Origin of the sequence: Hoeflea sp. AS16 (assembly GCF_038900095.1) — a bacterium.
In the GTDB taxonomy this organism is placed as follows: domain Bacteria; phylum Pseudomonadota; class Alphaproteobacteria; order Rhizobiales; family Rhizobiaceae; genus Hoeflea.
Window position 1 is genome coordinate 1 of the sequence record NZ_JBBMQQ010000003.1, and the last position, 461373, is coordinate 461373.

General features: G+C 61.0%; 388 protein-coding genes, 3 tRNA genes, 1 other RNA gene and 4 pseudogenes (1 of these 396 only partly in view). 131 read left to right on the forward strand and 265 right to left on the reverse strand.

What is annotated here, in order from left to right; genetic code table 11:
* The 7 genes and pseudogenes from WNY80_RS08570 to WNY80_RS08600 form a co-directional block, all read left to right on the forward strand.
* A pseudogene (locus tag WNY80_RS08570) lies at positions 1-600 on the forward strand (hypothetical protein); the annotation flags it as partial.
* Positions 601-825: 225 nt separating this feature from the next.
* A complete protein-coding gene (locus tag WNY80_RS08575) occupies positions 826-1866 on the forward strand; it encodes a zinc-dependent alcohol dehydrogenase family protein (protein ID WP_342886954.1) in 1041 nt (346 codons plus the stop codon).
* A gap of 95 nt (positions 1867-1961) precedes the next feature.
* A complete protein-coding gene (locus tag WNY80_RS08580; protein WP_342886955.1) occupies positions 1962-2192 on the forward strand; it encodes a hypothetical protein in 231 nt (76 codons plus the stop codon).
* A 171-nt stretch (positions 2193-2363) separates the two neighbouring features.
* Positions 2364-2663, forward strand: coding sequence for a metalloregulator ArsR/SmtB family transcription factor (locus WNY80_RS08585; RefSeq protein ID WP_342886956.1), 300 nt, complete (start codon positions 2364-2366; stop codon positions 2661-2663).
* Positions 2660-3694 carry a permease gene (locus tag WNY80_RS08590; protein ID WP_342886957.1) on the forward strand — a complete coding sequence of 345 codons (1035 nt, stop codon included), beginning with the start codon at positions 2660-2662 and terminating at the stop codon, positions 3692-3694. Before WNY80_RS08585 ends, WNY80_RS08590 begins: the two co-directional genes overlap by 4 nt.
* 85 nt (positions 3695-3779) lie before the next feature.
* Entirely contained in the window at positions 3780-4328 is a 549-nt protein-coding gene (locus WNY80_RS08595) for a helix-turn-helix domain-containing protein (protein WP_342886958.1), read from the forward strand.
* A 6-nt stretch (positions 4329-4334) separates the two neighbouring features.
* A complete protein-coding gene (locus tag WNY80_RS08600) occupies positions 4335-4862 on the forward strand; it encodes a GNAT family N-acetyltransferase (protein ID WP_342886959.1) in 528 nt (175 codons plus the stop codon).
* A 182-nt stretch (positions 4863-5044) separates the two neighbouring features.
* Here the strand turns inward: WNY80_RS08600 and WNY80_RS08605 are convergent, their stop codons facing one another.
* Complete coding sequence (locus WNY80_RS08605; RefSeq protein ID WP_342886960.1) at positions 5045-6034, reverse strand: Gfo/Idh/MocA family oxidoreductase; 990 nt, start codon at positions 6032-6034, stop codon at positions 5045-5047.
* A gap of 199 nt (positions 6035-6233) precedes the next feature.
* Between WNY80_RS08605 and WNY80_RS08610 the strand changes: the two genes are divergently transcribed.
* Entirely contained in the window at positions 6234-7145 is a 912-nt protein-coding gene (locus WNY80_RS08610) for a DMT family transporter (RefSeq protein ID WP_342886961.1), read from the forward strand.
* Here WNY80_RS08610 and WNY80_RS08615 read toward each other — a convergent pair.
* From WNY80_RS08615 to WNY80_RS08645, 7 genes are all read right to left on the reverse strand, one after another.
* Positions 7142-7609: a MarR family transcriptional regulator gene (locus WNY80_RS08615; protein ID WP_342886962.1), complete on the reverse strand. Its 468-nt coding sequence runs from the start codon at positions 7607-7609 to the stop codon at positions 7142-7144. The two genes, WNY80_RS08610 and WNY80_RS08615, sit on opposite strands and share 4 nt — an antisense overlap.
* A 206-nt stretch (positions 7610-7815) precedes the next feature.
* A complete protein-coding gene (locus tag WNY80_RS08620) occupies positions 7816-8277 on the reverse strand; it encodes a MarR family transcriptional regulator (protein ID WP_342886963.1) in 462 nt (153 codons plus the stop codon).
* 295 nt (positions 8278-8572) lie between these two features.
* Positions 8573-9052 (reverse strand): MarR family transcriptional regulator, encoded by a 480-nt coding sequence (locus tag WNY80_RS08625; protein WP_342886964.1) that lies wholly within the window; start codon positions 9050-9052, stop codon positions 8573-8575.
* 211 nt (positions 9053-9263) lie between these two features.
* Complete coding sequence (locus WNY80_RS08630; RefSeq protein WP_342886965.1) at positions 9264-9884, reverse strand: hypothetical protein; 621 nt, start codon at positions 9882-9884, stop codon at positions 9264-9266.
* Between the two features lie 150 nt (positions 9885-10034).
* Positions 10035-10472 (reverse strand): SRPBCC domain-containing protein, encoded by a 438-nt coding sequence (locus WNY80_RS08635; RefSeq protein ID WP_342886966.1) that lies wholly within the window; start codon positions 10470-10472, stop codon positions 10035-10037.
* Positions 10465-10800: a metalloregulator ArsR/SmtB family transcription factor gene (locus WNY80_RS08640; RefSeq protein ID WP_342886967.1), complete on the reverse strand. Its 336-nt coding sequence runs from the start codon at positions 10798-10800 to the stop codon at positions 10465-10467. The genes WNY80_RS08635 and WNY80_RS08640 overlap by 8 nt, the downstream gene beginning before the upstream one ends.
* A gap of 181 nt (positions 10801-10981) precedes the next feature.
* Positions 10982-11893, reverse strand: coding sequence for a pirin family protein (locus tag WNY80_RS08645; protein ID WP_342886968.1), 912 nt, complete (start codon positions 11891-11893; stop codon positions 10982-10984).
* A 185-nt stretch (positions 11894-12078) separates the two neighbouring features.
* Between WNY80_RS08645 and WNY80_RS08650 the strand changes: the two genes are divergently transcribed.
* The gene (locus WNY80_RS08650) at positions 12079-12294 is read left to right on the forward strand and encodes a hypothetical protein (protein ID WP_342886969.1); all 216 of its coding nucleotides are present in this window, start codon (positions 12079-12081) and stop codon (positions 12292-12294) included.
* Between the two features lie 61 nt (positions 12295-12355).
* Here the strand turns inward: WNY80_RS08650 and WNY80_RS08655 are convergent, their stop codons facing one another.
* Entirely contained in the window at positions 12356-12841 is a 486-nt protein-coding gene (locus tag WNY80_RS08655) for an Lrp/AsnC family transcriptional regulator (protein WP_342886970.1), read from the reverse strand.
* A gap of 108 nt (positions 12842-12949) precedes the next feature.
* On the opposite strand from WNY80_RS08655, the gene WNY80_RS08660 reads away from it, so the two are divergent.
* The 3 genes from WNY80_RS08660 (at position 12950) to WNY80_RS08670 (ending at position 14874) form a co-directional block, all read left to right on the forward strand.
* Positions 12950-13165 (forward strand): DUF6356 family protein, encoded by a 216-nt coding sequence (locus WNY80_RS08660; protein WP_342886971.1) that lies wholly within the window; start codon positions 12950-12952, stop codon positions 13163-13165.
* A gap of 5 nt (positions 13166-13170) precedes the next feature.
* Entirely contained in the window at positions 13171-13980 is an 810-nt protein-coding gene (locus tag WNY80_RS08665) for a class II glutamine amidotransferase (protein WP_342887473.1), read from the forward strand.
* Between the two features lie 453 nt (positions 13981-14433).
* On the forward strand, positions 14434-14874 hold the full coding sequence (locus tag WNY80_RS08670) for a hypothetical protein (protein ID WP_342886972.1): 441 nt from the start codon (positions 14434-14436) through the stop codon (positions 14872-14874).
* A 335-nt stretch (positions 14875-15209) separates the two neighbouring features.
* Here the strand turns inward: WNY80_RS08670 and WNY80_RS08675 are convergent, their stop codons facing one another.
* Positions 15210-15494 (reverse strand): hypothetical protein, encoded by a 285-nt coding sequence (locus WNY80_RS08675; RefSeq protein WP_342886973.1) that lies wholly within the window; start codon positions 15492-15494, stop codon positions 15210-15212.
* A gap of 162 nt (positions 15495-15656) precedes the next feature.
* Here WNY80_RS08675 and WNY80_RS08680 point away from each other — a divergent pair, with 162 nt between their 5' ends.
* Positions 15657-15980, forward strand: a complete 324-nt coding sequence (locus tag WNY80_RS08680) for a helix-turn-helix domain-containing protein (RefSeq protein ID WP_342886974.1) — start codon at positions 15657-15659, stop codon at positions 15978-15980.
* Between the two features lie 42 nt (positions 15981-16022).
* On the opposite strand, the gene coaBC is transcribed toward WNY80_RS08680, so the two are convergent.
* The 5 genes from coaBC to ubiE all read right to left on the reverse strand — a co-directional run bounded on the left by coaBC (position 16023) and on the right by ubiE (position 21202).
* Entirely contained in the window at positions 16023-17444 is a 1422-nt protein-coding gene (gene coaBC, locus WNY80_RS08685; protein WP_342886975.1) for a bifunctional phosphopantothenoylcysteine decarboxylase/phosphopantothenate--cysteine ligase CoaBC, read from the reverse strand.
* Positions 17445-17734: 290 nt separating this feature from the next.
* Positions 17735-18172 carry a peptidylprolyl isomerase gene (locus WNY80_RS08690; protein WP_342886976.1) on the reverse strand — a complete coding sequence of 146 codons (438 nt, stop codon included), beginning with the start codon at positions 18170-18172 and terminating at the stop codon, positions 17735-17737.
* Between the two features lie 230 nt (positions 18173-18402).
* On the reverse strand, positions 18403-18843 hold the full coding sequence (locus tag WNY80_RS08695; protein ID WP_342886977.1) for a GNAT family N-acetyltransferase: 441 nt from the start codon (positions 18841-18843) through the stop codon (positions 18403-18405).
* Positions 18837-20420 carry a 2-polyprenylphenol 6-hydroxylase gene (ubiB, locus tag WNY80_RS08700; protein ID WP_342886978.1) on the reverse strand — a complete coding sequence of 528 codons (1584 nt, stop codon included), beginning with the start codon at positions 20418-20420 and terminating at the stop codon, positions 18837-18839. The genes WNY80_RS08695 and ubiB overlap by 7 nt, the downstream gene beginning before the upstream one ends.
* A gap of 5 nt (positions 20421-20425) precedes the next feature.
* Positions 20426-21202, reverse strand: coding sequence for a bifunctional demethylmenaquinone methyltransferase/2-methoxy-6-polyprenyl-1,4-benzoquinol methylase UbiE (ubiE, locus tag WNY80_RS08705; RefSeq protein WP_342886979.1), 777 nt, complete (start codon positions 21200-21202; stop codon positions 20426-20428).
* A gap of 191 nt (positions 21203-21393) precedes the next feature.
* Between ubiE and mutM the strand changes: the two genes are divergently transcribed.
* The 7 genes from mutM (at position 21394) to WNY80_RS08740 (ending at position 29295) form a co-directional block, all read left to right on the forward strand.
* On the forward strand, positions 21394-22290 hold the full coding sequence (gene mutM / locus WNY80_RS08710) for a bifunctional DNA-formamidopyrimidine glycosylase/DNA-(apurinic or apyrimidinic site) lyase (protein WP_342886980.1): 897 nt from the start codon (positions 21394-21396) through the stop codon (positions 22288-22290).
* 63 nt (positions 22291-22353) lie between these two features.
* Complete coding sequence (locus WNY80_RS08715) at positions 22354-23127, forward strand: enoyl-CoA hydratase (protein ID WP_342886981.1); 774 nt, start codon at positions 22354-22356, stop codon at positions 23125-23127.
* Between the two features lie 195 nt (positions 23128-23322).
* The gene (gene rpsT, locus WNY80_RS08720) at positions 23323-23589 is read left to right on the forward strand and encodes a 30S ribosomal protein S20 (RefSeq protein ID WP_342886982.1); all 267 of its coding nucleotides are present in this window, start codon (positions 23323-23325) and stop codon (positions 23587-23589) included.
* Positions 23590-24481: 892 nt separating this feature from the next.
* Entirely contained in the window at positions 24482-25939 is a 1458-nt protein-coding gene (dnaA, locus tag WNY80_RS08725; protein WP_342886983.1) for a chromosomal replication initiator protein DnaA, read from the forward strand.
* A 219-nt stretch (positions 25940-26158) separates the two neighbouring features.
* A complete protein-coding gene (gene dnaN / locus WNY80_RS08730; protein WP_342886984.1) occupies positions 26159-27277 on the forward strand; it encodes a DNA polymerase III subunit beta in 1119 nt (372 codons plus the stop codon).
* A gap of 63 nt (positions 27278-27340) precedes the next feature.
* Complete coding sequence (recF, locus tag WNY80_RS08735; RefSeq protein ID WP_342886985.1) at positions 27341-28492, forward strand: DNA replication/repair protein RecF; 1152 nt, start codon at positions 27341-27343, stop codon at positions 28490-28492.
* Positions 28493-28536: 44 nt separating this feature from the next.
* Complete coding sequence (locus tag WNY80_RS08740) at positions 28537-29295, forward strand: molybdopterin-synthase adenylyltransferase MoeB (protein ID WP_342886986.1); 759 nt, start codon at positions 28537-28539, stop codon at positions 29293-29295.
* 7 nt (positions 29296-29302) lie between these two features.
* On the opposite strand, the gene WNY80_RS08745 is transcribed toward WNY80_RS08740, so the two are convergent.
* Positions 29303-30307 (reverse strand): D-glycerate dehydrogenase, encoded by a 1005-nt coding sequence (locus WNY80_RS08745; RefSeq protein WP_342886987.1) that lies wholly within the window; start codon positions 30305-30307, stop codon positions 29303-29305.
* A 269-nt stretch (positions 30308-30576) separates the two neighbouring features.
* Between WNY80_RS08745 and WNY80_RS08750 the strand changes: the two genes are divergently transcribed.
* A complete protein-coding gene (locus WNY80_RS08750; protein ID WP_342886988.1) occupies positions 30577-31140 on the forward strand; it encodes an SH3 domain-containing protein in 564 nt (187 codons plus the stop codon).
* A gap of 140 nt (positions 31141-31280) precedes the next feature.
* Here WNY80_RS08750 and ilvD read toward each other — a convergent pair whose 3' ends face one another.
* Both ilvD and irrA read right to left on the reverse strand, forming a co-directional pair.
* Positions 31281-33113: a dihydroxy-acid dehydratase gene (gene ilvD / locus WNY80_RS08755; protein WP_342886989.1), complete on the reverse strand. Its 1833-nt coding sequence runs from the start codon at positions 33111-33113 to the stop codon at positions 31281-31283.
* 191 nt (positions 33114-33304) lie between these two features.
* Positions 33305-33736, reverse strand: coding sequence for an iron response transcriptional regulator IrrA (gene irrA / locus WNY80_RS08760; RefSeq protein WP_342887474.1), 432 nt, complete (start codon positions 33734-33736; stop codon positions 33305-33307).
* A 235-nt stretch (positions 33737-33971) separates the two neighbouring features.
* Here irrA and fabA point away from each other — a divergent pair, with 235 nt between their 5' ends.
* The 4 genes from fabA to WNY80_RS08780 all read left to right on the forward strand — a co-directional run bounded on the left by fabA (position 33972) and on the right by WNY80_RS08780 (position 37724).
* A complete protein-coding gene (gene fabA / locus WNY80_RS08765) occupies positions 33972-34487 on the forward strand; it encodes a 3-hydroxyacyl-[acyl-carrier-protein] dehydratase FabA (RefSeq protein ID WP_342886990.1) in 516 nt (171 codons plus the stop codon).
* 69 nt (positions 34488-34556) lie between these two features.
* On the forward strand, positions 34557-35780 hold the full coding sequence (gene fabB, locus WNY80_RS08770) for a beta-ketoacyl-ACP synthase I (protein WP_342886991.1): 1224 nt from the start codon (positions 34557-34559) through the stop codon (positions 35778-35780).
* Between the two features lie 5 nt (positions 35781-35785).
* Positions 35786-36595, forward strand: a complete 810-nt coding sequence (gene fabI / locus WNY80_RS08775; protein ID WP_342886992.1) for an enoyl-ACP reductase FabI — start codon at positions 35786-35788, stop codon at positions 36593-36595.
* Positions 36596-36809: 214 nt separating this feature from the next.
* A complete protein-coding gene (locus WNY80_RS08780) occupies positions 36810-37724 on the forward strand; it encodes an amidohydrolase family protein (protein ID WP_342886993.1) in 915 nt (304 codons plus the stop codon).
* A gap of 16 nt (positions 37725-37740) precedes the next feature.
* On the opposite strand, the gene WNY80_RS08785 is transcribed toward WNY80_RS08780, so the two are convergent.
* The 32 genes from WNY80_RS08785 to WNY80_RS08940 all read right to left on the reverse strand — a co-directional run bounded on the left by WNY80_RS08785 (position 37741) and on the right by WNY80_RS08940 (position 75989).
* On the reverse strand, positions 37741-38406 hold the full coding sequence (locus WNY80_RS08785; RefSeq protein WP_342886994.1) for a flavodoxin reductase: 666 nt from the start codon (positions 38404-38406) through the stop codon (positions 37741-37743).
* A gap of 85 nt (positions 38407-38491) precedes the next feature.
* Positions 38492-41200, reverse strand: coding sequence for an autotransporter domain-containing protein (locus WNY80_RS08790; RefSeq protein ID WP_342886995.1), 2709 nt, complete (start codon positions 41198-41200; stop codon positions 38492-38494).
* A 268-nt stretch (positions 41201-41468) separates the two neighbouring features.
* Entirely contained in the window at positions 41469-42527 is a 1059-nt protein-coding gene (locus WNY80_RS08795) for a helix-turn-helix domain-containing protein (protein ID WP_342886996.1), read from the reverse strand.
* A 137-nt stretch (positions 42528-42664) separates the two neighbouring features.
* Positions 42665-43663, reverse strand: a complete 999-nt coding sequence (locus tag WNY80_RS08800) for a helix-turn-helix domain-containing protein (protein WP_342886997.1) — start codon at positions 43661-43663, stop codon at positions 42665-42667.
* A 367-nt stretch (positions 43664-44030) separates the two neighbouring features.
* On the reverse strand, positions 44031-46151 hold the full coding sequence (gene pnp / locus WNY80_RS08805; RefSeq protein WP_342886998.1) for a polyribonucleotide nucleotidyltransferase: 2121 nt from the start codon (positions 46149-46151) through the stop codon (positions 44031-44033).
* A 344-nt stretch (positions 46152-46495) separates the two neighbouring features.
* Entirely contained in the window at positions 46496-46765 is a 270-nt protein-coding gene (rpsO, locus tag WNY80_RS08810) for a 30S ribosomal protein S15 (protein ID WP_152010753.1), read from the reverse strand.
* Positions 46766-46986: 221 nt separating this feature from the next.
* A complete protein-coding gene (locus WNY80_RS08815; RefSeq protein WP_342886999.1) occupies positions 46987-47340 on the reverse strand; it encodes a hypothetical protein in 354 nt (117 codons plus the stop codon).
* 101 nt (positions 47341-47441) lie between these two features.
* Positions 47442-48377 carry a tRNA pseudouridine(55) synthase TruB gene (gene truB, locus WNY80_RS08820; RefSeq protein ID WP_342887000.1) on the reverse strand — a complete coding sequence of 312 codons (936 nt, stop codon included), beginning with the start codon at positions 48375-48377 and terminating at the stop codon, positions 47442-47444.
* Between the two features lies 1 nt (position 48378).
* Complete coding sequence (gene rbfA / locus WNY80_RS08825; RefSeq protein WP_342887001.1) at positions 48379-48825, reverse strand: 30S ribosome-binding factor RbfA; 447 nt, start codon at positions 48823-48825, stop codon at positions 48379-48381.
* A gap of 89 nt (positions 48826-48914) precedes the next feature.
* A complete protein-coding gene (infB, locus tag WNY80_RS08830) occupies positions 48915-51581 on the reverse strand; it encodes a translation initiation factor IF-2 (protein ID WP_342887002.1) in 2667 nt (888 codons plus the stop codon).
* A gap of 93 nt (positions 51582-51674) precedes the next feature.
* Positions 51675-52289: an RNA-binding protein gene (locus tag WNY80_RS08835; protein ID WP_342887475.1), complete on the reverse strand. Its 615-nt coding sequence runs from the start codon at positions 52287-52289 to the stop codon at positions 51675-51677.
* A 38-nt stretch (positions 52290-52327) separates the two neighbouring features.
* Positions 52328-53974, reverse strand: a complete 1647-nt coding sequence (gene nusA / locus WNY80_RS08840) for a transcription termination factor NusA (protein WP_342887003.1) — start codon at positions 53972-53974, stop codon at positions 52328-52330.
* A gap of 113 nt (positions 53975-54087) precedes the next feature.
* Complete coding sequence (rimP, locus tag WNY80_RS08845; RefSeq protein WP_342887004.1) at positions 54088-54717, reverse strand: ribosome maturation factor RimP; 630 nt, start codon at positions 54715-54717, stop codon at positions 54088-54090.
* Between the two features lie 301 nt (positions 54718-55018).
* Positions 55019-55723, reverse strand: coding sequence for a tRNA (guanosine(46)-N7)-methyltransferase TrmB (gene trmB / locus WNY80_RS08850; RefSeq protein ID WP_342887005.1), 705 nt, complete (start codon positions 55721-55723; stop codon positions 55019-55021).
* Between the two features lie 26 nt (positions 55724-55749).
* Positions 55750-56991 (reverse strand): methionine adenosyltransferase, encoded by a 1242-nt coding sequence (gene metK / locus WNY80_RS08855; RefSeq protein ID WP_342887006.1) that lies wholly within the window; start codon positions 56989-56991, stop codon positions 55750-55752.
* A gap of 247 nt (positions 56992-57238) precedes the next feature.
* Complete coding sequence (locus WNY80_RS08860) at positions 57239-57658, reverse strand: helix-turn-helix domain-containing protein (protein WP_342887007.1); 420 nt, start codon at positions 57656-57658, stop codon at positions 57239-57241.
* Positions 57659-57810: 152 nt separating this feature from the next.
* A complete protein-coding gene (gene lnt, locus WNY80_RS08865) occupies positions 57811-59406 on the reverse strand; it encodes an apolipoprotein N-acyltransferase (protein WP_342887008.1) in 1596 nt (531 codons plus the stop codon).
* A 204-nt stretch (positions 59407-59610) separates the two neighbouring features.
* A complete protein-coding gene (locus WNY80_RS08870; RefSeq protein ID WP_342887009.1) occupies positions 59611-60753 on the reverse strand; it encodes a hemolysin family protein in 1143 nt (380 codons plus the stop codon).
* Between the two features lie 13 nt (positions 60754-60766).
* Positions 60767-61282: an rRNA maturation RNase YbeY gene (ybeY, locus tag WNY80_RS08875; protein WP_342887010.1), complete on the reverse strand. Its 516-nt coding sequence runs from the start codon at positions 61280-61282 to the stop codon at positions 60767-60769.
* The gene (locus tag WNY80_RS08880; RefSeq protein WP_342887011.1) at positions 61279-62325 is read right to left on the reverse strand and encodes a PhoH family protein; all 1047 of its coding nucleotides are present in this window, start codon (positions 62323-62325) and stop codon (positions 61279-61281) included. The genes ybeY and WNY80_RS08880 overlap by 4 nt, the downstream gene beginning before the upstream one ends.
* Before the next feature lie 30 nt (positions 62326-62355).
* Positions 62356-63765: a tRNA (N6-isopentenyl adenosine(37)-C2)-methylthiotransferase MiaB gene (gene miaB / locus WNY80_RS08885; RefSeq protein ID WP_342887012.1), complete on the reverse strand. Its 1410-nt coding sequence runs from the start codon at positions 63763-63765 to the stop codon at positions 62356-62358.
* Positions 63766-63807: 42 nt separating this feature from the next.
* Entirely contained in the window at positions 63808-64605 is a 798-nt protein-coding gene (locus WNY80_RS08890) for a lysophospholipid acyltransferase family protein (protein ID WP_342887013.1), read from the reverse strand.
* 48 nt (positions 64606-64653) lie between these two features.
* Positions 64654-65079: a Fur family transcriptional regulator gene (locus WNY80_RS08895; protein WP_342887014.1), complete on the reverse strand. Its 426-nt coding sequence runs from the start codon at positions 65077-65079 to the stop codon at positions 64654-64656.
* A 67-nt stretch (positions 65080-65146) separates the two neighbouring features.
* Positions 65147-65638, reverse strand: a complete 492-nt coding sequence (locus WNY80_RS08900; RefSeq protein WP_342887015.1) for a GNAT family N-acetyltransferase — start codon at positions 65636-65638, stop codon at positions 65147-65149.
* A complete protein-coding gene (gene tsaB, locus WNY80_RS08905) occupies positions 65638-66321 on the reverse strand; it encodes a tRNA (adenosine(37)-N6)-threonylcarbamoyltransferase complex dimerization subunit type 1 TsaB (protein WP_342887016.1) in 684 nt (227 codons plus the stop codon). Before tsaB ends, WNY80_RS08900 begins: the two co-directional genes overlap by 1 nt.
* Positions 66322-66417: 96 nt before the next feature.
* The gene (locus WNY80_RS08910; protein WP_342887017.1) at positions 66418-66981 is read right to left on the reverse strand and encodes a NifU family protein; all 564 of its coding nucleotides are present in this window, start codon (positions 66979-66981) and stop codon (positions 66418-66420) included.
* Positions 66982-67076: 95 nt separating this feature from the next.
* Positions 67077-67568: a universal stress protein gene (locus tag WNY80_RS08915; protein ID WP_342887018.1), complete on the reverse strand. Its 492-nt coding sequence runs from the start codon at positions 67566-67568 to the stop codon at positions 67077-67079.
* A 123-nt stretch (positions 67569-67691) separates the two neighbouring features.
* Positions 67692-68756: a tryptophan--tRNA ligase gene (gene trpS / locus WNY80_RS08920; RefSeq protein WP_342887019.1), complete on the reverse strand. Its 1065-nt coding sequence runs from the start codon at positions 68754-68756 to the stop codon at positions 67692-67694.
* A 108-nt stretch (positions 68757-68864) separates the two neighbouring features.
* Complete coding sequence (murJ, locus tag WNY80_RS08925) at positions 68865-70430, reverse strand: murein biosynthesis integral membrane protein MurJ (RefSeq protein WP_342887020.1); 1566 nt, start codon at positions 70428-70430, stop codon at positions 68865-68867.
* A 24-nt stretch (positions 70431-70454) separates the two neighbouring features.
* Positions 70455-73295 carry a [protein-PII] uridylyltransferase gene (locus tag WNY80_RS08930; RefSeq protein WP_342887021.1) on the reverse strand — a complete coding sequence of 947 codons (2841 nt, stop codon included), beginning with the start codon at positions 73293-73295 and terminating at the stop codon, positions 70455-70457.
* Between the two features lie 131 nt (positions 73296-73426).
* Entirely contained in the window at positions 73427-74884 is a 1458-nt protein-coding gene (locus WNY80_RS08935) for a RimK family protein (protein WP_342887022.1), read from the reverse strand.
* A complete protein-coding gene (locus WNY80_RS08940; protein WP_342887023.1) occupies positions 74877-75989 on the reverse strand; it encodes a GNAT family N-acetyltransferase/peptidase C39 family protein in 1113 nt (370 codons plus the stop codon). Before WNY80_RS08940 ends, WNY80_RS08935 begins: the two co-directional genes overlap by 8 nt.
* 257 nt (positions 75990-76246) lie before the next feature.
* Here WNY80_RS08940 and WNY80_RS08945 point away from each other — a divergent pair, with 257 nt between their 5' ends.
* A complete protein-coding gene (locus tag WNY80_RS08945) occupies positions 76247-76972 on the forward strand; it encodes a sulfate transporter family protein (RefSeq protein WP_342887024.1) in 726 nt (241 codons plus the stop codon).
* Positions 76973-77130: 158 nt separating this feature from the next.
* Here the strand turns inward: WNY80_RS08945 and WNY80_RS08950 are convergent, their stop codons facing one another.
* The 4 genes from WNY80_RS08950 to WNY80_RS08965 all read right to left on the reverse strand — a co-directional run bounded on the left by WNY80_RS08950 (position 77131) and on the right by WNY80_RS08965 (position 79734).
* On the reverse strand, positions 77131-77997 hold the full coding sequence (locus WNY80_RS08950; protein WP_342887025.1) for a hypothetical protein: 867 nt from the start codon (positions 77995-77997) through the stop codon (positions 77131-77133).
* Complete coding sequence (locus WNY80_RS08955) at positions 77969-78460, reverse strand: nuclear transport factor 2 family protein (protein WP_342887026.1); 492 nt, start codon at positions 78458-78460, stop codon at positions 77969-77971. The genes WNY80_RS08950 and WNY80_RS08955 overlap by 29 nt, the downstream gene beginning before the upstream one ends.
* A 50-nt stretch (positions 78461-78510) precedes the next feature.
* Positions 78511-79356 (reverse strand): nuclear transport factor 2 family protein, encoded by an 846-nt coding sequence (locus tag WNY80_RS08960; protein ID WP_342887027.1) that lies wholly within the window; start codon positions 79354-79356, stop codon positions 78511-78513.
* 93 nt (positions 79357-79449) lie between these two features.
* A complete protein-coding gene (locus WNY80_RS08965) occupies positions 79450-79734 on the reverse strand; it encodes a DUF2218 domain-containing protein (protein ID WP_342887028.1) in 285 nt (94 codons plus the stop codon).
* 95 nt (positions 79735-79829) lie between these two features.
* On the opposite strand from WNY80_RS08965, the gene WNY80_RS08970 reads away from it, so the two are divergent.
* Entirely contained in the window at positions 79830-80714 is an 885-nt protein-coding gene (locus tag WNY80_RS08970; RefSeq protein WP_342887029.1) for a LysR family transcriptional regulator, read from the forward strand.
* 211 nt (positions 80715-80925) lie between these two features.
* On the opposite strand, the gene nth is transcribed toward WNY80_RS08970, so the two are convergent.
* The gene (nth, locus tag WNY80_RS08975; protein WP_342887030.1) at positions 80926-81675 is read right to left on the reverse strand and encodes an endonuclease III; all 750 of its coding nucleotides are present in this window, start codon (positions 81673-81675) and stop codon (positions 80926-80928) included.
* A 115-nt stretch (positions 81676-81790) separates the two neighbouring features.
* Between nth and WNY80_RS08980 the strand changes: the two genes are divergently transcribed.
* Together WNY80_RS08980 and WNY80_RS08985 are read left to right on the forward strand one after the other, a co-directional pair.
* Positions 81791-82261, forward strand: a complete 471-nt coding sequence (locus WNY80_RS08980; protein WP_342887031.1) for a DUF2244 domain-containing protein — start codon at positions 81791-81793, stop codon at positions 82259-82261.
* A 117-nt stretch (positions 82262-82378) separates the two neighbouring features.
* Positions 82379-83266, forward strand: coding sequence for a bifunctional helix-turn-helix domain-containing protein/methylated-DNA--[protein]-cysteine S-methyltransferase (locus tag WNY80_RS08985; RefSeq protein ID WP_342887032.1), 888 nt, complete (start codon positions 82379-82381; stop codon positions 83264-83266).
* 92 nt (positions 83267-83358) lie between these two features.
* Here the strand turns inward: WNY80_RS08985 and WNY80_RS08990 are convergent, their stop codons facing one another.
* The 7 genes from WNY80_RS08990 to WNY80_RS09020 all read right to left on the reverse strand — a co-directional run bounded on the left by WNY80_RS08990 (position 83359) and on the right by WNY80_RS09020 (position 91430).
* Entirely contained in the window at positions 83359-83994 is a 636-nt protein-coding gene (locus WNY80_RS08990) for a 2,3-bisphosphoglycerate-dependent phosphoglycerate mutase (protein WP_342887033.1), read from the reverse strand.
* Between the two features lie 29 nt (positions 83995-84023).
* A complete protein-coding gene (gene dapB, locus WNY80_RS08995; RefSeq protein ID WP_342887476.1) occupies positions 84024-84833 on the reverse strand; it encodes a 4-hydroxy-tetrahydrodipicolinate reductase in 810 nt (269 codons plus the stop codon).
* A gap of 17 nt (positions 84834-84850) precedes the next feature.
* Positions 84851-86632 carry an ABC transporter ATP-binding protein gene (locus WNY80_RS09000; RefSeq protein ID WP_342887477.1) on the reverse strand — a complete coding sequence of 594 codons (1782 nt, stop codon included), beginning with the start codon at positions 86630-86632 and terminating at the stop codon, positions 84851-84853.
* A 150-nt stretch (positions 86633-86782) separates the two neighbouring features.
* On the reverse strand, positions 86783-87808 hold the full coding sequence (locus tag WNY80_RS09005) for a glucokinase (RefSeq protein ID WP_342887034.1): 1026 nt from the start codon (positions 87806-87808) through the stop codon (positions 86783-86785).
* A gap of 72 nt (positions 87809-87880) precedes the next feature.
* Positions 87881-88258 (reverse strand): methylglyoxal synthase, encoded by a 378-nt coding sequence (locus WNY80_RS09010; protein WP_342887035.1) that lies wholly within the window; start codon positions 88256-88258, stop codon positions 87881-87883.
* A gap of 145 nt (positions 88259-88403) precedes the next feature.
* Positions 88404-89414, reverse strand: coding sequence for a penicillin-insensitive murein endopeptidase (gene mepA, locus WNY80_RS09015; protein ID WP_342887478.1), 1011 nt, complete (start codon positions 89412-89414; stop codon positions 88404-88406).
* A 162-nt stretch (positions 89415-89576) separates the two neighbouring features.
* Positions 89577-91430: a hypothetical protein gene (locus WNY80_RS09020; protein ID WP_342887036.1), complete on the reverse strand. Its 1854-nt coding sequence runs from the start codon at positions 91428-91430 to the stop codon at positions 89577-89579.
* A 106-nt stretch (positions 91431-91536) separates the two neighbouring features.
* On the opposite strand from WNY80_RS09020, the gene WNY80_RS09025 reads away from it, so the two are divergent.
* The gene (locus tag WNY80_RS09025) at positions 91537-92547 is read left to right on the forward strand and encodes a glycosyltransferase (RefSeq protein ID WP_342887037.1); all 1011 of its coding nucleotides are present in this window, start codon (positions 91537-91539) and stop codon (positions 92545-92547) included.
* A 14-nt stretch (positions 92548-92561) separates the two neighbouring features.
* Here WNY80_RS09025 and WNY80_RS09030 read toward each other — a convergent pair whose 3' ends face one another.
* The 3 genes from WNY80_RS09030 to WNY80_RS09040 form a co-directional block, all read right to left on the reverse strand.
* A complete protein-coding gene (locus tag WNY80_RS09030) occupies positions 92562-92918 on the reverse strand; it encodes an EamA family transporter (protein WP_342887038.1) in 357 nt (118 codons plus the stop codon).
* Positions 92915-93622 (reverse strand): class I SAM-dependent methyltransferase, encoded by a 708-nt coding sequence (locus WNY80_RS09035; protein WP_342887039.1) that lies wholly within the window; start codon positions 93620-93622, stop codon positions 92915-92917. The genes WNY80_RS09030 and WNY80_RS09035 overlap by 4 nt, the downstream gene beginning before the upstream one ends.
* Before the next feature lie 197 nt (positions 93623-93819).
* Positions 93820-94806, reverse strand: a complete 987-nt coding sequence (locus WNY80_RS09040; RefSeq protein WP_342887040.1) for a Gfo/Idh/MocA family oxidoreductase — start codon at positions 94804-94806, stop codon at positions 93820-93822.
* Between the two features lie 258 nt (positions 94807-95064).
* On the opposite strand from WNY80_RS09040, the gene WNY80_RS09045 reads away from it, so the two are divergent.
* Positions 95065-95457 carry a GtrA family protein gene (locus WNY80_RS09045; protein WP_342887041.1) on the forward strand — a complete coding sequence of 131 codons (393 nt, stop codon included), beginning with the start codon at positions 95065-95067 and terminating at the stop codon, positions 95455-95457.
* A gap of 49 nt (positions 95458-95506) precedes the next feature.
* Here WNY80_RS09045 and WNY80_RS09050 read toward each other — a convergent pair whose 3' ends face one another.
* Positions 95507-96892, reverse strand: a complete 1386-nt coding sequence (locus WNY80_RS09050) for a nicotinate phosphoribosyltransferase (RefSeq protein ID WP_342887042.1) — start codon at positions 96890-96892, stop codon at positions 95507-95509.
* Positions 96893-97130: 238 nt separating this feature from the next.
* On the opposite strand from WNY80_RS09050, the gene WNY80_RS09055 reads away from it, so the two are divergent.
* Entirely contained in the window at positions 97131-97808 is a 678-nt protein-coding gene (locus WNY80_RS09055) for a metal-binding protein ZinT (protein ID WP_342887043.1), read from the forward strand.
* A 302-nt stretch (positions 97809-98110) separates the two neighbouring features.
* Here the strand turns inward: WNY80_RS09055 and WNY80_RS09060 are convergent, their stop codons facing one another.
* The 7 genes from WNY80_RS09060 to infC all read right to left on the reverse strand — a co-directional run bounded on the left by WNY80_RS09060 (position 98111) and on the right by infC (position 104970).
* Positions 98111-99025: a hypothetical protein gene (locus WNY80_RS09060; RefSeq protein WP_342887044.1), complete on the reverse strand. Its 915-nt coding sequence runs from the start codon at positions 99023-99025 to the stop codon at positions 98111-98113.
* A 276-nt stretch (positions 99026-99301) separates the two neighbouring features.
* Positions 99302-101713, reverse strand: a complete 2412-nt coding sequence (gene pheT, locus WNY80_RS09065; RefSeq protein WP_342887045.1) for a phenylalanine--tRNA ligase subunit beta — start codon at positions 101711-101713, stop codon at positions 99302-99304.
* Between the two features lie 18 nt (positions 101714-101731).
* Positions 101732-102253 (reverse strand): hypothetical protein, encoded by a 522-nt coding sequence (locus WNY80_RS09070; RefSeq protein ID WP_342887046.1) that lies wholly within the window; start codon positions 102251-102253, stop codon positions 101732-101734.
* A 28-nt stretch (positions 102254-102281) separates the two neighbouring features.
* A complete protein-coding gene (pheS, locus tag WNY80_RS09075) occupies positions 102282-103367 on the reverse strand; it encodes a phenylalanine--tRNA ligase subunit alpha (protein ID WP_342887047.1) in 1086 nt (361 codons plus the stop codon).
* 164 nt (positions 103368-103531) lie between these two features.
* Positions 103532-103933, reverse strand: coding sequence for a 50S ribosomal protein L20 (gene rplT, locus WNY80_RS09080; RefSeq protein ID WP_342887048.1), 402 nt, complete (start codon positions 103931-103933; stop codon positions 103532-103534).
* A gap of 37 nt (positions 103934-103970) precedes the next feature.
* Positions 103971-104171 (reverse strand): 50S ribosomal protein L35, encoded by a 201-nt coding sequence (gene rpmI, locus WNY80_RS09085; protein ID WP_152010794.1) that lies wholly within the window; start codon positions 104169-104171, stop codon positions 103971-103973.
* Positions 104172-104433: 262 nt separating this feature from the next.
* Positions 104434-104970 carry a translation initiation factor IF-3 gene (gene infC, locus WNY80_RS09090; RefSeq protein ID WP_342887479.1) on the reverse strand — a complete coding sequence of 179 codons (537 nt, stop codon included), beginning with the start codon at positions 104968-104970 and terminating at the stop codon, positions 104434-104436.
* A 194-nt stretch (positions 104971-105164) separates the two neighbouring features.
* Between infC and WNY80_RS09095 the strand changes: the two genes are divergently transcribed.
* Positions 105165-105962 (forward strand): alpha/beta hydrolase, encoded by a 798-nt coding sequence (locus WNY80_RS09095; RefSeq protein WP_342887049.1) that lies wholly within the window; start codon positions 105165-105167, stop codon positions 105960-105962.
* Between the two features lie 329 nt (positions 105963-106291).
* Entirely contained in the window at positions 106292-106825 is a 534-nt protein-coding gene (locus WNY80_RS09100; RefSeq protein ID WP_342887480.1) for a transglutaminase-like cysteine peptidase, read from the forward strand.
* 30 nt (positions 106826-106855) lie between these two features.
* On the opposite strand, the gene WNY80_RS09105 is transcribed toward WNY80_RS09100, so the two are convergent.
* From WNY80_RS09105 to mbfA, 3 genes are all read right to left on the reverse strand, one after another.
* Positions 106856-108088 carry an MFS transporter gene (locus WNY80_RS09105; protein WP_342887050.1) on the reverse strand — a complete coding sequence of 411 codons (1233 nt, stop codon included), beginning with the start codon at positions 108086-108088 and terminating at the stop codon, positions 106856-106858.
* A gap of 55 nt (positions 108089-108143) precedes the next feature.
* On the reverse strand, positions 108144-110048 hold the full coding sequence (locus tag WNY80_RS09110) for a nucleoside-diphosphate sugar epimerase/dehydratase (protein WP_342887051.1): 1905 nt from the start codon (positions 110046-110048) through the stop codon (positions 108144-108146).
* A 260-nt stretch (positions 110049-110308) separates the two neighbouring features.
* Positions 110309-111292: an iron exporter MbfA gene (gene mbfA, locus WNY80_RS09115; RefSeq protein WP_342887052.1), complete on the reverse strand. Its 984-nt coding sequence runs from the start codon at positions 111290-111292 to the stop codon at positions 110309-110311.
* Between the two features lie 124 nt (positions 111293-111416).
* On the opposite strand from mbfA, the gene WNY80_RS09120 reads away from it, so the two are divergent.
* The 3 genes from WNY80_RS09120 to WNY80_RS09130 all read left to right on the forward strand — a co-directional run bounded on the left by WNY80_RS09120 (position 111417) and on the right by WNY80_RS09130 (position 114067).
* Positions 111417-112253 (forward strand): YiiX/YebB-like N1pC/P60 family cysteine hydrolase, encoded by an 837-nt coding sequence (locus WNY80_RS09120; RefSeq protein ID WP_342887053.1) that lies wholly within the window; start codon positions 111417-111419, stop codon positions 112251-112253.
* A gap of 164 nt (positions 112254-112417) precedes the next feature.
* On the forward strand, positions 112418-112678 hold the full coding sequence (locus tag WNY80_RS09125) for a helix-turn-helix transcriptional regulator (protein WP_342887054.1): 261 nt from the start codon (positions 112418-112420) through the stop codon (positions 112676-112678).
* Positions 112679-112801: 123 nt separating this feature from the next.
* On the forward strand, positions 112802-114067 hold the full coding sequence (locus tag WNY80_RS09130; RefSeq protein ID WP_342887055.1) for a SulP family inorganic anion transporter: 1266 nt from the start codon (positions 112802-112804) through the stop codon (positions 114065-114067).
* 14 nt (positions 114068-114081) lie between these two features.
* Here WNY80_RS09130 and WNY80_RS09135 read toward each other — a convergent pair whose 3' ends face one another.
* Together WNY80_RS09135 and WNY80_RS09140 are read right to left on the reverse strand one after the other, a co-directional pair.
* Positions 114082-115236, reverse strand: a complete 1155-nt coding sequence (locus tag WNY80_RS09135) for a hybrid nucleoside-diphosphate sugar epimerase/sugar transferase (protein ID WP_342887056.1) — start codon at positions 115234-115236, stop codon at positions 114082-114084.
* A 129-nt stretch (positions 115237-115365) separates the two neighbouring features.
* The gene (locus WNY80_RS09140) at positions 115366-116628 is read right to left on the reverse strand and encodes an O-antigen ligase family protein (RefSeq protein ID WP_342887057.1); all 1263 of its coding nucleotides are present in this window, start codon (positions 116626-116628) and stop codon (positions 115366-115368) included.
* A gap of 530 nt (positions 116629-117158) precedes the next feature.
* Between WNY80_RS09140 and WNY80_RS09145 the strand changes: the two genes are divergently transcribed.
* The 5 genes from WNY80_RS09145 to WNY80_RS09165 all read left to right on the forward strand — a co-directional run bounded on the left by WNY80_RS09145 (position 117159) and on the right by WNY80_RS09165 (position 122877).
* Complete coding sequence (locus WNY80_RS09145; protein WP_342887058.1) at positions 117159-118157, forward strand: NAD-dependent epimerase/dehydratase family protein; 999 nt, start codon at positions 117159-117161, stop codon at positions 118155-118157.
* A gap of 405 nt (positions 118158-118562) precedes the next feature.
* Positions 118563-119801: a class I SAM-dependent methyltransferase gene (locus tag WNY80_RS09150; protein WP_342887059.1), complete on the forward strand. Its 1239-nt coding sequence runs from the start codon at positions 118563-118565 to the stop codon at positions 119799-119801.
* A gap of 228 nt (positions 119802-120029) precedes the next feature.
* On the forward strand, positions 120030-121139 hold the full coding sequence (locus tag WNY80_RS09155) for a DegT/DnrJ/EryC1/StrS family aminotransferase (protein ID WP_342887060.1): 1110 nt from the start codon (positions 120030-120032) through the stop codon (positions 121137-121139).
* On the forward strand, positions 121136-121909 hold the full coding sequence (locus tag WNY80_RS09160; protein WP_342887061.1) for a glycosyltransferase: 774 nt from the start codon (positions 121136-121138) through the stop codon (positions 121907-121909). Before WNY80_RS09155 ends, WNY80_RS09160 begins: the two co-directional genes overlap by 4 nt.
* Positions 121906-122877: a lysylphosphatidylglycerol synthase transmembrane domain-containing protein gene (locus WNY80_RS09165; RefSeq protein WP_342887062.1), complete on the forward strand. Its 972-nt coding sequence runs from the start codon at positions 121906-121908 to the stop codon at positions 122875-122877. Before WNY80_RS09160 ends, WNY80_RS09165 begins: the two co-directional genes overlap by 4 nt.
* Here WNY80_RS09165 and WNY80_RS09170 read toward each other — a convergent pair.
* Genes WNY80_RS09170 through gmd form a run of 3 tightly spaced genes read right to left on the reverse strand, consistent with a single transcriptional unit; the run spans position 122855 to position 126604 of the window.
* Positions 122855-123661, reverse strand: a complete 807-nt coding sequence (locus WNY80_RS09170; protein WP_342887063.1) for a class I SAM-dependent methyltransferase — start codon at positions 123659-123661, stop codon at positions 122855-122857. The genes WNY80_RS09165 and WNY80_RS09170 overlap by 23 nt on opposite strands.
* Positions 123645-125504: a hypothetical protein gene (locus WNY80_RS09175; protein ID WP_342887064.1), complete on the reverse strand. Its 1860-nt coding sequence runs from the start codon at positions 125502-125504 to the stop codon at positions 123645-123647. The genes WNY80_RS09170 and WNY80_RS09175 overlap by 17 nt, the downstream gene beginning before the upstream one ends.
* 26 nt (positions 125505-125530) lie before the next feature.
* On the reverse strand, positions 125531-126604 hold the full coding sequence (gene gmd, locus WNY80_RS09180) for a GDP-mannose 4,6-dehydratase (RefSeq protein ID WP_342887065.1): 1074 nt from the start codon (positions 126602-126604) through the stop codon (positions 125531-125533).
* Between the two features lie 316 nt (positions 126605-126920).
* Here gmd and WNY80_RS09185 point away from each other — a divergent pair, with 316 nt between their 5' ends.
* The 3 genes from WNY80_RS09185 to WNY80_RS09195 all read left to right on the forward strand — a co-directional run bounded on the left by WNY80_RS09185 (position 126921) and on the right by WNY80_RS09195 (position 129499).
* Positions 126921-127391, forward strand: a complete 471-nt coding sequence (locus WNY80_RS09185) for an SxtJ family membrane protein (protein WP_342887066.1) — start codon at positions 126921-126923, stop codon at positions 127389-127391.
* 17 nt (positions 127392-127408) lie between these two features.
* On the forward strand, positions 127409-127561 hold the full coding sequence (locus WNY80_RS09190; protein ID WP_342887067.1) for a DUF5989 family protein: 153 nt from the start codon (positions 127409-127411) through the stop codon (positions 127559-127561).
* A gap of 96 nt (positions 127562-127657) precedes the next feature.
* Positions 127658-129499: a carbamoyltransferase gene (locus WNY80_RS09195; RefSeq protein ID WP_342887068.1), complete on the forward strand. Its 1842-nt coding sequence runs from the start codon at positions 127658-127660 to the stop codon at positions 129497-129499.
* Between the two features lie 193 nt (positions 129500-129692).
* On the opposite strand, the gene WNY80_RS09200 is transcribed toward WNY80_RS09195, so the two are convergent.
* From WNY80_RS09200 to WNY80_RS09300, 21 genes are all read right to left on the reverse strand, one after another.
* The gene (locus WNY80_RS09200; protein WP_342887069.1) at positions 129693-130982 is read right to left on the reverse strand and encodes a hypothetical protein; all 1290 of its coding nucleotides are present in this window, start codon (positions 130980-130982) and stop codon (positions 129693-129695) included.
* A gap of 94 nt (positions 130983-131076) precedes the next feature.
* Positions 131077-131994 carry a glycosyltransferase family protein gene (locus tag WNY80_RS09205; protein ID WP_342887070.1) on the reverse strand — a complete coding sequence of 306 codons (918 nt, stop codon included), beginning with the start codon at positions 131992-131994 and terminating at the stop codon, positions 131077-131079.
* A gap of 30 nt (positions 131995-132024) precedes the next feature.
* Positions 132025-132999, reverse strand: a complete 975-nt coding sequence (locus WNY80_RS09210) for a Gfo/Idh/MocA family oxidoreductase (protein ID WP_342887071.1) — start codon at positions 132997-132999, stop codon at positions 132025-132027.
* Positions 133000-133002: 3 nt separating this feature from the next.
* Positions 133003-133878 carry an aldo/keto reductase gene (locus WNY80_RS09215; RefSeq protein ID WP_342887072.1) on the reverse strand — a complete coding sequence of 292 codons (876 nt, stop codon included), beginning with the start codon at positions 133876-133878 and terminating at the stop codon, positions 133003-133005.
* Between the two features lie 45 nt (positions 133879-133923).
* Positions 133924-134937, reverse strand: coding sequence for a UDP-N-acetylglucosamine 4,6-dehydratase (inverting) (gene pseB, locus WNY80_RS09220; RefSeq protein ID WP_342887073.1), 1014 nt, complete (start codon positions 134935-134937; stop codon positions 133924-133926).
* Positions 134938-135025: 88 nt separating this feature from the next.
* Positions 135026-136699 (reverse strand): ATP-binding cassette domain-containing protein, encoded by a 1674-nt coding sequence (locus tag WNY80_RS09225; RefSeq protein ID WP_342887074.1) that lies wholly within the window; start codon positions 136697-136699, stop codon positions 135026-135028.
* Between the two features lie 15 nt (positions 136700-136714).
* A complete protein-coding gene (locus WNY80_RS09230; RefSeq protein ID WP_342887075.1) occupies positions 136715-137554 on the reverse strand; it encodes an ABC transporter permease in 840 nt (279 codons plus the stop codon).
* Positions 137555-137718: 164 nt separating this feature from the next.
* Positions 137719-138762, reverse strand: coding sequence for a hypothetical protein (locus tag WNY80_RS09235; protein WP_342887076.1), 1044 nt, complete (start codon positions 138760-138762; stop codon positions 137719-137721).
* Positions 138755-139765, reverse strand: a complete 1011-nt coding sequence (locus WNY80_RS09240) for a Gfo/Idh/MocA family oxidoreductase (RefSeq protein ID WP_342887077.1) — start codon at positions 139763-139765, stop codon at positions 138755-138757. Before WNY80_RS09240 ends, WNY80_RS09235 begins: the two co-directional genes overlap by 8 nt.
* Complete coding sequence (locus WNY80_RS09245) at positions 139762-140619, reverse strand: Gfo/Idh/MocA family oxidoreductase (RefSeq protein WP_342887078.1); 858 nt, start codon at positions 140617-140619, stop codon at positions 139762-139764. Before WNY80_RS09245 ends, WNY80_RS09240 begins: the two co-directional genes overlap by 4 nt.
* Positions 140616-141746, reverse strand: a complete 1131-nt coding sequence (locus WNY80_RS09250; protein WP_342887079.1) for a sialidase family protein — start codon at positions 141744-141746, stop codon at positions 140616-140618. The genes WNY80_RS09245 and WNY80_RS09250 overlap by 4 nt, the downstream gene beginning before the upstream one ends.
* 143 nt (positions 141747-141889) lie before the next feature.
* Positions 141890-144055, reverse strand: a complete 2166-nt coding sequence (locus tag WNY80_RS09255; RefSeq protein ID WP_342887080.1) for a hypothetical protein — start codon at positions 144053-144055, stop codon at positions 141890-141892.
* A 146-nt stretch (positions 144056-144201) separates the two neighbouring features.
* Positions 144202-145074 (reverse strand): glycosyltransferase family 2 protein, encoded by an 873-nt coding sequence (locus WNY80_RS09260; protein ID WP_342887081.1) that lies wholly within the window; start codon positions 145072-145074, stop codon positions 144202-144204.
* A gap of 40 nt (positions 145075-145114) precedes the next feature.
* On the reverse strand, positions 145115-146863 hold the full coding sequence (locus WNY80_RS09265) for a UDP-N-acetylglucosamine 2-epimerase (RefSeq protein WP_342887082.1): 1749 nt from the start codon (positions 146861-146863) through the stop codon (positions 145115-145117).
* A 6-nt stretch (positions 146864-146869) separates the two neighbouring features.
* Positions 146870-147523, reverse strand: coding sequence for a glycosyltransferase family 2 protein (locus WNY80_RS09270; protein WP_342887083.1), 654 nt, complete (start codon positions 147521-147523; stop codon positions 146870-146872).
* On the reverse strand, positions 147505-148587 hold the full coding sequence (locus tag WNY80_RS09275) for an N-acetylneuraminate synthase family protein (protein ID WP_342887084.1): 1083 nt from the start codon (positions 148585-148587) through the stop codon (positions 147505-147507). The genes WNY80_RS09270 and WNY80_RS09275 overlap by 19 nt, the downstream gene beginning before the upstream one ends.
* A gap of 41 nt (positions 148588-148628) precedes the next feature.
* Entirely contained in the window at positions 148629-149483 is an 855-nt protein-coding gene (locus WNY80_RS09280) for an SDR family oxidoreductase (RefSeq protein ID WP_342887085.1), read from the reverse strand.
* Between the two features lie 16 nt (positions 149484-149499).
* Positions 149500-150696 (reverse strand): DegT/DnrJ/EryC1/StrS family aminotransferase, encoded by a 1197-nt coding sequence (locus WNY80_RS09285; RefSeq protein ID WP_342887086.1) that lies wholly within the window; start codon positions 150694-150696, stop codon positions 149500-149502.
* Positions 150693-151436, reverse strand: coding sequence for a glycosyltransferase family protein (locus WNY80_RS09290; protein WP_342887087.1), 744 nt, complete (start codon positions 151434-151436; stop codon positions 150693-150695). Before WNY80_RS09290 ends, WNY80_RS09285 begins: the two co-directional genes overlap by 4 nt.
* 20 nt (positions 151437-151456) lie before the next feature.
* On the reverse strand, positions 151457-153313 hold the full coding sequence (locus WNY80_RS09295; protein ID WP_342887088.1) for a hypothetical protein: 1857 nt from the start codon (positions 153311-153313) through the stop codon (positions 151457-151459).
* Positions 153306-154292 (reverse strand): Gfo/Idh/MocA family oxidoreductase, encoded by a 987-nt coding sequence (locus tag WNY80_RS09300; RefSeq protein ID WP_342887089.1) that lies wholly within the window; start codon positions 154290-154292, stop codon positions 153306-153308. The genes WNY80_RS09295 and WNY80_RS09300 overlap by 8 nt, the downstream gene beginning before the upstream one ends.
* A gap of 43 nt (positions 154293-154335) precedes the next feature.
* Here WNY80_RS09300 and WNY80_RS09305 point away from each other — a divergent pair, with 43 nt between their 5' ends.
* Together WNY80_RS09305 and WNY80_RS09310 are read left to right on the forward strand one after the other, a co-directional pair.
* Positions 154336-154728, forward strand: a complete 393-nt coding sequence (locus WNY80_RS09305) for a hypothetical protein (protein WP_342887090.1) — start codon at positions 154336-154338, stop codon at positions 154726-154728.
* Positions 154625-155455: a hypothetical protein gene (locus WNY80_RS09310; RefSeq protein WP_342887091.1), complete on the forward strand. Its 831-nt coding sequence runs from the start codon at positions 154625-154627 to the stop codon at positions 155453-155455. The genes WNY80_RS09305 and WNY80_RS09310 overlap by 104 nt, the downstream gene beginning before the upstream one ends.
* On the opposite strand, the gene WNY80_RS09315 is transcribed toward WNY80_RS09310, so the two are convergent.
* Both WNY80_RS09315 and WNY80_RS09320 read right to left on the reverse strand, forming a co-directional pair.
* Positions 155375-156343 carry a hypothetical protein gene (locus tag WNY80_RS09315; protein WP_342887092.1) on the reverse strand — a complete coding sequence of 323 codons (969 nt, stop codon included), beginning with the start codon at positions 156341-156343 and terminating at the stop codon, positions 155375-155377. The two genes, WNY80_RS09310 and WNY80_RS09315, sit on opposite strands and share 81 nt — an antisense overlap.
* 87 nt (positions 156344-156430) lie before the next feature.
* Positions 156431-157729 (reverse strand): DUF2793 domain-containing protein, encoded by a 1299-nt coding sequence (locus WNY80_RS09320; RefSeq protein ID WP_342887093.1) that lies wholly within the window; start codon positions 157727-157729, stop codon positions 156431-156433.
* A gap of 166 nt (positions 157730-157895) precedes the next feature.
* Between WNY80_RS09320 and WNY80_RS09325 the strand changes: the two genes are divergently transcribed.
* Positions 157896-159458 (forward strand): hypothetical protein, encoded by a 1563-nt coding sequence (locus WNY80_RS09325; RefSeq protein WP_342887094.1) that lies wholly within the window; start codon positions 157896-157898, stop codon positions 159456-159458.
* A gap of 52 nt (positions 159459-159510) precedes the next feature.
* Here the strand turns inward: WNY80_RS09325 and WNY80_RS09330 are convergent, their stop codons facing one another.
* Positions 159511-160629, reverse strand: a complete 1119-nt coding sequence (locus tag WNY80_RS09330; RefSeq protein WP_342887095.1) for a glycosyltransferase family 4 protein — start codon at positions 160627-160629, stop codon at positions 159511-159513.
* A 495-nt stretch (positions 160630-161124) separates the two neighbouring features.
* Here WNY80_RS09330 and lepA point away from each other — a divergent pair, with 495 nt between their 5' ends.
* Positions 161125-162933 carry a translation elongation factor 4 gene (gene lepA, locus WNY80_RS09335; protein WP_342887096.1) on the forward strand — a complete coding sequence of 603 codons (1809 nt, stop codon included), beginning with the start codon at positions 161125-161127 and terminating at the stop codon, positions 162931-162933.
* A 118-nt stretch (positions 162934-163051) separates the two neighbouring features.
* On the opposite strand, the gene WNY80_RS09340 is transcribed toward lepA, so the two are convergent.
* Complete coding sequence (locus WNY80_RS09340; protein WP_342887097.1) at positions 163052-163981, reverse strand: DMT family transporter; 930 nt, start codon at positions 163979-163981, stop codon at positions 163052-163054.
* 295 nt (positions 163982-164276) lie between these two features.
* Here WNY80_RS09340 and WNY80_RS09345 point away from each other — a divergent pair.
* Positions 164277-164363 (forward strand) — tRNA-Leu (locus tag WNY80_RS09345).
* 472 nt (positions 164364-164835) lie between these two features.
* On the opposite strand, the gene WNY80_RS09350 is transcribed toward WNY80_RS09345, so the two are convergent.
* From WNY80_RS09350 to WNY80_RS09375, 6 genes are all read right to left on the reverse strand, one after another.
* The gene (locus WNY80_RS09350) at positions 164836-165753 is read right to left on the reverse strand and encodes an ABC transporter permease (RefSeq protein WP_342887098.1); all 918 of its coding nucleotides are present in this window, start codon (positions 165751-165753) and stop codon (positions 164836-164838) included.
* A 2-nt stretch (positions 165754-165755) separates the two neighbouring features.
* Entirely contained in the window at positions 165756-166691 is a 936-nt protein-coding gene (locus WNY80_RS09355) for an ABC transporter permease (RefSeq protein ID WP_342887099.1), read from the reverse strand.
* A 5-nt stretch (positions 166692-166696) separates the two neighbouring features.
* Complete coding sequence (locus WNY80_RS09360; RefSeq protein ID WP_342887100.1) at positions 166697-167698, reverse strand: oligopeptide/dipeptide ABC transporter ATP-binding protein; 1002 nt, start codon at positions 167696-167698, stop codon at positions 166697-166699.
* Positions 167695-168720, reverse strand: a complete 1026-nt coding sequence (locus WNY80_RS09365; protein WP_342887101.1) for an ABC transporter ATP-binding protein — start codon at positions 168718-168720, stop codon at positions 167695-167697. Before WNY80_RS09365 ends, WNY80_RS09360 begins: the two co-directional genes overlap by 4 nt.
* Positions 168721-168781: 61 nt before the next feature.
* Complete coding sequence (locus tag WNY80_RS09370) at positions 168782-170386, reverse strand: ABC transporter substrate-binding protein (RefSeq protein WP_342887481.1); 1605 nt, start codon at positions 170384-170386, stop codon at positions 168782-168784.
* Positions 170387-170647: 261 nt separating this feature from the next.
* Entirely contained in the window at positions 170648-172096 is a 1449-nt protein-coding gene (locus WNY80_RS09375; RefSeq protein ID WP_342887102.1) for an alkaline phosphatase family protein, read from the reverse strand.
* A gap of 232 nt (positions 172097-172328) precedes the next feature.
* Between WNY80_RS09375 and WNY80_RS09380 the strand changes: the two genes are divergently transcribed.
* Positions 172329-173147, forward strand: a complete 819-nt coding sequence (locus tag WNY80_RS09380; protein WP_342887103.1) for a sugar phosphate isomerase/epimerase family protein — start codon at positions 172329-172331, stop codon at positions 173145-173147.
* Positions 173148-173440: 293 nt separating this feature from the next.
* Here the strand turns inward: WNY80_RS09380 and WNY80_RS09385 are convergent, their stop codons facing one another.
* The 4 genes from WNY80_RS09385 to WNY80_RS09400 form a co-directional block, all read right to left on the reverse strand.
* The gene (locus WNY80_RS09385; RefSeq protein WP_342887104.1) at positions 173441-175741 is read right to left on the reverse strand and encodes a RyR domain-containing protein; all 2301 of its coding nucleotides are present in this window, start codon (positions 175739-175741) and stop codon (positions 173441-173443) included.
* Between the two features lie 268 nt (positions 175742-176009).
* On the reverse strand, positions 176010-180926 hold the full coding sequence (locus WNY80_RS09390) for a tetratricopeptide repeat protein (RefSeq protein WP_342887105.1): 4917 nt from the start codon (positions 180924-180926) through the stop codon (positions 176010-176012).
* A complete protein-coding gene (locus WNY80_RS09395; protein ID WP_342887106.1) occupies positions 180923-182341 on the reverse strand; it encodes a toll/interleukin-1 receptor domain-containing protein in 1419 nt (472 codons plus the stop codon). Before WNY80_RS09395 ends, WNY80_RS09390 begins: the two co-directional genes overlap by 4 nt.
* A 311-nt stretch (positions 182342-182652) precedes the next feature.
* The gene (locus tag WNY80_RS09400) at positions 182653-185202 is read right to left on the reverse strand and encodes a hypothetical protein (protein WP_342887107.1); all 2550 of its coding nucleotides are present in this window, start codon (positions 185200-185202) and stop codon (positions 182653-182655) included.
* A gap of 148 nt (positions 185203-185350) precedes the next feature.
* Between WNY80_RS09400 and WNY80_RS09405 the strand changes: the two genes are divergently transcribed.
* The gene (locus tag WNY80_RS09405; protein WP_342887108.1) at positions 185351-186310 is read left to right on the forward strand and encodes a hypothetical protein; all 960 of its coding nucleotides are present in this window, start codon (positions 185351-185353) and stop codon (positions 186308-186310) included.
* Between the two features lie 129 nt (positions 186311-186439).
* Here the strand turns inward: WNY80_RS09405 and WNY80_RS09410 are convergent, their stop codons facing one another.
* From WNY80_RS09410 to WNY80_RS09450, 9 genes are all read right to left on the reverse strand, one after another.
* Positions 186440-188677, reverse strand: a complete 2238-nt coding sequence (locus WNY80_RS09410; RefSeq protein WP_342887109.1) for a hypothetical protein — start codon at positions 188675-188677, stop codon at positions 186440-186442.
* A 38-nt stretch (positions 188678-188715) separates the two neighbouring features.
* Entirely contained in the window at positions 188716-192111 is a 3396-nt protein-coding gene (locus WNY80_RS09415) for an FtsW/RodA/SpoVE family cell cycle protein (RefSeq protein WP_342887110.1), read from the reverse strand.
* Entirely contained in the window at positions 192108-194948 is a 2841-nt protein-coding gene (locus WNY80_RS09420) for a penicillin-binding transpeptidase domain-containing protein (RefSeq protein ID WP_342887111.1), read from the reverse strand. The genes WNY80_RS09415 and WNY80_RS09420 overlap by 4 nt, the downstream gene beginning before the upstream one ends.
* A gap of 5 nt (positions 194949-194953) precedes the next feature.
* Positions 194954-196465 (reverse strand): hypothetical protein, encoded by a 1512-nt coding sequence (locus tag WNY80_RS09425; RefSeq protein WP_342887112.1) that lies wholly within the window; start codon positions 196463-196465, stop codon positions 194954-194956.
* 15 nt (positions 196466-196480) lie between these two features.
* Complete coding sequence (locus WNY80_RS09430; protein WP_342887113.1) at positions 196481-197299, reverse strand: hypothetical protein; 819 nt, start codon at positions 197297-197299, stop codon at positions 196481-196483.
* A gap of 12 nt (positions 197300-197311) precedes the next feature.
* Entirely contained in the window at positions 197312-200419 is a 3108-nt protein-coding gene (locus WNY80_RS09435) for a hypothetical protein (RefSeq protein ID WP_342887114.1), read from the reverse strand.
* Positions 200420-200844: 425 nt separating this feature from the next.
* Positions 200845-201768: a hypothetical protein gene (locus WNY80_RS09440; RefSeq protein WP_342887115.1), complete on the reverse strand. Its 924-nt coding sequence runs from the start codon at positions 201766-201768 to the stop codon at positions 200845-200847.
* Positions 201769-201955: 187 nt separating this feature from the next.
* The gene (locus WNY80_RS09445; protein WP_342887116.1) at positions 201956-202789 is read right to left on the reverse strand and encodes a shikimate dehydrogenase; all 834 of its coding nucleotides are present in this window, start codon (positions 202787-202789) and stop codon (positions 201956-201958) included.
* A gap of 43 nt (positions 202790-202832) precedes the next feature.
* Positions 202833-203870 carry a Gfo/Idh/MocA family oxidoreductase gene (locus tag WNY80_RS09450; RefSeq protein ID WP_342887117.1) on the reverse strand — a complete coding sequence of 346 codons (1038 nt, stop codon included), beginning with the start codon at positions 203868-203870 and terminating at the stop codon, positions 202833-202835.
* Positions 203871-204108: 238 nt separating this feature from the next.
* On the opposite strand from WNY80_RS09450, the gene WNY80_RS09455 reads away from it, so the two are divergent.
* The 4 genes from WNY80_RS09455 (at position 204109) to WNY80_RS09470 (ending at position 207819) form a co-directional block, all read left to right on the forward strand.
* Entirely contained in the window at positions 204109-204777 is a 669-nt protein-coding gene (locus tag WNY80_RS09455) for an FCD domain-containing protein (protein ID WP_342887118.1), read from the forward strand.
* Positions 204778-204921: 144 nt separating this feature from the next.
* Positions 204922-205926, forward strand: coding sequence for a TRAP transporter substrate-binding protein DctP (gene dctP / locus WNY80_RS09460; RefSeq protein WP_342887119.1), 1005 nt, complete (start codon positions 204922-204924; stop codon positions 205924-205926).
* 37 nt (positions 205927-205963) lie between these two features.
* On the forward strand, positions 205964-206527 hold the full coding sequence (locus tag WNY80_RS09465) for a TRAP transporter small permease subunit (protein ID WP_342887120.1): 564 nt from the start codon (positions 205964-205966) through the stop codon (positions 206525-206527).
* Positions 206524-207819 (forward strand): TRAP transporter large permease, encoded by a 1296-nt coding sequence (locus tag WNY80_RS09470; RefSeq protein ID WP_342887121.1) that lies wholly within the window; start codon positions 206524-206526, stop codon positions 207817-207819. The genes WNY80_RS09465 and WNY80_RS09470 overlap by 4 nt, the downstream gene beginning before the upstream one ends.
* Positions 207820-207864: 45 nt before the next feature.
* Here the strand turns inward: WNY80_RS09470 and WNY80_RS09475 are convergent, their stop codons facing one another.
* The 7 genes from WNY80_RS09475 to WNY80_RS09505 all read right to left on the reverse strand — a co-directional run bounded on the left by WNY80_RS09475 (position 207865) and on the right by WNY80_RS09505 (position 216523).
* Positions 207865-209283, reverse strand: coding sequence for a phosphomannomutase (locus WNY80_RS09475; protein WP_342887122.1), 1419 nt, complete (start codon positions 209281-209283; stop codon positions 207865-207867).
* Positions 209284-209372: 89 nt separating this feature from the next.
* Positions 209373-211619, reverse strand: a complete 2247-nt coding sequence (locus WNY80_RS09480) for an AGE family epimerase/isomerase (RefSeq protein WP_342887123.1) — start codon at positions 211617-211619, stop codon at positions 209373-209375.
* A 138-nt stretch (positions 211620-211757) separates the two neighbouring features.
* A complete protein-coding gene (locus WNY80_RS09485; protein WP_342887124.1) occupies positions 211758-212750 on the reverse strand; it encodes an NAD(P)H-dependent glycerol-3-phosphate dehydrogenase in 993 nt (330 codons plus the stop codon).
* Positions 212751-212854: 104 nt separating this feature from the next.
* Complete coding sequence (locus tag WNY80_RS09490; RefSeq protein WP_342887125.1) at positions 212855-214192, reverse strand: FAD-binding oxidoreductase; 1338 nt, start codon at positions 214190-214192, stop codon at positions 212855-212857.
* Positions 214193-214197: 5 nt separating this feature from the next.
* Entirely contained in the window at positions 214198-215637 is a 1440-nt protein-coding gene (locus WNY80_RS09495) for a UbiA family prenyltransferase (RefSeq protein WP_342887126.1), read from the reverse strand.
* A gap of 240 nt (positions 215638-215877) precedes the next feature.
* Positions 215878-215953: transfer RNA gene (locus tag WNY80_RS09500), tRNA-Ala, on the reverse strand.
* A 177-nt stretch (positions 215954-216130) separates the two neighbouring features.
* The gene (locus WNY80_RS09505; RefSeq protein ID WP_342887127.1) at positions 216131-216523 is read right to left on the reverse strand and encodes a TIGR02300 family protein; all 393 of its coding nucleotides are present in this window, start codon (positions 216521-216523) and stop codon (positions 216131-216133) included.
* Between the two features lie 219 nt (positions 216524-216742).
* On the opposite strand from WNY80_RS09505, the gene aroA reads away from it, so the two are divergent.
* The 7 genes from aroA (at position 216743) to WNY80_RS09540 (ending at position 222742) form a co-directional block, all read left to right on the forward strand.
* Positions 216743-218101, forward strand: coding sequence for a 3-phosphoshikimate 1-carboxyvinyltransferase (gene aroA / locus WNY80_RS09510; protein WP_342887128.1), 1359 nt, complete (start codon positions 216743-216745; stop codon positions 218099-218101).
* Positions 218098-218736: a 2-hydroxychromene-2-carboxylate isomerase gene (locus WNY80_RS09515; RefSeq protein WP_342887129.1), complete on the forward strand. Its 639-nt coding sequence runs from the start codon at positions 218098-218100 to the stop codon at positions 218734-218736. Before aroA ends, WNY80_RS09515 begins: the two co-directional genes overlap by 4 nt.
* Positions 218737-218821: 85 nt before the next feature.
* Positions 218822-219469 (forward strand): FMN-binding negative transcriptional regulator, encoded by a 648-nt coding sequence (locus WNY80_RS09520; RefSeq protein WP_342887130.1) that lies wholly within the window; start codon positions 218822-218824, stop codon positions 219467-219469.
* Positions 219466-220113, forward strand: coding sequence for a (d)CMP kinase (cmk, locus tag WNY80_RS09525; protein ID WP_342887131.1), 648 nt, complete (start codon positions 219466-219468; stop codon positions 220111-220113). Before WNY80_RS09520 ends, cmk begins: the two co-directional genes overlap by 4 nt.
* 139 nt (positions 220114-220252) lie before the next feature.
* Positions 220253-221959, forward strand: a complete 1707-nt coding sequence (rpsA, locus tag WNY80_RS09530) for a 30S ribosomal protein S1 (protein WP_342887132.1) — start codon at positions 220253-220255, stop codon at positions 221957-221959.
* A 198-nt stretch (positions 221960-222157) separates the two neighbouring features.
* Entirely contained in the window at positions 222158-222439 is a 282-nt protein-coding gene (locus WNY80_RS09535) for a type II toxin-antitoxin system RelE/ParE family toxin (protein WP_342887133.1), read from the forward strand.
* A gap of 12 nt (positions 222440-222451) precedes the next feature.
* Positions 222452-222742 carry a HigA family addiction module antitoxin gene (locus WNY80_RS09540; RefSeq protein ID WP_342887134.1) on the forward strand — a complete coding sequence of 97 codons (291 nt, stop codon included), beginning with the start codon at positions 222452-222454 and terminating at the stop codon, positions 222740-222742.
* 764 nt (positions 222743-223506) lie between these two features.
* Here WNY80_RS09540 and WNY80_RS09545 read toward each other — a convergent pair.
* The 4 genes from WNY80_RS09545 to WNY80_RS09560 form a co-directional block, all read right to left on the reverse strand.
* Positions 223507-224130, reverse strand: coding sequence for a ribonuclease D (locus tag WNY80_RS09545; protein ID WP_342887135.1), 624 nt, complete (start codon positions 224128-224130; stop codon positions 223507-223509).
* Between the two features lie 129 nt (positions 224131-224259).
* The gene (locus WNY80_RS09550; RefSeq protein WP_342887136.1) at positions 224260-225252 is read right to left on the reverse strand and encodes a BMP family ABC transporter substrate-binding protein; all 993 of its coding nucleotides are present in this window, start codon (positions 225250-225252) and stop codon (positions 224260-224262) included.
* 208 nt (positions 225253-225460) lie between these two features.
* Positions 225461-226114, reverse strand: a complete 654-nt coding sequence (gene msrA / locus WNY80_RS09555) for a peptide-methionine (S)-S-oxide reductase MsrA (protein ID WP_342887137.1) — start codon at positions 226112-226114, stop codon at positions 225461-225463.
* 173 nt (positions 226115-226287) lie between these two features.
* Complete coding sequence (locus WNY80_RS09560) at positions 226288-226605, reverse strand: hypothetical protein (RefSeq protein WP_342887138.1); 318 nt, start codon at positions 226603-226605, stop codon at positions 226288-226290.
* Between the two features lie 299 nt (positions 226606-226904).
* Between WNY80_RS09560 and WNY80_RS09565 the strand changes: the two genes are divergently transcribed.
* Both WNY80_RS09565 and WNY80_RS09570 read left to right on the forward strand, forming a co-directional pair.
* Positions 226905-226994 (forward strand) — tRNA-Ser (locus WNY80_RS09565).
* Positions 226995-227634: 640 nt separating this feature from the next.
* Positions 227635-229251, forward strand: a complete 1617-nt coding sequence (locus tag WNY80_RS09570) for a tyrosine-type recombinase/integrase (protein WP_342887139.1) — start codon at positions 227635-227637, stop codon at positions 229249-229251.
* Positions 229252-229399: 148 nt separating this feature from the next.
* Here WNY80_RS09570 and WNY80_RS09575 read toward each other — a convergent pair whose 3' ends face one another.
* The 11 genes and pseudogenes from WNY80_RS09575 to WNY80_RS09625 form a co-directional block, all read right to left on the reverse strand.
* Positions 229400-230116 carry a hypothetical protein gene (locus WNY80_RS09575; protein WP_342887140.1) on the reverse strand — a complete coding sequence of 239 codons (717 nt, stop codon included), beginning with the start codon at positions 230114-230116 and terminating at the stop codon, positions 229400-229402.
* A complete protein-coding gene (gene pglZ / locus WNY80_RS09580) occupies positions 230113-232113 on the reverse strand; it encodes a BREX-3 system phosphatase PglZ (protein ID WP_342887141.1) in 2001 nt (666 codons plus the stop codon). Before pglZ ends, WNY80_RS09575 begins: the two co-directional genes overlap by 4 nt.
* Positions 232110-234938, reverse strand: a complete 2829-nt coding sequence (locus tag WNY80_RS09585; RefSeq protein WP_342887142.1) for a helicase-related protein — start codon at positions 234936-234938, stop codon at positions 232110-232112. Before WNY80_RS09585 ends, pglZ begins: the two co-directional genes overlap by 4 nt.
* Positions 234935-237706, reverse strand: coding sequence for a DNA methyltransferase (locus tag WNY80_RS09590; protein ID WP_342887143.1), 2772 nt, complete (start codon positions 237704-237706; stop codon positions 234935-234937). The genes WNY80_RS09585 and WNY80_RS09590 overlap by 4 nt, the downstream gene beginning before the upstream one ends.
* Entirely contained in the window at positions 237703-239571 is a 1869-nt protein-coding gene (locus WNY80_RS09595; RefSeq protein WP_342887144.1) for an RNA-binding domain-containing protein, read from the reverse strand. The genes WNY80_RS09590 and WNY80_RS09595 overlap by 4 nt, the downstream gene beginning before the upstream one ends.
* Positions 239572-239574: 3 nt before the next feature.
* Positions 239575-243306, reverse strand: a complete 3732-nt coding sequence (locus WNY80_RS09600) for a DUF6079 family protein (RefSeq protein ID WP_342887145.1) — start codon at positions 243304-243306, stop codon at positions 239575-239577.
* A 14-nt stretch (positions 243307-243320) separates the two neighbouring features.
* Positions 243321-243779 (reverse strand): BREX-3 system P-loop-containing protein BrxF, encoded by a 459-nt coding sequence (gene brxF, locus WNY80_RS09605; protein WP_342887146.1) that lies wholly within the window; start codon positions 243777-243779, stop codon positions 243321-243323.
* A 586-nt stretch (positions 243780-244365) separates the two neighbouring features.
* A pseudogene (locus WNY80_RS09610) lies at positions 244366-245532 on the reverse strand (IS3 family transposase).
* 84 nt (positions 245533-245616) lie between these two features.
* Positions 245617-249438 (reverse strand): ATP-dependent RecD-like DNA helicase, encoded by a 3822-nt coding sequence (locus WNY80_RS09615; protein ID WP_342887147.1) that lies wholly within the window; start codon positions 249436-249438, stop codon positions 245617-245619.
* Positions 249439-249473: 35 nt separating this feature from the next.
* Positions 249474-254180 carry a DEAD/DEAH box helicase family protein gene (locus WNY80_RS09620; RefSeq protein WP_342887148.1) on the reverse strand — a complete coding sequence of 1569 codons (4707 nt, stop codon included), beginning with the start codon at positions 254178-254180 and terminating at the stop codon, positions 249474-249476.
* Positions 254181-254362: 182 nt separating this feature from the next.
* Positions 254363-255562 (reverse strand): tyrosine-type recombinase/integrase, encoded by a 1200-nt coding sequence (locus tag WNY80_RS09625; RefSeq protein WP_342887149.1) that lies wholly within the window; start codon positions 255560-255562, stop codon positions 254363-254365.
* Positions 255563-256042: 480 nt separating this feature from the next.
* On the opposite strand from WNY80_RS09625, the pseudogene WNY80_RS09630 reads away from it, so the two are divergent.
* Positions 256043-256276, forward strand: a pseudogene (locus tag WNY80_RS09630) (IS3 family transposase); the annotation flags it as partial.
* A 137-nt stretch (positions 256277-256413) separates the two neighbouring features.
* Here WNY80_RS09630 and WNY80_RS09635 read toward each other — a convergent pair.
* Together WNY80_RS09635 and WNY80_RS09640 are read right to left on the reverse strand one after the other, a co-directional pair.
* Entirely contained in the window at positions 256414-257307 is an 894-nt protein-coding gene (locus WNY80_RS09635) for a hypothetical protein (RefSeq protein WP_342887150.1), read from the reverse strand.
* Positions 257308-257322: 15 nt separating this feature from the next.
* Entirely contained in the window at positions 257323-258099 is a 777-nt protein-coding gene (locus WNY80_RS09640) for an aldolase/citrate lyase family protein (protein WP_342887151.1), read from the reverse strand.
* A 170-nt stretch (positions 258100-258269) separates the two neighbouring features.
* On the opposite strand from WNY80_RS09640, the gene WNY80_RS09645 reads away from it, so the two are divergent.
* The 3 genes from WNY80_RS09645 to WNY80_RS09655 are packed head-to-tail and all read left to right on the forward strand — an operon-like array spanning position 258270 to position 260917.
* A complete protein-coding gene (locus WNY80_RS09645) occupies positions 258270-259139 on the forward strand; it encodes a fumarate hydratase (protein ID WP_342887152.1) in 870 nt (289 codons plus the stop codon).
* Positions 259129-259788 carry a fumarate hydratase C-terminal domain-containing protein gene (locus WNY80_RS09650; protein WP_342887153.1) on the forward strand — a complete coding sequence of 220 codons (660 nt, stop codon included), beginning with the start codon at positions 259129-259131 and terminating at the stop codon, positions 259786-259788. Before WNY80_RS09645 ends, WNY80_RS09650 begins: the two co-directional genes overlap by 11 nt.
* A 13-nt stretch (positions 259789-259801) precedes the next feature.
* Positions 259802-260917: a TAXI family TRAP transporter solute-binding subunit gene (locus WNY80_RS09655; protein WP_342887154.1), complete on the forward strand. Its 1116-nt coding sequence runs from the start codon at positions 259802-259804 to the stop codon at positions 260915-260917.
* Between the two features lie 126 nt (positions 260918-261043).
* Here the strand turns inward: WNY80_RS09655 and WNY80_RS09660 are convergent, their stop codons facing one another.
* Genes WNY80_RS09660 through WNY80_RS09670 form a run of 3 tightly spaced genes read right to left on the reverse strand, consistent with a single transcriptional unit; the run spans position 261044 to position 265032 of the window.
* On the reverse strand, positions 261044-262063 hold the full coding sequence (locus WNY80_RS09660) for an NAD(P)H-quinone oxidoreductase (RefSeq protein WP_342887155.1): 1020 nt from the start codon (positions 262061-262063) through the stop codon (positions 261044-261046).
* Between the two features lie 10 nt (positions 262064-262073).
* Positions 262074-264059 carry a TRAP transporter permease gene (locus tag WNY80_RS09665; RefSeq protein WP_342887156.1) on the reverse strand — a complete coding sequence of 662 codons (1986 nt, stop codon included), beginning with the start codon at positions 264057-264059 and terminating at the stop codon, positions 262074-262076.
* Between the two features lie 28 nt (positions 264060-264087).
* The gene (locus WNY80_RS09670) at positions 264088-265032 is read right to left on the reverse strand and encodes a DUF6282 family protein (RefSeq protein WP_342887157.1); all 945 of its coding nucleotides are present in this window, start codon (positions 265030-265032) and stop codon (positions 264088-264090) included.
* Positions 265033-265144: 112 nt separating this feature from the next.
* Here WNY80_RS09670 and WNY80_RS09675 point away from each other — a divergent pair, with 112 nt between their 5' ends.
* The 8 genes from WNY80_RS09675 to WNY80_RS09710 all read left to right on the forward strand — a co-directional run bounded on the left by WNY80_RS09675 (position 265145) and on the right by WNY80_RS09710 (position 274145).
* Positions 265145-265933, forward strand: coding sequence for a DNA-binding transcriptional regulator (locus WNY80_RS09675; protein ID WP_342887158.1), 789 nt, complete (start codon positions 265145-265147; stop codon positions 265931-265933).
* Between the two features lie 115 nt (positions 265934-266048).
* The gene (locus WNY80_RS09680) at positions 266049-267122 is read left to right on the forward strand and encodes an Ldh family oxidoreductase (protein ID WP_342887159.1); all 1074 of its coding nucleotides are present in this window, start codon (positions 266049-266051) and stop codon (positions 267120-267122) included.
* A 205-nt stretch (positions 267123-267327) separates the two neighbouring features.
* Positions 267328-268251, forward strand: coding sequence for an SMP-30/gluconolactonase/LRE family protein (locus tag WNY80_RS09685; RefSeq protein WP_342887160.1), 924 nt, complete (start codon positions 267328-267330; stop codon positions 268249-268251).
* 307 nt (positions 268252-268558) lie between these two features.
* Positions 268559-269458, forward strand: a complete 900-nt coding sequence (locus tag WNY80_RS09690) for an amidohydrolase family protein (RefSeq protein ID WP_342887161.1) — start codon at positions 268559-268561, stop codon at positions 269456-269458.
* Positions 269459-269726: 268 nt separating this feature from the next.
* Entirely contained in the window at positions 269727-270515 is a 789-nt protein-coding gene (locus WNY80_RS09695) for a helix-turn-helix domain-containing protein (protein WP_342887162.1), read from the forward strand.
* Between the two features lie 457 nt (positions 270516-270972).
* Positions 270973-271734: a glucose 1-dehydrogenase gene (locus WNY80_RS09700; protein ID WP_342887163.1), complete on the forward strand. Its 762-nt coding sequence runs from the start codon at positions 270973-270975 to the stop codon at positions 271732-271734.
* An 87-nt stretch (positions 271735-271821) separates the two neighbouring features.
* Entirely contained in the window at positions 271822-273054 is a 1233-nt protein-coding gene (locus WNY80_RS09705) for an ABC transporter substrate-binding protein (protein ID WP_342887164.1), read from the forward strand.
* Positions 273055-273392: 338 nt separating this feature from the next.
* Positions 273393-274145, forward strand: coding sequence for an IclR family transcriptional regulator (locus tag WNY80_RS09710; protein WP_342887165.1), 753 nt, complete (start codon positions 273393-273395; stop codon positions 274143-274145).
* Here WNY80_RS09710 and WNY80_RS09715 read toward each other — a convergent pair.
* Genes WNY80_RS09715 through WNY80_RS09725 form a run of 3 tightly spaced genes read right to left on the reverse strand, consistent with a single transcriptional unit; the run spans position 274132 to position 277549 of the window.
* The gene (locus WNY80_RS09715; protein WP_342887166.1) at positions 274132-275037 is read right to left on the reverse strand and encodes a DMT family transporter; all 906 of its coding nucleotides are present in this window, start codon (positions 275035-275037) and stop codon (positions 274132-274134) included. The genes WNY80_RS09710 and WNY80_RS09715 overlap by 14 nt on opposite strands.
* Positions 275038-275066: 29 nt before the next feature.
* A complete protein-coding gene (locus WNY80_RS09720) occupies positions 275067-276767 on the reverse strand; it encodes an FAD-dependent oxidoreductase (protein ID WP_342887167.1) in 1701 nt (566 codons plus the stop codon).
* Between the two features lie 29 nt (positions 276768-276796).
* Positions 276797-277549, reverse strand: coding sequence for an SDR family oxidoreductase (locus WNY80_RS09725; protein ID WP_342887168.1), 753 nt, complete (start codon positions 277547-277549; stop codon positions 276797-276799).
* Positions 277550-277703: 154 nt separating this feature from the next.
* On the opposite strand from WNY80_RS09725, the gene WNY80_RS09730 reads away from it, so the two are divergent.
* The 3 genes from WNY80_RS09730 (at position 277704) to WNY80_RS09740 (ending at position 280787) form a co-directional block, all read left to right on the forward strand.
* On the forward strand, positions 277704-278738 hold the full coding sequence (locus WNY80_RS09730) for a TRAP transporter substrate-binding protein (RefSeq protein WP_342887169.1): 1035 nt from the start codon (positions 277704-277706) through the stop codon (positions 278736-278738).
* Positions 278739-278875: 137 nt separating this feature from the next.
* Positions 278876-279448 (forward strand): TRAP transporter small permease subunit, encoded by a 573-nt coding sequence (locus tag WNY80_RS09735; RefSeq protein WP_342887170.1) that lies wholly within the window; start codon positions 278876-278878, stop codon positions 279446-279448.
* Positions 279441-280787: a TRAP transporter large permease subunit gene (locus WNY80_RS09740; RefSeq protein WP_342887171.1), complete on the forward strand. Its 1347-nt coding sequence runs from the start codon at positions 279441-279443 to the stop codon at positions 280785-280787. The genes WNY80_RS09735 and WNY80_RS09740 overlap by 8 nt, the downstream gene beginning before the upstream one ends.
* 57 nt (positions 280788-280844) lie before the next feature.
* Here WNY80_RS09740 and doeB read toward each other — a convergent pair whose 3' ends face one another.
* The 10 genes from doeB to WNY80_RS09790 all read right to left on the reverse strand — a co-directional run bounded on the left by doeB (position 280845) and on the right by WNY80_RS09790 (position 291040).
* Complete coding sequence (doeB, locus tag WNY80_RS09745) at positions 280845-281849, reverse strand: N(2)-acetyl-L-2,4-diaminobutanoate deacetylase DoeB (protein ID WP_342887172.1); 1005 nt, start codon at positions 281847-281849, stop codon at positions 280845-280847.
* A gap of 3 nt (positions 281850-281852) precedes the next feature.
* On the reverse strand, positions 281853-283040 hold the full coding sequence (gene doeA, locus WNY80_RS09750; RefSeq protein WP_342887173.1) for an ectoine hydrolase DoeA: 1188 nt from the start codon (positions 283038-283040) through the stop codon (positions 281853-281855).
* Positions 283041-283070: 30 nt separating this feature from the next.
* On the reverse strand, positions 283071-284063 hold the full coding sequence (gene eutC / locus WNY80_RS09755) for an ectoine utilization protein EutC (RefSeq protein WP_342887174.1): 993 nt from the start codon (positions 284061-284063) through the stop codon (positions 283071-283073).
* 1 nt (position 284064) lies between these two features.
* Positions 284065-285069, reverse strand: a complete 1005-nt coding sequence (gene eutB, locus WNY80_RS09760) for a hydroxyectoine utilization dehydratase EutB (RefSeq protein WP_342887482.1) — start codon at positions 285067-285069, stop codon at positions 284065-284067.
* A 2-nt stretch (positions 285070-285071) separates the two neighbouring features.
* Complete coding sequence (locus WNY80_RS09765; RefSeq protein ID WP_342887175.1) at positions 285072-285869, reverse strand: aspartate/glutamate racemase family protein; 798 nt, start codon at positions 285867-285869, stop codon at positions 285072-285074.
* 54 nt (positions 285870-285923) lie between these two features.
* Positions 285924-286361: a universal stress protein gene (locus WNY80_RS09770; protein ID WP_342887176.1), complete on the reverse strand. Its 438-nt coding sequence runs from the start codon at positions 286359-286361 to the stop codon at positions 285924-285926.
* A gap of 15 nt (positions 286362-286376) precedes the next feature.
* Complete coding sequence (locus WNY80_RS09775; RefSeq protein WP_342887177.1) at positions 286377-287660, reverse strand: TRAP transporter large permease; 1284 nt, start codon at positions 287658-287660, stop codon at positions 286377-286379.
* A 13-nt stretch (positions 287661-287673) separates the two neighbouring features.
* Positions 287674-288252, reverse strand: a complete 579-nt coding sequence (locus WNY80_RS09780) for a TRAP transporter small permease (protein WP_342887178.1) — start codon at positions 288250-288252, stop codon at positions 287674-287676.
* Between the two features lie 87 nt (positions 288253-288339).
* Complete coding sequence (gene dctP / locus WNY80_RS09785; RefSeq protein WP_342887179.1) at positions 288340-289359, reverse strand: TRAP transporter substrate-binding protein DctP; 1020 nt, start codon at positions 289357-289359, stop codon at positions 288340-288342.
* A gap of 292 nt (positions 289360-289651) precedes the next feature.
* Positions 289652-291040: a PLP-dependent aminotransferase family protein gene (locus WNY80_RS09790; RefSeq protein WP_342887180.1), complete on the reverse strand. Its 1389-nt coding sequence runs from the start codon at positions 291038-291040 to the stop codon at positions 289652-289654.
* 65 nt (positions 291041-291105) lie between these two features.
* Here WNY80_RS09790 and WNY80_RS09795 point away from each other — a divergent pair, with 65 nt between their 5' ends.
* The 3 genes from WNY80_RS09795 (at position 291106) to WNY80_RS09805 (ending at position 294602) form a co-directional block, all read left to right on the forward strand.
* Positions 291106-291606 carry an Lrp/AsnC family transcriptional regulator gene (locus WNY80_RS09795; RefSeq protein ID WP_342887181.1) on the forward strand — a complete coding sequence of 167 codons (501 nt, stop codon included), beginning with the start codon at positions 291106-291108 and terminating at the stop codon, positions 291604-291606.
* A 115-nt stretch (positions 291607-291721) separates the two neighbouring features.
* Positions 291722-293206, forward strand: coding sequence for an NAD-dependent succinate-semialdehyde dehydrogenase (locus WNY80_RS09800; protein ID WP_342887182.1), 1485 nt, complete (start codon positions 291722-291724; stop codon positions 293204-293206).
* A 25-nt stretch (positions 293207-293231) separates the two neighbouring features.
* Positions 293232-294602, forward strand: coding sequence for an aspartate aminotransferase family protein (locus WNY80_RS09805; RefSeq protein ID WP_342887183.1), 1371 nt, complete (start codon positions 293232-293234; stop codon positions 294600-294602).
* Between the two features lie 120 nt (positions 294603-294722).
* On the opposite strand, the gene WNY80_RS09810 is transcribed toward WNY80_RS09805, so the two are convergent.
* Both WNY80_RS09810 and can read right to left on the reverse strand, forming a co-directional pair.
* Positions 294723-295334: a DUF2478 domain-containing protein gene (locus WNY80_RS09810; protein ID WP_342887184.1), complete on the reverse strand. Its 612-nt coding sequence runs from the start codon at positions 295332-295334 to the stop codon at positions 294723-294725.
* Positions 295327-295986, reverse strand: a complete 660-nt coding sequence (gene can, locus WNY80_RS09815) for a carbonate dehydratase (RefSeq protein WP_342887185.1) — start codon at positions 295984-295986, stop codon at positions 295327-295329. The genes WNY80_RS09810 and can overlap by 8 nt, the downstream gene beginning before the upstream one ends.
* 251 nt (positions 295987-296237) lie before the next feature.
* Between can and WNY80_RS09820 the strand changes: the two genes are divergently transcribed.
* The gene (locus WNY80_RS09820) at positions 296238-296939 is read left to right on the forward strand and encodes a cyclic nucleotide-binding domain-containing protein (RefSeq protein ID WP_342887186.1); all 702 of its coding nucleotides are present in this window, start codon (positions 296238-296240) and stop codon (positions 296937-296939) included.
* Between the two features lie 48 nt (positions 296940-296987).
* Here the strand turns inward: WNY80_RS09820 and WNY80_RS09825 are convergent, their stop codons facing one another.
* The 10 genes from WNY80_RS09825 to WNY80_RS09870 all read right to left on the reverse strand — a co-directional run bounded on the left by WNY80_RS09825 (position 296988) and on the right by WNY80_RS09870 (position 311017).
* Positions 296988-297386: a hypothetical protein gene (locus WNY80_RS09825; protein ID WP_342887187.1), complete on the reverse strand. Its 399-nt coding sequence runs from the start codon at positions 297384-297386 to the stop codon at positions 296988-296990.
* 40 nt (positions 297387-297426) lie between these two features.
* Positions 297427-298221 carry a peptidylprolyl isomerase gene (locus WNY80_RS09830; protein ID WP_342887188.1) on the reverse strand — a complete coding sequence of 265 codons (795 nt, stop codon included), beginning with the start codon at positions 298219-298221 and terminating at the stop codon, positions 297427-297429.
* A gap of 5 nt (positions 298222-298226) precedes the next feature.
* Positions 298227-298937: a respiratory nitrate reductase subunit gamma gene (narI, locus tag WNY80_RS09835; protein WP_342887189.1), complete on the reverse strand. Its 711-nt coding sequence runs from the start codon at positions 298935-298937 to the stop codon at positions 298227-298229.
* Entirely contained in the window at positions 298937-299653 is a 717-nt protein-coding gene (gene narJ / locus WNY80_RS09840) for a nitrate reductase molybdenum cofactor assembly chaperone (RefSeq protein WP_342887190.1), read from the reverse strand. The genes narI and narJ overlap by 1 nt, the downstream gene beginning before the upstream one ends.
* The gene (gene narH / locus WNY80_RS09845; protein WP_342887191.1) at positions 299650-301170 is read right to left on the reverse strand and encodes a nitrate reductase subunit beta; all 1521 of its coding nucleotides are present in this window, start codon (positions 301168-301170) and stop codon (positions 299650-299652) included. Before narH ends, narJ begins: the two co-directional genes overlap by 4 nt.
* Complete coding sequence (locus WNY80_RS09850; protein WP_342887192.1) at positions 301167-304904, reverse strand: nitrate reductase subunit alpha; 3738 nt, start codon at positions 304902-304904, stop codon at positions 301167-301169. The genes narH and WNY80_RS09850 overlap by 4 nt, the downstream gene beginning before the upstream one ends.
* A gap of 17 nt (positions 304905-304921) precedes the next feature.
* Positions 304922-307651 carry an MFS transporter gene (locus tag WNY80_RS09855; RefSeq protein ID WP_342887193.1) on the reverse strand — a complete coding sequence of 910 codons (2730 nt, stop codon included), beginning with the start codon at positions 307649-307651 and terminating at the stop codon, positions 304922-304924.
* Between the two features lie 838 nt (positions 307652-308489).
* Positions 308490-308984, reverse strand: a complete 495-nt coding sequence (locus WNY80_RS09860) for a flavin reductase family protein (RefSeq protein ID WP_342887194.1) — start codon at positions 308982-308984, stop codon at positions 308490-308492.
* A 1-nt stretch (position 308985) separates the two neighbouring features.
* Complete coding sequence (locus tag WNY80_RS09865) at positions 308986-310218, reverse strand: styrene monooxygenase/indole monooxygenase family protein (RefSeq protein ID WP_342887195.1); 1233 nt, start codon at positions 310216-310218, stop codon at positions 308986-308988.
* A gap of 22 nt (positions 310219-310240) precedes the next feature.
* On the reverse strand, positions 310241-311017 hold the full coding sequence (locus WNY80_RS09870; RefSeq protein ID WP_342887196.1) for an SDR family oxidoreductase: 777 nt from the start codon (positions 311015-311017) through the stop codon (positions 310241-310243).
* A 163-nt stretch (positions 311018-311180) separates the two neighbouring features.
* Between WNY80_RS09870 and WNY80_RS09875 the strand changes: the two genes are divergently transcribed.
* On the forward strand, positions 311181-312191 hold the full coding sequence (locus WNY80_RS09875) for an AraC family transcriptional regulator (RefSeq protein ID WP_342887197.1): 1011 nt from the start codon (positions 311181-311183) through the stop codon (positions 312189-312191).
* 560 nt (positions 312192-312751) lie between these two features.
* Positions 312752-313951 carry a mandelate racemase/muconate lactonizing enzyme family protein gene (locus WNY80_RS09880; protein WP_342887198.1) on the forward strand — a complete coding sequence of 400 codons (1200 nt, stop codon included), beginning with the start codon at positions 312752-312754 and terminating at the stop codon, positions 313949-313951.
* A gap of 155 nt (positions 313952-314106) precedes the next feature.
* On the opposite strand, the gene WNY80_RS09885 is transcribed toward WNY80_RS09880, so the two are convergent.
* The 7 genes from WNY80_RS09885 to ffs all read right to left on the reverse strand — a co-directional run bounded on the left by WNY80_RS09885 (position 314107) and on the right by ffs (position 320595).
* Positions 314107-315552 (reverse strand): aldehyde dehydrogenase family protein, encoded by a 1446-nt coding sequence (locus tag WNY80_RS09885; protein ID WP_342887199.1) that lies wholly within the window; start codon positions 315550-315552, stop codon positions 314107-314109.
* Between the two features lie 173 nt (positions 315553-315725).
* Complete coding sequence (locus WNY80_RS09890; RefSeq protein WP_342887200.1) at positions 315726-316976, reverse strand: lytic murein transglycosylase; 1251 nt, start codon at positions 316974-316976, stop codon at positions 315726-315728.
* A gap of 56 nt (positions 316977-317032) precedes the next feature.
* On the reverse strand, positions 317033-317422 hold the full coding sequence (locus WNY80_RS09895; RefSeq protein ID WP_342887201.1) for a Rid family hydrolase: 390 nt from the start codon (positions 317420-317422) through the stop codon (positions 317033-317035).
* Positions 317423-317433: 11 nt separating this feature from the next.
* Positions 317434-318039: a recombination mediator RecR gene (gene recR, locus WNY80_RS09900; RefSeq protein ID WP_342887202.1), complete on the reverse strand. Its 606-nt coding sequence runs from the start codon at positions 318037-318039 to the stop codon at positions 317434-317436.
* A 43-nt stretch (positions 318040-318082) separates the two neighbouring features.
* Entirely contained in the window at positions 318083-318406 is a 324-nt protein-coding gene (locus WNY80_RS09905) for a YbaB/EbfC family nucleoid-associated protein (RefSeq protein WP_342887203.1), read from the reverse strand.
* 62 nt (positions 318407-318468) lie between these two features.
* The gene (locus tag WNY80_RS09910) at positions 318469-320322 is read right to left on the reverse strand and encodes a DNA polymerase III subunit gamma/tau (protein ID WP_342887204.1); all 1854 of its coding nucleotides are present in this window, start codon (positions 320320-320322) and stop codon (positions 318469-318471) included.
* Positions 320323-320498: 176 nt separating this feature from the next.
* Positions 320499-320595: signal recognition particle sRNA small type (gene ffs, locus WNY80_RS09915), an RNA gene on the reverse strand.
* Between the two features lie 94 nt (positions 320596-320689).
* Between ffs and WNY80_RS09920 the strand changes: the two genes are divergently transcribed.
* Complete coding sequence (locus WNY80_RS09920; protein ID WP_342887205.1) at positions 320690-321094, forward strand: HIT family protein; 405 nt, start codon at positions 320690-320692, stop codon at positions 321092-321094.
* 3 nt (positions 321095-321097) lie between these two features.
* Positions 321098-322060: an NAD(+) diphosphatase gene (gene nudC / locus WNY80_RS09925; RefSeq protein WP_342887206.1), complete on the forward strand. Its 963-nt coding sequence runs from the start codon at positions 321098-321100 to the stop codon at positions 322058-322060.
* A gap of 7 nt (positions 322061-322067) precedes the next feature.
* On the opposite strand, the gene WNY80_RS09930 is transcribed toward nudC, so the two are convergent.
* Positions 322068-322952 carry a prephenate dehydratase gene (locus WNY80_RS09930; RefSeq protein ID WP_342887207.1) on the reverse strand — a complete coding sequence of 295 codons (885 nt, stop codon included), beginning with the start codon at positions 322950-322952 and terminating at the stop codon, positions 322068-322070.
* Between the two features lie 29 nt (positions 322953-322981).
* Positions 322982-323728, reverse strand: coding sequence for a 3-deoxy-manno-octulosonate cytidylyltransferase (locus WNY80_RS09935; protein ID WP_342887208.1), 747 nt, complete (start codon positions 323726-323728; stop codon positions 322982-322984).
* A gap of 172 nt (positions 323729-323900) precedes the next feature.
* Between WNY80_RS09935 and WNY80_RS09940 the strand changes: the two are divergent.
* The 6 genes and pseudogenes from WNY80_RS09940 to WNY80_RS09965 form a co-directional block, all read left to right on the forward strand.
* Positions 323901-324446 (forward strand): annotated as a pseudogene (locus WNY80_RS09940) (cytochrome c family protein); the annotation flags it as partial.
* A gap of 154 nt (positions 324447-324600) precedes the next feature.
* Positions 324601-326457 (forward strand): extracellular solute-binding protein, encoded by a 1857-nt coding sequence (locus tag WNY80_RS09945; RefSeq protein ID WP_342887209.1) that lies wholly within the window; start codon positions 324601-324603, stop codon positions 326455-326457.
* Between the two features lie 159 nt (positions 326458-326616).
* The gene (locus WNY80_RS09950) at positions 326617-327720 is read left to right on the forward strand and encodes a microcin C ABC transporter permease YejB (protein WP_342887210.1); all 1104 of its coding nucleotides are present in this window, start codon (positions 326617-326619) and stop codon (positions 327718-327720) included.
* Positions 327717-328868: an ABC transporter permease gene (locus WNY80_RS09955; RefSeq protein WP_342887211.1), complete on the forward strand. Its 1152-nt coding sequence runs from the start codon at positions 327717-327719 to the stop codon at positions 328866-328868. Before WNY80_RS09950 ends, WNY80_RS09955 begins: the two co-directional genes overlap by 4 nt.
* Positions 328865-330517, forward strand: a complete 1653-nt coding sequence (locus tag WNY80_RS09960) for an ABC transporter ATP-binding protein (protein WP_342887212.1) — start codon at positions 328865-328867, stop codon at positions 330515-330517. The genes WNY80_RS09955 and WNY80_RS09960 overlap by 4 nt, the downstream gene beginning before the upstream one ends.
* Positions 330518-330525: 8 nt before the next feature.
* Positions 330526-331491: a glyoxylate/hydroxypyruvate reductase A gene (locus tag WNY80_RS09965; protein ID WP_342887213.1), complete on the forward strand. Its 966-nt coding sequence runs from the start codon at positions 330526-330528 to the stop codon at positions 331489-331491.
* 6 nt (positions 331492-331497) lie between these two features.
* Here the strand turns inward: WNY80_RS09965 and WNY80_RS09970 are convergent, their stop codons facing one another.
* The 3 genes from WNY80_RS09970 to WNY80_RS09980 form a co-directional block, all read right to left on the reverse strand.
* A complete protein-coding gene (locus WNY80_RS09970; RefSeq protein ID WP_342887214.1) occupies positions 331498-332358 on the reverse strand; it encodes an NlpC/P60 family protein in 861 nt (286 codons plus the stop codon).
* A complete protein-coding gene (locus tag WNY80_RS09975) occupies positions 332355-332723 on the reverse strand; it encodes a MarR family winged helix-turn-helix transcriptional regulator (RefSeq protein ID WP_342887215.1) in 369 nt (122 codons plus the stop codon). Before WNY80_RS09975 ends, WNY80_RS09970 begins: the two co-directional genes overlap by 4 nt.
* A 77-nt stretch (positions 332724-332800) precedes the next feature.
* Complete coding sequence (locus WNY80_RS09980; RefSeq protein ID WP_342887216.1) at positions 332801-334195, reverse strand: leucyl aminopeptidase family protein; 1395 nt, start codon at positions 334193-334195, stop codon at positions 332801-332803.
* Between the two features lie 142 nt (positions 334196-334337).
* On the opposite strand from WNY80_RS09980, the gene WNY80_RS09985 reads away from it, so the two are divergent.
* A complete protein-coding gene (locus WNY80_RS09985) occupies positions 334338-335153 on the forward strand; it encodes a tetratricopeptide repeat protein (RefSeq protein ID WP_342887217.1) in 816 nt (271 codons plus the stop codon).
* A 332-nt stretch (positions 335154-335485) separates the two neighbouring features.
* Here the strand turns inward: WNY80_RS09985 and WNY80_RS09990 are convergent, their stop codons facing one another.
* From WNY80_RS09990 to WNY80_RS10030, 9 genes are all read right to left on the reverse strand, one after another.
* A complete protein-coding gene (locus WNY80_RS09990) occupies positions 335486-336499 on the reverse strand; it encodes a type II secretion system F family protein (protein WP_342887218.1) in 1014 nt (337 codons plus the stop codon).
* A gap of 12 nt (positions 336500-336511) precedes the next feature.
* Complete coding sequence (locus WNY80_RS09995; protein WP_342887219.1) at positions 336512-337522, reverse strand: type II secretion system F family protein; 1011 nt, start codon at positions 337520-337522, stop codon at positions 336512-336514.
* A 12-nt stretch (positions 337523-337534) separates the two neighbouring features.
* Positions 337535-339043: a CpaF family protein gene (locus WNY80_RS10000; protein ID WP_342887220.1), complete on the reverse strand. Its 1509-nt coding sequence runs from the start codon at positions 339041-339043 to the stop codon at positions 337535-337537.
* A gap of 26 nt (positions 339044-339069) precedes the next feature.
* Entirely contained in the window at positions 339070-340356 is a 1287-nt protein-coding gene (locus WNY80_RS10005) for a CpaE family protein (RefSeq protein WP_342887221.1), read from the reverse strand.
* A gap of 46 nt (positions 340357-340402) precedes the next feature.
* A complete protein-coding gene (locus WNY80_RS10010; protein WP_342887222.1) occupies positions 340403-341101 on the reverse strand; it encodes a CpaD family pilus assembly lipoprotein in 699 nt (232 codons plus the stop codon).
* 14 nt (positions 341102-341115) lie between these two features.
* Positions 341116-342657 (reverse strand): type II and III secretion system protein family protein, encoded by a 1542-nt coding sequence (locus WNY80_RS10015; RefSeq protein ID WP_342887223.1) that lies wholly within the window; start codon positions 342655-342657, stop codon positions 341116-341118.
* 14 nt (positions 342658-342671) lie between these two features.
* A complete protein-coding gene (gene cpaB / locus WNY80_RS10020) occupies positions 342672-343481 on the reverse strand; it encodes a Flp pilus assembly protein CpaB (RefSeq protein ID WP_342887224.1) in 810 nt (269 codons plus the stop codon).
* A gap of 286 nt (positions 343482-343767) precedes the next feature.
* Entirely contained in the window at positions 343768-344283 is a 516-nt protein-coding gene (locus WNY80_RS10025; RefSeq protein WP_342887225.1) for a prepilin peptidase, read from the reverse strand.
* Positions 344284-344403: 120 nt separating this feature from the next.
* The gene (locus WNY80_RS10030) at positions 344404-344589 is read right to left on the reverse strand and encodes a Flp family type IVb pilin (protein WP_342887226.1); all 186 of its coding nucleotides are present in this window, start codon (positions 344587-344589) and stop codon (positions 344404-344406) included.
* A gap of 419 nt (positions 344590-345008) precedes the next feature.
* Here WNY80_RS10030 and WNY80_RS10035 point away from each other — a divergent pair, with 419 nt between their 5' ends.
* From WNY80_RS10035 to WNY80_RS10045, 3 genes are all read left to right on the forward strand, one after another.
* Positions 345009-345422 (forward strand): pilus assembly protein N-terminal domain-containing protein, encoded by a 414-nt coding sequence (locus tag WNY80_RS10035; protein ID WP_342887227.1) that lies wholly within the window; start codon positions 345009-345011, stop codon positions 345420-345422.
* A gap of 132 nt (positions 345423-345554) precedes the next feature.
* Positions 345555-346163, forward strand: coding sequence for a TadE/TadG family type IV pilus assembly protein (locus WNY80_RS10040; protein ID WP_342887228.1), 609 nt, complete (start codon positions 345555-345557; stop codon positions 346161-346163).
* A 49-nt stretch (positions 346164-346212) separates the two neighbouring features.
* Entirely contained in the window at positions 346213-346785 is a 573-nt protein-coding gene (locus WNY80_RS10045) for a TadE/TadG family type IV pilus assembly protein (protein ID WP_342887229.1), read from the forward strand.
* A 95-nt stretch (positions 346786-346880) separates the two neighbouring features.
* On the opposite strand, the gene WNY80_RS10050 is transcribed toward WNY80_RS10045, so the two are convergent.
* Entirely contained in the window at positions 346881-347822 is a 942-nt protein-coding gene (locus WNY80_RS10050; protein WP_342887230.1) for a PhnD/SsuA/transferrin family substrate-binding protein, read from the reverse strand.
* A 132-nt stretch (positions 347823-347954) separates the two neighbouring features.
* Here WNY80_RS10050 and WNY80_RS10055 point away from each other — a divergent pair, with 132 nt between their 5' ends.
* From WNY80_RS10055 to WNY80_RS10070, 4 genes are all read left to right on the forward strand, one after another.
* Positions 347955-349175 (forward strand): phosphopentomutase, encoded by a 1221-nt coding sequence (locus tag WNY80_RS10055; protein WP_342887231.1) that lies wholly within the window; start codon positions 347955-347957, stop codon positions 349173-349175.
* Positions 349172-350143: an adenosine deaminase gene (locus WNY80_RS10060; RefSeq protein ID WP_342887232.1), complete on the forward strand. Its 972-nt coding sequence runs from the start codon at positions 349172-349174 to the stop codon at positions 350141-350143. The genes WNY80_RS10055 and WNY80_RS10060 overlap by 4 nt, the downstream gene beginning before the upstream one ends.
* Before the next feature lie 181 nt (positions 350144-350324).
* Positions 350325-350954, forward strand: a complete 630-nt coding sequence (upp, locus tag WNY80_RS10065; protein ID WP_342887233.1) for a uracil phosphoribosyltransferase — start codon at positions 350325-350327, stop codon at positions 350952-350954.
* A gap of 124 nt (positions 350955-351078) precedes the next feature.
* Positions 351079-351633 carry a TIGR02281 family clan AA aspartic protease gene (locus WNY80_RS10070; protein ID WP_342887234.1) on the forward strand — a complete coding sequence of 185 codons (555 nt, stop codon included), beginning with the start codon at positions 351079-351081 and terminating at the stop codon, positions 351631-351633.
* A gap of 16 nt (positions 351634-351649) precedes the next feature.
* On the opposite strand, the gene deoA is transcribed toward WNY80_RS10070, so the two are convergent.
* From deoA to WNY80_RS10105, 7 genes are read right to left on the reverse strand one after another with little or no spacing between them, the layout of a single operon-like run.
* Positions 351650-352966, reverse strand: a complete 1317-nt coding sequence (gene deoA, locus WNY80_RS10075) for a thymidine phosphorylase (protein ID WP_342887235.1) — start codon at positions 352964-352966, stop codon at positions 351650-351652.
* Entirely contained in the window at positions 352963-353751 is a 789-nt protein-coding gene (deoC, locus tag WNY80_RS10080) for a deoxyribose-phosphate aldolase (RefSeq protein WP_342887236.1), read from the reverse strand. Before deoC ends, deoA begins: the two co-directional genes overlap by 4 nt.
* The gene (locus tag WNY80_RS10085; protein ID WP_342887237.1) at positions 353744-354553 is read right to left on the reverse strand and encodes a purine-nucleoside phosphorylase; all 810 of its coding nucleotides are present in this window, start codon (positions 354551-354553) and stop codon (positions 353744-353746) included. Before WNY80_RS10085 ends, deoC begins: the two co-directional genes overlap by 8 nt.
* Positions 354550-354942 (reverse strand): cytidine deaminase, encoded by a 393-nt coding sequence (locus WNY80_RS10090; RefSeq protein WP_342887238.1) that lies wholly within the window; start codon positions 354940-354942, stop codon positions 354550-354552. The genes WNY80_RS10085 and WNY80_RS10090 overlap by 4 nt, the downstream gene beginning before the upstream one ends.
* Positions 354943-354944: 2 nt before the next feature.
* Entirely contained in the window at positions 354945-355916 is a 972-nt protein-coding gene (locus WNY80_RS10095) for an ABC transporter permease (RefSeq protein WP_342887239.1), read from the reverse strand.
* A gap of 5 nt (positions 355917-355921) precedes the next feature.
* Complete coding sequence (locus WNY80_RS10100) at positions 355922-357055, reverse strand: ABC transporter permease (RefSeq protein WP_342887240.1); 1134 nt, start codon at positions 357053-357055, stop codon at positions 355922-355924.
* On the reverse strand, positions 357052-358587 hold the full coding sequence (locus WNY80_RS10105; protein WP_342887241.1) for an ABC transporter ATP-binding protein: 1536 nt from the start codon (positions 358585-358587) through the stop codon (positions 357052-357054). The genes WNY80_RS10100 and WNY80_RS10105 overlap by 4 nt, the downstream gene beginning before the upstream one ends.
* A gap of 291 nt (positions 358588-358878) precedes the next feature.
* Between WNY80_RS10105 and WNY80_RS10110 the strand changes: the two genes are divergently transcribed.
* Both WNY80_RS10110 and WNY80_RS10115 read left to right on the forward strand, forming a co-directional pair.
* Positions 358879-359313: a thioesterase family protein gene (locus WNY80_RS10110; RefSeq protein ID WP_342887242.1), complete on the forward strand. Its 435-nt coding sequence runs from the start codon at positions 358879-358881 to the stop codon at positions 359311-359313.
* Positions 359310-359540, forward strand: coding sequence for a SlyX family protein (locus tag WNY80_RS10115; protein ID WP_342887243.1), 231 nt, complete (start codon positions 359310-359312; stop codon positions 359538-359540). The genes WNY80_RS10110 and WNY80_RS10115 overlap by 4 nt, the downstream gene beginning before the upstream one ends.
* 39 nt (positions 359541-359579) lie before the next feature.
* Here the strand turns inward: WNY80_RS10115 and WNY80_RS10120 are convergent, their stop codons facing one another.
* The 9 genes from WNY80_RS10120 to WNY80_RS10160 form a co-directional block, all read right to left on the reverse strand.
* Positions 359580-360410, reverse strand: a complete 831-nt coding sequence (locus WNY80_RS10120; protein ID WP_342887244.1) for a hypothetical protein — start codon at positions 360408-360410, stop codon at positions 359580-359582.
* The gene (locus tag WNY80_RS10125; RefSeq protein WP_342887245.1) at positions 360410-362020 is read right to left on the reverse strand and encodes a glycoside hydrolase family 43 protein; all 1611 of its coding nucleotides are present in this window, start codon (positions 362018-362020) and stop codon (positions 360410-360412) included. The genes WNY80_RS10120 and WNY80_RS10125 overlap by 1 nt, the downstream gene beginning before the upstream one ends.
* Positions 362017-363060: an L-glyceraldehyde 3-phosphate reductase gene (mgrA, locus tag WNY80_RS10130; RefSeq protein ID WP_342887246.1), complete on the reverse strand. Its 1044-nt coding sequence runs from the start codon at positions 363058-363060 to the stop codon at positions 362017-362019. Before mgrA ends, WNY80_RS10125 begins: the two co-directional genes overlap by 4 nt.
* 2 nt (positions 363061-363062) lie before the next feature.
* Complete coding sequence (locus WNY80_RS10135; RefSeq protein WP_342887247.1) at positions 363063-364208, reverse strand: Gfo/Idh/MocA family oxidoreductase; 1146 nt, start codon at positions 364206-364208, stop codon at positions 363063-363065.
* A gap of 5 nt (positions 364209-364213) precedes the next feature.
* Complete coding sequence (locus WNY80_RS10140; protein WP_342887248.1) at positions 364214-364966, reverse strand: sugar phosphate isomerase/epimerase; 753 nt, start codon at positions 364964-364966, stop codon at positions 364214-364216.
* A gap of 129 nt (positions 364967-365095) precedes the next feature.
* On the reverse strand, positions 365096-366178 hold the full coding sequence (locus WNY80_RS10145) for an ABC transporter ATP-binding protein (protein ID WP_342887249.1): 1083 nt from the start codon (positions 366176-366178) through the stop codon (positions 365096-365098).
* A gap of 5 nt (positions 366179-366183) precedes the next feature.
* Positions 366184-367068, reverse strand: a complete 885-nt coding sequence (locus WNY80_RS10150) for a carbohydrate ABC transporter permease (protein ID WP_342887483.1) — start codon at positions 367066-367068, stop codon at positions 366184-366186.
* Positions 367069-367108: 40 nt separating this feature from the next.
* Positions 367109-368020 (reverse strand): sugar ABC transporter permease, encoded by a 912-nt coding sequence (locus WNY80_RS10155; RefSeq protein WP_342887250.1) that lies wholly within the window; start codon positions 368018-368020, stop codon positions 367109-367111.
* A gap of 69 nt (positions 368021-368089) precedes the next feature.
* Positions 368090-369322, reverse strand: coding sequence for an ABC transporter substrate-binding protein (locus WNY80_RS10160; protein ID WP_342887251.1), 1233 nt, complete (start codon positions 369320-369322; stop codon positions 368090-368092).
* 222 nt (positions 369323-369544) lie between these two features.
* On the opposite strand from WNY80_RS10160, the gene WNY80_RS10165 reads away from it, so the two are divergent.
* The 5 genes from WNY80_RS10165 (at position 369545) to WNY80_RS10185 (ending at position 375763) form a co-directional block, all read left to right on the forward strand.
* Complete coding sequence (locus tag WNY80_RS10165) at positions 369545-370570, forward strand: LacI family DNA-binding transcriptional regulator (RefSeq protein WP_342887252.1); 1026 nt, start codon at positions 369545-369547, stop codon at positions 370568-370570.
* Between the two features lie 61 nt (positions 370571-370631).
* Positions 370632-370958 (forward strand): metalloregulator ArsR/SmtB family transcription factor, encoded by a 327-nt coding sequence (locus WNY80_RS10170; protein WP_342887253.1) that lies wholly within the window; start codon positions 370632-370634, stop codon positions 370956-370958.
* Positions 370959-371263: 305 nt separating this feature from the next.
* Positions 371264-374104, forward strand: coding sequence for a molybdopterin oxidoreductase family protein (locus WNY80_RS10175; protein ID WP_342887254.1), 2841 nt, complete (start codon positions 371264-371266; stop codon positions 374102-374104).
* Entirely contained in the window at positions 374101-374847 is a 747-nt protein-coding gene (locus WNY80_RS10180; protein WP_342887255.1) for a 4Fe-4S dicluster domain-containing protein, read from the forward strand. Before WNY80_RS10175 ends, WNY80_RS10180 begins: the two co-directional genes overlap by 4 nt.
* A gap of 4 nt (positions 374848-374851) precedes the next feature.
* Positions 374852-375763, forward strand: coding sequence for a DmsC/YnfH family molybdoenzyme membrane anchor subunit (locus tag WNY80_RS10185; protein ID WP_342887256.1), 912 nt, complete (start codon positions 374852-374854; stop codon positions 375761-375763).
* A gap of 39 nt (positions 375764-375802) precedes the next feature.
* On the opposite strand, the gene WNY80_RS10190 is transcribed toward WNY80_RS10185, so the two are convergent.
* The 4 genes from WNY80_RS10190 to WNY80_RS10205 form a co-directional block, all read right to left on the reverse strand.
* Positions 375803-376825, reverse strand: a complete 1023-nt coding sequence (locus WNY80_RS10190; RefSeq protein ID WP_342887257.1) for a TAXI family TRAP transporter solute-binding subunit — start codon at positions 376823-376825, stop codon at positions 375803-375805.
* A 142-nt stretch (positions 376826-376967) separates the two neighbouring features.
* The gene (locus WNY80_RS10195) at positions 376968-378026 is read right to left on the reverse strand and encodes a succinylglutamate desuccinylase/aspartoacylase family protein (protein WP_342887258.1); all 1059 of its coding nucleotides are present in this window, start codon (positions 378024-378026) and stop codon (positions 376968-376970) included.
* Between the two features lie 50 nt (positions 378027-378076).
* Positions 378077-379684: an NAD(P)/FAD-dependent oxidoreductase gene (locus tag WNY80_RS10200; protein ID WP_342887259.1), complete on the reverse strand. Its 1608-nt coding sequence runs from the start codon at positions 379682-379684 to the stop codon at positions 378077-378079.
* Between the two features lie 101 nt (positions 379685-379785).
* The gene (locus WNY80_RS10205; protein ID WP_342887260.1) at positions 379786-380136 is read right to left on the reverse strand and encodes a PilZ domain-containing protein; all 351 of its coding nucleotides are present in this window, start codon (positions 380134-380136) and stop codon (positions 379786-379788) included.
* A 218-nt stretch (positions 380137-380354) separates the two neighbouring features.
* Here WNY80_RS10205 and xseA point away from each other — a divergent pair, with 218 nt between their 5' ends.
* Positions 380355-381941, forward strand: a complete 1587-nt coding sequence (xseA, locus tag WNY80_RS10210; protein WP_342887261.1) for an exodeoxyribonuclease VII large subunit — start codon at positions 380355-380357, stop codon at positions 381939-381941.
* Between the two features lie 56 nt (positions 381942-381997).
* On the opposite strand, the gene ybaK is transcribed toward xseA, so the two are convergent.
* The 19 genes from ybaK to WNY80_RS10305 form a co-directional block, all read right to left on the reverse strand.
* The gene (gene ybaK, locus WNY80_RS10215) at positions 381998-382471 is read right to left on the reverse strand and encodes a Cys-tRNA(Pro) deacylase (RefSeq protein ID WP_342887262.1); all 474 of its coding nucleotides are present in this window, start codon (positions 382469-382471) and stop codon (positions 381998-382000) included.
* An 11-nt stretch (positions 382472-382482) separates the two neighbouring features.
* Positions 382483-382830, reverse strand: a complete 348-nt coding sequence (locus tag WNY80_RS10220) for an ArsC family reductase (RefSeq protein WP_342887263.1) — start codon at positions 382828-382830, stop codon at positions 382483-382485.
* Positions 382831-382840: 10 nt separating this feature from the next.
* The gene (locus WNY80_RS10225) at positions 382841-384805 is read right to left on the reverse strand and encodes an acyltransferase family protein (protein ID WP_342887264.1); all 1965 of its coding nucleotides are present in this window, start codon (positions 384803-384805) and stop codon (positions 382841-382843) included.
* A gap of 18 nt (positions 384806-384823) precedes the next feature.
* The gene (guaA, locus tag WNY80_RS10230) at positions 384824-386386 is read right to left on the reverse strand and encodes a glutamine-hydrolyzing GMP synthase (RefSeq protein WP_342887484.1); all 1563 of its coding nucleotides are present in this window, start codon (positions 386384-386386) and stop codon (positions 384824-384826) included.
* An 18-nt stretch (positions 386387-386404) separates the two neighbouring features.
* Positions 386405-387037 carry a 5'-methylthioadenosine/S-adenosylhomocysteine nucleosidase gene (locus tag WNY80_RS10235; RefSeq protein ID WP_342887265.1) on the reverse strand — a complete coding sequence of 211 codons (633 nt, stop codon included), beginning with the start codon at positions 387035-387037 and terminating at the stop codon, positions 386405-386407.
* The gene (locus tag WNY80_RS10240; protein WP_342887266.1) at positions 387034-387483 is read right to left on the reverse strand and encodes a PaaI family thioesterase; all 450 of its coding nucleotides are present in this window, start codon (positions 387481-387483) and stop codon (positions 387034-387036) included. Before WNY80_RS10240 ends, WNY80_RS10235 begins: the two co-directional genes overlap by 4 nt.
* 76 nt (positions 387484-387559) lie before the next feature.
* Entirely contained in the window at positions 387560-388024 is a 465-nt protein-coding gene (locus tag WNY80_RS10245) for a TspO/MBR family protein (protein ID WP_342887267.1), read from the reverse strand.
* 44 nt (positions 388025-388068) lie between these two features.
* A complete protein-coding gene (locus tag WNY80_RS10250) occupies positions 388069-389364 on the reverse strand; it encodes an RsmB/NOP family class I SAM-dependent RNA methyltransferase (RefSeq protein ID WP_342887268.1) in 1296 nt (431 codons plus the stop codon).
* A gap of 190 nt (positions 389365-389554) precedes the next feature.
* Positions 389555-390301 (reverse strand): SDR family oxidoreductase, encoded by a 747-nt coding sequence (locus WNY80_RS10255; protein WP_342887485.1) that lies wholly within the window; start codon positions 390299-390301, stop codon positions 389555-389557.
* A 22-nt stretch (positions 390302-390323) separates the two neighbouring features.
* Positions 390324-391790 (reverse strand): aldehyde dehydrogenase family protein, encoded by a 1467-nt coding sequence (locus WNY80_RS10260; protein WP_342887269.1) that lies wholly within the window; start codon positions 391788-391790, stop codon positions 390324-390326.
* A 20-nt stretch (positions 391791-391810) separates the two neighbouring features.
* Complete coding sequence (locus WNY80_RS10265) at positions 391811-393421, reverse strand: dipeptide ABC transporter ATP-binding protein (RefSeq protein WP_342887270.1); 1611 nt, start codon at positions 393419-393421, stop codon at positions 391811-391813.
* Complete coding sequence (locus WNY80_RS10270; protein WP_342887271.1) at positions 393421-394278, reverse strand: ABC transporter permease; 858 nt, start codon at positions 394276-394278, stop codon at positions 393421-393423. The genes WNY80_RS10265 and WNY80_RS10270 overlap by 1 nt, the downstream gene beginning before the upstream one ends.
* Positions 394275-395225, reverse strand: a complete 951-nt coding sequence (locus WNY80_RS10275; RefSeq protein WP_342887272.1) for an ABC transporter permease — start codon at positions 395223-395225, stop codon at positions 394275-394277. The genes WNY80_RS10270 and WNY80_RS10275 overlap by 4 nt, the downstream gene beginning before the upstream one ends.
* 74 nt (positions 395226-395299) lie before the next feature.
* A complete protein-coding gene (locus WNY80_RS10280) occupies positions 395300-396790 on the reverse strand; it encodes an ABC transporter substrate-binding protein (protein ID WP_342887273.1) in 1491 nt (496 codons plus the stop codon).
* Positions 396791-396827: 37 nt separating this feature from the next.
* On the reverse strand, positions 396828-398135 hold the full coding sequence (locus WNY80_RS10285; RefSeq protein WP_342887274.1) for an acetylornithine deacetylase/succinyl-diaminopimelate desuccinylase family protein: 1308 nt from the start codon (positions 398133-398135) through the stop codon (positions 396828-396830).
* A 117-nt stretch (positions 398136-398252) separates the two neighbouring features.
* Positions 398253-398582, reverse strand: coding sequence for a septal ring lytic transglycosylase RlpA family protein (locus WNY80_RS10290; protein ID WP_342887486.1), 330 nt, complete (start codon positions 398580-398582; stop codon positions 398253-398255).
* Positions 398583-398740: 158 nt separating this feature from the next.
* Positions 398741-399613, reverse strand: a complete 873-nt coding sequence (locus WNY80_RS10295; RefSeq protein WP_342887275.1) for an SDR family oxidoreductase — start codon at positions 399611-399613, stop codon at positions 398741-398743.
* A gap of 4 nt (positions 399614-399617) precedes the next feature.
* A complete protein-coding gene (gene queG, locus WNY80_RS10300; RefSeq protein WP_342887276.1) occupies positions 399618-400838 on the reverse strand; it encodes a tRNA epoxyqueuosine(34) reductase QueG in 1221 nt (406 codons plus the stop codon).
* Between the two features lie 4 nt (positions 400839-400842).
* A complete protein-coding gene (locus tag WNY80_RS10305; protein WP_342887277.1) occupies positions 400843-401535 on the reverse strand; it encodes a glutathione S-transferase family protein in 693 nt (230 codons plus the stop codon).
* A 188-nt stretch (positions 401536-401723) separates the two neighbouring features.
* Between WNY80_RS10305 and WNY80_RS10310 the strand changes: the two genes are divergently transcribed.
* Entirely contained in the window at positions 401724-402527 is an 804-nt protein-coding gene (locus WNY80_RS10310) for an undecaprenyl-diphosphate phosphatase (RefSeq protein ID WP_342887278.1), read from the forward strand.
* Positions 402528-402537: 10 nt separating this feature from the next.
* On the opposite strand, the gene WNY80_RS10315 is transcribed toward WNY80_RS10310, so the two are convergent.
* The 13 genes from WNY80_RS10315 to WNY80_RS10375 all read right to left on the reverse strand — a co-directional run bounded on the left by WNY80_RS10315 (position 402538) and on the right by WNY80_RS10375 (position 416109).
* Positions 402538-402690, reverse strand: a complete 153-nt coding sequence (locus tag WNY80_RS10315; protein ID WP_342887279.1) for a hypothetical protein — start codon at positions 402688-402690, stop codon at positions 402538-402540.
* A 251-nt stretch (positions 402691-402941) separates the two neighbouring features.
* Complete coding sequence (locus WNY80_RS10320) at positions 402942-403718, reverse strand: sulfite exporter TauE/SafE family protein (protein WP_342887487.1); 777 nt, start codon at positions 403716-403718, stop codon at positions 402942-402944.
* Positions 403715-404695 carry a complex I NDUFA9 subunit family protein gene (locus tag WNY80_RS10325; protein WP_342887280.1) on the reverse strand — a complete coding sequence of 327 codons (981 nt, stop codon included), beginning with the start codon at positions 404693-404695 and terminating at the stop codon, positions 403715-403717. The genes WNY80_RS10320 and WNY80_RS10325 overlap by 4 nt, the downstream gene beginning before the upstream one ends.
* A 149-nt stretch (positions 404696-404844) precedes the next feature.
* Positions 404845-405138 carry a DUF1330 domain-containing protein gene (locus WNY80_RS10330; RefSeq protein WP_342887281.1) on the reverse strand — a complete coding sequence of 98 codons (294 nt, stop codon included), beginning with the start codon at positions 405136-405138 and terminating at the stop codon, positions 404845-404847.
* Positions 405139-405155: 17 nt separating this feature from the next.
* The gene (gene pyrF / locus WNY80_RS10335) at positions 405156-405884 is read right to left on the reverse strand and encodes an orotidine-5'-phosphate decarboxylase (RefSeq protein WP_342887282.1); all 729 of its coding nucleotides are present in this window, start codon (positions 405882-405884) and stop codon (positions 405156-405158) included.
* Between the two features lie 80 nt (positions 405885-405964).
* The gene (locus WNY80_RS10340) at positions 405965-406546 is read right to left on the reverse strand and encodes an NAD(P)H-dependent oxidoreductase (RefSeq protein ID WP_342887283.1); all 582 of its coding nucleotides are present in this window, start codon (positions 406544-406546) and stop codon (positions 405965-405967) included.
* Between the two features lie 168 nt (positions 406547-406714).
* The gene (gene pmtA / locus WNY80_RS10345) at positions 406715-407314 is read right to left on the reverse strand and encodes a phospholipid N-methyltransferase PmtA (RefSeq protein WP_342887488.1); all 600 of its coding nucleotides are present in this window, start codon (positions 407312-407314) and stop codon (positions 406715-406717) included.
* A gap of 110 nt (positions 407315-407424) precedes the next feature.
* Positions 407425-408564: a molecular chaperone DnaJ gene (gene dnaJ, locus WNY80_RS10350; protein WP_342887284.1), complete on the reverse strand. Its 1140-nt coding sequence runs from the start codon at positions 408562-408564 to the stop codon at positions 407425-407427.
* A complete protein-coding gene (locus tag WNY80_RS10355; protein WP_342887285.1) occupies positions 408551-408736 on the reverse strand; it encodes a hypothetical protein in 186 nt (61 codons plus the stop codon). The genes dnaJ and WNY80_RS10355 overlap by 14 nt, the downstream gene beginning before the upstream one ends.
* Before the next feature lie 65 nt (positions 408737-408801).
* Positions 408802-410715 carry a molecular chaperone DnaK gene (dnaK, locus tag WNY80_RS10360; protein ID WP_342887286.1) on the reverse strand — a complete coding sequence of 638 codons (1914 nt, stop codon included), beginning with the start codon at positions 410713-410715 and terminating at the stop codon, positions 408802-408804.
* Between the two features lie 254 nt (positions 410716-410969).
* Entirely contained in the window at positions 410970-413174 is a 2205-nt protein-coding gene (locus WNY80_RS10365; protein ID WP_342887287.1) for a transglycosylase domain-containing protein, read from the reverse strand.
* 221 nt (positions 413175-413395) lie between these two features.
* Positions 413396-414787 carry a M20/M25/M40 family metallo-hydrolase gene (locus WNY80_RS10370; protein ID WP_342887288.1) on the reverse strand — a complete coding sequence of 464 codons (1392 nt, stop codon included), beginning with the start codon at positions 414785-414787 and terminating at the stop codon, positions 413396-413398.
* 389 nt (positions 414788-415176) lie between these two features.
* Positions 415177-416109, reverse strand: a complete 933-nt coding sequence (locus tag WNY80_RS10375; protein ID WP_342887289.1) for an AraC family transcriptional regulator — start codon at positions 416107-416109, stop codon at positions 415177-415179.
* Positions 416110-416285: 176 nt separating this feature from the next.
* Between WNY80_RS10375 and WNY80_RS10380 the strand changes: the two genes are divergently transcribed.
* The 11 genes from WNY80_RS10380 (at position 416286) to WNY80_RS10430 (ending at position 431787) form a co-directional block, all read left to right on the forward strand.
* On the forward strand, positions 416286-417017 hold the full coding sequence (locus WNY80_RS10380) for an SDR family NAD(P)-dependent oxidoreductase (RefSeq protein ID WP_342887290.1): 732 nt from the start codon (positions 416286-416288) through the stop codon (positions 417015-417017).
* Positions 417018-417086: 69 nt separating this feature from the next.
* The gene (gene polA, locus WNY80_RS10385; protein ID WP_342887291.1) at positions 417087-420035 is read left to right on the forward strand and encodes a DNA polymerase I; all 2949 of its coding nucleotides are present in this window, start codon (positions 417087-417089) and stop codon (positions 420033-420035) included.
* A 121-nt stretch (positions 420036-420156) separates the two neighbouring features.
* On the forward strand, positions 420157-421179 hold the full coding sequence (locus tag WNY80_RS10390) for an AraC family transcriptional regulator (RefSeq protein ID WP_342887292.1): 1023 nt from the start codon (positions 420157-420159) through the stop codon (positions 421177-421179).
* 92 nt (positions 421180-421271) lie between these two features.
* Positions 421272-422015, forward strand: coding sequence for an alpha/beta hydrolase (locus tag WNY80_RS10395; RefSeq protein ID WP_342887293.1), 744 nt, complete (start codon positions 421272-421274; stop codon positions 422013-422015).
* Between the two features lie 3 nt (positions 422016-422018).
* The gene (locus WNY80_RS10400; protein WP_342887294.1) at positions 422019-423467 is read left to right on the forward strand and encodes an amidase; all 1449 of its coding nucleotides are present in this window, start codon (positions 422019-422021) and stop codon (positions 423465-423467) included.
* A 227-nt stretch (positions 423468-423694) separates the two neighbouring features.
* Entirely contained in the window at positions 423695-424915 is a 1221-nt protein-coding gene (locus WNY80_RS10405) for an ABC transporter substrate-binding protein (protein ID WP_342887489.1), read from the forward strand.
* A 33-nt stretch (positions 424916-424948) separates the two neighbouring features.
* Positions 424949-426643 (forward strand): ABC transporter permease, encoded by a 1695-nt coding sequence (locus WNY80_RS10410; protein WP_342887295.1) that lies wholly within the window; start codon positions 424949-424951, stop codon positions 426641-426643.
* Positions 426644-426654: 11 nt separating this feature from the next.
* Positions 426655-427302, forward strand: coding sequence for an ATP-binding cassette domain-containing protein (locus WNY80_RS10415; protein ID WP_342887296.1), 648 nt, complete (start codon positions 426655-426657; stop codon positions 427300-427302).
* A complete protein-coding gene (hrpB, locus tag WNY80_RS10420) occupies positions 427299-429758 on the forward strand; it encodes an ATP-dependent helicase HrpB (protein WP_342887297.1) in 2460 nt (819 codons plus the stop codon). Before WNY80_RS10415 ends, hrpB begins: the two co-directional genes overlap by 4 nt.
* A 56-nt stretch (positions 429759-429814) precedes the next feature.
* Positions 429815-431134 (forward strand): ActS/PrrB/RegB family redox-sensitive histidine kinase, encoded by a 1320-nt coding sequence (locus WNY80_RS10425; protein WP_342887298.1) that lies wholly within the window; start codon positions 429815-429817, stop codon positions 431132-431134.
* Between the two features lie 83 nt (positions 431135-431217).
* Positions 431218-431787: an ActR/PrrA/RegA family redox response regulator transcription factor gene (locus tag WNY80_RS10430; RefSeq protein WP_342887299.1), complete on the forward strand. Its 570-nt coding sequence runs from the start codon at positions 431218-431220 to the stop codon at positions 431785-431787.
* Positions 431788-431820: 33 nt separating this feature from the next.
* Here the strand turns inward: WNY80_RS10430 and WNY80_RS10435 are convergent, their stop codons facing one another.
* Positions 431821-432291, reverse strand: a complete 471-nt coding sequence (locus WNY80_RS10435) for an MmcB family DNA repair protein (protein ID WP_342887300.1) — start codon at positions 432289-432291, stop codon at positions 431821-431823.
* Positions 432292-432498: 207 nt separating this feature from the next.
* On the opposite strand from WNY80_RS10435, the gene WNY80_RS10440 reads away from it, so the two are divergent.
* The gene (locus tag WNY80_RS10440; protein WP_342887301.1) at positions 432499-433155 is read left to right on the forward strand and encodes a L,D-transpeptidase; all 657 of its coding nucleotides are present in this window, start codon (positions 432499-432501) and stop codon (positions 433153-433155) included.
* A 101-nt stretch (positions 433156-433256) separates the two neighbouring features.
* Here WNY80_RS10440 and WNY80_RS10445 read toward each other — a convergent pair whose 3' ends face one another.
* The 3 genes from WNY80_RS10445 to WNY80_RS10455 all read right to left on the reverse strand — a co-directional run bounded on the left by WNY80_RS10445 (position 433257) and on the right by WNY80_RS10455 (position 439108).
* On the reverse strand, positions 433257-435413 hold the full coding sequence (locus WNY80_RS10445) for a malate synthase G (protein WP_342887302.1): 2157 nt from the start codon (positions 435411-435413) through the stop codon (positions 433257-433259).
* Positions 435414-435534: 121 nt separating this feature from the next.
* Positions 435535-437538 carry a hydantoinase/oxoprolinase family protein gene (locus WNY80_RS10450; protein WP_342887303.1) on the reverse strand — a complete coding sequence of 668 codons (2004 nt, stop codon included), beginning with the start codon at positions 437536-437538 and terminating at the stop codon, positions 435535-435537.
* Positions 437539-437713: 175 nt separating this feature from the next.
* Positions 437714-439108 carry a cytochrome P450 gene (locus tag WNY80_RS10455; protein ID WP_342887304.1) on the reverse strand — a complete coding sequence of 465 codons (1395 nt, stop codon included), beginning with the start codon at positions 439106-439108 and terminating at the stop codon, positions 437714-437716.
* A 258-nt stretch (positions 439109-439366) separates the two neighbouring features.
* Between WNY80_RS10455 and gyrB the strand changes: the two genes are divergently transcribed.
* A complete protein-coding gene (gyrB, locus tag WNY80_RS10460) occupies positions 439367-441802 on the forward strand; it encodes a DNA topoisomerase (ATP-hydrolyzing) subunit B (RefSeq protein ID WP_342887490.1) in 2436 nt (811 codons plus the stop codon).
* Positions 441803-441893: 91 nt separating this feature from the next.
* Here gyrB and WNY80_RS10465 read toward each other — a convergent pair whose 3' ends face one another.
* The 3 genes from WNY80_RS10465 to WNY80_RS10475 form a co-directional block, all read right to left on the reverse strand.
* A complete protein-coding gene (locus tag WNY80_RS10465) occupies positions 441894-443162 on the reverse strand; it encodes an ABC transporter permease subunit (protein ID WP_342887305.1) in 1269 nt (422 codons plus the stop codon).
* Positions 443159-443965, reverse strand: a complete 807-nt coding sequence (locus tag WNY80_RS10470) for an ABC transporter ATP-binding protein (RefSeq protein ID WP_342887306.1) — start codon at positions 443963-443965, stop codon at positions 443159-443161. Before WNY80_RS10470 ends, WNY80_RS10465 begins: the two co-directional genes overlap by 4 nt.
* An 86-nt stretch (positions 443966-444051) precedes the next feature.
* The gene (locus WNY80_RS10475; protein WP_342887307.1) at positions 444052-445044 is read right to left on the reverse strand and encodes an ABC transporter substrate-binding protein; all 993 of its coding nucleotides are present in this window, start codon (positions 445042-445044) and stop codon (positions 444052-444054) included.
* Positions 445045-445388: 344 nt separating this feature from the next.
* Between WNY80_RS10475 and WNY80_RS10480 the strand changes: the two genes are divergently transcribed.
* Positions 445389-446771: an aminotransferase class III-fold pyridoxal phosphate-dependent enzyme gene (locus WNY80_RS10480; protein WP_342887308.1), complete on the forward strand. Its 1383-nt coding sequence runs from the start codon at positions 445389-445391 to the stop codon at positions 446769-446771.
* A 115-nt stretch (positions 446772-446886) separates the two neighbouring features.
* On the forward strand, positions 446887-448359 hold the full coding sequence (locus tag WNY80_RS10485) for a PLP-dependent aminotransferase family protein (protein WP_342887309.1): 1473 nt from the start codon (positions 446887-446889) through the stop codon (positions 448357-448359).
* Positions 448360-448409: 50 nt separating this feature from the next.
* Here WNY80_RS10485 and xsc read toward each other — a convergent pair whose 3' ends face one another.
* The 6 genes from xsc to WNY80_RS10515 form a co-directional block, all read right to left on the reverse strand.
* Positions 448410-450194, reverse strand: a complete 1785-nt coding sequence (gene xsc / locus WNY80_RS10490) for a sulfoacetaldehyde acetyltransferase (RefSeq protein WP_342887310.1) — start codon at positions 450192-450194, stop codon at positions 448410-448412.
* Positions 450195-450311: 117 nt separating this feature from the next.
* Entirely contained in the window at positions 450312-451649 is a 1338-nt protein-coding gene (locus tag WNY80_RS10495; protein ID WP_342887311.1) for a TRAP transporter large permease subunit, read from the reverse strand.
* Complete coding sequence (locus WNY80_RS10500; protein ID WP_342887312.1) at positions 451646-452260, reverse strand: TRAP transporter small permease subunit; 615 nt, start codon at positions 452258-452260, stop codon at positions 451646-451648. Before WNY80_RS10500 ends, WNY80_RS10495 begins: the two co-directional genes overlap by 4 nt.
* A gap of 88 nt (positions 452261-452348) precedes the next feature.
* Entirely contained in the window at positions 452349-453467 is a 1119-nt protein-coding gene (locus WNY80_RS10505; RefSeq protein WP_342887313.1) for a TRAP transporter substrate-binding protein, read from the reverse strand.
* 109 nt (positions 453468-453576) lie between these two features.
* On the reverse strand, positions 453577-454224 hold the full coding sequence (locus tag WNY80_RS10510; RefSeq protein WP_342887314.1) for a YjbE family putative metal transport protein: 648 nt from the start codon (positions 454222-454224) through the stop codon (positions 453577-453579).
* Positions 454225-454261: 37 nt separating this feature from the next.
* Positions 454262-455860, reverse strand: coding sequence for a GMC family oxidoreductase N-terminal domain-containing protein (locus tag WNY80_RS10515; protein ID WP_342887315.1), 1599 nt, complete (start codon positions 455858-455860; stop codon positions 454262-454264).
* Between the two features lie 125 nt (positions 455861-455985).
* On the opposite strand from WNY80_RS10515, the gene WNY80_RS10520 reads away from it, so the two are divergent.
* Positions 455986-456747 carry an IclR family transcriptional regulator gene (locus tag WNY80_RS10520; protein ID WP_342887316.1) on the forward strand — a complete coding sequence of 254 codons (762 nt, stop codon included), beginning with the start codon at positions 455986-455988 and terminating at the stop codon, positions 456745-456747.
* 43 nt (positions 456748-456790) lie between these two features.
* Here WNY80_RS10520 and WNY80_RS10525 read toward each other — a convergent pair whose 3' ends face one another.
* Positions 456791-457987, reverse strand: coding sequence for a DegT/DnrJ/EryC1/StrS aminotransferase family protein (locus WNY80_RS10525; protein ID WP_342887317.1), 1197 nt, complete (start codon positions 457985-457987; stop codon positions 456791-456793).
* A 379-nt stretch (positions 457988-458366) separates the two neighbouring features.
* Between WNY80_RS10525 and WNY80_RS10530 the strand changes: the two genes are divergently transcribed.
* The 4 genes from WNY80_RS10530 to WNY80_RS10545 all read left to right on the forward strand — a co-directional run.
* A complete protein-coding gene (locus tag WNY80_RS10530; protein ID WP_342887318.1) occupies positions 458367-459650 on the forward strand; it encodes a polyhydroxyalkanoate depolymerase in 1284 nt (427 codons plus the stop codon).
* A gap of 161 nt (positions 459651-459811) precedes the next feature.
* Positions 459812-460252: a DUF2852 domain-containing protein gene (locus tag WNY80_RS10535; protein WP_342887319.1), complete on the forward strand. Its 441-nt coding sequence runs from the start codon at positions 459812-459814 to the stop codon at positions 460250-460252.
* A gap of 127 nt (positions 460253-460379) precedes the next feature.
* Positions 460380-461126: a M48 family metallopeptidase gene (locus WNY80_RS10540; RefSeq protein ID WP_342887320.1), complete on the forward strand. Its 747-nt coding sequence runs from the start codon at positions 460380-460382 to the stop codon at positions 461124-461126.
* Positions 461127-461208: 82 nt separating this feature from the next.
* Positions 461209-461373, forward strand: the 5' portion of a protein-coding gene (locus tag WNY80_RS10545; protein ID WP_342887321.1) for a phosphoribosylanthranilate isomerase. The gene runs 516 nt beyond the window's last position; only the first 165 of its 681 coding nucleotides appear in the window; the start codon lies at positions 461209-461211; its stop codon lies off the right edge, out of view.

Consider the following 461373-nt stretch of genomic DNA (forward strand, 5'->3'; position numbering starts at 1 on the left):
CTGTTTCCGGCATCTAAGCCAAACTCAGGCAGAAATTCCACTTATCCCTGCTGTGCAGTTTTCCCGAGCCACCTCTGCCACCTCTACAAATACGGAGAGTACCCCGCGTTCGGTATTCCCGTACCAAATCGCGTTTTGCGCCTATTTGGCAAGGCGGATTCGGACCTATTTATGAAAGGAAGGCAGTGCGAAAATCTTGGTTTCGGAATAGCCGCTTTTGCATACTATCGCCGTGTTGTCGAAAACCACAGAAGCGACTTGCTCAACGAGATCATGAAGGTCTGCCAGACGGTGGGCGCGCCTGCAGAGTTGCTTGAAGAGCTTGATGCTGCGAAGACGCAAATCTCGTTTTCCAAGTCCATGGAACAAATTAAGACGGCCCTTCCGCAGGGCTTGCTTATCGATGGACACAACCCACTCAACGCTTTGCACGGTGCTTTGAGTGTAGGGCTTCATGGTGAGAGCGATGAAGACTGCCTCGACAATGCACAAGCGGTTAGACTCGTTTTGAGTGATCTCGTAGACCGGATCGCGCTATTGAAACAAGATAATAAGCAGCTCAGTGTGGCTGTCCAGCGTCTTTTGGCAAAAAAAGTATGAGCCCAAAATGTAAGTGACCTCCTATTCGATAATATGAAAAGTGGAAACCGCGACATCATTGGAGCTCATCGGCAACCCTAACCTAAACAGCAAGGGTGAGGGCCACAACAAGCTATGGCCGACACTCTCTCACGCCAGAGACGGAAGCCCAGCCCCCTCCCCAACCCCCTTCCCCCGGTGTAAACCTCTCCCCCTGCCCTCCCTTCACATTTCCGGGATCCCGTCATGAAAGCCATTCTCTACGAAGCCTTTTCCGCGCCGCCGAAGCTGGTCAATCTGCCGGATCCCACGCCTGAGCCGCATGGGGTGGTGGTTGAGGTGCGGGCGACGGGGGTTTGCAGGTCGGACTGGCATGGCTGGGTGGGGCATGACACGGATATTGTGCTGCCACATGTGCCCGGGCACGAGCTGGCAGGCGTGATTGCCGCGGTGGGGCGGGATGTGACGCGGTGGCGGGTTGGCGACCGGGTGACAGTGCCGTTTGTTGGCGGCTGCGGGCATTGCGCTGAGTGCCATGCCGGGCATCAGCAGGTGTGCGACAACCAGTTTCAGCCCGGGTTCACGCATTGGGGCTCGTTTGCCGAGTATGTGTCGATCCACCGCGCCGACCTCAATCTGGTGGGTTTGCCCGAAAGCCTGGATTTTGCCACCGCCGCGAGTCTCGGCTGCCGGTTCGTCACCTCGTTTCGCGCGGTGGTGGACCAGGGCCGGGTGTCGGCGGGGCAGTGGGTGGCGGTGCATGGCTGCGGCGGGGTCGGGCTGTCGGCGATCATGATTGCGGTGGCGGCGGGCGCGCAGGTGGTGGCGGTGGACATTTCGGAGGAGAAACTTGCGCTGGCCCGCGCGCTGGGCGCGGTGGCGACGGTGAATGCGCGCGAGGTCGACGATGTGGCGGGGGCTGTGCGCGATCTCAGCCATGGCGGGGCGCATGTGTCGCTCGATGCGCTTGGTGCTGTGGCGACCTGCGTCAACTCGATCAACTCTCTGCGCAAGCGCGGCCGGCACATCCAGGTGGGGCTGATGGCGGGGGCGGAGAGTTTTCCGCCGGTGCCGATGGGGCGGGTGATTTCCCACGAGCTGGAAATTCTTGGCAGCCACGGCATGCAGGCGCACCGCTATGACGCGATGTTTGCAATGATTGCGGCGGGGAAGCTGAGCCCGGAGAAGCTGGTGGGGCGCGAGATCTCGCTTGAGCAATCAATCGACGCGCTGATGGGGATGGACCGGTTCGAGGGTGTGGGCGTGACGGTGGTGACGGAGTTTTAGGGCGGGCTTGCGCGCAGGCGGCGGGAGGACACCGGCCGGCGGCGGAACCAAGCGGTGACTGCGGCGTTTTTTCCCTTTGAGAGAAGGAGAGCGTCATGCGCACCAGAACATCCATTGCCCTGCTGATCGCCCTGCCCGTCAACGCGGTGCTGTTTGGTGCGGGCGCCATTGCCGTGCTTTCGGTCCCCGAGCTGGCCGAGCATGCCAAGTCCCTGCTGCCGGCGGTGATCGTCGCCGGCTTTGCCGCAACGGCGCCGATCGCCTGGATGCTGGCGCCGCGGCTGAGAGTGCGGCAACGCCGCGATACGGCCCGGCTGCACGCCTGAGCGGACGGCCAGGATTTCGCCGCCGTCGAGGAACAGGCGCCGAGGTGCCCGGCGTTGGACCGTGGCCCGTCCCGGTTGCCTGTCATCCATGAGGGCTTGTCATTCATGGGGACTTGTCAGGGCCAATAATTCGATATAACTAGTTTTATCGAATTAAATGGAGTGACAGGCATGGACACGACGGAAGCTGCACAGGGATTTTCCGCCATGGGGTCGGAATCGCGGCTCGAGGTGCTGCAGGCGCTGGTCCGGGCCGGCAATGCAGGCCTGCGGGTCGGCGACATCCAGGAGCGCACCGGGATTGCCGCCTCGACGCTGGCGCACCACCTGAAATTTCTCAGCGCCGCCAACCTGATCGTCCAGCGCAAGGACGGGCGCACCATCATGAACACGGCGAACTACGCGTACCTGGGGGCGTTGGCGACCTTCATTCTTGAACACTGCTGCACGGAAGCGGAGGCGAGGCCATGACCGATCTCACAGAGACAGGCCGGCCCGCCGGCAGGGCGGTGAAGGACTGGCTGATGACGCCCTGGGCGGTGATCGCGCTGGCGCTGCTGGCGGTGGCAGTTGCCGATGCGGGGCAGTTCGGCGCGATTGTCAGCTTCGCGGTGCGGGCGTTTTTGAGCACCCTGCCCTACATTGTCTTCGCTGTTCTGCTGATTGCCGGGCTGAAGGCCGCGGGCGCGGAATCGGTGATCGCCGAGGCGTTCAAGGGCCGCGAGACAAAGATGATCGCGATGGCGGCGCTGTTTGGCGGGCTGGCACCGTTCTGCTCGTGCGAGGTGATTCCGTTTGTCGCCGGACTGCTGGCGCTGGGCGCGCCGCTGTCGGCGGTGATGGCGTTCTGGCTGTCGTCGCCGCTGATCGATCCGCCGACGCTGCTGATCACGGTGGCGGCGCTGGGCTGGCCGTTTGCCATCGGCAAGGCGGTGATCGCGGTGGCGCTCGGGCTGTCGGGCGGCTTTGCCATCAAGGCGGCGATGGGCGCGGGCCGGTTCCGGGATCCGCTGAGACAGATCAGGCAGTCGCGCTGCGGCTGCGGCCCGGATCCGTTTACCGGCAAGCCGGTGTGGCGGTTCTGGCAGGCGAGCGAACGCCGCGAGACATTCCGCAGCGAGCTGATCGCCAATGGCGTGTTCCTGGCCAAGTGGCTGGCGCTGGCCTATGTGCTGGAAGCGCTGCTGGTGACCTACGTTCCGGCGACGATGATTGCCGGGCTGGTCGGCGGCGAGGGCGTGGTGCCGATCGCGATCGCGGCGCTGGTGGGCATGCCGGCCTATCTCAACTCCTACGTGGCGCCGCCGCTGCTGGCCGGGCTGATGGAGCAGGGCATGAGCAACGGGGCTGCGATGGCGTTCATGATCGCCGGTGCGGTCAGCTCGGTGCCGGCAATGGCGGCGGTCTGGTCGCTGGTCCGCAAGCCGGTGTTCGCCGCCTATATCGGACTCGGAGTCTCAGGCGCGATCATCTCGGGGATCGTCTTCCAGATGGTGGTGTGAGCGAACGCCCCGCGGCGGCTTGACGGCATTCCGTATTTCTTATAATCCCATATTCAGGATTATTTCCTGATTATGGGATATACGCATGAATTCTCTCAATGACCGGCTGGCGGAGCGGCTCAGGCAGATCCGCACGGAGCGCGGCTGGTCGCTGCAGCAGCTGTCGGATGCCAGCGGGATCAGCCGCTCGACGCTGTCACGGGTGGAGAATGCCGAGGTCAGCCCGACGGCGGACACGCTGGGGGCGCTGTCGGCCACCTACCAGATGAGCATCTCGCAGCTGCTGGCGCCGGTCGAGGCACCGTTCACGCCGCTGGTGCGGCGGGCAGAGCAGAGCGTCTGGGAGGATACCGACAACGGGTTTTCGCGCAGGGTGGTGTCGCCGCCAAGTGGCGGACTGTCGGCGGAAGTGGTGCGCTGCGAGCTCGATGCCTACCAGATGATTTCCTATGCAGCGCCCTCGGTGCCGGGACATGAACACCATCTGGTGATGCTGTCGGGCTCGCTCAACGTGACGGCCGGCGGCGAGGAGCACCAACTCGAGGCCGGCGACTGCCTGCGCTACAAGCTTTACGGCCCGTCGCGGTTCCAGACCGGCGTTGATCCCGCATCCTATTTCATCGTTCTTGTGTGAGGCCCCATGACCATGATCAGCATTCATTCGCTTGCGCCCGGCGAGCTTGACGCCCACGCCGAAGCGCTTGCCGGGATCATGGCGCAGACCGTCAATGACGGGGCCGCGATCGGGTTCATCCACCCCTTCTCCGAGGCTGACGCGCTGGCGTTCTTTACCGGACAGGTTTTCCCGGAAGTCCGAGCCGGGCGGCGCAAGCTGCTGACCGCCAAGCGGGATGGCGAGACTGTCGGCACGGTGCAGCTGATCACCGCGTTGCCGCCCAACCAGCCGCACCGCTGCGAGGTGGCCAAGATGATGGTCAGCCCGAAGGCGCGGCGCCAGGGCATCGGCCGGGCGCTGATGCAGGCGCTCGACGTGGAGGCGCGGGCGGCAGGCAAGACCCTGATCACGCTCGACACCAGGACCGGCGACAAGGCCGAGCCGCTTTACCGGGCGGCCGGGTTCCGGACTGCCGGCGTGATCCCCGGCTTCGCGGTCAACCCCGATGGCGCGGCGCTGCACGCGACGACCTACATGTACAAAAACCTCTAAGCAGCGGCCCGGGCCGACACGCCATGCCCCGGCTCACATTCGGTTGCCACCTGAAGGATCTATGCCAGCGCGGGGAGAGAATTCAGGATTGGGCCCAAAACGGCCCTTGCCGGAATTTCACCTCAGCGAAGGCTGAGCCTGCAAGGCTGTGGCTTTCACCGGTACGTCAAGCCGGGCTGGTGTCACCTGACCAGGCACTGCCGTTCCCATTCGGTCAGGAATGACATTATCTCGAGGGAATCCTCGAGGCGCGGCGAGGGGCGGGCCGCCTCCTTGCGTCCGGCGGCGAGCGATGCCTCGACCATCTTGACCTGGTAATAGAAGGCATCGTGATCGGCATCGACATAGATGTCTTCGGGATCGCCGTCATAGGGCGTCCAGCGAAGATGGTTGCGGCCGGCAACGGGGAACCAGGGGTTGGTCATGAACCGCAGCGTGCCTTTGTCGCCGGAAATCATGAAGGCGTTGTCCATGCCGTAGCTGTCTGTCGATTGCAGTGTTGCCAAAACCCCATTTCCAAACCGCGCTGTCACGGCCGCATCACAGATGGTGCCGTCATGCGCCGATACATTGCCCATGCCCGCCAGCCGGCCTGTTGCAAACATGTCTTCGCCACACAGGGTCTGCACCACCAGGTGCATCAGCGATACCGGGTAGCAGCCCAGATTGTAGAGCGTGCCGCGGCCGAGCGGATTGGTGACCTTCCAGATATCGGCAGAATAGAACCCGGTGATTGCCCGCAAGCGACCCAGACGGCCCTCGGCGAGGATATCCATCAGGCGCAGGTAGAGCGGGTGCGACAGATACATGAACCCTTCGACAAAAAAGGTGGCGTTGGCGCGAACGGCAGCAGCCAGGGCGTGCGCCTCTTCCATGGTCGTGGTCAGGGATTTTTCGGACAGAACCGCCTTGCCCTTTTGGGCCGCAGCAATGGTCAGCGTGTGATGAACGTGATTGGGCAGACCGATATAAACGACATCGATCTGAGGATCGTCCAGAACGTCATCATAGCCAACGGAAATCTCCGGAATGGCGTATTTTCGCTGAAAATCCGCCAGGCTCTCGGGCTTGCGCCCGGCAATTGTACGGATCACAGACCCGTCTGACGCGCCGATCGCCATTGCAGTCTTGTGGGTAATAAACCCTGTTCCAAGCAGTCCCCAGTGAAGCATATGGTGTCCTTTGATTGACCGGAGCGCGATCCTAACCGCGCGGCGTCTGGTGACAAGGCGCCGTAGAGGCATTGGCGGGGAATGCCACCCGATCCGGAGGTCCGTCCGCAGTTTATGTGCTGCAAAACCAATGTCTGCTGACATACTGCTGTCAGCAGGTGAGCGGTATAGGCTGGGCGCCGCAACAGGACACACCACCATGACGCTGAAAGCCGACCCTGCCACCCACGCCACAGGCGTCACACTGGTTGCCGTTTCAGTGCTGTTTTTCAGTCTTGCCGGGATTTTTACCCGCTCGGTCGAGGCCGGAGCCTGGGAAGTGATCTTTTGGCGGGGCATTGCCGCGGCGGGGTTCGCGCTTGTCTTCATGATCCTGCGTGGCACGCTTATGAGCGAAATCCGCGGATTTGGCCGGGCCGAAATGCTGGTGGCACTGCTCGGCGCAAGCGGAACGGCAGCGTTCATCCCGGCACTGAAACTCTCCAGCGTTGCCAATGTGGCCCTGATCTACGCGGCGGCACCGTTTCTCGCTGCAGGCCTGGCATGGCTGATCATGTCCGAGATGCCGGCGCGGCGGACAGTGATCGCCAGCGCGATTGCCTTCATCGGCGTATTGGTGACCATTTCAGGTTCGCTTCAATCGGCCGGACTGCTGACCACCGGGCTTCTGGGCGACACGCTGGCATTGTGGATGACACTGATGATGGCCGCAATGATGGTGGTCTACCGCAAGCGGCCCGAGACCAAAGTCATGCTGCCTGCGGTGATGTCGTCCGTGCTGCTTTTGCCGCTGGGACTGGTGTTCGGAGATGTCATGGAAACACAATTCAGCGACATGCCGCTTCTGATCCTGTTTGGCGCTTCCTTTGCCGTTGCCGCGGTGCTGCTGCCCGAAGGCGCACGGCGCTTGCCCGCTGCCGAGACCGCCTTGCTGTCGATGCTGGAAACGCCGCTGGCGCCAGTGCTGGCCTGGCTGATCCTGTTCGAATTGCCAACGCTGCAGGCCGTTGCCGGCGGAATGCTCATTCTTGGTGCGGCGGCCTGGTCGCAGACACCCGGGCAGTTTTGGCCGGGACAGCGCCGGAAAGGCGGTCAGGGCACCCCGCTCTAGTCCTCTCCGGGCACCGGCTCGCGGTTCTTGTCGAGCAGCTTGCGGATCGCGGCAAGCGCCGGCAGGGTGCCGGCCATGAGCTGACGATGCTCATCGTCCAAGAAATTGCCGAAGGTCCGTGCCGAAGCGGCAATTGCCTGGTTGTGAAATTCCCTACCCGCCTCGGTGAGATAGACCAGTTTTGAGCGGGCGTCCTTTTCGCAGGGCCGGATCTGGATGAAGCCACGCTTTTCCAGCACTTTCAGGGAGTGACTCATGGTCGCCTTGCTCACCTGCATGGCACTGGCCAGGCTGTGAGGCGTTTTGCCGTCGCCCAGCCGGGAAAGATAAAGAATGATGGCAAAATGGGACGGATGGACACCGTCGGGCAATATCTTGGCGATCAACGTCTTGCAGAGCAGGTCAATGACATTGATTTCTATGAAAAAGGCGTAAGCATCGCCTGGCTTTTTCCCGGATTTCATTCCGCTCAATCTTCCCTCGAATTCACCTCCACCGGTTAAGGCGGACCGACCGGAACATTTGTAATCATATTCGAGACGCGCAGTCTTGTGAACTCCGGAGCGCCTCAAGCGCCGTTCGGGAACGATGTTTATTCATGATAGGGAATTTTACCGTCACCTGTTCCGGCTCTGGCTCTGGCTGTGGTCATGCAGCGCAGCGGTATCTGTCAGTCGAGCACCGGATTGCGGTTTTCATCGAGCAGCTTGCGGATCATGACGAGACCCGGCAGCAGCTCGGCAACAGTGTCCACATGCGTTGCGCGCATGAACTGGCTGAATGCCCGGGCTGCGGCAACGATCGCTTCCGCCTGGAAAGCGCGGCCGGCATCGGTGAGGAAGACGTTCTTCGACCGGGCGTCGAGATCATTGGGCCGGACTTCGATAAACCCGTGGCCTTCCAGCACCTTGAGCGAGTGGCTCATGGTTGCCTTGGTAACCTGCATGGCGTTGGCGAGGCCGCCTGGCGTTTTGCCGTTTCCCCCTCGAGCGAGATGAACGACGATGGCAAAATGGGATGGGTGAACACCGTCGGGCAATACTTTTCCAAGCAGCGTCGTACTCAACTGATCAATGATGGCTATTTCATTGAAGAAAGTGAAAACCTGACGTGCTTTGTCCCCAGCATCCATTCTGTTCAGAGTTCCTTTCCTCAATCTTCATCAGCCTTCGGGGACTGACCGTAATATGAATCAACTACACAATCATATAAAAACTGGCATATGGGGCAGACTGTCGCTGGACGTCAACGCCCATCCCCCCAACATGGGTTATCCTGGCTTCAAGGCATTCCTGCTTTGCAGGCAAAGTTACCGTTCGAAGACGGTCGCCGCCTCATGCGGGTGCCCCTGAATATGCGGGCCGGGGCCGGGCTCCGTATCATCGAGGCATACGCCGGAAGAGGCGCATACCCTTATTCGTGTGCCTTCACTCAGGCATGGCGCCGCTGTTTTTTTCCAGCAGCTTGCGCACAGACACCAGGCTCGGGAGCGCATCGCCCATGGTGCGGTAGTCTTCTTCCCGGAGAAAGGAGCCGTACAACCCTGTCAGGGCGGTGACGGCGCGTTTTTGAAAATCACGACCGGCCTCGGTGACGAACACCTGCTTGGAACGTGCGTCCGAAGGGCTGGGCCGGGTCTGGATGAATCCCCGCGCCTCGAGCACGGCGAGAGAATGGCTGATGGTGGTCTTGGTCACCTGCATGGCTTCAGTGATCTGCAAGGGAGTTTCGCCATCCCCTCCCCTGACCAGATGATTGATGATGTAAAAATGTGACCGGTGCAGATCGTCAGGCAGACACTTGTCCAACAATGCTTCGGACAATTGGGCTGTCTGGCAGGCTTCACTGAAATAGGCGAACACCTCCGCCGGGCCGTAGCTGACATTCCTCAGGTGGTCGAAATTCATCGTCTTCACACCTCTCGCAATTCCGCCTGAGCCACCGCGAACCGGGTGACCGGACCTTTGAGGCCTTACACGGTCTCGCCCAACAATTGCATTGTGCCGATATGGGTTGCAAGCCACGATCCACCCATGTGGTAAACCAGATATGTCCGATTTTGGTTCAACTGCGACTGGAATCGAGTCCCCCGGCCTGCATGTGTGTGTCGCATTTGTCTCATTTTGCAGCATCAGTGCCGGGATCGGCGGCCCTGACCTTGCGGCCACCGGCCAGCCAGTCGCGGTAGGTCTGGGCATCGCCGAACTCCATGAAGCTGGCAAAGGAAGCGTGCGGATCGGCAACCCGGCGGGCATGCTTGATCGGGCACCAGTAGGCTTCGGTGCGGCCGGCGATCTCGCGCGCATAGGCGATGACGCCATTGCCGTAGCCGCAATAGACGCAGTTGAACTTCTCGATCAGGTTGAGATAGGCGAGCATGTGGCGGTCGATGACAACGTAGTCGGAGCGCCGGACCCGCTCGATGCCGTAGACCCGGAAACAGATGTGCTGGTAGATCGTCACCGACAGATCGAGCAGGGCAAGCGGGATGGCCACGCCATATATGACCGGGGCGGTGAGCAGGATGGCGATGCGGGCGCCGGTGATGTAGGGCCACAGCCCGACGCGGTAGGCTTTCTGCAGGCCCTTCATCTCGCGGTCGAAGCGCACCTTGCCGCGGCTCAGCCGGTAACGGAACTGCTCACGGCCGGCTTCCATCTGCCGGTCACGCTCCTGCTCCAGCTCCGCGCGGGTGGCGCGAAGCCGGTCTTCGATTTCCTCAAGTACGGATTTGCTCATGGCACGGTCCCTCAGATTGCGAGGATGCGACTTTAACCCGGTGCCAGGGCTGCCGACATGCGGCAGATCAAACCGCGCCGCGGACGGCGGAGCAGGCCTTGCGCGCTACCGGGCGGGACCGGCTGGTCTCCGCCCGGTAAGCCGGCCGGTTCAGCCGAGCGTTTTTTCCAGCGCGGTGAGTATGGCGGTCCATCCGCCGATATGGCCATCGCGGGCTTCCTCGCTGCGGAACTTGACCTGGTGCAGCGTGATTTCGGTGACGCCCGGTTCGACTTCCGTGAAATCGATGGTGACCACGCTGTCATCGAGCGAGTGCGGCGATTCCCAGGTGAAGGCCAGACGCGAATGCGGATCGATTTCCAGATAGGTGCCGGCGTGGGGGATTTCCTTTTCCGCCGTCTTCATGAGGATGGAGAAACGGCCACCCCTGACCGGGTCATTGGTAACTTTCGAGGTCATGTCGCTGCCGCCAGGCAACATGAATTTCTCCATCATGCGCGGCGACAGCCAGGCGTCGAACACCTTCTGGCGCGGGGCAGGAATTTTGCGGCTTACGGTCAGTTCAAGTTCATTGATTGCATCAACCATTGTCATCGTCCTTTGAAACAAGTGCCTCTTCAAGCGCCGCAAGGCGCAACTCCCAGATGGACTTGAGTTGCCTGAACCAGCTCTCGGTCAGCTGCAAAGGCTCAAGCTCGGCCGCAATGAAATGCTCGCGGCCCACAGTCCGGCGGGTGACAAGCCCTGCTTCCTCGAGCACCTTGATGTGCTTGGAAACGGAATTCAGGGACATGTCGAAATGAGCAGAGAGCGCAGTCACCCTCAACGCGCCTTCCTGAACAAGGAGCGTCAGGATCTTCCGCCGGGTGGTGTCCCCGGCGGCCTTGAGAATTAGTGACAGTGCATCTTCGTTCATTTATTCACCCTTATGGTTGAATATTCTCGTCCGCAATAATAGTCAACCATATAGGTGAATATTGTTGCGGACGCGATGAGATCCCGGCTTTTCTCCCTGCATAAACGGGGAGACCTGTGAACACAAAAATGCCGGGACGATGCCCGGCATTTTCCAAACAGTGCGCATTGAACAGGCGGGCCTAGTGCGCCGGCTTGATGAAGGTTCCGTTCTGCAGCTCGGTCACGGCCTGGATCAGCTCGGAGCGCGTGTTCATGACGATCGGGCCGTGCCAGGCAACAGGTTCCTGGATCGGCTGGCCGGAGACCAGCAGGAAGCGGATGCCTTCGTCGCCGGCCTGGACCGTGATCTCGTCACCGGTGTCGAAGACCACAAGCGTGCGGTCACCCGACATGTCGCGGATCTGGATCTCCTCGCCCTCTACTTCCTTCTCGACCAGCACGCCGAACGGCCTGGAGGCATCGCGGAACGAGCCGGAGCCTGCGAAGATATAGGCGAAGGCCGAGCGGTAGGCATCGACCTTAAAGGTCTTGCGCTTGCCCGGCGGCACCGAGATATCGACATAGGACGGCTCGGCGGCAATGCCGTCGACCGGGCCGCGCTTGCCCCAGAACTCGCCGCAGATGATGCGCGCGGCGGTGCCGTCATCATCGACCTCGACGGGAATGTCGGCGGCGGTGACGTCCTGGTAGCGCGGTGCGGTCATCTTCATCGACGACGGCAGGTTGGCCCAGAGCTGGAAGCCGTGCATCTTGCCGGAGAGATCGCCCTTGGGCATTTCCTGGTGCATGATGCCGCTGCCGGCGGTCATCCATTGCACGTCGCCTGCGCCGAGCGTGCCGGTGTTGCCAAGGCTGTCACCGTGCTCGACGGTGCCGGCCAGCACATAGGTGATGGTCTCTATGCCGCGGTGCGGATGCCAGGGAAAGCCCTTGAGATAGTTCTCGGGCCGCTCGTTGCGGAAATCGTCAAACAGCAGGAACGGGTCGGTCAGCGACGGATCGTCAAAACCGAAGGCACGCTGAAGCTGCACGCCGGCACCTTCGAGATGCGGCACGGCGGTGGATTGATGTCGGACTGGTCTGATGGACATGGCAGTCTCCTTTGGATCGGAACCGGCAAAATCGGCCGGCACTTTTTGCGTTGGGCGAAATGTAGCGGGCCGGGGCGCGGCTTATAAGAGGCGACATGGAAACGCATTGTTCAACTTCCCGCGCCGTTGCAGGAACTCCGGAAGGCCGGGCGCGTTGGTCAGGCATCACCATCAAGGAGATGCAAATGACGCTGAAGATCGATTCAAAACTCGAGACCGAGCTGACACCGGAACAGGTGTCGGAGCACCAAACCCTGACGCGTGATGAAAAGCTGGAGCGGATCAGGGAGATGAAATTCGAGCTGGAACGGCAGACCGGGCGCGGCACAGCCGATCTTGAGCAGGTCGAGGCGCGCATGGCCGCGATCAAGCTGGCGATGGCGCGGGCGAAAAACAGGTAAATCGTGCGAGCGGGGCCGGAGCGTGGCCATCACCATCACCGGCATCGCCACCGGCGGCGGCTCACATGGTGGCGCCGCTGCCGAGTGCCGAGAGCGGGATCGCCGTGGTTTCCTTGATCTCCTCCATGACGAAGGAGGCGGAGACATCGGCAAGCTTCACCCTGGCGATCAGCCGCTGATAGAGCCGGTCGTAAGCCTTGACGTCGGAGACGCGGGCGCGGAGCACGTAGTCGAGATCGCCGGAGGTTCGGTAGACGCCGACAATCTCCGGGAACGCGCCGACGGCCTCGCGGAACTGCTTCAGCCAGTCCGCATCATGGCTGGCGGCGCGGACGAAGATGAAGACCGAGAGGCCGCAACCGGCGGCTTCCGCATCGAGGATGGCAACGCGGTCCCTGATCAGCCCGCGTTCCTCCATCAGCTTGACCCGGCGCCAGCAGGCGTTGCGTGACAGGTTGACCCGTTCGGACAGCGCGTCGACCGACAGGGTGCCGTCGCGCTGCAACTGGCTCAGGATTCGGATATCCATATCGTCAATCTGGTGCATGGCGGGATATATATCCCAATATTTAATTCATTCAAAGGACATTCGGGACAAATCTCCCTGCAGAGCGGGTTATCCTCACACACTCATAACACACGAGGGAAGCACGCCATGTCCAACCAGATCGCCCGCCTTTTCACCGAACACCCGCAATCGGTCGACGAAACCTATTTCGAGCATCTCAGGTTTGCAGGCGCATTTTCCGGCAAGCTGCTGCTGGCCAGCCTGGCGGCGCTGGTGCATGCGGTGCTGCCATTTACCTTTGAGAAAACTGCAAGCCGTATGATCAACGACATGCATCACCGGATGCACAACCGGAGCAAATGAAGCGCATGTGCCGATGGGCCGCCTACCGAGGAACCCCGATTCCGCTGGCGCAGATTGTCTCCGCCCCCGGCCATTCGCTGATCGAGCAATCGCATCACGCCACCGAGGCCAAGACGGCGACCAATGGCGACGGCTTCGGCATCGCCTGGTATGGCGAGCACAGGGAGCCAGGCCTGTACCGCGACGTGCTGCCGGCCTGGTCGGACTGCAACCTGAAATCGCTGGCGCGGCAGATCCGCTCGCCGCTGTTCCTGGCGCATGTGCGGGCCTCGACCGGCGGGGCAACCAGCCGCGACAATTGCCACCCCTTCGTGCACGGCAACTGGTCGTTCATGCACAATGGCCAGATCGCGGGCTTCGAGAAAATCCGCCGGCCGATGGAAGCCGCCCTCTCGGACCGGCTGTACCAGGCCCGGCACGGCACCACGGATTCGGAACTGCTGTTCCTGCTGGCGATCGAATTCGGGCTTGAGACAGATCCTGCAGCCGCCTTTGCCGAAGCGATCCGCTTTGCGCTCGCCGAGAGTGCCCGCGCGGGCGTGCGCGAGCTGGTGCGGTTTACCGCCGCCTTCTCCGACGGCCAAGCGCTTCACGCCATCCGCTATTCCAATGACGCGTTCGCCCCGACGCTCTACTCGGCGCCGACCTGCAACAACCAGGGCCATTGCCTGGTCTCCGAACCGTTCAAGGACACCGACACCAAATGGCACGAAATCCCGGCAGGCAGCATCGTCACGCTGACCAAGGGCGGGATTTCCTCGGCGCGGTTCTCGCCGCTGCAGGCGGAAGCGGTGAAAGTTGCGGAAGTGGCGTAAGGGGTAGCTGCAGACAGGAAGCAGCGTTCAATCCTGTTTATAGCACCTATTGGGCGGCGCCTAGCGTGAGGACTAACTTCTCAAGTAACGGCTTGGAAAGCCTGTCAACGTATTGTCTATACTCAGGTGAATTCTCCCGCCAAGAGGGAACACTTGCCAATCTAAGCGAGTCTTCCTAGATACCCTTTAGTACTGCTGGAATAACAAATTTCGAAAAGAACGCGATTTCTGAACGGAGAAGCAGAGCTGAACCAATATAGCTGAGTAAAAACAGGCAAAAAGTAGTTATTTTACTTCGACATTTTGTGAAAAATTCGCCAGAACAAAATCGACGATCCGGGCAATCTGATTTTAGGACAATGATGATTTTTTGTGCAAGCTACGTGATTGACGCTGCCACTGAAGACCGGCAGTTAGTATACGCTTGACGAAAACGCCCTAGGAGACGATCCAATGTCCAAGCTACTTCCTCATCAAAAGATGGCGATAATAGTGCAACGCCGAGCGGAAGAAGCCGCAGCGGCTAAGGCTTCACCTCGTCGCAATGCTCATCGGAAAAGTGAAAAATCTGACGGCACTCGCACTGCGCGTATCAGCTGGTATATCGAAATAAACCTTCCGGCACTCAACTTAATCGGGACCATTGAACGGTACACCGGCCAAACCGCAGGCGTTGGCGACAAGTATTTGGAAATCAAGCTGCCAAACGGTGAATACCTTGAGGCAAGCGTTGACGGCGGCAAGAAGGGATGGATGAAGCGAGTGTCCATTGCCCTCGGGATGCCTGACAGAGACGAGACATTAGTCACTACCCATGAATTCGCCGAATTGGTTCGCGAGCATGTAGAAGCGTCTCCTCAGGGCGGCACCGCTATCCTTCACTACGCCGCCTGAATCGAAGCCGATGACCATGCTCAGCTAAGACAAACAAGACAGATACGCTGTTGAAGCTAGCCCCCTTGGCCACGGTCTACCCATTCTGCGGTCGCCGCCCATGATGACGGTGGCGGGGAGACATCGTTGGCGACGATAAAACGGCCGCTGCGCACCCAGCCGGCGGCATGTCCTCGACGCGGTTCTCGCCGGTGCAGGTGGATGCGATGAAGGTTGCGGAAGTGGCGTGAGGCCGGGACCGAAACCGGAAAATTGTCAGGCAGCCTGCGTGGCCGACACAAGCCATCAACCCCACCAGTCTCAGCAAATATTGGCGCTGAATACCGCTCTGATGCTCATTTTGCGAGATGCGCCAATTCAGGGGCAGTACGCTTCACATCGATCTGGTGAACTTCCACGGTGACGACATTGTTCTCTACGAAGGGATCTTCATTGACTCTCTTCAGGACGCCGCTGCTCTCTTCACCATGAGCGAGTATGAACCCTCCACCTACATCGAGTGAGCCTACACACTGAAAAACTCCATCATTCATGCCCTTTGCAATCCATGCATTGTGCCCCTCCATGAATTGCGCGGCGGCTGATTTATTGTCTCCCAGTTTCAAAAGTATGATGTGCATGTGCCTTATACCTTTCATTTTTAACCGGCAGGCGAACTTCCCGTATTCAAACGCTTGCTTCCAACGAGATCGTGAAGACCAACAATTGCAACTATTCTCCGGATTGAAAAGTAGGCACTTTTTTCGTACTAAACTCACAAAACCGTACTATTGGAATTTTCTATGGTTGACGGCGAACAAGACACCCTCTGTCCGGCTCCGATTGTTTTCACAATGATCGGCGGCAAGTGGAAACTGGCGATTCTCAAAACCCTGATTTTCCATGGAACCAAACGCTTTGGCGAACTGCGTCGTGAGGTGGATGGCGTCACGCAAACCATGCTGACCAAGCAACTCCGCACACTCGAAGCTGATGGATTGATACGTCGTGAGATATTCGCCGAGGTGCCACCTCGTGTGGAGTATAGCGTGACTGAAGACGGACTATCCCTCAAACCGGTTTTCGAGGCCATGCATTGTTGGTGGCTGGCACGGAAGCAACACTGAAAAATCACCCAGCCAGCACTGCCACCACCCACCCTCCCGGGATCACCGAGAGCTGAGCGAAACCTTGCCGGTCAGCAATTCGGCAATCCGCGCCGCCAGCCGGTCAGCCACCTCGCTCTTGCTCAGATCGGGCCAGTCCTCGACGCCATCTTTTGAGACAATGCGGACGCAGTTGCGGTCGCCTCCCATGATGCCGGTGGCGGGGGAGACGTCGTTGGCGACGATGAAATCGGCGCCCTTGCGGGCAAGCTTGGCCTGGGCGTTGGAGATCACGTCGGCGGTTTCGGCGGCAAAGCCGACAACGAGGTGCGGACGGTTCGCATGGTGGCCGATGGTCTTGAGAATGTCGGGATTTTCGGTGAGCTCAAGCGGCGCCGGGCCCTCGCCCGGCTTCTTCTTGATCTTTTCGCCCGAGGCCGCAGCCACCCGCCAGTCGGCAACGGCGGCGACGAAGACGGCGATGTCGGCGGGCAAGGCCGTGGTCACAGCCGCGAGCATGTTGGCAGCACTTTCAACGCGGATGACCGTGACGCCGGCGGGATCGGGGATGGTGACCGGGCCGGAGACCAGCGTCACCTCGGCGCCGAGGCGGGCGAGTGCGCCAGCGATGGCGTGGCCCTGCTTGCCCGACGAGCGGTTGGCGATGTAGCGCACCGGGTCGATCGGCTCATGCGTCGGGCCGGAGGTGACGATGGCGGTTTTGCCTGCGAGCGGCCTGGGTGCGCCATCGAGCACCGCCTCGATTGCAGCAACGATCTGCAGCGGCTCGGCCATGCGACCTTCTCCGGCCTCGCCGGATTCGGCCATTTCGCCGGCCATCGGGCCGATGAAACCGATGCCGTCACTGCGCAAGGTCGCGACATTGCGGCGGGTTGCCCTGTGCGCCCACATGGCAGGGTTCATCGCCGGGGCGATCAGCACGGGCTGGTTGGTGGCGAGCAACACGGTGGAGGCGAGATCGTTGGCGAGCCCATTCGCCATCCTGGCCATCAGGTCGGCGGTGGCGGGCGCGACGCAGATCAGATCACAATCCCGTGCCAGCCTTATATGGCCTACATCCTGCTCGTCCTCGCGGGAAAACAGGTCGGTGTAGACATGATCGGCAGCGAGCGCGCCAACCGCCAGCGGGGTGACGAATTCCTGCGCGGCGGCAGTCATCAGCGGACTGACTTCGGCACCGCGTTCGCGCAGGCGGCGGATCAGGTCGAGCGATTTGTAAGCCGCAATGCCGCCGGAGATAATCAGCAGGATGCGCTTGCCGGCAAGGCTCTCGTGGACGGGCTCACTTGGCGCAAGCAAAACCGGCGCCACGACGGGCGGCGCTGCCGGCGTGTCGGCAACGCTATCCAGGCCGGCAAGGATGAAGCGCATTTCCTCTTCCATCGAGCGACCGTTCCTGGCGGCACGCTCGCGCAAAGCCTGCTTGGCAGTGTCGTCAAGATTGCGGATGGTCAGTGTCGCCACGGGCGCCTCCTGGGCACGGAGATCTATGCTTGCCGCGACAATGTAGGCATTGCATGCATTGCAGTCAAACCGATGCATGTTGCGTTCAAGGGTTTTCGCTTGAACGCAGCGCACATGCAGCATTTCGATGGGCCAAAGCGACCCTTGCGCATGCAACCCGTGCCTGGCGCCCGAGGCCGTAACCAACAGATTCAAGCGTCTGCCCGGGCGACGGTCAGAGGCCCGAGGGGGCGCATCGCGCAGACAAACGGCAACCCGGCGCCGGGCCGGGTTGCCGGTAACTCGTGCGATCAGGCCGCCTTGAGGATCTCGACCATCTCGATTTCGAAGATCAGGTCCTTGCCAGCCAGCGGATGGTTGGCGTCGACGGTGATTTCCTGTTCGCCGACGGTGGTGACGATGAGCGTCACCTGCCCGCCCTGCGGCGTCTGGGCCTGCAGCTGCATGCCTTCCTGCGGCTCGAGCTCGGGCGGCAGGGCGTCGCGCGGAACCTGCTGAACCTTCGCCGGGTCGTGGGGGCCGTAGGCCTCTTCGGCCGGAACGGTGACGGTCTGCTTGTCACCGACCTTCATGCCCTCGACCTCGCGGTCAAGACCGGGGATGATCTGTCCGGACCCGACCTGGAATTCCAAAGGCTCGCGACCCTCGGAACTGTCGAACCGGGTGCCGTCTGTCAGTGTGCCGGTATAGTTTATCCGCACGGTGTCGCCGGATTTGGCCTCGCTCATATGTCTATCCAATGCTTGTGTATTTCCCGGCGTGTCCGTGTGTGGGATCTCGTGCGCGGTGCGCTGCCGGGTTTCCTGCCCTGACGGCGTCTATTTTGCCGTCGGCGAATGTTGGCTCGGCCCTCAATGGCCCATCCAATGTCCCCAGTTTGCGTGAAATGGGCTGGAATTGCAAATCCGGCGGTGGACTTTTGGAGCCGCACCCTTTCCAGCCGGGGATGGCGGAAAGCTTACCGCAACCGCATCGAATGCGTCGCCTCGTTCTCCTCCACCGGCTCGAAGCCGAGCAGTTCGTAGAAGCTGCGCGAGGCGGGGGTGGCGCGCAGGCGGATGCGGGGGAACCGGATGGAGGCGCTGTCGAGCGTCCGGGAGACAAGGGCGCGGGCGATGCCGATATGGCGGTGGTCGAGGCTGACATAGAGATGGCGGATGCGGCCGGCATTTTCGCTCAGATAGGGATCGCGGTTGAGGCCGCAGAAACCGATCAGCCTGCCATCGTCGAAAGCACCGATCAGGCGCTCGCCGGGACGATCGAAGCGGTTGTCGCCCGAACTCCAGTCATGCAGCATCCGCTCGACGAAGGGATAGCCGTCGGACCATGCTTCATCCGAGAGCGGCTGGACATCGATGTCATCGAGCGAAAAGGGCCGGTAGGCGAGCGCCCCTACCATAGGGGGTGGATCGCCAACGCTCCCCAGACCGCTGCAGCGGCAATGATCCACAGCGCCACACGGCCCGAACGGGTGTGACGGGCCTCGGCCTTGCCGATGGCTTCGGAGGTGGCGGCATCAAAGCGCAGGCCGTGCTCGGCCATGTCGCCGACCTCGTTGGCAAAGCGTTCGGTGCGGGCGGCGAGATCGGGCAGTTGCTCGGCCAGCCTGAGGGCTGCGATGGCACCGGCCTTGACGTCAACGGCGATGCGTTTGGGGCCGAGATTGCCGCGGATCCAGTCGCCGACCACCGGTTCGGCGGCCTTCCACATGTTGAATTTCGGGTTGAGCGTGCGGGCCACACCCTCGACCACGACCATGGTCTTTTGCAGCATGACCAGCTCGGGCCGGGTTTCCATGTCGAACAGCTCGGTGACCTCGAACAGCAGCGTCAGCAGCCGCGCCATCGAGATGGTTTCGGCCGGCTGGCCGTGGATCGGCTCGCCGATGGCGCGGATGGCCTGGGCGAAGCTCGCCGGATCATGCCGGGCCGGCACATAGCCCGCCTCGAAATGCACGTCTGCGACACGGCGGTAATCGCGGGTGATGAAGCCGTAGAGGATTTCGGCGAGGAAGCGGCGTTCCTTTTTGCCGAGACGGCTGACAATGCCCATGTCGACGGCGACAACCATGCCTGCCGGATCGACGAAGAGATTGCCCTGGTGCATGTCGGCATGGAAAAAACCATCGCGCAGGGTGTGGCGCAGGAACGACTGGATCAGCGTGTCGGCCAGCGCATCGAGATCGTGCCCGGCTGCCTTCAGACCGGCGACATCGCTCATCTTGATGCCGTCGATCCATTCCATGGTCACGACATCACGGCCGGTGCGTTCCCAGTCGACCTTTGGCACGCGGAAGCCCGGATCATCGCGGGTGTTGTCGGCCATCTCCGACAGGGCGGCGGCCTCGAGCCGCAGATCCATCTCGATGCGGGTGGTCTGTTCGAGCGTTTTGGTGATTTCGACCGGGCGCAAGCGGCGCGAGGACGGGATGAACCTCTCCTGCAGCTCGGAGACCAGGTAGAACGCCTCGAGATCCTGCCTGAAGCGCTGGCGCACGCCGGGCCGGACGACCTTGACGGCGACCTGGCGCGGCCCGTTTTCGTCGGTGACCTCGGCCGGATGCACCTGGGCGATGGAGGCGGCCGCAATCGGCGGATCGAAGCGCGAGTAGAGTTCGCTGACCGGCCGGCCGAGCGAGCCTTCGATGGCCGCCCGCGCCTGGGCCTCGGGGAAGGTCGCCATCCGGTCCTGCAGGCCGGAAAGGTCATCGGCGATCTCGGCGCCGACCACATCGGGCCGCGTGGCGAGGAACTGTCCGAGCTTGACCCAGGAAGGGCCCAGCCGTTCGACCGCGCGGGCCAGCCTGTCGGTGCGCTCGATGCTCTTGACCTGGCGCTTGGCCAGCAGGCCCGCGACCCGGTGGCCGAACTGCAGCGGCGCGGGAAGCTCGTCGGCGGGCAGCGAGGAGACCACGCCCTCGCGCACGAGGATGAAGCCTGCCCGCATCAGGCGCAGATAGGTGCCGATGCTTGCCATGCCGCTCAGATCTTCCAGGCTGAATGAAGGGCTGCGATGCCGCCGGTGTAATTGGTGTAGCCGACGCGGGAGAAACCGGCGCGCTCGATCATGGCGGCGAAATCGGCCTGGCGCGGGAACTTGCGGATCGATTCGACCAGGTACTGGTAAGGCTCTGCCTCGCCGGCGATGACCTTGCCCATGGCGGGGATGCCGTTGAACGACCAGGCGTCGTAAATCCTGTCGAGGATCGGCATCTCGACCTCGGAGAATTCGAGACAGAGGAAGCGGCCGCCGCGGCGGAGCACCCGGTAGGCTTCGCGCAATGCCTTGTCGATGTCGGGCACGTTGCGGATGCCGAAAGCAATTGTATAGGCGTCGAAACTGTTGTCCTCGAACGGCAGTTCCTCGGCATTGGCCTCGACAAATTCGAGATTGCCGGCATAGCCCTTCTTTTCGGCACGTTCCGCGCCGACGCCGAGCATCGAGCCGTTGATGTCGAGCACGGTGCCCTGGGCCTGGGCGTCCGAGGCTGCGACAATGCGGAAGGCGATGTCGCCGGTGCCGCCGGCCACGTCGAGAAAGCGGAAGCCGGGACGGCGCGGCGGGTTGAGGCTCGCAACCATGGCGTCTTTCCAGACCCGGTGCAGCCCGCCCGACATCACGTCATTCATGATGTCGTAGCGCTTGGCGACCTTGTGAAAGACGTCGTTGACCAATTCCTGCTTTTCACCATCGGACACGGTGCGGAAGCCGTAGCTGGTCTGCATTCCGCCATCTGTGGAAACGCGCTGTTCTGACATCTCTTATTCCCGTGATTCTTCCATATAGCGTCAACTCAGCCTGCGGCCGTTGCCGGATCAGACTTAATTGCCGCGACCATAGCGGATCGCTCCGCTCCACGCTATCTAGGCAGGACAGACCAGCCTGCGGCATAGCGTTTCGCCTTATAGGCCAGCAGTCCGCATATTGCCACCAGCCCGGGGAGGCGCATTTGCCCGAATTGCCAGAAGTCGAAACGGTTCGCCGGGGCCTCGCGCCGGTGATGGAAGGGGCCGGCATTGTCCGCGTCGAGCAACGGCGCGGGGATCTCCGGTTCGCGTTTCCGGAAAATTTCGCGGCCCGGCTCGAAGGACGGCGTGTAACCTCGCTTGGCCGGCGGGCGAAATACCTGATCGCCGATCTTGATGACGGCATGGTGCTGGTCAGCCATCTGGGCATGTCCGGGTCGTTCAGGATCGAGGCAGATGGTGACGGCGAGCTCGAACCCGGGGTGTTTCATCACGCGCGCTCGAAAGACGACAAGCACGACCATGTGGTGTTTCACGTCGACGGGCCGGCGGGCCAGGCGCGCATTATTTATAATGACCCGCGCCGCTTCGGCTACATGGACCTGATGGCCCGGTCCGCGCTTGCCGAGCACCCCTGGTTCAAAAGCCTAGGTGTGGAGCCGACCGGCAACAGCCTCGATGCCAATGAACTGGCCGGACGGCTTGCAGGAAAGAAGACACCGTTGAAGGCGGCGCTGCTGGATCAGCGGATCATCGCCGGCCTGGGCAATATATATGTGTGCGAAGCGATGTGGCGGGCGCGGCTGTCGCCGCTCAAGCCGGCGGGGGCGCTGGTGACAGGGACCGGGCGGCCGCGCAAGGACCTCGAGGTGCTGACAAGCGCGATCCGCGACGTGATCGACGAGGCAATCGCCGCAGGTGGCTCGTCACTCAGGGACCATATCCGCACCGACGGCACACTGGGTTACTTCCAGCACGGATTTTCCGTTTATGACCGTGAGGGAAAGGCTTGCCCCCGGCCCGGCTGTGGCGATACGGTCCGCCGCATCGTGCAGAGCGGACGATCGACGTTTTATTGCCCGCGCTGCCAGAAAAGCTGACCCCGGTCAGGGAACCTGCCCCAGAGAGGCCAGCCCCATCAGACCGCAACAAGGAGAGATGCGATGGCGCTCAAGACTTTGAAGACTGAAACACGTGGCCGGGTGGCCATCATCACGCTCAACCGGCCCGACGCACTCAATGCGCTCAATTCGGAACTGCTGGGTGAGTTGCGCGAGACGCTGGCGCAGTACGGCGCGGATGAAAAGATCGGCGCCATCGTGCTGACCGGCTCGGAAAAGGCCTTCGCCGCCGGCGCCGACATCAAGGAAATGCAGTCCAAGGATTACATCAGCGCCTATATGGAAGACTTCTTCGAAGGCTGGAGCGCGGTTTCGGCGACCCGCAAGCCGGTGATTGCAGCCGTTTCGGGCTATGCGCTGGGCGGCGGCTGCGAGCTTGCGATGATGTGTGATTTCATCATTGCCGCAGACACCGCCAAGTTCGGCCAGCCGGAAATTACCCTTGGCGTGATCCCGGGCATGGGCGGCAGCCAGCGCATGGCCCGCGCCATCGGCAAGGCCAAGACGATGGACCTGTGCCTGACCGGCCGGATGATGGATGCCGAGGAAGCCGAGCGCTCCGGCCTGGTGGCACGAGTGGTGCCGGCGGACGAGCTGATGGCGACAACGCTCAAGGCGGCCGAGAAGATCGCAGGGTTCTCGCTGCCGGTGGCAATGATGGTGAAGGAATCGGTCAACCGCGCCGACGAAGTCACGCTGGCCGAGGGCCTGCGCTTCGAACGGCGGCTGTTTCACTCGCTGTTTGCCAGCGAAGACCAGAAGGAAGGCATGGCCGCGTTCATCGACAAGCGCAAGGCACAGTTCAAACACCGGTGAGCAAATACGGCGGCTGAAGGCGGGTATTGCGGATTTTCGCGTTGACGAAAGCCGCGATACCCGGTATAGGCCCGCCATCGAATGGCAGCTTTCGGGCTCGCCGTGGTTTTCTCGCATTCCGCATGTCGAAGCGACAAACCTCGCAAGAGGCGCTTTCCGGTCGGAATAGAGCATGTGACACTTTGAGAGGCATTCATGGCCAATACAACTTCGGCGAAAAAGGCGACCCGCAAGATTGCTCGCCGCACTGACGTAAACAAGGCACGCCGTTCGCGTGTCCGTGGTTTCCTCCGCACTGTCGAGGAAGCCATCAGCTCTGGCGACCAGGCCGCTGCTGCCGCTGCACTGAAGGCTGCCCAGCCTGAACTGATGCGGGCTGCCAGCAAGGGCGTGGTTCACGCCAATACCGCATCGCGGAAGATCTCCCGGCTGTCGAACCGGGTGAAGGCGCTGAGCGCCTAATCAAGCAAAAACTGTTTTGTCGACTAAGGGTCCGGCTTGTCCGGGCCTTTTTCGTTTTGCCCCAATGACTTGCGCAAAACCATTTCAGGCGGCCAATTCCACGCTGTCACGCCCCTGTTACAGTGGCATCAAATTTCCTTTATTTTCAATGATTTACGAGAGGTGCCAGATTCGACCTTGGTTAACCAAAGCGGATTCGGCCCATATCCTGTCAAGCCCTGAAATTTTGTATCCAAGGCTTCCTGCGGCATGCAAAAATAACTGAGCCGGTGAAAAGGCAATGAATCCAATCGCCTGTTCGAAGGGCTCGCCGGAAGCTTTTTTCTACCTTTGCGAGTCAATCCCTAAAGTGTGAATGAAACGTAAATAAGCCGCTTGATCTGGCCATCCCATCCTGCCTAAATAGCCCTCGACAAGGGGCACGGAGCCGGGCGGTTCCAAGGATAGTTTGCTTTATTTCAGGTAAGTGTTTTCCAACCTGCTCCTTGTTGCACGGACCTTGTGCCGGGCGAACCCAAACAAAACCATCGGTTGCATTTGCTATCTCCTTAGCTGTGCGGTGGAACTTTGACCCTGTCGGAACTTCGGTTTCGACGGAACGATGAAGATTTGTCCAATCCGGCGATACGAGGTCGCAGGAAGGGACACAACAGGAGAGACGGACCAACGAGGGCGGGGGGCACCCGCAGCAGTAATGGACATGACGATCTGGAAATGTCCGAGCCGGGCCATGACGGTCTGAACGGCTCACCTAAATGTGGCAAAAGGGAATACAGCGGCGATGCAAACACAAACGACACCAGCGCGTAAAGCGGCACAATGGGGCGCACAGGAAACCGGCGCCCAACCGCTTGGCGGAGATGTTTGCCCGACGACTGACAAAGGGGCGGACATGAACAAGAATACCAAGGCCTTCGATCGGGTTATGGCGCGGTTGAAAGCGCAGGTGGGACCGGAAGTTTTCACAAGCTGGTTTGGACGGCTCAAGCTGCAATCGGCATCCAAAAGCGTCGTACGGCTGTCAGTCCCGACCGCATTCCTCAAATCCTGGATCAACAACAAGTATCTCGATCAGATCAGCGCGCTGTTCAGCGAAGAAGACCCGGATATCCTGAAGGTCGAGATCGTCGTCCGCTCGGCGACCCGGGCCAGCCGCCAGGCGCCGGCAACAGAGACAGAGACACCCGCCAACGCCTCCTCCGGCCAGCAGGCACCTGCTGCCGCACGCAAGGACATGCATCTGTCGGTCAAGGGCGTGAGTGCACATCTTCCTGCCTTCTCGAAGGGGCAGCAGGCCGCCAACACCGTCATCGGATCGCCGCTCGACCCGCGCTACACCTTTGAGAGCTATGTCGAAGGCTCATCCAACCGGGTGGCATTGGCTGCCGCCAAGACCATCGCCGAAGCGGGAACCGGAGCGGTTCGCTTCAACCCGCTGTTCATTCACTCCAATGTCGGCCTGGGCAAAACCCACCTGCTGCAGGCAATTGCCGCCGCGGCCAGCCGTCATGCGCGCAACCCGCGCGTGGTCTACCTGACCGCCGAATATTTCATGTGGCGCTTCGCCACCGCGATCCGCGACAATGACGCCCTGTCGTTCAAGGAATCGCTGCGCAATATCGACCTGCTGGTCATCGACGACATGCAGTTCCTGCAGGGCAAGTCGATCCAGCACGAATTCTGCCATCTGCTCAACATGCTGCTCGATTCCGCCCGCCAGGTGGTGGTCGCAGCCGACCGCGCGCCTTGGGAGCTGGAATCGCTTGATCCCCGCGTCCGGTCGCGGCTGCAGGGCGGCGTCGCCATCGAAATCGAGGCACCCGACTTCGACATGCGCCTGGAAATGCTGCGCCAGCGGCTGGCCATCGCCCAGATCGAGGACGGCACGCTTGATATCGGCGAGGACATTCTCGCCCATGTCGCACAGAACATCACTTCGAGCGGCCGGGAACTGGAAGGCGCATTCAACCAGCTTCTGTTCCGCCGCAGCTTCGAGCCCAACCTGACGCTCGAGCGGGTGGACCAGCTGCTGGGTCACCTGGTCAATGCGGGCGAGCCCAAGCGGGTGCGCATCGAAGACATCCAGCGGGTGGTTTCACGGCACTACAATGTTTCGCGGCAGGAACTGGTGTCCGACCGGCGCACGCGCGTTATCGTCAAGCCACGGCAGATTGCCATGTATCTGGCCAAGACCATGACGCCACGTTCGTTCCCGGAAATTGGCCGCAGATTCGGCGGACGCGACCACACGACAGTGCTGCATGCGGTCCGCAAGATCGAAGAATTGATCAATTCGGACACCAAGCTCGGCCACGAGATTGAACTGCTGAAGCGGCTGATTATCGAATAGACCGCAAGCCGGGACGCTTATCCCCAGAATCCCGGTCCGGGCCGAAAGGTCCGGGCCGGTTTTTGTTGCATGTCAGGTGCATAATCTGCCATTTTGCTCGCCCGGGCCCGGTGCGGCAAGCACCACCTTGCGGCCCAGGCCGGACAAGAGCCGGACAAGACAGAATTTGAAAGGCCGGCGCAGCCACGCGCGGACCTCCAGCCAAGCGGTAGCCAGATCATGCGTGTCACCCTCGAGCGTTCCAATCTCCTCAAGTCGCTGAACCACGTGCATCGCGTGGTCGAGCGCCGCAACACCATTCCGATCCTGTCGAATGTGCTGCTGAAGGCCGAGGGGGCAACGCTCGACATGAAGGCGACCGACCTCGATCTGGAAATCACCGAGGCGACCCCGGCGATGATCGAACAGGCAGGCTCCACCACCGTGCCGGCGCACCTGCTCTATGACATCGTGCGCAAGCTCTCCGATGGCTCGGAAGTGCTGCTGTCGACCGATGCCGACGGTGCGACCATGACGGTGGCTTCCGGCCGGTCGAAGTTCTCGCTGCAGTGCCTGCCGGAATCGGATTTTCCCGACCTGACCGCCGGCGCCTTCAGCCACACGTTCCGGCTGCCCGCAACACAGCTGAAGATGCTGATCGACCGGACCCAGTTTGCCATCTCGACCGAAGAGACCCGGTATTATCTCAACGGCATCTTCATGCATTCGATCGAGAGCGACGGTGCGCTGAAGCTGCGCGCGGTTGCCACCGACGGCCACCGGCTGGCGCGCGCCGATGTCGATGCGCCTTCGGGCTCTGAGGGAATGCCGGGCATCATCATTCCGCGCAAGACCGTGGGCGAGTTACAGAAGCTTGTCGACAATCCGGATGTCACCGTGACCGTCGAGCTGTCGGACGCCAAGATCCGTTTCACCATCGGCTCGGTGGTGCTGACCTCGAAGCTGATCGACGGCACCTTCCCGGATTACCAGCGGGTGATCCCGACCGGCAACGACAAGGAACTGACCGTCGATTGCCAGACGTTTGCGCAGGCCGTGGACCGGGTGTCGACGATCTCGTCGGAGCGTGGCCGTGCGGTCAAGCTGGCGATTTCCGACGGGCAGCTGACGCTGACCGTCAACAACCCGGATTCGGGCAGCGCAACGGAAGAACTGGCCGTTGGCTATGACCGCGATCCGCTGGAAATCGGCTTCAACGCCAAGTATCTTCTCGACATCACCAACCAGCTGTCGGGGTCCGATGCCGTGTTCATGCTGGCCGATCCCGGCTCGCCGACACTGGTGCGTGACACCGACGGCGATGACGCGCTGTATGTGCTGATGCCGATGCGGGTGTAGAGGCGCTTGCCCTCACGCACCGAAACGGGCTGCCCGCCGCGATGCGGCTGAGCGGGGAATTGCATGGCCGCCAAGGTGCATATCCAGAAACTCAAGCTCGCCGGGTTTCGCAATTATGCGAACCTGTCGCTGGATCTCGATGAGCGCCATGTGGTGCTTGCTGGCGACAATGGCGCGGGCAAAACCAACCTGATGGAAGCGGTTTCGCTGCTGACCCCCGGACGGGGCATGCGGCGCGCACCCTATGGCGACCTGATCAAGGCCGGCCCGGAGACAGCGCCAGGCTTCAGCATCTTTGCCGGTCTTGAAGGCATGGCAGGGCCGGTCGAGATCGGCACCGGGGTCGATGGCGGAGAGGAAAGCGGATCGCGCCGGGTGCGGATCAACGGCGCCCCGGCACGCACGACCGATGGACTTCTCGAACATCTGCGGCTGTTGTGGCTGACGCCGGCGATGGACGGGCTGTTTACCGGATCGGCGGGGGACCGGCGGCGCTTTCTCGACCGGCTGGTGCTGTCAGTGGATCCGGCACATGGCGGCCGGGCACTGAACTACGAACGCGCCATGCGCAGCCGCAACCGGCTCTTGTCGGAGGGACGGGCAGACCCTGCCTGGCTTGACGGGCTGGAAGGCCAGATGGCGGAACTCGGGGTGGCCATGGCAATGGCGCGCAACGAGGTGGTCAGCCTGTTGTCGGACCTGATCGAAAGCAATGCGGAGCACAGCGTGTTTCCGGCCGCAACGGTGCGGCTCGAAGGGTTTCTCGAAGATCAGGCGCTGGCATCGGCAAGCGACATGGAGATGGCTTTCGCCAACATGCTTGAAACCGGCAGGCGGCGGGACGCGGCTGCCGGGCGGACGCTTTCGGGCCCGCACCGGTCCGATCTGATCGTACATCACCGCGCCAAGGCGATGCCGGCAGCACTGTCGTCGACCGGCGAGCAGAAGGCTTTGCTGATCGGGCTGGTGCTGGGACACGCCCAACTGGTACGGGCGATGACCGGCCATGCACCGGTTCTGCTGCTCGACGAGATTGCGGCCCATCTTGACGAAGGCCGCCGGGCGGCGTTGTTTGACCTGATCGAAGCGCTCGAATGCCAGGCTTTCATGACCGGGACCGACGTTTCGATGTTTAGTAGCCTGGGGTCGCGCGGGCAGATCTTCTCGGTGGCGAGCGGCCGGGTGACGCCGCACCCCGGCGGTTCTGCCGACTGACCCGAAAAAACAAGCTGGCGCCCGGTGGCGCCCGGAGACTGGCGATGGACAATTCACACCTCAATGACGACGAAGTGGCACGCTATGCCCGTCATATCGTGCTGGCCGAGATCGGCGGCGCGGGGCAGCAGCGGCTCAAGGCTGCGCGGGTGCTGGTGCTTGGTGCCGGCGGGCTGGGTTCGCCGGTGCTGAGCTATCTCGCTGCCGCCGGTGTCGGGTTGCTTGGCGTGATCGACGACGACACGGTGTCGCTGTCCAACCTGCAACGGCAGATCCTGCACGACACTGCCAATGTCGGCATGGCCAAGACCGAGAGCGCCCAGCGTACGCTCAAACGGCTCAACCCGCACACGCGGGTGGTGACGCATGAGATGCGGCTGACAAAGGACAATGCGGTCGACCTGCTGACCGGCTACGACATGGTGGTGGACGGGTCGGACAGTTTCGAGACCCGCTACCTGCTGGCCGATACGTGCGAAGCGCTGAAGATTCCGCTGGTCACCGCCGCGGTCGGGCGCTTCGACGGCTCGGTCACGGTGCTGACGCCTTACGAAACAGGGGCCGACGGCAAGCAATGTCCGGGCTTCCGGGACCTGTTTCCCGAAGCGCCGCCGCCGGGATTGGTGCCCAGTTGTGCCGAAGCCGGCGTCATCGGCGCGCTGACCGGGGTGATCGGCACGCTGGAAGCGATGGAAGCGATCAAGCTGATTACCGGGGCCGGCGAACCACTGATCGGCCGGTTACTGCTCTATGACGGACTCAATGCCAGTTTCCAGACCATACGCTACGGGCGGAAGGACTGAACCGGCCTCAGTTCTTGAGCGGCAGCACGCGGTCGGGCGGGCGGTGGCCGTCGAAGAAGGTGCGGATGTTGATGATCACCTTGTCGCCCATGTCGATGCGGCCCTCGACGGTGGCCGATCCCATGTGCGGCAACAGCACCACCTTGCCTTCGGCGGCGAGCTTGACCAGCCGCTTGTCGACCGCCGGCTCGTGTTCGAACACATCAAGGCCCGCGCCGGACAAACGGCCCTCGCGCAGCGCCTTGATCAGCGCGTCCTCGTCGATGATGCCGCCACGGGCCGTGTTGACGATGTAGGCACCGGGCTTCATCAGCTCGAGCCTGCGGGCCGAGAGAAGATGGAAGGTCGCCGGCGTCGACGGGCAATTGACCGAGACGATATCCACCCGTGCCAGCATCTGGTCGAGGCTGTCCCAATAGGTGGCCTCGAGCTGGTCTTCGGTGGCCGGATCGACATGACGGCGGTTGTGATAGTGGATCGACAGGCCGAAGGCCTTGGCCCGGCGCGCAACCGCTGTGCCGATGCGGCCCATGCCGATAATGCCCAGCCGCTTGCCGCCGAGGCGGTGGCCGAGCATCCAGGTGGGCGACCAGCCTTTCCAGACACCGCCCGAACCGACGATGACATTGGCGCCCTCGGTCAGCCGCCGCGGCACGGCAAGCATCAGGGCCATGGTCATGTCGGCGGTATCATCGGAAAGCACGTTGGGGGTGTTGGTAACAGTGATGCCCTTTTTCTGCGCGGCCTCGACATCGATGTTGTCGACACCGTTGCCGAAATTGGCGATCAGCTTCATCTGCGGACCGGCCTGCTCGATCAGCGCCGAATCAATCCTGTCGGTCACGGTGGGCACCAGAACATCGGCAGAGCGCATGGCGGCAACCAGTTCGGGCTGGGTGCGGGCCTCGTCGTTGATGTTCAGCTCGGCGTCAAACAGCTCGCGCATGCGGGTTTCGACGGCGTCCGGCAGACGGCGGGTGATATAGACCTTCGGTTTTTTCTTGTTCGGCATCTTGATCAGGTCCGGCGTTGAGAGCTTTTTAACCAAACTCGGCGACAGTGGCGTATGCGTAACGCTTTTTCTATCAGACCCTCCGGCGATGACAATCCAAAGCGCCGGTATTGCTGTTTAAAAAGCGTTGCAAGCCCGCACCCGGCAATCACCTGCGCTGAGCGCGCTTGATGCCCATGGCCGCACAGAAGCCGGCCGGGAAGCACGGGCCTGAAACCAGAACAGCATCGGCGCCGCCTCCCTGGCGCCCAACCCAAAAGGTGTAAGTCATGCGTCGCCTTTCCCTTTTTGCCGCAACCTGCCTGGCCCTGACCGGCCTGACAATCAGCCCGTTGCTCGGCACCGGACCAGATGCCGGATTTGCCGCCCACGCGCAGGCTGCGGCGAAAGGCCCGAGCGGCCTGCCGTTGCCGCGGTTTGTCAGCCTCAAGGCCAAGCGGGTCAATCTTCGCGTCGGTCCCGGTCAGGATTATGCCGTTGCCTGGCTCTACACCAAATCCGGTGTGCCGATGGAGGTGATCCAGGAATATGACAACTGGCGCCGGGTGCGTGATGCCGAAGGCACCGAGGGCTGGGTCTACCAGTCGCTGCTTTCGGGCGAGCGGACCGCCATGACAGCGCCCTGGAAAAAAGGCGAAGCGACCGAGGATTTCATCGACATGCATCGCGAGGCGCGCAGCAATGCCGACATCGTCGCGCGGCTCGAGCCCGGCGTGGTGGTCGTGGTCAAGGCCTGCAACGGCGAATGGTGCGAGGCACAGGCCGACGGAACCACGGGCTGGGTGCAGCAAAACGAGATCTGGGGCGCCTATCCGGGCGAAGCATTCAAGTAGCCTTGCCGCTCCCTTGCCCCGTGTTCTGCCTGGCAGCATGCTGAAAACCATTCAGGCGCCGCTTAGCGACGCCTGAACAAATCTTACAGCGATACAGCTCACATCACGGCTTCTGTGCCAAAGGCACAACCGCACGTGCCTTAGAGAATGCGCACGGCCCCCTTGGCCGCACTGCTGGTCATCGAGGCATAGGCTTTCAGCGCGGTCGAAACGGCGCGCTTGCGCGGCTTCTCCGGCTTCCAGCCTTCGGCCTCGCGCCTGGTCCGGCGTGTGGCAAGCGTTGCCTCGTCGACGGCCAGATGGATGGAACGGCCCGGGATATCGATCTCGATCATATCGCCGTTCTCGACCAGTCCGATGGTACCGCCCTCGGCGGCTTCCGGCGAGACGTGGCCGATCGACAGGCCCGAGGATCCACCGGAGAAGCGGCCGTCGGTGACCAGAGCACAGGCCTTTCCGAGGCCCTTGGATTTCAGATAGCTGGTCGGGTAGAGCATTTCCTGCATGCCGGGGCCGCCGCGCGGTCCCTCGTAGCGGATCAGCACGACTTCGCCGGGCTTGACCTTGCCGGTCAGGATATCGGAGACGGCATCATCCTGGCTTTCGAAGATCTTGGCGGGGCCCGAGAACTTCAGGATCGATTCGTCGACGCCTGCGGTTTTGACGATGCAGCCATCCTCGGCCAGATTGCCGAACAGCACGGCGAGACCGCCGTCCTGAGAGAAGGCATGCTCGGCACTGCGGATCACGCCATTGGTGCGATCAAGGTCGACATCGTTGTAGCGGCGGGATTGCGAGAACGCGGTCTGGGTAGGAACGCCACCGGGCGCGGCGCGGTAGAAATCATGCACCGCGGCATCGGATGACTGCATCACGTCCCATTTCGCAAGCGCGTCGGCCAGGGTCTTCTCATGGATGGTGCCGACGGATGTATCGAGCAGCCCTGCCCGATCCAGCTCACCCAGGATGGCCATGATCCCGCCGGCGCGGTGGACGTCTTCCATGTGTACATCGGCTTTCGCCGGCGCGACCTTGCACAGCACCGGAACCTTGCGCGACAGCCGGTCGATGTCGGCCATGGTGAAATCAACTTCGCCCTCATGGGCAATGGCAAGCAGATGCAGCACGGTGTTGGTGGAGCCGCCCATGGCGATGTCGAGCGTCATGGCGTTTTCGAAGGCCGCGAGAGGCGCAATCGAGCGCGGCAGCACGCTGGCGTCATCGCCATCGTAATATTGCTTGGCCAGTCCGACGATGGTGCGGCCGGCCTCACGGAACAGGCGTTCGCGATCGGAATGGGTGGCGAGCGTCGAGCCATTGCCCGGCAGCGCCAGGCCCATCGCCTCGGCGAGACAGTTCATCGAGTTGGCGGTGAACATGCCCGAGCAGGAACCGCAGGTCGGGCAGGCCGAACGCTCGATCGCTGCGACATCGGCATCGCTGATCGTGTCATCGGCGGCCGCGACCATGGCATCGACCAGGTCGAGCGCCTTGGAGGAACCGTCTTCGAGGAGAACCTTGCCCGCTTCCATCGGCCCGCCGGAGACGAAGATCACCGGAATGTTGAGCCGCATTGCCGCCATCAGCATGCCGGGAGTGATCTTGTCGCAATTGGAAATGCAGACCATCGCATCGGCGCAGTGGGCGTTGACCATGTATTCGACGGAATCGGCGATCAGTTCGCGCGAAGGCAGCGAATAGAGCATGCCGTCATGGCCCATGGCGATGCCGTCATCGACGGCGATGGTGTTGAACTCCTTGGCAACACCGCCGGCCTTTTCGATTTCGCCGGCAACCAGCTGGCCGAGGTCCTTGAGGTGGACATGGCCGGGCACGAACTGGGTGAAGGAATTGACCACCGCGATGATCGGCTTGCCGAAATCACCGTCCGCCATGCCGGTTGCGCGCCAGAGGCCGCGGGCACCTGCCATGTTGCGACCATGGGTGGATGTTCTCGAACGATAAGGCGGCATGTGATTTCCTCTTGGCTCCCGAAACAATGGCTCGCACGCGCCGGGGCGCGTGGATGCGTCGAAAACCTAGTAATCGGTAATCGGCAGCATTTCCAGAGCGATCAGAGCATTAGCTGTTCCGGGTCCGCAAGCCGCGTATCCCGGTTGCCGTGAAAAGATGGCTGCGGAGGCTGTTGCCGGCCGGACCGGTGTCAGCGCTTGGGGCGGACGCGGATGACCACATCGACATGGGTGATTTCCATGCCTTCGGGTGCTTCGGGCAGATCGGTGACCGAAATATTGCCGACCGGAATGTCGAGCACCTCGTTGGCGCCCTCGACCACGAAATGGTGGTGATCGGAGACATTGGTGTCGAAATAGGTCTTGGCGGTTTCCAGCGACAGCACGCGCAGCAGGCCCGCCTCGGTGAACTGGTGCAGCGTGTTGTAGACGGTGGCCAGCGAGCAGGACACGCCGACGCCGACGGCTTCTTCGTGCAGCTCCTCGGCGGTCAGATGGCGGTCACCCTTGGCAAACAGCAGATCGGCCAGCGCCACGCGCTGCCGTGTCGGGCGAAGCCCCGCTCCGCGCAGGCGCAGAGCCGAATCGCGGTCGGCTGATCTTGATCTGTGCGCACCAGGCATGTTCGACGGCGTCCGATCGATGGATTTCATTGGTTTCATATATCTTTTGTGGGCATTGCTTTCAATAGACCGGCGAAATCCACTTTCCGTGGCCGCGCCCCTTTCACTTGAAGGCCTCATCCGGTATTCGGGGATGCCGTGCCGGCTGGCTTCGCCAAGGCGCGGGCTTGTGCTAGTTTGCACATCACTAATCTGTGCCGCGCGGAAAGACGGCGAACGAGGAGACGCTTTTTTCATGGTCGACAGGCAATCGAGCTATTCATACGAAGATATCCTGAAATGTGCGGAAGGCGAGCTTTTCGGCCCCGGAAACGCACAGCTGCCATTGCCGCCGATGCTTATGGTGCACCGGATCACCGATATTTCGGAAACCGGCGGTGCATTCGACAAGGGCTATCTGCGCGCCGAATTCGACATCACGCCGGATCTCTGGTTCTTCCCCTGCCACTTCAAGGGCAACCCGGTAATGCCCGGCTGCCTCGGACTGGACGGCATGTGGCAGCTGACCGGCTTCTATCTTGGCTGGCTTGGCGAACAGGGCCGCGGCATGGCGCTGTCGACCGGCGAAGTCAAATTCAAGGGCATGGTGACGCCGGACGTCAAGAAGCTCGAATACGGCATCGATTTCAAGCGGGTGATGCGTGGCCGTCTTGTGCTCGGCATTGCCGATGGCTGGCTCAAGGCCGATGGCGAGACGATCTACAACGCCTCGGATTTGAAAGTCGGCCTTGCTAAGGACAAAACCGCCTGACACTTCCGCTCAAGGCGCGTGAAATAAGCGCCGGGAAACTTCAGGACCCTCACCATGAAAGGGCAAGACATGAGACGAGTCGTCGTGACAGGCATGGGGATCGTATCCTCCATCGGCAACAATACCAGCGAGGTGACGGAGTCACTGCGCAACGCCAAATCGGGCATCAGTTTCAGTGAAGACTTCGCCGAGCATGGCTTCCGGAGCCAGGTGTGGGGCGCACCGACGCTGGACCCGACCGACATGGTCGACCGCCGCGCCATGCGCTTCCTGTCGCGTGGCGGCGCCTGGAACCATGTCGCCATGAAACAGGCGATCGAGGATGCCGGGCTCACCGAGGCCGAAATCAGTGATGAACGCACCGGCATCGTCATGGGATCGGGCGGACCGTCAACACGGACGCTGATCGACGCTGCCGACATCACCCGCAAGAACGGCAGCCCGAAGCGCATCGGCCCGTTCGCGGTGCCCAAGGCAATGTCCTCGACTGCATCGGCAACGCTTGCGACCTGGTTCAAGATCCACGGCGTCAACTACTCGATCTCGTCGGCCTGCTCGACCTCGGCGCATTGTATCGGCAACGCGGCGGAACTGATCCAGTGGGGCAAGCAGGACATGGTGTTCGCCGGCGGCCACGAGGATCTCGACTGGACCATGTCGAACCTGTTCGACGCGATGGGCGCAATGAGCTCGAAATACAACGAGACCTCGCCAACCACTGCCAGCCGCGCCTATGACATCAGCCGCGACGGCTTCGTGATCGCCGGCGGCGCGGGCGTGCTGGTGCTCGAGGAGCTTGAGCATGCGAAGGCACGCGGCGCCAAGATCTATGCCGAACTGACCGGCTATGGCGCGACGTCGGATGGCTACGACATGGTGGCTCCGTCGGGCGAAGGCGCGATCCGCTGCATGCGCCAGGCGTTGAAGACGGTTGAAGGCCGGGTGGATTACATCAACACCCACGGCACCTCGACGCCGGTGGGCGATTCGAAAGAGATCGGCGCGATCCGCGAAGTCTTCGGCACCGACATGCCGCATGTGCAGTCGACCAAGTCGCTGACCGGGCATTCGCTCGGCGCAACCGGCGTGCAGGAAGCGATCTACTCGCTGTTGATGATGAAGGAGAACTTCATCGGCGAAAGCGCGCACATCACCGAGCTGGACCCGGAATTCGACGGCGTGCCGATCGTACGCTCGCGCATCGACAATGCGAAGATCGACACGGTGCTGTCGAACTCCTTCGGCTTTGGCGGCACCAACGCGACGCTCGTCTTCCAGCGTCACAACGGGTGATGGGCATGGATGGAATCATGAAGGGCAAGCGCGGCCTGATTATGGGCGTGCTCAACAACCACTCGATCGCCTGGGGCATCGCCCAGCAGCTGGCGGCCGAGGGTGCGGAGCTTGCGTTCACCTACCAGGCCGAAGCCTTCGAAAAGCGGGTCAGGCCGCTGGCTGAAAGCGTTGGCTCGAAACTGCTGCTGCAATGTGACGTCGAGGATGTGGCGTCCGTGGACGCGGTGTTCGACACGCTGAAGTCCGAATGGGGCACAATCGATTTCGTCGTGCACGCCATCGGCTTTTCCGACAAGTCGGAACTCAAGGGCCGCTATGCGGACGTGACCACGCGGGAGAATTTCTCCCGCACCATGGTGATCTCGGCCTATTCGTTCACGGAAGTGGCGCAGCGCGCGGCACCGCTGATGAGCGATGGCGGTTCGATCCTGACATTGACCTATGGCGGCTCGATGCGGGTAATGCCGAATTACAACGTCATGGGCGTGGCCAAGGCAGCGCTCGAGGCCATGGTGCGCTACCTGGCCGCCGATTACGGCCAGGACGGCATCCGCGTCAACGCGATTTCCGCAGGCCCGGTGCGCACGCTCGCGGGTGCGGGTATCGGCGACGCACGGGCCATGTTCAACTACCAGAAAAAAAACGCCCCGCTCAGGCGCACCGTCGACATCACCGATGTCGGCAAATCGGCACTGTATCTGCTGTCGGACCTGTCGTCGGGCGTCACCGGCGAGATCCACTACGTGGATTCGGGCTTCAATATCACCTCGATGCCGATCGTCGATGAGTTGAAGCGGACAGACACCGAGTAGGCGCCTGCCGCAGGCTCCGATGAGAACTGCAAGCCCCGGACCGGAAGGTTCGGGGCTTTTTGCTTTCACAGGACTGACCGGGGCTCCCCCCTGCTCTTGCACCCGTGACTGGAAAAGCGGCAAGGCTTGCCTTTTCCGTGTCGGACTGCAGATACTTGGGCTTGGAGACCAATCCGCGGCGCTGCTGCGTTCCGAAGCGAAGACAGGAGATCCGATGTCCCATCCCACATCGCCGGCCCGCCCGGCATTTGCCGCAACACTGGTGCTTGCCACGGTCGTTGCACTGTCACCCGCCCGCGCCGATGACGGCCATGATCATGCGCCGATCGGTGAGGCGGTGAAGGATCTGCCGCTGTTCGATGCGCATATCCACTACAAGGAGCCGGCCTGGGCGCAGTACCCGGTGAAAAGCATCATTGAGCTGATGGACCGAAACGGGGTGGCGATGGGGCTGGTGTCCTCGACCCCGGACGAAGGCACGATCATGCTGTGGGACTATGCACCCAACCGGATCGTGCCGGAGCTCAGACCCTATCATGGAGATGCGGGTTCCTCGAACTGGACCAAGGCGGAGGGCATGGAAGCCTATCTCGAAGAGCGGCTTGCCAAATATCCGCATGAGGGCATCGGCGAATTCCACATTCACCGGCTGGATGTGTCGGACGCGCCGCTGTTTGAGAAGGTGATCGCCATGGCAAGGGCGCGGGATTTGCCGCTGCATGTGCATTCGGGCGCCGAGCCGGTGCGCTGGCTCTACAGCCTCGACCCGGAGGTGAAGATCATCTGGGCGCATGCGGGCCTGGGCGAACCGGCGGAAGCAGTGCATGGGCTGATGGCAGAATTTCCGACACTGGTTGCCGACACCTCGCTGCGCGAATCCGCCATCCTGAATGCCGACGTGGGGCTTCACCCGGTATGGGAAAAGATTATCCACGACTTCCAGGACCGGCTGATGATTGGCAGCGACACCTGGGTCAACGGCCAGTGGGACCGTTATGACGACATCATGGCCTCAAATCGCGAATGGCTGTCTTATCTGCCCCGCGAAGTTGCCGAGAAGATTGCCTACAAGAACGCCGAGCGGATTTTTGGCCGCACCATCTCGATGGACCAGATCGGCACGCGGTAAGGTCGGCTGCCGGTCCCTATTCCTCGAACACCAGCCCATCGGGGTCTGCACCCAAGTCCTTGAGCGCCTCGTTGATGCTTTCGACCATGCCGTCAGGGCCGCAGACGTAGAACTGCTCGCCGGTGCTGCCGATAAGGCGCTGGAGCATGGCCTTGTCGATGCGGCCGTGCTCGAAGCCGTCCCGTTTCTCCTCGCTGAGCACATGGATCACCTCGAGCCCGGGCATGGCGTCGAACTCGTCGCGCAGGATGATGTCGGCCTCGCGCTTGTTGGCCAAGATCAACCGGTGGCCGGACAGCTCGCCGCGCTCGCGCAGCATCCGCAGGATGGCAATGAACGGGGTGACCCCTGCGCCGCCGGCAATGAAGGTTCCCCTGCCCTTGTATTCGATCGTGCCCCAGGCATCGCCGATGATGAAGCGGTCACCGAGGCTCATCTGGCCGATCTGCTCGGTCAGGCCGTCATGCGAGGGGTAGATCTTGATGGTGAACTGCAGCTCGTCCCATTCGGGCAGGGCCGTGAAGGTGAAGGGATTGTCCGCATCGCGCCAGCCGTCCTTGTCAATTCCCACTTCCGCCGCCTGCCCCGGGGTGAATTCAAAACCCTCCGGCTTCTCGAAGGTGAACTGGCGGACATCGTGGGTGATGTCCTCGATTTTGGTGATGGCGAGCGTATGGGCCATAAATATGCTCCTGCGTTGGTGTTGCAGGGGCAATGCATAAGGCCGGGGGATGGTTCCGGAAAGGAGCCCGGACGGGACACCAGGCTCAGAACACCATCGAGAACCTTGCGGCCAGCCCGTGGCTTTGTGCCCTGGCGCCCAGATCGCCGTGATAATCGAGGTTGAAGGTGGCGCCGCTGTCGAAATCCAGCCTGAGCCCGGCCTCGATCAGCGCGGTGTCGCGGGCGAGCGGCGCGCCGGTAATCCCGAAAGCATCGCCGGAGGCAAAGCGCATTGCCGAGGCGGCATCGAGATCGCCAACGACATGAGACCAGCCGAGGGAACCGGTGAGCGAGGCGGTATAATTGTCGCCCGCAGCTAGGTACCGTGCGGCGCGCAGGCCAAGAGTCGTGACGCCAAGCGTCTGCGAGACGGAGGCAACCGAGAGGGCAGCCGCGCCGCCGGTTTCGGTGACGGCCGCATTGCGCTGATGGATCAGGGCGAAACCGGCGTAGGGCTCGAAGCGCGTGCCCCTGCTGTCAAATGCATAGCCAGCCTCGCCGAAGACCTGTGCCGTGGCGGCGGTGTAATCCGCGCCCAGGGCGTTGCTGAGCGTGCCTGCGGTGACTGTGCGGCTGACGGACACATCATGCAGACCGTAGCTGGCGCCAAACCGCATATCGAGCGGGCCAAGCCGGCCGCCGGCATAGGCGCCAAGCTTGTAGCTGCCGGCATTGCCAGAAGAAGCGCGGGCGCCGACATCAAAGCCGGTATTGCCATAGCCAGCCATCAGCCCGCCGCGCCAGCCGCCGGAAATGTCGCCGTCGGCCCCGAAGAAGACGCCGCCGGTGCTGTGACCGATGGCGGCCGCGTTGCCGTTGCCGCCGGTCTTGCCCCAGCTGCCATAGCCGTAGCTCCAGAAGGCAGCACCACCGGTACCGGGAGCTTCGCGGTGAGCGTTGAAAGCGGTCGCCGGAGTGCCGGCTGCGTCCAGCCCTTCGAAGGCCGCGCGAATGCGGTTGCTGACGGCGTTGCGGGCAAAGCGGCTGTCATGGATGAACATGCCGTTGGCGGAAGCATAAATTTCGCCGGACAGGCTGTCGAAGGCGGAACGGGCGCTGGCCTGGTCGAGCGGGACGACGGCGTTATAGACGGCGTTGCCGGCGCCCAGGCTTTCTATGCCCCCGGCCGTCGCGCGCTGGTTGGCCGTGTTCGCGGCCGAGGCAAAGCTCGAGGCATTGCGGGTCAGCGTAAGGGTCACATTGTTTGCGCCATAGCCGAGCGCCGCGTCCAGAAATGCGAAGTTTTCGCTGACCGAGCCAAATGTCCCGGTAACGACCGCGCCTGCGGTGATGATCGTATAGGTGTTGGAAATGGCATAGGTGGAGCCATCGTCGGTGCCGTTTTCCGCGGTGACGCTGACGGTCGCGCCGCTGTCGATGGTCACCGTGCCGGTGGCGGCGAGCTTGTCCGAATTGCCGGCGCTGTCGACTTCGACGGCATAGGTGGAGCCAGCGGCAAAGCTGGCATTGCCATTGACGTTAAGCGTGCCGATCGAATTGCCCGGCGCGATGGTGCTGCCGGAATTGGCCGTCAAACCGGCGAACGTGCCCGAGCCACCGAGCGTGCCGCCATTCAAGGCAATGGCGGGGGCGCTGCCGTTGACCACGAGCTTGCCTGTTCCCGACTTCGTCAGCGTGGTCCCGCTCAGGGTGCCGCTCACGGTGAGAGCGCTGTTGCCCGCCGTGTCGATAGAGACACCGCCGGCATTCGGATTGATGTTGCCTGCAAGCGTCCACTTCGAACCGTCGGTCAGGCTGAGCGATCCGACACCGCTGAAATTGGCGTCTTCCGACCCGGAGCCATCAAGTGCCAGCGTTCCGCCTGATGTTCCCAGGTAGACATCTCCGGTCAGGGCGCTGCCGCTGTACATCCGCAAGGTGTTGCCCGAGTTTTCCATATAGATGGCATAATTCCGGGTCGTTCCATCGCCACCCAGTCCACCCGAAATGGTTCCCCGGTTGATGATTTCGACCGCACCGAGACCGGCGCCGACGAGGTGAATACCGATGCCCCCAGCTCCGTCCGCCCCGGCATTTCCACCGCCGCTTCCCGCGCCTCCGGAGCCGCCATTGCCGCCGGCGACCACAGTGGACGTATCCGACAATTCAGCGCTCGTCATGGCCGAGTTGATCAGGAACCCGTCGCCGCCGTCGCCGCCATCGCCGCCGTCCGTCGCTGCCAAATTGTAGGCTGTCTTGCCCCCGTCGCCGCCAGCCCCACCCGTGTAGCTGTCGGCGCCGAAGGTCACCGTTGCCGGACCGGACATTTGCGCGGCACCGCCATCGCTTGCATCGCCGCCGGCGGTGGAGACACTATCGATGGTTCCGGGAAAACCGGGAAAGTTCATCCCCATCACCGAGAACGCTGTTCCCGTGTCGTTGGATATCTCAACGGTGGTGTTTACATTTTCCGATGTGATGGTGAGGGTATCATTGCTGCCTGTACTCGTGGTCGATGCCCTGACACCGTCGATCGCGTTGAGCGCGGCAGCCAGGTCCTGCAACGTATCCCCGGTATTGATCTCGACGAAGCTGACGGCTGCGCCATTGACCCTGACTTGCAGCCGATCGCCATTGTTGATGCCAGCCAATGCTGTCAGATCAGTGGTATCGAAATCGATCCCAACAGTCGTGCTGGTTTGGGTCGGGGTATCATTCAGGCCGATGGATGTGCCATCCGTGCCGCTTGCGCCGACCACTGGAGCGGCGATTGCGCAAGCAGGGACCAGAGAAGCGACGGCAACGGAGGCCATGGCCAACGCGCAGAGCGACCGGCACAATGTCCCCGGACCCACAGGTAGGCAAACAGGCCCGGTGGGGCTTGCCGAGAGCTGAAGAGAACAATCCACGCCCTTCAAGCTGCGGTTTTGATGTCTTGAGGCCGTTTCGGAGGGCAGTTTTTTCATGAACATATTGCAGGGCAATCGGCATTCTTCGCATAATATCTCCGGAACAGGATAGAGCCCGTTCCCGCCGCCCGCTATCCGATTTCGGCAAAACCCGGACAGGTCGATCAAAATGTCAGGATGCGAGCGTCACCGACGGGGCTTCGCCAAACATGAGCTTGTAATCGCCTGAAAAACGGCCGAGATGCCAAAAGCCGTAGCGCATCGCCACCTGGGTGATCGTAACGTCCCGCGGGTCGGAGCTGGCAAGCACCGAGCGGACATGGTTCAACCGGCGGATCCGCAGATAGGCGACCGGGGACATTCCGACATATTCGTGGAAAGCATAGCGCAGTGTCCGCTCGGACACGCCTAGTGCCGCACAGATGTCGACAATTGTTGGCAGCACGTCGGCATCAAGGTGATCCTCGACGTAGCTTCGGGCCTTTTTACCGATCTGCATGGCCCGCAAGCGCTCATTGAACGTCGGTGCAATGTTCTCTTCCGTGACAATGGCCATATGCAGGACAGCCTGCAAAACCTGATCGCGGATGATATCGGGATCCAGCGGCTCGCCGCGCGCGGCTGCCTCCCGCGCCGTCCCGAGCCAAAGATCAACCGCGTACTTGAAGACGCTTTGCCGGTGCGTGGTCAACGGCACAACGCTTTTCGGCGGGGTCTCCCAGAATGCCGGATTGAGGGTCCTGGCCCCGCGCAGGAATTGCTGCTGGCTGAAGCCGACATAGGCGGTCTCGGTTCCGGCCGGCACAAAGATGTCGTACTCGACGTTTCCCGGCATGAAGAAAACCGTGCCGGTCTCTTCGCTGCTGTGCTCGGAAAACCGGACCGTCCCGGCCTGCGTGCAAATGGATACAGTGCAGAAGTCGGCCGGCGCGGTGCCAATTTTCTGCACCGAGGCTTCCTGACGCTCACGCACGACCTGTTGCGTTCCAAAATCAAGGCTATCGAACTGCACCACCTTGCGGCCATGGCTGAGCTGGTGGCACTCCATCTCGACCCAGGACTGAAGCAGGGCCTGGTCGGCCGGATCCTCGACTGCTGCGGAACGCAGAAAATCCCGATGATCGGAAGCCGTGGCACCAGAGAGCGCAGACTTGGGATCCGGGCTTTCGGGACCACTCGCGAAGGCCCGGCTTGTGAATTTTGCAACCTTACCGTGGTTTTCGCTATCCACGACTGAACCGTTCCCGCAATCTCATTGATTCTACGCCTCTTGCAACCCTAGGGATTAGCCGAAAGGACAGGTCCCATCAACCGGGCACAATGCCGCGAAAGGGCGGGCAGGCCGTGGAGCGATTTGCCGCCAGCGGCTCAGGAGGCCAGTGTCTCTGCCGGGGTTTGGCCGAACATCCGCTGGTAGTCTCCGGCAAACCGGTTCAGACGCAGGAAACCGAAGCGCGTCGCCACCCGGGTGGTGGTGGTGCTCTGTGGATCAGAGGAGGCAAGCACCTCGTGTGCGCGGTTCAACCGGGACTGGCGCAGATAGGCTGACGGCGACATGCCGATACAGTCGCGGAAGGCATATTGCAGCGTGCGTTCCGACACGCCGAGAGAAGCGCAGATATCGACGATGGTGGGCAGCACGTCGCGGTCCAGGCAATCTTCGACAAAGCCGCGGGCCCTTCGGCCAATGCGCAGCGCCTGCGACCGTTCGTGGAACGACAGATCGGTATTGGCGTGTTCAAAGGGGCGTGCCGTGACTATTTGCAGCGCCGCCTGAAAGACAATTCTGCGCATGACATCGGGATCGAGAACCTCGCCCCGCGACCGAGCGTCACAGGCCGCGGCGAACCAGAGATCGACCATGTCCTTGAGCGATGCCTGCTGGGACGTGTTGATCATCGTCACCCGCTCCGGAGCACCGTCCCAGGCTTCCGGATCGAGCGCCCGGGCGCCATGCAAGAACTGCTCCTGGCTGAAGCTGACATAAACGGTCTCGATTCCGGCCGGAACGAGAACATCGAACTCGGTATTTCCGGGCATGAAGAACGTGGTGTCGTCCAGCCCGGCGGTGAGCTCGCAAAACCGGACACCAGAGCCCAGAGTGCAGGTCGAAATGCTGCAGAAATCTTCGGGTGCGCGCCCCAGCTTGCGGATCCCGGCATCCTGGCGTTCGCGTACGACCTTGTAGGCGCCAAGGTCGAGGCAGTCGATCCTGGCCACGGTCTGGCCATCGCCAAGTTGATAGCATTGCATCTCGACCCACGGCTGCAAGGCAGCCTGATCGGCGGCGTCATTGATCTGCGTCGACCACAGGGCCGGAGCATCGGATGATGTCTCGGCGACAACTGTCACGTATCCAGAAGCCATATTCGGTCCCACCCTCCCAAGTGTGCCGTTTCCCCCCTGCCATGCCTCTGCGGGCATTGGCAGTTCAGGACAGGCCGACGCGCGAAAATTCGATCGTCGTGAATGTCATCATACCACAACGATGACAGGAAACCTTAACTCGCGTCAATAAGGACAAACCGAAGCATCAAGGCCCGGCAAAGCACTCTGTTGAGCGAGGCTGCGGTTGGCGGCAAATGCAGCGGCAGGCGGCTTTCCGCCGGACAGTTGCATCAAGCGCCGGCGAGCCATGCCGGTGACAGACAGAAGCCCCCGGACCTTTCGGGCCGGGGGCTTCCTAATTGTTCAGGCTCGGGCGGTTGCCCGCCCATGGTTATCGTAGCAGGGCTTATTCGCCGCCTTCGATTTCCTTGCCGGTTTCCTGGTCGACGACCTTCATCGACAGGCGAACCTTGCCGCGCTCGTCAAAGCCCAGCAGCTTGACCCAGACCTTCTGGCCTTCCTTGACCACGTCTGCGGTCTTGGCGACACGTTCTGCAGCGAGCTGCGAGATGTGGACCAAGCCGTCCTTGGGACCGAAGAAGTTCACGAAGGCGCCGAAATCGGCAACCTTGACGACGGTGCCTTCATAGATCACGCCAACTTCAGGCTCGGCAACGATCGAGTGGATCCACTTCTTCGCGGCCTCGATTTCCTTGCCCGAGGACGAGGCGATCTTGATGGTGCCGTCGTCGTCGATGTTGATCTTGGCGCCGGTCTTTTCGACGATTTCGCGGATGATCTTGCCGCCGGTGCCGATGACGTCACGGATCTTGTCGACGGGGATGTTCATGACCTCGATGCGCGGAGCGAATTCGCCCAGCTGGCCACGGCTTTCGGTCAGCGCGTTGCCCATTTCGCCAAGGATGTGCAGGCGACCGTCCTTGGCCTGGCCAAGCGCGATCTGCATGATTTCCTCGGTGATGCCATCGATCTTGATGTCCATCTGCAGGGCGGTGATGCCGTCGGAGGTACCGGCGACCTTGAAGTCCATGTCGCCGAGGTGATCTTCGTCGCCGAGAATGTCGGAGAGAACGGCGAATTCATCGCCTTCCTTGATCAGGCCCATGGCGATACCGGCAACCGGCTTGGCCAGCGGTACGCCTGCATCCATCAGTGCCAGCGAGGTGCCGCAGACGGTTGCCATCGAGGACGAACCGTTGGATTCGGTGATCTCGGAGACGACACGCAGGGTGTAGGGGAACTGGTCGGCAGACGGCATCATCGGGTGGATAGCGCGCCATGCGAGCTTGCCGTGACCGATTTCGCGGCGACCGGGCGAACCGGTACGGCCTGTTTCACCGACCGAGTAGGGCGGGAAGTTGTAGTGCAGCATGAAGGTGGCCTTGTAGGTCCCTGTCAGGCTGTCGACATACTGCTCGTCTTCGCCGGTACCGAGCGTGGCGACAACAATCGCCTGGGTCTCGCCACGGGTGAACAGGGCCGAGCCGTGGGTGCGCGGCAGCAGGCCGACTTCGGAGACGATCGGACGCACGGTCGAGAGATCGCGGCCGTCGATGCGGCTCTTGGTCTCGAGGATGGCGCCGCGGACGACCTTGGCCTGCAGCGACTTGAAGACAGCGCCGATGACTTCGGAAGTGAAGCGGGGCTCTTCGCCGTCGGCGGGAGCAAAGTGCTCCTTGACCTTTGCCTTGACCGCGTCGATGGCGGCATAGCGGGCTGCCTTGTCGATGTTGGTGTAAGCGGCGCGCAGATCGGCTTCGCACATGGCAAGCATTTCGGCTTCAAGCTCGGAGTGATCCGGAGCGGTGAAGTCGCGCGGCTCTTTCGCAGCGGCTTCGGCAAGCTTGATGATCGCATCGATCACCGGCTGCATCGACTTGTGGCCGAACATGACGGCGCCGAGCATGACATCTTCGGCCAGTTCCTTGGCTTCCGATTCAACCATCAGGACAGCTTCGGAGGTACCGGCGACGATCAGGTCGAGTGCCGATTCCGGCATTTCGTCGACATGCGGGTTCAGCACATAGTCGCCGTTGATGTAGCCGACGCGGGCGCCAGCGATCGGGCCCATGAACGGGATGCCCGAAATGGTCAGTGCAGCGGAGGCTGCGACGAGCGCCAGAATGTCGGGGTTGTTTTCCAGATCGTGCTGCAGAACGGTGATGATGATCTGCGTGTCGTTCTTGTAGCCTTCAGGAAACAGCGGGCGCAGCGGGCGGTCGATAAGGCGCGATGTCAGCGTCTCGTTCTCGCTCGGGCGGCCTTCGCGCTTGAAATAGCCGCCGGGGATCTTGCCGGCTGCGTAGGTCTTTTCCTGGTAGTTGACGGTCAGCGGAAAGAAATCCTGGCCGGGCTTGGGCGACTTCGCCGAAACGACGGTGGCGAGCACCGTGGTTTCGCCGTAGGAGGCGATGACGGCGCCATCAGCCTGACGGGCAACCTTGCCGGTTTCCAGTGTGAGCGGACGACCGCCCCATTCAATCTCGACCTTGTGGGTATCGAACATATCTTGTCCTTCGTATGCGGGAATGTGGGCATGGCCGCTTTTCGGCCGCGCACTTCACTGTCCCGTTGGTTTTGAGCGCATCTCGGGCAAGACAGCCGGAGGCTTTGAGGTGCCGCGTTGCAAACCGCGGCGAAAGCATCCGGCAATCCTGCCCCATGACAGGCTATCTTAGTGTCTTGCGAACCGGATTACCCGGTTCTTCGGACGGTTGTGGCGCGAGTTTCAGGCCGGTGGGCCCGGTGGCGCGCGCCTTGGCGCCAGGATTCCGTTCCGGATCGAATACGACCGGAAGCGGGGAAATGGTCCGGCGGGCGAGGCAGATGCTCCGCCCGCCGGAGAACCGATTAGCGGCGGATGCCCAGACGGGCGATCAGCGCTGCGTAGCGCGCTTCGTCCTTGCGCTTGACATAGTCAAGCAGCGAACGGCGCGTGGACACCATGGTCAACAGCCCGCGGCGTGAATGGTTGTCCTTCTTGTTTTCCTTGAAGTGGCCGGTCAGGTTGTTGATCCGTTCGGTCAGAATGGCAACCTGGACTTCCGGTGACCCGGTGTCGCCGGGCTTCGTGGCGTATTCTTCGATCAGCGCAGCCTTGCGCTCAGCAGTAATCGACATCGTGGATCCTTTCAGTAGGGATGAATATGGCGCCCGCTGCCGGGATGTCGTCCAGCAAGGGCCTCGAAGTGTCATGACGGACAAACCGTCAATAACGGCTGGGCTATAGGCCAATTGAAGCCAAAATGAAAGGGAAATGTGCTGCGCACTGCCGCTGGCCATGTGCCAGGTCCGGCCAGGCGATGGCGGCAAGCCCGCGGCGGACCGCGGATGCGTGCCTTTCAGCAGCCATGCTTGATATAGGCATCGGGCACGGCCTCGATCCAGGCCACGGAACCGGCCTCCTCGCCCGAGATGTAAGGACCGTCGGCGACACAGTAGAAGCCGTCGCGGAAGCCGTCGACATCGGACGTGTTGAGCACCCGCGTCCCGGCACCACCGCCAACCATCGGCCCGCCGAGGTCGATCAGCTGCCGCTTGGCATCGGCACGGCTCTTCGTGCATCCGAGGATGATGTACCAGCCGCAGCCTTGCGCATCGAAACCAGGCGTCTGTGCGCTGGCGGGCAGTACCTGGGCTGCAAGTGCGCCGACGGACAGGCCGGCGATGACGGTGGCAATGGAAATTGATTTCATGGCCGGCTCCCCCGAGGCCGGATACCGCCGGCCCGATCATGGCTCAAGACACGCTCAGGTGAGCAGTTTGCAACAGGGGATTGTCCGGCGCAAGGTGCGGCTCAGGACTTGAACACCCGGCGGGGGCGGAACTCGCCGCCGGCGACTTCACCGATCGAGAGCAACTGGCCGCGAACGAAGGCGCAGGCATCATCGGTGGCGACAGGGGCGTCGCGGCCGCGGAGGATAATCGGATTGCCCATGCGGATGCGGTGGGCCTGGTCCTCGCTGACATCGATGCGCGGCAGCATGCCCAAGGCTTCGCCGGCGGGCACCAGATAGGCATCGAGCCTGGCAAGGCGCTCGGCATCGTCCTCGATTTCCTCAAGTGCGATGAGATCGGCGAGCGGCACCATGGCGTCTTCGGAGAACGGGGCAACCATCGTGCGGCGCAAGGCCGAAACATGGCCGTAGCAGCCAAGCTGGCGGCCGAAATCACGGGCCAGTGCGCGGACATAGGTGCCCTTGCCGCATTCGACCTCGAACACGGCATGATCGGCATCGGGGCAGCCCAGCAGCGTGATGCGGTGGATCTCGACCTCGCGGGCGGGAATCTCGACCACCTCGCCGTCGCGGGCCATGTCGTAGGCGCGTTCGCCGGCAATCTTGACAGCGGAAAAGGCAGGTGGAACCTGTTCGATGACGCCGGTATAGGCCGGCAGGATCGCCTCGATCGCATCGCGGTCGGGACGCGTGTCGGAGCTTGCCGTCACCTCGCCCTCGAGATCGTCGGTGTTGCGCTCCTGCCCCCATGCGACGGTGAATTCGTAGATCTTGCGGCCATCCATGACGTAGGGAACCGTCTTCGTGGCGTCGCCCAGCGCGATCGGCAACATGCCCGACGCCAGCGGATCGAGCGTGCCGGCGTGACCGGCCTTTTCAGCCTTGAACAGCCATTTGATCTTGGAAACAGCCTCGGTGGAACCAAAATCCCACGGCTTGTCGAGAACCAGCCATCCGGAAATCGGCCGGCCCTTCTTCTTGCCACGACGACCCATCTCAGGCGTTCCCTTCGCCTTCGGAATCGGGGCTTTCCGCCGTCTCTTCCGCAGTCTCATTGTGGTCGAGATCGCGGGCGACTTCGGGCGAGCGCAGGAGCGCATCGATCTTGGAGTAATTCTCGAAGCTGGTGTCGTCTCGGAAACGAAGCTCGGGAATGTTGCGCATCTGGCGCAGATCCGGCGACACGCGGCCGCGGATGAAGCGGGCGTTCTTGTTGAGTGCCGCAATCGTTTCGGCGTGATCATCGACCCCCAGCGGGGTGACATAGGCGGTGGCAACCGTCAGATCCGGGGACATGCGCACTTCGGTGACAGAGATGAGCGTGTTGGAAAGGATCGGATCGCGGATTTCTCCACGCTGCAAGACCTGGGTGATGGCAGCGCGGACCTGTTCGCCGACGCGCAGCATACGCTGGGAAGGAGCCGAGGAGGATGACTTTGGCATGGTGTTCCAACCGAAATTGCGGGCCCAACGGCCCGAGGCAACGCAAGATGGATGGCGACCCGGCGCCTGGAGCGCCGGGTTCTATCCGATCAAAGCGTGCGTGTGACGTGCTCGACGCGGAAGCACTCGATGACATCGCCTGCGCGGATGTCTTCGTAGTTCTCGAAGGCCATACCGCATTCCTGGCCGCCGTTGACTTCGGCAACTTCGTCCTTGAAGCGCTTCAATGTCTTGAGCTTGCCTTCGTGGATGACAACGTTGTCGCGGATCAGGCGGACGCCTGCGCCACGTTCGACCTTGCCTTCGGTAACACGGCAACCGGCGACCTTGCCGACCTTGGTGATGTTGAACACCTCGAGGATCTCGGCATTGCCGAGGAAGGTCTCGCGGCGTTCCGGCGACAGCATGCCCGACATCGCTGCCTTCACGTCATCCACCAGATCGTAGATGATGTTGTAGTAGCGGATCTCGACGCCATCGCGTTCAGCCGCATCGCGCGCCTGCTTGTTGGCGCGGACGTTGAAGCCGATGATCGCGGCGCCCGAAGCTTCGGCCAGCGAGATATCGGATTCGGTGATCGCACCGGCACCGGAATGGATGATCCGGGCGCGGACTTCGTCGGTCCCGAGCTTCTCGATGGCACCGGCAATGGCTTCGATCGAACCCTGCACGTCGCCCTTGACCAGCAGCGGGAATTCCTGGCTGCCGGTATCCTGCAGCTGGGTCATCATCTGCTCGAGCGAACCACGTGTTCCGCTCTGGCGCGCAGCCGCCTTGTCGCGGGCAAGCCGCTGACGGTATTCGGCGATTTCACGGGCCCGTGCTTCATTCTCGACCACTGCAAAGCGGTCACCGGCCTGCGGCGTACCCTGAAGGCCCAAGATTTCGACCGGGAATGCCGGTCCGGCTTCCTTGACCTGTTCGCCACGGTCATTGACCAGGGCGCGCACACGGCCCCACTGATCGCCGGCCACGAGGATTTCGCCCGGACGGAGCGTACCGGTCTGAACCAGCACGGTTGCGACCGAGCCGCGGCCGCGGTCGAGCTTGGCCTCGATCACAACGCCTTCGGCGGTACGATCCGGATTGGCCTTGAGATCAAGAAGCTCTGCCTGAAGCAGGATCGCGTCGAGCAGCTTGTCGAGGTTGAGCTGCTTGGTTGCCGAGACCTCGACGTCGAGAACCTCACCACCCATGCTTTCAACAAAGACCTCGTGCTGCAGCAGGTCGGTCCGGACCTTCTGGGCATCGGCGGTTGGCTTGTCGATCTTGTTGATCGCGACGATGATCGGAACGCCGGCAGCCTTGGCATGATTGATCGATTCAATCGTCTGCGGCATCACGGCGTCATCGGCAGCAACCACCAGAATGGCAATGTCGGTGGCCTGTGCGCCACGGGCACGCATCGCGGTAAAGGCGGCATGGCCCGGGGTGTCGATGAAGGTGATCAGCTGACCGTTCTTCTCGACCTGGTAGGCACCGATATGCTGGGTGATGCCACCGGCTTCACCCGAAACCACATTGGCGTCGCGGATCGCGTCGAGCAGCGAGGTCTTGCCGTGGTCAACGTGACCCATGATGGTAACCACCGGAGGCCGGGAAACCATCTCGCCACCTTCGTCCTCGACATTGAAAATGCCAAGTTCGACGTCGGATTCGGACACGCGCTTGACGGTGTGGCCGAATTCGCCGGCAATCAGTTCCGCAAGGTCGGCGTCAATGACGTCGCCCGGCTTCATCATCTGGCCTTCCTTCATCAGGTACTTGATCACATCGACTGACCGTTCGGCCATACGCTGCGAGAGTTCCTGGATGGTGATGGTTTCAGGCAACTGAACCTCACGCATGACCTTTTCACGCGGTTCCTGCGCCATCGAGCGGCGCATCTTTTCCTGACGGCGACGCATGGCCGACAGCGAGCGTCCGCGCGAATTGCCGTCATCATTGAGAGCGGCGGTCAGGGTCAGCTTGCCACGGCGGCGGTCTTCTTCCGCCTTCGGACGGGCAGGCTTGGCCGTTTCGGGGCGAACCACCTTCGCACCCGGACGTGCCGGGCCACCGGGACGGGCAGCGCCGCCGGTGCGTGAAGGCGCTTCATCCGCTTCGTTTTCACGACGGCGGTTGCGAGAAGTTTCCTCGGCAGCGGGCGGGACAGCTTCAGCCGGTGCGTTGGCTGCCGCTTCCTTGGCGGCAAGCGCTTCCGCTTCGGCTTCCTTGGCAAGACGGGCGTCTTCTATGGCCTGGAGGCGGGCTTTTTCAGCCTCCTCTACAGCGCGACGGGCATCTTCCTCGGCGCGGCGCTTGGCTTCTTCCTCAGCGCGCTTGCGTTCCTCGATATCGCGGACACGGCTGTCCTGCAAAGCGCGGCGGCGAGCCTCGACTTCGCTTGCGGAGAGCTGGTTGAGCACGGCACCGCGTGGCGCAGGCTTTGCAGCCGGTGCGCGCGGTGAGGCTGCAGCCGCCTTGGCAGCCGGCGCCGGGGCGCTCGGGGCGGCCTTGGGCGCTGCTGCAGCAGGCGCTGCCTCAACAGGTTTTTCGGCAGCCGGCGCAGGGCGCGGCTTGAGGGTTACCGGCGGTACCGGTTTTTCATCCTCGGGGCGGTTGATGCGGCGCTTGCGCGTCTCCACCACCACCGCCTTGGTGCGGCCACGGCCCATCTCCTGGCGAACCATCCCCTGTTCCACAGAGGGGCGCTTCAGCGAGAAGGTCTTCTTGCCGGTAACACTGATTGTCTTGTCGTCGTTGCTGTCGCTCATTCCGTATCCGTTTCCGCGGGAAACCGCATCGCACCCGTGCACGCCGGCTCCTTGATCGATCGCCTCCGGGGTTTTATCCCCAGTAGCCCGTATTCAGCCCGGCCCCGCATCGGGACCGTTCCTGTAGCGCGCAAGCATCTTTGCGCGCTTCACTACACCCTCACCGGCCTGCCCTGCAAGCGCGGCGGCATGGATAAAAGCGCCATCGCCCAAAGCGAGCGCCAATTCGTCGGCCGAAAACAGCCGAAAGACGGGTATCTCCGCCTCTGTGACTCCCATGGCCCGCGCCGTATTGGCCTGGCGCAATTTGCGTACGCCATCGTCAGCCGCATCCGTCGCATGCATCAGCGCCAGTGCGGAGCCGGAGCGGATGGCATCATCCACCTTACCAGATCCGGAGATGAACTGACCTGATTTTCGCGCCAGGTTCATCATACCGAAAAGGCTGTCGCACAGCAGCCGGTCAACCATACCACCCAAATCGGGATCGGTGGTCACTTCCGTCTTCAGCGCCCGGCCGAAAAGCTTGCGCTTGACCGCCTGGTCAACCATCGACCGCTCCGCCGTCACCCAGCAGCCACGCCCCGGAAGGGCGTGACGCAAATCGGGAACCACGGCCCCGTCAGGTCCGGCAACAAACCGGATCAGATCTTCGGGCTGGCCACGCTCCCTGGTCACTATGCACATCCGGTCGTTCACGGGCTCGATCCTGACCTTCACTGCAATGCCTCCGGAAACGCCGGGCCTCAGGCCTCTTCGCCGCCGGCTTCGACTTCGACTTCGCCTTCAGCTGCAACTTCAGCCTCGGCTGCCTCGTCTTCCTCGGCTTCCTCGGCGACCAGTTCATCTTCGGTGATCCAGCCAACAGCGAGACGTGCCTGCAGGATCATCTGTTCGGCTTCGGCACGCGTGGTGTCGAGACCGCTGAACAGGCCTTCAAAGCGCTTGGTTTCACCATCCTTGCGTTCCGACCAGCCGGTCAGGTCATCAACCGCGCAACCGGCAAAATCCTCGACGGTCTTGATGCCGTCGCCACCGAGCGCAACCATCATCTGCGTGGTCATGCCGGGAACGGAGCGCAACTCGTCCTCAACGCCCAGCTCCTTGCGCTTGGCGTCGAGTTCGGCCTCGACCTTGTCGAGATATTCGCGGGCGCGGGTCTGCAGCTCGTTGGCTGTTTCCTCGTCGAAGCCCTCGATCGCGGTGATTTCACCAAGATCGACGTAAGCGACTTCCTCAACCTGGCTGAAGCCTTCGGAGGCGAGCACCTGGCCGACCATTTCGTCGACATCGAGTGCTTCCATGAACAGGGCCGTACGCTCGTTGAATTCCTTCTGACGGCGCTGGCTTTCCTCTTCCTCGGTGAGAATGTCGATATCCCAACCGGTCAGCTGCGAGGCAAGGCGGACGTTCTGGCCGCGACGGCCGATGGCCAACGACAGCTGTTCGTCCGGCACAACGACCTCGATGCGCTCGGCGTCTTCATCAAGCACCACCTTGGCCACTTCGGCCGGCTGCAGCGCGTTGACGATGAAGCTCGCAGGCGACGGCGACCAGGGAATGATGTCGATCTTCTCACCCTGCAATTCGCCAACGACGGCCTGCACGCGGCTGCCGCGCATACCAACGCAGGCACCGACAGGATCGATGGAGGAATCGTTGGAGATCACGGCGATCTTGGCGCGGCTGCCCGGATCGCGGGCAACGGAGCGGATCTCGATGATGCCGTCGTAGATTTCCGGCACTTCCATCTGGAACAGCTTGACCATGAACTGCGGATGGGTGCGCGACAGGAAGATCTGCGGGCCGCGCTGTTCGCGACGGACATCGTAGACATAGGCCCGGACGCGGTCGCCATAGCGGAAAGCTTCGCGCGGAATGGTTTCATCGCGGCGGATGATGCCTTCGCCACGGCCGAGGTCAACAATGACATTGCCGTATTCGACGCGCTTGACGGTGCCGTTGACGATCTCGCCGATGCGGTCCTTGAATTCATCGAACTGCCGGTCACGCTCGGCTTCACGGACCTTCTGCACGATGACCTGCTTGGCTGACTGGGCGGCGATGCGGCCAAAATCCATCGGCGGCAGCGGATCGGCAATGAAATCGCCGAGCTGCGCATCAGGGTTGCGGTCGCGGGCCAGGGCCAGCGGGATCTGCAGGGAGTAGTCTTCGGCGTGATCAACGACTTCCAGCAGGCGCTGTAGGCGGATTTCGCCGGTCTTGGCATTGATGTCGGCGCGGATGTTGGATTCCGATCCGTAGCGCGAGCGTGCAGCTTTCTGGATGGCATCAGCCATGGCGGCGATGACGATCTCGCGGTCAATGGACTTCTCGCGCGCGACCGCGTCGGCGATCTGAAGAAGCTCAAGCCTGTTTGCACTGACTGCCATGTCTGTCTCCATATGTCGGGCCGCGGCTGGCGGCCCTGCTCTGGTTTGGGTCCATCAGACGGACCGGATCAAAGGCACCCCGAGGGGCGTTCTCAAATTTCGTTCAACCCCGATCAGGCCGGATCGCCGGCTTCAGGGTCTTCCGGGGGTTCCCCGGCTTCGTTTTCGTTGGCCACCTGCGCGGCTTTCGCAACCTTGTCGGCGCGCAGCGATTCGCGGATCAGTTCGTCGGTCAGCACCAGCTTGGCCTCGGCAAGTGCCGAGAACGGGATGACCGCCAGGTTCTCTTCGCCATAGGCCGGCTGGTCGCGCTCGACCGAGAAGCCGGTATCGGTGACATCACGGATGTAGCCACGGAACCGCTTGCGGCCGTTGATCAGCACCGACGCGTCACAGCGGGCGAGATGGCCTTCCCAGCGGACGAAATCGGATTTCCGGACCAGCGGACGGTCAATGCCGGGTGACGAGACTTCCAGATGATACGCCTTCTCGACCGGGTCCTCAACATCGAGCACCGGCGAGATCGCGCGGGAAACCGCCTCGCAATCCTCGACACTCATGGTGCCGTCATTGCGCTCGGCCATGATCTGCACAGTCAAGCCATTCTGGCCCGACTGGCGAACCCGCACCAGACGCATGCCCAGAGCTTCGATTACCGGCTCGACAATTTCGGCAATGCGCGCGTCAACGCCGGTCTCGGTAACCAGTCTCTCGTCATTGGGCATTGCGGCTTCGTCTGTCATCGGGACCGTGTCCTGGCTGCTGCATGCACCCGCAAACCTCTCGGAAGATTCAGGGGCCAAACATGCAGCACATTGAAAGTGCTACAGCGTCCTATGTGCGCCCTGCCTGAGGTAACGCGCGCTGCAATGGTTCAACTGATCGTCTGGCAACAAAAAAGAGCGGGTCCTCGCGGGCCCACCCTTGTTCATAACGATCAAGAATTTGAAAGCTATATAGACCCATTTGGCCGCTTCGGCAAGGGAATTCCCGCTTTCCACAACGGGGGGCGCCGATGCAGGCTGCCGCACATCGGCCCGGACGTTAGCCCAGGCGCTCGAATTCCAGGTAGCAGGGCGTGCGGCCCTCGCGGATCGCCTTGGCCTCGTAGCGGGTCCCGGGCCAGCCCTCCCACGGCTCACGCCAGTCCGATGCCTTGCGGGCGGTCCATTCGAACCCGGGGTGGGCTGCGATGTGGTTGAGCGTCCAGTTGACGTAAGTGTCGATGTCGGACGCGAAGCAGAAGCGCCCGCCGGGCTTGAGCACACGGGCAAAGCGATCGAGATTGAGCCTGGAAACGAAACGGCGCTTCCAGTGCTTCTTCTTCGGCCAGGGGTCGGGATAGAGCAGATCGATATGGTCGAGACAGGCGTCGGGCAACCAGTCGAGCACCCGCGTGGCGTCGTCGTCATAAAGCCGGATATTCTGCAGCCCTTCGTTTTCCACGCCCGCCAGCAGCTTGGCCATGGAATTGATGAAAGGTTCAACGCCGATAAAGCCGGTATCCGGTGCGTTGCGGGCCCGGTGAAGCAGATGCTCACCACCGCCAAAGCCGATTTCCAGCCTTGTCGACGAGACCGGAACCGGCCAAAGCGCCGCAAGCGGGTCGGGCGGGGGCGACGACAGATCAAGCTTCAGAACAGGCAGAAGCGCCGACAGCGCCTCGGCCTGCGGAGCCTTGAGGGATTTACCCTTGCGGCGACCGTAGAAAGCCTCGGTCGCCCGGCTGCGCCTTTGCGGGGTGGTCATTGGATAGCCCAACCTGACAGAGAGCTTCAGCCCTTGAGGGCTTCCTTGAGCGGCTTGACCAGGTCAAGCTTCTCCCACGAGAACGAGCCGTCACGGCCGGCCTTGCGGCCGAAATGGCCATAGGCCGCGGTGCGCGCATAGATCGGCTTGTTGAGATCGAGATGCGTGCGGATACCGCGTGGCGTCAGGTCCATGACCTTGGGCAGCGCCGCTTCCAGCGCAGCTTCCGACACCTTGCCGGTGTCATGGAAGTTGACGTTGATCGAAAGCGGCTGGGCAACGCCGATGGCGTAGGCCAGCTGAATGGTGCAGCGGTCGGCGAAACCGGCGGCAATGGCGTTCTTGGCCAGGTAGCGCGCGGCGTAGGCCGCGGACCGGTCAACCTTGGTGGTGTCCTTGCCGGAGAATGCGCCGCCGCCATGCGGTGCCGCGCCACCATAGGTATCAACGATGATCTTGCGGCCGGTCAGGCCTGCATCGCCATCGGGACCACCGATTTCGAACTTGCCGGTGGGGTTGATGTACCACTTGCAATCGTCGGCAATCTTGAGGCCGGTAAGGGCTTCGCGGATATAGGGTTCCACGACCTGGCGTACCTTGGCCGAATCCCAGCTTCCGTCGAGATGCTGGGTGGAGAGCACGATGGACACGACTTCCGATGGCTTGCCATCGACATAGCGCACGGTGACCTGGCTCTTGGCATCAGGACCGAGCTTGCCGACGTCGCCCTCGCCCTTGTGGCGGGCAGCGGCGAGCAATTCGAGGATCTTGTGGCTGTAATAGATCGGCGCCGGCATCAGCTCCGGGGTCTCGTTGCAGGCGTAACCGAACATGATGCCCTGGTCGCCGGCGCCTTCGGAACCCTGATGGTCTGCCGCGTTGTCCACGCCTTGCGCGATGTGGGCTGACTGGAAATGCAGCAACACCTCGACCTTGGCGGTTTTCCAGTGAAACCCGTCCTGCTCGTAGCCGATCGACTTGATGGCCTTGCGTGCAGCGGATTTGAACTTGGCCGGATTGATGACTTCCTTGCCGTTCTTGTCGAGCTTGACCAGCGATGGCGGCACCCGGACTTCACCGGCGATCACGACGCGGTTGGTGGTCGCCAGCGTTTCGCAGGCAACGCGCACGCTCCACGGGTCAACACCGGTCTTCTTAGCCTCGCGATAGACCAGATCGACGATCTCGTCCGAAATGCGGTCGCACACCTTGTCGGGGTGACCTTCGGAAACGGATTCACTGGTGAAAAGGAAAGTCGAGCGCTCCATAGCGGGCTCCATCAGATTGAAGTGGTGGAGAACGTTTAGTGGCAACGCACGATTCTGACAAGGTCAGAATGACATAAATATATCTTGATATGATTAGATGAACACGTCAAACCAAAGAACAACCGCAGCGTTGCTTCGGGTTGCGCTGGCTGCAAAAGCGCCGCGCCCGCACTCGTCGAGCACGGCACGCGGCGCTGTTACGCCTGATAACCCACCCAGCCCCAGCCTGGGCCGGAAACAAGGTCGGTCAGTCGGTTTCCGGCTCGGAAGCCAGCGACTTGACCAGATCCACCAGCTTGCGCCGGACCTTGGGGTCAGGGATCTTGATGAAGGCGCGGTTGAGCTGCAGTCCTTCGGACGAAGACAGGAAGTCGACCACGTAGTTCGAGCTATTGGCCTCGGCCATTCCTGGCTGGGCCGTTGACGGATCGCCCGGCGCATCTTCGAAGAAGAAACTGACCGGAACATTCAGAATGGTCGAAATATTTTGCAGGCGGCTCGCACCAACGCGGTTCGTGCCCTTTTCGTATTTCTGGATCTGCTGGAAGGTGATGCCTAACGCCTCGCCCAGCTTCTCCTGGCTCATACCCAGCATGGTCCGCCGAAGACGGATCCGGCTGCCGACATGGATGTCGATCGGATTGGGCTTTTTCTTGTTTTCAATCATTCTTTCGTCCTGACAAGAGCCGAAGCTCTATGGTTGATTTATCCCGCTTTGATTGCAGTTCAAAAAAGGCCGGAAGCACCCGGCCTGCTAATCCGTGATCAAGACGGAAAATGGGTTGACGAAAACAACTATGCTATTTTGGGGGTTTTGCGTCAATCAAACCGTTGCTTTTTACTTTTACGAGCAACGAGCGCCGTCAACACCATTATGACGATAATCAATCCAAAGTTAAATCGCCTAATTCTTATAAGCGAAAACTGGTCGGAGCGCGGAGGCAGTTCAACGTCAAAAACACCGGCCTCGCCAAGCGGCAGACTGCCGACAATTCGGCCCCCGGAATCAACCACGGCAGAGATCCCGTTGTTGGCTGCGCGGACAAGCGGAAGACGCGTCTCGACAGCCCGCACCTGGGCCTGGCGCAGGTGCTGATAAGGACCAGGCGTGATGCCGTACCAGGCGTCATTGGTAAGGTTGAGCAGCAGATTTCCCCTGCCCTCGGGCACGACGGACAGATCCGGGAAAATGGCCTCGTAGCAGATCAGCGGCACAGCGCCCAGCCCGCCCGGCAAGGTCAGCATTCCGCGCCGGTCAGCGGCGGAAAAGCCACCGAATGTTTCGGCCACCGGTGTCAGGCCGAAGCGCCGCAACAGGGCCTCGAATGGCAGATACTCGCCAAAGGGAACCAGATGCGCCTTGTCGGCGGAACCGATGATCTGCCCCTCATCGTCAATCACGTAGATCGTGTTGTAGTAGCGCTGCGGTGCGCCGCCCGCACCGTCCTCGAAGCGGACGGCACCGGTGATCAGCGTCTGGCCGACCTGCAGCATGTCGGCGATGCGTGACAGGGCGCCGGGGTTCTCGGTGAGCAGGAACGGCAGCGCAGTCTCGGGCCAGACGATATGGGTGGGGCGCGGCTGCCCCTCGCGCGGCGCGACTGCGCTGAATGCGAGCAGGCGCGAGAATATCCGCTCGCGCTCGGCCATGTCCCACTTCGCCGATTGATCGATAGCCGGCTGCACAATCCGGATTACGGCTGCGGACGGTTCGGTCCTGGCACTGTCGAGCCGGTGAAGTGCAAACCAGCCATAGCCGGCATGGGCGGAAAACAGCAGCAGCGCCGCGACCATGCCTGCAACAGCGCCACGCCGGGTGCCGACCAGGGCGGGCGCGGAAAACACGAACACGGTGAGGGCCGACATGCCGAATATGCCGACAAGCTCGACGGACTGCATCATCAGCGGCGCAGGCATGGCGGCATAGCCGATGGCATTCCAGGGAAAGCCGGTCATGACAAAGCTGCGGGCCCACTCGACCAGCCCGAAAGCCGCGCCTAGCGCCGCGATGCGACCGATGCCGTCCGACCACAGCAGCCAGGCAACCGATGTCGCAAGACCGTAGAACAGCGCCAGCACAGCGGGCAGGCCAAACACCGCGAGCGGCAATGCCCAGGCGAAGCCATTGGCATCGACCAGCAACGCATTGCCCAGCCACCAAAGGCCGGCCACGAAATAGCCGAAGCCAAACCACCAGCCGGTGGCAAAGGCAGGGCGCATGCGGCCAAGCAGACCGCGCTCCGCCGAACCGCTGGCACCATCCAGCAGCCAGACGAGGACAGGAAAGGAGATGAACAGAACGGCAAAGAAATTGAACGGCGGCAAGGCCAGCACAGACAACGCACCGGCGGCGAAAGCCAGGAGCAGGCGCTTGACGCCCCAGCTCAACATGATGGATTCAGCGATCCGTTCCAAACCCGGTCTACTCCCAGCCAACAAGGATACGGCTTGTCCGATGCGTTCCGGGCAAGCGAATCAATTGCCGCATCCTTTCAAAAAACCACGGCAATGTCCGTTGCTGCCAGCGGCTTTTTTGGACCGGACGCCGCTCGCGCCAATTCCGGCAGACTTCGAGCAGTATCCGGGATCAGTTCACAGGGACGGGCGGACCCGGCAACCTCAAGCGGCGCTTGCATCGCCGGGATCGGTGTTTTTCTTTGAGGTCGCTTCGCCACGGGTGAGACGCCGGCGCGGCGCCTGGCGTTTCCGGATGATGCGGACACGTTTGACGCGGCGCGGATCGGCATCCATCACATGAAACTCGAAACCGGGCAGCGCCTGAACAACTTCGCCGCGAGCGGGGACGCGACCGAGCTCGGAGAAGATCAGTCCGCCGATGGTATCGACTTCCTCGCTTTGTTCGCGAATATCAAAATCCCTGCCGATTTCATCGGCGAGGTCTTCGAGCTCGGCCTTGGCGTCGACAACCCAGATGTCCTCACCGGTCTTGGTGATCAGGGTTTCGTCTTCATCGTCGTGTTCGTCGGCAATGTCACCGACGACCATTTCGACGATGTCCTCGAGCGAGACCAGGCCATCGGTTCCGCCATATTCATCAATTACCAGCGCCATCTGGATGCGGTTTGCCTGCATGCGCTGCATCAGGTCCGAGGCCAGCATCGAGGCCGGCACGAACAGCACCTTGCGGGTTATGCCCGATTCCTGCAGCGTCTTGCTCAGGTCAACGCGGGAGAGTTCCAGCGCATTGAGCGCATTCCGCTTCTGTATGGTGGCAGGGCTCTTCGACACCGACTTGCGCTTGGTGCGGGCCTGCTTGGTGATCCAGGCCAGGAGATCGCGGATATGGATCATGCCGCGCGGATCGTCGAGGTTTTCCGCATAGACCGGCATGCGCGAATGGCCGGATTCTTCAAATATCTCGAGCAGCCGGCCCAAAGTGGTCGTCTGATCCACGGCCTCGACATCGGCGCGCGGCACCATCACATCCTCCACGCGGACCTCGCGCAAACGCAGGATGTTGTGCAGCATGGCACGTTCATCGGGAGAGAACGCTTCATACAGCTCGCCACCGGACTGCAACGCGTCGGTCAGATCCTCGCGGATGGATTCGCGGTCGGACGGCGGAAACATCGCCCGCACCAGGCGGTGCCACAACCCCATGCCGTTGCGTTCGTCCTGATGGATATCAGCACTGTCCGCACGCACCGGCACGGGAAGATAACTGGGGGTTTCTTCGGTGGATGAAGCGCTCGAAGCGCTTTGCGCGTCTCCGGTCGGGGCCGGGGCATTGCTCTCTGTCATCATCTCTTCAATGTCAAACCGGCTCAGTATCGCCGTAAGGGTCAGATAGGCCAAGCGAGGCCAAAATGCGAGTCTCGATCGCTTCCATTCTCTCCGCATCGCTGTTTTCGATGTGATCGTAGCCGAAAAGATGAAGAAATCCGTGCACGACGAGGTGCGTGATATGGTCGTCAACCGGCTTGCCGAGTTCAACGGCTTCGCGTTCGATCGTCTCGCGGGCCAGAATGATGTCGCCGAGCATCGGGCCCGGCTGGCCGCCCGGCACCAGCGGAAACGCCGGAAACGACAGGACATTTGTTGGCTTGGGCTGATTGCGCCACTGGCTGTTGATGTCGGCCATCATCGCATCATCGGCGAGAACAAGCGACACTTCCGGCGGCGTTTGCGGGAAAGGCTGGGCTTCCAGCTCCGCCAGATCGCGCACGGCTGCCTCAAGCGCCACCTCGGCCAACGCCTCGGTCGCCGCGCCATCGCCCCACTCCCCGGCCTCGACGGCAAGCGCCAGGCTGACTGCCGGGTGAACACTCATGCGTCGCCATCGGCCTTGGGGTAAATCCGCTTGTCGTAAGCCTCGACAATGCGCTGCACCAGCGGGTGACGCACCACATCGACGCCACGGAAGCGGCAGGTGACGACGCCATCGACGCCCTCAAGAATGGACAGCGCCTCGACAAGGCCGGAAGTAACGCCGCGCGGAAGGTCGACCTGGCTCGGGTCACCGGTGATGATCATGCGCGAGTTCTCGCCCAGACGGGTGAGAAACATCTTCATCTGCATCTGCGTGGTGTTTTGCGCCTCGTCCAGGATGACCGCCGCATTGGCGAGCGTCCGGCCGCGCATGAAGGCCAGCGGGGCGATCTCGATGACACCCGCCGTCAGCGCGCGTTCAACCTTGTCACCCGGCATCATGTCATAAAGCGCATCGTAGAGCGGGCGCAGGTAAGGATCGACCTTCTCTTTCATGTCGCCGGGCAGAAAGCCCAGACGCTCGCCCGCCTCGACAGCGGGACGCGACAGGATGATGCGTTCGACAGAACCGCGCTCAAGCAGTTGCGCGGCGTGGGCGACAGCGAGATAGGTCTTGCCGGTACCTGCGGGACCGACGCCGAAGACCAGTTCCGAGCGCTCCATGGCGCGCATATAGGCATCCTGGGTCGGGGTCCGGGCGATAACGGTCTTCTTGCGTGTGGAGATCTGCGCCAGCGTCATCTTTCCCTTGCGTTCAAGCGTCGGCAATACGAGCTGATCGTCCGCGGCAAGCGCCATGCGGATCGCGCCCTCGACGTCGGAGCTCTCAACGCTGGCGCCCTTGAGCAGCCGGTCATAGAGATAATCCAGCGCCCGCCGGGCCTGATTGGTGGCAATTTCCTCACCACGCAGGGTGACCGTGTTGCCACGGGCCCGGGCGTCGATTTTCAGTTTTTGCTCGAGAAGCGCCAAGTTCTGGTCAAACTGGCCAAAAAGCTCACTGGCGAGACGGTTGTTTTCAAAGGTGAGCGCGAGGTGGGTCGCGTCCGACGCGCCCGATCCGGGCGTCGCAGCTTCTGTCGGGGACAGGTGCTCAGCTGTCAAACGATCTGGCTCCAAAAATGCACTGAACGGTCATTCCACAGGCTCCGCGAAAAGACCGGTCGTGCCGGGTTGCGTGATTCTCACCCTGACAATGTCACCGATTTTCCCAAGCTTTGCATCAACTATTACCGGCTGCAGCCAAGGAGACCGGCCAATTAGCTGGTCAGTGTTGCGTCCGGGTTTCTCCAGCAACAGATCGACCACCTTTCCGACACATTCTCGGCCAAAGGCCCGGGTCTGCTCGTTGATGAGATCCTGGAGACGTGCCAGGCGTTCGGTCTTGACCGCCTCATCGACCTGATCGTCCATATCCGCACCCGGCGTACCCGGCCGGATCGAGTATTTGAACGTGAAGGCAGAGGCATATCTGACCTCGCGCACGAGCCGCATGGTGTCTTCGAAATCCGCATCGGTTTCGCCGGGGAACCCGACGATGAAATCACCCGAGAGAGCGATATCCGGACGGGCGGCACGGATGCGTTCGACCAGCTTGACGTATTCGGCGGCGGTATGGCGGCGGTTCATGGCCTTGAGAATCCGGTCTGAACCCGACTGCACCGGCAGATGCAGATACGGCATGAGCTTGGGCAGATCCCGATGCGCCTCGATCAGCGCATCGTCCATGTCGCGCGGATGGCTGGTGGTGTAGCGAATGCGCTCGATGCCCTCGATCGCCGCAAGGCGACGGACCAGTTCGCCCAGTCCCCATTCGCGGCCATCAGCGCCCTTGCCGTGCCAGGCATTGACGTTCTGGCCCAGAAGCGTGATCTCGCGAACACCGGCCTCGGCCAGCCGTTCGGCCTCACCGAGGATCCGGTCGACGGGGCGGGAGACCTCGGCGCCGCGGGTATAGGGCACCACGCAGAAGGTGCAGAACTTGTCGCAACCTTCCTGAACGGTGAGGAACGCTGCCACGCCACGGGCGCGAATGGCCTTTTCCGGCGCATCGGGCAGGCCGTCGAACTTGTCTTCGGCGGGAAACTCGGTTTCCACGACGCTTTCACCCTTGCGCGCCCTGGCAAGGGCCTCAGGCAGGCGATGATAGGTTTGCGGGCCGATGACAACATCGACCACCGGAGCGCGGCGGATGATTTCCTGGCCTTCGGCCTGGGCAACGCAACCGGCGACGGCAACCATCAGATCTCCGCCATCGGCATTGCGCTGTTTCTTCAGCTTGGCCAGCCTGCCGAGCTGCGAATAGACCTTCTCGGCTGCCTTTTCGCGGATGTGGCAGGTGTTGATCAGGATCAGGTCGGCTGCCTCGACCGTATCGACAGCCTGATAGCCGTCGCGCGCCAGCGCGTCGCCCATGCGCTCGCTGTCATAGACGTTCATCTGGCAGCCATAGGTCTTGACGAAGACCTTCCTTGGCTGGTCTCCGGTTTGCGCGCCAGCTTCTGCTTGAAGAGCTGCATCAGGTGTGAGGGTTGCTTGTGTCATGCGGGGCTTTTAGCGACAAAATCACGGCTTGAAAATGGCCATTCAGCCATTGAGTTTGCCGCGAAGCGCGGCATTGAGACCTTCACGCACGCGGGCCTCGACCAGCCGGGCGGTTTTCTTGCGGTCCGTGGCTGCATCAAACGGGATGGCATCGCTGAATACCACCTCGACATCAAGCGCGCCGTCGCGGATGACGCGCAGCATATGCGGCCCCAGAGCCACGTCTCCCGGCCAGCCGGCAACAGGCCGGTGGTAGCGCCCCATCGGCATTCCGTGAATGCCGGTATAGGCAATCGAGACCGGCTGGATATGGACTCTGCCTTCAGGGGCAAACGGCAACGCGGCACTGGCCGCGCCGAACAGCGAGGAATTGAACGGCATCACCCGGTTGCCGTCGGATGTGGTTCCCTCGGCGAACAGCACGACCACCTCCCCCGACAGAAGACGGCGGGAGACTTCGGATATCTGATCGCCGGTCTTGCGCCGGACCTCGCGCTCGACAAACACCGAGCGCTGCAGCCGCGCCAGCCAGCCCAGCACCGGCCAGGTACGGACTTCGGACTTGGCGATGAAGACCACGTCGGCAACCGATCCGAGAACGAGAATATCCTTCCAGGACACATGATTGGCGACCAGCAGCAATGGCCGTTCTTGCGACAGGCTTCCGTTGACGCACACCTTGAGCCCGATGATCCGGCACATCACCCGGTGCCACCAGCGCGGCAGCCGCTGCATGACAGAATGGCCAATTCCAAGCGCAATGAGTTGCACCGGCAGCAGCGCCAGCGTCAGGGCCAGAAAGGCCGCGAAGACGAAGGCAATGCGCAAGGCAGCGATCATTGCAGGACCGGCAGGGCTGAAAGACAGGTAATTTCCGGCATAAAGGCGCTATTTCTTGTCGGGCTTGATGGGAATTCCATAGAGTTCCAGCCGGTGATCGACCAGCCGGAAACCATGTTCACGGGCAATGCGCTCCTGCAGCGCCTCGATCTCCGGGGAATGGAATTCGATCACCTGGCCGGTGCGCAGATCGATGAGATGATCGTGATGCTCTTCGGGCACGGTTTCATAGCGCGAGCGGCCATCGCGGAAATCATGCCGCTCGATGATGCCGATATCCTCGAACAGCTTGACCGTGCGGTAGACGGTGGACATGGAAATCCGCGGATCGACCAGCACGGAACGCCGGTGCAACTCCTCGACATCGGGATGATCGTCGGCGCCATCGAGTACGCGCGCGATTATGCGGCGTTGCTCGGTCATCCGCATACCGCGCTCTGCGCATCTGTCTTCAAGGGATTTCTGCTCGTCCATCGCCTGCCCCGCCGGTTGATGTGGTGAGGTTATGCCGGCGATACCTTAGCCGACGATACCCTGCGGACTAGCGAAGATCGCAGCGCATGACAAGCGCCGTCGTGCCCGGTCCGCCTTCCTGTGCATAATAGGCGCGCCGCTCTCCGACCTGAACGAAGTTGAGCTTTCGGTACATCTGAACCGCCGCCGTGTTGGTTTCGTCGACTTCGAGAAACATTTCCCCGGCGCCGCGGCGCTTGGCTTCCTTCATCGCGCTGAGCATCAAGCGCCAACCCAAACCGCTGCGGCGCTGCTTTGGCGAGATGCCGATCGACAGGATCTCGGCCTCGCCGGCCGCTTCCCGGCTGAGTACGAAACCGGCGGCTGCATCACGGGCGCGGCCTTCCGGACAGGCAAGGAAACCAAAGACGGATTGCTGCGAGATCAGGCTTTCGAACTCGCCATCGCCCCAGGCGCGGGCAAAGGCCTGGCCATGAATGCGCGAGGCCGTGCGTGCATCCTGCATCTCGATGGACAGAATCAGGCATTCCGGCTGGCGCGAGAAGAAGTTGAAGGCCATCAGCTCACAGCCTGGTGCGGAAGCACAAAACCAGCCTGTGGCTTGGCGTCGGCATCGCGAAGGTAGCGCGGCTCGGCAGGGTTCGTTTCGGGATCAAGGCTTGCTGCGAGACGCGCCACATCCTCGATTGCAGGGGCCGCGAAATCACCGGCGACACGGGAAGCAAGAGCCGGACTGATCCGGGCCAGCAGGGCTGCACCGCTGCCGGAGATGGCGCAACCGCGATCCAGCGCCAGCGCTGCAGCGGCCTCGGGCATCATCTCCGCACCGGGCACGAGAAGGCCGCCTTCGGCATCGACGATCAATGCCCAGACGTGATCGCGCCGGGCATCGAGCACCGCCATGACGGATTGTCCCAGCTGACGTGCAGCGGGCAGTGCGATGGCTTCCAGCGATCCGACACCGACGACGGGAACAGCCAATGCAAGCGCCAGCCCGCGGCCAAAGGCGACACCGACGCGGATACCGGCAAAGGAGCCCGGGCCGATGGTGACGCCGATGCGCCCGGCCTGGGACAGATCCGCACCGGCATCATCCAGCACGGATTGAAGCACGGCCGGAAGCTGTTCGGCATGGCCGCGCCCTATGTCCGGACTGGCGGCGGCAAGAATCCGGTTCTCGCTGCCGCTGAAAAGCGCGACAGAACAAAACCTTGCGGAGCAATCAATGGCGAGTGTCAGCACCGGGCACATCCATGGCAACGGACCGCGCGGACAGCGCACGGTATCCTTTGCCGATGTTAATAGGCACAGCAGCAGGCGCGGTAAAGGCTGATCGGGTTAGACAGCTTCGACTTCGCGCACTTCCGGAACGAAATGCTTGAGCAGATTCTGGATGCCGTGCTTGAGCGTCGCGGTTGACGACGGGCATCCGGCGCAGGCGCCCTTCATGTGCAGGAACACCTTGCCGTCGCGGAAGCCGCGGAACGTGATGTCGCCGCCATCTTGAGCCACAGCAGGCCGGACCCGGGTTTCAAGCAGTTCCTTGATGGTGGCGACAATGGTCTCGTCGCCGGTTTCAAAGAATTCCTCGTCGGACACCGGAGAGCCGTCACCACCGGCCGCCATGATCGGCGCGCCCGACATGAAATGTTCCATGATGGTGCCGAGCACGGCAGGCTTGAGATGCTGCCAGTCAGGCCCATCCTTGGTGATGGTGATGAAGTCATAGCCGAAGAACACGCCGGTGACGCCCGGAATGGCGAACAGCTTGCCGGCAAGCGGCGACAGCATGGCTGCTTCTTCCGCATCACGGTAATCGGCGGTGCCCTGATCCATCACCACCTTGCCGGGAAGGAACTTCAGGGTCGCGGGATTGGGTGTGGATTCGGTCTGGATAAACATTATCGGTCTCCCTGCCTGGTGCATTGACCGGCCAGTTTAGAATTCTTCAAAACAAGATAAGCCTCGAGGGGCTCGCAATCAAGGGCCGATATGGCTCAACTCAACGCATCGATTTCGTCATCGGACAGCGCGTCGGGTATGACCGTGACCGGAATCGGGAAGGCGGCGCCGCGCCCGGCAATCGAGGCCACCAGCGGCCCGGGACCATCCTTGGCGGAACCTGCGGCCAGTACCAGGATCGCGATATCCTGGTCTTCCTCGATGACGGCGTGGATTTCATCGGTGGTCTTGCCCTGCCGGATCACCACTTCGGGATCGATTCCGATGATCTGGCGCATCTTCTCGCTGGCCTTGGCAAGCGTTGCCTCGGCCTCTTCCATCGCTTCGGCGCGCATGATTTCCTCGACACCGAGCCAATGTTGGAAGTCGCTGGGCTCGATCACATAGACCAGAACAAGCCCGCCGCCCGAATTGTAAGCACGCATACCTGCGTAGCGCATGGCGCGTTCGCATTCCGGCGTGTCGTCGATGACTGCGAGGAATTTGCGGCGGTGGCCGGCCTCGCGTGAACGTCTTCTTGATACCATGGGCGGGACAATGCCATCAGAGCGGGCTGTCCCGCAAGTGCGTTTTTGAGACTCCCGCCGACGCCCGTCTCAGGGTGCCCTCGCACGGACACCAGCCCTGAGACGAAGTCCTGCGGCCGGTTCTCAGACGAAGCCGATGATTTCGCGAACGTCGGCCATGGTCTTTTCGGCAATGACGTTGGCGCGGGCGCTGCCGTCCTTGAGAATGCCGTCAATGTGGCTCGGATCATCCATCAGCCGCTTCATTTCGGTGGTGATCGGCGCCAGCACGCTGACAGCAAGTTCGACCAGAGCCGGTTTGAACACCGAGAATTGCTGGCCGGCATATTCCTCAAGCACGTCCTTGCGGGTGCGGTCGCTGAGCGCCGCATAGATGCCCAAAAGGTTTTGTGCCTCGGGACGGCCTTCGAGCTCTTCAAGTGTCTCCGGCAGCGGAGCCGGATCGGTCTTGGCCTTGCGGATCTTCTTGGCGATGGTGTCTGCATCGTCGTCGAGGTTGATGCGCGAGAGATCGGACGGGTCGGATTTCGACATTTTCTTCGAGCCGTCGCGCAAGCTCATGACACGCGGTGCCGGGCCATCGATCAGCGGTTCGGTCATCGGGAAGTAGCCGGAAACCTTTTCCTCGCCGACCATCATCTCGACGCCGAGACCGGCCGCACGGATGCGGTCGGAGAAATCGATGTTGAATTTCTGGGCGATGTCGCGGGTCAGTTCCAAGTGCTGCTTCTGATCCTCGCCGACCGGCACATGGGTCGCGCGATAGAGAAGAATATCGGCGGCCATCAGGCTCGGGTAGGCGAGCAGGCCGAGCGAGGCGTTTTCGCGGTCCTTGCCGGCCTTGTCCTTGAACTGGGTCATCCGGTTCATCCAGCCGATGCGGGCGACGCAGTTGAAGATCCAGGCAAGTTGCGCATGGCCGGGAACGGCGGACTGGTTGAAGACGATGTGCTTGACCGGATCGATGCCCGAAGCAATGAAGGCGGCAGCGATGGAGCGGGTCTGCCCCTTCAGATCCTCGTGGACAAGCTGGGCGGTGATCGAGTGCATGTCGACCACACAGAAGATGCAATCATGCTGCTCCTGAAGTGCCACGAACTTGCGAATGGCGCCGAGATAATTGCCCAGGTGAAGATTGCCGGTGGGCTGAACGCCGGAGAAAACCAGTGGCTTGAAGGTCGCAGACATTGTGTACTCCCGCCGGGCTTGTGGAGGGCCCGGAATCCTCGTTGAAATCGGGCCGGGTTATGCGGCTGCAGCGGTGTGAGGTCAAGGGCTATCGGATGCGACCCGGCCTCAGGCCTTCTTGCGGCGTTTGAGCAGCCGGGCGAATTCACGCCGGTCGAGTGCTCCGGTGACGAAGGCAAAGCCGAAATAGACCAGCGCAGCCACGCCGACCGTGACGATCACCGAAACAAGCCGGACCAGAAGCGAAGCGTCGAGCAGCAGATGCGGGAAGCTGGCCTCGACCCACCACAGCAGTGCCCCCATCAGCGCCGCGCCGGCAACGACAAGCACGATCCGGCGGATGGTGATGGCCGCGGGCCGGAACAGGTTGCGCGCCACGAGCTGCTGGCCGAGATACAACGCCGATAGCCAGCCGGCGAGACTGGTGGCGATCGCCAGCCCCATCACCCCGAGCCGTGGAAACAGGATGAGGCTGCCTGAGATGTTGATGACGACCGATATGGCCGACGCCCACAGCGGGGTGCGCATGTCTTCACGGGCATAGAAAACCGGCGTGAATATCTTGGTCAGCACGAAGGCCGGCAAGCCGATGGAAAAAGCCGCCAGCACTGAAGAGGTGACAAGGGTGGTTTCGCGGGTGAACGCGCCGCGTTCAAACACCAGGGCAATGATCGGCTCGGGCAGCAGGGCCAGACCGAAGGCCGCGGGAACGGTGATCGCCATGCCGAACTCGAGGCTGCGGTTTTGCAGGTGCTGCGCTTCCTTCATGTCGCCCGCCCTGAGCGCGCGGGACAGCTCGGGCAGCAGGACGACACCGATGGCGATGCCGATGACGCCAAGCGGCAGCTGGTTGAGCCGGTCGGCGTAGTTGATGATGGCGATGGCGCCGGACTCGGCCGAAGCGATGATCTGGCCGACCAGCAGGTTGATCTGGGTGATGCCGCCGGTCACGGCTGCCGGCAAGGCCAGCCACAGCAGGCGCTTGACGGCAGGCGTCAGCCTTGGCCTGACCAGCCCGAGCGTGAATCCCTCGCGCCTGAGCGCCCAGACAAGCAGCCCCAACTGGAGTAGTCCCGACAGGGTGACTGACCAGCCCAGGACCTTGCCGATTTCAGGCGCAGAGAGGTTGACGTAGCCGGCGGCCAACAGGCCGCTGACCAGAACCACGTTGAGCAACACCGGAGCGAGTGCGGCAAGGAAATAGCGCCTCAGCGAATTGAGGATGCCCGCCAGCATCGCCACCAGGCTCATGGCGGCGAGATAGGGGAACATGACGCGTGCGAGCAGTACGGTAAGATCGAATTTCTCCGGATCCAACGCGAATTTGGGGGCGATGATGGTGCCGACCAGGAACGGCATGAAGACCATCGCCAGCGCAGACAGCACGAACAGAGACAGGAGAAGGACCGAGAGGACCTGTTCGGCGAATTTCCGCGCGGCTATCTGCCCGCCGCCCTCGATCTCCTTGGCAAACAGCGGCACGAAAGCCGCATTGAAGGCGCCTTCGGCAAACAGCCTGCGAAACAGGTTGGGGAAGCGGAAAGCGGCGTAGAATGCATCGGCCACCGGCCCCGCGCCGAGAAACGCCGCGATCATGGCTTCGCGGACGAAGCCCAGCACGCGGCTTGCCATGGTGGCGCCGCCGACGCTTGCAAATTTTCCGATCAGGCTCATGCGTCTGGTCTCATCATGCCGGAGTTACGCCGGGGTCTTGCCGCGCCGGACCGTGCCGTGCGGCGCGATCATTCCGGGAGGCATCTTGTCACGCATCTCGTCCTCTTCCTTGGCGAGGACAGCCTTGAGCCGGGCCACGATGTTGATCTGGCGGTTCTCGTTGGTGATCTTCATCCCGACCAGGTCGCGAACGTAGAACGTGTCGACAACCTTTTCGCCAAAGGTGGTGATGTGGGCGGACGCGATGTCAAGCGACAGATCCGACAGCACCGAAGCGACCTCCGAGAGCAGGCCGGTGCGATCAAGGCATTCGACCTCGATGACGGTGAACTTGTTGGACAGCGCGTTGGAAATCGCCACCTGAGGCTTGATGATGAATGGCCGTTTCCGGGTTTTGCCGCGGGCCTTGCGGGCGATCACTTCGGGAATGTAGGCCTTGCCGGCCAGCACATCCTCGATCATGCGGCCGACCGAGGCGCCGCGTCTCAATTCATCCTCGTCATCGGGCAATTCGCGGTTGATCAGGATGGTGTCCAGCGCGCGGCCGTCGGAGGTGGTGTAGACCTGGGCATCGGCGATGTTGGCGCCGGCGGCGGCACAGGCGCCGGTGACGATCGACAACAGGCGGGGGTGGTCGGGCGACAGCAGCGTGATCTCGGTGATGGCGTGAAACGCATGGGTGCGCACCATGGTGGCAAGCTGCTTTTTCGCCTTGTCGGCCTCGCGGACGAAATTGGCGTGGCGGACCTGCTCCTCGAGCGGCACGGCCAAAAGGTAGGGCTCGTAATGGAGCTTGAGATAGGCCTTGCTTTCCTTCTGGCTCCAGTCGGACAGGGCCTCGCCAAGCGCATCGCGGGCGTGCGCCGCACGCTCCTTGCGCGAGACCTCCGAGAAACCGCCCGAGAGCATCAGCTCGGTCTCGTAGTAGAGCGTGCGCAGCAGTTGCCCTTTCCAGCCGTTCCAGACACCGGGACCGACGGCCCGGATATCGCAGACCGACAGGATCAGCAGCATTTTCAGCCGCTCCAGCGTGCGGACCTTCTCGGCGAAATCGCTGATGGTCTTGCGGTCGTTGAGATCGCGGGTCTGCGACACCATCGACATGGTCAGGTGTTCCTCGATCAGCCAGGCGACAAGCTCTGTCTGATTGGCATTCAGGCCGAACCGCGGGCACAGCTTGCGCGCCACCTTGGCCCCGGCGATGGAATGGTCTTCCGGTCTTCCCTTGGCGATGTCGTGCAGGAAGACGGCGACATAGAGCGCCTCACGCTCCTCAATCGACGGCATCAGCTTGGAAGCCAGCGGATGCTCGCGTTCGCCCTCGCCCTTGTCGATGCCCGAGAGCACGGAGACGGTACGGATCAGGTGCTCGTCGACGGTGTAGTGGTGATACATGTTGAACTGCATCATCGCCACGATCTTGCCGAACTCGGGAATGAACCGCCCCAGGACACCGGCCTCGTTCATGCGCCTGAGAATGATCGACGGCTGCCGCCTCGAGGTCAGGATCGACATGAACAGCCGGTTCGCCTCCTCGTTTTCACGCAGGTCCGAATTGATCAGCCGCAGCGAGCGGGTGACACGCTTGAGCGCATCGGGGTGGAACTCCAGCCCGCGGATATCGGCCAGGTGGAACATGCGGATGATGTTGACCGGATCGCGCTTGAAGACATCGGCGTCGGCAAGGTTGATGCGGCCCTTGTCCTCGATGAAATCCAGCGTGCCGGGGATCTTGCGCGGGCGGCTGGCAAAGCGGCTGATGACGCCGGTCAGCCCCGGCGCCTGCTTGGCCTGCTGGTCTTCAAGCCCGGCGCAGAAGATGCGGGTCAGATCGCCGACATCCTTGGCCACGAGAAAGTAATGCTTCATGAAGCGTTCGACCGCCGAGAGGCCGGGGTGATCCTGGTAACCAAGGCCCGCGGCAATGTCGCGCTGGATATCGAAGGACAGGCGTTCCTCTGACTTGCCGGTGAGATAGTGCATGTGACAGCGCACCGCCCAGAGGAAATCCTCGGCCTTGACGAACAGGTTGAACTCGCGGCGGGAGAGCACGCCAAGCCCGACAAGCTCCTCGGTGTCGCGGATGTGGTAGAAATACTTGGCGATCCAGAACAGCGTGTTGAGATCGCGCAGGCCGCCCTTGCCTTCCTTGACATTGGGCTCGACCAGATAGCGGGTATCGCCGGCCTTGCGGTGGCGCTCGTCGCGTTCGGCGAGTTTTGCCGCGATGAATTCGGGGCCGGTTCCCTCCACCACCTCGTTTTCGAAGCGGCTGCCGAGATCGTCGAACAGCGCGCGTTCGCCACAAAGGAACCGGGCCTCGAGAATGGCGGTACGGATGGTCATGTCGGAACGCGACAGCCGGATGCATTCGTCGACATTGCGGGTGGCGTGGCCGACCTTCAGCCCCATGTCCCAGAGAATGTAGAGGATCCATTCGACGACCTGCTCGGTCCAGGGCGTGTTCTTGTAGGGCAGCACGAACAGCAGATCGATGTCGGAGCCGGGCGCAAGCGTGCCGCGGCCATAGCCGCCAACGGCGGTGACGGTCATGCGCTCGGATTTCGATGGATTTTCCACCCTGTAGACATGCACGCTGGCGTAGTCGTAGAGCGCGGACGTGATCACGTCCTGCAGATAGGAGATCCGCCGGGCGCAGGCGGTGCCGCCGCCATCCTCGAACAGCAGGGTGCGGGCTGTCTCGCGGCCGAGCGCGTTGACGCGCTTGACCTCCGCCAGCACTTCCATCCTGGCCGCGTTGCTGGCGCCGCCATGTTTGGCGGCGATGGCGTCGAGCGCCTTTCGCAGTTCTGCCGGATCGACAATCTTGCTGAGATCGAGGTCGTCTTCGGCTGTTTTCAACATGAATGGATCCTGGTCGCAGTCGGTGTTCTGGCTCGGCGCATCTGCAGCGGGTTCACGCGAACACGCCGTCACTTATCGGCCGCGGCTGCTATAACCTGTTTCCCGCCGAAACGACAGTCTGGCCCGGCGGATCAGGTTGCAATCCGTTCAATGAACCAGTTGGTCAGCCGGATCCAGACCTCATCCTTCTCCGCCGCGTCCTCGACGCCGTGCTCGAGATTGGGGTTGTCATTGACCTCGATGACGAAGACGCCGTCATCGGTTTCCTTCAGATCAACGCCATAGAACCCGTCACCCACCGAGCAGGCTGCGCGCAGGCCGGTGTCGAGCACCAGCGGCGGCACCTGCGCCAGCGAGAACGACTTGAAGCCGCCTTCCAGCGGTTTGCCGCCGGTGTCGTGCTTGACGATCTGCCAATGCTTCTTGGCCATCAGATATTGTACCGCAAACAGCGGCTTTCCACCAAGCACGCCGATGCGCCAGTCGAAACTGGTGGGCATGAACTTCTGCGCGATCAGCACCTCGGAATCATGCAGCCAGGCACCGGCCAGCGCCTTGAGCTCGGCCATCGAGGCAACTTTCTTGACGCCGCGGGAAAACGAGGAATCGGGCACCTTGAGGACCATTGGAAAGCCGAGCTGATCGGCGGCGCGCTGAAAATCCTCGGCCCCGATGAGCATCACCGTATCGGGTACCGGGATGCCGTTGGATGCCATCAGCTCATCGAGATAGACCTTGTTGGTGCAGCGGATCATCGACACCGGATCATCGATCACCGGCATGCCCTCCTGCTGGGCGCGGCGGGCGAAGCGGTAGGTGTGGTTGGAAATCGAGGTGGTTTCGCGAATGAACAGCGCGTCGAAATTGGCCAGCCGGGACAGATCCTTGCGGCCGATCGGCTCGACCGAAACGCCCATGCGCGCGGCAATCCGCGACCAGTGCTTGAGGCTGTCAATCGAAGACGGCGGCAGCGCCTCGTTGGCATCGACCAGGGTGGCGAAGGAGTAGCGCGCCGGGGCACGGGACTTGGCGTCCTTCCATTGCCGCGCCGTGTAGCGCGCCATCGCCTGAAACAATGTCTCGCGGCCGGCCTCATCAAGCTTGCCGAACGGCAACAGCCCGATTTTGGAGATCGAGACCCAGTCTCCCTGCTTCAGCGTTAGCTCGAGAATGGGTGCGCGGAACCAGTCGAACAGCAGCCGGCCGAAGCGCTCGAGCCGCAGGTCGGTGCAGGTTCCGAAAAACACCCGCAGCCGCGACGGCAACGGATCGCCTTCCTGCCGGCGCAGGCCCTTGTTGAGCGCGTCTTCCAGCTCGGGAATGGCATTTTCGTAAAGCTTGCGGGCCGACAGATCGATGATGGTTTCAACCGACGGGATCACCCGCTGGCCGCGGGCGGCGGCGAGCAGCGAGGCGTAGTAGCCGCGGCTCTGATAGGTGTAGGAGCGCGACAGGTTGATGATGTTGGGCCGGGCGCCGCGGAACATTTCCGGCCGGGCGAGATAATCGCGGGTGGCAAGCACCTTGTGCTTGGTGGCGGTGTGATCGAAGCCCGACAGCGCGGTAGACAGAATGATCCAGTCAGACATGGGGAGATTTTCCCTTGATGAGAACAGCGGCGCGCAGGCCCGTGCGGCCGAAACGGGCGATCCGGTCAAAGACCGCATAGGGGACCGGGATATTGGCGGCGTCGGCGACGGTCTCGCCGACCTCGTCCTCGACCCAGGGATCATGAACGAAAATGTGACGGCCGTCATCGCCGTGGGCGAGCACCCAGTGCGGCACCTTCTTGCCCATCATCAGGTATCCGCTGACCAGGATGATGGCGACATGGCCTTCGGCCAGCCGGGCGCGCAGCCAGTCCATGGTGAAGGCTTCCGAATGCACCGGCGTGCCGGCTGCCGTGACGCGGTTGCGGAAATCGGTCTGGGCCAGCTCCATCACCCGTCGCTTCTCGGGATCGCGCACGGTTTCAAGAAACAGCATGTCTTCGGAGGAACACCAGACCTCGGGATCGAGTCCGTGATCGCGCGCCACCATGGCGAGGCCGAACGGCTCGCAGCCGCCGGGACCGGAGAGCATGAACACGGTGGTCGCTTCCCGCCAGAGCCGGATTTCCCAGACCGGATCGAGAAAACCGGACGAGCGGAACCGGGCCAGCGCCATCAGCAGGCAGGCCGAGCCGCAGGTGAAATCCGCCGTCTGCTCATAAAACGGCGTCAGCACATCCGGCGCTTCGGGGCCGCGCAGCAGCTTTTCGAACCGGAGGGCGGTCATGCCATCTTCATAATAACCCTCGACACGGCCGATGCGGCGATAGCCGGCATTGCTGTAGAGCGCGATTGCCGGCTCGTTGTCCTCGCGGACTTCGAGCCTGAGCAGGATCCGGTCATGGTCCATCGCCGCCTTCTCGGCAGCGGAAAGCAGCGCCCGGCCATAGCCCTTGCCGGCCTCGCCGGGGACCACCGCCAGCGAGTAAAGCCGGGCCAATGCAGCACCCGCACGGAACAGGATCATGGCATAGCCGCGGATTTCCGCACCGGCCTCGATCACAATCGTTTCGGCGGTCGGGCGGTCAATCAGCGTGCGGAACGAACGGCGTGAAATCCGGTCTGCCGGAAACACGGCCTTTTCGATCGCGTCCAGTGCATCAATGTCGGAAATGGTGGCAGGGCGTATCCGCGGTGCGGACATGGACGTTCCCGGAAAAACGAGTGGTTACAGCCATTCGCGGCCTGCCCCTGAGGCGCTCGAATCATGGCTGATTTGTGTCGATCTGTCATCCGCATATCTTCGCGTTCCGGCATGCGAACCAGGCCTGCGAAACACGGCAAATGTTGACCCCGATGGCCGCAATCCCCACATGAGACCGGCCACCGGCAGGGCATGGCGGGCAAGCCCCGCGCGCAGCGCCGAAATGGCGCGCAAATATCGAGGAAGGGAAGCCGTCAATGATCATTGAAGCCGCCAGACTGGGTGGATCGAACCTGTTCGCACCGGCTTCTCGCTCGGTCCTGTTCAAATCGCTGGGGCTGACCATGCTTTTGCTGGCCGGGCTCTGGTTCGGGCTTGGCGAGGCGTTTGCGACGTTTGCCATGCCCTGGCTCGACAACCTGCTTCCGGGGCTGCCCGACTGGGCCGGCTGGGCAGGTACAGTGGCGGCCATCATCGCCGGCGTCGGACTGGCCCTGGTGCTGGCACTGTTCGTGGCGCCGGTGACGGCTGCGATGGCGGGCCTGTTTCTCGACGACATCGCCGAGGTGATCGAGACCCGCGACTACCCCGACGAAACACCCGGACGGCCGATGCCATTGATGCAGTCGATCCGGCAGTCGCTCGGGTTTTTGCTGGTGGTGGGGCTGGGCAACCTGTTCGCGCTGATCCTGCTGCTGGTGCCCGGCATCAATCTCGCGGCCTTCTTCGTGGTCAACGGCTACCTTCTGGGGCGGGAATATTTCGAATTTGCCGCCATGCGCTTCATGAGCCCGGCGGATGCCAAGCGGCTGAGGTCGCGCAACTCGACGACGATCTTCTTCGCCGGCCTGATCATCGCCGCCTTCCTGTCAGTGCCGCTCCTCAACCTGCTGACGCCGATGTTTGCGGCGAGCATGATGGTGCATCTGCACAAGATGATTGCGGCGAAGGGGTCTGCAACTCCGGTCAGCGGCATGCGCTAAGGCCGGGATTGGTTCGGGCGGGAAGCGGGCTTTCGCTGCACTTTGCACAACAGTCGCCGAGCCGATGCATGCTGTGATCAGGGCGTCGCAGAACCAGGAAGACAGATCACTCTCAGGCCCATTTTCTAGCCATCGGCGCCTTGCCGACATTTGACCCGTCAAAATTTCCCGGAATTCCCCCAAGCTTCGCGGGGGCTGATCGGTTCTTCGTTCATCCAGTGTTCGACGATCTTGTCATTGTCTACACGATACAGATCAAAAACCGCTATATCTGCGCCACCGGCATATCGCTTGCCATAGGTCAGGGCGAAATCACCTTGCCCGATCAGCTGGAACATCATTTCGTATGATCCTGTCGTGTCCAAACACAACCAATGCGCCATGCCCGCATGTCCGGCCCCGATCATCGGTGCATGTTGAATGATTTCATCGGACAGAAAAGCGGGGATCTTGTCTGCATTGCCTTCCTGAAGAACCTGTTTGGTGAATTCCAGAACCAGCGATTTGGTGGTGTTGGTATTGGCGCGTGTGTCGACTTCTTGGGGACCAGCAACCATGCCTTCGCCTGATTTTGTGTCCTCGACGTAGGGCGCGATGGTGTCCCAATGCTCCAGGATCAACCCGTCAGGATCAGTATAGAACATGTCCATCGTGACCCATTTTGCGGCGCCATCATTCAAGGACTGGAACGCATTGCAAAACACCCAAGGCCCGTCTTCGAAGATCCGAACGATTTCGATTTCACGTTTCGGATTACGCTGCACAAAGGGCTCGAAGAATGCGAGAAACCCTTCGACGCCATCGGCAACACCTGTTGAATGCTGTGTATAGCGATGTCCGGTGTTCTTTGTGACGGCCTCGCGAATATTGCCGCCAGCGATGCCGTCCAAATAGATATCACGTACATTGTCTAGACCTTTGCCCATGGCCTTAGCCTCCTGTTGTTCGATGCAAATTAGCGGGCCGAGCAAATATGCACGGCCCGCAATCGCCTGATCAGCCGTGGTAGGCTTGGCTGATGGCAAAGCTGTCTTCGAACCAATGCCATAGTACCACCTGACCATCGCGTACCTTGGCCCGCAGGGCAAACGTAAACTCGCCCGTCTCTTTGCCCGAATGGGTCGTGACGCCATTCATCACGCCGAAGACGGCGACGGTGTCACCTGATGCGAAAGCATCCGTGTTTTCCCATTTCGTGGTCTGCAGGTTCTCGGAGAAGACGCCAAGGAACTTGAAGATCGCCTCCTTGCCGCGCGTCTCGCCGATCCACGGCAGGCTGGTGTCGCCCTCGTTGTGCCAGACCATATCGTCGGCCATGAGTGCGCTCATCTTCTCCATGTCGCCTGATCCCATTGCGCCCATGAAGGCCATTACGGTGTCAAAGCTTTCCTGTGTATTGTGTTCCATTTCCTGTGCTCCTGCGTGTTGTCCGAGAATAAGCGCCAGCGATGCGCCCAGCGAGGTTTTGAGAAGGGTTCTACGGTTCATCTGTTAGTCCTTTCAGGGGGGCCCCGATCGAGCCGGGGCGCCGGTTCCATCTAGAATTTGCCGGCTTCGTTATGCGCGGCGTCAACGCCGGGCATCGGGCCGATGACGTCCCAGTGCTCGACGATCAGCCCGTCTTCGAGGCGGAAGAGGTCGTAAAAGGCCGTGGCGTCTGCACCAAGCGTGCCTTCGGACAGGGTCAGCACAAAGTTGCCTTCGCCGATCACCTTATGGATCTCGGTGTAGTCCATGCTGATGCCTTGCTGCGCCATCTCTGCCATGAAGGCGCCAAACCCCTCGAGGCCATCGGCCACCTGGGGATTGTGTTGAAGATAGTTGGTCGGGTTGATGTACTGGGTGAAATCCACCTGTTCGTGCTTGATCAGGACACGGGTCAGGAAGTCTTCCACCGTGGCCTTGTTCGCCTCGGTGAGATCATGGTCGGTGATCTCGGTTGCACCGTCGATCTGGCTGCGGCCCGAGGGATTCAGCGGTTGCTCGTCGATCAGGTTGTCCCAGTGCTCGGCGATCTTGCCGTTTTCGACGCGGAACACGTCAAAGCCGATCACCGGTTTCGGGCCGAAGCCTTCGTAGCGGGCATGCACGGCGACGATGTCGTCATCGCCGATCACACGGATGTATTCGGCGTTGAAATTGCCGCTGCCAGCGAGGAAGCCGACGACGCCTTTTTGCGCCTCGATGCCATTGGCGAACATCGGGTTGTGCTGAATGATATCCGCCGCAAAATACCGGTCAACGGCATCAACATCGCCGGCAAGAAGGGTGTTTTCCAGCGCTTCCAAAACAAGCGCCTTGTTGGCCGCAGAGTCGTCCGCAATCGCCGGCAGGGATAGTCCGGCGAGGACGGTGGCGGAGACGAGGAGAGTTTTAAGTTTCATCAGGGTTTCCTTTGGTTGAGAGGGGTTGGGGTTGCCGGCGGTGCAGCCCGGCGGGCTGCACCGCCGGGGTCTTTCTTCGGAAAGCGGGAACTGTCAGGCGGCGAAGGCCCAGGACAGGTTGGGGTCTTCACGGAATGCAAACCGCTCAAGATGGCTAGCGATGACCTGCACCGTCTGTTCAAGCTTCGCCCTGTCATCGGCCATGATGTTTAGCGTCAAGCCATTGTCCGACGCGGACAGCGTGCATGTGCCGAAAGGCAGCGTGATCGCGCCTTGGTTGCGTGTGTAGGTCACGGGCACTTTGTGGCCAAAATGCTTGCACAGGGTTCCGAGGTAGCGCTCTGCGTGTTCGGTGTTGAAGTGGGTTGTGGCTTCCATGACGTCGTTCCTTGTGTTGCAAAGAACATCTATCCCGGCGCAATTGATCCGTGTATTCACTCAATTCAGATGTGATAGTTCCGGTGAGCAGAACAATGATCGACCGTCTCAGACATATGGCCATCTTCGCACGCGTGGTTGACGAAGGGTCGTTCCGCGCGGCGGCGAAGGCTGTTGGCGTGGCGCCCTCGCGGGTGAGCGAGACGGTTTCGGAGCTGGAGGACTTCCTCGGCGTGACCCTGCTTTATCGCACGACCCGAAAGATTTCGCTCACCAACGAAGGACGTATGTTCTACGCCCGCGTGACCGACATGTTACACAGTGCGGAAAACGGGCTGAACGAGCTTAACGCGCTGTCGCTTGAGCCGGTGGGCGCACTCCGTGTGTCGATACCTGCGTTCATGTCGTCGTCGTCACTGTCGACGGCCATCGCCAAGTTCTCGCGCTTGCATCCGCAAGTCGCGCTGTCGCTGGCTTTCACGGATCAGCGGATGGACCTTATCAATGACGGTTTTGACGTTAACATTCGCGTCGGCTGGCTTGATGACAGTTCGATGATGTCGCGCAAGCTCGACGAAAGCGCGCGGGCGCTGGTGGTGGGGTCTGACTATGCCGCGATGCGTCCGGCCCCCAAGCATCCCACAGATCTGGAAGACTGGGACTGGATCCGCTACCGGCATCGCTCCGAGTTTACGCGGCTTAGTGGGCCAATGGGTGAGGAGGTGAAGGTTCTTGGGCAGGCTCGTCTCGAAGTGGACAGCGTTGATGCCCTGTACCATTTTACCTGCAAGAACCTCGGCGCGACAGTGCTGCCGGAACACCTCGCAGCCAGAGGAGAGGCGGAGGGCAGCCTGATCCGCCTGTTCCCGGAGTGGCAACTTGCGCCGCTGGGTATCTTCGCCGTCTGGCCCGATACATCGCGTCGCGAGAACCTTACTCTGCTATTTGTACGGTTTTTGGCGGGCGAGCTTGGGCACTGAGGGGGCAACGGGGATTGGAATGAAGTGAAAAGCCATGTGAGTGAACCCAGCGTAACATCCCGCGTCAGTCAGCGCGGAAAGTCAATAAACGGTATTTGGACAGTTCATCTGGTCCCGTATCTGCGAAGGGCGGAAACCGGAAAGGCTACGTCGCTAATCCTCCAAGCAGCCGATCCGGTCATTGCACCCCAGCAAAACGCTAATTCCCCCCTCACACAATCTGCTGAGGCAGTTCCACCAGCGGCGCCGGCACATCGACGGTCTTTTCGGGTGACTTGCAGATGTCGGCGATGACGCAGCGTTCGCATTCGGGCTTGCGGGCCTTGCAGCAATAGCGGCCGTGCAGGATCAGCCAGTGATGGGCGTGGAACAGGTACTCTTCCGGGATGATCCTGAGGAAGGCGGCCTCGACCTCGTCAGGGGTCTTGCCCGGGGCGATCTTCAGGCGGTTGCCGATGCGGAAGACATGGGTATCGACGGCGAGCGTCGGCACGCCGAAGGCCATCGACATCACCACATTGGCGGTCTTGCGGCCGACACCGGGCAGCGTGACCAGTTCCTTCTCGGTGCGCGGCACCTCGCCGCCGAACTCGTCGACCAGCTTGCGGCTGAGCGCAATGACGTTCTTCGCCTTGTTGCGGTAGAGCCCGATGGTCTTGATGTAGTCGCGGACCTTGTCCTCGCCGAGCGCCAGCATCTTCTCGGGCGTATCGGCCACGGCAAACAGCGCCCGCGTCGCCTTGTTGACGCCGGCATCGGTGGCCTGCGCCGACAGCGCCACGGCGACAACAAGCGTGAACGGGTTGACGTGCTCGAGTTCGCCCTTGGGTTCGGGCCGCTGGATAGAGAAGCGGCGGAATATCTCGCGGATCTCTTCCTTGGTGTAGGGGATCGGGCTGCGGCGGACCGCGGGCTTGCGCCTGGCCGCCGTCTTGCCTGGAACCGGCGTTTTCGCAGCCATACGGGACTGCGGCGACATTTTGACTTGCTTCGGGCTCTTGGGCTTTTCCATTCCATCCCTATAATCATGATGCAGGGACAATGGCAAACCACGCACAATGGAGACCGGACGGCCCATGAACGACGAACCACTTTTCAGCGCGGTCCTGAGCCCGCACCGTTCGCTTGGGCGGGCCGGGTTCGTGATCCTGATGACGCTCGCGACCGTCATCACAGCCATCCACATGGTGATTTTCGCCAGGGTCGGGGCCTGGCCGGTGTTCGCGTTTTTCGGGCTCGACCTGGCGCTGCTGTTCGGCGCGTTCGTGCTGAGCTACCGCTCCGGGCGGATGCGCGAGTTCATCCGCATGTCGCGCACCGACCTGGAAGTGAAGAAGGTTTCGCCGTCGGGCCGGGCGGTCGATCACCGCTTCAACCCGTTCTGGACACGGTTCAGCATCGATCGCCATGACGAGATCGGCATCACCCAAATGCATATCAGCAGCCGGGGCCGGCAGACCGAAGTCGGTTCGTTTCTCAATCCCGACGACAAGGAAAGCTTCGCCTCCGCCTTCCAGCGTGCGCTGGCGACGATCAAGAAGCGCTGAGGCGTTTTGTCGGAGAGCCGGCGTGTTTCGGGTGGCGGCAAAGCTGCACGCATGATTGATTGAGCCTGTTGCCAAACGTGCTGCGGCGGATTTTTAGCCGCTGCGAGGAGCCTGCTCATGACCGTAACCGCCCAGCTTGACCGCGATATCACCCCGAAGGGCGATGACTACGATCTCGTCCGCCAGACCATCGAACGGATTTCGCTCGACTACCGGGCGCAGCCGTCGCTGGAAGAAATCGCATCAGATCTCGGCGTGGCGCCGGGCAAGCTGCAGAAAACCTTCAGCCGCTGGGCCGGGCTGACGCCAAAGGCCTTCCTGCAGGCGGTGACGCTCGACCACGCGCGCAGGCTGCTCGGTGATGAGGGGCTGCCGCTACTCGATGCAAGCTATGAGCTTGGCCTGTCGGGGCCGGGGCGACTGCATGATCTGTTCGTCACCCACGAGGCGATGAGCCCGGGCGATTTCAAGACCGGCGGCGCCGGGCTCGCGATCAGCTACGGATTTCACCCCTCGCCATTCGGCACAGCCGTGATCATGGCGACGGAGCGCGGACTGTGCGGTCTCGCCTTCGCCGATCCGGGCGAGGAGAAAGCGGCACTCGAGGACATGACAAAACGCTGGCCCGGCGCCCGGTTTTTGCCGGACCAGGCAATGACCGCCCCTTATGTGGCCCGGATCTTCTCGCCTGAACAATGGCGCGCCGACCAGCCGTTGCGCATCGTCATGATCGGCACGGATTTCCAGGTGCGGGTGTGGGAGGCGCTACTGAGAATTCCGCTGGGTACGGCCTCGACCTACCAGGATGTGGCGCGGGCCATCGGCAAGCCAAAAGCCTCGCGCGCGGTGGGAGCGGCGGTCGGGCGCAACCCGATTTCGTTTGTCGTGCCGTGCCACCGGGCGCTGGGCAAATCCGGCCAGCTCACCGGCTACCACTGGGGCATCACCCGCAAACGGGCGATGCTGGGGTGGGAAAGCGGCTGCGTGCAGTCGGGTGGCCAGTAGAAACTGAAACAGGGGCGGACACCCCCCTCTGTCACTTCGTGACATCTCCCCCGCAAAGGGGAGATTGGGTGCCGTAAATTTGGGTTTCAGGCTCAGTGCGCCTTGGACATGTCGCCCAGCACTTCCTTGGAAGCGACGGTGGAATCGGCGTTGAGCTTGTAGACGATCGGCACGCCGGTGGCGAGATTGACCTTGAGGATCTGGTCGCGGGTCAGCCGGTCGAGCACCATCACCAGCGAGCGCAGGGAATTCCCATGGGCTGCGACCAGCACGGTCTCGCCGCGCAACACGCGGGGCAGGATCTCGGTCATGTAGTAGGGCCAGACGCGGGCGCCGGTGTCCTTCAGGCTTTCACCACCGGGCGGCGGCACGTCGTAGGACCGGCGCCAGATGTGGACCTGCTCCTCGCCCCATTTCTTGCGCGCATCATCCTTGTTGAGACCGGCCAGATCGCCGTAATCGCGTTCGTTCAATGCCTCGTCGCGGATCACCGGAAGGTCGGTCTGGCCGATGCCGTCCATGATCAGGTCGAGCGTATGCTGGGCGCGGATGAGAACCGAGGTGAAGGCGACATCGAACTTGAGGCCGGTGTCTTTCAGGGCCTGGGCTCCGGTCCTGGCTTCTTCGACGCCGAGTTCGGTGAGATCGGGGTCCTTCCAGCCGGTGAACAGATTTTTCAGGTTCCATTCGCTTTGGCCGTGGCGGACGAGGACGAGCGTTCCGGACATGATGACTTCCTTTGTTCAGGCGGTTGGGATTACTGACCGGCGAGGCCAAGCACATCGAGCATGGAATAATAGCCCGGTTTCTGATGACGGGCCCAGAGGGCTGCGCGGACGGCGCCGCGGGCAAAGATCGAGCGGTCGGTGGCGCGATGGGTCAGCTCGACGGTTTCGCCCTCGCCGGCCAGGATCACCGAGTGGTCACCGATGACAGAGCCGCCGCGCAGGGTGGCAAAGCCGATGCTGCCGGGCTCGCGCGGACCGGTGTGGCCATCGCGGACCCGGACCGAGTGCTCGGCAAGCGCAATTTCCCGGCCTTCGGCTGCGGCTTCACCCAGCAAGAGCGCTGTGCCCGAAGGGGCATCGACCTTGTGCCGGTGATGCATTTCCAGCACCTCGATGTCCCAGTCGCTCGCATCGAGTGCCTTGGCGGCCTTACGCACCAGCACCGAGAGCAGGTTGACGCCGAGGCTCATGTTGCCGGACTTGACGATGCGGGCATGGCGCGACGCGGCTTCTAGCCGGGCCTCGTGGCTTTCATCCATGCCGGTGGTGCCGATGACGTGGACGATGCGCGCCTGGGCGGCGAGATCGGCGAATTCGAGCGTCGCTGCGGGCGCGGTGAAATCGAGCACGCCTTCGGCCCTGGCAAAGACCGGCAGGGCGTCGTCGGTGATTGTGACGCCGTTTGGACCGAGGCCGGCCAGTTCACCGGCATCCTTGCCGAGCACATCCGATCCGGGGCGCTCGACGGCGCCGGCCAGGTGGACGCCATCGATCTCGGCGATGGTGCGGATCAGCGCCTGGCCCATGCGGCCGGCGGCTCCGACAACGATGAGCCCCATGCTTCCGGTTGGTGTGGTCATGGCTTGCCTCCGTTGGTATCCGTTGCGGCGCTGGTGGTCTTGTGAACCATGTCGCCGCCGGTTTCGCTGTAGGCCTGGAGACGGGCATAAAGACCGTCCCTGTTGGCGATCAGATCCGCGTGCGTGCCGATCTCGACGACCCGGCCTGCCTGCATGACAACAATACGGTCAGCGCGGGCGATTGTCGAAAGCCGGTGGGCGATGACCAGCACGGTGCGGTGACGCATGGCCCCCTCGAGCGCCTTCTGCACTGCGGCTTCGGATTCGTTGTCGAGCGCAGACGTCGCCTCGTCGAGGAGCAGGATCGGCGCATTGCGGACAAGCGCGCGGGCGATCGAGATGCGCTGGCGCTGGCCACCCGAGAGGTTGACGCCGTTCTCGCCGAGCATCGTGTCATAGCCTTGCGGCTGGGCAAGAATGAACTCGTGCGCATTGGCAAGCCTTGCCGCGTCCTCGATTTCGGCATCGGTGGCATCGGGCCGGGCGTAGCGCAGGTTGTCGCGGATCGAGCCTTCGAACAGCCAGGGCTGCTGGGAGACATAGGCGATCTGGTGGCGCAAGGACTTCTTGGTGACGGTGGCGATGTCGGTGCCGTCGATCAGGACCTGGCCCGAGGCCGGATCGTAAAACCGCGGCACAAGCGAGATCAGCGTCGACTTGCCGGCGCCCGACGGCCCGACGATGGCCGTGGTCTTTCCGGCCTCGGCGATGAAGCTCACATTGTCGAGGACGACGTCGCCGCTGCCATAGCCAAAGCCGACGCCGCGGAATTCGATCTCGCCGCCCTTGACCGGAAGCGTTCCGGCATCGGGGCGGTCGCCCTGCGTCGGCTGCTGATCGAGGATCTCGTAGATCATTCGCGCGTTGACGACGGCACGCTCGAGATTGACCTGCAGCCGGGCCAGCCGCCGGGCCGGATCATAGGCAAGCAGCAGCGCCGTGATGAAGGAAAAGAAGGCGCCGGGCAGCACATTGCCGTAGATCGAGCGGAAGGCGGCATAGGCGATGACGCCGGATATCGCCAGGCCGGCGATGGTTTCGACAAGCGGCGATGTCCGTTCGGTCAGCCGGGCAATGCGGTTGGATCGCTCTTCGGCAGACTTGATCAGCTCGGCCGTGCGGGCGCTGATCTGCTCTTCCATCGTGAAGGCCTTGACGATCGAAATGCCCTGCACTGTCTCCTGCATGGCGCTGAGAACACGGCTGTTGAGATCGATCGAGTCGCGCGTGGCGCTCCTGAGCCGCTTGGAGATATAGCGCAGCCCGATGAGCACCGGCGGCGCGCCGATGAACACGATTGCGCTGAGGATCGGGTCCTTGGTCACCATGACCACCACAAGTGCGACCAGGGTCAGCAGATCGCGGGCGAAGGAGGTGATCGTCAGGTTCATGACATCGCGGATGCCGGCGACATTCTGGGAAATCTGGGCTGCGATCTGGGCCGAGCGGGTGTCGCCGAAAAAGCTCATCCCGAGGCTCATCAGATGGTCGATCAGGCGCTGCTGGTAACGGGCGACGAGATTGTTGCCGACTTGCGCCAATGCCACAGCCTGGCCGTAGGACGCCGCGCCGCGAATAACGAAGGCGCCGAGCACCGAACCGGAGATCATCCAGATCATGTCGGTGTTTCGCTTGGCGAAAGCCTCATCGATGACGGCTTCCATGATCCAGGCCATGAAGGCGGTGGAAGCGGCGACCAGCGCCAGGCAAAAGGCCGCGAATATGTAGGTCTTGATGTAATCGCGGCCGTTCTCACGGATGATCCGGCGGATCACCATCGTTAGCGATTGCACATCCTGCTTGATGTTCCTGCCGAGCTTCACGTCGTGTCATCCTGTCAGGCGCTCAGCCAAGACCGCCGTCTAAACCAGCCGGGAGTCTCCCCGCGCTGTTCATGGCGGCTCTATAGCGGGTTGAATTCCGTTTGCCTATGCTTTCCAGCGACGGCCTTCGGTCGCAACGCCGAAACGGACAGGGGTGCGGGCATAGGCCGCAAGGCCAGACAGTGCTGCCAGCGGATGGGTGATGACGAATGTCGGTATCGTCCTGAGGATGCCGGTGTGCGGCGCCTTGTCCTCGAATGCCTCGCGAAAACGCGGCTGATTGAGGGCAGGCAGGATTTTCTGAACGATGCCGCCGGCGAGAAACACACCGCCGCGGGCCATGAAAATCAGCGCCAGATCGCCCGCAACCCTGCCAAGATAGGTGACAAACAGCTCGATCGTTTCCACGGCTGCCGGGTCAGCGCCTTCCGACCAGTGGGCGGTCACTTCGGACGGGGTCTCGGCCGTGGGCTTGACGCCGTTGGCCTTGCAGACGGCGTGGTAGATGTTCATCATTCCGCGTCCGCACAGCAATTGCTCGGCGGAAACGCGGCCCTCGATGGTTTCATAGAGCGGAAACAGCTCATAATCCCGTTTCGTGCGCGGGCCGATGTCGACATGTCCGCCTTCGCCGGGAACCGGGAACCAGGTGTGACGCGCGTGTACGAGACCCGAGACACCAAGGCCGGTGCCTGGCCCGACCACGACACGCGAGGTCGATGGACGGATTTCGCCACCCCCGATCTTTTCCAGATATTCCGGCCCGAGCGAAGCCGCGGCCAGCCCCTGCGCCTCGAAATCATTGATCACGGTGACATTCTCGAAGCCGAGATCGCGGATCATCACCTTGGGCTGGACCACCCAGTCGCAATTGGTCAGATCGATCTCGTCGCCCTTGATGGGGCCCGCCACCGCGAGAATGGCCGATCTGGGCTGGAGCGACGTCCTGTCGAGCACCCCCGCCTGGATCGCCTCGTCGATGGTCGGGTAGTCGGCGGTGGCGAGGATGGGGAATTCCTTCGGCTCGGCATTTGCATCCGTCAGGATGGCAAAACGGGCATTGGTGCCGCCGATGTCGCCAATCAGGATCGGGAAAGCGATGAAATGTTCGGTGTCGTGGGAAATGGGCATGCTGTGGTCCCTGTAGTGCCTGATCTGGTTGTGGCGCGGTCCGGCAGGCGGCGCCGGGTAAGGTCCCGCGTGTTATCCGAGCGCTTTCAGCAACGTATCGGCCGTCGCCCGGTTGAGCGCCATCGGAATGTCATAGACGATGGCAAGCCGCATCAGCGCCTTGACGTCGACATCATGCGGCATCGCCGTCAGCGGATCGACAAAAAAGATGACGAGGCCGACATCGCCAGTGGCGATCAAAGCACCGATCTGCTGGTCACCCCCCAGCGGTCCGCTCTTGAGCCGCTTGATCTCGAGATCGGGGCAGGCTTCGGCAATGCGGCTGCCGGTGGTGCCGGTGGCAACAATCGGAAAGCGCGAAAGGGCTTTCTGATGCGACCTGGCGAAATCCGCCAGATCGTCTTTCTTCTGGTCATGCGCGATCAGTGCGACAGCTTTTTGAACGGTCATGGTGGCCCATCATCCGGAAGAAGCCGGCAAAAATGCCGAATTCATCATTTTCAATCGATTTGACAAGCCATTCTATAGCTTGTCCCCTCGGCAAACAAAAGCCGTCGCGATTGCGAAATTTCGATGACAGTCCTGCCCGAAACGATCAGTTGACCGGCCGGGGCACAGGCAATGGGATGCGTCCCGGCAAGGGAACAGCCGGGAAGGCGGATGCCGCGACACCGGCTGCGTTCGCATTCGCCCTGGCGATGCGGGCAATCGGGTCGGCTCCGAACGTGACTTCGGCCTCCGATGCCGGGCCGGGGGCGGCCGCCACGACAGAGCAGGCCTGCGGCAGATCCGACAACTGTATCTCGCGCTTCCTGGGCTTTGGCTTGTCGTTCTTCTTGGGTTTTGCAGGAGCCCAGGGCTCGTCGGTGAACCACCAGGCGAGAGACTTGTCACATCCCGATCCTGACGGCGGCGGGTTCTGACTGCGGCAACCGCTGGTGCCGGGCGGGCACTTGATGCGGATATGGAAGTGATAGTGGTGGCCGTAATAGGGCCGCAGCTTCCCCATCGCCGAGCGATCCCCTTTCCAGGTATCGCAGAGCTTCTTCTTGATGCCGGGATGGATGAAAATGCGCTCGACCTCAGGATAGCTTGCCGCCCGCATCAGGAGCCGGGCATGGGCCGGGGTCCAGACCCGGTCATCGACCTGGAGCGTGTTCTTCCTGAGCATGGACGTCGCGGAAATGTTCTCGCGTTCCGCCGCGGTCAGTGTGCGTTGAGGCATCGGCGTAAGCCAGATATCGGCATCGAGGCCAACCTGATGCGAGGCATGGCCCGAGAGCATGGGGCCGCCACGCGGCTGTGCGATATCGCCGACCAGAAGCCCGGGCCAGCCGTCTTTTGCGGCGGCCTCGCGCGACAGCTTCTCGACAAGGGCGATCAGGTCGGGATGCCCCCAGCGCCGGTTGCGCGACAACCGCATTGCCTGCCAGGTCGGCCCGTCCGTGGGGATGGCGATGCCGCCGGCAAGACAGCCCTTGGAGTAAAAACCGATGGCGCGGGCGGGAAGCACGGCGGGCAGTTTCGCGGCGCCGAAAACCTGCTTGGCCGGCTGATCGGCCATAGCCGTCTGCATGCCTGCAGCACTGGCGACGATTGCGATCATGGCGACAAGCATGGTCTGGCGGGTAACTGTCACGAGGGTGCTGACGGGGTTCATGGGGCGCGGTCTCCAGGCTATCGGACAGATGATACGCTCATCACCTTACCCGAGAGTAGCGTGCCGCGGCGTTGCGGAACACTGCGGCTTGCCGCCGCTGGCTTCGCCTCATGGCCTGACGCGGAACAGCTGCAACGGCTGGTCCTGTGTTCCCGGCACGGGTTCGAGCCAGGCCGGGATGATTCCCTTGCCCAGTTGCGCATACAGCCCATCAGGGGCAACGGCGGTGATGGTGGGGATTTGCGGATCGCTGTTGCAGAACGCGACGACCGTCACGCCGGCTCCGCGCAGAAACTTGACCGAATCCTTCGGCGTTGCCATGGCTGCATGCAGCTCGGTGAGCATTCCACCCTGATTGCGGTGATAAGGAGCCGCCAGCACGCGATGATGGGTAAACCGCAGGATATGCGCGCCGAGATTTGACGGCCCGGCAACCACACCTGCCGGCTCCCTGGCAAGGTACTGCATGGCAGCGGCATCGGTGCAGATCTTCTCTTCCCGCTCCGGAAGGCCGCTCACCTCCTTGCCGGAGACCTTTTCCACCGCCATCGACAGAAGAGCCCCGGACAGCGCCCAGACGAACGGCACGGCTACCAGCGCGGAACCGGCAAAGGCCAGCCCCTTGCGCAGGTTTGCCGGATCGGCATTTGCCCGCGTCCGCATGCCGGCGACGAATGCCGCCATCGGGATCGCCGACAGAAGGTTGCTGAAAACCGCACCGCGAACCTGCACCAGGGCGATGGCCCAGGACACGGCCAGAAGCGCCAGCAAGACACCGTAAGCCTGGACATTGCGGCGCTGATGGATCCGCCACATGCACAGGCCCATTGCCAGCACCGGCACCATGTAGAATCCGCCGGCGGTCCATGGGTCCTCGCGGAATTGCGACCATACCGGCTGGGCTTCGGTGACGCTGTCGAGCCACATGCTGACCAGCAACGGGTCAAGGTTTCCAAGCGGATTGCCAAGACATTGCGGCGCAATCACCAGCGCGGCGCCAAGGGTAGCCGCACCGGCAAATCCGAGGGCGGTCAGGCGATATGCAAAGCCCTGCCCGGAGACCGCGGACACAGCCAGGAAAAAGCTCCCCGCGCCGATGACGCCGAGAGAATAGAAACCGGTCGACAGGGCGTCACAGGCAACCAGACCGTAGCGGGCCGGCGGAACTGTGAGAAAGAACACGGCGGTCAGGGTGGCGGCCATGGCAAGCGCGAAAGCGCCCGCTGCGGCTTTCACCCGATTGCCGAGCCAGAGCCATTGCACCGCGACGATGGTGGCGGCGACGACGACATGCGGTGTGGTCTCGGCGCCAATGGCGATGGCCAGCGCCGCGGCCACACCGGCAATCGCATGGGCAGCCGGCGGACGACCTGGCAGGATGAGACAGGCGGCGATGATGGCGATAAGCCCGAGCTGGACATTGTGATGATCGATCGACCCCGGTTGAAACCGGTTGACCCCGAGCACGAAGAGAAAAGCCAGCGCGAGCGCCATCAGGCGGCCTTGCGTCCCGGCCAGCACTCCGCCACCCACGCCAAGGGCGTAAAAAATCGGCAAGGTCGTAAGCAGCGGCCAGAGAAACAGCGCCGAGGCTTCCGCGTGGAGTGGGCTCATGAAAAGCGAAAACAGCAGGATCAGGTTGGCGATCGGCAGGTCGATCAATCTCGACCAGTGCATCAAGGTGCCGCCATCCAGCCCCAGCCGGTACTGCATGAGATCAAACCATCCCTGCCCGGCAAGCAAGTCGCGAACCTCGACCAGCCGCATGACATCGTCATTGTCGGCGCCGACATAGTCCACGTAGGATGTAAAATGCATGGTTGTCGTCACGACGATCAACGCAAGGAAGGTCAGAAGAACCGGCCGGTGCAGCGGTGCCAGAGGGCTGATGCGGTGTGGCCGTTCGACCCTGCCGGCAGACACAAGGCCGGGCTCCCCGGCAACAGGGCTGGTATTGGTCAATGGGAACTCCAACGCAAATTTGTCCGACACATTCAACCTAGCCTTAACCTTCTCAAGAAATAGTAAAGCCACGGGCAATCATGGCCCGCAGCTTACGGGGACTCCCATGACGGACGGTTTGCTTGAAGGCCTCGAAATCGCGGTGCTTCTGCCCTGCTACAATGAAGCGGCGACCATCGGCGATGTTGTCGCCGGATTTCGCGCGGCTATCCCCGGCGCCAGGATTTATGTCTACGACAACAACTCGCAGGACCAGACGGCACTGCGCGCGGCGCTTGCCGGTGCGATCGTGGTGCGTGAACCGCGCCAGGGCAAAGGCCATGTGGTCCGCCGGATGTTTTCCGACATCGAGGCCGACATCTACCTGATGGCGGATGGCGACGGCACCTATGCACCGAGCGACGGGCCCGAACTGATCCGCACCCTGCTGACCGAACGCTGCGACATGGTTGTCGGCACCCGCCGCGGGGTTACCGATGATGCAGGCCGGCGCGGCCATGCATTCGGCAATTCGATCTTCAACACGCTGTACAAGACCATCTTCGGCAACGATTTCACCGACATCTTTTCCGGCTACCGGGCGTTCTCGCGCCGTTTTGCCAAGAGTTTTCCGGCGGTTTCCGGCGGATTTGAAATCGAGACCGAGATGAGCGTGCATGCCTCGGTGCTGAAGATCCCGGTGACCGAACTGGCGCTCGATTACGGACGACGGCCGGAAGGCTCGCACTCCAAGCTGTCAACGTTCAAGGACGGGGCGAAGATCCTCTGGATGTTCGCCATGCTGATGAAGGAAACCCGGCCGTTCACGTTCTTCAGCTATCTCAGTGGCATCACGTTCGGCGTGTCGATGATATTCATGGCGCCGGTGTTCAACGAGTATTTCCTCACCGGCCTGGTGACGCGGATGCCCACATGGGTGCTGGCGATGGCGCTGATGATGATGGCGCTGATGATCTTCTCGGCCGGGGTGATCCTGGATTCGGTGGCGCGGGGACGGGCTGAGCAAAAGCGGTTTCACTACATGTCGATCGCGCCGGCGCCGAGCAACCGGCTCGATACGGCAGTCTTGACCGCGCAACCGGACAAACCAGTCCGGAAACCGCGAAAGGTAGCCTAGAACGCCTCGCCCGATCAGGCTTTCAGTCCGCTGACAACGATGCCGACACAGATGATCAATGCGCCGATGATCTGGGTGACCGAGATCGTTTCGGACAGGAACACCAGCGACAGCAGCGGAATGTAGAGATAGGACAGCGCCATGAACATGTAGGCGCGTCCGATCGGCATGTCGCGGATGACGAACACCCAGGCCACCGTCGCCAGCCCGTACATCACCAGCGCGATCCAGAAATGCGGGCTGGTGATCAGGCCCCACAACGGTCCATCCGGCCCGCCAAGCGTCTGGCTCGAGCGCTTGAACAGGATCTGGCCAACCGAGATGACCAACGGCACGGCGATGACACCCGCCAGCGTTGATGTCTTCATCATAGCGGGGCCGTCCTGTCTTCCATGAAATAAATGTCACGGCCGATGTCGATGCATTCGAACTGATGACCGAGCGGCTGGATGGCGCGCAGGAAACTGTGCTTGTAGGGGAAGAAGTTGAAATGCGGGTTGAAGGTGTAGATCGCCTCCCGCTCGCGCGGCACGACGATGATCAGCCGCTTGCGCGCGACACGCCGCAGCTCGGCAAGCGCCCGCCGGTAATCCAGAATGTGCTCGATCACATGGGTGCAGATGACGGTGTCGAACTCGCCGTCCTCAAACGGCAGGTGTTCGATCGGGGCTTTGACGAATTCCAGTCCCTCATCGCTGAAATGCTCGGGAATGACAAAATCGACCCCGACATAACGGCGCGGCGTTTCGTTGCGCCGCTGCGCCAGCTCCCTGAGCAGATATCCGGTGCCGCAGCCGACATCGCAGATGCTGTCGCCGATCAGGCCCGCGGCAATTTCGTCGATGCAGGCCCTGGAGTTGTCGGTTTCGTCATGAACCCGCGGATGCCTGGTGTAGAGCGCCTCATATTCCTCGGGCGTCAGGAACGGTGCACGGATGCGAAAATCCGCCAGCTTGTCGATATGCTTGCCCCAGACCATGCGGGCCAGCCCGGTGAACAAGGCAGAATCGCGGATGATCGGCGGCAGCAATTCCTCAATGGCAAACCTGATCCTGTTGGTCTGTTCCCGGTTCATGTTTCTGCTCGCCCCGCTGTTTGACTTCAACCAATAACCGCCGCCCAGAAGAACTAAATATTGCATTCAAATCAAATATTTAGACGACAGTACTGATTCGGCCAATCACGTGCCGGACGGGCAATTTGCATACATCAGGCCCTTGCCAGTTGCAAACACGGCCCTTGCCGGCGGCCGTGCACGCGCCAAAAATCGGGTCAGACGGTTTCCCAGCCATCATGCTCGGCGGCGCGATAGACGGCGTCGATGAATTTCTGGTTGAGTACCGATTGTTCGAGCGTGAACACCTCGTCATCGCCGCCTTGGACCTTGCGGACGAAGGCTTCGGCCTCGAGACGGTACTGGCGCACCCCGCCGAAGCGGAAGGTGGTGGCCTGATCATGGCCACGGCTTTCAAGCCGCACGGTCGGATGGCCATAGTCGCCCGAGTTGAACGGTGCGGTGACCTCGATGAAGCCATCCTCGCCGTGGAAGACCATCAGCTGGCGCGCAGCCATCTGCGTCGAGCAATAAAAGCTCATCTCGAATTCGCCGAAGTCGGCCTTGACGCTGGCGTAGCGGTCGGTGCCGAAATCCGGATCCATCTCGACGGTTGCCTGCACCCGCAACGGCTCCCGGCCGGTGGAGAAGCGGGTTGCTACTGTCGGATAGACGCCGATATCGGGCAGCCCGCCGCCGCCGAGCTCGGCGTTGTTGCGCATGTTGTCGGGATCGGTGTTGAAATAGCTGAAGGCGCCCTGGACATGACGCAGGCGGCCGATGGCACCTTCCGCGATCAGCGCGCGGACCTTGTGCCATTGCGGGTGATAGGTGACCATGAAGGCTTCGCTGACCAGCACGTTGCTGGCATCACGGGCGGCGATCAACGGCGCGATCTCGCCGGCCTTGAGCGAAATCGGCTTTTCGCACAGCACGTGCTTTCCGGCCTGGGCCGCCTTGATCGACCACTCGATGTGCTGCGACGTGGGCAGCGGGATGTAGATGCCGTCGACTTCCGGTGAAGCCAGCAACTCCTCATAGGAGGAAAACGCCAGCGGAACGCCGAACCGGTCGGCCAGCGCCCGGGCGCGGGCATGGTCGCGGCTGGCGATGGCGGTCACCACGCCGTTCTCAGAGTCCTGCAATTGCGGAATCACATGCTCGCGGCCGATCTTTGCGGTGGACAAGATTCCCCATCGAAACATGTTCATTCCTCCCTTTGTTGCAAATGCGCGGCGGCAAACGGCCCGGCATCGGATCAGCCGCATTCAAGCCCGCCGGATGCGGGGTATGTCAACACCTCGGGTTGCATTCCCTTCCCGGTTCGGGGGATATGGGAGCATGATTTGTGGAGATCCTGGCCTTGCGCGGGTTGACGCTGGCGGCATTGTGGGCGAGGACTCCCGAAATTCCGGTCGGGCCGAGGCTCTGGCTGCCAAACCCGAAAGCCGAAACCCCGCTTCATGAAAAAACTCTCATTCTTCCTGTTTGCGGGTGCCGTGGGTTTCGTGGTGGATATGGGCGTGCTCTGGCTGCTGCTGCATTTCAAGCTGCTTGATCCATTCACCGCCCGTGCGCCGGCAATCGGATCGGCGCTGGTGTGCAGCTACATCATCAACCGCACGTTCACCTTCGGCGCGTCACACAGGAAAGTGGCGGTCGAAGGCGTGCGCTATGGCAGCGTCGGCCTCGTGTCCACAGTGATCAATTATTCGGTCTATTCCGGTCTGCTGCTTCTGCTGCCGGGCATCTCGCCCTACGTGGCGCTGATCTTCGGATCGGGATCGGCGACCGCATTTGCCTATCTGGGCTATTCCCGCTTCGTGTTCGGGCCAGCGCCCGGGCCGGACCAGTAAGCGGCGCGCTTTCCCGTATCGACAGGAACTGATCCGGACACCTGGACACCTACCCGGCGGATGCCGCCCGTTCGCGGATCTGGGCGAAGGTCCAGTCGACAAGCAGTTCGCCATCCTGCCAGACCGGCCTGAGAAGATTTTCACGCTCACCGATATCCTTGAGCGGCACGGCGAGCAGGGTTCCGTTCTCGCGCACCACCGCCTGACGGTAGCGTTTCGATGCCTTGCCGGGATCGGTCTTCGGATTCTTGTTGATGCCGTGCCACTGGCCGTCATCATCCTGGCGGGCATTGGCTTTCATGGCAAAACGCAAGGTGTCTCGGTTGACCTTCTGCAACAGGCCGGCGCCCATGCCGAAGGCGATGTTTTCCGCCGACCAGCCCTTGTCCTCGAGCCGGCCGAGAATGATCTTGATCGTCTCCGGGGTAACGCCGTCGCCCTGGATCACCCGCACCGCCGGGTTGAGCACCTTGTAGCCCTTGGCATTGACCGAGAAGCCGAAGATCTCGCCCAGCATCTGCACGGTGTCGACGGGTACGCGGGTGGCGTCGCCGGAATCGGGCCGGACCACCAGGGTGCCGCCCGACGCCTCGACCTCGGCCTTGAGTTCCTCGCCCCAGATGGTCTTGACCGCGCGGTAGAGATCGTAGGAATCGGAGACGACAGCGACCATCTTGCCGGGACCGGCGAACTGGGTGAGCATGTTGCGGTAGGCTTCTGTCTCACGATCCTCGCCCCAGCTGGTCATGGTCGAGTGCTCGGCGGCGGGAATGGAAAAGCCCGCCATCTGCTCGTGATAGAAGCGCCGGGCATAGACCAGCGCGCTGACGGTATCGGTGCCCATGAAGCTGACCAGATGAGCGACGCCGCCAATGCCGGCCTGCTCGAGCGAGGTGGCGCCGCGGGCGCCGAAATCATGCAGGCGGAACGGCAGCACTTCGTCGGGCGTATCGCAGGTCCGTTCCAGCGAGGCTGCGATGATCTGGCGCGCGCCATGCGAAACGGTTGCGACCGTGGAAGGGTACCAGACGGCGCGCAAAAGCGCGGTCTCGATGAAGGTCGGCAGCCAGAAGAAATCCGGGTCGGTGTTCCTGACCTGCACCAGCGGCGTGCCGGTGGGCGCGACCATGCCTTCGGGCAGTGCCTCGATCAGCAGCGGGAAATGACCGCCATGACGGGTGACGATCTTCTCGAAGCCTTCACGGTGAAACGGCAGGCCATGGGCGGTGATCATCTCCTCGGCCTCGTCGACATCGGCCATGGTGATCTTGCGGGAGAGATAGTCCTTGAGGAACATCTGCAGCCCGAAGAACAGCACATGATCGTGCTTGCCGCCGGGCCGGGCCTCGATATAGGCCGAAATCGCCGCGGTTTCGGGCGGATACTGCGCGAAATGCGAGTACTTGTAGCTGTCAGAATTCAGGATCAGGTTCATGGGTCCATTTCTCACACAGGTTCGCTTCGCTTATAGACTGCCGGACAACGGTTCGCCTACCTCACGTCAGAAATTTCCCTGCCGCGCCGCGGCACAAGGTGAGCCTGCGCAACCGCGCGCGAATCTTCGAACAGTGGGCTTGCAAAACACCGGAGCCGACGTTATTCGAGCAATGTTACGTTATTACATGACGTATCCATTGGGAGTGAACTCTCCTTCAACGATCGAGGTTTTAGACATGCGAAACAATTTCATTGTCAGTTACGGCAGGGCCCTGGGCATCGGTTGTGCGATGCTGATTGCAGCTACGGCGCTGGCAGACATTTCAGCACTGGCGGCGTCCGACAAGAGCCACAGTCATGCCGAGGAGTCAGGGAAAAGTGATGACATCTACCGGGGCTATTTCGAGGACAGCCAGATCAAGGCCCGAACGCTTTCAGACTGGGAAGGCGAGTGGCAGTCCGCCTATCCCTATCTGCTTGACGGTTCACTCGACCCGGTTCTGGCGCACAAGGCTGAAGAGAGCGAGAAAACCGTCGAGGAATATCGCGCCTATTATCAGGCCGGCTACAAGACGGATGTCGAGCGCATCGACATCAATGGCAACATCCTGACTTTCTATCGCGACGGCAATCCCGCTCAGGCGCATTATGCATCCGACGGGCATGAGATCCTGACCTACAAGAAGGGAAACCGCGGCGTCCGCTACATCTTCAAGAAGACCGCCGGCGACGACGCGGCGCCGATGTTCATCCAGTTCAGCGATCATGCCATCGCTCCGAACAAGGCAGGTCACTACCACCTTTACTTCGGCGACGATCGCGCGGCCCTGCTGGAAGAAGTCACCAACTGGCCGACTTACTTTCCGTCTAACATGACAGCAGACGATATTGTCGAGGACATGCTGGGTCACTGATTGCTTACAGCGAGCGAGTGACGCCCTGACACAAAAGCGGCGCTCTTTGTAGCAAAGAGCGCCGCCAAGGCACCCATCCCGCTACAGCCTTAGATTAGCAGCAGAAATCATCCTTCAATGATGCGTAAGGGCCTAGTCGAAGGCATTATGGATTAGCTGCAACCCGAAGAGCAGCACATGATCGTGCTTACCCATTGACCGGGCCTCGACATAGCCCGAAATCGCCTGCGTTCGGGCGGCTACTGCGGGAAACGCGCCAATCTGTATCTGCCGAAATGCAGATTCATGTCATATGACAATTACTACTCGATTCCGACATTAATCTGATGAAGTATACCGTTCTGATTACAGATAATTTTAGCGGCAGCAGTATTCATCAATGCGAACATAAGAGAGTGATGAATCGGCAATATCAAATCTTGCATTATTTGATCATTCTCAAAATGCATTATTTTAAGACCGACATTCTCGCAATCTTCCCGATGAATATGACGACTATGATGCATTTGATGATCAGCATCAGCAAAATAATCAACGATTTTTGAGACTAATTCTTCACTATTTTCTTCTTCAGAAAACATGCCGTCGAACAGCGCTTTGCGACCAATTTCCTTTGACCAACGAATCGCATTCTTACACGCACTTAAATAAGTCGGTGGAATTTGCTCGAAAATTGGACGCCAAATATGTATTCGATCTGGATCATCCTTTATTTCGGCCAAGGCGGTCTCGATTTCTTGCAAAACGAGGGTCGCAGGTTGCGGCCCGAACTGCGGATCGATAGGGCCGAGATTACTATGCCGACCCATCCATATTTCTTTGCCGCAAAAGGCTATCATGGTCCCACCAGACATGCTCAGCTGGGGCACAAATACTCTAATGTCTCGTCCAAATTTACTTCGTAAGTAATGTATGATTGATTCAGTAGCAGCGACACTTCCACCCGGAGAATGGAGAAAGAGATCCAGCCCCATTTTGGTGTCTAAGCCATGAAAACATGCCATAAACCCGTTTTTATCTTCGTCCGTGATACTAACTACGTTGGAAAATTGCGGGGCATTCTTTTCGAGCCACCCCGAGTAATAGCAAATCGCATTTCTTCCGGTCTTTTTTGTTAACTCATCGAGATAGCGATTTCGTACGATATCGTGAGGGTTTTTTCTCTTACGCCCTTCGTCGGCGATATCCTCATATACCTGATTCCAGTTCTTGCTCACTTTTCACTGGTACCTGCGGACACATAAGTTGGGACATACTCCCCTTGACCCGGATATGGCCGCATCCTTCCATTTCGGTGAGCTCCATTGTTAATAGTCCGCAAGGCGGATTCAAGCCGCTCATCCAATTCAACTACGCGAGATGCGCCAGAAACAACTGTCATATCGTCCACATTAGCCATCGCCTTAATCCTCCCGCTAAAGAGCCTACAACACCAGATTCACGTTGTGAATCCGTTTATTTTGATATTACATCTCATTTGCATTGCGTGGAGGTTACCCCCTGAGCACGCCGCCGGAGGATTTTTCGACATTGGCAATGACGGATTTCGCCAGCTTGTCGAGATCTTCCTCGGTCAAGGTGCGGTCGCGCGGCTGGATGGTGAGCTCGATGGCGACCGACTTCTTGCCTTCGCCGAGCGACGGGCCTTCGAACAGGTCGAAGACATTGACGCCAGCGATCAGCTGCTTGTCGGCACCTTGCGCGGCGCGGATCAGCGTCGCGGCGGGCACAGTGCTGTCGACGACAAAGGCGAAATCGCGGCGCAGCGCCTGGAACGCCGAAAGCTCCAGCACCGGCTTGGTGCGGGTCGCCTTGCGCTTGGGTTCGGGAATCCTGTCGATGAAGACTTCAAAGCCGCACAGCGGACCGGAGACATCGAGCGCATCGAGCGTGTTGGGGTGGAACTCGCCAAAATGCCCCAGAACCACCTTCGGGCCGAGCTTGATCAGGCCGGAACGGCCGGGGTGGTACCAGTCAGGGCCACCCTGTTCGATCTGGACATTGGCCATCGGCAGGCCGCAGGCTTCAAGAGCGGCCAGCGCATCGGCCTTGGCGTCGAACACGCCGACCGGCTTGGCGGCGCCATCCCAGTGGCGGCCGGATCCGGTCAGGCCGGCGGTGCCACGGCGGATGCCGCCTGCAACACGGCGCTGACCTTTCGGCGTGTCGTCCTCATAGGTTCCGGAAACCTCGAACAGCGCCACATCGCCATAGCCGCGGGCGGCATTGCGGCCTGCGGCGGAAATCAGGCCCGGCAGCAGCGAGGGCCGCATGTCGGACATCTCGGCGGCAATCGGGTTGGCGAGCTTGAGCTCGGGCCTGCCACCGCCGAACAGCTTTGCCTGATCTTCGGAAATGAACGACCAGGTGACAGCCTCGAGCATGCCGCGTGCAGCCAGCGCGCGCTTGGCATTGCGTGTGCGGATCTGCAGCGTGGTCAGGATCTTCTTGTTGACCGCGCCCATCGAGGACAATGGCTGCGGCTTGATGTTGTCAACGCCGTGGATGCGCATGACCTCTTCGACCAGGTCTGCCTTGCCATCGATATCCGGGCGCCAGGACGGCACCGTGACGGAGACGGTCTCGCCGGACCCGGAGACCTCGAAGCCGAGGCCGGTCAGGATACCTGTGGCTTCCTCGTTGGACACCGAAAGACCGGTCAGGCGTCCGACTTCGGCGAAGGGGAACTCGACGACCTTCTTGTCATGGCCCTTGTAGCCGGTGACCCGGGACGCCGCTGCCTTGCCGCCGCACATTGCGAGCACCAGTTCGGTGGTGCGCTCAAGGCCGGGGACCATGTACTCGGGATCGACGCCGCGCTCGAAGCGGTAGCGGGCATCGGTGATGATGCCCTGGCTGCGGCCGGTCTTGGCGATGTTGATCGGATCCCAGAGAGCGGATTCAATGAGCACATTGGTGGTGTTCTCATCACAGCCCGAATGCTCGCCGCCCATGATGCCGCCGATGGATTCGGGGCCATTGTCATCGGCGATGACGACATTGGTCGGGTTGAGCGTGTAGGTGCGGGTATCGAGGGCCACTATTTCCTCGCCCTCATGGGCACGGCGCACCACCAGGTCGCCCTTGACCTTGTCGGCATCAAAGACGTGCATCGGCCGGCCCTGGTCGAAGGTCATGTAGTTGGTCACATCGACCAGCGCCGAGATCGGACGCAGGCCGATGGCCAGAAGCCGCTTCTGCATCCATTTCGGGCTCGGGCCGTTCTTGACGCCACGCACCAGCCGCCAGGCAAAGCCGGGGCAGAGGCTCTCGTCGTCGAGCACGATCCGGATCTCCTGCGTGGTCTCGCCTTCGACGGCGAAATCCGGTGCTTTCGGTGTCTTCAGCTTGCCGAGGCCGGAGGCTGCCAGATCGCGGGCGATGCCGTAGATCGAGGTGCAGTCGGGACGGTTCGGCGTCAGATTGATCTCGATGACCGGATCATCAAGCCCGGCATAGGCGGCAAACGATGTGCCCACCGGCGCATCTTCCGGCAGGTCGATGATGCCGTCATGCTCGTCGGACATGTCGAGCTCTCTTTCCGAGCACATCATGCCATGGCTTTCGACACCGCGGATCTTGCCGACGGACAGGGTCACGTCGATGCCGGGGACATAGGTGCCGGGCTCGGCCAGCGCACCGATCAGGCCGGCGCGGGCATTGGGGGCGCCGCAAACGATCTGCACCGGCTTGCCGTCGCCCTTGTCGACCATCAGCACGCGCAGCTTGTCGGCGTCAGGGTGCGGCTCGGCGGAAATCACCCTTGCAATGGTGAAGGGCTGGTAGGCCGCCTTGTCATCGACATCCTCGACCTCGAGGCCGATTGCAGTCAGGCGTTCGCAGATCTGTTCCAGCGAGGCGTCGGTTTCAAGGTGATCCTTGAGCCAGGAGAGTGTGAACTTCATTCTATTTTCCTCGGACCATTATTCTTCGACGGTGTCTGCAACATCAGGGGCATCAGCCTGCCTTGCAGCCCATTCGAAACATTCGCTTTGGCATTGCTTCAGGAACGCGACCGGTTCAGAGACGGAAACTCCAAGCCGGCGGCTTCCTGCAACGAACCCGTTGATGGTCTCATCATCCATTTCACCACTGTCGAGATGGTCTCTCCCAACCACTATGGCCGTCAGCAGAGGCATTTCGTGTGAATGGCAGTAGGCAAGAAGGTCGTCCATGTGCCCGTGTTTGCCGTTCATTCTCAGACGGGCCTTGCTCCACGTCAGTCCATTCGCGGCCGCCAGATCACCATAGCTGATATACCGCTTTTCCTTGGCGGACCTGGTCAGCGCCGCTATCGACGTTGCCAGGTCCAGGCCTTTTCCATGGCGCCGGTTTCGATCGACAATCAGCTCCTGATACAAGGTGGACCGCGTCTTGCCGGCACGCTCATGGTTCGCAATCCATTGATCAATGTCGGCGTCAGATTTGATTTCCAGATTTGCCATGTGAATTGCCGATCTCTTGGTTGGTGGATTACGCGCTCAGGCCGCTGAACAATGTCGGCATGTCGAGCGGGCGGAAGCCGTAATGGTTGATCCAGCGCACATCAGCGTCGAAATAGTCGCGCAGGTCGGGCATGCCGTATTTCAGCGTGGCGATGCGGTCGATCCCCATGCCCCAGGCAAAGCCCTGGTACTCGTCGGGATCAAGCCCGCCGGCGCGCAATACATTGGGATGCACCATGCCGCAGCCGAGGATTTCCATCCAGTCGGTGCCTTCGCCGAACTTGACGATCGGGCCGGAGGTGCGGTCACACTGGATATCAACCTCGAACGAGGGCTCGGTGAAGGGGAAGAAGGACGGCCGGAACCGCATGGTGACGTTGTCGACCTCGAAGAAGGCCTTGCAGAACTCTTCCAGCACCCAGCGCAAATGGCCGACATTGGCGGTCTTGTCGATTACCAGCCCCTCGAGCTGATGGAACATCGGCGAGTGGGTGGCGTCGGAATCCTGCCGGTAGGTCTTGCCCGGAATGACAATGCGGATCGGCGGCTTCTGCGCTTCCATGGTGCGGATCTGAACCGGCGAAGTGTGGGTGCGCAGCACCTTGCGCTCGCCATCTGCGTTCGGCTGGAAAAAGAACGTGTCGTGCATTTCGCGCGCCGGATGGCCGTCGGGGAAATTGAGCGCGGTGAAATTGTAGTAGTCGGTCTCGATATCCGGACCCTCGGCAATCGAGAAGCCCATGTCGGCGAAGATCGCGGTGATCTCGTCGATGACCTGGCTGATCGGATGGATGCGGCCGCGCTCGGCCGGAGACGAGCGCACAGGCAGGCTGACATCGACGGTCTCGCGCGCCAGCCGCTCGGTGATGGCTGCGTTTCGCAGTTCGGCCTTGCGGGCGGCAATGGCATCGGCAACGCGGGCCTTGAGACCGTTGATCGCCGGGCCGGCCTCCTGGCGTTCATCGGGCGTCATTTTGCCGAGGCCCTTGAGCAATTCGGACACCGAGCCCTTTTTGCCGAGTGCCGCGACCCGCACGGCCTCGATGGCCGCCTCATCCGCGGCTGCGGCGATCTCGTCCATGATGGAGGTTTCAAGCGTCTGGTACTGGCTCATGGTCTTTGACTGTCCGTATCTGGCGGGGCTGTTGGCCCGTGCTTAAACGAATTGGCACTCTCGAGAAACAGGCGATTGCCCGGTTCTGAAACGAAAAAACCCCGCGCCAGCCGTGCCAGCGCGGGATCCCAAAATTCAAACTCTGTGTTCGGGAAAACGCTGGCTTAGGCGACAGCGCTTTCAAATTCGTTCTTCGTCGAATCCTTGAGATACTCAAGCGCCTTCTTGGAAGAGGCAATGAGCACACCGAATGCTTCCGCGTCATGGATCGCCATGTCGGACAGCACCTTGCGGTCGACCTCGATGCCGGCCTTGGTCAGACCGTCGATGAAGCGGCCGTATGTCAGGCCGTGCTCGCGGACGGCAGCGTTGATACGCTGGATCCAGAGAGCGCGGAAATTCCGCTTCCGGACCTTGCGGTCGCGGTAGGCGTACTGCATCGACTTGTCGACGGCAGCCTTGGCTGCGCGGATGGTATTCTTGCGGCGTCCGTAAAAGCCCTTGGCTTTCTTCAGAACCTTCTTGTGCTTTGCGTGGGCGGTAACGCCCCGTTTTACACGTGCCATATCATGATCTCCTTAAAATCGCTGGTCCCGGCTCTGCTCAGAGGCCGTTGGGGAGGAACTTCTTGACGATCTTGGCGTCAGGCTCGGAAAGAACCATGGTGCCGCGTGCGTCGCGAATGAACTTGTTGGACCGCTTGATCATGCCATGGCGCTTGCCGGCGGCTGCAGCGAGGACCTTGCCGCTCGCCGTGATCTTGAACCGCTTCTTGGCAGACGATTTCGTCTTCATCTTGGGCATTTCGCTACTCCTTGTCAGGCCTCAGGGTGTCTTGTGGACACCACAGGGCCATTTCTTGTTGGGTGAGATGCAAGTGGAAGAAGACCCCAAATGCATCAAGCGTTTGAAACCGCCTCGGCATGCCCTGCCGGCCGGTTTGAACGCGCGCCTTATAGCCGTAGCCTGAGAAAAGCGCAACGGGCGTTCGACTGAATCAGCGTGATTAAAGCAAAAACCGGCCCTGGCACTCGCCGGACCGGTCTGCATCAGGCTGTTCCGGGTGTTATTTCGGCGCCAGAACCATCATCATCTGACGACCCTCGAGCTTCGGCTCGGCCTCGACCTTGGCGATCTCGACGGTGTCATCCTTGACCTTCTGGAGAAGCTTCATGCCGAGTTCCATGTGGGCCATTTCACGGCCACGGAACCGCAAGGTCACCTTCACCTTGTCGCCTTCGTCAAAGAAGCGGTTCATGGCGCGCATCTTCACGTCATAATCATGCGTGTCGATGTTGGGGCGCATCTTGATTTCCTTGACCTCGACGGTCTTCTGCTTCTTGCGCGCCTCGGAGGCTTTCTTCTGGGACGCGTATTTCAGCTTGCCCAGATCAACGATCTTGCAAACGGGCACGTCACCCGCGGAGTTGATCTCGACAAGGTCAAGGCCAACCTCTTCGGCCATGGCCAACGCCTGCTCGGTCGGCACGACGCCGTGGTTCTGGCCTTCGGAGTCGATGAGCTGGACCGTCGGGGTCCGGATATTCTGGTTCGCGCGGGGGCCTTCGTTGGCGGTTGGCGGCGCTCTAAATGGTCTGCGAATGGTTTTGGTCTCCTGGTTAACTCGTCAAATTCCGCCGGTTGCGGCACGCGAGTATGTATGTCTCGAGCGCAATGTCGTCATCGGCAGGCCGGTGTCAATAGCACGGCTTTGCGAAAAAATCACCACAGGGCCAGTTACGGGCGCGCGAATCTTGTAAAACAGGCGAAATCGACGAAACCGGGAGCACAGCAGAGATGACGGAACCAGTCGCCAGCAAGCTGGACGTGGGAACGGGCGCAGACAAGCGCCCGATCGCGGCCCTGACCCGCAAGGCAACAGAAAAGGGCGCCGGATTGCCAGGCGTGGTCTGGCTCGGCGGCTACCGCTCGGACATGACCGGCTCGAAAGCCGCGGCGCTGTGCCAGCAGGCCGGGCGCAACGGGCAGGCCTGCCTGCGGTTCGACTATTCAGGACACGGCGCTTCGGGCGGCAGCTTCCGTGACGGCACAATTTCGAGATGGCTGGAGGAAAGCCTGGCGGCATTCGACCATTACACCTCGGGACCGCAGATCCTTGTCGGCTCGTCGATGGGCGGCTGGATCGCGCTGCGCATGGTGCAGGAACTCAATGCGCGCGGCCAGGGCGACCGGGTGGCGGGTCTGGTGCTGATCGCGCCGGCGCCGGATTTCACACTGGAGCTGATGGAGCCGGAGCTGACCGATGCCCAGCGCCAGGCGCTCGAGCGGGACGGTTTTTACGAAGAACCCACGCCCTACGGGCCCGATCCGAACGTGTTTACCCGGGCGCTGTTCGAGGACGGGCGCAAGAACCGGGTGCTGGACGGGTTGATCGAGACCGGTGCGCCGGTTCACATCGTCCAGGGCATGGCAGATCCGGATGTGCCGTGGCGCCATGCGCTCAAACTTGTCGAGCACCTGCCTTCGGAGAATGTCACCGTGACGCTGATCCGCGACGGCGACCACCGGCTGTCACGGGACGAGGATATCGCGCGCATTCTGTCGGCCGTGGACGGGATTGCAACCAGGCGCTGACAGGGCCTCTTTTTGCTTCAGACTGCTGTGGGACGGGTGGTTTCCGCCAGGCTTTGGCCTTGCGATCGAAAGACTGGCGCCCGTCTCCGGACTGCTCCAAAACCGTACACTTTCAGCACCTGCCGGCAGGTGTGATGCAAAAGCCGCGGCCGGTAACCATGTCTCGACAAGGATGGGGACATGCAATTGACTCTTCCGCCCATACGATCTTAACTCTTTGTTAACGAAATCGGACGGCGTGGAGTAAACCGGCAATGTTTTGCGGACCGGGACGAACAAAGCGGGCAATGATTGCCCTGTTGGCGTCGATTGTACTGCCAGCGGGGGCGATGGCTTCCGAGCTTTCGATGCAAGTTGGGCGGGTGACCTCGCAACCGATCGGGCATTACGAATTCTGCAAGAAATTTTCTTCCGAATGCGAGCCGGTCAAAGGATCGGGCGCCGCGCCGAAGGTGACCGATTACGGCTGGGACGTGATCCGGGAAATCAACCGTGCGGTCAATTTTTCGGTGATGCCGAAGACCGATCTCGAGATGTTCGGCAAGGAAGAGGTCTGGACCTATCCTAACGTCGCCGGTGACTGCGAAGATTACGTGCTGCTCAAGCGCCACATGCTGATCGAGCGCGGTTTTTCGCCAGCCGACACCCTGATTACCGTGGTTCGCAAGCCCGATGGCGAAGGCCATGCTGTGCTGACGCTGAGGACCTCCGAAGGCGATTTCGTGCTCGACAACCTGGTCGACGAAGTCAAGAACTGGCGGGAAACCCCCTACAGCTACCTCAAGCGCCAGGCATCGAACAATTCCGGCCGCTGGGTCACCATCGAGAACGGTTCAGACGTTCTGGTCGGCGCGCTGAAATAGCTCGTTCAGGGCAGACTGAAAGGCATGATGTCAGGCTGCCGGTGTGGCTGCTTCTGCCGCGGCTGCGCGGTTTTCAATCAAGCACAGTGCCCATGACGCAGAGACGCCGACGGCGGCCACCAGCATCAACAGAGCAAGCGTCAAACCTATGCCAGCATGGCTGATGGCCAGCGCCGTGCAAACCGGTGCGCCGGCCATCGCGAGCAGGCGAAGCGTGGCAAGATTGCCGGTCATGGCGCCATAGCCCTCGGTGCCGAACAAGCGCGCGGGAAGAATGGCGCGGGCGATGAAGTTCAAGCCCTGGCCGATACCGAAGCTGACTGCAAATGCGATCACGATCAGCTCTCCGTCGAACCAGAGTCCCGCCACCAGGCAGACCAGGCCGAGCAGCAGGGTCGTGCTCGAAATCACTCCGACGACCGAAGACGACACCCGTTCCCCGGACAGCATCTCGATAAGCCTCGCGGCGACCTGCATCGGGCCGATGACGGCACCGGCCAGAGCCGCGAGCGCTGCTGTGCGGCCCATCTCGCTCAAGATCAGGAAGAAGGATGTGTGCACTGCGGACATCAGGAAACTGCCGCCGGCAAAGGCGATGGCCATGAAAACGAAGGCGGCCGTGCGGTTTCCGGGTTTGAGAAGGCCGGGATCCCGGTTCGGAGCGGGGGCAGGCTGGGACCTGTCATGCGTTCCGGCCCTTCGCGGAACCATGGCGTGGATCGGCATGGCGATCAGCAGGTTGATAGCGGCCAGCACCAGACAGACGCCGCGCCAGTCCATGTATCCGAGCAGCCAGTGAATGAGCGGCCAGAAGACGGTGGAGGCAAAACCGGCAACAAGCGTGACATGGGCAATGGGGCGCCGGGCGTAACGGCCGTGAATGGCGGTCAATGCCGCGAAGCCGGTTTCATACTGAACCATGCGCGATGCGAATTCGATCACCAGCATGGCGACAACGAAGCCGGTCATGGACTGGACCAACGACAGGTTGACGAGGGCAAGCGCCGCCAGACACGACCCCGTGACCATCACCGGCCGTGCGCCGAAACGATCCATCGCCCGCCCCACCAGCGAAGCGGTGACCGCACTGGTCAGCAAGGCTGCGGAAAACACCCCGAAGACGAAACCGTTGCTCCAGCCCTGCGCGCGGGCGATCTCCGGCCCCAGGATGGCAAAAGGATAATACAGCGTTCCATAGCCAATGGTCATGGAGACGCCGATGAGCAGCGTCAGCGGCTCGACGCGGCGGGCCGGGCGGGTCACGACGCCAGCCCTGCAAGGATCGCGTTCCCTGCCCTTTCAAAGCAAGTCCGGGACATCATTCCGACTGCAGGCCCATTCCGGCGACACGGCGCAGGAACGCCAGCAAACCGGCATGATCCTCCCTGGCGGTCAAATCCTGGAGTTCCCTGAAGATCTCGGCCATGTCGAAACCGTCAGGCGCGGATTCCGCCGCGACGGAAATCTTCTGATGCGATGTCGGGTTGGCCTCCTCGACGGAGAAGAAAAGTTCTTCATGCAGCTTTTCGCCGGGACGCAGCCCGATTTCCTTGATCGCGATATCGCCACCGGGATTGCTTTCATCGCAGACGGTCAGGCTGGACAATTGCACCATCTTGATCGCCAGGTCCCGGATGCAGACTGCATTGCCCATATCGAGAAGAAAGATCCGACCGGGGAAATTCTCGCTCTCGTCGTTGCGGCGCGCCAGACTGCCGGCCTGAATGACCAGCTGTGCTGCTTCCTCGATCGACATGAAATAGCGCGTGGTTTCCGGGTGGGTCAGCGTGATCGGGCCGCCATTGCGGATCTGTTCCTTGAACAACGGAATGACCGAGCCACTGGAGCCGATGACGTTTCCGAACCGGACCGCGCAAAACACCTTGCCGGTCTTGTTGCGTTTGGCCTTCTCGGCGAAATCCTGGACCACCAGCTCGGCAATCCGTTTGGACGCGCCCATGACGCTTGACGGCCTGACGGCCTTGTCGGTCGAGATGAGCACGAAGACCTCGACATCGCTGTCATAGGCGGCAGACGCCACCGAGTATGTGCCAAGCACGTTGTTCTTCACACCCTCGAACGGGTTTGCCTCGACCAGCGGCACATGCTTGTAGGCCGCGGCATGGAACACCGTCCGGACGGCATGGTCACGCATCACGCGCCGCAACAGGGCCTGGTCGTCAACCGAGCCCAGCACCGCGACCTTTTCGAGACCGGCCTGTTTGGCAAGCTCGCGGTCAATCTGGTAGAGCGCGATTTCGCTCGAATCCAGCATGACCAGCTTGGACACCCCGACCGCGCTCAATTGCCGGCATAATTCCGATCCGATGGAGCCGCCCGCACCGGTCACCAGAACCACCTTGTTGCGGGTGTTGGCTTCCATGAGGGCATGATCGGGTGGCACCGCATCGCGGCCCAGCAGGTCGCCGATCTCGACATCGCGGATAAGATCGACAGTGTGCTTGCCATCGGCAATGTCGACAAAGGCCGGAAGGATGCGAACCCGCAATCCAAGATCGCTCAGCCGTTCGACAACCTCGGCCCGGCGGGCGGAATTGGCGCTGCGCATGGTCACGATGGCTTCGCTGATGCCTTTTCGTTCAATCAGCCGTTCGACGTCCGCAGGGTTGCTGATCCTGATGCCGCCGATGGTGGCGCCCCACATTGTCGGATCGTCATCAACCTGGAAGACGGTGATGCGGTTGTTGCTCTGCTTCAGGGTCGCGGCGATCTGGCGGCCGGCATCACCGGCGCCGTAGACCAGGATGTTTCGCCGCTTGGTCGGCTCTTGGGTGAATTCCAGGATCAGCCATCGCGAGATGTAACGGAAGCCGGAAACCAGCAGAAGCGACAGCAGCCAGAACAGCACCAGCACCGTTCGCGGCACAAGGGTGGAGCCTTCAAGCCGCGCCACATAGGCGACTACCGCCCAAAGAATGGCCGTCAGTCCGACCGCCTTGAAAATCGTCCAGAGCGCATGTTCGCCGACATAGCGGGTGATCGAGGTGTAGAGACCCGAGGCATACATGATCGGAATGCCGATGGCCGGCGCCGCCAAGATCAAAAGCAGCTGGTTGATATCGGGGTTGTAGAGTGCGTTGAAGCGCAGCGAATAGCTCAGCCAAACCGCGCCGGAAAACAAGACGAAATCGATGATGATAAGGATGAATTGCTTAGTCCGTCGATTTCTCGCAGCAAGCCAATGGATCACCTTACGAATCATGCTCGAAGTCTCTTGTTGATGTTCAATTCGTCATCGAAATCCGAATTTTTCCAAGCCGCTCAATGGCACACCCCCCCGCGCTTGGCAACTCAAGCACCGGCGACTGCCGGTTCCACGGCCCTGCAATGATTGGCGCTTTTCGCGCTTGTATGACGCAGATTTTTTTAGCGGCAAGCCAGGAAAACTGGGGCAGCACGCCGGCATCTCATGCGCCGGCGTGCTGACATTGCGGGAGGCTATCGACTGGCGTTTTTCACGCCTCAGGCATTGCCGATCAACATGCCGGCGGCAAAGACCAGCGCTCCGCCCAGGACCACCTGAAAGATCGCCCGGCTCCAGGGCGTGTCCATCCAGTGGTTCTGGATCCAGGCGATCGCCCAGAGTTCGACGAAGACCACGGCAATGGCAACGGAAGTTGCGATGGTGAAATCGGGAATGAGGTAGGGAAGTGCATGACCAAGGCCGCCGAGCGCGGTCATGATGCCTGAGGCCAGACCGCGCTTGACTGGCGAGCCGCGGCCGGAGATCACCCCGTCATCATGTGCGGCTTCGGTGAAGCCCATGGAAATGCCGGCGCCGACGGACGCCGACAGCCCGACCAGAAAGGTCGTCCAGGTGTCACCGGTGGCGAAGGCGGTGGCAAAGATCGGCGCAAGGGTGGAGACCGATCCATCCATCAAGCCCGCCAGTCCGGGCTGGACATAGGTCAGGATGAACTTGCGCCGGTAGGTTTCCTCTTCTTCGGCCTTCACGTCTTCGGGCGTGTGTTCGAGACCAAGCTTGCGCGCCAGAGATTCATGGCTCTTTTCCGCCAGCGCCAGGTCTCCGAGCAGCTTGCGGGTGTCCGCGTCCGAGGCACGCGCGGCAGCGGCGAGATAGAAATTGTGGGCCTGGGCTTCCATGTCCTCGGCGGTCTGCCGGATCTTGTCGACGGACTGGTTCTTCACCAGCCAGTCCGGCTTGCGCTCATAGAAGCCGCGGACATGTTCTCGACGGATGAGGGGAATGCGATCTCCGAACCGCTCCTTGTGACGCTCGATCAGGCGTGCGCGGTGCACGCCTTCCTCGGCCGCCATCTCTTCGAACACCTTGGCCGACTGCGGATAATCTTCCCTGAGATGATCCGCATAGGCCAGGTAGATGCGGGCATCATCCTCTTCCGACGAGATCGCCAGGGCGAGAATTTCCTGTTCGCTCAGGGAATCGAAGGACCTGCGATTGAAGCCGATAATACGATTGAGCATGTTACCCTCACAAATTAGAATGGTTCTAAATTATGAGGATGCGGCACAGTTATCAAGTCGGGAAAACACAAAGTTGATGCCAGCCGGGTTGATCCCGGCGGCGGTGGAGGCCAAGTGTTGCTTCATGACCGAAGCACGCGACATGTCCGAGAGTTTGCTGGACCGCCTTGGCAGCTTCCTGGCGCGACGGCTGCATTCCACCAATGCCGGCTACGAGCCCTATACGCCATCCGATCCCGAAACGCTTTCGCGCACCCTTCAGCCAGGCGACATCCTGCTGGTGGAGGGAAACCAGAAAGTGTCGGCGGCCATCAAGTATCTGACCCAGTCGACCTGGTCGCATGCAGCGCTCTATGTCGGTAGCGCCCTGAAGCCCGATGACGACAGCAGCGACGAGTATCCGCAACTGGTCGAGGTCAATCTCGGCGAAGGCTGCGTTGCGGTGCCGCTGTCCAAATATACCCGCTTCAATACACGGATCTGCCGCCCGGTGGGGCTGACCCCCGAGGACCGGGCAGCCGTCGTGTCCTACATGGTGGACCGGCTCGGGGTCCGTTATGACATGAAAAACATTTTCGACATGTTGCGCTATTTCTTTCCCACGCCACCGGTGCCGGTGCGCTGGCGCAGACGGATGATCGCCTTCGGATCCGGCGACCCGACCCGCGCCATCTGCTCCTCGATGATCGCCCAGGCGTTCCAATCGGTGCACTACCCGATCCTTCCCGAAGTCACCCTTGCACCGGGCCGGCAACGGGCCGATTCAGACTATTCCCGCCGCGAGATCCTGCATATCAGGCATTACTCGCTGTTTGCCCCGCGGGATTTCGACCTCTCGCCCTATTTCAAGGTGGTCAAGCCGACGCTCGAATACGGGTTCGACTACAAGCGGATCGAGTGGGGGCACAAGCAAGTGCCCGAACCCGGCGAAAACCCGGAGATCGCGTCGCCAGGCGAGTGACGCCGCCCCGACGCGAACAGGGCCAGACCTTTCCCCGGCCTGCACTCACGGCGTGCCCTTGCGCGCTGCCGGCATAACGTTTAACACCCCATAACTGATGTTTGACACATTAACATGAGTGTTTTAAGCATTCATGTTGAGTGCTAACGCAAGAAAGTCGAGCCATGATTACCGCTTCACAGCTGCGCGCCGCCCGGGCGCTTCTTGGCATAGACCAGAAAACCCTTGCCGCGATGGCAGGTGTGTCGCTGCCGACCGTTCAACGGATGGAAGCCAGTGACGGCAATGTCCGGGGCATCATCGACACCCTTACCAAGGTGGCGGAGGCGCTCGACAAGGCAGGCATCGAACTCATCGGGGACAATGCAAGCAGCACCACCGGCGGGCGCGGGGTCAGGCTGAAGAACCCGACCCCTTCCTCGTAAATGCCACCCTGAAGACAACTCAAGTCGCGACGGCGACCGCCGACAGACTGCCGACGATCCCGCCGCTCAAAGCTGGACAAAGAGAAACACAAACTCTCACACTTTTAGCAATGGGCTCTCGAAATGCGTCAACCAAAGATACTCACCACACTTCAAACCTACAGCTGGCAGCTGTTTGTCAGTGACCTGCTGGCCGGGGCAACGGTTGCCATGGTTGCGCTGCCGCTGAGCCTGGCCATCGCCATTGCTTCCGGGGCCGGTCCGGACAAGGGGATTGTCACGGCCATCGTCGGCGGCTTTCTGATTTCGCTGTTTGGCGGCAGCCGGGTCCAGATCGGTGGCCCGACAGGGGCCTTCATCGTCGTCGTGTTCTCCGTGATTGCCCAATACGGGTATGACGGCCTTGTTCTGGCGACCTTCATGGCGGGCATCATCCTGCTGGTCGGCGGCTACTTCCGGGCCGGCAACCTGATTGCCTTCGTTCCCGAGGCGGTGGTCAACGGCTTTACCATCGGCATTGGCATCATCATCGCCACGAGCCAGCTCAAGGACTTTCTTGGCCTCGCCATTGAAAAGGAGCCGGCCGATTTCCTCGAAAAAATCCCGGTGCTGTGGGAGTCCCTGGACACGTTCAGCCTTGCGACCTTTGCAATCGCCATTGTCACACTGATCCTGATTGTGGTTCTGCGGCGCATCGCGCCCCGTTTTCCGGGCCTCATCGTCGCCGTCGGAGTCGGGTCCGCGCTCGTGGCACTGATGTCGCTCCCTGTCGATACGCTGGGCTCGCGGTTTGGTGAACTTCCAAGCCAGATGCCCTGGCCGCAGCTGCCGGAACTTTCCATCTCGCGCATGATCGAGCTGCTTCCCTCCGCCTTCATCATCGCCTTCCTGGCCGGGGTTGAATCGCTGCTGTCGGCCATGGTCGCCGACAAGATGATCGAAGGCCAGCACAGGCCGAATGCCGAGCTGACGGCTCAGGGCATCGCCAATATCGGCTCGGCCCTGTTCACCGGCCTTCCGGCCACCGGCGCGATTGCGCGCACCGCGACCAACATCAAGGCCGGCGGCAAGACACCCGTGGCAGGACTTGTCCATGCCGCCGTCATCTTGCTGGTGATGATGTTTGCCGCACCGTTGGCGAGTTACCTGGCGATGCCGGCGCTTGCCGCACTGCTCATCGTCACGGCGTGGAACATGACCGAACCGCACAAGTGGGGCGAATATGCGCGCGGCAGGAAAAGCGACGTCATGCTCCTGCTGCTCACGCTGGTCCTGACCGTTCTTGTCGATCTGACGGTCGCCATTGGCGCCGGGGTCTCAATCGGCCTGGCGCTGCGCCTGAGCCGCCGCAAGGCGGTTGAAACAGACTGGACGCCGCCGGACCGTTAAGCTTCAGCCGCAGCTCATCTGGCGACCTTGTCCCCCTGCCCGCTTCCGAGCAGCGTCGACAGGCCAATCGAAATGTCCAGGCGCAGGGACTGCAAGGCCAGATACCTTGCATCCCATTCCGCCAATCGTTCCGGATCGCTCATGTCGATGCCGTTGATCTGGGCGAGGCCGGTGATGCCCGGCTTGATCCTGAGAACCCCGAGCCGCTCGCGGGCCTCGATCAATGCCGTCTGGGTCGGAAGACAGGGGCGCGGGCCGACAAGGCTCATCTGGTTGCACAGGATATTCCAGGCCTGCGGCAATTCGTCGAGCTTGGTTGCGCGGAGAAAGCGTCCGAATGGCGTGATCGCCGCCGCGGTGATTTCATGGGTCCCGGCCTGGCGGGTTCCCAGCTTCATTGTGCGGAACTTGTAGCAGACAAATTCTCGGCCGTTGCGGCCGATGCGCGTCTGGGCAAATATGCCCGGCCCCGGCGACTGGAAACGGATGACGGCCCAGATCAGCGCCATCGCCCACCATAAAACCACAAAGACACCGATGGCCACGACCAGGTCGATCAACCTCTTTGAGGCGGCGAACCAGGCGTTGTCCTGCTGGCTGTCAGAGAGAATTATTTCACTTCCGGAACCCGGCTGTTCCGACGACAGGATGAAATCGGCAAGCCGCTGCACATCAAGGGTCGGCCGGAGCATGGCGAGAATGCCGAACAGGCCGCGCGCCAGCCGTCCGGGCAAAGGGTTGAGCCAGCTCAACCGCCCGGCCCAACGGGCTCCATGGACCAGCGGCACATAGAGAGTGACAGCGTCCAATCCCTCGATCTGTACCGGTTGGCTGAGCTGCCCCCGGGCATGCACGGGGAATATTGCGAGCAGGCGGCCAATGCCTGCCTGGCGGGCCGTGTCGGCCATCCCGGCCAGCAAGGCATCACTGGCGCGCACACGGGCTTCCCCGCCGTGGCCTTTGCCGTCAACGGCAATATGGACCAGCAGATCCCATCCACGCGCACGCCGGACGATTTCGTCATCGCCGCAGGTTTCACATTGCGGAAACAGTGCCGCAAGTTTTTCCGGATCCGGCCCGGCGAGCAGCAATTGCACACCCGGCCGCGCGAGCAGCGGAACCAGATCCTGGCCGACAACGCCTGATGCGCCGGTGATCAGTATTTTCATCTTGTTTCCAGCCCACCCATCCGCGGCTCCCCGGTTGCTCGTCCGCATACAGCAGAACCCGTCAGGATGGATAGCCTATTGCAGCAATGCACAGCGCATCCTTTCCATCGTCACAGACCATACCGCCGCTCAGGCAGTCTGCCTGTATGGTGGCCGCCAGCCATGATTGGCCGTGGTCAACAGCAGGAAATACAGGGCGTAAAGCGCGACATGCCGGTCAATCACCAACAGATAATGCAGCATGCCGAAAGAGAGCGTCAAAGCCAGCATGAGAACGACATTCTCCTTCATGCTGGGGCTTCCGCGCGCATATATCCGGTAGAAGCAAAACCCGAAATAAGCCAGCGTGAGTGTCAGCCCGACAAAGCCACGCTGCAGGATTTCATCGAGGATGAAATTGTGAACGAAGGAATATTTCTCCAGATTTTCCTGGTTGTAGGACGGGCTGCGCTTGGCGATTTCAGCCGAAATTCCATGTCCGCCACGACCGAGCAGCGGATGCTCGGGGATCAGGTTCAGCGCCGCCTGCCACTGGACGAGCCGGGTTGATATTCCCGACGAGCCGGTGAATTCCGAGAATTCGAGCGTGACGTTCACTTCCTTGATCGTCGCCTCAATCCTCTGCGTGAGGATCGGCGACACCAGCCAGATGCTTCCCGCCGCAAGCGCCAGAACGGCAACCCAGACTGCCCGCGCCTGCCGGTCGGCCAGTTTCCAGCTTTTCAGGTCAGCCCGGGCGAGACTGAACAGATCCCAGACCAGACCGACAATGAAAACGGGCAACACAGACCGGGTCTGGGAAATCAGGATCGGGATCAGGGCGACGTAGAAAAACAGCCTTCGATTGGCCAGCAGCCAGGGAGGCGACTTGACCTGAAGGCGCGAAACAACCGCCAGAAACGCGATCGCGAAGGACGCATTGGCGGCATTCGAACCGAAGCCAAAACGCCCGCCGTCCATCACCGTCACGGCCAGCCCCCAGATCGCCATGACGACAAGGCCGGCCCGCGTGCCCAACACGAACTGGCGCAACGGATCACGAACCAGGACCGCACCGACGGCAAGCGGGATGATGAGGAGATAATACAGCGGATAGGACGACCATCGCATGTCTTCGGGCAGGCTTCCGTTGGCCAGGTTTATCGCCAGGCACGAGGCTGAGAAGGCAAGCGTCGCCAGAACGTATTTCCTGTCGAGGTGACGCAGGGACTTCGCCGGCCTGAACAGCAGCAGGTAGATCCCCATGACCACGAAAATGCCGAACACGACTGCGCTTGTCTCTGTCGGGAGCATGAACATGAATGCCCCCAGTGCGAACAGCCAGCCATCCAGCTTGCGGCGAAACAGGAAAATTCTTTTCGACGCAGACTTGGACGGTAAGGGGAAGCGCATTCGGGTTTTTCCTGACTAGGGATGGGCGTGAAGAATTCATGTGGTGATCGATTGATCAGTCTGGATATTCCAACCGGTGAACCCCTCATCCGCATGGATCTTCGAAAAAAGCAGCGATCGCGCATCTGCCTGTCTCGGCAAATCCGGAGGTGATGTATGGAGCGACGGTTTGCGCAGGTCAAGAATTTGATCCCTGTTCACTGTCGAGGACCTAGGCCTGTCGCGGTGTTTCCCGATCACCGGGTTGCGGGGCCGGGCCCGTTTCAGGCCCACCGGACGCTCCCCTCTCACGGGCACTGTCAGCGGCAATCACTCGCTCCGACCCCGCCCACCAGCTGAGATTCGAGCCTGCCCGGTTCGCGCCCGCGCGACCGGTTGCCGGGCGTTGGCGCAAAAGAAGGCCGGGCCTGCCAACCGCCATGCATCCAAATTGGCTGGAAATCCTGCCGCCCTGATCTATAAGGGGCAGTCTGCCGGGACAGCACGAGAGGCTGGGCGAGACGGGCGCATCATGATTGGATTGGTTTGATATGAGTAGGTGGTTTGTCACAGGCGGCAATGGGTTCATCGGGTCCAACCTGGTCACGCTCCTCGCCGGCACCCCGGGAACCACGGCCCCCCTGGCGCGGGAAATCGTCATCTACGATTCAACCGAGGCCTCGGCCAGCCGGCCTATCGACGCGCTCAAGCAAGCGGCCGGGGCACGCGGGAATGCGCCGGACATCACCTGCGTCACCGGTGACATTCTGGACCGTCCGGCCATGGCCGAGGCAATGGCCGGTGCCGACTACGTCGTTCATCTCGCGGCTTCATCCAATGTCAACCGGTCCGTCGAAGACCCGTTTTTCGATCACCAGAACAATGTCATCGGCACCCTGAACACGCTGGATGCGGCGCGTATGGCCGGCGTCAAACGGCTGGTCTTTGCCTCCTCGAGCGCGCCGCTGGCCAATGCGGCGCCGCCGATCCACGAGGACATGGCGCCCGATCTCGGGAACCCCTATGCCGCGGGCAAGCTGGCCGGCGAAGCCTATTGCCAGGCATTTTCCAGTTGCTACGGGCTGCAAACCACCGTGCTGCGCTTTTCCAATGTGTTCGGCCCCTATTCGGACCGCTCGAGCGGGGTCATCCCGACCTTCATCCGCAAGCTGCTGGCCAGCGAACCGATCGAAATCTACGGAGACGGTTCGGCGACGCGCGATTTCATTCATGTCAGCGACATCTGCGCGGTGATTGCGAAGGCCGCCACCGATCAGCGGCCCTCCAGGGGCGAGGTTTTTCACGTCGCGACAAAGGCCGAAACCAGCATATTGAAGGTCGCCACGCTGCTGGTCGAGGCAATACGGGCGCGCGGTTTCGAGACACCCGAACTGCTGTTCAAACCCGAGAGGGTCGGCGATGTGCCACGCAGTTTCTCGGAAAATTCCAAGGCAAGACAGTTTTTCAACTGGCAACCCCGCACCACACTCGAGAAGGATATCGGAGACCTCGTCGACTGGTTCGTCGCCTTGAAGACAGCACAAACCTGAACCGGCCCGGGCTTGCCGGAGGGGGCGGGAGTGAAGGCTGCTACCGAGACACCACATATATATATTTGTTGGAGCCACTATCTGGTTTCCTGCGCCCTCGAAAATCTGCCGCATTTCCGGTATGATGAACGGCAACCAAATCCAATCGGCAAGCATACAAAATAGCTCTGTTTTTACAGCAAATTACCTCCGAACACTCACGCCAAACGGGTAAGCAGGAACTCTGTTTTGCTTACCCAAAGCCATATCAGGCAAAGGCTCAAGTTACTGGCGTGCTAAAAACGTCAACCCGACAGATTGTCCGCGGCGACGCCAAGCAAGGGCTATCCAACGGCTAGATTGACTCAGTTTGATCTAGAAGGTACTCGCTCTCTGCATCGTCACCAGATACTACCGAAAGCCATAATGTCCAGAATAGTAAGCCGCTGTCGCATTTGTGGTAATGAGCATCTGGCTCCCATATTGGATCTGGGCGAGCAGGTGATGAGCGGCATTTTCCCGCGGTCCGTATCGGAAGAAGTGGAAACTGGCCCTCTGCAGCTGGTTAAGTGCATTGGCAAGCCTGAAGAGGCTTGCGGCCTGGTGCAGTTGGCTCACACCTTCGATCTTGAGAGCATGTATGGAGATACGTACGGCTATCGCTCCGGACTAAATGCCAGCATGGTAAGGCATCTTCATGCCAAGGTGGCTCATATTCAGGAAATCGCTCCGCTCCAGGCCGGAGATCTTATCATTGACATCGGCAGCAATGATGGAACGACACTTTCGGCTTATCCCGCCGATCTCTACGACCTTGTTGGAGTCGATCCAACCGGCCGGAAGTTTGCGTCATACTACAAGCCGCACATCCGCCTCATACCGGACTTCTTCTCCGCACAGACCCTGCAACAGCATCTCGGCGGTCGTCGCGCACGGGTTATAACTTCGTTCTCGATGTTTTATGATCTGGAGGCACCGGCCGAGTTCATGCATGAAGTTATCCAAATGCTCGAGCACGACGGCATTTGGGTTCTCGAGCAAAGCTATCTTCCGACGATGATCGCCCGGAACAGTTACGACACAGTGTGTCACGAACACCTTGAGTATTACGCCCTGAGCCAAATCAAATGGATGGCGGATCGCGCCGGGGCAAAGATTATCGACGTTTCGTTCAATGATGTGAATGGTGGCAGTTTTTCGCTCACCGTCGCTCGGAAAGAGGCTCCACAGCCGGAATTTTACGGGCTTTCGGCAATCCTTGAGCATGAACAGTCCATAGGGCTGGATGGCCTTGCCCTGTTTCGCTCCTTTGCCGAACGGGTTGAGGAAAGCCGGGATGCTTTGCACAATTTTTTCCAAATGGCTCGTCAAGAAAGTGCTTTCGTTGGGGGGCTCGGAGCTTCCACGAAGGGTAATGTCCTGCTGCAATATTGTGGTGTCACCACAAACGATATCGCTGCCATCGGAGAAGTTAATGAGGACAAGTTTGGAGCCTTTACCCCAGGCACCCTCATTCCCATCATCCCTGAAAGCGAATTGCTCAGTCAGAAACCAGACTACCTGATAGTTCTGCCCTGGCACTTCAAACCGTTTTTCGACAACGCACCTCATCTTGCTGGACAGAAGCTTGTCTACCCGTTGCCCAAGATCAAGGTGAACGGGTGAGCGAAAAACTTCCTGGCAGACATTTGTCACGCCGTCCAAAGATGCTGCTCTGCGATCCCTCTCGCCAAGTCTGAGGCAAGTATGCCGATCGAAGCTATTCGCCATAGACGAGGGAACTTGCGACATCTGAATGGTAGAGCGTCAAGGCACCTACTATCTTATGCCAACACGTGAAGCTGTTCGCGCTTTCCAGAGACAAGGTTACCGATTCTTCTAGGAAGGACATCTGTGAAGACAAGACCAAACATCCCTTGGGCGAAGGCCGAGTTTTGGGGCAGCGAAGAGAAGTACGTCATCGATGCGCTTCGATCGAGCTGGATCTCCGGCGGCCCATATGTTGAACGGCTGGAAGCTGCATGCGCTGAGTTCCTTGGCGTTCCCCATGCCATTGCTGTGAGCAATGGTACAGCGGCGCTGGATCTGTCCTTTCTGGCTCTCGATATTCAGCCTGGTGACGAGATCATTGTGCCGGGTTTCGCGTTCATGGCGGCCGCAAATCTGGCGCTACAGAAAGGCGCTATCCCGGTCTTTTGCGATGTCGACCCGCTAACCTGGTGCATCCAGCCAAAGGCCGTGGAAAAGCTCATCTCCAAACAAACGCGCGCAATTGTTGCCGTACACAGCTACGGCAACATGTGCGACGTTCCTGGACTGGTCGATCTCGCCGCGGCCCATGATATTGCTCTCATAGAGGATGCGGCTGAAGCATTCGGCTCGAAAATGGATTCGCTCCTAGCTGGCACACAGGGACACATAAATACATTCAGCTTTCATGCCACCAAAACAGTCACTACGGGCGAAGGTGGTCTGGTGACCACCCACGACAGCGATCTTGCCGAGAAAATGCGTCTCTATCGCAGCCATGGCCTGCGTCGCCATAGGCATTATTGGCACGAACTGCCGGGCCACAATTTTCGCCTGACCAATCTTCAGGCTGCCATGGGTGTGGCCCAGATGGAAAAAATCGAGACCATTCTGGATCACCGAGTCAGGATGTACCAGCGGTACAAGAATCGGATTCAATCGATGCCGGGCACTCAAATGCAGATGATCACGGAGACATGCGAGGCGGCGATTTGGGCCGTTGCCTTACGTCTGGACGCCACGTCCTTCCCGCAGGGACGCGACGAAGTAATGTCTGCGCTGTCGAGCCGAGGAATTGAGACGCGTCCCGGATTTCAGCCACCGGCGGAAATGGACTATTTTGGCCCAACGTCTGTTCCGGTGAGCGAAAATCTTGGACGCTGGGTTATCAGTCTGCCGAGCTACCCAAGCCTGACCGACAGCGAAATTGATTACATTTGCAACGAACTTGCAAAGTTGAGCAAAGCCGGATGACCTTACAAACCGCATCAAACGCATTTTCGGTGATTTTGCCGACCTACAATGAAGCCGGCAACATAGTTGAGCTCGTCAACAAGATCCGCTCTGCCGTCCCGGAAGGGTTTGCCTGTGAAGTCCTCGTGATCGACGATAACAGCCCGGACGGAACGTTTGATCTCGTGCGCGAAACGTTCAAAAATGATCCATCCGTCCGGCCAATCCTGCGGACCAGCGACCGCGGTTTTGCGAAGTCGATACGGCATGGGATCGAGAATGCGGCGCATGAACGGATCATCGTGATGGACAGCGATCTGACCCATGATCCGATCGAAATTCCAAGACTTCTGCATGTGGGAGAGATCTACGATATTGTCAGCGGTTCCCGCTTCTGTGCCGGCGGCCGCATGACAGATACCAAGCACTACATGACCAGCCTGGTGTACAATTGGATATTACGGCTGTTATTGCGCACTCAGGTTCAAGACAATCTCGGTGGCTATTTCTGCGCACGACGAGACAGCATTTTGCAGTTACCGATGAACGAGATTTTCTTCGGCTATGGTGAGTATTATTTCCGCCTGCTCCATTTCGCACAGCGGGCAGGAATGTCGATCGTGGAGTTACCATCGCACTACCTGTTGCGCGGAGCGGGTACGAGCAAATCCAACTGGTTGCACATGATCTGGAGCTACACGACAGCAGCGCTCCGGCTGAAATCAAGAATTGCGTTCTCGGAGGAAACCAAAGGCGACAACAATTCATCGACTACGCCGCATTCATCATGAGCGACAGACCGACCAAGGGACGCATGAGGTATCTCACTTTTGGAGTTCGCCTGCTGTTTACAGCTGGCCTCCTGGGAATCGCCCTGCAGACAGTCGACCTTGAACTCATCCGGTCAGGCCTCGAGGCTGATCTCGGCTTTGCGTTGATGCTGTCGTTTTCTCTTCTGCTGTTTGCTCTGGCGCTCTCCGCGATAAGATGGGTGCTGGTCTGCAACCTTACCGGAATTAAGCTCAGTACCTTGATGTCCGGAGCGATCGTTTTGATCGGACATTTCTTCAATCAGCTCCTTCCAACCTCTTTCGGCGGCGATGCCATGCGTGGCTGGTGCCTATGGCGCCAGGGAACCACCCTGAAGAAAGCCTTCGCCAGCGTTCTTCTGGACCGGCTATTCGGTTTGGCAGCTCTCCTGATGCTTGTGGTCGGAGGATTGCCCCTGTTGGCCATTCGCCTAGGAACCAACCTGCCATTCTATGCGGCCGGAGGAATCCTTGCCGCCGCAGCACTCGGGCTATTTCTGCTACTGAACCTGCACGGAGCTCCGGCGACACTTCGGCGGCGCCGGTTCTGGCCACTATTTGAAAGACTTTCCGTTCATGCGCGGAATATCTTGAGTGCGCCAACCGAGATAGCCATCATCATGATCCTGTCATTGGTGGCACATGCGAGTGCTCTTTACACAACAGCCCTGATATCAAACGCCCTTGGTGCACCCCTTACCTTGACCGACGCCCTGCTGATCGTGCCATCCGTGCTGGTACTGACCGCCTTGCCGATTTCGATTGGCGGTTGGGGCGTGCGCGAAGCCGGTCTTGCAGGCGGCTTCGCGCTGATTGGGCTCGACCCTGGTGTCGCGGTTACAACGTCCATTCTGTTCGGAGCCGTCAACATCCTGGGAGGCGTCATCGGCGGTCTGGTCTTCCTCGCGATGGGTAGTCCTAAACCGGTTACATCCGAGGACGCTTCCTGAGCGAATAATAGACCAGGCATTCGCCCTCATCCCTCACAGCCCGGTCCACAGCGCCGGACAGCAGTGTCGCCATGACTGGAGCCGTGAACGGGCGCAACGCCGGTAAAAGCAGCCAGCGCCGGAACAACTTCTTGGCAATCAGTGCTGGCAACGCCAGTGGAGTCAAAAGGTCATAAAGCGTCGAGGTGTTCACCGGGACATAAGGGCGTTCGACTTCGACCTCGAACCCGGCCTGCTCAAACAGCTGGCGCCACTCGGCCAAAGTATGAACATTATAATGCTTCCAGAAACGGTTATAAAACTGTCCGTATCGTTTCGCTTGCCCAACAAGGCCGATGGAAGAGAGAAGACGGGCGATGAACGTTGCACGCTCGAGCTTGTCTGTTGGTATGGTGATGTAGAAACGCGCGGTGTCGCTCATAAGCCGGTGCACTTCCTGCAGAACCGGCATGAGATCGGGAATGTGCTCCAGAACACTGTTTGAAAAAACGGTATTATAGGTGCCGTCAGCCTTCGGAATATCGTCACCGAAACATACAATGAGTTCATTGTACTTATCGAGAGGCCTTGCACGCTCCACTTCACTGGCGTCGGGATCGATACCGGTATCGATCTTGCCGGCGAACAGAATGTCTGCGAAGATTCCATCGCCGCAGCCTATGTCCAAAATAGGTGCAGGCCACTCTTTGCCGACATGCAGGCCACATTCAATGGAGCGCTCCAATGCCAACGCAGCTGGTGCGATTCTTAGATACCGCTTCAAGAAGTTATTGTGAAACTGCACGGTCGGTCCTTTCCGGGGAATAAACGACGTAGGTTGGGTTGTGAAATACCTGCCTGAAATTTTCTGGATTTTTCAACGTGTCCGTCTTCCGCAATATCAAGTATTTATAACTATACTTTCGAACCGCTTCCTCCATTCTGACACGCTTGACCCTCTCAATGAAGTCTGGCGCAACCTTCCCGCTTGCGAAAAGATCGGGAACAGCAGCATTATAGTTTTGATAAATCAACAATTGATAGAATCCCACCGCCTGAAACGCATCTTGATCGAACAACGTCGTCATCGGCCCATAGATGTAATCATAAAACGCGGCGATATCATCTTTTGGTGCATTCAAAATTGAATTAATGATAATCTCATTATTCTCGACAAGATCGACGACATGGAGAAAACGCTTCATGAGTTCGTCAAACGGCAAGGCATTCATCGCGTACAGACCGACGAAAGGCGTGGCATCGGTATAGAAGTCGATCAGCGTGGTGTCATCAATATTTCCGGAAGCCACCACGTCACCAGGCATTGTATGCGCCGCGAGCCACGACATGGTGTCATATCGATCACGTTCGAGGAACCCGGACCACTTTTGCGGCTCGTAAGGCCTGATCAGCTCTGAAACACCGATGAAGCCAATCATCAGGAGAATGCTGACCGGTATCTGCCAAAACCGTACGCGGTGCCTTGTCGACTCTGCAAACTTCTGCTGCAGTCCCCGCCCCGCGATCCCCCAAATCCATACCACCGCCGAAATACACAGGGCGACACACAGAACGAGCGCAATCATCGTTGCCCCGCGCAGCCAGAGCCGGTCGCCGAGCGTGACGCTGTCGCTTAGAAGGCCTATCAGCATTGAGCCGAACAGCATCGACTTCAACAGCACTTCTCTTGTGCCCCATTTATATCCAATTCGGCCGATCAGTATCGGTATGAGCAGAACAAAGAAATTCGTATTGATGTTCAAGCCGGCAAAACGGCCATGCCCCAGCTGAGCCCCGAGTTCGGTTTGGTAAAAGCGATAGAAAGCCACTTCCTGCCATGCCAGCCCGACCAACAGCGCCAAGGCAGCAAACAAAAGTGGAAAATGAATACGCCGCTGACTCACGAGTACGAACAAAAACGTCAGGCCTACACCCGCACCGATATTCGCCCCGACAGCTATGCTTGACGCTGACGTCAATGTGAGCAGTCCGCATGCAAGAAGGTATCGCGCGACGGTCGGCTTCTCCAGCAGAGCCAAGAGGGACGCAATTGCAAAAAGACCAAAGCTCCAAAACAGCGTCGGGCTCATCAGACGCACCACATTGGCCTCGAAACGCCACAGATGCAGGAAATTGGTGTAAATAGTGCCGGAGAACAAGCTCCACGAAAACGCATCCGAAATAAAGATAATGAGCCCGGCGAGGGCCAGCGATGAAGCCATGCCAAACCGGCGGTTCAGAATCAGCTGAAGCGCGACAAGTGCTGCAAACGCAAGGAGAGCCGTCTGAACCACCATCAATGCACCGAGAGCTGCGGCGTGATTGGGAGTTACAAACTTCATTACCTTGTAGATCAGGTGATCGACGATCAGTCCCGCCACAAAGGAGCAGGCCAGTGGATTACCGCTGGCGTCGACTTCATTTTCGTCGGCGGGGCTTCGGCAAGCGCTGGCACCCCGCTTGATAAGGCTGAAATAAAGATAGTTGTCATTGAGGTCGGTACTGTGACCGGCGATGGGCACGCCGACACGAATCTCATCGGATGACAAGCTCCGGCGAAGCATGTTCTGGTGAGCGATCAGGGCAACCATCATAGCGGCAAGGGCATAAACGACGATGGAGCGCCATGTGGAGCCGCTGTTAGTCATAGCCACTGTCCTAGGTTCGACGGAAGTTAAAGATGCTCGATTCGCGACTCTAGTTCGCCCAGCTTGAGCCTCCGTCGATCCGAATCGACCATTTGCCGAACCATGTCTTCGAACGAAGTTTTGGGTTCCCACCCCAATACACGCTTTGCCTTGCTTGCATCACCCAGCAGATAGTCAACTTCCAATGGACGAAAATATTCTGCTGAGACCTCCACCAGTGTGCGTCCGCTTTTCCGGCAGATGCCCTTCTCCTGAGCACCACTGCCAACCCACTCGATTTCTATTCCACAGTGCTCGAAGGCCAACTGTGTGAATTCGCGCACCGTTCGTGTCTTGCCGGTGGCAAGCACGTAGTCATCGGGCTGGTCCTGCTGCAGCATCAACCACATGCCTTCCACATAGTCGCGTGCATGTCCCCAGTCCCGGCTGGCGTCAAGATTGCCGAGATAGAGAACCTCCTGCTTGCCTTCATCAATGGCAGCCACCGCCCGTGTAATCTTTCGGGTGACGAATGTTTCACCTCTGATGGGGCTTTCGTGGTTGAACAGAATGCCATTGGAGGCGTGGATGCCGTAAGCTTCTCGGTAATTCGCGGTAATCCAATAGGCATAGAGCTTTGCAACAGCGTAGGGGCTGCGCGGCTCGAAAGGCGTCGCTTCGTTCTGCGGCCTTTGGGGAGAGTTTCCGTACAATTCCGAGGTTGATGCCTGATAAAACCGTGTCCGCTCGTTGAGTTTCAGGATCTGAATCGCCTCAAGCAACCTTAGCGTGCCGAGCGCATCGGAGTTGGCGGTATACTCCGGCGTTTCAAAGCTCACATGCACATGGCTTTGCGCCGCAAGATTGTAAATCTCATCCGGCTGAACAGTTTGGACAACACGCAGCAGACTTAACGCGTCAGTCATATCCGCGAAGTGCAGAAACAACCGGGCGTCCGGGTCGTGACGATCCTTGTAAAGCGGATCAATACGGCCTGTATTGAAGGAAGACGAGCGGCGTTTGACCCCGTGGACTACATACCCCTTGTCCAACAGAAATTTCGTCAGATATGCGCCGTCCTGTCCCGTAATTCCGGTTATTAAAGCTGTTTTACGGGACATCGGCTACTCTTTCGGCAATTGAGACACGCATTGTTGACGGAGGATTTTGAATACGCCGGGTACATACCGTTTCGACAACACCGAGTCCAATAAATGTTGCCATGTTCACACAAGGCCAATCAACGCCTCCAATCAGACCGATTTTATCGGCATTGAGTGCTCTCAGCGTTTGGCGACGCACCTATCGAGCGGTTTGGATAGCTGCGCAAACTCTCACATATACGTATCATGGAGCATACAGGACCAAAGCTTGTCATTGCCGTCAAAACTCCATATGGCTTGCCGAGATCACATCTTTACACTTGGATGGAAAAACATGGCGCCCCCAAAGGGAACCGGCAAGAAGCCAAAGGCTGACAAGTATTTCGGGTCACACGAAATCCAGCCTCGTAAGGAGACCATCAAGGGCTCTTCGAACCGTAATTTCGGAACGGTGTTTGCGATTTTCTTTGCGCTGATTGGCGCCTATGTCCTCTACAAATCGGGTGACAGCTGGAAATACTGGCTTGCCGCGGCTGCGGCGATGGCCGGCATAACGGTCGTTGCCCCGAACCTGCTTGCATGGCCCAACCGGATGTGGAGCAAGGTCGGGCTGTTGATGTCAAAAGTCATCAGCCCGCTGACAATGGGCGTATTGTTCTATCTTGTCATCACCCCCATCGGTGTGGTGATGCGGCTCGCAGGCAAGGACCTGCTGAGCCTGAAATGGGACCCGGAAGCGGAGAGCTACTGGATCAAGCGAGATCCTCCCGGTCCTTCGGCTGAATCCCTGCGCAATCAATTTTAATCAACAGGTGTAGAATCATGCTTTCGTTTCTCCGCGAGTTCTGGGCGTTCTTGAGACATCGCAAGAAGTATTGGCTGCTGCCGATCCTGATTGCCATGGCCGTGTTCGGCGGCCTTATCGTGCTGACCCAGGGCAGCGCCATCGCGCCTTTCATTTACACCCTGTTCTAGCAACAGGCGTTTTCCGGGCATGGCTGCACGCGCGTGGCCATGCCTTAAACAGACATCAGGGTTCTGACTTCCGGGTCGGAAGTGGGCGAAGGTGACATGCGGGTACTAGGTCTTTCAGCATTTTATCACGACAGCGCCGCGGCGCTGGTTGAAGACGGCCGCATTGTGGCCGCCGCTCAAGAGGAGCGTTTCAGCCGCAAGAAATTCGATTCGAGCTTTCCCAAGGCATCCATCGAATATTGCCTGGCCACGGCAGGCTGCAAATTGAGCGATGTCGACATCATCACATTCTACGACAAGCCTTTCCTCAAGTTCGAACGGCTGATCGAAACCTACCTCGCCTTCAGCCCGAATGGCTTCCGGTCGTTCATCATGGCCATACCGCTGTGGCTGCGCGAGAAGCTGTTCCTGAAATCGCTGCTGGCCGACCATCTCACGGAAATGGAAAAGGGCGTGGACTGGGAGAGCCGCCTGCAGTTCAGCGAGCATCATCTCAGCCATGCCGCCTCGGCCTTTTTCCCCTCGCCGTTCGAGCGGGCAGCCGTGCTGACGATGGACGGCGTGGGCGAATGGGCGACCACATCCACAGCCATCGGCGACGGCGCCAGCCTGAACATCACCAAGGAAATCCACTTCCCGCACAGCCTTGGCCTGCTCTATTCGGCATTCACCTACTACACCGGCTTCAAGGTGAATTCCGGCGAATACAAGCTGATGGGCCTGGCGCCCTACGGCGTGCCGCGTTACGCGGATATCATCAAGCAGCATCTGATCGACATCAAGGAAGATGGCTCTTTCCGGCTCAACCTTGAATATTTCAATTACTGCACCGGCCTGACCATGACCAATGCCCGCTTCGACGAGCTGTTTGGCGGTCCGCCGCGTCGTCCCGAGGCGCAGCTCGACCAGCGCCACATGGATCTGGCTGCGTCGATTCAGGACGTTACAGAAGAAGTCGTTCTCAAGCTGGCACGGGGTATCGCGCGGGAAACCGGCGAAAAGAACCTTTGCCTTGCCGGCGGTGTTGCACTGAACTGCGTGGCGAACGGCAAGCTGCTCAGAGACGGCTGTTTCGAGAACATCTGGGTGCAGCCCGCCGCGGGCGACGCAGGCGGCGCACTGGGTGCAGCCCTTGCATCTTACCATATCGAGGCGAAGCAGCCGCGCGCTGTGCTCGGTTCCTCTGCGCTGGACGGAATGGCCGGCTCCTACCTGGGCCCGGACTACGACCAGGATGAAATCGAACAAAGGCTGACACAGGCCGGCGCCAGGTTTACCCGCCTGAGCCAGGAAGACATGCTGCAGACCACAGCCCAGGCCCTGGCCGATGGCAAAGCGGTTGGCTGGTTCCAGGGCCGTATGGAATATGGCCCCCGCTCGCTCGGAGCGCGTTCTATCCTGGGTGATCCGCGCAATCCCGCCATGCAGAAGAACCTCAACCTCAAGGTGAAATACCGCGAGAGCTTCAGGCCATTTGCACCGGCGGTCTTGAAAGAGCACGTGTCCGACTGGTTCGATCTGGACGCCGACAGCCCCTACATGCTGCTGGTGGCGCCGATTGCCGAAAAGCAGCGCAAACCCATGTCCGAGCAGGAAGAAGCGCTTTTCGGCATCGACAAGCTCAACGTGTCGCGCTCTTCAATACCGGCCGTGACCCACGTGGACTATTCGGCGCGCGTGCAGACGGTGCATGAACAAACCAATCCGCTGTTTCATGCGCTGATCTCGCGCTTCCACGCCAACACCGGTTGCCCGGTCGTGGTCAACACCTCGTTCAATATCCGCAGCGAGCCGATCGTGTGCTCGCCGGAGGATGCGTTCCGTTGCTTCATGGGCACCGACATCGAGCTGTTGGTATGCGGCAACGCGGTTCTGCACAAGCAGGACCAGACAGCCGCCAAACAGGTAGACTACCGCGGCGATTTCGAGCTGGATTGACCGGGGACAGATCCCGCAGCTCAATCCGCTTGTGCACGCCTGATTGCATCGGCAATGGGAGCGGACAGAGGTTCCGCGCCCAGATAGGACAGGTGGTCGGTGTCCGTGTACAACCACTTCCCGTTGTCGAAGACCACGGAAACCCCAACTCGACTCGCACTTCAGGTTGTAGAGGGACCGAAGCCTCGCGACCTCATTCGACCCCGTTGGCAGGCTCATGATCGGCCAATATCTTGTCAGCTTCCGCTGCCATCCGTTCGCCGATCAGGCGATAGCCTTTTGGCGTGTAGTGACCATAGGTCCGCCAATTGTAAAGCGACAGCGGGTCCGGGTGCTTGTCGAAGATTTCACCTTGTATATCGACCACATCGATCCCCATTTCCCTGACCATCTTCAACACGTCCTGGCGCAGCAGGAAGTTGTCATCGATCTTGATGCCGTAAGTGTCGTAACCGCCGTGATAGGCATACCAATCGGGGATGTAGACGAAGACGAACTTGCCGCCCCAGCTTTCGGTTTCGGCCTTGGCACGCTGCAGTGCCGTCTTGAGCAGCCCGAGTTTTTGCTCTTCCCGTCCCTCGGTCACTTCTTCCCGTCCGCCCATATTGCGCAGGCGTTCCCTAACCCGCTTGAGGCGCAGCCCCTCGTCGATCAGGCGGGCTGTGATAATTTTCCGACGTTTTTGCCGAGTTTCGTTAAGCTGAGCGATCCGGCTCTCGAACTCGTTTGCCAGATAGTCACGCAAAAAAACATCGATTTCGTCCTGGCGTGCTGCGAGATCTTGCGTGAATTCGGGATCATCAAGATAGCTTTTCAGAATGTCGGACTGCACTTCAGCCACGCTGTCGCGAATATCGACGGCATAAAAAACCCAGAATACGATCTTGGGCTCGACCGGTTTTGCAAATTCACGTTGCACGGCGAGATAGGTGACCGGGCCAACGCCGCCAATTCCCAGATTGACAGCCTTGATGCCTTCGCTGCGCATAACGGAGGTAATATCGTCACCAGGTTCGACACAGGCTCCATTGACGAAGGAATCACCGACCACGGCGGCGTCCAGCGCACCCTTCTTGTAAAGGCCAAGCGGGTTGTTGAATCCGTGCTCATCGGTTGGATAGGTCGACCAGAAGCCCATCTCCTGACAGAACACGGACCAGCTGCGGGAAACCCCGCCAAATGGCAGTACACGGCCACCCTTGTGTTCAAGGCCATTCACATCCCAATACAGGCTCGGCGCGAAGGTTGGATACGTCTCCTTGCCGTCAGCAATCATGTCGCGAATGAATTCTTCCTTGGTGCGATCATCCCAGTCAGCGCCGGCTGCGCGGGCGGCGCGCTCAACCCTGCTGATCGTGCCCAGTTCGATTTCCCACACCTCATAAGCAAAGTAGGCCTCGGCAAGATAGACACCAACAACCAATGCAAGAGCAGACGGGATAACCACCAAAAGTGTTCTGAAAAAATTCCTGAGAAGGCGCAATAAATCATTCCACTATCAAAGATCGGCTATCCGAGTTGCATAGCCACTAAGGGGTATATTTACAAGTTTGATGTCCCTGAGCCGGCATGGGCTCTCAACTCGACGCGTACTGTTCCAGGGCCCCGGCGATCAGGCCGACTTCCTTGTAGCAGCGATGGGTCATCTCGCGGTCGCCGCGGGCAAAGGCTTCATGGCCCTGCCTGCACAATTCGATGATGTCGGCGTTCATGTCGCGAATGATCCCGGGGGAATTCCAGAAGGCGTGGGCCACCGGTGGTCGCTTGAGCTTGGCGCTCGCCGCGGCGACCTCGGGATCGTTCTCGATCAGGGAAAGCACGTCGTCGATGCGAATCACCCCGCCGGGCCGGTACAGCCTGGCATAGACAAGCTTGAGGAACTCGTAGTCCTCGGGGAAATCCAGCGACCAGTGATGCTGCGACAGGTCCGGCTCGTGGGTGTAATTGTCGATGCGGCAGGAGCCCGGATGCAGGCTGAGATAGCTGAAGGCATGGATACGCTGCGAGGGCGCCAGCGCGTTCGCGTGCGCCAGCAGCACGGCGTCCCTGGTGATCACGTTGACATCCAGCCCTTCGGGGAATGTCGGCGGATCATAATTGTTGAGATAATCGCAGCCGCTTTCAAAGAACCGGTTGATGGCGTCGCCTATCAGGATAGGGTCCAGCAACGGGCAATCGCCGCCGACATAGACAATGATGTCAGCCTGGCATTCCTCGATGGCCTGGACGATGCGGTCGAGCACGAATTCGGGGTGGCCGCGGACCACCGGAACGCCTGCCCTGGCGCCAAGCCCGGCCAGCGGGTCGTCCTTGTCCAGGTTGGTGGTGACCAGCGCCACTTCATCGACACCAGGGATCTGACGGGCGATATCGATCGTGTGCTCGACAACCGGCTTGCCGGCAAGATCGAACAGCGACTTGCCCGGAACCCGGGTCGAGCCCATGCGGGCGATGACCATTGCCACAATCTTCAGGCCTTCGCGCTGTCGTGCCATGACCACCCTCCCTTTGGAATGCTGACAGGTTCAAATACTCCGGACCCAATTGTCCAGTTCCTGGCTTGCCAGGCTTTCGCAGATCGCCTGGGTGGCGACCGCATCGTCTATTGTTGCAGGCAACGGTGCACCGGTGTCGAGGAAATCGCCGATGGCAGCATAAACATCACCCAGCGCGGTCGACAAAGCAGTCGGTCCCGATCCAACGGGCAATTGTTCGAAATAGCCCGGGAAAACCGGGTCCGGGCGGACCTCGAAGCGTTCCAGCTGCATGCCGGACTGGGAATAGCGGTAGCGGCCTTTTTCAAACAGCAGGTCGATCTCGAAGATCGAGAAGAGCCGCTCGTCGCCGGTGAGCAATTCAATGTCGACGTTGCTGAACCGCACCGTGCCTGAAACGCTGGGGTCCACCTCGGTGAAATCGAAGGTCTTGCGCCGGCCGATGGTGGCCTGCACCTCGCCAAACAGGAACCGCAGCAGGTCGATGGCGTGCGATCCGTTGTGCCGGATCCCCTTGGAATACCAAACCGCACCCGACAGCGGCTGGCCGAGTGCTCCGGCATCGATATCGGTGCGCAACCGGCGCACGCTTTGCTCGAAACGGCGCTGGTAATTGACCATCAGGGTCCTACCGGCAGCCTTGTAACGCGCGGCGATCTCGCGGGCCTGATCAATATCCTGCGTCAACGGCTTTTCGCACAGCACCAGCCCGACATCGTGGCCGGCGAGCTGCTCGAGATAGGTCGCGTGGTGAGGATCGGGGACGGCTATGACCGCGACATCGAACGGGCGCTGAAGTACCTCTTCCAGAGTTTCCGCTACCGGCACGCCCCACAACGAACCCATCTGACGGGCGCGGTCAGTATCGAGATCATACAGCGCCTCGCAGACAAAGCGGGGGTCGCTCCGAAGGGCATGCAGATGGGTGAGGATTTGCGGAGAGCCAGGACTGTCATATCCACCGGCGATATTGCCGGCACCAATAACAACGGCGGAATAGGTCATTCTCTACCACATGCGCGGATCGATGATGGATGCATCATTGCAAGAAAGACCGTCAAAGTCGATCTCGACACTCCCGGCGAGCGCCAGGGCGTCTGTAATCTCTTCCAGCTCGGCCGCGCTCGTCACGCCGCAAACGACAGTTTCAACGTTATCGTTCTGCGTTATGAAGGCAAGACTCGCCACCAGCGGGCCGACACCCGCGCGTTCGGCGGCTGCACGAAACGCCTCGATATAAGGCCTTGCCGCCTGCCGCGCCTGCGGGACAGCCGACTGGTCCATCAACAGAAGGCCCTGCAGGAACGCCGACCTGATATGGTTGCTGACGCCCTTTGCCCGCGCGACATCCAATGCGCCGCTTGTCTGCATGCGCTGGTCGAGCACGTTCATCGGCGCCTGCATCACATCGATCGGATACCGGTCCATCAGGGTCGCAAGTTCTGCAGGGTCGTAGACAGACACGCCGATGGACTTCACCAGGCCTTCACTCCTGGCAGCACTCAACGTGTTCCAGAGCAGATCCCCGCCACGTGCAAGCAGATCTCCCGGCCAATGCACGAGGACACCATAGAGGCTCTCCGTGCCCAGCTTTTCAAGCGACGATTCAATCGACCGGCGCACCTGCGCCGCATCATCGGCGAGGATTTCATCGCGCCTGAATTGCGGTGTCTTGCTGATCAGCTTGAAAGATGCAGCCGCCTTGAGTTCACCAAGAACCTGCTCTGATGTGCCATAGGCCGGCGCGGTATCAAGAATGTCGATACCGCGCGTCTTTGCCAGCTGGAGAATGGCATCAGCGTCTTTCAGTGAAATCTGGCCCCTGGTGTTTGAAACACCGTAATCGAGACCAAACTGGGCCGTTCCGAGGGATAGCTTTGCCATGCACGTCACACTCTGCTGGAGTTCACATACAACGGCCGGGCAAGCCTATTCGGTTTCCTTGGTGCGGTTGAGCATCTCCAGAAGCCCTTCGGTGCTGAGCCACTCGGTGTTGTTGTCCGAGCTGTAGGAAAAGCCCTGTTCGACCGGCTTGCCCTTTTCACCCAGAACGCTCTTGGTGTAATCGGCGCTGACGGTGAAATTGATGGTCGGCTGAATCACGAAGTGCTCGTCGAATTCCAGCACAAGATGGGAATCATCGGACGGACACATGACTTCATGCAGCTTTTCGCCCGGACGGATGCCGATGATCTTGTGCGGCAGGCCCGGCGCCATGGCGTCGGCCAGATCGGTCATTTTCATGGACGGGATCTTGGGCACGAAAATTTCGCCGCCATGCATGCGCTCGAAGCTCTTGATGACGAATTCCACACCCTGGTCGAGGGTGATCCAGAACCGGGTCATGCGCTCATCGGTGATCGGCAGTTCGGTGGCGTTTTCAGCCAGGAGCTTGCGGAAGAACGGCACCACCGAGCCGCGCGAACCGACCACGTTGCCATAGCGAACAACAGCAAAGCGGGTCGTGTGGCCACCGGCGATATTGTTGCCGGCCACGAACAGCTTGTCCGAGCACAGCTTGGTGGCGCCGTACAGATTGATCGGGTTGGCTGCCTTGTCGGTCGACAGTGCGATCACCCGTTCAACTTCGTTGGCGATTGCCGCGCGGACGACATTTTCCGCGCCGTAAACGTTGGTCTTGATGCATTCCAGCGGGTTGTATTCAGCGGCCGGAACCTGCTTCAGGGCTGCGGCGTGGATAACGAAATCAATGCCGCTGAACGCCTGATTGACCCGGTCATAATCGCGGACGTCGCCGATGAAATAGCGGATCTGCGGGTATTCCGATTCAGGAAAAGTCTGGCTCATTTCGAACTGCTTGAGTTCGTCACGGGAGAAAATGACCAGCCGCTTGACCTTGTATTCCGACAGCAGCCTCTTCACCATGCGCTTGCCGAACGAGCCGGTGCCGCCGGTTATAAGGATGGATTTGTTGTTAAACATCGGTATTCCCTTGTTAATCCTGTTGGCTCTTCAGCGCGTCGAGACCTGCCCGTCGAAAGGTATGTGTATGTAGACCATTCGCCGCCGCTTAACCCGTGGCAGCAATGAACTCGGTCGTTTTCTTAAGATCGCCAATCCGCAAGATGTCAAGATACCGGGCGACTGCAGCATGCGGGCTTCCGTAAACCATCTGGCGGCCATGATGCAAGAGCAACGCCTTGTTGCAGCGGTTGAGCACAAACGGAACACTGTGGGTAACGATGATAACAGCTTTCGCACGGTCGATGGTTTCTTCCATGCGGCGCGCGGCCTTTTGCTGGAACCCGATGTCACCGGCATTGAGCAATTCATCGAGCATGATGATGTCGGGAGCCACGGCCGTCGCGATGGAAAACACGAGGCGGCTCTTCATTCCATCGGAATAGAACTTGTAGGGCTGGTTGATGAACTCTCCCAGCTCCGAAAACTCAACGATGCTCGGATACAGGGCGTCGGCTTCCTTGGTAGACATGCCCATGAAACAGCAGGCCAGCCGGATATTCTCCGAGCCTGAAAGCTCGTCACGGATACCCAGGCCGGGGCTCAGCAGCAATGGCTTGGCGTAGAGGGAAATGGCTCCCTCCTGGATCGGCACCAGCCCGTTGATTGCCTTCAGCAGCGTACTCTTGCCGGCACCATTGGCGCCGATGATACCGAGAATATCGCCAGGATAGACATTGAAGCTGACCCGGGAAACGGCATCGAATGTCGGCGCCTTGCGGAACCTGATCAGATTCTGCGGCGCCCATTTCTTGGCCGGGTTCTTGAACAGCCGGATCGTGACGTTCTCAACCTTGACCGAGGGAACCGGGAGATCGTCGGCATGCCGCTTGCGCCAGGCCGCCGAGGTTTCTTCCGGCAGCGCCGAAAGGATCTGGTCGACACCCCAGTCGGGGAAACCCTTGATGACCTTGAGGCTATTGTCGAGAAGCCCCACCAGCTTGTCGCTGACCGGAGCGAGGTCGATATCATCGAACGTTGCCAGAAAATCGCAGACCTCGGTCAGGTCACCCGATTCAATGATATTGTTGAGTTCATCCTGAAGCGTGCCGCTTGCGGCGTGTTCAAGCCCGGTGAATTCACCCTCCAGGCTCCACACATCAAGACCGTATATCCCGGCGCCCAAATCCGCGGACTCATGGCCCAGAAGGTTGAGTTCAAGCCGGTCGCTTTTCAGCTCGCCATCAATCTTCTTGCGCAGCTTGAGGGACCCGTTCACATAAATGCTGACCCGGGTCGGCGAACGCACCAGGGTGATGAAAACCAGGCGGTCTTCGAGGTGGATCACGGAGGCCGTCTCAACCCAGGTCAGCGACTTGTTGCTGACCCGGAGAGAGCGCTGCTTGTCGCCGTCGAGCGAGATGTAGAGATTGTGGTCGATATTGGACGAGAGGTCGATGAGCATGTGCATCGCCACCGAGCCGCTCTGATCAACTGCGCCCTGCCAGCTCAGCTTCACCGTCTCGCGAGACATCGCCACCATGTGGAAGCCACTCTGATCGAGAGGCTTGGCACTGCCGTCGCCTTCCACCTCGGCACGGTCGAGCCAATGCTGTCCGCCATGCTCATAGGTCGAGAGCGTACGCCGGGCATCATTGAGTTTCAGCAGCTGCTCAAGTTGAGCATTGTAAAGCGCGCTGTCGGTCTTGCCGCCAAGAGCCAGCTCCCTGATCCGCACACCCATTGCAGGGGCGCCGCCCTGGTTCGTATTAGTATCGTTCATGGTGAACTCCGGCGATCAAATAAACGAAAAGAAGTGCCGGCGGGCGCGACCCAACAGCTTCAACGCCCCAAGGGAACAAAGCAGCCCGATAACTGTAATCAAGATGAGCGGCCAGAGAGGCGGCAGCTCATGTCTGAGTATTATGGCCCGATAGGCTGGCAGAATGTGCGCGAACGGGTTGAGGTAATAATAGGTCAGATACTGCTCCGGGATCCGCTCCACCGGGTAGATGCCGGGCGACAGGTAAAACCAGATACCGGTGATGACGTTCACACCCCCGGCGAGGTCGCGCACGAACGCGCCCGCAGTGGCGAACAACACCGTCAGAAACAGCATGATCGAGAGCTGAGCCATCATCGGAAAGACGAGATAGACGTAGCTGGGATGAGGCGGGTAGCCCATCATCGTGGCAAACAGAAAGAGCACCATCAGCGCGACAAGGAACATCGCGAACTCGACACCGATATAGGCAAGAATAAGCGAAAACACCGAGAAATTCGTCTGTTTCAGGACAGATGAATAACTGGCAAAGGTCACGGGAGAACCATCAACCGTCTTGGCGAGCCAGCGCCAGAATACAACGGCGATATAGATGTTCAAGAACTGGCCGCTCGGCAGATTGCCGCGCATCAGGATTTGCGTAAGGAAGAAATACACAAACGCCATGAAGATCGGTTCGATCGCGAGAAAGAAGACGCCAAGCGCCTTCTCGAAAACCTTGCTCTTCATTTCAGACTGAACGATCAGCCGGATTTTCGACCATTCGGATGCAAGCGTGCGTTTGCCATCCTCCCAGGTCAAAGGCGCATAAGTGCTGCCTTGTGGAGTGATTTTCTTGTATAGGGACTTGTCCAACGGCCACTCCAGTGATCGGCATTTACTTGCCTTTAGAGGTCGGCCAGTCTCTATCACCCGCTTTGACGCCAAGTCAAGGAAAACGCCCCCTCGACGCAGGCCGTGGCCACAGGGCTGTGGAAGGGTGGATCAGCGGGCAAAACAGGCTTTCGCAGGAGCCTGTTTTATCGTGCCATTATGGAGCGGATGGCTTGGCTGCAGGCCTCCAGATCTTCGCACTCGTTGACCCAGCTTGCGAACTGGCCAAGCCGAAGACCCTGATAGGATTGGTCCGGAAACCATGAATGACTGGGTATACCGGCGCGGCCGGTTTCGGCCAGCAGCATCGAGTTCAGACCGAAGGCAATGTCGGCGACGGCAAACAGTTCCGGCTTGGACAGGCCGGAACCACACAAGACCAGATCGCTCTCGTGCCGACCGGCAAAAGCGTGCCAGTCATAGGTTTCCGATGGATGCGGACGTATCATCACATGCATCGGCCGCCCCATGCTTGTGGCCAGTTCCCGCACCAGCGCCACAAGTTCGGCGGCTGCACGGTAAATGTCCCGCTCGTCAGGCTGGTCCCATTGCCATTTCGCTGCATCGGCGAAGCCATATTCCGAGATGAACAAAACCACGATGGCATCTTGGGCGAGACCTAGTCGCTTGCGAACGTCGAGACCAAGAGCGGTGTCAGCCGGAACCTGGGGCGCCCAAAGCAGCGGGTGCTCAAACGTGACAATCGTGTCCACCGGGCACCCCAGTTCCCGCAGCCGGTCACCGCACCAGGCATCAGGAACGGCGATCATGTCGGGCTGGTGGCGCCAGCGGTCGGTTGGTTCATCCCCGGCAAAGCGTTGCCACAGGTTCCAGTAATGATCGACGATGGACGTAACCGGAATGCCGGCCTGGCGGGCCGCTTCGATCAGGGCTTTCTCGATCGTGTATCCGGCGGAGGCGCCGACAATCACATGATCGGGGCGATGCAGCTCAAGTGTCTTTCGGGCAATGTCGCGAAGATCCTCGCGCGAAAGCGCGGCACCGAGGAGCCGGACCTGATCCGCATGGTCTTCAAAATACCGGTCTGCGGGACTTTCAAGCAGTGCCCGCAAAGTGTCGTCAGCCGGACGCCCGTTCAGCAGGCGTGCAATTAGCGAACCGGCGCCCGCCTCCCGCGCGCCGACAAGCAGCCGGGGCGCGCCGAAGGCATCGGCCAGCAAGCTAGCCATCGCGGACGACCTGTCCGGTTTCAAGCGACCGGCGGATCATGTCGCCAACACGGACGGTTTCAAATCCGTCCCTGATTGCCGCTCCGTCCCAGGGGCCATTTTTCACGCGGTCGAGGAAACGATCGATCATCGGCTCGAAGAATCCGCGCTTGGCACCATGAATATCGACATACTCATAGGTGTCGGGCGCGATAACCGCGTTCTCGTCCTTGAACAGACGCACATTCATGTCGAAGTCGGCGACTTCCAGCGCGCCGCCCGATCCGCGGACCTCGAACACGGCCTCCCGCGAAGTGCCCGACAGCGGCGGCGTGACCCAGGAAATTTCGAGCACTGCATCGACGCCATTTGCAAAGCGCAGATTGGCAATCAGGTAATCGTCCTTGTCGCGCAGTCCGGCGCGGGAGCGTGCGAACACCTCGACCACTTCACTGCCGGTCACCCAACGCATGATGTCGACATCATGCGGCGACAGCCAATAGACCAGATCGGTCTTGCCCAACACGCGCTCGGCGCGCTTGCGGTTGGAATTGCGCCTGGCGAAGATATGGCGCACTTCGCCGACTTCGCCGGCATCGACAAGACGCTTCATTTCGGAAAAGCGGGAGCTGTAGCGCAGGACATGGCACAGGGCGCCGAGCTTGCCGGGCCGGTCCAGCAGAGCGACCAGCTGGTCGGCCTCGGACATGGACGTGGCGAAAGGCTTTTCCAGAAGGATATGCTGCCCGGCCTCCACCGCCGCCCGCACCGGCTCCACACGCACCCATTCAGGTGTCGTAATGATGGAGGTGGTAGCCGTCGGGAAGTCCTTGTAGGGCGCGGCATAGTCACTGCCCGGATAACCGGCAATGCCGTAGCGGTCGGCAAATTCCCTGGTCTTTTCCGGGGTATTGCCGACGACCGCAACCAGTTTGCAATCGGCTCGCTGCGCAATGATGCTGCCATAAATATCGGCCATAAGGCCGGTGCCGATCATGACGATTTCTATGGGGGCGTGGCTCACGAGCGATAGGTGTCCCTGGTGTCGATTTCTTCCAGCAGCTCAATTGCCGCAAGCGAACTTTCAAGCGCAATGGATGACTTGCCGGGCACGAATGCGTTCAGCAGGTGATCCAGTTCCGCATGATAATAGCCGCCGTCGAGCTCGACCGTTTCGATTTGCTGACCGGCTTCATCGATACGGCCGATGGAATAGAATTCCGGCGTATCGCGAACCAGCGTGAGCGAACCGGCGCTGCCCGACTCCATGTCGAGATGCAGGTGAATGAATCTCGGGCCAAAGGTGATCTGGTGCCTGGCGATGTCGTGACCGGCCAGTTCCAGCAGCATCTCCAGCGCATGGATGCCGTAGAAGAACGCGCTGTTGAGGCGCGGGTCCGGCCCCAGATCGGTACAGGCGGCAGGCGCTGAAGCCAGATAGGTCGCCTTCCCCTTTGCACCGTTGCGCACGCTGATCAGTTCAGGGGTAAAACGCAGCGGCGAGGCTGAGCAGAGCCGGACGCCCTTGGCCCGCGCCGCGTCGATCAGCTTGCGGGCATTGGCGGCGTTCTCGGTGAAAGGCTTGTCGACGAAAGTCGGCACGCCGGTGGCGATCGCTTCCAGTGCGGGTTCGGTATGGGCGTCGGCAAAACGGCCAATGACCATCGCAAAGTCTGCATCCTGCAGTGCTTCCCGCGGAGTCGCGGCGACCTTCTCAATGCCAAGCGCCTGGGCCTTGGCCGCAGTCTGATCCGGGTCTTCGCCCCAGATCGAGGTGACCCTGGCCACCGATGCGAAGGGTGCGTCGGCGCCGTTGATGCGATTGGCGAAAGCTTCGGTGTGGGTGCTGTCGGACCCCAGAAAAGCGATCCGGATCATGGCAGCTTCCAATGGGTTCCGCAGACGTGGCGTGTCCCGGTATCGTCAACGAAATAGTAAACCGTGAACATCTTGCCCGGTTCGATTTCAATGCTGAAAGGATAGCCACAGTCCCAGGTCGGGCTGTCATCACGGATGATGATTTCCTCATCGACCAGCCAGGTCTGGCCGCGATCCTTGCTGATGGCGCAGCGAATGCCATAGGGCGCGCGCCGGTAGCCGTAGGTTGCCAGCAAATCGCCGTTGGACAGGACCATCAGGCTGCCGGGCTGGCCCCAGATTCCGGTCTGCTGGGGTGCGGTCCAGCACAGTCCGCCATTGAGGCTGCGCGCGGTCACCAGGTTACCCACCATGCCGACGGGCATGAACTGGTCACCACTGGTGTGATAGGTCTCGTCGGCGCGGATCATCGCCAGCATTTCGCCGCCGCCGAGTGAAATCAGCGACGTTTCGTTGTAGTTGATGCCCTGCAATTCGGAGAAGCGGCCGTTCTCGTCCGACGCGATGCGGATCGGCTCGCACCAGGTCCGCCCGCGATCGAAAGACCGGACGACCCAGGATATGTCGGAGCGCTGCGGCGCACCGGTATAGACCGGCGCCAGCCAGGATCCATCGGCCATCTCGACAATCGGGTCACGCGAACAGGATCCACCGATCTCGGGCACCTGCTCAACGCCGATTTCCGTCCAGGTCTCGCCATTGTCGGTGGAGCGCATGATCATGTTGCCGACAACGGAAGTCACCAGCCCGTGCTCTGCACGATGCGAGAAAATCTTGCGCGGCGGCTCGCCACCCACGGCACTTGTCGGGCGAATGTCGAGCGCAACGAAGCGGCAGATCACGCTGCCATCGCTGAGCACCGTCATTGCCGGATCATTGACGCCCCAGCGGCCCTTGTAGACCTGACGGCGGTTTTCTTCCGGCCAGGTCTGGCCCATGTCGTCAGACGTGATGATGTGGATCGTGCTGTCCGGATCATGATGTGTAGCCACATCGTTCTTGGCCGCATCCGAGCTGAATTTTCCTGCCCGGCGAAAGGCAACCGCCAGTTTGCCGTTGGGCAGGATCACAACATGGGGAAAGGAACAATAGGCGTCGCTTTCGCGATAAATGGTGACGTGCTTCACTTTTTAGCCTCGGAGTGGATCATTCAACATCGGTTTTCGCCCAAAGATGGGCGGACGGACCTCTAAAACGCGAGTTTTTTCATCGCTATCTTTCGCACTTATCTGTGCAATACGAACTTTCTGCAACCCCGGTTTTGGATTGTTCATGCCGAAATGCCGGGTTTTTGCCCCGCATCGCTCTCCGGTTTCGAATACATCACTCCGGCTAGTCTCCGGCGGAGTCCGGACAGCCGGGAGGTCGTGGGCCTGACGAAATAATCGGCGATGCGTTCACTGCTCTGGCCATCGTTGGGTCCGTTGAAGCGGCGGATACCGCGCTCCAGAAGCTCCTGCGCCTGGGCTGCTGTCGCTTCATCAAATAGCATGGCGCGCACCATTTCACCGACACGGGCGGGATCCTCACAGCCCATGCTCAGCCCCTCGGCGACAAAATCCACCACGTCTGCCTTTCCGCTGAAATCGCAAATCAGGGTCGGTGTGCCCCGGATTGCGGCTTCAATGGCGATGTTGGACACCACCACGATCAGGAGGTCGCTGGCGCCCAGCAGCTGGCCGATCGGATATTGCTTCACGATATCGATCTTGTCGCGAACGCCAAGCCGCTCGGCCATTGCTTCGAAAACAGCCATCTCATCACTTGGATGCAGCTTGAGCACAACATGCACCCCGTCCAGATACGGCACTGCACCGAGCACGGGACCGAGCTCGGTTTCAGGGTCGGGAAAGGCCTCCGTCCCGACCGTAACGAGCTTCTTGCCAATTGCGCGGGGAAAGTCTTCCTCGACACTGCGACGGTCGGCGGTACGGTCGTGTCCGTGGTGCTTGTCGTAGGTATAGGCGCCCACGACTTCTATATTACGGGCCTTTTTTCCCGCCTTGATCATGTGGTCACGGATTTGATCGCCATAGGCGAGATGATAGGGCGCCGGGAAGTAATAGCCGTCCGGCCGGCGTCCCACCAGGATCGGGAAATGCCCAATCCACGGAATCTGGCGCGCGACAGCCTTGCGCCCGAATGCAATCGCGAGCGGCAGAGTTTCATTGATCGAGAACACCGCCTGAATCTGCACGTTTTCCGCAATCTGTTCATAAAGCCGGTTCAGATGGCGCTGCCGCCGCATGTAGTAGGGCCAGTTCATTTCAAAGAGGAATTGAATCGCCGAAGCCAACACCGGATCATCTTCCAAAAGTGACTTCAGCGGCCATTTGAGTTTTTCGTTGCGGACTTCCTCTTCAAATCTTCCCACGTGAACGACGGGCAGGCCTTCCATTTCAATCTTGCCGGAAAACCCGATCGAATCCGTCACCAGCAAGGCACTCATATCGCGCTTCTTCAAGGCTGCTGCGATTTGCAAAGCGGGATCGAGATTAACCCGCGAGCCGGAATCGCTGACCGTGATCAGCACAACGTTGTTGTCGCCGAGATCGGGCACGGCTTCAAATTCATGCAGCTCGGGTTCAATGGCGGATTTCGCAAAGAACCCGCCAATCCGCCATTGCCATCTGGAAAGAATGGATCTCTTGCTTCTATCGGTTTCAGTCGCACTTTCCTGCAGCCGCTGCCCCCAATCCGCAAGGGCCAGGCTGGCACGCGTAAACCGCGCACCAATCCGCCTCGTCAGCTTGCCAAAGAACTTGCCTATATCTTCGAAGCGGAAGGCTCGAACGCTGCGAAGCCATCGCAGGTACCTGATCCTTGTGCGCTTTCTGAAGTTCTTTGCCCGCTTGTCGTTGCGCGCCAACGAGATCAGCAATGTGAACCGGCGAACAATCAAAGGATGTTTCCGAAGAAACTGATTGACCATGAAACGCTGCCGTTCACGGGTGAAAATGGAATGGTGCCTGTACTTCCAACCGACCGTTAGATAGTCGATCTGCGACCGCAGTTTCCTGGCCGCGAGCCGGAAACAGTCATATGCATTGGAATCCACCACGGCCACGCAACACGGCGTTTTGGCTGCCGCCTTGTAGGCAAGCATCAGCTGGAACCAGTTGGTGGCAATCTCATGATAACAGGTCAGCAACACGTCCGTTTTCGACTTCGCTGCCACGGACGACATCAGATCATCCATGATCCCGTAGGCCTGGTATTCGATTTCCTCGGCTTCGCTCTTGTTGAATGCGCTGCGAAAGGACCTTGTGGTCCAGCTCTGGTCGTCATGCTTGATCTCAATGGCGCTGTGCGCGAGCAGATTTATCTCTTCCGGCTTCCAGCCAAGAATGTCGTCGAGCTGCCCGAGAAGCTCCAGATCACTCTTGTGGTTGCGAATGACCACAAACTGGTCGCCGTCACATTCAATGAGTAACATGCAAGCCTCTTGGGACAGACCGGTAAAGATGCCGAATGACAAATCCCGCTCAACGGTGCCTCTGCAATTTGGCCGGACTTATCGGATATTTTGTCTATCAGCGCAACACGGGCAATTGTTGGTGTTCGACCGGAATTTGATGGCCGTCATTGCCAGAATTTGCATACCTGCAGATGCATGCGAGGCACCAGCATCCAGGAGTGGACAAGGTTCCAGGCTCCCCTGATCATCTGCTTGCGTGTCTTCAGCCTGCTGGCGGCATACTCCAGTTCCGTATAGGCAAACAGGTGCCTGCGGACAGAGCGGTCGAGACGCGGATCCGAACGATACTTGTTGACCAGATAGTCCCCTGCCGCCTTGACCCTGGCGAATTCGGGACGGCTGCCCAGATGGATGATGGCAAGCGGCTCGGGCACCACGGCCAACTCCCCGCCTTCCAATGCAAACCGGGCGAACCAATCCACATCCTCCAGCCGCATCATGTTCTGATCATAGGCTCCGACCTCAACAAACGCCTCCCGGCCGAGCATGACGGTTGACCCCGGGCAAAACCAGCATCCGGAGAAAAACATAGACGGATCATCACTCGGCACCGGGATTCTTTGCTCCCGCCGCCCGTCCGAAAAGCGGTATTCGAAGCCCGATGCAATTGCAGTCCGTTTTGTCCCGATGCCGTTGGCTGCGATGAAACCGAGCTGGCGTTCCAGCTTGTGCGGAAGCCATTCATCGTCCGAATCAAGCCAGGCCAGCCACTCACCGCGTGCTGCCCGCGCACCTGCGTTGCGCGCTGCACCCGCTCCGCCGTTTTCCTGCTGGCGCAGCAGCCTTATGCGCGCATCACCGGACATATCGGCCGGCAGCTCGAACGGCGGGGAGGATCCGTCATCGACGACGATCAGTTCGAAATCCGTGAAGCTTTGGGCGAGAACGGAGCGGATGGAGACAATCGCCGTATCCTGCCGGTTATAGACCGGAATGATCACACTGACCGACGGAGCGTCTTTTTGCGGCAAGCTCACGATATGATTACCCCATCAAAGTTGCTGCAGGCGGCCCTACTCACCGGTGGTGACCGTTCGCTGCGACGCCGGAGTTGACCCGATCAGAAACCAATCGGGCGATACGCTTGGCGCTTTGCCCGTCATTCGGGCCGTTGAAGCGCTCGATGCCGTCCCGCATTTTCTGGCTGGCGCTCTCTGCCACCGCCGCGTCAAACAGCATAGCCTCGGCCTGGCGCTGCACATCCCGAGGATCGTAGCAGCCCAGAGACAACCCTTCCTCGACAAAATCCAGAACGGCAGACTTGCCGCTGAAATCGCAGACCAGCGTGGGCGTGCCGACCACCGCAGCCTCGATGATCACCGTCGACATGACCGACACCAGGAGATCGGCAGCCCCGAGCAATTGTCCCAGCGGATAGCGGTGCACAATGTCGATGCTGTCCGCAACTCCGGCGCGCTCGGCCATCTCCCGCATTGCCGCCGGATTGTCGTCCGGGTGCAATTTGAACACCACATGGGCGCCCGCGATCCGCGTGACCGCCTGCAAAATCGGAACCAGTTCCGTCGCCGGATCGGGAAAAGCCTCGCTGGTCACGACAATCAGACGATTGCCATGGACGCGCGGAAAGTCGGTTTCCACCGTGGCCCGGTCCGCGATCCGGTCGCGGCCCAGATGCGCATCGAATGCCGGGCTGCCGACAACATGGATGGCCGACCGGCTATTGCCGGTTGACGCGATATGGTCTGCGAGCTGGAGCCCGTAAGCCAGATGCTCGGTCGCGGGGAAGAAATAGTGATCCGGACAGCGCCCGATCGTTGCGCCGAAATGGCCAAGCCAGGACAGCGAGCGGTCCCGCGCCCAAAGCCCTGCGGCGATCGACACCGGCAAGGTGTCGGGAACCGAAAGAACGGCCCTGACGGCACATAACCTGTTGGCAATGCCGAGCACACGCTGAACCCGTTTCAGGCGCGTGACATATTTGGGCCATGACCAGGCAAGCAACCGGTCAAGCGCGGCCACAAGGGTTGGCGGCAAGGATCGGGCGGCTGTAATTTCCTGCCACTCGGGCGGCGGCATGCGGACCGGGAATACCGGCAAATCGCCGTCGATCACCAGTGTGTTGCGCCCGCTCAGATCCGGATCCTCGGCGACAAGGGCAACTTCGGTGAGCAACAGGACCGGGATCTGGAGAGTATCAAGTTCGGGGAGGATCGCCTTGAGAGGCCTGAGATTGATCCCGGTGCCTGAATCGTTGCAGGTCACCACGGCAATCCTGCGCCCGGCAAGCCGGGTACCGGCGCGCAATGCTGCGGGAAGCTGGCGCAACAGTCTCAAGCTGCGGCGGAGGGGACGCAACACTGCCCGCAGCCGGGTCAGCGGCAACCGGCCGGATGGCGCAGCGCTCTCCTGGCCCACACCAAATGCTGCGGCAAGCGGCGCATCGAGCAGGGCCAGCATGATATCGCCCTGCGCCAGAACCTCGTGCATCGCGGCGACGCGCAGCACACCGGTTGCGATCTCGTGATAGGCACTTGTCAGAATGGATTTTAGCAATCCATCGGCCTGGGCCTCAAGCAGGACATCCGCCAGCCCATAGGCCTGTTGTTCCAGCCGGGAGAGCGCCGCGGGACCGAGTGCCGCTTCGACGGACTCGATCTCCCGTTCGCCATCGCCAACGGTGAGCGTACCGGGCGCGGATCCCACCACCCGGCCTTCTGGCAGTTTCATTGTCGCCAGTGCTGCCCGTGCCGCGTCATCATCCCGTGCGATCAGGATGGAAGCGCCATTCAGATCCAGCTGCCGCACCAACACTTACCGACCGAAGTGCTTGAAAAGCGCTATGACGGCTGCACGCCCGATGATGTAGTTGGCTTTCAGATTGCCGCCAATTCGCGCCTGGCCTACCCGCGGCGCCGTCGGCACCGGCAACTGGCTGAGCTGGCCGCCCTGACGCACGATGAACAGCATGAATTCAGTGCCGATGGAGCGATAGCTGTCAAACCATCCGAGCTGCCGGTAATAGCTCATGCGGTAGGCCTTCATGCCGCAGAGCGGATCCTGCAATCCGTAGAATTTGCGCGCCATGATCTGAAACGCAAGTTCCGAAACACGCGGCACGAAATCGCGGATGCCGACCACCAGATCCGCCCCGTCATCAAGCCGTTTGACGAACTCGGGAATGAGGTTTCCGGGCAGTTGGCCATCGGCATCAATGGTGATGGCGTATTCGAACCCCAACGCATCCGCCCGGGCAAACCCCGACGAAAGAGCGCCGTCATAGCCCTGGTTCACCTCATGTGTGACCACATCGGCGCCCAGACTGCGTGACAATTCCGCAGTGCCGTCGGTCGATCCGTCATCCACCACGATGGGTTGCCCGAATGCACGGACTTCCTCAAGCACGGGGGCGATCGTGTCCGCCTCGTTGAGAGCCGGAATGATAATGGCTAGTCGAGGTGCGCCCACGTGAGATGCTCCCCTTTTTTGACCGCTGACCGCAATGGCTTTCCGACGATCTGGTCTTCCATGTAAGGTGCGAAGCCATCTCTGGGACAAGGGCGCAGGGCCTCAAGATCGGCGCTGGAAAGGATTTCGCCCGGGGCGAGATCCCGTGCTGCGCGCAGGCCGCGGCGCTGAACCACAACCGTGTCGACCTCGTTGTCCTCGACCTTCTTGACCCCGTCGCCAAGCGCCATTTCGAGCTCGCGGGTGCGATCCATCATGTCGCGCCATGTACGCGGGTCCATGGCGAACTTGTGGTCCGGGCCGGTGCGGCTCGTGTCATCGGTGAAGTGCTTTTCCATGATCCGGCCACCCAGCGCCACTGCGCCCAGCACGGTCGCGTGCCCCGGGGTGTGGTCGCTCAGGCCAAGGATCATGCCCGGATACATTGCGGCGAATGTCTTGAGCACGTTGAGCTTGATGTACTTGAAGTTCTCGAGGCTGGCCGTGTAGTTGGTGTTGCACTGAAGCAGGGCGACCTTGTCGTTGACTGCGAGCGCTGCCCGCACGGCGCGGTCTGCATCCTCGGCATTGGCGGCGCCGCAGGCGAGGATCGTGGGTTTGCCCTTCCTGGCGACATACTCGATATATTGCGGCCAGGAGACATCGCCCGAACCGATCTTGTAGGCCGGCAGGTGCGGATCGAGCTCGTCGACGAGATCATAGGAGTAGGGCGTGGTAAAAAAGCTCACGCCTGCTGCCTTGGAGGTCATCTTCAGTTCCTCGGTCCAGTCAGGATTGACCGAGGCGGCCTGATAGACCTCGAAAACCGACTTCTCCCACTTCGACTGGTGCGACATGGCTTCAGCCGGCATGCTCTTGAAGCCGACATCGGAGACGATGGATTTGGCCTGGAAATGCTGGAATTTGACCGCGTCCGCCCCGGCATCGGCGGCCATCTTGATCAGGTCCTTGGCACGCTGCAGTTCGCCGTCGTGATTGGCGCCAATGTCGGCGATGAAATAGGTCGGATGATCGAGGCCGACTTTCTTGCCATCAATTTCAAATTCGGCGGCTGGCTTGTTCATTCTCAGTCTCCCTGGCGTCTTTGCATATGACGGAACCGCCTCTAGAGGGTGGCGATCTCGTCTTTCAAATCTGGTAGCGCGACGGAAAACGCCTGCTCGAAGCGTGAAACGTTCATGCGCATATCCCGTGGCCTATAGGCCATAAGCGACATGTCGGCAACGCTGCCCCGGGCCATACATCCGGCATCGAGACCCAGGTGATCGGCGAGCGCAATCGCGAAATCCGCCTTTGACAGGCCACCATGCGAGCCAAGATTGAAAACACCGGAACGCCGCGCCTCAACGGCTCTGGTGATCATTGCCACCAGGCTGTCCAGCCCGAGCGGACTGAACAATACGTCGGTGAACCCCGTGAACACCGTACCGGCGCGCAAGGTCTTTTCCAGCCAGTCGCTGAAACTGGGCCGGCCGGCCAACTGGCTGCGGCCGAAGAAGTTGGTCCGCAATATGGTGGCCGGCATCTTCGAAGCGGCAAGTTCCCCGGCATATTTCGAGAAGGCGTAAGTGTTGGTGATGTGCACATCATCCTCACTGAACGGCCCGCTGCCCTCGTAAACCTGGTCTGTGGAAATCTGCACGAAATGAGCGCCGGAGCGGCCCTCAAGTGCGGCAACCAGGTTTTCAACCAGCTTCACATTGACGTGGTAGGCCTCGTCGGGAACCTCTTCGCAGCGATCCACGTTGGTCAGCGCCGCCAGATTGACAACAACATCGGGTGCGGCGGCCGCAACCAGATCGGCTGCAACCGCTGCATCCGTCAGGTCGCCTGATACATCCATGCCCTTGCTGTTGCCATGAGCAACAACGTCCATGCCGGCAGCGCGCAGGGCCGGCACGAGGCTGTGCCCAAGCATTCCGCTGGCTCCAGCCAAAAATACGCGCATTGAAGTCTCCATGATCGCTTGCGGCCGGTCAGGACAGGCTGGCGATGGTTTCAACCAGAATTTCCGCCTGGCGGTCGGCTTCGCTCGGATCCCAGTAGTTGGTCTTGAACTGCATCAGCCGTGGCTGCAGATCTTCGGCAACCGGACAAAGGCCGGGCTTGTATTTGGCGCGGTTTTCCTCGGAGATGAAGCGTTCGCGGCCAAGCAGGTTCATGTCGCGGAACATCGGCTCGAGATAGGTCAGCTGCCAGGCGCCATAGATGCCGTGGCCGCCACGCGCCTTGAAAGCGTCGCGGACGGTGTTCCAGCTGTGTTCGGGATGCCGCAGCTGCACCACGTAGGTCCAGTAGCTGTTGACGCAATCGGCAGGCGTGAGTTGCGGAACCAGCCAGTCGCAGGTGGCGACAGCGGCATCAAGCTTCTTCGCCGCATCGATGCGCGCCTGCACCAGGGGCTCAATATTCTCGACCTGCGCCAGTGCGACCGCCGCACACAATTCCGGCATGCGGTAGTTCCAGCCCATGGTGACATGGCGCTGGTAGGTTGGCTCCTGGATATCGTCCTTGGTGATCTTGCCCTTCTTGGCGCCCACGCCGGCATATCCGAGCGACTGGACCTTGCGTGTCCGGTCGGCAAGCTCGCCGTCATTGGTGATGACCATGCCGCCTTCGCCCGAAGTCAGGTGCTTCGAGCTCTGGAACGAGAAACTGGCGGCGTGACCGAGCAAGCCGACCATGCGGCCCTTGTACTTGCCCAGGAAACACTCGGCATTGTCTTCAAGCACGAAGAGATCATGCTTGCGTGCAAGATCCATGATCGGGTCCATATCCGGGGACAGGCCGTAGAGCGCAACGGTGATGATGGCCTTGGTCTTGTCGGTGATCCGCTCGGCAATCGATGCGGCCGAAATCTGGAACGTGTCGGGTTCGACATCCGCGAACACCGGCGTCGCATTGGCTTGCAGCACCGCGAAAGTGGTTGCCGACATGGTCAGCGGCGGCACGATCACCTCATCGCCCGGACCAATGCCCTGCGCCTCGAGCAGCGCATGCATGGTTGCCGTGCCGTTGGTGAAGCTGAGGGAATAGTCACAGCCGTAAACCTGGCAGAACAGGTCTTCCAGCCGGCGCGTCATTATGGAGCCCTTGGAGCTGCGAAAATCTGTCGCCAGCACCTCGAGTACATATTTTTCCTCGTTGCCGAAAAGACGCTTGGACGTGGTCATAGGTTTTCCTCATGCACAGATTTGAGATAGCCCTCGTTGCGTTGAGTGCCTGCATTGATTTCCCGCAGTTCGGGCTTTTGCTTGAGCAGGTCGATCACGTCGCGATACGAAAACAGGTTGTTGGTTTTGCCCAATGCGGCAAAGATGGCTCGCATCAGTTCAAGGTCATCTGGCTTGTCGACAGTCAGCCGCCAGTCACTGATATTTTCCGGGTACTCGAAATTCCGCACCTGAAACAGGTCCGGGTTCTTCCAGATGTAGGGCGTGACATGCTCCCGCTCGGAGGCAAGCCTGGCCTCGCGGTCAGCGCGCTCAAGCGCGGAGAACCGGAAGACCTCGATATCCAGCCCTTCGGGAAACGTCGGGTTGAGCGTGTTGCTGCAATAGTCCAGCGCCGGATCGGCCAGAAGCGCCTCGATGCCCTCGTCAATGACCGCGGCATCCTTGAGCGGGTCATCCGCGGTGATGCGCACGATGATGTCAGCTCCGGACTGCCGGGCAGCGCCGATGAAGCGCGACAGGACATCATCGGTCGAGCCGCGAAACACCGGCACATTCAATTCAGCGCCGAGATACCGGGCAAGCCGGTCATCAACGGCTTCCTCGGTGGTGGCAACCACGATCTCTTCAATGTGTTTCGATGCAGCGCAGCGCTCGACGACGTGCCGGATCAGCGGGCGCCCCTCAATGTCGAGCAACACCTTGCCCGGCAATCGGCTGGAACCAAGTCGAGCCTGCACTATTCCAATGATTTTCAAGACTAAAACGAACCTTTCCGCCCGCGATCAGCAAGAGCGTGCAAAAGTCTTGCAATTCTGAGCGCGCTACGCCCATCTGACGGTTTATTAAACCCTTTCATGCCCCTCGGCAAGAGCTCCAGAGCCTGCTTGCGGAGGCCATTTTCGTCCAGCATCGAGGGAATAATCTGCGGCAGCTGGTCTGCTGAAAAACATCCCAGCGCCAGCCCGTGACTGACAAAATCAAGCGGCGCGCGCTTGTTGGAAAAATCGCAGACAAGCGTCGGCGTGCCCAGCAAGGCAGCGTTGACGATGATGTTCGACAACACACAAATCAGCAGATCGGCAGCATGCAACAGGGCATCCAGGTCGCACCGCTCAACCAGCCTCACCCGGTCCGCCAAGCCAAGTCTGGCCAGGAGGTTCCGGAAATAATCCGCGGAATCCGCCGGGTGCAGCTTCAGCACGATTGTGACGTTGTCGATGCTCGCAAGTGTTTCGAGAACCGGGCGCAATTCCTCTTCGGGCCGCTGCAAGGCTTCGGTCGCCACGACAACGAGCGGGGATTGGCCATCCCATTCCGGCACGATGTCGGCCTTCACCAGGGCGACGTCCTCAGGCTTGTTGCGGCCCAGCGAGCCATCGTAGTTCACCGAGCCGACAGAACTGACGGTGTCCGGATCAAACCCAAGCGCCAGCATGTGATCCCGCAACTGGTCGCCATAGACCAGGTGCGATGATGCCGGGAAGTAATCGCAATCGGGACGGTCACCGAGCAGTGCCGGCCAGTAGCCGCAGTCGGGGATGCCCTTTTGCCTCAACCAAGAGAGCGCAAGGCCGGAAATGGGGGTGCCTTCGTTGATCAGCAATCCGGCGCCGATGGGAGCGATATCCTGATGGTAATGCTCCAGCATCGCGCTTGCCGTCGCATGCAGCAGCAACCAGAGGGGCAGATCGCCCTGCAATGAATGGGCAATGCGGACCGTTTGCCGGGGCACGGCATCTGCACTGGCGAGTGCCCGCAGTTGCGCAAAACAGGTCCAGGCAAACGCCATCCACCGCAGGCGCAGCAATGTCGGGGAAAGCTCGACAGGGCACAGGACGGCGATGCCCTTCGATGCCGCGAGCGCCTGAATGGTGCGGTTTGGCGTGAGGATCACCGCTCCCCGGCCCAGCGTTCGCAACTGGTCAACCACGGCAAAAGCCGATGGCGAATTGATCGCCGCCACGCCTTCCTGAACGGCAATCAGGATGTGATCCTTTTCCGGGGTGCCGGTTTCGATTGTGTCCGCCATCGTGCCGGCATCCACCGCCGATGACGCCGGGGTCGAGGGCTGCCTGCGCCGCCTCAGCCTTGACGTCGCGGCCCCGGCGACAAACTGCACCCGGCGCCAGGCGACACGGGCTCTTTCGCTCAACGAGCTGACCCGCGAGACCTTTGCGGGCATGCCCGAAAACGGCTTCGTGGAGCGCGCCGGGAATATCACCATTGTCGGCCGCGATGGATCTGCCAGCAGCGCATCCAGCTGCAGAAACTGGTGAGAACGGTCGGCGATGGAATGGTAATAGGGTTGCAGCAAGCTCTGCAGTTCGCCGCTCAGGCGGGCCACGAATTCGTCCGCCTGGTCATAGGACAGCCGCCAGGCGCGATTGTAGGCCTCGGCACCGAGGGCGCTGCGCCAGTTTTCGATCTGCCGGTCCGCGTCCATTCCCACTCCGTCGAACTCGTCGACGAAGCTGACGACGCGGGCGTGGGGGTGACGGCCAATGAATGCGCGAGCCTGCCTCAGGAGACGTTCACGCGCTCCCGGGGACAGGCGATCGATCGCGCAAACGAGGTGTGCGGGCAGATTGCCATCCTGCCCGGATGTCTCAACCATGAGGTGTTCTCGGGTAGCCGCCGATGCGTTCTGCAAGACCGACCAGCTCGATGGCCTTGTCCAGATCGCACAGCCGTGTGTCCTGCGCTCCGCTCAACCAGGCCTCGTTCTGACGATAGAGCCCGGGCTTGAAACGCTGGTCGAGATCATCGTCGAGCGGAATTTCGTTGACCGCGACTGTTCCCTTGTCGGTGACGTGGAGCTTTTCCAGCGGCCTGAAAATGTAGCGCCGCGAGGGGGTCAGCCATTCAAAGCCCCAACGGCCAGGCGCATCCCAGTTTGCCGAATAGCTGAACGGCACGCCTTCCTCGGTGAGCCCCGCCCCCGCAAATTGCGCCGTCGGGTGCCAATCCAGTTCTCCTGCGGAGATAAACTGGCTGCGCGCCGTATCGGGCAATCCCACGGGCAGGAAGGCCGTATCAATGACATGCATGCTGTTGGCCAGGATCCACCGCGCCTTGGTGGCCTCGGACTGGTTGGTCAGCGTGCTGATGATGTGCGACCATTCGGTAAACTCGAAATTGATGCTGGTGACCTGCTCGCCGCTTTCGGCGATCAATGCCAGCGCCTTGGCCACGGACCCGTAGTAGCGCCGATTGTAACCGACAACGATCCTGGCCCCGGCCGCCGCGGCAGCCGTCTGCAATTGCTGTCCCTCGTCCCCGTAAAGAACAGCCGGCTTTTCGATCATGATCTCGCGCACGCCGGCATTGATGGCGTTGATCGTCTCTTCCGCGAGGCGCTCGACCGGCGCGGCAATGACGAGATGGGTCGGAGCAAACTTGCCAATCGTATCGGCCAGCGGTCCGGCGAAGAATTCAGCGCCAAGCTCTTCGACAGCCCCCTGGTTCCTGGAACTCGGGGCGCAGACCGCAACAGCGCCCACGCCAAGACCTTTGAGCGCTGCGACATGGGCACGCCCCATTTCTCCGGCTCCGGCGACAAGAACGCGGTGGTCGATATTGGGGGACGTGGTCATGAAACAGTTCCTTTTCTCTAAGCCACATTCATAGTATCAGGACGTGGCTGCCCGGGCTCGAATTCGCGGCCTTATTGCCATGCAACCAGTGCGCATTGCACGCTTTTTTTATGAGAAACTGCCTCCGCGCTTCACAAAGGTGACCGATCTGATGGAAATGAAATCTCTGCACACTGACAGCTTTTACGGTTACGACAGGGCGGCCGACAAATTCATGAACGGTGACGAGATCGGCGAACTCGTGCTGCAGGTCAAACCCGCCATGGCCGCGTTGATCGAACGATACGAGCTGGCAAACACCTCGATCATATCCCTCGGCGCCGGTCGTGCTCATGAAGAATTCCATTTCCTCGAATCAGCGTGCTCCGTCGACCTTCTGGATTTGCTGGATCCCGAAGATCGATCCACTCTCGGTGAGTATCCGTCAACGTATTGACGCAGCACAAAGCCCGACCGAAAAGCCGCTGAAATATATCATCAGCGATCTGTATCAGTTTCTTGAAGATGCCGTGACCTCAAGTCAGGCCAAATATGATGTGAGCTACATTTCCAGCTTTGCGCCGGATGAGCTGGATCGGGAGGCTATTCAGCTTTCCTATCGCCGCCGGCGTACCAAAGCGGAAGCCTATGCCAGCTACCAGTCGTGGCCAGAGGGCATGCCGCCGTTTCAACAAGCCATCATGGATGTTGGCCAGCTGGTAAAAGACGGCGGGCTGTTCTTGCTGCAATCCTATCGGGGTGGCGTCGATTGCGTGCTCAACCCGCATTACGGACCAATGGTGCGGGATCAGCTGGCGCGCAACGACCTTTACCTGCTCGAAATCCACTTCTTCACCCAGTCACCCGGTGTACAGCTGATCGCGGCGGTAAAGGGCCAGGATCAATACCGGAAATGGATGGATCGCCTGGCGTCAAAACCCGACCTGCCAGAATTTTACGGACGCTACCCGGACCCGGACATGCGTCGCGACATCAGCCGCTGGAACCCGGAACTGGTGGAAAATCCCGCGCTGGTCAATGCCCCGGCGGAAGGGGTAACCGACACCCCTTTGCCTTCGCAGGACCCTGTTTCCGAAAAGCCCTCAGGTGTATCGGAAGGGCCTCTCAACACCGGCTTTTTCAAGACACTCATGCAAAAGGCGATGGGCGGTCAGGATCGTTGACAGGTTGGGGAGTTCAATCTCCCCTTCGGCCCAAAGTCCCGACACATGATCCATCGGGAGATAATCCATGACGCCGTTTTCGATCACCTCGTAGTCGGCGCCGCAGCGATAGGGCGGCAAGGTGGATTCGGGCTTGCGGACCGCCAGTTCCCATTCAAGCGTGCGCTCATTGATGATCGCGGAGAAATTCTCGCCGGTAATCATCACCAGCGGAGCCACGCTTGATGTGGGCACGCACAGGTTCCGCATCATTCCGCGATCATTGCGCAATTCGAAGGTGCCGCCATAGTCGACAAAACGATCCCCGCGTCCGCTGCGGATGGTGGGTTCAAACAATTCCACATTGCTCACATCTGTCGCACGATCCCCGGTCAGATAGAGGAACAGGTCGATATGATGGATGCCGTTGCCGCCAATACCATAGGCCCCACCGTGGACGCTCATGTGCACCTGATCGGCAGCATCGCAAATGGCCTTCAGCCGATGGAAAGGGGCCCACGCCCGGCGGGTGAAATTACCCGAGATTTGCGCATCTGACATACCCTTCTGCGCGAACAGGCCGGCATAGGCTTCCACTTCATCTGGGTTGGATGACAGGGGCTTTTCCAACAGAACCCGCTCCGCCTGCGCTGCGCCGAGAAAACGTTCGACATTGCCGAACCGCAAATCCGCATGCTCGGTAAAGATCGCGGCGTGATAGGCGTCGGTGCCAGCCTCGACCCGCTGAACCAGGCTTTTGTCGAGCGTGTTCCGCTCAAGATCCGCGGCCAGCGCCTCGTGTGCGGCATCACTGGGATCGAAACAATCAACATGATAGCCTTTGCGAACGAGACCGACGACATGACGTCGTCCCATGATGCCCAGCGCTGATACATATGCCCGTTTCATTGAAGACCCCGTCCTGTTGATGCTTTTTGACATGGCCTGCTCACAGACCAAGCGATACGGCCTTCATGCCGAGGCAAGGCGCCCGCGTCAATAATATTCCTCGACCATGACAACACCGGGCGCACCATTGCCGCCTTGCCGCGTGCCTGCCCCCGGCAAGGCCTCTCCACCACCGCCACCACCACCATAGTTGCAGCCGCTGCGGGCGGGATAGCCTCCCGCACCGCCGCCTCCGCCGCCGCCCAGCAGCGCGCTGCCGCCGTTTCCGCCGGCTATGGCGGCGGCCGAAGCAAAGGAACCCGACTGCCCCCATCCGCCCTGCAGGTTAAGATCACCGTCTGCGCCTTCGCCAAATGCTCCACCGGCTCCGCCTGCGACAGGACCTGCATAGGCGCCGCCACCGCCACCGGTGGCGGAACAATGAGCGCCAAAATAGGAGGCTGCACCTGAGTTCCCGGACGAACCGTCTACCCCGTTTCCGCCAGCGCCAACCGTAACCGCAACGGTCGGGACCGCTGACACGTCGATCATCTTGATGCTGGCGCCTCCCGCGCCACCGCCTCCGCCACCACCGGTCGCCGCGCCGCCGCTGTTGCAGCCGCCGCCACCGCCTCCGCCACCAAGCACGGTCACCTTGATCCGCACACAACCGGTTGGCCGGGTCCAGGTTCCCGAACTTGTAAACACCTGCAAGGTGGGCGGCTGACTGCCCCCGCCAAGGCCGCTGACACCGGAGGGGAAGCTGACAATCCCCGTTGTGTTGTCGATGACAAGGGAGTCATTCCAGCTTGCGCCATCGGCGCTCACCTTGAGATGATAATTGTCGTCACCGGCAAGCCCCATCTCCGCCCGGCCGGAAAAGCCGTTCTGCATCAGAACGGCGGCGGTGTCGGACACCCCGGCCTTGTTGATGATGACCTGGTGGCCGCCCCCTTCATGGCTGAACAGGCTCGCGGGACTGGCAACGCTCAGCCGGTTGGTCGTGTCGGCGGTGGAATTTATGCCGACAAGGCCGCCTGTTGCCGGATTGAGCACTGCTGCACCGCCGGCCCCCACGGTGTTCCACAGCGTGCCATTCCACACCACGAGCACCTCCTCGTCAGCCACCCAGCATCGCCACCCTTGTTGCGGCGTGAAAAATTCCCAGTCCCCGTTCTGGAAAGCGGCGATCAGATTGTCCTTGCCGATCCAGCCGCCGGAAGCACCGGCTGCAACGAGATAGCAATCCCCCTCGCCCGGTGACACCGGAGGGCTCGTCAGGTCGCGGTCAACAACAGACAGTTGCGCGATCACGTCGAGGCTTTGCAGTGCCTGGTTATGGGTTACATGCTTGAGAGCCTGATCGGGCATGATGTAGGGCAGAGCCAGTTTCGGAGTGTTATCCATGTCATCTCATCCTGTTCAATGGCGCGAACGAAGATGGACATTTTACCTCCGCGGGACGCGGCGTGGATCAAATGGGTTTGTCGGACAGCCGTTTCCTTGCTAGTCGTCGACCACCAAACATCCCGGAACCGCCTACAATGATCGCGGCCATACCGCAGAAATCGCCATGACACCGCATATGGACAAATTGTCGAACCAGAGATTGTCCCGGCTGGACAAGGTGTTGCTGGATATTCCGCGCTCCACCGACGTGACGGCGTGGCGGATTGACGGTCTCGACCTTTGGCCCCTGTTCGTGACGGTGATCGCCGGCTTGGCGCTGCACATCGATATTGGCTATCGCCGTGGCCGGATCCGGGTTGGCAGCAAGGCGTGGCAGGCTGCCATCCATGCGGATTACAGGATACGTCCATCCCTCGCCAGACTGTTCAAGCGCCGGCATGCAGCCCCGCCGCGGATCATCACCCACAAATTGTCTGACGCCATCCTGCTGGTTGGCACAAGGCATCATGGTCGCGGGATCGGGGATTATCACGTCATCCCGCCCCTGGATGTGCCTTCGCTGGCCTTGCGTGCCGCAGGCCAGGATACGGTGCAATGGCTGATTGACGCCGGTTCCGATGATCACGTGCTGGCAAGGCTGGTCCAGCAGCCCACAAGCGGCATCGCGGCCATCATGAATGATATTCAGGCCAAGGCGCTTAACGGACGGCAGAGTCTCGGGCAGCTCGACGACATGCCGGGCATGCGCCAATCCCTTGTCGAAATCGGCGTACTGCTACAGCTCAAGCCGGCTTTCCTGATGATGTGGTTTGCCCGCCAGGTTGATCTGATGCTGTCCGCCTTCCGTTCATTTGGCGAGGTCTTTGACCAGCAGGGTCACCCGAAGACCCTGGTTATCGTCGCTGGCGGCTACTGGTGGTCAGCCGGGCTTTCGGCAGCCGCACGGGCACGCGGAACCGCTGTTGTCGAGATCGAACATGGCGCCGAGCGCCCATGCGCCCTGACCGCGCAAGGGCAACTGCATCATTTTTCACGGTTCAACACGGCACCCGAAGCTTTGGTCTCCTGGTCGGTACAGGACCGCGGCGACCCAAGGTTTCTTGCTCTGGGACCTGTGGGAAATCTGCTTCCGGCATTGGCGAGGGCGCACCCCGCAACAGCACCGGGCCACCCCACTGCGCTGGACCAAACCATTTGCAATCAGGAAGCCGCACTGGCCAAACGGGCCGGGTCGTTTCAGCGCGAAGTGTTGATCTCTTCGGATGATGCCAATGCCGATGCGTGGATTGCCGATCTCGTGAGGAGATTGCCTGACGACACTTTTTGCTGGATTCGCAGGCATCCCGCGGAACGGGACCGACCGTTGCTCGGCGCCGACGGGTTGGACCCAAGCCGCTACGATATCGAGCTTGCATCCGGTGTTTTGCTGCCACTGATCCTGTCGCGGGTCGATGCGCATTTTACCCGGTTCTCCGCAGTTACGCTCGAGGCCGCGGCAATGGGCGTTCCAACGCTTGCGACCCAGCCCTATGCGGCCGCCTTGTTTGGAGCCCATGTTCCTCCGGAGCTGTTCAAGCTGATGGACGCGGAAACGGATATACCGGGCGAACTGGCCAGGCTGCCGCATCGCCAGGCCGGTGACCGGCGCCAGCCAGAACACGCTCCGGACGAGCTTGTGGCCTTCATTCAGTCGCTTGCTGCGAAGAATGTGCCATCGAAGGCCTGATACGCGCCGGTGTCCGGCGGTCTTGCCCCTCGGCAGACATGACCGCCGGGATTCACTCCGCGTCGAGCAATTCCCTGTAGACGTCTAACGTCTGTTGCCCGATCGGCTCATTGGCGTACAGGTTTTCAGCGAGCTCGCGCCCTGCGGTTCCCAATTTGTGCCGCAGGGCCGCGTCACCGCACAACGACGCCAGTGCTGCCGCGAGTGGTTCCGGTTGACGTGCAGGAACAAGCAGACCGTTGATGCCGTCCTGAACCGCCTGACGGCAGCCGGGAACATCGGTGGTTACAATCGGCTTGCCGCTGGCCATGGCCTCCAGCAGGAACTTGGGCAACCCCTCCCGGTAGGAGGGGAGGCAGGCGATGTGGCTGTTGGCAAGAATCCCGGCAATGTCGGTCCGGTGGCCGAGCCATTCCACGATTCCTTCCTCGGCCCAGGCTTTCAGCTCGTCTTCGCCGACCGTGCCGCGGTTGTTCGGATCCGGCGCACCGACCAGCTGCATCCGCACCGGCACGCCGTCGCGCTTGAGGATCCGTGCAGCCTCGACAAATTCACGCACCCCCTTGTCAACCAGCATGCGCGCGACCAGAACCACCACCGGTGGACCAGCCGGCTCGGGGTGGACCCTGAACAGGGCCGTATCGACGCCGGCACCGGGAATGAGCCTGGCATCGCGCCGCCGGATCGCGCCGCTGTCGACCAGGGCTTCCAGATCATCGGAATTTTCGAAGACCACCTTGCTGCCGGAAGGATTGAGAGACAGCTTCAAGGCCAGGTAGAGAAGCGGCTTGAGTATTTGCGCGCGCAGTGCCGACGAGGAAAAGAAATACCCCATGCCGACCGGCGCGTTGACGATCCGGGTGATGCCGAGCGACCTGGCCGCAAGCGCTCCCAGCACGATCGGCTTGAGAGCGACATTGTGAACGACCCAAGGGCGGTGGCGCTTGAAAATCGCCCGAATGGACAGAAAATCCCTTATCGCCGCAAAAGGATTGAGACCCCGCCGGTCAATCGGCACGGATTCAAACTCAAATCCCATTTGCCTGATCTTGTCCGCCGATCCGTTGTCACGCGCGACGATGACACAGCTGTATCCTGATCGCTGAGCCAGCCGGGCGCGATCAAGGAAATGAGACAGGAAGAACCAGTCTTCGGATACAAACAGGATCAAGCGAAGCTTTTTGCCATCTGACTGCATTAAATCTCTCTATCTTCTGCGCCATCCCGCCGGCCATGGATTGTCCCCGGCTCGGCAAAGCGGGATATGGTCAATTCGTTTTTCCTGCAAAATGCCGGCGACGCGAAGGACACTTGAATTCGCACCGCAAATCCGGGATGCCAACCGGAACTGGCTGGCTCCGGGACCACGTTCACCTGGTATCCGGCCAACATCGCCCCGGCTCCCGGCCTGTATAACTGTGGCACTCCGGTTTGCAAACCGGCATCGTCCGACGATGCGAGCAACGGCTGAACTGCGGCTTTGTATTCTCCCGGGATCGACTGCCCGGCTTCAGCGAAAAGGGCATCTGCGGACTTCGCAACGACCCGCCGGGACTTCCGGTTTCTGCAATCGAGAGCTCCGGCACTGGAAATGTTTGTGTCTGCGTCATGCATTGAATCTGTTTCCGCGATTGCCTTTTTCTACCGGACTGCTAAATCGCGAGCTATGACCAACACGCCCCTATCCCATATTCGCAATTTTTCGATCGTCGCTCATATCGATCACGGCAAATCAACGCTGGCTGACAGGCTGATCCAGACCTGTGGCGGCCTTGCCGATCGCGAGATGAGCCAGCAGGTTCTCGATTCCATGGATATCGAGAAAGAGCGGGGGATTACCATCAAGGCCCAGACGGTGCGTCTGCACTACAAGGCCCAGGATGGCGAGATGTATGTGCTAAACCTGATCGACACGCCGGGCCATGTCGATTTCGCCTACGAGGTGTCGCGGTCGCTCCGGGCCTGCGAAGGCTCGCTGCTGGTGGTTGATGCCAGCCAGGGCGTCGAAGCGCAGACGCTGGCCAATGTCTATGCAGCCCTTGATGCCGACCACGAAATCGTGCCGGTGCTCAACAAGATCGACCTGCCGGCCGCCGAACCCGAGCGGATCAAGGAACAGATCGAGGAAGTGATCGGTCTTGATGCATCCGACGCGGTGATGATTTCAGCCAAGTCCGGCATCGGAATACCCGATGTGCTGGAGGCTATCGTCAAGCGACTGCCTCCACCAAAGGGCGGCGATGTGAAGGATCCGCTGAAAGCGATGCTGGTCGACAGCTGGTACGACACCTATCTCGGCGTCATCGTGCTGGTGCGCGTCATCGACGGCGAAATGAAAAAGGGCCAGCAGATCCGGCTGATGGGCACCGATGCCCGCTACACGGTCGAGCGGATCGGCATCATCACCCCGAAGCTGGTGACCGTCGATACGCTGGGTCCGGGCGAGATCGGCTTCATCACCGCCTCGATCAAGGAAGTGGCCGACACCCGCGTCGGTGACACCATCACCGAGGAGAAGCGGCCGACTGCAGAAGCGCTGCCGGGCTTCAAGCCGGCGCAGCCGGTGGTGTTCTGCGGCCTGTTTCCGGTCGATGCTGCGGACTTTGAAGACCTGCGCGCCGCCATGGGCAAGCTGAGGCTCAATGATGCCTCGTTCTCGTTCGAGATGGAAACCTCGGCTGCGCTGGGCTTCGGCTTCCGCTGCGGCTTCCTAGGGCTTTTGCACCTCGAAATCATCCAGGAACGGCTGGAACGCGAGTTCAATCTCGACCTGATCGCCACCGCCCCGTCGGTGGTCTACCGGATGAACATGACCAATGGCGACGTGCTGGAGTTGCACAACCCGGCCGACATGCCCGATGTGGTCAAGATCAAGAGCATCGAGGAGCCCTGGATCAAGGCGACGATCCTGACGCCGGACGAATATCTCGGCGCGATCCTGAAACTGTGCCAGGACCGCCGCGGCATCCAGACCGACCTCTCCTATGTCGGCAAGCGGGCGATGGTCACCTATGCGCTGCCCTTGAACGAGGTGGTGTTCGATTTCTACGACCGGCTGAAGTCCATCTCCAAGGGCTATGCCAGCTTCGACTACCAGATCACCGGCTATCAGGAAGGCGATCTGGTCAGAATGTCGATCCTGGTCAATGACGAGCCGGTGGATGCGCTGTCGATGCTGGTGCACCGCTCGGCCGCGGAAAAACGCGGCCGCGCCATGTGCGAAAAGCTCAAGGACCTGATCCCCCGGCACATGTTCAAGATCCCGATCCAGGCTGCCATCGGCGGCAAGGTGGTGGCGCGCGAGACGATTTCGGCAATGCGCAAGGATGTGACCGCCAAGTGCTATGGCGGCGACGCCACCCGCAAGCGCAAGCTTCTCGACAAGCAGAAGGCCGGCAAGAAACGCATGCGCCAGTTCGGCAAGGTCGACATCCCGCAGGAAGCCTTCATAGAGGCGCTGAAGATCGGCGACTGATGCCTGTCGCGGTCAAGCGGACCGTTTTGAAGGCATAGTTTCAGCGTCCATTGCGCATGTGTTTGCGTGCGCAATCCTGTCGACGGCACCAGTTTACAATCGCCCGTATCGTTGCCGTTCAATTCGGCAGCGGCAACGCCGTGCGGCGGCTCCGGCGCCATTGCCAGAGGATATGGCCAAGCAGTGCCAGGAATACGATTCCGCCGCCCAGCAGCGTTCTGGGCGCCGGCACTTCGGCATGGATCAACCAGACCCAGACAGGACCCAGCACGGGCTCCATGGTGGATATCAGTGCGGCGAGCGCAGAGGGAATCAGCCGCGCGCCGGTGACAAACATGGCCATGCCAAAGCCCAGCGTGACCGCACCAAACAACACCAGCAGCCCAAGATCTTGGATGCTGATCCGCATGCCTGACGACAACAGCCATGCCACCGTGCCACTGGTCATGATGCCGAGACAGGCCGCCGGCGTCATTCGCACACCCGAATAGCGGCGTGTGATGACCGTGGCAGCCGCGAACACGACCGCGATCAACAAAGCCAGTCCATCGCCGATGAAAGAGACGCTGGTGGTGAAGGAATCCGACACCATCACGCCGATACCGGCAATCACCGCGGCAATTGCCACCCAGGTGACGCCATCGACCGCTTCGCGCAGGAAAACCACACCGAGCAGCGCCGCAATCAGTGGCACACCGGCCTGCATCAGCAGGATGTTGGCGACACTGGTGTAGCCCAGCGCCACGACAAAGGACGTGGTGGCCGCGGCCACGCAGAGGGCAACGCCGAGACCGGGGAACCCCATGCTCCGGAAAAGGCGGAACGTGCCCGATGCCCCGTCACGCCACAGCATGAAGCTGATCAAAAACAGTGCCGCAAAGGCTGCCCGCCAGGCGATGATCGTCCACGGGTCGCTCACCTCCAGCCCACGCGCTATGGCGCCGCCGAAGCTCCAGAGCAGCGCTGCGCCAAACACCAGCACCACACCGCGCCTGGCATCGCCAGCAGGTGACCGGCCGGCGGGGGAAAGATCTGACTGTGGTGCCATGCCTGGGAGCGAACTTCGGGAATCCATCAATATTCCATACTGACAATAATCGGACTTGAGAAGCCGAGTAGCGCGACATTCAACGACGGGAACAGACAGGTTGAGCTGTGAGCGGATTGGCCAGCGGATTTCCAACGCAGCGTTGCCCGCTGGCAGGCCGGGCTGCCGCTTTTCGACTGGCGGCCTGAAATGCCGAGGACAGGATCAGGAATTTCGCACCGCCAGAAAGATAATTGAGGCAGCTTTGCATTCTGCCGTTGACACAGCCGCGCAGACCCCCTAAATCCGCGCCAATGCCCAGATGGCGGAATTGGTAGACGCGCTACGTTCAGGTCGTAGTTCTCGCAAGGGAGTGGAGGTTCGAGTCCTCTTCTGGGCACCAATTCATTGTTCCGGACCATCCCGGAAAACCCAAAGAACCCCGCGAAAGCGGGGTTTTTTGTTGGGTTTGGCAGGTTTCACGTCCCTCTTAGTCCATCGGCGTGTGATGGCATCCAGAGAATTTGATGGCATCGCAGCACCATGCCATCACATGCTGGTGGGTGAAGAGGGCCGGCCACAAGCAACGTTTAGTCACGGCGTCCCACGGTGAAGGCTCGCGGGATACCTGGCGGGCGAGATCATCCTGGTATTCAACAAGAAGTTGCCCTCGCGCCCGATTGATTAACAACCGATCTGCCGCTCGAGTCGGCGGCTCCAACTCTAGCGCACACCCCTTCGATGGCACAACGACGAGATGCTCTGCAGCTCACTGGCTGACAAGTTCAGAAATTCTGGCACCTTGTCGGTCGTCCCGTCGAGGCGAGAAACATGACTTTCAACAAAAGGCGTTCAAGCCAAAGTGAAAACGTGTCTCAATCGAGAGTCGGATCGAACTTGTCGCGCATCCAGTCCCCGAGAATAGAAATCGACAGGGTTGTCACAACGATTGCCGCGCTTGGCGCCAGCATGATCCACGGGGCTGACTGGATATAGTCGCGGCCATAACCAACCATGTTGCCAAGCGAAGTCATGGGCGGCTGCACCCCGAGGCCGAGGAAGGAGAGGCCCGATTCAAGCAGGATCACTTCCGGAAAGTTCAATGTCAGAGAGACAATCAGCGTTGAAGCTATGTTGGGCAGAATATGCCGCGAATAGATCCGGAACGGTGTCGCCCCGAGATCGCGTACAGCGGTGGCGTAGCCGCGTTCATAGGCGGAAATCGCAAGCCCCCTGGAGATGCGGGCGATCCGCTCCCATCCGTAAAAGCCCATCAATATTGTGAACAACATCAGCGAACTGCCAAGGAAAGCCAAAACGGCGAGCGCGATGATCATGAACGGCATGGCGGCCTGGGCATCGATCAGCATCAGGATGACCTGCTCGACACGACCGCGGAAATAGGCCGCGACAAACCCCAACGTGACCCCGACAATGGCGGCGATAATGGTCGACAGGAACGCAATCACCATCGAAATCCGGATCGAGACAATCAGTCGGGACAGGACGTCGCGTCCCAGCTCGTCTGTTCCCAGAGGATGGGCCCAGTGGCCGCCCATGAAGACCGGAGGGATCAGCCGTGCTCGCAGATCAAGCGCCATGAAGTCGTAAGGCGCGATCCACATGGCGCCAATCACCACGACGACAATTAGCCCGAGCCAAAGAAGCGCAATCAACACCAGCGGCGGCCATGCCTCGAAAAAGGACCGGAGCCTGCTCTTGGCAGTGAAGACGCTTCCGCCGGCCTCGGCGGAAGTGGCCGGTTCAAGGTTTGGTGTGGTATCAATCGTCATTGTCAGCTCCCGGCCTGAAGCCGTTTGATGCGGAGACGTGGATCGACGATCCCGTAGAGGATGTCGACGGCAAGGTTGGCCCCGACCATGGTCAGACCAACAAGAAGCAGGATCACCTGAACCACCGCCAGATCTCGGTTGGCGACCGCATTGACCAGGAGCCGCCCGACGCCCGGCCAGGAAAACACGCTTTCCACCACGACTGCACCTGCCACCAGTGAACCGACCAGGAAGCCAACTATCGTCAGCGTCGGGATCGCAGCATTTGGCAGGGCATGGTTGCGAACCACATCGCGCCAAAGCAATCCCTTGGCGGAGGCTGTACGGATGTAGGGCTGTCCCAGCACTTCCAGCATGGCCGACCGCGTGAAGCGGGCAATCACGGCAGCGCCGACCAGCCCCATGGTCACGGTTGGGAGCACCGCATGCGCCCAGGTATCCGATCCACCCGAGGGCAGCCAACCGAGCCAGACCGCGAAGATCATCGCCAGAACCAGCCCCAGCACGAAACTGGGAACGGTAAATCCGGCCACCGACATCATCATGATCAGCCGGTCCACCCAGGTGTTGCGGTAAAGCGCAGCCGTCACACCGGCCGGCAATCCGATGCACAGCTTGATGAAAAGCGCGGGCAGCGTGATGGCAAGAGTGAGCGGAATGCGCTCGCCCACCACGACAAGCGCCGAACGTCCATCGCGCATGGAGTTGCCGAGGTCGCCATGGAAGACCGCCATGAAATACCTGAAATACTGCACCCAGATCGGTTGATCGAGGCCCCAGTTTCGTCTGAACGCTTCAAAGGCTTCGGGCGGAGCTTCCGGCCCGAGAATGATGATCGCCGGATCCCCCGACAGCCGCAGCACCACGAATGCTGCCGAAACAATAAGCGTCACCGTCACAAGCGCACGGAAGATCTTCATCAAGAGATACTGAACCATGGTCTCTACTCCGCTGCCTGCACTGCAGGCGCGGCGCCCGCATTGACGAGATGACAGGCCACGGCATGGCCGCCACTTTCCACCAGCTGGGGAACCTCGCTCCGGCAGGAGGCTTGCGCAATCGGGCAGCGGGTATGGAAGCTGCAACCCGAGGGCACATCAACCGGGCTAGGAGGATCTCCCTCAAGCACGATGCGCTCACGTTTTCCACGCCGTGCAGGTGTCGGAATGGCCGAGACCAGGGCCTTTGTGTAGGGATGTTGGGGACGCCGGAAGACATCCTCCGGAAGGCCCGCTTCCACGATGCGCCCAAGATACATGACAGCGACGCGATCAGACATCTGGCGCACGACCTTCAGGTCATGGCTGATGAAAAGAGCGGCAAACCCGGTGCGCTCGCGCAGATCATCGAGCAGGTTGAGAACCTGCGCCTGGATCGACACGTCAAGAGCCGAGACCGGCTCGTCGCATACCAGGAGATCCGGCTCCAGCGCCAGCGCCCTTGCGATGACCACCCTCTGGCGTTGTCCGCCTGAAAGCTCGTGCGGGTAGCGCATCGCCATATCCGGCCTGAGCCCGACAGACTCCATCAAGAGTGCGGAGCGTTCAGTTCGCTCTGCTGCCGGCATTTCAGAATTGTGAATCTCGAAAGGCTCGCCGATTTGGGTTATCACCGGAAGACGGCGGTCCAGAGCTCCAAGCGGATCCTGATAGATCATCTGCATCCGACGCCTCAGCGCCCGCCAATCGGCATCGTGACGGGCCGTCACGCGTGTTCCGGCAAACTCAACCGTGCCTGAGGTCGCCGGAATCAGGCCCAGCACCAGCTTGGCCGTGGTCGATTTGCCACAGCCTGATTCACCCACCAAGCCAAGCGTCCTGCCCTTTTCAATGGAGAAGGACACGCCGTCGACAGCCTTGAGCGACGCCTTCCGGCCAAACAGGCCCCCGGGGACATGCACCTCGTAGTGCCGCTTGAGATCATCCACCCGCAGCAGGCCGCTCATGCCGGCACCAACGTACGCTTGACTTCAGAAAGCGGCGCTGCTGCGACCGGCATCTCGTCCCGGCATTTGACGCAAGCGGCAAAGTGACTTTGCGAATCGCCAAAAGGCAGGAATGACGGCATCCTGGCATCGCAGATCTTGCTGGCGATGGCGCACCGTGGCGCAAAGCTGCAGCCTGGTGGCAATTGGTCGGGAGCCGGTACGGTTCCAGGAATTGATTCCAGGCGGCGGCGGGGACCATCAATATCCGGAAGCGCCGCCATAAGTCCCTGGGTGTAAGGGTGTGCGGGGCTATCAAACAGCGAACCGGTATCCGCTTCCTCGATCACCCGGCCGCCATACATCACCGCCACGCGGTCGCTCATATCTGCAACAACGCCGAGATCGTGCGAAATCAGAACCAGCGCCATACCGGTGTCGCGCCGCAGTTCGGTCAGCAGATCAAGGATCTGCGCCTGAATGGTCGCGTCCAGCGCGGTCGTCGGTTCATCAGCGATCAGCAGTTCGGGTTCACCAGCCAGTGCCATGGCAATCATGATCCGCTGGTTCATACCGCCCGACATCTCGTGCGGGTATTCACGCAACCGGCGTGTCGCATTGGCAATACCTACCTGGTCAAGAAGGCGGGCGGCTTCGGCGCTGGCGGATGCACCGGTCATGCCCCGGTGCAATTTCAGCGCCTCCTTGATCTGCCGGCCAATGCGATGAACCGGATTGAGAGAACTCGAAGGGTCCTGGAAAATCATGGCAATGCGCCCGCCACGCAAGCGGGAGAAATCATCTTCGGCCGCTCCGGCAATTTCCTGACCATCGAGCCGGACCGAACCCGAAATGCGCGCCCGGCTGCCCAGCAACCCCAGAGCTGCCAGCCATGTGATTGACTTGCCGCAGCCGGATTCGCCGACCACACCGAGGACTTCGCCCTTCGCAACGTCGAGATTGACGCCGTGGAGCGCCCTGACAAACCGTTTTCCCTGATCAAAATCAATCGTCAGATCCCTGATCGACAGAAGCGTTTCCATTGGCTCGTTCCCTGTTGCATAGGAAAGGCCGGGGCGCGTCATGCGCCCCGGCCCAAAGATTCTAGTTGCCCGGCGCGACGACGCGGAAATTGTCGGGGCGGAAGTCCATCGACTGCAGGCCGGACCAGTTCCACTCGATGTCCTTGCGCTTGCCGAAGAAGATCGCGCTCTGGTGCATGACCGTGTAGGCAGGATCTTCACGCTCGGCGATTTCAAGCATCCGGCGGAATGCCGCGCGGCGCTGTTCGAGATCGGTCGAGGTTTCCAGCTTGATGCAGAGTTCGTTGAACTCTTCATTGGTCCATTCGCCGACCTGCTGCTGCTGGCCGTTCTGGCAATGCTGGTTGACGATGGAAGACACCGGGTCCGGGAAGGGCGCCGAGTTCGACCAGTCGCGAACCATGCGCGGGCCGCTTTCCGTATCGAAGATCTGCTGCCAGTTTTCCTTCATCTCGATCTTCACGTTGAGACCGATCTGACGGAACGATTCAGCGTTGATCTGCGCTGTCGAAACCTGGTTGGTGTAGTAGTTGTTGAGAACCCGAAAGGTGATTTCCTCACCGTTGTAACCGGATTCCCGGACCAGCTTCCTGGCCAGTTCCATGTCGTATTCCGGCACCGTCCAGTCGGACAGGAACATGTCGCCGTAATACGACCACTGCAGACCGGCCGGCACCGCTGTGCGGCCACCCCAAAGGGTTTCAACGATGGTGTCGCGATCGATCGCGTGGGTCATGGCCTGGCGGATCTTGGGGTTCTGCATCGGGCCATTGTTCTTGTCGAACACCATCAGGCGGTGGTTGGTGATCGGGCCGCCGACAACTTCAAACTTGGCGTTGGATTCCACCGTGTTGATCTGATCCGGCGGCAGATCGGTGATGAAATCATATTCACCCGAAAGAAGACCGTTCACGCGGCTGGCAACTTCCGGAACCACGGCAAAACGCAAGGTCTTGACCGGCGGCGTGCCGCCCCAGTAGTCGTCATGGGCTTCAAGCACGAGGATGTTGTCAGGCTTGAATTCGACAACCTTGTAAGGCCCGGTGCCGACAGGCTTCTGGGCGAAGGCAAGCCAGGATTCGGCTTCTTCATAGGCGCGCTTGGACAGGATTTCCGCGCCGTAGCGGGAGATGCGGCCTTCAAGCGTCGGGTCGGCAACAGTCGAGACAAAGCGGACTGTCATGTCGTCGACTTTTTCAACGCGGTCGAGATTGGGCCAGGCACGCTTGGCAACGGCTGCGACTTCAGCCGGAGGAACCTTGCCGCCAGCGACGGTGCTGGCGCTCGACGTAAACAGCGTCTTGCCGTCCTTGCGGGCATTGTCCTGCTCGTCGAGAAGGCCGAAACGTTCCTTGGAGAAAGTGAACACAACATCGTCGGCAGTCATCACGTCGCCATTGTGGAACTTGACGCCGGGGCGCAGCTTCAGCTCCACGGTCTTTTCGTCAATGCGCTTCCATTCGGTGGCGAGACCCGGCTTCTGCGGCAGATCAGCGTTCTGACGGTCGTAGTCAATCAGCGTTTCAAAGATCGAGTAGAAAACCCGGGCGCCGACGTTGGACTGTTCGCGCAGCACATCAAGTGCGCCGGCGTTGACGATCTGCTGGACAGCAACAGTGATTTCAGGACGCTCCTGAGCCAATGCCTGACCGGGCAAGGTGAGCATGGTTGTTGCCAGTAGATATGCGCCAATCATCATGGCGCCTTTTGGCTTGCGGCAGTGGGTCATGTTCCGTTCCTCAACTTCGCATTCGTGCGTGTTTGTAAATCTCATGATCTCGCCCAAGGTCCGCGTGCGGCCCCGAAGACACGGCAACAGGTACGGCCCGTGTGTGACGTTCAGGATTCGTCTTGGTAAAGTTTTCATGACAATTCACGCTCACGGGAGCCGGCACACTCGGTGTGGGCCTGGCGATGAAGACAGCTTTCAGATGCGCCCGCCGCAGACCGGAATGCGCTGCCGCCCGTCATCGTCAGCAAGCAAGAGGAACTGCCTGAATTCACCGGCCCCGGCCTCGAGACGACGCTCACGGGGTTCGGGAGCCTGCTTCCCGAGTACCGCATCAAGCGGAAGGCCCGTCATCGTCGCTGGACGGTCAACTCCCAGGAGGGCCAGAACGGTCGGAACGATGTCGGTCAAATTGGCGTGGTCGTTGACGCACCCTGCCGGCATGCCCGCACCGCCAAAGGCTAACAGCGTATTCATCTCATGGGGGTTAAGGCCGCCATGCATGCCGCCTCCGACCGGGACGTTGACCCCGGTTGTGTAAATGCCAGCGCCAGCCAAACCATGTTGATCAGCTTCAATCGACGAACGTCCAACCCAGTACAGGTCTGGCGAGCGGGGATGATCAGCGCCGACCAGAGCGCGGTCAAACGCACCATCGATTACCGGTTCACCATTCTCGTCAGTGCCGCAGAACAAAAGTCCTGTTTCCGGCATGTCCATCAGCGCGCATCCGAGGGCTTGCAGCCGCGTCCTGTCCTGATTGATCAACGTCAATCCGGCAGCGGATCCCGGCGTCACCAGCACATCCGTGCCCGGCTCAGCCCGATATCCGGCGTCAAAGCCCTTGTCCCCAAGCGCACCAACAAGATCGAACGCGGAGGTGGTCGAGATCTGCCCATGATCGCTCATGACGATCAGCAATGTGTCTTCCGACTGGTCCGAGGCGTGGACAGCGTCCAGGATCTTGCCGAAACTCGCATCGACATGCGCGGTCGCCAGATCAGATTCCCGGGAACCAATCTCGTGGAAATGATAGGAAGTGTCGGGCTCCGAGTACCAAATAATGGCTACATCGGGTTCCAGTTTCGGCAACACCAGCTCTGTCAGTACCTGCGTGGCGTAGGTTGCCTCATCAAGCTTTGGCGATTTCCCGGCGGGAAGCGGGCCAAAGTGCTCGATAGACTGATCAACGGCCTCGGGCGTATCCGTGTGATCCCGTCCATGGATCGAAAAAGTCCAGTGGCCATGCTCCTTGGCGCGATGATTGAGAAGCCAGGCAGACCCTGCGGATCCTGAATGCACGACAGCCAAACGCTTGCCGGCGGCAGCCAGCGCGCACCCAATGGCTTTGGCCTCTACAAACTCACCATCATGCCAGGCGTTTGCAGCTCTTATATGGGCCGCACGTGACGTGTCGAGCGGCTCTCCGCCGCTGATTGCCGGATGGAAAAAGGCGTTATTGACCACGCCATGCTGGGTCGGGTGTGATCCGGTTGCGAAACTGGTGGTGGCAACACGGGTCATGGATGGAAACACCGAACGGGCCTCGCGGTACCAAAGCGCGTCAGTCACGAAGCGGTGCAGGTTGGGTGTCAGCTCTTCTGAAATGCGGTCGGGCCGCAGCCCGTCAAAGACGGCGATGACCACACGTGCGACTTTGGTTGACACTGCTTTTGTCTCCTGTTTCTCGTTCCTACCCCCCTGTACCCATGCACCCGCGATACGACAGCCATGCTACAGGCGGCGGAAAAACGTGTTTCCCCGCCAAGCTTCATCGATCCGTCACGGTTCTGATATCTGCCTGTCACATGACCAGCGGTATAGCGGACCACGCATGCGGGGCCCGATCGACCTCGCCCAATCAAGGGAAGGCCTGGCCATGAGTGATTTGCCTGTAATCGGCGCGGCGATAACAATCGCCAACTATGAAACCCATTATGATTTCATGCGTGAATTGCCGCGCGACATTGAGATTCAGGACTTTTTTGACGCCAATCTGCTCAATGGCGATTGGGCTTCAGCGGCAGCACACGCACGCAAACTGCTCGCCGGCCACGAAGGCCGCATCGGCATTCACGGCCCGTTCTGGGGCTTCAACATTGCTTCCCAGGATCCCGATGTGCGCGACATCGTCCGCCGGCGTTTTCACCAGGGTCTGGATGTCTGCGAAGCGATCGGCGCCAACCAGATGGTTATCCATTCGCCATTCTCGACCTGGGATTACAACAACCTCGACAACCTGCCGAATGCCCGCGCCTCGGTCGTTGAGCGGACACACGACACCATTGCCGACGTGGTCAAACGCGCCGAAGACATTGGCTGCGTTCTCGTCGTGGAGAACATCGAGGACGTTGATCCGCATGCCCGTGTGGAACTGGTGAAAAGCTTCGAGTCAGAGGCGATCGCAGTGTCGATCGATACGGGCCATGCCTGCTACGCGCATGGCTCTACCGGTGCCCCTCCGGTTGACTACTACGTCGGGGCAGCAGGCAACTTGCTGCAACACGTCCACTTGCAGGACGCCGATGGTTACGCGGACCGTCACTGGAGCCTTGGCGAAGGGATCATTCGCTGGCATTCGGTGTTTGCCGCTCTCGGTGCGTTGTCGTCCAACCCGCGCCTGATCGTTGAAATCCGGGACAAATCCAAGATCCCAGCTTCGGTTGCCTATCTGAAATCACTCGGGCTTGGGCAATAATCAACACTGGCGATTTCGCCGGCATAGGGCTGGGTATCGGGTCTTGTCACAATCGAAATAGCAACGCTATTCACGCGTAAAGACGACCGAACATCATTCGTTTTTTGGTTTTCGGCGGGATTTGATCCAGATGGAAAAGATCAAATCCCGCCGAAAAACCAACATCAACAGCAAGCAACGCTGGCAGGCCGCTCATGTGGTCAAGACAGGTACGTTGCCACCGGGGAAGTGGCTCGCGCGCCGGGATGCCCTCGAGATCACGTCTGAAGTCTTGAAACTGCGCAGACCCACGATCACAACACAATCGCCTCACGTTTCTCGAGCGCCGCCCACCTCGTTATGGCTTTTTGCGTCCAACTCGCGCCGTTTTCATGGTCGAAGATCATCATGTCGGCTTGGGCCAGAATACGGTCCTGCACGCGCTCTATCCCGGTCCCGTAAGCTGTCCGGTCGTGATCCAGATCTGCGTTCGATATGCCGAGCGGGCGGCAATCCACTGTGCGGATCAGATGGCCCTCTGCTTCCAACGCGCTTAACGTCTCGGTCTCGGATTCCATTCTCTTGACCGCGGCCTTGCGCGCATCTTCATCGTCTGCGACATGCTCCGCCGCAATCCTGTCCACCAAGGCGGGATCAGCCACGTTCAAGAGAAGAAGCCGCGCCGGGCGGTCCGTGCGTGCCTTCCACGCCGTGGCGAGCGCAATCGCGCCCAGACGGTCAAAGCCCGGCGCATTCGGCGTCATGATCTCAAGGTCGCAATCGGCGAGACCGGGCTCCTCCGCGATCAGCTGATTAAACGCACCGACGACATCTTCCTCGGTCTTCTTCGCATCAACTGTCAACGGGCCCACCAGCCCGATCCGTCGGCGCATGCGCCAGCATGGGGCATTATCCGCCGCCTCATACTGTTCGATGCCGCGGCTGATGGTCTCCTTGACATTGACTTCATCCTTCAGCTTTTCCGCTTCGGGCAAATCCCCGAACGGCTGGATCAACGGATGCAGCTTCTTCTCGTCATCGCGATACCCGTCGGTGCGCTGATAGCCCTCCATCGTTCGCTCTGCCATCCAGCGGTTATGCTCCCTTTCCGAGAGCTTCAGGATCAGGTCATCATCCCCCAGGGTATCATTCGCAGCCTGGCCAAACACCCGCAGGCCCGCGACCCTCCGGCCCACCGGCGGCACGAACCCGGCCGCGTAAAAGAGCTCGACCGCCGATAACGCCGCCCGGTAATTGGGTCGCTGCTCAAGATTTGACAGCTGCTCCCACGCCGTATCCGGGTCGGGCGGCTGTTTCCCAAGTGCGCGCCAGCGTTCATGAATTGCTTCCGCAAGGTCATGATAGAGCCGGTCAAGCTCCAAGTCCTCGTCATCGAGGCGCGAGCCGCCGAAAGGCACTACACCCGACGTCAGATCCCGGACGACATTCGCCGACACCGATGCCAGTGAGTCGCTACGCATGAAGATCGGCGCGCGGAGGCACATCCTCTCGGTCTGAAGCTGACGCAGCCGCATCGCGATCGCCGTGTTGCGCGTGTCGTTGCCCGTCGAGACTACCAAGGCCGTGATCGGAAATTTCGCCTCGTCATCCAGCAGGTTTTTGACCCTGTCGGACGAACAGCATTCAAGAGCATCGAGTTCGATGAACTTCACCGTAACCCCTGCCCGCTCAAGATCGTACAGCTTCGGACGCTCGCGCCGAATTCGCGCATGCGCCCCGTCAATCTTGACATCGATGATGGTCAGCCGCAGCGGCCCGAGATTATGGTCATGGCAGCGCAGGGCGGCCTCTTCCGCAACGGCAAGGTTCACGCTGCCAAGCCCAATCAGGACAAGGTGCACATGATCCTGCGCCCGCGTCTTTGCCAGATCCGTCGGTGCCATCGACGTGATCAGCGCACGCGCAATCGTATCGGATCGCGAGATCAGCTTGGCTTTGCGGAACTTGCCAGAAAAAAGCTGCAGGTCGCGAGCCACTGATCCATCCTCGACCTGAAGGATCAGTTCCGGCATCTCATCGGTTTCCTCCCGCTCGGACAGCCAAATCTGCGCGCGCTCGACATTCTGCGCTGTGTCGCTACCGCCAAAGACAACGGCCTTCGGCCGACCAAGCGTTGGCCCCGTGGCCGTGCTCTTGGTCAGCGGCCCAACCAGCACGATGGTGTCGGGCTGCAGTGGCGCGAAACGGGTTACATTCTCTTCCGTCTCAAAGAGAGTGATTTTCTCGCGTTTATAGGTGTCGATCACGAAATCGGACGCCCCGACAATTACGATATGATCCTTACGCCACGTCGCGACGAGGCGCATAATCTGGTTGTGAAGAAAGAGCGCGGCGACACCGAAGATCGCCGAAATCGTTGCCATGAACCCGGTAAACCGTGCGATCTCGATTTTAAGATTAAGCGGCTTTCCCTCTTCGACGACCACATACGTATAGTCACCGGTGATCGCGAGAAGCGTATGGTAGAGCGCGTCGAAGAAGTTGTGCCTAGGGTCGGCCGCATAGTACTGGCTCCACCCCCAAAGCCCCAAAACAAGCGTGACGCCGAGAAGACCAACAGATATTGCAAGCGTCAGACGCGGAATTCTAGTCACTGGCGGCCTCCTGAGTTGCGCCGCGCACCGATGGCCTTTTTGGCTGCGATCTCTCGCACACCGGAGCGCCAGCGCCTGCCATTGCGCATTTTATATCCGTAGGTCTTGCGTATCGAAGCAAGTTCCTCCCGGTGCGTTTCTCCCGGGCAGCATATGGCAACATACCGTCCGGGTTCAGGCAAATGGGAAGGACCCCTTGGCCTTCGAATGAAACGCCGCTTAAACGAGCATCGGAACCGGAACGACGCCGCGAAAGGTCCACCCTGGCTTACTCATTCGCCGCATTGATCAATCGGAGTTCTTCCTGCAGGAATTCTTTCCAGAACGCACTAACCGTCATGCTGAGCGCTGTGTTTACCGCTGCCCGGGCATCCTCAATCCGTCCCGAAATCCGATAAGCCTGCGCCAGGTGCGCCCGTATTTCGGCTTGATTCGGGTCCCCGTCCCGCGCCCGCTCCAACTCCACAATTGCCTCTTCCGTCATTCCAGACTTCAATAGCGCCCAACCGAGTGTATCAGCATAGTAGGGATTTCCAGGCTCTTTCTCGACGGCAAGTCTGGCCAAACTGAGCGCCAGATCGAGCTCAACATCAGCCACCAACAGATCGTAGGCAATAGCATTGCGATCGCGACCATGGTTTGAGTATTGCTTAACAAAGGCCTCTCCCAGTACCGGGAGCACAAAGTCCCGCCGGAACCGTGAGGCGTCTTCCTCTGACAGGTCTGAGCTTCTTGCAATGACGGTTGCGATCCGGTCCGGATCGGTTTCGTGGCGCTTCAAGTCCAGGCGGTCAAACGAGATTGAACGCCCGACACTCTCCCCGCCAAGCCGAACCCCGTTCTCCCGATCCGACACCCGGATAAGGCTTGCTTCGAGGTTGGATACGATCGGCTTGTCATTGAGCATTTCGATCATGCCATTTGGCTGGACTTCGAAGATGGCGTGAAAGAGCGACCGTCCGTAATAAACAGTTGCCGCGGCCTGCCAACGCCCTGGCGTGTCCGGGTGCTTCCAGACAACGAAAGGCCGCAGAACTTTCTGCGCTCGCTCGTGCTCGGAAGTATCTGCCGTTTCTGCAAATGGAATTTCCGAGGTACTTTCGACAATCGAGAAGCTTCCCTCGGGTCCATTCACATAATGCGTGAAAAACCGGATATATGCCGCAACCTGGTTCCTGGTTTCGAGACTGATCGGAGCCTTGGCATTCATCTCATGGATCGGAGGCGATGTTCCGTTGAGGCGGAAAATGTTGCGTTTCCCATCCACGATAAAGGCAAAGATCCGGGCCCGAGGCCCTGCGCCAACCTGCGCCTCAACCAGCTCCGCCTTCTTATAAAATGAAAGCTCAGCCACGCGAATATAAGACACCTCGCCGCTGGAAATCGCCTGTTCCAGCAAGCTTTTCATGTCGTCAAAAACGTCACCCTCCAGCGTCTGCCAGACTGCGGCCATCAATGGTGGCCGCACCCAGTAGACAAGCCCGTCGTCCAGCAGGTTCTTGTCGATGTTTAGCTCGCGAATTTGGGCGCGGACTTCCTCGATGTCGGCGGTGGTGGCCGATTCATCCGAAGTCTTGTCGATTTCCAGCAACTGGATTTCAGCCAGCCGCTCACCAATTGTTGGTGCAAGCTCACGCAAACGCTGGGCCAATCCGTTCTGCGAGACCTGAGCTGACGGTTTCCATTTGTCTGCGAGACCCACAAGTTCATTCTCAAGAGCATCAAACTGCGCTTTGGCCTCAAGGATCGAGCGAAAGCTCTCCTTGCGGGTCAAGTGGTAGTCCAGAAACGTCACCGTACGCACGAGGTCATCTTCCGCGAACCCGATATCCCCGTTTATGACGAGGTTGCGAAGAAGCTTAACAGAATCACTCAACAGTGTGTCTAGCTCGTCATCGCGGAGGTCCTTGAGCTTGCTGCCATCGAAAGCTGCGTCGAAGGCAAGCCTGTACGAATCGAGCGCGGCCAGTTCGTCTCCGTCGTCAACTTGATCCGCTGCAGCGTTCCAATGATGGCTGATGAGATTGTACGTTGGCCTATACGCGCCAGGCGCGATTTCGAGTAATCGCTCGACTTCAGCGATCGCGTTTTCAAATGCCTCTTGCCACGCCTCCTGGCCAAGTTTCTCAGGTCCAATGAAGAGGAGCTGTCGATAAATGTACTGGCGTTGCATGAGCCAGAAATAGGGTTCGCTTCCATTCTCTTCTTCCGTCGGCATAGCGGCCAACGAGCTTTCAACCGTGTCGGTGACTTCGTCAAAATCAAGATGCCCGTCAAAATGCATGGTCAGATCGGCATAGGCATGGGCGACTCCCGTGAAGGCAACAAGGCTTTGATCGACGTTTGGTTCCGACCGAATGCTCTTGATGCTTTGAACCATCCGGTCTCGCTCCCAATGTGAGCGGAAACCAGTTTTGGACTGAGCTCTAGCGAGCTCCCACCGACGGAAATAGATCCACGGTTCCCATTGTACGCGATCCGTCCACGCCATTCCGCGCGCACGGAGGTCAACCAACAGCTCTTCAGCAGCATCCAGGTCCGCCGTTGCCTGACCGAATTGGCTAGAGTCTTTGGAATAGTCGCCACGAAGCATGAGAGCCTGCATAAGATATACGCGGTGCAAGCGGTTGCTTGGATCCTGGGCGCTTAGGTCCTCCAGGAGACGGACAGCATTATCGATTTCATCAACAGCGCCGGGAACGCTCGGATCGTTCTGATTAAGACCCTGCGCTTTCAACAGGTGCAACAAAACCTGCGCTTCCGAGAGTGCCTGACCGGCAACGTCAGGCACTCCGCGCATAAACCCGAGAACATCTTCGGTGTTCTGGACAAGCTGGTTGAAGTCGATGTCAAATCGCCGATGGGCATCAATTTGAACAATTGCTTGGCCCGCGCCCCTCTGCATTTCGATGACTGTGGACGCGTATTCGACCAGGGTATTTTCAGCACTCTTGAAGCGCTCGGGTTGCTGGGCGCGCATGCGCTGGCCAATGTTGGACTCAAGCATTGAACGCTGCGCACGGAAACGTTGGTATGCCGTGTCCGCTGCTTGGAGTTGGCGCTCATACTGGAACCACTGCAGCGCAACCCGCGCGTCTTGCCTGTGTACCAGCGCCGCTTGACTGAAATATTCAGGCGCCTCGCTATCCACCAACCCCAGCTTTTCCTCCGCTATTGCAAGCCAGCGGACCGCATGATCCCGTCGCGCGCCCATCCGGTGCATCTCAGCAAGCGCGACCGCTGAGCGGAGTTCGAAGTCCAGGCTGGGTGTCCACTGTGAAGGTGGTTGCGTCACCAGCTTTTCCAGCCGGTACGCGTAGTCCTCGGCCTCATGCCAGAAGCCGCCCCGGCTCAGTGCGACGACACTGGCCAAAAGGAAATCAGCCCGTTTGTCGACAAAATTCGGGTCGGTCGCCCGGTTCGCGGTTATGGTCCGGAACGCCGCCTCGGTGTTCTGGATCAGTCCGTATTTCGCCTGCAACGGTATACTTCGATCTTTCTCCAGCCGCTCGACAAGGTCAATCGCCAGCGATTCGGTCGCCGCCAGCATGTCTTCTTCGCTCGACTGCGCTTGCGCGCCCATCCGTTGGGCTTCTTCGCTCTTTTCACGGGCATCGAGGAAGAAGAGCCCGGCAACTATCGCGATCACCGACGTCACCGCCGAAAACGCCCATAACCGATGCCGCTCGCGCCGCTGGCGTCGTTGCCGTTTGGCAGCCAGCTCGTCCTCAGTCTCCCGCGCCTTGTGGAGATAACTTTCCAGCGCGTCGAAATTGTCCACATACCGCGCCGCCCATTCCGGCGAGGGCTGGTCCGTATCCCACCAGCTTCGGATGTTCGCCAGATCCAGACCGGACAAGAGCTCGCCTTCACCGCTCGCATAGCGCGACTGGCTCTCGGCAACGCGGCGAATGACTGCAGCGCCCCGTGCCTCGTTCAGCAACCAGTCCGAAAGGAGTGACCACTGGCGGATCAGACTCTCGTGACTGATATCAATGATCGTGTCAGGCTCGAGCGGTTCTTCCGGCGGCGGGCGGAGAAAATTCACGTCCGGCCGGCGGAACATCTCGACAATCTGCCTGACCTCGGTCTCAGGCAGGCCGACCTCCCGCACCAGCTTCGAAAAGGGTAGCGCCCGGCGCCCGCTCGACGCCACGGTCGCGCCATCGACGAGCGCGCGGAAAACCTTTTCAGGCCCTGTCTTGTCAACACCAGAGAGGCTCGCAAGAACCTCCTCGCCATGCCGGTTGAGCGCGCCGTTGATTCCGCCGAAGCCCTCATAGGACTCAAGCCTGAGCGGACCCGGAACGCCATCAGCCGCCTCGGCCTGCCAGACCCGGTTCAGCACGTGCTGCATGACCGGCAACTGGTCCGAGCGACGCGAAAGCGTGCGAAGCTGGTCCTCGCCGATTTCCTCGTCAAACGGCGCAAACCGGTCGAGGTCGTTCAAAAGCCTCGTAACAAGTGCGGGCTCGATATCCGTCCCATACATGCGGGCCGGGCCCTCGATCGCCTTCCTGCAGCTGTCACGGTCCATGCGCGGGGTCAAATATGAACCCGAATTGATCGTGTCGGCCAGTTCCGGGATCAGCACGCAGGCTCCCAGATACTCCGAGCGCATTGTGATCACGATATGGAGGCGGCTGCCCTCTTCCCGGCTCGCATGGATCAGCAGCTTGACGAAAGCTTCGGCGACTTCCCGGCCCTCGTAATTCGAAAAACGGAAAAGCTCCTCGAACTGATCGACCAAGATCAGAAGCTGCACGTCATCCGGAACATGCCCTTCGTCAAGCCACTCAATCAGCGAGCGCGGGCCACGGCGGAGGAACCATTCAAGCGTTTCGATATCGTCCGGCGTGACGTCGTCCGTGCCGTTTTCCTCCGCGGCGACCTGCAAAAGCCCGCGCGCCAGACTTCGGATCGGTTGTCCGCCAGGTGCAATGTCGCAAAAGAGCCAGTTTGCACCAGCCGGATGCAGGCCCAGCTCGAGCCCATCCAGCATCCCCGTCCGCACCAGCGACGACTTGCCCGTCCCAGAGGCGCCCAGCACGGCCAGAAACCGTGTATCGGAAAGCCGCCGGATAAGGTCGTTGACCGCCTTGTCGCGCCCAAAGAACAGGTCCGCCTCGTCGCGGTTAAACGCGCGGAGGCCCGGATACGGAAGACGCTCGCCAGCCCTGCTCAAAGCTTCGGTTCCATTTGGGAAATGATGCGCTCAACGTCGAAGCCATCAGTGCAGTCGATGATCTGGAGGTTCGGAAACGAGAAATTGACACCCTCGGACTTGGGTGGCGGCGCCTTGATCATGGCCGTACAATCAGGCGGCCCGCTCCTGTCGGCCAAGCTTCGCGAAAGCCGCCGCATGAAGCTGCGCACCCATTTTGTCGGCGCTGCGCCATGGACAAAAATCACGCTGTCGCTGTCGATCAGGTTTTCCGTCAGATCCTCCTGGATCTCATCGGGTGTGCCTTCATAGATCGGGACTGCCACCGGAAGTCCGCGCTTTGAAAGCGCCTGTAAAAGCTCTTTGGCCAGCGGCATGTCCGTCCGGTCGGCCCCGATGAAGATAAGCGACGACCGCACCTCTCGCGCAGGCCGCTTCTGCTCTTCAAGCGACTTGACTATCAGGGTCTTCAGGCTCTCCAAACCGCAGGTAATTACCTCTGCCCGCTGAAGCTGCGCGCGATGGACGCTGTTCTCTATCTCGCTCGGCTCCACTTCTGGATGCCGCCAGGCGACCAGTGGCTTGCCGGCACTGATCGCCGCATCGCACTGATACGACAGATACCCGTTTGGCATATCCGCAGGCATGCGCCCCCCGGCTCGGCCCATCAGTTGAACAACCATGCCTGCCTCGGCCAGATCCGCCTCGTATGCCTGGCGAAACTCTTTCCCGCCCTGCGGATATTCCATCTCGGGCAGGACCCGGATATTGAATTGCTGGAGCGCGCTTCGCACTTGCCCGCGCTCGTATTCAAGATCATCGGTGGTCTGGCAAAGCAACACGGTCGCCGCAGGTTCTGCAGGCTGGGCGGAACCCGGCGCAATCCCGCCAGCCTCCTTTTTCAGACCCACCAGCCGTTCGCGGAGCTGCCCGCAGAACTCGGTCAACGCGGTCATGTAGGGCTGTCTATCATGGCGCGGATCGAGGATCATCGGCGTACCCACAGCTCCGCCACTGGCCTGCCAGAATTGAAACCGCTTCCGCGTGAACACCTCCGGATGCATCTCGTTTTCATTGTCCACCGGCAGCACTTCAAGGACAAAGAGCCGGTCCCCCGCACCGGGTTGCTGCAAGAACCATTCGAGTTCTTTCAGCGTATAGCTGTCCGGGTCGAAATAGGCAGGCGAGGTCACTGCAAGCATGATGCCCGATGACGCCACTTGCGCTTGAAGCGCCTCATCCACGACCTGGTTTGCCCTGAGATGCGAGTCGTCCCAGTAGATCTCGACGCCATCGCGGCTCAACCGCTGTTTCAGGATCGACCGCATTTGGCGCACGATCATGGAAACGCACTGTTGCCCGTCCATGTCAGCCAGATTGTCAACGTGTGAGTAGCTGACAAATATATCGTTTTGATACTGATCGAGAAAAGACACAAAAACTCCCTAACCCCGCGCTGAATATATACGGTATCGGCCCATTGTGAATAGATTCTCCGCGCAATGAGCAGCTTGGACTGCCGGAGGAAGTTGTGCAACATTTTCGCCATCAAGTATTTGATTGAGGGTTGAATTTGCCCTCATCTGTTCCCAGTCGCTCCTAAAACATTCTCGTCCGCATATTAGCGATCCGGCAACCGGGAGAGACTGGCATTCAATCTGTACGCCGATGTCCTGAAACTGATCGGTATCGGTGAGGGGACTGGTGGTGCAGCCTGGTGCAGGCCAGGCTGGCCGGCCGCTGAGGCTCAGGCATACAGAACGGAATCGTAGCCGTATGTCTCGCTCAGCTTCTGGCCGAGAACGTGCTTGTGCTTGTGCTCGAAGGTGAGAAACTCGCTGAGCGTGGTGGAGCTTTCGCGCGGCCAGAGCAGCTGCAGGCGCCGGAGCTTCGTCGGAACCCTGATCCCGGCCTCTTCGGCACGGACGATGATATCGGCAATATCATCCCAGGTTTTCTGCATTTCATGGGCCGCCGCGAATTCGATGATGGCAGCCTTCTTCTTCTCGTCGGTCGGGGTGTTCATCGAGGCATTGTCGAGCTCGACCTGCGCCATCTTGCGCATGTTCACCGCGTTCGGCAGAAGCCAGGCTTCAACGTTCTGCATGTTCTCGGCAACGCTGCCGACAAGCTTCTCATCGAAGTTGCGCATGTCGAAATTGCAGCCGGCTTCGGTCAGCAAGCCGCGCAGGAACTCCATCAGCTTCTTGGAGTCGTTGGGCAGCAGGTCCGGATAGTTCTTGTAGATATCGGCGGCGATCCGGCTTCTGTAATAGGCATTGCGGCCAAACCGGGCGAGCAGTGATTCGTAGTGCTGGCCGGCGACCTTGTCCCTGGCAAGGTCGGACTCGGTCAGGGTCGCGATCAGGTTTTCCAGCAATTCCTCGCTGGCGCCCTGCGGCTGCCAGCGTCCACCCTCGGTAACGCCGGTGGCCGGACGCTTGGCGGATTCGCCGAGCGCGCCGTGGAACGCATCGAAGATCTCGCCGGCGTGTTCAAGCTCGTCGGACAATTGCTTGAGCGTACCGCGCTCGATCGGCTTCGAGGCGCCGGAGGGCTCACACAGGGCCTCAAACAGCTTGGGCTCGCTGAACGACAGCCATTCCCTGAATTCCACGTCACCGAGACGGACATCGATCAGGTTGACCAGTTCGGCCAGCGCCGGCAGATCGTCCCCGGCCGGGCTGAGGCCGTTGATCCGGTAGATGCAGGTCCGGAGAACTTCCGTCCTGGCCAGGCGCATGATCAGGAACGCCGCGACAATCTGGTCTTCCAGCTGCGGCAGGGCCACAAAGGCCTCGTCGCGTCCAAGCAGGCTGAGCGCGCGGACAAGGATGTTGCCGTCGCGCGCGACCCTGAACTCGTCCTGGCTGGCCCAGAAGTTCGGATTGATGGCGTCGGCCAGCAGCCAGGGTGCCGGATCGCGGGTGAACGCATCCCAGGCAAAGCTGTCCCCGGTGCCGCCCATTCCATAGTGAATGGCGGAGTGGACCTTGAGAGGCGTGAAATCGAACGGCGAATAGGGCGCGCCGACCCGGTCATGCTTGGTGCTCAGTGCCGCCGGCAGCGATTCAAAATCATTCGGCTCCGACAGGGACGACCGCTTGGCCGGCCGGTGCGCGTCGATTTCCGCGATCTTCTTGTGGCTCGATGTGTAGACGCCGCGCAGCAGCTGAAGGCCGGTGGTCGAGGCCTTGAAGGCGATGATGCTGTCGGAGCTCAGATGCTGGCCCGCGCGCAACTTGCGGCCCATGGTGTCGTAGAACACCAGGTGGTCTCCGGCCGAAATCTCGTAGACCGAGAGCTTGACCTTCTCGCCATTCTCGTTGGGAAACACGTCGACAAAATAGTCGGGCGACGAGAGTTCGAACCAGCGGTGTTCCTGGGTGAGGATCTCGATGAGATTCTGTCCGGCATCTCCCACCTCGGCCTCGTCCCAGTCCCCGGTGCTGGAGAGCAGGTGCCGGTAGGCCTCGACCAGATTGTCGCTGATCGACTGGAAGGTGCCCGGATCGATATCGATGATGTCGCTCCACTCATTGGCGCGCTGGCGATGGGCGGAGACGTGAAGAAAGTAGAGGCCCTGCAACAGCGGCCGGCTTCCCTCGATGGTCAGAACCGCATTCTGCACCCGGTCGTTCTCGACCGAGGCGCGGGTAATGGCGGTGGCGTTGTCATCCTTTCCGACAAGCTCGGCTTCGGTGATGTCATAGCCGACAGGGAATATCTGCAGGGCATCCTCGAGATGCGGCACCTCGAGGCGGAAGCTCGAGACGGCGACCACGTTGCCCATGCCATCGCCCTCATGGACGGGCCAGGAGGTGAAGTAGCCTGCCCACCCGATATGGGCATTGGGTTTCTTGACGTGATGAATGCGCTTGTCGGACCACACGAACCTGGCGTCCGGATCGTCGCCTGTCTCTTCGGGAAGGGCGATCACGACATTGCCGTAACGGGCATTGGGGACGAGACCGTCGGTCTCGCGCGCCAGTTCGAAGGCCTTGAGCGGCTTCGCCGTCTGGGCGTCGTCAATCAGCAGCTCGACCGAATGGGTGCCGCGCGGAAGCCGGAGCGTTCTCAGGAAGCTGTCGCCAGGCCCGATGGAGAAGACGTCGACGACGATCCCCGACCTGTTGCCCTCGCGAAACGCGGGAGGCTTGAGGTGGCACAGAACGATCGCACCCTTGCGGTGCTTGACCAGCTCCTCGCCTTTTGAAGCAAAATACCCCAGCACTGCCTGGTCCTCGCCATCCCAGGCCAGCCAGACATTCTCGCAATCTCCACCCCGATAACCCATTCGACTCTTTCCTGTACTATTCAAATGGTTTATTGCTTTTAAAGACTTATAATGAAATTCAGCAAAAGGGAACGCTGAATTGGCTGTTAATGATAACAACGAGATACATGTCGGCCTGACCGGACCGGTGAGATCAGGGAAGACAAACTTGTTTGTCGACTTCGCGAAATGCGTGGAACTGAACTTCCATGGATTCCGGCAACTTCACAACATCAAGATCGAAACCGACAGGGTCAACCGGAAATTACTTAGAAGTTACTACAGAAACCTTCCGGAAGCGACCGAGGGCGTGACCGATATCCGGTTTGACCTTGAACTCGATCTGCCATCAGGCGATGGGCTTCAGCCCGCCGGCGTACTCGACAACAGGCAATTCACCATCCATGTGCGTGACGCGCCCGGCGAAGCGGCGTTTCCAAGCAGTGACATTTCGGGCAAGGCCAATCCGCACGCCGAGAAAGCCAAGGAACTCGACGAGTGGTTTTCCAAGGCCAAGGGCATCGTGCTGGTCATTTCCGCGCTGAATGCCGGCACAGATGAAGGCTTCGAGGCTCTGATCGACAAGGTGGAAGACTTTTTCGAGCGCGCCGGAAAGCCGGAATTCCAGAATCTCGAGCGCGTGGCGATCGCGATCAGTATGTTCGACCTGTTGCTGTTGCGCTTCGGCAACCGCTCCCGGGATATCGCCACAGAGCCGGAAGCGGTGCTTGCGATCCTGCATGCCCACATGCGCCCGGCCTTTGACATCATCAAGGATTTCAGGCCGTTTCCGTCTCAGGAAAGGGACATCGACCTGCGCTTCATCGCCACGTCGAGTTACGGGTTTCATCCGCAACTGGGCTGCGCCAACATCGATGCAAGCGCCGAGATCCTCGATCCGGGCAATTCCCGGTTCCCGGTTCCGCTGACACCGGACAATGTCCGCTATCCCTACATGACCGCAGACCCCTTCATCTTTGCGGCGCTGGGGCTGGACAGTCCGTTCCTGTTCACACGCGACGAGATTCTCAGCGGAATCCTGAAAGAGCGGGCCCCGGCGGTCGCGCCCCAGCCGGCAGCCAATGCCGCGCCAGCGGCAGCCGAAAGCACCGACACCACGCCGGTATAGTCGCCGGCGGCTTGCCTGCCGGGCTCCAGGTTCGTGCGCAGGCACCACAATCACTGCTCGCCTTTTCCCAAAGCAAACGGCGCCCGATCATTTCAGATCAGGCGCCGTGCTGACTGCTCCGAATCCGGGTCAGATCTCGCGCCGGAAATTCGGCCTGACCACCACGGGCCGGCGGCGGCGCGGGCGTTGCGCCGGGTTGGCCTCGGCATCATCAAGTGCTTCGGACGCTGAAGCGGCCGTTCCGGGTTGCGCGGCAGCGGTCTTTACGGTCGCCTGCCCGGATTCACCGCCAATGCCGACGGCGGCTTCATGCGGCTCGATGGCTGCGTGGAGGCTGTCGGCAACCGCGCCGGCTTCGACGGCTGCAGCTTCAGGTTCAGGCTTGGCATTCCTGCTTTCAACGGCCTCGTTGTGGCGCTGGATCCGGCGGCCGACTTCAGCCAGGCCCTGCTCCGATATCAGGATTCCACGGCCGGTTTTCCTGGCCAGCTGCTTGCGGAACAGGTTGTCGACAATCAGCCGCATCTGGCTGCGCATCTCGTGCGAGTAATCCTCGTCATAGAGCAACGGCAGCAGATAGCCCTGCTTGTCGAACACGGCGTTGAGGATCACGTTCTTGGCGGCAAGAACCGAATCCGGGTCATCCGGCTTGGCATCGAGGTCCAGGTCAGCCGTGTCGAAATCATCCTTGCGGCGCGAGGCCTTGGCCACGACATTGGCATCCCAGAACAGTTTTGCCAGCAGCAGCGACAGCTCCTGCAAAAGGGCCAGCAGGGCGGGGAAGTAATCCCGGGCCGAAGCGGTTCCGTTGAACAGCGCCTCGACCTTGCCGATGGCCTTGCTGATGGCATCCTGCGAGGGGTTGATGCGATCGTAGAGACTGGCGAGATCCTCGCGATACGGGCCGCCCTCGAGGCCACGCTGCTCGGCCGCGACAAGGCAGGTCTCGATCACGTCCGCGCGCATCTGGTCATAGGCCCGCGTGATGGGTTTGAGCCGCTCGGGACCCGATACATCCAGCATCTCGCCACGCAAATTGTCGATGATCTGCTTGCGGCGGTCGGTTTCATCGCATGCCTGATTGAAGGCGACCTGATCGGCTTCCAGCGTGTCGATCTGCCGGAAGACCGCCATCAGCGGCTGCGGCTCGCAGACCGGGAGATCGGAAACGGACTTGAGATCGGACAGCACCTCGGTGATCACCTGGCAATAGCTGGCGGTCTGCTGGAAGCTGGTCTGGGTTGGCGTGTCGATGAACGCATTGACGCTTTGCAGGAAGCCGTCGGCATCAAGCGTGTAGCCCGATGCGACGTCTTCGCTGAGCTGGGTTGTTGCCGATTTCAGCTCGGCTGCGATCTCGACCAGGTCCGATTGCAGCGACGCCTGCTGCTGGTTTGCCTTGAGCAGCTGATCGCGGGTGGACTTGTATTGCCTGTCAGCATCGGCGAGCTCGGCCTGCGTTTCTGCAAGCTTTTCTCCCAGCGCCTTGTAGCAGGTTCCGGCCACACCGCCGCCGGTCCCGGCGCGGCGCCTGCGATTGCAGGCCGGGTCGCTGACCAGCTGACCGGCAAGGCCATCGGCGAGAAGGATGGCCTTTTCTCCCGGCGGCACATCGGCCTCGCCTTCCTCTTGCTTCAAGGCAACTTCGAGCTTGCCGACCAGTTCAGAGGTGGCCGCCGCCTGGGCCTGCCTTGTTGCAACCTGCTGTTCGAGATTTTCGATCCGGGAGGTGAGCTTGGTGAGGTCACGCTCAACTTCGACCTGCCGGGTCTTGAGCTGGCCCTGCCGGTTCATCAGCTCAACCTTCCGGGTTTCAATCAGCGTCTGCAGTTCGGAGGCAATTTCCTTTTTCTTGTCGCGGTCGCGCAGTTCGTCGGTAAGCGCACCCATTCTGGCCGAATAGTCCTTCAGCGCTTCGTCACCCAGCAGAGCGGTTTTCTTGTCCAGATAGCGGTCATTCATTTCCTGACTGATATCGTGGGCATAAAGACCCATTTGCCGCAGATTGGTCTCGGCATTGGCCAGGTCGGATCCGCCGACGCTGAGGAATTGCTGATGGTAGGAGGCAAAGGAGGAGATCCAGCATATCGCCACGGCGACCAGGTAGAACGGTGTCACCAGGGCGACCTGGGCAAACCGGCTGGAGGATATGCCATCACCGAGCACAAGCGATGTAAAAGCCAGGAAGCCGACAGCAAGCGCGGTAATGCCGACCCATGCATAGGTTTCGGTCATAAATATTCGCGCACCGCCACTGGTCGCGTAAGCAGTCATGAAGAATGCAACGGCGGCGAAGACAATAATAAACGCCTGCTTCAGCCGGGTCGTACTTAGGACGGCATTTCCGTCATTCTGTTTCTTGTCCATCTCAACGCCCGCTCCCTTTACTCAAACACTATTGGTGACTAACCCCGGCGTCGTGGCGGTATACGAATTGTTAACACGGGTGCTTTCATTCCTGCAAGGCGGGTCGCCACGAGGAGCACCAGCGACGCCGGTATTGCCATGAAAAGATGATGACTTGTTCCTGCCGAAAGCCAGGTCATCGGCTGGCCCATGACGGGCAGCAGCCCGAACGCATTCGACCATGCCAGGATCCACTGCATCAGGAACAGCATGCCGGCGCCAAGCGCGATGCACGCCAGAGCCTGGTCTGCCCCGGTCTCGACAGGATCGCGCGACCGCTTGGCCTGAAGCTTGAGATAGAGCGCGATGACGAGGAAGATGAAACAGGCCTGAAGCGCGATCAGCAGCGTGGCGGCGGCATTGCCATGCCGCGTGGCGATGTAGGTCGCGGCAAAATCGCTCTGCACGACCGGCACACAATGGGGCCTGACCGGCCCTTTCAGGGTGGACGGCGTGCAGCGAAGCGTTTCCGCCTGCTGCGCCTCGTCAGGGCAGGAAATCCCCAGGCTTTTGGAAATTCCATCGCCGAGCCACCCGACCGCGTAACCGATGTTGTAGGGTGCAGCGGTCAGCTCGCGGCTCAGCCCGCAGGGCGCGTTGGCCAGCGTGGCGCGCGATCTCAGCACATGGAAATTCATGTCACGGAGCATAAGCTGCCGCGGCTCCTCGAACCCGCCCGTGCGGCCAAAGCGCAGATCGGCCCAGCTCATCAGCCGCTCGACCGGCAGCCGGCGGCCTTCGCCCAGCACTTTTTCCAGTTCGACGATCTGCTTGTCGGGGCCATCGAACCAGGACCACTCCTGCACCCCGAGCCCGGCCTTTGCCGGTACGTCCCTCAATGCCACGGCCATGACCAGCGCAATGAGAGGGGCTGCAATGGCGACGCGGGCCAAGGTCCAGTTGACCCGGTTACGGATCGCGACGGCGAAGGCGATGACGCCAAGACATGCCACCGCGATTGCCAGGATCACCATCTCGCCACGCATCAGCGCCCATGTGCCCATCAGCGCCAGCGGCAGGCCGAGCAGAAGAATGAACATGGCGCGGGGAATGGCCAGCGTCCTGATCAGCAGGACACAGACCAGCGCCAGCGCCACTCCCGCGGCAATCGAATACTCGAGCTTGCCTGAAACCAGCTCGATGACCTGCCGGGCACGATCGGTGGAGAGCAGCGGCGCGAGGATGATCGCGGCGAACAGCAGGAGAAGCAGACCGAATTGTCCGGAGCCGAGGCGGAAATCCTGGATCGGGGGGACGTAGGACAGCGGAATTCGCCTGATGTCTCTGAGGTCATCAAACTCTTCTTCCCTGATCCGCCAGCCGATTGCCATGACCCCGACGACCGCGGTGATCCCGGTTGCGGAACCGATGATGATCAGCGGCGAATAGTCGGACTTCACCGCGGGCACGAAAAGCAGCGCCGTGATGAACAGCGCCGAGAGAATGACGGCGATCAGGGTTATGCCGAACCAGGCCTGAGCCAGCAGGCGGGCGCGGATCAACCATTGCGCCAATGCCGCTCCCAGAAGCACGACAATGGCAAATTTTCCCGCCTCGACCGGCTGGATCGAGCCGCCAAGCCCTGTCTGGTTGCCAAGAAAGAACCAGGCCGCAAACAGGGCAAAGACGATGGCCAGAAGCCACATGGTGGGTGAGAAGAAGGACGGGCGGCCGGCGAAATCATTGCCGATCCTGAGCTTCAGCGCCGTCGGGGACACGATGGTCAGCGCCATGACGAACAGCGGCAATATATCGAGAACAACGAGCTTGTGCTTGATGAAGAAGCGTTCCCAATCGGTGTTGGGGCCTTCGGCGCTGAGACTGAACATGGAAATCGAGCTGAGCGCGATGATGGCGGTGAGAACGAGCCAGAAAGCGGACAGGCTGGCGCCGCCGGAGCGGTCAAGCGTGACGACTATGGTGGCGCAGACCCACAGGGCTCCCAGTCCGTAAAACAGCCACAGCGATGCATCCGGAACGTCGGTGAACACCCTGGCGATGGCAACCAGGTCGGGAAGCAGGGCCAGGACCAGCACGAAGCCGCCGGCCAGAAACAGAAATGCCGCACGCACAATGCTGCCGTTGGAACGCCAGATGGTGGCGCCGGGGACGGCAAGCACGATCAGCAGGGACAGGCAGATCGCGGCGCCCCTTGCCAGTATCTCGGCACTGACGAGGCCTTCCGGGCTGCTGACAAACAGCCGGTCGAGCGTGGAAGGCAATTGCAGTTTCGCAACCTCGATGCTTGCGCCGTCAGGCAACGCATTGGGCGAGGTGTCGAGCGAGGGCGGGCAGTCTTCGGCCGACGCCGTTTCGACAACGGCCGCGCCGGACTGGGTGCAGACACTCTCGTCAAACAGCGCCACCCGGCGATTGGGCTGAATGTGAATTTCCCAGCCACCTGCGGCGGCGGGCACCGCATCGATGGCGTAGCGCGTCTTGCCGGCGGTGAAATGCGTGACCGGCGGCGTGTCGAGCGGCCCGGTGGAGGCAACCGCAACCTCGATGCCTGTCCGGCCGTAGTTCTGGCGGATGCGATTGCCATCCAGCCATGTCTCGAAGCTGACGGGGACAAGCTTGGCATCGCGGTAGATCGACACGAACAGCCGGTCGTCGGAAAGGTTCTTGCGGACGATAAACTCAAGCTCGGGATTGGCGCGCGGCATGGCCACCAATGCGTAACGGTGCATCGTGCAATCGACATCGCCGCCCAGGACAGCGATCGTCGTCCTGCCTTTCCTGCGCAGCAGATCACTGAGCCCGACAGGCTCCAACATGCCTGAAATCCTGCGGACAACATCATCGCTGAGCCTGTTGGCCTGCGACACGACCCAGCTTGCGGTTCCCTGCTCGTAGCAGGCGGCAGCCGGCTCGCCGTTGACGAGAATCTCCGCGCCATCCCGGTACACCACCGCAGTCGAGGTGTTGCCGGCCCAGTCCTCGACGGCGAACCGGATCCCGCCATCCTCCTTCACCGACACTTTGACAAACTGGGAACCTGCGGAAAGCAGGGTGACGGCGCCCTTGTCCCGCGAAATCTCGTAGCGTTCGCTCGAGCCCTCTTCGGTCTTGCCGCCGAACTCGACATTGAGATCGCGGAGTTCCGCCACCCGGCTGATCAGCAATTGACCATCTTTCGACGCACGCAAGCGCACATGTTGCAGCTCTGCCGAGCGCGCGCCGGCCGGCTGCAGCAGTTCCGCCCGCCCGAGCACGACCTCCTTGCCTTGCGGAATCGTCAGCCGCAGATCCTTGAGCGAACTGAAATGCGGCGCGTGTCCGGCGGCGGTATAGAGACCGAACATCCACCAGAAGATCACGGCCATTGTCGCGAGCCCCAGGGCAAGCCGCATCAGGGTGGCGAAGACCGAGGTGATGGAGCGGACGAGCTTCATTTTCCCGCCTCATAAAGGGCGAGAAGGAAATCGCGGACAATCGGCCCGCAGACCGAGCCTCCGTAACTGGGAGAAAATGCCACCCGGCATGCAAAGGCAATCTTCTGATCGAAGCCGGGCAGCCCTGCCTGCGGATCGACATAGCCAACCAGCCAGGAAGCGTACCGGCCGTCCGGCGGCGAATTCGAATGGCCGAAGACCGGTGCGGTTCCGGTTTTTGCGAAGACCGATTCGCGCAGCTCGGCGGGGATCTTGGCAAAAGCGCTGCGCGAGGTGCCGCCCCGCTTGCGGATGACCGCCCCCATGCCGTCGCGTATGTCGCGCAGGAACCGGTCGGCCAAGGCCTGCTTTTCCGGCGGCGCAATCAACAGCGGTTCGCCTTCCACCGGATCGTCCGTCGGGCCCCGCTCCGCACGCGGCACGAGGTGAGGCCGGACAACCTTGCCCGATGCCACGGAGGCTGCGACCGATGCCATTGCCAGCGGGCTGGCGCTGACACTGAGGCCGATGCCGCCGCGCGCCAGCCTGAGCCGGCGCGGCTCACCGGGGGGAACCGGCAATCCGGCTTCAACGATCATCGGGCTGGCCCGGCCGCGCCCGGTCGCGGGATAGTTCACGTCCAGCACATCGAGCGCGCTCTTGCGCTCAACCGCATCGGAGTTGCGGGCGGCCGGGAAAAATCTTTCGGCTTCCCTGGCAAGAAGAAGATCGGTGACAAGCCCGGTGTGCTCGAACCCGGTTTCGGGATCAACCAGCTTGTCGGCATCCAGGTACATCGCGATGCCGGCGAAATACAGGTTCGAGGACCGCTTGATCGCCTCGCACATGCCGCCGCGCGGCGTGCGGGCGTCGCCACAGCCACTTTCGACCCCGGTCTCGAGAATATGGCTGATGCCGCTGCGCACGCCGGCGGACGACGCGGAGTTGCCCATGCAGAAGACGATGCCGCCGCGCGCTCCGGGGATCGGCAGGGCGTTGAGCTTTTTCGGATCGCGCTCGTCGTAGTTCGGCTTGCAGCGTCCGTTGAAGGAAGGACGGGTGGCAACGATGCCGAACAGATCGGCGATTTCGGACGGGCTCGCCGTGCCGAGCAACACGCTCTCGAGCCCCTTGTCGCCGCTGTCGATCACATACTGGCTGGCAGCCAGCGCGGTTATCAGCTTGAACGACGAACCGGGCGTGCCGCGCAAATCGTAGTTGCGCCAGGCATAGGCCGCGAGCGGGCTTTTGGAGGAGGCCGTCAGCTCAAGTGTTTCAATGTCCCAGGAGGACATCCCGGTTCGCGGCTGCGGCAGGCTGGCAATGGCAAGCACGTTGCCGGCATCTTCGCCCTCCGCATCTAGGATGACGAGATCGGCGCGCCGGCTGCATCGTTCCTCGCCTTTCGGGCACTTGTAGTTCTGCGCCAGCGCCGCAAGCGCCTTTTGCTGGTAATCCGGGTTCAGCGTCAGCGACGGGTTCTCGCCCTCACCGGTCCGGGTCAGAGCCGCGGCAACCGATCCGGAATCCCCGGTGCCCAGACCCAGCAGCGGGCCGAGCCCCAGCTCAAAGGCCTTCTGGGTCAGCGCCCCTTGTGAATCGAGAACCGGCAGGTCGCGCAGTGTCAGGCCGGTCAGCGGCTCGGACTGGCGTTCAACCCTCTGGTTGCCGGGAACATACCAGTTGAGATCGCACCCGGTCTCGGGGCCGCCCTTCGCAGATCGGCCAACCTCGAAACCGGAGAGCGCACAGGCCACCCGGATACGGCCGAAACCAAGCGAAACCTTCTCGTCAGTGGCTTCGGGTGCGCCTGTCTCGCGCCTGGCGAGATAGCGCCTGAGCCCGCGGTCTATCCTGATGGAAGGCTCGATCACCAGTTCCAGCTCAACCACCCGCCCTTTCGGCTCGGACAGAAAGATCTGCGAGCCTGTCGGCCGCCCGCGCGGACTTTCGCCCTCGCAGCGGACCCGGTGACCGGTTCCCCGGGAATCGTCGGCGCAATAGATTGCAAGCGATGCCAGCTGTCTTTGCCCGGCAGCCTCGCGCACGTCTTCCGGCGCTGTGACGGGGTCGGTCTTCAGGGGCGAACCGTTGATGGAGATCGAGCGCACGGCCCCGATGGTGCGAATGCTGACCGGCATCTCGCCGAAGGCCATGGTCGTCCGGAACCGGTATTCGCCGGATTCGCCGGTCTGCGTGTCGATGACCGGGGTTATGACTTTCCAGTCTGCGAAGAAACTCTCGGTTTCGCTGGCCAGGAACGCGTAGTCGAACTGCGAAATCGTTGCCGTGGAGATCGACTGAACCACCCGGCCGTCTGCGGCGATTGTCGCTTCCCACTTGTTCGGCAGGCAGCGCGGCGGCACGAACAGCTTGGCTGTGCTCACGCCATCGGCGCAGGCAACGCCCTCTTTTGATTTCAGCGCGTTGTCGGCCTCACGGTTATCCGAGATCGCGACAATGCGGTAGCTCTGGTTGAAATTGGCGACCTCCTGGCGAATGCGTTCGCCCTGGGCCGATTCACACAGTTCGCGGACATATTTGCGGCCGGCCTCGCCTGCCGGACCGGAGACCAGGGTCACGGTTTCGGGCGAGCGCATCGCAAGCGTGTTGCAGGGGGCGTGGCCGAGGGCGACCGATACGCCGTCACGGACCGGCCAGATCGCCCCGCCATCTACAAGGAAATCGAATGTGGCGGCATCGAATGCCAGGGCGCTGGGGATCTCGACCCGCTCCATCCAGATGCGGTTGATGCGGAATGTGTCAGCGAAGAAGTGAGCACCCAGATAGAGAATGCCAGCGAGCAGGGACAGCACAACAATCTGAAAATGGCGCGCGCTGAACAATCTGGCTTTCATCCGCCTCAGCCTCCCTCGTAAGGGGTGAGGACCAGAGGCCCGACGGTTTTTCTGGTCTGCCCCGGCTCAAACCTGGAGATCGGCATGCCGGAACATTTCTCGGCATAGGCCTCGCCCAGCGACACCACCGTGTCGCCGAAGGATATGCGACCGCACTGATCGAGCCAGTCGAGGTGGTAACCGCTGAAAGACTGGAACGTGTCGGAGAAAATCACCTTCTCCGGCACCTCCGGCAGTTCCAGGTAGCCGAACGGCTCGCCGTCGGCACGCCCGACCTCGATGATGTTGTTTTCGATGGTCCGGCATTTCAGCCCGACGCTGCCCGGCGTCTTGAACGGTGCGCCGGTCTGGCCCCATTCATAGACATACTGCTCCTCGTTCTCGCAGTCCCAGACAAGGGAAACCCGTGCAACCTGCAGCGCATAGGCTGTCAGGATATTGTCCCGGTCGAGATCGATCCACAAACGGTCGACATCCCGCTGAGAGAAATCCCTCAGGTCAAACAGCAGCGAGCTGATGGCGGCATTGCAGCCATTGGTCGGTTTCCAGTGCAGCCGCGACTTGCGGGAATCCACGCAGATTTCCAGCCGTCCTGGAATCTGGGCGGTGCCGACGAAATCGATTTTCCAGGCAATATCGCACTGATCGTCGGTGCAGGGCACCCGCGTGGGAACCGGTTCATTGCCGTGACTGCGGCAGAAGGAAAGCCTTGCGTCGACACCGCGGACCTTGGGCTCCTCGCTGGCCGGCACCAGAACCGCGTCCTTGTTGATGAACATGAAGGGCGATTGCACTTCCTCGTCGGAACCGAGATCGATTTCGGCATGAAGGAGCCCCTCGCCAATGCCGATGACGAGACCGCCCTGGCCCTTGTAGAGACCTGCCGGGCGGTCATCGAGCAGTCGCGGTTCATTGTACTGCTCGCGCCGGGACGGGTCGGGGAAATAGCGGATCCAGCCGATCGGACGTTCACCGCGCCGGGGCACGAAAACACCCTGGCCCAGATACATGTTGAGCTGGTTGGCAGGCAGCGCCGGATTGACCATGCAATCCACCCGGACGCCGATGGTCGGATCGAAATAGCCCTTCAGGGTCGAGCCGAGGCTTTCCGAAATCCACTCTTCAAGCCCCCTTTCGGAGGCCGTGTCACATACCCCGCCCGGGCCCGAGACGAAGGTCAGGTGCTGAAACGCGACCTCGACCACCTCGCTGCCATTGGCGGTTCCGATGACCAGCTTGTCGGTGATGTTGTAGAGCACCTCGTCGACCGAGCCGCGCGACACCTGAAACATCCCGGCCCGCTTGGCGGGGTCGGGATTTCCGCCGACGACCCACGGGAATTCCCGTGCAGCCTTGCTGCCCTTCTTGAAAAGCCATCCCAGCAGCCCCGACTTGGGAATGGCGAAGACATTGCGGCGCCAGAAGGCCTGATTGTCGCGCAAATCCAGCTTCACCGGGATCATGATGACCGGGCGGTCGGACTCGTCGCTGAACCGGACTGGATTACCAAGAGACATGAAAACGTCCGCGCCTTACCATGATCGATCAAGGATCAGTATTCGAGGACTCTTGCGGCCATTCGGGCCATTCCATCCGGGACGTTCACAATCGATCACCAGTTCTTCGCCTCCCTGCGGATTGGTAAAGCGGGAATTTACCGCAAATGCCGCTGTGCGAATGCGCGGGATGTCCCTGAGCTTTTCGCTGTCATCGGTCGTGAAAACACAGTTCTTGACGCTCTCGACCGACAATGGCCGGGGCGCCATGACCTGGACCTGGCTGCGCTTGAGAAGCTCGAGTACGGCATAGGCGGCAAAGCCATAGGCATCGGTTTGCTCGCGGTCGGGGAAATAGGCCTCCAGGCGGCGCCAGAGGCACAGCAGCTTGTCCATGTCGCCATTGGCGAGCGCCGGCACCGGATCAATGCGCTCGGCGGCGAGGCCCTCGATCAGGTCGACAATCCGCTTGTGGGCGCGGGTGACCTCTTCGGCACTGTCGCTGGAAGCGAAGAACGGAGGCTCGACTGCGGCCAGCGCCTGGTGCGCGGCCACCAGAACAGGTTCCCGCGGCGCTTCGGAACCCGCGGCGGGCATCGCGCCGCCGGCTGCAGCCTTGTCGTTGCGCAAGCGCTCCTGCCAGTCTTCGGGCAGGCGGCCATTGGTGGTCCAGCCGGTGATGTTGGCGATTTCGTTGCGCAGTTTTGAGTTTTCCCGCCGGATCGAGGCAAGTTGGGCCTCGCCCTGGCGAAGCCGCCGGAACACCCAGAATGCCGCAATCACAATGGCGACGAGAAGCACGGTGAACAGCACTTGCGCAAATCCGGATGTGAACTCGATACCAATCACCGCCATCTCGCGCCCCCCCTAGGTTCCCGCCAAACGACTTCGCGGCTGGCGGACGATGATGTCGCCGACCGTGAACTCGACCTCGGAATTCCTGCGTTTCCAGGAGATTTCAACGTGCTGATCCTGACCGCCGGCAAGCCCGCCGGGCTTGACCTGGGACTGGTCGACAACGACTTTCTGGCCGAAAATGCCGAAAAGGCGGACGATTTCATCCCGGGTGATGTCGGTTTCGCTGCCGACATCATCCAGCCCGGGCAAGACCCGGCTGAGCCACCGGTTGGGAAGGAAGCGAACGCTCTTGTTGCCTTCGGAGCGTGACCGGGTATCGAGATACTCGATCTCGGAGACCACGCCGCGTCCGTCGTCATGCAGGACCAGCGCATAGGAATGATCGGCACCGTCGGTGATTTCCAGGCCGGACGTGGCCAGACGCGCGGCGCCATAGACCGTGGCGTTCTTCATGTCATCGGGGCTGAATGGCCGCAGCGGCGCCGCCTCGCGGGGCTGGCCAAGCATTTGTGCCGTTCGGCCGATACCGGTGAAGATCGAAGGCCAGAGGCTGGCACGGCCGGTAATGACCCATTGCGGATCGCGCAGGCCCAACCGGCGGGCTTCCCGGATCAGCATGGCCGGCACGGCATATCCCAGGGTCCGGGCGACCGTTTGCGGATTGCTTCTCGATGGATTGGCAATCGAGCCGCCTGCATCGAGCAGATCCGGGGAAATCTCGATCCAGATTGTCTGGCCGCCCGTCGACGTCGTCCTGACGCGCAACTGCACCTTGTCATCGGAGCCGGGGATGGCGGTGTCGCGCTCGCCGAGCGGCTGCCCGGGCGAGGCGCTGCGCAGGATATCGTTCAATTCGACCGCAAACGAGCTGCCGTCCCCCTCTTCCGCCCAGCGGTACTCGCCCTCGGTGCCCGCATTGCGCATGAGCGTTTCCGAAAGACCCCGCTTGGCCTCCTGGATGCGCGGCAGCAAGGCCGTCTTGAGGGCCTCGTCGCGCAAGAACCGGTGGTCGAGTTCGAGATCCTCGAAAACCGGTTCGGTCGACGAAAACAGTTCACGCAGGTTCTGGATCAGGATGGCCAGCAACGCCTCATCAAGGTTGGCGCCGCCGATGGTTGCCCCGAAATGGGCAAAGACCTTCCAGCTTTCGATGCTGTCGTGCCGCATCTTCACTTCGATCAGGCTGGCGTCGACGGTGCTGGCGCCAATGTCTATGCAGGCAAAAACCTCTGTCTGCTCGCGCCGTCCCTGCGAACGGGAAATCCCGAAATAGGCCGCGGCGAGGGCTTCGGGAATCAGTTTCGGCTCGCGCGCCGAGCGCGGGTCCTGGGTTCCCGTCAGGCCCTGCGCAAAGGCCCTTGCGGCATTCTTGTAGAGTTCCCGCTTGTGGTGGGCGATGCCGCTTGGATGGGTGACGACAACCTGGACATCGCTGTCGGCGCACTCGAGCCATTGGTCAAAGCGCTCATCACCGGCTTCGCTGACAATCGGGCCGTCAAGCTGGTCATGGGCATAGAACAGCGAATTGGGGATCATGTAAGATCCCAGTTCGTGAAACGCATCCCTGGTCAGGGCCGAGAGATTGATCTCGCGGGTCGCCTGCAATCCGTTGGCCGTGCGCTCGATGACCGATTGCTTGATGCGGTACTTGAACCCGGGTTCCGAGTTCATCAGCATGCGCTTGAGGTCGGGAATGACGAGCGTCTGGAGCTCGAGATAGGGTGAGCTTTCACCGTCGGTGACAAAGTCGCGATCGACCGGGATCGAAATGTCGTAGGTCCGGCCGAACAGTGCCATCCGCTTTTCGGCCGCCTGCAGCTTGGTGCCGACATAGGAAAGATTGCCGTAGGAGAGCGGCGCCTTGCGCGAGCGCACATGCCTTGCCGGGTTCAACCCGATGGTCGACGGGATCAGGACATTCTGCCAGCGCTTCTTGTTCGGATCATATTCCGAATGGGCACCGGCAAGACTGTAGGCATATGAGCCCAGCGGGATCAGCTGCCGGGCCAGGTTTCTCTCGACCCGCCCGAACCAGGCCGCAATCGCGGACGCGCCGTAGTCGAGGCAGATCAGGTATTTGGGATCGCGCTGGCGCAGCACGATGTCGACCGCCACCATGCCGTATTTGTGCTCGAACAGGTCATCTTCGGCGACAAGGGACATGCCCGCCCTGATCTTCAGCCGCCTGGCTTCGAACCGGATGAACAGCTGGTAGCGATCGGTGTCGCCGGTCTCATCCAGCGTGGTGTTGTGAAACGGGATCTGGATCTTGCCGCCATTGTTCTGGTCGACCTCGATGTCCTGCACCAGCTTGAAATCATCGCGGCTGGCGAGCGACATTTTCTCGCCTTCCGGCAAGATATGGGCGTGGGCGACAACATCCCAGCTGTCATCGAGACAGACCACGTCGAACTCGATGGTGTCGCCGAGCTCGAACTGAACCCCGCCACCGGAGATCGGCACCGAAAACTCCAGCGGAAACCGTTCGGCGAATGGCGCCTCGGCACGGGTCATGTTGGGCACCGCCGACGCATCGCGGTACTTGAGTGCGAGGATCTCGCCCTGCCTCAACTGCAGGTCAAAATCATAGGTCCCGGAAAGCGGCGCCTGATCGTCTTCGCTGAAGACGCAACTCCAGTCGAACTGCATCTGCAGGCTGTCGGCGCCATCGGCTGCGTCGAAAACCTCGTTGATGGAGACAATGCAGGGAACCGACACTTCATCGCCGGCACGGAGCTCACAGGCGATTCCGGCGGTGGACCGCACGACACCCTGCCCCATACTGAAATTTGCCGAAACATCCCTGATCTCGCCATCGACGCGGCAACTCAGGCGGCCCGAGACAAGAACGCTGGTGGGCGCGCCGCCGTATTCCAGCCGGGTGACGGGCTGCTTCACATTGATGGCGAAGAGATCGACATCGTTGCGCTCCTGCCTTTCGACACGGCTGAGCTCAGGAATCGACACCTGCCGGGTCTGCACCACCGGCGGCTGCCATTTCAGTGTCTGCAGGCGCAGGCTGGCGAGTTCGACCTTGAGATTTTGCGACTGGCCATCGGTGCGCTTGGTTTGCAGGGTGATCGAGAGCGTGAAATGTTCGCGGGATGCGTCGTCCATCTCGTCCTCTGTCGGCTCACGCGCGCATTCGAGGACCAGATCGATATTCTTTGATTTTCCCAGCTCGTACTGAAGTATTGTCTCGCCGCTCTCCGCATCGCGCAAAGCTGCATTGAGCCACGGGGCTTCTTCAATGTATCCAGCAACAGAAATTTTGAGTGTTTCATCGGAAGCTAAAGATGAATTGGAGATCGTAACTATCGGAGAGAAACTTCCAAGATCACAGATCACGGAACAATTCTCTAAACGCTGCTGCGTTTTCTTTGGGTTACTTAGATCCCAATCCAACATTAAAGACCCAACGCTAGTACATACCCGATACGAACTCGAACGATATAGTTTATAAATCCTTAGCGCAACAGCTGGAGGCGCGATGGGTCGCACTAAAGTAAATGATTAAAATGCAACATAATTATTTGATATTGTTATGAAAGCCACTTCAACGGGATCGGCTCGCTACCAATTCTGCGGTCAAGACTGTCGGACGATCCGGAAGTATGCTTAACGCCGGTTTCGGCGCCCGGATTTTCTTCACTACTGATGATTGCAATTCTTAGCGCCTGCAGGTCAGGTGCCTCGATGGCGCTGCCGCGATGGCCGGGAAAATAGCTGACCGCCCCCGGCGTCAATTGCGGATCCAGTCCCAGATTGAGAATGAACTGATCGGCATCACCGGGGCGAAGCGGGAATTTCCGGGGCAGGGAGGAAATGACGTCGAGATCGGCGGCTATCAATGCCGCAGGCCTTTGCTTCTCCTCTTCCGCAACCGTCCGCGATACGGTCCAGCCAACCCGCCGGGTGATGGCCTGGAATGCGGAGCCGAGCTGAATTTGCCGGCGCTGGCTCAAATTGTCGAACCAGTTCACGTCCCGCGCCTTGAAGGCCGGCAGCTCGACCGGCCTGGTTTGCGGCTCACTCGGCTGGTCGAAAACGTAAGGCTGCGCGCCCAGCGACTGCTCACACCAGGAAAACAGGCCCGGCGGGATCTCGTGCCAATGGTGGATATCCGGCAGCAGCAGCATGCGGGAGAGAAGAAACTGCCGTCCGCCCTCGCCCTCACCGGCTTCGGCGCGGTAGCGCATCCGCATGATCGCCAGCCCCTCGTCGACCGCCTTGACGATCAGGGCACCGCGGCCGGAAAATTCCGGATCAATCATGCTGGAGGTGAGATTTGCATTGCCGAGGAAATTGGCCGGAATATAGCGCAAGGGATCGGCAATACCCGGCGTGACCGAGCTGACACCGTAAAGGGCGCTTTCGTGCAGGGGCCCGTTGAGTGTGCGTACAGGCTTGCCGTAACACACTTCTTCAAACCTCAAAGCTCTTGCTTCGCCGGGAACAGTTTCCACAAGATCCTCCCTTCACAGATCTATTCAATGAATATCCTGCGAATTTACACGTCCGGTACTGCAGAAAGACTGTATCGACATGCCTGCGGAAATCAACGGTCGAGCCGAAACACCGCCCTTCCCCGCCAACCGGCACGGCAGCCCGGGTGGTCACAGACCCCCATCCGCCGGGCAACGCGCCCCGAGACTAGTAGGTCAGCTGTGAAATGCTGCGCAGCTCGTCAGACGTCGCGGCGGGAAACGCGAAGAACTCGAGGTAGGCGGGGATCTGCTCGAACAGCATGTCGGCGCCGATCTGCGTCATGCAACCGCGCTGACGGGCGGCGGCCAGAAACGGCGTTTCAGCCTGCTTCATCACCACCTCGCCAACAAACGCGGCCGGATCGATACGGCTGACGTCGACCGGCATCGGATCTCCGGCATTCATGCCCAACGGCGTGGCGTTGACGACAACGTCCCAGCCGAAAGGATCGTTGGAATCGGTCTGAATGGCGATACCGGGGCAATGACGCCGCAATCTGTCGGCAAGCTGCTCGGCCACGCTTTCGCGCGTGTCGAAAAGCCCGATCTCGGCAACACCGGCCTGGGCCAGCGACGCGGCGATCCCGGAGCCGACGCCGCCGGAGCCGACAACCAGCGCCCGGCTGCCGGCCACGTCGCGGCCCTTGCGCCGCATTCCGCGGACGAACCCCTCGCCGTCGAACATGTCGCCGACAAGCCGGCCATCGGCCTCACGCCTGACCGCGTTGCAGGAGCCGGAAATCAGAACCGCCGGCTTTGCCTCGTCCAGCAACGCCACCGTCGCCAGCTTGTGCGGCATGGTCACCAGTGCGCCATCGACATTGCGGAGCCTGAACAGCAGTGGCAGGAAAGCCGCATAGCCCTCGGCTTCGCAGCCCATCGGCACGACACGGGCATCGATGCCCTTCGACTGGAACCACGGATTGTAGATCAACGGCGCACGGAACGACTCGGTGGGAACGCCCAAGTGAGCGATCAGCCTGGTGGTACCTGATATCATGTCACCCTCATCGACAATGCCGCCGTTTCACCCGGCATCTGTTTCACGGCAGTGTCACCGTCTGGCCATTTGGCGCCGAGCGCTGGACGGCATCGATGACTTGCAGCGTTTTCAATCCCTCCCTCGCCGAAACAAGGGGCGGCTCCTTGCCGCGAATAACGTTCGCGAATTGCGCGATCTGGCGTACCAGCGGGTCTTCACGGCTGACGGGATAACGGGTCGCCGATATCGGCTCCCACCAGCTTCGCGCTGCCGGGTTGGTCCAGACCTTCGTATTGGGCAGCTCCATCGCACCATGGGTGCCGCCAATGAAATAGCAGGACTGGCCGGTGGGCGGATAGGCGGGGTTCTCCGACGCGGTGAGTTCCCAGCTCCAGGGCGATACGATCGTATCGGACAGGCTGAAGGTGCCGAGAACACCGTTTTCAAAGCGGAGGATGATTGCCGCGGTTTCCTCCACCGGATTGCCGCGCACCGCACTCGACATCAGCGCCTGAACCGAAACGATTTCTCCGATCAGGTGGCGCAGAAGATCGATGTCGTGAATGAGGTTGAGAAAGACCGGGCCGCCGCCCGGCTGGCGCCGCCAACCGGTTTCAAAATAGTCATCCGGCTTCATCAGCCAGAACATGCCATGGACGGCAACCAGCGTTCCAAGCAGACCATCATCGATCTGCATTTTGGCCGATGCGATGAGCGGATTGTGACGCCGATGATGCCCCACCAGCAACGGCACACCGGCGTCCTCACCGGCAATGACAAGATCGAGACCGGCCTGCAAATCGGAGGCAAGCGGCTTCTCGATCAGCGCCGGAATGCCGGCCGCGACACACTCCAGCCCGTTTTCGACATGAACCTGGTTGGGCGTGGCCAGAACAATTCCGTCAGGCTTGTCCGCGTCGAAGGCCGCGGCAAGAGACCCGTACCATCGGGCATCGGCCAGGCCGGCATATTGGCGGGCAGCATCTGAAGGGTCGACAATGGAGTGAAGCTCGACGCCGGGCGTGGCGGCAATTGCCTCGATGTGCCGCTTGCCGATCAGGCCTGCCCCGGCAACGGCAATCCGTACAGGTCTGTTCACCGGCAGGCTCCAAGCTTGCTAGGCGTCACGTGGCCTGCAGCAGCGCGCATCGCCCGCACGGCAATGCCGGATTGTCTGATGATGCCGCGACGCTCACACACAGTCGTTGTTCCAAATACAAAGTGAAAGGACTGGACCAAAATCAGGTTTCGATTGCCCTTGAGAGCAAATTGCCTATATTAGTTCTTATGTCCTACATTCTCTCTTACAGTCAAGATGAACACCCGGAGGTGACAGCGTGATTGAAGCGGCAGATCGCGACACGATAGGCGACAGCGCCTACCGCAACATCAGGAACGATATCATATTCGGCCAGTTGCGACCGAGCGAGAAACTGCGGCTCGAACCGCTGCGCAAGCGTTACAATGTCAGCGTCACCACGCTGCGGGAGATCCTCAACCGGTTGACGTCGGACGGGCTTGTCGTGGCAGAAGGGCAGAAGGGCTTCGAGGTCGCCAGCGTCTCGGACGCCAATCTCTGGGAAGTGGCGGAGCTGCGGATGCTGGTCGAGGGGCATGCCATTGCCCGCTCCTTCGAGAATGGCGATCTTGACTGGGAATCGCAGGTGGTTGCCGCGCACCACAAGCTGCACCGTTTCGAAGACAGGATGATTTCCGGCGACATGAGCGCGCGGGAAGACTGGAAGCGGGCGGACTGGGGGTTTCACCGGGCGCTGATCTCCGGCTGCGGCTCAAAGACGCTGATGGACCTGCACGGCCAGCTCTTCGACAAATACCTGCGCTACCAGATCCTGACCCTGGCGTTCCGGGGGCAGCCGGGTGCCGATGAACATGCGGGATTGCTGGAGGCAGCTTTCGCGCGGGACGTGAAGCGGGCCACGGACATCCTGAGCAAGCACATTCTTGGCGGCGTTGAATTCATCATCAACTCGCGCAAGGAAGGATAGACAGGGGCGGAGACCAATCCTGCAAATTCCAAAACAGCCTACAAAACAGATTATGTATGTTGAAATTACCCGTGCTTTGTGACAGGTTTTTGTCAAATCCGTCAGGGCCGGGTGCCAACGGACCATCATTGGGAGGAGAAAACCATGAATAGCATTACCCGCCGCATGCTGCTCGCGTGCGCAGTATCTGTCGCTGCTGTCGGCTTCGTACCGGCAAGCTTTGCAGATGACAAAGTCACCCTGAGAATGTCGACACCGGCATCCGAAACCGACCAGCGCTCCGTTGCACTGGCCGAAGTGTTCGCTCCGGAAGTGGCGGACTTCGCCACCTATCAGCCGCATTACAACGGATCGCTGATCGCACAGGGCAGCGAACTGGAAGCCATCGCCTCGGGCGACCTGGAAATGTCGATTGCCTCGGCCCAGGAACTGGCGACCTTCTTCCCGGAATTCTCGATCTTCGCCACCGGCTACGTTCACCAGAACGCCGCGCACCAGGTCGCCGTCTTCAATGATCCGCTGATGGATCCCTTCAAGAAAAAGGTCGAAGACGAACTGGGCGTGAAGCTGTTGTCGGTGATGTATCTCGGTCGCCGCAACGTCAACCTGCGCCAGAGCAAGGACGAACTGACGGTGATGACACCGGAAGACCTGGCAGGCGTCAATCTGCGCATGCCCGGCTCCGATGCCTGGCAGTTCCTCGGCAAGGCGCTCGGCGCCAACCCGACACCGATGGCCTTCACCGAAATCTACACCGCGCTTTCGACAGGCTCCGTGGACGGGCAGGACAATCCGCTGCCGACCGTGGTCGACGCCAAGTTCTATGAAGTCACCAAGCAGGTGGTGCTGACCTCGCACCTGGTCGACCTCAACTACATCGCCTTCTCCAAGGCCGTGTGGGACAAGCTGACACCGGAACAGCAGGCAACCGTCCAGAAGGCTGCCGACGATGCCGCGGAAAGCGGTCGCCAGGCGCAGCTGAAGAAGGAAGAGGACCTTGTGGCATTCCTTCGCGAGAAGGGCATGGACATCTACGAGCCGGACCTCAACGCCTTCCGCACCCACGTGCAGGCGCAGTATGTCGGTTCGGAATTTGCCAAAAGCTGGCCTGAAGGCGTCCTCGACAAGATCAACGCGCTCGGCAACTGATCTTCCCGCCCGGGACTGAAGCCGCGGAGAACCTGACATGAAGACACTCGTCAAATGGTTCATGCGTGGCACCGAATTTGTGGCGGCCATGATGATGGCCGCCATGTTCCTGACCTTCGTGCTGCAGATCGCCGTGCGTTATTCGGCGAAACTGGAATGGCTGGCAAAGGCCGTCCCGTTCCTCGAACCCAGCCGGTATGGCTGGACCCTGGAATTCTGCCTGGCGCTGTGGGTATGGATCGTGTTCTGGGGCGCCGCCTTCGTGGTGCGCGAACGCGATCATGTCACCTTCGACATCATTTACGGTCACGTCAGCCCGAAAACCCGCAGATGGTTTGCGATCATCGGCGGCACCGCGGTCTGCGCGGGACTGCTGTGGTCGGTGGAGCCGACCTGGTCGAAATTCTTCATCCTGCGGCTGAAGAAGACGGCGACACTGAACAATCTGCTGGGCGACTGGGTCAGGATGCGCGACATCTACTCGATCTACATCCTGTTTCTGATCGTCGTCGCGATGCGCTACGGCTGGCGGGCAATCAGCGCGTTTCGCCATGGCGCCGATATCGACCAGCCCGGACATGACGGGGCCGCAAAACCATGACACTGCCGTTCGCACTCTGCCTGCTCTCGCTGTTCTTTCTGGCTGGGATCGGACTGCCGGTCGCCTATTCCATCCTGATCTCCGCGTTTGTCTATCTGAGCGTCAACGGCCAGGGCGTCGGCATTGCCGGCAAGGTGCTGATGGACGGGCTCTACCAGAGCTTCATCCTGCTCGCCGTGCCGCTGTTCATCGTCGCCGCCAACATCATGAATGCCGGAACGATCTCCGAGCGGCTGCTGCAGTTCTGCGTGGCCGCAGTGGGCCGGTTCCGCGGCGGGCTCGGCCACGTCAACATCGTCGCATCGCTGATCTTCTCCGGCATGTCGGGCTCGGCCGTCGCCGATGCCGCCGGGATCGGCAAGATCATCATCGGCATGATGACCGGCAGCGGGCATTATCCACGCGGCTATGCCGCGGCGATCACCGCGGCGTCGGCGACCATCGGCCCGATCATCCCGCCGTCCATCCCGATGGTGCTCTACGCACTCGTGTCCAACACCTCGATCGGGTACCTGTTTTTGGGCGGCATCATTCCCGGACTGCTGATGGGGGCGGTGCTGATGGTGATGAACAGCATCATTTCCACCCGCCGAAATTTTGCCATCGAGGAGCCGGTGCCGCTCCGGGACCTGCCGCGGCACACGGCCAACGCCTTTCCGGCCCTGTTGATGCCGGCGATCCTGCTTTACGGAATCTATGGCGGCGTCACCACGCCCACGGAAGCCGCCGCAGTCGCGGCTGCCTATGCGCTGCTGCTGGCGGGCCTGTTCTACCGGGCGCTGTCGCTGCGCGCGCTCTACGGCATCCTGGTCGACAGCGCCCGCTCCTCGGCAGCCGTCGGACTGGTGATCGGCGGGGCGCTGATCCTCAATTACGTGGTCGCGTCGGAAAACATTCCGAACCTGGTGGCGCAGTCGCTGGTCGGCCTGGACGTGTCTCCGCTGGTCTTCCTCATCGGCGTCAACTTGCTGTTCCTGCTGCTGGGCTGCGTGCTCGACGCCACGACCATCATCCTGGTCATCATCCCGCTGTTCCTGCCGGCCTGCGAAGAACTTGGAATTGACCTGGTGCATTTCGGCGTTGTCGCGGTGGTCAACTGCATGATCGGCCTGATCACCCCGCCCTACGGCATCCTGCTGTTCGTCATCAATGCGGTGACGCAGATCCCGCTGCGCGAGATCATCGGCGAGATCTGGGCGTTTCTGGGCGTCCTGGTCCTGGCGCTTGCCGCGCTGATCCTGTTTCCGGGAATCGTGCTGTGGCTGCCCAGGATGTTCGGTTACCCGGGATGACAACCGCGATCTCCACAGTCTCGATTGTTGGCGGTCCTTCGAATTTCACTCTTTGCCGGTGACGGCCCTGACCCGGTCACGGGTGCGGGCGATCAGATCGTGCGCCAGGGCTTCAGTTGCCGCCTCGCTGTAGATCCGCATTTCCGGCGCATTGCCGGAAGGCCGCAGATGCACGATTTTGCCGCTTTCAAGGGCAACCCGCAGGCCGTCGGTAACGTCAACGCCCGAGACCTGCCCCAAGGGCTCGAAAAACCGGTTTCGCGCCGCTTCGTCCTTTGACAGCTCGGTAACGAGAGCCTGGCTGACGGCAGTCGGGAAGTTCTCGATCCGGTCACTGGCCGCGACCGGCAGGTCCAGGCCTGCGACATGGGCGGAGAGCGATTGTCCGGCGGCACGTGCGGCGGCAAAGGCGCAAAGAATCGGCAAGACGCTGTCGCGCGTCGGCAGGGCTGCGAGCTCCGCATCCCCTGCCTTGATCGCATTGCCGGTCAGCACGCCGCCATTGGCTTCAAAGCCGATGACACATTGGCGGCCCACGGCCAGGGCTTCGCTCATCCCGGCAATGACGAAGGGTGAGCCCACCCTGGTGCGGCGGACCTCGGCCGGGCAACGGCTTTCGATGCCGGAATTGGAGGTCACCGGCGTGACCACGGCATCCGCACCGAGATAGCGGGCAACAATCAGGCCCAGAGCATCGCCCCTGAGCACCTGCCCCGTCTCGTCGACAACCAGGGGACGGTCGCCGTCGCCATCGGCGGAGACCAGTCCGTCAAGCGCTTGCGAGCGCACCCAGCCGGCGGCCAGCGTCCTCGTCTCCTGCGAGACAGCTTCGGTATCGACCGGGATGAAGACGCTCGATTTGCCAAGCCGGATGACGTCAACGCCCGCGTCCTGCAGAATGGCGGCCAGGGCGTCGCTCGCCGCGGAACTGTGTTCATAAAGCCCTATACGCAGGCCGCTGAGAAGCCCGCCGGGGGCAAAGCCGCGGTAGCGTTCAATGAAACCTGCGTTGGCTTCCGAGGACCGGTCACGCATGATCTGCGCCACCGGCAAGGGCTCGTTGCATGCGGGCGCGAGGCTGGAGATCGCCAACTCGTCGTTTTTGTCGATCTCGCCATCGGGCCGGTAGAACTTGACGCCGTTGCGGTCATCGGGGATGTGCGAGCCGGTGATCATCAGCGCCGCGGCTCCCTTGCCCATCGCATAAAGCGCCAGCGCCGGGGTTGGCAGCATGCCGCAATCCACCGGTTCGAGACCTTCGGCATTCAGCGCTGCGGCACATTGGGCAGAGATCTCCGGACTGGAGGCACGCATGTCGCGGCCGATGAAGACCGGCGCTCCGGCGTCCGCCATTCCGGTCTGCCGGAGATGCCGGGCAAAGGCGCGGGCATGGGCGGCGGCGGTGCCGTCAGTCAGATCCCCGACGAGGCCGCGAAGCCCGCTTGTGCCGAATTTCGCAGCCATTTCCGTCTTTCTCCCGTTGATTCCTGAACCCGGCTCACGTGCCCGGTCCCGTCAGCAATTTGCCAGGCTGGAACCGCCCACCTGATCGCTCAGGGCAGCATTTCCTCGTGCCTGAGATACTCCACCAGCGCGCAGAACACGTGGTAGAACGTGCTTGTCGGCATATCCTTCGAGATCACCCGGCCATTGGGGTCGATCTGATCGTACCAGCCGCCCGGCTCGGGCGTTGTCAGATAGCGGTTGAAGATGACGTCGAGCATGCGGATGAACAGCGTCTCGTCGCCCGGCAGCCCTTCGGCGCGGGCCAGCAATCCAGCCTTGAGCGCTTCGGTCTGACACCAGAGCCTGGCCGTTCCAACCATGTCGGAGCCGTCGGGCGCCATCGAATCGCAGACCGCGTCGGTGCCCCGGGCATGGCCGAAGGCATGGCTGGTGGCATAGAGCTTGCGGCAATATTCCTTGAGACCGGGCTGGTCGGCGAAGCGCGCCTGGCGCAAAAGCAGCCAGACCCATTCGTAATGGTGGCCGGGTTCGACGCGGGAGGGCTTGTCCGCACGCACCGACCAGTCACGCTCGAAATGCTCGGTCACGCTCCAGTTCTCGGGGTTGAAGAACACCGTTGTGAACAGGTCAACGGCGGTCTGGGCGCGATCGAGAAAGGCACTTTCGCCGGTGACTTCATACCAGGCCTGCATCGCCTCGAGATAATGCATGTGCGGATTGGCGCGGCGGTAATCGAGCCGCAAGCTGGATTCGTAGAACCCGCCATTGGCGCGGTCGACCAGGTGATCGTCCATGTAGCTGATGGTGCGCTCGGCCCAGACCCTTGCTTCAGGCCATTTGGTCGCCTTCCACAGCCAGGCCAGCGCCAGCAGCACAAAGCACTGGTCATAGGTATCGCGTTGCGGGTCTTTCACCGTTCCGTCGAGGTTCCAGAGGTGAATCCAGCCGCCATCGGGATGCCAGCCGGTGGTGGTGAGCGTGGTGAAGCAGTGCTCAAGCACCTCGCGGGCATCCCCCTCCCAGCCGAGCAGTTCGGCATTGGCAAAGCAATAGATCTGCCGGGCCAGGACCCTCAATCGCTTGTAGTCGAGATCGGCCGGGCTGCCGTCATGATTGAGGGCTTCGTGGACACCGCCATGCACCCGGTCGACGCCAACGCCCGCCCAGAGCGGCAGCGCCGTATCGAACAGCCATTTGCGGATGACGCGCGGCGACGGCACGGCCCTGCCTGAATGCGCCACGGCGAGCGGCGGCCATTCGCCGGTTTTCTTGACCTGGCCGGCAATGTCCTTGACCAGGTGCGACTTGTCGCGATGAACGATCAGCAGCGCATCGGGCTGCGAGACAACGATGATGTTGTCGAGGCCCGCGACAGCCAGAAGCCGGTCTTCTGAGCGGAGATAGCTGTTGTGCACGTCGATGGTCAGCACATCGCCGAAGCGGGCATTGCCGTTGACGTCGAGTGGCGAGCCGTCATGCAGCTGGTTCCAGGAGCCCAGATCGTTCCAGTCGAAACTGGCGGCAACCACGCCGATGCGCGAGGCGTTCTCCATCACCGCGTAGTCGATCGAGATCTTGGGGCTGGCGGCAAAGGCGTCCGGATCGAGCCGGTAGCATTTGCCCTCGATATCGGCACGCTCGACGGCCAGCCTGGCCTGGGCCCAGACCTCGGGCTGCTGTCGGGCAAGTTCGGCACCCATTTCGCCTGCGCGGAACATGAAGATGCCGGCATTCCAGAAAAACCGGCCGGAGCAGAGAAAGCTCTCGGCGGTCTCGAGATCGGGCTTTTCGCGGAACCGCGACACATCGTAGACCGGGCCGTCGCCATCGCCACGCTCGATATAGCCGTACTGCGTCTCGGGCCGCGTCGGCGCAATGCCGATGGTCATGATGCCGCCGCGTTCGGCAAGCGCCTGCGCGCCGGTGCGAACCACGTCGAAAAAGGCGGACACGTCGGAAATCTGGTGGTCGGACGGCAACACCAGCACCATTCGGTCAGGATCGGTTTCGGCGAGATCGGCAATGGAGGCCGCGATTGCCGCGGCCGTGTCGCGGATGAGCGGTTCGAGCACGTAGCGTTCGACCTCGACGCTGCTGGTTTCGCCCTGCTCGGTCAGCAGCGCCTCGAAAGCGATGCCGCCGACAATCCGTGTCGGCAGGTAGCGCAGGCCTTCGCCCCTGTGATCAACGCGCTCAAGCGTGTTTGTCAGCAGGGTCTTGTCATTGACCAGCCGGTGAAACTGCTTCGGCTTGGAGTCCCGGGACATCGGCCAGAGCCGGGATCCTGCGCCGCCGCACAGGATAACAGGCGTGATGGAATGGCTTGCGACCATGAAATGCTCCGATTCGCGCGACCGAACGGCCGTCTTGCTGAATTCGCCCATTAGAACGGGAAAAAATGAAAAATCCGCTCATTCCACGGATTGCATGTTCCGAAACTGAAACCCTCGCAACAATGCCTGCTTCCTTCGTCAGTCTGCCGTTTGCGGGCTTTCCCTCTTGATAGGGCGCGACATCAGCGCGGCCCTTGCTTCTTCCGCCGACATCCCGCCCGACAGGACCAGCCCGGCGGTGTGCATGACGGGGCAGGAGATATTGTGCTGCTCCGCAATCCGATTGGCGATCGACACGGTATGCACCCCCTCGGCCAGCCTGAGGCCGGACACATCCTGACCGCGTCCGACGGCAATGCCGTAGGAAAAATTGCGCGACAGTTCGGACGAACAGGTCAACACGAGATCGCCCAGGCCCGAGAGCCCCATCAGGGTCTCGGCGCGGGCTCCCATCGCCACACCCAGCCGCACCAGTTCGGCATAGCCCCTCGTGATCAGTGCGGCTTCGGCGCTCGCGCCCATGCCGCCGCCACGGCAAATGCCGACAGCGATGGCCATCACATTCTTGAGCGAACCGCCGATCTGCACGCCGACCGTATCGTCCGACGCATAAAGCCGGATCGCATCGCCCGACAGTTCCCGCGCCAGCGATTGCGCCATCTCCTGCTCCGGCATGGCAAGCGTGAGGGCGGTCGGCAAGCCACGAACGACATCATCGGCAAAACTCGGACCCGAGAGAACCCCCACCACATGATCGGGCAGTTGCGCGGCGATCACTTCGCTCTGGGTCTGGCCGGTGCGATTGTCGATGCCCTTGGCGCAGGCAATCAGCAGTGCCCCGGAGGGCAGGTGATCGGCCGTCTGACGGGCGACCTCGCCGGTCGATTGGGCCGGGGCCACGAACAGGACAATGTCGGCCTTCTCAAGCGCATCGGCCATATCGGGCGTCGCGCGGAGCTTTTCGGGCAGGCGGGCGTCACCGATATAGGCCTTGTTCGTATGCAGACGGGAAATCTCGTCGCAGGTCCCGGAATTGCGGCCCCACATGCGCACATCATGGCCTTGCCGGACGAAGGCTGCGGCAAGCGCGGTTCCCCAGGCGCCGGCGCCGAGAATGCAGATGCGGGACATGATTCGAGGTCCTTCGCGGTTTGAGGCGGGCCAAATCGGGCCCGGGCACGTCAAGCCCTTCAATTACTGAGCGCGGACCTTCGTGGCAAGCGGGAAGAAACCGTTCAGGCGCTGGCGGCCTGCCTGCGGGAAGGCTGCTCTTCGCCCAGCACCATGGCCGTGCGGCGCCAGAAGTCGGACATCAGGGCAGGATCGCGCATGGTTTCCATTTGCCGCCACTGCGGAAACGAGGCTTCGAACATCCGCGGCGACATGCGCTGGTCCTTGTAGGGATTGAGGCCGCCACCGGCCTTGATGACGATGTCGTCGAGCGCATCGAGCATCCGCAATGTCTGATCGCCGGTATTGGCGAAATCCAGCGTCAGGGTGAACCCCGGACGCGGAAACGACATCAGGCCCGGAGAACGGGTATCGCCGAAGCGTTTGAGCACTGTCAGGAAAGACGCCGCACCATGCTTCTGGGCACACTCGATCAGGGCGATGGTGATCTCCCGCGCATTTTCCGACGGGTAGACGCTTTGATGCTGGAACAGGCCACGCGGACCGTAAAGCCGGTTCCAGCCGGTGATCGCATCCAGCGGATGGAAATAGGACGACCAGGGCACGATCCCGGTTTGCCGCTGCTTCGGCGCCCGGCCGTAATACAGCGCATTGAAAGCCTTGAGCGTCAGGCGATTGAGCAGGTTGACCGGCGGTGAGAACGGAACCGCCAACCGTGGCGCGGAGGGCGGCTTTGCCGGCCCGCCATCTTCGGCATGATCGCCTGCCATCAACACGCCGCGGCCGAGATTGCTGCCACGGGCAAGCTGGTCGATCCAGGCGACCGAATATTCATGGGCCGCATCGATCTCGTCGATCGCATCGAAATAGCCATCGATGGAGGAAAAGCGGAATGCGGTCTGGCGCACATTGGCGGAGGGAACCCGCATCAACCGGATGGACGCCTGCTCGATGATGCCGGTCAGCCCCATGCCGCCGATGGTGGCCTCGAACAGGTCGGAGTTGGTATCGGGCGAACAGAGCCTGCTCTCGCCATCGCTGCCGAGAAGATCAAAACGAAGGACAGAGCCGCCAAAGGTGCCGCGGCGGTGGTGGTTCTTGCCATGAACGTCGTTGGCAATGGCGCCACCCAGCGTCACCTGCGCGGTGCCGGGGGTGACTTCGAGAAAGAAACCGTGCGGCATTACCGCGGCAAGGATTTCCGACAGCAGGACACCGGCATCGGCGGTCAGGATACCGGTATCGGGATCGAACGCGCTGATGGCGGCTCCGGGCCGCATCGGAAGCAGACGGCCGCGGTCATTGTGGCAACTGTCGCCATAGGAGCGGCCATTGCCGAAGGGCAGGAACCCGTCCGGCGCGCTGCTGCCGAACTCGGAGGGGTGTGCGGCAGCGCGCGACCGGCGCTGCACCCTGCCCCAGCTGTCAAACCCGGATCCCATTCCGGTCACAACTGGATGGCCGAAAGCAGCACCAGGCCGGCGCCGGCGATGGTGGTGACCTGGCTGCGCCAGTCCTGCATGATGAACACCACGGGATCCTCATGCATCTGCGAGCGGCGCGCCAGCACCCAGATCCTGAGCAGCATGTAGAGGATCAACGGGCACAGCGGCCAGAGCAGGGCCGGCTGCGGATACATTGAGGCCACTTCCTTGCTGTCGACATAGAGCGCAAGAACCATCGCGGAGGAGAACGCCGAGGCGATTCCGGCCTGGGCGATCATGTCCTTGTCGCTGCCGACATAGCTGCGGCCCTTGAGCTGGGTGCCGGACTCGTCGGCGAGCTCGTCGAGTTCGACGTAGCGCTTGACCAGCGCCAGGCTGAGGAAAAAGAAGATCGAGAAGGCCAGCAACCAGAAGGACAGGTCGACCCCGGTTGCCGCAGCACCTGCGACGATGCGCACGGTGTAGAGGCCCGCAAGGGTGAACACATCGACCAGGAGCTTGCGCTTGAGCACGAAGGTGTAGACCGTCGTGATAACGGCATAGAGCGCCAGCACGGCCCAGAACATTGGCGGCAGCAGGCTCGCCAGGCCCATCGACGCCAGCAGCAGCGCAACCGCAGTGACACTGACCACCGGAATCGACACCGCGCCTGCGGCCAGCGGGCGCAGCCGCTTGCGGGGATGCTGCCGGTCATTGGCAAGATCGGAGATATCGTTGACGATATAGACTGCCGAGGCCAGGAAGCTGAACGAGAAGAACGCCGCAATCGCCGCCAGCAGCAGGCTGAGATTGGCAAATTCGTGATTGAGAACAAGCGGCACCACGATCAGGATGTTCTTGAGCCACTGGTGTACGCGGATGGATTTGAGGATCGCCAGCGATGAGACCCCGGCCAGCGGCAGCACTTCCGCCTCGTGGCTGTTGCCCCAGCGGCTCGCGGCCCGGTCGGGCGCAACGATGATGGCGCGCCGCGCTGCATCGAACACGGCGAGATCGTCGCGGCTGTTGCCGGCATAGTCAAAACCGCCATCGCCGCACAACGAGACCAGGCGCTCGCGCTTGCGGCGGGAGGTGAGGTTCTCGGTATCGGAGGAATGCAGGACGCGATCGAACAGGCCGAGATGGTCGGCAATGGTCCTGGCGGTGGATTCGGCGGCGCCGGTGACCAGCCAGACAGGCTGCCCGGACTTGCGCGCAAGCTTGATCCGTTCGAGCACCTCGGCGCGATAAGGCCAGTCGCCGCCCTCGCTCTGATAGCGGGCGGCGATCTCGCGCTTGAGCACGGCCTTGCCGGAGATGGCCCAGGCAATGACGGCAAAGAACAGCCACGGCCTGCGGATCAGCACCGAGACCAGCCCTTCCCAAAGCGTGTCCGTGGCGATCAGCGTGCCATCGAGATCAATGCAAAGTGGCACGTTCCGATTGTCGCTCACAGCATCCATGATTTTTTCCCCGCTTCTGTCCGGCCCGAGCCTTGAGGGAAAAACACTTCAATTCCGGTAAAAAATGCCGATTTCCGCGGATTCATGCCGTCCGGGCACGCAGTTTTGCGCGGTGTGGTTATCAAAACATTGCCGGAAACACTTCAGGCTGTGGTTGTGCCGCATCGACAGAACACCACGACAGCACGGGCGCAGAGGTGCGCCTGACGCGGCATCGACGGAAATGGAAAAGTGGGGAAATGGTGGAGCCAAGCGGGATCGAACCGCTGACCTCCTGCATGCCATGCAGGCGCTCTCCCAGCTGAGCTATGGCCCCGGGACGCAAAGGATTGATGTCAGACTTCAATCCTCGCGAGTTGCCAACCACACTTTCGTGGTGGGCAGGTGCGGCTTCATACTTCTGCAGCCGCACAAGATCAAGATGAAAATTCAATCCTTTTTGCAGTTTTGAAAAACCTGGCGGCTTTCAGCGCAAAAGGTCGAATTCATTCACTCAATCGTCGTCCTCGTCATTGACGCCAATGATGTCGCTGACATCGTCGTCATCATCATCGTCATCATCGGCGAGGAATGTATCGTCATCGTCGTCTTCGATTTCGACATCGTCGTCGATATCGGGAAGATCGTCGGACTTGCCAGTGCTCTTGGCATCCTCGTCAGCTTCCTCAAGCGATACGATTTCCACGTCAGCCGATTCTGCCTCGACTTCCGCAACTTCTTCCTCTTCCTCTTTCTCGATCACGGCGATCTGGGCCGTCTCTTCGAAAAAGGAAATCGGATATTCTTTCCCCGTATAGGGCGATACGATTGGATCTTTGTTCAGATCATAGAATTTGCGCCCGGTTTCGGGGCAAACGCGTTTTGTTCCAAGTTCCGGTTTTGCCACTGTCGAAGCCTCTTGAACTGGCAGGAGAGCGAAGGTTGGAGTGCCTGCCTCCCGTTTCGGCGGGTCCGGTCCCCATAATGATGTTGAACCCGGCTGTCAAAGCCATTCTCGCGAAAAAATGAACCAAGCCGGATGACGCTTCCCGCAGGCCTGTGGTAGTTAACGCTGCACAGGCGCCGGAAACCGGCCCAACCCGACCCGATCAGCCGGAAACCATCCATGGGCCACGCCACCGCACTTCTTCGCCCCGCCAAAGCCACGAAAAGCCCTGCGCTCAAGGGGGATATCCGGGTTCCCGGGGACAAATCGATCTCCCACAGGGCGCTGATGCTCGGCGGGCTTGCCGCGGGCGAAACCCGGATCACCGGCCTGCTCGAGGGCGAGGACGTGATCAACACCGGCCGGGCGATGCAGGCGATGGGCGCCGCCATCCACAAGAACGGTGACGCCTGGATCGTCAACGGCGTGGGCAATGGCTGCCTGCTTGCTCCCGAGGCCGCGCTTGATTTCGGCAATGCCGGAACCGGCTGCCGCCTGACCATGGGACTGGTGGGGCCTTATGATTTCGACACGACATTTACCGGCGATGCATCGCTGTCGGGCCGGCCGATGGGGCGGGTTCTCGAGCCGTTGCGGCTGATGGGCGTACAGGTCCGGGCTGAGGCCGGCGACCGGCTGCCGGTGACATTGCGCGGCCCGCGCGCGCCGGCCCCGATCAGCTACCGGGTGCCGATGGCCTCGGCCCAGGTCAAATCCGCGGTTCTGCTGGCGGGTCTCAACACTCCGGGCATCACCACCGTGATCGAGCCGGTGCTGACCCGCGATCACACCGAAAAAATGCTCAGGGGTTTTGGCGCAGCGCTGGATGTCGAAACCGGCGCCGACGGCGCACGGATCATCCGGCTTGAAGGCCGCGGCCAGCTTGGCGGACAGATCATCGATGTTCCGGGCGACCCCTCCTCGGCAGGTTTTCCGATGGTCGCGGCATTGATCGTACCGGGATCGGACATTCTCATTCGCAATGTGGCGATGAACCCGACACGCACCGGGCTGATCCTGACGCTGCAGGAGATGGGGGCCGACATCGAGATCCTGGATCCGCGTCTGGCGGGCGGCGAGGATGTCGCCGATCTCAGGGTCAGGGCGTCCGAACTCGAGGGCGTCACCGTGCCGGCCGAGCGGGCGCCGTTGATGATCGACGAATATCCGGTGCTCGCCATCGCCGCGAGTTTCGCCAGCGGCGAGACACTCATGCAGGGGCTCGAGGAATTGCGGGTGAAGGAGAGCGACCGGCTGGCCGCCGTGGCGCGGGGGCTCGAGATCAACGGAGTCGACTGCACCGAAGGCAAGGACTGGCTGTCGGTGCGTGGGCGACCGGATGGCAAGGGACTGGGCGCAACCTCCCGGGACGCAGTTGTCGCCACCTGGCTTGACCATCGCATTGCCATGAGCTTCCTTGTCATGGGCCTTGCCAGCGAGACCCCGGTTCAAGTCGATGACTGCTCGATCATCGCCACCAGCTTTCCGGACTTCATGGACCTTATGGCCGGCCTTGGCGCGGAGATCACAGAATCATGAAACGGACTTTCGAATTTCACTACGACCTGATCTCGCCGTTTGCCCATGTGGCGCTGGCGCGGCTTGATGAATTGCCGGACGATGTAACGGTGAAGCCGGTTCCGGTTCTGCTCGGGGCCATTCTGCATCATTGGGGCCAGCGCGGGCCGGCGGAAATTTCCGCCAAGCGGCTTCATACCTACCGGCAGTCGGTTTTCCTCGGCAGGCAGCATGGCGTCGATATCCGGTTTCCGCCGCGCCATCCATTCAATCCGCTGAAAGCGCTGCGGATGATGGCCGGCGCCGATGCGGATCTGGAAACAGTGCGCCGGGCCTTCGATTTTGTCTTCTCGCAAGGCCGCGCGCCCGATACCGACGAGGAACTGGCCGGTTTTGCCGAAGCCGTCGGGATCGCGGTGGAGCTTGCCGGCGACGACGCGGCCAAGGCGGCGCTGAGGGCAAACACGGACCGGGCGATCGAGTGCGGTGTCTTTGGCGTGCCGAGCCTTGTCTGCGCGGCAAAGACAGGCCACGAAGTGTTCTGGGGCGTCGATGCCTTCGACATGCTGCTGGCCTGGCTTGATGACGAAACCCTGTTTGACCGCGAGCCCTTCCGGCACCTTGATGACGTCACCATCGGGATTGAACGCAAGTGAGCGCGCGCAAGCCTTATTGAATTGTCGGGGCAAGCCGCTTGCCTCAAACGCCCATGATCCCGGTTCCGGGACAGGAGCAGTGCTGATGTATCTGCCGCCACAATTTGCCGAAAGCGACGAGGCCGTGCTGCGGGCGCTGATCGAGGCGCATCCGCTGGGCCTGCTGATTTCGACCTCTGCCGACGACCTGCTGGCCAATCCGGTGCCCTTCCTCGTTTCAGTGACGGATGGCACCACGACGCTGCGCGCCCATGTGTCGAAGGCAAACCCGCAATGGCGCCACATCAAGGACGGCGCCCAGGTGCTGGTGGTCTTCCAGGGCGCCGACACCTATGTCACCCCGTCCTGGTATGCCTCCAAGGCCGAGCACGGCAAGGTGGTGCCGACATGGAACTACGCCATGGTGCAGGCGCGCGGAGCCGCGACGGTACATGAAGGACCCGAATGGCTTGGCCAGCAGGTGAATGAGCTGACCGACCGGCACGAGGCCGGCCGGCCGGCGCCCTGGAAGGTCGGCGATGCGCCGGAGGCGTTCGTGGCAGCGCAATTGCGAGGCATCGTCGGCATCGAAATCAGCGTCAGCCAGTTGACCGGGAAATGGAAAGTCAGCCAGAACCGGCCCGAAGCGGACCGGCGCGGGGTTCACGCCGGACTGGTGAGCCAGGGAGACGGCGACATGGCCGAGCTGGTCGGCCTCTATGGTGGCCTGCAGCAAGACAAGGACGAAAAATGACATCTGGAACTCCCCACATCGTGATTGCCGTGGACGGACCGGCGGCTGCGGGCAAAGGCACCCTGTCGCGCAGGCTTGGTCAGCACTATGGCCTCAACCACCTCGACACCGGCCTGACCTACCGGGCGACGGCCAAGGCGCTGCTCGACCGCGGTTTGCCGCTGGATGACGAGGAGGTGGCGGCACAAACCGCGCGCGCGCTCGATCTGTCGGACCTCGACCGCTCGGTCCTGTCGGCCCACGATATCGGCGAAGCGGCCTCGAAGGTCGCGGTGATGCCAAAGGTGCGCCGGGCGCTTGTGGAAGCGCAACGCGCCTTTGCAGGAACCGCGCCGGGGGCCGTGCTTGACGGCCGCGACATCGGAACGGTTGTCTGCCCGGATGCGCTGATCAAGTTCTACGTGACGGCAAGCCCGGCGGTGCGCGCCAAACGGCGTTACGACGAAATCACCGGCAATGGCGGAGAGGCCGATCTGGCCTCGATCCTGGCCGACATTGAAAAACGCGACGCCCGCGACACCGAACGGTCCGACTCGCCGCTTCGCCCCGCAGCGGATGCGCACTTGCTAGATACCACCGAAATGGGTATAGAAGCCGCGTTCGAAGCTGCCCGTCGTCTTGTGGATGCTGCGCTCGGACGTTGAACTAACGCCAGCGAGCCTGTCCCGCGCCGTACTTGTCCCGCCTCATGCAAGGTTTGGGACAGACAGGCATCGCCGGTCCGACCAACACCAACCAGGCGCATCCGACCGCAGAATGACGACGCGGTCGCCAGGAGAATTCATGTCTAACACTGAAACCATGACAGAGGATTTCGCATCCCTGTTTGCCGAGTCGCTTGCCACGCAGGACCTCGCCGAAGGCTATGTTGCCAAGGGCACCGTGATGGCCATCGAGAAGGACGTCGCGATCATCGACGTCGGTCTCAAGGTCGAGGGCCGCGTACCGCTGAAGGAATTCGGCGCAAAGGCCAAGGACGGCACGCTCAAGGTCGGCGATGAAGTCGAAGTCTATGTCGAGCGCATCGAAAACGCACTTGGCGAAGCCATGCTGTCGCGCGAGAAGGCTCGCCGCGAGGAAAGCTGGGTCCGTCTCGAAGAGAAGTTCAACGCGCAGGAGCGTGTTGAAGGTGTCATCTTCAACCAGGTCAAGGGCGGCTTCACCGTCGATCTGGACGGCGCCGTGGCATTCCTGCCGCGTTCGCAGGTCGACATCCGTCCGATCCGCGACGTGTCCCCGCTGATGCACATCCCGCAGCCGTTTGAAATCCTGAAAATGGACAAGCGCCGCGGCAACATCGTTGTCTCGCGCCGTACCGTTCTCGAAGAGAGCCGTGCCGAACAGCGTTCGGAAATCGTGCAGAACCTTGAAGAAGGCCAGACCGTTGAAGGCATGGTCAAGAACATCACCGATTACGGTGCGTTCGTTGATCTTGGCGGCATCGATGGCCTGCTGCACGTCACCGACATGGCATGGCGCCGCGTCAACCATCCGTCCGAGATCCTGTCGATCGGCCAGACCGTCAAGGTCCAGATCATCCGGATCAACCAGGACACACACCGCATCTCGCTGGGCATGAAGCAGCTGGAAAGCGATCCGTGGGATGGCATCGGCGTCAAGTACCCTGCCGGCAAGCGCATCACCGGTACCGTGACCAACATCACCGACTACGGCGCATTCGTCGAACTGGAGCCGGGCATCGAAGGCCTGATCCACGTTTCGGAAATGTCCTGGACCAAGAAGAACGTGCATCCCGGAAAGATCCTGTCCACGACGCAGGAAGTTGACGTTGTCGTTCTCGAAGTCGACCCGAACAAGCGCCGCATCTCGCTCGGCCTCAAGCAGACGCTCGAGAATCCGTGGGAAGTGTTCGCACAGAGCCACCCTGCCGGCACCGAAGTCGAAGGCGAAGTCAAGAACAAGACCGAATTCGGCCTGTTCATCGGCCTCGAAGGCGATGTCGACGGCATGGTTCACCTCTCCGACCTCGACTGGAACCGTCCAGGCGAACAGGTCATCGAGGAGTTCAACAAGGGCGACATGGTCAAGGCCGTCGTGCTCGACGTCGATGTCGACAAGGAACGCATCTCGCTGGGCATCAAGCAGCTTGGCAAGGATTCCATCGGCGACGCAGCCGCCTCCGGCGAACTGCGCAAGAACGCTGTCGTTTCCGCCAAGGTGACTGCGATCACCGACGGTGGCCTCGAAGTGGTTCTGGTTGATCACGAAGACCTGTCTTCGTTCATCCGCCGCTCGGACCTGTCGCGTGACCGTGACGAGCAGCGCCCAGAGCGTTTCTCGGTCGGCCAGACGGTCGATGCCCGCGTCACCAGCTTCTCCAAGAAGGACCGCAAGGTCGGTCTGTCGATCAAGGCGCTGGAAATCGCCGAAGAGAAGCAGGCAGTTGCACAGTTCGGTTCGTCCGACTCGGGCGCATCGCTCGGCGACATTCTCGGCGCAGCCCTGAAGAAGCAGAACAGCGACGACTGATCCTTCCCGGATCTGACGTCAGACAAACGAAACCCGCCGGAGCGATCCGGCGGGTTTTTTGATGGGCCGGCCTTCCCCCTCTCCCCTTGTGGGAGAGGACAAAAAAATCATGGTCTTGGTGCGCAGCGCCAAGTCCTGGATTTTCCAGGCGAAGGGAAAATAATTGACGAGATGTTCAGTACGTGATACGTATCACGTATGATTGTGTCATTTGCCAATGCAGAAACTGAGGCTGTGTTTAACGGCGATCCCGTCAAAGGCTTGCAACCCGGTATCTGTAGAACAGCGAGGCGCAAACTCGATCAGATTAACAGCGTTAGTTCGGTCGAACAGCTAAGAAGCCCGCCCGGCAATAAGCTACACCCGCTGACAAAAGACCGCTTAGGCCAATGGGCCATATGGATAAATGATCAGTACAGGATATGTTTTCGATTTGAAAACGGATTAGCCTCGCTGGTCGAGATAACAGACTACCACTAGGAGGTTACGGCGATGCGCTTACCTACAAATCGACTGCCGACACACCCCGGCGAAATGCTCCTTGAAGAGTTTATGAAGCCATATGGTCTGTCTGCTCGTAAAGTCGCGACCATGATTGGCGTGCCCGCAAATCGGATATCTGAGATAGTGGCTGGAAACCGCTCTGTCACAGCCGATACGGCACATCGCCTCGATAAGCTTTTCGGGATGGGGGTTGATACGTGGCTTAGCCTACAGGCGCATTATGACGCGGCTCTTGCTCTACAGCAGCACGACTATTCCGAAATAAAGCTATACGCCTAGCGCCAAGTCATAGATTTTTTCTGGTGAGGGGGAAGTTCCGCGCACTGAAACCGTCCCCCTCTCTTGTAAAAACTATGACTTAGCTAAAGCTAAGGTGCTGAAATTCGCATCCTCCCTCGCCGAGGGGGAAAGGGTGTGCGTCGTACAATCTCACCAAATCCGCCCATCATTTTGTCCCCACCCTCCAAACCCCGTGCCATCATTGCAGCACTCCCGCTGCCGGATGGGCCCGCGAACGTGTCGGTCCAGGCGGGGGGAAGGCCTCCGGGGGCTTGCCGTAACGTGCGGCAGGACGATAGAGGAGGCGGTGCACCGGCGGGTTCCGCTGGCAGCTTTGGCGTCCGACAGGGCGCCGGGCCAAGCCAGCCACCGGAGCCATCCTTGCCCCTTGTGTCCGGCCAGCGCCGGCCGGCTGTCAGGGCAAGGGTGGAGACGGGCCTGTGGCGGGCCGCCTTGCGGATGCGGGACGGGCGTGGCGTTCAGGCGCCGTCGCCCGGGCGTACCCGGATCGTCAACGCAAGGCCCAGTTCGTGCCGGACGAAGCCACCCGTCGCTGATCGCCGCCCATGTCCGGGCGGCAGGATGCGGCACGCAACTGCCTGTCGGATGTGGACATCATCCGGCGATACTCGGGCCGCGCGCGAGCCGCGCCACCGTTTGTTCATTTTTCACAAGGCAAAGCCCGCGGGCGGCCCTCCGGAATGCAAGCTCACACCCCGGCGTTTTTCGCGCGGCGTTGCTTTCGCATGTCTCGGCATTGCCGCTCAGCTATGGGCAAAAATGTCGGTTTCGTCCCAGCCCAGGAGATCCAGCTTGGCGCGGGTCGGCAGGAATTCGAAGCAGGCCTTGGCGTGGGCCTCGCGCCCGTCGCGCACCAGCCGTTCGGTCAGCTTCTCGGTCAGCGCATGCAGATGCAGCACGTCGGACGCGGCATAGTCGAGCTGCGCCTTGCTCAGGGTCTCGGCGGCCCAGTCGGAGGATTGCTGCTGCTTGGACAGGTCGATCTCGAGCAGCTCCTTGGTCACGTCCTTGAGGCCATGGCGGTCGGTGTAGGTGCGGGTGAGCCGGGAGGCGATCTTGGTGCAGAACACCGGCGTGGCGGTGACGCCGAAGGCATTGTAGAGCACCGCGATGTCAAAGCGGCCGTAGTGGAACAGCTTGCGTTTCTTGCGGTCTTTCAGCAGCGCCACCAGGTTGGGCGCCCGCTTCTGGCCAGCCGCGATCTGGATCACGTCGGCGCTGCCGTCGCCCGGCGACAGCTGCACGACGCAGAGCCGGTCGCGGCGCGGGACCAGCCCCAGGGTCTCGGTGTCGATGGCGATGTCGCCGGTGTAGCGCGCCATTGCCTTTTCAGAGATGTCGCCCTTGTGGGTGCGGATTTCGGCCATTTTGAAGTATCCCTGTTTGGTCTCTTGCCGGCTATAGCTCGGGCGCAGCCCTGCACGCAACAAAACGGCCGGGCAAGTTGTTGCCCGGCCGCTTCGAGTGTTGATCTGACCCGAAGGCCGTTACCTGCCTCAGTAAGGGCAGTTGTTGTCCGACATGTAATCGTGGACATTGATCTTGCCGGCGATGATGTCGGCCTTTGCGGCTTCGACCGCAGCCTTCATCTCGTCGGAGACCAGCGGTGCGTTGTTCTCGTCCATGGCGTAATCAACGCCATCCTCGGCCAGGCCGAGCGAGCTGAAGCCGTAGGTGAACTGGTCGTTCTTGGCATCCATGAAGGCCTTGTAGACAGCAACATCGACGCGCTTGACCATCGAGGTCAGAACCTTGCCGGGCTGCAGGCCGTTCTGGTTGGAATCGACGCCGATTCCGAGCTTGCCGGCGTCAGCTGCGGCCTGCATCACACCGATGCCGGTGCCGCCTGCTGCCGCGTAGATGACATCCGAACCCTGGTCGATCTGCGACTTGGTGATCTCGCCACCCTTGACCGGGTCGTTCCAGGCATCCGGCGTTGTGCCGGTCATGGCTTCAAGCACCTTGGCGTCGGCATTGGTGGCCAGTACGCCACCCTTGTAGCCGCAGGCGAACTTGCGGATCAGCGGGATATCCATGCCGCCGACGAAGCTGACCGTGCCGGTCTTGGAGGCGAGAGCGGCCATCACGCCGACGAGGTAGGAACCTTCCTGCTCCTTGTAGACAACCGAACGGACATTCGGCTTGTCGACGACCATGTCGATGATGGCGAAATCCGTGTCCGGATACTCGTCAGCGACCTTTTCAAGGGCAGCCGCCCAGGAGAAGCCGGCCATGACGATCGGGTTGTTGCCGTCCTTGGCAAAGCGGCGGAGCGCCTGCTCGCGCTGGGCATCGTTGGCGATCTCGAAATCACGGTAGTCGATACCGGTTTCGGTCTTGAACTTCTCGGCGCCACCATAGGCAGCCTCATTGAAGGATTTGTCGAATTTGCCGCCAAGGTCGTAAATGATTGCCGGCTTGATGTCGGCGGCCATGGCGGTCGCCGACATGGCGGCCATAGCGAGGAAGCTCAAAAGCGTGCGTTTCATGATGTGCAGCCCTGTAGGTTACTTGTTGATCTTGTTTGTTCCTCCCGCATGCCCGGTTGGGCAGACCTGCGGAAACTGCCAGCCGTTGACGGCCGGAAGCGCATATCCTTGCATGGCTTTTGTCAAAAATCCAACGCCGATTTTCGTCGCCCCGAGATAACGCAACCTCACCTTGCGTCAGCTTCATGACCGGCAGAGCAGCCGCCTGTCAGCCGGCCGCGGGGAAGCGGACACCGGTGCCCTTGGCGACCGGCTGGGCGCCGGGATTTCGCGCCGCATGCTGCTGGTGGCTGGCCTCGGCATAATAAAACGCCTCGACTGGGGCGATGCCGGTGACGATCTTGCCGGTGTGGCCGGCCTGCCCGAGGGCGGCCTGGTAGGCATCCCTGGCCTGCCCGGCTTGCGTCAGCTGTCTGTCACTCGTGGTGAAAATCGCCGAGCGGAAAAAGGTGCCGATGTCATTGCCCTGGCGCATGGGCTGGGTCGGATCATGCCGTTCGAAAAACACCTGCAGCAGTGCGTCATAGCCGATGAGGGACGGATCGAAGACAACCATCACCGTCTGGGTGTGGCCGGTCAGGCTCGAGAGAACCTCCTGGTAGGTGGGGTTGGGGGTAAAACCACCCGCATAGCCGGCGGCGGTGACATGGACGCCGGGCAAGGGCCAGAACAGCTGCTCGGCGCTGGCAAACCGGCCCATGGCGAAATAGGCAGTCTCGAGGCCATCGGCAAACGGTGGCTTCAAGGACCGGCCGTTGACGGCATGCGTGGCTGCGGTCTCGATCGGCTCGGCCCGCCCGGCGAGCGCTTCGGCGGCATCAGGCATGGTGGTCTTGCGCTGGAACATCTCGACAAGAAACATGGCTCATCCTCTGCCAGCCCGTCCGTCTTCATCGGTTCCGCATTGATCCGATGCGACGGTCCGGCTTGGTCACATCAAGCAGGAGTATGCAATGGCGGCGCCGGGTGCAACAGCCACGCCGATCCTGGCTTTGCCGTGCCGGCATTCCAGCCTGGCAGGCAGGCCTGCTGCGGTCAGGCCGCGAACCGGCCCGCAGGCCTGGTCCGGCGATAGCCGGCAAGATAAAACAGCAGCGAGAACAGCAGGAACACCGCGCACGCCGGTTGCGCCATGATCCACTGCACGATGGTGTCCCAAACCGCGGCCTGCAGATATCGGGCCTGCAGATCCAGCAGGAACGCCAGCGTATCGGGGCTGTTGGCGGTCCAGGTCGCGATCAGCGGCGTCAGCACCAGTTCGCCCGCGGCGACCGACTGAATGGCGTCGACCAACCCGGCCAGCACCGCAAACACCAGCAAAATCAAGCTCAGCACCCGTGCGACAAATCGCATTTGTTCCTCCGGTCAGGCAGCTTTGCCGCAATCACACCACAAGCCGGCATGGCAAGCCAGACCCGTGACATAGAGGCCTGAAAACTTTCATGCAATGGCAACTTGGCCACAGCCGCTCGGTCCGGCCGGATTAATGTCACCGAAACGGTCAAATAGCGGTTGCCAAGCAAGGCGTCTTGGCTATAGTGCCGCCCGATCCGGACCGGGAATTTTGATGCTTCCACATCAGGAACCGCGGCAGGGCGGCCGCCTTGACAGCGGGCGGCATGGCCGGGTACTTGCCCGTCAGACGGATATGCGGAGAGGTGGCCGAGTGGTCGAAGGCGCACGCCTGGAAAGTGTGTAGGCGGGTAACCGTCTCGAGGGTTCGAATCCCTCTCTCTCCGCCATAAAATCCGTCAACATATTGATATTTAACAGATAAATATCGACCTCCCTTTCTGGCCCCACACTCAGCCCCACATTTCGATGGGCCTTAAGACAGAGTTCCATTGAGCCGTTTTGAGATATTATGAAACGGCACTTGACGAATTGCGACGAGTCGCCGCTTTTTGGGCCCAGCACATGACGTTGCTAGTTCTTCTCCTCAAGCTGGGGGTGACTAGTCATGTCACATCGGAATGTGCCCGAAATCAAACAAGCCGATCTCTTCACTTCTGCGAAGCAGGCGTCGCCGGGTGTATCCGTGCGAGAGGCGGTAGATCCGATATCGCCAACAAACGATGGCCCTACTGCGCCCGCTTTGGAGCGCTCGAAAACCTCGCCGTCAGGCAGTGGAAAAACATCAGCAGGAACTGGCAACTCGGCAAAACCACTGCCCAAGTCCGAACAGTACTCAGGTGCCGGAGGGCCAGGCCACTTTCTGACCGTCAAACATGTATCGGCTCGCTATGACGTTGCACCCTCTACCATCTGGCGCTGGAGTGATGAGCTACCTGATTTTCCCAAACCCGTAAGATTGGGCAGTGGTGCCACCCGTTGGGTGTTAGAGGAACTGCTCGCATACGAAGCGGAGCTGCGGCGAACCAAATGAAGCGGTCATCCTGGTGGCACTGCTTCAAGGCAAACTACGTCTACGGCGTCATCGATATTATGAATGAACTGGGCATCTGCCGGAACACGGTGAGCAATCACATCAAACAAGGATTGCGGCCGATCGGTCCGAGTGTGCCGTTGCTGTTTGCCGGCTCGGAGCTCATTCGGTTCTACAAGGATCGGATGAAGTCACGTAACCGTGCGCGAGGACCGGGCGAATTCAATTGCTTGAGGTGCAAAGCCTTTGTGCTCCCGGATCCCCAGACAATACAAATTGTGGAGCGTTCAATTGCAGGCCGGAAGCGTTTTCCTCTCGCCATGGCTGTGTGTCCGGACTGCAGCGGAAAGCTGTCCCGGATCATCAGTGAAACCGAATGCGATAAGATCGGACGAGCCGCAGATTCCAAATTCAACCGAGACTCGATAGACGAATATACAGCACAGTTCCCGGCTGAAATTGGGAATCAGTCTGCTCTTTCGGAGCCTGTCTGGAACCAAAACAATGAGCGTCTCAAATATGACCTGATCATCTATTGCCGGCAATTCAACCGGAAGACGACCGATGCGATCATGCTGGCTGTTCGCGAACTTGAAACATTCCTCGGTCAAAAAGACTTTCGTCGCTACACCATCGAGGATATCGACCGTTACCGCACTGAACTTCGCCGGCGCTTGACTGCCTCTGGAACGGACCGCTTAAGCCTATCCACTGTGGCACATCGCGCTTCGCACATTCGCCGGTTTCTCGAATGGCTGATCCTGCAGGTCGGAATGGAAATCCTATCGAGGTCCTTGCCGGACTACATTAGATTGTCCAAAGCCGACACTGCACGCGCGAGCAAGCCCAAACCGAGGATCTACCCGACCGATGAAGAGGCTGTGCGGCTCGTTTCATCGATGTCCGACAAATCACTTGTCGAACTGCGAGACCAGGCGATTGTCGCGACTTCGTTCCTCTTGGGTACACGTGCCAATGCAACCGCCTCTCTCAGGGTCAAGCATATCGATCTTGAAAAGCGCTGCGCCTATCAAGTCGCAACCGAGATTCGGGTCAAGAACAGCAAGACGCAAACCACCTTTTTCTTTCCCGGCGACCCGATTTTCGAACAGAAGCTGGTCGAGTGGATCCAGAAGCTAAAGAGCCTTGGTGCGACTCCTGACGATGCCTTGTTCCCGCCAGACAAGGACCTTCACCGTGTGTCTCGCTGGTACATTGAGGGCCGGACATCAATAGAGCCCTGGGCCACCTCCAGCAGCATTGAGTTGGCGTTTCGACGGGCCAGTGAGGCAGCAAGACTCCCCTACTTCAATCCGCACTCCGCGCGCCACAATGTGTTTCTGCGAAGGGACAATCACTGTACCAACTGGCGACAACGAAAAGCTTGGTCTCACAACGGTGGCCACGAGAACGAAGCCATCACCGAGCGCAACTATGCGAAGGTGACCGACGAGGAATGCCGACAGATTTTTTCCGAGTTCGCGGATTCTAATGGTGAGACGCTCGAGGACAAGGATCTGATGCTCGACTACTACTCCAGTAAGCTTGTCCCCGGAACGCCGGAGCACAAGCGCGCATCTATGTTGGTCAGAGCGCGGATGGATCGGGGCTAAATGGAGAATTGTAAAGTCTCTTTGCTGCAATAAACGATGGCCATTGGGACTAAAGTTAGGTGGCGAAATCATCTTGCATAGGCAGAACACAACTGAAGGTGATGAATAAGCACGACAACTAAGCGCTGCGTCACGGGTTTTCGCCTTATCACACTGCTAGACTGATGACTTGAACGCCCCCGCTGTCGATCCGCATTTCAAGAGCTTTAGATTTCGAGAGGATGTATGAAGTCGATCCTCCAAGATTGAATGGATAAATGATGGGGCTCGACTCAATGTTTGCTACAGTTAAAGCTCGGCCGGTTGAACGCAAACAGGCTTCAGCCAACCATGCGGCAACTGGAGCACCGTGTAGATCGATCGCTTTCCTGCGCGCTATCCGCTTACCTCCATCAAGACGTTCGATCGCGCCCCAGTCCGCTTGAGACTGCAGGACCATGTTCGTCATTCTGCGAGTGCCCTCGCGTTCTCCAAAAATCTCCGACATTCGGCGATGAACTTCTGCGGATGTGCAATCACCTTGGAGCATGGTCAGTCGACCGACAATCTCCGCCACTTTCCCGAAGAATGGGTATGTGGCGAGAGCCATGCCCCAAGTCAGCGCCGAAACCGGGGTATCTGGTGAGGCGCGATAGATTTGGACGCCGCGATCTGCGAACTCGGCCAAGTCAGGGCGAGGCTCCAGCCACAGGCGATTCAAAACCGTCCTCGTCTTCTTCTTGGCTGCGGGCCCGGCGTGCGATGAATCCAACATAACGATGAGATCATCGAGAGTAGATATGCCCGCCCTGACCCGCAGTGCAGCAGCTGCCCAATCCAACTGAATAAAGCGATCAAAACCAATTTGCGGGGACGGCGAGTTCATGAAGAAGTGCTCGTGATATTTATTCTTATGAAAGGGACAATCAGCTCCTCTACAGAGATACCACCGTGTGCAACGATTTGATCTCCCTTCGGAACAAATGCTCCCCGCGTGCCAGCGTATAGCGGCAAGAAGTCCGGCGGCAGTCCAGGACTATCAAACCGGAAGGCGTCGATTTCCGGCGGTACAGAAGATGCTAGGGTTTCACTGCGATAAGTTCGAACCCTTTCGCCCCTCAGTTCGGACACCACACCCTGACTAAGTCGTCCAATGCCTTCCGCGTCGACGTTCCCGTGGTCCGCTGTAAGGTAGATCTGATACCCATGCTTGGTGAGGAGCAGAAAGAGCTTCTCGACAAAGCCAGTTTCGCACCATGCATGGATCTGCCCTGCGATACCTCGCTTCCCGAGCATCGCCCCATGAACGATTTCATCGATCATATCGACGACTATTCCGGCAACCTTCGTCGTCGGCCTGGCGATGGCCTCCTCTAACTCAGCCAGTTGCTCAGTCCGCTTCAGGCTCTTTTGGTAAATGATCTCTGACTTTCGAAGTCCATTCTCCTGCCAGAAACGGGCCCACAGAGAAGGTTCCTGAGACGTGGTTTCGATCGAGTTCTGGAACTCGCGGGGCTTAAGACCCGAGAACAGGGCCTGTCGTGAGACCGACGTCAGAGTGGGCAACCAGGCGAAACATCCGCTTTCATCCGCCGAAAAGCCGGGCACGCGTGCCGTCAGATGCTCTCGGATCTGGGTCCATTGATCCATGGCCAAGCCGTCGAATACAAGCAGCGCCACCCGCTCTTCGCCGGCGCTCCGACGCAATGCCAGATACCGCGGCACATGATGGACCATCACGGGCCCTTTCGCGGCTGGAAGAGACGGCAGGTCCGCGAAATGCTGGAACAGCCAATCTTTCAAACGCTCGTCCACGTCGCGCTGCAGCGCACGGACCTGCTTCTGTATCGGCTCAGCAGTTTGCGCGCTCAGACCATTGAACCGGGAGATGACCTCTCCAAGCCGGCGGGCCAGCTCCACCCAGTCGCGATGCGATGACGCGACCGAAGGCAGGTCGGCGGCGATCCTCTTCACACCTTCGGAGACAAGGTTGCCGAGCGCGTGAGGATCTTCAACCAACCCCACATTGATCCACCCCGGCAAGTCAGCCGGGAGAGACCCTTGCACACCGACCGGCTGAATGGCTCCTTCGAGAAACATCGTGTCGACGATGACCCTGACATCGGGATGCTCAAACGGAACCGAAACCGGTTCGAGCGCCTCTGTCGTTCCGTCGTTCGATGCACGATCACTCTGGATCCCGTACTGCGACAAGAAGCGGCACCATGCATCCTGCACGGTGCGCACCATGTAGCTCTTCGACGAGAGCAGCTCAGCGATGGGCAGGTCGCCGAGGGGCGTATCCTTCAATATCGCCGCAACATGCTTCGCAAGCAGATCCGGCAGCCCGGCTCCGCGGTAATGGAGCCGCAGGACCTCTCGCCAGAAGTTCTCTGGTCTGCTGAGCAGGTAAGGGCTTATGCGAAAGATGTGGGTGAGGATGAAGTCCTTGGTCGCGCTTTCTCCAAGCGGCTGAGTGGCGTGTTTGTTGTGCGCCAGGAACGTGGCTTCGTGGTGCTCCGAGCCGATCTGCCGGATTACGCCATAGCTCAGCCTGGGAAACAGATCGGCCAGGCTCAGGCTAACCTTGCGGCCCATGCGGACATAGTCCCAGGGCAGCGTGTCAAGATCTGTCCCGCGCAGCTGCAGGACGAGCGCCTTCGATGACCCTTCCTCACCGCGATCCCAAGCGGCCCGGTAGCGCTCTTCATATTCTGTTCTGAAGGCAACAGAGTCTTTGAAGGGCAGCACCTCGAAGCCCCGTTCCCGAAGGCTGTGAAGGATGCGCTCATCCAGCAGAAGATCGTCGGGGTCGCACGCGATCCAGAAGCGAGAAAGATCAGCAGGTAACTCCTGCAGTATGCGGTCGGTCCAGGCGCTCATGATGCACCGGGCGCCGGTTCGCCGACGCGCAACATGAGGACAGCATTGAGATCGGGCGTGTACGCCTCGGCATCATCGAGCTGTGCCATACGGCCATCATGGTCGGACTTCAGACGCTTGCGACGGTAATCCCGAACCGTCTGGAGGCCGATCCGGCCGATGGCCTGGTATCGCGCTTCGTAGGCGTACTCGGCGCGTTTGCGCTCTTCCAGGATCCGGGTCCTGTGCTCCTCGACCAGATCGGTGAAGATGCGCTCACCCTGAGCGAGAGCGGCATTCCTTGACCGATCAAACCCGCCATCGGCATCTCCCGCAGCGACTGGTCCGACCCGCTCGACCTGTTCCGTCAGGAGAAGATCCCAGATCCGCTTGGCTGTCGGCAGGAAGGTACGCCCTTCGTCGTTGACGAACACGGATAGGAAACGCCGCCGGCTGAAGTCATCGGCGGAGAGGCTGATCTCCCAAAGCGACCATACGCCCCGGACGCTGTCAGGAAGCCCTGCAATCCGGACTGTCGGCAGTGGTTGACCCGAAACGCAGCGCGGCAGATCGCTGATCACAGCCCGAGCGCGGGGATCTTCAAGCGTCACCCATTCGATGTCGGGCCGCTCTTCTGCTGTTCTCGCGTCGAAGCAGACCTTGGCTGACTCGCTGCCATCCGCCCAACGCACTTGCCATGCGTCGCCTTCCTTGACAGCTTTCCCGCCACGTGCGGGCAACCCGGTCGTGATCGCCCGCTCCAGCCAGAACTGCGCCGGGTGGTCCCGCCACTTGCGGGCAGCGTCTGCATCAAGCTCGTGCCCATCGGACAAAAGCTCGCTGCTCTTGCGGCTCTCTGAGATCGTCGATCGGAGCTGCGATACAACGGCGTCGCATTCGCTTTCGATCGCATCGGGGTTCTGAAGGCCTTGCACGAACAGCTCGTCGAAAAGGGGCTCGGCTTCGACCGAGTCCATCACATCGGAGGCTTTGTCGACGCCGAACTCTTCGGCAATGACCGCCAGCTTCGTTTCCAAGACCTCACGGACACGATGCTCGACCGTGTCCTCCAGCACGAAGTTGATCGCGCGAACGATATGTGGCTGTCCGATACGATCAACCCGGCCAATGCGCTGTTCGACGCGCATCGGATTCCACGGCATGTCGAAGTTGACGATGACATGGCAGAACTGAAGGTTCAGGCCTTCGCCGCCGGCATCGGTCGAGACAAGAATGCGGACATGGCGAGAGAAAACCTGTTGAGCCCGCGCGCGTGCTTCGAGATCCATGCTCCCGTTCAGCGTGGCGACCGAGAAGCCCCGGCTTTCGAGGAAATCCGCGAGCATCGCCTGCGTCGGCACGAATTCGGTGAATACCAGAACCTTCAGCTCCAGATCGTTCTCTTCCTGCTGGAGCTTGTAGATCAGTTCCAAGAGCGCTTCGGCTTTGGCATCCGTGCCCTGTGCCTCCGTGGACCGGGCCAGTTCGAGCAGCGTGTCGACCTCGGCCTTCTCCATCTCCCAGCCCCTGGTCTGGACGGCGAGATCCACCTGGGTCTGGCCATCGAGCTCAGCCCATTCATCGACGTCGGCCGAATCGAACAGGGATGGCTGGAGCTGCGGCTGGTCCAGCAAGGCTTGCCGCTTCTCGAGCGTCGTGCGGATGGCGGCTGTGCTGGATGTCACCAGCCGCTGCATCAGGATCATCAGGAACCCGATGTGCCGTTTCTTCGCGGCCATTGCCTGGTTGTAGCCGTGGCGGACATAGTCGGTGACCGCCTCATAAAGCTTCTGCTGAGCCGCATGCCGGTCCTGCCAAGCAACAGGCTGAAGCCGGGTTATGCGCGGCTTGAACAGAGGTTCGCCTTCGGCATCGATCGCGACACGTTTCTCTGTGCGGACCACAAAGGGGCGCACCCGCTCGCTCGTCACGCTGCTCTCATCCGGGAAGGAATCCCGGTCGATCAGCTGCAGCAAGCGATGGAACTGGTCGGTCTTTCCCTGATGCGGCGTCGCTGAAAGGAGCAGCAAGTAGGGCGCGGCTTCCGCCAATGCGGCGCCCAGCTTGTAGCGTGCGACCTGATCCGTACTCCCGCCCATGCGGTGGGCTTCGTCGATGATGACCAGATCCCAGGACGCCGAGATCAGATCCTCGAAGCGCTCCCGATTGTAGGTGCTTAGCTGCTCAAGGCTCCAGCCGCGGCGGCCTTCGAGCGGCTTCACGGAATCGAGCGAGCAGATTACCTGATCATGCAGCCTCCAGAGGTTTTCCTCGTCGCTGCGCCATTGGCGGAAGGCGGAGAGTTCCGCGGGTTCGATGAACTGGAAGTTCTCCGCGAAATGAAGGCGCATCTCAGCCTGCCATTGCCTCACCAGCCCCTTGGGTGCGACCACGAGGATCCGCTTTGCCATCCCGCGCAGCTTGAGCTCGCGCAGGATCAGGCCGGCCTCGATCGTCTTGCCGAGGCCCACCTCGTCCGCGAGCAGATAGCGGATCCTGTCCCGACTCATGGCGCGGTTAAGCGCGTAGAGCTGGTGCGGAAGTGGGACGACGCTCGACTGGACCGGCGCCAGAAGGAGGTTATCCTCCAGCGCGTCAAGCAGCTTCGCCGCCGCTGCCGTGTGCAGGATCTGTTCGACTGTCGGCTGGACGGAGTCGAGCGGGCTCAGGTCGCACGAGCGGGCGCGGACGACGGCGTCTTTGCCGGGCAGCCAGACCCGATAGGCGGTCTCGCCCCAGATCTCCTCCCGGTCAACGACACGGCAGGGGGCGTCATGTCGCTCGTGCCAGCACCACGCGCCCCAAGAAAACTCAAGTGGGCCATGTTCGCCGTCCGCATGCGTCACGCATCAGCCTCCATGCGGGTGAGCGCCTGGTCGTACCAGAGCAGCAGCTTTTCATCCTCCTGCAGCGCCTCCTCGGGGATCTTCTGGGCGATGCCGATGATGGTCTTGTAGTCCTTAGACGCCCAAGCGGTCCTGAAGCCCGTGCGCAGCACCTCAAGCCGGAATTCCTTAAGTTTTCGTCCGGGGGCGGACTTGTAGTTCTCGAACTCCTTCAGCAGCGACCGCTCGCGTTTCTGCTCCAGGTCCTTCGCCTTGCTTGGATCGGGCACGAACCAGCGGTCCTTCGCTTTTGCCTTCAGGCGGGGGTCTTCCTTCTCCAGTCCGCGAAGATCCTTGAAATTCGTGGAGAGGTAACTGTGGATCTGACTGGGCACGTCGCCGTTGCCGTCGTACCGGAGGAAGTTGTCTGCAAGCAGCGCCGAAAGCTCAGGCCTCTCCTCGTGCTTACGCCATCCCGCGCCAACTTGGGTGGTGAATTCCGGATGAACCTCCTGATAGGTCGAAGGTCGCTTGCGCAAGAAGTCGCTCAACCAGTCGATCGCAGAACGCTCGTCCGATACGAACAGCTCCATCTGCGGCGCTTGAGCAGCTAGTGCACGCTTTCGGTCGTAGTCGGCAACCTGCTCAGGCAGGAACATCATGCCATCGCGCTCGGGGTAGCGGTTCCGCAGTCCATCGAGGAATTCTTCGGTCGAAAGAGGCACCGGGAAGTCATGGCGGACAAACCATGCGACCATCCGGTCGTAGATGCGGCGTGGGTCGCGTTCCACAACCATTTCCAGGATGCCGCTCTTCACCTTTGAGACCGGCAATTGTCGCAGATGGGTCTGAACGAAGTCCCACGCGGACTCGGGCGCCGCGCCGCGTTCTGCGAGCCGTTTTTCCAAGCCGCCGTTCGGCTTATAAGCCGAGATGACGAGATCCTGCTTTACCGCAGTCGTCGATGTCACCTGACGGTAACTGCCCTGGACCTTGTCAAGCGCGCTGACCTCGGCGACCACGAAGCCAGCCTGCTGAAGTGCGACCTGGATCGCATTCCAGACTGACGCCTTGCTGTTGGAGAACACGACCGTCATCCAGCGGCCAGGCTTCAGGACGCGGTGATACTCGGCGAAGCACCGCTGCATCAAGTGCTGGTAGTCCGGTAGCGCTTTCTTCTTGAAGCGATCAATGATGGCTTCCGGCGCTGCGTCGGTTGTCACGCCGTGCCATGACTCAACAAGGAAATTAAGATCTGCGTAGTAAATATTCTCACCGAATGGAGGATCAGTGAAAATATAATCGACGGAGTCCCCAGACAAGGGCAATGACGCTGCAGTGCCTGTCGTTATGGCCGCATTGTGCTCGCGCAAACGAAACGCCTGAAAAGTCTTAACTAGGCGGCCAAGTTTTCCCTCCATAATGTACCATGGACTGCATTCTGAGTGCTGAGAAGCAACGTAGTACACACCTGTCATGTATTGGTTGACCTGAGAAAATCCCGTTGGACGAAATCGATTGAGTATCGACGACGTCCAAAGCGACTGCTCTACCATAAACAGGAGAAACGAGCGTATGCGGGCATCAGCATGCGCTTCCGCTTTCGCCCAAAGCAAACTGGTTGCTTGGGCCGCACGCGGCAGGAAGAAGTGGTGTATGTGTGTAACGCCCGAGTAATCCATTCGCGCGCGTTCGTGGGTCATGTGCATTGGCGGAATTTCCATCGTCGGCATGAGCGATGGCAGGGGCATCCCTTCAATACGATCGAGTAGCGCGAGATCATCTTCCGACGGCCGTTTCTCGTAGCGCGCTTTGCCTACACTATAGCAAATTAACGCAGGTTCCCGTTTGGGCACCTCTATCGTCTTGCCTGTCGCAGGATCGAGCTTAGATGTGAACAGTCGTTCCAGGCGCGACTTCGTCAGTTCGGCCCCGCAATGGGGGCAAGGAAAATTGTTTCTGACGCGCTTGGAGTCTTCATCCAAAGCTTCCTCGGTAAAATTGATTTCACCTGCACACTCAGGACAGCTGTATAGTTGGCTCCAGACTGTGTACTCGATCCGCCCTTTTGTTTTGCCATCCTTGTGTAGTGTCTCGTACATCCAGCCAATTTCACGCTCGACTTCGGCAAGAAGTTGCTTCCCAGCCTTAGCGAAAGCGTCCACATCGAAAGGCAGGTTGTAATTCGCCCCAATAAACGTAGCGGCGGGCGAAAGGTCATTCAGGATTGCCCTCCGCGCGCCCCACTTTGGCGCGGACATTCCTGCCTTCTTCCACTCCATCTCCACTTGGTGGCGATAGGAAGCGGGAGCTGTCCCGCACCACTGTGCGGCCACGCCGGTCATGCCAGAGCCAGCGAAGCCGTCCAGTACGATATCCCCCGGATTAGTGAAGTGCAGAATTGACGGCACGATCGCCAGGTGCGGCACCTTGGTGTGGTAAGAGTGCGCCCTGTAGATCGGATCGGTCTTGCCCACCGACACGTCGATCGCCATCGGCTCGCGGTCGTACTTCTCAGCCGGGTCGTAGGGCCGACCGTAGTGAGTCACAAACTCTGACAGCCACGGATTGGGGCACGCCGTATAGTAGGGCGGATCGGACATGGCCAGAATGGCTTGATCCGTCCCCTTCGGAAACCCTTCTTGGCTGCGGAACTCGGGATCTTGCAGCTTTTCGGACAGCAGCTTCAGGAAATGCTCGCGTCGTGTCAGATCCGAAGCAAAGGTCTGCCCGAGACACTCGACGGCGCCGCCGTCTGAGGCGGATTCGAGTTTGAATTTATCCGTCATTCGCTTGTCTCTTTCTTCGCCATGGCCGTCCCGTCTTCCAAGCGCAGCGATTTCAGTTTGAGTCCCGCACTGGTCAACACATACCTCTGTTTTGACGACGTGGGTTTGTCGGGAACGGTCATTTGCAGTATTCCACCTTCTAGCAGCGGCTCCAGATGCATCAGCTTGAAGTGCTGCCGTTGGGTGTAACCCGTAGCTTTCATTAACTCGGCCAGTGAACGCGGCGCATCGGAATGCTGCACGATCACCCATTGGGCGTCCGTCAGTTCCTTCAGTACGGCGACTTGTTCGGTGTCCGTTGGAGCGACTTGTACAGTGACTTGTACAGTCGACCCATCTTCAGCCGCGCTAGTCGTAACTGATTGTTTTTGAGCGGTATTTTCTTCACCCCTCCCCAGAAAGCGGGCACGCAGGTGGTCCGCCAGAGCGAACTTACCCTCAACACCGGCGCTTGTCCTGAGGATAACCTGTACGGCCAGGCGCTGTGCAAGTTCGCGAGCAGCAGGGCCGGGAAGGCCGGTCAATGCCTTAATATCAGCCATGTCGATTTCGCCGTTCCGGATCAGATAGGCAAAAACAGCGGCTTCATGCTCGGAAAGCTGAACGCCAAGGCTCGCCTGCGCCAGAAGCTGTTCCTCGGTAACGAGTTTCTCCCTGCGGAGCCGCAAGCGGAAGCTTTTTTCCGCCTTGTCGTTCTCGATCTCGGGCGGAACAAAGCCCAACCGACGCCAGCCGTCGAAGATCGCCCCGACCCCGGTCCCACCCTGATCGGAAAGGCCGATGCGTCGGAATGCACCGACAATCCGCGGGTTGCGAACTTCTTTGTCGCCAGGGTCCAGCAGCTGTTCGCGCGACGCCAGAGCATCGCCCGGATTGAAGAACTCTGCCTGATCTCTAAAGAATCGGATGACCGGCACACGCGTGGCGTCACCAAAGTCTTGATGGATGAGGAGGTTGATGGCCGCCTCGCGAAACGAGATGTAGTCGGGCGGATCGTCATGCCTACGCAGTGTCGTAGGATCGACGGCAAACGGTTTCTCGCTGTGCTTGAGGTAGAAGTCGAGAATGGCCTTCCAGGCTTCAATCAGGTTGGCCTCGATCGTCACCCGGTCCGCCCACCGAATGCTCGGCGCATATTCGCTCGCCGCGTGCCGATAAAGCTGAAGGTCGACGACAATCCGCGGCAGTTCCTGCCGGACATATTCGCCCGACCCCAAAACGACAATGGCAGCCCGCGTTGGTAGAAGCCTTCCTTCACGCTCGACCAGAAAGCCCCACTCGCGCAAGAATGAGATGTCATCTCCCGAGCCGTTCTTGCCGGGATTGCTGGCTTCGAATCTCGCCCGGTACCAGCGGACGGTGTCTTCGTCGAAACATTTCGCGGGATCTAAATCCAGAGTTTCCGAGTCATAGGTGACGCTCCCCGCATCGCGAATGAAGCGCAGGAGCTCGTCTGCTGTGCATGTACGGTCACCGCTGCCTTTCCGAATGAAGGCCTTTTTCGGATTTCGGTCCAAATGAACTGGCTTTTCGTGCCTTGGAGCTTCCGGGACATAAAAGCAAATCACGGAACCTTCCGGCATCGTGTGAATATCGGCCGTAATCGGCAAGACGACACTGATTTTTTGCACATCCCGCACTTGGCCGAAAAAGTCATTTTGAAGCTTGTCGATGTCGGTAACACCCGTGATGGAGAATGTCCCGTTGGACTCCTTCACGCCGAAGACCAGATGACCGCCCTTGGTGTTGGCAAATGCGCTCACCGTTTCAAGAGATGACTTCGGGACTGCCCATGTCGCTTCCTTGAATTCGATGTCGTCCCATTCGGCGGACCGGAGTCGGGCTAGAAATTCTTCACGCGTCATTGTTTATTCCACCACGAATCGGAGCTTGGAGGTGTCCTTGCCCTTGCAGCGTTCATTCAGGAATGCGTCAAAGCGCCTTCGCAGATCCTCAGGCGTTGCTGGTGACCCACCCTGGAGCAGCGCCTTCCTGATGTCATCTCCGGTAACGCTAATCTTCTCCAGTCCCGACAGCGCCTCCTGAACAGCAGCGATGAACTCGGGTGTGACAAACTCGGGAAGAGTCTTGGTCTGGGAGAAGCCGGTGACGATCTTGCGGGAAGAGTCCTTCAGGAGTTCGAAGTTCGACTGAATGATCGGATCCTCGAGGTTGTCGACCAGCGTCTGCACCCAGCCTTCCAGAAGGCGGTCAAGCTCGTCATCGAGCTGCTTCAGGACATTGGCGGCGGGAAGAAGGTCGCCTTGCTCATTCGCAGGCCGGAATTGGCAGTGCGGGCAGACGGGACTGGCCGAGAGATCGGAGTCCATCAACGACGCGCAGCTCTTCAGCTTGTCCAGCTTCTCCTCGAAGCTCGTCAGCTGGCTTGTCGGCATCAGAGAGATGCCCGCCAGCGCCCGCATCGCGACGAGCCGCGGGTCCTTGCGCAGGGCGGATTTCGTCTTTTCCTCCGCGACGCCAAGGCGCGACTTGCTGTGCTGCCCGACATAGGCGGTGATGTAGTCCTTCTTAAGCTGGGCCAGCGTCTGCCGGTACTCGGCCGCATGCTGCGCGGTTCGATCCGACGCGAGCTTGTCAAGGATCTGTTTCCGGGTCTCCTGCGCCAGCTTCGCCCAGGCATGATCCGCCGACAGGACCATCTCGGCCTGTGATAGATAGCTGGCCGTTGCGCCGAGATCGGTGACCAACTCCAACATCCCCTCGACGGACTCCAGAACTTCGAGGTTCTTTTTCTGGGCCGCGATGTCGTCGGAGCCGATGCGCAGGTTCTTGAGCTTCCCGACCGTGTTGTAGGGCGCCAGGCTCTCCGAGAAGGTCTTGAGCCCATCGAGCTTGGTGCGCCAGTCGCGGATCTCTTCGTCCCGCAGGAGGGGCTGACCCCAGAAGCTCAGCCTGCCGGTCATGTCGGTGGTGGCGCTGAGCACGCGCCGCGTCAGTTTTCCGACCTCCTCCTGGATCAGCTTGACCGGCTCGTCAGAGCCTTGCGTGGCCTGCTGAGCGAGCCCGGGCGGCAAACCCAGCATCTCGAACAGCGAGCGGAGGACGGCGACGTTGATCTCCTTAGGCGCCTCGACGTGCTTGAACTGCTTCAGTTCGTCCAGCGGCCGCTCGGCCAGCAGCGTGATCTTGCCGGAGTCGATCTTGTCGCCGGTGATCGCCAGGACGATGTCGCCGGCATAGACCAGTCCGCCAAGAACGGTGGCCAGAAGATCGGGCTCGAGCCGGAATTTGATCGGGGCGAAAAATTCGACTTCAGTATCGCCGCTGACCAATTCGCCGCGGTTCAGCACCTGGCCATGCCCTTTGGCTTTCAGCCGGGTCAACACCTCCTGAGCGTACCGAGACTGGGTCGGGTCGATCCGATCGCCATCGAGCATCTCCAGCCCGTCGAGAATGACGACCGCGTCCTTCGTGCGGTTCCCGCCTGCAAGCGCGCGGAGGGCGTTCCCGACGAGCTGCTTGCGGTTTGACTCGGTTACGAGCGCAGAAAACGTCGGATATTCAGGCGCTACCTCGGCAAACTGGTTGTTCAGCGCTAAACCGGAAATGACGTTGACGACGTCGCGGAAGTTGATCCGCTCCTCCGGCCCAAGCCGGGCTTTGTCGCGCAGCGAGACGCCCTTGGTCCACTCCTGCAGTGTCTTCGTCTTTCCCTGATAGGTAACCTCGAAAGCCGCCATCTGCTTTTCCTGAAGCCACTTGCTCATATCACGCAGGGCGTCTTTGGCCTTGTCGAGGTAGATGGATTTGGCACCGCCGCTGGCGGTCGATGCGAGATCCTGAGCAGCAGCATAGAACGAGAGATGACGCCGGATCGCATCGTCGAGCCCCTTCAGCCGGAGGAATACCTCGTCGGCTTTGTGATCGTCTCGAAACCGCGGCGGCTCGAACGGCTGAATGAAATAAATGTAGAAGTCCCGCTCGGGCTGAGCCGTCGGCCGATCGTTGGGTGCGCCGAAGAAGAGGTAACCATTACGCTCAACACGCCGGTCCTGCCATTCGATCTGGTACTGCCAGATTTGGTGGCCGGTGACGTAGGTGGTTTCGTCAGTGCGCTCCATAAGTTGTCGGATGGCGCTGTAGTAGGCGCGATCAAGCGCATCATCGGAAAGGGCTTCAGAGCGCTTCTCGACCTGGGCGTCGTAATCGACGTCCTTTTTCAGATCGAGATAATATTGTTCGGTGTCCGGCGCTTTGGAGATGAACTGGCCGTTGACGGTCTTCAGCGTCTCCCGCAGGACGGTCTGCACGAGTGACAGCAGGTCGGCTTCCGGTTCTCCACCCATATCTTCGATGCCGGGTTGGAACAGGCATAGCGTGTCGCGGAGTTCCTCGGCGGTCGGGCCGACGGGAACGTAGATGTCCCCGCCCGTCGTCAGGCGATGGACCGCGAGACCGTCAATGATCCGAAGCGCCATCGGCTTGTAGGCCGGTCGGGTGAACGACTTCCGCACGCGTTCTGACAGGACCTCCGACACCTTGAGCACAGGCCCGATGTTCGGATCCGAGCGCAGGACTGAGTTCGACGTGACCGTTTCCCAGAACTTGTCGTAGCCGATCAGCCCTGGCCGATCTTCGGGCACCTCATCTTTGAGGACGGCCTGAATCTGATCCCGGAGCGTGACCAGTGCGCCGCGCTTTTCGGTGAACACCAGGCGCTCGAACGTTCCGATGTAATCAGGATGCACCGGAAAAAGCCGGACGTACTCATCCATGCGCTCATTCATCGAGCCATAAAATTTAGCGAATGGAGTGAGGTACTCGCGGATCTTGTTCTGCTGATCGGTCGTCTTCTTTAGGAGCCGCTCGGCCACAACGAAGCTGACATCTTGCCGAGCGAGCAGGACCTGCGTGAAACGATCCTTCACACGACGCAGACTATCGGCGACGTGCTGGAAGCGACTGCTGTCGAAGATCGCTTCCTGGACGCCGGCGACGAAACGGAAGCGGAGGTGCTTCGTGACTTCGCCGATCTCTCGCAGGAACGACAGGTCGAGAACGAGGTCGTGATCCTTGCGAGATCGAAGATAATCCAGAAACTCGTCGACGACGAGAAGAACGCCATGGTTCGGGTGAACCTCGGCGAACGCTGCCATCATTTCTTCGAATGCCGCCTTGTTGTTGGTCACCTTTTCGGCTGGCGGGAAAGTATAGCTGACGCCGTGCTTTTCTAGGAAGAGCTCAAGCTGCTGCGTGACGATGTCTCGAAGGGACATCTGGCTGGAGATTTCGATCCGATGTACCTTGAACTTTCCAGCGATCGCAGCTGCGGCTGCGGCGACCTTTTGATGGCGGATCATCGGGACATAGGCGGCGTCCTCTGCCACCAGCGAAAGCACTGACATCAGGTGCGATTTGCCGGTCCCGTAATTGCCGACAACCAGCACGCCCATATGGTCCACCGCCGCGTCGAACGAGAGCTGGGGAATTATGAGCCTCGCAATCCGCTCGGCCATGTCGTCGGAAATGACGTAGGTCGAAACAAGCTTCTTCGCCTCGTCGGGGCGGTTGGCGTCAAGAAGCTGAATGACCGACTCGATCGGCTCGAATTGAATGAGATCGCCATAACGCATCGGCATCCCGTGTTCCCCCTTCAATGAATTTTGAACGGGACCAGGCCGTCGATGCCATAGTCCTGATGTTCTGGATGTCCTGTCGTAGCGTAGGAAAGTCGGCTTTCCCGGAGGTCTCCCGGCCATACCGCAACGACGCGACGCGCATGGGCATGTCGCTTCAGCAAGTCGAGCGGGCTGACCTGCAGCGTTTTGTCGAAGAGAAGCTCTATATTGTCAATGAGCAGCAGACCATGGCTAGCAAAGTCGTCCGCGAGTTCCTTGAATATGTCGGCCGCCTGCAAATGTCTTCGTGTGCTCGGTGTGGTCAGCAGTTCACGACCGAGGGTCGCGCCAAGGCTCAGCACTCGCATCTTCCTGTGCGCGGCCAGCTGCACGAGTAAATTGCTTTTCCCAGATCGAGGTGGGCCGATCAGAAGGACCAGCTTGCTGTTAAGCGTCGAGATATCCTCAACGAGGCCGTTCAGTTTTTCAATCACGGTTCAGCTATCCATCCGGGACACAGAGGTCTGTGCTCGTGTCTTGCAACGGAGTTCGGATCCGTCGAGCAGCGCGATTGGCTGGTATTTTGGATTTGGGCAGCGGAGTCCATGTAAAGCCCAAGCGCCTTCAGCGTGGAATTGAGAAGTGCCTGCCGAACCGGTATCCTGGCCATTCCGCTGCGTATTCCGTAGTCATCAAAGTCGAGAACGAATGCTTTTTTTCGTGAGTCGGGCAGCTTCGAACGACCTTCGATCTCCAATGTCACTGTCTCTTTCCAATCGGCAATCTCCTTCAGGCTGCTTCTCGCTCTGCTTAGTACCCCAGCCCTCGTTGATCTGGGAATATCCACGACGACTTGGTCGATGAGCAACATGCCTCTTTGAGCCCGCGAGATCCCAGCGATGGCATCCGCACCCCAACGCAGCGATCAGTCGACGTCGGCTACCATTTCAGGCTTTGTTTGAGCACACCACCTATGCGTGCTCAACCCCTCTACGTCCTGAAGCTATATCAGGGGTGGACCGTGAGCAATCAGAATCAACCACAGTATGAATAGCCCCGAGTTTCGTGGACACCCTCGGGTTAGATTTCCTGCTGCCGTTCGAACTCGACGGGTGACAGCATCCCGTTCCTGACGTGCTTCCGTTTTGGGTTGTAGAACATTTCGATGTAGTCGAACACGTCCTGCCTTGCCTCTTGGCGTGTTCGATAGGTTCTGCGCCGTATCCGCTCACGCTTGAGCAGATTGAAGAAGCTTTCTGCCACAGCGTTGTCGTGGCAGTTCCCTCGTCGGCTCATTCGTTGCCGGCAAGCGATGCGCTGCATCGCTGAGAGGGGAATGCTCAAGATTGTGATGCTTGAGGAATGCTGCCCAGTCCATGCTGGTGAACTGGGAGCCCTGATCGGAATGGATCAGGACCTTGCTCTTGGGCTTTCGACGCCACACAGCCATGAGCAAAGCCTGCAACACGACGTCGGTTGTCTGGCGGCTCTGCATTGACCAGCCGATAACTCTACGTGAGAACAGATCGATGACCACGGCCAGATAGACAAAGCCTTCCTGGGTCCTGATGTAGGTGATGTCGGTCACCCACGCCCTGTCCGGGGCCTCCACATCGAACTGGCGTGCCAAGGTATTGTCGACCACGATCGAAGGCCTGCCGCCATAGGAGCCGGGCCGCCGCTTGTAGCCGATCTGCGCCTTGATCCCTGCAAGCCTCGCAAGACGAGCAATGCGGTTGGCACAACTTGTCTCTCCCTGATCGAGAAGGTCGTCATGAAGCTTGCGGTAGCCATAGACCCTGCCACTTTCCGTCCAGGCATTGCTGATGAGCTCCGTCTGACGCGCATCTTCCAACGCCCGCTTGCTCAGTGGATTCTTCAGCCAGGCGTAGAAACCGCTGGGTCGGATACGAAGGCAACGGCACATCGCCCGAACCGTGAACTGCTGGCGATGCTCGGCTATGAACGCGTATCTCACTTTGCATCCTTGGCGAAATACGCGGTGGCTTTTTTTAAGATGTCGCGCTCCTCGGTGACGCGCGCCAGTTCCTTCTTCAGTCGCCGTATCTCAGCTGTTTCATCCGCATCGCCCGATCCCGAAGGCTTTGAGAACTTCTTCTTCCAAGCATAGAGCGAGTGCGGGCTCACGCCGAGCCGTTTGGAAACCTCCGCAACAGGATAACCCCGCTCGGTAATCTGCGCGACCGCATCGCGCTTGAACTCATCACTAAAATTACCAGACCCCATCATGGCCTCCTTGCCTCAAATTTAGGGAAGAAGGTGTCCAGAAATCTAGGGGCTATTCAGTTCAAATCTTTACGGTGTACGTTATCAAAGCCCTAACAGCGTGCGCAGCCGTAGCTCAATATCCGCGGAGTCGATGCCTTTCTCTTCGGTGGTCGTCACGAGGATTCCTGCGTCTCCTTCTCCCTCTTCTTCCGGCAACACCCCCTGAGAGCGATACCAATCCAGCTTCGCTAGCCACCGACGTCGATATGCTGGCTCAGACAGCAGCCCAAGGTGCTCCAGAATGACGCGCCGACCAGTCTCAGCGTCTTCGATCGTGAAGTCAGGATATCGAACGCTGCCATCCTGTCCGGTAAATGGTTGTTCGTAAGCGTAGGTGATCCCAAGACCGTGAAGAAGATTGGCAATAATCACCTCCGATTTTGAGCGCACTAGCTCGCCGCGGATGGTGCGGTGAATGAGGCCCTCTTCGAGGAAGGACCCGACATGCTCGACAGGCTTGGGATCGGAAAACAGATTGGTCAGCCGACGGGCGGTCTCGGAATGCTCGGATAAAGACAGCTTCAGGAGAGCTCTAAGGTCGCCTTGGTGAAAGAGGACGACCTCTTCACGTTGGCGCGTGAGTGCCGTGTAGAGCAGTTCACGTGACAGAAGCCGGCATGGATTTGGGATAACGATGAAAGTCGTACCAAATTCGCTGCCCTGGGCTTTGTGGATGGTCAATGCATAAGCGAGTTCCAAAGGCGCGTCGCCTTCATCGCCGAAATCACCGCCTCCAAATCCAAACTTGAAACCGAGTTGCGAAGAGAATTCGACTTCTATCTTCCAGGGGAACCCCTTCGGTTTCCAACTTTTCCCCTTGAACTGGCCCACAACGATTCCGATCTCGCCGTTGGCGAGATAAGCCTTCTCCATTTTTGGATAGACGTCATACCGCCTCGCGTTGGCGACATTGATCACTTTGTCGCCGTAAAGGACGCCTTGTGCGCCCAACGGCTTGCAGGTCTTTCGCTCCCAATATTTTTCTGGCTCGGCCCAAGCACGCGCTTGCCGTCGGAAGGATTTCTGAAGCCATCGATTCAAACCGTCTACTCCGGTCTCGCCAGCGCGCACCGGTGACAGTATCTGCCAAGCTTCAGCGTCGGCGCCTCCACCACGTCGGCGTTCGACGCCCTCGGGGTCTTCTTCCGAACGTGACAGGTTGAAGTAGATCGCCTCATTATATGGGCGACCGCCGAGGCTAATCTCGAAGGCGGCGTCATCCCGCTCGTCGTCAAAGCCTTGCCTGTGCGAAATGGCTCGCGTCGCCGCCTTGATTTCGGCAAGAAGCTTTGTCTGAAGTTCGGTGTCGCTTTCCCAGCGAACAGCTCTGATGCCAGTCGACTTGCCGCTGGCCAGACGATCCCAGGCCTCATCAGCTCCGGGATCGGGAGCCTCTCCCCCGAACCACCGCGACAAGATGATGTCGTCACGAGCCGCTGGCGGCTCTCCCGCCGCAACCGAATGCTCGGTCTGACGACGAACGATCTTTAGTTCTGCATACCCGGCCGGTGCTTGGCTATTTGCGTTGGCATGGTTGTCGTTCAAGTAGCGGACGATGTCGACAAAAGGGCGGCCTGCACCGATTGGCGGGAGCTGCCTCGGATCGCCCACCAAAATCAGTCGCTCGACGGCTGTTGTCTCTATTGCATCAAGGGTAGCCGACAACTGGTCTTCTGTCAGCATCGAGCACTCATCGATGACGACAGTCTTGAAGCCCCGCTCGCGGTTTGCGTCGTCGGTAATGCGGTAGGATCCGGTACGCGGATCATAGCGTCCGAGTGCCAACAAAAATTGCGCGAGTGTGTAGGCCTGCGCATTGTTGGCCCGCTTTTGCATCTGAACCCGCGCTTTGCCGGTTGGGGCGAGCAGGAGGACCCCACCGGCGGCGACCGAAGGCATCGACAGGAGGGCCGTCAACAGGCTCGTCTTGCCCGTCCCAGCAGGCCCGATCAAAACCGAAAACCGAGACCGGTAGATCTCACCCAGCGCATTGGCTTTTTCGACCCGCGCAAGCTCTTCAGTCTCGGGGTCGCTCGCGTCGGCAAACGGCGGAAGCTGCTGGTCGATTAGGGCTCGCCAATCGTGCTCCCCGGCATGTCGTTTGCCCGCGAGGCGCCGTTTCACACGAGCCGAGATGATGTCGCGTGCCTGAGCAAACTTCTGGAGCTGCCATGCGGGCGTGCCATCAGCCATCTTGGCGATGACGATCCTTGCCTTCAAGAACGGGTCAAATGCGTCGATCCAATCGGCGCCGATCGCGCATTGTGGCGAAATGTCCAGGTCGCGGACCCGTTGCACCAGCCAAGATTGAAGTAGTAGCGTGTGCCCCTCGGTAGCGGCTCGATCAAGCGTGTTAATCATAAAAGCCCGGCCACGACGAGGATCAATGGCCTCCGAGCAGCGAGAAGGATCAGGTACAGGCACCGATGCCGCAACCGTCTCTTCAGGGAACAATCCACGATCGACCACTGAAGTAGAGATCGGGTCTATACGTCCGCGGTCGTCTTCGAAGCAAAGATACGGGTTTGCCAGAATTTCTGCGTCGGAAGCGGTAATGCCTGCCCGTTTGCGTTCTTCGGTGACAAACCATCGGGTCGCCTGATCGGCAGTGATCTCGAACCTGGCGAGGAGCTTCAGCAGCGCCCGCCGTTCTGGCTTCAGGCTGCCCCAGAGTTTTGCCGCCGTTGAACCAATTGTCGCTGCCAAATCGGGAGTGAGCATGTTCGGCTCGTGAAGCACCTTTTCGACAAGCGGCCAAGGATCGCGCACCTCCTGAGATCCGTCTGCGTGCAGCTGTTGACCAATGGCGTGGGCGACGAGGGTGCCGTGAGTCAATCCGAACGCTGTGAGCGCGGAGCCAAGCCCGGGAAAGGCCCCCCGAAGGCGCCAAATTCGGTTGAGCTGAGTGTCGACCCAGCCCCGAGCGGCAGACCAATTGCCAGGCACCACCTTTTCCAGCCGCTCCAATAGCGACGCGCAGGCGAGCAGAACCGTGATCGCCTGGTCATGTGTCACATGCTCCGTACCCATCGAGAAAGCGTCCCAGTGTTCTTCGGGCGCATGGAGGACAAGACTGGACAAATCGATGCTCGGGTCTTTTGCGGCCAGATCGATCAGGTCGTGGTAGGGAAGGAGAAAGCCGTCCTTGATCTCTGGCCGGATCGAGTGATGCAGATTGCGCTCCCACAGGACACAGCGCATCGCATCCGACGGTGCGCCCTTCTCGTAAATGTACTCGACAGAGGGGTCGACCTTGAGAACTCGACCTACACCGACAATGACCCGCCGCCCGTCATCCGTCAGCGGCGTGCGCTTTGCGTAGAAGAATACAAGGGACTCCTCGGGTGTAATGGCGCCGAAAAACGTATCGAGCATCGCAAGCTGGTTCCGGCGTTCCTGAACCCAGAGCTTATCGAATTCGAGGTCTGGCTCGAGTTCGGGTCGGAAATTGATTTTATAGGCCTTGGCCCGGTCGGGGATTCCGTCGTCCGAATTCTTCATCATCCAGGCGAAGGGAACAGCCGCCGCCGAGAAGGCCGCATGATGAAATCCGCTTTCCTGAAAATGCTCATATCTGGGATTGTGGCTATATGGGTGGCGGACCCTACGCGTATAACCAAAGGGTGCCATAAACGCTCCGCGTTCTGCGGCGCATGCCGGGAGCCGAACGCCCTCAGTATCCCAATTGGCTCCCGCAACACTCGTTTCGAAATCGTCATCCTTGGTTTCCGCCACTCTTGGCAGGATCAAGCAGGATGTGTTTCCCCGAGGATTGGCGCAGATCTTACCCGCCCAACGACTGTCGTGCCATGGCACCCGTACAGAAACGTGCATGGTGGGCAAGCGTCTTGCTCCGGCGATCATTGGCATTCCTTCCTGCAGGGCACTCGCGCGCTGCTTCAAGTATCAAAAAAGCGCCTGCAGAAATGATAGGCGAGCCGGTCTTTGAAATTAATGATGTTGTCTTCAACGGTCATGATCTCGCAGTGACTGGTACCGCCGTTCGCCGGGCCTCTGAGGCCCCGGCCAACCATCTGCATGTAGAGTACGGGGCTGAAGACCGGTCTTGAGATCAGGACCATGTCGGCCTTTGGAGCATCGAAGCCGGTAGTCAGGACGCTGTGATTGCAGATTACCCGTAGATCGCCGGCACGGAACCGTCGTGTGAAATGCTGCCTCGCAAGCCGGTCCGTCTGACCGCTTACAGCGGCAGCAGGGCAACCTGTAAGGTGTAGTCTCGCCGCAAGGTACTGCGCGTGCGCGACAGAGTTGGCGAACAGGAGGATGGACTCCGCCTTGCTGTTCACGATGGCATCGATGATCAAATCATTCCGGTCGGAATCTTCGCCCATTCGGTCCACGACGCTGTCGGGAAGCTCTCCAAAGGTATCGACGTGCTGCTGTTCGCGCTCGGTCAGTGTAATCGGCCTGTCGTAGCGAAGTGGGCGATAGCTTCGGTCGGCGAGCACGCCCATCTCGGAGAGCTTGTCGTGAAGGCCAGCCTGGTCGGACGGAAACCAGCGACGGTCAAAGCGCGCCGCAAGCCGTTCCGACTCGTCCTCGTTGTACCCGCGCCATGGCGTAGCACTTAGGCCCAGAACGGGCGCTTCACGCTCGCGCGCGCGCTCGCTGCCGACCTGAACATCGAGCCAACGCAAAAGGTCCGTGTAGCTCGAGGTTATTGCGTGATGGCACTCATCGATGATGATGATCCCGGATTGGGCGACCCATGCCAGTTCGGGACGAGTACTACGGCTGTTCAAGGTCTGGATGCTCGCAATTACCACGGTTGGTTCATCGCCTTCCGGCGGTGAAGGGTTTCGCTGACCGCCCCATAGCCGCACGATGCGGAGGTCTTCGCCGGGCTCCCCCACATTGACCCAGAGCTGGCGAAAGCACTGGACTGCCTGCTCGCACAGCTCATCGGTCTGAGCTATCCAGAGTGCAGTTCGACGCCCATTGCCCTGCAAGACCAGCCGCACGACAGCCTCAGCAGCGACGCGCGTCTTGCCGCCGCCTGTGGGCAGGCTGACCACAGCTCGGCGGCGACCCGCGCCTGTGTTGAGAAGCGAGCCTATGCTCGTCAGGATGTCTTCCTGGTAGTCGTGGAGTGGTGGCAGGTGAATTGGCCCACTGACGGACAGTTCTGCATCTCGGCGGCCTCCAACCGAAGCGGCAAACTCGATCGGAAAGCCAAGCTCTTGCACAAAGACCCGAGCTTGCTCCCCACCCCAACGTTTGGGAGGTGCAAGCCCCCTAAGCTCAAGTGCGTCTCTCAGCCTGCTGAGCAGCGTCGGTCCGTGGACCGCCAGCGCCAACCGGGCGAGGTTCTCCGGATCGACATGCTTCTCCACGGCTTGTCGGGTAGCAGGGGTCAGAGTTCCGAGCAGGGTCTCGATGTCACCACCAATCGCTTTCAGCAATCTGAGCTCAAGCGACCTCTCATCTCGAACTGCCTTTTGCGCCTCGTCTGACCTGCGATCCATTATTCGGGAAAGGATTTCTTCCAGATCTGCGCCATCCTGAATGATCCCATGGCGCGCGAGGCAGCGAAGCAGCAGTTCAACACCTTCCTTCCAGCCGCGACTGCCGAACTGCTCACGGTCAATGAGAAACGCGCCGTCGGCTTCCATTCCGACTGTCACCGCTCGCCTGAAAGGCCCGACGCTTTCTTCAAGGCCGCTGACCCAAACGGCCGGGATCGTCCTCAGCACCTCAGAGTCTTCCTGCGCTGCAGCCAACTCTGGGAAAAGATCGAGGAGGTGCGACGGCGCCGATAGACGCCTCTCGAACGACATCGACAGCCCGGCGCCAAGCTCCATCGCTCCGGCTGCCACCCATGCCGAAGCCACATCTTCGGACAACAAGATTATCCTGCCATCGTCGAGATCGTGCCCGACGCTCTCATCGGCGGTCACATAGATATCCGACAGCGGGAGAGCGCCGTCGGCGCTGGGCAAGGTGGCTGGAATGGCACCGTCAGCATGTGCCGTCTCCCACACCGGTCGCAGGGCCTTGAAGTCCCTTTTTCTTTCCGAAACTGAAGTGAAGACTTGCTCCCAGAAACGCGCGGTGGCCTCGCGCGTGAGTTTGGCCATGTGCCAGGCGAAGCGAGATCCCAAGTCCGTCTCAGCATCCCTGGCCCGGAGAAAGCCTTCAACAGCCTTGAACCCCTGGACTTCAGCCTCAGCCAAGATCTCAGCAAGTTCGGGGGGGATGCACTTTAGCGGCACTACGAGGTTGCCGACGCGTGTGCGTCCATGCTCCGTCAGCCAGAAATAGGCTGGATGCGGTGCCGTCACCTTCGGGTAGGCGTCCGCACGTGTCGGATGCACGATCGTCACCCTAGACGCATTTTCGGCAAATTGCGCGATCGCACCCAGTAGCATCCGACTCAGCTGTGCGGAACTCGCCGTAGGCAGCACCGGAAGCAGCCGCCACCCTGACGGCATGCGGATCGAGTAGCTCGAGAACTTGGGTAAGTATCGTGGCGTGCTTCCGGAGTGCTCCCTGCAAATTTCATCGAAACCAGGGCTCAACAAGCGGAGATAGTCCTTGAAGTCCGGATCGTCTCGGTCCGCGGACTCCTCGATACCGGGGAACTCCGACAGCCAGTCCGATGGGACCATGGTTTCGACTTGCTGCCGAAATTGCGGGTCCATGACATGATCCTCGGGAAATCCTGATGGAGTCTCCCGTACGATCAACAGGCTCCGGCTTGTCCACATTCCGGATACTGCGCGGAATTTGGTGCGCTCCAGGCCAAGCTCATCGATGTATTCCCGCCTTGCTTCCTGTGGCGCCGAGGCAATGTTGTACCAGAAGTTCTCCCAGTCTTCCGGCTGATTGGAAGCCTCGGCAGTCGTCAGCGAGGCCTCGAGAATGTCCGACCACGATGCAGATGCCAGTTCGGTGACATCCATCAGATTGACGAGGATGTCGCGGGCCTCCTCGTCCGAAGCAAGTCCCTCGGAAACCGCTAGAAAGCCTGCGGGCGGCGCTGATCCGGATACAATCACTGCTTCCGAAGGAGCGGCCAACCCCCCATCTGCGGTGGGTATAAGGCATGCTTCGGGAACGCTAAACAGTCCGTGTTTGAACTTCTCCTTCAGTAGATTACCGGCGAACGCCAAGGTCCGTCTCGCCATGGCGAGATCTGTGTGCGCAATGCAGTCGAGCCATTTGTCGGCGGGCGACTTCGCCAATACCTGGATGTCCCGGCGCTTTGCTTCCGTGACGAGGGCTTTCAACCGCGATACCCTTGCCTCGGACGAATAGCAGTCTGGGTGCAGATAACGGTCCCGCGCATCCGCGTTCGCAAGGTCGGCCCACGATCTGCAGATCTCCGTGTCCTCAACGAAATGCCGCAAGAGCTGGCTTGGACTGCGCGGGATGCCATTCACGTCAGGCAAGACTTCAGACGAGATGATCTGGTCCCAGAGGGACCGGATGAGGGGCACGGCGATTTCGTCCTGCCGTTCCGGTTGACGCGGGAACGCACTAACGGCGGCCCCATAATCCTCGGGGGTCGACATCGCAGTGAGAGAGCCGCTGATCAGATCCGCCGCAGCCTGCATGATCGCTTCGTTCCATCGGCCCCGGATCAGGTTGGTCCTGTCACTGTTGAGCTTCCAAGGTGCGTTGAGGATGCCCGAAGTGCGGCTTTGCGTTTCGGTCGGAAAGAACGCCCAGAAGCGACCAGCTTGTTCGCGACCACCGACCGGCACCGCCCAGGACAGTGGAACCTGCTCCCTTGCCTGGATGTGAGTAGCGTCGGAGCGCGCGGCCGGACTGTCGACCTTGACCGACGCCTCGAAGACCTTCCATCGGGCATCGCTGGTTCCGTCGCTCACAACTGCGAGTCCGTCTTCAAACCGCTTAGTCAAGAGACGGGGTGCAGCACCTTCCACTTCCAGCTTGAGGGAGATTGCCGAGGGCAGGAACAGCAGAAACTCGGCGGGGAAATCTGCAATTTCCTGGCTCAGTCTGTCGAACGCAGCGTCATCCGCGATTTCTGCCGTAACGACGGTGGTTGCCCAGTTCCATCTGCTTGATTTCGATAACGGGCTATTTTCGGCAGCGGGATCCAGCACCTCGGCAAGCCGCATGCCAGGCGCGGGCGCATCTTTGGCCAACCCAAGATGTCGACGAATTCGATCACGGCAGGCCTCGGGGTCGAAGCGCAGCCCTACAGATCTGGATGTCAGGTCGACGCGACCGCCCAGCTTGAGCAGCGACTTGAACCCGATACCAAATCGCCCAATCTGATTGCTGCGCTTAGGGGAGCTGCGCGCATTCAAGAGGGCCACAATACCCGGTTCATCCAAGGCGGCGCCGGTATTGGCTGCCTCCAACCGATTGGGTGAGAGACGGACATGGATCCGCCCCTGGGACTCCGCAGCATCAAGGATCGCGTCGGCAGCGTTCTGCACCAGTTCGTACAACTGACGATAGGCGTATCCGCCTGACAAGACTTCGTTCTCGGTCTCAAAATGCTCGGCTGCGTCCCGCGGCTGTGCATCGTAGGCCTTCAGGCGCTTCTGGCATTCGTCGTGAACAAACTCGGATAAATGCGTGAGATCTGGCTCTTGGGTGCGATGGCGCATACTAATCTCAAGTTGCAAACTGAAAATTCATCGTGCACGTCAAGCTTAGATATAGTCAATCACCGTTGGCAAGAAATTTGAAACGTCAGGCGTTCAGGCGAGTATTATTACTGAAGGAAATCAAAAACCTAGCTAACTATATAACTCTCACAATCACTAGTCCGACAGATTGTGTCTAGAGATCACCGCTGCAAAAGACGCCCCCAGGCCGCCATCAACTCTCGCCTTTGGTCCAACAAGTCAGTCCGATGGTAGGCGGCTTCAGTGGCGCTGGCTATGGTATGGGCGAGGGCCCGTTCGGCAATATCGCGCGGGTACCCATTTTCCGATGCCCAGTCCCGGAACGAAGAACGGAAGCCGTGCGCTGTGGCGATGCGCCCGGGTGTATCGCTCTGAACTTGCGCGTCGCGTAGCGCTTTGGTGAGCGCCATGTCCGAAAGCGGACTGCCATTGCGAGATGGGAAAACAAAGGGCGAAAATTCTTCTTCCGGCTGCCTGGTAGAGAGAATCTCAATTGCCCGCGGCGACAAGGGCACACGATGAGCCACACCAGTCTTCATGCGATCTTTGGGAATGGTCCAGATCGCGACATCCCAATCAATCTCCGACCATTCCATGAGCCTGACTTCACCAGACCGGGCAGCCGTCAAAATGAGGAATTCCAGAGCCAGTTTGCCTATGGTGGGTTTGCCGGTGCGCAGTACTCGTTCTGCAAATGCCGAAATGTCCCTCCAGGGTACTGCAGGGTGATGCTGGACGCGCTCGCGCTTGCCTTTCTGCTTGGGTAACAATCGATCCACATTCTGAACCGGGCTGGCGACGATGTAATCCTGAGCCACACACCAGTTCATCACGCTGTCGCATCGCTGGCGAATACGTGATGCCGTTTCGGGTTTGCTGAGCCAGATCGGTCGTAGCGCGTCGGAAAAGTCAGAAGCCCGGAGCTCATTGACCGGCCTCCCCCCCAGCTTAGGAAACACATAGGTCTCAAGCGTTCCGATCCATTGTTGAGTGTGTTTCGCATTCTTGAAACCGGGCCTGAGCTCTGCAAAGGCCTGCCGCGCCGCCTGCTCGAAACTTGGCATGGAGGTCTCCAGTCGACGCTCCATTTCGGCGGCGCGCTTTGCCTCCAGAGGATCTCCGCCAGCCGCGATGACATCGCGGGCTTCCCAGGCGGCTCTCCTTGCCGCTGCAATGCTGACTTCAGGATAACTGCCCAACCCCATGTCACGCCGCTTGCCCGTCACGGGGGAAACGAAACGGAGGTTCCATTTTCCCTGTCCCTTTGTCCGCGAGGGAATCAGCTGCAGCCCCTTGACGGTCCCATCTTGGCGGGGTTTCGAGCCGGGCTCGAGTTTGCGCGCGGCGGCATCGGTGAGCATCTAGATATCCAGTCCGTCCATTCTTCTTCGGGAAAACCGAAAAAGATCATATCATCTCTCAGCCCCACATCCAGCCCCACATTTTACTTGCGATAAAATAAGACTATATGAGACGAGATGGCAAATCAGGATCGATTATATAGTTGTTTTTATTTTATATTTCAAGGCGATTTCAAATTCAATGCGATTAAGTGAGACTCCGATTTGGCGGACTCTCTCTCCGCCATTTATATCCTGAAGGCGGCGACATATTTTGTAAATTGCAAACACCTCGCAGCAGTGCGCGCTATAGCGTGCATTTGTAACGGACAATCGTGTTTCTCGTCAGCACCTGTGTCCCGGATTTGCAGTTGTTATTTAAGGGGGTTGGCTTCGTCGTCGTATCGGGGGAGCGAGGATGAGGCCCAAATTCTCAAGTGCCAAAGAGCCTGCTGAGCAGTCTTTGAACGACATCCGTTGTGCGACAGGCAGGCATTTCTCAGCAAAAAAAATATAATCCGGATCGTGCTGGAGGATCTGCCCGGAAATCTAGAAGCCCCGATCACCGCGGGCATCGGACACCAAAACCGCCAGCGCAACCACGAGAGTCTGAGCGATGTGACGTCCGCCAACGCCTGCTACGGCAGGGCAGAGGTCGCCATCAAACAACGTGAAGGAATCAAACGCCAGATCATCGAACAACGACGCTTGCAGCACCGCAAGCCAGCTGCTTGATACCAATCCGGTGGCGAGGCCAAACCCGGCTGAACCGATCCCCATCAACTCATCGCGCTGTTGATACCCAAGACAATGCCAACGGGGGCATCCGCACTCGGAGCCCCCGGGCACACGCGCGGCGGTTCAGCAGAACATCAATCGATCGGATAGTCCTCTTCATTGAGGACCCAGCCGGGCTTTCCGCTGAAGTCCAGGCGAGGGGGGCAGAAGATATCGACCATCTGATTCTTGTCCGGGCCGGTCGCTCTGCTGGTATGAACCACCGGAGGCGGGATGATGATGGCCGACGGCGCGCCAACGCTGATCGCCTTGTCAGCCTTCCAGTCAGCCAGGTCTGTCGTCCAGGGCCAGCGAAGATGATGCGTATACTCACCTTCGAGCAGGAGCGAACACTGCTCGAAATCGTCATGGTGATGCGGTGACATCTTACTGGTGTCCCTTGGTCCATCATAGCAATCCAGCATGTTCACCATGAAGGTCGTGCAACGGAATATCCGGCCAAACCGGCCCTCCTGCTTTGGAACGTCCAGGGAATAGTGCCGGATCTTCAGGCCACCCGCAGGTTCCGGCCACGCCTGGAATTCGGGGATATGGGTGCGCCGTTCATCATAGGCGCCAGCATTCGGGCAAAGCTCCAGAAGGTCGCCGGACTTGACGGTAAACAGCCGGACGACATTGCCGCCGTTCGGCAGAACCACCTGGCTGTCGCCGGGCGGAACAAAGGCGATGGAGTTCGCCGGAACGTGCCTTGTTTCACCCAAAGCCGTGATGTCGGCCGGAGCGTTGGGAAGCAGCACAACATACTCATCCGGTTGCCCGCTGCGTGCCAATTTGGCGCCCGGCACCAGCTCGGAATAGGCGACAATGAAGTTGTGACCGCGCACCAGCCAGGTTCGGCCGGTCTCGTCCTCAAGCTGTGGCGGCGAGTCGTAGAACGTGGCGAGTTGCTCTTCCGCGATCAGACCGGTTTTCGGTTTGCCGGCTGCTGCAGGTGCAAGCGCCGCGCGCGGATCAGATTTGTCGTACATGCTTTTGTTCCCGGTCTATTTGGTGACGGTTTCGCGGACGGCGGACAGCGCCGAAGCAGCCGCGTTGCGCAAGAACGTCTGGTCGGATGAAACGATAAAGGCTGTTGCGCCGAGCTCTGCGAGCTCGCCGGCATCGGCTGCGCCGCCAGTCATGACACAGATGGTCTTGCCTGCCGCGCGTGCGGCCCCGGCAATTTTCCGGCTTGCCGCCTTGACCGGGGCGGAGCCAGCCTTGGTTTCGCCATAGGCTACGGTCAGGTCGCCGCGTCCGATGAACACCGCATCCAGCCCTTTGACCGCCAGGATTTCATCGAGTTGGTCGAGCGCGTGGGGGTCTTCGATCATGGCAATGACCGCAATTGATGCATCCTGCTGATCCAGATGCGCTTCTATCGTCCGGCTTCCAAAATTGCCGGCCCGGGTCGTTGCGGAATATCCGCGTGACCCTGAGCGGTACCGAGCCGCCGAAACAATCTCGCGCGCCTTTGCGGCACTGTCGACGTGCGGAACCAGAACGCCGTCGGCGCCGCAGTCGATGACCGAGAGAATGGTCGAGGCGTCCCCGTTCTGAACCCGCACCAGTCCGCCCATGCCGTGCGCCTTGCAGGCCAGCAGGATGCGATCGGTGCTTTCGCGGTTGATCGGCGCATGCTCTTCGTCAATCACCACGAAATCATAGTTCAAGCTACCGAGAACTTCCGTCGGCATGGTGTGGGCGATCTTCATGAAGCTGCCGAAGAGAAACCGGCCCTCCAACAGCTTTTCACGAAAAGTCTGACTTTGCTCGTTCATTTTGGCTCCCTGAGGCGTTTCGTGGAACTTCTCAACTCCACTGTCGCGTCGCAAGCGAGCGTCGACTGCATTTCGCCTAACGAAACGCAATTTGAACCGCCTTGTTTCGACCAATGAAGTGAGTGAGGCTTGATCGTGCCGGTTGGCGAGAACGATGAGGAAGACAAAACATGGCGATCACTTACGATCTGGTTCGGGAGGCATCCTGTGCGCTTTACTCGCGCGCCCTGAAGAAGATCCCGGCAGATACGCACGCGGCACTCGCTGAGGCTGAGAGCAAGGAAAGTGATGAGCGGTCGCGCAAGACGCTTCGTTTCCTTCAGAGGTCAGCCCGCAAGACCGAGGAAGAAGGCCGCCACGCCTGTTCGGATGCAGGCTTCCCGACATTCGTGGTGAAAATCGGCACCCGGCTGAGCCTTGACGGCGACATCCGCAACGCGTTCATCGACGGGTTTGCGGACATGGTGGAGCAGATCGATCCGCCAATCCTGAAATTCATCACCCATCCCCTTACCCTCGAACGCAGCTTTGCCGGCAAGGACATTCCGAACCTGAGTTTCGACATCGCCGACGGCGAAGATTTCATCGAGATCACCTGTTCACCCAAGGCACTTGGATCAGGCCGGTGGGCGGCGCTGGAAGTGTTCAGCTACCCGACCATGGAGCAGATAGAATCCTACGTGATGGACTGCGTCATGAAGGCCGGTTCGCAACATTGCCCGCCCGTCATCATCGGCGTCGGCATCGGCGGCGACTTTGACAATGCGGCCAAGCTTGCCAAGCGTGCGACGCTCCGGCACATCGGCACCACCCATCCCGAACAGATCGTCGCAGACATGGAATCGCGGCTGCTCGAGGCCGTCAATGCAACCGGGTTCGGGCCGATGGGGCAAGGTGGCGATACGACCGCGCTGGCCGTCCACGTCGACTATTCGTCCGGGCACGGATTCGTACCGGTTGCAGTCTGTTTCAACTGCTGGATCAACCGCCGCACGACGGCACGCATTTACAATGATGGCAGGGTTGTCCATGTCGAATAATGAAGAAATGAGACGCCTGAGCCTGCCGCTTTCGCCGGACACCGCGCGCAGCCTGAAGGTTGGCGAGCGTGTCATCCTCGACGGCGAAGCCACTGTAACGGTCGGCTACCCCACCCACCAGCGCATGGTTGCCGCGATCAACGCCGGAGACCCTTTGCCGATCGATCTGACCGGTGGCAGCTTTTTCCATATGGGAACCTGTTGTTACGAGAAGGACGGCCGGTTTTTCCCACACTACGTCAATCCCACCACTTCGACGCGCTTTGACGCGTTGTTGCCCACCATTGTTCGTGGCCTTGGAATTACGGCGATCGCCGGCAAAGGCGGCGTCGGGAAGGATGTCGTCGCGGCCTTGAAGGACGTTGGCGGTGTCTATTTCGCCATGCCAGGCGGTGCGGCACCGATGCTGAGCGCAGGTGTGGTCGAGCGGCTGGAAACCGGCTGGGACGACCTCATCGAGCAATTCCGGCTGTCGCGGTTTTCGTTCAGCGGATTCGGGCCGCTGATTGTCGGCGTCGATGCGCATGGCAACAGCCTGTACCAAAATCTGTCGGATCAGGCGGAGGACCGCCTTCCGGCAATCCTCGCCCGTCTGAAAGAGAGAAGAACCCTTGCGGCACAGCAAGCCGCTGGATCATCAAAGACCTGAATAGGAGGAACACATGTCTTTACGCACAAGTTTCACGGCAGCGATTTTGCTCGCGTCAACGGCAGTCCCGGGTATGGCCGAGGATGTCAAACTGCCCAACACCATGTCGATGACCACCTATGATGTGGGTTCGGCCGGTTATGCCCAAGCCGTGGCGATGGGCAAGGCGATCAGCGACGGCTACGGCGTGAGTTTGCGGGTGCTGCCGGCCACGTCCGATGTGGCCCGTCTGCTCCCGGCCAAGCAGGGCCGCGTCGATTTTGCCCTGCTCGGCTCGGAAGCCTACAACGCCTTCGAAGGCACGGAGGCTTTCGCGGCCCCCGAACTCGGTCCGCAGAATATCGAACTCCTGATCGGCGCCAACTCGAACAACTGCTTCACGCTCGCATTGCAGGGTGACAGCGACATCGAAAACGCAACCGACCTCAAGGGAAAACGGGTTGGCTGGGTGGTCAGCTCGCCTGCCCTGCAAAACAACGTCGCTGCCTTCCTGGCCTTTGGCGGCCTGACCTGGGACGATGTGGAGCGCGTTGACGTTGCAAGTTTCGGTGCTTCCTGGGAAGCCTTCCTCAACGGCCAGGTTGACGCGATCACCACGCTTTCGACGACTACTTTCGCCACCCAGGCCGCGGCATCGCCAACCGGTCTGAAGTGGCTGGAGCTTCCTGCTGAAGACGAGGAAGGCTGGGCACGGCTTCAGAAAGAAAAGCCGCAGTTCTCGCCGCGCGTTGCCAGCGATGGCCCGAACATGTCGGAAGAAAACACGGTCGAATGTGCCGGTTTCCCCTTCCCCGTCCTGACCGCCTACAGCGACAAGGATGCGGACGCCGTCTACAACATGACGAAGGCGCTTCAGGAACAGTTTGACGCCTATTCCGGTGTGGAAGCCGGCCTTGTCGGCTTTGCGGCAGAACGCCAGAATTTCAAGTGGGTGCTCCCGTACCACCAGGGTGCAATCAAGTACTGGGAAGAAGCCGGTGTCTGGAATGACGCTGCCCAGGCGCACAATGGCAAACTGCGGCGCCGCCAGCAGGTGCTCAACGATACATGGGCTTCCATCCCCGAGGAAGAGCGCGAAGCAAAGTGGGCCGATGCGCGCGCTGCTGCCCTTGCCGCGGCCGGCTTCTAGAACCGTCCAGTCCTCCCGGACGAAAACACCGCCTGCAGAAATGCGGGCGGTGTTTTTTTGTCTTCAAGCGTCAACGAAGAGGGAGGTGCCAGATGTGTCGTAGTGCGCCTGACGCTGGTGCGGAGCTCAGCCCGGGACGGTTTCAGCGCGGGCCAGGTCAACCGCCATGACGACCTTGCCGATCTGCTGATTTGCATCGAGGATGGCGTGGGCTTCGGCCACATCGGCAAATGGCAATATCGCGTGCAGCCGGGTCTCGATCCGGCCGGATTCCAGATGCGGCCAGACCTGTTCGACCAGATCGCGCGCGATGCCGCCCTTGTAGCTTGCCGGGCGTGGCCGCAGTGTCGAACCGGTGAGGGTTTGCCGGCGCCGGACGAGCTGGCGCAGGTTGACGTTTGCCTCGGCGCCCAGATGGCTTGCGATCAGGACCAATCGCCCGTCAAAGGCCAGCAGGTCAAGTTCGCGCTGGGTATATGGCCCGGCCTGTCCGTCGAGGATCAGGTCAATGCCGCGATCGCCCAGCTGTTTGCGCAGTTCATCATCCCACGCGCCGTGGTAGTCGACGGCATAGGCACAACCAAGGTCGCGGCAAACCTGAAGCTTGTCCTCATCGCCGGCAGTTGCATAGACGGTCGCACCGCGAAGCGTGCGGGCCATTTGAATGGCCGCCATGCCAACGCCGCTAGTACCGCCCTGCACCAGCATGTGCTCCCCGTCCGCGAGCTGACCGAGCATGAACACATTGTTCCATGCCGTGAAGAACACCTCCGGCAGGGAGGCCGCCTGCGCAAAGGTGAAGCCCCTGGGAATCGGCATGCACTGCAATGACGGGACAGTGCAATATTCAGCGTAGCCGCCGCCATTGACCAGCGCGCACACCGCATCGCCTGCAGAGAAGTTGCTCACACCCTCGCCGACAGCTTCGACAATGCCGGAGACATCGAGTCCCAGCAATTCCGATGCGCCGGGCGGCGGTGGGTAAAGGCCGCGGCGCTGCTGTATGTCGGGGCGGTTCACGCCGGCAACAATAACCCGGATGAGCACCTCGCCGGCACCGGGCCGGGGGATGGGACGGCGGGCATGATAAAGGACCTCCGGTCCGCCTGCACCGCGTGTTTCAACGACGTTCATATCCGCGGACATGCCGGACCTCCTATGATGTTGCGGGCACAAGGTCCCGACGGTTCTGCCATGCGGCAAACCCGAGCAATGGGACGGCAACAAGGGCCGCAACGATGACCAGATCGAAGTCACTCCACCCCGGCACAATCGAGGCAGGCAGGGCGATAAGGATTGCGGCTCCGAGCAGCAGCAGGCGCAACGGGAGCTGATAGCTGCGCCGGGCAAACAACGTTCCGACAAATGGCGCATAGCCCTGGACCGTGTAGGCGAACAGCGCAATTCCGGACAGCGCGAGCAGCGTCGATATGACGGTTTGCTCCCATGTGCCCTGGAGTACGAGTGCAGGCTGGAACGCAAAGAAGAACGGAATGAAGTAGATGACGGATCCAATCCGCATCGCTTCGAAGCCCGTCTCCATCGGAGGGGTCTTTGCAATGGAGGCTGCCGCAAAGGCACCAAGCGCGACCGGCGGCGTGATGAACGACAGCATGCCCCAGTAGAAGATGAACATGTGGACGGCCATCGGGTTGAGGCCAACTTCGATCAGGGCCGGCGCAAGCAGGATTGCCAGGAAGATATACGCCGCAGTCGATGTCATGCCGACGCCGAGGATGAGGCCCGTAAGTGCGCCCATGAGCAGCAGGAAGATCTGTGAGCCGTCGGCTATGCGCAGCAGGTCATTGACGAGGGTTGCCGCCACGCCGGTCATGGAAAGGGCGCCCACGATCATCCCCACCGCCGCCAGGATGGCGACCAGGTTGGAAAAAAGGGATCCCAGCGAGTCGATGAACTCTCCGACCTCTTTCCATCCCCAGCGATGTTTGCGTGAAAACACCTGGTTGAGGAAGATCAGAAGCGGCGTGGCGTAGTAGGGAGCGAGAGCCTCGCGGCGCATGACCAGCAGCATGTAGATCAACAGCGCAAAGACAAAGATGTAGTACCAGCCTTCCTTGAGGGTTTGCCGGATGGACGGCAATTCCTCGGCCGGCAGGCCCTTGAGCTTTTCCTTGCCTGCCATCGCGTCGATCTGCACGAACAGGCCAAAGAAGTAGAGTGCAGATGGAATGATCGCGGCCAGCGCAACCTCGCCGTAGGGCACATTCATGAAACTGGCCATCACGAAGGCGGTGGCGCCCATCACCGGGGGCATCAGCGTGCCGCCGGTTGAGGCGCAGGTTTCGACGCCGGCAGCAAAGGTGCCCTTGATGCCGATGCGGCGCATGGCGGGAATGGTCATCACACCGGTGCTCAGCACGTTGGTGATGACGCTGCCGCTCATCGAGCCCATCAGGCCGGAGGAGAAAATGGCGACCTTTGCAGGTCCGCCCCTAACCCGGCCCAGCAGCGCGAAGGACAGGTCCATGAAGAAAGCTCCGGCCCCGGTCTGCTGCAATGCCGCTCCAAAAACGATGAAGCCAATAATGAGTCCGGCGAATGTACGCAGCGGGATGCCGAGAATGCTCTCCGACCCCATCGCGTGATAGGCCGCCACGTAGTCGATGGATGACGGAAATCCGGCGATCGCGTTCGGCAGGTACTCGGTGTAAACCGGATAAAGCGACATTATCCCGACGATGATTGCCAAAGGCAGACCTCCGGCGCGCCTGCCACCTTCAAGCACCAGCGCCCAGAGCGCGAAGGAAAACCAGATCGCGGTTTCCGGCGGCGCCATTTCCCATCCCTTGAGCGAGATATTGAAAGCGTTGATGAAGAAGAACCCGCAGGTGAACACGCAGGCTGCCGCCAGACACCAGTCATACCATGCCGGCTGGTTCGCCGGCTTGTTCGGGTTGGCAGGATAGATCAGAAACAGCACCGCCAGCGCCAGTGCGATGATCGCGTAATAGAAGCGCAGATCGACCAGCGTGTACCCGACGAAAAATCCGAAATTGAAGGTCTGGTTGATCGCCAGAACGAGAATCAGAATGGACGCAACGCGAACCACCCACCTGGCGCCGCCCCCGAGCAGGCGGGCACCGGGTTCGAAGACTTGTTCGATGGTTTCCGAGTTGGACATTTTATTCTCCAGGACCGTCGCGCGATCGTTATTGGGTAACCGGGATGTCCACCAGCCTGGATGGATTGTCGCGCACCATGGTTCGCACTTCAGTATCTGTAAAACCAAGTGCAAGGCAAAGCTTGATTGCCTGGCGCATGCCTTCCACCGGCGTCGGATTGTCGACCTGGCCGAGATCGGAGCCGATTGAAGAGTGCTCGACACCAGCGGCGCGAATGTGCTCACCCAGAAGTTCCGGTTCGAACACATTGAAACGGCTGTCGACATAGAGGCATGCGGACTGTTCGATCAGAGCATCAAACTTCTGTGCAATTTCACCGATGTCATCATAGGTGAAGTGCAGACCGTACATCGGGTGATTGACGATGAGCTTCTTGACGCCACGCTTCTGCGCTTCCTCGAAAAGCTTCCATATTTCCCAAACATGCAGGTGACCCGAAGACAGGATTGCATTGAACTCGGCAATGGAATCGAGGATTTCCTTGACCGGGTCGATAATCCCGCCCTGATCATCAACCACCGTCAGCATCTTGGGCGATTTGAGCTGGATATTTGCAGCCAGCCGCGATTTGCGGAAGTTGGATCGAATGTGATTGGCAGAATGCGCGGTGGGCATCCAGATGATCTTGGCCCCGTGCTTGAGCGCCGAATCGACAACATAGGGATCGAAGCCGCCGGTGGAATTGTTCAGCACCAGGCCACTGAACATCGCGACATTGAGGTGGCCCAGCGTGCGTTCCATGATCGGAATGATCGGGGACACGGAATAATGGTGGTCCTTGAAGAGGATGCCTTTCAACCCTGCCGCGGCCGCCTGCTCGGTTGCCTGGAAGTGATCGACCTGGCGGGCCATGATTGACGGGCCGGAATGGACATGCAGATCGACAGCGCCCTGCATCAGGGCATCCACGCGTGCGTCATCTATGTCGGCAATGAGCGCGCGCATTGCGGTGCGGTTTTCTTGGTTTCCCATCAGAGTATCCCTTCAATTCATCCTGCATCGATGTTGGCGCTGAACTTGGCGTTGACAGATGTGTTTCACAACGCTTTGATACCTGCGTTTCGCCTGATGAAATGAGGATGCCGTGGGAATACGTTCAATCGAGCGGGCGCTGGAGGTTCTGCAAGAGCTCAACCGGCAACCGGTTTCGACAATCGCCATGCTGCATGCGAGTACCGGCCTGCCCAAGCCGACACTGGTTCGGATCCTCAAAACACTGGAAGAGAAGGGCTATGTCGACAATGATCCGCGGCTGGGCGGATACCAGGTAACAGCCCAGGTCTCATCCCTTTCCGGCGGCTACCACAAGGAGCCGATGGTGGTTGAGGCCGGCCGCCCCTGGGCGGTGGCGCTGACACGCAAGCATCAGTGGCCGCTATCGATTGCACTCTTTGACAATGATGCAATCGCCGTCAGGTTTTCGACCATTCCCGACAGTGCAATATCGCCTTTCCACCGAACTGTGAACATGCGCCTTCCGATTCTGACGCGCGGACTGGGGTTGGCCTATTTCGCCTTTGCCCCGAAAGAGGAACAGGATTTCATCGTCTCGATACTGCAGAAATCCAACGACCCTCAAGCAGGCCTGGCGCGCAATCCGAAGCGTCTGGAGAAAGTGGTCGAGGAAATCAAAGCACAGGGTTTTGCAACGCGCCCTGCAGACATCGAACCGAGAAACTCCAACACGATCGCAGTCCCTGTATTCAATGGGGAAAGTCGCGTTATTGCCAGCCTCGGACTGACCTATTTCCGGTCTGCATTCGCCCACACCAGAGAGGCAACCGAACGGTATGTTCCAGTGCTGAGCCGAGCATCCAACGAGATCACGGTTGATCTTGTAAGATTGTCGAAAGCAACACAGCCAGGCCCCTGAACCAGCCCGATTTCGACAAGCGAAATGGAAGCAACCGGTCTGGCCATGTGAATTGACAGAACAGCCCCCCATCTTCAAGAGCACCCATGTTGCGGATGCACTTGGAGATGGCGGCATGCAGGACAATGGCGATTCCCTGAAACTTCCGGCAGACACAGCCAAAGCGATGGCGATGCAACTTATCTCGGCAACCGGGGTGCCGGATCACACCGCATCAGTGGTTGCCTCAGCGCTTGTCGATGCCGATCTGGAGGGAAAGACGACGCATGGCTTGTTGCAATTGCCGGTTTACCTACACCGCTTGAAAGCCGGAACGATTGATCCGCAGGGGCAATTGGAGACGGTGCAAGAAGGCGCTGCCTTTGCAGTGTGTGATGCGCATTGCATGCTGGGCCATGCCGCGGCACTGCAAGCAATGGCAATGGCGATGACGAAAGCGCGGCATGCAGGTGTTGCGGTCGTTTCGGTTCGAGGAGCCACCCATTTTGGTGTTGCAGGACGCTATGCCCGTCAAGCCGCGGCAGAAGGACTCATCGGAATTGCCATGGCCAACACCCGGCCGATGATTGCAGCACCGGGCGGGGCAGAGGCGATTGTCGGAAACAACCCGCTTGCCATTGCCATTCCGACCCGGAGCACGCCTGTTGTCCTGGACATGGCGATGAGTGCCACTTCGATGGGTGCCATTCGCATGGCTGCGGCGACCGGGGTTCCAATTGAACCTGGCCTGGCCGTTGACGACCAGGGGATCCCGACAACTGATCCCGTTGCTGCCATCTCCGGCATGTTGGCGCCAGCCGGGGGGGCCAAGGGTTTCGGGCTGGCACTTGTTGTCGATTTGCTGTGTGGATTGCTCTCCGGCGGCGCGATGGGAACCGAGGTGGCATCAAATTATGCCCCGCCAGAACAACCGGCCGACTGCTCCTGGCTGTTTATCGCCATCGATCCATCGGCTTTCGGCGACATGACAGAAATCACCGCCCGTGCGGAAACCTATGTGAACACTGTTGAAAGAGCACGTCGAACACCGGGCGCGGGCCCGGCGCATGTTCCCGGCCGGCGCAATGCAAATGCGGATTCCACCACCGAAAACCACATAATCATTCCCCGCTCAACCGTAGAGAAATTGCAGCTTTTCGCCATGGAAATTGGGCTGCCTGATCTCATCGCGTGGCCAAAAACAACTTGAACGAATTTCATTCTTCGCTCCCGGCCACGATCACGGACACAGGCCGGACCGGTGACGAGGTCCTGGGCCTTGAGCAGACGGTTTTCCAGGGACAGGTCAGCGACGCACTCCTTCGGTGCGCTGGGCGTGATGGGGGTGAAACTCCATGCGCGAATCCTAAAAACGGCTCTTTCTTCGCAAGTGGAGCTATGCAAGATGTTTGCGCATGGCCCTACCTGAAGGAACGTCGATCAACGGCAATACGATGAACAGCCAGCCCCCGGTACGCTTGTCACGCGAACCCGACCTGTTGGGTGAAAGCCCGGTCTGGGATGCCGAGCATCAATGCCTGTTCTGGATCGACAGCATCCGGGCAATCGTTCATTGCTACACGCCGGCGACCGGCAAGCTGCGGGATCTGAAGATGCCTTCGCTGGTGGGGTCGGTCGGCCTGGCTGAAGACAACCGTCTTGTCGTCGGATTGACCGATGGTGTGTATCTCGTCGAGATCGACACGGGCGCGATCGAGCCGATCTTTCAATTGTCGCCGGCAAATCCCAGGGTGCGCTTCAACGACGGCCGCGTTGATCGCCAGGGGCGGTTCGTGACCGGGACAATGGCGACGCTCGAAGACGAACCACTGGGGGAGCTCTACCGCATTTCCGGCAAGGACGGCCGGGCCGAGCTGCTGGCAAACGGCATACGCATCACCAACTCCCTGTGCTTCACGGCCGAGGGCGACGCGATGTTCTTTTCCGACAGCCTCGACCGCATGGTTCGCAAATATGCCTACGGGGCAGAGATCAACGAACTCGGCAGACCCGAGGTGTGCATCAACACCGCGCCCTTCGAATCCAGTCCGGACGGAGCGGCCATCGACAGCCAGGGGTTTGTCTGGGTGGCCCTGGTGCAGCAGGGCAAGATCGCCCGGTTCGACCCGGAGGGCCGGCTTGACGCCATGATCGACACGCCGACAGACATGCCGTCATCGGTTGCATTTGGCGGCAAGGACATGACGACACTGTTCGTCACGTCCATCAAATCCACCGAGTCGGGCCGCGGGATAAGCCGCCATCCGGACGCCGGGCACCTTTTTGCCATCGAGAATATCGGTGTCAAAGGGGTACCGGAACCCCGTTTCAGGCTCTAGGCTAAGATCCACGCCCGCCGTGCGGTTGCCCGGCAATGGCAGCAAGACCGGGGCCCGTTCGAAGTCCGCCGCTTCATGGATATGAATTAGCACGGCGTGGACGATTGAGAATTGACCTGCAGGCGAAGCGGGCCCACATTTTAAGCATTATTGCGGAGCTTCGCATTCGCGAGCGATTGGGAAATCGTTCGCGACGGCACCACGATCCTGAGCAGGATGGTGCGCGGAGACCGCCCCTTGGCGGCAAAGATCGGGAGATGCCGATGCAATCCGGAGCTGTTAGCCGCGTTCCTGTCGGAGACATTTCATGCGGGTAGATGCGCATTTCCATATCTGGGACCTGGAAGCGCATCGTTTCCCCTGGCTGCAGCAAGGCGAACCGATGGTTCGGCTTTACGGCAACTCGGCGCCGCTCCGGCACTCGTACCGGATCGAGGATTACATCGCCGACGCCCGCGCGTCCGGGGTTGAGGCCGGGGTCTACGTCCAGTGCGGGATGGAGGATCCGTTCGAGGAAGTGTGCCATGTTCAGGAACTCGTCGACACAAACAGGTGCGACAACTTCCCGATCATGATCGTCGGCCATGCCGACCTGTCCAGCGACGGGTGCGCGGAAGAGCTCGAGCGTTTTGCGCAGGTTCCCAACGTCCGGGGCATACGCTATTCGATCGCCTGGGCTCCCGATCCGGTCGCGACATTCGCGCTAAAACCCGTCGCACTCTCCAGCGACAGTTTCGTGCGTTCCTTCACTGCCTTGGGCGAGCTGGACCTGCGTTGGGACTGCCTGGTCTATCCGGCCCAGATGCATGACCTTGCGGCGCTGTGCGAGAAGCATCCTTCAACCGCGGTTGTCATCAATCATACCGGCCTGCCGCTCGAGGCGGGCGATCCCGGCCTCAATCGCTGGCGTGCGGGAATGCGGGAACTTGCCCAACACCCGCAGGTCTCGATCAAGATTTCCGGGCTCGGAATGGTCCGGCACGACTGGACAGGCCAGGGCGTGTCCTGGGCACAGGATGTCATCGCGGAAACGATCGGGATGTTCGGCAGCGAGCGCTGCATGTTCGCCAGCAATTATCCGGTCGAGCGGCTGGCTTCGCCGTTCGAGGACGTCTACCGCGCCTACGAGACAGCGGTTGCAAACAGACCGGAAGAAGAGCGCCGCAATCTTTTCGGCGAAAATGCACGCCGCCTTTACGGATTCTGAAGCCGCCGCCTGCCCTGTTGCAGCCGCCCGGGCGGCGTGAAGCATTGTCCGAACAGACGCTGCCATGAAACTGGCACAGATTGCCCATCCGCAATCTCATTCCGGGCCATGCCGGTGCGCGGGAACCGGCAGATGTCCATTGCCCAATCCGTGATGCCCTGCCTTCGCAGGGACCACGGTTTTCTCAGCCCCTTGGATAGTCCGGCATATTTCATATATGTGAATCAACTTCACATTCGTGCATATGGTGTGGCGACAGGGGGAAGGGATGCAATCATCTCAGGTGAAGTCGGCGACGCGGGCTATCGAGATCCTCGAACTGTTCAAGCGGATCCGGCAACCTCGCGCGATGTCCGAAATCGCCCAGGCGCTCAACTATCCGCAATCAAGCACGACAGTGCTGCTGAAGACGCTGGTAACGCTTGGCTACCTCCATTTCGACCGCCGCGAACGGCTATATTTCCCGACCCCCAAGGTCGCGGCTCTGGGCGACTGGGTTCCGCGGGCTCTGTTTGGAAATTCTCGTGTTCTGGACGCCATGCGGGACGTGCATGCCGCCACCGGCGAGAGCGTGGCAATCAACATCAAGAATGACGTCTACGTCCAGTACGTCCAGGTGCTGCAATCGGTCCACGCGCTTCGCTTCCACGTCGAGGAAGGCACGGTTCGTCCGCTGACGCAGACAGGGCTCGGCTGGACGCTGATGTCCACCATGACCGACGAGAAGATCGACAACATCGTGCGGCGCGCAAACCTGGCGACCGAGAAATCAAAGCGCGTCACGATCAGCGACATGATGGAGAAAGTCCGCGAAATCCGCGCCAAAGGCTACGGCTTCGCCGAGAACATTCCTTTCCCGGGCGGGGCAACATTGTGTCTTGTGCTGCCCGTCACCATTCATGGCCAAGCGGCAGTTCTGGGCCTGGGCGGTGCGGCAGGACGCATCCGCCAGAACCATGACCGCTACCTTTCGATCCTCAGGCACGCGGTGAGCTCGGTCCAGCCATCAGACCTCATCGAGCAACCAGGCGACCAGACAATCGACATCGGCTCATAAATCCCTGTTGCAGGGTAATGCGAAAAATTGCCCGCCTTGCGGATCAGGTCGTGCTGCAAGTCAGCCGTCTTGACCGCGCAGTGAAACAGCACTTGGCACAACGCGGGGACCTGCCGGCACCGGCACAGCGGCGGCGGGTGAGAGCACGATCCACCCGGCACACTGTCTGCGCACACGTTTCCGCAACTGGCGTGGATTTCGGCATGCGGCCCCGCGGGAGGCCACACGGCAACCCGACTGGCCGCGCGGCGTCTTTTCAGAGGAACGCTTCTTCACGGGATCGTCCGCAATCGATGAGCCTAACATGAAAACGACTTGAACAGGAGCCCCGGATCGACAGCAGCCGCCAAATTCAGCCCGCTGAATTTGGCATTTCCGGGCGTGTTTTTGGCGACGAGGCAAGGGGCGGGATCTATAGTGGCAGGCAAGGTCGAGTGATGCTGGGAGGCGGAATTACATGAGATTGAAAGACAAGGTTGCTGTCGTTACCGGGGCGGGTTCCGGCTATGGCGAGGGCATCGCCAAGGCGTTTTGCGCCCAGGGCTGCAAGATTGCCATCCTCGATCTCGACCTGCCCGCCGCAGAACGCGTGGCCAACGAAATCAACGCCCTGCAAGGTGCCGATGTCGCCCTGCCCATCCGCTGCGACCTATCGAATGCGGCGGACATCGCTGCTGCCGTCGAACGCACGGTCGAAGCCTATGGCGGCCTCGACATAGCCGTCAGCAATGCCGGCGTGTCGCAATTGCCAAAATCGGCGATGAAGGTCACGGCCGAGGAGATGGATCACACATTCGCGGTGAACACCAAGGCGATCCTGTACATGGCGCAATGCGCGATCCCGGAATTTCGCAAGCGTGGCGGCGGTGCACTGCTGACGATCGCATCCACGGCGGCAATCCGCCCCCGGCCCGGCATGGCGGCCTACAATTCATCGAAATTCGCCGCGGTCGGCCTGTCAAAGACACTGGCGCTTGAACTGGCCCGCCACAGTGTCCGCGTCAACGTGATCTGCCCGGTCGCCGGCGAAACGCCGATGATCGACAAGTACATGACCGGCGACCCGGTGCAGAACCGCCAGATGCTGATCGACACGATCCCGATGGGCCGACTGGCGCAGCCGGCGGATATCGCCGCAGCCGCCCTGTACCTGGTCGAGGACGGCAGCAGCTTCGTCACCGGCGCAGTGCTCGAGGTGGACGGCGGCCGCAGCATATAGCGGGATACATCACCAAGGGTCGCCCTGGCTTTTGCATGAAGGCCAAACGGGAAATTCCCGGCAACGCAATTTCAGAAGGAGGAATGAATGCGTTACAATCTCATCAATCAGTTCAAGAGGGCTCTCACGGCCTCGGCCATGGTCGCGGTCGCGTCCACGGCGATGGCCGGCAGCTATACCGATGACGTCATCCGCATCGGCATCATGAATGACCAGTCCGGACCCTACGCCGACAATTGCGGCCCGGGCTCGGTCGTGGCAGCCAAACTGGCCGTCGAGGACGCCGGCGGCGAAATCAATGGCAAGAAAATCGAAATCGTCGTGGCCGACGACCAGAACAAGCCGGATATCGGCCTGTCGACGGCCATGCGCTGGATCGAACGCGATGGCGTCGACACCATCGTCAGCTGCTCCACCTCGTCGATAGCGGCGGCCGTCCACGAGATGATGGCGGAAAAGCAGAAGCCCTACATGCTCGCCGGTACGGCATCCGCCTTTTTCACCAACGAGAAGTGCACGCCGATGACGACGCAGTGGCTGCAGGACAGCTATGCGATGCCGAAGGCCGTGGTCAACTCGCTGATGGATATCGGTCTCGACACGTGGTTCTTCATCACGGTCGATTACACCTTTGGCAAGGCGTGGCAGGACGATGGAACGAACTTCATCGAGGCTCGCGGCGGAAAGGTCGTCGGCTCGGTTCTTCACCCGCTGAAGACGTCCGACTTCTCGTCCCAGCTGCTGCAGGCCCAGGCCAGCGGCGCGAAGGTGATCGCGATCGCCAATTCCGGCGCCGACTTTGCGAACACCATGAAACAGGCCCAGGAATTCGGCCTCAGCGGAGGGGATCAGAAACTGGTTCCGCTCGGTCTCTTCATCAACGCCGTTAACGGCATCGGGCTTGATAACCTGGCGGACGTCACGCTGACGACGCCGTTCTACTGGGATCTTGACGACGAGACCCGGGCCTTTACCGAGCGCTACAAGGCCAACTTCGATGGCCGCTACCCGAACGAGCCGCAGTCCGCGACCTACAGTGCCGTCAATCACTACCTGAAGGCAGTTGCGGCAGCGGACACCGACGAGGGTCCGGCGGTCACCGCCAAGATGCAGGAAATCCCGGTCAACGACTTCCAGATGAAGGATGTATCGATCCGTTCTGACGGCCAGGTCATGCGTCCGCTGTATCTTGCCCGCATCAAGAGCAAGGATGAATCGAAGGGCGAGTACGACTTCTACGAAATCGTGTCCACGATCGATCCGATGCAGGCCTGGCGCGCAGTCGAGGACAGCTCCTGCCCGCTTCTGAAGTCAAACTGATTAAACGTTAGCTGTCCCTGGCTGGTTTTTCAGCCAAGCACCTTTGCCCGCTCAGGTTCGTCCTGGCGGGCATTTTTTTTGCGCGAACGGCTTGAGGATCTGCACATGCCGCGCCGTCCCCGGCCGGAGCGGATCATCCGTGACACCAGCCTGAAAGATCACGATGCAATCGCTCCCGGGATCGATCTGTCTGAAAAGACAACGTTCGGGCTTAAACAGGGACGACAACTTCGCTTCAAAGCGATAATAAGGCGGCCAAGCAAAACAGCAATTCAGGGGGGCTGTCCGTGAGCAGGGACGTGTCTGGCAAACCTCGTACGCCAAGGGGAGTGCAATCGGTGGAAACCGGGGGCGCCATCCTGATGGCACTGGCAAAAGCCGGCGGTTCGCTGAAACTGCGCGATCTTGCGGAGCAGCTGGATATGGCCGCGGCCCAACTGCACCCCTACCTGGTTTCGTTCCGCAACATCAACATGGTCGAGCAGACCGAGACCGGCCAGTACCAGCTTGGTCCATTCGCGCTGCATCTCGGCTTGACCCGGCTCAACAACCAGAACGCCTACCGTGAAACGATCCGGCGCCTGCCGGCGCTTGCGGAGAATCTGGGGCTGATGGTGACGGTGTCCGTCTGGGGCCTGCACGGGCCGACAATCGTCTACCTGCAGGAATCGGAAGCCCGCATCCACTCCAACGTGACGCTGGGCGGCGGTTACATGGTCACCGCGACGGCCACCGGCAAGGTCTTTGCCGCCTTCATGCCGGCCAAGCAGACCGAACCCATCATCAGGGCGGAACTGGAAGGCCGGGTGGCGCAACTCTATGCCATTCCGGAAGTCAGCGAGAGCGCCTTTCGAGCCGAGGTCTCGACGATCCGCGAAAAGGGCTATGCCATCACCAGGGATCTGCCAATTCCCGGTGTCAGCGCCATAGCCGCGCCGGTGTTCGACCACACCGGAACGGTGCAGCTGGTGGTGACGCTGATCGGCCCGAGCAATTTCATAGATGTCTCGGAAACCGGCGCCAGCCTCGAACAACTAAGGCGCTTCACCGGCGATCTGTCACACGATCTGGGCCACATCACTTCCGGCTGAAAAAGCGCGCGACCTGATCGAGAGACACAATCAGGCCCCCTGATGCGATCACCACGCCCAAGGTCTGCAGGGCATTGGGCCACTGCCGGGCAAGGGGGATGGCAAGAAGGACCGCCAGCGGCGGAACCAGCGCCGGAAACAGTCCCGCCAGACCCGAACCAAGCAGGCTGATGGAACTTGCGAAGACAATGATCGCCAGGCTGCCGCCGATGGCGCCCTGATAGATTGCCTGTTCGATCCATGCCGTCAGGGGCAAAGGCGCGGGATCAAAATACAGAATATAGAACGGCAGGAAGAAGACGGCGGACAGGATTGATGTCGCTGCCGTGGTTGCGATGGCGGGCAAGCGCCAGCGTGCCATCAGATAGATGAAAACGCCCCACAACGATCCTGAACCGACAAAGCAGAGGTCACCCAGGATCGCGGTGTCGCCGGAACCCGTTGTGACCGGGCGATCTGCAGCGATGGCCATCAGGCCGATGATCAGCACGGCGATGCCCAGCTTGCGGTTGACCGACAGCCGCTGTCCGTCCAGCAGAATTGGAAGCATGTTGGCGACCAGCATGGACATGCCGGGCGAAATAACGACCGCATGAGCAAGTGGCGCAAGTCCATAGCCGGTGTTGAACAGGAAGGCGAAAGGCGGGCCTATGATGCAACTGAGCATGATCGCACGGGGAAGTGTCAGGCTTGGCGGCAGCTTGCGCCATTGCACCGCGAGCAACGGCGCCAGGATCAAGCCGGCAACGCCGTAGCGCAAGATGGCCAGGTCGGCACTTGTGAAGCCCTCGGCGCGGCCGATTTCGACACCGACATTGTAGACCGCCCAAAGCAGGGCGGCGGCAAGGCCAAGGCCGACACCCTTGATGGTACCCGCCTTGCCCGCCGCCATGCCTGTTGCCCTGCCCGTAGCCCCGGTTGTCACGAATTGGCGCCGGACATGTGCCGTGCCGCAATGTAGCCAAAGGTCACTGCCGGTCCGAGCGTGATGCCGCCGCCGGGGTAATTGCCGCCCATGATGCTGGCCGCATCATTGCCTGCGGCATAGAGACCGGGAATTGGTTTTCCGGCCTCGTCGAGCACGCGGGCGTTTTCGTCGCTGCGCAATCCGGCAAAGGTTCCGAGGTCCCCGACCACCAGCTTGACTGCATAGAACGGGCCGCGTTCGACCGGCGCCACACAGGGGTTGGGTTTGTGATCGGGATCACCCAGCGAGCGATTGTAGGATGTCGAGCCCTTGTGAAACTCCGGATCATCGCCGTTGCGGGCATGTTCGTTGAAGTTTGCCACGGTGCGTTCGAGCTGCGCACTGTCGGCGCCGATCTTGCCCGCCAGTTCGGCAAGCGTGGCACCTTCATACAGATAGCCGGAGCGGATGTGGGAGCGGTAGGGAACCGGGCTCGGCTTGACGTAGCCGAGGCCGTATTTCCGCAGGGTCTTGTGGTCGGCAATGAAGAAGGCACAGATTTCGCCCTGCTCCTCATTGCAGGTTTTCACCATCGCCTGGCAGAAATCATGATAGGAATTGGCCTCGTTGACGAAGCGCTTGCCCGACCGGGTCACGGCGATGACACCGGGCTTGGACCGGTCGACGAAATGCGGGAATGTTCCCAGCGTGCCGTCGGGACGCGGCGGCCGCGAGACCGGCACCCAGGCAGCGCTGTTGGGAAGCGTATCATCGACGGTGGCGCCGATGGCCTCGCCGAGACGCAAGCCGTCTCCGGTGTTGCCGGGAGGTGCCGGAGAGGCGTGCTCATAGCCATTGGGCGCATGCGGGAACAGGGCCTTCCTGCGCACCGGGTCCTGCGGGAAACCGCCGGCAGCCAGCACCACGCCACGACGGGCCGTGATGTTGACCGGCCCTTCCACCGTATCGACAATGGCGCCAGTCACCCGTCCGTCCGCCTCGCGAATGAGTTCTCGCACGGGCGCACGGGTCCAGATCGGAACATTCTTGTCAAAACAGGATTTGGCCAGCCGTGCGACCAGCGCGTTGCCGTTCATCAGCCGCATAGGGCGGCCGTGAAACGCCATGTCGCGCAGGAACTTCAGGAACAGTTTTGCAACGTAGAACGCCGAGATCGGCGACCGGGTGACATTGAAGAAATGCAGCAGCTCCTTGCCCGAACCGATCATCATGCCGAGGAAGGTGATCTCGGCCAGCGGCGGCCGCAGCCGCTTGATTTCACCCTTCAGCTCGCGGCCATCGAACGGCCGCGCCACGATCGAACGGCCGCCATCCATGCCGCCCGGTGCGTCCGGATGGTAGTCGGCAAAAGTCGGCCCGAGATCGAACTGCAGCGAGGTCTTTTCCTCGAAGAATTCGACCGCCTTGGGACCGGCCTCGAGAAAGGCGTCGACACGGCGGGCGTCGAAATGTTCGCCGGCTTCATGCTGCAGGTATTGCCGCGCCTTTTCCGGGCTGTCTTCCACTCCGGCCCGCTTGCCCGGGGCATTGCAGGGGATCCACATCCAGCCTCCCGAACGCGCGGTGGTGCCGCCGAAGACCGGCTCCTTCTCAACCACCAGAACATCAAGATTACGGTGCGCGGCGGAAACTGCGCTGGACAATCCGCCGGCTCCGGAGCCGACAACGAGAACGTCGCAAACATGGTTTTTCATTGAATGACTTTCTACTGCAATTTCAGACATCAACCGGCCAAATAGCCGCCGTCGACAGGAAGGATCACACCGGTGACATAGCTCGACATCTGCGAAGCGAGGAAAATGACCGGGCCGACAAGTTCTTCAGGCTTGCCGGTGCGGCCAAGCGGCGTGTGCATCATGAAGCGCGAAATGGCGGCATCATTGGCGCGGGTGGTTTCGGTCATCGGGGTATCGATCACACCCGGCGCAAGCGCGTTGACCCGGATACCGCGCGGGGCAAGCTCGTGCGCCAGGGCCTTGGTGAACTGCCCTATGGCACCCTTGCTGGCGACATAGGCAGGAATGCCGGGGCCTGCGGCCAGCGACATGATCGATGCAAGATTGACGATGCGGCCGGCGGTCTTTTCCAGCTGCGGCACGAAGGCCAGCGTCATGTTCTTGGTGCCGTCGACATTGACGCGGAAGGTTGCATCCCAGTGCTGGTCAAAATCCGCATCGCCAATTCCATGGCGGCGGATAATGCCCGCATTGTTGACCAGAATTTCGGCGTCTCCGAGTTCGGTGGCAACGATCCGGGCAAATTCCTCACACTGCTTGCGATCACTGACATCGGCCCGGCGGCTGATCGCAACACCATTGTCGGCACGGATCATGGCAGCCGTTTCCTCTACCAGGTCCTCGTTCAGGTCGCACAATGCAAGCCGCGCTCCGGCGCGTGCCAATCCGATGGCGATTGACCGGCCGTTGCCCTGTCCGGCACCGGTGACGACGGATATCGCTCCATTCAAATCCTGCATGATCGCTCCAAATTAGGTTATTGCTAATTCGTTTGATTATAGATAATACTTCTCAAGGACAAGCGCTTGTCGGAAAATTCGACACGCCATCTAAACGGAGGTCCGGTGTGCAGGATGATCTGCCACCAACAAGAATTACTCAGGGAGGTTTCACATGAGAAAAACGATTGGCGCTGCAACCATGGCGGTTGCGATGATGTCTGCCGCTCCGGCAATGGCCGAGAGCTTCGATCTGCAGAGCGTGTTCGGCCTGCAGGTTCCCTCGATCGGACCGAGCCCTGTCAAATGGGCAGAACGTGTCAAGCTGATGACCGGTGGCGACATCGACATCAAGGTTCACGGCTCGGGCGATTTTGTTCCGCCGTTCGAAGTGTTCGGCGCTGTCAGCTCCGGCGCGCTGCCGATGGGATTTGACTGGATCGGTTACTGGGCCAGCACCATTCCGGTCGCCAACCTGATCGGCTCGATGCCCTTCGGCCCGACCCCCGATGTCGCGCTTGCGTGGATGTTCGAAGGCGGCGGGATGGAGATCATCCAGAAGGCCTACGATCCGCATGGCGTCAAAGTCATCCCGTGCCATCTTGTCGTTCCCGAAGCCGGTGGCTGGTTCAACAAGGAAATCAACACGGTTGAGGACTTCAAGGGCCTGAACATGCGCATTGCCGGCCTTGGCGGCAAGACGCTGGCGCGGCTTGGCGCCAACACCCAGCTGGTTCCTGCCGGCGAGATCTATGTCTCGCTCGAAACCGGCCGCATCGACGCCACCGAGTTTTCGGCTCCGCAGCTCGACCTCGGCTTCGGCTTCCAGAAGGTGGTGAAGAACTATTACTTCCCGGGCTGGCATCAGCCTTCAAGCTGGGATTCGATCATCATCAACATGGATGTCTGGAACGGTTTCAGCGAAGACGTGCAGAACATCATGGTCGAAGCCTGCAAGGCCAACATCACCTTCAACCTGGGTGACCAGTTGAATGCACAGGCCGATGCGATTGCCACTATCCGCGAAGCCGGCGTTCAGATCCGCCGGTTCCCCGATGAAGTGCTGGCAGCCATCCGCACCGAAGCAGAAACGGTCCTGACGGAAGAAGCCGCCAACGACCCGATCTTCAAGGAAGCCTACGAATCGCTTACGGCTTACATGGACCGCGTTGGCGAATGGGAACGGCTGCAGGCCATCCCGGCAAAATAGTCAGCAGCGACATATATTTGCTGATTTGACTTCAAGAGCGCATCCCGGCCCGCAATGTCGGGGTGCGCTTTGTCTTGATTACCCCATTGGCCGCAAGCCTGAACTCTGGGAAACCCTGAACACTGGGAAGCACGGTGATGAGCAATATCCTCGAACGTCTTCAGGACGTGTGCACGCTGCCGGGCAGGCTGGTTGGCTGGCTGGTTGTGCCGCTGATCGTCAGCGTCTGCCTGACGGTGATCGCGGCACAGTACGGCATCAACGTGCTGGCGGAATGGTCAGAGCCGCTGCCGCTTGTCGGCAAGGCGATCACGGTGAACACCCTGCTTGACCTGCAATGGCATATCTTCTCGCTGATGGTGCTGTTCGGCGGCGTGCTTGCATTCCGTGACAACAGTCATGTTGCCGTCGACGTGTTTTCCTCATCGCTGTCGCCGCGCGTGCAACTGGCGGTGCGGATGTTCGGGGACCTCGTGTTTCTGCTGCCGTTCTGCATTGTCATCGCCTGGTACGGTTACGGTTTTGCCGTCAAGGCCTTCGCCACCGGTGAGGGGTCGACCTATGGCGGCATGCTCGACCGCTGGGTGATCAAGGCGATGATCCCGGTTTCGTTTTCCCTGCTCGGCCTCTGCGCGATTTTCCGCGCGATCGACACCGCAAGGCAACTGATGCGCCCTTCCCTCATGAACAGTGAACAGCCACATGACTGACGCTTACTTGTTGCCAATCCTGATGCTGGTCGGGTTGATGGCCGGCATTTTCACGGGATACTCGGTTGCTTTCGTGCTGGCGGGGATCGGCCTGATTTTCGCCTATTTCGGCGACGTGCCGATGCTGTTTCTTTCGCTTGGCGTGTCGCGCATCTATTCGGGCGTGCTGACCAACTGGCTGCTGATCGCGATCCCGCTGTTCGTCTTCATGGGCCTGATGCTGGAACGCTCCGGCGTCGCGCAGCGTCTGCTGCGCTCGCTGGCGGCACTGTTTCGCGGCATGCCCGGCGGCTATGCCTTCGCGGTCGCGATCATCGGCATCGTCATGGCTGCCTCCACCGGCATCATCGGCGCATCCGTCGTGCTGATGGGCATGATGGCGCTGCCGACCATGCTCAAGAACGGCTACGATCCCAAGATCTCCACCGGCCTTATTGCCGCCAGCGGCACCTTGGGGATCCTCATACCCCCCAGCATCATGCTGATCGTGCTCGGCGACCAGATGCGGGTCTCCGTGGGTGATCTGTTCATGGGTGCGGTTGGGCCGGGCTTGCTGCTGGGAAGCCTGTACCTGGCATACCTCATCTTCGTGGCCGTCTTTCAGCCCTCGCGCATGCCTGCGTCCCGCGAAGAAGCCAATACCGACCCGTTGTGGAAAGTGGTGTTTGACCTGACCCGCGACCTGTTGGCGCCCGTCATCCTGATCGTCTCGGTGCTCGGCACCATCGTCACCGGCGTTGCCACTCCGACCGAATCCGCAGCCATTGGCGCGGCAGGCGCCATGGTTCTGGCAATTCTCTCGCGTCAGCTCAACCTTGCCGGTTTTGCCAGCGCCCTTCTCGACACCACCAAGACCACCGCAATGATCATCTTTGTCATGATCGGCGCGACCATTTTCAGCGTCATCTTCCGCAAACTCGGCGGCGACCAGATGATCATCGACGCCTTCTCCGTACATGGCGAACGGCCTTATGCGGTGCTTCTGACAATCATGCTGCTGGTCTTCGTGCTCGGTTTCTTTCTCGAATGGGTCGAGATCACCCTGGTCGTCGTGCCCATCGTTGCCCCGATTGTCGCCGGACTTGATTTCGGCCTGACACCGGAACAGACGCTGATCTGGTTCGCGGTGGCTCTCTCGGTCAACCTGCAGACCTCGTTCCTGACGCCGCCTTTCGGCTACGCGCTGTTCTATCTCAGAGGCATCGCGCCGGAAGGCGTGACCATCGGGACCATCTATCGCGGCATCATTCCCTTCGTGGTGTTGCAGTTGCTGGGGCTGACGGCCGTTCTTCTGTGGCCCGAGATCACGCTGTGGCTGCCATCATACCTGTCGTCATGAGCCGGGCCGGAAAGACAGCGCTTTCCAGCCCGGTCAGATGCGGCAGGCGGAGTGATTTCAGGACCTGAGTTCACTCACCACAGTTGCCACCACCACCATGCAGTCGCCGGACTTGATCAGTCCGGGAAAATGCCGCGACACCATGATGCCGGAACGTCTGGCCCGATAGGCGACCGCCGGCCGGCCGGTCCGGTCCGTCGGCCAGACACGGGCGACGATCTCGCCCTCCTCGACGCGGTCGCCCAGATCCTTCATTGCCTCGAACAGGCCATCGTCTTCACAAAAGACAAAGCAGTCATCATCGGGCATGTCGAGCATCACCGAGGCGGCAATCTCGAGTTCGCCCTTCATGATCCCCGCATGCTTGAGCACGTTGCGGACACCCTTCTTGGCAATGCCGTTGGAATAGGCCGTCGAGGTGCCGCCGCCGCCGAGCTCGGTGGTGACAAAGGTCTTGCCCTGATCCTCGACGCTGGTGTCATACATGCCGACATTGTCGATCTCGAGCATGATCATCGAGTAGGGCGCGTTGAACGCGTCGACCGCGGCCACACAGGCGGCCTGCTGCTGCTTGTTTTCCAGCACATGGGCGGATGCGAAGGGAATGAAATCCAGCGTCTTGCCGCCTGAATGGAAGTCGAGAACGATGCTCGCCTCCGGCAGCAGAACCGTCTGGACATAGTCCGCAATCTTCTCCGTGACCGTGCCACTTGGCGAACCGGGAAATGACCGGTTCATGTTGCCCCGGTCAATCGGGGACGTGCGGGTTCCCGCCCGGAATGCCGGATAGTTCATGGCCGGTACGATGATCACCCGGCCCTCGATATCCCCGGCCTTCAAGCTGACGGCGAGGTCCATCAACGCGACAGGGCCTTCGTATTCATCCCCATGATTGGCGCCGGTCAGCAGTGCTGTCGGACCGGTGCCGTTCTTGATCACGGTGATCGGGATCATCACCGAGCCCCAGGCGGAATCGTCGCGGCTGTAAGGCAGACGCAGAAAGCCGTGATGCTCTCCGTCTTCGTTGAGCGGAATGGTGGGCGTGATTGGATTGGCGGGCATGTTTCAATCCTTCACGTAAAGCCGGCGTGGAACATCGGCCAGGCATTCCGGCCCGTTCGCCCCGATGACGATGCTCTCGGTAATCTCGAAGCCCCAGTCATCCATCCACAGCCCGGTCATGAAGTGAAATGTCATGTTCTCTTCAAGCACGGTCTTGTCGCCCGGACGCAGTGACATCGTACGCTCGCCCCAATCCGGCGGATAGGACAGCCCGATCGGATAGCCGGTGCGGTTGTCCTTGGTGATTCCGTATTTGTTCAGGACCGCGAAGAAGGCGATGGCGATGTCCTCGCACAGATTGCCTGCCCTGGCGGCCTCGAGTCCGGCCTCCATGCCTTCAAGCACGGCCTTCTCGGCATCGATGAAGGTCTGGGTCGGCTTGCCCAGGAACACCGTGCGCGACAGCGGGCAATGGTAACGCTTGTAAACGCCGGCGATCTCGAAGAACGTGCCCTCGCCGGTTTTCATCGGCTTGTCGTCCCAGGTCAGGTGCGGCGCGGAAGCATCCGCGCCCGAGGGCAGCAACGGCACGATTGCCGGATAGTCGCCGCCAAAACCGAGCCCGTCATCATAGCGCAGGCCGGCTTCGTAGATGTCTGCCACCAGATCGCACTTGCGGTAGCCGGGTTCGCATTTGTCGAAAATCGTCTGGTGCATCCGCTCGACCAGCCGCGCCGCCTTGCGCATGTAGTCAAGTTCCTGGCTGGACTTGACCGCGCGCTGCCAGTTGACCAGCGCGGTGGTATCGGAGAACCGGGCATTGGGCAGGTGCCTCTGCAGCGAGGCAAAGGCTGCTGCCGAGAACCAGTAATTGTCCATCTCCACGCCGATGCGCTTGTTGCCCCAGCCCCGCTCGCTGATCTTGGCCGACAGGTAGTCCATCGGGTGCCGCTCGGTCGACTGAACATAATTGTCCGGATAGCCGATGATCGTGCTGTCGGAGAGCCAGGAGGTGCGCCGCGCGCCGTTTGCGTCCTGACCGCGCCCGAACCAGACCGGATCTCCGTCGGGACCAACCACCACGCACTGATGAACATAGAACGACCAGCCGTCATAACCGGTCAGCCAGGCCATGTTGGACGGGTCGGAAACAATGATGACATCGACACCTGCAGCAGCCATGGCAGTCCGCGTCTTGGCAACGCGCTGCGAATATTCGTCCCGGCTGAAATTGAGAACTGGCGCGGACATTCGGGGGGATTTTCCTTTCTGGGTGAGATTTCAGTTTGAGAAGTCTGTGCCGGCACCGGCGGCGAGCGCGCGCATGCTGGCAAAGGTGGCGATTGCGGTGTCCTGGATTCCGGTCCCGGTCAGGTCGGCAATGGTGATGGCGGTATCGGACAAACGGCCAAGGGCATGGCCGGCAACGATCATGGCGAGTTCGGCGAATTCGGCATCGGGCGCCACGATTCCCGCCGCGATGGCGGACCGCAGTTCGCCCAGGCTGCGGGTCTGGCTGAGACGGTCGGCGACATAGAGGTCGGCCTTGCCGAAACAGGCCGGATCAAGTTCGTTCTTGTGGTCCTGATCCGATCCCATGGCCGTGACATGCTGGCCCGGTTTGAGCCACCCGGCCTGCAGGATGGGTTGCGAGGCAGGCGTGGTCGTCACGATCACATCGGCCTTTGCGACCGCCCCGGCCAGATCGGTTGCAGCCGTGACCTCGATGCCGAGTTCCTGCGTCATTTCAGACGCGGCTGCCCTGGCCTTTTCAGGATCCCGCGCCCAGATCGTGGCGGACGTGATGGGGCGAATCAAACAGAGCGCCTTGAGCTGCAGCTTGCCCTGACAGCCCGCTCCCAGAATACAGGCGGTGGAGGCATCAGCGCGCGACAGATGACGGGCCGCGACCGCTCCCGCCGCAGCGGTGCGGACGTCGGTCAGATAGCCATTGTCGAGCAGCAGCGCCTCGAGCATTCCGGTTTTGGCCGAGAACAGCACCATCAGGCCGGATGTGCTCGGCAGGCCGATTTTCGGATTGTCGAAAAAGCCGGGCGAAATCTTGATGGCGAAGCTGTCAATGCCCGGCACGAACGCGGTCTTGACGTCGACCTCGCCATTGAACGGCGCGATCGCCATGGAGAGGATCGGCGGCATCACCACGTTACCGGTCGCAAGCGCGGCAAAAGCCTGCTCGACACAATCGACAGCATCAAGATCGAGCTTCACCAGGCTGCGCAAATCCGCCTCGGTCAGGATCTTGATGTCGGTCATGTCACGCTGCCTCTTGGGTAACATCAACATCCTCGCCGGAGATGATGCGATGGTGCTGGTTCATGTCGATATTGCCGCCGCTGAGGATAGCGACGACCGGGCCAGGGCTTTCGATCTTGCGGGCAAGCAGGGCGGCAATGCCGACGGAGCCGGATCCCTCGATGATCTGCCGTTCCTGCCAATAGGCGTGGCGGATGGCGGCGGCGATTTCGGCTTCGGTGACCAGGATGACGTCGTCGACCAGATCGCGTGTCATGGCGAATGTCAGCCGGTTGTCGAGACCGATGCCGCCACCCAGCGAATCGGCCAATGTCGGCAATTCCTCGACGAGAACCGGCTTGCCGGCCTTGAGGCAGGCATGCATCGCCGCGCCACGCTCCATAGAAATCCCGACGACCCGGACATCCGGACGGGAGGCCTTCAGCGCCGCCGCGACGCCCGATATCAGCCCTCCACCGGACAAGGGCACAAGAACGGTGGCTGCATCTGGCACCTGTTCGAGCACTTCGAGAGCAACCGTTCCCTGTCCTGCAATGATTTTTCGATGATCGAAGGGCGGGATCATGGTCATGCCGTCTTCGGCAACCAGGCGGTCAACCTCCAGCTGCGCTTCGTCCTGCGAACTGCCTATGATCCGGACATCGGCGCCCTGCGCCTTGATGCCGTCGATCTTCGCCTGCGGAACGAGCCGTGACATGCAGATGATGCATTTCACCCCGGCAGCCTTTGCAGCAAAGGCAAGGCCGCGCCCGTGGTTGCCGGTCGACACGCCGACGACACCGCGGCGTTTTTCCCCCTCGGTCAGTGAGGCCACCGCGTTTGTCGCGCCGCGCAGCTTGAAACTGCCGGTCAGTTGCGTGTGCTCCAGTTTCAAATGCACCGGAACACCGGCGAGAGTGGAGAGCGAGGGCGAGAGATTGACCGGCGTCATCCGCACCGTGCCTGAAATCGCGTCGCGCGCGCGCTCGATTTCACCGAGATCAACAAAGGACTGGGGCTGGGTCATGGTCATGCCGCCTCGCCAAAAGCGTTCTCGGGCAAGGCACATTCGAACAGCCTGCCGAATGCGGCCGGGCGGTGACCGGCAAACCCGCCAAGCCGCGCCATCGCCCAGGCGCTTGCCTGGTTGGAGGTGACGACCGGCTTGCCGGTGCGCCGCTCGAGCTCGGCGATGACATTGATTGCAGGCAGGCCGGTGCAGGACAGAAACAGCGCTTCCGCATCTGGGGTATCAACCGCCATCGCGGCATTGATGATGGTCTGGTCGCTGACCCGCGCCATGTCGCGATCGTCTTCAAGGCCGAGGCATTGAACGCCCGAGAGCTCCATGCCGTGCTTGAGGAAATAGGCCGCCATCGGCTCGGTGGTCTCGACCACGTAGGGAGTGAGGATTGCAATGCGCCGGACCGCGAGTGCCGCGAAGGCCATCCGCGCAGCCCCTGAAGGCGTCACCACCGGCACATCTCCCGCACCGGCTTGAATCGAGGCCCTGACCGCGTCGTCACCGATGGCGACAGAGGCGGCGGTGCAGCTGTAGCAGATCGCCCGAAGCGGCTGCAGCGGCTTGAGCAGACCCGCGGCCTCGGTCAGCCGGGGCGCCATCTTGCGCAGGTTTTCGGGCGTCGTCGGGTTCTCGTAGGCTACCCGTGTGACGTGGATGGAAACACCGGTTTGCGGCAGCTGCCGGTACAGGTCCCGCTCGCTCGTCAGATCAGTGGCGAGCGCAATAAGGCCGAGCCTGACCGTTGCGCCGGCGTCGTTGAAGCGGACGGTCTCGTGCGAACGGGACACATTGATGGCATTCATGCGTCGACTCCCTGCCCCTTGGTGGGGCCATTTCCTGCCCTGATTGAACTGCTGCTAGACCACCATCACCGGGATCGAGGCCAGACTGGTGACCTTGTGGGAAACGCTTCCCAGCAGGAATCCCTGCATGTCGCCCTGACCGCGGCTGCCAACGATGATCAGATCGGACTTGTGGTCTTCGGCGAACTTGACGATGGTGCGCGCCGGCTGGCCGGCTTTGACGAAGGCCCGGACCTTGCCTGCACCGCACTCGGCGGCAATCGCCTTGGCGTCCTCGGCGACCTCCTTGGCATAGGCACGCATTGAATCGTCGAGGCTTTCCGGGTCATCCGGCCGCACCATCGACATCGATGCCTCGAGCAGCGAATGGTGTCGGAACACGGTCAGAATCAGCAGTTCACTGTCGCAGGTCTGTTGCAGCTTTGCTGCCACTCGCAAGGCCTTCTTGGAGCCTTCGGAGCCATCGACCGCAACCAGGATTCGTTCAAACATCGGACTACCACCCCATCAACGGAATGCGAGGTCGCGCAGGAACAACGCGATCTGCGGGAAATAAATGAGCGCGACAGAGACACACAGCAGGATCAGGGTGAACGGGAATATCCCGCGGATCACCTCGATATAGGGTCTCTTGAAGATCGCAATTGCCGTGAAGATGTCGCATCCGAATGGCGGTGTTGCCGACCCTATCGCCACCTGAAGCGTGATGATGGTGCCGACCAGTACCGGGTCTAGACCGACCGACTTGACCACCGGGGCGAAGATCGGAACCAGGATCAGGATGACGACGATCGGATCGACAAACATGCAGCCGATGAAGAATGCGATCGAGATCACCGCCAGCACCCCCTTGGGGCCCATGTCGGCGACACCGACGGCTGCAAGGATGGCCTGCGGTACCTGTGCAAAGGAGATCACCCAGGAAAACGCCGCACCAGCGCCGACCAGAATGAAGACAACGGCCGTGATCAGGCCCGTCGACTTGGCGATCCGGTAGATGTCGGGCAGGTTCAACGACCTGAAAACGACAAATTCCAGGATGATGGCATAAAGCACACAGGCCGCGGCGGCTTCGGTGGGACTGAAAATGCCGCCGTAAATGCCGCCGACGATGATGACCGGGAAGCCCAGCGGCCAGATCGCGCGCTTGACCGATTCGCCGCGTTCGGCCCAGCTGGCCTTCGGCTCGGTCGGCACATTGTTGATGGTGGCATAGATCATGCTGTAGGCGGAAAACAGCACCAGCAACAGCAGGCCGGGACCGATTCCGGCGATGAACAATTCGGAAATCGAGGTGCTGGAAATCACGCCGTAGATGATCATGCCGATCGAGGGCGGGATGAGGAACGCGATATCGGATGCGTTGATGATCAGCGCCAGCACGAAGGAATCCTTGTAGCCGGCCTTGAGCATGCGCGGCCTGAGCGGCGAGCCGACGGCGACAACCGTCGCCTGGGTCGAGCCGGAGACGGCGCCAAACAGGGTGCAGGCGGCGGCGGTGCTGACTGCAAGTCCGCCCTTGATGTGACCGACGAACTTCATCACCATGTCGATCAGCCGGTTGGCCGACTGGCCGCGGGTCATGATGTCGGCGGCGAGAATGAACATCGGCACGGCGATCAGCGATGCCGGCCGGATGCCGGCGATCATCTGCTGGACCATGAAGTCCATCTTGCCCAGATCGCCGAACATGAAGACGAAGCCGGTAAACGTGGCGACAAGCAGCGGAATCATCATCGGGAAGCCGAGAAGCAGCAAAACGATCATGATCAGGAATATGGTCAGGGCCATGTCTCGTCTTCCCTCAAATCTCGAGTTCGTCTTCGTCATACCCTTCGAGCACACGTGTCGAGAGGTAGATGTCCTTGGAGACGATGTTCTTGATGGCGGTCAGTGCGTATTGCAGACCGGTCATGAAGAAGCCGACCGGCACCCAAAGGAAGATCCAGTAGACCGGCAACTGCAGTGACGGCAGCACGCGGCCCGAAGTGGCAACCTTGGCGATATAGCCCAGGGAAAAATAGCAAAGCGCAAACATCGTCACCGCGGTGACAGTCGCAATCAGCACCATGAAGCCCTTGCGCACCGGAGGCGGCAATGCGTCATAGATCGCCGACATGCGGATGTGCCGGCCCTGGCGGGCGGCATAGCTGATGCCCGCAAAGGTGATCAGGATAATGAGGATCCGGTTGAGTTCCTCGGAGAAGAACAGGCTGTGCTGAAACACGAACCGGCCCACCACATTGGCAATCGTATTGAAAGCCATCAGCAGCACGCCCGCAGCGAGCAGCACGGATTCGATCCGGCTGATGGTTGAATCAATCACGCCCAGCACGCCGGGCAACGACGACTCATGCGGGTTAACTTCCTTCAAATCGTCCAAGGCCGCCTCCGGGCTGGTCGGTTGACTGACCCGGAGACCACGAGAATGTGGCCTCCGGAGTGCTCAAACCTGTGATCCGCCGAGGGATCAGCCTTTGGTGGCTTCCAGATCGGCCTTCAGCTGATCGAGGATCGCCTTGCCGCTGTCACCGGTCATCTCGATAAACTTGGCCTCAACCTCGCCGGAAGCAGCCTTGAAGCAGGCGCGCTCCTCTTCCGAAAGCACCGTGATGGTCATTTCCGGCTTGGCTTCCTTGATCTTCTTCAGCTCGCTTTCAGCCAGACCCTTCTGGTATTCGACGATGTAGTCATAGGCCGAGGCCGCAGCGTCCTCGATAACCTTCTTGTCGGCATCGCCAAGACCATCAAAGAAGTCCTTGTTGGCCATCACGGCAGTCGTGAAGTTGTTGTGGCCGGTGTAGGTGATGTAATCGGTCACCTCGTAGATGCCTGTCGAGTACAGGTAGAAGGTCGGGTTTTCCTGGCCCTGGATGATGTTGGTCTGCAGGCCGCCATAGACCTCGCCCCACGGAAGCGGTGTCGGGGTGGCGCCAAACGCCTTGTAGGATTCAACCAGAAGCGGGTTGGTCATGACGCGGAACTTGACCTCGTTGAGGTCGGCGCAGCTCCTGACAGGTTCCTTTGTGGTCATTGCCACTTCGCCTTCAGGGAACATCACCAGAAGCTCGAGGCCCTGATTTGCATACAGGCCCTGGAAGTCTTCGTTGATGGCCTTGCTCTCCTTGTAGAACCGGGCCAGGTGCGCCTGGTCGGTCGGCAGCAGGTAGGGCACGAAGAAGACTTGCGCTTCCGGGATCAGCGCGCCGGTGAAGCCGGGAGACTGGTCGACGAACTGGAGAATGCCGGCCTGCGCCTGCTCCATGATATCGGCGGATTCGCCCAGCGTTCCGTAAGGAAACAGCTGGATCGTATGATCGGAATTGGCCTCGACGGCCTCCTTGAATTTCGTTGCATAGACCCCCTGAACTTCGGTCAGGGATTCTTCGAATGCGTACTTCCAGTCGGCAGCCTGTGCGGAAATCGTTGCGCCGGCCATCAGGGCTACAGCGGCCACGCCACCCAGGAAATTACGGATTGCAGGTTTCATATTCAGTTCCTCTCTTATTGGTTTTCTGTTCACTTCAATCTCCGGCAACACAGCCGGTAAAATTCGTGCGGGACGGCTGGAAAACCGAGGCTTCCGATGCCGCAAATACCCGACCCTCTTTGGATGAGTGAGTGGAATGGTGTGAAACCGGTTCCCCCACTTCGTTATTGTTATGATTTCTGGAAGCTTAAACAGGGACAATAAAGAGTCAACGTCATTATTAAATCATGACAATAAACAGAGAAAATCACGCCCCCTCTTCGGCGCAAACGCGGAGCCGGGAAATCAGGATTCAGAGCGTCAGCAACGCCGGCTCGGGATTGCTGCGGGCAAGCCGCGAAATCACTGTCAGCCCGCGCTCGAGGGTCTGATCGGTCTCTGCCCCCAGGCAGATGCGAATGCCGCGCCTGGCAACGGTTTCGGACATGGCAAAGGCTGATCCCGGCGCTACCGCGACCCCGTTCAGCCGCGCATGGGCCACGAACCCGTCCTCGGTCCATGAACCGGGCGTGGGAAGCCAGACATGCATGCCGTTGGCGCTGGCATTGAACGGAATGTCGGCGAGAACTTCAGCGGCCAGCTGATTGCGTTTGCCCAGCGCATTCATCTGCCATTGCAGCAAACGCTCCGCGGTCCCGTCATCAATCCAGCGGCTGCCGATTTCCGCCATCAGCGGCGTGGCCATCCAGTTGGTCACAAGATGCCGGTTGGCGGCTGCCGATTCAAAAGCTTCCGGCATGGTCAGGAAACCGAACCGCAGACCCGGCATGATGCACTTGGTCAGGCTGGTGAAATAGAAAGTCCGCTCCGGTGCGATGGCCGCGATCGGATCCGGCCTGTCGGGCTGCAACGGCCCCCAGGCGTCATTCTCTATGATGAGAACATCGTAACGGCGCGCAATCTCGACCAGTTCCCGGCGTCTTTCGAGCGACATCGTCGCCGCCTGCGGGTTGAGGCCGGTCGGCAGCAGGTAGATGGCCTTGACCTGCGATTTTTCGCAAGCCGCGGCGAAAGCGCCGGGAACCACGCCCTCCCGGTCAATTTCCAGCCCCTGGATCCGCAATCCGAGATAGCGCGAAAGCGCCTTGAGCGTGTGATGGCCCAGTTCCTCGGTGACGACAAGATCGCCGGAACTGGCCACCGTCATCAGCGCGATCGTCATCGCCGATGTGTTGCCATTGGTGATCAGCAGCCCTTGCGACGACGGGTTCACCCCGCACAGGGTCAGCCATTTTCCGGCAGCCGCATTGTATTTGCGCAGCGCCGTGGACGGCCGGAAAGCCGACACCGCCGACGTCGGCAGATCGGTTCCGAGACGGGTCAGCGCGCGCTGCATCTCATCCAGGTGCAAGGGCTCGAAGACCGGCATCAGAATGGAAAAATCGATGAACTCCCCGTTGTGGCTGTCGGGGACAAACGGGGGCTTGGTGTCGCTGCGACCGGCGCGGACAAAGGTGCCGCGCCCGACCTCGCCGGCAATGAAACCGCGGCGTATGAGTTCATCATAGGCGCGGCTGACCGTCTGCACGCTGAGGCCGAGATCATAGGCAAGCGTGCGGTGCGTCGGCAAGCGGTCACCGCTGCGCAATTCACCTGCATCCACGGCGCGCACCAGCACATCTGCAAGTGACTTGTAGGCGGGACGGCGAAGGTCTTGCGGTTTTGGTGGCCAGATTGTCATGATATACTGATGGCCCCAATCATAGAAATTGACAACCCCCCAATGCTCAATCAAAAGTCACGGACATGGCCCCAATCAAACTCGATGACCGTGACATAAAGATCCTCGCCACCCTGTCGCGGGAAGGCCGGATTTCCAAATCCGAGCTGGCCAAACGGGTCAATCTCAGCCCAACGCCGTGCTGGGAACGCCTGAGCCGACTGGAAAAGGCCGGCATCATCTCCGGCTATCACGCCGATATCGAGCTCAAGCATGTCGGCCCGCAGGTTTCCGTGTTCGTCATGGCCGAACTGGACAATCATCGCTCGGCGACATTCCAGGCTTTCGAGCAGGCCATCGCCGGCTATGACGAGATCATGTCGTGCTGGGCGCTGGGCGGCGGCTTCGATTACCTGCTGCACGTCATCACCCGCGACATCGACAGTTACCAGCGGCTGATCGACGACCTGCTGGCCCGCCGCGCGGGGCTGGCGCGCTACTTCACCTATATCGTCACCAAGCCGGTCAAGCACTCGACCGTGCCGCCCTTCGACATCCTGACGGCGCCGGGACTGAAGACGAAATAGACCGCCGGGCGCGAAAAAACGGATGAACCGTCTGGCAAGGCCGGGCGCATCAGAGATTTTCTCTGCCGATGGCTGGTTACGCTCTGGGCAGCCCAACCAACCCGAGAGCACCACAGTGTCCATTGTTCAGTCCCAATTCAGAACGACGCAGTTCGAGCTTTCCGACCCGGCCCTGTTTCGGGGTTTCTCCTATATCGGCGGACGCTGGACGGCGGGAACATCGTCCCAGATGTTTGCCGTCACCAATCCCGCCGACGGCAGTCACCTGGGTGATGTCGCAAGCCTGTCGGCAAGCGACAGCGCCCTGGCGGTCGACGCTGCCCAGCAAGCCTTTGGAACATGGTCGCACTTGTTGCCGCAACAGCGCTCGGCCATTCTGCGGCGCTGGTACGAGTTGATCCTCGAGCACAAGGAGGATCTCTCGCTTCTCATGGCGCTGGAACAGGGCAAGCCGATTTCCGAGGCGCGCGGCGAAATCGACTACGGCGCATCCTTCGTCGAGTTCTTTGCCGAAGAAGCCAAGCGCCCCAACATCGAAAGCGTGACGTCGCATCTGCCCGATGCGGAAGTCGAGATCTGGCGCGAGCCGGTGGGCGTCGCGGCCCTGATCACACCGTGGAACTTTCCCTCGGCAATGCTCACCCGCAAGGCAAGCGCGGCGCTGGCCGCCGGTTGCACCGTCGTGGCGCATCCGTCCGCGGAAACACCCTTTTCGGCATTGGCGCTGGCTGAACTGTCCGAACGTGCAGGTTTTCCTGCGGGTACCTTCAACGTTGTCACAGGCCAAGCTCCCGTGGTTGTCGAACCCTGGATGCAGGACAGGCGCGTCCGGGCCGTTTCCTTCACCGGCTCGACGGAAATCGGCAAGCTGCTCTACAGGCAGAGCGCGGATACGGTGAAACGGCTGGTTCTGGAACTCGGCGGCCATGCCCCGTTCATCCTGTTTGCTGACGCCAATCTCGATCTGGCCGTCGAGGAAGCCATCAAGGCAAAGTTCGCCACATCCGGCCAGGATTGCCTTGGCGCCAACCGCTTTTTCGTCGAGCGCCCGGTCTATGACGCATTCTGCACCCGCTTCGCCGAGGCTGCATCACGGCTGTCGGTCGGCATTGCCACGGATGATCCCGATATCGGGCCGCTGATGAATGAAAGCGCGGTGGCCAAGCAGGAACAGCACGTGGCGGACGCCATTTCCAAGGGCGCGCGCCTGCTCACCGGCGGCAAGCGCCACGATGCCGGTGAGCTGTTCTTCCAGCCAACCGTGCTTGCGGATGTGCCGGCTGATGCGCTGATCATGCACGAGGAAACCTTCGGGCCGGTCGCGGCGATCGCACCCTTCGACAGCGAGGAAGAGGTTCTGAAGACCGCCAATGACACCGAATATGGTCTCGTGGCCTACCTGCACACACAGGATCCACGCCGGATCTACCGGGCAAGCCGGACGCTGCAATTCGGCATGGTTGCGGTCAACCGGACCAAGGTGACCGGTGCACCGATCCCCTTCGGCGGCATGAAACAATCCGGACTTGGACGCGAGGGCTCACGCCTTGGCATGGAAGCATTCACCGACGTCAAATATGTCTGCCGCGACTGGGCATGACACTGTTTCAGAAAAGGAAATGAAAATGTTGCGCAACGACCAGCTTGATCAATGGGATCACGATCACTTTTTCCATCCCTCGACCCATCTCGCCCAGTTCGCCCGCGGCGAGCTGAAGAACCGCATCGTCACCGGTGGCGAAGGCGTCCACATCACCGACCGTGAGGGCAATCGCCTGCTCGATGCCTTTGCCGGCCTGTACTGCGTCAACATCGGCTATGGCCGCCAGGAAGTTGCCGAAGCCATTGCCGCCCAGGCCAGGGAACTGGCCTATTACCATTCCTATGTCGGACACGGCACCGAGGCATCGGTAACACTGGCCAAGATGGTCATCGACCGTGCGCCCGAGAACATGAGCCGGGTCTATTTCGGCCAATCGGGTTCGGACGCCAACGAGACCAATGTCAAGCTGATCTGGTACTACAACAACATTCTCGGCCGCCCCGAAAAGAAGAAGATCATCTCGCGCTGGCGCGGCTATCACGGCTCCGGCCTGATGACCGGTTCGCTGACCGGGCTCGAGCTGTTTCACAAGAAATTCGACCTGCCGCTGAGCCAGGTTATGCACACCGAAGCGCCCTATTATTTCCGCCGCTCGGACCTCTCGATGTCGGAAGCCGATTTCGTCGCCCATTGCGTCCATGAACTCGAAGCCATGATCGAACGCGAAGGCGCCGACACCATTGCCGCCTTCATCGGCGAGCCGGTTCTGGGCACCGGAGGCATCGTGCCGCCACCGGCGGGCTACTGGGCCGCGATCCAGGCGGTTCTGAAGAAGCATGACATCCTGCTTGTCGCCGATGAGGTCGTAACCGGCTTCGGACGTCTTGGCACCATGATGGGCTCGACCCATTACGGCATCGAGCCGGATATCATCACCATCGCCAAGGGCCTGACTTCGGCCTATGCGCCGCTGTCGGGATCCATCATCTCGAAGAAGGTCTGGAAAGTGCTGGAACAGGGCACCGACGAGAATGGCGCGATCGGCCATGGCTGGACCTATTCGGCACACCCGATCGGTGCGGCCGCCGGTGTCGCCAATCTCAAGCTGATCGACAAGCTCGGCCTGGTCGAAAACGCCGGCGCAACCGGCGCCTATCTGAACACCGCGATGCGCGACGCGCTTGGCGCGCACCGCCATGTCGGCGACATCCGCGGTGAAGGCATGCTGTGCGCCATCGAGTTTGTCGACGACAAGGACAACAGGACCTTCTTCGATCCTGCCAAGAAGGTCGGGCCATCGATCGCGGCGGCTCTTCTGGAACGCGGCGTCATTGGCCGGGCCATGCCGCAGGGCGACATCCTCGGCTTCGCGCCGCCGCTGTGCCTGACCCGGGAAGAGGCCGACACGGTCGTGTCGGCCACGGCTGACGCCGTCCGGCAAGTGCTCGGATAAGAAGCCGGCACAATAGAGGCATCGTGGAAGCGCATCTGATCCTGACGGGTGTTCAGACCGCTACACGATGCATCTGGCAGGACGGGATCCGGGGCTGCGCGGCAGACGGCCGGAGTTTGCCTAACTGGAGCCGAGAACTCTCCGGCTCCAGTCAAGCACCGTTTCCCGCGAAGGCGGCAGCGAGACGGCAAAATCGCCAGCAAAGGCTTCCCAGGCGGGCACATAGGCTTGCTTGACCGAGGTCAACACCGGGATTCCGAGCATGAAGGCTTTCTCCAGAACGGTGCGGAAGCCCTGCCCTTCGGATTCGCCTTTGCCGAAACGATTGAGCACCAGAAGATCCGGTTTGCTTTCAATTGCCTCGAGAAGCGGGCCGGCAATATCGGCGATGGCACGTGGATCGAGCCGGCAGCCGCGAGAGTTCTTGCCCAGCGGTTGCGATATGCAAAACCGCTGGCCACCGCAAATTTCCTCCAGCAGCATTTCGGCATGACCGGAGAGGTCCTGGCAGCCCTGGCGCTGAATGAAGCCGGCTACCGTGCTGCCCTCATCCTGCAGGGTGCGCACAACCCTCTCCAGCAAACAGTCAGTGGGCGTATCGTCGGCGATGCGGACCGCGGCAAGCCGCGGGACGTCAGTGCACGCCGATATGCTGCCCGGTTCGCCCGGCATCAGGCCCTGCGTCTGTGACGGGCCATTGCGATCACCCGGTTTTACGTGAGCGTCAGTCATCCTGCCCCTCGCGCCCTGCCGGTGCGGCTGCGGTAATTTCCTCGCAGCCGGGAGCACCGTGGCTCTTGCCGCAGCCGCAGTCGAGATCGCGCAGCAGCCCATCTTTCAAACCGTAGACCCAGCCATGAATCGCCAGGGATTTGCCGCGTTTCCAGGCCGAACGCAGGATCGGCGTTCGCGAAAGGCTCTCGACCTGTGCCTTGATCGACAATTCACACAGGAGGTTTTGCTGCTTTTCCGGATCAGCGATGCCGGCAAGTTCACCGGCATGCCGGTCCGCCACGTCGCGCACCGGCTGCAGCCAGTGATCTATGATTCCGTGGCGATCACCATCGACTGCTGCCCGGATGCCGCCGCAGCCGTAATGACCGCAGACAATGATGTGCTTGACCTCAAGCGTTTCGACCGCAAATTCAAGAACCGACAACAGGTTGAGATCGCCGCGATGGACCAGGTTGGCCACATTGCGATGGACGAAGACCTCACCCGGCTCAAGGCCTGTAATGACATTTGCCGGGACCCGGCTGTCCGAGCAGCCGATCCAGAGATATTCCGGACTCTGTAGGGCGGAAAGCCGTTTGAAATAGTCCGGGTCCTCGCGGCGCTTCCCGTCTGCCCAGCGAACATTGTGATCAAACAGGTCAGACAGCATTTGGTTCTCCTAAGGACAGGCACGCCTGTTCGATATCGGCATCGGACTCCGCCCGCTCTGGCACCAACTAACGGCAGATCCGGATCCAGACCATTGATCTGGGTCAACCATGATGACGCCAAATTGCAATACAAGGCAAGCATCGACAATCGACGATTGGAAATACTCAGAATTCAAGGCATTTCATTGCGGCTTGACTGCCTCATTGATAAAACGGTCAAATTCAAACACAAAACAGATCAAGGCGACCCATGCGCCCTTCCGATTTGCCTCAAGTCCGCGCCTTGCGCCTGTTCGAAAGCATGAGCGAGCCAAGCTTCGCCGCGCTGATGCAGGCGTCCTATTTGCAGACCTTCCCTGCCCAGCTCGAACTCATCCATGAAGGCGAGCCGGCCGATTTCCTCTATGTCGTCATCGAGGGCTGCGTCGAGCTGTTTGCCAAGTCGAACGGGCGCGAAGCAATCATGGCCATGGTTCAGCCTGTCGGAACCTTCATTCTTGCCGCAGTGCTCAGAGATGCCGTCTATCTGATGTCGGCGCGGACCACTTCGCGCTCCAAGTTGCTTCTGATCCCGGCGCAGAATGTCCGCGAAGTGCTAGAAGGTGACGCCGTATTTGCACGCGCCATAGCGGAGGAACTTGCCGGCTGCTACCGCGGCGTGGTCAAGGAATACAAGAGCCTGAAGCTCAGGACATCGGTCGAACAGCTTGCCAACCGGCTGTTGCGTTACCACAAGGAGCGCGGCGACAGCGACGGAGCCTTCGAACTCCCCTATGACAAAAAGACGCTGGCCTCGCTTTTGGGCATGACCCCGGAAAACCTGTCGCGATCGTTCAACACACTCAAACCCTACGGGGTCGAGGTCAACGGCGCCCAGGTCCGGGTGACGGACCTGAAGGCGCTGGAAACCCTGGCAAAGCCAAACCCGCTGATCGACGAACGGACAAACTGACCGCGATCTGAAAGCAGGCACGTGCCGGCGGGCCGCAGATCCGCCCCCTCAGCGGCCACCCAAGCTGCGCCGGGCCACGAGGGCGATGATGCCCCAGACGCCGATGCGCAGGATCATGGCACCGACGGTCCGCATTTCAAACAGCCCTCCAAGCTGGACATATATCCCGAAAGCAATGAAAACGAGCGCCGTGGCGATGACGATGGCGACCGACAGCCAGAGGCCCCAGCGCCGCAGCATCAGCAGGCCCACCGCCGCAGCCACATAGGCAAAACCCGCAAGGAAATTGAACCACAGCACGAACGGCACAGCATTGCCGACCGCCGCACGGGCCGCGGCGCTTCCGAAGAGGGCATTGCCGCCGGACAGAATGGTCAGCAAGCCAAATGCCAGACCGGCCATCGCAACCGCCCTGAGCCCCCATCCAGATCGTTTTTTCAGCTCCATCGCCAATCCCTGCCCTAAAGCCAATTCACACTGTTGATGTTCAGGCGGCGACCAGGGTGATTCCGGTCACCTCGGCCTCCCGGGCGAGTTCGGCCATGAACTCGCGGCCGGCCCTGGCCCAGGCTGCTTTCTCCAGCATCTCGCGAATGCGCGGCGCCACTGCCTCGAACGGCAAGATTGCGCCTTCGGCACGGGCATCGAGCCGGATGATGTGGAGACCGTAGCGGGTCAGCACCGGCTCGGGCGTGATGCTGCCTTCGGCAAGCTCGTCGAGCACAGTTTCGAACTCGGGCACCGTATCCCCGCTGATCAGCTGTCCCAGCCGCCCGCCATTGTCACGCGAGGAACAGGCGCTGTGTTCGCGCGCCAGGCGTTCAAAGCCGCGCGGATCACGCTGCAGTTCGGCGAGCACCGCACCGGCGGCCGTGCTGGCCGTCGCGAGTGCAGCCCCATCGCCCGGTCTCACCGGAAACAGGATATGAGCCGCCTCGTACAGGGTCGGCGCGCGCCAGCGGTCGGGTGCTGCCTCATAAGCGGCACGCAGATCTTGCTGGCTTGGCTCCGCTGGATCAAGAGCCACGTCCAGAACCTGCCGGATCAGCGCCTCCTCGTCGGTTTCATACTGCCCCTCGGCCACTTGCCGGGGTTCGGGCACCAGGCCCATACTTCTTGCCTTCTGCAACAAGAGGGCGCGGAAGGCCAATGCACGGGCAGCCGCCATCCATGGCATTCCCGGCTTCGATCTTGGCGCCGGATGATTCTGCGCCTCCGACGCGATCAGCGCCGCCGTGATTGTTTCACCGTTGACGGTGATATCGGACATCAAGGGGGTCATGGCCATCACTCCGCTGGCTGTTTGAGGTCGCGTTTCCGGGTGCGCACGATCTGGTATCCGGGACGCCAGAGATAGCGCACCGGGGCCGAGAGCATGTGGACAAGCCGCGTGAACGGAAACAGCAGGAAAATGGTCAGGCCGAGCGTGATGTGCAGCTTGAATATCAGGCTGGTGTCGGCGATCAGATCCGCAGCGCCGCCACGGAAGGTGAGGATGCGCTGGGCCCAGCCCATGAACTTGGTCATCTCGTGACCATCGAGATGTTTCAGCGACACGAAGATGGTGCCAAGGCCGAGCACCAGCTGCAGCATCAGAAGCAGCAGTATGCCGGTATCGGCAAAGCTTGAACTGGCGGCAACCCGTGGATCATTGAGCCGCCGCAGCAACAGGATCGTGCCGCCAATCAATGCCATCACACCGGCGACGCCACCCGCAACAACCGCGAGGACCTGCTTGGCGCCATGGCTGATGCCAAGCGCATCGAAGATGGCGATCGGCGTCAGCAGGCCGACAATGTGCCCGCCCAGGATGATGAGAACGCCAACATGGAAAAGAACCGACCCGATGATGAAATTCCGTCGCCGCAGGATTTGCGAGGAACCTGATTTCCAGGTGAACGGATCGCGCTCGTAGCGGGCGATCGAGCCAACGATCAGCACCGTGATCGCGATATAGGGATATATGCCGAACAGGAACGTGTTCATACCGGCCTCCATCAGTTCAACGTGCCGGCACGCGCCGGTGACGTGATCGGTTTTTGGGGAGCATCCATCTTGGCAAGAATGTCGCGCGATACCGGGCAACCGGCATTGGGATCGGGCGCGAAGGTGACCTGCGCTTCCTCCCACACGGCATCGAGGGCGGCGAGATCTTCCGGATCATCGTCGTTTTCCGCCAGCAGCGCCGCAGCCACCTCTGTGTCGTTGGCCGCCTGACCGAGATCGGCGAGGGCCGACAGAATTGCGGCATAGGGCGTTTCGCGCCGGGTCAGGCGTTCGGCGAGAACCGCCAGGATCGGCCCCGCATCGGCGAGCAGGCCACGGGCTTCCGCCGCCGGCAATGTCGAGAGAAACTCGAGCAGCACCGGAAGATGGTCCGGCAATTCCGGCCCGACCAGGTCGAAACCGCCGGCGCGATAGGTTTCCAGAAGATCGACCATGGCGCCGCCGCGGTCACGGCTTTCGCCGTGAATGTGCTCGAACAGGTTCAGCGACAAGGTCCGCGAGCGGTCGAACAGCAGCACGTAGCCTTCCTGCAGGTCGAAAATATCCGTGGTTTCCATCCGCTCCAGCAAAGGCTGCAGCGCGGCAACCTGCGGCGGCGTCAGCACGGCCTCGTCAGCCAGGATCGTGCGGATTTCACCAATGGCTGCCTGCAGATCTTCCGTCGGATAACACAGCAGCGCCGACAGCGCCTTGAAAGTACGGCTCATTTCCAGCCCTCCGCAGGTGTGATGTGTTTGCGCCCGCCAAACAGCTTGCCGGTGGACACGCCGGCAGAGCAGCCGTTGCCATCGGTAAAGCCGCAGCCGGATCTGAGATCATAGGCATCCTCGACCATTTCCCGGTGAGCGGTGGGAATGACGAAGCGGTCCTCGTAATTGGCGATCGCCATGATCTGGTACATGTCGTCGATCTGCGCCGGGGTCAGGCCGACGCGCTGGGCGACGCCGAGATTGACCACGCCATCGACGGTTTTCGAGCGCATGTAGGAGCGCATGGCGAGCATGCGTTCAAGCGCGGAAACCACCGGGGCCTCGTCGCCGGCGGTCAGCATGTTGGCGAGATACCTGACCGGAATTCTCAGCGACCTGACGTCCGGCATGTCGCCGTTCGACCCCAGCTGACCGGCTTCCGCAGCATTCTGGATCGGGCTCAGTGGCGGGATGTACCAGACCATCGGCAGGGTGCGGAATTCGGGGTGCAACGGGAAGGCAACCTTCCATTCCATCGCCATCTTCCAGATCGGAGAACGGCGGGCGGATTCGATCCAGTCCTCGGCGATGCCTTCGGCGCGCGCGGCGGCGATGACCTCCGGATCGCTCGGATCAAGGAACACGCCGAGCTGGGCGTCGTAGAGATCCTGATCGTTTTCCACCGACGCCGCCTGGGCGATCTTGTCGGCGTCGTAGAGCATGACGCCGATATAGCGGATACGGCCGACGCAGGTTTCCGAACAGACGGTCGGCAGGCCGGATTCGAGACGCGGATAGCACAGCGTGCATTTTTCCGATTTGCCGGTCGACCAGTTGTAATAGATCTTCTTGTAGGGGCAGGCCGACACACACATGCGCCAGCCGCGGCATTTTTCCTGATCGATGAGGACAACACCGTCGTCTTCGCGCTTGTAGATCGCGCCTGACGGGCAGGCCGAGGCACAGGACGGGTTGAGGCAGTGCTCGCACAGGCGCGGCAGGTACATCATGAAGGAGTTTTCGTACTGGCCGTAGATTTCCTTCTGGATGCCCTCGAAATTTGCGTCCTTCGAGCGCTTGGCAAATTCGCCGCCGAGGATTTCCTCCCAGTTCGGTCCCCACTCGATCTTTTCCATCCGCTCGCCGGTTAGCTTGGAGCGCGGACGGGCGGTCGGGAACGCTTCCATTTCGGGTGCCGATTTCAGGTGGTCGTAGTCAAAATCGAACGGCTCGTAATAGTCGTCGATTTCCGGCAGGTCCGGGTTGGCGAAGATGTTGGCAAGGATGCGCCATTTGGCGCCCTGCTTCGGCCGCAGCTTGCCGGCCTTCGAGCGTTCCCAGCCGCCGTTCCAGCGCTTCTGGTTTTCCCAGTCTTTCGGGTAGCCGATGCCCGGCTTGGTTTCGACATTGTTGAACCAGGCGTATTCGACACCGTCGCGGCTGGTCCAGACGTTCTTGCAGGTGACGGAACAGGTGTGACAGCCGATGCACTTGTCGAGATTGAGCACCATGCCTATTTGCGCACGAACTTTCATTCTGCTGCCTCCTTGGGTGTGGCCGGGCGGTCGAGCCAGTCGACCTTGTCCATCTTGCGAACGATGACGAACTCGTCACGGTTGGAGCCGACGGTGCCATAATAGTTGAAGCCGTAGCTCAACTGCGCGTAGCCGCCGATCATGTGGGTTGGCTTGAGGACCGTGCGGGTGACCGAGTTGTGGATGCCGCCGCGCTTGCCAGTGATCTGGCTGCCGGGCGTGTTCACGATCTTTTCCTGGGCGTGATACATGAACAGCGTGCCTTCCTTGATCCGCTGGCTGACGACGACACGCGCGGTCAGGACCCCGTTGGAGTTGAAGACCTCGACCCAGTCATTGTCGACCAGCCCTGCCTTGCCGGCATCGACCTCGGACATCCAGACCACCGGGCCGCCGCGGTTGAGCGTCAGCATCAGAAGGTTGTCGGAATAGGTCGAGTGGATGCCCCATTTCTGGTGCGGGGTGATGAAGTTCAGCACCACGTGCTTGCCGCCATCCGTGCGGCCGATTGCCGGCGCGATGGTTTTCAGGTCGACCGGGGGACGCCAGGTGACGAAGCCCTCGCCGAAGGCCCGCATCCATTCATGATCCTGGTAAAGCTGCTGCCGTCCCGACAGGGTGCGCCAGGGGATCAGCTCATGGACGTTGGTGTAGCCGGCGTTGTAGCAGACCTCCTCGCTTTCGATCCCCGACCAGGTCGGAGAGGAGATGATCTTGCGCGGCTGTGCGGCGATATCACGGAAGCGGATCTTCTCGTCCTGCTTGGCTGCAGCCAGGTGCGTATGCGCGCGCCCGGTGATCTTCTCGAGCGCGTTCCAGGCCTTGACCGCGACCTCGCCGTTGGTCTCGGGCGCCAACATCAGGATCACTTCGCAGGCATCGATTGCGGTATCGATCTTCGCCATTCCCTTGGTTACGCCTTCATCGGTCACGCAGCCATTGAGATCCTGGAGATGGTGCACTTCCAGCTTGGTGTCCCAGGCAATGCCCTTGCCGCCATTGCCGATTTTTTCCATCAGCGGCCCGACCGCGGTGAAGCGCTTGTAGAGGTTGGGGTAATCCCGCTCGACGGCGATGTAGTTCGGCGCCGTCTGCCCCGGGATCAGTTCGCATTCCCCGGCCTTCCAGTCAGCCACGAAAGGCTGGGCCAGTTCACCCGGACTGTCGTGCTGCATCGGCAGCGAGACGACATCGTCCTCGACGCCGAGCACTTCGGGTGCGACTTCGGAAAACTTCTTGGCGATCGCCTTGAAGATCTCCCAGTCCGACTTGCTCTCATAGGCCGGATCCACCGCTGCCTGCAGCGGGTGAATGAACGGGTGCATGTCGGAGGTGTTGAGATCGTCCTTCTCGTACCAGCTGGCCGTCGGCAGCACGATGTCGGAATAGACGCATGTGGTCGACATGCGGAAATCAAGCGTCACCAGAAGGTCAAGCTTGCCCTCCGGCGCGGTGTCGTGCCATTTCGCCTCGACCGGCTTGACCCGGCCTTCCTCGCCCAGGTCCTTGCCCAGGACACCGTGATCTGTGCCCAGCAGGTGGCGCAGGAAATACTCGTGCCCCTTGCCAGATGATCCCAGCAGGTTGGAGCGCCAGACGAAGAGATTGCGCGGCCAGTTTTCCGGTGCATCGGGGTCCTCGCAGGACATTTCCAGCGTTCCCGCCTTCAGGCTCTCGGCGACATATTCCGCCGGCGTCTTGCCCGCAGCCTTGGCCGCGCGCCCGACTTCCAGCGGATTGGTCTTGAGCTGCGGCGCAGAGGGCAGCCAGCCCATGCGTTCGGCCTGGATATTGTAGTCGATCAGGCTGCGTTCGGCCCAGTTGCCGTCCGGCGCCGTGGGCGACACGATCTCGCCGGCGGTGATGGTTTCATAGCGCCACTGGTCGGTGTGGGCATACCAGGCCGAGGTTGCGTTCATGTGCCTTGGAGGGCGTGCCCAATCGAGGGCGAAGGCCAGCGCTGTCCAGCCGGTCTGCGGGCGCAGCTTTTCCTGGCCGACATAATGTGACCAGCCACCGCCGGACTGGCCGATGCAACCACACATCACCAGCATGTTGATGATGCCGCGATAGGCCATGTCCATGTGGTACCAGTGGTTCAGCCCAGCTCCGAGGATGACCATCGACTTGCCGTTGGTCTTTTCCGCATTGCTGGCGAATTCCCGCGCCACGGCAATGATCCGGTCGGCTTTCACACCGGTTATCTTCTCCGCCCAGGCGGGCGTGTATGGCACGTCGGCGTCAAAGGACATGGCGACATTGTCTCCGCCAAGGCCGCGATCGAGGCTGTAGTTGGCGCAGAACAGGTCGAACACCGTCGTCACCAGCGCCTCGCCGTCCTTCAGCTTGAGCCGCCGGACGGGAATGTTGCGGGTGAGGATGTCCCGATGGTCCGATTTGGCGAACTGCTCGGTCGCGGCTCCGCCGAAATAGGGGAAATCGACGCCGACCACCTCATCGTGGTCGTCGTCAAGGATGAGGGTCGAGGTCAGCTCGATCGGCTGCTCGCCGGCCCGCTCCTCGAGATTCCAGTGTCCGTTCTCGCCCCAGCGGAAACCGATGGAGCCGTTTGGAACCACCACGTCCCCGGTCTTGCCGTCGATGCCGACGGTTTTCCAGTCGGGATTGTTGGCCTCGCCGAGATCATCGGAGAAATCGGCCGCGCGCAGCATCCGGCCCGGGACGTAATGCCCGTTCTTCTTGTCGAGCCGCACCAGTAGCGGGAAGTCGGAGTATTTGCGGGTGTAATCCTCGAAATAGGGCACCTGGCGATCGAGATGGTACTCGCGCAGGATAACGTGGCCGAAGGCCAGCGCCAGCGCCGCATCGGTGCCGGCCTGCGGGTTGAGCCAGATGTCGCCGAACTTGGCGGCCTCCGAGTAATCCGGGCTGACGACGGCGGACTTGGCGCCGCGATAGCGGGCTTCGGTGTAGAAATGGGCGTCGGGCGTGCGGGTCTGCGGCACGTTGGAGCCCCACAGGATCATGAAGCTCGAATTGTACCAGTCGGCACTTTCGGGCACATCGGTCTGCTCGCCCCAGGTCTGCGGGCTGGCCGGCGGCAGGTCGCAATACCAGTCATAGAACGACATGCAGGTGCCGCCCATCAGGCTGAGATAGCGCGAGCCGGCGGCATAGCTGACCATCGACATCGCCGGGATCGGCGAAAATCCGAAGATCCGATCTGGACCATAGGTCTTCGTCGTATAGGCGTTCGCCGCCGCGATGATCTCGGTCACCTCTTCCCAGTCGGCGCGGACGAAGCCGCCCTTGCCACGGGTCCTGGTGTAGCTGTCACGCTTGACCGGATCGGCCTGGATTGCCTTCCATGCCTCGACCGGCGTCATGGTCTTGCGCATCTCGCGCCACAACCGCATCAGCCGGCCACGCACCAGCGGCGTCTTCACCCGGTTGGCGGAATAGAGATACCAGCTGTAACTGGCGCCGCGGGCGCAGCCGCGCGGCTCGTGATTGGGCATGTCGGGCCGGGTACGGGGATAGTCGGTCTGCTGGGTCTCCCAGGTGACGATGCCCGACTTGACGTAGATCTTCCACGAGCAGGACCCGGTGCAGTTCACCCCGTGGGTCGAGCGCACGATCTTGTCGTGGCGCCAGCGGTTGCGATAAACCTCCTCCCAATCCCGGCTCTCGATGGTGGTCTGGCCGTGCCCGTCAGCGAAGGTGTCCTGACGGGTGGACTTGAGGAAATTCAGGCGATCGAGAAGATGGCTCATCTTGCTCTCCTTTCAGGTCAGACTGCGGCGGCTGCGGACGTGGTGCCACCGGCCCGTTCGCCAGCGGCCAGAAGACCGCCGGGACGGGTGTAGTAGAACCAGGTCAGCACGACGCAGATCACGTAGAAGCCGAGGAACCCCCAGAGTGCGGCCACCGGACCGCCTGTCATGGCGATGGAGGTGCCGTAGGCCTTGGGGATGAAGAAGGCGCCGTAGGCGGCGATGGCGGAGGTGAAGGCGATGATCGCCGCACTTTCGCGTTCGGCCTGCTTGCGCAACACGTCGCCCTTGAGATCTGGCATCAGCCGCGGGATCTCCCGCGCCATGATCGCCGGGATCATCTGGAAGGTGGAGGCGTTGCCGACACCGGTGAGGAAGAACAGCGCCATGAACGAGGCGAAGAAGCCCCAGAATGCGCCCGGCTGTTCCTTGATGCCGAGGAAGAAGATCACCCCGAACACCGCCACGATCATTCCCAGGAAGGTCCAGAAGGTCACCCGCCCGCCGCCGAACCGGTCGGAAATCCAGCCGGTGCCGGCGCGGGACAGGGCGCCGACAAGCGGGCCGAGGAAGACGAACTGCAGCGCATTGACTTCGGGAAACTGCAGCTTGGTCAGCAGCGGGAAGCCGGCGGAGTAGCCAATGAAGCTGCCGAAGGTTCCGGTGTAGAGCACGCACATGATCCAGTTGTGCTTGCGGCTGAAGATGACCGCCTGCTCCTTGAAGCTGGACTTGGCGTCGGCAATGTCGTTCATCCCGAGCCATGCGGCGATTGTCGCCACGATGATGAAGGGAACCCAGACAAAGCCGGCGTTCTGCATCCACAGCTGGCCACCGTCCGACATTGTCTGCGGCTGCCCGCCCAGCGCGCCGAAGACACCGGCGGTGATGACGAGCGGCACCAGGAACTGCATGACCGAGACGCCGAGATTGCCGAGACCGGCGTTGAGCGCCAGCGCGTTGCCCTTTTCCGCCTTGGGATAGAAAAAGGCGATATTGGCCATCGACGAGGCAAAATTGCCGCCGCCGAAGCCGCAAAGAAGGGCCAGCACCAGGAAGATCAGGTAAGGGGTCTCCGGATTCTGCACGGCGTAGCCGATGCCCATGGCAGGCAGCAGCAAAGAGGCGGTGGAAAGGGTCGTCCACAAACGGCCGCCGAAGATCGGAACCATGAAGGAGTAGAAGATCCGCAAGGTCGCACCCGAGAGACCGGGAAGGGCCGCAAGCCAGAACAGTTGCCCCGACGTGAAGTTGAACCCGATCGCGGGCAACCGCGCGACCACCACAGACCAGACCATCCAGACAGAAAAGGCCAGCAGCAGCGCTGGGATCGACACCCAGAGATTGCGCCTGGCGATACGGCGTCCCTTTTCAGCCCAGAAGGCAGGATCTTCGGGAGTCCAGACCTCGAGCGTGCGCGATTGCGCGGCATGTTCGGGGCGGTGAATGCTCTGCATCTCGGGCAGGCTCGGCAACTGGTCGAGCGCCTCGCCGTGCGCTTCGCGTTCCATGGTGCGGATCGACAGATGCATCCAGGTGAGCGAGATCGCCACGATGATGAACAGCAGCGCAAAGCAGCTGGTGTAAATGCCGGTGAGATCAAGCAGGGCGCCGAAGATGATCGGCAGGATGAAACCGCCCAGACCACCAATCATGCCGACGAGACCGCCCACAGCACCGACATGGTCGGGATAGTAGACCGGGATGTGCTTGTAGACCGCGGCCTTGCCCAGGCTCATGAAGAAGCCGAGCATGAAGAGGATGAGGACAAAAGGCCAGCGGCCCATCTCGGTGGAGAATGCGATGGCTCCGTCCTTGCCCTGGATGACATAGTCGGTGGCGGGATAGGAGAGCATGAACAGCATCAGCAGCGAGAAGCCGAAGCACCAGTACATCACCGCACGGGCGCCGAACCGGTCGGACAGATGCCCGCCATAGGCGCGGAAAAGCGATGCCGACAGGGAAAATGCGGCCGCCGACATGCCCGCGGTGCGGATGTCGAGATGATAGACGTCGACAAGGTAATGCGGCATCCACAGGGCCAGGGCCACAAAGGCTCCGAAGACGTAGAAATAGTAAAGCGAGAAGCGCCAGACCTGGAGATTCTTCAGCGGCGCGAACTGTTGCGCGAGACTGGGCGGCTTGGCGCCGGACTTGCGGCGGGCGACCAGTTCGGGATCATCCTTGGCAAAGACGTAGAACAGGATTGCAACAAGCGCCAGACCGGCGGCCCAGACATGGGCGACGCCATGCCAGCCATAGGCCACCATGACGAAGGGGGCGATGAACTTGGTGACCGCGGCGCCGACATTGCCGGCACCGAAGATGCCCAGTGCGGTGCCTTGCTTGCCCGCACCATACCAGCGCGAGACATAGGCAACACCGATGATGAACGAGCCGCCGGCAAGACCGATGCCGAGAGCTGCGACCAGATACATCGTGTAGGACGAGGCCCAGGTCAGCATCCAGGTCGCAGCAGCCGTCAGCAGCATCTGGATGGTGAAGACGTTGCGACCGCCGTATTTTTCGGTCCAGACGCCAAGGATCAGCCGGGTCAGCGAGCCGGTGAGGATGGGAGTCGCGACAAGCAGACCGAACTGAAACTCGCTCAACCCCAGTTCGGCCTTTATCTCCACACCGATGATGGCGAAGATTGTCCAGACCGCGAAGCAGGCGGTGAACGCTACCGTGCTCAGTGAAAGCGCTCGCGTGCGATCGGCTTCAGAGACTTGTCCCTTGTCCAGCATGCTGTTTCTCCGTTTGCGGCACAGGTCGGCCCTGCGCGTCAAACGGAACTTGCCCAACCCTCACAGCCGCGACTTGATTCAGATCAAGATTGCGGAGGCACACGAACGCATTGCCGGAAACGAGCTAAGAAAAAAATCGGGGCCTGAAAATTTACGGCTCGGCACAGACAATTCGCCTGAAGAACAGCTGGCTTGAATCAATCTACTTCTTGATAATTATCAAGATGAACCGGACGCGCCGCAGGCCGGTTTACGGCATCACACCTGATTCAAGGACAGGTTTGATGTTCCGATTCCACCAACACCTGTCGAGGCCATGAAGTCCATCAGGACATCACGGTGCCCAGCGTTTCGGACGGATGGGCAAGGGCGGACAGCGTTGAGACCCGGCTCGGGTTTCGCCTTTCCCAAGTGTGCGTATTCACAGGCGATCACAACGCGAACACATTATCGACCCAACATGCATTTAAAGCTTTGTTAACCATGGCGGCGCACTGTTTGTCTGGAACCAAAGAAACAATCACCCGGCAACTGGCCGATCCGCGACCCGGGACGGGGCGGATGGCACCGGGTTGGAGCACTGGCTAATGACTTTCCTGTTTTTGATATTGTGCGTCTTCGGCGGCGTTGCCATCTGGTCCAATCGCAAGAAGGTGGACAAGCCGGTCCAGTATGACTGGGACCAGGCCATCTAGATTGCCGTGACGGCATAATCCATATGCCCGAAGCGCTTCGCAGCGACCGCCAAATCACCTTGACGAAACACAATGCCCTCCGGCCAGACCGGCGGCGGAACCGGTCGCGATGTGTCCGCCGCCGATGACCCGGCAAACCTGTTTCAGAGCGGCTCAAGCCGGTGAAAGCGGGACTGGCCGTAGACCAGCGGCGCGCCTTCACTGATCCTTATGTCCATGATCTCGCCGATGAACACGGTGTGGCTGCCGGCTTCAACCATCTCCGAGACATCGCAGGAAAAGCCGATCAGGGCTTCATCCAGAAGCGGCAGACCACGTCCATCCTCGACCCAATGCCCTTGAGAGAACTTGTCCTCCCCGGTGATGCCGTCGGCGCCTGCAAAGCGCATGGCCAGCGGGCTGGCAGGATCGGGGAGAAGATTGACATTGAAGCTCCTGGTCTCCCGGATCGCCGCACAGGTGCCGGTCTTGCGGTTGACGCAGACCAGAAGGCTCGGCGGTTCTGCGGAGACCGAACAGACGGCGGTGGCGGTAATGCCGCGCCGCTCGTCCCCGTGACGGGCGGTGATGATGGTCACCGCGCCGGGGAAACGGGCCATGGCCGTGCGGAATGTTGCATGATCGATGCCCATGCCCATCTTACGCCGCCTTGAGCTCAGTGAGATAAGCCTCGGCCGCATCGGGATCAGCAAACCAGGGGAAGAAATCACGCGGGTCGTTGAAGCCGTTGGCCATGCGATGCGCCAGCCGCGGCTCGGCGCAGGCGGTGCCCATGATGTCGAGGATGAAGGGCGGTGGCGGCTGCAGCATCATGTTGGTCCATGAGACCACCCATTGCGCGTAATCCCAGAACTCGTCGAACGTGCCCTGCATGAAAGCGGCGTCGAACGGCTTGTCGCCATGCTCGAGGATGCGCTTGAGATAGACGGCCGCGGCCTTGGCGGCATTGTTGGAGCCCTGGCCGGTGATCGGGTCGTTGAGGCAGACCGCATCCCCGAGGCCAAGAACCTGACGGCCCGAGGGCAGCGTGCCGATTGGCTTGCGGACAGTGGGCGCGAAACGCCCGGCGAGAATGCCGTTGTCGTCGGTGAGCTCGATGTTCCGGCAGCGCTCCGCTTCCCAGGGCAGGAAGGTGTCGAGGATCTTTTTCGACATCGCGAGATGCTGCGCGGGTGTCTTGGCGTCTGCCCAGCAATCCATCGGACCGCCCGGAACGCCTTCGAACACCATGATCTCGCAGGGACCGGACGTGGTCAGCGCCGGGAAGACGAAATATTCGCCAACGCCGGGGATCAGGTTGAAGCAGACGGCCGAATGCTCGGCCCGCGGTGTCATTCCGGTGACATAGGTCAGCGCCAAGGCCCGCTGCGGTGTCTCGTAGGGTGATTTTTCCGCATCACGCTCGAACAGACGGCCGATATCGCCCTTGCCCGATGCAACGATGACCAGATCGTCCTGCCGGCTGTAATGTTCCAGATCCGAAATCGATGCGTCCTTGATGGTCAGGGTGCCGTCGAGCCGCTCGAATTCCGCCATCCAGGCCGGGATCTTGACCCGCTGGTCGACTGAATAAGCGCTGTTGTCGAGCCGTCCGACCCAATCAATGGCCTTCTGGCCCGATCCATCCGGCGCCGGAACCTGAAAATTGATGCCATCGACCGGCGGGCAGGTATCGGCCCAGAAATCTATGCCCAGCTCGCGTTCATGTTCGACCGAATTGTGAAACATGCACTGGCTCGACATCACCTTGCCATTTGCAATGTCCTCGGCGGTACGGTTTTGGACGACGCGGACGCTGTTGCCGGCCTTCAGCAGCCCGAGGGCCAGCTGCAGGCCGGACTGGCCGCCGCCGATAATGGTGATCTTTCTCATGTCTTGTTCCCCTTTTTTGTTTTCATTCCATAAGAAGCGGTATGGCCGGCACCGCGCGTTCCGGGCCCATGGCGGTGTATCCGCCGTCGACCTGGATGTCGGTTCCGGTGATGAAGCTGGCCTCGTCCGAACACAGGAACAACACGGAGGCTGCGACCTCTTCCGGGTTGCCGGTGCGGCCAAGCAAATGGAAGGGTGCTGCCACCCTGTCGGTCTTTTCGCGGTCGCCGCCGCTCAACTCATCCATGATGTTGGACCAGGTCCAGCCCGGCGAGACCGCGTTGACGCGGATGCCCTCGGGAGCAAGATCCATCGCCTGGTTGCGGGTCAGCTGCAGGATCGCGGCCTTGGAGACCGGATAGAGCCAGCGGCCGGTTTGCGCCACGCGGGCAGAGATCGATCCGAAATTGACGATGGCGCCCTTGTTTCTTGCCAGTTCCGCCCGGGCGGCCTGCATCAGCATAACTGATCCAACAATGTTGACGTCGAGGCTTTCGAGCCACTCGGCGCGGGTCGATTCCACACCGTTGTCGAGATAGGAACAGGCAACATTGACCAGGAAATCGATGCGACCGAATTTTTCCTTGGTGGCTTTGACCAGATCCGCGATTTGCGCATCGTCGCGCAGATCGGTCTTTTGAAATTCAATTCCGTCGCCGGTCAGAGCCTCGCCGGCCTCGGCATTGATATCGGCAATCATCACGCGCACGCCGGCATCGCTGAATGCCCTGACGATGGCAGCACCGATCTTGGTTGCGCCACCCGGCACGATGGCCACTTTTCCGTCCAGTCCTCGCATTGGCATTCTCCCCTTTCGTTGAAGAGAAGTTTGGGCCAATCAAACCGGGCCGCCATCCGCTTTGAGCGCTGACTATCCGCAAAACGAAAAATTCTATCGCTTCCGGGGAAAACGTGCTTTCATGCAAATGCATGTTTTGACGACAACGGTGTCGGGAGCGCTCATGTTGCCGGATCCCATGACCCAGCGCCCGCTGGCGCAATTCAGCCTGTTTGAAAGCAGCGACCTCGACGAGGCGCGCGAAAGGGTTGCGCGGGTGTTCTGCCCGCACCGGCTCGACATGATCGGACGCGGCACATTCGACGCCTGCCATAATCATGTCGGCGGCGAGCGGTTGTCGCTGAATTACATCCAGTATGGCGCGAAGACGCTGATCGCGCCGGGCGAGCTGACCGATTTCTATCTGCTGCAGATCCCGCTTTCAGGCGGCGCGGCGATCAGCAATGGACCAGATCACTATTATTCCTGCCCGGAAAAGGCGGCGGTGCTGAATCCGCATTTGCCGACCACGATGATCTGGGATGAAGGCTGCCGGCAGATCCTGGTCAAGGTCGGGCGAGACGCGTTGCAGGCGCATCTGTCCCAGCTTCTCGGCTCGGGCGCCGGCAAGCCACTTACCTTTTCAGGACCGTTGGATCTGACAAGCGGCGTCGGCACAGCCCTTGGCGGCCTGATCATGCATCTGGTGACACAGGCCGACAATGGACAGGTGATGCTCGCATCAGGGGGGCTCCTGGCGCGCCAGCTCGAATCCGTGATCCTGTCAGGAATCCTGGAGGCCGGGCAGCACAATTATTCCAGATATCTCAGACCAACGCGCTCGGCGGCGGCGCCGCGGCATGTGCGCAAGGCCGAGGAGTTCGTGCGCAACAATCTGGACCGTCCGATTTCGCTGGATGACATCGCCAATGCGGCGGGCGTCACCGCGCGCTCGCTGCAACTCGGGTTTCGCAATTTCCGCAACACCAGCCCGATGGCGCTGTTGCGCGCTGAACGGTTGCGGCGCGTGCATGAAGAGCTGATGGCCGGCGCACCCGGCGCCTCGGTGACCGAAGTGGCCACCCGGTGGGGCTTTACCCATCTCGGCCGGTTTTCCCAGATCTACAGGGAAAAATACGGCCAGTCGCCAAGCAAGACCCTGCAGAACGGGTCCAGCGCGGGGTTTTCAGACTAAACACCGAGGGCGATTGCCCCTCAGATCAATTTCCTTCTCGCCTGAAACAATGCGCATTGATTCAAAGCACTGCGACGATCTTGCCGTGTCGGCGCTGGTGAGCGGCAGAGCAAGATTGCACCCGGCCAGACCGCATGAGGCAATTCTGCACCGCGCTCCCCGTCCTTGCTTTTGAGCTTCGCATGACTGGACAAGCGGCTGCCGTATCCAGGTTGCTGGTGCATGCAACGCCCCGGAGAACCATGAATTATTGGCCTTCCATTTTTTTCATATTGGATATGCGTTGCAGTCCAATTCTGATCTAGCCTCCGTCTTGCACTTCATCTCCCGCCCCTTTTGGCGGGATCCGATAGGGAAACGGCATGGCTTTCGTCGATCTTTCCGACATCCGCTGCTCGCCGGTTTGGCGCGGTAAACTGGCAACCAGCCCCTTATCCCGACGTAACACAACAACCCTGGACGGGATGACAACCGGGCTCGGGTCTTCCGGGCACGGCTGAACGCTTTTGTGCACCACCCTGGCGAACATCAAACACCCAATGTCACAGGAACAACCGACTATGCAAGTGATTGACGGTATCGAGCTTTATCATGTGACTGCGCCACTTCCTGCGCCGTTCTCCCCATCATGGATACCTGGAACGGTTCGCAACACGGTGACGTTTTACCTTGTCCGCTTCATTACCGACGATGGGGTGGAAGGCTGGAGCGGTTTTACCGGTGCAGGCCGCGAGCGTGTGGGAATTGGCCACACACTGGCCGATCTGTTCCTCGGTGAAAGCCCTGAAGACATCGACAGGCTCGCCGAGCGCATCCACATCATGGCGGTGGGCGGCAATTTCAACTGGTGGCTCGAGCCGGCCTTCTGGGACATCAAGGCGAAGAATGCGGGACTGCCGCTTTACAAGCTGCTCGGCGGGAGCAGCGACCGCCTCAGGCTCTATGCGTCTTCGGGCGAACTGCGCGACACCGGCGCCCGGCGGGAAGAGGCCGAAGCACGGCTGGCCGACGGCTTTGATACAATGAAGATCCGCGTTCATGACTGGGATGAGAAAGTCGACATTGAACACATCACCGATGTCGCCACCCACATGCAGGGCCGCATGAAGATCTCGGTGGACTGCAACCAGGCCTTCCGCCTGACCGCCAAGGCCGACGCGCCGCTTTGGTCACTCGACCGCGCCAAGCGTTTTGCCGATGCCGCCGCCGATGTGGAACTGGCCTGGGTGGAAGAGCCTCTGTTCGGCGAATGGCACGAGGAAATGGCCAAGCTCACGGCCTATTCACGGGTTCCCATCGCTGGTGGCGAGCTTCATGTGATGGGCTATGCCGAGCTGGCGCGCATGATCAAAATGCGCTGCTACAATATCTATCAGCCGGACGCGATGTTCACCGGCGGGGTGAAACAGAGCTTGGACGTTGCCAAACTGTGCCGCGAAGAGGGCGTGAAGTTCTCGTCCCACACCTGGACCAACGGATTCGGCTTCATCATCAATGCGCATGTTTTCGCAGCCAGCGGCTTTGCGGACGAGATGGTCTTCGAATATCCGCTGAATGAACCGGGTTGGGTTCCCGAGGGCCGTGATGCGATCATCAAGCAGCCGTTCATGCACGACAAGGGCTGGTTCAACATGCCGCAAACGCCGGGGCTGGGTTTCGAAATCGACCACGAGCAGCTGAAGAAGTACGGAAAATGCTTCTTCAAAGCGAGCCGCAAGGAGGTTCACTGGATGCCCGAGGCGCTGGCCAGCATGACCTGAAGCGCGGCGCATCACCCCGCTTCTGACTGACGCGCCGTAGTCTCCGCCTCCTGGCAAGACCCGGCAATACCGGCCTTGAGCGGATCATCTGCAAATTAAAACGGCCCGCCCTGTTAAGGGCGAGCCGTTGCAGGAACCAGTCCTGAAAAGTCGGATCAGTTGACGTCGCTGTCCCAGCCGGAGATGGCCTTGACTTCGAGGAACTCCTCGATGCCCCAGACGCCGCCTTCACGGGCCCGGCCGGAGGCCTTGACGCCGCCGAAGGGCGAACCGGCGGCCCGCGACTTGCCGTTCATTTCGACCATGCCGGAGCGCAGGCGCCGTGCCATGCGGTTGCGCTTGGCGCCGTCCTGGCTCTGAACGTAGTTGGTCAGGCCGTAGATCGTGTCGTTGGCGATCTCGACGGCGTGCTCTTCATTGTCGAACGGAATGATCGACAGGACCGGTCCGAAAATTTCCTCGCGGGCGATGGTCATGTCGTTGGAGACGTCGGCAAAGACGGTCGGACGGACAAAATAGCCGCGATTGAAGCCCTCCGGACGGCCAGTGCCGCCGGCAACCAGGCGCGCACCCTCATCGATGCCTTTCTGGATCAGGCCCTGGATCTTGTCGAACTGGGCGGCAGAGACCACAGGGCCGATGTGATTGCCTTCGTCGTGCGAGGAGCCGACCTTGGTCGAGGCGGCAACCTCGATGGCCTTTTCGACCGCCTGGTCATAGACCGGGCGCTCGACCAGCATGCGGGTCGGCGCGTTGCAGCTCTGGCCGGTGTTGTTGAAGCAATGGCGGACGCCACGCTCGACTGCCTTGGCATCGGCGTCGGCAAAGATCACATTGGCACCCTTGCCGCCGAGTTCGAGGCAGACCCGCTTGAAGGTATCGGCGGCGGCCTTGGTGATGGCAACGCCGGCGCGGGCCGAACCGGTAAAGCTGATCATGTCGACGTCCGCGTGGGTCGACAGGTCGGTGCCGACGCCGACGCCGTCGCCATTGACCATGTTGAACACGCCGGCAGGGACGCCTGCGGCATGGACGATCTCGGCAAAGACAATCGAGGACAGCGGTGCGACTTCGGACGGCTTGAGCACCATGGTGCAGCCCGCCAGCAGCGCCGGGATCACCTTCAGCGTCACCTGGTTCATCGGCCAGTTCCACGGCGTGATCAGCCCGACAACGCCGATCGGCTCCATGGCAATGCGGTCATTGGGGGCGTGGGGGCCAAGCGGACGGATGAACTCTATGTCCTTGAAGGCGGTGATGAAATTGTCGATGTGCCAGGTGCCGGACGTGACCTGGCTGGAGCGTGACATCGAGATCGGGGCGCCCATCTCCAGGCTGATCGCCTGGGCCATGTCCTCGGCGCGCTCGGCATAGATCTCGCGGATTTTCCTGACGTAGCCCAGCCGGGTTTCCGGATCGGTCTGCGACCAGGGTGCATAGGCTGCCTTGGCAGCAGCAACAGCCTTGTCGGTGTCTTCGCTCGAGCCGAGCGAGATGACCGCGCAGGCTTCCTCGGTGGATGGATCAATGACCTCGCAGTCCTGCGCCTTGCTGGGCGAGACCCACGCACCATTGATGTAAAACTCGCGCTTCTCGATCATGTCACTCTCCAAATATGTACAGACGGCACAGATAGGCACCGTCTTATCCCAATTCAAATCTGTAGGGGTGGAAGGCAGGTGAATGCAACCTCGATTTCACCTGGCAGAGCCAATCGAAATCATGCCGCGCCCGGATTCTGCGGTCACCAACGAATTTGCCGAAAGGCGTGGGGTCAGCGGATGGTCTTCAGCAGGGCTGGGGTCGGGAAACAGGTGGGTTTTTGGCCATTGCGCGCCTGCCATTCGCCGATCGAGCGCCTTGTCTTGTAGCCCGGCAGGCCATCGGCGCCGCCGACATCATAGCCTTGCTTTTCCAACGATGATTGCAGCCTGGCGATGTCGGAGCGCAGCATTTTGCCGGTGTTGCCCCAGGGCGTGACAAATGCGCTTCCGCCATGGGCCATGCGGTCGGCGAGATTGCCGATGAACAGGGCGTAGAGATCGGAATTGTTGTATTCCTTGATCACGTAGAAATTCGGCGTGACGACAAATTCCGGACCGTAAATCCCGGCGGGAACCAGAACCATGCCGGGCGCACGCCGTTCATGCTCGGGAAACGGCCTGCCGGAAATGCGGATGATGCCCATTTCAGTCAAGGCGCTGATCGGCCGGGCCCGGTCGGGGCCTTCAAGCGCGCAAGTGACACCTTCGGGGATCACCGCTTCAAAACCCCAGTCGCGGCCGCGCACCCAGCCTGACTGGGCCAGGTAGTTGGCGATGGAGGCGAGCGAATCGGCCGTCGAATTCCAGATGTCGATCTTGCCGTCACCGTCGAAATCCACCGCGTGGTCGAGATAGCTCGACGGCAGGAACTGCGGCTGGCCCATGGCGCCGGCCCAGGAGCCTTTCATCGCCGACGCCGGAACATCGCCGCGCTGCAGGATCTTCAGTGCGGCGAGGATTTCCTTGCGGAACAGCTCGGGCCGCGTCGACATGAACGCCTTGGTGGCGATCACCCTTACTGCGGAATGCGGAATTTTTGCGCGGCCGAAGCCTGATTCACGGCCCCAGATGGCAACGATGATGGAACCCGGAACGCCGTAGCGAGCCTCTATCCTGCGCAACAGGCCAGCGTGCTGCTTCATCAATGAGCGGCCCGAGGCGGCCAGCCCACGAAGCCGCTTCTCACTGAAATAGGCGCCCGGGCTGCGGAATTCAGCCTGGCTCTGGGCACGTGCCTTGGGTTTCGGGAAACCGGGCGGCACCAGATCGGGCAGGTCCCAGTCGAGATCGATCCCGGAAAAAGCGCGGTCAAAGACCGGTTTGGAGACCCCGGCGCGCTTGGCTTCAGGCCACAGGTCGGTCTCGAGCCATTGACGGAATTGCGCTTCAACCCCGGCCCTGGTGGCGGCATGGGAGGGTAGGACCGCGGATGCGGTCACAGCCAGAGCAAGAAGGACGGTCAGAAGCAGGGTGCGAATCATGGCGCCAGCCTAACCCGACGGGCGTGTCCGGAAAATGGCGGATCGGGAACCGGTGCTCAGCTCTCGGAAAACGCCTCGATTTCAATCTCCGTCAACAGGTCGGGATGGGCGAGACCGGCGACGATAACATAGGTCGAGGCAGGCGCATGGCCCTGCAGATACTGGTCCCGCAGCTCGCGATAGGCGCCCACATCTCCCGGCGCCACGTCATAGACCCGGATCGCGACGATATCGCTGAGCTGCATGTTGGCTGCCGCAAGTCCAGCGAGAGCGTTGCGCCAAGCCTGTTCGGCCTGTGCGCGGTAGCCTTCGAGCATCTGCCCGTCTGGCGTCACGCCGATCTGGCCCGAGATGATCAGGCGGCGGCCGGGCGAAACCATCTCGACCGCCTGCACGTAATTGGAAGCCGGCTTTGGCATGGTATCGGGATTGAAGAAACGCGGCATCCGGCGCTCCCCTAGAATGCGGTCCGGGCACGGATAGCGGCCGCCAGCGTGCCCTCGTCAAGATAGTCGAGTTCGCCGCCGACCGGCACGCCGTGGGCCAGACGGGTGACCTTGATCTCGAAGCCGGACAATTGCTCGGTGATGTAGTGCGCGGTTGTCTGGCCTTCGACCGTGGCATTGACGGCGATGAGAATTTCGCGAACACCGCCGGCCGCAACGCGATCGACCAGCCTGGCGATCGACAGATCGTCCGGGCCGACACCATCGAGCGGAGACAGGGTGCCGCCGAGCACATGATAGCCGGCATTCATCGCCGCCGCGCGCTCAAGCGCCCAGAGATCGGCGACATCCTCGACAACGATGATGACGCTCTGGTCGCGCGTCGGATCGGTGCAGACCGTGCAGGGATCGGATGTGTCGGCATTGCCGCAGGTCGAGCAGATGCGGACCTTGTCGAAGGCCTCGTTCATCGCCAGCGCCAGCGGCCCCATCAGCTGATCCTTCTTCTTGATCAGGTGCAGCGCCGCGCGCCGGGCCGAGCGCGGCCCGAGTCCGGGGACGCGGGCAAGCAGCTGGATCAGCCGCTCGATCTCCGGCCCGGTTACACGCTTCTGCATTTCAGTCTCCAGTCACAGACAGCCGTCAATTGCGCCAATGCCCCTAGAACGGCAGTTTCATGCCGGGAGGGATCGGCAGGCCGGCAGTGAGTTCCTTGGTGCGCTCGGCAACCGTGGTCTCAAGCTTGGCCTTGGCGTCGTTGTGGGCCGCGACAATCAGGTCCTCGAGGATTTCGACGTCATCTTCCTTGAACATGGAAGGATCGATCGACAGGCCTTTCATCAGGCCCTTGCCGGTGAGACGCACGGTGACCATGCCGCCGCCGGCCACGCCTTCGCATTCAAGCTCGGCAAGCTCTTCCTGCATGCGTTCCATCTTGGCCTGCATGTCCTTGATCTTGCCCATCATACCCATGATGTCTTTCATCCAGGTCTCCTTTTCGAGTGTTGTTTGCCGGCTACATTCCGGCGCAATGGTGCTGGCGCGATTTAATCCGACGCCTCGTCCGGATCGATTTCGTCAGGCAGGATGTCACCGTCCTCGGATGGCGAGAGTGCATCGACGGCGAGATCTTCCTCGACCGCGGCGATGCGCACATCGGTGACCCGAGAGCCGGGGAAATGCGCCAGGATGGCCGCGACGTCGGGATCCTGGCGGGCATCGCTGACAAGCGCTTCCCGCTTGGCGGTCTCGCGCTCGGCAATGGTCGGTGCGCCTTCCTCACGGCTGAGCGCAACGGACCACTTGGTGCCGGTCCAGTCGCCGAGTTTCTTGATCAGTTCACCGGGCAGGCTGGAACTGGCGTCAGGCGCCAGGTTGATCTCCAGCCGGCCGGGCTCGATCCTGACCAGCCGCACGCCGGTGCGGATCTGAACCTTCATGGCGATATCGCGGTGCTTTTCGGCAAGCGCGACCATGTCTTCGAGCGACGTGACGGCAACTTCCTCGACCGGTTCGGCAGCCGCGGGGGCCGCGACCGAAGGCTCGGCGGAATGGGCCAGGCGCATCGACGGTTGCCCGCCACTGCCGCCATTCCCACCGCCATGGGGCATCCGCCGTTCGCCAACAGCCCGGGCCGTGGCTCCGCCGCCGGATGGTCCGTTACCGGATTGCTGCCCTCCGGCACCTGCGGAAGCGCCGCCGCCGTTCTGGAACGCCTTCAGCGCATCCTCGGGCGAAGGCAGGTTGGCGGCGTGGGCGATGCGAATCAGCGCCATCTCGGCCGCGGCCGCGGGGCGGTTCGACGTATCGGTCTCAGAAATGCCCTTGAGCAGCATCTGCCAGACGCGGGAGAGAATGACGGTCGAAAGCTTGGCCGCAAAATCGGCGCCGCTCTGGCGTTCGGTTTCGGTGAGCGACGGATCTTCGCCGGCTTCCGGCACGAATTTGAGCCGTGTCACCAGGTGGGTGAAATCGGCCAGATCGGTCAGGATCACCGACGGGCCTGCGCCCGAATCATACTGGTCGCGAAAACTTGCCAGAGCGCCTGCCACATCACCTTCCATCAGCGAGCCGAACAGGCCGACAATGCGGGACCGGTCGGCAAGCCCGAGCATGGAGCGAACGGCCTCGGCATCGACCGCGCCGCCGCCATGGGCAATCGCCTGGTCGAGCAGCGACAAGCCATCGCGCACCGAGCCTTCTGCGGCCCGGGCGATCATGGCTAGCGATTCGTCGTCGATCGAAATGCCTTCCTGGCCGGCGACGTTCCTGAAATGCGCCACAAGCAGGCCCGAATCGATGCGGCGCAGGTCAAAGCGCTGACAGCGCGACAGCACGGTGATCGGCACCTTGCGGATTTCGGTGGTGGCGAAGATGAACTTCACATGGGCCGGCGGCTCTTCCAGCGTCTTGAGCAGGCCGTTGAAGGCCTGGGTGGAAAGCATGTGAACTTCGTCGATGATGTAGACCTTGTAGCGCGCCGACACCGGGCGGTAGCGCACCTGCTCGATGATCTCGCGGATATCATCGATACCGGTATGCGATGCCGCATCCATCTCGATGACATCGACATGCCGGCCTTCCATGATCGCCTGGCAATGTTCGCCCGGCACGGTCAGGTCAATCGTCGGCTTGTCGATCTCGGCGGTCTGGTAGTTGAGCGCGCGCGCCAGAATGCGGGCCGTGGTGGTCTTGCCGACACCGCGCACGCCGGTCAGCATCCAGGCCTGGGCGATGCGGCCTGAAGAAAACGCGTTGGTCAGCGTGCGGACCATCGGCTCCTGGCCGATCAGGTCGGTGAAATCCTTCGGACGGTACTTGCGCGCCAGAACCCGGTACGGCACCTGGCTCTCGGCATCCGCGCCTGCGGAAACTGTGGTCGTGCCGGTTGTTTCGTCCATGATCCTCGTGCCGCCCTCACGCTGGCCCGATGGCCATTCAAATGGAATGTTTGCACCCCGGTCGAATCCCGTCAATGACAATCCAGCCAATGATGGGGCCTGCTGCTGACAGCGAAAGCTTGCAGCAGCTCTGCGCGCTCGCTCAGCGCACAACGCAGAACAGCGCGGGCGAAAGGGTGGGAGGCTGGCACGGTGACCCGTGCCGGGCTCGTTAGGGCTGCTTCCTTCCGGACCTGACCCGGTTGGCGAGTGGCTCGTCCACCACCAACCTCCCGAGGCCACATATCGTCAATCGGGCGGGCAAAAGCAAGCCAGAGCCAAAAAAAACTGCTAGACTTGTGCTGCAACCATGTCCGACGGTGTTTCCATGTCTGATTTTGTTCTCGATCCGAGTCTCGACCGCGACACCACCTTGCTGATGAAGTTGGGACTGTGCCAGCTCAGGCTGATGGAGGATGCCCGCTGGCCCTGGGTGCTGCTGGTGCCCCAGCGCAGCGGCATTTCCGAGATCTTCGACATGACGCCGCTCGACCAGACCATGCTGACCTTCGAGACGGCGATTGCCGCCAAGGCGGTCAAGGAGGCGTCACAATGCCTCAAGATCAACATTGGCGCCCTTGGCAACCAGGTTCGTCAGTTCCATCTTCACATCATAGCCCGCAACGAGGGCGACCCGGCGTGGCCCGGACCAGTCTGGGGACATGGCAAAGCCACGCCCTGGACCGCAAGCGCCCGCTCGGTATTCATTGAAAGACTTCTCGAGGCCCTCTGATACATGACATTTTCCCTGTTTGACCATGATGCACCGCATGGCGAAGCCAGCCGGCTTGTCGCCTTTGCGGGCAACCGGCTTGACCGCCGTTCCGAACACCGCACCGAGACCGAACTGGGCGATGCGCTGAAAGATCCGGCGACGCGGTATTTCGCCATCACCAAGGGCCGGCTGGCGATGCGGGTCGATGCAGACACGCCCGATGGCTTGTTGACAGCCGCAGATATTGCCGGGATGCAGCCGAGGAATGCCGACGCCGTGCTGATCGGCTGGGACGAGGCCAATGCAGCCCGCATCGCCATGCCGGTGGGAATCGAACCCGATGACCTGCCCGAGCCGTTCAAGGCGATTGATACACGCTCGGTCTACCGTCAGGCGTTGCTGGACGAGGAAACGCTCGGCGCCTATGCGCAGGGCACCAGTCTCGTGTCCTGGGCGCTGGCCAACCGGTTCTGCGGCGTCTGCGGCAAGCCGATGGTGCCCGAAGCGGGCGGCTACCGGCGCAAGTGCAACGGCTGCGGCCACACCGCGTTTCCGCGCACCGACCCCGTTGCCATCATGCTGACCGTTGACGAGGCCCGCGACCGCTGCCTGCTCGGACGCAGCCCGCATTTTCCGCCCGGCATGTATTCCTGCCTGGCCGGCTTCATTGAACCGGGTGAAACCATGGAGGATGCGGTCCGGCGCGAGACGATGGAGGAATCCGGTATCAAGGTCGGACGCGTGCGCTATCACGCAAGCCAGCCTTGGCCGATGCCGCACACCCTGATGATCGGCGTCTATGCGGAAGCGCAGAGCCTGGAAATAACCCGCGATACGAACGAACTGGAAGATTGCCGATGGTTTGACCGGGCCGAGACCGAGGCGATGCTGGCCTCGACGCTTGGCGAGGCGGACGCCTCGGCACCGCCGCCCGGCGCTATCGCGCACCGGCTGATGCGCGACTGGCTGGACTGGGGCCGGTAAGGGGTTTTCAGCCCTCGGCTTCGTCGGCGTGTGAACCGTTCTGCGCCAGACGGAAGGGATGGGCCGGATAGACGCCCAGGATCCGCAATTCCTTGGAGAAGAAATTCAGTTCATCCATGGCGCGCGCCACCGGCGCTTCGTCCGGATGGCCCTGGATATCGGCGTAAAACTGGGTAGCGAAGAACTTGCCGCCGATCTGGTAGCTTTCGAGCTTCGTCATGTTGACACCGTTGGTGGCAAAACCGCCCATCGCCTTGTAGAGGGCGGCGGGAATGTTGCGCACCCGGAAGACGAACGTGGTGACGACCACTTCATCGGCCACGGGGCGGGGCGGAACCTTGGCCTCGCGCGACAGCACGACAAAGCGGGTGACGTTGGTTTCCGTGTCCTCGACGTTTTCCTCGAGGATATTGAGACCATAAAGTTCGGCGGCAAGGCGCGGCGCCAGCGCCGCCATGGTGCGGTCATTGCTCTCGGAGACGAGCCGGGCGGCACCCGCCGTGTCACCGGCAACAACGGCTTTCCAGCCATTGGCGCGCACGACCTTGCGGCACTGGCCAACCGCATGGACATGGCTGTGCACGGTGCGGATTTCGGAACGGTCAACGCCGGGCAGCGCCATCAACTGGAAATGGATCGGCATGAAGTACTCGCCGACGATGTGCAATTGCGATTCGGGCAGCAGGTAATGAATATCGGCGACCCGGCCGGCAATGGTGTTTTCGATCGGGATCATGGCCAGGTCCGCGTCGCCCTGGGTGAGCGCATTGAATGCGTCCTCGAAGGTGGCGCAGGGCAAGGGATCCATGCCGGGAAACATGTCACGGCAGGCCATGTCGGAGTTTGCGCCAAACTCGCCCTGAAAGGCGATGCGGTTGGTGGAAGCGGTCATCAGGTCTGTCCGTTTTGAGAAATACGCGCCTATTCCGGCGCCAGGATTTGGCGGGCGCGGGCAAGATCGGCCGGAGTATCGACACCCAGGGGCACGGAGTCAACGATCGCCACATCGATGCGCATGCCATCCTCAAGCGCCCGCAACTGCTCGAGCGATTCGCGCTTTTCCAGCGTTGACGGCTTGAGCGACACGAAGCGCTGCAATGCCGAACGGCGCCAGGCGTACAACCCGATGTGATGGTACAGCGGGCCTTCGCCATAGGGGGCCGTGGCACGGGTGAAATAGAGCGCGCGCAGAAGCCCCTCGCCGATCGGCGTGCCGATCACCTTGACGATGTTCGGATTGATTTTTTCCGCCTCATCGGAAATCTCGACGGCCAGCGTGGCGAGGTCGGCCGGGGATCCGGCCAGCGGCAGGGCGGACCTGCGAATGGATTCGGGCTCGATGGCAGGAATGTCGCCCTGAACATTGAGAATGATCCCGGCCTTCCCCTCGGGGTCCATGATCGTGGCTGCCTCGAACACACGGTCGGAGCCGGACTGATGATCATCGCGGGTCATCACCGCCTCAAATCCCGCGGCCTCCACCGCCTCGGCGATTTCGCGCGAATCAGTTGCGACTGCGACGCGACCGATGTCGGCCAGTGCTGCCTGGCGCGCCACACGGACCACCATCGGCTCTCCGCCGATGTCCGCAAGCGGCTTGTTGGGCAGCCGGGCTGACGCCATTCTGGCCGGAATAATAAGGAGCGTATGCTCTGAACCTGTTGCCATGGCGCGTTCATTCCCTCATTTTGCAGCGCGAGTGTCAAAAAGTCTCACTGCCGCGGTTACAAACGGTGTTGCAACGAACTTGCAAAAGACATAGGTTCCGCGCGATTTCAAGACTGGTTCGGATATTGCAGGAAACTGGGCGGGAAGCCGAACCGAAACGGAGCGACGGAACATGAACTCCTCATATTTCAACTCGGCGGCGGGCGCCTTTCTAGGTATCCTGTTCGTCCTGATGACACTTTCGATTGTTTCGGAAGGTATCTATGAAGCACCAGAGCCTGCCACCGAAGGCTTTCTGATCGAGGTCGCAGAGGGTGGTGGCGAGGCTTCGGCACCTGCCGAAGAAGCAGCACCCGAGCTGATTGCGCCGCTGCTTGCCAGCGCCGATCCGGCCAAGGGTGAAGCAGTGTTCAAGAAGTGCGCTGCCTGCCACAGCAATGATGCGGCAAGCGCCAACAAGGTCGGCCCCGGCCTGTGGAACATTGTCAACCGGCCGGTCGCCGCTCATGAAGGCTTCAAGTATTCGGCCGCGATGACCGAATTCGCCGAAGGCGGTTCCGTTGTCTGGGACTACGAGCACCTGAGCAACTTCCTGGCCGCGCCGAAGAAATACATCAAGGGCACCGCGATGGGTTTTGCCGGACTGAAGAAGATCGAGGATCGGGCCAACCTGATCGCCTATCTTCGCACCATTGCCGATTCGCCTGCGCCTTTGCCAGCCGAGTAAGACACGCATTCAAAAGCTGCAAAGCCGGGCCATGTGCCCGGCTTTTTTTATGATTTGATGCCCTTTTTCGGATCACCCGCTGCAAGCGCCGCAGAACTGGCCTATTCTTGTTGCAATGAAAAAGGCTACCGGAGACCCTACCCTCATGACCATCCGCATTGCCCCGTCCCTGTTGATCCCGTGCATTCTGGCCCCCGTGCTGGCGTTTTCCGGACTGATTCTGTCTCCGGGAATTGCCGGAGCCGAAGAGCCGGTCTGGCAGCACGCCACGGCGATGATCGGCGAGCCGAAATATCCTGAAGGGTTTGCCCGTTTTGACTATGTGAACCCGGATGCACCCAAGGGCGGCACGCTCAAGCTTGCGGAAGAAGGCACGTTCGACAGCTTCAATCCGGTGCTGGCCAAAGGCGAACTGGCGGCGGGCCTCAATCTGGTTTTCGACACGCTGATGAAATCCTCGGAGGACGAGGTTTCCTCCTCCTATGGGCTGCTCGCGGAGGGCATTTCCTTTCCCGACGACATTTCCAAGGTCACGTTCCGGCTGCGCGCGGACGCCAGGTGGGCGGATGGCGAACCGGTGACAGCGGAAGACGTGGTTTTCAGCTTCGACAAGGCCAAGGAACTCAACCCGCTGCAGGCGAATTACTACGCCCATGTCGTCTCCGCCGAGAAAACGGCAGAGCGGGAAGTCACCTTCCTGTTCGACGAGGACAACAACCGCGAACTGCCGCAGATTCTCGGCCAGATCCTGGTGCTTCCCAAGCACTGGTGGGAGGGAACGGACAAGGACGGCAACGCCCGCGACATCAGCCGCACCACGCTTGAACCGGTGATGGGATCGGGGCCCTACCGGATCGCGTCGTTCAAACCCGGATCGACGATCCGCTACGAGTTGCGCGAGGACTATTGGGGCAAGGATCTCAACGTCAATGTCGGGCAGCACAATTTCGGCGCGATCGAGTATGTCTACTTCACCGATGCCAATGTCGAGTTCGAGGCTTTCCGGGCCGGCACCGTCGACTTCCGGCAGGAAAATTCGGCCAGCAAGTGGGCGACTGCCTATGATTTCCCCGCGGTCCAAAACGGAGACATCAAGCGCGAGAAGATCAAGAACCCGCTGCGCGCCGTCGGCATCATGCAGGCAATGGTGCCCAACATGCGCCGGGAAAAATTCCAGGATGTGCGGGTCCGCAGGGCGCTGAACTTTGCCTTCGATTTCGAAGACCTGAACCACAACCTGGCCTTTGATGCGCTGGCGCGGGTCGACAGCTATTTCTGGGGCACAGAGCTGGCGTCCTCCGGCTTGCCGGAAGGCCGCGAGAAGGAAATCCTCGAAGGCCTGAAGGGCAAGATTCCCGACGAGGTCTTCACCACGCCCTACACCAACCCGGTGGGTGGCGATCCGCAGAAGGCGCGCGCGAACCTGCGCCAGGCGCTGACGCTTTTCCAGGACGCCGGCTACGAGCTGAAGTCGGGCCGTCTCGTCAACGCCACGACAGGCGAACCATTCGAGATCGAAATCCTGCTGTCGAGCCCCTCGCTTGAGCGGTCGGTCTTGCCTTATGTCGCAAGCCTGAAGAAAATCGGCATCGATGCCCGCATCCGCACGGTCGACGCATCGCAATACACCAACCGGGTGAGAAGCTTCGATTACGACATGATCTGGAACGTCTGGGGGCAATCGCTCAATCCGGGCAACGAGCAGGCAGGTTACTGGGGATCGGTTTCAAAGGATCGCGAAGGTTCAAGAAATTATGCCGGCATCTCCGATCCCGCGGTCGACGAGCTGATCCGGATGGTGATTTTCGCGCAAACCCGCGAGGAAAAGACCGCGGCAGTCAAGGCGCTCGACCGGGTGCTGCTTGCCAACCACTACGTGGTGCCGCTGTTTTACAGCGACGCGGTCAAGGTGGCCTACTCCAAGTCACTGGCTCATCCGGAGGAGCTTCCCTATTACGGGCTCGGATTCCCGGAAGTGTGGTGGATGAGTGACGCAAACTGAGACGCTTTCGGCCTTGCACCCTTTCCGACATTCGATTCTGTATGAGGACGAGACGAATCAGCCCGACATCACGGTGATCGGCTTCCGGGACGGACAATTGACCAGACCATCATTTACCAGGCGCATAAATCGCGCCGAGACAAACGGGAAAGCCGCCTGATGGGCGCCTATATTCTCAGGCGTCTGCTTTTGATGATCCCGACCATTGTCGGCATCATGGCGATCTCGTTCGCGGTGATCCAGTTCGCGCCCGGCGGACCGGTCGAGCAGGTGATTGCGCAGCTGACCGGCGAAGGTGATTCCGCTATCGACCGGATTGCCGGTGGCGGGGACACGATCGGCAGCGCACCGCAGGATTTCGGCGATTCCGCTTCGTCGCAATATCGCGGCGCGCAGGGGCTGGATCCGGAATTCATTGCCAAGCTGGAAGCCCAGTTCGGGTTCGACAAGCCGCCGCTCGAGCGCTTCGGGCTGATGATGTGGACCTATATCCGCTTCGATTTCGGCGAAAGCTATTTCCGCAGCATCGACGTGATCGACCTGATCAAGGAAAAGATGCCGGTCTCGATCTCGCTCGGCGTCTGGATCCTGCTGTTGTCCTACATCATCTCGATTCCGCTGGGGATCAAGAAGGCGGTCTCCGACGGTTCGCGCTTCGATGTGTGGACCTCCGGCCTGATCATCATCGCCTATGCGGTGCCGGGCTTTCTGGTCGGCATCCTGCTGATCGTGATGTTTGCCGGCGGATCGTTTTTCGACTGGTTCCCGCTGCGCGGGCTGACATCGGACAATTTCGACGAGCTGAGCCTGTTCGGCAAGATCGTCGACTATTTCTGGCATCTGACGCTGCCGCTGATCGCGCTGTCGCTGGCGGCTTTCGCCACCACGACGCTGCTGACCAAGAACTCGTTCATCGACGAGATCCGCAAGCAATACGTGACCACGGCGCGGGCCAAGGGATTGAGCGAAAGCCAGGTTCTCTACCGGCATGTGTTCCGCAACGCCATGCTGATCATCATTGCGGGCTTTCCGGGTGCGTTCATCTCGGCCTTCTTCTCCGGATCGCTGCTGATCGAGACGATCTTCTCGCTCGACGGGCTGGGTCGGCTCGGCTTTGAATCGGTGATCAAGCGGGATTACCCGGTGGTGTTTGCAACCCTGTTCATCTTCTCGCTGATGGGGCTGGTGGTTGGACTGATTTCCGACCTGGTCTACACCTGGGTCGATCCGCGCATCGACTTTGAAAAGAGGGATGTCGGATGAGCGCGCCGGCTTCGACCAATCCCCAGGCCTATGACGCCGAGGGCCGGCCCAAGGGCTGGCTGTCGCCGACCAACAAGCGGCGCTGGGCCAATTTCAAGGCCAACCGGCGCGGCTACTGGTCGTTGTGGCTGTTCCTGTTCCTGTTCATTGCCAGCCTGCTGGCCGAGTTCATCGCCAATGACCGGCCGATCCTGGCGTCCTACAAGGGCGAGATCCTCTATCCGGTGCTGATTGACTATCCGGAGGAGAAATTCGGCGGGTTCCTGGCGCGCACCGATTACCGCGATCCGTTCATCCAGGACGAGATCGAGGCCAATGGCTGGATGATCTGGCCGCCGATCCGCTATTCCTACACCACCGCCAATTCCTACATCCCGCATTCGGCACCGACGGCACCTTTCTGGCTGCTGGACGAAGGGGTCGCGTGCTCCGCCTATCCGCTCAAGGACGAGGACCCCGGCTGCACGCTTGGCAACATGAACTGGCTCGGGACCGACGATCAGGCACGTGACGTCACCGCGCGGATGATCTACGGCTTCCGCATCTCGGTGCTGTTCGGGCTGACGCTGACGATCTTCTCGGCGCTGATCGGTATCGCCGCAGGCGCGGTCCAGGGCTATTTCGGCGGCTGGACGGATCTTTTGATGCAGCGCTTTATCGAAATCTGGTCGTCGATGCCGGTGCTCTACATCCTGCTGATCATTGCCGCGGTGCTACCGCCGGGGTTCTGGATCCTGCTCGGGATCATGCTTTTGTTCTCGTGGGTGTCGTTTGTCGGCATCGTGCGGGCCGAATTCCTGCGCGCCCGCAATTTCGAGTATGTCAACGCGGCCCGGGCGCTGGGCGTCGGCAATGGCACCATCATGTTCCGGCACCTGCTGCCCAATGCCATGGTGGCGACGCTGACCTTCCTGCCGTTCATCCTGTCGGGCTCGATCACCACGCTGACCTCGCTCGATTTTCTCGGCTTCGGCCTGCCGCCCGGCTCGGCCTCGCTGGGGGAGCTGATCGCGCAGGGCAAACGCAACCTGCAGGCGCCGTGGCTGGGGCTGACCGCGTTTTTCACCATCTCGATCATGCTGTCGCTGCTGATCTTCATCGGCGAAGCGACACGCGACGCCTTCGATCCGCGAAAGACATTTCGATGAGTGGCGCAAAGACAGACAAACCGGGCGAAGCGCTGCTGTCGGTGCAGGATCTTTCGGTGGCCTTCCACCAGTCCGGCGAAAGCCAGACCGCCGTCGATCACATCTCGTTTGACATCAAGCGCGGCGAAACGGTGGCGCTGGTGGGCGAATCCGGGTCCGGCAAATCGGTCTCGGCGCTGTCGGTGCTGCGGCTGCTGCCTTACCCCGCCGCGAGCCATCCCTCGGGCAAGATCCTGTTCAAGGGGCAGGATCTGCTCTCGGCGCCCGAGCCGCAGATCCGCGATGTGCGCGGCAACGACATCACCATGATCTTCCAGGAGCCGATGACCTCGCTCAATCCGCTGCAGACAGTGGAAAAGCAGATCTCGGAGATCCTGCATCTGCACCAGCCGATCAAGCCGGATGAAGCACGCCGGCAGGTGCTGGGCCTGCTCGACCAGGTCGGCATCCGGGATCCGGAGAAACGTCTGGCATCCTATCCGCACCAGCTGTCCGGCGGGCAGCGGCAGCGGGTGATGATCGCCATGGCGCTGGCCAACCGTCCGGAACTGCTGATCGCCGACGAACCTACAACGGCGCTCGATGTCACGGTCCAGGCGCAGATTCTCGAATTGCTGCGCAACCTGAAGACCGAACACGGCATGGCGATGCTGTTCATCACCCATGATCTCGGCATCGTTCGCAAATTCGCCGACCGGGTCTGCGTGATGACGGACGGCAAGATCGTCGAAACCGGCCCGACCGCCGAGATCTTCGCCAATCCGCAGCATGCCTACACCAAGCATCTGCTGGCCGCCGAGCCCAAGGGTGAGCCGCCCAAGCGCAATGAAGCCGCTCCCGAAGTGATGCGCGCGCGCGACATCAAGGTCTGGTTTCCGGTCAAGCAGGGCTTTCTCCGGCGCACGGTCGACCACATCAAGGCCGTGGACGGGCTGTCCCTGTCCCTCAAGGCCGGCCAGACACTCGGCGTTGTCGGCGAATCGGGATCGGGGAAAACGACGCTCGGGCTGGCGCTGATGCGGCTGATCCGCAGCGAAGGCGAGATCTATTTCAACGAGCTGCCGCTGCATGAACGGTCGTTCAAGCAGATGCGGTCGCTCAGGAGCTCCATGCAGGTGGTCTTTCAGGACCCGTTCGGATCGCTGAGCCCGCGCATGTCGATTGCCGATATCGTCGGCGAAGGCCTGGCGATTCATGCCCGCGACCTTTCCGCCAGGGACCGCGACCAGCGCGTTGCCGAGGCTCTGGAAGAAGTGGGGCTCGATGCATCCACCCGCTGGCGCTACCCGCATGAATTCTCCGGCGGCCAGCGCCAGCGCATCGCGATTGCGCGGGCCATGGTGCTCAAACCGCGTTTCGTCATGCTGGACGAACCGACCTCGGCGCTCGACATGAGCGTTCAGGCGCAGGTGGTGGACCTGCTGCGGGATTTGCAGAAGCGACATGATCTGGCCTATCTGTTCATCAGCCATGACCTCAAGGTGGTGCGGGCGCTGGCCAATGACGTGATCGTCATGCGGGCGGGCAAGGTGGTCGAGCAGGGCACCGCCGACAAGATTTTCGATCATCCCGAAACCGACTACACCAAGGCACTGATGGCGGCGGCATTCAATCTGGAAGCCGCGGACAGCGCCGTGGTCAGCGAATAGGCAAGTTCATGACACACCGTAATGGCAAGGGACGCGTGCTGCTTGCGCTGACCGGCTGGGAACCGCAGGTCTGGGTCGACGAGCTCAGCAAGGCGGCGCCTGACCGTCCGGTGGTGCTGGAGCCGAATGGCGAGACCGATCCCGACATCGATTACGCGATCGTCTGGAAACAGCCAGCCGGATTGCTGTCGAAACTGCCGAACCTGAAGGCCATTTTCTCTCTCGGCGCGGGTGTAGATCATGTCTTTGCCGATACCAGCCTGCCCGACGTGCCGATCGTGCGCGTGGTGTCGCCGGACCTGACCACAAGGATGAGCGAATACGTGGTCTGGCAAGTGCTTGACCACCACCGCCTGGGTCTGCGCTACCGGGCACAACAGGCGAACCGGGTGTGGGAAGAAGACAAGAACCAGAAAGCCGCCGGCGTGATCACAGTCGGGATCATGGGACTGGGCGAACTGGGGCGCGACGCCGCTGCCAAGCTCCGCGTCATGGGCTTTAACGTGACCGGCTGGTCGCGGACGGCCAAGCAGGTTGAAGGGGTCACCTGCCATGCGGGAGAGGACGGGCTCGATCCGTTCCTGGCCTCGGCAGACATCTTCGTGGTGCTGCTGCCGCTGACACCTGAAACCCGCGAAATCCTCAACCGGGATCTGTTCCTGAGGATGAAAAAGCGCGGACCACTGGGCGCGCCGGTGCTGATCAATGCCGGGCGCGGAGGATTGCAGAACGAGGCCGATATTCTCGCCGCACTGGACGAGGGGCTGCTTTCGGCAGTGAGCCTTGACGTGTTCCAGCAGGAGCCGCTTGATCCGGCGAGCCCGTTCTGGGCCCACCCCAAGGTGACGCTGACGCCGCATGCAGCGGCGGCCTCGATGCCGACTTCGCTGATAGAGCCGATGGCCCGGCAGATGGATGCCTTTGAACGCGGCGAACCGCTGGTCAACCTGGTTGATCGCAAGGCGGGATATTAAGCCGGCTCAGGGCCGCCGGTAGATGGTCGGCAGGCCATAGAGCTTCGCAATCCGGTCGATGGCAGCCTGAAGCGGCTCGCGGGTGACATACATGGTTCCGCCCGATGCGTGGAGCAGCGTATCCGGGTCCTCGAGAAAGCCGACATGGCCTTTCCAGAACACCAGGTCGCCTCTTTGCAGGCCATCGCTTCCGGGATCGATGGCCCGGCCCAAACCGGCTGCCTGCTGATCGGAATCGCGCGGTGCGGATTTTCCGGTCATGGCCAGCGCCAGCTGCACCAGGCCCGAGCAATCAATACCGAAACCCGACCGCCCGCCCCAGAGATAGGGCGTGTCGAGAAAGCGCGCGGCCACGGACACCGCATCCTCGGCCGAAACCTCGCCGAGCGGCCGCAGATGGGCGGCAATGACGGCGGAACCATCCTCCAGAAGCGCGTAAGGGGTCGCCCGTGTTTCCGCCTCCCCCGTGACCCTGACCCGGCTGCCCATCGACAGCACCTTGAGATGGGGAAAGCGCAGGTCGGCCCCCGGATAGACGAAACTGCGCGGAACCGAGACGACGTGGGTTGCGGGGCCTGCACCCTGGCCGATGGCCTCCTCGCGCACATAACCGACATAACCGTCCGCTGACAGCTGCACCCAGGCCCAGCCGTCAGAGATGTCGAACACGCTCACGGCTTCACCGTGCAGCGCCTGGGTATCGAGGCTGCATCGCGCGTCCGGCTTCGGGCGCACATCGGCAACCGGCACGATCACCTCGGCGGGCATGCCCTCGCTGTAGCGGTCGGCCGCGACCCTGTCGCGGAGGCGGATGTCGGCAAGATCCGGCCGGTAGGCATGGGTCCGGTGGTCAAGATCGTCACTCATGTGTTTGCCCCCTCGGCAGAAGACAGCTTGCGGCCTTCAGCGATGATGATATCGCCAAGCTTCTCGACAAAAAGCGCGCCCTCCACCGTCCGCTTGATGATGACATTGCGCCTGTCGCGCTCGTCGCGCACCCGGCGCACCAGCCCCATGTGTCCCATGGTGTCGAGCGCCCGGGTGATCACCGGCTTGGTCACGCCAAGCATGGCCGCAAGTCCCCGCACGGTGTGCGGCGGTGGCGCCAGGTAGATATGCAGCAGGATTGCAAGCTGCCTGATGGTGAGATCGGGCCCGATGACACGGACATGCTCAAGCGTGGCGGCGTGCCACAACCCGAGGGCGTCGGATGGCCGGAGATCGAGTGGCATGCGGGTCGCCTGTATCGTTTCGGTACCGATTTACACTGACCGAAACTTGAAGACCGCGCAAGTCAGCCGCTGCCGCCTCAGGCAGGGTGCCGTTTGCTGATCACGTCAAACAGGGCCCGGATTCCCTGGGCCTCGCCACCGATTGGCGCATATGGCCTGTCCTTCGGCGACCAGGCGAAGATATCGAAATGCGCCCATCTGGTTTCGGGGGTGACGAAGCGCTTGAGAAACAGCGCCGCGGTGATGGAACCGGCAAACCCGCCCGCCGGTGCATTTGTCAGATCGGCAATCCTGGCTTTGACGTCGGCTTCATAAGGCTTATAGAGCGGCATCCGCCAGAGCGGATCGACCACATTTGCCGACGCGGTGGAGATGTCGGAGGCCAGGGTCTCGTCGTCGGTGTAGAAGGGCGGCAGGTCGGGACCGAGCGCCACGCGCGCAGCGCCGGTCAGCGTGGCCATGTCGATCAGCAGGTCAGGCTTTTCCTCGCAGGCATAGGCCAGCGCATCGGCCAGCACCAGGCGGCCCTCGGCATCGGTGTTGTCGATCTGGACCGTCAGGCCCTTGCGGCTTGAAAGCACATCGCCGGGCCGGAAGGCGGATGCGGAGATCGAATTCTCGACCGCCGGAACCAGCACACGCAGATCCACCGACAGACCGGCGTCCATGATCATCATCGCCAGCGCCATCACATTGGCGGCGCCGCCCATGTCCTTCTTCATGTTCAGCATCGAGTTGGCGGGCTTGATGTCGAGGCCACCGGTGTCGAAGCAGACGCCCTTGCCCACCAGCGTCAGCTTCAGCGCACCGGGCTTGCCCCAGCGCAACTCAAGCAGACGCGGCGCCTGGTCGGCCGCGCGGCCGACCGCATGGATCATCGGGAACCCCTTGGCAATGAGGTCATCGCCGGCAACAACGCTGACATCGGCCTTGTAATGGCCGGCAAGGCCGCGGAAGGCCGCTTCCAGTGCATCGGGGCCCATGTCGTTGGCGGGTGTATTGACCAGATCGCGCGCCAGCCCGACAGCAGCCACGGTGCGCCTGATGGCATCGGAATCCGCATCCGCGGGAATGACCAGTCTCGGGCTGTCCGTGGCCGGTTTCCGGTAGGCCTCGTAACGGTAGGCGCCCATGCCGAAAGCCATCGCCATGACCGCGCCCGGGATCGGCGACGTCTCGATGTGCCAGTCGCCCTTTGGCAGGGCACGCGCCAGCTTGCCGCCGATGAAGGGGTGGCATTCGCCATTTTCGCCGAGGCCGAACAGCGCACCGGCAAGCTTGCCGTGGCGGTTTGGCGCCAGAAGTACCGCGCCTTCGGCTGCGTTGAAACCGGCGGCCTTGGCCCAGGCAAGCGCGGTCTTGTCGAAATGGCCGCGTTCGATATCGGCGCGCGAGACTGCCCAGACCGGCAATGTCTCTCCGGACATCGGCGCAAACGGGGATGAGCGGTCAATGTGGCTGTAGGGCGACATGGTTTCTCCTCTCGTTCTCCACTTCCGACGCGCGGAGAATCAGTCGTTAACTCTTGATTAGGGTTAACAGATTATTGCTGGTGCGAAGACTGTGGCGCCCCTTTCAGGACCGTCCGACGATCAATTTTCCGGGATCAGACCAATGTCAGCGACCCATTCACGCTCCATCCTCTCGCGCCGCCTCCTGGGTGCCGCCTGCATCGCGGCGCTGAGCATCGCGCTCGCGGGATGCGCCTCCGACCGGCAGCTGACCACCGGCTCCATTCCATCGATGAACAAGCCGCTCGAGCGCATGAACGCGACCGAGCTGCATTCGGCAGCCGAAAGCATCGGCCGGGCCTACGACAAGAACCCCAAGGATGCGGCAATCGGGATGAAATACGCTTCGGTGCTGACCATGGGCGGCCGCTCGGAGCAGGCGCTTGCGGTGATGCAGCAGGTGGCCATCCACAATCCGACCGACCGGAACGTGCTTGCCGCCTACGGCAAGGCGCTTGCCGGAGCCGGCCAGTTCGACAAGGCGCTTGATGCGATCCAGCGCGCCCAGACGCCCGACCGGCCGGATTGGCAATTGCTGTCGGCGGAAGGCGCCATTCTCGATCAGATGGGTGACCCGGCGTCCGCGCGGGCACGTTACCGCAAGGCGCTCGACATCCAGCCGAACGAACCGTCGATCCTGTCGAACCTGGGCATGTCCTATGTGCTGGAGGGTGACCTGAGAACCGCAGAGAGCTATCTCGCATCGGCCGTGCGGCAACCGGGCGCCGACAGCCGCGTCCGGCAGAATCTGGCACTGGTCGTCGGCCTGCAGGGCCGCTTCAAGGAAGCCGAAAAGATCGCCAGTACCGAACTCTCGGCCGAACAGGCCAGCGCCAACGTGACCTACCTACGCGCCATGCTGTCCCAGCAAAATGCCTGGAACAAGCTCAAGGATTCGGACCGCAAGAACACCAATTGATCCCGTCCGGGAACCCAATTGCGTGCATCAGGGTCCTCGGCTTTCGAGGGTCTTTCCCAAGAACTTGCGTCCTGAACCAAGCCATCACCTGACATAGCGATGCAGACACTCCAGCGAACCGGTTCCGGCTCGCTCCCCGGCGTGAGGGCGTGTGCGCCGCCCGTTCGAGCGGACTGGCCACGCGGGAGCAAAATACCGGCGGGATTGCGGGGTGCGGACCTGTGCCGCGCCTTGATTGCTTGAGGAAACCTCTTGCCTGTTGGCAATTGAATGCCGCTGCCCCCGGGATCGGTCCGGGAAGCAGCGAAAGGCGACTTACCTTGGCTGTGCCCTTACTGCGGCACACCGCCGGAGAAGTTGTCCATCACCTGGATGGCGGCAGGTCCGAGAATCACGCCGATCAGCACCGGGAGAAAGAACAGGATCATCGGCACTGTCAGTTTCGGCGGCAGTGCCGCGGCCTTCTTTTCGGCCTCGGTCATGCGCTGGTCGCGGCTTTCCTGGGCAAGCACGCGCAGGGCCTGGGCGATCGGGGTGCCGTAGCGCTCGGACTGGATCAACGCCTGGGTGACGGCTTTCACCGCATCCAGCCCGGTGCGGCTGCCCAGGTTCTCGAATGCCATCCGCCGGTCTTGGAGATAGGACAGTTCGGCGGTTGTGAGCACGAACTCTTCTGCCAGCGCCGTCGACTGGACGGCAATTTCCTCTGCAACGCGCTTCATCGCGGCTTCGATGGAAACACCCGATTCCACGCAAATCAGCATCAGGTCAAGCGCATCAGGCCAGGCCAGCTTGATGGAAGCCTGGCGCTTGTTGGCCTGGTTGGAGACGAACATGTTCGGCGTGTAGAAACCGATATAGGCGCCGACGATACAGGCCAGAACACGGACCGTGAACGGCTTGTCGACCAGGTTTTCAAGCACGAAAACATAGACGATCGAAGCGACAAGAAAGATGAACGGCAACACGAAACGCGCCAGCAGGAACATGTTGAGCGCGTTCTGTGTGCGGTAACCGGCTGCGCGCAACTTGGCCAGCGTGGCGCCGTCGGCGAGCGCATCCTTCAAATTGAGCTGTTCAACAATGCCGCGCACGGAGGCGTTGTCGCGGGCGCGCAGACCGGTGCTTTTCGATCCGCCGCGCGACTGCTCGGCATTGAGGCGGGCGCGTTCCCTGGCGCGGATTTCGTCGCGCTCGAGGGCGGCAGATTTCATCCGTGCATCGAGATCGCCGCGCTCGAAATACGGCGCCAGCACAGTGAACAGCGTGGCAAAGACCGCAATCGATATCAGGATCGGAACCAGGTAGGCCGGATCGGTCAGGGACGATACAAGATCGGATAGCATGGTTTTCGGCCCCTAAATGTCGAAATTGATCATGTTGCGCATCACCAGAATGCCGATTGACATCCAGACGGCGGAAACGCCGAGAATGAAATGACCACGGCTGTCAGTGAACAGGATGGTGATGTATTCGGGCGATGTGAGATAGACCAGCAAGGTGACGATGAACGGCAGGGCGCCGATGATCGCGGCGGAAGCCTTGGCTTCCATCGACATCGCGTTGATCTTGCCCTTCATTTTCTTGCGGTCGCGCAGCACGCGTGAAAGGTTGCCCAGGGCTTCGGACAGATTGCCGCCGGCCTGGGCCTGGATGGCGATGACGATGGCGAAGAAGTTCGCCTCCGACAACGGGATCCGTGCATAGAGCCGAGCGCAAGCCTCCGGTATGTTCATTCCCATCTGCTGGGCTTCGACGATGCGCTTGAACTCGGTCCGCACAGGCTCCTGGCCTTCGGCGGAAATCATCCGGATCGCATCGTTGAGCGGCAGGCCGGACTTGATCGAGCGCACCATGACGTCGAGCGCGTTGGGGAATTCGTTGAGGAACGCTTTCATGCGGCGGCTGCGCAGGAAACCGATGACCCAGCGCGGTACGCCCGCGCCGAAAATGATCATCACGCACAAGGCGACATACATACTTCCCTGGAAGATGAACGCCAGAAAGCCCATTCCCAGTCCGAATATGGCCGACAGGATGTAGAAATTCTGTATCGAGATGGTCAGGCCTGCCTGGGCGATCCGGTCCTTCAGCGCCGGCGATTTGCGGCGGTCGTTTTCCTTGTTTTTCTCTTCCAGCGTCTTGAGCGAATCCTGAACCGACTTGCGCCGCTTGTTGGCCTCGTTCAGCCGGTCACGCGCGGCGGTTGCCTTGGAGCGGTCGGTCTCGGCGGCCTTGACCCGCTTGACCCGGGTTTCGGCCTTGCGTTCCACCTCGATACGGGAATAGAGCACGCCATAGCCCAACGCCCCCGCAGAAAGCGCGGCCAGGCCGATGATGGCGACTACCACTGTATCCAGACCAAACACGCGAGCGTCTCCTTAAGAGGTCATTTTTTCCATGGCATCGAGCGAAGCGGCGAGGCGCTTGTCTTCGCCGTAATAGCGGGCACGATCCCAGAAATTCGGCCGGCCGATACCGGTGGACCGATGCTGGCCGATGATCTTGCCGTTGGCGTCTTCGCCTAGCATCTCGTACTTCATCAGGTCCTGGGTGATGATCACATCGCCCTCCATGCCGACGACTTCGGTGATGTGGGTAATGCGGCGGGAGCCATCGCGCAGACGCGCGGCCTGGACGACCACGTCGACCGATCCGGCGATGATTTCGCGCACGGTTTTCGCCGGCAGGGTGAAACCACCCATGGCGATCATCGATTCCATACGGCTGAGACATTCGCGCGGGCTGTTGGCGTGGATCGTACCCATTGAACCATCGTGGCCGGTGTTCATGGCCTGCAGGAGGTCGAACACCTCCGGGCCACGCACTTCGCCGACGATGATGCGTTCAGGCCGCATACGCAGGCAGTTCTTGACCAAATCACGCATGGTGATCTCGCCTTCGCCCTCGATATTGGGCGGGCGGGTTTCAAGTCGCACGACGTGCGGCTGCTGCAGCTGAAGTTCGGCGGAGTCTTCGCAGGTGATGATGCGCTCATCGGCGTCGATATAGGCCGTCAGACAGTTGAGAAGCGTGGTTTTACCGGAACCGGTACCACCCGAAATCACCACGTTGCAGCGCACCCGGCCGATGATCTGCAGGACGGCCGCGCCCTCGGGCGTGATGGCGCCGAACTTGACCAGCTGATCAAGGGTCAGCTTGTCCTTCTTGAATTTACGAATGGTCAGCGCAGTGCCGTCAATCGCCAGGGGCGGCGCGATGACGTTGACGCGGGAGCCGTCGGGAAGACGCGCGTCGCAGATCGGGCTCGATTCATCGACGCGACGGCCGACCTGGCTGACGATGCGCTGGCAGATCGACAACAGCTGGCTGTTGTCGCGGAAGCGGACATCGGTTTCCTGCACCTTGCCGGCGACCTCGATGTAGGTCATGCCCGCGCCGTTGACCATGATATCGGCGATATCGTCACGCGCCAGAAGCGGCTCCAGCGGGCCGTAGCCCAGAACATCATTGCAGATGTCGTCAAGCAGCTCTTCCTGCTCTGCGATGGACAGCGCGAAATTCTTGATGGTGATGATATCATTGACGATATCGCGAATTTCCTCGCGCGCGCTTTCAGCGTCGAGCTTGGCCAGTTGCGACAGGTCGATGGTGTCGATGAGAGCCGAGAACACCTGGCTCTTGGTGTCATAATAGGCTTCGTTGCGGGTGGACCTGCGCTTGACCGGCGGCTCTTCGCGACGCGGGGCGGCCTGTTGCACGGGTTGAGGCGCAGGAACGGGTGCCGCAGGGGCCTCCGGCATCGAATGCTGCGCCGGGACGGCGGCTTCCGGCGCAGGCGCTGCCGGTGCTTCGGCATGGACCACCGGCCTGGGTGCCGGAGCTGGCGGCAGCTTGCCCGATCCATCATTGCTGCGTTTGCCGAACATGTTGCGTTCCACTCCAGACTTACAAGTTACTTACGGCCCAAAAGGCCCATCAGGGACGACAGGCCGGCCTTTTTGCGCTTCTTCACTTCCGCCCTGCCGGTCACGACATGGGCGATTTGCGACAGCGATTCAGCGATTGGCGACTTGGCCGAGGATTCAGCGATCATCAGGCCGGTATTGGCAGCTTCACCGAAGAGCGGTGCATCGAAGGGAATGATCGCCAGTGGATCGATTTCCAGCGGGTCGCAAAATGCTTCAGGTGAAATTTCAGGCCGCTTCGCCATGCCGACCTGATTGAGCACCAGAAGCGGGGCATGGTCGTTCGGGCGCAGCTTCCGCAGCGTATCGAAGAGGTTCTTGGTGTTGCGCAGATTGGCCAGGTCGGGTGTTGCGGTGATGATGATCTCATCGGAAGCGCACAGCACCTTCCGCGTCCATTCATTCCAGATATGCGGCACATCGAGCACCGATACCGGTGCGTTGCGCTGAATGATGTCGAGGATCGGCAAGAAGGCGTCACCGGAAAAATCATAGGTCCGGTCCAGCATCGATGGCGCGGCAAGCATGGAAAGATGTTCGGAACATTTTGCCAGCAGGCGGTCAAGGAACACCTCGTCGAGGCGATCGGGGGAGTACACGGCCTCGGCGATGCCCTGGGTCGGATCCGTATCGAAATTGAGGTTTGCGGTGCCAAAAGCCAGATCAAGGTCAGCCAGGATGACTTCGCTGGAGAACAGGCTCGAAATGCTCCAGGCACAATTGTGGGCAAGGGTGGAGGAACCGACGCCGCCCTTGGCGCCGACAAAGGCAATCGAACGGCCCAGCGGCGCCGCATCGGGATCAACGAAAATGGTCGAGATGACGCCGATCACATCGGCCATTGAAACCGGCGCGACAATGTATTCGGAGACGCCGTTGCGGACCAGTTCGCGGTACAGGGACACGTCATTGACATGACCGACGACGACCACCCGCGTGTCCGGATCGCAAACCGCAGCCAGCTCACCGAGATCGGCCATCAATGTCGGACCGTCGGCGCGGGTTTCGAGGATCAGAAGATTGGGTGTCGGCGAGCCTGCAAACATGTTGGCCGCAGCGGAAACTCCGCCTGAATTGATGCGCAGATTGACCTTGGCCATGCGCCGGTCCTGGGAGCAGCGCTCCATGGTCTTGGCCAGACCTTCGGTTTCAACGAATGCATGGACCGAAACCCGGGGAAGCGGGCGAATCCGCTCGAAATCACCGCGTGCGGGGGAGGCGTCGGCCTCGTCCACCGGGGTTTCCTGCTGCAACTCATAGTCAAGATTGGTCATGAACGTTGTCCTGCTTCAAAGAGCACGTTTCGGTTTCGCCTGCTCATCAGTTGCCCGCCAACGCGCCGTTTTCGCGGTAGGCTTCGATCACGGTCGAGCGCCGTTCGGCATCAATCGGGGTCATGCCGCGCGGAGCAATGAGATCGCCCGGATTGGCGACCTGGGCAGCCAGGTTGTTCTGTGAGGCACAGCCGAAATTTGCCCAATGCTTGTTTTGCGTGGTGTCGGCGAGCAGATCCTCGGGCCAGCGTCCGCATTCTCCGGTGGAAGCGGTTACCGCCATGAAGGCGATACGGATCGGGGCTGCATCCTGGGGTGACGACACGTGATAGGGCGATGACAGGATCCGGTCGCCTGGAACACCTTCCTTGCGCAGGATATCAGCCACCTGGGTCGACAGCACCGAGGCTGCGCCGGCGTTGGCGGAACCGACCGGAACCATGATGCGAATCGCACCTGATGCGCTTGAACCGTAGTTCTGGGCCGCGCCACGAACGGTTTCCCGCATGGAAATCGACAGCTGGCGATCGCCCGAGGCAACCGGAATATCCACGGTGCGCTCTTGCTCGGCAACGATGATGGGATGATTGGTACGGTAATCATCCGGCACCGCGCCCACCGTGACGCTGCGGCCGGGCCATCCGGCGCAGCCGGAGAGAAGCGATACAGCCACCAGCAACGGCGCGGCAACAGTCCTGAGCGGACGGAGATCAGGATTGACGGGAACAGAGATCTTGCTCGACATGATGAGGTTCCTGATCATTTGTAAATGAAGCCGACAACGCCATGGTAGCGACCCGGCGGCAGTTTGGTTTCCATCCGGCCGTAGACGCGATTGACGCGGCCGAGGAAGAATCCCGCGCCATCATTGGCTGCATTGAAGTTGTCGTCCGGGCGGGCGAGCTGGTTGCGCGCGACCGGCTTGACGATGTAGGGCGTGGCGATGATGACCAGTTCGGTTTCGTTGCGGACAAAATCGCGGCTGCGGAAAAGCGTACCGAAAACCGGAATCTTGGACAGTCCCGGGTAGCCCGACATGGCCTGGCGAATGTCATCCTTGACAAGACCGGCAAGAACGATGGATCCGCCGGATGGCAATTCGACCGCTGTTTCGGCTTCCCGCCGCTTGATCGAAAGCCGGGTCAGGCCACTGTTGTTGCGTGAGCCCTGGACCGATGTGGATCCTTCAAAGGTCGGTTCGGAGACTTCGGTCTGGACTTTCAGCGAAATACGGCCGGGCGAGAGAACGACCGGGGTGAAGTTCAACCTGATACCGTACTCCACCTCGCGGTTTGAATAGGTTGCGCTTCCATCATCGTCGTACTCGACGGAATCGCGGACCTGGAACTCGCCGCCAACATAGAATTTGGCGCTTTCTCCCGAAATGGCGGTCAGGCTCGGTTCAGCCAGGGTGCGCATGACACCGGCCTGCTCCATGGCATTGACGTAGCTGCTTATGCTGGCGCCGCCGATTGTCTTGGCGATTGCAGCATAGTTCAGACCGGTGTTGAGCGCTCCCAGGCTGGACGGGTTTGCATTGACAAACGCTCCGGAAGTGCCCAGCGCCGAAGAATTGAACCCAAGCTGCTTAAGCACCTGACGGCTGACTTCGGCAATGGTGACCTTGAGCATGACCTGGTCTTCGCCATCAATCTTGAGCAGATTGACGATCTGGGACTTCTGGCGGTTTTCAGCGTAAATCGCCACTGCGCCCTCGCCGCCGCTGCCGGCGCTTTCGGTGATGTTGCGCGTGGTGGCCTCACCGCCGGTCAGGAAGATATTTGCAAGATTGGCAGCCTGTGCCGCGTCCTGCGGCGTCCGTACGGAACCGGTCAGGACGATGTTGTCGGAGATGATTTCAACCTTGATGTCGGAATCGGGAAGGAAGCGGGCAAGGTGCGCCTGAAGACCAGACACGTCCCGTTCGATCTCGAGCTCGACAGCAACGATTTCCTCGCCGTTCGGGCCGAAGATGAAGATGTTGGTTTGACCGACGGTCTTGCCGAACAGGTACAGCCGCCGGGAGGTCCGGGTCACCGCATCTGCCAGGCTCGGGTCGGCGACCAGAATGTCGTGAGCATCGGTGGGCAGATCGATCACGATGGCCTTGTTCAGACCCAGCTTGACCCGCTTGCTGACGCCGGGACCGGTTTTCTTGATCTTGATGACGTTTTCGGCAGCCTCGGCAGCAGACACGAACCGGCCGCTGGAAGGATCCAGGCTGAGACCGGCAATCAGTGTCGTGCCCACCAGCGCGATGCCGGCGATCGATGACAGGAGCGATTTTGCAATATGACGCACGTTCATTCTCCGCTTCAGTTGGTGGCGCCAACTTTGGTTATGGTGCCGGAGCGGATCAGCTGGATGGCTGCACTGCCGTCTTCGCCGCTCAGTAGATATTTCGCACCGTCGCTGTCAGATTCCTGAACGTCGGCAACGCTGCGCAATGCAAGGGTCAACCGGTCGGCCATCTGCTGCGCGACGGTGATGATTTTGGCCTGTTCCGGCGAAAGCTCGAGGGTCGCGGTGGTACCCACCGCGGTGCGGATACCATCCGCGTCCTCTTCGATGCGCTGGTCGATGGCCAGGATCCGGATGTTGGACAGAATGACTTCGGTGAGGAAGCCCTCCTCCCCGGTCTTGCGCCGCACCATGATCACGTCGACGCGGTCATTGGGGAGGATGAACCCGCCGGCGCTGGTGGCGACCGAAATTTCCGTGGCGATGGCGCGTTTTCCGGCCGGAAGCAGCGAGGACATGATGCGGGAGGAGGAATCGACGATTTTCTCGTTGCGCAGCGGTTCGCCGGCAAACAGCGGCAGCCGGACGACCACACCGGTGAGTTCGGTAATTGCGTCGGGGCGGTCGTCGCGGCGGATCAAGCCATCGATCACGCCATCTTCCGGCCACCCCTTCCATTCAAGGGAATCTTCACCCAGACGCGCGCCCACCGGAAGATTGGCCGTTGTCACCAGCACGTCGATGGTCGGCATCTTCTGGACAACGGGGTCAGAAGAGACTTCGGTCACCTGAACTGTCGGTGACGTCAGGTTCATGGCCAGATACCCGGCCAATCCTGCGGCCAGGACAGCCACTGACATGATGACGACGCGGGCGGTTTTCATACTGTTTCCTCAAACGGATATTGGGTACGCTTGCCGCAGAATGCATTCGCAATCGTGTAATTATGGTTAATGACCCGGTACCAAACAGGGTTAACGTAAAATTGCCGGATCCGCGGCACGCCCCGCATCCCGCAATGGCGGGCGGGTTCGAGGGCTCTTCGGGGCCGCCAAACCACGATCAAAAACGCCGTGTGTTCGGATGAACACACGGCGTTTTGTGATTTCGAATGATGCTTGTCCGGCGAAATGACTATCCGGCAGGCCAGCCTATGGCAGCCGTCGCCGGTTAGTTGAGACGCTCCAGCGCCTGAACAAAGATCTGCGAATCCGGGAAAGTCACGAAGGCCGCCGCGCCGATGGCAACACCATAAGGTATTCCGGCCCGCTGCTTGAAAAAATGCATCGGGATCGGAATTGGCGTGACCAGCAGGATATCCTGGTTGGCGCGTATGAACAGAATGATCACGGCGAGACCGCCGCCGAAGATGCCGGTCATTGTCAGGAAGGCCACGAGATCAATATTGAAACCGTACCAGAGCGCTGCGGCGCTGAGGATCTTGGCGTCGCCGCCGCCCATCACATTGAAGGCAAACAAGGCAAAGCATCCGGCAAACACAGCCGCTGCGGCTGCGACAGACCAGCCGAAAGTGGCCAGATCCATGCCGCTGAATGGTGCGATTGCAAAGAATGACAGGGCCAGGACGACAGACACCCGGTTGGGAATCTTCATCGTCAGGATGTCGGTAAATGCCGCCATTGCCAGGCAAAGCGGCAGGATTACAAATATCGCGGCCTCAACCATCAATTCACTCCTGAGTTGGGCAGGACTTTAACCGGGAGACCTTAAAAAACTGCGACATCAAACCAAAAAGCCGCCCCGAAAGGCGGCTTTGAACGTTTCACATGGCGAAGAACATATCGCTTAGTTGTGAATGCCCTTGGCGGTGTTCATCTTGGTCGACAGCGACTGGAACTGCGTGTTCAGCGTGTTGCCGAGCGTGGTGGCCCCGGTGATCAGTGCAACCGAGATAAGAGCGGCGATAAGGCCGTACTCGATTGCAGTGGCGCCGGATTCGTCTTTGACGAAACGATCAAAAAGATTCTTCATGGGTTTTTCCTTCATCCACTAGTGTTTTCAGCACTCCGCCAGCTGCTTCGGTTGGTCGGATGCCAAGATCATAGGAGAGGGGGTTTTCAAACCGCTTAATGAACAAGGTTAGCAAAATCTTTCACGGCCAAAGCGGCACGCATGGTAAACAACGCCCTAACTTCCGGCTGGCTGCCGCGGCGGCCGAACCAGCGGCCAGGAACCCGCCGGGACCACGCGGCTTACCCGGGCCAGGCGCAGGCCGAGCCTGTATATATATTATAAGGAGAAGCCGGTGCGCGGGACCGGTCAGCCGGGGCTCTCCGGCGCCGGCCAAGCGGTACGACAAGAAAGAATTCGCCCTGATCGGCCGGCTTTAAGTCTTCGTTCACCAATCCCGGCGATTTTAGGAGACATATCCGCAATTCCGAGGAAACGGCATGACCCACTCCACCCCTGCGCATCGTCGGCTTGCAACTATCGTGTGCAGCGCGGCCCTGGCAGTGATGACCTCAGCCCCGGTCAGCGCTTCGGAGGATTACATTCGCGTGTTCATGGATCACGCCCGCATTCTCAAGCTTGACCGGCCTGTCAGCAAGGTCATCATTGGAAATGCCGATGTCGCGGACGTGGCTATCTCCGATCCGCAGACAATCGTCCTGACCGGCAAATCCTATGGCACCACGAATCTGGTCATTCTCGACCGGACCGGTGACGCGATTGTCGACGAGCGTATTCTTGTCTCTGTCGACGAAGCCAACACGCTTCGTGTTTTCAAGCAGACGACCCGGTCGGTTTATTCTTGCACCCCGGCGTGTGAAGAACACGTGCCAACGGTCGCAACCAGCCCCTGAGAGCTGTACAGGCGAACAGCCGGTTTAGGCATCTGTTTACCATTCACGCAGCTTCCGGAAGGCTGTGTTACTAATATTCAACCAGTTTGACCTAGCGTCGGCCCCAGGAAACGAAAATCCGGGAGTCTGACGATGAATGTCGACGATCAAACAAGCACAACGCGACAGCCGACGCGGCGGGCGCGGGGTCTTTTTGCCCGTTTCCGGAAATCGAGCGACGGGACAGCCGCAATCGAATTCGCATTGCTGGCGTTTCCGTTTTTCCTTCTGATCTTCGCAACGATCGAAGCCTTCATTGCCTTTGCCGGCGAGCAATTGCTGGAGAATGCCGTCGATACGATGGCGAGGCAGGTCCGCACCGGCCAGATCAAGAACCTGACCGAAGAGGAATTCCGGACAAGGTTCTGCGCTGAAATCAGCCTGATGATTACCTGCGCGGAAGAGGAAGATCCGAACGATCAGAAGCTCTATCTCGATGTCCGGGAGTTTGCGAGCTTCGATGCCATTCCCAATTACATTCCGAAGGTCAGCAACGACCAGTTCGCCGATCTGGACCCCAGAGGCTTCGGTTACAGTCCCGGTGGACCGAAAAGCATCAATATTGTCCGCGCCTACTATCGCTGGGAGGTAATGACCGATCTTGTCAGGCCTTTCATCACCAACATCCGCAAGGAAGGCGAAATGCCGCGCGACTTCCTCATGGTGGCAACGGCCGCTTTTCGAAACGAGAATTATCCATGAGTGAAATCATGAAACTCTCGAGGGTCGAAAATCACAAGGAAACACGGCCATGAAGGGCACTCTGGCAGCACTGAACCGGACAGTCCGGAGACTTCGCGGCGACAGGTCAGGCGTCGGCGCCGTTGAATTTGCGCTGATCGCTCCGGTCCTGATCGTTCTCTACATGGGATCTCTGGAAATTTCGGTCGCCATGTCGGTCAACAAGAAGCTGGCGCGTGCCGCGAGCACGGTTGCCGACCTCGTGACCCAGGACGACAACATCGACAAGGCCTTCCTGGCCTCGATGGTGAATGTGGCGCAAAGCGTGATGATGCCGTATCGCGCGGACGGCATGAAGGTGAAGATCACCGGTATCGCAATCGACGCTTCGGGCATCGGCAAGACTACATGGTCGTGGCAGGACGACAATACGCGGCCCTACTCCGTCGGCTCGACCCAGACACTGCCGAAGGACCTGGCGATTCCGAACACATTCCTGGTTCGCACCGAGCTGATGTTCGATCACAAGCTGCTGCTGATCATGCCGGACATCCAGGACATCGACGTGCGCACGATCAACATGAAGAAGACCTACCATCTTCGTCAACGCATCGGCGACAGCGTGGCTTGCAGCAACTGCTGACTGGCCTTTCGAGCTGACAGCGCTTTTCCGGACGAGAAGAGCCCGAATTTGCCCGGTGTGCAGTTGTTGCGCCGGGCAATTTGCATCCGCTCATGTCACCTGCGGTATTGTGCGGATTGAGGATCACTCAGGGCTTCGACCAGCCCCCGGACATTGCGGTAATCCTCGGGATCCGGGGTGACATAGCCACCGCCGTAAGCCGGTTCGAAAATGTCCATCAGACCGGGGGCCGACGAGGCCATCCCGTCAAGAAACACCCCGAGAGCATCGACCAGATCATCCGGCAAGGACCGGTGGACGGCGTGAGGACCATAGGGAATGCGCTGGGATGACCAGACAATCCGGAGCGGATCGGTGGACTGGATCAACGACTGGTTCCAACCGCCGAACAAGCGCTCCAAATCCGATCCGGCCTCTCCGGGCACATCCGGCACCCAGGCAAAAAAGCCGTCAATGCTTCCCTCCCGGTAGAGATCAATGACAGAGGCAACGCTGCCGCCACGGACCAGGTCCGGCTGGTCCAGACTGCCTGCCCTTATGGCCTGGTGCGGGATCTGCCAGCCCGAAACCGAGGCTTCGCTGGAATAGCCCACCTTCAGCTCCGCAACAGGAATGTTCACCCCGTCGCGCGCCACCAGCACCGAGCGGAAGCCGGTGGACCCATCCGCGGCAACAGGGCTGCGGAAGGCGCGAACGCAGCTGCAAGCAGCCTCGGTTGCGGCATATGAGCGGGCGGAATGGATGGCGTAGCCCACGCGGCCACTGGCGTGGGCATCAATCAAGGCGGCATAACTGCCCAGCTTGATGATTTCGACCGGTATCGCCAGCGCGTTGGCAAAGGCGCTCCGGATGGCCTCCAGCTTGACGGGATCGGTTGTCGCAACATGGGTTTCGACAAGGCCTATGCGCAGCACAGCCACCGAATCCCGGTAGTCCGCCCGGGCCATGCCGGAGGACGCCATCACAAGCCATATGGCCGCCCAGCCCAGCGCCCGAAAACATCCTGCAATCCTGACAACGCGCTTGATCATAACCATGTGCGATCTATACCATGGCCTCACTGAAAAGCACGGTTATGGTGAAAACAAGGTTACCAGGCGAAGGCAATCTCAAGTCTTCCGATGGCACTTGAAACCGGCTAAATTGCCGATCATTCGGAGACATTTTTCATGGCGCGTGCATTCCTGTTTGTTCTTGATTCCTTTGGCATCGGGGGAGCCCCCGACGCAGAAGCCTATGGTGACCTTGGGGCCAATACGCTTGGCCACATTGCCGAGCAATGCGCGGCAGGCCTCGCCGACCGCGACGGATTGCGCAAGGGTCCGCTGTCATTGCCGCATATGCAATCGCTGGGTCTGGCCGAAGCGGCGATGGCAGCGACCGGAGACCTTCCGGCAGGATGGGCGCTTACCGCCCGGCCACGCGGGATTCATGGCGCGGCCAGCGAAGTGTCGCATGGCAAGGACACGCCATCGGGTCACTGGGAGATTGCCGGCCAGCCGGTCATGTTCGACTGGGGCTACTTTCCCGATGACGGTCCGGCGTTCAGCGACGAGCTGGTTGCAGCAATCGTTTCGGAAGGAAAGTTGCCGGGTATCCTCGGGAACTGCCATGCTTCCGGAACCGAGATCATCGCCCGGCTTGGCGAGGAGCACATGAAAACCGGCAAGCCGATCTGCTACACATCGTCGGATTCGGTGTTCCAGATCGCCGCGCACGAGGAAAGCTTCGGTCTCGAGAGGCTGATCGAGCTGTGCCAGATCGTGCGCAAGCTCGTCGACCCGCTGAATATCGGCCGGGTGATTGCGCGGCCATTCGTCGGATCGGCCAAGACCGGCTTTGAGCGCACCGGAAACCGGCGTGATTTTTCTGTCCCTCCCCCGGGGCCGACCCTGCTCGATCAGGTCAGTGAAAGCGGTCAACGCGTGTTCGCAGTCGGCAAGATCGGCGATATCTTTGCCCATCAGGGCGTTACCGACGTGCGCAAGGCGAGCGGCAATCCGGCGCTTTTCACGGCCACGCTGAAGGCCACGGAAGAAGCCCGCGACGGCGATCTGGTGTTCACCAATTTTGTCGATTTCGACATGCTGTACGGGCATCGCCGGGATGTGGCAGGTTATGCAGCGGCACTGGAAGCACTGGATGCGATGCTGCCGCGTTTCGCCAAGCTGCTGAAGCGGGGCGACCTGGTGATCATGACCGCCGATCATGGCTGTGATCCGACCTGGCGCGGCACCGATCACACCCGCGAACGCGTACCGGTGCTGGGCTTCGGGCCCGGCGTTGCCCCACGCGACATCGGTGTGCGCACAAGTTACGCCGATATCGGCGCGACGCTGGCACAGCATCTGGGCCTGCCGGGAACAGGCAATGGAAGGAGCTTTCTGTGAAAGCCAGGATCAGGAAGGCCGAACTGCATTGCCACATCGAGGGCGCGGCGTCGCCGGCGCTGGTCAGGGCACAGGCCCGGAAATACAATGAGGATGTCTCCGGCTTCATCTCCGGTGACTCCTATGTCTGGTCCGATTTCACCGAGTTTCTCGTAGCCTATGACGGCGCCGCATCGCTGTTTCGCAGCGAGGAGGACTACGCGCTGCTGGCGCGAACCTATCTCGAAGGAATTGCCGCGGAAAACGCCATATACGCGGAAATCTTCGTTTCCCCGGATCATGCGACTGCCGCAGGCTTGTCCCCGGCGGCCTATTTTGACGGGCTGGCCGAAGGCATTGCCGCCGCGAAAGCCTCGACGGGTATCGAGTGCCGGATGATCATCGTCGGCGTGCGGCACCTGGGCGCGGACAAGGTGGAGGCCGCGGCACGGCTGGCCAGCAGCAGACCGCACCCGCTGATCACCGGCTTCGGCATGGCCGGGGATGAGCGGTTCGGCAAGGTTGCAGACTATGCCCGCGCTTTTGACATCGCCCGCGACGCCGGGCTTGGCATCACCATCCATGCGGGAGAACTTGCCGGGCCGGAAAGCGTGCGCGACGCGCTGGACCATATTCGCCCTGCCCGCATTGGCCATGGCGTGCGAGCCTCCGAGGACGACGCCCTGGTTCAGCGGATCGCCGTCTCCGGCGTGGTTCTTGAAGTCTGTCCCGGATCCAATCTGGCGCTGAAGGTGTATCCGGATATTTCCAGCCATCCGTTCGACCGGCTCAGGCGGGCCGGAGTGAAGGTGACGCTGAGTTCGGATGATCCGCCGCATTTCGCCAGTTCCATCGGCCGGGAATACCAGATGGCGGCCGATGCCTGGGGGTACGACGCCGCGCAATTGACCGCGATTACCCGTACATCCATCGAAGCGGCGTTCGTTGACGAGCCCACTAGGGCAATTCTCTTGGGACAGCTTGACTAAAACCGTTACGGCGGTTGCCCGAGCCGGTTAATGAGTGTCTAAATCAACAAGGTCATCAGCACCGCGCTCCCGGACATTTTCAGCGCCGGAGGCGGTGGGTAGTTTTTTACGAGGCCGGGCAAAGTCCATCGATTTTTCGCAATCAAAGCGACGCCCGGTCACAGCTTCAAGGCAGGTCAACATGGACGGTGTTACAGTCATCGATCATCCGCTGGTGCAGCACAAGCTCACCATCATGCGCAAGAAGGAAACCTCGACAGCTGGCTTCCGGCGGTTGCTGAGGGAAATTTCGACCCTGCTGTGCTACGAGGTCACCCGGGATCTCGAAATGACGATGGAGCGGATCGAAACTCCGCTGATCGAAATCGAAGCGCCGGTGCTTGAAGGCAAGAAGCTGGTGTTCGCGTCGATCCTGCGTGCTGGCAACGGCTTGCTGGAAGGCATGCTGGACCTGGTTCCTTCCGCCCGTGTCGCCCATATCGGTGTCTACCGCGACCACGAAACACTCGAAGCGATCGAGTATTTCTTCAAGGCTCCCGAAGACATCGACAGCCGGCTGGTGATCGTTGTCGACCCGATGCTGGCCACCGGCAATTCGGCCATTGCATCGATCGACAAGCTCAAGGAGCGTGGCGCGCGCAATATCCGCTTTCTCTGCCTGCTGGCAGCGCCGGAGGGCATTCGCAATTTTCAAGCCGCCCATCCGGATGTGCCGGTCTACACCGCCTCCATCGACAGCCATCTCAACGAGCAGGGCTATATCGTTCCTGGCCTCGGAGACGCGGGCGACCGCATGTACGGCACAAAATAGGCTCGGATGGCGCTTGTTTGGAGCCTCTTAACCACACAAGCTGATTCCGGGCGAAACAGGCCTGCACTTCACCGACCATTAGGCCCAAGCCTGTTCAATAGGCCGGTAGTGTTGGAGTGCCGGTATGCTGAAGAACATTTTCCTTATTTCCTGTGCTGTGCTCGTTATTTCGGGCCTGCCCTATTACGCACAGGACATCTCGGCGTTCGTTTCGAAAGATACGAAAGCGGTTGCCGCAGCTCCAAATCCTGCCGCCGCCCGGACGCAGGCCGTTGCCGCCAAACCCTTGGCGCATTATGCGACGGGCGTTCGTGCTGCGACTGTTCCCATGAACCCTGATGGACACTTCAGCGCCGATTTCCGCATCAACGGCCGAAATGTGCGGGGGCTTATCGATACCGGGGCGACCTATGTGGCGATCAACACATCAACCGCCCGCAATCTCGGCCTCGGACTTGCCAACTCGGACTTCACACACCAGGTGCGCACCGCCAACGGCACGACCCGTGCCGCGCTGGTAATGCTTGACCGCATGGAGATCGGGGCCATATCCGTCAGCGATATCCAGGCCTTCGTGCTCGATGACAAGGCGCTCTCGTCCACGCTTATCGGCATGAGCTTCATGTCGAAGCTGCAGTCTTACCGGGTCAACAACAACCGGCTGGAACTGGTCAACTAGAACCGGCGGCCCGGCATCAGCCGTGCCGACCCAGGATAACAGGCGCAACCTCGCCAGCGGTATCGGCAAACCGGATGGCCTTGCGCAATTCCTTTTCCGCCACGGCAACCTGATCGGCGTTTCTTGCGTGGATCATGGCAATCGGCGTGTCTTTCTCCACCCGGGTACCGACCGGGAGCAATTGCGTCAGCCCAACGGCATGGTCGACCGGATCGCCCGGCCTGATCCGCCCACCGCCAAGCGCCACGACGCTCAATCCGATAGCGCGCGTATCGTAGTCGGCAACATATCCCTGCTCTCCGGCAAGACAGGCCGAGACAACAGGCGCCTTTTCAAGATGGCGGTCCGGATCCGCGAGGAAATCCTTCGGGCCTCCGAGTTCGGCAACCATCCGGTTGAAGCGCTCTGCAGCGCTGCCATTTTCCAGCGCCGCGAGCGCATGCTTCTTTGCCTCTTCCACGGTGGCGGCGAGGCCGCCTGATACAAGCATCTCGGCGGCGAGGGCGAGGGTTACTTCCAGCAAGCGGCTGTCGCGGGCTTTCCCGGTGAGAAAATCGGCCGCATTCATGACTTCCACCGCGTTTCCGGCAGCACTTGCCAGCGGCTGGTTCATGTCGGTGACCAGCGCCGTGGTCGGCATGCCGGCACCGACAGCAACCTCGACCAGAGAGCGCGCCAGTTCGTTGGCCCGGTCCGGATTGTCCATGAAGGCGCCATTGCCGCATTTGACATCAAGCACGAGGGCACCAAGGCCTGCTGCAAGCTTCTTCGACAGGATCGATGCGGTGATCAATGGCACCGATTCGACCGTGGCGGTTACATCGCGGATTCCATAAAAGCGCTTGTCGGCCGGTGCGAGATTTCCGGTCTGGCCGATGATGGCGCAGCCGGAGGAACCGACGACCTTGCGAAACAGCGCATTGTCGGGCATCGCCGTATAGCCCGGGATGGATTCCATCTTGTCCAGGGTTCCGCCGGTGTGGCCGAGGCCGCGGCCGGAGATCATCGGAACAGCCAGACCGCACGCGGCTGCGATCGGCGCCAGCATCAGCGAGACATTGTCGCCGACACCACCGGTCGAATGCTTGTCGACCACCGGGCGGTCGAGCTCCGGCCAGGACAGCACCTCGCCGGAATCACGCATGGACAGCGTCAGCGCCACCGCTTCCTTGCGGCTCATGCCCCGAAAGAACACCGCCATGGCGAAGGCCGCAACCTGCCCCTCGCTGACGCTGCCGTCGGTGAGCCCCTGGATGAAGGCCGCGATACCGGCCGGGTCGAGCTCGCCACCGTCACGCTTGGTGCGGATGATCTCCTGGGGCAGGAAACTCAATAGGCTTCTCCCTTCGAGGTCGCCGCCGAGCGGTCTTCGAGCGTGGCGAGAATGTCTCCCAGAAGGCCGGACGCACCGAACCGGAACGTCGCCGGCGCAACCCAGCCCGGCCCCATGATTTCGTCACACAGGGCGAAATAGGCGCGGGCGTCGTCCACCGTGCGGATGCCGCCGGCAGGCTTGAAGCCGGCCTTGCGGCCCGAGCGCTTGATCGCCTCGAGCATGATCCGCGCCGCTTCCAGCGTGGCATTGACCGCAACCTTGCCGGTCGAGGTCTTGATGAAGTCCGCCTGTTCCTCAAGCGCGATATCGGAGGCGCGGGCGATCAGCGCCGGGTCCTTGAGTTCTCCGGTCTCGAGAATGGTCTTGAGCGTGACCGGCGCGGGTGCCGCGGCGCGGACAGCGCGGATCATCGTGCGGACAGCCTGTTCGTCGCCTGCGGCAAAGGCCTTCCAGGGGATGACCAGATCGATCTCGTCAGCGCCGTCGGCCACGGCGCGGGAGGTTTGTGCAACAACCTCTTCAACCGGCAGGTCACCGGAGGGGAAGTTGACCACCGTGGCGATGCGGACCGGCGATGTGTCACCCAGCCGCTTGCGCGCGGCTGCGACGAAGCGGGGCCAGATGCACACCGCTGCCGACGATCCATGCCGGTTGATTGCCTTGTCCACCAGAGCAAGCGTTGCCTCCTCGGTGGCATTGTCGCCCAGTTCTGTCAGATCGAGGCAAGCGAACGCTGCCGCTGCGACGGCTTTGGGGGAAGTCAGGTCGATCGGTTCAGCCATGGGATTGGTCCGTGGTTTCAAACATTGCGGTCAGGATCGCAGACAGGCGTTTGCCGCCAATGGGCGCCATGTCCTTGGTTTCCTGGTGACTGAGTTCGCAGCCGGTCATTCCGGCCGCGAAATTGGTGATCACCGAGGCTGCAATGACGTTGATGCCGAGAAAACGGGCCAGGATGACTTCCGGGACCGTCGACATGCCGACGGCATCCGCACCCAGAGTTCGCGCCATGCGGATTTCCGCGGGCGTTTCGAAGCTCGGGCCGGAAAACCACATGTAGACCCCTTCATGCAGCTCGGTTCCTGTGCTTTGAGCCGCGGCCTTCATGCGCGCACCAAGATCTGCATCATAGGCATTGGTCATGCCGACGAAACGGCGGTCACTGGGTTCGCCAAACAACGGATTGGTGCCGGAGAAATTGATATGATCGGAAATCCGCATCACCGATCCGGGCGGCATGTCCTGGCGCAAGGATCCGGCCGAATTGGTCAGGATCAGGTTGGTCACGCCGATGCCGTGCAGAGCCTCAAGCGGCGCGCGCATGGCATCGGCCTTGCCGTGCTCGTAATAGTGCACGCGGCCCGAGAGAATGACCACGGGTGTCTTGCCAATGAGGCCCGCAACTACCTCGCCGGCATGGCCCGACACCCCGCTTTCGGGAAAACCGGGCAGGTCGGCGTAGGAAATGCGGACCGGATCGGTCACCGTTTCGACCAGCGACCCCAGCCCGGAGCCGAGCACGAGCGCGTGGCGCGGCATCAGGCCACGCAGGCGGTCGGTGAGGATATCGACCGCGGCGCTCATCCGATGGCCCCGGTTTCAAAGGCGTAGGGCAAAAGCTCGTCCATGCGCAGGGTCTTCCTGATGCCGTCGGCATCACACAGATGGATCAGGGTGTCGGCATCGGCGAATTCCGCCAGTCGCTGCCGGCATCCGCCGCAGGGCGGACACAGTTCGAGCTTTTCGGCGATGACGGCGACTTCGCGGATGCGGCTGCCGCCTGCCATGACCATGTGACTGATGGCCGTGGTTTCGGCACACCAGCCTTCCGGGAACGAGATCACCTCGATATTGGCACCAGCATGGATCTTGCCGTCACTGTCGCGGATTGCCGCGCCGACCGGAAATTTCGAGTAGGGCGCATGGCATCTGGCCATGGCGTCACGCGCTGCTTCAAACAGATCACGGGCCATTTTTATCGCTCCTTGACGTAAGGCACACCGCCGGCACGCGGCGGGATGGCCTTGCCGATGAACCCTGCAAGCAGGATCACGGTCAACAGATAGGGCAAGGCCTGCATGAACTGTACCGGGACCTCGCCGATGATCGGCAACTCGTTGCCCTGCATGCGGATCGACATGGCATCGAGGAAACCGAACAGCAGGCAGGCAAACATGACATTGACCGGCTTCCACTTGGCGAAGATCAGCGCGGCCAGCGCGATAAAGCCCTTGCCGGCGGTCATGCCCTTGACGAAGCCGGCGGTCATGGCCATCGACAGATAGGCGCCGGCAATGCCGCAGAGGATTCCGCAACAGATCACCGCCCGGTAGCGCAACCATGTGACCGAGATCCCGGCGGTATCGACCGCGCCGGGGTTTTCGCCCACCGCGCGCAGCCGCAATCCGAAGCGGGTGCGGTAAAGCACCCACCAGGTGAACGGAACCAGCGCAAAGGCCAGATAGGTGAGCAGGAAATGCCCCGAAAGCAGGTTCGAATAGATCGACCCGATGACCGGGATATCGGCAATTTCAGCGGCAAAGGGCAGCTCGACCGTGGTGAAGCGGGCATCGCCGCTCAATTGCGGCGTCCGTCCACCTTGGCGAAACCAGGCCTGGCCGAGAATGACCGTGGCACCCAGTGCGATGAAGTTGATGGCCACGCCGGAGACGATCTGATTGCCGCGCTGGGTGATGGAGGCAAAGCCATGAACCAGCGCCAGGCAGACGGAAACGAAAACAGCCGCACAGATCCCGATGAAGGCCGAGCCGGTGACCGAAGCCGCGGCACCGCCGGCAAAGGCGGCGGCGAGCATTTTGCCCTCAAGCCCGATATCGAAGATGCCAGCACGCTCCGAGTAGAGGCCGGCGAGAGCGGCCAGGATCAACGGCACCGAAACACGAACGGTGGACTGCAGAATAACGATGAGGGTGTCAAAATATTCCATGATCATTACTCCGCCGCTGGCAGGGGTTTGTCGGAGCTGGCTCCGCCAAGTGTGGCAAAGAACGCGGTGATGGCCGGGCGGAACATGTTCTCGAGGGCACCGGCGAACAGGATCACCAGTCCCTGGATGATGGTAATCATGTCACGCGAGATCTGCGGCATCTCGAACGAGATTTCCGCGCCGCCCTGATACAGCATGCCGAAAAGGATGGCGGCAGGAACAATGCCGACCGGATGCGACCGGCCCATCAGGGCCACGGCGATCCCGACGAACCCGGCGCCGCCGACAAAATCAAGCTGCATGCGGTGCTGATCGCCCATGATCGGGTTCAGCGCCATCATGCCGGCCAGCGCGCCGGATATCATCATGGTGATGATGATGATGCGGCTCTGGCGAATGCCGGCATAGCTGGCTGCGCTGGGGCTGTGCCCCATGGTGCGGATTTCATAGCCAAGCCTGGTGCGCCAGACGATCACCCAGACGACAAAGGCTGCGACCAGCGCCAGCAAAAACGACAGGTTGAACGGCGCACCACCAATGTCGAGACCGACGGAAGCCAGCAGCCAGTCGAGCCGCGGCAGCTGTCCGCTTTCGGTGAATGTCCGGGTCTGCGGTGCCATCGATCCCGCCGGCTTGAGCACGTCAACCAGGACATAGACCATCAGGCTCGAGGCGATGAAGTTGAACATGATGGTGGTGATCACAACATGGCTGCCGCGCTTGGCCTGCAGCCAGCCCGGAATCATCGCCCAGAAGCCGCCAACCAGTGCAGAGCCGATGATTGCTGCGGGGAAAATGACATACCAGGGCGCAAACTGGTCGAGCCAGAGGCAGGGCAGCGCCACGCCGAGGCCTGCGACATACGCCTGGCCCTCGCCGCCGATATTGAACAGGCCGCAATGGAAGGCGACGGCAACGGCCAGTCCGGTAAAAATGAAGTTGGTGGCATAATAGAGCGTGAAGCCGATGCCCTCGCCGTAGCCGAAAGCGCCTTCGATCAGCAGGCCCGCAGCGCGCAGCGGGCTTTCGCCAACCGCAAGCACAACCAGGCCCGCAACGAGAAAGGCAACAGCCAGATTGATCAGCGGGATAAGTCCGTAGTCCACCCAGGCGGGCAGCTTTGCATAGGGCACGCTCATTGTGCAGCCTCCTTGGTGTTTTCCACGCCGGCCATCAACAGGCCGAGTTCTCCTTCGCTGGCGTCCGGTGCCCGCTCGCCGACGATGCGGCCGTCAAACATCACCAGCACCCGGTCCGACAGGGAACGGATTTCGTCAAGCTCGACGGAGACCAGCAGAACCGCCTTGCCGGCATCGCGCATTTCGATGATGCGCTTGTGAATGAATTCGATGGCGCCGACATCAACGCCGCGGGTCGGCTGACCGATGACGAGAACAGCGGGGTCGCGTTCGATCTCGCGCGCCAGCACGATCTTCTGCTGATTGCCGCCGGAAAAATTCGCGGTTTTCAGCCGCGGATTGGGCGGGCGGATGTCGTATTTCTCGATTTTTTCGGCTGCATCCTTACGGATCGCGTCGATGTTGAGAAACATGCCGCTGAGATATTTCGGGTCGTCGTGGTAGCCGAGAATGGAGTTCTCGCTCTCGTCGAACTTCAGCACCAGTCCCATATGCTGGCGGTCTTCGGGAACATGGGCGAGGCCGCGATGACGCAGTTCGGACGGATCGGCCCGGCCGGTCACGTGGATCGGTTCGCCCTGCAGCAGCACCGTTCCCTTATCCGCGCGTCGAATCCCGGAAATCGCCTGCAGCAATTCGGACTGGCCATTGCCGGCAACCCCGGCGATGCCGACGATCTCTCCGGCGCGGACATCGAACGAGACATTCTTGACCATGTCGACGCCGCGGCTGTCACGCACCGTCAGGTTCTCGACCGAGAGCAGAACCTCGCCGGGCGATGCGGGTCCCTTTTCGACCTGCAGCAGAACGTGGCGGCCGACCATCAGTTCGGCGAGCTCCTCCACCGACGTTTCCGCGGTTGTGCGGGTGGCAACCATTTCACCGCGCCGCATCACCGACACCTCGTCGGTGACAGCCATGATTTCGCGCAATTTGTGGGTGATCAGCAGGATGGTCTTGCCCTGGTCCTTGAGCTGCTCGAGGATGCGGAACAGGTGATCGGCTTCGGCCGGCGTGAGCACACCGGTGGGCTCGTCGAGGATCAGGATCTCGGCGCCGCGATAGAGGGCCTTGAGGATCTCGACGCGTTGCTGCAGACCAACCGGAAGCTCCTCGATGATCGCATCGGGATCAACTTCAAGCTCGTACTCTTCCTCGAGCCGCTTGAGTTCCTGGCGGGCCTTGGTGATGCCGGCGTTGAGAACCTGGCTTTCCTCGGCGCCCAGCATGATGTTTTCGAGCACGGTGAAATTCTCAACCAGCATGAAATGCTGGTGCACCATGCCGATGCCGACTGAAATCGCGGCATTCGGGTCCTTGATCACGGTCTTCTGGCCATCGACGAAAATGTCGCCGGTGTCAGCCTGATAGAAACCGTAGAGGATCGACATCAATGTCGACTTGCCCGCACCGTTCTCGCCGATGATCCCGTGAATCGTGCCCTTGCGCACACTCATGTTGATGTTCTTGTTGGCGTGAACGAGACCGAATTTCTTGTCGATCCCCTTCAGTTCAATGGCAATGTCGTTCATGTCCCCTCGACTTTTCTTATTTTCGCCATTCCCGGTTCAACTCCGGTCTCGAGCAATGCGCAGATGCGGCTCCTGCTCCCTGGGTTGGTGGGTCCGGGCCTTCCGAAAACCATTCAAATTTTCGGGTCCTTGCTTTAGTCTCGACAGTTCTGAAAGCAAAGTCCAGAATCATTTGGAGATGTGCCTTTTTGGCCGTTTGTTATCAACACCGTCACGGGACCACCTTGTGGAAGAGCCGCAGCGGCCCTTCGCCCCTTGCACTCTGCCACCCGGCATGATGAAAGCACGCAAATGACGAGATCACCGCCACCATCGCGCACCGGCTTCAAGGTCTTCCGGAGCCTTCAGACCCGCTGGGCCGACAATGATATGTATGGCCACATGAACAATGTGGTCCACTACCAGCTGTTCGACACGGCCATCAATCACTGGCTGATCGAAGCCAAGCTGCTGGATCCGCTCAATGGCGCCATTGCCGGACTGGTGGTGGAAACCGGTTGCCGCTATCACGCCGAGGCGATGTTTCCGGACAGGATCACCGCCGGAATCCGCGTCGACCGGCTTGGCGGGTCGTCTGTGACCTACGGCATCGCACTGTTTCGCAATGACGAGGACACGGCTTTTGCCGATGGCAAGTTTGTTCATGTCTATGTTGATCGCGCCACGCGGCGCCCGGTGCAACTGCCCGAGCCCTGGCGCGCCAAACTGGGGGAGATCGCTCAATGAGCCAGACTGATTATTCCGACATGGATGTCGAATCCCGGCTGGTCCGGCTCGAGGAACAGGTCGCCTACCAGCAGGCGGCGATCGAGGACCTGTCGCGGCAGCTGACGGAAGGCTGGAAAGAGAACGAAAAGCTCAGGCGCGAACTGGCGCGTCTCAGCGACCGGTTTCAGGACATCGAGGACCAGGCCGGCGGGCCGCCCGCCAATCAGCCACCGCCACACTGGTAGGAGGCTGGCCCTCGGAAGTCTTGCCCGGTTGCCGTGCTGTCAATCAGCTTCGCATGCATAGCGGACGAATGCGAAGCGGCTGGCATCCGGTGCCCAGCAAGGCACATTGATTGTGCCCTGACCGCCAAACAGCGCCAGCAGGATCCGGACTGATCCGTCTGCCAGGTCAAGCAGCCGCAATTCAACATCGCGGTCGCGCGGATGGCCTTCGGTTCCCGGTTCATAGCTGAGATAGAGCACCGAGCGGCCATCGGGCGCAGGGTGGGGAAACCAGTTGACCCGGTCGTCGCCGGTCATCTGTTCGGGTGCGCCGCCGGCAACGGGGATGCGCCACAGCTCCATGGAGCCGCCGCGGTCGGAATTGAACCAGATCCATCTGCCATCGGGCGAATAGTCCGGGCCATCATAGTGGCCGTTACCGCTGACAAGGTGGCGCTCGGCACCTCCGTCAACGCCAATCGTGTAGATCCCGAACTCCCCTTCACGGCGGCCGACATAGGCAAGCGTTTTGCCGTCGGGCGACCAGCCGTGCCACCAGGACGGCACCTTGGCGGTAACGCGGCGCGGCGTACCGCCGGTGACCGGCAACACCCAGATGCAGGAACCGCCGGTCCCGGTGGAATCGCTGATCGCCAGCCAGTTGCCATCGGGCGAAATGCCGTGGTCATTGTTGCACACGACCGCGTGGCCGGTGTCGACCGGAACAAGCGCCGGCGCATCGAGTGGTACCCGGAACATGCCGCCATCACCGTTGACCATCAGCGAAGTGCCGTCCGGCGTCCAGTTCGGGGCCTCGATCAGGCGCTCAGTCAACAGGACTTCCTCGACCGCACCGGTGGCGAGATCCTGGATGCAGAGTGTGCTGCGCATCAGGCATCCACGGCGATATAGGAGAACCTGTCAAAGTCCGCGGTGATGGCACTGCCGGACGTGTCGAAGGCTGCCATTCCGACAAAGGCGCCGGTAAAGGACGCATGTTCGCCACGCCCGCCTTCATCCGAGATCACGCTGGCGTCCAGCACCGGCCCCACCGGTTGCCATTCCTTGCCGGAAGTGCGCCAGTAGAACTGCAGGTCCGCGCCATCTACGTTCATGGCAAGCTCGACCGGCTCCGCGCCTGGCAGGGCGACCGGATTGTCGAGCGGGAACTGCAGTTTTCCATGCGGCCAGTCGCCGGGACAGCTCAAGATGGTCAGCACCCGTCCCAGTTCCTCGTGCCAGGTGACCGCCAGGTAGTGAAACTTGTGCCGATTGTAGTAATGCACCAGTCCGGCAGCCTGCTGGAAATTGCGCGGCGTGAACGACACCGCCGTTTCGGCGCGGAAGCCCAGATGCTCCTGGCGTCTGGCCACCAGAGACTGCTCAAACCAGCTGCCGATGGATTCACGCGCGTGAAGCCGCAGGGCGGAACCGGTCATGGTGAAAATCCGCTCCGGATGCGGCGTGCGGAGCCACTGGAATTCTTCGGGCAGCTTGTCGCCGGTGAACTCCCGGTGGATGGCCTCGTCCGGCAATTTGCGGCTCGCGGGATTGGGAGCGGGCACCTCGACATCGGGAACCAGGCCACCCTGGGCCAGACGCAGCCAGCCATCATCTCCCCAGACACATTTCTGGATGGCAGTCTCCCGTCCGAGCGGAGACCGGTGGATACCCGGCAATGGCCGCGAGCACAGATGGGTGTGGTAAACCGCGCCGCCGGGCGTCTCGACCATCTGGCCATGACCGGCGCGCTGCAGCACCGCGTCGGGCGCGTCCTTGGAGGTCATCAGGAACGTGTCGGGATGCAGCTCGTAAGGGCCGGTCAGATTGCGCGACCGCGCCATGGTGACGGCATGATCATAGCCGGTGCCGCCTTCGGCCACGGTGATGTAGTACCAGCCGTCGCGCCTGAACAGGTGTGCGCCTTCAACCAGGCCATGAGAACTGCCGGCAAAGATGTTGACCGGTTCGCCGATCAGCTTGCCTGCGCCGGCATCATATTCCTGCGCCAGGATGCCTGCGAAAGCCGGGTGCTTCGGGTTGCCGCCAACCGAATCTGTGCGGTGGTTCCAGACCATGTTGAGGAACCATTTGCGGCCGTCATCATCGTGAAACAGCGACGGGTCGAAGCCGGACGAGTTGACGTAGACCGGATCGGACCAGGGGCCTGCAATATCGGGCGCGGCGACGATGTAGTTGTGCGCGTCCTTGAAGTTGCCGTCGAGGCGTTTGACGTCGGTGTAGACCAGCCAGAACAACCCGTCGGCCCAGGACAGGCACGGTGCCCAGATGCCGCAGGAATCCGGGTTGCCGCGCATGTCGAGCTGGCTGGCGCGATCGAGCGGCCGGCTGACAAGGCGCCAATTGACCAAATCCGTCGAGTGATGGATCTGGACGCCGGGATACCACTCAAAGGTCGAGGTGGCGATGTAATAGTCCGGTCCTGCCCGGCAGATCGAAGGGTCCGGATTGAAGCCGGGCAGAATCGGATTTCTGATCATTTTCTCTTGGGTCCTTCACGCTCGGAGGATGCCGCCCACAGGTTGATGTCGGCATCGCGGGCATAGGTATCGATTTCAGCCAGTTCGGCCTCGGTGAATTCCTGCTTTTCGAGCGCACCGACGCAATCGATGATCTGTTGCGGCTTGCTGGCGCCAATCAACGCTGATGTAACGCGGCCACCGCGAAGCACCCAGGCAAGCGCCATCTGCGCCAGTGTCTGGCCGCGGCGCTTGGCAATTTCGTTGAGCGCGCGGATGTTGCCAAGATTGCGCTCGTTGAGGAAACCTGCGTTGAGCGACTTTTCCTGCGCGGCGCGGCTGTCCTCGGGAATGCCGTTGAGATATTTGCCAGTCAGCATGCCCTGGGCCAGCGGCGAGAAGACGATCGATCCGATGCCCTCTTCGTCGAGCGTGTCGAGCAGGCCGTCGTCCTCGACCCAGCGGTTGATCATCGAATAGCTCGGCTGATGAATGAGGCACGGCGTGCCAAGCTGCTTGAGGATCGCGGCGGCTTGCTTGGTCCGCTTCGAATTGTAGCTGGAGATACCGGCATAGAGGGCCCGGCCCGAGCGGACGATGTGATCGAGCGCCATCATGGTTTCTTCCAGCGGTGTGTCGGGGTCGAAACGGTGCGAATAGAAGATATCGACATAGTCGAGGCCCATGCGCTTTAGGCTCTGGTCGCAGCTGGAGATCAGGTACTTGCGGCTGCCCCATTCGCCGTAAGGCCCGGGCCACATGCCGTAGCCCGCCTTGGACGAGATGATCATTTCGTCGCGCAGGCCGTGGAAATCGGTCTTGAGGATTTCGCCGAAAGCCGTTTCGGCCGAGCCGGGAGGCGGGCCGTAATTGTTGGCGAGATCGAAATGGGTGATGCCCAGATCGAACGCGGTGCGGCACAGTTCGCGCTTGAGCTCATGCGGGGTATCCCCGCCGAAATTGTGCCAGAGACCGAGCGAAATCGCCGGCAGCTTGAGGCCGGACCGGCCGGTCCGGCGATAGCTCATGGAGTCGTAACGGTCGGGAGCAGGTGTCCACATGGTCAGACGTCTTTCTTGTTAAGGAGCGCCGCCGCCTCTTCGATACCGAGAGGTGCCGGTTGCTCGCAGCTGGTGGAGGGACGAATGAATTCGCCGGTTTCCCCAGAATGAAGGATCGCGGTCATGACGTCCACCACGTGAAGCGCAAACTCCAGCGAACAGCGGTGCGGCCGGTTTTCGAGGATGGCCATCGCCATGTCGGCGAGACCCGCCGTGCGGTAATTGGCCATCATGCCCTGATTGTGCTCCTGGTTGGGCACGCCGAGCGGATGATCCCATTCAGGCAAGGCGCGGGTCTCGCCGCCCTGCCCGACAAGTTCGACCTTGCCGCCAAAGAAGTTCGGATCGGGAACGATCAGGCTGGCTTCTGTGCCATAGAGCTCCATCGGCCGGTGGCCGTGAGCCTTCACATCCCAGCTGGCGCCAAGGGTGACAACCGCACCATTGGCGAATTCGAGAATGGCGTGCACCGTCGTCGGGGTCTCGACCGTGATCATCTCGCCGTTGCGCGGCTCGGAGGTGATCTTGCGCTCAGGGCTCGGGATCGAGGACATGGCCGCGACGCGGGCAACCGGCCCGATCAGCTGTACCAGGTTGGAAATATAGTAAGGCCCCAAATCGAGCACCGGGCCGCCGCCGGGCTTGAAGAAGAAATCCGGATTGGGATGCCAGTGCTCCATGCCGGGGCTGAGCACATGACAGGTACCGCCGGTGATGCGGCCGGCAGCGCCCGTTTCAACCAGGTGGCGCGCCAGCTGGTGGGCACCCCCGAGGAAGGTGTCGGGGGCGGAACCGACACGCAGGCCCTTCCTGGCGGCCCGGTCGGCGAGATCGCGGCCTTCTTCAACGGAGAGCACGAAGGGCTTTTCCGAATAGACATGCTTACCCGCGTCCAGCACCTGGGCCGATACCGCGTAGTGCACTGCAGGCACCGTCAGATTGACGACCATGTCGATATCATCGGCGGCGAGCAGATCCTCGACACTTTCTGCCCGGATGCCATATTCCGCCGCGCGGGCCCTGGCTGCCTCCGGGTTGATATCGGCGCAGGCGCGGACCTCGATGCCCTTGAACAGGGGCGCAAGGCCCAGGTAGGAAGTCGAGATATTGCCGCAGCCGATGATGCCTACACCAAGAACTTTCGTCATGCCGGTTACTCCGTCGCGCCGCGGCACCAGTCGAGCGATCGCGAAGCGAACCGGCTGGCGTCAGAAGGATTGTCGTGCTCCATGATATAGAGCGTGGCCGGTGTGTGAGCCTTCAGCTCCCTGAACAGTCCCGGCCAGTCGACCGTGCCATGGCCGACATCGGCCCAGCCGTCTTCGTCGGCTGCTTCACCGGCGGCGGCAATGTCCTTGACGTGCACCGCGGTGATCCGTTTGCCGTGCCGGGCAATCCAGTCCATCGCATCCGCGCCGCCGCGAATGACCCATGCAATATCGGCCTCCCAATCCATGTCCGGCGCCGTTTCCAGCAGGATCTGCATCGGCACCGACCCGTCGGCCAGCGGCACAAATTCAAAGTCATGGTTGTGCCAGCCGAAACCGAAGCCCGCGGCGCGCACCTTTTCGCCGACCGCGCCGAGGCGGGCGGCGAACGCCTGCCAACCTGCCTTGTCGGCGGGACGTTTGTCTGCGGCGATATGAGGGCAGTAGATCCGCTCCACGCCAAGGATCGAGGCGGTCTTGAAGACGTCGTCGATATCGCCTTCCAGCGCGTCGATGGAGAAATGCCCGGATGGCATTGCCAGGCCGTTTTGGTCCAAGAGCTTGCGAAAAGCGGACGGGTCCTCATAGACCCCGCCAAAGCCCTCGACATTTTTGTAGCCCGTGCGGGCGAGCATCGCCAGGACGTCCGGCCAGGGCTGGAAATTGCGGGCACTGTAGAGCTGAAACGAGAAATTCATCGGATTGGACTTTCCTGATTATGCCTTGTCTGAATAGCGTCTGGTTTGCTGTTTGATCATCGACCGGGGAAGACCGGTCGAAATTGCTGCAAGGTCGAATGCCCCGGCCGGAGCGAGAGGCTCGTCGCCTCAGAGCCGGAGTTCGGTCGCCGCGTCGAAAATCGAGGCCTTGGCCGGATCGAAGCCGATCCGGACGGTCTGGCCGGGGTGCAGTTCGCTCTGGCCGTCAACACGGAAGCGGAATTCCCTGCGATCGAGCACGGCCCAGACAAGGGTGTCTGCTCCCATCGGTTCGACTACCTCGATTTCGACATCGGCGCTGAAGGGCTCGTCCGAAGCGGCGGGTCCGCAGGTCACGTGTTCCGGCCTGATCCCGAAGATGGCCTTGCCCGGCCGGTCATTGCTGACAAAGGGATACCGCGACAGCGCAATCCGGCTGGAGTCGAAACCGAAGACCGGATCAGCGTCCCCTGAAATCTCGCCTTCGATGAAATTCATCCCGGGCGACCCCATGAAGCCCGCGACATAGAGATTGACCGGGCGATTGTAGATCTCGTTGGGGGTATCGAGCTGCTGGATGATGCCGTTGCGCATGATGGCGATCCGGTCGGCCAGGGTCAGCGCCTCGATCTGGTCATGGGTCACATAGACCATGGTGTTCTTGAGCCGGTGATGCAGCCGCTTGATCTCCACGCGCAGTTCGGCGCGCAGCTTGGCATCGAGATTGGACAGCGGCTCGTCGAACAGGAACACGTCGACATCGCGCACAAGGGCACGACCGATGGCGACGCGCTGGCGCTGACCGCCGGAGAGCTGTGCCGGCTTGCGCTGGAGCAAAGGCTCGATCTGCAGGACTTCGGCCGCCCGGGCGATGCGCTTGGCAATCTCGTCCTTCGGCATCCGGGCGTTCTTCAGGCCGAACGCCAGGTTCCCCTCGACCGACATCTGCGGATAGAGCGCATAGGACTGGAACACCATGCCGATGCCACGCTCGCTCGGCTCGGCCCAGGTCACGTTGTTGCCGCCGATGAAGATCTGGCCATCGGAGATATCCAGCAAACCGGCAATGCAGTTGAGCAATGTGGACTTGCCACAGCCCGATGGTCCGAGAAGCACCAGGAATTCGCCTTCATCGATGTCGATGTTGAGCGATTTGAGGACTTCGAGAGATCCGAATTTCAAGGTCAGATCGCGGATCGATACACTGGTCACGTTAATTACCCTTTCACCGCGCCGGCTGCGATGCCGCGCACGAAAAGCTTGCCGGAGACGAAATAGATGATCAGGGGAACGAGCCCGGTGATGATGGTCGCAGCCATATTCACATTGTACTCCTTCACGCCCTGAACCGAGTTGACGATGTTGTTGAGCTGAACCGTCATCGGGTAGACATCGGGCTTGGTGTAGACCACGCCGAAGAGGAAATCGTTCCAGATGCCGGTGATCTGGATGATCATGGCAACGACGAAGATCGGCAGGCTCATCGGCAGCATGATCTTGAAATAGATGCCCCAGAATCCGGCGCCATCGACCCGCGCCGCCTTGAACAGCTCTTCGGGCACCGATGTGAAGTAGTTACGGAACAACAGCGTCAGGATCGGCATGCCGAAGATGGTGTGCACCAGGATGAGGCCCGACAAGGTGCCGTAGATGCCGAGTTCGCGCAGCAGGATGACGATCGGATAGAGCATCACCTGGTAGGGAATGAAGGCGCCGAAGATCAGGATGGTGAAGAACACATCCGCGCCCTTGAAGCGCCAGTTGGCAAGCGCGTAGCCGTTCACCGATGCGATGGCGATCGACAGGACGACCGAGGGTATGGTGATGCGCACCGAGTTCCAGAAGCCGCGCGACAGGCCATCGCAATTGAGGCCGGTACAGGCCGTGGCCCAGGCTTTCACCCAGGGCTCGAAGGTGACCTCCACCGGCGGGGCAAAGATGTTGCCGAGCCGGATTTCGGGCATGCCCTTGAGCGAGGTGACGATCATCACGTAGAGCGGCAACAGGTAGTAGACCGAGACCACCAGCAAGGTGCCGTAGATCATTATGTTGCGTGGAGAAACGGCACGTTTCGGCTTGCCGCCGCGCGGGCCATCAACCATCCCGGCCGGAACGGCGGGACGTGTGGCGGGATTGGTCACGTCAGTCACGCTGGCGTCCTCCGAATTCCATGTAGGCCCAGGGGATGAGGACGATGAGAACCGCAAGCAGCATCATCGTCGAGCCGGCAAAGCCCTGGCCGAGATTCTGCGACAGGAACATCGCGTCATAGACGTATTTCGCCGGGACTTCCGATGCGATGCCGGGTCCGCCCGACGTCTGGGCGACGACGAGGTCGTAGAGCTTGACGATGCCGGAAGCGATGATCACCAGCGTGGTGACAAAGACCGGCCGCATCATCGGGATGACGATGAAGATATAGGTTTTCCAGGCCGGGATGCCGTCGACGCGGGCGGCCTTCCAGATGTCCTCGTCGATGCCGCGCAGACCTGCGAGCATCAGGCACATGATAAGGCCGGTGCCCTGCCACAGCCCGGCAATGAGAATGCCGAAAATGACGATGTTCTGGTTGTTGAGCGGATCGAACGAGAAGCTTTCCCATCCGGCGGAACGAACCACCTTCTGGATGCCGAAATCGGGGTTGAGAATCCACTGCCAGACCAGCCCGGTAACGATGAAGGACAGGGCGAAGGGATAGAGCAGGATCGTCCTGAAGGTGTTCTCGAAGCGGATTTTCTGATCGAGAAGGGCGGCGAGCACAAAGCCGATAACCAGCGAGAAGACCAGCGAACACAGCCCGTAGATGAACAGGTTCTCGATCGCGATCATCCATTTGGAACTCGACCAGAGACGTTCATACTGATCAAGGCCGATGAAGTTGGCCTTGGGCAGCAGCTTGGATTTTGTAAACGAAAAGACAACAGTCCAGATGGTCCCGCCCATGAACACCACGAGGGCGGTCAGGATCATCGGGATGGCGGCAATCTTGGCCGCCTTGTTGCGAAACAGGCGTATCGGACGCTGCGCGGCCGCAGGCGTGCTGGTCGTGGTCATCGACGCTCTCCAGGTGACTGATGTCCGCCGGCCCGCGCGAGCGGACCGGCGGCGCGATCAAGAACTTGATCAGTCAGCGTCTTCGACGATAGCGGCGTAGCGCTTCTGGGCATCTTCCGGAGTGATGCTCTTGTCGTTCAGGAACTCGACCATGAGATCGTTGAACTGGGTCTGCGTATCGGCAGAGAACACCATGTCGCCGGAAGGCAGAAGGTTGCCGGTCTTGAGGATTTCAAGACCCTTCTTCATGCAGTCATTGGCTGCGGAGAGGTCGATATCGCCCCGGATCGGCAACGATCCCTTTTTCAGGTTGAAGGCAACCTGGGCCTGCTTCGAGATCATCATCGAAGCCAGTTCAAGCTGTGCCGCGGCCTTTTCCGGATCCTTCAGTTTCGGGAAATAGAAGGCATCGCCACCGGTCGAGAGATACTCGTGGACACCAAGGCCCGGAAGGCAGGTGTAATCCTTGCCGGCCACCTGGTTGGCGACCTGGAATTCACCCTGCGCCCAGTCACCCATGATCTGGCCGCCTGCGGTACCGGTGATGACCATGTTGGTGGCCTGATTCCAGTCCTGGACATTGGAGCCATCAGCCATTTCGCGGGCATCCGCCATGGCCTGGAAAACCTTGGCCATCTCCGGACCGTTGGCTGCTTCCACGTCCTTGTTCAGGTTGATCTGCTTCCACAGGTCAAGACCGCCGACACCGATCTGAACGGCGCCGAAGAGCAGGTTCGACTGCCAGGGCTGCTGACCGAGAGCGAGCGGCTGAATGCCGGCTTCGCGCAGTTTTGGCGCGGCGGCAACATATTCTTCCCAGTTCTTGGGAACAGCAACGCCGGCCTTTTCGAAGGCGGCGTGGGACAGCCACAGCCACTGCGGCGAATGGATGTTGACGGGCACGCAGTAGATGCGGCCGTCCAGGGTGCAGCTGTCGAGCAGGCTTGGCGGATTGACGATGTCCTTCCAGCCTTCCTTCTCGGCCAGTTCTGTCAGGTCGAGCATCAGCCCGGCTTCAATCAGTTCCTCGGCCTGGCGGCCATGGTTGAACTGGGTCGCAGCCATCGGATCACCACCGGTGATGCGGGAAATCATCACCGGGCGGGCAGTGCCGCCACCACCGGCGATGGCGCCGTCGACCCACTTGTTGCCAGTGGCATCAAACATCTTTGCGAATTCGGCAACCGCTGCGGCTTCACCGCCGGACGTCCACCAATGGGTGACTTCCAGATCAGTCGCGTTGACGGATGTCGAGAGTGCGAGCGCAGAGGCGCCGGCCAGAAAAAGCTTGAATGTGTTCATCGAGTTCCCTCCCAGGAATGTTCCTCCTCCCGGCCTCGTTGCTCACGCAGCGTTCCGGGCCCACCGGTGTCCTCACACCGTTTTTAAATCGATTACATTGGCGATGAAAATGCTGCACTGCAATCGATTACATAAAGGTTGACCGCGATGAGAATTGGAGTCAAGTGATATTTGCGGAACGTGCCTCAAGCGCGTTTCGCAGAACCGGGAATACAGCTCATCATGGAACCAAAAGCCCCTAAAATCACCGATGTGGCAAGGCTCGCAGGGGTCTCCACAGCGACCGTGAGCAGGGCTTTGAGCAAGCCGGAAACCGTAGCGGAATCAACACGTAACACCGTTCTTGCAGCGGCCGAGAAGGCCGGCTACCGGGTCAATCTCTCGGCCCGCAACCTGCGGCGTCAGCGCACCGGCGCGATTGTCGTTCTGGTGCCAAATCTGGGCAATCCGTTTTTCTCGGAGATCCTCGCGGGGATCGAAACAGCGCTGTCGGAAGTCGACATCAACATGCTGGTGGTCGACACAAGACAGGCCCACACCAAGCCGCAGCTGGTTCTGGAATATCTGCACGCAACACGGGCCGACGGAATCATCGCGCTGGACGGTTCGCTGCCGGATGAAATTCTCTCGGTGGCAAGTTCCGGCACCGGGGCGCCGCCGATCATCTTTGCCTGCGAATGGACTCCGAAGGGCGAGTTTTCGTCGGTCCGCGCCAACAACACACATGGCGCAGAACTGGCGATTGCACATCTTGCCGGGCTGGGTCACCGCAGGATCGGAATGCTGACCGGCCCGCAAGACAATGTGCTGACCCACACGCGAAGTGCGGGTGTCCGGCTGGAGATGGCAAGATGCGGGTTTGCGCTGGATCCGTCGCATCTGTTTTCCGGCGATTTCACGCTGGAATCGGGTGCGCGCGCGGCCCAGGAATGGCTTGAACTCGACCAGCGCCCCAGCGCGCTGTTTTGCCAATCCGACCAGATGGCCTTCGGCTTCATCTCGGAACTGGCCCGAAACGATGTCTCGGTTCCCGACGATGTCTCGGTGGTCGGATTTGACGACATCGACATCGCCCGCCGCTTCATTCCGGCGCTGACCACCGTTCGCCAGCCGCGCAAGAAACTGGGCCTGTGTGCGGCCAGGATGCTGATTGACCATGTCCGGACAAACACCAGTCCGGCGATCGAGACGACAATCCTGGAAGTTGAGCTCATCGTGCGGGACAGCACCAAGGCATTTGCCGGTTGAAACACCGGGGAATATTCCTTATATAAGAGATTATTGATGTTTACGGAACGGGATGCCGGAGATGCTTGAATCACAAGACATGCTCGAAATGGAACCGCGCATGGGCGAAGCGGCAAAGCTGATGGAGATGCTGTCGCAGCCGGTGCGGTTGCGGATTCTCTGCATCCTGCTGGACGGCGAACAGAGCGTGCTGAAACTGGCCGACATGGCCGGCCTGTCGCAACCGGCGATGTCGCACCATCTGCGCAAGCTGCGTGATGCCGACCTGGTCAACACCAGACGCGATGCCCAGACCATCTACTATTCGCTCAAGGGCAAGGAAGTGGGCGCGGTGCTGGAAGTTCTGCACAACCTCTATTGCACCCCTTCGGGGAAACCCGCCTGCTGAGCATTCGCTCTCTCCTGGCGGACCTCGAGGCATGACATTCCGTCTCCCGCCGGCCAAGCTGTCCCTGGCTTGGCGTCCGGACGATCCGTCCACCACGCGGGCAGCCACACCCTTACGCATTGTTCCGCTTCATCTGGACTTAGAAGTAGTCGATCTGGCTTTATCTGCCCGGCTTGACATTTAGTCGGCTGCGCGGTCCGTTTAGCCTGCGATCGCGGAGGCGGACGCTGTCGGTTTGCCTTGCGGGGCGAAGACGAAAACGTGGTGCGACCGGATGATCGGGCAGCACGTCTTGGGGAGGGTGAATGAACCAGACCAGCAGGGCTCCGGGCGCGGCTGACGGCAAGACAGAGATTCGCAAGACAACCTGTTACATGTGCGCCTGCCGCTGCGGCATCAATGTCCACATGGCGGAAGGCAAGGTCCACTACATCGAAGGCAACCGGGATCACCCGATCAACAAGGGCGTATTGTGCGCCAAGGGATCGGCGGGGATCATGCAGCATTATTCGCCGGCACGTCTGAAGAAGCCGCTGCTCAGGACCGGCGAACGCGGCTCGGGACAATTCAAGGAAATCGAGTGGGACGAGGCCCTGGCGCTGGCAACTGACTGGCTGGCCGAGGTTCGACGCACCGATCCGCGCAAGCTGGCGTTTTTCACCGGCCGCGACCAGAGCCAGTCGATGACCGGCTGGTGGGCGCAGCAATATGGCACTCCGAATTATGCCGCCCACGGCGGATTCTGCTCGGTCAACATGGCTGCCGCCGGCATCTACACGATGGGCGGGGCATTCTGGGAGTTCGGCGCGCCGGACTGGGAGAAGACCGAACTGTTCATGATTTTCGGCGTCGCCGAGGATCATGATTCCAACCCGATCAAGATGGGGCTTGGCAGGCTCAAGGCGCGCGGCGTCAAGGTGATCGGCGTCAACCCGGTGCGCACCGGCTACAACGCCATTGCAGACGAATGGCTCGGGATCACGCCGGGCACCGACGGGTTGCTGATCCTGGCGCTTGCGCACGAGCTGATCCGCACCGGCAAGATCGATCTCGACTATCTCATCCGCTACACCAATGCGCCCTGGCTGGTGATTGACGATCCCGACGGCGCCGGACACGGGTTGTTCGCGCGCGATGACGAGGGCGTTCCGCTGGTGGCGGACCGGCAGACAGGGAAAACGGCATCCTCGGCCATGCCCGGCATCAAGCCGGCCTTGAAAGGCAGTTTCGACCTGCCGGACGGGCGCCGCGCCACCCCGGTGTTCGAGCTGCTGGCACAAAAATACCTTGATGAGAAATACGCTCCCGCCGCCGTGGCCGAACGAACCGGGATCGCGGCCGAAACCATCAGCCGCATTGCCGGCGAGATTGCCGAGGCGGCGTTCGAGCGCGAGGTGATCATCGAGCAACCCTGGACCGACATGAAGGGCGAGCGGCACGAACGGATGATCGGCCGCCCGGTGGCGTTTCACGCCATGCGCGGCATCTCGGCGCATTCCAACGGATTCCAGACCTGTCGCGCGCTGCATCTGCTGCAGATCCTGGTAGGCTCGATCGATTGCCCCGGCGGGTTCCGCTTCAAGCCGCCCTATCCGCGCCCCGTTGCCGGTCAGCCGCGGCCGCATGGCGGCGCCTGTGCCGACACCGCTCTGGCCGGGCCACATCTGGGTTATCCGCGCGGGCCGGAAGACCTGCTGCTCGAAGCCGACGGCGAGACGGCGCAGCGCATCGACAAGGCCTTTTCCTGGGACGCGCCGCTGTCGGCGCACGGCATGATGCACATGGTGATCTCCAACGCGCATGCGCGTGATCCCTACGGCATCGACGTGCTGTTCATGTACATGGCCAACATGGCGTGGAATTCATCGATGAACTCATCGTCGGTGATGGACATGCTAACCGACAAGGACGAGAACGGCGACTACGTCATCCCGAAGATCATCTATTCCGACGCCTATTCCTCGGAGATGGTGGCGTTTGCCGACCTGATCCTGCCCGACACCACCTATCTCGAACGGCATGACTGCATATCGCTGCTGGACCGGCCAATCAGCGAACCCGAAGCGCTGTGCGATTCGATCCGCTGGCCGGTGGTCGAACCCGACCGCGACGTGCGCGGGTTCCAGAGCGTGCTGCTCGATCTCGGCGCACGGCTGAAACTGCCGGGCATGGTCACCGAGGATGGTTCGCCGGTCTACAAGGATTACGCCGACTATATCGTCAATCACCAGCGCAAGCCGGGCATCGGCCCGCTGTCGGGCTGGCGTGGCGAGGATGGCGACAAGACCGGACGCGGCAAGCCCAATCCGGACCAGCTCAAACGCTACATCGAGAATGGCGGTTTCTCGCAGGTGCATGTGCCGGAAGAGGCACATTACTTCAAACACGCCAATCGGGCGTGGAGCGACTGGGCGATCGAACACGGGCTGCAGGACGGGCCGGTGGAGAACATCTTCCAGCTCTATCTCGAACCCCTGCGCAAGTTTCAGCTCGCAGCCGAAGGCAAGATCAAACCGATGCCGCCGGAGCATCACCGGGAGCGGATCAAGACCTGTTTCGACCCGTTGCCGACATGGTATCCGCCGTTTGCCGACGACGGGCTGGAAGAGGCAGCCTATCCGCTGCACGCGATCACCCAGCGGCCGGCAGCGATGTACCATTCCTGGGGCTCGCAGAACGCCTGGCTGCGGCAGATCCATGGCGAGAACGCGCTTTATGTGCCGGGCGGTGTCTGTGACAAGCAAGGTCTTGCCGACGGCGACTGGGCGCTGGTTTCCTCGCAATCCGGTGAAATCCGGGTCAAGATCCGCCGCATGGATGCCGTCAACAGCTCGACGCTGTGGACCTGGAACGCCATCGGCAAGCGGGCCGGGGCCTGGGCGCTGGACAAGGATGCGCCGGAGGCAACACGCGGGTTCCTGCTCAATCACCTGATCGACGAACTACTGCCGCCCAAAGGCGACGGCCGCCGCTGGGCCAATTCCGATCCGATCACCGGACAGGCGGCCTGGTTCGATCTCCGGGTGTCGATCCGCAAGGATGCCGACCAGACCAGCGGGCAAAGCCTGCCCGATACCGGTGCGCAGGACAGTCCCGTCGAACCGGCGCCGGCGACCGTGGCCTTCGGACGGGGGAGAAAGCGATGACCAGTCTTCCCGCCGCGACTGAAAAACGGCTCGGCCTGGTGATCGATCTCGACACCTGCGTCGGCTGTCATGCCTGTGCGGTCAACTGCAAGGAATGGAACACCAGTGCAGGCGCCTCGCCGCTTGCCGATACCGACGCCTATGGCGCCGATGTTTCGGGTGCCTGGCTTAACCGTATTCACACCTTCGAGGTATCGCCCGAGAATGCACCGGCGCAGATCGTGCATTTTCCCAAATCCTGCCTGCACTGCGACGACGCGCCCTGCGTGACCGTGTGCCCCACCGGCGCCAGCTACAAGCGGTCCGAGGACGGCATCGTGCTGGTCGACGAGGACATGTGCATCGGCTGCGGGCTGTGCGCCTGGTCCTGCCCCTATGGTGCGCGGGAAATGGACCCGGTCGAGAACGTGATGAAGAAATGCACGCTCTGCGTCGACCGGATCTACGGCGAGACGCTTGCCGAGGAAGACCGGATTCCGGCCTGTGTGCGCACCTGCCCTTCGAATGCCCGCCATTTCGGTGATTTCAATGATCCGGACTCCGACGTGTCGCGGCTGGTCGCAGAGCGCGGCGGGATAGACCTGATGCCTGAGATGGGCACCAGCCCGGTCAACAAGTATCTGCCACCTCGTCCGAAAACCCACTCGCAGAGCCAAGCTCCGTCAGCCGCTGTTCCGGCATCCGTTCCGAAGGCCGACGGCTTGCTGGGCTGGCTCGACGCCGCGCTCGACAAACTCGGATAATCCCATGCATCCTGCCGTTTCCGTGATTTTCTTTACCGTGATGTCGGGTGCCGGGCTTGGCATGATCTTTCTGCTTGGCCTCGGCTTTCCGGTCGACGCCTCTGCCATCTGGGTGTTTTTCGTCGGCGTTGTCGGCGGCGGGCTGTCCGTGGCAGGCCTGCTGGCATCCACCTTCCATCTCGGCCATCCCGAACGGGCCTGGCGGGCACTGAGCCAATGGCGCTCAAGCTGGCTGTCGCGCGAGGGAATCGCGGCAATCGTGACGCTGGTCCTGTTCGGCATCTATGTGCTGGTCTGGATGGCAACCGGTTGGCGGCACCAGATCCTGGGGCTGGCGGCAGCACTCGGGGCCGCGCTGACGGTGTTCACCACGTCGATGATCTACGCCCAGCTCAAGACGGTGCCGCAATGGCACAGCCGGCTCACGCCGCTGGTCTATTGCGGGTTTGCGCTCGGGTCGGGCTGGCTGCTGGCATCGGCCCTGGGCACGCATGAGGCACCCGAAACCTGGGGGATCTTGCTGATCGGCCTTGCCTGGGCGGCCAAATGGCTCTGGTGGTCACGCGCCAGCCGGGCGCGGCTTGCCGATAGCGGCTCGACCCCGGAAACCGCCACCGGGCTTGGCTTCATCGGCAAGGTGCGGCTGCTTGAGCGCCCGCATACCGGCGAGAACTACCTGACAAAGGAAATGGTTCACCGGATCGGGCGCAAGCACGCCCGGCGCCTGCGCATGCTGGCGCTGCTGTTCGGCTTGGTCCTGCCGGTCCTGATTCTTGCGATCGTCGGGCTGAGCGATGCACCGGGCCTGTTCAATATTCTCGCCGCCGTCTCGATGATCATCGGGCTGCTGGCGGAGCGCTGGCTGTTCTTCGCCGAAGCCGAACACGCGGTTTCGCTCTATTACGGGCATCGCTGACCCGCGGCCTCAGCCGGTCATCGTGCAACCGCTCGAGACTTACCTGATCATGCCTGCTTCGCGGTAATAGCGCTCGGCACCGGGGTGCAGCGGAATACTGATCCCGTCAAGCGCGGTCTGGAGGGTCACGGATGCACCCTTGGCGTGTCCGACATCGAGCAGATGGCGGGTGCTGCCGTTCCACAGCGCCCGGGTGATGCCGTAGATCAAATCATCGCTCTCGGCGAGGCTTGTCAGCCATTGCGCACCAACGGCAACGGTTTGGGCACCTGCCATGTCCGGATAAGCATCATCGGGAATTTCATCGCGGATGAAAAACGAATGCTCGACAAGCATCCGGTCCACTTCCGGCCCTGAAATGGGAACAAGGACCACATCTGTACTGGCGGCAAGCTCGGCGAGCACCCGGGCGGGATAGCCGCCGGAAAAGAACAAGGCGTCCAGATTTCCCTTGCGGAGGGCTTCGGCAGCGGAATCCGGCTCGAGATTTTCGGCCGTGATATCGGCTTCCGCCAGACCAAAAGCCTCAAGGATGAGAATGGCGTCGGGATAGGTGCCGGAATCGGTCTTGTCGAGCGAGACCCGCTTGCCCTTCAGGTCCCGGACCGAGGCAATGCCCGACGACCGGGAAGCGACCAGATGCATGTGCTCTGGATAAAGGGCTGCAATGACACGCAGATCGCGCATCGGCTCCCGGCCTTCGAACGTACCGGTGCCGGAATAGGCCCAGTAGGCGACGTCGGCCTGGGAAAATCCTGAATTCAGGCCTCCGGACGCGATGGCGCTGACATTGGCGACCGAACCGTGCGATGACTGGGCCACGGCGACGAGCCCTGGCACGCCACATGATCCGCCTTCATCGCAGGCTCTGGAGCCCGGCGGGTTGGAGATCGAATTGGCGATCGTGCCGGCGAGCGGAAAATAGGTCCCGCCGACGCCGGCCGTGCCGATGGTGAAATAGCGGATGTCTTCGGCCTGTGCCTGCCCCACGCCGGTGACCAGCACGACTGCCATTGCCGCTGCCCTGACGGCGCCTGCCAGCGCCGATAGCCGAATTCCCATCTGTTCCCCCAACCTTGCCTGCTGTTCGCAACCGGTCTGGTGCCGGTCTTGTTCAATCGACGCACACGTTCGCGGTTTCGGGCGGCAAAGTCAAAGGACCCTGTCGCTGCGGATCAGGAGATCCGGCCGGTCCGGCACAGCTTCAGTCTTCCAGTGCCCCTTCGCGGGATGCCACTGCCGCCTTGTCACCGATGATCTTGAGGAGATTGTCGCCCATGCGGATGAAGCGGCGGATGCGGCGGGTCAGCACGAAACCGGCCTGCGGCGCCAGCACCGCCACGGTTCCATCGCTGCGGCCCGGATTGACGATGATCTCGGCAAGCATCTGTCCTGCTTCAACGCGCTCACCGGGAGCGACGTGGAACAGGATGGTGCCACCAACCGGCGCAAGCACCATGTCGACATGCCGGATCGGCTTGCCGACAAACCCGTCTGCAAGCCGGGGCGCGGCTGCCGCATCTGCCGCGACAACGCCTCGCGCCTGCAGGAAGCGGTAGATCCCTTCGGCATCCTTCCGGCCGAGCGCCGCATCGACATCATTCTGTCCGCGCAGTTCCACCGTGGTGACGCAATGGCCGGAGAGATCGCCGCCGGCAGCGCTGGCCTTCATCTGTTCAAACACCGCCTCTTCGAAGGCCCGGTCGGCGCCCACATCCCACAGCAACGCTGCTTCGGCGTCGAGACAGGCCGCGAGGTCGGCCATCTCCGGCCAGAGCTGCTCGGGGGCATAAATATATTGTACGCTCTCATCGTCGCAGTGCAGATCAAGCACGATCGGACAGCCATCGGCGAGGTCCAGCAGCCGGCTCTTGAGACGGCGCTCGGCGAAGGTTGCCGATGCCGCCGTGTCGAGCGCCCTGACACCGGACTCGTCGGGAACGGGGAAATCGCGGTTGAAATTCACCCGGCTTCCGGTTGAAAACCGGCCCATGTGATCACCATAGAGGTGCTGGGCGGCGCCGATCGGATTGGCGTGCGGAACCAGCGACACCGAGCCGAGCAGGCGGCCCTCGGCCTCGGCCTTCTCAAGCATCGGGATCAGGAAGTGCAGCGCCGCAACGCCGGGCCGTTCGTCAGCATGCAGGCCAGCCTGGATGTAGACGCGGGGCGCGGACTGATCCGATCCTTCAAGCCGGTGGACAATCAGCTCATAGGCAATGCCCGGGGTTTCGCCTGAAATGGTTTCGATCTCGGTTTTCATTGATTTTCACCCTGAGTGTGTCTGTTGCGGCGTACCGGCGATACCCCCGACTACACCCGGCGGGCGCGGATGTCGCCGAGAATTTCGCGGGCTGCATTGTGTCCCGGAACACCGGTAACTCCGCCACCAGGATGGGTTGATGAGCCGCACATGTAGAGGCCCTTCATCGGGGCGCGATAGGCACCGTAGCCCAGCACCGGACGGGCCGAGAACAGCTGGTTGAGGCTGAGCTTGCCATGGAAGATGTCACCGCCGACAAGCGACAGCTTGCGTTCGAGATCCAGCGGCGAGAGCACCTGGCGGCCAATCACGCTTTTGGCAAATCCCGGCGCGTGGCGATCCACCGTGCCGATCATCAGGTCGGCGACGGCTTCCTTGTGGTCATCCCAGGACGATCCCCCGGGAAACCCGTCAGGCAGTTGCGGCGCGACGTGCTGGCAGAACAGGCTGGCGACATGCTTGCCCTCGGGGGCAAGGGTGGGATCAAGCGTCGAGGGGATCAGCATCTCGACAATCGGCTTGCTCGACCAGCCGTGGGCACGGGATTCGAGATAGGCGCGATCCATGTAATCGAGCGACGGCGCGATGATGATGCCGGAACTCAGATGATCCCCGGGTTCGGGCCGGGCGGTGAAGGTGGGCAGCGCATCAAGCGCCACATTCATCCGGAAAGTGCCCGAGCCGCTCTGCCAGTAGCCGATGCGGCGGCGGAAATCCTCGGGCAAAGGGGCTTCTTCAAGCAGGTCTGCGACAAGCAGTTGCGGATGAATGTTGGAGACGATCAGATCTGCCTCGATGCGTTGTCCGTCTTCGGTGATGACTGCGCGGGCCTTGCCCATGCCGGTTTCGATCCGGGCGACCGGTGTGCCGGTTTTCACCACCACGCCCTTTTCCTCGCAGGCCTTGCGCATGGCGCCGGTGATGGCGCCCATGCCGCCGATGGCATGGCCCCAGACGCCCTGTTTGCCGTTCACTTCGCCGAAATAGTGATGCAGCAGCACGTAGCCGGTGCCGGGCGCCAGCGGGGTGGTCCAGTTGCCGACGATGCCGTCGAAACCGAACAGCGCCTTGACCGGATCGCTTTCGAACCAGCGGTCGAGAATCTCGGCGGCAGAACAGGTGAAGAGATCGAGCACGTCGCGGCGGGCATCAAGCGGCAATTCGGCAAATTGCCGCCCCAGCGAGGCTGCCTTGAGGAGTTCCGGCACGGCGGAAATCCAGTTGCCTTCGGTGACGTTGGGCGGGGTGCGCAACAGAAGGTCGCGCAGCACATTGGCGGCGTTTTCGAGCATCCGGTCAAAGCCGTCGAGCGCTTCGGCGTCGCGGGCCGAGAATTGCGCCACCGAGGCCCTGGTGCGGCCCGGTCCTGCCTCGAGCGCCTTGCCGTCGGGTAAGGGCAGAAAATTGCCCATCTTGCGCTCGACGATCTTCAGGCCGTGCCGGTGCAGATCGAGATCCGCAATCACCTTCGGATTGAGCAGCGACACGGTGTAGGAGGCCACCGAATTGCGAAAACCGGGATGGAACTCCTCGGTGATGGCGGCGCCGCCGACCGCCTCGTTCTTTTCAAGAATCGTGACCTTGTGCCCGGCTGCCGCCAGATACCAGGCACAAACCAGCCCGTTGTGGCCACCGCCGATGATTACCGCATGCTTCATGTCTTATGTCCTGCTTCGAATGGCGGCATCCTGCACCGGGAGCAAAGCCCGGCGCAATGGTTCGCGCTAGCAGACGCAGGTGGCGATTTGCCGCTTCCTGACTATTTCGCGGGGAATCTCTTGTCCGCGATCCTGTCGACCAGTTCGGTGGGCAGATCAGTCATGAATTTCAGATGCAGGCCATCGTCGGTTCGATCAATCACGGCACAGGGGAATTTCGCTTCCAATCCCTCAAGCACGAAATAGACGAAATCAGGTATCGGCTCTGACAGAAGGCGGCAAACGTGACAGCCGTTCTCGGAGATATTGTCCATCCGACAGGACTGCTTGGAGTAACCGCGTACCCCGTGAAGCATGTAATAAACGGTGGCCACCTTGTTGGTTTGCCGGCGTGGTTTTTCGCGCCTGTCCTCGTCCGGGAGACGTGACAAATAATTTTTCGGTGCTCTCAAAACAATCTCCCTCCCTGTACTAATCTTCACATGTTTACATTTTTTGGGTTAAGTTCCGGTATACGTTAAATAAATCCCCGCTGCAGGGCGATTTCGGGAACTTCATTGCCCGGAATGGCCAATCTGCTTTTCATGTGAATCATGGTGATTTCGCTTTCGCCGGCTTCCGTGCGCGACGGGAGACTTGACGCAAGCCGCGTCATGGTGCGCATTCGGGCATGCCTTCACTTATGGATGATTCGCCCACAAACGCCGCCGAGTTCACAGTCAGTGAACTGTCCGGCTCCATTCGACGCACGGTCGAGGACGCCTTCGGCAATGTGCGCGTGCGCGGCGAAATATCGGGCTACCGCGGGCCGCATTCCTCCGGCCACGCCTATTTTTCGCTCAAGGATGACAAGGCCCGGATCGAGGCGGTGATCTGGAAGGGCGTGTTCTCGCGGCTCAAGCACCGGCCCGAAGAAGGGCTTGAAGTGATCGCCACCGGCAAGATCACCACCTATGCCGGCTCGTCGAAATACCAGATCGTCATCGAGGCAATCGAACCGGCGGGCGCAGGCGCGCTGATGGCGCTGATTGAGGAACGGCGGCGCAAGCTGGCGGCCGAAGGCCTGTTTGACGAAGGGCGCAAGCAGTTGCTGCCCTACATGCCGATGGTGATCGGCGTGGTGACGTCGCCGACGGGTGCGGTGATTCGCGATATCCTGCACCGGATCGAAGACCGGTTTCCCGTCCATGTCATCGTCTGGCCGGTCCGGGTCCAGGGCGATACGTCGGGCGACGAAGTGGCCCGGGCGATTGCCGGTTTCAACACGTTCGATGAGAACAGCCCGATCAAGCGGCCCGACCTGATCATCGTGGCGCGCGGCGGCGGCAGCCTGGAAGACCTCTGGGGCTTCAATGACGAGGCGGTGGTGCGCGCGGCGGCAGGGTCCAACATTCCGCTGATCTCTGCGGTCGGGCACGAGACCGACTGGACGCTGATCGATCACGCCAGCGACCGGCGCGCGCCGACGCCGACAGGGGCCGCGGAAATGGCAGTGCCGGTGAAGGCCGATCTCGATGCGCACCTGGCGACACTGGCCGCGCGGCTCAAATCGGCACAGTCACGCACGCTCGACCGGCGGCGCGAGGCGGTCCGGGCCCTGGCGCGGGCTTTGCCAACGCTCGACAGCGTGCTGGCGCTGCCACGGCAGCGGCTCGACCGCTCGGCTCAGTCGCTCGGCCGGGCGCTTGAACTCAACACCGCCAACCGGCGGCGACGGTTCGAGCAGCAGGCCGCACGGGTGACGCCGGTGGCGCTGGTCTCTGCGATCCGCGAGAAACACCAGCAGGTTCGCGACAAGATCGCACGCATGGACCGGGTGCAGGAGCGCCGGCTCGACGCGCTCAAATCGCGGCTGGAACGCCATGCCCAGGTTCTTGCGTCGGTTCCGCGCAGGCTTGCCGATACCCAGGGACGGGGACGGGAACGGCTGTCGGATCTTGCCCGCAGGAGCGACAGCGCGCTAACTGTGATGCTCGACCAGCGCAAACGCGGGCTCGGGGCCCAAGCGCGGATGCTGCAGTCCTTGTCCTATCAAAGCGTACTGGGGCGCGGCTTCGCGGTGATCCGCGATTCCAACCGCAAGGTCCTGGCGCGTGCGGCACAAGTGGACGCAGGCACGATGATCGCGGTCGAGTTTGCCGATGGCGAGGTTTCGGCACTTGCCAGCAGTGCCGATCAACCGATTTCCCGGCCGAAGAAGCCGGCGCGCGCCAAGGCGGACAAGCCGAAGGAACCGGGTCAGGGCAGCCTGTTCTAGCAACAGCCGGGAAACCGCCTGGCTGGCAAAATATATTTCAATGCCAATGTGCCGGTTCAGGCCACGACCGAAGCCGCCACCGCTTGCATCGCGCGCTGGGCATCGGCCGGGTCGAGCCGAACCTGGTATCCGCGCTGACCGGCATTGATGAAAACATGCGGCTCGGACAAGGCAGCCTGCTCGATGGCGGCCGGCACCTGCTTTTTCTGGGCGAAAGGGCTGATGCCGCCGACATGGTAGCCGGTGAGACGCTCGGCATCGGCAGGCTTCATCATCATTGCCGACTTGCCGCCCAGTGCCGCCGCCAGCTTTTTCATGCTGACCTCGCGGTCGGATGGCAGCACGACGCAGACCGGCTTGCCATCAAGCTCCGCCATCAGGGTCTTGAGCACCCGCGACGGCTGCTCCCCCAGGGCCTCGGCTGCCTGCAGACCGATGCTTTCCGCGTCCGGGTCGTAATCATAGCTGTGAACGGTGAAGGCGATGCCGAGTTTGGCGAGAGCTATCGTGGCGCGGGTGGTCTTCGCCATCTCGATTCCCCTTAGGCGAAGAACTGCTCGTAAAGCTCCGGCTTGAAGCCGACGATGAGCCGATCATCCGCTTCCAGCACCGGACGCTTGATCATCGACGGTTGCGCCAGCATCAGGGCGATGGCCTTTTCCTGGTCGAGATCCTGCTTGTCGGCCTCATCAAGCTTGCGGAAAGTCATGCCGGCTCGGTTGAGAACGGTTTCCCAACCGGCCTTCTCGCACCAGCGCTCCAGGCGCGCGCGGTCAATACCCCTGGTCTTGTAATCGTTAAAATCCGCCTCGATCGAATGCTCCGTGAGCCAAGCCCGCGCCTTCTTCATCGTGTCGCAATTCTTGATGCCGTAGATCGTTACGGTCATGTTCAGCCCCTCACTCATAATTCAGGTTATCGGCAATCTTTTGGACAATGAGTTGTGCGCCATAATAATTGACGTGGTTGAAGTCAGAATACAGAATTTTGTTGTCCGCACTGAATTGGCGGCATTTGTTGATGTCGCAAAACAAATCTGTCATGGGGACGAAACTCACGTTTTGCGCGGTGTGGCGACTGAAAACCGTCAGAACATCATCATTTCGCTGTTCGTATTCCGAAACCGATATCGGTGGCAAATTCGATGTTGCAGCCTTTGCATCAGCGAACCTGTCAAAAAGCAATTGATGGCCAACCCAGTCGTAGGAATCCTGACTGAATTCGGGAACCGGAAGCAGAATCAAAACGTGTTTGTTCGACCTTGAAAGCGCATCAAAGGTGAGCGCGAAGGATCGACGGAAAATCTCAACATTATCGGAAGCACGTACTGCAGCCCCCTGATCGTCACGCCACAAACCTGGCTCATCGTCAAGCCGGTATCCTGAGGTATAATTGGCCCATTCCGCAGCAATGATGATGGTTTTTATCGTTTGAGAAGAGATTGCATGATTGATCGCCAGCTCCATTACTTCATTGCAGCCGTCTCCGGCTTCAAATCCATTCAGCAATGGAGCGCAGTACCCTCCACTAGCGGCTATCGCTGACTTCTTGCTATCGATGAGATACCCGTTTGCAGCTTCAAACAAAGCTCCTGCATGGGAGTCTCCAATGATTGCAACCTCCGCTTCACCTTCACCAATCACGCAAAAATCTGCCTGCCTCAACTGCGCAGCAGTCCGTCTCCCTGCATTGTGGCAATGGGTAGACCCTACAGACGCAATGTCCTGGAACTCGCTCCAACCAGCAAACTTATCCAGTCTTTGACCAAATCCATCTTGCTGAATACCAACAAGGCCAATGGAGACGAATGCGATGAACCCGGTCAATGTCCCGATCCGGATGTGTCTTCGTGTTGTAATTGCGTCGGCACGAAATGGCTTCTCAACATATCTCCAGCTAAGAAAAGCAAGCAAAATCGACAGTGCACTCAGGGTCAACATAATCAGATCGGTTGTTTCACCCAGCAGTCTGATTCGTGCAAACGCGAACAATGGCTGATGCCACAGGTAGGCAGAATAGCTTATCAAGCCTACTCCTACGAACGCCCTCGTGCTCAGCAGCTTTGCAGGCAGCGTATCCTTTTGTGCGTACAGGATCAGCAGCACAACACCCAGAACCGGAACCAAGGCATAGACACTGGGAAACGGTGTGCGTTCGTCGTAGGCAAAGATGGAAAAAACGATCGCAGCCAATCCCGTTATCGCAAAAACGTTGTTATGCTGCACGCCTCTGCGCTGAACGACAAATGCAGAAATTGAACCCGCAAACAACTCCCAGGCACGTGTATGGGCGAGATAAAAATTGGCACTGGATTTGCTACGCCATCCCCATTCACTCAGCATCAAGCTGACTGCTGCCATGGCAACAATCGTCCAGAACACTCTGTTCTTGCCAAATCGCCAGGCAAATATCAGGAAAACAGGAAACAGCAGGTAGTACTGCTCCTCCACCGCCAGGCTCCACGTATGCAGCAGCGGTTTTTCATCAGAGTCGGCAGCAAAATATCCGGTTTGCTTCCAAAAAAGAATGTTGGAAGCAAACAGACTGACAGCGACAAGACTTTTTGAGAAGTCCTTCATCTCGCTGGGAATCATCCACATCCAGGCGAACGGAATGCAGACAAGCATTACGAAGAACAAGGCCGGCAGGATTCTTCGCGCACGTCTTTCATAGAATTTGACGATGCTGAATCGCTTGTTTTCTATGTCTTCAACAAGGATTGTTGTTATCAGGTAGCCACTGATAACAAAGAATATATCTACGCCGACAAATCCCCCGCCAAACAGTTCGAATCCAGCGTGGAAAAGGATTACCGGTACAACAGCAAGCGCACGCAAACCGTCGATTTCGGCACGATACTTCACTGGCTCACACCTGAAAAACTATTCCCACTCGATGGTTCCGGGGGGTTTTGAGGTGACGTCGTAGACGACGCGGTTGATGCCCTTGACCTCGTTGATGATCCGGGTCGCAGTCTTGCCGAGGAAATCCATGTCGTAGGGATAGAAATCCGCGGTCATGCCATCGACCGAGGTAACGGCACGGAGCGCGCAGACGAATTCATAGGTACGGCCATCGCCCATGACACCGACGGTCTGAACCGGCAACAGCACGGCGAATGCCTGCCAGATGGTGTCGTAGAGGCCTGCCTTGCGGATCTCGTCGAGATAGATCGCATCGGCCTGGCGCAGGATGTCGAGCTTTTCGCGGGTGATGCCGCCGGGGCAGCGGATCGCCAGCCCCGGTCCGGGGAACGGATGCCGGCCGATGAAGCTGTCGGGCAGGCCCAGTTCGCGGCCAAGCGCGCGGACTTCGTCCTTGAACAGTTCGCGCAACGGCTCGACCAGTTGCATGTTCATGCGCTCGGGCAGGCCGCCGACATTGTGGTGCGACTTGATCGTCACCGAAGGGCCACCGGAGAAGGAGACGCTTTCGATCACGTCGGGATAGAGCGTGCCCTGGGCGAGGAAATCGGCACCGCCAATCTTCTTTGCTTCTTCCTCGAACACCTCGATGAACAGCCGGCCGATGGTCTTGCGCTTGGTTTCCGGATCCGCTTCGCCCTCGAGCTGCGAAATGAAACGGTCGGAGGCATCGACCAGCTTGAGGTTGAGATTGTAGTGTTCGCGGAACATCTCCACCACGTCGGCGGCCTCGTTCATGCGCATCAGGCCGTGATCGACGAGGATACAACTCAACTGGTCGCCAATCGCCTCATGAATCAGCAGGGCTGCAACGGAGGAATCGACGCCGCCGGAGAGCGCGCAGATGACCTTGCCGGAGCCGACCTGGTCGCGGATCTTCTGCACCATTTCGGCGCGGTAGGCTGCCATCGACCAATCGGCTTTCAGGCCGACGATCTTGTGCACGAAATTGGACAGGAGTTTCGCGCCATCGGGCGTGTGCACCACTTCCGGGTGGAACATCGTGGTGTAGTAGCGCCGCTTCTCGTCCACCGAGATGGCAAACGGTGCATTCGGCGATGTGCCGATAACCTCGAAGCCTTCCGGCAACCTGGTGACACGGTCGCCGTGGCTCATCCAGACCGGGTATTTCTTGCCGACTTCCCAAAAACCCTCGAACAGCGGCGAGGATTTGAGGATCTCGACATCGGCACGGCCGAATTCGCGGTGGTGACCGCCTTCGACGCTGCCGCCGATCTGGGTGCACAATGTCTGCTGGCCATAGCAGATGGCGAGGATCGGCACGCCCGAGTCAAACACAGCCTGCGGCGCGCGGGGCGAGCCTTCGCGGGTGACCGAATCCGGACCGCCGGAGAAAATCACGCCTTTCGGCTGCATCCGGGCAAAGCCTTCATCGGCCAGCTGGAACGGGACGATCTCGCAATACACGCCGGCTTCGCGGACACGGCGGGCAATGAGCTGGGTGACCTGACTGCCGAAATCGATGATCAGGATGGAATCGGGATGAGTGGTGTGAAGGATATCGTTCATGGCGAGCGATTAAGCCAAAGCCGCGCCGGATGCAATCGCCTGCTCCACGCGATCCACCGCCTGGGCCAGTTTTTCATCGATCACATGCAGATATTCGGTCCAGTCGTCGATGTGGTTGAGCTCGGCCTTGCCATCGGAAATGCCGCGAAGGCCAATCACGGGCACGTCAAAGCGGTGGGCTGCGCGCAGAACGGCAAAGGTTTCCATGTCAACCATGTCGGCATCGATGAGATCATAGGCGGCTCCCGAGACGATGTTGGCGCCGGTGGATAGCCTTGCCGTGGGAACACCATCGGCGATCACCGGCAGAGGTAGCACGGCAGGCAGGTCGAGAAACGGGGTCCGGCCCTTCTCGAAACCGAGCGGGCTTGCGTCCATGTCACGGTAACTGACCGAGGAAACCTGATAGACGCCGGTCTGTTCCAGGGTGCGCGACCCGGCAGAGCCGAGACAGACGATACAATCGGGCTGGCTGGAACCGGAAATGGCCAGGCCGGCAGCAATCGCGGCTGCGGCCTCAACCGGGCCAACACCGGTGAACAGCGGCTCGAACCGCGCCTTGAGGTGCGGTCCGTATTCAGCTTCCGCCGCCATCACATATAGGATCCGGCGATCGCCGACTTGCTTGATTGTCCCGCTCATCCGGCAATCCCCTCGCGTCCGCGCACCACCATCATGGTGCCGGTCATGGATGCAATCAGCTTGGCGGGTCCATCGGAAATGGCATAAGCCCGGCCGTCACTGACGATAATGGTGCTTCCCGGCTTGGTCACCTCGCCGCGAAACAGGAAGCGGTCGCCGCGGCCGGGCGACAGCAGGTTGATCTTGAATTCGATGGTCAGCACCGCCGCATCTTCCGGCATCACCGAAAGCGCGGCATAGCCGCAGGCGGAATCAAGCGCGGTCGACAGGATACCGGCATGCAGGAAGCCATGCTGCTGGGTCAGGTCCTGGCGAAACGGCATCTCGATTTCGACGACGCCATATTCCACGCTGGTCAGGTCAGCGCCAATGGTGCGCATGACGTTCTGCCGGGCAAAGCTGGCAGTGACGCGTTCGCGGAAATTCTCGTCTGGCCTCTCATTCATGCGGCAATTCCTTTCGCAGATGCGAAGGTGCCAAGCAGGGGGTCAAACAGCAAGCGAATTTTCGGAAAACGACGGTTCAGAGCGGGTTTAACCACCAGATTGCGCCATTGAGCAGGCCGGCAAAGCTGACCCAGGCCGCATAGGGCAGAAACAGCAGGGCAGAGGGACGATCGCGGTTCCAGGCCAGTGCGATGAAAGCCAGGATCGCAAGCAGCATGGCGAGCAGAACCGCCAAAGCCAGATCCGGCCGGTGCAGCGTGAAGAAAACCGGGGACCAGATGAAGTTCAGCGCCATCTGCAGGAACCAGATTTTCGGCAGCCAGTTGCCGCGTTCGCGGATAAAGACCCGCGCACCGGCGATGCCGATCAGCACGTAGAGCACCGTCCAGACCGGCCCGAAGATCCAGTTCGGCGGATTGAAAGCCGGCTTCTGCAGGTCCTGGTACCAAGGCCCCGGAAGCGACGAATATCCGACCAGGCTGCCACCGGCGACGGTCAGGACGACAAACAGGATAAGCGTCAGTGCGTGCTTCTTGGTCATGATCTAAGCCTTGTGATCGCGTTACCCGTTCCGGTGCAGGCGCCCTACACCAGCTTGCGGCGGAACCCGGCGAAATAGAACCCGTCGGTGCCGGTGCGCCGTGGCGACAGCAGCAAGCCCAGGTTCTGATCCGCATAGGGAACCGGTGCATCCGGATCCGCCACCACGCTGCCCCAACGCTGCTTGAGGCTAATGGTTTCAAATTCCGGATGGCGCTGCAAAAACGCCTTCACCCGGTCGGTGTTTTCTTCCGGCAGAAGCGAACAGGTGACATAGGCCAGCTCGCCGCCGGGCCGCACGTAAAGCGATGCGCTATCAAGCACCTGATCCTGGTCGGCGGTGCGGTCGGCGATGTTCTTTTCCGATATGCGCCATTTGGCATCGGGGCGGCGGCGCCAGGTGCCGGTTCCGGTGCAAGGCGCATCGATCAATACCCGGTCCATGCGGCCTTCGAGACCGGCCAGCTTGGCGGCGCGCTCCTTGATGTAGATGATCTCGGCACCTGCGCGGCGGATCCGCTCGACCATCGGCGCGAGCCTGCGGCGGTCGGCATCAAAGGCATTGATGCTGCCCTGATTTTTCATCATCGCGGCGAATGCCAGCGACTTGCCGCCGCCTCCGGCGCAATAATCCAGCACCTTCTCACCGGCAGTCGCACCGGCCAGGCCTGCGGCCAGTTGCGAGCCCTCGTCCTGGATCTCGAACCAGCCCCGGGCGAAGCTGACTTCGCTGGTGGCGGCGATCTGGCGCTGAGGTCCTTCGCCGGCTTCGATCCGGACGCCGTTTGGCGCCAGCCGGGTGGGACGGGCGCCCTGCTCGGCAAAGGCTTCCAGCACCTGGTCGCGATCGGTTACAAGCGTGTTGGCCCTGAGATCGAGCGGCGGGCGGGCCGTCATCGCCTGGGCTTCGGCTTCCCACTCATTGCCAAAGGCACGCTCGAAAGAGGCTGCCAGCCATTCGGGAATGTCCGCGCGGACGTGGGGTGCGGCCTGCGACAGATCCCGCGCCAGACTGGCGGCCATGCTCTCCGTCGAGGGAATTTCGGGGGCGAACTTGTCTCCGTCCAGACTGGCCGTGAGGTCTTCCGGGCTGATTTTCCATTGCCGCAGCAGCGTGGCCACGGCGAGATCGGCGGGGGTATCGCCATCCATGATGAAGCCGTGCGACAGCTTCATCCTGAGCGCGTCGTGAACCAGGTTGGAGATCGCCGCGCGATCGCCGGAGCCGGCGAACCGGTGTGACAATCCCCAGTCCTTGAGTGCATCGGGCACAGGCCGGTGCCGTGCGTCGATCTCGGTCAGGACTTCTATTGCTGCTTGCAGGCGTCCGCCTAGGCGCATGATCTGATCTCCCAATGCATTGCCGCGTCCAGATGGGACATTGTAACGTCAACACACATGCATGATTGCAAAGGTCCACAGCGTCCACAAGCACACCTCACAGGCGTGCGATGCTGTCTGTTGGTCCCCTGCTAGCCGTTCAGATACCGCATAGCAAGCGATTCACCCTCCGGGACGCCTCGGGGCCGCCTCAGATGCAGCGACCGCCATCGACTTCCATGGTGACTCCGGTGACCATTGCCGCCTCGTCGGAGCAGAGGAAACAGGCGGCGTTGCCCATGTCCTCGGGGGTGGAAAACCGGCCCAGCGGAATGGTCGAGAGGAACTTGGCGCGAATTTCCGGCGTGTCCTCGCCCATGAAGGACTTGAGCAGCGGGGTTTCGCCCGCCACCGGGTTGATGGCGTTGACGCGCACGCCCGACGGCGCCAGTTCCACGGCCATCGATTTGGTCGCCGTGATCATCCAGCCCTTGGAGGAATTGTACCAGCTCAGCCGCGGCCGCGGGCTGACGCCGGCGGTGGAGGCCACATTGAGAATGGCACCGGCACCCTTTTGTTTCATGACCGGAACAAAGTGACGTGCCGTGAGGTAGACGGACTTGGTGTTGACCGCGAGAACCCTGTCGAAGTCCTCTTCGCTGACCTCTTCCATCGCTGCCGGCAGATGGGTGATGCCGGCATTGTTGACGAGAATGTCGAGACCGCCGAAACGCTCGAGCACGGTCTTTGCCATCGCGGCAACGCTGTCATTGCGGGACACGTCCACCGTCACGGCAAAGGCCTTGTCGCCAAGCTCCGAGGCGAAGTCGCCCGCCGCAGCGGCATTGATGTCGGCGATGGCGACGCGGGCGCCCTCGGCCAGGAATTTGCGGACAATGCCGGCGCCAAATCCGGATGCGCCGCCGGTTACCAGCGCGGTCTTGCCTTCAAGTCTCATCATTCTCTCCTGATTCAGAAATTCAACGGCCGTGCCAGACGGCGACGGTTTTCAGCGCCGAGAAGCCGTAAAGCGCCTCAAAGCCCTTTTCGCGGCCATGGCCGGATTTGCCAACGCCGCCAAAGGGCAGTTCGACGCCGCCACCGGCGCCGTAATTGTTGACAAAGACCTGCCCGGAGCGGATTTCGCGCGCCATCCGCATCTGCCGGCCACCGTCGGCGGTCCAGACCCCGGCCACAAGGCCGTAATCGGTGCCGTTGGCAATGGCGATGGCCTCTTCCTCGTCACGGAACGGGATGATCACCTGCACCGGGCCGAAAATCTCGTCGCGGGCCAGCGCGTGGCCGGGATCGACATCGCCGTAAAGCGTCGGGCGCACATAATGGCCACCCATAGGGGCTGATTTCGGCATCTGCCCCTCGGCCACCGGGGCGAGCCCGTCCTCGTCGGCCTCGGCCAGGAAACCCTGGACGATGTTCTTCTGCCGCGCGGAAATCAGCGGGCCGACCGACTGATCTTCGATGGCGGCACCGACAGTCAGCGCCTTGTAGCGTTCGCTCATCAGCCGGACGACTTCCTTGTGCAGCGATGCCTCGACGAGAATGCGCGAGGAGGCGGAACAGGTCTGGCCGGCGTTCTGGATGCCGGCATTGACCAGAAACGGCAGGGCGCGGTCGAGATCAGCATCGGCAAAGACGATCTGCGGCGACTTGCCACCGAGTTCCAGCGTCACCGGGACCACATTCTGTGCCGCCGCCTGCTGGATCTTGCGGCCGGTTTCGAGCGAACCGGTAAAGGAGAGATGATTGACACCCGGATGCGAACAGAGTGCGGCGCCGGCTTCCTCGCCGAGGCCCGGCACCACATTGAGCGCGCCGTCCGGCAGGCCGCATTCCATGGCGATGCGGGCAAAAGCCAGCGCTGTCAGCGAGGCCTCCTCGGCGGGTTTGAGAACCGCGGCATTGCCCATGGTCAGTGCGGCACCAACCGAGCGGCCGAGGATCTGCATCGGATAGTTCCACGGGATGATGTGACCGGTCACGCCATGCGGCTCGCGCAGGGTGTAGACCGTGTAATCATTGAGATAGGGAATGGTCTCGCCATGGATCTTGTCGGCGGCGCCGCCGTAGAATTCCAGATAGCGCGCCAGCGCACGGGCATCGGCACGGGCCTGGGTCAATGGCTTGCCGACATCATGGGCTTCGAGTTTGGCCAGCCACTCGACGTTTTCCTCCACCGCCCGGCCGATCTTGGCGAGCAGGCGGCCGCGTTCGGCTGCGGGCATCCGGCCCCACTCGCCCGAGAGTGCTGATTGCGCCGCATCGACCGCGGCTTCGATCTCGGCTTTTCCACCCCGCGCGATACGGCCGATTTCGTTGCCGGTCGAGGGGTCTTCCACCGGCAACGTCTTGCCACCGCTGGCGCCAATCCATCGGCCGCCAATCAGGCACTGGCTGGTATCAAATCCGGCGTCGAGAAGCTCGCTCACGGGTTGTCCTTTCTTCACTGTCAGTTTGCCGGCGCGGCAAGGGCCGCTTCCAGCGATGGCGTCGCCGCCACCAGTTTTTGGGTATAGGGATGTTGCGGATTGCGAAACACGCTATCTGTCTCGCCCTGCTCGACGATCTGGCCGTCCTTCATCACCAGCACCCGGTCGGTAATGGCGCGAACCACCGACAGGTCATGCGAGATGAACAGATAGGACAGATCCAGCCGGTCCGACAGGCCTGCAAGCAGGTCAAGTATCTGGGCGCGGATCGAGACATCGAGTGCAGAGACCGCCTCGTCGAGCACGATCAGCGCCGGCTCGATGATCAGCGCCCGGGCGATGGCGATGCGCTGGCGCTGGCCACCGGAAAATTCGTGGATATATTTGTCGGCATCGCTGGATGTGAGGCCGACTTCCGTCAGCGCGCGGTCAATCCGGCGGTCCAGTTCGGCGCCGCGCGGCGGATTCTTGACGAGATGGAACGGTTCCGTAACGAGCCTTCGAACCCGGTGGCGTGGATTGAAGGAACCATAGGGATCCTGGAACACCACCTGCATCCGGGCCCTGAGTTCCGGATGGGGCCCCTCGCCGGCGCTGGTAAAGACATGGCCGTTGAGCCGGATGTCGCCGCCCTGCAATCCGTCGAGCGCCAGGATCGAGCGGGCGAGGGTGGATTTTCCGCAACCGGATTCACCGACAAGCCCGACATTCTCGCCATGGGAAATCTCGAAGCTGACGTGATCGACCGCCCGGAACGGCGGAGGTTTGACGAACAGGTTGCGGCGCGGCTGCTGATAGTCACGCACGACATTCTCGACCGCCAGCACCGGCGTCTTGCCGGGTTCGGGCTTGCGGCCGCGCTCGGGCACATGGGCGGAAGCGGTAAACAGCGCCCTTGTATAGGGGTGGCGCATGGCCTGAAAGATCTCGCGGGTCGGCCCAGCCTCAACAACTTCGCCATCCTTCATGATGGCGATCTTGTCGGCTAGCCCGGCAACCACCGCCAGGTCATGGGTGATCAGCATCAGCCCCATGTCCTCTTCCCGCACCAGCTGCTTGAGCAGGTCAAGGATCTGGGCCTGGGTTGTCACATCCAGCGCCGTGGTCGGCTCGTCGGCGATCAGCACTTTGGGCCTGAGCGCGATAGCCTGGGCGATCACCACCCGCTGGCGCTGGCCGCCGGAGAGATCATGCGGGAAACGGTCGAGCGGGAAGCGGTCTTCGGAAAGCCCGACCCTGTTGAGCATTTCACGGGCGATCGCGAAGGCTTCGCGGCGGCTGGCGCCGGTGTGGATGCGCACGGTTTCCGCCACCTGGTCACCGATGGTGCGGACCGGGTTGAGCGCGGTCATCGGCTCCTGGAAGATCATGCCGACATCGCGGCCGCGCATCTGGCAAAGCGCCGGCTCGTCCATGGTGGAGAGATCGGCTCCCGCTACCCTGATCGATCCGCTCCAGCTGCTGCCATGCGGCAACAGCTGCATCACCGACAGCGCGGTCATGGACTTGCCGGAGCCGGATTCGCCAACGACCCCGAGGATGCGGCCGGGCTCGAGTGTCAGGTCGATGTCGTGCAGCACGGTCTTGCCGTGGATATCGACCTTGAGATCGGAAATGGAAAGCACCGGCATCAGCGCCCCCGTCTCAGCTTGGGGTCAAACAGATCGCGCAGGCCGTCGCCCATCAGGTTGAGACCAAGCACGGTGATGATGATTGCAAAGCCGGGAAACAAGGCCATGTGCGGCGCCAGCGAGATCAGCGTCTGGGCATCGGCCAGCATGCGGCCCCAGCTCGGCAGTGGCGGCTGCGCGCCAAGGCCGACATAGGCAAGGGCTGCTTCGGCGAGGATGGCGAGCGAGAACTGGATGGTGCCCTGGACGATCAGCAGATTGGCGATGTTGGGCAGGATGTGCTCGGCCGAGATGCGCGCCTTGTTCTTGCCTGCGACCCGGGCGGCAAGGACGAAGTCACGGGTCCACAGCGACAGCGCACCGCCGCGGGCCAGCCGCGCAAACACCGGCACGTTGAAAATGCCGATGGCGATGATGGCATTGATAGCGCCCGGACCAAAGACGGCGGTGATCATGATGGCCAGCAGCAGCGACGGAAAGGCAAACACCAGGTCATTGCCGCGCATGATGATTTCATCGACCAGGCTGCCCCTGCGCGCCGCTGTGTAGAGGCCCAGCGGCACACCGAGAACCATGCCGATGCCAACCGCGACAAAGGCCACGGCAATCGACACCCTTGCGCCGACCATGATCATCGAGAACATGTCGCGGCCGAAATGATCGGTGCCGAACCAGTGTTCGAAGGACGGGCCCTTGAGCTTTCCGGCGATGTCGAGCTTGGTCGGATCGAATGGCGTCCAGATGAACGAGAGCAGTGCGAGCGCGATGAACAGCGCAGAGAGCACGAAGCCCAGGACAAAGGCCGGATGACCCAGCGCCATGCGCAGCAAGGAACGATCTGAAGGACTTGTGCTCATGACCGGCGCCTGCGCAATCTCGGGTCTGCTAGCGCATAGGCGAGATCGACCAGAAAAGTGACGACGATGACGGCGAAGACCAGGAGAATCACCACCGAGCGGACGACAATCAGGTCACGCTGGGTGATCGCCTGGAACGCCAGCCGGCCGAGCCCGGGAAGATAGAAGACGTTTTCAATGATGATGCCGCCAGCCAGCAGGAAGGAAAACTGCAGGCCGATAATGGTCAGCACCGGGATCAGCGCATTGCGCAGTGCATGGCGTCTGAGCGCCTGGCCACGGCTGAGACCCTTGGCCCGGGCGGTGCGCATGAAATCCTCGTCGAGCGTGTCGATCAGCGAGGAACGCATGACCCGTGCGAGGATCGACGCCTGCGGCAATGCCAGGGCAATCGCCGGCAGTGTCAGCGCCTTCATCGCAACCCAGAAGCCGGCGTCCCATCCGGGGAAACCGCCGGCGGAAAACCAGCGCAGATTGACGGCGAAGACCAGCACCAGGATCATCGCAAACCAGAAATTCGGGATCGCCACACCAAGCTGGGTGGCGCCCATGACCGACAGGTCGGCGGCGGAATTGCGCCGGGCGGCGGCCAGGATTCCTGCCGGGAAAGCAATCAATGTCGAAATCGCCAGCGCGTAGAGCGTCAACGGCAGCGAGATCACCACCCGCTCGGCGATCAGTTCGGAAACCGGGACGCGGTAGGTATAGGAAATGCCGAAATCGCCCTGCAGCAGGCCCGCGACCCATCCGAGATAGCGCAGCGGCAGCGGCTCATCGAGGCCAAGCTGGGTGCGCAATGCCGCGACAGCCTGGGGATCGGCATTGAGCCCCATCATGAACGACGCCGGATCGCCCGGAACCACTTCCATGACCAGGAAGATGACCAGACTGGCAGCAATCAGGCTGAGCGACAGGGACAGGAGGCGCCGCAGGAAATAGGCGGTCATCGGGCATTATCCAAGGGGCTTGGTAGCGTGATGGCCGGGCAAACCTGGCCCGGCCATCATCTTCAACTCAGGTTTCAGTCTTCCCAGTAAACACCGGTCATGTCGTTGGCCTGGGTCGGCGAGTTGGGCCAGATGCCCTTGAGCTTGGCATTGGTCACACCGGTACGGGGGAGCTGGAACAGATAGGCGTTGACGTAGTCGTCCGCGATCTTCTTCTGCGCAGCCTGCATCAGTTCGGTGCGCTTGGCCGGGTCGGTTGCCTTGTCGAGGTCAGCCATGATCGCCTTGAATTCCGGATCGCCGTACTGGAAGTAGTAGTCGTCGCGGGCGTAGATACCGATATCCATCGGTTCGGTGTGCGAGACGATGGTCAGGTCAAAATTCTTGGCCTTGAACACATCATCGAGCCATTGCGCCCATTCGACATTGGTGATGTCGACATTGATGCCGACCTCGCGCAATTGCGCCGCGATGATTTCACCGCCACGGCGGGCATAGCTTGGCGGCGGCAGCTTGAGCGACAGGGTTAGATCGCTGACACCGGCTTCGGCCAGCAGTGCTTTGGACTGCTCGGGATCATAGGCCGACTGGGCGGTCAGATCGACATAGGCCGGGTTGTGCGGCGCGAAGTGGGTGCCGATCGGCGTGCCGTAGCCGAACAGGGCGCCATCAATGATTGCCTGACGGTCAATCGCGTGGGTGATCGCCTGACGTACCTTGATGTTGTCGAGCGGCGCCTTCTTGTTGTTCATGGCGAGAATGGTTTCGCCCTCGGACGAACCGATGATCACCTCGAAACGCGGATCGGCCTCGAACTGAACCAGGTTCTCGGGCGCCGGGAAGGCCGGATAGGCATCAAGGTCGCCGGCCATCATCGCAGCGAAAGCCGCGGTCGGATCGGAGATGAACTTGAATGTCACCTTGTCCAGCTTGACCGGGTTGCCCCAGTAGCCGTCATAGCGGCCAAGCTCGACGCGGTCGCCCTTGACCCATTCGGTGAAGCTGAACGGACCGGTACCGACCGGCTTGGCGGCGTTGCCGGCTGCCGTTTCAGGCGCGACGATGACCGCATCGCCCCAGGCCATGTTGAACAGGAACGAGCCGTTCGGCTTGGACAGCGTCACCTTGACGGTGGCCGGATCGATCACGTCGACCGAAGCGATGTCTGCGAACAGCGCCTTCTGGGCGTTGGTTGAATCGTCCGCGCGGGCGCGGTCGAGGGAGAACTTGACGTCTTCAGCGTCGAAATCCGAGCCGTCATGGAATTTCACACCGGTGCGCAGCTTGAAAGTGTAGGTCAGCCCGTCATCGGAGATGTCCCAGCTTTCCGCCAGCGCCGGCAGGATCGAACCATCCGAGCCAAAGCGGGTGAGGCCTTCGAACACGTTGGCGTAGACCACTTCGTCAATCGCCGCAGCGGCGGCGCCGGTCGGATCAAGGTTCGGCGGCTCGAGCTGCATGCCGATGCTGACATCCATCTTGGCGGCCATGGCCGGCGTGACGCCAAATGCCAGGCCCAATGCCAGCAATGAAACGGCTGTCGCCGCGATCGAGTTCTTTGTCATGTCTGTTCCCTTCGCTCCCGTTGGCACGGCTTACGTCTTACGCGCGTCCGTGCAGAAGATCATCCAATGCAAAAGCCATAACCTTTGCCGAATCAACCATGTCGTCGATCCCCACATATTCGTCCGGCTGGTGCGCCAGATCGAGAATGCCGGGTCCATAGGCGATACAGTCTTTCAAGCGGCCAATGCGGTCAATATGTTTCTGGTCGTAAGTGCCGGGCGAGACGACGTGAACCGGCTCGCAGGAAAGCGCCGAGCGAATGCCGCGCTCGACCGCCTTGACCACCGGCGAATCGATCGATGTCATGGTCGGGCTGACCTGCCAGAGCTCTTCGAAATCATAGCGGAAGCCGTCCCGCTCGGCCTTGACCCGTTCGAGCAGCGAGACGATCTCCTCGCGCACCTCCTCGGCCTTCTCCTCGATCAGGTAACGCCGGTCGATGACCATGCGGGCCTCGTCGGGCACACATGCCGACGGGAAGCCGGTGAAATCCGGATCCGGTTCGGCCTGTCCGCCATGCAGCGAATTGATGTTCATGGTGGATTGCCGGGCACCATCGGGCACCACCGGCATGGCGGTGTGCTTCTTCGCCAGAGCCGGAAACAGCGATGTTTCCATCTCGGAAATGACCGCGCCCATGTGGCGGACGGCACAATCGCCCAGGAACGGCATCGAACCATGGGCAATGCGGCCATGGGTCTTGATCTGGGCCCACATGACGCCACGGTGGCCGAGACAGATACGGTCCTTGTTCAGCGGCTCGGGAATGATCACGTGCTGCACGCGCTCGGGCGAAAAATAACCTTGCTCGGCGAGCCAGGCCACACCGCCATAGCCACCGGTTTCCTCGTCCGCGGTGCCGGAAATCTCGATTGCGCCGGGATATTCCGGCCACAGGGCCACGAAGGCTTCGGCCGCGACGATGGAGGCGGCGAGCCCGCCTTTCATGTCGCAGGCGCCGCGGCCATAGATCTTGCCGTCGGATACGGTTCCGCCGAAGGGATCAAAGGTCCAGCCGGCGCCGGTCGACACAACGTCGATATGCGAGTTGAAGTGAACACACGGGCCGGAGCGGCCACCTTCGCGGCGGCAGATCACGTTCCAGCGCGGATGGCGTTCGCTGTCGCCTGGCGTGCCTTCAGCGCGCAGCAGTTTGACCTCGAAGCCGGATTTTTCGAGACGGCGGGCGAGATATTCGCAGATGTCGCGATAGAAATCGCCGGGCGGGTTGAGCGTCGGGATGCGAATCAGATCCTGGGTCAGGGCCACCAGATCATCACGCCGCGAAGCAATCTCCCTGGTCAGTTCGTGCTGCCGCCCCTGAATTTCCGCGCTTTCCATCATTGCCCGCCTCTGCCAGCGCAATGCGTTCATGCAAACGCATATTAGCGCTGTAACCCCTTGAAAGAATACATGCCTCGCCACAATAGCGAGACAATCGGGTCTGGCAAGACGGCAGGATCAGGAAACCACGCGAAAGCAAACTTTAGCCACACCGGACTTGATCATGCCGAGGTGACTGGCGGCCGCCTTGGAGACATCGATGATCCGGCCTTTGACGAATGGGCCCCGGTCATTGATGCGCACGATGACCGATTTGCCGTTGCGCCGATTGACGACCTCGACCTTCGTTCCAAAGCGCAGACGCGGGTGCGCGGCAGTCAGCTTGGAGGGATCCATGCGCTCGCCCGACGCGGTTTGCGAGGTCAGCGCGTACCAAGAGGCGCGTCCGCAGGACGGATCGGCGGCGGAAGCCTGGCTGATGCTGGAAAGGGTGGCCGCGACAGTCATGAGACCTGCGAGGAACAATCCGGTGGCGCGTGCGTTGATGCGTGTTGAAGTCAATTTCAGATCCCTTTTGGTGATGCCCCGGGTGATGGACACTCAAGCAGGCCAAAAGAAGATCGCCAAATTCACTTATTGTTGCGTTTTGTTGCAGTGCACCGCCGTTATCCCTTCCATGCGCCGCCGCTGTACAGGGCCTTCAGTCCGGCCATGTAGTCGGGATACATGAACTCGTAGCCGGCAGTCTTGATCCTTGCATTGGAGACACGCTTGTTCTCGCCGTAAAACGACCGCGCCATCGGCGACAGGTCGGCGGTCTCGAAATCGACTTCGGCGGGTGGCTCAACCCCCATGATCCGCGCGGCCTCGCTGACAACATCCTGCGGCGGTGCGGGCATGTCGTCGGTGACATTGTAGATGCCACCCAGCCGCTTGCTGGCGAGCAGTGCCGCCGCGCCGCCAATGTCTGCGACATGGATACGGTTGAACACCTGGCCTGGCTTGACCAGCCGCCGCGCCTTGCCATCATGGATTGTCTTGAGCGCGTTGCGTCCGGGGCCGTAAATGCCTGACAGCCGGAGAATGGCGAGCGGGATCCCGGCTTCGGCGGCCAGCCGGGTCCAGCCGTCTTCGGCAGCAAGGCGCGCCACCGAGCGTTTGGAGACCGGCTTGCACTGCGTTTCCTCGTCGACCCATTCACCACCATGGTCGCCATAGACGCCGACGGTGGAGAGATAGCCGATCCACCCGAGCTTCGGCATCGAGGGACGCAAACCACCGGAAAATGCCGCCAGTAGCGGGTCACCAGCGGTATCGGGTGCAATCGACATGACCAGATGGGTGACTTCGCCGATTGCGGCGCTCAACTCGTCCGATGGCGTGCCACCATCATAGATGAACGGGGTCAGGCCTGCGCCTTGCAACGCCGGAAAGCGTTCGGGGCTGCGGGTGGTGCCGCCGGCAAACTCACAGCCGCCGGCAAGCGCCCGGGATATGGCGAGACCGGAGAAGCCGGCACCGAAAATCATCATCCTCATCAATTCAGCCTCGCTCCATTTCATTGCCGGCACCGAGCGCCAGCTGCCACTCTTGGCGAACCTGGGCATCGGGCTCTTCAACGGCCGCGACCGCCAGGCCGCGCACGTCTTCAGGTGCGGCCAGTTGCGACAGGGCCCATATGGCAGCCCCGCGCACCAGCGGTGACGGATCCTGCAACAGGGCTTCGCAAGCCGGCACAAGACCGGTTTCGCCACTGTTTCCCGCCGCAATCAGCACATTTCGCAAGAACCGGTCGCGACCGACACGCTTGACCGGAGAGCCGGAGAAAAAGCTGCGAAACGCGGCGTCGTCCATTGCCAGAAATTCCGACAGCGGCGGCGAGCGCAGATCATCGCGCGCGACCAGTTTGGCTTCATGGGCGGTTTGGGCGTACTTGTTCCACGGACAGGCAGCGAGACAATCGTCGCAACCATAGACACGGTTGCCGATGGCGGTGCGGAACTCGACAGGAATCGGGCCCTTGTTCTCGATCGTCAGGTAGGAAATGCAGCGGCGCGCGTCGATCTGGTAGGGCGCCGGAAACGCGTTGGTCGGGCAGGCATCGAGACAGGCGCGGCAGGAGCCGCAGTGGTCGATCTCAGGTGTGTCCGTCACCAGATCGACGGTGGTGAAGATCGAGCTCAAGAAGATCCACGAGCCATGGCTGCGGCTGACCAGGTTGGTGTGCTTGCCGACCCAGCCAATCCCGGCTGACTGTGCCAGCGGCTTTTCCATCACCGGCGCGGTGTCGACGAAGACCTTGACGTCACCACCGGCGCGGGAGGCGAACTTGCCGGCCAACTCCTTCAGCTTACCCTTGATGAGGTCGTGATAGTCGCGATTGCGGGCATAGACCGAGATCGTGGCACTGTCCCTGCGAGCGTGGTTTTCCAGCGGATCACAATCAGGGCCGTAGTTCATCGCCAGCACGATTACCGAACGCGCTTCCGGCCACAGCACCTGCGGGTCGGCACGGCGGTCCAGGGTTTCGGCAATCCATTGCATGGAGCCATGCCTGCCAAGGGCGACAAATTCGCTCAGACGGTCACGCAAAACCGCTGCCGCCTGCGCCGGAGCAACCGCCAGCGCGCAAAACCCGAGACGCTCCGCTTCGGTCGTGAGAAAGGTCTTGAGCCGCTCGGCCCTGGCCGCGGACAGCGCGGCATCGCCGGAGCCAGTCTCGTCGGCCGGTTTTCCGGGCCCGGTATGGCTGGCGCCCGCCATCAGCCTAGAAATCGAGGTCGGCGTAGTGGGCGACCGGCGGCAGGTTGCGGACCCGGTCGGCCAGCAAAGGCCGGAACGACGGGCGGGACTTGACGCGCTGGTACCATTCCTTGGCCTGCGGATATTCGTTCCAGTCGATCTCGCCGAGATAATCCATCACCGACAACGCGGCCGCAGCGGCAAGATCGGCATAGCTGAGCTTGTCGCCGGCCAGCCACGCGCGCGTTCCGGCCAGCCAGGACAGGTATTTCATGTGCTGGCGGATATTGGCGCGTCCGGCCCTGAGCATCTTGGGATCGGGCGAACCGCCGCCCTTGCTCGTCGGCAATTGCAGCTTGATGATCCGCTCGCGCACCAGCGGACGCACCACATCCTGCTCGAACTTGATCAGGAACCATTCGACCAGCCGCCGGGTTTCGGCGCGGCGGAACGGGTCTTCGGCAAGAAGTCGACGGTCGCGCTTGAACACGCCGAAGGATTCATCAAGCCATTCGGAAATGATATGCGGACCGCACAGCGCATGACCATTGTCGGTCAAGCAGACAGGCAGGGTTCCCGCCGGATTGATCTTCAGAAAATCCGGACGCTTCTCCCAAGGCAGTTCTTCCACCAACTCTGCGGCAAAATCGACCTCGTTGAAACAGACCCTGACGAAACGGGACGCTGCGGATATGGTGTGATGATATAGAACTGGCATCGTGAAGCTGAGCGTGTTTGCGTTGGCGCCGGTGCGCGGGACTGGTCAGATTCCGGAAAATAGAGCTATAGGGACTGGCCCACTGCAAGACAAGCGAATCACTGATCAGGTGTCCGTGAATCCTCGTCGCCAAAATGGGCGATCCAATGGCCCATGCCAATATTCGCGCAAAACAGGGACTCTCCGGCATGAATGAATCGACAATTGTGGGGGCGCTGCTTGGCCTCATCGAAGGCCTTACCGAGTTTGTGCCGGTCTCCTCGACAGCGCACCTGTTGCTGGCGGGTCATTTCCTGGGATTCAAGTCACCCGGCAACAGTTTCGAGGTGCTTGTGCAGCTGGGCGCGATCCTCGCGATCCTGTCGGTCTATTTCGCCCGGCTCTGGGCGCTGGCGACCGCACTTCCGTCGAGCGCCAAGGCACGGCACTTTGTCGGCGCGATCCTGCTGGCATTCCTGCCCGCCGCGGTGATCGGCGCACTGGCCCACGGTTTCATCAAGTCGGTGCTGTTTGAATCGACCGCGCTGATCTGCTGGGTGCTGATCGGCGGCGGCGTCATTCTGCTGGTCATCGACCGGATGAAGCTGACGCCGAAATACACCAATGTGATGGATTATCCGCTGTCGCTGGCCTTCAAGATCGGACTTTGCCAGTGCCTGGCGATGATTCCGGGCACCTCGCGATCGGGCGCCACCATCGCCGGTGCCCTGTTGATGGGAACCGACAAGCGGTCGGCGGCGGAATTCTCGTTCTTCCTGGCCATGCCGACGATGGTCGGCGCGTTCGCGCTCGATCTGTACAAGAACTACGACAAGCTGGCCTACGACGATGTCGTCACCATCGCGGTGGGCTTTGTCATGGCGTTTATTGCCGGCGTGATCGTGGTGCGCAGCCTGCTCGACTTCGTTTCCCGTCACGGCTTCGCCCTGTTTGCGTGGTGGCGCATCCTGGTGGGCGGACTGGGACTTGTCGGCTTGTGGTTTCTGGGCTGAGCCGGAAGATTTATTCGGACATGGCCTGAACGGCGCAGGGATCAACACCATAGGCCGGCGTGCAGCCCTTGGAGGAATGGGCGACGCTGCGCGGTGCAAAGGCGGATGCGGCCAAGATCACCACAATTGCGAATGCGAACGCGGATACGACTGTTTTACCCATTTACTCATGTCCCGATTTTGTCTGATACAGAATGCTGCATTCGGCCAGCTGGCAAAATGCATCGTGCGCACTTGAATTCTTTCCGATTCCCGTCCCGTGCGCGGGGCAGGCGTGTTGCTGAACCCGGGCAATGGCATTTTGCGTTTGAACGCAGCCACCCGGGGACGGGGCGATTTACGCGGCTCTGCCGGTTGGTTCAAGCCCGGCGGATGACGTCTTCAACAATAAAACGGCTGAATCTTAAATCATTGCTAACCATGCGCCATTCCGGCAACACTGCGCCGGATCAGATCGAGCGCCAGCAGCGTCAGACAGATCTTGAAGATCAGCTGGAAGCGGCTCTCCGGGGTCTTGCGCAAAATGTGGGTTCCGACCCAGGTTCCAGCCAGTCCGGTGAGTATCATCGCCACCAGCAGCGGCAGCCACGGCCCGAAGGCAAAGCCGGCCAGCGCGAAGGCCGCGGTCTTGACTAGGTGCTGCAGGCTCATCACCGCCGCCGTGGTCGCCTGGAACCGCAGCCGGTCGGGAAAGGCCTTGGACAGGACCACGGCGTTGAACGGGCCGGTGGCGCCGAAGATCATCGTCAGGAACGTGGTGATGGCGCCTGTCACCGCGAAGCCCGGCAGCGTGATGGCAGCCAGCCGGGGCAACCGCATCCAGGTGATCAACAGGATGAACCCGCCGAGTGCCGCCTTGAGAACGGGTTCGGGCAACTCGCCGACCACGGAACTGCCGGCCCACGCGCCGGGAATGGCGCCGATGAGAAAGGCTGCCAGACAGGCCCATGCGACATGGCTGGAGAGCAATGCGGTGCGGCCAACATTGGAGCCCAGCTGGACCACGCCGTGAACGGGGATAATGGCGGCAACGGGAACCAGATACCCCATCAGCGCGAGCAGCGCCACGCCGCCGCCGATGCCGACCGCAACGGTCAGCGCCGAGGTGAAAAAACTTGCGGTGATGAGAATGGCCGCCGCCCAGACATCAAGCCCCGGCGGCAGAAAGGCAGCGATCAGTGGCGCGATCAGGCTTCGCTTCCGGTGCCGCTGTACTGGCCATGCGGCCGGTAGCGGGTGAGATAGCTCGGCAAGACGGCTTCCACGGTGGTCTGCGGGATGCCAAGGCCGGCCAGCGTGCGGTTTTCATTTTCCGCTTGCGCCGAGACGACATTGTCGCTCTTGAGCAGGATCACCTGATCATCGGTCAACGGCGGATCGATAAAGGGGATGAATGTGGCGATCTTGCCGATCAGCGAGGCCAGCCCCCACGGCAGCGGCAGCAGGGCGCGCTTGCGATGGGTGATCTCGAGAATTTCTTCCAGGACCTGCTTGAAGCTCATCACCCGCGGGCCGCCGAGTTCATAAATCTTGCCACCGGGCACCGTGCCGTCGACGCTGCGGGCAACGGCTTCGGCGACATCGCCGACATAAACCGGCTGGAACCGGGTCTCGCCGCCGCCGATAAGCGGCAGGGCCGGAGAGAACCGCGCCATTTCGGCAAACTTGTTGAAGAAGCCGTCTTCCGGACCGAACACGATCGAAGGCCGCAGGATCACCGCATCGGGCAGAACCTTGAGGACTGATGCTTCAGCCAGACCCTTGGACCTGGCGTAGTCGGATTCCGAATCGATATCGGCGCCGATGGCCGAAATATGGGTGAGGCCGGCGCCTGCCGCCCGGGCAGCTTCCGCCACCGCACGTGCACCGAATTCCTGAACCGACCCGAAGGTGTTGCGGCCCGATTCAAACAGGATGCCAACGCAGTTGACGACGTAATCCGCACCGGCGACCGCCCTGTTGACCGATTCCCGGTTGCGCAGGTTGGCCTGGACAGCGACGATCTGGCCAACACCGCCCAGAGGCTGCAGGTGACCGGCAAGGTCGGGCCGGCGAACGGCAACGCGAATGCGGTATCCACGCCGGGCGAGCGCACGCACAACGTGGCGGCCGACAAAACCGGACCCGCCGAAGACCGTGACGAGCTTGGGTTGATTGAGCGATGTCATCTATGCACTCCCTGACAGGATCGTTGGGCCGGCTGTTTCGCACGCGCAAAAAGATTCGGCCGCAGTCCACCCAAGCTCATAATCAAAAACCCCGGCAAGGTGAAGGGCTCCTCCACCGTGTGCGGGGATTAATCGCAGCTTCAGCGGTTTCAGGCGTCATTGCCCTTGATGATGATCAGCTCGCCATCAGCGAATTCCTGGCGGATCGCCTTGGCCTTCTGATAGGTTTCGGAGTTGTAGCAGGCCAGTGCCGCCTCATAACTCGGGAATTCGATCACCACATTGCGTGTGCGCGCCGGGCCTTCGACCGGGTTGAAATCGCCGCCGCGCACCAGGAATTTCGCGCCAAATTCCCTGTAAGCCGGTGTCGCGGTCTCGATATAGGCCTTGTAAGCTTCAGGATCACGCACATCGATGCGGCCGATCCAGTATCCCTTTGCCATTCTCACTCTCTCCCTTGTCAGCCTTGCGCCATCTCGGCGGTGATTGCCCTTGCAGCCGACGCAGGGTCGGAGGCTTTGCAAACCGGCCGCCCGACTACCAGGTGCGAGGACCCCGCGGCAAGCGCCTGGGCGGGCGTCATCACCCGTTTCTGGTCGCCATGATCGGCGCCGGCGGGCCTTATGCCCGGTGTGACGATGGCCATGTCGGGGCCAACGATTTCGCGTACAGCCTTCGCTTCTGCCGCGGCGCAGACGATGCCGCCCATGCCGGCGTCGCGGGCCTGGGCGGCCCGGCGCAACACCAGTTCCTCGGGCGCCAGCGCATAGCCTGCTTCGGCGACATCGGCCGCATCCATGGAGGTCAGCACGGTGACGGCGAGCAGGCACAGATTGCTCCCCTTGGCGGCTTCCACCGCAGCGCGCATGGCCTTGGGGTAGGCGTGGATGGTCAGCATGTCGACGCCCATCTCGACGATGTTCTCGACGCCCTTGGCGACCGTGTTGTCGATGTCGAGGAGCTTCATGTCGAGAAACACGTTGCGGCCGGAAGCCTTGAGCTCCCTGGCAAACGGCAATCCACCGGCGAAGACGAGCTGATAGCCGATCTTATAGAACATCGCCGCATCGCCGATCCGGTTGACCAGCGCCTCGGCCTCGGCGACGGTGGGAACATCGAGCCCGACGATGAGGCGCGGATCATGCTGGCTGCTGGATGGTGAACCCTGTTCAAGCGCTGCAACTGACATCTTGCACTCCCTTAAGTTTCACCCGGTCCTCGCATGAAGGCACCGGGATCGCAAGAGCTATGGGGCCGGAACCAAGTCCGTCAGCCGGCCGACATCATTGAACAATGCCTGATCAGGGATTTGCAGGTGTTGGCCAGCATGGCACCGGTCCGTTCATCCTTGAGCCGCCCGTCGGCCTCGAAAGCATCGGCCGCACCGCTGACCGCGCATTGCTCGCTGATCACCTGGGCTCCGACATTCACCATCACCGAGCGGACATGATAGAGACCGCGAATGCCGCCCAGCTTGCCGTTTGACGCCGATCCGAGCGCCACGTACCGTCCGGCCCAGGGCTTGAATGGCCTCTCGCTATCCCTGGTGATCAGGCTGACCCAGTCAATCATGTTCTTGAGCAGCGGCGGGATCGACGAATTGTATTCCGGGCAGCACAGAAACACGCCATGATGCGCGGCGATGAGGCGCCCCAGCTTCATGGCGTTTTCGGGAATGCCGGATTCGTTCTTCAGGTTCTCGTCGACGATCGGCAGCGGATAATCGACCAGCGAGATGCGGGTGACATCGGCACCCTGCTGCGCCAGTTCAACCGAGGCGGCAGCCGCCAGCGAGGCATTGAACGAACCCGTGCGGTTCGAACCGGGAAGGACGAGAATTCTGGGGGTCATGGCATACTCCGCTTCATGCTGGCCCCGAACCGGGACCTTGATTTCTGGATGTCCATATACCGCAAGCGGGCAGCGAGTGAAGCCGATGACGGCTGATTTCCGGTGATCAAGGACAGCAAAAACGGCTCATGTGCAGCTGCACGCCTTGCAAGGTATGCCAGTTCCGCTTCAGGAAGCCGGTGCGCCACGGCGATAGATCCACAATCTCGCGGGCGGCACATTGCGCAACACGAAATCATGATGGACCACCTGGAAACTGGTCCCGCGCGACAACACCGGCGACAGGGCGCCGTAGGAAAACTGGACCACCGGCCTTCCGGGCGGAAGGCGGTCGAGCAGATCCTCGATCAGCGCCACACGGCTGGACATGGGAAAGTTCAGAAGCGGGATACCCGAAACCACGCAGTCGAAGAGACTGGTGTTCAGGTCTCCAAGCGTTTGATCAAGACCAAAGGCATCGCCGCGAATGAACCGGACGCCTGGAAAATCAATCTGCAGACGGGTGTGAAAATCCACCGAGTACTCGATCGACACCAGGTCGGAGGGGGCGATGCCGCGTGCCAGTATGGCACGTGTGATGACACCGGTTCCGGGCCCGAGTTCAAGCACCGGCAGCCCTGATGCGGGGTTGATGAGCGACGCCATCGAGCGGGCTGTGACCGAGGAGGTCGGCATGATGGCGCCGACCGCCTTCGGACCGTCGAGCCATCCCTTGAAAAAGCGGATCTCGTCATCGAAACGGCGGACAAAACGTTCGGGAAAACTCATGCTCACGGCCTGCACCCTCCAGCGGCGCCCCTGTCCAGCGGACAGTTTACACACCACCGGTTGAACAGCAAACATGGTTTCTATTGGGCGAGGCCGGATTGCCCGAGGGATCAATCCGACATCGTGTCAAAGAAGCCCTTCATTCTTGAAAAGAAGCCGGTGGATTCGGGGCTTGTCTCCTTGGAAGACAATTCCTGGAACTCCATCAACAATTCACGTTGCCGCTTGGACAGCTTCTGAGGCGTTTCAATGGTGATGCGGACATAGAGATCGCCGAACTGCGCCGAGCGCAGAACCGGCATGCCCTTGCCGCGCAACCGCAGTTCCTTGCCCGGCTGGGTGCCTTCGGGCACCGTCACCCGCGAACGCGCGCCATCCATCGTGGTGATGTCGAACTTGCCGCCAAGCGCAGCCGTGGTCATGGAAATCGGCACGGAGCAGTAAAGATCGGCGCCTTCACGCTGGAACACCGCATGCGGGCGTACCGAGAGGAAAATGTAGAGATCGCCGGCAGGGCCGCCGCGCATTCCGGCTTCGCCTTCGCCCGACAGCCTGATGCGGGTGCCATCCTCGATGCCTGCGGGAATATTGACTGACAGCGACCGCTCTTCGGTGACCCGGCCCTGACCGGCACATTTGGTGCAGGGGTCGGTGATGGTCTGGCCACGGCCGTGACAGGTCGGGCAGGTGCGCTCGACCGAGAAGAAACCCTGTGCCGCACGAACCCGGCCGGCGCCGCCACAGGTGGCGCAAGTGGTGGGCTGGGTGCCGGGCTTGGCGCCCGAACCGGAGCAGACATCGCAGGTGATCGAGGTGGGAACCCGGATCTGCGCGGTCTTGCCGGTGTAGGCTTCCTCGAGCGTGATTTCCATGTTGTAGCGAAGGTCGGCGCCGCGTTCGCGGCCACCGGACGACCTGCGTCCGCCGCGGCCACCCATCATCTCGCCGAAGATATCCTCGAAGATGTCGGAGAACCCGCCGCCGCCACCACCAAAGCCGCCGCCCATTCCGCCGGGGCCGCCCTGCTCGAAGGCAGCATGCCCGAACCGGTCATAGGCCGCGCGCTTCTGCGGATCCTTCAGAAACTCGTAAGCCTCGTTGATTTCCTTGAACTTGTGCTCGGCTTCTGCGCTGTCGGGATTCTTGTCCGGGTGGTACTTCATGGCAAGCTTGCGGAAAGCGCTTTTCAGCTCTTTCTCGTCCGCGCCACGCGCCACACCAAGTATTTCGTAAAAGTCAGCCTTGGCCATTCAACCAGCCTTCAATTGTCATCTCGTCGACGCCGTGACCAAACGGTCCTGCGCCGGCAAGTGTTATCGCGGATTCACCGTCCTTCAGCCCACCCGCTCCGTGCGCGTTGGCTATCAGGTCGCGGAACATGTCCGGGTGGTCAAAATCGTCTGGATCTGGAACGTTTGCCACTTACTACCTCCATCATATGCGGTCCGCCCGACTGTTTGCAGCCGGGCGGATATTGATGAAGAGACTTAAGCGGACTTCTTCTCGTCGCTGTCGTCGTCATTGACTTCCTCGAAGTCAGCATCGACGATTTTCTCGTCGCCTTCGGCTTCGCCAGCACCTTCTTCAGCCTGGCTCTGCTCGTACATTGCCTGACCGAGCTTCATCGACACTTCCATGAGTGTCTGGCTCTTGGCCTGGATGTCTTCGGCGTCGGGCTCCTCGGCTTCCACCGCGGTCTTCAGGGCTGCGATCGCATCGGCGATGGCAGTGCGATCCTCTTCAGTGACCTTGTCGCCGTAATCCTTGAGCGACTGTTCCGAAGAATGGATCAGGCTTTCGCCCTGGTTCTTCGCCTCGACGGTGGCGCGGCGCTTCTTGTCGGCTTCGGCATTTGCCTCGGCTTCCTTGATCATCGCGTCGATGTCGGAGTCCGACAGACCGCCAGATGCCTGGATACGGATCTGGTGTTCCTTGCCGGTGCCCTTGTCCTTGGCCGAGACGTTGACGATGCCGTTGGCGTCGATGTCGAAGGTGACTTCGATCTGCGGCACGCCGCGCGGTGCCGGCGGAATGCCGACGAGATCGAACTGGCCGAGGATTTTGTTGTCGGCAGCCATTTCACGCTCGCCCTGGAAGACCCGGATCGTCACCGCGTTCTGATTGTCTTCAGCGGTGGAGAAGACCTGGCTCTTCTTGGTCGGGATCGTGGTGTTGCGATCGATCAGGCGGGTGAACACGCCACCCAGTGTCTCGATGCCGAGTGACAGCGGGGTCACGTCGAGCAGCAGAACGTCCTTGACGTCGCCCTGCAACACGCCGGCCTGAATGGCAGCACCCATGGCGACCACTTCGTCCGGGTTGACGCCCTTGTGCGGATCCTTGCCGAAGAACTTCTTCACGACTTCCTGGATCTTGGGCATGCGGGTCATGCCGCCGACCAGAACCACCTCGTCGATGTCCCCGGCCTGAAGGCCGGCATCCTTGAGCGCAGCCTTGCAAGGAGCAATCGTGCGCTGGACGAAGTCGTCAACCAGGCTCTCGAACTTGGAGCGGCTGAGCTTCATGGTCAGATGCTTCGGACCCGACGCATCGGCGGTGATGAACGGCAGGTTGATTTCGGTCTGCGGCGCAGACGAAAGTTCGATCTTGGCCTTTTCCGCGGCTTCCTTGAGGCGCTGCAGAGCAAGCTTGTCCTTCTTCAGGTCAATGCCCTGCTCTTTCTTGAACTCGTCGGCGAGGTAGCCAACAAGGCGCATGTCGAAGTCTTCACCACCGAGGAAGGTATCGCCGTTGGTCGACTTCACTTCGAAGACGCCATCACCGATTTCGAGGATCGAGACGTCGAACGTGCCGCCACCAAGGTCATAGACCGCGATGGTCTTGCCTTCGGTCTTGTCCAGGCCATAGGCCAGCGCCGCAGCTGTCGGCTCGTTGATGATGCGGAGAACTTCCAGGCCTGCGATCTTGCCGGCATCCTTGGTTGCCTGACGCTGGGCGTCGTTGAAGTAGGCGGGAACCGTGATGACGGCCTTCTCGACCTTTTCGCCAAGGTAGGACTCGGCGGTTTCCTTCATCTTCTGAAGGATCATGGCGGAGATCTGGGCCGGCGAATAGCTGTCGCCGTTTGCTTCCACCCATGCATCGCCGTTGTCGCCGCGGACGATCTTGAAGGGAACCAGTTCCTGGTCCTTGGCGACAGCCTTGTCTTCAAAGCGGCGGCCGATCAGGCGCTTGACCGCAAAAAGCGTGTTTTCCGGGTTGGTGACAGCCTGCCGCTTGGCCGGCTGGCCAACCAGACGTTCGCCGTCTTCACTGAATGCCACCATCGACGGTGTGGTGCGGGCGCCTTCCGCGTTTTCAATCACGCGGGCGTCCTTGCCATCCATTACTGCGACGCAGGAATTGGTGGTTCCGAGGTCGATACCGATTACTTTAGCCATATTAAATTCTCCTTGAAGCGAGCTGCCGGGACCCGGTCAGGCGTTCCATTCGACAGCCCCTAACGGGACACTATTTGAAAACAGGATGGTCTGCTCATCCGTTTCCGCCGCCAAAGCCAAGACCGCGAAAGCGGCGCTCGCCGGAAGCGTTGAGCCGTATATAAGAATGTCACTTACAGACTGCAAGCGTCATGGGAAACGCAGATTGCACGATATTGTCTGTTTTTTGCGGGTTTAGGTGGCCTGATTGACTGTCAATTGCCCATCAGGATGTCAAGGAGGGTGGTTCGTTTGCTACCTGCCGGCTGCGGCGGCGCGGCGCCGATGTCGGCCGGCGGCGCCAGGGAATTGCCGTTTGTGGCGCCGGTGGCATCACGCGAAACCGGCACCGGCGCCAGTTCGCGCACCAGGCCTGCCACCGGGTCTGCGTCGTCCGACCCGGGGCCGCCGATTGCAACGGGCGGCATGCTACCGCCAACCGGCAAGCCGGCGGGAGGAACCCCGTGATGGGCCGCCTGCATGAATTGCTTCCAGGTCTCGGCCGGAAGACCGCCGCCGGTGACATTCTTCATCGGCTTGCCGTCGTCATTGCCGAACCAGACGCCGGTCGCGAGATTCGCGGTATAACCGACAAACAGTGCATCACGGTAGGACTGGGTGGTTCCGGTCTTGCCGGCGGCCGGCCAGCCATCAAGACGCGCCCTGCGGCCGGTGCCTTCCTCGACCACACGCACCAGCATGCGGTTCATCATTGCGGCAACGCCCGGATCAATGACGCGCGGCGGGTTGTCATAGGTATTCTCGTAAAGAACCTTGCCATCATGGGTGGAGACCCGGCGAATGACGTGCGGGGTGGCCTTGTAGCCGCCGTTCATGAAGGGGGCATAGGCTCCGGTCAGCTCCAGCAGGGTGACCTCGGAGGTTCCAAGCGCGATCGAGGCATTGGCCTTCATCGGCGCTTCGATGCCAAGCCGCCGGGCGGTCTGGACCACAGCCTTCGGCCCGACTTCCATCACCAGCTGGGCGGCAACCGTGTTGAGCGAATAGGCCAGGGCATCAGACAGGGTGACCTTGCCGCGATATTTGCCGTCGTAGTTCTCGGGGGTCCATTTGCCGATTTTCACCGGTGCATCATTGCGCACCGACAATGGCGTGCGGCCCTGTTCGAGCGCCGTGGCATAGACAATCGGCTTGAAGGCGGATCCGGGTTGCCGCAACGCATCGGTCGCCCGGTCAAACTGGCTGGTGGCATATTCGCGGCCGCCGATGAGCGCCCTGACTGCGCCGGTGCCGTCGATGGAGACAAGTGCACCCTGGCTAACATTGAGCTTGGCGCCGTTTTTCTCGAGCGTCGCACGCAGGGCCTTCTCAGCCTCGCGCTGAAGCTGGAAATCGATGGTCGTGTCGACCACAAGATCCTCGGAAATCTTGCCGACCAGAGCCGGCAGGCGCTCCATCACCAGATCGGCGACATAGTTCTCCGAACCGGTCCAGTAGCTCTTGGCACGCACCTGCGGGCTGGTCAGCGCCGTGGCGATCTCGCTGTCGGACACCACCCCCTGCTCGCGCATGGCGGCCAGAACCACTTGCGCACGGGCTTCGGCGGCCTTGGGATTGCGCGCCGGCGACAGCCGCGACGGCGCCTTGAGCAAGCCGGCCAGAAGCGCGGCCTCAGCAAGCGACACATCGCGGGCGGGCTTGCGGAAATAGCGGCGGGACGCCGCCTCGACTCCATAGGCGCCGGATCCGAAGAACACCCGGTTGAGATACATTTCCAGGATCTGGTCCTTGGTGAAGCGATGCTCGAGCCACAGCGACAGCAGCACCTCTTGCACCTTGCGTTCAATCGTGCGATCCGGAGACAGGAAAAGGTTCTTGGCCAATTGCTGGGTCAGCGTCGATCCGCCCTGGACCATGCGGCCGGCCATGACGTTGGAAACCATGGCGCGCGCCAGCCCGATCGGATCGACGCCGAAATGCGAGTAGAAGCGGCGGTCCTCGATGGCGATCACGGCTTCGGGAATATAGGGCGACATGTCACCGAGCAGCAGGGCTTCGCCGCCGGTGGCGCCGCGATTGGCCATGGTCTCGCCATTGACCGAGACAATCTTGACATTGGGGGGGCGGTCGGGGATCGACCATGTTGCAGCACTCGGCATCCGCGCGCCGTAGAAGATCACGATTCCGGCAATGGCGATGCCGCCCCAGATCCCCAGCACGCAGCACCAGTAGGCCATCGAGCGCACGGCGCGGCCGATGCGGCCGCGTGACGTTCTCGCCTTGGGTTTGCGGGCTTTTGACTGCGGTTTCTTGCGGCGCCGGGCGGTGGTCGACTTGGCTGACTTGGCCGCGGTTTTGCCGGCTACGCGCTCATCGGCGATGGTGCGCGAATTCCCTTTCGATCGCGAGCCCTCAAACGAGGGTTCGATGCGGCTTCGAGTGGTCTTCTTGCGCGCCATGAAGGGTCCGGATGCTGTTTTGTCCCGGCAAGCCGCGCAAACGCAGAACGCGCGGCAACAATCCGGGGTTTGGTTTCACAGCAATTCCGCAAAGAGGACCTGGGGTGTCCCATTCCGAAACTGCCCGGCGATGTGAAAACACCCTAATTGCGACGATTTAAGGGGTGGTTAAGGAAACCACCCCTTTCACACTCCTGATGACAGGGCACGAATGCCGTGTCTCAGCGTACCGACAGGGCATCCAGAATACGCACCCAGGACCGGATTCCCTTGGCGAACGAGGTCAGGTCGTACTTCTCGTTGGGCGAATGGATGCGGTCATCGGTCAGACCGTAGCCGCACAGGACCGATTGCAGGCCGAGGATGTTCTGGAAATCGCCGACGATGGGGATGGACCCGCCCATGCCGATCATCACGGCGGGCTTCGGCCATTCATCGGTCAGCGCGTTGCGCGCCTTGGTGACCACCGGCGAATCAAACGGCAACTGGATGGCGGGTGAACCGCCATGCGGCGCATAGCTCACCTTACAATCTGCAGGCAACCGGGCCTCGACATGGGCGCGGAAAGCGGCGCGGACCTGGTCGGGATCCTGCTTGCCGACAAGCCGGAAGGAGACCTTGGCGGAGGCCTCGGCCGCGATCACGGTCTTGAAGCCCTCGCCGGTGTATCCGCCCCACATGCCGTTGACTTCAGCAGTCGGACGGGCCCAGGTCAGCTCCAGCACGGAACGGCCCTTTTCGCCAGACGGAACCGAAAGACCAACTTCGCCAAGGAAATCTTCAGCCGTCCTGCCGAGGCTTTCCCAGCTGGCAAGCACTTGAGCCGGGGTTTCCTCGACGCCGTCATAAAAGCCTTCGAGCGTCACCCGGCCGGTTTCATCGTGCAGATCGGCAAGAATCTTGGACAGGATGTGCAGCGGGTTGGCGGCAGCTCCGCCGAACAGGCCGGAATGCAGGTCCCGGTCTGCGGCATGGATCGTGACCTCCTCGCCGACCAGGCCGCGAAGTGCGACGGCGATTGCCGGGGTCTCGGGGTCCCACATGCCGGTATCGCAGACCAGCGCGCACTCGGCCTTGAGTTCTTCGGCATTGGCCTTGAGGAACGGCTTGAGCGAGGGAGAGCCGGATTCCTCCTCGCCTTCGAACAGGATGGTGATGCGGCACGGCAGGGTGCCCGATGCCGCCTTCCAGGCCCGGCAGGCCTCGACAAAGGTCATCAGCTGGCCCTTGTCATCGGAGGAACCGCGGCCGGTGATGGCCTTGCGGCCCGGCGCGATTTCCTTGATTGCCGGCTCGAACGGCGGATCGGTCCACAGATCAAGCGGGTCGACCGGCTGCACATCGTAATGACCATAGAAGAGATAATGCGGCGCATCGGGTGTGGCGCCGGCATGATGGGCAACGACCATGGGGTGACCGGTGGTGTCACGCAGGCTGGCCTCGAAACCGAGTGATGTCAGCTCGTCGACCAGCCATTGGCCGGCACGGCGGCATTCGGGCGCATAGGCCGGATCGGTGGAGATCGACTGGATGCGCAGAAGCCCGAACAGGCGTTCGAGACTGTCATCAAGATTGGCATCGGCAGCGGAAAGGGCGGCGTTCAGATCTGTCATGGCATGCTCCGGAGGGGAATCAGAAGCAGGCAGATTAACGCCGGGGGAAGGCAAAAGAAAAGCCGCCATGGCCGGAGGGGAAGGCCATGGCGGCATATTGTCAGGACAAGGGCCTATAAGGGGGGCGGGGCGGCCCTTGTCCATGGTCTGGAGGCGGCGGGGGACGAGCCGTGAATTCCAGACATCGGCTTATTCGTTCGCCGGTGATTGACATTTGGTCCGGGGAATGTGGCTTTTCAAGGACACGAACATTACAGTTTTGTAACGAAACCGTGATCCTGACGCGGCGGCTGATTTGGCTGGTGCCGGCAGCAGACATATGGTGGCGCCAGTATCTCATGCCAGTATGCCACGCCGTCACGTTTTGGCGGTTGGCAGGCCTGCCTGAACTAGCGTGCCGGTATCGCCTGTCCGGATGCCTGGCGAAACCGTTTCGGGGTGATGTTGGTGACCCTTCGAAAATCGCGCTGGAAATGCGCCTGGTCGGCATAGCCGCAACAATAGCCGATCTCGGCCAGTGGGGTTGCCGTGTCCGTGAGCAACCGGGTGGCCTGTAACATCCGCGCCCGGCGCAACGCAGAGGAAAAACTGCGGCCATCGGCTGCAAGATGGCGCTGCAGCGAGCGGGTGGAGACGGCCATCTGCCGGGCCGCATCACCGATTTTCCAGCTGCGTCCGACATCGCCGGCGAGAAGGCCGGCAAGCCGGTCGGCCATCCCGGTCGACGTCTCCGGCCGTTCTTCCTGTTCCGGCATGTCCTGCAGCTGGAAGGGCGACCAGACAATCCGGAAGGTTTCGAACGACACGCCTGGCGGCAGGTCGGTGTTGGCCAGATCGGAAGGGGCAAGTTCGGACCCGGCGACCACAAGGCGGCAATTTCTTGCGCCGACGAGACCGGCCAGCCCCATCAGCAGGCCTGCGATAAGGCAATTCTCGCCGGCCGTCGGCATTGAATCGATGCTGTGGCGGCGACACTCCCAGCCTTCGTGCCCCAAGGGCTCAATCCGGGTCCGGTGCGAGGCATGGTGATAGCGTTCAAGCCGCTGCCATTTGTCCGCCAGCACGTGCGGGTCCGCCGAGCGTTTGAACACTGTGGCAACCGGTGTTTCCCCGATCAGATGCAGGTGCTGACCGACAGAGAGCAACAGGCCGGGGCCATGCTTTTGCATGACCCGGTCCACCAGGTTGCGCTTCGAGCCCGCGGATTGAATGCCGCCGGCAAAAGGATCCGGCAATGGCTGCCCGGCAACCAGCGCCGGATCGACAGTCCGGACCACGCGCAGAAGCAGGTTTACCAGGCCTGTGCTGGCAAAGCTTTCCATATGACGACCCTTCCCCGGCAAACCCCGGATCATTCGAGTTCCGCAGCCGTATCCGATCATAGCTGCCCCGATCAAAATTGAACAATCGCGCCAATCCGGAATCTGGCGCAGATGTTCAATATTCCGGTGATGCCCCGGCCCATGCTTGCCCCAGATCCACACTCAGGAGGCAAGACATGACCAAACACGGCGAGCTTATCGTCATCACCGGCGCCAGCCGCGGCATCGGCCTTGCACTGGTCAACCGGTTTCTCGATGCCGGTTTTCCGGTGCTGGCGATAGCCCGCGATACCGCATCGACGAAGGCGCACGACAACCTGACCACGCTCGATGCCGATCTTGCCGGGCGGGCGGGGATTGCCCGGGTGAGCGACCGTGTGGCGGCACTGGGATTGCCGGTGGCGGTGCTGATCAACAATGCGGGCGTCCAGAACGCGATCGATCTCACCGGGCCGCAGATTGCAAACCCGGAATGCCCGGACCTCATCCGGGATGAAATCGCGCTCAACCTGACCGCGCCGATCCTGCTGGCGCTGGCGCTGCTTCCGTTCATGCTGCGGCCGGACGGCACCATCGTCAACGTGACATCGCTGGTTTCGAGACAGCCCAAGCCTTCCGCACCGGTCTATTCGGCATCCAAGGCCGGGCTCGCCTCGTTCACGCAGGCGCTCCGGGTGCAACTGCGTTCGCAAGGCGTGCGCGTTGTCGAAGCGGTGCCGCCACTGGTGGACACCGGCATGACATCGGGCCGCGGCAAGGGAAAGATTTCGCCCGAGGCCATGGCAGACGCGATTCTGGAGGGTGTCGCCAACCAGCGCCAGACAGTTGCCCCCGGCCTGTCACGCCGGGTGCTGGTCCTCAACCGGCTGCTGCCGGAACTGGTGCGCAGGATTCTGGCGCGCAGCTGACTGCTTTTCCCGGCATATTGCGTGCAAAGCGCATGGACCTTGAAGGCCCCCCGCGCTAATCCTTGCAGCATGAAAAAAGGTGATCATCTCTTCCTCGTCGACGGCTCCGGCTACATTTTCCGGGCCTATCACGCGCTTCCGCCGCTGACGCGCAAATCAGACGGGCTGCCGGTCGGCGCTGTCGCCGGCTTCTGCAACATGCTGTGGAAGCTGGTTTCGGAGGCACGCGATACATCCGTCGGCGTGACGCCGACGCATTTCGCGGTGATTTTCGACCATTCGTCGAAGACCTTCCGCAAGGATCTTTATCCGGAGTACAAGGCCAACCGCTCGGCCCCGCCGGAAGATCTCGTGCCGCAGTTCGCCGTCATCCGCGAGGCGACGCGGGCGTTTGACCTGCCCTGCATCGAGATGGAAGGTTTCGAGGCCGACGACCTGATCGCTACCTATGCGCGGCTGGCGCGCGAAGCCGGCGCCGACGTGACGGTGATTTCGTCCGACAAGGACCTGATGCAGCTGGTCGGGCCACAGGTGTCGATGTACGACAGCATGAAGGATCGCCAGATCGGGGTGCAGGAAGTCATCGACAAGTGGGGCGTGCCGCCCGAGAAGATGATCGACCTGCAGGCGCTGACCGGCGATTCGGTCGACAACGTGCCGGGCATTCCCGGGATCGGGCCGAAAACCGCGGCGCAGCTGATCGAGCAATTCGGCGACCTGGACACGCTGCTCGAGCGCGCCGGCGAGATCAAGCAGAACAAGCGGCGCGAGAACATCATCGAATTTGCCGACAAGGCGCGGCTTTCCCGCGAACTCGTGCGGCTCAGGGATGATGTCGGCGTCACCGAAAAACTTGATGAACTGACGCTCAACCCGCTCGACGGGCCAAAACTGGTGTCGTTCCTGAAAGGCATGGAATTCACCTCGCTGACACGGCGGGTGGCCGATGCCACCGAAACCGACGCCAGCGCGGTTGATGCCGCCGAAATCGCCGTCGATGCGGCAGCCGAGATGCGCGGACCCGATCTCGATCCGGGCCAGGCGTCCGGCGCCTCCTCATCCTCCGGCGGATCGACAAAGGGCGATGACACCCCGCAGGGACTGGCCAAGCGGCGCGCGGAAACTGCCGCGTCGGCCAGGATCGACACCACGGCCTATGAAACGCTGCGCGATATCGACCAGCTCAAGGCCTGGTGCGCGATGGCGCGGGAACGCGGCCTTGTCGCCTTCGACACAGAAACCACATCGCTTGATGCGATGCAGGCAGAACTGGTGGGTTTCTCGCTGGCGCTTCCCGAAACCGCGCCGGACACCGGCGAACTCAAGGTCAAGGCCTGTTACGCGCCGCTGGCGCATTCCAATGGCGCCGGCGATCTTCTGGGCGGTGGCGGCGCGCAAGCCGACCAGATGCCGATGCGCGAGGCGCTCGACGAACTCAAGGCACTGCTTGAGGATCCGGCAGTTCTCAAGATCGGGCAGAACCTCAAATACGACATGCTGGTGATGGCGCAGCACGGTATCTCGATCGAGAGTTTCGACGACACCATGCTGTTGTCCTACGTGCTCGAGGCAGGCGCCGGCGGGCATGGCATGGATTCGCTGTCAGAGCGCTGGCTCGGGCACAAGACGATTTCCTACAAGGACGTGACCGGCACCGGCAAAAGTGCCATCCCGTTTGCCGAGGTGCAGATCGACAAGGCGACCGCCTATGCCGCGGAAGATGCCGACGTGACGCTCAGATTGTGGCATGTGCTCAAGCCACGGCTGGTCTCAGACGGCATGGTTTCGGTTTACGAGCGTCTTGAACGGCCGCTGGCGCCGGTTCTGATGCGAATGGAAAAGCACGGAATCCGTGTTGACCGGCAGATCCTGTCGCGGCTGTCGGGCGAACTGGCGCAGGGAGCAGCAGCGCTGGAGGCGGAAATCCAGGAGCTGGCCGGCGAAAATTTCAATGTCGGCTCGCCCAAGCAGCTCGGCGAAATCCTGTTTGACAAGATGAGCCTGCCCGGCGGCACCAAGACCAAGACCGGGCAATGGTCGACCAGCGCCCAGGCGCTTGAGGACCTGGCTGCAGCGGGACACGAACTGCCGCGCAAGATCGTTGACTGGCGGCAGCTGACCAAGCTCAAATCCACCTATACCGACGCGCTGCCGGGGTTCATCAATCCCGAGACCAAGCGGGTGCACACGTCGTTCGCGATGGCGGCCACCACCACCGGGCGGCTGTCGTCATCGGATCCGAACATCCAGAACATTCCGGTGCGCACGGCAGAAGGCCGCAAGATCCGCACCGCCTTTATCGCCGAACCGGGCAATGTGCTGATTTCGGCGGATTACAGCCAGATCGAACTTCGGGTGCTGGCGCATGTCGCCGATATCCCACAGCTGACGCAGGCGTTTGCCGACGGTATCGACATTCACGCCATGACCGCGTCGGAAATGTTCGGCGTTCCGATCGAGGGCATGCCGCCGGAAGTGCGCCGCCGCGCCAAGGCGATCAATTTCGGCATCATCTACGGCATCTCCGCCTTCGGCCTCGCCAATCAGCTCGGGATCGAGCGCTCCGAGGCAGGAGACTACATCCGCAAGTATTTCGAGCGCTTTCCCGGCATCAAGGACTACATGGAGGCCACCAAGGCGGAAGCCAAGGAACATGGCTACGTGACCACGATCTTCGGCCGGCGGGCGCACTATCCGGACATCCGGTCGTCCAATCCGCAGGTCAGGGCGTTCAACGAGCGGGCCGCGATCAACGCCCCGATCCAGGGCTCTGCCGCCGATATCATCCGCCGCGCCATGGTGCGGATGGAGCCGGCGCTGGAAAAGGCCGGCAAGAAGGCCCGCATGCTGTTGCAGGTGCATGACGAACTGATCTTCGAGGCCGCGGAAGCCGATGCCCAGTCGATCATTCCGGTGATCGTCGACGTGATGGAAAACGCGGCGATGCCCGCGGTCAACATGGCGGTACCGCTGAAGGTTGACGCCCGCGCCGCACTGAACTGGGACGAAGCCCACTGAGCAGGCTTCGGGCCGTTTGGTTTTGCCGTTAGCCCCGGTAGCAGTGGAAATGTGCCGCCATTCGGCTTAGCCTGCTGCCACCGGGGCAACGAAACAAGGCGGGTGGGGGCAAATGAGGTGCATGGAGAGCGTTCAGGACAGTCGCGGTCCGGCTGATGCGATCAGCCTTTCAGCCAATGGCCTCGGCCTGAGAAGCGGACTGCTTCGGGGCTCACGCGAAGAGGGCGACACCGACGCTGCGGTCCAACTGTCGTTCGACCAGCCGACGGGGCGGGGCGAGATCGGTTTTTACGAGTTCGATCCGGATTTCAACATCATCGTCAGCGACTGTTTCTGGCGCCAGGACGGTTTCGTGAAATATGCCGGCGAAGGCTGGATCCGGTTCAATTTCTGCCTCGACGCCAACGCTGCATTCGATTTTGAAGACCGTGGCCGCTTCGAGCTGCGCGGCCAGGAACTGAGAGTATTCCACCAGCCTGAAGGGACGGATTGCGGGCATCACATTCATGGCAATGGCCGGTCGGTGTGCGTGACGATTTCGGTCAGGCGCGCCTATCTCGGCAAGCTTCTCGGGACCAGGGACAACCGGTTCCTCGAAAGCGCGGAAGATACCGGCAGCGACGGTTTCTTCTTTCACCGCTACGAAATGGATCCGGCATCGCTGCGCGCGGTGGCCGACATGCTGACGATGAAACATCGCGGAACCCTGCGGCTGCTCTACGCCAAGGCCAAATCGGAGGAGCTGCTTGTCAATGCGCTGTCGTTTGCCAGCCGGCCGGAGACCGCAAGCCCGCGCATCCGCTTGGGGCACCGGGACCGGGCCCGCATCCTGCAGGTGCGCGAAACGCTTGACGAGAGCTTCGCAAAACCGCCACCGGTGTCCGAACTGGCCCGGCGTTTCGGCATCAACCGCAACAAGCTTTCCTACGGATTTCGCGAAGTGCACGACCGGTCGATGAGCGAGTACATTGCCGATCGCCGGCTTGAAACGGCTTGGCGGCTGCTCGACGAAACCGACCGGCCGGTTGCCCATATTGCCGAAGACGTCGGTTTCAGCCATCTGCAGAGCTTCTCCTCCGCGTTCAAGAGACGCTACGGGTTTTCACCAAGCATGCTGCGCCGCACCGCTTCCGGCGAAAAATGACAGCCGCATAAATAGCGGTGATCCCGGCCTAAGACAGGTGGCCGCATCGCTGGCAGGTTCTTTCCAACGGCAAACAGCCAAGGGGAAGAACAATGGCGAGCGACAACGGCAAGATCACATTCGTGCTGGTGCACGGATCATGGCATGACGGCAATTCCTGGCGATTTGTGGAGAAGCACCTGCATGCCGCGGGACACGCGACCTTCGCTCCGAGCCTTCCCGGGCGGGGCGCCAACGCATCCGCATCCATCACCTTTCAGGACTGCGTCGACAGTGTCGTCGATGCCGTGAAGGCGGCCGGTCTGAGCGACATCGTCCTGGTCGGACACAGTGCGGGCGGCTCGGTGGTGCGCAAGGCAGCCGAGAGCCTGGCAGAGCGGATCAAGCGCCTGGTTTACATCTCGCCGCTGCTGGCCGGAAATGGCGAGCCGGTGCTTGCCGCGGTTCCGCCGGATTACGGTGCGCTGTTCAAGGAGATGGCGGCCCAGTCAGCGGACAATACCGTGTTCCCGCCATGGCCGGTGTGGCGCGACGGCTTCATCGGTGATGCCGACGAAGCGACGGCGAAGGCGGCATTTGACGAATTGTGCCCCGAGCCCTTCGGGCCGATCATCGAGCCGATCGATCTCACCGCTTTCGAAGCCTTGCAGATTCCGACGAGCTACATCAATCCGACCGAGGACGTGGTGTTTCCGATCGGCGAATGGGGGTTCTTCCCGCGCATGTACCAGAAGGTTGCGCCCTGCCGGCTGGTTCAGATCCCGGGCAGTCACGAGGTGATGTACTCCAACCCCGAGGCCCTCGCAGATGCGCTCGTGGTTGCAGGCAGGAACTGAGCAATGATTTCGGAGGCGGATTACACCAGCCGCGACGCTACCGCCCTGGCCGAACTCGTTCGCGGACGCGAGGTTTCGCCACGGGAACTGCTCGATACGGCGATCGCCCGGATCGAGCGCCTCAACCCGCGTTTCAACGCGGTGGTGGAGACGCTTTACGACAGCGCCCGGCGCGATATCGCCAACGGCCTGCCGGACGGACCCTTTGCCGGCGTGCCTTTCCTGGTGAAGGATCTGCACACGCTGGTGGAAGGCAGCCGTCTCAGCCACGGGTGCCGGTTCTTTGCCAACCATGTCAGTTCGCACGACAGCTCGGTCGTGGCGAAGGCGCGGAAAGCCGGCCTCGTCATTGCAGGGCGTACCAACACACCCGAATTCGGCCTCAACTCGACCACCGAAGGGCGGTTTCTGGGTGCCGCGCGCAATCCGTGGAACCCGGATCACACGACCGGCGGCTCAAGTGGCGGCAGTGCGGCTGCGGTGGCCTCGGGAATGGTCGCCTTGTCGCATGCGACCGACAGCGGCGGCTCGATCCGGATCCCCGCATCCTGTTGTGGCCTGATCGGACTGAAGCCGACCCGCGGCCGGGTGCTGGCGGGGCTGGATACCGGCGAGGGCTGGCATGACACGTTCAACGCCTTTGCCATCACCCGTAGCGTGCGCGACACGGCCAGATTGCTGGACTGCCTGAAAAACAGCGGCGACGCGGCGCCCTATTACGCGCCCTATCACGACATGTCCTTCTCCCAGATCCCCGATGCCCCGGCGAGGCCGTTGCGGATCGGCATCCTGGAGACGCCGCCGAACGGCGTCGCGGTTGATCCGGAGGTCCGCAACGCGCTCGACGATACCCGCAAGCTGCTGGAAGATCTCGGCCATGTCACCGGGACGACAAAGCTCGCATACGAGACGAGGCCAGCCGCCGAAGCGTTTCTCAAGGTCATTTGCTCTTCGGTTGCCTCCACCGTGGACCATTGCGAGAAACAGACGGGAATCGCCGCAAGAGCCGAGGATTTCGAAGCCTCGGTCTGGAGTGCGCTGCAGATCGGGCGGCAGATGTCGGGCGGCGAGCTCAACGCCGCAATTGCCTGCATCCATCTGACCGGCAGCGAGATATTGAGACAGCTTGCCTGTCATGATGTGGTTCTGTCCCCGACCGTTGCGAAACCGCCGCTGCCGCTTGGGCAGCTTGATGCCGGCGAGGCCGACATAAAGACGTTTCTGGCCAAGGTCTTCGCTTTTGCGCCGTTCACCTCGTTCTACAATATCAGCGGCCAACCGGCGATCAGCCTGCCTGTTGCGTGGTCGCCCGAAGGACTGCCCGTGGGAATGCAGTTTTCGGCCAGCCCCGGCAGGGAGGATATCCTGATCCGCCTGGCCGCACAGCTGGAAGCAGCCGTTGAGTGGAGCAAACCCCAGGCCGCGCTGATGTCCAGGCTTGCCGGGCAATAGGCCTTCGAAATCCCGCCGATTGCCACGATATCGTGGCCCGAACTACCGGCGCTCCTGCAGGAAACAGGGGTGCCGGTCCTTCCGTTACGGCCCGATCCAGACGGCCTCCACACGGGCGAATCACCAAATTGTGACGTTGCGACACATGGCGTTTATTTGACGCCATCATGGCCCTGTGGTGTGTGGAGTGACTTTAGCCGCCGAGGAGGACTGCCATGTTGAAATCCCTGACCGTGTTTGCCGGTGTGCTGACCGCGGCGCTTGCCCTGCCGCATGGAGCGAAGGCCGCCGATCCCGACCCGCGAAACTGGGATGCCGTGCTGACCGAAGCCAAGGGTCAGACGGTATATTTCAACGCCTGGGGCGGATCTGAAAACATCAACAGCTATATCGACTGGGCCGGCGAAACGCTGAAACAGCGCTATGGCGTCGAGGTGGTTCACGTCAAACTCGACGACACCGCCAACGCGGTGGCAAAGGTTCTGGCCGAGAAGGCCGCCGGCAAGGACGAGGGCGGCTCGGTCGATCTCATCTGGATCAACGGCGAGAACTTTGCCTCGATGAAGCGGCAGCAATTGCTGATGGCGCCGGACTGGACCACGGGCCTGCCGAACTGGGCCTATGTCGACCATGAAAACAAGCCGACGATCCTGACCGATTTCACCATCCCCACCGACGGGCTCGAAAGCCCCTGGGGCGGGGCCAAGATGGTGTTCTTCCATGACAGCGCCCGTACGCCGGCCGACAGCGTGCCGCATTCGTCGGCCGAACTGCTGCAATGGACACAGGAAAATCCCGGCCGCTTCTCCTACCCGCAGCCACCGGATTTCATCGGCTCGTCGTTTCTCAAGCAGGTGCTGATCGAGACCATCGCCGACAAATCCAAGCTCAGCCAGCCGGTGACCGAGGCCAGCTTTGCCGAGGATGCAGCGCCGCTGTTTGCCTATCTCGACAAGCTGCACCCCAATCTGTGGCGTGGTGGCAAGGCCTATCCGCAAAACTATCCGGACATGAAGCAGAAGCTGGCGGACGGCGAACTCGACATCATTTTTGCCTTCAATCCGTCGGAGGCCTCGGCCGGGATCGCTGCGGGCGAACTGCCCGATACCGTGCGTTCCTTCACCTATTCCGATGGCACGCTGGGCAACACCCATTTCGTCGCCATCCCCTACAATGCCGCCGCAAAGGCCGGCGCACTGGTGCTGGCCAATTTCCTGATTTCGCCGGAAGCCCAGGCCCGGAAGCAGGACCCGTCGATCTGGGGTGATCCAACGGTGCTGTCGATGGACAAGCTGTCGGCTGAAGACCGTGCCGCGTTCGAGGCGCTGGATCTCGGTGTCGCCACGCTGAAGCCCGACGAACTCGGCCCGGCGCTGGATGAGCCGCATCCGGACTGGATGGAGCACATCGAAGGTGAATGGCTCAGGCGCTACGGCGCGGCCAACTGATCGGCATGGCCAGACAGAGCGGAAACACGTGACATGACGGGTGGCGTGCGTCTGGCGCGACTGGCGCCACCCCTGACACTGGCGATCCTGCTCGGTCCGCTGGCTTTCGGGCTGACCGGCACCGCGCTTCCGGCGCTGGGTTACCTTCCCGAACTGGGTGGCGAGAGCTTCACCACAGCCCATTTTGCAGCGCTTGGCGAGGTGCCGGGTATCACCCGCTCGGCAGTACTTTCGATCCTGATCGGACTGATGACCACCCTGGTGGCCCTTGGCGCGGTTGCGGCGTTTGTCGCCAGTGACCTGGGCAGCTCCGGATTCGTCCGGATGCGGCGGATGATATCGCCGCTGTTGTCGGTGCCGCATGCAGCGGCGGCGTTCGGGCTTGCCTTCCTCATCGCTCCGTCGGGCATGCTGATGCGGCTGGTTTCGCCCTGGTTGACCGGACTTGACCGCCCGCCGGACCTGCTGATCGTCAATGATCCATGGGCGCTGTCGATGATGGCCGGGCTGATCGTCAAGGAGATCCCGTTTCTGTTCCTGGTGACGCTTGCCGCCCTGCCCCAGACCCGGCATGTCGAAACCATGCGGCTGGGACGATCACTCGGCTATGGCCGCATCGCCAGTTTCACCATCCTGTTGTGGCCGCCGCTCTACCGGCAGATCCGGCTGGCGGTGTTTGCCGTGGTCGCCTATGCCACCTCGGTGGTCGATGTGGCGCTGATCCTCGGGCCGCATCTGCCGGCGACGCTGCCGGTGCGTCTGATCGACTGGATGAACGATCCGGATCTCGAGACACGGTTCCTGGCATCCGCCGGCGCGGTTCTGCAGCTGGGCGTGACCCTGACCGCACTGATTGCCTGGATCGGGCTTGAGCGGATTGGCGCCTACATGGTCGGCAGGGCCCGCAATTGCGGTCACCGGATGCAGCGCGACAGGGTTGTGCGCGCCGCCGCACGGCTGGTGATGATCGCCTCGGCAGCCATCGTTTTTGGCGGAATCGCGCTATTGGCGCTGTGGTCGGTTTCGGGCCTGTGGCAGTTCCCCGACGCGCTTCCGGCCAATTTCAGCCTGCGAAGCTGGATGCAGGCGCTGCCGCGGATGAGCGGGCCGCTGTTCACCACCCTGGCCGTCGCCGGATTGTCGACGCTGATTGCGCTGGTGCTGACCATCTTGTGTCTTGAACGCGAATACGAGACCGGCCGGGGCCGCGGCGGCGGGGCGCTGCTGCTGATCTATCTGCCGCTGATCGTGCCACAGATCTCGTTCATGTTCGGCCTGCAGGTGCTGTCGATCTGGCTCGGGGTCGATGCCAGTTTCTCCGCGCTGGTGCTGGCGCATCTTGTGTTCGTGCTGCCCTATGTCTTCCTGTCGCTGAGCGATCCCTGGCGCGCCCATGACCGCCGCCATGACCTGATCGCGGCCGGGCTCGGAATGAGCCGGGCCCGGACCCTGATGCGGATCCGGCTGCCGATGCTGACACGGGCCATCCTGACGGCAGCGGCTGTCGGGTTTTCGGTCTCTGTCGGGCAATATCTGCCAACCGTGCTGATTGGCGCGGGACGGCTGACCACGGTGACCACGGAGGCGGTGGCGCTGGCCGCCGGCGGCAATCGAAGGGTAATCGGCGTCTATGCCTTCATGCAGACGCTGTTGCCGTTTCTTGCTTTTAGCATTGCAACGGGTTTGCCCGGCTTGCTATTCCGCAAACGGCGAGGCTTGCAGGTGTGACAGTGGACAGCATGACCGACAATCAGGGACTTCGTCTGGACCGGGTGCATATCTGCCTCGGCGATCGCGTTCTGGTGACGCTCGATGCGCAGGTCAGGCGCGGAGAAACGCTGACCGTGATGGGGCCTTCGGGCTCCGGAAAATCAACACTTCTGGCCTATCTCGGCGGCTTTCTCGATCCGGCTTTCACGGCCAGCGGCCGGATATCGGTGGACGGGGTCGAACTCAACCGGCTGGAGGCCGAAAAGCGCCATGCCGGGATCCTGTTTCAGGATCCGCTGCTGTTTCCCCACCTGAGTGTTGCCGACAATATCGCCATTGCCATCCCCGAGGACGTGAAGGGGCGCAAGCAGCGCCGGCTGGTGGCCGAAGCCGCGCTGGCTGATGCAGGGCTGGCCGAATTCGGTGACCGCGATCCCGATACGCTGTCAGGCGGGCAAAAAGCCCGCGTCGCGTTGCAGCGGGTGCTGGTGTCGCGGCCGCGGCTGCTGCTGCTGGACGAGCCATTTTCCAAACTCGACGCCAATTTGCGCGACCAGACCCGGCAACTGGTGTTCGACCGGGCGCGGCGGGCGGGATTGCCGGTGGTGCTTGTCACCCATGACGAGGAAGATGCCCGTGCCGCGGGCGGTCAGGTCCACAAGGTCGGGCAACCGTGAGCGCCATCGCCGGGCGTTATGCGGATCTGCCGGTCTCGGATGTGCTTGCTCCACTGCGCACAGCCCTTGCCGGCAGCCCCAATTGCGTGCTCGCGGCCCCTCCCGGCGCCGGCAAGACCACGCTTGTCCCGCTGGTGCTCAAGGATGAACCCTGGCTTTCGGGCAAGATCATCCTGATCGAGCCGCGCCGGCTGGCGGCGCGCGCGGCGGCGCGGCGGATGGCGGCGATGCTGGGCGAAGAGGTTGGCGGAACCGTCGGCTACCGGATGCGGCTTGATACGAGAGTGTCTTCAAAAACCCGCATCGAGGTGGTGACCGAGGGCGTGTTCACCCGAATGGCGTTGTCATCGCCCGATCTCGAGGGCATCGATTGCGTAATCTTCGACGAATTTCACGAGCGCGCGCTGGAAGCGGATTTCGGTCTGGCGCTGGCGCTCGATATCCAGTCAGGCCTCAGGGAGGATCTGCGCATCCTTGTGATGTCGGCGACGCTCGACACAGCCCGGGTGGCTGCACTGCTTGACGATTGCCCGGTGATCGAAAGCCAGGGCCGCAGCTATCCAGTCGATATCCGGCACATCGACAGGCAATCGGGCGAGCGCATCGAGGCGTCCGTGACCAGTGCCATCGAGATGATCCATCGCAGCGAGGACGGTTCGATACTGGCCTTCCTGCCGGGCCAGGGCGAGATCCGGCAGGTGGCTTCGAGACTTGAGGGCCGGCTGGGTCCGTTGACCGATATCCAGCCGCTTTACGGCGGACTGAGTTCGCAGGAGCAGGATGCGGCGATCAAGTCGGCGCCGGAAGGCCGGCGCAAGGTGGTGCTGGCCACCCCGGTAGCGGAAAGTTCGATCACCATCGATGGCGTGCGCATCGTCATCGACAGCGGGCTGGTGCGCCAGCCGGTGTATGAACCTTCGACCGGCATCACAAGGCTGGAGACAATCCGCGCTTCACAGGCCTCCGCAGACCAGCGCGCCGGGCGGGCGGGACGAACAGCTCCGGGCATTGCCGTCAGGCTCTGGCGGGCCGAGCAGACCAAGGCGCTGCCCGCTTTTTCGACGCCGCAGGTGCTGGCGAGCGATCTCTCGGCCATGGTGCTCGATTGCCTGGTCTGGGGGGTCAGGGACCCGCGCAGCCTGCGGTTCATCGATCCGCCACCCGAGGCGGCGATCACCGAAGCCGGCGCGCTGCTCGAAAGCCTCGGCGCGACCGATGCCGAAGGCAGCCTGACAGATCGCGGCAAACGCATGCGGGCGCTGGCGCTGCCGCCCCGGCTGGCCGCGATGGTGGTTTCCGGGCAGGAAGAGGGGCACGGCCATGCGGCGGCGGAACTGGCGGTGCTGCTGACCGAACAGGGGCTGGGCGGACAGGACGCGGATCTGGAATCACGATTGTCGCGGTTCCGCTCCGACCGCTCTGCCAGGGCCAATGCAGCCCGGGCGCTCGCGGCCCGGCTGGCCGGCGGCAAGCCGGCGGCTTCCAGCCCGTGTCCCGCGGCAGCGATGCTGGTGCACGCCTTTCCGGACCGGATCGCGCGGCAGCGCGGCGGGCGGGGCAAGTTCGTTCTGGCCAATGGCCGCGGTGCGATGATCGACGAGACCGACCGGCTGGCCGGGCTGGACTTCCTGGTGATCGCCGACATGAGCGGCAAGGCGCAGGCGGCGCGCATTCTCGCGGCAGCGGAACTGTCGGGCGAAGCGCTGGACGAGGTTCTCGAAACCCGGGCCGTGCAGAGCGAAGACTGTGTGTTTGACCCGCAATCGGGTGCCGTGCGGGCACGCCGGGTCAGTCGGCTTGGCGCCATCACGCTTGCCGAAACGCCATTGCCAAAACCCGATGATGCGGCTGCAATGGCGGTGCTGTGCGCGGCGATCCGGAAACTCGGTCTCAAGGCACTGCCGTTTTCCGCGACCGGCCAGCAGCTGAGAGACCGGATCGGCTTTCTTCACAAAAGTCTCGGCGCGCCCTGGCCGGATGTCTCGGACGAGGCGTTGCTTGAGGATCTCGAGACCTGGTTCGCGCCCTATCAGCCGGGCGTGATGTCGCTCAAGTCCATCGACCGGGACGGCTTGAACGAAGGCCTGCTGTCGTTGTGCGGACCGGGCGCGCGGGGTGAAATCACGCGGCTGGCGCCAACCCATTACGAGGCGCCGACGGGATCGCGGCTGCCGATCCGCTACGACGAGGACAGTCCGATCGTGGCAATCCGGGTGCAGGAACTGTTTGGCGAAACCCGCCATCCGGCGATTGCCGGCGGACGACTGCCGCTGACGCTGGAGCTGCTGTCGCCGGCGCACCGGCCAATCCAGACAACGCGGGACCTGCCGGGCTTCTGGCAGGGCTCGTGGGCCGATGTGCGGGCCGAGATGCGCGGACGCTATCCGCGCCATCCCTGGCCGGAAAATCCGGCCGAGGCAGCACCCACGCATCGCGCCAAACCGCGTGGCACCTGAACGGTTCCGGGCAAAACCGTTTGTGAATCGTGCGAGCGATGCGCTAGATCGGTTGCATGAACGTTCTGCCATCCATTCTCGACGATCACTCGATCCGGCACCGGTTGCGGCTGCAAACCCTGACGCGGCTGAGATGGCTGGCCGTGGTTGGCCAGAGCGTCACGGTGCTGATCATCGCGCATGGCTATGGATTTCCGGTTCCCGAGCTTTTCTGTTTTGCCCTGATTGCCTGTTCGGCCTGGCTCAATGTGTTCCTGTCGGTTCGGTTTCCCGCAGCCCACCGGTTGCCGCCGCTCGGGGCGACGGCGGTGTTGTCCTTTGACGTGCTGCAGCTTTCGGGGCTGCTGTTCATGACCGGCGGGCTCGCCAATCCGTTTTCGGTGCTGCTGTGCGTTCCGGTGATCATCTCCTCGGCGTCGCAGCCGGTGCCTCACACGTTGAGCCTCGGTGCGCTGTCGGTGGCTGCCGTTACGGTTCTGGCCTTCTTTTCGCTGCCGCTTCCCTGGTATCCGGGCAGCGATTTCGAGGTGCCCTACCTTCTCATTGCCGGTGCCTGGATCGCCATCGTGTCGACCACGGCTTTTGCCGCCTTCTATTCCTTCCAGGTCTCGGCCGAAGCCAACCAGCTGGCCGATGCGCTCGCCGCAACCGAGCTGGTGTTGCAGCGTGAGCAGCATATCTCGGCACTCGACGGCCTTGCGGCGGCGGCGGCACACGAACTCGGCACCCCGCTTGCGACCATCCAGGTGGTGGCCCGGGAAATGGAAAAGGCGCTGGCAGACGACCCGCGATTTACCGATGACCTGATGCTGTTGCGCAGCCAGACCGAGCGATGCCGCGATATCCTGCGACGGCTGACGACCCTTTCGGCGGAAGACGAAGCCCACATGGTGCGGCTGCCGCTGGGCTCGCTGATCGAGGAGGTGATTGCACCCCACCGTGAATTCGGCATTGCCATCGAGGTGATTCACAGCAAGACCGACATGCGGGAAGCCATTGGCCGGCGCAATCCGGCGATCCTGTTCGGGCTCGGCAACCTGATCGAGAACGCGGTGGACTTTGCCGGCAGCAAGGTAACGGTGACGGTCTCCAACGAACGCGACCGGGTGGAGATCTCGATCGATGATGATGGCCCCGGTTTCGCCCCCGATGTGCTGGCGCAGATCGGGGTTCCGTTCATGAACCGGCGCAACCGGCTGGACCGGGAAAAAGGCGGCGGCCTGGGACTGGGCCTGTTCATCGCCAAGACATTGCTTGAACGATCCGGCGCGTCGCTGGAATTCTCCAACAGGCCGCCACCGGCGTCCGGAGCCCATGTAAGTGTGAGCTGGCCGAGAGAGAAAATGGACCTTTTTGGTGCCGACAAGATGCTTTGAAATGCGTTTGGAGCTGGATAATCTGGAAAAACGCATTAAATCGATGATGAAAACCTGGATTTCCAGGACCGATAAGGTGACCCATGACCGACAACACCGACCAGTCGACAGAAGCCCAATCCATTGGACCGGACGCCACGCTTCTGCTTGTCGACGATGACGGACCCTTCCTGCGCAGGCTTGCCCGCGCCATGGAAGCGCGTGGCTTTGAGGTGGAGATCGCCGAGAGCGTGGCGGAAGGCCTGGCCAAGGCACGCGCCAAGACACCGAAATACGCGGTCGTGGACATGCGGCTTCAGGACGGCAACGGACTGGATGTCATCGAGGCCATCCGCGAGCGCCGCGACGATACGCGGATCATTGTCCTGACCGGTTACGGCAACATCGCCACGGCTGTGACGGCGGTGAAACTCGGCGCAATCGATTACCTGGCCAAACCGGCTGACGCCGACGAAGTGTTTGCGGCGCTGACCCGCAAGCCCGGCGAACGGGCCGAGGTTCCGGAAAACCCGATGTCAGCCGACAGGGTGCGCTGGGAACACATCCAGCGTGTCTACGAAATGTGCGAACGCAATGTCTCGGAGACCGCGCGGCGGCTCAACATGCATCGCCGCACCCTGCAGCGGATCCTGGCAAAACGCGCGCCGCGCTGACCCATCCCGCATTCAGGCAAGCACGATAGTGCTTTATCCTGCCGCCAGCTCGGCGAGCAGCAGGCGGTCGGCGGCCGCGCGGGCAAAGCGCAGCAGCATGGCCTTGCGGGTTGCCGCCGCCAACCGGTGTTCGGGCGCTTCCCGCAGCAGGTGGCCCGACCATTCATCGGCAATGATCAGCCCGCAATCCTGGGGGAACAGATCCGCGGGCACACCGGCATGGGTGGCGAAAAACAGCCGGTCGCAGTGCTGGCGGTAATCGGGCCATTTGTGATCCGCGCGGAAGTCCTCGACCGATGACTTGATCTCGACAATCCAGATTTCCCCGGCTCCACCGAGCGCCACCAGATCGGCGCGGCGGCCCGACGCAAGCGGCAATTCAGGCACCATCGACAGGCGCAGATCGGAGAACAGCCGCTGCACGCCACGGCGCACCATCATTGCCCGGTCAGACTGGCGACCGTCGACAAGCGGATTGTCGGAATGTGGGGAAATGATCGGCATGCGCTATACCTGCCACGTGATTTGGTCTATCGCAATGTCAGCCGGAGCTCATGTTGCAGAAAAACAATGAGCCGCAACAAAGGATGAAAAATACGACAATTTTTCAGCCGAAACAGTTGCATAGTTAAGACTTAATTAAAATAAGAGGCATCACGTAGATCGCGGTTCAACACCGACGTTCACGCCTTGCTCTCGGAAGTTTTCAAAATGACACTTCGCATTTCGCTTACCATTGCCGGACTCGTTGCGGCACTCGCACTCACCGGCTGCACTTCAAATACCGGGGGCGGCGTTTCCGGATCGACCTCACAGATATTCACTTCCGAGTACGGCTCGGTCACCGATTCCGGCTATTCGATCCCGGCTGTTCCGATCAGCAAGATCGACAAGAAATTCCATCGCCAGATCGTCTCCTACAGCACCCGCGAGAAACCGGGCACGATCATCGTCGACACGCCCAACCGCTATCTCTACCTGGTTCTGCCGGGCAGAAAAGCAGTGCGCTACGGGATCGGCGTCGGCAAGGCGGGATTTGCCTGGGAAGGCGAGGCCTACATTGCCTGGAAACAGGAATGGCCGACATGGACTCCTCCCAAGGAAATGATCGACCGCAAGCCGGAACTCGCAAGATACGGCAGCGACGGCATGAAGCCGGGCCTGAAGAACCCGCTCGGCGCCCGCGCGCTCTACCTGTTCAACCAGAAGGGCGAGGACACGCTGTTCCGCCTGCACGGCACGCCGGAATGGAAATCGATCGGCACGGCCGCCTCGTCGGGCTGCATCCGCCTGATGAACCAGGACATCATCGATCTTTACGAGCGGGTCCGCCCGGGCAAGAGCGCCCGCGTGATCGTCAAGCAATAGCCTGACGCTTTCCACCGCATCAAAAAGCCCGCCCGGGACGACCGGGCGGGCTTTTTTCGTTGGGTTGCCAGCGGCTCGCTGCCGGCCGGCAGGTGACGGCCTCAGCCGGCGGCTGCCTTGAGCTCGAAACGGCGGCGGTGCAGGACGGGCTCGGTGTAGCCATTGGGCTGCGACCGGCCTTCGAGCACGAGCTCGACTGCCGCCTGGAATGCCACCGACTTGTCATAGTCCGGCGCCATCGGGTGGTAGGCCGGGTCTCCGGCGTTCTGGCCGTCGACAACAACCGCCATGCGCTTCATGGTCTCGATGACCTGATCGCGGGTGATGATACCGTGGTGCAGCCAGTTGGCCATGTGCTGGGCGGAAATCCTCAGCGTCGCCCGGTCTTCCATCAGGCCGACATTGTTGATGTCGGGGACCTTGGAACAGCCAACGCCCTGATCAACCCAGCGGACGACATAGCCAAGAATGCCCTGTGCGTTGTTGTCGATTTCGCGCTGGATTTCCTCAGGCGTCCAGTTCGGGTTGCGAGCAACCGGGATCGACAGGATATCATCCAGTTTTGCCCGCTCGCGGGAGCGCAGGCTGGCCTGGACATCGGCGACATTGACCTTGTGGTAATGGGTGGCGTGCAGCGTCGCAGCGGTCGGCGACGGCACCCAGGCGGTGTTGGCGCCAGCCTTCGGATGGCCGATCTTCTGCTCCAGCATTGCCTGCATCATGTCGGGCATGGCCCACATGCCCTTGCCGATCTGGGCATGGCCGGCAAGCCCGCATTCGAGGCCGATATCGACATTCCAGTTCTCGTAGGCCGCAATCCAGGCGGCCTGCTTCATGTCACCCTTGCGGATCATCGGTCCGGCTTCCATCGAGGTGTGGATCTCGTCGCCGGTGCGATCAAGGAAGCCGGTGTTGATGAACACCACGCGCTTGCTGGCAGCGCGGATGCATTCCTTGAGGTTGATGGTGGTGCGGCGCTCCTCGTCCATGATGCCCATCTTGATGGTGTTGGGCGCCATGCCGAGAGCTTTCTCGACACGCTCGAAAATCTCGACGGCGAAGGCCACTTCTTCCGGACCGTGCATCTTCGGCTTGACCACATACATGGAGCCTTCGGCCGAATTGGCGCGGCGGCCATTGGGGCCGATATCATGCAGGGCGATGAGACCGGTCAGGAACGCATCCATGATGCCTTCCGGGATCTCGCTGCCATCGCTCATCAGGATGGCCGGGTTGGTCATCAGGTGGCCGACATTGCGGATCAGCATCAGCGAACGGCCCTTCAGCGTCACAGCCTTGCCGTCCGGCGTGGTAAAATCGATGTCGGGGTTGAGCTTGCGGATAAAGCTCTTGCCACCCTTCTGCACTTCCTCGGTCAGGTCGCCCTTCATCAGGCCGAGCCAGTTGCGATAGACCAGTGTCTTGTCTTCGGCATCGACAGCGGCAATCGAATCCTCGCAATCCATGATCGCGGTGACAGCGGATTCGAGGACCACATCAGAAATGCCGGCCTTGTCGGTCTTGCCGATGACGCTGGCGGGATCGACGCAGACCACCGAGTGCAGGCCGTTCTTCTTGAAATAGAGGCGATAGGCGTTTTCGCCATCGCGCCTGAAGCCGGTGTACTGGCCCTCGTCAGCCAGCTTCGTTTCACCGTTGGCGGTCTCGACCTTCAGTTCGCCATTGTCAAATTCGAAGCCGGTTACATCCGCCCACTTGGCGCCAACCAGCGGTGCGCTTTCATCCAGGAACGACTTGGCCCAGGCGATGACGCGGCCGCCGCGCTCCTCGTCATAGCCACCGGCCTGCGGCAGGTCGCCGAGCGCATCGGTGCCATAGAGCGCGTCATAGAGTGAGCCCCAGCGGGCATTGGCGGCGTTGAGCGCGAAACGGGCATTCATCACCGGAACGACAAGCTGCGGGCCGGCGATCAGGGCGATCTCGGGGTCGACATTCTCGGTCGAAACCTGCACCGGGCCGCCTTCGGGCAGCAGATATCCGATCGATGTCAGGAAATCCTTGTAGACAGCCATATCGACCGGTGCGCCATTTTCGCGGTACCAGGCATCGATTTTCTCCTGCAGCGCATCACGCTTGGCCAGCAGCTCGCGGTTCCTGGGGGCCAGATCAGCAACGGCCTGGCCAAACGCCTCAAAAAAACCATCCGCCTCGACACCGGTTCCCGGCATCGCTTCGTTAACGATGAAGTCGTGCAGGTCAGCGCTGATTTTCAGGCCATTTTTTTCGATTCGTGTCACTTTGACTCTCCGTTTTGCGGACGCAATGCTACGCATCCAGACTCTGAGCGGACCCTGCCGGGCGGCGTATTGCCTGTCAATTGATCTAAGGTGCAAATGATTTATTCCAAAACGGAACAAATCACCTGGTCGCGATGCGCGGACGGCCCGAAGCGATTGCGATGAAACGGGCTTCAATGAATTTCTCCAGCCCCTCGATCACCGGCATGTCGATATGTTCGCTGAGCTCGATCACCGGATGATCCGCACCGCTGCGGGTTGCCGCCTGGCGGGCCTCGGTGGCGGCGAGATCGCGGGCGCGGGCAAAGGCTTCCGCCCGATCCCTGAATATCTGGTGCTCGCCGGCGCCATTGACTGCATAGCGCCCCTCTTCGGGCTCGGAGACGAACACGGTCACCGTCTCGCGCACCTGGCCAACCACCGCTCCCACCGCATTGGCGACGCCGGCATGAACCGGCACGAAACTCTCGATATCGAGCATGTCGGCAATGGCCGGGTAATGCACCGGCGCCGATGCCCCAAGCGCCACCAGTGGCCGGTCGGGCTTCAGGCTGAAGCGGACAAGACCGGGCGTGCGGCTGAGCGCGCGCTCGATGCAGGCCGACCTGGCGACGTCAATTCCGCCGATGTCGTCTTCAGCGACAAGCGCGGACACTATGGCTTCCGCACTCTGCCGGGTCAGCCGCGCGGAGACCAGTTCGGCGAGTTCAGTGGGTGATTGTGCAACAGCGCGGCCCGAACCTGCCTTGCGGCGGGTGAATATTTCGGCGCCAAGGCGGGCGGCGGCAGCGTTCCATTGGTCCTGACGGCCCAGCACATGCATGGCGTCCGAAGGGGTGAAGCCCGCGATCAGCACCAGTCCACGCGCCACCAACCGGTCGAGGGTGGCGCGCTGGGAGGTTGAGGTCAGCACGGCATCGAGCGGCTTCGGCTCAAGCGTAATCCGCTGGTAAAGCGAGGCTTCATGAGCGGTAAGACCTGCAGCCAGCGTTTCGGGCAATCCGGTGCGCAGGGCAAACCGGCCATCATAACGGCCGGGATGGGAGGCCTGTGCCTGCCGTTCGAGCCCTCTGACAACCGGTTGCGGCCAGAGATGCGCGGCAAGGCTCAATGGCATCAGCCGGCGCGGCCCGAGTGTCAGCCCCGCGTCAAAGCCGCCCTCCTCAAGCCGCACTTCGGAATCCCCGCCCAGCCCGAAGGTGTGCATGGCCACCGCCTCGACCATGGTCCGGTAGCGGCCGACCGTGGCGCCTTCGCCGTCAAGCCGCGGGTGGCCGCCATCGAGCACCGCGACATCGGTGGTGGTGCCTCCAATGTCGGAGACCACGGCATTTTCGAGCCCGGTCAGATGCCGGGCCCCGACGAGACTTGCCGCCGGACCTGACAGAATGGTTTCGATCGGCCGCATCAGCGCCTCGGCGGCTGAAATCAGCGCACCGTCGCCACGAACCACCATCAGCGGCGCATCAATGCCACGGCTAGAAAGATAGCCGCCGGTCGCATCGATCAGCCGTGCCACCATCGAGATCAGGCGCGCATTGAGCAGCGTGGTCAGCGCCCGGCGTGGCCCGCCCAGACGGGAGGACAGGTCATGGCTGCAGGTGACCGGCAAAGAAGTTCGACTTCGAACCAGATCACGCACCGCGATTTCGTGAGCGGGATTGCGGACCGCAAAATAGCCGGCGATCGCCACCGCCGAGACTTCCTGGCCCAAGGCTTCAATCTGCGCTTCCAGCGGGGCGAGATCGAGCGGTGTCTCGTTGCCGTGCACATTGTGCCCGCCGGTCAGATAGATGACCGGATCGCTGCCCAGCGCCTCGGCCAGACCGTCACGCGCCAGGTCCTGCGGCCCGAAGCCGATCATCACCAGCGCTGCACGGCCACCCTGACCTTCAACAAGCGCGTTGGTGGCAAGCGTGGTCGAAAGCGACACCAGGCGGATCCGTTTCACGGCGCCGGTAATCTCGGACAGGACGGTTTCCACCGCGCCGGAGACGCCGATCGCCAGATCATGGCGGGTGGTCAGTGATTTCGCCGATGCCAGAACGCCTTCGGTCTCGCTGTAGAGAACCGCGTCGGTGTAGGTGCCACCGGTATCGATGCCGAGAAAAAGAGGAGATGTCATGTCTTGCAGTCCATTCAAACGCTCCATTCACGCATCCCGGGCCGGATGGGAACATACAACTGACATAAAACGGTTTCGACACGGACGCCACCACTTCCCACGGCGACACGGGCTGCAATTGGACCAGTAGCTAAGCCGGCACATGGGCCGGTACTAGGGGGCACAGACGGCGAGGTTAACGCCGGCTGACCCGCATCGGCAATCCGCCTGCAGGCTGGGTGGTGAGCTTTTGCACCGGCCAGGGCCTGGTCTTGTCGGTGCAGTCAAACCGGTAGCGTGACAACAGCACGCCAAGCGCGATCACCGCCTCCTGCAGCGCGAAGGTCGCGCCGATACAGATGCGCGGTCCGACACCGAAAGGCAGATACTGATAGCGGTCAATCTTGCCGCGGTTCTCCGGCAGGAAGCGGGAGGGGATATAGGCTGCGGGCTGATCCCACAGCTTGGTATGCCGGTGCAGGGTCCAGGGCATGACAAGAATCGTGGTTCCCGCTTCGATGGTCACGGTCTCGCCCTTGCCATTGTCCCATTCGTCATCGGCGATCGCGGCACGGTTGATCGAGGGGGCGGGCGGATAGAGCCGCATTGCCTCCTCGAACGCCGCACGGGTCCAGGGCATGGCATCAAGCCACTTGACCGGATCCGGCTCGTCCGCCAGCACATGGTCAATCTCGGCTTCGACCTTTTCGCGGTCTGAAGGCGAGTTGGCCAGGCAATACAGCGTCCAGCCAAGCGCCCGTGCCGTGGTTTCATGACCGGCGCCGATGAAGGTGATGATATTGTCCTCGATCTCGTCAATCGTCAGGCCGTCGGGACCATTGAGCCCGATCAGCAGCGTAAGAAAATCCTCAGGCACGGAGCCGGGATCAGAGCGCATCAATTGCTGCCGGTTGGCCATGGTCTGCTCGACGATACCGCGGAATTTGGCCAACACACGGCGGCCAAACATCCGCCGGATGCGCGGTATCCAGGACGGCGCCTTCAAGAGATCCATCGGATCAACCCGTCCCATGGTCGACAGCAGCCGTTCAATGTCGCCGGCAAATTCAGTTTCTGTTCCGGCCACCTGGCCCGAAAACAGCGTGGCCGAGAGAATGTCGAAGGTCAGCTCGGTCATGTCGACGGCAATGTCGCGCACCTCGCCATTGGCGGCCGCCACGTCATAGCGACCGGTAAAGGCGCGGGACTGCTCAAGCATCTGCTCGGCAAAGCCACGCGCATGGCGCGGCGTGAACACCGGTGCCATGGCCTTTCTCGAGCGCTTCCAGGTATCGCCTTCCGCCGTCAGCAGGCCGTCGCGCAGGATCGGACGCAGGACCAGCTGGCGGATAATTGCCATCTTGTAGTTCTGCGCATTGTCGACCAGCACGTGGCGCACCAGGCCCGGATGATTGACGATCAGCGTGCGTTCATTGAAGAACCTGGTCTTGAGCCATTCCAGCCGGAATGACGGCTCGCCCCACAATTCAAGCGGGTTGCGCATGACGGTGCGGATGATCTCGAACCGTGTGGGCGGCGTAGTTCTGGGGACCGGCGCCGGCGGTACGAATGGCTTGCAAGTCTCTGTCATGACGCCTCCTTTGTGCACCGGCACAGGCCCCAAACACCAGCGCCGATCCGGTAGCCGCGGCCCGTGCGCTCGCCGTCTTTGGGGTCCGGCGCTTTCATCCCCATATATGCATTGCGAAACCCACAATTCCATGGCGTCGCGGATTTGGTTTTCATCAGCCGCCCGCCTATACTGAAAGCTCGTATACGCGGTGATTCGTTGCCGCTTTCCCTAGTTTTCCCGCCCGGCCCTGCCGATCTGGACTGAAAGACCTGCATGATGAACGATACGCCTGAGACAAACCCGACCGTGCCGGCCGAATACGGCGCCGAATCGATCAAGGTTCTCAAGGGCCTGGATGCCGTGCGCAAGCGGCCGGGCATGTATATCGGCGACACTGATGACGGTTCCGGCCTGCATCACATGGTCTATGAGGTGGTGGACAACGCCATTGACGAGGCGCTGGCCGGCCACGCTGACCGCGTAACCGTGACGCTCAATCCTGACGGATCGGTGACCGTTACCGACAATGGCCGCGGCATTCCGACAGATATCCACAGCGGCGAAGGCATTTCGGCCGCCGAAGTGATCATGACGCAGCTGCATGCCGGCGGCAAATTCGACCAGAACTCCTACAAGGTATCGGGCGGTCTGCACGGCGTTGGCGTGTCGGTGGTCAACGCGCTTTCGGTGTGGCTGAAACTGGTTGTCCGGCGCAACGGCAAGATCCACGAGATCCGGTTCAGCCACGGCGTTGCAGATGCACCGTTGAAGGTCATCGGCGATTGCGGCAGCGAGACCGGCACCGAAGTGACCTTCATGCCAAGCAGCGAAACGTTCACGATGATCGATTTCGATTTCGGAACGCTCGAACATCGCCTGCGCGAACTGGCATTCCTGAATTCCGGCGTCCGCATTCTCCTGGCCGACCGGCGTCATTCCGACGCGAAGGAGCTGGAACTGTTCTACGAGGGCGGGCTGGAAGCCTTCGTGCGCTATCTCGACCGGTCGAAAAAGCCGCTGGTCAACGATCCGGTGACGCTGCTCGGCGAGAAGGACGGCATTACCGTCGAACTGGCGATGTGGTGGAACGACAGCTACCACGAGAATGTGCTGTGCTTTACCAACAACATCCCGCAGCGCGACGGCGGAACGCATATGGCCGGTTTCCGCGCCGCGCTGACCCGTCAGATGGTCGCTTATGCCGACAGCTCGGGCATGACCAAGAAAGAAAAAGTGTCGCTCACCGGTGACGATTGCCGTGAAGGCCTGACCGCGGTGCTTTCAGTGAAAGTGCCGGATCCGAAATTCTCCTCGCAGACCAAGGACAAGCTGGTTTCCTCGGAAGTCCGTCCGGTGGTCGAGAACCTGGTCAACTCGACACTGAGCGCCTGGCTTGAAGAGCACCCGGCTGAATCCAAGGTCCTGGTCGGCAAGGTGATCGAAGCCGCCGCCGCACGTGAAGCCGCCCGCAAGGCGCGCGAACTGACCCGGCGCAAGGGTGCCTTGGATATCTCGTCGCTGCCCGGCAAGCTGGCCGACTGCTCCGAGAAAGATCCGGCGAAGTCCGAACTGTTCCTCGTGGAGGGCGATTCCGCTGGCGGATCGGCCAAGCAGGGCCGTTCCCGCGAAAACCAGGCGATCCTGCCGCTTCGAGGCAAGATCCTCAATGTCGAACGGGCACGTTTCGACAAGATGCTGTCGAGCCAGGAAATCGGCACGCTGATCACGGCGCTCGGGACCGGCATCGGCAAGGACGAATTCAACGCCGACAAGCTGCGCTACCACAAGATCATCATCATGACCGATGCTGACGTCGACGGCGCGCATATTCGCACCCTGCTGCTGACCTTCTTCTTCCGGCAGATGCCGGAGCTGATCGAGCGCGGCCACCTCTACATCGCCCAGCCGCCCCTCTACAAGGTATCGCGCGGCAAGTCCGGCCAGTACCTCAAGGACGAGAAGGCGATGGAAGATTACCTGATCACCACCGGCCTTGATGAGGCCGCGCTTGAACTTTCGACCGGTGAAGTGCGGACCGGGGCCGACCTGCGCGGCACCATCACCGACGCGCTGAGAATGCGGGCACTGCTGGAAGGCCTGCATTCGCGCTATGACCATTCCGTCGTCGAACAGGCCGCGATTGCCGGCGCCTTCAATCCGGAACGGATTACCGATCCTGCCGAGTCCGAGGCCATGGTCGCGGAAGTGGCCAGGCGGCTCGACATGATTTCCGAGGAAACGGAGCGCGGATGGACGGGCGTGATCACCGAGGATGACGGGTTCCGGTTCGAACGCGTGGTTCGCGGCGTCAAGGAATCGGTGGTTCTCGATTCCGGGCTGATCGGCAGCCAGGACGCGCGGATGATCGACCAGATGAACGCCAAGCTGCGCGAAGTCTACACCGAACCGCCGGTGCTGCGGCGCAAGGAAGGCAGCACCCAGGTTTCGGGACCGCGGGAGCTGCTTCAGGCAGTGTTCGCCGTTGGCCGCAAGGGCCTGACCCTGCAGCGCTACAAGGGTCTGGGCGAAATGAACGCCGAGCAATTGTGGGAAACGACGCTCGATCCGCATGCGCGCTCGCTGCTGCAGGTCCGCGTCAACGACGCGGTCGACGCCGACAGCCTGTTCTCACGGCTCATGGGCGACGAAGTCGAGCCACGGCGCGAATTCATCCAGGACAATGCGCTGTCGGTTGCCAACCTCGATATCTGACCGGACGCATTTATAGAGACAAGAACAACGCCGCCACCCCGATCCGGAGTGGCGGCGTTGCTGTTTGTTCCATCAGGTCTTGATGGCCGGATCAGCCGCGCCCCTTCCAGGGAACCAGCCATTTCTCGGCCATGCGCATCATGATGTCGATGCCGTAACCGATGATGCCGATCAGGATGATGCCGAGGATAACGATGTCGGTAAGCTGGAATTTGGAGGCGTTGACGATCATCATGCCGGCGCCGCGGTCGGCGGCAACCAGTTCGGCTGCAACCACGGTGCCCCAACACACACCCATGGCGACGCGTGCGCCGGTGAATATCTCCGGCAGCGAATTGGGAATGATGACGTGCCGCAGGATCTGCCATTTCGAGGCGCCGAGCGAATAGGCCGCGTGCACCTTGGAAATGCTGACGCCGGAAACCCCGGCGCGCGCGGCAATGGTCATGATCCAGAGAGCTGCCAGGAACAGCAGGATGATCTTGCCCTCCTCGCCGATGCCGAACCAGATGATGATCAGCGGAATCAGCGCCAAGGGCGGGACCGGGCGCATGAACTCGACAATCGGGTCGAACCAGCCGCGGAACCAGTTGGACAGGCCCATGGCATAACCCAGCGGAATGCCGATGATCGAGCCAATGACGAAGCCGACCAGAACCCGGCCGAGCGAATAGCCCAGATGCTCCCAGAGCGAGAAGTTCTTGTAGCCTTGGCTGGCGATCTCCCCGAGCCGGCTGAGAACGGCCTCCGGCGCCGGCAGCCAGATCGGTTCCATCTGCCAGCCCTTGTCGGGCTTGATCGACAGGCTGCCCTTGTTGGTCATGGTGATCTCACCATCGGAGAACCTCACGGTTTCACCCGGCGCGATGGGTTTTCCGTCAATGGCAATCAGGCGGTAGCCCTCCTCCTTGCCACCGATATCGTTCTCGTTGAGCCGGCTGAGAACCGAGCGCCAGGCGCCGATCTTGACGGCGTCATCGACGGCGAAGGTGTGCGGCTTGTCCGAGACTTCGGGAAGCGCCACCTCATCGCCCACCCGGTAGACGCGCAGGTGCGCGACCGCTTCATCCGTCTCGCCGGCGGCATTGCGGGCGGTGTAGGTGAAGCTTGTGTCGCCGACAAAGGGCCCGGGCACATGCAGCGGCGTGATCACCGAACCGGTGAAAGCCCCCCAGATCGCAAACAGCGCAATGATGGACACCACCGAGGCGAAACGGTTTGGCGAAACGGCGCTTTCATCGCCGAAGGTGACGGTTTTCAGGCTGGCGAAATCATGAATGTGGTGGCGCGACCCTTGCCAGAACCGGTAGGCAACATAGGCGAAGGCGAAGATGACGAGGTAAAGCAGGAATACAATCATGCTGTTTCCTCCTGGCGGCCCATGATTTCCTCTTCCATGTCCCAGATCATGCTGAGAATCTCTTCGCGGCGCTCGCCAAATTCCGGTTCCTTCTTGACCAGGCGCAGATCGCGGCCAACGCCCATTTCGGCGAAGGGCAGCTGGTACTCCTTGTGGATCCGGCCTGGCCGCGGCGCCATCACCAGCAACCGCTCGCCCAGGAGCAGCGCCTCCTCGACGGAGTGGGTGATGAGAATGATGGTCTTGCCGGTTTCCTTCCACAGCTTGAGCACGAGACCCTGCATCTTCTCGCGGGTCAGCGCGTCAAGCGCACCCAGCGGCTCATCCATGAGGATGACGTCGGGGTCGTTGGCGAGGCATCGCGCCAGCGCCACGCGCTGCTGCATGCCGCCGGACAATTCATAGATCATCTTTTCACCGAAATCCTGCAGACCGACGGTGCGAAGCAGATTGTCGACGATCGGCCGGGTTTCGGACTCCGGCCTGCCCGCCATGTCGGGACCGAAGGAAATGTTGCGGCGAACGTTCATCCATTCGAACAGCGCGCCCTGTTGAAACACCATGCCGCGTTCCGGTCCGGGTCCGGTCACGGTCTTGCCGTTGAGCATCACCTGGCCATCGGTCGGGGCCAGAAATCCGGCAACAATATTGAGAAGCGTTGTCTTGCCGCAGCCCGAAGGTCCCAGAACCGCCAGAAGCTCGCCTTTCGCCAATTCCAGCGAGACATTCTTCAGGGCCTGCACCGAGCTGCCATTGGGCAGATCAAACCGCATGGAGAGGTCGTCGATAACCAGGTTACCCATGGCTACTCCAATCATAGGGAACAGTGTGCCGAGGACAAACGGCCGGACCCTGACGCGATCCGGCCGTTCATGTTCGTCTTGCCTGCCTACATCTTGGCCGCGGCCGCGAGCGGACCGGTGTTGACCGCACCATCATAGGTGTCGCGCGAAGCCGGGATGTTGCCCTGTGCCTTGAAGAAGTCGCCCACACCCTTGAGAAATTCAGGCGTGGCCTTGCCGAGCCACTTGTCGGAAAGTTGCTCTTCGACGGTCGGGAACTTGAAACCGGCCAGCGTATCGGTGGCATCGGCTTCGCTCATGCCGGCATCCTTGGCGATAACCGGCAGCATTTCCGCCGAATCGGTCAGCCATTTGGCGTTCATGTCGGCGGTGACCTTGAGGAACTTGGCAAGAACGTCGGAGTGTTCAGCCGCAAAGGAAGCCGGCACGGAGGTGACGTCGTAGACGGAGATGCCGATGGCGTCCTTCTCGTCGCCTGTCAGCAGCACGTTGCCATGCTCCTTCATGCGGCGCAGCGAACCACCCCAGCCGCAGACCATGTCGAGGCTGCCCTGGGCAAATGCAGCCGCACCGTCCGGCGGAGCCATGTCGACGACTTCCATGGTGGAGACGTCAACGCCGAAATGCTCCATCTGCTTGAGGAAGCCGTAATGCGCGGCGGTGCCGATCGGGACGCCGACCTTCTTGCCTTCCAGTTCCTTGGCGCTGTCCTTGTCGATTTCGAGCTCTGCCTTGACCACGCAGTTGTCATTGTCGTTGTAGACCACGGCAATGTCGGCAACCTGCAGGTCCTGACCGGCGGAGGTCGCGACCACGAAGGGCGGAACGCCCTGGCTCACCGAAATATGGACATCGCCCGAGGCCATCGCCGCCGACATCGCGGTTCCGGCGTCGAAGGACTTCCAGTTGACCTTCATGCCAAGCGCTTCATCATACAGGCCCTTGACCTTGGCGTACTGGAACGGCATCGGCCATTCCAGAAAGTAGGCAACCGTGATCTCTTCGGCCTTGGCGACCGATGCAGTGGCGACCATGGCAATGCCGGCCAACAATGCGGAAATTCTTGTTGCAGCTTTCATGTGATGCTCCCTGTCCGGGCCAGCATAACGCCGGCCTTTCGATTGCAATTCATAGCCGGTCGAACCTGAGGCCTCCGGCGCTGTTCCCGTTTTCTTGGCGTTCTTTGCAGTCATCTTGCGCCAACATTGCGAAGTCGATCAAGTCAGTGCTCAAAGCCATAGCGCCAATTTGCGCTGCAACATTGTACCAGTTTTCTTTCAATCATGCAGGTCATTGGATTTGTTGATGTTTTTCTGGCCATATGGCCGAGCATCCACTGGCCCTATTCTCTTGCCAAGCACTTCGGCGATGGTTTTGACGCCGGAGAACCGGCCATAACCATTTTTCCCGGGAGGGACCGCTCATGAACCTGCCCATCCAGACCAACGATATCCAGGCTGTTGTCGAGGCCGACAGGGCTCATGTCTGGCATCACCTGATCCAGCATAAGCCGTTTGAAACCATCGATCCGCGCATCATGGTCGAGGGCCGCGGCATGCGGGTGTGGGACGCGACCGGAAAAGAGCATCTCGACGCTGTCTCAGGCGGTGTCTGGACGGTCAATGTCGGCTATGGCCGTGAGAGCATCGCCAATGCGGTGCGCGACCAGCTGGTGAAAATGAACTATTTCGCCAACAGCGCCGGATCAATTCCGGGCGCGCTTTTCGCCAAGAAGCTGATCGAGAAAATGCCCGGTTTGAGCCGGGTCTACTATTCGAACTCAGGATCTGAGGCCAATGAAAAGGCCTTCAAGATGATCCGGCAGATTTCGCACCGGCATCATGGCGGCCGCAAATACAAGATTCTCTACCGGGACCGCGACTATCACGGCACAACACTGGCCACGCTGTCGGCGGGCGGGCAGCCACAACGGGCCGAACAGTATGGCCCGATGGCGCCGGGTTTCGTCATGGTGCCGCACTGCCTCGAATACCGCAGCCAGTATCCCGATGCGGAAAGCTACGGCCTTGCCGCGGCCAATGCGATCGAGGAGGTGATCCTGCGCGAAGGCCCCGACACCGTCGGCGGGTTGTGCCTCGAGCCGATCACCGCGGGCGGTGGCGTGATCACCCCGCCTCCGGGCTACTGGGAACGGGTTCAGGAGATCTGCTCCAAGTACAATATCCTGCTGCATCTCGACGAGGTGGTTTGCGGTGTCGGACGTACCGGCACCTGGTTCGGCTACCAGCACTACGGCATCAAGCCCGATTTCGTCACCATGGCCAAGGGTGTCGCGTCCGGTTACGCCGCGATTTCGTGCACGGTGACCACGGAAGCCGTGTTCGAGATGTTCAAGGATGACCCGTCCGATCCGATGTCCTATTTCCGCGATATCTCGACGTTCGGCGGCTGCGCGGCAGGCCCGGCGGCAGCGCTCGAGAACATGCGGATCATTGAGGACGAAGACCTGATCGAGAACACCCGGATCATGGGGGAACGGATGACCAGCAATCTCCTGGCGCTGCAGGAAAAACACGCCGTGATCGGGGATGTTCGCGGCAAGGGCCTGTTCGTCGGCGCGGAACTGGTCAGCGACCGGTCCTCGCGTGAACCGATGGACGAGAAACGGGTGCAGGCGGTGGTGGCCGACTGCATGGCGCAGGGCGTGATCATCGGGGCGACCAACCGGTCATTGCCCGGCTTCAACAACACGCTGTGCTTCTCCCCGGCGCTGATCGCGACCGCGGATGATATCGACCGGATTACCGACAGCGTCGACCAGGCGCTGACGCGGGTGTTTGCATAGGTCTGCAAGGGGGTCGGAATCCTTGCATCGGGGACGCGGCGGGACAATCGTGCAGCTGCCCCTTCCGCTTGGCTAAGTCTGTCGATATGCTGGAAAAAACCGGCTGGGCGATCGAATGTCGATTCCGATAGACACGTTTTTTCTCGACCCCAAATTCGAGGGAACACTGCAACAGAAAATTCAGCGAATGATCAGCGAGGGCGTCCTGTCCGGGCGCTTCATTCCTGGTGCCAAACTTCCCTCGAGCCGCAAACTGGCAACCCATCTGGGGATCAGCCGGATCACCGTGACACTGGCCTACAGCGAACTGGTTTCGGACGATTACCTGATCGCCAAGGGCCGTTCGGGCTACTATGTCTCGCCGACCGCGCCGCAGCGCACCCGCTTCGACGCGCCGAAGGGCGTCATCACCGATGCGGTGGACTGGAATCGCGCCATCGGTCAGCGTTACAGCGGCCAGGTTCTGGTCGAAAAGCCGGTGGACTGGCGCAGCTACCCCTATCCGTTCATCTACGGACAGGCGGACGAAAGGATCTTCGACCACAGCAACTGGCGGCAATGTGCGCTTCAGGCGCTGGGCAAGCGGGAATTTTCCACTGTCACCGCCGACAGCTATGAGCGCGACGACCCCGAACTGGTCAAGTACATCGCGCTCAACACCCTGCCCCGGCGCGGCATTCAGGCCAAGCCGGAACAGATCCTGATCACCATGGGCGGACAGAACGCGTTGTGGCTGGCAGCCCAGGTGCTGCTCAACCAGCGGCGCACGGCGGTGATGGAAAATCCCGGCTATCCCGGCCTGCGGGTGGCGCTCAACCTGGCGCGTTGCAATGTGGTGAACGTGCCGGTCGATCATGCCGGGATGCGGCTCGATGCCTTGCCCGAAGAAACCGACGTGGTGTTCACCACACCGAGCCACCATTGCCCGACCAGCGTGACGATGCCGCTCGAACGGCGCCAGGAACTGCTGGAGATGGCGTCGCGAAACGATTTCCTGATTGTCGAGGATGACTACGAGTTCGAAATGTCGTTCCTCAACCCGCCGGCCCCGGCGCTCAAGTCGCTGGATGAGGAGGGCAGGGTGATCTATGTCGGCTCGTTCTCAAAATCCCTGTTCCCGGGCCTGCGGCTTGGATACATGGTTGGCTCGGAGACCTTCATCCGCGAAGCCCGCGCCCTACGCATGGTCGTCGTCCGGCATCCTCCGGGACATCTGCAGCGCACGGTGGCGAATTTCCTGTCGCTGGGCCATTTCGATGCGCTGGTGGCGCGCATGGGCCAGACCTACCGGCGACGGCGCGATGTGATGCAGGAAGCCATCGACCGGCGCGGGCTGCATGTTGCCGGCTCGGATGTTTCGGGCGGTTCAAGCTTCTGGATGAAGACCCCGGACGGAATCGATGCGCGCGACCTTGCCCTTGCAGTCAGGGAAAGGGGAGTGCTGCTCGAGCCGGGTCATTTCTTCTTCGAGAATCCCGAGGATGGCAGGCACAATTTCCGCATTGCCTATTCCTCGATCGACAGCGCCCGGATTCCCGCCGGGATCGATATCATCGCCGACACGATAGAAGCGTTCGGCGAGAGATGAATAAAGGCCACGCATCGCGCGTGGCCCTTTCACAGCCTTTGCGGCCAGTCTCAGATTGCACCCTGCTGCGGGCGCATGTCCTCCCGGTTGATGCCGGCAACCACGACCGGCTTTTTCATGGCATCGCGGCGGAACGGCTCGCCCAGTTCCTGATTGAGCAGCACCTCGATGAAGGTGGTCTCGCCATTGTTCATCTGACGTTCGACGGCCTTGGCCAGTTCCTCGGTCAGGCCGCGCTGGTCCTTGACCACAACTCCCCTGGCGCCGCAGGCTTCGGCGATCCTGGCGTAGGACGTATCGCGATCGAGCTCGGTGCCGACGAAATTGTTGTCGTACCAGAGCGTGGTGTTGCGCTTTTCTGCGCCCCACTGGTAGTTGCGGAAGATCACCATGGTGATTGCCGGCCAGTTGTCACGGCCGCAGGCGGTCATCTCGTTCATGGAAATGCCAAACGCGCCATCGCCGGCGAAACCGACCACCGGAACATCGGGCTGTCCGACCTTGGCGCCGAGGATCGACGGAAATCCGTATCCGCAGGGGCCGAACAGGCCAGGTGCCAGGTATTTGCGGCCTTCCTCAAACGTTGGATAGGCGTTGCCGATGGCGCAATTGTTGCCGATATCGGACGAAATGATCGCGTCCTTGGGCAGGGCCGACTGAATGGCGCGCCAGGCCTGTCGCGGCGACATCAGATCGGCGTCGCGCCTGCGTGATTCCTCGTTCCAGACGGTGCCCGGATCGTCGTCCTCGTGGTCGAGCGAAGACAGCTCCTGGGCCCAGCGGGACTTGGTCAGCGAGACCAGGTTGCGGCGGTCCTCGCGACCGGCATCGCCGGCATCATCGGACAGCTGGGACAGAATGGCGCGGGCCACCTTGGTCGCGTCGCCCTCGATACCGACCGTGACCTTCTTGGTCAGGCCAATGCGGTCGGCGTTGATGTCGACCTGGATGACGTCGGCATTCTTGGGCCAGTAGTCGATGCCATATCCCGGCAGCGTCGAGAACGGATTGAGGCGGGTGCCGAGCGCCAGCACGACGTCGGCCTTGGCGATCAGTTCCATCGCCGCCTTGGAACCGTTGTAGCCGAGCGGTCCGACGGCGAGCGGATGCGATCCCGGGAAGCTGTCATTGTGCTGGTAATTGGAGCAGACCGGCGCATCGAGCCGCTCGGCCAGCTTGGCCAGATCCGGAATCGCGCCGGACAGCACCACGCCCGCACCGGACAGGATGACCGGGAACCGGGCTTTCGACAAAAGCTGAGCAGCCTTTGCGATGGCTTGCTCGCCACCGGCGGGACGCTCGAAGCGGACCATCTGCGGCAGCTCGACATCGATGACCTGGGTCCACATGTCGCGCGGCACGTTCATCTGTGCCGGCGCCGATCCGCGCCAGGCCTTCATGATCACCCGGTTGAGCACTTCGGGAATGCGCGAGGGATCGCGAACCTCTTCCTGGTAGCAGACGCAATCGGCAAACAGCCGCATCTGTTCCATTTCCTGGAAACCACCCTGGCCGATGGTCTTGTTGGCCGCCTGCGGCGTGATCAGCAGCATCGGGGTGTGGTTCCAGTAGGCGGTCTTGACCGGGGTGACGAAGCCGGTGACGCCGGGGCCGTTCTGGGCGATGGCCATCGCCATCTTGCCGGTGGTGCGGATGTAGCCGTCACACATCAGGCCGGCATTGGTTTCATGGGCGCAATCCCAGAAGGTAATCCCGGCCTTCGGGAACAAATCCGACACCGGCATCATGGCCGAACCGATGATGCCGAAGGCGTGCTCGATTCCGTGCATCTGAAGCACTTTGACGAAAGCTTCCTCGGTGGTCATTTTGGGCATGGGACAATCCTCCTTGTTGAGGGTTAGAAACCACAACTGGCTAGATCAGCTCTAGTGCCAGTTTGACGGCTTCACAACGCCAGATCAATTTGCCGCCGGTGCCTGTCCGGCAGCATGTCAGTTTCCGTAGAGATAACCCGGCAGCCAAAGGGCCAGCCAGGGGAAGACGAAGACCAGGACCAGCCCGAAAATCTGCACGGTCATGAACTGCATCATGCCGAAATAGATGTCCTTGAGGTCCCAGTCCGGCGCCACCCCCTTGAGGAAATAGGCCGACAGGGCCACCGGCGGGCTGAGCCACGCTGTCTGGAGGCAGACGGCTACAAGAATGGCAAACCAGGTCATGTTGACGTTCATCTCGACCAGCACCGGCTGCAGGATCGGCAGGATGATCAACACGATCGGCACCCATTCGAGCGGCCAGCCAAGGATGAAGACCATGGCAAGGATCATGATGATGATCAGGCTCGGCGACAGATCCAGCATCAACAGCCAGTCGGTGATCAGGCCGGGCGTGCCAAGCCGCGAGAAGACCGCACCGAAGAAGTTGGAGGCCGCGACCAGGAACAGGATCAGAACCGAGATCTCCAGCGTCTTGAGCAGCGCCTCATAGGTGCGTTTCCAGGTGAACTTGCGGTAGCCGATGGTCAGCAGCACGGAGCCAAGCGCCCCCATGCCCGCACCTTCGGTCGGCGTCGCCCAGCCAAACAGGATCGAGCCCATGGCGAAAGCAATCAGGATCGTGGGCGGGACGAGGCCGAGAATGAACTCGCGCCAGACATGGCTGCGGTCACCCGGGATCTGGTCCTCGCGCAATGGCGGACCGAGGTTGGGATTGAGCCAGCAACGCCCCAGCGCATAGACCAGATAGAGAACCGCCATCATCACGCCGGGCAGGATTGCCGCGGCGAACAGGTCGGTGACCGGAACTTCGAGAACCGGGCCCATGACGACGAGCATGATCGAGGGCGGGATGAGAATGCCCAGCGTGCCGCCGGCGGTGATGGTGCCGGCCGCGAGGCGGACGTCGTAGCCGGATTCGCTCATGGTCTTGGCCGCCATGATGCCGAGGATCGTCACCGAAGCACCGACGATGCCGGTGGCCGCACCAAAAACCACGGAAACAAACAGGACGGCAACGAACAGCGATCCCGTCATGCGGGCGAGCATCAGCTGCACCGCCTTGAACAATCGCTCCATCAGGCCTGCCTGTTCCATCATGAAGCCCATGAAGACAAACAGCGGCACGGCGGCCAGCGTCTGCTCCATCATCGAGCCGTAGAACTGCAGGGTCATGAGGAAGATGGTGAGCTTCAGGCCAAAGCCCCAAGCGCCGAAGACGATGCCGAGAAAGATCAGCGTGAAGGAGATCGGGAAACCGATGAAAATGGCGAACAGCATCGCCCCGATCATGAAGAAACCGATGATTTCGGGCGCAACCTCGAAGAAGCTCATGACGGCCACCTTCCGCGGGTCGCCGCGTACCAGGACTTGAGGATTTCGGAGACACCCTGGACCAGCAGCAACGCCACGCCGACGGCGAGCGACACCTTGACCGGCCAGACGACCGGCGCCCAGGTGCTGTCGCCGGCGCGTTCACCCTGCAGGACCGATTTGAGGGCAAATTCATAACCGGCGATCAGCAGGAAGATCATCGCCGGCATGAACAGCACGATATAGAGAACGAGATCGACGCGCCCTTGCGTTTTGACGGTGAAATTGCGGTAGAGGAAGTCAGCCCGGATATGCAATCCGTGCATCAGCGCATAGGCCGCACCGAGCATGAACGACATGCCGTAGAGCATGCGCGAAACATCGAAGGCCCAAAGCGTTGGCGCGATGAAAAACTTGCGGGCGATCACCTCGTAGACCATGGCAATGATGATCGGTACCACCAGAAGGGCTACGACGCGGCCGACCCATTCGGACATCGTGTCTATGCCGTGGATGATGGTGCGCGCCGCCGGATGCATGTCATCGGGCATGCGGGTTGATGGTCCGCCGCGCCGTTCTGCGAGCAATTCGTCGCCGATCGGCAGCATATCGTCTGTTTCTTTGCCGGCCATAATGCCCTCCTCACCGGAATTCCCCCATCCCCGAAGGGATCGATCGATCCGCCCCGCAAGGCGCGGGGCAGATCACAAGCTCATGACATTATTGCTTTCTGAGCGTGTCGGCGTAGGCCGCGCCGAGATTGGCATTGGTGCGCTGGGCCTGGGCCCAATAGGGCACCGCGGTCTTGGCAAACGCCTTCTGGCTGTCCCAGACCTGCTTGAAGAAGGCGTTTTCCGACGCGTTCTTCTCAAGCGCGGCATTGGCGGCGGCCATGTATTCGGTGAAGTACTCCGCCGGCGTGTCATGCAGGATGACGCCGTCCTCGTTGACCAGCTTGTCGAGCGCCTTTCCGTTTTCGTTGATGCGATAGGCCATGGCCTTCATCAGCGATGCGTTGGCGGCCACTTCGATGGCCTTCTGCTGCAGCGGGGTCAGCGACTTGTAGACATCGCCATTGAGATAGAGGTCGGCATTGACCACTACCTGGTGCAGGCCCTGCAGATAGTAGTGCTTGAGCACCTTCTGGAAGCCGAACACCGAATCCGGTTTCGGGCAGCACCATTCGGCTGCATCGATGGTGCCTTTTTCAAGTGCGGGCAGGATATCGCCACCGCCCATGGCAACCGAGGCGACGCCGATGTCCTTGTAGGTCTGGCCCGGAATGCCCGGAGGTGTGCGGAACCGGTACTGGCGGAAATCGGCCATGGTCTCGATCGGTTCCTTGAACCAGCCGAGCGCTTCCGGACCGACCGGCTGCAGCATGAAGCCCTTCACATTGACGCCCATCTCTTTCCAGAGCTGGTCATAGAGCTCCTTGCCGCCGGCATTGAGATACCAGGACATGAAAGCGATATTGTCGATGCCGATTCCCGCGCCTGCGACGGGCGAACCGAACAGCATGGCGGCGGGATGCTTGCCGGACCAGTAGTGGGTCCAGGCGAAGCCGCCATCAATCAGGCCGGCATCCACCGCATCAAGAATTTCCTGGACGCCTACGACCGCACCTGCGGGCAGAATTTCGAATTCGACCTCGCCATCGGTCAGGGCTTTGACGTCATCGGCAAAATCCTGAAGCATGACCACTTCGTCAGCCGTATTAGGGATGACAGACTGGACCCGGATCTTTGTCGCTGCATCGGCAGACACGCCGAACATCGACGTTGCCGCCAACAGTGCGACAGCTGCGACACCCTTGGTAAGCTTGGTTAGTCTCGACATGGGGTTCTCCTCCCGTTTCATGTCTTGCCTTCGAGTATGCGACAGACGGACGTGTCCGGCGAAGGCTTCACGGACAGCATTCGAGAAAAGTGCGAGCGGCCGATCCTGCTCATGACATGCCCCTTGCGACCATTGTCAGGATACCGGTCTCGGGATCGATGATGCCGCGATAGAACATGTCTGAGGCGACGTAGATCAGCACCGCCAGCCCAAGCCAGGAAATGGCCGGGAACCGGGTGAGAATCTTCATGATCAACGTCGCGGCAAAGGCCATCAGCAGGATTGCAAGGCCGAGGCCGAACACCAGCATCTCCGTGTTGCCATCGGCAATGGCGGCAACGGCAAGAACATTGTCGATCGACATCGAGAGATCGGCGACGGTGATCGAGACGAGTGCCTGGAAGAGTGTCTTGCGGGGCGGCCCGGTGTAGCCCTCGTCGCCGTGATCGGCGGTTTCAAGCGCCTCGGCCGCCTCCCGGTCGATATTGTCGCGGATTTCGCCATACAGGCGCCAGCAGACCCAGAACAGCAGCAGCGATCCAAGGAACAGGAGCCCCGGCACGCCAAGAAGCTTGGTGGCGAGCAGCGCAAAGATGATCCTCAGCGCGGCGGCGACAATGATGCCGAACAAAATGGCGCGTTTGCGCATGTCAGGCGACAAGGACGCGGCGGCCATACCAATGATCAATGCATTGTCGCCCGACAGCACCAGATCAGCCAAAACAATGGCTCCGAAATCAAAAAACTGCTGCAGCATCAAGCGGCCCCTCCCATGCCAATTCTGAAAGCCCTGGTCATCTGCGCATATCCTCGCGGATCATGTCCGAGGCTTTCTCACCAATCATAATGGCCGGTGCATTGGTGTTGCCCGATACAATCACCGGCATGATCGAAGCATCGGCGACCCGGAGACCTTCGACCCCGCGGACCCGCAACCGTTCATCGACCACGGCCATCGGGTCCGATCCCATCTTGCAGGTCCCGGTCGGGTGATAGATCGTCGTCGCGGTGTCGCGCGCCCATTTCAGCAGTCCTTCATAATCCTCATCAGGAACTGCCTTGCCGGGCGCATGCTCTTCGGTGATCAGGTCTGCCACCGGGGTCTGGCGGCAAATATGGCGGGCCATGCGGATGCCTTCGACAATGGTGAGCTGGTCCAGCGGCGTCGCCAGATAATTGGGATGGATCAGCGGATGGTCTTCGGCCCGCGCCGAGCGCAACCTGATTTCGCCGGTGCTTTCGGGCCGCAATTGCAGCACCGAGGCGGTAAAAGCATCGAAATCATCGGTATCGGTGGTCGGATTGTTGGCGCTGAAGGGCTGGATGTGGAATTGGATGTCGGGTGTAGCGAGATCCGGTCGGGTTTTGAGAAAACCGGTGCCCAGGCTGGCTGCGAGCGTCAGCGGTCCTGACCGATTGAGCATGTACTCAAGCCCGATTTTGGCTTGATTCAAGAGACCACGGGTCTTGGTGTTGATGGTTGGCGCATTACAACGGAAGACCGGGCGGGCCTGAAGATGGTCCTGCAGGTTCTGGCCAACGCCCGGCAGGGCGTGCCTAAGCGAAATCCCGTGATCGCCCAGATGACCGGGCTCGCCGATGCCCGACAGCATCAGAATCTGCGGCGAACCGATTGCCCCTGCCGAGAGGATGATTTCACGCCTTGCGGCGATCCGCACCGGTGATCCATGGCGATGGCCGCGTACCGCCACTGCGCGGGGGCCGTCCAGCTCGACGTTTTCAACCTGGACATGGGTGAGAACCTCGAGATTGGGCCGGGATCTTGCCGGTTTGAGGAAGGCCTTGGCGGAACTGCAGCGCAAACCGTTTCGCGCGGTCAGCTGGAAATAGCCGACGCCTTCCTGGCTTTGACCATTGTAATCGGGATTGAAGGCAAATCCCGCCGTTCTGGCCGCCTCGACCCAGGCATCGACAACCTGCCAGGACTGCCTGGAACGGGAGACCGAGAGTTCGCCCCGGTCGCCTCTGAGTGCATCGGCTTCGCCTTCCCAGGATTCACTGCGCCTGAACAGCGGCAGCAGGTCATCCCATCCCCAACCGACATTGCCCATCTGCCGCCAGCGCTCGTAATCCTGCGGCTGGCCGCGGACATAGAGCAGGCCGTTGATCGAGCTTGAGCCGCCCAGCGTCTTGCCGCGCGGCCAGTTGAGCGCGCGGCCGTTGAGCCCCTCGTCCGCCTCGGTCCGGTACATCCAGTTGAGCGCCGGATCCTTGATGGTCTTGAAATAGCCGACAGGCACATGAATCCACGGCGAGGCGTCGCGGCCGCCGGCTTCGATCAATGCCACCGTGACGGAAGGATCAGCCGAAAGCCGGTTGGCCAAGACGCAACCGGCTGATCCTGCTCCGACGATGACAAAGTCAAACTCCAACTAAAAATACCTCAAGATGCAATAATTGAGACTTTACTTCTCGTTATTCATCGTATTCACTTCTACGACCACGGTGCAAGGGTGGCTACAACTGGCATTACTGATTGTTCAAAACTGGATTAAGCATGCCAAATTCGGAAGACCGCATCGCCACAAACCTGCGAACGCTGCTGATCCTTGAAGTTGTCGGCACGGCGGGCGAACCGATGACGCCGACGGAAATCAACCAGTCGATCGGGCTGCCCAAGCAGACCATTCACCGGCTTTGCGCCACCCTGGTGGAGGAGGGATTTCTCGTCTACGAGCCGAATGGCAAGCGGCTGCGGGCGGCGCGGCGGGCACGCATGCTCGGCGCAGGCTTGCTGCACTCGTCCCGCGACCACATCCTGCGCCGGCAAGTGCTGGTGGATCTGGCGATGAAGACGGGCGAAACAATCAATTACGTCGTGCCCGAGGATGACGGCATGAGCTACCTCGACCGGGTGGAGACCGGCTGGGCCTTCCGGGTGCAGCTGCCGATCGGCTCCAACGTGCCGTTCCATTGCACGGCGAGCGGCAAGACCTTTCTCGCCAGCCTCAACGCCCGAAAGCGCAAGGCGTTCGCCCACGGCCTGACGCTGGAGCGCAAGACGCCGAAGACAATCACCGACCCCAATGCGCTGCTCAAGGAGCTGGCGGCGGTCGCCAAGGACGGCTTTGCCATCGACAACGAGGAATTCATGGAAGGCATGGTGGCGATCGCGGTTCCGGTGACGGACGAGGCAGGACGGTTTGTCGCCGCGATTGCCTGTCACGGCCCGGATGTGCGGCTGTCGCTCGACACGCTTCGCGGTTTTCTGGGCGATTTCAACGCAGCCGTGAGCAAGCTGCGCGCCGTGATGGCCTGACAATATGGCCTGGCAAGGCCGTTCCAAAACAGAGACGCGCCGCCTAGGCGTCGGCGCCCAGCTCGGCAGCACAATGGGCGATGATCGCGCCGATATGGCGGCAGTCCGCAACAGAAAATGTCAGCGGCAGGCGCATGTCGAACAGGCCTGAAAGAACCCGGTCGGTTTCAGGCAGAGCCTGGGGATCGACATAGCGCCAGCTGTGATGATTTGAGGTGAACCCCACCGGGTCGGACGCACCAAACCATTTCAACTCGACACCCAGGGCCTTGTTCGCGGCGACGAAAGCCCCGGCCAGGGCCGGCGAAATGCCGGGCAGGCGGAACTGGATGGAGCTGCCGACATAGCGCTCTTCGGCAGGGCGGCAGGGCAATGCCACACCGTCGACACCGGCAAGCGCCTGCTCAACGGCCCGGTAGCGCTCATTCCAGCGTTCGATGTTGTCTTCGAGGCGGGAGAGCTGCGGCAGCAAGATCGCGGCGCGCAGATTGTCCATGCGTCCCGACATGTTGGGCGTTTCCAGCCGGATGCGCTCGAAAACATCAGCCGGTGGTGCTGCGCCGTGACGCTCATAGAGCATGTAGGACCCCGACAGAATGATGGCGCGGGCCATGAAGTCCGGATCGTCGGAGGTCAGCAACCCGCCTTCGCCCGAATTGAGGTGCTTGTAGGTCTGGGTGGAAAAGCAGCCGGCGAGACCGAAATTGCCGCTTTTCCGGCCGTTCCACGCAGCCCCCATGGTGTGGGCGCAATCCTCGATCAGGATCAGGTCGTGCTGCCGGACGATATCGGCAAGACGCTCCATGTCGGCCAGATGGCCGCGCATGTTCGACAACAGCAGGAAACGCGCCCCGGATGTGCCCGCCTTGCGGGCAAGGTCTTCAAGATCGATCACGAGGTTCCCGGTGATCTCGACGAGCAGCGGTTTTCCGCCGGCGGCGGCAACGGCTCCGGGCACCGGGGCGAGCGTGAAGCCGTTGGTAAGAACCGTTTCACCTGGTTCAAGACCTGCCGCACGCAGGGCAATGGACAGGGCATATCCCCCCGAGGCACAGGCCAGGCAATAGCGCGCGCCCTGGTAGGTGGCATAGGCCTGCTCCAGTTCGGAGGCCGCGGACATTTCTCCCGGTTCGCTGTTGTAGCGATGCAGCCGGCCTGACCCGAGAATCCTGGTGGCGGCGGCAATGACCGCATCATCCAATGCTTCCTGCTGGGTGAAATTGCCGCTGAACGGTTTCAAAGGCCTGCCTCCTGGGCCAGAAATCTGGCGTTGACCGGAATAGGACGAACCGGGCACAACTCTTACGACCAGTTGCGGAACATTGATAAGGACAACAGCGTTTCTGCAATGCAACAACCAAGCACCAACGCCGACATGAAGTCTGACTTCAGGCGCTACGGAAGCGTGCCTGAACCGCTTCCGGGACTGGCGTCAGGCTTGCCAGTTGGGCGATTGCACCCCCGAATTGCAGGGGTGTGTTGTTGCAATGCAATAAATCCGTGCTAGGCTCCGCCACCGTTTGCGCGCTGCAACAAGTCAGACTCCGGTAAGGATATGACGTGCATGATGGCGCAAACCGGGGCAGCCTGGCTGTCGCAACAAGAGGCATAGCATCATCATGTTTTACCAGATGTATGAACTTAACCACGCAGCAATGGCGCCCATGCGCGCCTATGCCGATGCGATGCGTCTGACGTTCCGCAACCCGGTCAATCCGATGTCGCACACATCGTTCGGCCGCTCGGTCGCCGCCGGATTCGAACTGTTCGAGCGGACCACCCGCCGTTACGGCAAGCCTGAATTCGGACTGAACGAAACATCGCTGAATTCGGGACCGGTGTCGGTCCACGAGAAAACCGTCTGGTCGCGTCCGTTCTGCAACCTGATCCATTTCGAACGCACCCTGCCGGCCAATCACAAGCCGGATCCGAAAATCCTGGTTGTCGCACCGATGTCCGGCCACTACGCCACCTTGCTGCGCGGCACCGTCGAAACGCTGCTGCCCAATGCCGAGGTCTACATCACCGACTGGACCGATGCGCGCATGGTGCCGGTTACCGAAGGCCGTTTCGACCTTGATGACTACATCGACTACGTCATCTCCATGCTGCACGCGCTTGGTCCTGACACCCATGTGCTGGCGGTCTGCCAGCCATCGGTCCCGGTTCTCGCTGCTGTCGCTGTGATGGAAGAGAACGGCGATACATTCGCACCATCGAGCATGACGCTGATGGGCGGGCCGATCGATACCCGCATCAATCCGACCGGCGTCAACGAACTTGCACAGGCCAAGCCGATCGAATGGTTCGAAGACAATGTCATCATGCAGGTGCCGTGGCCGCAGCCGGGCTTCTCGCGTTCGGTTTATCCCGGCTTTCTGCAATTGTCCGGCTTCATGACCATGAACCTTGACCGCCACATGATCGCACAGAAGGATTTCTTCCTGCACCTGGTCAAGGACGATGGCGATTCCGCCGAGCGGCACCGGGAATTCTACGACGAATACCTCGCGGTCATGGACATGACGGCTGAATTCTACCTGCAGACCGTCGACACGGTGTTCATCAAGCACTCGCTGCCGAAGGGCGAAATGATGCATCGCGACCGCAAGGTCGACACCAAGGCCATCCGCAATGTCGCGCTTTTGACGGTCGAAGGCGAGAATGACGATATCTCGGGTCTGGGCCAGACCAAGGCGGCGCAGACCATCTGCCCGAACATTCCCGACGAGATGCGGCACCATTACGTCCAGCCGAAAGTCGGCCACTACGGTGTGTTCAACGGGTCGCGATTCCGCTCCGAAATCGCGCCGCGGATCCTGGATTTCATGCGCACCCATGCGCGTGGCGAGGCCGCAAAGAAGTCCGGGCCGAAGCTGGTCAAGGGCGGCCAGAGCAACTGAACCCTATTTGAAGCGCATTTTAGAGATCCGATATTTCTCTTTTAAAACAGGGGAATATCGGATTCCTGCAGCCATTTTCTTGAATAGGGCCGCGGTCCATACCACATCAAATTCACAAGGGAACGATCCCCGCTTCCCTTCACCAGATGAGGTTTTGACCGATGACACAGACCGCATTGATCCGTCCCGCCTGGACACCCGCCACCATCGCCCTGATGGTTCTTGGCTTCATGGTGTTCTGGCCGCTTGGCCTTGCCATGCTCGCCTACATTATCTGGGGCGACCGGCTTGAAGGCTTCAAGGCAGACGTGAATCGCGCCACCGACAACTTCGCATGCTCGTTCCGCAAGAGCACCAGCGGCATGCAGGGGGCACGCGCCAGCAGCGGCAATGCTGCCTTCGACGACTGGCGCGATGCCGAACTGGCGCGGCTTGATGAAGAGCGCAAGAAGCTCGACGAGATGCGCCGCGAATTCGACCAGCATATGCGTGATCTGCGCATGGCGCGCGACCGCGAGGAATTCGACCGCTTCATGGCCAACCGCCAGGCGAGCCAGAACAAGCCCCGGACATCCGGCTCGGTGCCCGAAATCGACGGATAACCGCAACACCCATGACCTCCCCGGAGGGCGGCGTTTCCAGCGCCGCCCTTTTTGTTGGCCGCAGCGCTGCGGCGACAGCGCGGCATTTTCCACCCCTGTTGCGGCCGAATCGGATAAATACTCCACCATGTTTGGACTAGACCGCCCTTCCCGCAAACCAGCGCAGCCGCGCCCCAGCGCGGTCACGGTCAATGGCCGCGACCTGCCGTTGACGGTGCGCGAACATGCACGGGCAACCCGGATGACGCTTCGCATCGAACCGGGCGGCCAGGCGCTCAAGCTGACCATTCCAAAGGGACTACCGGCGCGAGAAATCGATGAATTCCTCACCCGCCACCATGGCTGGCTGATGACCCGGCTGGCACGGGTGGAAGATGCCGGTCCACTGGCTGACCAGGCAACAATCGCCATTCGCGGGGTCGATCACCGGATTGCGATGACCGGCAAGCTTCGCGGCATTGCCGAACAGACCGAGATCGACGGGGTACCGACCTTGCTCGTTTCCTGCCTGCCCGAACATGTCGGCCGCCGTGTCTCCGATCACCTCAAGCGGGTTGCCAGGCAGGAACTGGAAGTCCTCGTACGGACCCACGCGGCGACGCTGGGCAAGCCGGTGCGGGGGATATCCTACAAGGATACGAAAAGCCGATGGGGTTCGTGCACGTCGGAGGGGAACCTGGCGTTTTCCTGGCGGATCGCGATGGCGCCGGATTTCGTCATCGACTATCTCGCCGCCCACGAAGTCGCGCATCTGAAGGAAATGAACCACGGGCCGGATTTCTGGGCCACCTGCAAAGCGCTTTGCCCACGCACCAACGAAGCCAAACGCTGGCTCAAGCAGAACGGATCGCGGCTGTTCGCCGTCAGCTTCTAGGCCGGCCATCCGGGCGGACAGATCGTCACTGCCGACGCATCCATATCTCGACTCTCAGGCCGTTTTGTGCGACTTCAGCGCCATGACACTACAGATCAAGATTTGCGGTCTGAGCACACCCGAGGCGGTGGATCGCGCAGCCAGTCTGGGCGCCGACATGGCCGGGTTCATCTTTTTCGAGAAGAGCCCCCGGCACGTGGCCAACGAGACAGCGGCCGAGCTGGCCGGACGGGCGCGGTCACGTGGC

Excerpts from the sequence above, each read along its gene's own strand:
- WNY80_RS10475 (WP_342887307.1), bottom strand. The coding sequence starts at position 445,044 with ATGAAAGCTGCAACAAGAATTTCCGCATTGTTGGCCGGCATTGCCATG.
- WNY80_RS09905 (WP_342887203.1), bottom strand. The coding sequence starts at position 318,406 with ATGAAAGACATCATGGGTATGATGGGCAAGATCAAGGACATGCAGGCC.
- WNY80_RS10100 (WP_342887240.1), bottom strand. The coding sequence starts at position 357,055 with ATGAGCGTGCCCTATGCAAAGCTGCCCGCCTGGGTGGACTACGGACTT.
- WNY80_RS09670 (WP_342887157.1), bottom strand. The coding sequence starts at position 265,032 with ATGGGAAACCAAGAAAACCGCACCGCAATGCGCGCGCTCATTGCCGAC.
- WNY80_RS08635 (WP_342886966.1), bottom strand. The coding sequence starts at position 10,472 with ATGGTTGATGCAATCAATGAACTTGAACTGACCGTAAGCCGCAAAATT.
- WNY80_RS09035 (WP_342887039.1), bottom strand. The coding sequence starts at position 93,622 with ATGAACCGGGAACAGACCAACAGGATCAGGTTTGCCATTGAGGAATTG.
- ybeY (WP_342887010.1), bottom strand. The coding sequence starts at position 61,282 with ATGAGTGTTCACCCGGCAGTCAGCCTGGCGCTTGCCGTCGAGGCCGGG.
- WNY80_RS09725 (WP_342887168.1), bottom strand. The coding sequence starts at position 277,549 with ATGCAGGATTTGAATGGAGCGATATCCGTCGTCACCGGTGCCGGACAG.
- WNY80_RS09890 (WP_342887200.1), bottom strand. The coding sequence starts at position 316,976 with ATGATTCGCACCCTGCTTCTGACCGTCCTTCTTGCTCTGGCTGTGACC.
- rimP (WP_342887004.1), bottom strand. The coding sequence starts at position 54,717 with ATGACAGACGAAGCCGCAATGCCCAATGACGAGAGACTGGTTACCGAG.
- WNY80_RS09980 (WP_342887216.1), bottom strand. The coding sequence starts at position 334,195 with ATGTCGCCCTACAGCCACATTGACCGCTCATCCCCGTTTGCGCCGATG.
- WNY80_RS09640 (WP_342887151.1), bottom strand. The coding sequence starts at position 258,099 with ATGAACGAGCAAAGTCAGACTTTTCGTGAAAAGCTGTTGGAGGGCCGG.
- WNY80_RS09685 (WP_342887160.1), top strand. The coding sequence starts at position 267,328 with ATGGCCCTACCTGAAGGAACGTCGATCAACGGCAATACGATGAACAGC.
- recF (WP_342886985.1), top strand. The coding sequence starts at position 27,341 with ATGGCCGCCAAGGTGCATATCCAGAAACTCAAGCTCGCCGGGTTTCGC.
- WNY80_RS09720 (WP_342887167.1), bottom strand. The coding sequence starts at position 276,767 with ATGAAAAACCATGTTTGCGACGTTCTCGTTGTCGGCTCCGGAGCCGGC.
- dnaK (WP_342887286.1), bottom strand. The coding sequence starts at position 410,715 with ATGGCTAAAGTAATCGGTATCGACCTCGGAACCACCAATTCCTGCGTC.
- gyrB (WP_342887490.1), top strand. The coding sequence starts at position 439,367 with ATGAACGATACGCCTGAGACAAACCCGACCGTGCCGGCCGAATACGGC.
- WNY80_RS10285 (WP_342887274.1), bottom strand. The coding sequence starts at position 398,135 with ATGATGGAAAGCGCGGAAATTCAGGGGCGGCAGCACGAACTGACCAGG.
- metK (WP_342887006.1), bottom strand. The coding sequence starts at position 56,991 with ATGGAGCGCTCGACTTTCCTTTTCACCAGTGAATCCGTTTCCGAAGGT.
- eutB (WP_342887482.1), bottom strand. The coding sequence starts at position 285,069 with ATGACCCAGCCCCAGTCCTTTGTTGATCTCGGTGAAATCGAGCGCGCG.
- WNY80_RS09495 (WP_342887126.1), bottom strand. The coding sequence starts at position 215,637 with ATGGATGCTGTGAGCGACAATCGGAACGTGCCACTTTGCATTGATCTC.
- WNY80_RS09485 (WP_342887124.1), bottom strand. The coding sequence starts at position 212,750 with ATGTCCCGCATCTGCATTCTCGGCGCCGGCGCCTGGGGAACCGCGCTT.
- WNY80_RS09285 (WP_342887086.1), bottom strand. The coding sequence starts at position 150,696 with ATGACCACGTCCAAGCGTCTTTTCGGCAACGAGGAAAAATATGTACTC.
- WNY80_RS08715 (WP_342886981.1), top strand. The coding sequence starts at position 22,354 with ATGGCGCTCAAGACTTTGAAGACTGAAACACGTGGCCGGGTGGCCATC.
- WNY80_RS08655 (WP_342886970.1), bottom strand. The coding sequence starts at position 12,841 with ATGCACCAGATTGACGATATGGATATCCGAATCCTGAGCCAGTTGCAG.
- rplT (WP_342887048.1), bottom strand. The coding sequence starts at position 103,933 with ATGGCACGTGTAAAACGGGGCGTTACCGCCCACGCAAAGCACAAGAAG.
- WNY80_RS09950 (WP_342887210.1), top strand. The coding sequence starts at position 326,617 with ATGGGCGCCTATATTCTCAGGCGTCTGCTTTTGATGATCCCGACCATT.
- mepA (WP_342887478.1), bottom strand. The coding sequence starts at position 89,414 with ATGATCGCAATCGTCGCCAGTGCTGCAGGCATGCAGACGGCTATGGCC.
- WNY80_RS10115 (WP_342887243.1), top strand. The coding sequence starts at position 359,310 with ATGAGCCAGACTGATTATTCCGACATGGATGTCGAATCCCGGCTGGTC.
- WNY80_RS08915 (WP_342887018.1), bottom strand. The coding sequence starts at position 67,568 with ATGGTATCAAGAAGACGTTCACGCGAGGCCGGCCACCGCCGCAAATTC.
- WNY80_RS10095 (WP_342887239.1), bottom strand. The coding sequence starts at position 355,916 with ATGGAATATTTTGACACCCTCATCGTTATTCTGCAGTCCACCGTTCGT.
- deoC (WP_342887236.1), bottom strand. The coding sequence starts at position 353,751 with ATGGCTGAACCGATCGACCTGACTTCCCCCAAAGCCGTCGCAGCGGCA.
- narI (WP_342887189.1), bottom strand. The coding sequence starts at position 298,937 with ATGGAGGCCGGTATGAACACGTTCCTGTTCGGCATATATCCCTATATC.
- WNY80_RS10045 (WP_342887229.1), top strand. The coding sequence starts at position 346,213 with ATGAAGGGCACTCTGGCAGCACTGAACCGGACAGTCCGGAGACTTCGC.
- WNY80_RS10185 (WP_342887256.1), top strand. The coding sequence starts at position 374,852 with ATGCATCCTGCCGTTTCCGTGATTTTCTTTACCGTGATGTCGGGTGCC.
- WNY80_RS09985 (WP_342887217.1), top strand. The coding sequence starts at position 334,338 with ATGTCAGCGACCCATTCACGCTCCATCCTCTCGCGCCGCCTCCTGGGT.
- WNY80_RS09570 (WP_342887139.1), top strand. The coding sequence starts at position 227,635 with ATGAAGCGGTCATCCTGGTGGCACTGCTTCAAGGCAAACTACGTCTAC.
- WNY80_RS10175 (WP_342887254.1), top strand. The coding sequence starts at position 371,264 with ATGAACCAGACCAGCAGGGCTCCGGGCGCGGCTGACGGCAAGACAGAG.
- doeA (WP_342887173.1), bottom strand. The coding sequence starts at position 283,040 with ATGTCCGCGCCAGTTCTCAATTTCAGCCGGGACGAATATTCGCAGCGC.
- WNY80_RS09000 (WP_342887477.1), bottom strand. The coding sequence starts at position 86,632 with ATGGTGATCCGCCGGATCATCCGTGAGAACGGCCGCGATTACATCAAG.
- WNY80_RS10000 (WP_342887220.1), bottom strand. The coding sequence starts at position 339,043 with ATGTTCGGCAAACGCAGCAATGATGGATCGGGCAAGCTGCCGCCAGCT.
- WNY80_RS09825 (WP_342887187.1), bottom strand. The coding sequence starts at position 297,386 with ATGGAGCTGAAAAAACGATCTGGATGGGGGCTCAGGGCGGTTGCGATG.
- WNY80_RS10510 (WP_342887314.1), bottom strand. The coding sequence starts at position 454,224 with ATGCTGCAGCAGTTTTTTGATTTCGGAGCCATTGTTTTGGCTGATCTG.
- WNY80_RS09400 (WP_342887107.1), bottom strand. The coding sequence starts at position 185,202 with ATGGGTTATCGGGGTGGAGATTGCGAGAATGTCTGGCTGGCCTGGGAT.
- ubiB (WP_342886978.1), bottom strand. The coding sequence starts at position 20,420 with ATGGCAAGCATCGGCACCTATCTGCGCCTGATGCGGGCAGGCTTCATC.
- miaB (WP_342887012.1), bottom strand. The coding sequence starts at position 63,765 with ATGACACAAGCAACCCTCACACCTGATGCAGCTCTTCAAGCAGAAGCT.
- WNY80_RS08780 (WP_342886993.1), top strand. The coding sequence starts at position 36,810 with ATGTCCCATCCCACATCGCCGGCCCGCCCGGCATTTGCCGCAACACTG.
- WNY80_RS08955 (WP_342887026.1), bottom strand. The coding sequence starts at position 78,460 with ATGAACCGTAGAACCCTTCTCAAAACCTCGCTGGGCGCATCGCTGGCG.
- WNY80_RS10330 (WP_342887281.1), bottom strand. The coding sequence starts at position 405,138 with ATGGCAAAGGGATACTGGATCGGCCGCATCGATGTGCGTGATCCTGAA.
- WNY80_RS09865 (WP_342887195.1), bottom strand. The coding sequence starts at position 310,218 with ATGAGAAAGATCACCATTATCGGCGGCGGCCAGTCCGGCCTGCAGCTG.
- WNY80_RS09975 (WP_342887215.1), bottom strand. The coding sequence starts at position 332,723 with ATGCCACTCGATCTCCGGCCATCCGACGCCCTCGGGTTGTGGCACGCC.
- WNY80_RS09125 (WP_342887054.1), top strand. The coding sequence starts at position 112,418 with ATGATTACCGCTTCACAGCTGCGCGCCGCCCGGGCGCTTCTTGGCATA.
- WNY80_RS08640 (WP_342886967.1), bottom strand. The coding sequence starts at position 10,800 with ATGAACGAAGATGCACTGTCACTAATTCTCAAGGCCGCCGGGGACACC.
- ybaK (WP_342887262.1), bottom strand. The coding sequence starts at position 382,471 with ATGGCGAAGACCACCCGCGCCACGATAGCTCTCGCCAAACTCGGCATC.
- WNY80_RS08935 (WP_342887022.1), bottom strand. The coding sequence starts at position 74,884 with ATGTCTGACTGGATCATTCTGTCTACCGCGCTGTCGGGCTTCGATCAC.
- trmB (WP_342887005.1), bottom strand. The coding sequence starts at position 55,723 with ATGACCACCCCGCAAAGGCGCAGCCGGGCGACCGAGGCTTTCTACGGT.
- pseB (WP_342887073.1), bottom strand. The coding sequence starts at position 134,937 with ATGTTTAACAACAAATCCATCCTTATAACCGGCGGCACCGGCTCGTTC.
- WNY80_RS09245 (WP_342887078.1), bottom strand. The coding sequence starts at position 140,619 with ATGATCCGGATCGCTTTTCTGGGGTCCGACAGCACCCACACCGAAGCT.
- upp (WP_342887233.1), top strand. The coding sequence starts at position 350,325 with ATGGACGGTGTTACAGTCATCGATCATCCGCTGGTGCAGCACAAGCTC.
- WNY80_RS10110 (WP_342887242.1), top strand. The coding sequence starts at position 358,879 with ATGACGAGATCACCGCCACCATCGCGCACCGGCTTCAAGGTCTTCCGG.
- WNY80_RS10040 (WP_342887228.1), top strand. The coding sequence starts at position 345,555 with ATGAATGTCGACGATCAAACAAGCACAACGCGACAGCCGACGCGGCGG.
- WNY80_RS09205 (WP_342887070.1), bottom strand. The coding sequence starts at position 131,994 with ATGGCACGACAGCGCGAAGGCCTGAAGATTGTGGCAATGGTCATCGCC.
- WNY80_RS09325 (WP_342887094.1), top strand. The coding sequence starts at position 157,896 with ATGACACCGCATATGGACAAATTGTCGAACCAGAGATTGTCCCGGCTG.
- WNY80_RS10430 (WP_342887299.1), top strand. The coding sequence starts at position 431,218 with ATGACCGACAACACCGACCAGTCGACAGAAGCCCAATCCATTGGACCG.
- WNY80_RS08645 (WP_342886968.1), bottom strand. The coding sequence starts at position 11,893 with ATGTCCATCAGACCAGTCCGACATCAATCCACCGCCGTGCCGCATCTC.
- WNY80_RS09185 (WP_342887066.1), top strand. The coding sequence starts at position 126,921 with ATGGCGCCCCCAAAGGGAACCGGCAAGAAGCCAAAGGCTGACAAGTAT.
- WNY80_RS10120 (WP_342887244.1), bottom strand. The coding sequence starts at position 360,410 with ATGCGCAGCACACTCTGCATCCAGGATCTCGCCACCGGTGCGGTCGAG.
- rpsA (WP_342887132.1), top strand. The coding sequence starts at position 220,253 with ATGTCTAACACTGAAACCATGACAGAGGATTTCGCATCCCTGTTTGCC.
- mbfA (WP_342887052.1), bottom strand. The coding sequence starts at position 111,292 with ATGCTCAATCGTATTATCGGCTTCAATCGCAGGTCCTTCGATTCCCTG.
- WNY80_RS09970 (WP_342887214.1), bottom strand. The coding sequence starts at position 332,358 with ATGAGTGACGATCTTGACCACCGGACCCATGCCTACCGGCCGGATCTT.
- WNY80_RS08750 (WP_342886988.1), top strand. The coding sequence starts at position 30,577 with ATGCGTCGCCTTTCCCTTTTTGCCGCAACCTGCCTGGCCCTGACCGGC.
- WNY80_RS10400 (WP_342887294.1), top strand. The coding sequence starts at position 422,019 with ATGATTTCGGAGGCGGATTACACCAGCCGCGACGCTACCGCCCTGGCC.
- WNY80_RS10415 (WP_342887296.1), top strand. The coding sequence starts at position 426,655 with ATGACCGACAATCAGGGACTTCGTCTGGACCGGGTGCATATCTGCCTC.
- WNY80_RS09420 (WP_342887111.1), bottom strand. The coding sequence starts at position 194,948 with ATGAAAGCCAGATTGTTCAGCGCGCGCCATTTTCAGATTGTTGTGCTG.
- WNY80_RS09145 (WP_342887058.1), top strand. The coding sequence starts at position 117,159 with ATGAGTAGGTGGTTTGTCACAGGCGGCAATGGGTTCATCGGGTCCAAC.
- WNY80_RS09275 (WP_342887084.1), bottom strand. The coding sequence starts at position 148,587 with ATGAACAAGCCAGCCGCCGAATTTGAAATTGATGGCAAGAAAGTCGGC.
- cmk (WP_342887131.1), top strand. The coding sequence starts at position 219,466 with ATGACATCTGGAACTCCCCACATCGTGATTGCCGTGGACGGACCGGCG.
- dnaA (WP_342886983.1), top strand. The coding sequence starts at position 24,482 with ATGAACAAGAATACCAAGGCCTTCGATCGGGTTATGGCGCGGTTGAAA.
- WNY80_RS10265 (WP_342887270.1), bottom strand. The coding sequence starts at position 393,421 with ATGCCGGTGCTTTCCATTTCCGATCTCAAGGTCGATATCCACGGCAAG.
- WNY80_RS10305 (WP_342887277.1), bottom strand. The coding sequence starts at position 401,535 with ATGCCAGTTCTATATCATCACACCATATCCGCAGCGTCCCGTTTCGTC.
- WNY80_RS10170 (WP_342887253.1), top strand. The coding sequence starts at position 370,632 with ATGCTTGAATCACAAGACATGCTCGAAATGGAACCGCGCATGGGCGAA.
- pmtA (WP_342887488.1), bottom strand. The coding sequence starts at position 407,314 with ATGAGTTTTCCCGAACGTTTTGTCCGCCGTTTCGATGACGAGATCCGC.
- WNY80_RS09635 (WP_342887150.1), bottom strand. The coding sequence starts at position 257,307 with ATGTACGACAAATCTGATCCGCGCGCGGCGCTTGCACCTGCAGCAGCC.
- WNY80_RS09515 (WP_342887129.1), top strand. The coding sequence starts at position 218,098 with ATGAAACGGACTTTCGAATTTCACTACGACCTGATCTCGCCGTTTGCC.
- trpS (WP_342887019.1), bottom strand. The coding sequence starts at position 68,756 with ATGTCTGCGACCTTCAAGCCACTGGTTTTCTCCGGCGTTCAGCCCACC.
- WNY80_RS09110 (WP_342887051.1), bottom strand. The coding sequence starts at position 110,048 with ATGATTCGTAAGGTGATCCATTGGCTTGCTGCGAGAAATCGACGGACT.
- WNY80_RS09560 (WP_342887138.1), bottom strand. The coding sequence starts at position 226,605 with ATGCGATTTGTCGCACGGGTGCTGAGCTTGATTTTGCTGGTGTTTGCG.
- WNY80_RS08800 (WP_342886997.1), bottom strand. The coding sequence starts at position 43,663 with ATGGCTTCTGGATACGTGACAGTTGTCGCCGAGACATCATCCGATGCT.
- WNY80_RS09990 (WP_342887218.1), bottom strand. The coding sequence starts at position 336,499 with ATGCTATCCGATCTTGTATCGTCCCTGACCGATCCGGCCTACCTGGTT.
- WNY80_RS09960 (WP_342887212.1), top strand. The coding sequence starts at position 328,865 with ATGAGTGGCGCAAAGACAGACAAACCGGGCGAAGCGCTGCTGTCGGTG.
- WNY80_RS09775 (WP_342887177.1), bottom strand. The coding sequence starts at position 287,660 with ATGGCCCTGACCATATTCCTGATCATGATCGTTTTGCTGCTTCTCGGC.
- WNY80_RS09625 (WP_342887149.1), bottom strand. The coding sequence starts at position 255,562 with ATGCTCACCGATGCCGCCGCGCGCAAACTCGAGCCCGGCTCGAAACCC.
- WNY80_RS09070 (WP_342887046.1), bottom strand. The coding sequence starts at position 102,253 with ATGGCAAATCTGGAAATCAAATCTGACGCCGACATTGATCAATGGATT.
- WNY80_RS10395 (WP_342887293.1), top strand. The coding sequence starts at position 421,272 with ATGGCGAGCGACAACGGCAAGATCACATTCGTGCTGGTGCACGGATCA.
- WNY80_RS09575 (WP_342887140.1), bottom strand. The coding sequence starts at position 230,116 with ATGAACTCGCCGTCCCCGCAAATTGGTTTTGATCGCTTTATTCAGTTG.
- WNY80_RS08665 (WP_342887473.1), top strand. The coding sequence starts at position 13,171 with ATGTGCCGATGGGCCGCCTACCGAGGAACCCCGATTCCGCTGGCGCAG.
- WNY80_RS10295 (WP_342887275.1), bottom strand. The coding sequence starts at position 399,613 with ATGAGGATGATGATTTTCGGTGCCGGCTTCTCCGGTCTCGCCATATCC.
- WNY80_RS10105 (WP_342887241.1), bottom strand. The coding sequence starts at position 358,587 with ATGAACGACATTGCCATTGAACTGAAGGGGATCGACAAGAAATTCGGT.
- WNY80_RS09875 (WP_342887197.1), top strand. The coding sequence starts at position 311,181 with ATGTTGCCGGATCCCATGACCCAGCGCCCGCTGGCGCAATTCAGCCTG.
- WNY80_RS08860 (WP_342887007.1), bottom strand. The coding sequence starts at position 57,658 with ATGATTGAAAACAAGAAAAAGCCCAATCCGATCGACATCCATGTCGGC.
- recR (WP_342887202.1), bottom strand. The coding sequence starts at position 318,039 with ATGCAGAAGCGTGTAACCGGGCCGGAGATCGAGCGGCTGATCCAGCTG.
- WNY80_RS09430 (WP_342887113.1), bottom strand. The coding sequence starts at position 197,299 with ATGGCGGTGATTGGTATCGAGTTCACATCCGGATTTGCGCAAGTGCTG.
- WNY80_RS09310 (WP_342887091.1), top strand. The coding sequence starts at position 154,625 with ATGAAGAATTCCATTTCCTCGAATCAGCGTGCTCCGTCGACCTTCTGG.
- WNY80_RS10290 (WP_342887486.1), bottom strand. The coding sequence starts at position 398,582 with ATGACTGTCGCGGCCACCCTTTCCAGCATCAGCCAGGCTTCCGCCGCC.
- WNY80_RS09045 (WP_342887041.1), top strand. The coding sequence starts at position 95,065 with ATGAAAAAACTCTCATTCTTCCTGTTTGCGGGTGCCGTGGGTTTCGTG.
- WNY80_RS09190 (WP_342887067.1), top strand. The coding sequence starts at position 127,409 with ATGCTTTCGTTTCTCCGCGAGTTCTGGGCGTTCTTGAGACATCGCAAG.
- WNY80_RS10485 (WP_342887309.1), top strand. The coding sequence starts at position 446,887 with ATGTCGATTCCGATAGACACGTTTTTTCTCGACCCCAAATTCGAGGGA.
- rpsT (WP_342886982.1), top strand. The coding sequence starts at position 23,323 with ATGGCCAATACAACTTCGGCGAAAAAGGCGACCCGCAAGATTGCTCGC.
- WNY80_RS09490 (WP_342887125.1), bottom strand. The coding sequence starts at position 214,192 with ATGGGATCCGGGTTTGACAGCTGGGGCAGGGTGCAGCGCCGGTCGCGC.
- cpaB (WP_342887224.1), bottom strand. The coding sequence starts at position 343,481 with ATGAAAACCGCCCGCGTCGTCATCATGTCAGTGGCTGTCCTGGCCGCA.
- WNY80_RS08985 (WP_342887032.1), top strand. The coding sequence starts at position 82,379 with ATGACCGTAACCGCCCAGCTTGACCGCGATATCACCCCGAAGGGCGAT.
- WNY80_RS09165 (WP_342887062.1), top strand. The coding sequence starts at position 121,906 with ATGAGCGACAGACCGACCAAGGGACGCATGAGGTATCTCACTTTTGGA.
- msrA (WP_342887137.1), bottom strand. The coding sequence starts at position 226,114 with ATGTTTCTTGTCGAGATGTTCCAGCGCAAGACCACCATGCCTGATGCC.
- WNY80_RS10055 (WP_342887231.1), top strand. The coding sequence starts at position 347,955 with ATGGCGCGTGCATTCCTGTTTGTTCTTGATTCCTTTGGCATCGGGGGA.
- WNY80_RS09595 (WP_342887144.1), bottom strand. The coding sequence starts at position 239,571 with ATGACGCGTGAAGAATTTCTAGCCCGACTCCGGTCCGCCGAATGGGAC.
- WNY80_RS10025 (WP_342887225.1), bottom strand. The coding sequence starts at position 344,283 with ATGGTTGAGGCCGCGATATTTGTAATCCTGCCGCTTTGCCTGGCAATG.
- WNY80_RS09300 (WP_342887089.1), bottom strand. The coding sequence starts at position 154,292 with ATGACCACGTCCCCCAATATCGACCACCGCGTTCTTGTCGCCGGAGCC.
- WNY80_RS09055 (WP_342887043.1), top strand. The coding sequence starts at position 97,131 with ATGCGAAACAATTTCATTGTCAGTTACGGCAGGGCCCTGGGCATCGGT.
- WNY80_RS08585 (WP_342886956.1), top strand. The coding sequence starts at position 2,364 with ATGGACACGACGGAAGCTGCACAGGGATTTTCCGCCATGGGGTCGGAA.
- WNY80_RS09855 (WP_342887193.1), bottom strand. The coding sequence starts at position 307,651 with ATGCTGGACAAGGGACAAGTCTCTGAAGCCGATCGCACGCGAGCGCTT.
- WNY80_RS10155 (WP_342887250.1), bottom strand. The coding sequence starts at position 368,020 with ATGACCACGACCAGCACGCCTGCGGCCGCGCAGCGTCCGATACGCCTG.
- WNY80_RS10480 (WP_342887308.1), top strand. The coding sequence starts at position 445,389 with ATGAACCTGCCCATCCAGACCAACGATATCCAGGCTGTTGTCGAGGCC.
- WNY80_RS09880 (WP_342887198.1), top strand. The coding sequence starts at position 312,752 with ATGCAAGTGATTGACGGTATCGAGCTTTATCATGTGACTGCGCCACTT.
- WNY80_RS09365 (WP_342887101.1), bottom strand. The coding sequence starts at position 168,720 with ATGGAAACGCTTCTGTCGATCAGGGATCTGACGATTGATTTTGATCAG.
- WNY80_RS10270 (WP_342887271.1), bottom strand. The coding sequence starts at position 394,278 with ATGAGCACAAGTCCTTCAGATCGTTCCTTGCTGCGCATGGCGCTGGGT.
- WNY80_RS10380 (WP_342887290.1), top strand. The coding sequence starts at position 416,286 with ATGACCAAACACGGCGAGCTTATCGTCATCACCGGCGCCAGCCGCGGC.
- WNY80_RS10165 (WP_342887252.1), top strand. The coding sequence starts at position 369,545 with ATGGAACCAAAAGCCCCTAAAATCACCGATGTGGCAAGGCTCGCAGGG.
- WNY80_RS09130 (WP_342887055.1), top strand. The coding sequence starts at position 112,802 with ATGCGTCAACCAAAGATACTCACCACACTTCAAACCTACAGCTGGCAG.
- WNY80_RS09050 (WP_342887042.1), bottom strand. The coding sequence starts at position 96,892 with ATGAACCTGATCCTGAATTCTGACAGCTACAAGTACTCGCATTTCGCG.
- pyrF (WP_342887282.1), bottom strand. The coding sequence starts at position 405,884 with ATGTCAGTTGCAGCGCTTGAACAGGGTTCACCATCCAGCAGCCAGCAT.
- WNY80_RS08695 (WP_342886977.1), bottom strand. The coding sequence starts at position 18,843 with ATGGTAGGGGCGCTCGCCTACCGGCCCTTTTCGCTCGATGACATCGAT.
- dnaN (WP_342886984.1), top strand. The coding sequence starts at position 26,159 with ATGCGTGTCACCCTCGAGCGTTCCAATCTCCTCAAGTCGCTGAACCAC.
- WNY80_RS08965 (WP_342887028.1), bottom strand. The coding sequence starts at position 79,734 with ATGGAAGCCACAACCCACTTCAACACCGAACACGCAGAGCGCTACCTC.
- WNY80_RS10325 (WP_342887280.1), bottom strand. The coding sequence starts at position 404,695 with ATGACATCGCTCAATCAACCCAAGCTCGTCACGGTCTTCGGCGGGTCC.
- WNY80_RS08815 (WP_342886999.1), bottom strand. The coding sequence starts at position 47,340 with ATGAAATCAATTTCCATTGCCACCGTCATCGCCGGCCTGTCCGTCGGC.
- WNY80_RS09695 (WP_342887162.1), top strand. The coding sequence starts at position 269,727 with ATGCAATCATCTCAGGTGAAGTCGGCGACGCGGGCTATCGAGATCCTC.
- WNY80_RS10530 (WP_342887318.1), top strand. The coding sequence starts at position 458,367 with ATGTTTTACCAGATGTATGAACTTAACCACGCAGCAATGGCGCCCATG.
- WNY80_RS09235 (WP_342887076.1), bottom strand. The coding sequence starts at position 138,762 with ATGGCTAGCTTGCTGGCCGATGCCTTCGGCGCGCCCCGGCTGCTTGTC.
- pheT (WP_342887045.1), bottom strand. The coding sequence starts at position 101,713 with ATGAAGTTCACACTCTCCTGGCTCAAGGATCACCTTGAAACCGACGCC.
- WNY80_RS10050 (WP_342887230.1), bottom strand. The coding sequence starts at position 347,822 with ATGGTTATGATCAAGCGCGTTGTCAGGATTGCAGGATGTTTTCGGGCG.
- dctP (WP_342887119.1), top strand. The coding sequence starts at position 204,922 with ATGAATAGCATTACCCGCCGCATGCTGCTCGCGTGCGCAGTATCTGTC.
- WNY80_RS09895 (WP_342887201.1), bottom strand. The coding sequence starts at position 317,422 with ATGCCGCGTTTCTTCAATCCCGATACCATGCCAAAGCCGGCTTCCAAT.
- WNY80_RS09665 (WP_342887156.1), bottom strand. The coding sequence starts at position 264,059 with ATGTCCAACTCGGAAACCATCGAACAAGTCTTCGAACCCGGTGCCCGC.
- WNY80_RS10005 (WP_342887221.1), bottom strand. The coding sequence starts at position 340,356 with ATGACCAATCTTGACTATGAGTTGCAGCAGGAAACCCCGGTGGACGAG.
- WNY80_RS10140 (WP_342887248.1), bottom strand. The coding sequence starts at position 364,966 with ATGAATTTCTCGTTTCAGCTCTACAGTGCCCGCAATTTCCAGCCCTGG.
- WNY80_RS10240 (WP_342887266.1), bottom strand. The coding sequence starts at position 387,483 with ATGAATGAGAGGCCAGACGAGAATTTCCGCGAACGCGTCACTGCCAGC.
- WNY80_RS09930 (WP_342887207.1), bottom strand. The coding sequence starts at position 322,952 with ATGACCGCTTCCACCAACCGCATCGCCTTTCAGGGCGAGTTTGGCGCA.
- WNY80_RS10370 (WP_342887288.1), bottom strand. The coding sequence starts at position 414,787 with ATGACAGATCTGAACGCCGCCCTTTCCGCTGCCGATGCCAATCTTGAT.
- WNY80_RS10535 (WP_342887319.1), top strand. The coding sequence starts at position 459,812 with ATGACACAGACCGCATTGATCCGTCCCGCCTGGACACCCGCCACCATC.
- mgrA (WP_342887246.1), bottom strand. The coding sequence starts at position 363,060 with ATGTGGACACCTGCTCCCGACCGTTACGACTCCATGAGCTATCGCCGG.
- WNY80_RS10520 (WP_342887316.1), top strand. The coding sequence starts at position 455,986 with ATGCCAAATTCGGAAGACCGCATCGCCACAAACCTGCGAACGCTGCTG.
- WNY80_RS09615 (WP_342887147.1), bottom strand. The coding sequence starts at position 249,438 with ATGATCGCCGGAGCAAGACGCTTGCCCACCATGCACGTTTCTGTACGG.
- WNY80_RS09005 (WP_342887034.1), bottom strand. The coding sequence starts at position 87,808 with ATGCCCATTTCCCACGACACCGAACATTTCATCGCTTTCCCGATCCTG.
- WNY80_RS09025 (WP_342887037.1), top strand. The coding sequence starts at position 91,537 with ATGACGGACGGTTTGCTTGAAGGCCTCGAAATCGCGGTGCTTCTGCCC.
- WNY80_RS09735 (WP_342887170.1), top strand. The coding sequence starts at position 278,876 with ATGAGCAATATCCTCGAACGTCTTCAGGACGTGTGCACGCTGCCGGGC.
- WNY80_RS10035 (WP_342887227.1), top strand. The coding sequence starts at position 345,009 with ATGACCCACTCCACCCCTGCGCATCGTCGGCTTGCAACTATCGTGTGC.
- WNY80_RS10250 (WP_342887268.1), bottom strand. The coding sequence starts at position 389,364 with ATGCGCCTAGGCGGACGCCTGCAAGCAGCAATAGAAGTCCTGACCGAG.
- WNY80_RS09655 (WP_342887154.1), top strand. The coding sequence starts at position 259,802 with ATGTCTTTACGCACAAGTTTCACGGCAGCGATTTTGCTCGCGTCAACG.
- fabA (WP_342886990.1), top strand. The coding sequence starts at position 33,972 with ATGGTCGACAGGCAATCGAGCTATTCATACGAAGATATCCTGAAATGT.
- narH (WP_342887191.1), bottom strand. The coding sequence starts at position 301,170 with ATGAAAGTTCGTGCGCAAATAGGCATGGTGCTCAATCTCGACAAGTGC.
- WNY80_RS10275 (WP_342887272.1), bottom strand. The coding sequence starts at position 395,225 with ATGACCGCCTATTTCCTGCGGCGCCTCCTGTCCCTGTCGCTCAGCCTG.
- WNY80_RS09210 (WP_342887071.1), bottom strand. The coding sequence starts at position 132,999 with ATGACCTATTCCGCCGTTGTTATTGGTGCCGGCAATATCGCCGGTGGA.
- WNY80_RS09540 (WP_342887134.1), top strand. The coding sequence starts at position 222,452 with ATGCGCTTACCTACAAATCGACTGCCGACACACCCCGGCGAAATGCTC.
- WNY80_RS09860 (WP_342887194.1), bottom strand. The coding sequence starts at position 308,984 with ATGGGCATGGGCATCGATCATGCAACATTCCGCACGGCCATGGCCCGT.
- WNY80_RS08940 (WP_342887023.1), bottom strand. The coding sequence starts at position 75,989 with ATGTCCGCACCGCGGATACGCCCTGCCACCATTTCCGACATTGATGCA.
- pheS (WP_342887047.1), bottom strand. The coding sequence starts at position 103,367 with ATGAGCCAGTACCAGACGCTTGAAACCTCCATCATGGACGAGATCGCC.
- WNY80_RS10150 (WP_342887483.1), bottom strand. The coding sequence starts at position 367,068 with ATGGTTGATGGCCCGCGCGGCGGCAAGCCGAAACGTGCCGTTTCTCCA.
- WNY80_RS08980 (WP_342887031.1), top strand. The coding sequence starts at position 81,791 with ATGAACGACGAACCACTTTTCAGCGCGGTCCTGAGCCCGCACCGTTCG.
- WNY80_RS10365 (WP_342887287.1), bottom strand. The coding sequence starts at position 413,174 with ATGGCGCGCAAGAAGACCACTCGAAGCCGCATCGAACCCTCGTTTGAG.
- WNY80_RS09910 (WP_342887204.1), bottom strand. The coding sequence starts at position 320,322 with ATGGACGAAACAACCGGCACGACCACAGTTTCCGCAGGCGCGGATGCC.
- WNY80_RS10010 (WP_342887222.1), bottom strand. The coding sequence starts at position 341,101 with ATGTCGAGCAAGATCTCTGTTCCCGTCAATCCTGATCTCCGTCCGCTC.
- queG (WP_342887276.1), bottom strand. The coding sequence starts at position 400,838 with ATGGCGGGCGCCAGCCATACCGGGCCCGGAAAACCGGCCGACGAGACT.
- WNY80_RS10180 (WP_342887255.1), top strand. The coding sequence starts at position 374,101 with ATGACCAGTCTTCCCGCCGCGACTGAAAAACGGCTCGGCCTGGTGATC.
- WNY80_RS10465 (WP_342887305.1), bottom strand. The coding sequence starts at position 443,162 with ATGATTGTATTCCTGCTTTACCTCGTCATCTTCGCCTTCGCCTATGTT.
- WNY80_RS08740 (WP_342886986.1), top strand. The coding sequence starts at position 28,537 with ATGGACAATTCACACCTCAATGACGACGAAGTGGCACGCTATGCCCGT.
- WNY80_RS09150 (WP_342887059.1), top strand. The coding sequence starts at position 118,563 with ATGTCCAGAATAGTAAGCCGCTGTCGCATTTGTGGTAATGAGCATCTG.
- truB (WP_342887000.1), bottom strand. The coding sequence starts at position 48,377 with ATGGGTCGTCGTGGCAAGAAGAAGGGCCGGCCGATTTCCGGATGGCTG.
- WNY80_RS08660 (WP_342886971.1), top strand. The coding sequence starts at position 12,950 with ATGTCCAACCAGATCGCCCGCCTTTTCACCGAACACCCGCAATCGGTC.
- WNY80_RS09820 (WP_342887186.1), top strand. The coding sequence starts at position 296,238 with ATGCGCCCTTCCGATTTGCCTCAAGTCCGCGCCTTGCGCCTGTTCGAA.
- WNY80_RS09520 (WP_342887130.1), top strand. The coding sequence starts at position 218,822 with ATGTATCTGCCGCCACAATTTGCCGAAAGCGACGAGGCCGTGCTGCGG.
- WNY80_RS09765 (WP_342887175.1), bottom strand. The coding sequence starts at position 285,869 with ATGAATGCCATCAATGTGTCCCGTTCGCACGAGACCGTCCGCTTCAAC.
- WNY80_RS09350 (WP_342887098.1), bottom strand. The coding sequence starts at position 165,753 with ATGACGATTGATACCACACCAAACCTTGAACCGGCCACTTCCGCCGAG.
- WNY80_RS09810 (WP_342887184.1), bottom strand. The coding sequence starts at position 295,334 with ATGACTGACGCTCACGTAAAACCGGGTGATCGCAATGGCCCGTCACAG.
- WNY80_RS09770 (WP_342887176.1), bottom strand. The coding sequence starts at position 286,361 with ATGTTTGAACGAATCCTGGTTGCGGTCGATGGCTCCGAAGGCTCCAAG.
- WNY80_RS09730 (WP_342887169.1), top strand. The coding sequence starts at position 277,704 with ATGAGAAAAACGATTGGCGCTGCAACCATGGCGGTTGCGATGATGTCT.
- WNY80_RS10440 (WP_342887301.1), top strand. The coding sequence starts at position 432,499 with ATGACACTTCGCATTTCGCTTACCATTGCCGGACTCGTTGCGGCACTC.
- WNY80_RS09465 (WP_342887120.1), top strand. The coding sequence starts at position 205,964 with ATGAAGACACTCGTCAAATGGTTCATGCGTGGCACCGAATTTGTGGCG.
- WNY80_RS10500 (WP_342887312.1), bottom strand. The coding sequence starts at position 452,260 with ATGGCCGGCAAAGAAACAGACGATATGCTGCCGATCGGCGACGAATTG.
- nudC (WP_342887206.1), top strand. The coding sequence starts at position 321,098 with ATGACATTTTCCCTGTTTGACCATGATGCACCGCATGGCGAAGCCAGC.
- WNY80_RS10410 (WP_342887295.1), top strand. The coding sequence starts at position 424,949 with ATGACGGGTGGCGTGCGTCTGGCGCGACTGGCGCCACCCCTGACACTG.
- WNY80_RS08610 (WP_342886961.1), top strand. The coding sequence starts at position 6,234 with ATGACGCTGAAAGCCGACCCTGCCACCCACGCCACAGGCGTCACACTG.
- WNY80_RS09645 (WP_342887152.1), top strand. The coding sequence starts at position 258,270 with ATGGCGATCACTTACGATCTGGTTCGGGAGGCATCCTGTGCGCTTTAC.
- WNY80_RS08990 (WP_342887033.1), bottom strand. The coding sequence starts at position 83,994 with ATGTCCGGAACGCTCGTCCTCGTCCGCCACGGCCAAAGCGAATGGAAC.
- dapB (WP_342887476.1), bottom strand. The coding sequence starts at position 84,833 with ATGGGGCTCATCGTTGTCGGAGCCGCCGGCCGCATGGGCCAGGCGCTG.
- WNY80_RS09885 (WP_342887199.1), bottom strand. The coding sequence starts at position 315,552 with ATGATCGAGAAGCGCGAGTTTTACATCAATGGTGCGTGGGTCTCGCCC.
- xseA (WP_342887261.1), top strand. The coding sequence starts at position 380,355 with ATGCCTTCACTTATGGATGATTCGCCCACAAACGCCGCCGAGTTCACA.
- WNY80_RS10030 (WP_342887226.1), bottom strand. The coding sequence starts at position 344,589 with ATGAAGAATCTTTTTGATCGTTTCGTCAAAGACGAATCCGGCGCCACT.
- WNY80_RS09955 (WP_342887211.1), top strand. The coding sequence starts at position 327,717 with ATGAGCGCGCCGGCTTCGACCAATCCCCAGGCCTATGACGCCGAGGGC.
- pglZ (WP_342887141.1), bottom strand. The coding sequence starts at position 232,113 with ATGAGCGCCTGGACCGACCGCATACTGCAGGAGTTACCTGCTGATCTT.
- WNY80_RS09600 (WP_342887145.1), bottom strand. The coding sequence starts at position 243,306 with ATGCCGATGCGTTATGGCGATCTCATTCAATTCGAGCCGATCGAGTCG.
- WNY80_RS10195 (WP_342887258.1), bottom strand. The coding sequence starts at position 378,026 with ATGAAAACCGAGATCGAAACCATTTCAGGCGAAACCCCGGGCATTGCC.
- WNY80_RS09315 (WP_342887092.1), bottom strand. The coding sequence starts at position 156,343 with ATGAAACGGGCATATGTATCAGCGCTGGGCATCATGGGACGACGTCAT.
- WNY80_RS08580 (WP_342886955.1), top strand. The coding sequence starts at position 1,962 with ATGCGCACCAGAACATCCATTGCCCTGCTGATCGCCCTGCCCGTCAAC.
- WNY80_RS10135 (WP_342887247.1), bottom strand. The coding sequence starts at position 364,208 with ATGACGAAAGTTCTTGGTGTAGGCATCATCGGCTGCGGCAATATCTCG.
- WNY80_RS09195 (WP_342887068.1), top strand. The coding sequence starts at position 127,658 with ATGCGGGTACTAGGTCTTTCAGCATTTTATCACGACAGCGCCGCGGCG.
- xsc (WP_342887310.1), bottom strand. The coding sequence starts at position 450,194 with ATGCCCAAAATGACCACCGAGGAAGCTTTCGTCAAAGTGCTTCAGATG.
- WNY80_RS09965 (WP_342887213.1), top strand. The coding sequence starts at position 330,526 with ATGACACACCGTAATGGCAAGGGACGCGTGCTGCTTGCGCTGACCGGC.
- WNY80_RS10375 (WP_342887289.1), bottom strand. The coding sequence starts at position 416,109 with ATGGAAAGCTTTGCCAGCACAGGCCTGGTAAACCTGCTTCTGCGCGTG.
- WNY80_RS08690 (WP_342886976.1), bottom strand. The coding sequence starts at position 18,172 with ATGAGCGAGGCCAAATCCGGCGACACCGTGCGGATAAACTATACCGGC.
- WNY80_RS09215 (WP_342887072.1), bottom strand. The coding sequence starts at position 133,878 with ATGGCAAAGCTATCCCTCGGAACGGCCCAGTTTGGTCTCGATTACGGT.
- pnp (WP_342886998.1), bottom strand. The coding sequence starts at position 46,151 with ATGTTCGATACCCACAAGGTCGAGATTGAATGGGGCGGTCGTCCGCTC.
- WNY80_RS10455 (WP_342887304.1), bottom strand. The coding sequence starts at position 439,108 with ATGACAGAGACTTGCAAGCCATTCGTACCGCCGGCGCCGGTCCCCAGA.
- WNY80_RS09280 (WP_342887085.1), bottom strand. The coding sequence starts at position 149,483 with ATGGAGACTTCAATGCGCGTATTTTTGGCTGGAGCCAGCGGAATGCTT.
- dctP (WP_342887179.1), bottom strand. The coding sequence starts at position 289,359 with ATGAAACCTGCAATCCGTAATTTCCTGGGTGGCGTGGCCGCTGTAGCC.
- WNY80_RS10085 (WP_342887237.1), bottom strand. The coding sequence starts at position 354,553 with ATGAGCGCCGCGGTCGATATCCTCACCGACCGCCTGCGTGGCCTGATG.
- WNY80_RS09935 (WP_342887208.1), bottom strand. The coding sequence starts at position 323,728 with ATGGCAACAGGTTCAGAGCATACGCTCCTTATTATTCCGGCCAGAATG.
- dnaJ (WP_342887284.1), bottom strand. The coding sequence starts at position 408,564 with ATGGCCAAGGCTGACTTTTACGAAATACTTGGTGTGGCGCGTGGCGCG.
- WNY80_RS08575 (WP_342886954.1), top strand. The coding sequence starts at position 826 with ATGAAAGCCATTCTCTACGAAGCCTTTTCCGCGCCGCCGAAGCTGGTC.
- WNY80_RS09945 (WP_342887209.1), top strand. The coding sequence starts at position 324,601 with ATGACCATCCGCATTGCCCCGTCCCTGTTGATCCCGTGCATTCTGGCC.
- WNY80_RS08615 (WP_342886962.1), bottom strand. The coding sequence starts at position 7,609 with ATGAAATCCGGGAAAAAGCCAGGCGATGCTTACGCCTTTTTCATAGAA.
- doeB (WP_342887172.1), bottom strand. The coding sequence starts at position 281,849 with ATGCCCGCCAATCCAATCACGCCCACCATTCCGCTCAACGAAGACGGA.
- WNY80_RS10090 (WP_342887238.1), bottom strand. The coding sequence starts at position 354,942 with ATGGCCCGTGATCTGTTTGAAGCAGCGCGTGACGCCATGGCCAGATGC.
- WNY80_RS08960 (WP_342887027.1), bottom strand. The coding sequence starts at position 79,356 with ATGAAACTTAAAACTCTCCTCGTCTCCGCCACCGTCCTCGCCGGACTA.
- can (WP_342887185.1), bottom strand. The coding sequence starts at position 295,986 with ATGCTGTCTGACCTGTTTGATCACAATGTTCGCTGGGCAGACGGGAAG.
- WNY80_RS08670 (WP_342886972.1), top strand. The coding sequence starts at position 14,434 with ATGTCCAAGCTACTTCCTCATCAAAAGATGGCGATAATAGTGCAACGC.
- WNY80_RS09370 (WP_342887481.1), bottom strand. The coding sequence starts at position 170,386 with ATGCTCACCTTGCCCGGTCAGGCATTGGCTCAGGAGCGTCCTGAAATC.
- WNY80_RS08900 (WP_342887015.1), bottom strand. The coding sequence starts at position 65,638 with ATGGCCTTCAACTTCTTCTCGCGCCAGCCGGAATGCCTGATTCTGTCC.
- gmd (WP_342887065.1), bottom strand. The coding sequence starts at position 126,604 with ATGTCCCGTAAAACAGCTTTAATAACCGGAATTACGGGACAGGACGGC.
- WNY80_RS09295 (WP_342887088.1), bottom strand. The coding sequence starts at position 153,313 with ATGGTTGAGACATCCGGGCAGGATGGCAATCTGCCCGCACACCTCGTT.
- WNY80_RS09535 (WP_342887133.1), top strand. The coding sequence starts at position 222,158 with ATGATTGTGTCATTTGCCAATGCAGAAACTGAGGCTGTGTTTAACGGC.
- WNY80_RS09700 (WP_342887163.1), top strand. The coding sequence starts at position 270,973 with ATGAGATTGAAAGACAAGGTTGCTGTCGTTACCGGGGCGGGTTCCGGC.
- WNY80_RS09805 (WP_342887183.1), top strand. The coding sequence starts at position 293,232 with ATGTTGCGCAACGACCAGCTTGATCAATGGGATCACGATCACTTTTTC.
- WNY80_RS09095 (WP_342887049.1), top strand. The coding sequence starts at position 105,165 with ATGACGGAACCAGTCGCCAGCAAGCTGGACGTGGGAACGGGCGCAGAC.
- WNY80_RS09360 (WP_342887100.1), bottom strand. The coding sequence starts at position 167,698 with ATGAGCGGCCTGCTGCGGGTGGATGATCTCAAGCGGCACTACGAGGTG.
- WNY80_RS10235 (WP_342887265.1), bottom strand. The coding sequence starts at position 387,037 with ATGAGCGGGACAATCAAGCAAGTCGGCGATCGCCGGATCCTATATGTG.
- ilvD (WP_342886989.1), bottom strand. The coding sequence starts at position 33,113 with ATGCCGCCTTATCGTTCGAGAACATCCACCCATGGTCGCAACATGGCA.
- WNY80_RS10315 (WP_342887279.1), bottom strand. The coding sequence starts at position 402,690 with ATGGGTAAAACAGTCGTATCCGCGTTCGCATTCGCAATTGTGGTGATC.
- WNY80_RS09590 (WP_342887143.1), bottom strand. The coding sequence starts at position 237,706 with ATGACGGATAAATTCAAACTCGAATCCGCCTCAGACGGCGGCGCCGTC.
- WNY80_RS09225 (WP_342887074.1), bottom strand. The coding sequence starts at position 136,699 with ATGAACGATACTAATACGAACCAGGGCGGCGCCCCTGCAATGGGTGTG.
- rbfA (WP_342887001.1), bottom strand. The coding sequence starts at position 48,825 with ATGCCAAAGTCATCCTCCTCGGCTCCTTCCCAGCGTATGCTGCGCGTC.
- WNY80_RS08605 (WP_342886960.1), bottom strand. The coding sequence starts at position 6,034 with ATGCTTCACTGGGGACTGCTTGGAACAGGGTTTATTACCCACAAGACT.
- WNY80_RS08630 (WP_342886965.1), bottom strand. The coding sequence starts at position 9,884 with ATGAGCAAATCCGTACTTGAGGAAATCGAAGACCGGCTTCGCGCCACC.
- WNY80_RS10280 (WP_342887273.1), bottom strand. The coding sequence starts at position 396,790 with ATGACAAAGAACTCGATCGCGGCGACAGCCGTTTCATTGCTGGCATTG.
- rpsO (WP_152010753.1), bottom strand. The coding sequence starts at position 46,765 with ATGTCGATTACTGCTGAGCGCAAGGCTGCGCTGATCGAAGAATACGCC.
- WNY80_RS09920 (WP_342887205.1), top strand. The coding sequence starts at position 320,690 with ATGTCTGATTTTGTTCTCGATCCGAGTCTCGACCGCGACACCACCTTG.
- WNY80_RS09680 (WP_342887159.1), top strand. The coding sequence starts at position 266,049 with ATGCAGGACAATGGCGATTCCCTGAAACTTCCGGCAGACACAGCCAAA.
- WNY80_RS09790 (WP_342887180.1), bottom strand. The coding sequence starts at position 291,040 with ATGACAATCTGGCCACCAAAACCGCAAGACCTTCGCCGTCCCGCCTAC.
- rpmI (WP_152010794.1), bottom strand. The coding sequence starts at position 104,171 with ATGCCCAAGATGAAGACGAAATCGTCTGCCAAGAAGCGGTTCAAGATC.
- WNY80_RS09380 (WP_342887103.1), top strand. The coding sequence starts at position 172,329 with ATGAGTGATTTGCCTGTAATCGGCGCGGCGATAACAATCGCCAACTAT.
- WNY80_RS09545 (WP_342887135.1), bottom strand. The coding sequence starts at position 224,130 with ATGGCCGAAATCCGCACCCACAAGGGCGACATCTCTGAAAAGGCAATG.
- WNY80_RS09175 (WP_342887064.1), bottom strand. The coding sequence starts at position 125,504 with ATGACTAACAGCGGCTCCACATGGCGCTCCATCGTCGTTTATGCCCTT.
- WNY80_RS09715 (WP_342887166.1), bottom strand. The coding sequence starts at position 275,037 with ATGGCGGCGGGCAAGGCGGGTACCATCAAGGGTGTCGGCCTTGGCCTT.
- WNY80_RS09705 (WP_342887164.1), top strand. The coding sequence starts at position 271,822 with ATGCGTTACAATCTCATCAATCAGTTCAAGAGGGCTCTCACGGCCTCG.
- WNY80_RS09795 (WP_342887181.1), top strand. The coding sequence starts at position 291,106 with ATGGCCCCAATCAAACTCGATGACCGTGACATAAAGATCCTCGCCACC.
- WNY80_RS10540 (WP_342887320.1), top strand. The coding sequence starts at position 460,380 with ATGTTTGGACTAGACCGCCCTTCCCGCAAACCAGCGCAGCCGCGCCCC.
- ubiE (WP_342886979.1), bottom strand. The coding sequence starts at position 21,202 with ATGTCAGAACAGCGCGTTTCCACAGATGGCGGAATGCAGACCAGCTAC.
- WNY80_RS10190 (WP_342887257.1), bottom strand. The coding sequence starts at position 376,825 with ATGGGAATTCGGCTATCGGCGCTGGCAGGCGCCGTCAGGGCAGCGGCA.
- WNY80_RS09550 (WP_342887136.1), bottom strand. The coding sequence starts at position 225,252 with ATGAAACGCACGCTTTTGAGCTTCCTCGCTATGGCCGCCATGTCGGCG.
- WNY80_RS10255 (WP_342887485.1), bottom strand. The coding sequence starts at position 390,301 with ATGAGACTTGAAGGCAAGACCGCGCTGGTAACCGGCGGCGCATCCGGA.
- WNY80_RS09830 (WP_342887188.1), bottom strand. The coding sequence starts at position 298,221 with ATGACCCCCTTGATGTCCGATATCACCGTCAACGGTGAAACAATCACG.
- polA (WP_342887291.1), top strand. The coding sequence starts at position 417,087 with ATGAAAAAAGGTGATCATCTCTTCCTCGTCGACGGCTCCGGCTACATT.
- WNY80_RS08930 (WP_342887021.1), bottom strand. The coding sequence starts at position 73,295 with ATGTTGAAAACAGCCGAAGACGACCTCGATCTCAGCAAGATTGTCGAT.
- WNY80_RS08745 (WP_342886987.1), bottom strand. The coding sequence starts at position 30,307 with ATGCCGAACAAGAAAAAACCGAAGGTCTATATCACCCGCCGTCTGCCG.
- WNY80_RS09010 (WP_342887035.1), bottom strand. The coding sequence starts at position 88,258 with ATGACCGTTCAAAAAGCTGTCGCACTGATCGCGCATGACCAGAAGAAA.
- WNY80_RS08785 (WP_342886994.1), bottom strand. The coding sequence starts at position 38,406 with ATGGCCCATACGCTCGCCATCACCAAAATCGAGGACATCACCCACGAT.
- lepA (WP_342887096.1), top strand. The coding sequence starts at position 161,125 with ATGACCAACACGCCCCTATCCCATATTCGCAATTTTTCGATCGTCGCT.
- WNY80_RS09620 (WP_342887148.1), bottom strand. The coding sequence starts at position 254,180 with ATGCGCCATCGCACCCAAGAGCCAGATCTCACGCATTTATCCGAGTTT.
- WNY80_RS08675 (WP_342886973.1), bottom strand. The coding sequence starts at position 15,494 with ATGCACATCATACTTTTGAAACTGGGAGACAATAAATCAGCCGCCGCG.
- nusA (WP_342887003.1), bottom strand. The coding sequence starts at position 53,974 with ATGGCAGTCAGTGCAAACAGGCTTGAGCTTCTTCAGATCGCCGACGCG.
- WNY80_RS09435 (WP_342887114.1), bottom strand. The coding sequence starts at position 200,419 with ATGGACGACGCATCCCGCGAACATTTCACGCTCTCGATCACCCTGCAA.
- WNY80_RS09160 (WP_342887061.1), top strand. The coding sequence starts at position 121,136 with ATGACCTTACAAACCGCATCAAACGCATTTTCGGTGATTTTGCCGACC.
- WNY80_RS09100 (WP_342887480.1), top strand. The coding sequence starts at position 106,292 with ATGGCTTCCGAGCTTTCGATGCAAGTTGGGCGGGTGACCTCGCAACCG.
- WNY80_RS08595 (WP_342886958.1), top strand. The coding sequence starts at position 3,780 with ATGAATTCTCTCAATGACCGGCTGGCGGAGCGGCTCAGGCAGATCCGC.
- narJ (WP_342887190.1), bottom strand. The coding sequence starts at position 299,653 with ATGAGCCGTACTTTCAAGGCGCTGTCGGCGCTGCTGTGTTATCCGACG.
- WNY80_RS09480 (WP_342887123.1), bottom strand. The coding sequence starts at position 211,619 with ATGGTCGCAAGCCATTCCATCACGCCTGTTATCCTGTGCGGCGGCGCA.
- WNY80_RS10340 (WP_342887283.1), bottom strand. The coding sequence starts at position 406,546 with ATGACCCCCAGAATTCTCGTCCTTCCCGGTTCGAACCGCACGGGTTCG.
- murJ (WP_342887020.1), bottom strand. The coding sequence starts at position 70,430 with ATGAGCCTGATCGGAAAATTTGCAAGCGTCGGCGGCGCCACCATGGCA.
- WNY80_RS08590 (WP_342886957.1), top strand. The coding sequence starts at position 2,660 with ATGACCGATCTCACAGAGACAGGCCGGCCCGCCGGCAGGGCGGTGAAG.
- WNY80_RS09740 (WP_342887171.1), top strand. The coding sequence starts at position 279,441 with ATGACTGACGCTTACTTGTTGCCAATCCTGATGCTGGTCGGGTTGATG.
- WNY80_RS08910 (WP_342887017.1), bottom strand. The coding sequence starts at position 66,981 with ATGTTTATCCAGACCGAATCCACACCCAATCCCGCGACCCTGAAGTTC.
- WNY80_RS09445 (WP_342887116.1), bottom strand. The coding sequence starts at position 202,789 with ATGATATCAGGTACCACCAGGCTGATCGCTCACTTGGGCGTTCCCACC.
- WNY80_RS10220 (WP_342887263.1), bottom strand. The coding sequence starts at position 382,830 with ATGACCGTAACGATCTACGGCATCAAGAATTGCGACACGATGAAGAAG.
- WNY80_RS09690 (WP_342887161.1), top strand. The coding sequence starts at position 268,559 with ATGCGGGTAGATGCGCATTTCCATATCTGGGACCTGGAAGCGCATCGT.
- WNY80_RS08625 (WP_342886964.1), bottom strand. The coding sequence starts at position 9,052 with ATGAATTTCGACCACCTGAGGAATGTCAGCTACGGCCCGGCGGAGGTG.
- WNY80_RS08790 (WP_342886995.1), bottom strand. The coding sequence starts at position 41,200 with ATGGCCTCCGTTGCCGTCGCTTCTCTGGTCCCTGCTTGCGCAATCGCC.
- WNY80_RS10450 (WP_342887303.1), bottom strand. The coding sequence starts at position 437,538 with ATGACATCTCCTCTTTTTCTCGGCATCGATACCGGTGGCACCTACACC.
- WNY80_RS09340 (WP_342887097.1), bottom strand. The coding sequence starts at position 163,981 with ATGGCACCACAGTCAGATCTTTCCCCCGCCGGCCGGTCACCTGCTGGC.
- WNY80_RS08620 (WP_342886963.1), bottom strand. The coding sequence starts at position 8,277 with ATGGATGCTGGGGACAAAGCACGTCAGGTTTTCACTTTCTTCAATGAA.
- aroA (WP_342887128.1), top strand. The coding sequence starts at position 216,743 with ATGGGCCACGCCACCGCACTTCTTCGCCCCGCCAAAGCCACGAAAAGC.
- WNY80_RS09850 (WP_342887192.1), bottom strand. The coding sequence starts at position 304,904 with ATGAGCCATCTTCTCGATCGCCTGAATTTCCTCAAGTCCACCCGTCAG.
- WNY80_RS08870 (WP_342887009.1), bottom strand. The coding sequence starts at position 60,753 with ATGACAGAGAGCAATGCCCCGGCCCCGACCGGAGACGCGCAAAGCGCT.
- WNY80_RS09410 (WP_342887109.1), bottom strand. The coding sequence starts at position 188,677 with ATGGACAAGAAACAGAATGACGGAAATGCCGTCCTAAGTACGACCCGG.
- WNY80_RS09870 (WP_342887196.1), bottom strand. The coding sequence starts at position 311,017 with ATGCGAGGACTGGACGGAAAAGTGGCCATCGTGCCGGGTGGCGCAACC.
- WNY80_RS10435 (WP_342887300.1), bottom strand. The coding sequence starts at position 432,291 with ATGCCGATCATTTCCCCACATTCCGACAATCCGCTTGTCGACGGTCGC.
- WNY80_RS08970 (WP_342887029.1), top strand. The coding sequence starts at position 79,830 with ATGATCGACCGTCTCAGACATATGGCCATCTTCGCACGCGTGGTTGAC.
- WNY80_RS08600 (WP_342886959.1), top strand. The coding sequence starts at position 4,335 with ATGACCATGATCAGCATTCATTCGCTTGCGCCCGGCGAGCTTGACGCC.
- WNY80_RS09120 (WP_342887053.1), top strand. The coding sequence starts at position 111,417 with ATGACCGAAGCACGCGACATGTCCGAGAGTTTGCTGGACCGCCTTGGC.
- WNY80_RS09040 (WP_342887040.1), bottom strand. The coding sequence starts at position 94,806 with ATGTTTCGATGGGGAATCTTGTCCACCGCAAAGATCGGCCGCGAGCAT.
- WNY80_RS08945 (WP_342887024.1), top strand. The coding sequence starts at position 76,247 with ATGATCATTGAAGCCGCCAGACTGGGTGGATCGAACCTGTTCGCACCG.
- nth (WP_342887030.1), bottom strand. The coding sequence starts at position 81,675 with ATGGCTGCGAAAACGCCGGTTCCAGGCAAGACGGCGGCCAGGCGCAAG.
- WNY80_RS10390 (WP_342887292.1), top strand. The coding sequence starts at position 420,157 with ATGGAGAGCGTTCAGGACAGTCGCGGTCCGGCTGATGCGATCAGCCTT.
- WNY80_RS10470 (WP_342887306.1), bottom strand. The coding sequence starts at position 443,965 with ATGGGTAACCTGGTTATCGACGACCTCTCCATGCGGTTTGATCTGCCC.
- irrA (WP_342887474.1), bottom strand. The coding sequence starts at position 33,736 with ATGCCTGGTGCGCACAGATCAAGATCAGCCGACCGCGATTCGGCTCTG.
- infB (WP_342887002.1), bottom strand. The coding sequence starts at position 51,581 with ATGAGCGACAGCAACGACGACAAGACAATCAGTGTTACCGGCAAGAAG.
- WNY80_RS10310 (WP_342887278.1), top strand. The coding sequence starts at position 401,724 with ATGAATGAATCGACAATTGTGGGGGCGCTGCTTGGCCTCATCGAAGGC.
- WNY80_RS10070 (WP_342887234.1), top strand. The coding sequence starts at position 351,079 with ATGCTGAAGAACATTTTCCTTATTTCCTGTGCTGTGCTCGTTATTTCG.
- WNY80_RS09255 (WP_342887080.1), bottom strand. The coding sequence starts at position 144,055 with ATGTTACTCATTGAATGTGACGGCGACCAGTTTGTGGTCATTCGCAAC.
- WNY80_RS10245 (WP_342887267.1), bottom strand. The coding sequence starts at position 388,024 with ATGACCAAGAAGCACGCACTGACGCTTATCCTGTTTGTCGTCCTGACC.
- WNY80_RS09320 (WP_342887093.1), bottom strand. The coding sequence starts at position 157,729 with ATGGATAACACTCCGAAACTGGCTCTGCCCTACATCATGCCCGATCAG.
- WNY80_RS09660 (WP_342887155.1), bottom strand. The coding sequence starts at position 262,063 with ATGTCCGCGGATATGAACGTCGTTGAAACACGCGGTGCAGGCGGACCG.
- WNY80_RS10495 (WP_342887311.1), bottom strand. The coding sequence starts at position 451,649 with ATGAGCTTCTTCGAGGTTGCGCCCGAAATCATCGGTTTCTTCATGATC.
- WNY80_RS10505 (WP_342887313.1), bottom strand. The coding sequence starts at position 453,467 with ATGTCGAGACTAACCAAGCTTACCAAGGGTGTCGCAGCTGTCGCACTG.
- WNY80_RS08680 (WP_342886974.1), top strand. The coding sequence starts at position 15,657 with ATGGTTGACGGCGAACAAGACACCCTCTGTCCGGCTCCGATTGTTTTC.
- fabI (WP_342886992.1), top strand. The coding sequence starts at position 35,786 with ATGGATGGAATCATGAAGGGCAAGCGCGGCCTGATTATGGGCGTGCTC.
- eutC (WP_342887174.1), bottom strand. The coding sequence starts at position 284,063 with ATGACCGACATCAAGATCCTGACCGAGGCGGATTTGCGCAGCCTGGTG.
- WNY80_RS10425 (WP_342887298.1), top strand. The coding sequence starts at position 429,815 with ATGAACGTTCTGCCATCCATTCTCGACGATCACTCGATCCGGCACCGG.
- WNY80_RS09425 (WP_342887112.1), bottom strand. The coding sequence starts at position 196,465 with ATGTCTCTTGGTAATCCAGTCCGGTTCAGCGACGAGTCCGACCGCCCG.
- WNY80_RS09415 (WP_342887110.1), bottom strand. The coding sequence starts at position 192,111 with ATGAAGCTCGTCCGCTCCATCACCTCGGTCTTCGCCACCCTGATGCGG.
- WNY80_RS09475 (WP_342887122.1), bottom strand. The coding sequence starts at position 209,283 with ATGGCTGCGAAATTCGGCACAAGCGGGCTTCGCGGCCTCGTCGGGGAT.
- WNY80_RS08890 (WP_342887013.1), bottom strand. The coding sequence starts at position 64,605 with ATGATCGCTGCCTTGCGCATTGCCTTCGTCTTCGCGGCCTTTCTGGCC.
- WNY80_RS09135 (WP_342887056.1), bottom strand. The coding sequence starts at position 115,236 with ATGAAAATACTGATCACCGGCGCATCAGGCGTTGTCGGCCAGGATCTG.
- fabB (WP_342886991.1), top strand. The coding sequence starts at position 34,557 with ATGAGACGAGTCGTCGTGACAGGCATGGGGATCGTATCCTCCATCGGC.
- WNY80_RS08650 (WP_342886969.1), top strand. The coding sequence starts at position 12,079 with ATGACGCTGAAGATCGATTCAAAACTCGAGACCGAGCTGACACCGGAA.
- WNY80_RS08895 (WP_342887014.1), bottom strand. The coding sequence starts at position 65,079 with ATGGACGAGCAGAAATCCCTTGAAGACAGATGCGCAGAGCGCGGTATG.
- WNY80_RS09140 (WP_342887057.1), bottom strand. The coding sequence starts at position 116,628 with ATGCGCTTCCCCTTACCGTCCAAGTCTGCGTCGAAAAGAATTTTCCTG.
- WNY80_RS09030 (WP_342887038.1), bottom strand. The coding sequence starts at position 92,918 with ATGATGAAGACATCAACGCTGGCGGGTGTCATCGCCGTGCCGTTGGTC.
- WNY80_RS09650 (WP_342887153.1), top strand. The coding sequence starts at position 259,129 with ATGTCGAATAATGAAGAAATGAGACGCCTGAGCCTGCCGCTTTCGCCG.
- WNY80_RS09470 (WP_342887121.1), top strand. The coding sequence starts at position 206,524 with ATGACACTGCCGTTCGCACTCTGCCTGCTCTCGCTGTTCTTTCTGGCT.
- WNY80_RS10200 (WP_342887259.1), bottom strand. The coding sequence starts at position 379,684 with ATGAAGCATGCGGTAATCATCGGCGGTGGCCACAACGGGCTGGTTTGT.
- WNY80_RS10160 (WP_342887251.1), bottom strand. The coding sequence starts at position 369,322 with ATGAACACATTCAAGCTTTTTCTGGCCGGCGCCTCTGCGCTCGCACTC.
- WNY80_RS10125 (WP_342887245.1), bottom strand. The coding sequence starts at position 362,020 with ATGATCAGAAATCCGATTCTGCCCGGCTTCAATCCGGACCCTTCGATC.
- WNY80_RS09355 (WP_342887099.1), bottom strand. The coding sequence starts at position 166,691 with ATGGTTCAGTATCTCTTGATGAAGATCTTCCGTGCGCTTGTGACGGTG.